General features: G+C 71.0%; 435 protein-coding genes, 1 pseudogene and 1 riboswitch (3 of these 437 only partly in view). Of the genes and pseudogenes, 274 read left to right on the forward strand and 162 right to left on the reverse strand.

All coding sequences use genetic code 11. From position 1 onward, the window contains the following. Positions 1-3 carry the final stretch of a DMT family transporter gene (locus tag ACFPCV_RS06605; RefSeq protein WP_378055142.1) on the forward strand. The gene continues 912 nt to the left of window position 1, outside the view, so only the last 3 of its 915 coding nucleotides appear in the window; its start codon lies off the left edge, out of view; its stop codon occupies positions 1-3. On the opposite strand, the gene ACFPCV_RS06610 is transcribed toward ACFPCV_RS06605, so the two are convergent. Next, positions 1-1,349 carry the 5' portion of a class II fumarate hydratase gene (locus ACFPCV_RS06610; RefSeq protein ID WP_378055143.1) on the reverse strand. 46 nt of this gene lie to the left of the window's left edge, so 1,349 of the gene's 1,395 nt are visible here — the first part of the coding sequence; its start codon is at positions 1,347-1,349; the stop codon falls past the left edge of the window. The two genes, ACFPCV_RS06605 and ACFPCV_RS06610, sit on opposite strands and share 49 nt — an antisense overlap. 89 nt (positions 1,350-1,438) lie before the next feature. Here ACFPCV_RS06610 and ACFPCV_RS06615 point away from each other — a divergent pair, with 89 nt between their 5' ends. Together ACFPCV_RS06615 and ACFPCV_RS06620 are read left to right on the forward strand one after the other, a co-directional pair. After that, positions 1,439-2,434, forward strand: coding sequence for an NAD(P)/FAD-dependent oxidoreductase (locus ACFPCV_RS06615; RefSeq protein ID WP_378055144.1), 996 nt, complete (start codon positions 1,439-1,441; stop codon positions 2,432-2,434). Further along, a complete protein-coding gene (locus ACFPCV_RS06620; RefSeq protein WP_378055145.1) occupies positions 2,435-2,830 on the forward strand; it encodes a DUF2784 domain-containing protein in 396 nt (131 codons plus the stop codon). A gap of 59 nt (positions 2,831-2,889) precedes the next feature. Here ACFPCV_RS06620 and ACFPCV_RS06625 read toward each other — a convergent pair whose 3' ends face one another. The 3 genes from ACFPCV_RS06625 to glpX form a co-directional block, all read right to left on the reverse strand. Beyond that, on the reverse strand, positions 2,890-3,219 hold the full coding sequence (locus tag ACFPCV_RS06625) for a L,D-transpeptidase (protein ID WP_378055146.1): 330 nt from the start codon (positions 3,217-3,219) through the stop codon (positions 2,890-2,892). Positions 3,220-3,488: 269 nt separating this feature from the next. Continuing rightward, positions 3,489-4,055: a L,D-transpeptidase gene (locus ACFPCV_RS06630; protein ID WP_378055147.1), complete on the reverse strand. Its 567-nt coding sequence runs from the start codon at positions 4,053-4,055 to the stop codon at positions 3,489-3,491. 225 nt (positions 4,056-4,280) lie between these two features. Beyond that, a complete protein-coding gene (gene glpX / locus ACFPCV_RS06635) occupies positions 4,281-5,348 on the reverse strand; it encodes a class II fructose-bisphosphatase (RefSeq protein ID WP_378055148.1) in 1,068 nt (355 codons plus the stop codon). Between the two features lie 115 nt (positions 5,349-5,463). Here glpX and ACFPCV_RS06640 point away from each other — a divergent pair, with 115 nt between their 5' ends. Next, on the forward strand, positions 5,464-6,048 hold the full coding sequence (locus ACFPCV_RS06640) for a DUF4245 domain-containing protein (RefSeq protein ID WP_378055149.1): 585 nt from the start codon (positions 5,464-5,466) through the stop codon (positions 6,046-6,048). A gap of 252 nt (positions 6,049-6,300) precedes the next feature. On the opposite strand, the gene ACFPCV_RS06645 is transcribed toward ACFPCV_RS06640, so the two are convergent. From ACFPCV_RS06645 to dapE, 8 genes are all read right to left on the reverse strand, one after another. Further along, a complete protein-coding gene (locus ACFPCV_RS06645; protein WP_378055150.1) occupies positions 6,301-6,876 on the reverse strand; it encodes a DNA-3-methyladenine glycosylase I in 576 nt (191 codons plus the stop codon). Next, a complete protein-coding gene (locus ACFPCV_RS06650; protein WP_378055151.1) occupies positions 6,873-7,187 on the reverse strand; it encodes a DivIVA domain-containing protein in 315 nt (104 codons plus the stop codon). Before ACFPCV_RS06650 ends, ACFPCV_RS06645 begins: the two co-directional genes overlap by 4 nt. A 31-nt stretch (positions 7,188-7,218) precedes the next feature. Further along, complete coding sequence (locus ACFPCV_RS06655) at positions 7,219-8,139, reverse strand: glucosyl-3-phosphoglycerate synthase (protein ID WP_378055152.1); 921 nt, start codon at positions 8,137-8,139, stop codon at positions 7,219-7,221. Beyond that, positions 8,139-9,008: a dihydropteroate synthase gene (folP, locus tag ACFPCV_RS06660; RefSeq protein WP_378055153.1), complete on the reverse strand. Its 870-nt coding sequence runs from the start codon at positions 9,006-9,008 to the stop codon at positions 8,139-8,141. Before folP ends, ACFPCV_RS06655 begins: the two co-directional genes overlap by 1 nt. Before the next feature lie 81 nt (positions 9,009-9,089). After that, positions 9,090-9,872 (reverse strand): LOG family protein, encoded by a 783-nt coding sequence (locus ACFPCV_RS06665; protein WP_378055154.1) that lies wholly within the window; start codon positions 9,870-9,872, stop codon positions 9,090-9,092. A gap of 10 nt (positions 9,873-9,882) precedes the next feature. Continuing rightward, positions 9,883-10,428, reverse strand: a complete 546-nt coding sequence (locus ACFPCV_RS06670; protein ID WP_378055155.1) for an NADAR family protein — start codon at positions 10,426-10,428, stop codon at positions 9,883-9,885. Between the two features lie 27 nt (positions 10,429-10,455). Further along, positions 10,456-10,782 carry a DUF6235 family protein gene (locus tag ACFPCV_RS06675; RefSeq protein WP_378055156.1) on the reverse strand — a complete coding sequence of 109 codons (327 nt, stop codon included), beginning with the start codon at positions 10,780-10,782 and terminating at the stop codon, positions 10,456-10,458. 123 nt (positions 10,783-10,905) lie between these two features. Beyond that, the gene (dapE, locus tag ACFPCV_RS06680) at positions 10,906-11,970 is read right to left on the reverse strand and encodes a succinyl-diaminopimelate desuccinylase (protein WP_378055157.1); all 1,065 of its coding nucleotides are present in this window, start codon (positions 11,968-11,970) and stop codon (positions 10,906-10,908) included. 43 nt (positions 11,971-12,013) lie between these two features. Between dapE and dapD the strand changes: the two genes are divergently transcribed. Together dapD and ACFPCV_RS06690 are read left to right on the forward strand one after the other, a co-directional pair. Beyond that, positions 12,014-12,985: a 2,3,4,5-tetrahydropyridine-2,6-dicarboxylate N-succinyltransferase gene (gene dapD, locus ACFPCV_RS06685; protein WP_378055158.1), complete on the forward strand. Its 972-nt coding sequence runs from the start codon at positions 12,014-12,016 to the stop codon at positions 12,983-12,985. Positions 12,986-13,243: 258 nt separating this feature from the next. Beyond that, a complete protein-coding gene (locus ACFPCV_RS06690; protein ID WP_378055159.1) occupies positions 13,244-14,062 on the forward strand; it encodes a CHAD domain-containing protein in 819 nt (272 codons plus the stop codon). Here ACFPCV_RS06690 and dapC read toward each other — a convergent pair. The 12 genes from dapC to typA form a co-directional block, all read right to left on the reverse strand. Further along, positions 14,051-15,139 (reverse strand): succinyldiaminopimelate transaminase, encoded by a 1,089-nt coding sequence (gene dapC, locus ACFPCV_RS06695; RefSeq protein ID WP_378055160.1) that lies wholly within the window; start codon positions 15,137-15,139, stop codon positions 14,051-14,053. The two genes, ACFPCV_RS06690 and dapC, sit on opposite strands and share 12 nt — an antisense overlap. Continuing rightward, a complete protein-coding gene (gene fdxA, locus ACFPCV_RS06700; RefSeq protein WP_378055161.1) occupies positions 15,136-15,462 on the reverse strand; it encodes a ferredoxin in 327 nt (108 codons plus the stop codon). The genes dapC and fdxA overlap by 4 nt, the downstream gene beginning before the upstream one ends. An 86-nt stretch (positions 15,463-15,548) precedes the next feature. Beyond that, a complete protein-coding gene (locus ACFPCV_RS06705) occupies positions 15,549-15,938 on the reverse strand; it encodes a hypothetical protein (RefSeq protein ID WP_378055162.1) in 390 nt (129 codons plus the stop codon). A 2-nt stretch (positions 15,939-15,940) separates the two neighbouring features. After that, positions 15,941-16,783, reverse strand: coding sequence for an N-acetyl-1-D-myo-inositol-2-amino-2-deoxy-alpha-D-glucopyranoside deacetylase (gene mshB, locus ACFPCV_RS06710; protein WP_378055163.1), 843 nt, complete (start codon positions 16,781-16,783; stop codon positions 15,941-15,943). Next, entirely contained in the window at positions 16,783-17,733 is a 951-nt protein-coding gene (locus ACFPCV_RS06715; RefSeq protein ID WP_378055164.1) for an ABC transporter permease, read from the reverse strand. Before ACFPCV_RS06715 ends, mshB begins: the two co-directional genes overlap by 1 nt. Positions 17,734-17,809: 76 nt before the next feature. Further along, the gene (locus tag ACFPCV_RS06720; RefSeq protein WP_378055165.1) at positions 17,810-18,871 is read right to left on the reverse strand and encodes an ABC transporter ATP-binding protein; all 1,062 of its coding nucleotides are present in this window, start codon (positions 18,869-18,871) and stop codon (positions 17,810-17,812) included. Continuing rightward, entirely contained in the window at positions 18,868-19,911 is a 1,044-nt protein-coding gene (locus tag ACFPCV_RS06725; RefSeq protein ID WP_378055166.1) for an ABC transporter ATP-binding protein, read from the reverse strand. The genes ACFPCV_RS06720 and ACFPCV_RS06725 overlap by 4 nt, the downstream gene beginning before the upstream one ends. A 28-nt stretch (positions 19,912-19,939) precedes the next feature. Then, positions 19,940-20,896, reverse strand: a complete 957-nt coding sequence (locus tag ACFPCV_RS06730; RefSeq protein ID WP_378055167.1) for an ABC transporter permease — start codon at positions 20,894-20,896, stop codon at positions 19,940-19,942. Between the two features lie 16 nt (positions 20,897-20,912). Further along, positions 20,913-21,845: an ABC transporter permease gene (locus ACFPCV_RS06735; RefSeq protein WP_378055168.1), complete on the reverse strand. Its 933-nt coding sequence runs from the start codon at positions 21,843-21,845 to the stop codon at positions 20,913-20,915. Positions 21,846-21,966: 121 nt separating this feature from the next. After that, positions 21,967-23,670 (reverse strand): peptide ABC transporter substrate-binding protein, encoded by a 1,704-nt coding sequence (locus tag ACFPCV_RS06740; RefSeq protein ID WP_378055169.1) that lies wholly within the window; start codon positions 23,668-23,670, stop codon positions 21,967-21,969. Positions 23,671-24,156: 486 nt separating this feature from the next. Continuing rightward, complete coding sequence (locus ACFPCV_RS06745; RefSeq protein ID WP_378055170.1) at positions 24,157-25,824, reverse strand: ABC transporter family substrate-binding protein; 1,668 nt, start codon at positions 25,822-25,824, stop codon at positions 24,157-24,159. A gap of 210 nt (positions 25,825-26,034) precedes the next feature. Continuing rightward, a complete protein-coding gene (typA, locus tag ACFPCV_RS06750) occupies positions 26,035-27,939 on the reverse strand; it encodes a translational GTPase TypA (RefSeq protein ID WP_378055171.1) in 1,905 nt (634 codons plus the stop codon). A 143-nt stretch (positions 27,940-28,082) separates the two neighbouring features. Here typA and ACFPCV_RS06755 point away from each other — a divergent pair, with 143 nt between their 5' ends. Together ACFPCV_RS06755 and trpS (ACFPCV_RS06760) are read left to right on the forward strand one after the other, a co-directional pair. After that, positions 28,083-28,250 carry a hypothetical protein gene (locus ACFPCV_RS06755; protein ID WP_378055172.1) on the forward strand — a complete coding sequence of 56 codons (168 nt, stop codon included), beginning with the start codon at positions 28,083-28,085 and terminating at the stop codon, positions 28,248-28,250. A gap of 177 nt (positions 28,251-28,427) precedes the next feature. Further along, entirely contained in the window at positions 28,428-29,405 is a 978-nt protein-coding gene (trpS, locus tag ACFPCV_RS06760) for a tryptophan--tRNA ligase (protein ID WP_378055173.1), read from the forward strand. Between the two features lie 48 nt (positions 29,406-29,453). On the opposite strand, the gene ACFPCV_RS06765 is transcribed toward trpS (ACFPCV_RS06760), so the two are convergent. The 3 genes from ACFPCV_RS06765 to ACFPCV_RS06775 are packed head-to-tail and all read right to left on the reverse strand — an operon-like array spanning position 29,454 to position 32,220. Continuing rightward, positions 29,454-30,182 (reverse strand): (deoxy)nucleoside triphosphate pyrophosphohydrolase, encoded by a 729-nt coding sequence (locus ACFPCV_RS06765; RefSeq protein WP_378055174.1) that lies wholly within the window; start codon positions 30,180-30,182, stop codon positions 29,454-29,456. Then, the gene (locus tag ACFPCV_RS06770) at positions 30,164-31,510 is read right to left on the reverse strand and encodes a sensor histidine kinase (protein WP_378055175.1); all 1,347 of its coding nucleotides are present in this window, start codon (positions 31,508-31,510) and stop codon (positions 30,164-30,166) included. The genes ACFPCV_RS06765 and ACFPCV_RS06770 overlap by 19 nt, the downstream gene beginning before the upstream one ends. Continuing rightward, on the reverse strand, positions 31,507-32,220 hold the full coding sequence (locus ACFPCV_RS06775; RefSeq protein ID WP_378055176.1) for a response regulator transcription factor: 714 nt from the start codon (positions 32,218-32,220) through the stop codon (positions 31,507-31,509). Before ACFPCV_RS06775 ends, ACFPCV_RS06770 begins: the two co-directional genes overlap by 4 nt. 135 nt (positions 32,221-32,355) lie before the next feature. On the opposite strand from ACFPCV_RS06775, the gene ACFPCV_RS06780 reads away from it, so the two are divergent. From ACFPCV_RS06780 to ACFPCV_RS06790, 3 genes are read left to right on the forward strand one after another with little or no spacing between them, the layout of a single operon-like run. Then, positions 32,356-33,432 carry a LolA family protein gene (locus ACFPCV_RS06780; protein ID WP_378055177.1) on the forward strand — a complete coding sequence of 359 codons (1,077 nt, stop codon included), beginning with the start codon at positions 32,356-32,358 and terminating at the stop codon, positions 33,430-33,432. Between the two features lie 14 nt (positions 33,433-33,446). Beyond that, complete coding sequence (locus ACFPCV_RS06785; protein ID WP_378055178.1) at positions 33,447-34,469, forward strand: ABC transporter ATP-binding protein; 1,023 nt, start codon at positions 33,447-33,449, stop codon at positions 34,467-34,469. Beyond that, on the forward strand, positions 34,453-35,325 hold the full coding sequence (locus tag ACFPCV_RS06790; protein WP_378055179.1) for an ABC transporter permease subunit: 873 nt from the start codon (positions 34,453-34,455) through the stop codon (positions 35,323-35,325). Before ACFPCV_RS06785 ends, ACFPCV_RS06790 begins: the two co-directional genes overlap by 17 nt. Here the strand turns inward: ACFPCV_RS06790 and ACFPCV_RS06795 are convergent. The 3 genes from ACFPCV_RS06795 to ACFPCV_RS06805 form a co-directional block, all read right to left on the reverse strand. Continuing rightward, entirely contained in the window at positions 35,287-36,309 is a 1,023-nt protein-coding gene (locus ACFPCV_RS06795) for an ABC transporter ATP-binding protein (RefSeq protein WP_378055718.1), read from the reverse strand. The genes ACFPCV_RS06790 and ACFPCV_RS06795 overlap by 39 nt on opposite strands. Further along, positions 36,306-37,901 carry an ABC transporter permease gene (locus ACFPCV_RS06800; protein WP_378055180.1) on the reverse strand — a complete coding sequence of 532 codons (1,596 nt, stop codon included), beginning with the start codon at positions 37,899-37,901 and terminating at the stop codon, positions 36,306-36,308. Before ACFPCV_RS06800 ends, ACFPCV_RS06795 begins: the two co-directional genes overlap by 4 nt. Continuing rightward, on the reverse strand, positions 37,877-38,908 hold the full coding sequence (locus tag ACFPCV_RS06805) for a thiamine ABC transporter substrate-binding protein (RefSeq protein WP_378055181.1): 1,032 nt from the start codon (positions 38,906-38,908) through the stop codon (positions 37,877-37,879). Before ACFPCV_RS06805 ends, ACFPCV_RS06800 begins: the two co-directional genes overlap by 25 nt. Beyond that, positions 38,900-39,014, reverse strand: a riboswitch (TPP riboswitch). It overlaps the preceding gene by 9 nt. 46 nt (positions 39,015-39,060) lie before the next feature. Here ACFPCV_RS06805 and ACFPCV_RS06810 point away from each other — a divergent pair. Continuing rightward, complete coding sequence (locus ACFPCV_RS06810; RefSeq protein WP_378055182.1) at positions 39,061-39,360, forward strand: 4a-hydroxytetrahydrobiopterin dehydratase; 300 nt, start codon at positions 39,061-39,063, stop codon at positions 39,358-39,360. A gap of 239 nt (positions 39,361-39,599) precedes the next feature. Here ACFPCV_RS06810 and ACFPCV_RS06815 read toward each other — a convergent pair whose 3' ends face one another. Beyond that, positions 39,600-41,252: an alkaline phosphatase D family protein gene (locus ACFPCV_RS06815; protein WP_378055183.1), complete on the reverse strand. Its 1,653-nt coding sequence runs from the start codon at positions 41,250-41,252 to the stop codon at positions 39,600-39,602. A 54-nt stretch (positions 41,253-41,306) separates the two neighbouring features. Here ACFPCV_RS06815 and ACFPCV_RS06820 point away from each other — a divergent pair, with 54 nt between their 5' ends. After that, positions 41,307-42,002 (forward strand): NIPSNAP family protein, encoded by a 696-nt coding sequence (locus ACFPCV_RS06820; protein ID WP_378055184.1) that lies wholly within the window; start codon positions 41,307-41,309, stop codon positions 42,000-42,002. Between the two features lie 55 nt (positions 42,003-42,057). After that, positions 42,058-42,273: a hypothetical protein gene (locus ACFPCV_RS06825; protein ID WP_378055185.1), complete on the forward strand. Its 216-nt coding sequence runs from the start codon at positions 42,058-42,060 to the stop codon at positions 42,271-42,273. 49 nt (positions 42,274-42,322) lie between these two features. On the opposite strand, the gene ACFPCV_RS06830 is transcribed toward ACFPCV_RS06825, so the two are convergent. The 3 genes from ACFPCV_RS06830 to ychF all read right to left on the reverse strand — a co-directional run bounded on the left by ACFPCV_RS06830 (position 42,323) and on the right by ychF (position 45,235). Then, complete coding sequence (locus ACFPCV_RS06830; RefSeq protein ID WP_378055186.1) at positions 42,323-42,886, reverse strand: hypothetical protein; 564 nt, start codon at positions 42,884-42,886, stop codon at positions 42,323-42,325. A 168-nt stretch (positions 42,887-43,054) separates the two neighbouring features. Next, the gene (locus tag ACFPCV_RS06835; RefSeq protein ID WP_378055187.1) at positions 43,055-44,143 is read right to left on the reverse strand and encodes a hypothetical protein; all 1,089 of its coding nucleotides are present in this window, start codon (positions 44,141-44,143) and stop codon (positions 43,055-43,057) included. A gap of 9 nt (positions 44,144-44,152) precedes the next feature. Continuing rightward, positions 44,153-45,235: a redox-regulated ATPase YchF gene (ychF, locus tag ACFPCV_RS06840; RefSeq protein ID WP_378055188.1), complete on the reverse strand. Its 1,083-nt coding sequence runs from the start codon at positions 45,233-45,235 to the stop codon at positions 44,153-44,155. Between the two features lie 210 nt (positions 45,236-45,445). Here ychF and ACFPCV_RS06845 point away from each other — a divergent pair, with 210 nt between their 5' ends. Further along, positions 45,446-48,664, forward strand: a complete 3,219-nt coding sequence (locus tag ACFPCV_RS06845; RefSeq protein WP_378055189.1) for a S8 family serine peptidase — start codon at positions 45,446-45,448, stop codon at positions 48,662-48,664. A gap of 96 nt (positions 48,665-48,760) precedes the next feature. Then, positions 48,761-50,212 (forward strand): DNA-3-methyladenine glycosylase 2 family protein, encoded by a 1,452-nt coding sequence (locus ACFPCV_RS06850; protein ID WP_378055719.1) that lies wholly within the window; start codon positions 48,761-48,763, stop codon positions 50,210-50,212. On the opposite strand, the gene ACFPCV_RS06855 is transcribed toward ACFPCV_RS06850, so the two are convergent. After that, a complete protein-coding gene (locus tag ACFPCV_RS06855) occupies positions 50,209-51,357 on the reverse strand; it encodes a polysaccharide lyase family 7 protein (protein ID WP_378055190.1) in 1,149 nt (382 codons plus the stop codon). The two genes, ACFPCV_RS06850 and ACFPCV_RS06855, sit on opposite strands and share 4 nt — an antisense overlap. Positions 51,358-51,718: 361 nt before the next feature. Continuing rightward, a complete protein-coding gene (locus ACFPCV_RS06860) occupies positions 51,719-52,759 on the reverse strand; it encodes a LacI family DNA-binding transcriptional regulator (protein ID WP_378055720.1) in 1,041 nt (346 codons plus the stop codon). Between the two features lie 115 nt (positions 52,760-52,874). Here ACFPCV_RS06860 and ACFPCV_RS06865 point away from each other — a divergent pair, with 115 nt between their 5' ends. From ACFPCV_RS06865 to ACFPCV_RS06885, 5 genes are all read left to right on the forward strand, one after another. Further along, positions 52,875-53,861, forward strand: a complete 987-nt coding sequence (locus tag ACFPCV_RS06865) for a substrate-binding domain-containing protein (protein ID WP_378055191.1) — start codon at positions 52,875-52,877, stop codon at positions 53,859-53,861. Between the two features lie 4 nt (positions 53,862-53,865). Continuing rightward, on the forward strand, positions 53,866-54,834 hold the full coding sequence (locus ACFPCV_RS06870) for an ABC transporter permease (protein ID WP_378055192.1): 969 nt from the start codon (positions 53,866-53,868) through the stop codon (positions 54,832-54,834). Continuing rightward, positions 54,831-55,637, forward strand: a complete 807-nt coding sequence (locus ACFPCV_RS06875; RefSeq protein ID WP_378055193.1) for an ATP-binding cassette domain-containing protein — start codon at positions 54,831-54,833, stop codon at positions 55,635-55,637. Before ACFPCV_RS06870 ends, ACFPCV_RS06875 begins: the two co-directional genes overlap by 4 nt. Before the next feature lie 130 nt (positions 55,638-55,767). Next, on the forward strand, positions 55,768-56,637 hold the full coding sequence (locus ACFPCV_RS06880; RefSeq protein ID WP_378055194.1) for a PfkB family carbohydrate kinase: 870 nt from the start codon (positions 55,768-55,770) through the stop codon (positions 56,635-56,637). After that, positions 56,604-57,245, forward strand: a complete 642-nt coding sequence (locus tag ACFPCV_RS06885) for a nucleoside/nucleotide kinase family protein (RefSeq protein WP_378055195.1) — start codon at positions 56,604-56,606, stop codon at positions 57,243-57,245. Before ACFPCV_RS06880 ends, ACFPCV_RS06885 begins: the two co-directional genes overlap by 34 nt. Here ACFPCV_RS06885 and ACFPCV_RS06890 read toward each other — a convergent pair. Then, on the reverse strand, positions 57,199-57,747 hold the full coding sequence (locus ACFPCV_RS06890; RefSeq protein WP_378055196.1) for a M15 family metallopeptidase domain-containing protein: 549 nt from the start codon (positions 57,745-57,747) through the stop codon (positions 57,199-57,201). The two genes, ACFPCV_RS06885 and ACFPCV_RS06890, sit on opposite strands and share 47 nt — an antisense overlap. Before the next feature lie 112 nt (positions 57,748-57,859). Between ACFPCV_RS06890 and ACFPCV_RS06895 the strand changes: the two genes are divergently transcribed. The 3 genes from ACFPCV_RS06895 to ACFPCV_RS06905 are packed head-to-tail and all read left to right on the forward strand — an operon-like array spanning position 57,860 to position 60,344. After that, on the forward strand, positions 57,860-58,531 hold the full coding sequence (locus tag ACFPCV_RS06895) for a response regulator (RefSeq protein WP_378055197.1): 672 nt from the start codon (positions 57,860-57,862) through the stop codon (positions 58,529-58,531). Then, a complete protein-coding gene (locus tag ACFPCV_RS06900) occupies positions 58,528-59,895 on the forward strand; it encodes an ATP-binding protein (protein WP_378055198.1) in 1,368 nt (455 codons plus the stop codon). The genes ACFPCV_RS06895 and ACFPCV_RS06900 overlap by 4 nt, the downstream gene beginning before the upstream one ends. Before the next feature lie 8 nt (positions 59,896-59,903). Continuing rightward, positions 59,904-60,344 carry a hypothetical protein gene (locus tag ACFPCV_RS06905; RefSeq protein ID WP_378055199.1) on the forward strand — a complete coding sequence of 147 codons (441 nt, stop codon included), beginning with the start codon at positions 59,904-59,906 and terminating at the stop codon, positions 60,342-60,344. Between the two features lie 3 nt (positions 60,345-60,347). Here ACFPCV_RS06905 and ACFPCV_RS06910 read toward each other — a convergent pair whose 3' ends face one another. Next, complete coding sequence (locus tag ACFPCV_RS06910; RefSeq protein ID WP_378055200.1) at positions 60,348-63,833, reverse strand: AAA family ATPase; 3,486 nt, start codon at positions 63,831-63,833, stop codon at positions 60,348-60,350. A 97-nt stretch (positions 63,834-63,930) separates the two neighbouring features. After that, positions 63,931-65,115: an exonuclease SbcCD subunit D gene (locus ACFPCV_RS06915; RefSeq protein ID WP_378055201.1), complete on the reverse strand. Its 1,185-nt coding sequence runs from the start codon at positions 65,113-65,115 to the stop codon at positions 63,931-63,933. Between the two features lie 206 nt (positions 65,116-65,321). Between ACFPCV_RS06915 and rmuC the strand changes: the two genes are divergently transcribed. Continuing rightward, positions 65,322-66,314, forward strand: coding sequence for a DNA recombination protein RmuC (gene rmuC / locus ACFPCV_RS06920; RefSeq protein ID WP_378055202.1), 993 nt, complete (start codon positions 65,322-65,324; stop codon positions 66,312-66,314). A 149-nt stretch (positions 66,315-66,463) separates the two neighbouring features. Continuing rightward, positions 66,464-67,444 (forward strand): DUF6542 domain-containing protein, encoded by a 981-nt coding sequence (locus ACFPCV_RS06925; protein WP_378055203.1) that lies wholly within the window; start codon positions 66,464-66,466, stop codon positions 67,442-67,444. Positions 67,445-67,496: 52 nt separating this feature from the next. Here ACFPCV_RS06925 and ACFPCV_RS06930 read toward each other — a convergent pair whose 3' ends face one another. Continuing rightward, positions 67,497-68,465, reverse strand: coding sequence for a 4-hydroxy-3-methylbut-2-enyl diphosphate reductase (locus tag ACFPCV_RS06930; RefSeq protein ID WP_378055204.1), 969 nt, complete (start codon positions 68,463-68,465; stop codon positions 67,497-67,499). Positions 68,466-68,530: 65 nt separating this feature from the next. Between ACFPCV_RS06930 and ACFPCV_RS06935 the strand changes: the two genes are divergently transcribed. The 4 genes from ACFPCV_RS06935 to ACFPCV_RS06950 are packed head-to-tail and all read left to right on the forward strand — an operon-like array spanning position 68,531 to position 71,034. After that, a complete protein-coding gene (locus tag ACFPCV_RS06935; protein ID WP_378055205.1) occupies positions 68,531-69,139 on the forward strand; it encodes a lipid droplet-associated protein in 609 nt (202 codons plus the stop codon). Beyond that, entirely contained in the window at positions 69,136-70,401 is a 1,266-nt protein-coding gene (gene xseA, locus ACFPCV_RS06940; protein ID WP_378055206.1) for an exodeoxyribonuclease VII large subunit, read from the forward strand. The genes ACFPCV_RS06935 and xseA overlap by 4 nt, the downstream gene beginning before the upstream one ends. Beyond that, entirely contained in the window at positions 70,382-70,819 is a 438-nt protein-coding gene (locus tag ACFPCV_RS06945; RefSeq protein ID WP_378055207.1) for a sugar ABC transporter substrate-binding protein, read from the forward strand. Before xseA ends, ACFPCV_RS06945 begins: the two co-directional genes overlap by 20 nt. Beyond that, positions 70,816-71,034 carry an exodeoxyribonuclease VII small subunit gene (locus ACFPCV_RS06950; protein ID WP_378055208.1) on the forward strand — a complete coding sequence of 73 codons (219 nt, stop codon included), beginning with the start codon at positions 70,816-70,818 and terminating at the stop codon, positions 71,032-71,034. Before ACFPCV_RS06945 ends, ACFPCV_RS06950 begins: the two co-directional genes overlap by 4 nt. 199 nt (positions 71,035-71,233) lie before the next feature. On the opposite strand, the gene ACFPCV_RS06955 is transcribed toward ACFPCV_RS06950, so the two are convergent. Further along, on the reverse strand, positions 71,234-72,013 hold the full coding sequence (locus ACFPCV_RS06955) for an enoyl-CoA hydratase-related protein (protein WP_378055209.1): 780 nt from the start codon (positions 72,011-72,013) through the stop codon (positions 71,234-71,236). 10 nt (positions 72,014-72,023) lie between these two features. Continuing rightward, entirely contained in the window at positions 72,024-72,824 is an 801-nt protein-coding gene (locus tag ACFPCV_RS06960) for a PaaX family transcriptional regulator (protein ID WP_378055210.1), read from the reverse strand. A gap of 182 nt (positions 72,825-73,006) precedes the next feature. On the opposite strand from ACFPCV_RS06960, the gene ACFPCV_RS06965 reads away from it, so the two are divergent. Together ACFPCV_RS06965 and ACFPCV_RS06970 are read left to right on the forward strand one after the other, a co-directional pair. Then, a complete protein-coding gene (locus ACFPCV_RS06965; protein WP_075127418.1) occupies positions 73,007-73,174 on the forward strand; it encodes a DUF3117 domain-containing protein in 168 nt (55 codons plus the stop codon). A 50-nt stretch (positions 73,175-73,224) separates the two neighbouring features. Then, the gene (locus tag ACFPCV_RS06970; protein WP_378055211.1) at positions 73,225-74,727 is read left to right on the forward strand and encodes a leucyl aminopeptidase family protein; all 1,503 of its coding nucleotides are present in this window, start codon (positions 73,225-73,227) and stop codon (positions 74,725-74,727) included. A 140-nt stretch (positions 74,728-74,867) separates the two neighbouring features. On the opposite strand, the gene ACFPCV_RS06975 is transcribed toward ACFPCV_RS06970, so the two are convergent. The 3 genes from ACFPCV_RS06975 to glgA form a co-directional block, all read right to left on the reverse strand. Then, positions 74,868-75,314, reverse strand: coding sequence for a GtrA family protein (locus ACFPCV_RS06975; RefSeq protein WP_378055212.1), 447 nt, complete (start codon positions 75,312-75,314; stop codon positions 74,868-74,870). Between the two features lie 62 nt (positions 75,315-75,376). Beyond that, positions 75,377-75,910 (reverse strand): GNAT family N-acetyltransferase, encoded by a 534-nt coding sequence (locus tag ACFPCV_RS06980; protein WP_378055213.1) that lies wholly within the window; start codon positions 75,908-75,910, stop codon positions 75,377-75,379. A 4-nt stretch (positions 75,911-75,914) separates the two neighbouring features. Further along, positions 75,915-77,075 carry a glycogen synthase gene (gene glgA / locus ACFPCV_RS06985; RefSeq protein WP_378055214.1) on the reverse strand — a complete coding sequence of 387 codons (1,161 nt, stop codon included), beginning with the start codon at positions 77,073-77,075 and terminating at the stop codon, positions 75,915-75,917. A 48-nt stretch (positions 77,076-77,123) separates the two neighbouring features. On the opposite strand from glgA, the gene glgC reads away from it, so the two are divergent. Further along, the gene (glgC, locus tag ACFPCV_RS06990) at positions 77,124-78,344 is read left to right on the forward strand and encodes a glucose-1-phosphate adenylyltransferase (protein ID WP_378055215.1); all 1,221 of its coding nucleotides are present in this window, start codon (positions 77,124-77,126) and stop codon (positions 78,342-78,344) included. Between the two features lie 270 nt (positions 78,345-78,614). Here the strand turns inward: glgC and ACFPCV_RS06995 are convergent, their stop codons facing one another. Continuing rightward, positions 78,615-79,265 carry an O-methyltransferase gene (locus tag ACFPCV_RS06995; protein ID WP_378055216.1) on the reverse strand — a complete coding sequence of 217 codons (651 nt, stop codon included), beginning with the start codon at positions 79,263-79,265 and terminating at the stop codon, positions 78,615-78,617. A 222-nt stretch (positions 79,266-79,487) separates the two neighbouring features. On the opposite strand from ACFPCV_RS06995, the gene sigE reads away from it, so the two are divergent. Genes sigE through tatB form a run of 4 tightly spaced genes read left to right on the forward strand, consistent with a single transcriptional unit; the run spans position 79,488 to position 82,681 of the window. Next, positions 79,488-80,063 carry an RNA polymerase sigma factor SigE gene (gene sigE / locus ACFPCV_RS07000; protein ID WP_378055217.1) on the forward strand — a complete coding sequence of 192 codons (576 nt, stop codon included), beginning with the start codon at positions 79,488-79,490 and terminating at the stop codon, positions 80,061-80,063. Beyond that, positions 80,060-80,659 (forward strand): anti-sigma factor family protein, encoded by a 600-nt coding sequence (locus tag ACFPCV_RS07005; protein WP_378055218.1) that lies wholly within the window; start codon positions 80,060-80,062, stop codon positions 80,657-80,659. Before sigE ends, ACFPCV_RS07005 begins: the two co-directional genes overlap by 4 nt. Positions 80,660-80,701: 42 nt before the next feature. Beyond that, complete coding sequence (locus ACFPCV_RS07010; RefSeq protein WP_378055219.1) at positions 80,702-82,240, forward strand: S1C family serine protease; 1,539 nt, start codon at positions 80,702-80,704, stop codon at positions 82,238-82,240. A 54-nt stretch (positions 82,241-82,294) separates the two neighbouring features. Then, complete coding sequence (gene tatB / locus ACFPCV_RS07015) at positions 82,295-82,681, forward strand: Sec-independent protein translocase protein TatB (RefSeq protein WP_378055220.1); 387 nt, start codon at positions 82,295-82,297, stop codon at positions 82,679-82,681. A gap of 186 nt (positions 82,682-82,867) precedes the next feature. Here the strand turns inward: tatB and ACFPCV_RS07020 are convergent, their stop codons facing one another. Next, complete coding sequence (locus tag ACFPCV_RS07020; RefSeq protein WP_378055221.1) at positions 82,868-83,995, reverse strand: Mrp/NBP35 family ATP-binding protein; 1,128 nt, start codon at positions 83,993-83,995, stop codon at positions 82,868-82,870. A 61-nt stretch (positions 83,996-84,056) separates the two neighbouring features. On the opposite strand from ACFPCV_RS07020, the gene ACFPCV_RS07025 reads away from it, so the two are divergent. Further along, entirely contained in the window at positions 84,057-84,485 is a 429-nt protein-coding gene (locus ACFPCV_RS07025) for a MarR family winged helix-turn-helix transcriptional regulator (RefSeq protein ID WP_378055222.1), read from the forward strand. A 415-nt stretch (positions 84,486-84,900) separates the two neighbouring features. On the opposite strand, the gene ACFPCV_RS07030 is transcribed toward ACFPCV_RS07025, so the two are convergent. The 5 genes and pseudogenes from ACFPCV_RS07030 to ACFPCV_RS07050 form a co-directional block, all read right to left on the reverse strand. Further along, on the reverse strand, positions 84,901-85,428 hold the full coding sequence (locus ACFPCV_RS07030; protein WP_378055223.1) for a DUF1003 domain-containing protein: 528 nt from the start codon (positions 85,426-85,428) through the stop codon (positions 84,901-84,903). Then, complete coding sequence (locus ACFPCV_RS07035) at positions 85,421-86,686, reverse strand: magnesium transporter MgtE N-terminal domain-containing protein (protein ID WP_378055224.1); 1,266 nt, start codon at positions 86,684-86,686, stop codon at positions 85,421-85,423. The genes ACFPCV_RS07030 and ACFPCV_RS07035 overlap by 8 nt, the downstream gene beginning before the upstream one ends. A gap of 30 nt (positions 86,687-86,716) precedes the next feature. Beyond that, positions 86,717-87,373 carry a hypothetical protein gene (locus ACFPCV_RS07040; protein ID WP_378055225.1) on the reverse strand — a complete coding sequence of 219 codons (657 nt, stop codon included), beginning with the start codon at positions 87,371-87,373 and terminating at the stop codon, positions 86,717-86,719. 280 nt (positions 87,374-87,653) lie between these two features. After that, positions 87,654-87,920 (reverse strand): annotated as a pseudogene (locus tag ACFPCV_RS07045) (protein kinase domain-containing protein); the annotation flags it as partial. Between the two features lie 246 nt (positions 87,921-88,166). Then, a complete protein-coding gene (locus ACFPCV_RS07050) occupies positions 88,167-89,015 on the reverse strand; it encodes an aminoglycoside phosphotransferase family protein (RefSeq protein WP_378055226.1) in 849 nt (282 codons plus the stop codon). A 94-nt stretch (positions 89,016-89,109) separates the two neighbouring features. On the opposite strand from ACFPCV_RS07050, the gene ACFPCV_RS07055 reads away from it, so the two are divergent. The 11 genes from ACFPCV_RS07055 (at position 89,110) to ACFPCV_RS07105 (ending at position 99,428) form a co-directional block, all read left to right on the forward strand. Beyond that, positions 89,110-90,168 (forward strand): HpcH/HpaI aldolase/citrate lyase family protein, encoded by a 1,059-nt coding sequence (locus ACFPCV_RS07055; protein ID WP_378055227.1) that lies wholly within the window; start codon positions 89,110-89,112, stop codon positions 90,166-90,168. An 8-nt stretch (positions 90,169-90,176) separates the two neighbouring features. Continuing rightward, positions 90,177-91,022, forward strand: a complete 846-nt coding sequence (locus ACFPCV_RS07060; protein ID WP_378055721.1) for an HpcH/HpaI aldolase/citrate lyase family protein — start codon at positions 90,177-90,179, stop codon at positions 91,020-91,022. Between the two features lie 85 nt (positions 91,023-91,107). Continuing rightward, a complete protein-coding gene (locus ACFPCV_RS07065; RefSeq protein ID WP_378055228.1) occupies positions 91,108-92,025 on the forward strand; it encodes a hypothetical protein in 918 nt (305 codons plus the stop codon). Positions 92,026-92,161: 136 nt separating this feature from the next. Further along, the gene (locus ACFPCV_RS07070) at positions 92,162-92,344 is read left to right on the forward strand and encodes a hypothetical protein (protein WP_378055229.1); all 183 of its coding nucleotides are present in this window, start codon (positions 92,162-92,164) and stop codon (positions 92,342-92,344) included. 176 nt (positions 92,345-92,520) lie between these two features. Continuing rightward, positions 92,521-93,723 carry an acyl-CoA dehydrogenase family protein gene (locus ACFPCV_RS07075; RefSeq protein ID WP_378055230.1) on the forward strand — a complete coding sequence of 401 codons (1,203 nt, stop codon included), beginning with the start codon at positions 92,521-92,523 and terminating at the stop codon, positions 93,721-93,723. A gap of 55 nt (positions 93,724-93,778) precedes the next feature. Continuing rightward, a complete protein-coding gene (locus tag ACFPCV_RS07080; RefSeq protein ID WP_378055231.1) occupies positions 93,779-94,453 on the forward strand; it encodes a hypothetical protein in 675 nt (224 codons plus the stop codon). A 58-nt stretch (positions 94,454-94,511) separates the two neighbouring features. After that, entirely contained in the window at positions 94,512-95,042 is a 531-nt protein-coding gene (locus ACFPCV_RS07085) for a YflT domain-containing protein (RefSeq protein WP_378055232.1), read from the forward strand. 158 nt (positions 95,043-95,200) lie between these two features. Then, a complete protein-coding gene (locus tag ACFPCV_RS07090; RefSeq protein WP_378055233.1) occupies positions 95,201-96,463 on the forward strand; it encodes an ABC transporter substrate-binding protein in 1,263 nt (420 codons plus the stop codon). Then, positions 96,460-97,398, forward strand: a complete 939-nt coding sequence (locus tag ACFPCV_RS07095) for a carbohydrate ABC transporter permease (RefSeq protein WP_378055234.1) — start codon at positions 96,460-96,462, stop codon at positions 97,396-97,398. The genes ACFPCV_RS07090 and ACFPCV_RS07095 overlap by 4 nt, the downstream gene beginning before the upstream one ends. Next, a complete protein-coding gene (locus ACFPCV_RS07100; protein WP_378055235.1) occupies positions 97,398-98,240 on the forward strand; it encodes a carbohydrate ABC transporter permease in 843 nt (280 codons plus the stop codon). Before ACFPCV_RS07095 ends, ACFPCV_RS07100 begins: the two co-directional genes overlap by 1 nt. 6 nt (positions 98,241-98,246) lie before the next feature. Next, on the forward strand, positions 98,247-99,428 hold the full coding sequence (locus tag ACFPCV_RS07105) for an ABC transporter ATP-binding protein (protein ID WP_378055236.1): 1,182 nt from the start codon (positions 98,247-98,249) through the stop codon (positions 99,426-99,428). 92 nt (positions 99,429-99,520) lie between these two features. Here the strand turns inward: ACFPCV_RS07105 and ACFPCV_RS07110 are convergent, their stop codons facing one another. The 5 genes from ACFPCV_RS07110 to ACFPCV_RS07130 form a co-directional block, all read right to left on the reverse strand. Next, entirely contained in the window at positions 99,521-100,426 is a 906-nt protein-coding gene (locus tag ACFPCV_RS07110) for a DMT family transporter (protein ID WP_378055237.1), read from the reverse strand. Then, complete coding sequence (locus ACFPCV_RS07115; protein ID WP_378055238.1) at positions 100,423-100,875, reverse strand: hypothetical protein; 453 nt, start codon at positions 100,873-100,875, stop codon at positions 100,423-100,425. The genes ACFPCV_RS07110 and ACFPCV_RS07115 overlap by 4 nt, the downstream gene beginning before the upstream one ends. Before the next feature lie 101 nt (positions 100,876-100,976). Next, the gene (locus ACFPCV_RS07120; protein WP_378055239.1) at positions 100,977-101,351 is read right to left on the reverse strand and encodes a peptidase inhibitor family I36 protein; all 375 of its coding nucleotides are present in this window, start codon (positions 101,349-101,351) and stop codon (positions 100,977-100,979) included. A 136-nt stretch (positions 101,352-101,487) separates the two neighbouring features. Further along, positions 101,488-102,333: a ParB N-terminal domain-containing protein gene (locus tag ACFPCV_RS07125; protein WP_378055240.1), complete on the reverse strand. Its 846-nt coding sequence runs from the start codon at positions 102,331-102,333 to the stop codon at positions 101,488-101,490. Beyond that, positions 102,330-102,968, reverse strand: coding sequence for a metallophosphoesterase family protein (locus ACFPCV_RS07130; RefSeq protein ID WP_378055241.1), 639 nt, complete (start codon positions 102,966-102,968; stop codon positions 102,330-102,332). The genes ACFPCV_RS07125 and ACFPCV_RS07130 overlap by 4 nt, the downstream gene beginning before the upstream one ends. A 104-nt stretch (positions 102,969-103,072) precedes the next feature. On the opposite strand from ACFPCV_RS07130, the gene ACFPCV_RS07135 reads away from it, so the two are divergent. From ACFPCV_RS07135 to ACFPCV_RS07160, 6 genes are all read left to right on the forward strand, one after another. Then, positions 103,073-104,218, forward strand: a complete 1,146-nt coding sequence (locus tag ACFPCV_RS07135) for a hypothetical protein (protein WP_378055242.1) — start codon at positions 103,073-103,075, stop codon at positions 104,216-104,218. A 21-nt stretch (positions 104,219-104,239) separates the two neighbouring features. Further along, positions 104,240-105,346: a hypothetical protein gene (locus ACFPCV_RS07140; RefSeq protein ID WP_378055243.1), complete on the forward strand. Its 1,107-nt coding sequence runs from the start codon at positions 104,240-104,242 to the stop codon at positions 105,344-105,346. Beyond that, positions 105,346-106,149 carry an ESX secretion-associated protein EspG gene (locus ACFPCV_RS07145; RefSeq protein ID WP_378055244.1) on the forward strand — a complete coding sequence of 268 codons (804 nt, stop codon included), beginning with the start codon at positions 105,346-105,348 and terminating at the stop codon, positions 106,147-106,149. The genes ACFPCV_RS07140 and ACFPCV_RS07145 overlap by 1 nt, the downstream gene beginning before the upstream one ends. A gap of 97 nt (positions 106,150-106,246) precedes the next feature. Then, complete coding sequence (locus ACFPCV_RS07150; protein ID WP_378055245.1) at positions 106,247-107,524, forward strand: hypothetical protein; 1,278 nt, start codon at positions 106,247-106,249, stop codon at positions 107,522-107,524. A 13-nt stretch (positions 107,525-107,537) separates the two neighbouring features. Then, entirely contained in the window at positions 107,538-107,891 is a 354-nt protein-coding gene (locus tag ACFPCV_RS07155) for a hypothetical protein (protein WP_378055246.1), read from the forward strand. A gap of 4 nt (positions 107,892-107,895) precedes the next feature. Then, a complete protein-coding gene (locus ACFPCV_RS07160; protein WP_378055247.1) occupies positions 107,896-108,690 on the forward strand; it encodes an ESX secretion-associated protein EspG in 795 nt (264 codons plus the stop codon). Positions 108,691-108,944: 254 nt separating this feature from the next. Here ACFPCV_RS07160 and mycP read toward each other — a convergent pair whose 3' ends face one another. Together mycP and eccD are read right to left on the reverse strand one after the other, a co-directional pair. Continuing rightward, positions 108,945-110,396, reverse strand: a complete 1,452-nt coding sequence (gene mycP / locus ACFPCV_RS07165) for a type VII secretion-associated serine protease mycosin (protein WP_378055248.1) — start codon at positions 110,394-110,396, stop codon at positions 108,945-108,947. 14 nt (positions 110,397-110,410) lie between these two features. After that, positions 110,411-111,784, reverse strand: a complete 1,374-nt coding sequence (gene eccD / locus ACFPCV_RS07170; protein WP_378055249.1) for a type VII secretion integral membrane protein EccD — start codon at positions 111,782-111,784, stop codon at positions 110,411-110,413. Between the two features lie 175 nt (positions 111,785-111,959). Here eccD and eccCa point away from each other — a divergent pair, with 175 nt between their 5' ends. From eccCa to ACFPCV_RS07195, 5 genes are all read left to right on the forward strand, one after another. Next, a complete protein-coding gene (eccCa, locus tag ACFPCV_RS07175) occupies positions 111,960-115,961 on the forward strand; it encodes a type VII secretion protein EccCa (RefSeq protein ID WP_378055250.1) in 4,002 nt (1,333 codons plus the stop codon). A 209-nt stretch (positions 115,962-116,170) separates the two neighbouring features. Next, positions 116,171-117,967 (forward strand): type VII secretion-associated protein, encoded by a 1,797-nt coding sequence (locus ACFPCV_RS07180; protein WP_378055251.1) that lies wholly within the window; start codon positions 116,171-116,173, stop codon positions 117,965-117,967. Between the two features lie 19 nt (positions 117,968-117,986). Next, positions 117,987-118,622: a hypothetical protein gene (locus tag ACFPCV_RS07185; protein ID WP_378055252.1), complete on the forward strand. Its 636-nt coding sequence runs from the start codon at positions 117,987-117,989 to the stop codon at positions 118,620-118,622. Positions 118,623-118,821: 199 nt separating this feature from the next. Continuing rightward, positions 118,822-119,136 carry a WXG100 family type VII secretion target gene (locus tag ACFPCV_RS07190; RefSeq protein WP_378055253.1) on the forward strand — a complete coding sequence of 105 codons (315 nt, stop codon included), beginning with the start codon at positions 118,822-118,824 and terminating at the stop codon, positions 119,134-119,136. 54 nt (positions 119,137-119,190) lie between these two features. After that, positions 119,191-119,481, forward strand: a complete 291-nt coding sequence (locus ACFPCV_RS07195) for a WXG100 family type VII secretion target (protein ID WP_378055254.1) — start codon at positions 119,191-119,193, stop codon at positions 119,479-119,481. A 114-nt stretch (positions 119,482-119,595) separates the two neighbouring features. On the opposite strand, the gene ACFPCV_RS07200 is transcribed toward ACFPCV_RS07195, so the two are convergent. Next, positions 119,596-120,492: a hypothetical protein gene (locus ACFPCV_RS07200; RefSeq protein ID WP_378055255.1), complete on the reverse strand. Its 897-nt coding sequence runs from the start codon at positions 120,490-120,492 to the stop codon at positions 119,596-119,598. Between the two features lie 194 nt (positions 120,493-120,686). Here ACFPCV_RS07200 and rplM point away from each other — a divergent pair, with 194 nt between their 5' ends. The 13 genes from rplM (at position 120,687) to ACFPCV_RS07265 (ending at position 134,746) form a co-directional block, all read left to right on the forward strand. Beyond that, a complete protein-coding gene (gene rplM / locus ACFPCV_RS07205) occupies positions 120,687-121,130 on the forward strand; it encodes a 50S ribosomal protein L13 (protein WP_378055256.1) in 444 nt (147 codons plus the stop codon). A 40-nt stretch (positions 121,131-121,170) separates the two neighbouring features. Further along, on the forward strand, positions 121,171-121,635 hold the full coding sequence (gene rpsI / locus ACFPCV_RS07210) for a 30S ribosomal protein S9 (protein ID WP_378055257.1): 465 nt from the start codon (positions 121,171-121,173) through the stop codon (positions 121,633-121,635). Positions 121,636-121,734: 99 nt separating this feature from the next. Next, positions 121,735-123,069, forward strand: a complete 1,335-nt coding sequence (glmM, locus tag ACFPCV_RS07215; protein WP_378055258.1) for a phosphoglucosamine mutase — start codon at positions 121,735-121,737, stop codon at positions 123,067-123,069. Positions 123,070-123,210: 141 nt separating this feature from the next. After that, positions 123,211-123,537 (forward strand): hypothetical protein, encoded by a 327-nt coding sequence (locus ACFPCV_RS07220; protein WP_378055259.1) that lies wholly within the window; start codon positions 123,211-123,213, stop codon positions 123,535-123,537. Then, a complete protein-coding gene (locus ACFPCV_RS07225) occupies positions 123,534-125,876 on the forward strand; it encodes a hypothetical protein (RefSeq protein WP_378055260.1) in 2,343 nt (780 codons plus the stop codon). The genes ACFPCV_RS07220 and ACFPCV_RS07225 overlap by 4 nt, the downstream gene beginning before the upstream one ends. Continuing rightward, complete coding sequence (locus ACFPCV_RS07230; RefSeq protein ID WP_378055261.1) at positions 125,873-126,358, forward strand: hypothetical protein; 486 nt, start codon at positions 125,873-125,875, stop codon at positions 126,356-126,358. The genes ACFPCV_RS07225 and ACFPCV_RS07230 overlap by 4 nt, the downstream gene beginning before the upstream one ends. Before the next feature lie 140 nt (positions 126,359-126,498). Beyond that, on the forward strand, positions 126,499-126,852 hold the full coding sequence (locus ACFPCV_RS07235) for a hypothetical protein (protein WP_378055262.1): 354 nt from the start codon (positions 126,499-126,501) through the stop codon (positions 126,850-126,852). Between the two features lie 2 nt (positions 126,853-126,854). Beyond that, positions 126,855-129,371: a hypothetical protein gene (locus tag ACFPCV_RS07240; RefSeq protein WP_378055263.1), complete on the forward strand. Its 2,517-nt coding sequence runs from the start codon at positions 126,855-126,857 to the stop codon at positions 129,369-129,371. An 18-nt stretch (positions 129,372-129,389) separates the two neighbouring features. Then, complete coding sequence (locus tag ACFPCV_RS07245; RefSeq protein WP_378055264.1) at positions 129,390-129,908, forward strand: hypothetical protein; 519 nt, start codon at positions 129,390-129,392, stop codon at positions 129,906-129,908. Beyond that, positions 129,905-130,156 carry an acyl carrier protein gene (locus ACFPCV_RS07250; RefSeq protein ID WP_378055265.1) on the forward strand — a complete coding sequence of 84 codons (252 nt, stop codon included), beginning with the start codon at positions 129,905-129,907 and terminating at the stop codon, positions 130,154-130,156. Before ACFPCV_RS07245 ends, ACFPCV_RS07250 begins: the two co-directional genes overlap by 4 nt. Continuing rightward, the gene (locus tag ACFPCV_RS07255) at positions 130,153-131,340 is read left to right on the forward strand and encodes a beta-ketoacyl-[acyl-carrier-protein] synthase family protein (RefSeq protein ID WP_378055266.1); all 1,188 of its coding nucleotides are present in this window, start codon (positions 130,153-130,155) and stop codon (positions 131,338-131,340) included. Before ACFPCV_RS07250 ends, ACFPCV_RS07255 begins: the two co-directional genes overlap by 4 nt. Then, positions 131,337-132,386, forward strand: a complete 1,050-nt coding sequence (locus ACFPCV_RS07260) for a beta-ketoacyl synthase N-terminal-like domain-containing protein (RefSeq protein ID WP_378055267.1) — start codon at positions 131,337-131,339, stop codon at positions 132,384-132,386. The genes ACFPCV_RS07255 and ACFPCV_RS07260 overlap by 4 nt, the downstream gene beginning before the upstream one ends. Further along, a complete protein-coding gene (locus tag ACFPCV_RS07265; RefSeq protein ID WP_378055268.1) occupies positions 132,383-134,746 on the forward strand; it encodes a WXG100 family type VII secretion target in 2,364 nt (787 codons plus the stop codon). Before ACFPCV_RS07260 ends, ACFPCV_RS07265 begins: the two co-directional genes overlap by 4 nt. On the opposite strand, the gene ACFPCV_RS07270 is transcribed toward ACFPCV_RS07265, so the two are convergent. Continuing rightward, the gene (locus ACFPCV_RS07270; protein ID WP_378055269.1) at positions 134,743-136,503 is read right to left on the reverse strand and encodes an Hsp70 family protein; all 1,761 of its coding nucleotides are present in this window, start codon (positions 136,501-136,503) and stop codon (positions 134,743-134,745) included. The genes ACFPCV_RS07265 and ACFPCV_RS07270 overlap by 4 nt on opposite strands. Positions 136,504-136,530: 27 nt before the next feature. Then, positions 136,531-137,337, reverse strand: a complete 807-nt coding sequence (locus ACFPCV_RS07275; RefSeq protein WP_378055270.1) for a dienelactone hydrolase family protein — start codon at positions 137,335-137,337, stop codon at positions 136,531-136,533. 65 nt (positions 137,338-137,402) lie between these two features. On the opposite strand from ACFPCV_RS07275, the gene glmS reads away from it, so the two are divergent. The 11 genes from glmS to ACFPCV_RS07330 all read left to right on the forward strand — a co-directional run bounded on the left by glmS (position 137,403) and on the right by ACFPCV_RS07330 (position 147,620). Then, positions 137,403-139,265, forward strand: a complete 1,863-nt coding sequence (gene glmS, locus ACFPCV_RS07280; RefSeq protein ID WP_378055271.1) for a glutamine--fructose-6-phosphate transaminase (isomerizing) — start codon at positions 137,403-137,405, stop codon at positions 139,263-139,265. 3 nt (positions 139,266-139,268) lie between these two features. Next, positions 139,269-140,699 carry an NAD(P)H-hydrate dehydratase gene (locus tag ACFPCV_RS07285; RefSeq protein ID WP_378055272.1) on the forward strand — a complete coding sequence of 477 codons (1,431 nt, stop codon included), beginning with the start codon at positions 139,269-139,271 and terminating at the stop codon, positions 140,697-140,699. Between the two features lie 124 nt (positions 140,700-140,823). Continuing rightward, positions 140,824-141,942 carry an alanine racemase gene (alr, locus tag ACFPCV_RS07290; protein WP_378055273.1) on the forward strand — a complete coding sequence of 373 codons (1,119 nt, stop codon included), beginning with the start codon at positions 140,824-140,826 and terminating at the stop codon, positions 141,940-141,942. Continuing rightward, the gene (locus tag ACFPCV_RS07295) at positions 141,939-143,015 is read left to right on the forward strand and encodes an alpha/beta fold hydrolase (protein WP_378055274.1); all 1,077 of its coding nucleotides are present in this window, start codon (positions 141,939-141,941) and stop codon (positions 143,013-143,015) included. The genes alr and ACFPCV_RS07295 overlap by 4 nt, the downstream gene beginning before the upstream one ends. 8 nt (positions 143,016-143,023) lie before the next feature. Next, a complete protein-coding gene (tsaE, locus tag ACFPCV_RS07300; protein WP_378055275.1) occupies positions 143,024-143,476 on the forward strand; it encodes a tRNA (adenosine(37)-N6)-threonylcarbamoyltransferase complex ATPase subunit type 1 TsaE in 453 nt (150 codons plus the stop codon). A 10-nt stretch (positions 143,477-143,486) separates the two neighbouring features. Then, a complete protein-coding gene (locus ACFPCV_RS07305) occupies positions 143,487-144,188 on the forward strand; it encodes an HAD family hydrolase (RefSeq protein WP_378055276.1) in 702 nt (233 codons plus the stop codon). Positions 144,189-144,199: 11 nt separating this feature from the next. Next, the gene (gene tsaB / locus ACFPCV_RS07310; protein ID WP_378055722.1) at positions 144,200-144,871 is read left to right on the forward strand and encodes a tRNA (adenosine(37)-N6)-threonylcarbamoyltransferase complex dimerization subunit type 1 TsaB; all 672 of its coding nucleotides are present in this window, start codon (positions 144,200-144,202) and stop codon (positions 144,869-144,871) included. Continuing rightward, complete coding sequence (gene rimI / locus ACFPCV_RS07315; protein WP_378055277.1) at positions 144,868-145,353, forward strand: ribosomal protein S18-alanine N-acetyltransferase; 486 nt, start codon at positions 144,868-144,870, stop codon at positions 145,351-145,353. The genes tsaB and rimI overlap by 4 nt, the downstream gene beginning before the upstream one ends. Continuing rightward, a complete protein-coding gene (gene tsaD / locus ACFPCV_RS07320) occupies positions 145,350-146,387 on the forward strand; it encodes a tRNA (adenosine(37)-N6)-threonylcarbamoyltransferase complex transferase subunit TsaD (RefSeq protein WP_378055278.1) in 1,038 nt (345 codons plus the stop codon). The genes rimI and tsaD overlap by 4 nt, the downstream gene beginning before the upstream one ends. Before the next feature lie 17 nt (positions 146,388-146,404). After that, on the forward strand, positions 146,405-147,295 hold the full coding sequence (locus tag ACFPCV_RS07325) for a TIGR01777 family oxidoreductase (RefSeq protein WP_378055279.1): 891 nt from the start codon (positions 146,405-146,407) through the stop codon (positions 147,293-147,295). Between the two features lie 4 nt (positions 147,296-147,299). Further along, positions 147,300-147,620 (forward strand): DUF4873 domain-containing protein, encoded by a 321-nt coding sequence (locus ACFPCV_RS07330; protein ID WP_378055280.1) that lies wholly within the window; start codon positions 147,300-147,302, stop codon positions 147,618-147,620. Positions 147,621-147,813: 193 nt separating this feature from the next. On the opposite strand, the gene ACFPCV_RS07335 is transcribed toward ACFPCV_RS07330, so the two are convergent. Both ACFPCV_RS07335 and ACFPCV_RS07340 read right to left on the reverse strand, forming a co-directional pair. Further along, positions 147,814-149,727, reverse strand: coding sequence for an N-acetylmuramoyl-L-alanine amidase (locus tag ACFPCV_RS07335; RefSeq protein ID WP_378055281.1), 1,914 nt, complete (start codon positions 149,725-149,727; stop codon positions 147,814-147,816). A 96-nt stretch (positions 149,728-149,823) separates the two neighbouring features. Then, entirely contained in the window at positions 149,824-150,504 is a 681-nt protein-coding gene (locus tag ACFPCV_RS07340) for a hypothetical protein (protein WP_378055282.1), read from the reverse strand. A gap of 256 nt (positions 150,505-150,760) precedes the next feature. Here ACFPCV_RS07340 and groES point away from each other — a divergent pair, with 256 nt between their 5' ends. Both groES and groL read left to right on the forward strand, forming a co-directional pair. After that, entirely contained in the window at positions 150,761-151,054 is a 294-nt protein-coding gene (gene groES, locus ACFPCV_RS07345; protein ID WP_184816151.1) for a co-chaperone GroES, read from the forward strand. A gap of 83 nt (positions 151,055-151,137) precedes the next feature. Then, complete coding sequence (gene groL / locus ACFPCV_RS07350; RefSeq protein ID WP_378055283.1) at positions 151,138-152,778, forward strand: chaperonin GroEL; 1,641 nt, start codon at positions 151,138-151,140, stop codon at positions 152,776-152,778. A gap of 98 nt (positions 152,779-152,876) precedes the next feature. On the opposite strand, the gene ACFPCV_RS07355 is transcribed toward groL, so the two are convergent. Continuing rightward, entirely contained in the window at positions 152,877-153,176 is a 300-nt protein-coding gene (locus ACFPCV_RS07355) for a WhiB family transcriptional regulator (RefSeq protein WP_184816038.1), read from the reverse strand. A gap of 222 nt (positions 153,177-153,398) precedes the next feature. Between ACFPCV_RS07355 and ACFPCV_RS07360 the strand changes: the two genes are divergently transcribed. The 7 genes from ACFPCV_RS07360 (at position 153,399) to ACFPCV_RS07390 (ending at position 158,569) form a co-directional block, all read left to right on the forward strand. Next, positions 153,399-154,367, forward strand: coding sequence for a MerR family transcriptional regulator (locus ACFPCV_RS07360; protein WP_378055284.1), 969 nt, complete (start codon positions 153,399-153,401; stop codon positions 154,365-154,367). A 159-nt stretch (positions 154,368-154,526) separates the two neighbouring features. Further along, positions 154,527-155,315 (forward strand): hypothetical protein, encoded by a 789-nt coding sequence (locus ACFPCV_RS07365; RefSeq protein ID WP_378055285.1) that lies wholly within the window; start codon positions 154,527-154,529, stop codon positions 155,313-155,315. Between the two features lie 121 nt (positions 155,316-155,436). Continuing rightward, complete coding sequence (locus tag ACFPCV_RS07370; protein ID WP_133907713.1) at positions 155,437-156,033, forward strand: response regulator transcription factor; 597 nt, start codon at positions 155,437-155,439, stop codon at positions 156,031-156,033. Positions 156,034-156,223: 190 nt separating this feature from the next. Beyond that, a complete protein-coding gene (locus tag ACFPCV_RS07375; protein WP_378055286.1) occupies positions 156,224-156,694 on the forward strand; it encodes a hypothetical protein in 471 nt (156 codons plus the stop codon). Between the two features lie 140 nt (positions 156,695-156,834). Then, positions 156,835-157,407: a sigma-70 family RNA polymerase sigma factor gene (locus tag ACFPCV_RS07380; RefSeq protein WP_378055287.1), complete on the forward strand. Its 573-nt coding sequence runs from the start codon at positions 156,835-156,837 to the stop codon at positions 157,405-157,407. Beyond that, on the forward strand, positions 157,408-158,367 hold the full coding sequence (locus ACFPCV_RS07385) for a hypothetical protein (RefSeq protein ID WP_378055288.1): 960 nt from the start codon (positions 157,408-157,410) through the stop codon (positions 158,365-158,367). A 22-nt stretch (positions 158,368-158,389) separates the two neighbouring features. Then, entirely contained in the window at positions 158,390-158,569 is a 180-nt protein-coding gene (locus tag ACFPCV_RS07390) for a hypothetical protein (protein ID WP_378055289.1), read from the forward strand. Between the two features lie 6 nt (positions 158,570-158,575). On the opposite strand, the gene ACFPCV_RS07395 is transcribed toward ACFPCV_RS07390, so the two are convergent. Next, positions 158,576-158,983, reverse strand: coding sequence for a DUF5319 domain-containing protein (locus ACFPCV_RS07395; RefSeq protein ID WP_378055290.1), 408 nt, complete (start codon positions 158,981-158,983; stop codon positions 158,576-158,578). A 76-nt stretch (positions 158,984-159,059) separates the two neighbouring features. Here ACFPCV_RS07395 and guaB point away from each other — a divergent pair, with 76 nt between their 5' ends. The 7 genes from guaB (at position 159,060) to ACFPCV_RS07430 (ending at position 169,620) form a co-directional block, all read left to right on the forward strand. Beyond that, complete coding sequence (guaB, locus tag ACFPCV_RS07400; RefSeq protein ID WP_378055291.1) at positions 159,060-160,562, forward strand: IMP dehydrogenase; 1,503 nt, start codon at positions 159,060-159,062, stop codon at positions 160,560-160,562. 109 nt (positions 160,563-160,671) lie between these two features. Next, on the forward strand, positions 160,672-161,805 hold the full coding sequence (locus ACFPCV_RS07405) for a GuaB3 family IMP dehydrogenase-related protein (protein ID WP_378055292.1): 1,134 nt from the start codon (positions 160,672-160,674) through the stop codon (positions 161,803-161,805). A gap of 61 nt (positions 161,806-161,866) precedes the next feature. Continuing rightward, positions 161,867-163,405, forward strand: coding sequence for a GNAT family N-acetyltransferase (locus ACFPCV_RS07410; protein ID WP_378055293.1), 1,539 nt, complete (start codon positions 161,867-161,869; stop codon positions 163,403-163,405). A 9-nt stretch (positions 163,406-163,414) separates the two neighbouring features. Then, positions 163,415-165,109 carry an FAD-dependent oxidoreductase gene (locus ACFPCV_RS07415; RefSeq protein ID WP_378055294.1) on the forward strand — a complete coding sequence of 565 codons (1,695 nt, stop codon included), beginning with the start codon at positions 163,415-163,417 and terminating at the stop codon, positions 165,107-165,109. A gap of 490 nt (positions 165,110-165,599) precedes the next feature. Further along, positions 165,600-166,553, forward strand: coding sequence for an MBL fold metallo-hydrolase (locus ACFPCV_RS07420; RefSeq protein WP_378055295.1), 954 nt, complete (start codon positions 165,600-165,602; stop codon positions 166,551-166,553). After that, positions 166,553-168,022 (forward strand): FAD-dependent monooxygenase, encoded by a 1,470-nt coding sequence (locus ACFPCV_RS07425; RefSeq protein WP_378055296.1) that lies wholly within the window; start codon positions 166,553-166,555, stop codon positions 168,020-168,022. The genes ACFPCV_RS07420 and ACFPCV_RS07425 overlap by 1 nt, the downstream gene beginning before the upstream one ends. A gap of 137 nt (positions 168,023-168,159) precedes the next feature. After that, complete coding sequence (locus ACFPCV_RS07430; RefSeq protein WP_378055297.1) at positions 168,160-169,620, forward strand: FAD-binding oxidoreductase; 1,461 nt, start codon at positions 168,160-168,162, stop codon at positions 169,618-169,620. On the opposite strand, the gene ACFPCV_RS07435 is transcribed toward ACFPCV_RS07430, so the two are convergent. Next, entirely contained in the window at positions 169,617-171,071 is a 1,455-nt protein-coding gene (locus ACFPCV_RS07435; RefSeq protein ID WP_378055298.1) for an aldehyde dehydrogenase family protein, read from the reverse strand. The two genes, ACFPCV_RS07430 and ACFPCV_RS07435, sit on opposite strands and share 4 nt — an antisense overlap. A gap of 51 nt (positions 171,072-171,122) precedes the next feature. On the opposite strand from ACFPCV_RS07435, the gene guaA reads away from it, so the two are divergent. Next, positions 171,123-172,676 carry a glutamine-hydrolyzing GMP synthase gene (gene guaA / locus ACFPCV_RS07440; protein ID WP_378055299.1) on the forward strand — a complete coding sequence of 518 codons (1,554 nt, stop codon included), beginning with the start codon at positions 171,123-171,125 and terminating at the stop codon, positions 172,674-172,676. A gap of 44 nt (positions 172,677-172,720) precedes the next feature. On the opposite strand, the gene ACFPCV_RS07445 is transcribed toward guaA, so the two are convergent. Then, entirely contained in the window at positions 172,721-172,924 is a 204-nt protein-coding gene (locus tag ACFPCV_RS07445; RefSeq protein WP_378055300.1) for a hypothetical protein, read from the reverse strand. Beyond that, positions 172,917-174,323, reverse strand: a complete 1,407-nt coding sequence (locus tag ACFPCV_RS07450) for a PspC domain-containing protein (protein WP_378055301.1) — start codon at positions 174,321-174,323, stop codon at positions 172,917-172,919. Before ACFPCV_RS07450 ends, ACFPCV_RS07445 begins: the two co-directional genes overlap by 8 nt. 197 nt (positions 174,324-174,520) lie before the next feature. Between ACFPCV_RS07450 and ACFPCV_RS07455 the strand changes: the two genes are divergently transcribed. From ACFPCV_RS07455 to ACFPCV_RS07470, 4 genes are all read left to right on the forward strand, one after another. Next, complete coding sequence (locus tag ACFPCV_RS07455; protein WP_378055723.1) at positions 174,521-175,762, forward strand: ATP-binding protein; 1,242 nt, start codon at positions 174,521-174,523, stop codon at positions 175,760-175,762. 13 nt (positions 175,763-175,775) lie between these two features. Then, complete coding sequence (locus ACFPCV_RS07460; RefSeq protein ID WP_184816056.1) at positions 175,776-176,435, forward strand: response regulator; 660 nt, start codon at positions 175,776-175,778, stop codon at positions 176,433-176,435. Positions 176,436-176,511: 76 nt separating this feature from the next. Further along, positions 176,512-177,318, forward strand: coding sequence for a MerR family transcriptional regulator (locus ACFPCV_RS07465; protein ID WP_378055302.1), 807 nt, complete (start codon positions 176,512-176,514; stop codon positions 177,316-177,318). Between the two features lie 340 nt (positions 177,319-177,658). Continuing rightward, positions 177,659-178,402, forward strand: coding sequence for a nitroreductase/quinone reductase family protein (locus tag ACFPCV_RS07470; RefSeq protein ID WP_378055303.1), 744 nt, complete (start codon positions 177,659-177,661; stop codon positions 178,400-178,402). On the opposite strand, the gene ACFPCV_RS07475 is transcribed toward ACFPCV_RS07470, so the two are convergent. The 8 genes from ACFPCV_RS07475 to ACFPCV_RS07510 all read right to left on the reverse strand — a co-directional run bounded on the left by ACFPCV_RS07475 (position 178,389) and on the right by ACFPCV_RS07510 (position 186,429). Next, positions 178,389-179,273 (reverse strand): DMT family transporter, encoded by an 885-nt coding sequence (locus ACFPCV_RS07475; protein WP_378055304.1) that lies wholly within the window; start codon positions 179,271-179,273, stop codon positions 178,389-178,391. The genes ACFPCV_RS07470 and ACFPCV_RS07475 overlap by 14 nt on opposite strands. 132 nt (positions 179,274-179,405) lie before the next feature. After that, entirely contained in the window at positions 179,406-181,037 is a 1,632-nt protein-coding gene (locus ACFPCV_RS07480) for a serine/threonine-protein kinase (protein ID WP_378055305.1), read from the reverse strand. 25 nt (positions 181,038-181,062) lie between these two features. Next, positions 181,063-182,427: a serine/threonine-protein kinase gene (locus ACFPCV_RS07485; protein ID WP_378055306.1), complete on the reverse strand. Its 1,365-nt coding sequence runs from the start codon at positions 182,425-182,427 to the stop codon at positions 181,063-181,065. Positions 182,428-182,630: 203 nt separating this feature from the next. Beyond that, on the reverse strand, positions 182,631-183,317 hold the full coding sequence (locus ACFPCV_RS07490; protein ID WP_378055307.1) for a hypothetical protein: 687 nt from the start codon (positions 183,315-183,317) through the stop codon (positions 182,631-182,633). Between the two features lie 282 nt (positions 183,318-183,599). After that, entirely contained in the window at positions 183,600-184,799 is a 1,200-nt protein-coding gene (locus tag ACFPCV_RS07495) for a hypothetical protein (protein ID WP_378055308.1), read from the reverse strand. Positions 184,800-184,936: 137 nt separating this feature from the next. After that, complete coding sequence (locus ACFPCV_RS07500; protein ID WP_378055309.1) at positions 184,937-185,653, reverse strand: PIG-L deacetylase family protein; 717 nt, start codon at positions 185,651-185,653, stop codon at positions 184,937-184,939. A gap of 99 nt (positions 185,654-185,752) precedes the next feature. Continuing rightward, positions 185,753-186,061, reverse strand: coding sequence for a hypothetical protein (locus tag ACFPCV_RS07505; RefSeq protein WP_378055310.1), 309 nt, complete (start codon positions 186,059-186,061; stop codon positions 185,753-185,755). A 62-nt stretch (positions 186,062-186,123) separates the two neighbouring features. Then, positions 186,124-186,429: a chorismate mutase gene (locus tag ACFPCV_RS07510; protein ID WP_378055311.1), complete on the reverse strand. Its 306-nt coding sequence runs from the start codon at positions 186,427-186,429 to the stop codon at positions 186,124-186,126. A 245-nt stretch (positions 186,430-186,674) separates the two neighbouring features. Between ACFPCV_RS07510 and pcrA the strand changes: the two genes are divergently transcribed. Next, positions 186,675-189,047 (forward strand): DNA helicase PcrA, encoded by a 2,373-nt coding sequence (gene pcrA, locus ACFPCV_RS07515; RefSeq protein WP_378055312.1) that lies wholly within the window; start codon positions 186,675-186,677, stop codon positions 189,045-189,047. 106 nt (positions 189,048-189,153) lie between these two features. Further along, a complete protein-coding gene (locus tag ACFPCV_RS07520; protein ID WP_378055313.1) occupies positions 189,154-189,420 on the forward strand; it encodes a hypothetical protein in 267 nt (88 codons plus the stop codon). A 79-nt stretch (positions 189,421-189,499) separates the two neighbouring features. On the opposite strand, the gene ACFPCV_RS07525 is transcribed toward ACFPCV_RS07520, so the two are convergent. Beyond that, positions 189,500-190,318, reverse strand: a complete 819-nt coding sequence (locus ACFPCV_RS07525; protein WP_378055314.1) for a M23 family metallopeptidase — start codon at positions 190,316-190,318, stop codon at positions 189,500-189,502. Positions 190,319-191,079: 761 nt separating this feature from the next. On the opposite strand from ACFPCV_RS07525, the gene ACFPCV_RS07530 reads away from it, so the two are divergent. From ACFPCV_RS07530 to ACFPCV_RS07550, 5 genes are all read left to right on the forward strand, one after another. Further along, on the forward strand, positions 191,080-192,876 hold the full coding sequence (locus ACFPCV_RS07530) for a hypothetical protein (RefSeq protein ID WP_378055315.1): 1,797 nt from the start codon (positions 191,080-191,082) through the stop codon (positions 192,874-192,876). 102 nt (positions 192,877-192,978) lie between these two features. Beyond that, entirely contained in the window at positions 192,979-194,157 is a 1,179-nt protein-coding gene (gene sucC / locus ACFPCV_RS07535; protein ID WP_378055316.1) for an ADP-forming succinate--CoA ligase subunit beta, read from the forward strand. Between the two features lie 7 nt (positions 194,158-194,164). Continuing rightward, positions 194,165-195,067 carry a succinate--CoA ligase subunit alpha gene (sucD, locus tag ACFPCV_RS07540; RefSeq protein ID WP_378055317.1) on the forward strand — a complete coding sequence of 301 codons (903 nt, stop codon included), beginning with the start codon at positions 194,165-194,167 and terminating at the stop codon, positions 195,065-195,067. 166 nt (positions 195,068-195,233) lie between these two features. Then, positions 195,234-195,923, forward strand: coding sequence for a DUF5336 domain-containing protein (locus ACFPCV_RS07545; RefSeq protein WP_378055318.1), 690 nt, complete (start codon positions 195,234-195,236; stop codon positions 195,921-195,923). Between the two features lie 134 nt (positions 195,924-196,057). Then, positions 196,058-197,416, forward strand: coding sequence for a cell division protein PerM (locus tag ACFPCV_RS07550; RefSeq protein ID WP_378055319.1), 1,359 nt, complete (start codon positions 196,058-196,060; stop codon positions 197,414-197,416). Positions 197,417-197,423: 7 nt separating this feature from the next. Here ACFPCV_RS07550 and ACFPCV_RS07555 read toward each other — a convergent pair whose 3' ends face one another. Continuing rightward, the gene (locus tag ACFPCV_RS07555; protein ID WP_378055320.1) at positions 197,424-198,227 is read right to left on the reverse strand and encodes a phosphotransferase family protein; all 804 of its coding nucleotides are present in this window, start codon (positions 198,225-198,227) and stop codon (positions 197,424-197,426) included. 274 nt (positions 198,228-198,501) lie between these two features. On the opposite strand from ACFPCV_RS07555, the gene purN reads away from it, so the two are divergent. The 17 genes from purN (at position 198,502) to ACFPCV_RS07640 (ending at position 215,773) form a co-directional block, all read left to right on the forward strand. Beyond that, the gene (gene purN / locus ACFPCV_RS07560; protein ID WP_378055321.1) at positions 198,502-199,110 is read left to right on the forward strand and encodes a phosphoribosylglycinamide formyltransferase; all 609 of its coding nucleotides are present in this window, start codon (positions 198,502-198,504) and stop codon (positions 199,108-199,110) included. Further along, positions 199,107-200,660, forward strand: coding sequence for a bifunctional phosphoribosylaminoimidazolecarboxamide formyltransferase/IMP cyclohydrolase (gene purH / locus ACFPCV_RS07565; protein WP_378055322.1), 1,554 nt, complete (start codon positions 199,107-199,109; stop codon positions 200,658-200,660). Before purN ends, purH begins: the two co-directional genes overlap by 4 nt. A 579-nt stretch (positions 200,661-201,239) precedes the next feature. Continuing rightward, the gene (locus ACFPCV_RS07570; protein WP_378055323.1) at positions 201,240-202,031 is read left to right on the forward strand and encodes a class I SAM-dependent methyltransferase; all 792 of its coding nucleotides are present in this window, start codon (positions 201,240-201,242) and stop codon (positions 202,029-202,031) included. 146 nt (positions 202,032-202,177) lie between these two features. Further along, positions 202,178-203,194, forward strand: coding sequence for an ABC transporter ATP-binding protein (locus ACFPCV_RS07575; RefSeq protein ID WP_378055724.1), 1,017 nt, complete (start codon positions 202,178-202,180; stop codon positions 203,192-203,194). Beyond that, a complete protein-coding gene (locus tag ACFPCV_RS07580; RefSeq protein WP_378055324.1) occupies positions 203,191-203,976 on the forward strand; it encodes an MlaE family ABC transporter permease in 786 nt (261 codons plus the stop codon). Before ACFPCV_RS07575 ends, ACFPCV_RS07580 begins: the two co-directional genes overlap by 4 nt. A gap of 53 nt (positions 203,977-204,029) precedes the next feature. Beyond that, a complete protein-coding gene (locus ACFPCV_RS07585; protein ID WP_378055725.1) occupies positions 204,030-204,848 on the forward strand; it encodes an MlaE family ABC transporter permease in 819 nt (272 codons plus the stop codon). Beyond that, positions 204,845-206,089: an MCE family protein gene (locus ACFPCV_RS07590; RefSeq protein ID WP_378055325.1), complete on the forward strand. Its 1,245-nt coding sequence runs from the start codon at positions 204,845-204,847 to the stop codon at positions 206,087-206,089. The genes ACFPCV_RS07585 and ACFPCV_RS07590 overlap by 4 nt, the downstream gene beginning before the upstream one ends. Then, entirely contained in the window at positions 206,086-207,090 is a 1,005-nt protein-coding gene (locus ACFPCV_RS07595) for an MCE family protein (protein WP_378055326.1), read from the forward strand. Before ACFPCV_RS07590 ends, ACFPCV_RS07595 begins: the two co-directional genes overlap by 4 nt. Then, positions 207,087-208,082, forward strand: coding sequence for an MCE family protein (locus tag ACFPCV_RS07600; protein ID WP_378055327.1), 996 nt, complete (start codon positions 207,087-207,089; stop codon positions 208,080-208,082). The genes ACFPCV_RS07595 and ACFPCV_RS07600 overlap by 4 nt, the downstream gene beginning before the upstream one ends. Next, positions 208,079-209,116 (forward strand): MCE family protein, encoded by a 1,038-nt coding sequence (locus ACFPCV_RS07605; protein ID WP_378055328.1) that lies wholly within the window; start codon positions 208,079-208,081, stop codon positions 209,114-209,116. Before ACFPCV_RS07600 ends, ACFPCV_RS07605 begins: the two co-directional genes overlap by 4 nt. Next, complete coding sequence (locus ACFPCV_RS07610; RefSeq protein WP_378055329.1) at positions 209,113-210,138, forward strand: MCE family protein; 1,026 nt, start codon at positions 209,113-209,115, stop codon at positions 210,136-210,138. Before ACFPCV_RS07605 ends, ACFPCV_RS07610 begins: the two co-directional genes overlap by 4 nt. Then, complete coding sequence (locus ACFPCV_RS07615) at positions 210,138-211,349, forward strand: MCE family protein (RefSeq protein WP_378055330.1); 1,212 nt, start codon at positions 210,138-210,140, stop codon at positions 211,347-211,349. Before ACFPCV_RS07610 ends, ACFPCV_RS07615 begins: the two co-directional genes overlap by 1 nt. Further along, positions 211,334-211,837 (forward strand): hypothetical protein, encoded by a 504-nt coding sequence (locus ACFPCV_RS07620; RefSeq protein ID WP_378055331.1) that lies wholly within the window; start codon positions 211,334-211,336, stop codon positions 211,835-211,837. Before ACFPCV_RS07615 ends, ACFPCV_RS07620 begins: the two co-directional genes overlap by 16 nt. Next, on the forward strand, positions 211,834-212,487 hold the full coding sequence (locus ACFPCV_RS07625) for a YqhG/Tai3 family protein (protein ID WP_378055332.1): 654 nt from the start codon (positions 211,834-211,836) through the stop codon (positions 212,485-212,487). The genes ACFPCV_RS07620 and ACFPCV_RS07625 overlap by 4 nt, the downstream gene beginning before the upstream one ends. A 184-nt stretch (positions 212,488-212,671) precedes the next feature. Continuing rightward, a complete protein-coding gene (locus ACFPCV_RS07630; protein ID WP_378055333.1) occupies positions 212,672-213,289 on the forward strand; it encodes a hypothetical protein in 618 nt (205 codons plus the stop codon). Positions 213,290-213,350: 61 nt separating this feature from the next. Next, positions 213,351-214,745 (forward strand): DUF6801 domain-containing protein, encoded by a 1,395-nt coding sequence (locus tag ACFPCV_RS07635; RefSeq protein ID WP_378055334.1) that lies wholly within the window; start codon positions 213,351-213,353, stop codon positions 214,743-214,745. Between the two features lie 101 nt (positions 214,746-214,846). Further along, positions 214,847-215,773: a hypothetical protein gene (locus tag ACFPCV_RS07640; protein WP_378055335.1), complete on the forward strand. Its 927-nt coding sequence runs from the start codon at positions 214,847-214,849 to the stop codon at positions 215,771-215,773. Between the two features lie 51 nt (positions 215,774-215,824). Here the strand turns inward: ACFPCV_RS07640 and ACFPCV_RS07645 are convergent, their stop codons facing one another. Then, on the reverse strand, positions 215,825-217,057 hold the full coding sequence (locus tag ACFPCV_RS07645) for an RsbRD N-terminal domain-containing protein (RefSeq protein ID WP_378055336.1): 1,233 nt from the start codon (positions 217,055-217,057) through the stop codon (positions 215,825-215,827). Between the two features lie 774 nt (positions 217,058-217,831). On the opposite strand from ACFPCV_RS07645, the gene ACFPCV_RS07650 reads away from it, so the two are divergent. The 8 genes from ACFPCV_RS07650 to ACFPCV_RS07685 all read left to right on the forward strand — a co-directional run bounded on the left by ACFPCV_RS07650 (position 217,832) and on the right by ACFPCV_RS07685 (position 225,763). Continuing rightward, positions 217,832-218,542 (forward strand): hypothetical protein, encoded by a 711-nt coding sequence (locus ACFPCV_RS07650; protein WP_378055337.1) that lies wholly within the window; start codon positions 217,832-217,834, stop codon positions 218,540-218,542. 107 nt (positions 218,543-218,649) lie between these two features. Next, positions 218,650-220,200, forward strand: a complete 1,551-nt coding sequence (locus ACFPCV_RS07655) for a DNA polymerase Y family protein (protein WP_378055726.1) — start codon at positions 218,650-218,652, stop codon at positions 220,198-220,200. Beyond that, positions 220,200-220,397, forward strand: coding sequence for a hypothetical protein (locus ACFPCV_RS07660; protein WP_378055338.1), 198 nt, complete (start codon positions 220,200-220,202; stop codon positions 220,395-220,397). Before ACFPCV_RS07655 ends, ACFPCV_RS07660 begins: the two co-directional genes overlap by 1 nt. Before the next feature lie 207 nt (positions 220,398-220,604). After that, entirely contained in the window at positions 220,605-223,916 is a 3,312-nt protein-coding gene (locus ACFPCV_RS07665; RefSeq protein WP_378055339.1) for an error-prone DNA polymerase, read from the forward strand. 4 nt (positions 223,917-223,920) lie between these two features. Then, positions 223,921-224,424, forward strand: coding sequence for a GNAT family N-acetyltransferase (locus ACFPCV_RS07670; protein ID WP_378055340.1), 504 nt, complete (start codon positions 223,921-223,923; stop codon positions 224,422-224,424). A 42-nt stretch (positions 224,425-224,466) separates the two neighbouring features. After that, positions 224,467-224,889, forward strand: coding sequence for a universal stress protein (locus ACFPCV_RS07675; RefSeq protein WP_378055341.1), 423 nt, complete (start codon positions 224,467-224,469; stop codon positions 224,887-224,889). Positions 224,890-224,899: 10 nt separating this feature from the next. Continuing rightward, positions 224,900-225,484: a pentapeptide repeat-containing protein gene (locus ACFPCV_RS07680; RefSeq protein WP_378055342.1), complete on the forward strand. Its 585-nt coding sequence runs from the start codon at positions 224,900-224,902 to the stop codon at positions 225,482-225,484. Positions 225,485-225,529: 45 nt separating this feature from the next. Further along, positions 225,530-225,763, forward strand: coding sequence for a helix-turn-helix domain-containing protein (locus tag ACFPCV_RS07685; protein ID WP_378055343.1), 234 nt, complete (start codon positions 225,530-225,532; stop codon positions 225,761-225,763). Between the two features lie 191 nt (positions 225,764-225,954). Here ACFPCV_RS07685 and ACFPCV_RS07690 read toward each other — a convergent pair whose 3' ends face one another. Continuing rightward, complete coding sequence (locus tag ACFPCV_RS07690) at positions 225,955-228,492, reverse strand: TNT domain-containing protein (protein ID WP_378055344.1); 2,538 nt, start codon at positions 228,490-228,492, stop codon at positions 225,955-225,957. A 96-nt stretch (positions 228,493-228,588) separates the two neighbouring features. Between ACFPCV_RS07690 and ACFPCV_RS07695 the strand changes: the two genes are divergently transcribed. The 5 genes from ACFPCV_RS07695 (at position 228,589) to ACFPCV_RS07715 (ending at position 232,727) form a co-directional block, all read left to right on the forward strand. After that, a complete protein-coding gene (locus tag ACFPCV_RS07695) occupies positions 228,589-229,590 on the forward strand; it encodes a DMT family transporter (RefSeq protein ID WP_378055345.1) in 1,002 nt (333 codons plus the stop codon). Between the two features lie 44 nt (positions 229,591-229,634). Further along, the gene (locus tag ACFPCV_RS07700; protein WP_378055346.1) at positions 229,635-230,480 is read left to right on the forward strand and encodes a bifunctional methylenetetrahydrofolate dehydrogenase/methenyltetrahydrofolate cyclohydrolase; all 846 of its coding nucleotides are present in this window, start codon (positions 229,635-229,637) and stop codon (positions 230,478-230,480) included. A 50-nt stretch (positions 230,481-230,530) separates the two neighbouring features. Continuing rightward, positions 230,531-230,773, forward strand: a complete 243-nt coding sequence (locus ACFPCV_RS07705; RefSeq protein WP_378055727.1) for a DUF3017 domain-containing protein — start codon at positions 230,531-230,533, stop codon at positions 230,771-230,773. A 419-nt stretch (positions 230,774-231,192) separates the two neighbouring features. Further along, positions 231,193-232,176, forward strand: a complete 984-nt coding sequence (locus ACFPCV_RS07710; protein WP_378055347.1) for a malate dehydrogenase — start codon at positions 231,193-231,195, stop codon at positions 232,174-232,176. 149 nt (positions 232,177-232,325) lie between these two features. Continuing rightward, positions 232,326-232,727 carry an SsgA family sporulation/cell division regulator gene (locus ACFPCV_RS07715; RefSeq protein ID WP_378055348.1) on the forward strand — a complete coding sequence of 134 codons (402 nt, stop codon included), beginning with the start codon at positions 232,326-232,328 and terminating at the stop codon, positions 232,725-232,727. 81 nt (positions 232,728-232,808) lie between these two features. Here ACFPCV_RS07715 and ACFPCV_RS07720 read toward each other — a convergent pair whose 3' ends face one another. Beyond that, entirely contained in the window at positions 232,809-233,003 is a 195-nt protein-coding gene (locus tag ACFPCV_RS07720; protein ID WP_378055349.1) for a DUF1918 domain-containing protein, read from the reverse strand. Positions 233,004-233,051: 48 nt separating this feature from the next. Here ACFPCV_RS07720 and ACFPCV_RS07725 point away from each other — a divergent pair, with 48 nt between their 5' ends. From ACFPCV_RS07725 to ACFPCV_RS07735, 3 genes are all read left to right on the forward strand, one after another. Further along, on the forward strand, positions 233,052-233,708 hold the full coding sequence (locus ACFPCV_RS07725) for a spermine/spermidine synthase domain-containing protein (protein WP_378055350.1): 657 nt from the start codon (positions 233,052-233,054) through the stop codon (positions 233,706-233,708). Positions 233,709-234,023: 315 nt separating this feature from the next. Next, the gene (locus ACFPCV_RS07730; protein ID WP_378055351.1) at positions 234,024-234,881 is read left to right on the forward strand and encodes an SAM-dependent methyltransferase; all 858 of its coding nucleotides are present in this window, start codon (positions 234,024-234,026) and stop codon (positions 234,879-234,881) included. A gap of 81 nt (positions 234,882-234,962) precedes the next feature. Continuing rightward, complete coding sequence (locus ACFPCV_RS07735) at positions 234,963-235,673, forward strand: DUF6882 domain-containing protein (protein WP_378055352.1); 711 nt, start codon at positions 234,963-234,965, stop codon at positions 235,671-235,673. A 28-nt stretch (positions 235,674-235,701) separates the two neighbouring features. Here ACFPCV_RS07735 and ACFPCV_RS07740 read toward each other — a convergent pair whose 3' ends face one another. Next, the gene (locus tag ACFPCV_RS07740) at positions 235,702-236,265 is read right to left on the reverse strand and encodes an HhH-GPD-type base excision DNA repair protein (RefSeq protein WP_378055353.1); all 564 of its coding nucleotides are present in this window, start codon (positions 236,263-236,265) and stop codon (positions 235,702-235,704) included. Positions 236,266-236,395: 130 nt separating this feature from the next. Here ACFPCV_RS07740 and ACFPCV_RS07745 point away from each other — a divergent pair, with 130 nt between their 5' ends. The 9 genes from ACFPCV_RS07745 to yhjD all read left to right on the forward strand — a co-directional run bounded on the left by ACFPCV_RS07745 (position 236,396) and on the right by yhjD (position 244,356). After that, complete coding sequence (locus tag ACFPCV_RS07745; protein WP_378055354.1) at positions 236,396-236,920, forward strand: hypothetical protein; 525 nt, start codon at positions 236,396-236,398, stop codon at positions 236,918-236,920. Positions 236,921-236,930: 10 nt separating this feature from the next. Then, a complete protein-coding gene (locus ACFPCV_RS07750; RefSeq protein WP_378055355.1) occupies positions 236,931-237,491 on the forward strand; it encodes a GNAT family N-acetyltransferase in 561 nt (186 codons plus the stop codon). Positions 237,492-237,566: 75 nt separating this feature from the next. After that, the gene (locus ACFPCV_RS07755; protein ID WP_378055356.1) at positions 237,567-238,706 is read left to right on the forward strand and encodes a serine hydrolase domain-containing protein; all 1,140 of its coding nucleotides are present in this window, start codon (positions 237,567-237,569) and stop codon (positions 238,704-238,706) included. A gap of 89 nt (positions 238,707-238,795) precedes the next feature. Further along, the gene (locus ACFPCV_RS07760; protein WP_378055357.1) at positions 238,796-240,019 is read left to right on the forward strand and encodes an NADP-dependent isocitrate dehydrogenase; all 1,224 of its coding nucleotides are present in this window, start codon (positions 238,796-238,798) and stop codon (positions 240,017-240,019) included. Between the two features lie 183 nt (positions 240,020-240,202). Further along, positions 240,203-240,541: an SH3 domain-containing protein gene (locus ACFPCV_RS07765; protein WP_378055358.1), complete on the forward strand. Its 339-nt coding sequence runs from the start codon at positions 240,203-240,205 to the stop codon at positions 240,539-240,541. A 380-nt stretch (positions 240,542-240,921) separates the two neighbouring features. Next, positions 240,922-241,575 carry an HD domain-containing protein gene (locus ACFPCV_RS07770; RefSeq protein WP_378055359.1) on the forward strand — a complete coding sequence of 218 codons (654 nt, stop codon included), beginning with the start codon at positions 240,922-240,924 and terminating at the stop codon, positions 241,573-241,575. A gap of 178 nt (positions 241,576-241,753) precedes the next feature. Continuing rightward, a complete protein-coding gene (locus ACFPCV_RS07775) occupies positions 241,754-242,014 on the forward strand; it encodes a hypothetical protein (RefSeq protein ID WP_378055360.1) in 261 nt (86 codons plus the stop codon). A gap of 258 nt (positions 242,015-242,272) precedes the next feature. Continuing rightward, positions 242,273-243,292, forward strand: a complete 1,020-nt coding sequence (gene trpS / locus ACFPCV_RS07780; RefSeq protein ID WP_378055361.1) for a tryptophan--tRNA ligase — start codon at positions 242,273-242,275, stop codon at positions 243,290-243,292. A gap of 47 nt (positions 243,293-243,339) precedes the next feature. Beyond that, complete coding sequence (gene yhjD, locus ACFPCV_RS07785; protein WP_378055362.1) at positions 243,340-244,356, forward strand: inner membrane protein YhjD; 1,017 nt, start codon at positions 243,340-243,342, stop codon at positions 244,354-244,356. A gap of 196 nt (positions 244,357-244,552) precedes the next feature. Here the strand turns inward: yhjD and ACFPCV_RS07790 are convergent, their stop codons facing one another. After that, positions 244,553-245,590, reverse strand: coding sequence for a D-alanyl-D-alanine carboxypeptidase family protein (locus ACFPCV_RS07790; protein WP_465251554.1), 1,038 nt, complete (start codon positions 245,588-245,590; stop codon positions 244,553-244,555). A 579-nt stretch (positions 245,591-246,169) separates the two neighbouring features. Between ACFPCV_RS07790 and ACFPCV_RS07795 the strand changes: the two genes are divergently transcribed. From ACFPCV_RS07795 to ACFPCV_RS07880, 18 genes are all read left to right on the forward strand, one after another. Then, positions 246,170-247,285: an ROK family transcriptional regulator gene (locus ACFPCV_RS07795; RefSeq protein ID WP_378055729.1), complete on the forward strand. Its 1,116-nt coding sequence runs from the start codon at positions 246,170-246,172 to the stop codon at positions 247,283-247,285. Positions 247,286-247,742: 457 nt separating this feature from the next. Next, the gene (locus ACFPCV_RS07800; protein WP_378055363.1) at positions 247,743-248,978 is read left to right on the forward strand and encodes an ROK family protein; all 1,236 of its coding nucleotides are present in this window, start codon (positions 247,743-247,745) and stop codon (positions 248,976-248,978) included. Further along, complete coding sequence (locus ACFPCV_RS07805) at positions 248,975-250,495, forward strand: sugar ABC transporter ATP-binding protein (protein ID WP_378055364.1); 1,521 nt, start codon at positions 248,975-248,977, stop codon at positions 250,493-250,495. The genes ACFPCV_RS07800 and ACFPCV_RS07805 overlap by 4 nt, the downstream gene beginning before the upstream one ends. Next, positions 250,492-251,523: an ABC transporter permease gene (locus ACFPCV_RS07810; RefSeq protein WP_378055365.1), complete on the forward strand. Its 1,032-nt coding sequence runs from the start codon at positions 250,492-250,494 to the stop codon at positions 251,521-251,523. Before ACFPCV_RS07805 ends, ACFPCV_RS07810 begins: the two co-directional genes overlap by 4 nt. A 54-nt stretch (positions 251,524-251,577) precedes the next feature. Further along, on the forward strand, positions 251,578-252,630 hold the full coding sequence (locus ACFPCV_RS07815) for a substrate-binding domain-containing protein (RefSeq protein WP_378055366.1): 1,053 nt from the start codon (positions 251,578-251,580) through the stop codon (positions 252,628-252,630). Positions 252,631-252,688: 58 nt separating this feature from the next. Next, positions 252,689-253,840, forward strand: a complete 1,152-nt coding sequence (locus tag ACFPCV_RS07820) for a Gfo/Idh/MocA family protein (protein ID WP_378055367.1) — start codon at positions 252,689-252,691, stop codon at positions 253,838-253,840. Beyond that, a complete protein-coding gene (gene xylA / locus ACFPCV_RS07825; protein ID WP_378055368.1) occupies positions 253,841-254,998 on the forward strand; it encodes a xylose isomerase in 1,158 nt (385 codons plus the stop codon). Between the two features lie 247 nt (positions 254,999-255,245). Then, positions 255,246-259,730 (forward strand): ThuA domain-containing protein, encoded by a 4,485-nt coding sequence (locus ACFPCV_RS07830; protein WP_378055369.1) that lies wholly within the window; start codon positions 255,246-255,248, stop codon positions 259,728-259,730. Positions 259,731-259,817: 87 nt separating this feature from the next. Next, a complete protein-coding gene (locus tag ACFPCV_RS07835) occupies positions 259,818-261,107 on the forward strand; it encodes an inositol-3-phosphate synthase (protein WP_378055370.1) in 1,290 nt (429 codons plus the stop codon). Then, on the forward strand, positions 261,104-261,955 hold the full coding sequence (locus tag ACFPCV_RS07840) for an SCO3242 family prenyltransferase (protein WP_378055371.1): 852 nt from the start codon (positions 261,104-261,106) through the stop codon (positions 261,953-261,955). The genes ACFPCV_RS07835 and ACFPCV_RS07840 overlap by 4 nt, the downstream gene beginning before the upstream one ends. Then, positions 261,952-263,415, forward strand: a complete 1,464-nt coding sequence (locus tag ACFPCV_RS07845) for an EboA domain-containing protein (protein ID WP_378055372.1) — start codon at positions 261,952-261,954, stop codon at positions 263,413-263,415. The genes ACFPCV_RS07840 and ACFPCV_RS07845 overlap by 4 nt, the downstream gene beginning before the upstream one ends. Next, positions 263,412-264,278, forward strand: a complete 867-nt coding sequence (locus tag ACFPCV_RS07850) for a TatD family hydrolase (protein WP_378055373.1) — start codon at positions 263,412-263,414, stop codon at positions 264,276-264,278. Before ACFPCV_RS07845 ends, ACFPCV_RS07850 begins: the two co-directional genes overlap by 4 nt. Further along, positions 264,275-265,411 (forward strand): metabolite traffic protein EboE, encoded by a 1,137-nt coding sequence (gene eboE, locus ACFPCV_RS07855; protein WP_378055374.1) that lies wholly within the window; start codon positions 264,275-264,277, stop codon positions 265,409-265,411. Before ACFPCV_RS07850 ends, eboE begins: the two co-directional genes overlap by 4 nt. Further along, positions 265,408-266,796, forward strand: coding sequence for an alkaline phosphatase family protein (locus tag ACFPCV_RS07860; protein ID WP_378055375.1), 1,389 nt, complete (start codon positions 265,408-265,410; stop codon positions 266,794-266,796). The genes eboE and ACFPCV_RS07860 overlap by 4 nt, the downstream gene beginning before the upstream one ends. Beyond that, a complete protein-coding gene (locus ACFPCV_RS07865) occupies positions 266,793-267,797 on the forward strand; it encodes a sugar phosphate isomerase/epimerase family protein (protein WP_378055376.1) in 1,005 nt (334 codons plus the stop codon). Before ACFPCV_RS07860 ends, ACFPCV_RS07865 begins: the two co-directional genes overlap by 4 nt. Positions 267,798-268,048: 251 nt before the next feature. After that, the gene (locus ACFPCV_RS07870) at positions 268,049-268,885 is read left to right on the forward strand and encodes a sugar phosphate isomerase/epimerase family protein (RefSeq protein WP_378055730.1); all 837 of its coding nucleotides are present in this window, start codon (positions 268,049-268,051) and stop codon (positions 268,883-268,885) included. 71 nt (positions 268,886-268,956) lie between these two features. After that, positions 268,957-270,363, forward strand: coding sequence for a xylulokinase (gene xylB, locus ACFPCV_RS07875; protein ID WP_378055377.1), 1,407 nt, complete (start codon positions 268,957-268,959; stop codon positions 270,361-270,363). A gap of 24 nt (positions 270,364-270,387) precedes the next feature. Continuing rightward, positions 270,388-270,834 (forward strand): hypothetical protein, encoded by a 447-nt coding sequence (locus tag ACFPCV_RS07880; protein ID WP_378055378.1) that lies wholly within the window; start codon positions 270,388-270,390, stop codon positions 270,832-270,834. Between the two features lies 1 nt (position 270,835). Here the strand turns inward: ACFPCV_RS07880 and ACFPCV_RS07885 are convergent, their stop codons facing one another. After that, positions 270,836-271,264, reverse strand: a complete 429-nt coding sequence (locus tag ACFPCV_RS07885; RefSeq protein ID WP_378055379.1) for a hypothetical protein — start codon at positions 271,262-271,264, stop codon at positions 270,836-270,838. 106 nt (positions 271,265-271,370) lie between these two features. Here ACFPCV_RS07885 and ACFPCV_RS07890 point away from each other — a divergent pair, with 106 nt between their 5' ends. The 8 genes from ACFPCV_RS07890 to ACFPCV_RS07925 all read left to right on the forward strand — a co-directional run bounded on the left by ACFPCV_RS07890 (position 271,371) and on the right by ACFPCV_RS07925 (position 280,193). Then, the gene (locus ACFPCV_RS07890; RefSeq protein WP_378055380.1) at positions 271,371-272,543 is read left to right on the forward strand and encodes a saccharopine dehydrogenase family protein; all 1,173 of its coding nucleotides are present in this window, start codon (positions 271,371-271,373) and stop codon (positions 272,541-272,543) included. A 190-nt stretch (positions 272,544-272,733) separates the two neighbouring features. Continuing rightward, positions 272,734-273,105: a hypothetical protein gene (locus ACFPCV_RS07895; RefSeq protein WP_378055381.1), complete on the forward strand. Its 372-nt coding sequence runs from the start codon at positions 272,734-272,736 to the stop codon at positions 273,103-273,105. A gap of 177 nt (positions 273,106-273,282) precedes the next feature. Beyond that, positions 273,283-274,434, forward strand: a complete 1,152-nt coding sequence (locus ACFPCV_RS07900) for a BMP family lipoprotein (protein WP_378055382.1) — start codon at positions 273,283-273,285, stop codon at positions 274,432-274,434. 82 nt (positions 274,435-274,516) lie between these two features. Continuing rightward, entirely contained in the window at positions 274,517-276,106 is a 1,590-nt protein-coding gene (locus ACFPCV_RS07905) for an ABC transporter ATP-binding protein (RefSeq protein ID WP_378055383.1), read from the forward strand. After that, on the forward strand, positions 276,103-277,191 hold the full coding sequence (locus ACFPCV_RS07910) for an ABC transporter permease (protein ID WP_378055384.1): 1,089 nt from the start codon (positions 276,103-276,105) through the stop codon (positions 277,189-277,191). Before ACFPCV_RS07905 ends, ACFPCV_RS07910 begins: the two co-directional genes overlap by 4 nt. 35 nt (positions 277,192-277,226) lie before the next feature. Then, entirely contained in the window at positions 277,227-278,468 is a 1,242-nt protein-coding gene (locus ACFPCV_RS07915; protein ID WP_378055731.1) for an ABC transporter permease, read from the forward strand. 65 nt (positions 278,469-278,533) lie between these two features. Next, on the forward strand, positions 278,534-278,920 hold the full coding sequence (locus ACFPCV_RS07920; protein ID WP_378055732.1) for a cytidine deaminase: 387 nt from the start codon (positions 278,534-278,536) through the stop codon (positions 278,918-278,920). A 4-nt stretch (positions 278,921-278,924) separates the two neighbouring features. Continuing rightward, positions 278,925-280,193: a thymidine phosphorylase gene (locus ACFPCV_RS07925; RefSeq protein ID WP_378055385.1), complete on the forward strand. Its 1,269-nt coding sequence runs from the start codon at positions 278,925-278,927 to the stop codon at positions 280,191-280,193. A 424-nt stretch (positions 280,194-280,617) separates the two neighbouring features. On the opposite strand, the gene ACFPCV_RS07930 is transcribed toward ACFPCV_RS07925, so the two are convergent. From ACFPCV_RS07930 to ACFPCV_RS07955, 6 genes are all read right to left on the reverse strand, one after another. After that, entirely contained in the window at positions 280,618-281,931 is a 1,314-nt protein-coding gene (locus tag ACFPCV_RS07930; protein ID WP_378055386.1) for a M20 family metallopeptidase, read from the reverse strand. A 174-nt stretch (positions 281,932-282,105) separates the two neighbouring features. Continuing rightward, a complete protein-coding gene (locus ACFPCV_RS07935; RefSeq protein ID WP_378055387.1) occupies positions 282,106-282,420 on the reverse strand; it encodes a hypothetical protein in 315 nt (104 codons plus the stop codon). Positions 282,421-282,484: 64 nt separating this feature from the next. Beyond that, positions 282,485-282,976: a DUF6183 family protein gene (locus tag ACFPCV_RS07940; protein ID WP_378055388.1), complete on the reverse strand. Its 492-nt coding sequence runs from the start codon at positions 282,974-282,976 to the stop codon at positions 282,485-282,487. A 46-nt stretch (positions 282,977-283,022) separates the two neighbouring features. After that, a complete protein-coding gene (gene meaB, locus ACFPCV_RS07945) occupies positions 283,023-284,006 on the reverse strand; it encodes a methylmalonyl Co-A mutase-associated GTPase MeaB (RefSeq protein ID WP_378055389.1) in 984 nt (327 codons plus the stop codon). Beyond that, entirely contained in the window at positions 284,006-286,171 is a 2,166-nt protein-coding gene (scpA, locus tag ACFPCV_RS07950; protein ID WP_378055390.1) for a methylmalonyl-CoA mutase, read from the reverse strand. The genes meaB and scpA overlap by 1 nt, the downstream gene beginning before the upstream one ends. Further along, positions 286,168-287,700 (reverse strand): methylmalonyl-CoA mutase subunit beta, encoded by a 1,533-nt coding sequence (locus ACFPCV_RS07955; protein WP_378055391.1) that lies wholly within the window; start codon positions 287,698-287,700, stop codon positions 286,168-286,170. The genes scpA and ACFPCV_RS07955 overlap by 4 nt, the downstream gene beginning before the upstream one ends. Before the next feature lie 87 nt (positions 287,701-287,787). Here ACFPCV_RS07955 and ACFPCV_RS07960 point away from each other — a divergent pair, with 87 nt between their 5' ends. The 4 genes from ACFPCV_RS07960 to ACFPCV_RS07975 are packed head-to-tail and all read left to right on the forward strand — an operon-like array spanning position 287,788 to position 292,562. After that, positions 287,788-289,656 carry a serine/threonine-protein kinase gene (locus ACFPCV_RS07960; RefSeq protein ID WP_378055733.1) on the forward strand — a complete coding sequence of 623 codons (1,869 nt, stop codon included), beginning with the start codon at positions 287,788-287,790 and terminating at the stop codon, positions 289,654-289,656. Between the two features lie 20 nt (positions 289,657-289,676). Then, a complete protein-coding gene (locus tag ACFPCV_RS07965; protein WP_378055392.1) occupies positions 289,677-290,480 on the forward strand; it encodes a purine-nucleoside phosphorylase in 804 nt (267 codons plus the stop codon). Beyond that, positions 290,477-292,096, forward strand: a complete 1,620-nt coding sequence (locus ACFPCV_RS07970) for a phospho-sugar mutase (RefSeq protein WP_378055393.1) — start codon at positions 290,477-290,479, stop codon at positions 292,094-292,096. The genes ACFPCV_RS07965 and ACFPCV_RS07970 overlap by 4 nt, the downstream gene beginning before the upstream one ends. A 10-nt stretch (positions 292,097-292,106) precedes the next feature. Continuing rightward, the gene (locus tag ACFPCV_RS07975) at positions 292,107-292,562 is read left to right on the forward strand and encodes a flavodoxin family protein (RefSeq protein WP_378055394.1); all 456 of its coding nucleotides are present in this window, start codon (positions 292,107-292,109) and stop codon (positions 292,560-292,562) included. Positions 292,563-292,597: 35 nt separating this feature from the next. Here ACFPCV_RS07975 and ACFPCV_RS07980 read toward each other — a convergent pair whose 3' ends face one another. From ACFPCV_RS07980 to ACFPCV_RS08005, 6 genes are read right to left on the reverse strand one after another with little or no spacing between them, the layout of a single operon-like run. After that, entirely contained in the window at positions 292,598-292,990 is a 393-nt protein-coding gene (locus tag ACFPCV_RS07980; RefSeq protein WP_378055395.1) for a MerR family transcriptional regulator, read from the reverse strand. Between the two features lie 38 nt (positions 292,991-293,028). Then, positions 293,029-293,412, reverse strand: coding sequence for a type II toxin-antitoxin system death-on-curing family toxin (locus tag ACFPCV_RS07985; RefSeq protein ID WP_417281553.1), 384 nt, complete (start codon positions 293,410-293,412; stop codon positions 293,029-293,031). 37 nt (positions 293,413-293,449) lie between these two features. After that, a complete protein-coding gene (locus ACFPCV_RS07990; protein ID WP_378055397.1) occupies positions 293,450-293,656 on the reverse strand; it encodes a ribbon-helix-helix protein, CopG family in 207 nt (68 codons plus the stop codon). A gap of 34 nt (positions 293,657-293,690) precedes the next feature. After that, on the reverse strand, positions 293,691-294,314 hold the full coding sequence (upp, locus tag ACFPCV_RS07995) for a uracil phosphoribosyltransferase (RefSeq protein ID WP_378055398.1): 624 nt from the start codon (positions 294,312-294,314) through the stop codon (positions 293,691-293,693). A gap of 19 nt (positions 294,315-294,333) precedes the next feature. Next, the gene (locus ACFPCV_RS08000) at positions 294,334-294,870 is read right to left on the reverse strand and encodes a hypothetical protein (protein WP_378055399.1); all 537 of its coding nucleotides are present in this window, start codon (positions 294,868-294,870) and stop codon (positions 294,334-294,336) included. Further along, positions 294,867-295,667, reverse strand: coding sequence for a methyltransferase domain-containing protein (locus ACFPCV_RS08005; RefSeq protein ID WP_378055400.1), 801 nt, complete (start codon positions 295,665-295,667; stop codon positions 294,867-294,869). Before ACFPCV_RS08005 ends, ACFPCV_RS08000 begins: the two co-directional genes overlap by 4 nt. A 23-nt stretch (positions 295,668-295,690) precedes the next feature. Here ACFPCV_RS08005 and ACFPCV_RS08010 point away from each other — a divergent pair, with 23 nt between their 5' ends. The 10 genes from ACFPCV_RS08010 to ACFPCV_RS08055 all read left to right on the forward strand — a co-directional run bounded on the left by ACFPCV_RS08010 (position 295,691) and on the right by ACFPCV_RS08055 (position 305,102). Then, a complete protein-coding gene (locus tag ACFPCV_RS08010; RefSeq protein WP_378055401.1) occupies positions 295,691-296,341 on the forward strand; it encodes a DUF1707 SHOCT-like domain-containing protein in 651 nt (216 codons plus the stop codon). Positions 296,342-296,952: 611 nt separating this feature from the next. Beyond that, positions 296,953-297,921, forward strand: a complete 969-nt coding sequence (deoC, locus tag ACFPCV_RS08015) for a deoxyribose-phosphate aldolase (protein ID WP_378055402.1) — start codon at positions 296,953-296,955, stop codon at positions 297,919-297,921. 1 nt (position 297,922) lies between these two features. Continuing rightward, positions 297,923-299,350, forward strand: a complete 1,428-nt coding sequence (locus tag ACFPCV_RS08020) for an aldehyde dehydrogenase family protein (protein ID WP_378055403.1) — start codon at positions 297,923-297,925, stop codon at positions 299,348-299,350. Continuing rightward, positions 299,343-300,209 (forward strand): aldehyde dehydrogenase family protein, encoded by an 867-nt coding sequence (locus ACFPCV_RS08025; RefSeq protein WP_378055404.1) that lies wholly within the window; start codon positions 299,343-299,345, stop codon positions 300,207-300,209. Before ACFPCV_RS08020 ends, ACFPCV_RS08025 begins: the two co-directional genes overlap by 8 nt. A gap of 103 nt (positions 300,210-300,312) precedes the next feature. Next, complete coding sequence (locus tag ACFPCV_RS08030; protein WP_378055405.1) at positions 300,313-300,672, forward strand: hypothetical protein; 360 nt, start codon at positions 300,313-300,315, stop codon at positions 300,670-300,672. Beyond that, positions 300,669-301,769 (forward strand): C40 family peptidase, encoded by a 1,101-nt coding sequence (locus tag ACFPCV_RS08035; RefSeq protein WP_378055406.1) that lies wholly within the window; start codon positions 300,669-300,671, stop codon positions 301,767-301,769. Before ACFPCV_RS08030 ends, ACFPCV_RS08035 begins: the two co-directional genes overlap by 4 nt. Beyond that, positions 301,766-302,770: a hypothetical protein gene (locus tag ACFPCV_RS08040; RefSeq protein WP_378055407.1), complete on the forward strand. Its 1,005-nt coding sequence runs from the start codon at positions 301,766-301,768 to the stop codon at positions 302,768-302,770. The genes ACFPCV_RS08035 and ACFPCV_RS08040 overlap by 4 nt, the downstream gene beginning before the upstream one ends. Positions 302,771-302,826: 56 nt before the next feature. Next, positions 302,827-303,237, forward strand: coding sequence for a YbaB/EbfC family nucleoid-associated protein (locus ACFPCV_RS08045; protein WP_378055408.1), 411 nt, complete (start codon positions 302,827-302,829; stop codon positions 303,235-303,237). Then, entirely contained in the window at positions 303,234-303,722 is a 489-nt protein-coding gene (locus ACFPCV_RS08050; RefSeq protein WP_378055409.1) for a YbaB/EbfC family nucleoid-associated protein, read from the forward strand. Before ACFPCV_RS08045 ends, ACFPCV_RS08050 begins: the two co-directional genes overlap by 4 nt. Before the next feature lie 78 nt (positions 303,723-303,800). After that, positions 303,801-305,102, forward strand: a complete 1,302-nt coding sequence (locus ACFPCV_RS08055) for a primosomal protein (protein WP_378055410.1) — start codon at positions 303,801-303,803, stop codon at positions 305,100-305,102. 47 nt (positions 305,103-305,149) lie between these two features. On the opposite strand, the gene ACFPCV_RS08060 is transcribed toward ACFPCV_RS08055, so the two are convergent. Continuing rightward, positions 305,150-306,250, reverse strand: a complete 1,101-nt coding sequence (locus ACFPCV_RS08060; RefSeq protein WP_378055411.1) for an adenosine deaminase — start codon at positions 306,248-306,250, stop codon at positions 305,150-305,152. Positions 306,251-306,511: 261 nt separating this feature from the next. Between ACFPCV_RS08060 and ACFPCV_RS08065 the strand changes: the two genes are divergently transcribed. Then, positions 306,512-307,690 carry a hypothetical protein gene (locus tag ACFPCV_RS08065; protein ID WP_378055734.1) on the forward strand — a complete coding sequence of 393 codons (1,179 nt, stop codon included), beginning with the start codon at positions 306,512-306,514 and terminating at the stop codon, positions 307,688-307,690. 290 nt (positions 307,691-307,980) lie between these two features. On the opposite strand, the gene ACFPCV_RS08070 is transcribed toward ACFPCV_RS08065, so the two are convergent. Then, complete coding sequence (locus tag ACFPCV_RS08070) at positions 307,981-309,708, reverse strand: glycerol-3-phosphate dehydrogenase/oxidase (RefSeq protein ID WP_378055412.1); 1,728 nt, start codon at positions 309,706-309,708, stop codon at positions 307,981-307,983. 182 nt (positions 309,709-309,890) lie between these two features. Between ACFPCV_RS08070 and ACFPCV_RS08075 the strand changes: the two genes are divergently transcribed. Together ACFPCV_RS08075 and glpK are read left to right on the forward strand one after the other, a co-directional pair. After that, positions 309,891-310,637, forward strand: coding sequence for an MIP/aquaporin family protein (locus ACFPCV_RS08075; RefSeq protein WP_378055735.1), 747 nt, complete (start codon positions 309,891-309,893; stop codon positions 310,635-310,637). A 17-nt stretch (positions 310,638-310,654) separates the two neighbouring features. Beyond that, positions 310,655-312,169, forward strand: a complete 1,515-nt coding sequence (gene glpK / locus ACFPCV_RS08080) for a glycerol kinase GlpK (RefSeq protein ID WP_378055413.1) — start codon at positions 310,655-310,657, stop codon at positions 312,167-312,169. Positions 312,170-312,241: 72 nt separating this feature from the next. Here the strand turns inward: glpK and ACFPCV_RS08085 are convergent, their stop codons facing one another. Beyond that, positions 312,242-312,694, reverse strand: a complete 453-nt coding sequence (locus ACFPCV_RS08085; protein WP_378055414.1) for a gamma-glutamylcyclotransferase family protein — start codon at positions 312,692-312,694, stop codon at positions 312,242-312,244. A gap of 105 nt (positions 312,695-312,799) precedes the next feature. Between ACFPCV_RS08085 and ACFPCV_RS08090 the strand changes: the two genes are divergently transcribed. Continuing rightward, positions 312,800-314,203, forward strand: a complete 1,404-nt coding sequence (locus ACFPCV_RS08090; RefSeq protein WP_378055736.1) for an NAD(P)H-quinone dehydrogenase — start codon at positions 312,800-312,802, stop codon at positions 314,201-314,203. A 251-nt stretch (positions 314,204-314,454) separates the two neighbouring features. Here the strand turns inward: ACFPCV_RS08090 and ACFPCV_RS08095 are convergent, their stop codons facing one another. From ACFPCV_RS08095 to ACFPCV_RS08115, 5 genes are all read right to left on the reverse strand, one after another. Next, the gene (locus ACFPCV_RS08095; RefSeq protein ID WP_378055415.1) at positions 314,455-315,504 is read right to left on the reverse strand and encodes an ESX secretion-associated protein EspG; all 1,050 of its coding nucleotides are present in this window, start codon (positions 315,502-315,504) and stop codon (positions 314,455-314,457) included. Positions 315,505-315,511: 7 nt separating this feature from the next. Beyond that, entirely contained in the window at positions 315,512-316,813 is a 1,302-nt protein-coding gene (locus tag ACFPCV_RS08100) for a PPE domain-containing protein (protein WP_378055416.1), read from the reverse strand. An 8-nt stretch (positions 316,814-316,821) separates the two neighbouring features. Further along, a complete protein-coding gene (locus ACFPCV_RS08105) occupies positions 316,822-317,175 on the reverse strand; it encodes a PE domain-containing protein (protein WP_378055417.1) in 354 nt (117 codons plus the stop codon). A 164-nt stretch (positions 317,176-317,339) separates the two neighbouring features. Next, positions 317,340-317,771, reverse strand: a complete 432-nt coding sequence (locus tag ACFPCV_RS08110; protein ID WP_378055418.1) for a DUF1707 SHOCT-like domain-containing protein — start codon at positions 317,769-317,771, stop codon at positions 317,340-317,342. Between the two features lie 64 nt (positions 317,772-317,835). Next, on the reverse strand, positions 317,836-319,593 hold the full coding sequence (locus ACFPCV_RS08115) for an acetyl/propionyl/methylcrotonyl-CoA carboxylase subunit alpha (protein WP_378055419.1): 1,758 nt from the start codon (positions 319,591-319,593) through the stop codon (positions 317,836-317,838). 107 nt (positions 319,594-319,700) lie between these two features. Between ACFPCV_RS08115 and ACFPCV_RS08120 the strand changes: the two genes are divergently transcribed. After that, complete coding sequence (locus tag ACFPCV_RS08120; protein ID WP_378055420.1) at positions 319,701-320,408, forward strand: hypothetical protein; 708 nt, start codon at positions 319,701-319,703, stop codon at positions 320,406-320,408. Here the strand turns inward: ACFPCV_RS08120 and ACFPCV_RS08125 are convergent. After that, positions 320,392-321,012 (reverse strand): Maf family protein, encoded by a 621-nt coding sequence (locus ACFPCV_RS08125; RefSeq protein ID WP_378055421.1) that lies wholly within the window; start codon positions 321,010-321,012, stop codon positions 320,392-320,394. The two genes, ACFPCV_RS08120 and ACFPCV_RS08125, sit on opposite strands and share 17 nt — an antisense overlap. A gap of 9 nt (positions 321,013-321,021) precedes the next feature. Continuing rightward, positions 321,022-322,590 (reverse strand): DHA2 family efflux MFS transporter permease subunit, encoded by a 1,569-nt coding sequence (locus ACFPCV_RS08130; RefSeq protein ID WP_378055422.1) that lies wholly within the window; start codon positions 322,588-322,590, stop codon positions 321,022-321,024. A gap of 69 nt (positions 322,591-322,659) precedes the next feature. Between ACFPCV_RS08130 and ACFPCV_RS08135 the strand changes: the two genes are divergently transcribed. Beyond that, positions 322,660-322,935, forward strand: coding sequence for a hypothetical protein (locus ACFPCV_RS08135; RefSeq protein ID WP_378055423.1), 276 nt, complete (start codon positions 322,660-322,662; stop codon positions 322,933-322,935). A 295-nt stretch (positions 322,936-323,230) separates the two neighbouring features. Here the strand turns inward: ACFPCV_RS08135 and ACFPCV_RS08140 are convergent, their stop codons facing one another. Further along, positions 323,231-323,461: an acyl-CoA carboxylase subunit epsilon gene (locus ACFPCV_RS08140; protein WP_378055424.1), complete on the reverse strand. Its 231-nt coding sequence runs from the start codon at positions 323,459-323,461 to the stop codon at positions 323,231-323,233. Beyond that, complete coding sequence (locus ACFPCV_RS08145) at positions 323,458-325,095, reverse strand: acyl-CoA carboxylase subunit beta (protein ID WP_378055425.1); 1,638 nt, start codon at positions 325,093-325,095, stop codon at positions 323,458-323,460. Before ACFPCV_RS08145 ends, ACFPCV_RS08140 begins: the two co-directional genes overlap by 4 nt. A gap of 44 nt (positions 325,096-325,139) precedes the next feature. Between ACFPCV_RS08145 and ACFPCV_RS08150 the strand changes: the two genes are divergently transcribed. The 8 genes from ACFPCV_RS08150 to ACFPCV_RS08185 all read left to right on the forward strand — a co-directional run bounded on the left by ACFPCV_RS08150 (position 325,140) and on the right by ACFPCV_RS08185 (position 331,603). Continuing rightward, positions 325,140-325,967 (forward strand): biotin--[acetyl-CoA-carboxylase] ligase, encoded by an 828-nt coding sequence (locus ACFPCV_RS08150; protein ID WP_378055426.1) that lies wholly within the window; start codon positions 325,140-325,142, stop codon positions 325,965-325,967. A gap of 97 nt (positions 325,968-326,064) precedes the next feature. Next, positions 326,065-326,637, forward strand: coding sequence for a PH domain-containing protein (locus tag ACFPCV_RS08155; protein WP_378055427.1), 573 nt, complete (start codon positions 326,065-326,067; stop codon positions 326,635-326,637). Next, positions 326,634-327,575, forward strand: coding sequence for a hydroxymethylglutaryl-CoA lyase (locus ACFPCV_RS08160; RefSeq protein ID WP_378055428.1), 942 nt, complete (start codon positions 326,634-326,636; stop codon positions 327,573-327,575). The genes ACFPCV_RS08155 and ACFPCV_RS08160 overlap by 4 nt, the downstream gene beginning before the upstream one ends. Before the next feature lie 67 nt (positions 327,576-327,642). Then, positions 327,643-328,236, forward strand: a complete 594-nt coding sequence (locus ACFPCV_RS08165; RefSeq protein WP_378055429.1) for an adenosylcobinamide amidohydrolase — start codon at positions 327,643-327,645, stop codon at positions 328,234-328,236. Positions 328,237-328,318: 82 nt separating this feature from the next. Beyond that, positions 328,319-328,777, forward strand: coding sequence for a YbaB/EbfC family nucleoid-associated protein (locus ACFPCV_RS08170; RefSeq protein WP_378055430.1), 459 nt, complete (start codon positions 328,319-328,321; stop codon positions 328,775-328,777). After that, on the forward strand, positions 328,758-329,078 hold the full coding sequence (locus ACFPCV_RS08175) for a hypothetical protein (RefSeq protein ID WP_378055431.1): 321 nt from the start codon (positions 328,758-328,760) through the stop codon (positions 329,076-329,078). The genes ACFPCV_RS08170 and ACFPCV_RS08175 overlap by 20 nt, the downstream gene beginning before the upstream one ends. Beyond that, complete coding sequence (locus ACFPCV_RS08180; protein WP_378055432.1) at positions 329,079-331,337, forward strand: TNT domain-containing protein; 2,259 nt, start codon at positions 329,079-329,081, stop codon at positions 331,335-331,337. Beyond that, positions 331,334-331,603 carry a hypothetical protein gene (locus ACFPCV_RS08185; RefSeq protein ID WP_184808212.1) on the forward strand — a complete coding sequence of 90 codons (270 nt, stop codon included), beginning with the start codon at positions 331,334-331,336 and terminating at the stop codon, positions 331,601-331,603. Before ACFPCV_RS08180 ends, ACFPCV_RS08185 begins: the two co-directional genes overlap by 4 nt. On the opposite strand, the gene ACFPCV_RS08190 is transcribed toward ACFPCV_RS08185, so the two are convergent. Together ACFPCV_RS08190 and ACFPCV_RS08195 are read right to left on the reverse strand one after the other, a co-directional pair. Then, a complete protein-coding gene (locus ACFPCV_RS08190; protein ID WP_378055433.1) occupies positions 331,570-332,346 on the reverse strand; it encodes an inositol monophosphatase family protein in 777 nt (258 codons plus the stop codon). The genes ACFPCV_RS08185 and ACFPCV_RS08190 overlap by 34 nt on opposite strands. A gap of 13 nt (positions 332,347-332,359) precedes the next feature. Beyond that, complete coding sequence (locus ACFPCV_RS08195; protein WP_378055434.1) at positions 332,360-332,536, reverse strand: hypothetical protein; 177 nt, start codon at positions 332,534-332,536, stop codon at positions 332,360-332,362. A 153-nt stretch (positions 332,537-332,689) separates the two neighbouring features. Between ACFPCV_RS08195 and ACFPCV_RS08200 the strand changes: the two genes are divergently transcribed. The 3 genes from ACFPCV_RS08200 (at position 332,690) to ACFPCV_RS08210 (ending at position 335,280) form a co-directional block, all read left to right on the forward strand. Then, positions 332,690-333,352, forward strand: coding sequence for a response regulator transcription factor (locus tag ACFPCV_RS08200; RefSeq protein ID WP_378055435.1), 663 nt, complete (start codon positions 332,690-332,692; stop codon positions 333,350-333,352). 12 nt (positions 333,353-333,364) lie between these two features. After that, positions 333,365-334,657: an ATP-binding protein gene (locus ACFPCV_RS08205; protein WP_378055436.1), complete on the forward strand. Its 1,293-nt coding sequence runs from the start codon at positions 333,365-333,367 to the stop codon at positions 334,655-334,657. 110 nt (positions 334,658-334,767) lie between these two features. Continuing rightward, positions 334,768-335,280, forward strand: a complete 513-nt coding sequence (locus ACFPCV_RS08210) for a hypothetical protein (RefSeq protein ID WP_378055437.1) — start codon at positions 334,768-334,770, stop codon at positions 335,278-335,280. Positions 335,281-335,284: 4 nt separating this feature from the next. On the opposite strand, the gene ACFPCV_RS08215 is transcribed toward ACFPCV_RS08210, so the two are convergent. The 3 genes from ACFPCV_RS08215 to ACFPCV_RS08225 are packed head-to-tail and all read right to left on the reverse strand — an operon-like array spanning position 335,285 to position 338,688. Then, on the reverse strand, positions 335,285-335,830 hold the full coding sequence (locus tag ACFPCV_RS08215) for a GtrA family protein (RefSeq protein WP_378055438.1): 546 nt from the start codon (positions 335,828-335,830) through the stop codon (positions 335,285-335,287). 26 nt (positions 335,831-335,856) lie between these two features. Continuing rightward, a complete protein-coding gene (locus tag ACFPCV_RS08220) occupies positions 335,857-336,417 on the reverse strand; it encodes a GtrA family protein (protein ID WP_378055439.1) in 561 nt (186 codons plus the stop codon). A 51-nt stretch (positions 336,418-336,468) separates the two neighbouring features. After that, a complete protein-coding gene (locus tag ACFPCV_RS08225; protein WP_378055440.1) occupies positions 336,469-338,688 on the reverse strand; it encodes a sigma-70 family RNA polymerase sigma factor in 2,220 nt (739 codons plus the stop codon). A gap of 232 nt (positions 338,689-338,920) precedes the next feature. Between ACFPCV_RS08225 and ACFPCV_RS08230 the strand changes: the two genes are divergently transcribed. The 5 genes from ACFPCV_RS08230 (at position 338,921) to ACFPCV_RS08250 (ending at position 344,248) form a co-directional block, all read left to right on the forward strand. After that, on the forward strand, positions 338,921-339,757 hold the full coding sequence (locus ACFPCV_RS08230) for a GGDEF domain-containing protein (RefSeq protein WP_378055441.1): 837 nt from the start codon (positions 338,921-338,923) through the stop codon (positions 339,755-339,757). 322 nt (positions 339,758-340,079) lie between these two features. Then, positions 340,080-341,348: a glycosyltransferase 87 family protein gene (locus ACFPCV_RS08235; RefSeq protein ID WP_378055442.1), complete on the forward strand. Its 1,269-nt coding sequence runs from the start codon at positions 340,080-340,082 to the stop codon at positions 341,346-341,348. Between the two features lie 10 nt (positions 341,349-341,358). Then, the gene (locus tag ACFPCV_RS08240) at positions 341,359-342,549 is read left to right on the forward strand and encodes a 5-(carboxyamino)imidazole ribonucleotide synthase (protein WP_378055443.1); all 1,191 of its coding nucleotides are present in this window, start codon (positions 341,359-341,361) and stop codon (positions 342,547-342,549) included. Beyond that, the gene (gene purE / locus ACFPCV_RS08245; protein ID WP_378055444.1) at positions 342,539-343,066 is read left to right on the forward strand and encodes a 5-(carboxyamino)imidazole ribonucleotide mutase; all 528 of its coding nucleotides are present in this window, start codon (positions 342,539-342,541) and stop codon (positions 343,064-343,066) included. The genes ACFPCV_RS08240 and purE overlap by 11 nt, the downstream gene beginning before the upstream one ends. Before the next feature lie 36 nt (positions 343,067-343,102). Continuing rightward, on the forward strand, positions 343,103-344,248 hold the full coding sequence (locus tag ACFPCV_RS08250) for an acyl-CoA dehydrogenase family protein (RefSeq protein ID WP_378055445.1): 1,146 nt from the start codon (positions 343,103-343,105) through the stop codon (positions 344,246-344,248). Between the two features lie 133 nt (positions 344,249-344,381). Here the strand turns inward: ACFPCV_RS08250 and ACFPCV_RS08255 are convergent, their stop codons facing one another. The 6 genes from ACFPCV_RS08255 to ACFPCV_RS08280 all read right to left on the reverse strand — a co-directional run bounded on the left by ACFPCV_RS08255 (position 344,382) and on the right by ACFPCV_RS08280 (position 349,554). Then, positions 344,382-344,876, reverse strand: a complete 495-nt coding sequence (locus tag ACFPCV_RS08255) for a hypothetical protein (protein WP_378055446.1) — start codon at positions 344,874-344,876, stop codon at positions 344,382-344,384. 30 nt (positions 344,877-344,906) lie between these two features. Further along, positions 344,907-345,176 (reverse strand): BrnT family toxin, encoded by a 270-nt coding sequence (locus ACFPCV_RS08260; RefSeq protein WP_378055447.1) that lies wholly within the window; start codon positions 345,174-345,176, stop codon positions 344,907-344,909. 152 nt (positions 345,177-345,328) lie between these two features. Next, positions 345,329-345,922, reverse strand: coding sequence for a hypothetical protein (locus ACFPCV_RS08265; RefSeq protein WP_378055448.1), 594 nt, complete (start codon positions 345,920-345,922; stop codon positions 345,329-345,331). Continuing rightward, entirely contained in the window at positions 345,919-346,605 is a 687-nt protein-coding gene (locus ACFPCV_RS08270; protein WP_378055449.1) for a TIGR03089 family protein, read from the reverse strand. Before ACFPCV_RS08270 ends, ACFPCV_RS08265 begins: the two co-directional genes overlap by 4 nt. A gap of 10 nt (positions 346,606-346,615) precedes the next feature. Beyond that, positions 346,616-347,923, reverse strand: coding sequence for an LCP family protein (locus tag ACFPCV_RS08275; protein WP_378055450.1), 1,308 nt, complete (start codon positions 347,921-347,923; stop codon positions 346,616-346,618). An 89-nt stretch (positions 347,924-348,012) separates the two neighbouring features. Next, positions 348,013-349,554 (reverse strand): LCP family protein, encoded by a 1,542-nt coding sequence (locus ACFPCV_RS08280; RefSeq protein WP_378055451.1) that lies wholly within the window; start codon positions 349,552-349,554, stop codon positions 348,013-348,015. A 135-nt stretch (positions 349,555-349,689) separates the two neighbouring features. On the opposite strand from ACFPCV_RS08280, the gene rfbB reads away from it, so the two are divergent. Together rfbB and rfbD are read left to right on the forward strand one after the other, a co-directional pair. Continuing rightward, positions 349,690-350,682 carry a dTDP-glucose 4,6-dehydratase gene (rfbB, locus tag ACFPCV_RS08285; protein ID WP_378055452.1) on the forward strand — a complete coding sequence of 331 codons (993 nt, stop codon included), beginning with the start codon at positions 349,690-349,692 and terminating at the stop codon, positions 350,680-350,682. Continuing rightward, the gene (rfbD, locus tag ACFPCV_RS08290; protein ID WP_378055453.1) at positions 350,682-351,578 is read left to right on the forward strand and encodes a dTDP-4-dehydrorhamnose reductase; all 897 of its coding nucleotides are present in this window, start codon (positions 350,682-350,684) and stop codon (positions 351,576-351,578) included. Before rfbB ends, rfbD begins: the two co-directional genes overlap by 1 nt. A 29-nt stretch (positions 351,579-351,607) precedes the next feature. Here rfbD and ACFPCV_RS08295 read toward each other — a convergent pair whose 3' ends face one another. The 3 genes from ACFPCV_RS08295 to ACFPCV_RS08305 form a co-directional block, all read right to left on the reverse strand. Continuing rightward, positions 351,608-352,699, reverse strand: a complete 1,092-nt coding sequence (locus ACFPCV_RS08295; RefSeq protein WP_378055454.1) for a glycosyltransferase family 4 protein — start codon at positions 352,697-352,699, stop codon at positions 351,608-351,610. After that, positions 352,692-355,214, reverse strand: a complete 2,523-nt coding sequence (locus tag ACFPCV_RS08300) for a glycosyltransferase (RefSeq protein ID WP_378055455.1) — start codon at positions 355,212-355,214, stop codon at positions 352,692-352,694. Before ACFPCV_RS08300 ends, ACFPCV_RS08295 begins: the two co-directional genes overlap by 8 nt. Before the next feature lie 62 nt (positions 355,215-355,276). After that, entirely contained in the window at positions 355,277-356,245 is a 969-nt protein-coding gene (locus tag ACFPCV_RS08305) for a glycosyltransferase family 2 protein (protein WP_378055456.1), read from the reverse strand. A gap of 60 nt (positions 356,246-356,305) precedes the next feature. On the opposite strand from ACFPCV_RS08305, the gene ACFPCV_RS08310 reads away from it, so the two are divergent. From ACFPCV_RS08310 to ACFPCV_RS08320, 3 genes are all read left to right on the forward strand, one after another. Further along, positions 356,306-357,436, forward strand: a complete 1,131-nt coding sequence (locus ACFPCV_RS08310) for a glycosyltransferase family 4 protein (RefSeq protein ID WP_378055457.1) — start codon at positions 356,306-356,308, stop codon at positions 357,434-357,436. A gap of 84 nt (positions 357,437-357,520) precedes the next feature. Beyond that, positions 357,521-358,654 carry a glycosyltransferase family 4 protein gene (locus tag ACFPCV_RS08315; protein WP_378055737.1) on the forward strand — a complete coding sequence of 378 codons (1,134 nt, stop codon included), beginning with the start codon at positions 357,521-357,523 and terminating at the stop codon, positions 358,652-358,654. A gap of 18 nt (positions 358,655-358,672) precedes the next feature. After that, positions 358,673-359,533 carry a glycosyltransferase family 2 protein gene (locus ACFPCV_RS08320; RefSeq protein ID WP_378055458.1) on the forward strand — a complete coding sequence of 287 codons (861 nt, stop codon included), beginning with the start codon at positions 358,673-358,675 and terminating at the stop codon, positions 359,531-359,533. A gap of 139 nt (positions 359,534-359,672) precedes the next feature. Here the strand turns inward: ACFPCV_RS08320 and ACFPCV_RS08325 are convergent, their stop codons facing one another. After that, positions 359,673-360,068, reverse strand: coding sequence for a hypothetical protein (locus ACFPCV_RS08325; RefSeq protein ID WP_378055459.1), 396 nt, complete (start codon positions 360,066-360,068; stop codon positions 359,673-359,675). A gap of 84 nt (positions 360,069-360,152) precedes the next feature. Next, entirely contained in the window at positions 360,153-361,256 is a 1,104-nt protein-coding gene (locus tag ACFPCV_RS08330; RefSeq protein ID WP_378055460.1) for a mannose-1-phosphate guanylyltransferase, read from the reverse strand. A gap of 80 nt (positions 361,257-361,336) precedes the next feature. On the opposite strand from ACFPCV_RS08330, the gene ACFPCV_RS08335 reads away from it, so the two are divergent. Beyond that, positions 361,337-362,200, forward strand: a complete 864-nt coding sequence (locus ACFPCV_RS08335) for a DNA-3-methyladenine glycosylase family protein (protein ID WP_378055738.1) — start codon at positions 361,337-361,339, stop codon at positions 362,198-362,200. Positions 362,201-362,217: 17 nt separating this feature from the next. Here ACFPCV_RS08335 and ACFPCV_RS08340 read toward each other — a convergent pair whose 3' ends face one another. Genes ACFPCV_RS08340 through ACFPCV_RS08355 form a run of 4 tightly spaced genes read right to left on the reverse strand, consistent with a single transcriptional unit; the run spans position 362,218 to position 365,697 of the window. After that, positions 362,218-362,763 (reverse strand): NUDIX hydrolase, encoded by a 546-nt coding sequence (locus ACFPCV_RS08340; protein ID WP_378055461.1) that lies wholly within the window; start codon positions 362,761-362,763, stop codon positions 362,218-362,220. Then, on the reverse strand, positions 362,760-363,953 hold the full coding sequence (locus tag ACFPCV_RS08345; RefSeq protein ID WP_378055462.1) for a coenzyme F420-0:L-glutamate ligase: 1,194 nt from the start codon (positions 363,951-363,953) through the stop codon (positions 362,760-362,762). The genes ACFPCV_RS08340 and ACFPCV_RS08345 overlap by 4 nt, the downstream gene beginning before the upstream one ends. Beyond that, positions 363,946-364,911: a 2-phospho-L-lactate transferase gene (gene cofD / locus ACFPCV_RS08350; RefSeq protein WP_378055463.1), complete on the reverse strand. Its 966-nt coding sequence runs from the start codon at positions 364,909-364,911 to the stop codon at positions 363,946-363,948. The genes ACFPCV_RS08345 and cofD overlap by 8 nt, the downstream gene beginning before the upstream one ends. Positions 364,912-364,926: 15 nt before the next feature. Beyond that, the gene (locus ACFPCV_RS08355; protein WP_378055464.1) at positions 364,927-365,697 is read right to left on the reverse strand and encodes a site-2 protease family protein; all 771 of its coding nucleotides are present in this window, start codon (positions 365,695-365,697) and stop codon (positions 364,927-364,929) included. 240 nt (positions 365,698-365,937) lie between these two features. Between ACFPCV_RS08355 and ACFPCV_RS08360 the strand changes: the two genes are divergently transcribed. Next, the gene (locus tag ACFPCV_RS08360; protein ID WP_378055465.1) at positions 365,938-366,267 is read left to right on the forward strand and encodes a WhiB family transcriptional regulator; all 330 of its coding nucleotides are present in this window, start codon (positions 365,938-365,940) and stop codon (positions 366,265-366,267) included. Between the two features lie 36 nt (positions 366,268-366,303). Continuing rightward, positions 366,304-369,618 carry a glycosyltransferase gene (locus ACFPCV_RS08365; protein ID WP_378055466.1) on the forward strand — a complete coding sequence of 1,105 codons (3,315 nt, stop codon included), beginning with the start codon at positions 366,304-366,306 and terminating at the stop codon, positions 369,616-369,618. A gap of 257 nt (positions 369,619-369,875) precedes the next feature. Here ACFPCV_RS08365 and ACFPCV_RS08370 read toward each other — a convergent pair whose 3' ends face one another. Continuing rightward, positions 369,876-370,349: a metallopeptidase family protein gene (locus ACFPCV_RS08370; protein WP_378055467.1), complete on the reverse strand. Its 474-nt coding sequence runs from the start codon at positions 370,347-370,349 to the stop codon at positions 369,876-369,878. A 90-nt stretch (positions 370,350-370,439) separates the two neighbouring features. Between ACFPCV_RS08370 and ACFPCV_RS08375 the strand changes: the two genes are divergently transcribed. The 7 genes from ACFPCV_RS08375 to ACFPCV_RS08405 all read left to right on the forward strand — a co-directional run bounded on the left by ACFPCV_RS08375 (position 370,440) and on the right by ACFPCV_RS08405 (position 377,459). Then, the gene (locus tag ACFPCV_RS08375; protein WP_378055468.1) at positions 370,440-370,805 is read left to right on the forward strand and encodes a DUF3499 domain-containing protein; all 366 of its coding nucleotides are present in this window, start codon (positions 370,440-370,442) and stop codon (positions 370,803-370,805) included. A 131-nt stretch (positions 370,806-370,936) separates the two neighbouring features. Then, positions 370,937-372,292, forward strand: coding sequence for a phosphomannomutase/phosphoglucomutase (locus ACFPCV_RS08380; RefSeq protein WP_378055469.1), 1,356 nt, complete (start codon positions 370,937-370,939; stop codon positions 372,290-372,292). Positions 372,293-372,307: 15 nt separating this feature from the next. After that, positions 372,308-372,535 (forward strand): Trm112 family protein, encoded by a 228-nt coding sequence (locus ACFPCV_RS08385; protein WP_378055470.1) that lies wholly within the window; start codon positions 372,308-372,310, stop codon positions 372,533-372,535. Next, the gene (locus ACFPCV_RS08390; protein WP_378055471.1) at positions 372,532-373,632 is read left to right on the forward strand and encodes a phosphoheptose isomerase family protein; all 1,101 of its coding nucleotides are present in this window, start codon (positions 372,532-372,534) and stop codon (positions 373,630-373,632) included. Before ACFPCV_RS08385 ends, ACFPCV_RS08390 begins: the two co-directional genes overlap by 4 nt. A 2-nt stretch (positions 373,633-373,634) precedes the next feature. After that, on the forward strand, positions 373,635-374,840 hold the full coding sequence (gene manA / locus ACFPCV_RS08395; RefSeq protein WP_378055472.1) for a mannose-6-phosphate isomerase, class I: 1,206 nt from the start codon (positions 373,635-373,637) through the stop codon (positions 374,838-374,840). Positions 374,841-375,166: 326 nt separating this feature from the next. Further along, a complete protein-coding gene (locus ACFPCV_RS08400; RefSeq protein ID WP_378055473.1) occupies positions 375,167-376,090 on the forward strand; it encodes a cation diffusion facilitator family transporter in 924 nt (307 codons plus the stop codon). 115 nt (positions 376,091-376,205) lie between these two features. Continuing rightward, a complete protein-coding gene (locus ACFPCV_RS08405) occupies positions 376,206-377,459 on the forward strand; it encodes a glutamate mutase L (RefSeq protein WP_378055474.1) in 1,254 nt (417 codons plus the stop codon). Between the two features lie 224 nt (positions 377,460-377,683). Here ACFPCV_RS08405 and ACFPCV_RS08410 read toward each other — a convergent pair whose 3' ends face one another. Next, complete coding sequence (locus ACFPCV_RS08410; RefSeq protein WP_378055475.1) at positions 377,684-379,990, reverse strand: hypothetical protein; 2,307 nt, start codon at positions 379,988-379,990, stop codon at positions 377,684-377,686. 95 nt (positions 379,991-380,085) lie between these two features. Between ACFPCV_RS08410 and ahcY the strand changes: the two genes are divergently transcribed. Continuing rightward, the gene (gene ahcY / locus ACFPCV_RS08415; protein ID WP_378055476.1) at positions 380,086-381,576 is read left to right on the forward strand and encodes an adenosylhomocysteinase; all 1,491 of its coding nucleotides are present in this window, start codon (positions 380,086-380,088) and stop codon (positions 381,574-381,576) included. Positions 381,577-381,672: 96 nt separating this feature from the next. Here the strand turns inward: ahcY and ACFPCV_RS08420 are convergent, their stop codons facing one another. Both ACFPCV_RS08420 and ACFPCV_RS08425 read right to left on the reverse strand, forming a co-directional pair. After that, positions 381,673-382,242: a YdeI/OmpD-associated family protein gene (locus tag ACFPCV_RS08420; protein ID WP_378055477.1), complete on the reverse strand. Its 570-nt coding sequence runs from the start codon at positions 382,240-382,242 to the stop codon at positions 381,673-381,675. Then, the gene (locus tag ACFPCV_RS08425) at positions 382,232-383,014 is read right to left on the reverse strand and encodes an META domain-containing protein (RefSeq protein WP_378055478.1); all 783 of its coding nucleotides are present in this window, start codon (positions 383,012-383,014) and stop codon (positions 382,232-382,234) included. Before ACFPCV_RS08425 ends, ACFPCV_RS08420 begins: the two co-directional genes overlap by 11 nt. A gap of 86 nt (positions 383,015-383,100) precedes the next feature. On the opposite strand from ACFPCV_RS08425, the gene ACFPCV_RS08430 reads away from it, so the two are divergent. Continuing rightward, on the forward strand, positions 383,101-383,733 hold the full coding sequence (locus tag ACFPCV_RS08430) for a dTMP kinase (protein ID WP_378055479.1): 633 nt from the start codon (positions 383,101-383,103) through the stop codon (positions 383,731-383,733). 85 nt (positions 383,734-383,818) lie between these two features. On the opposite strand, the gene ACFPCV_RS08435 is transcribed toward ACFPCV_RS08430, so the two are convergent. Further along, positions 383,819-384,298 carry a VOC family protein gene (locus ACFPCV_RS08435; RefSeq protein WP_378055480.1) on the reverse strand — a complete coding sequence of 160 codons (480 nt, stop codon included), beginning with the start codon at positions 384,296-384,298 and terminating at the stop codon, positions 383,819-383,821. A 151-nt stretch (positions 384,299-384,449) separates the two neighbouring features. On the opposite strand from ACFPCV_RS08435, the gene mtrA reads away from it, so the two are divergent. Genes mtrA through ACFPCV_RS08450 form a run of 3 tightly spaced genes read left to right on the forward strand, consistent with a single transcriptional unit; the run spans position 384,450 to position 388,631 of the window. After that, positions 384,450-385,127 carry an MtrAB system response regulator MtrA gene (mtrA, locus tag ACFPCV_RS08440; RefSeq protein WP_075123969.1) on the forward strand — a complete coding sequence of 226 codons (678 nt, stop codon included), beginning with the start codon at positions 384,450-384,452 and terminating at the stop codon, positions 385,125-385,127. 13 nt (positions 385,128-385,140) lie between these two features. Beyond that, positions 385,141-386,883 (forward strand): MtrAB system histidine kinase MtrB, encoded by a 1,743-nt coding sequence (gene mtrB, locus ACFPCV_RS08445; RefSeq protein ID WP_378055481.1) that lies wholly within the window; start codon positions 385,141-385,143, stop codon positions 386,881-386,883. Further along, positions 386,880-388,631 carry an LpqB family beta-propeller domain-containing protein gene (locus ACFPCV_RS08450; RefSeq protein WP_378055482.1) on the forward strand — a complete coding sequence of 584 codons (1,752 nt, stop codon included), beginning with the start codon at positions 386,880-386,882 and terminating at the stop codon, positions 388,629-388,631. The genes mtrB and ACFPCV_RS08450 overlap by 4 nt, the downstream gene beginning before the upstream one ends. 96 nt (positions 388,632-388,727) lie before the next feature. On the opposite strand, the gene ACFPCV_RS08455 is transcribed toward ACFPCV_RS08450, so the two are convergent. Beyond that, on the reverse strand, positions 388,728-389,342 hold the full coding sequence (locus ACFPCV_RS08455) for a ComF family protein (protein ID WP_378055483.1): 615 nt from the start codon (positions 389,340-389,342) through the stop codon (positions 388,728-388,730). A gap of 524 nt (positions 389,343-389,866) precedes the next feature. Between ACFPCV_RS08455 and hpf the strand changes: the two genes are divergently transcribed. Both hpf and secA read left to right on the forward strand, forming a co-directional pair. Then, a complete protein-coding gene (gene hpf / locus ACFPCV_RS08460; RefSeq protein WP_378055484.1) occupies positions 389,867-390,532 on the forward strand; it encodes a ribosome hibernation-promoting factor, HPF/YfiA family in 666 nt (221 codons plus the stop codon). Positions 390,533-390,765: 233 nt separating this feature from the next. Beyond that, positions 390,766-393,657: a preprotein translocase subunit SecA gene (gene secA, locus ACFPCV_RS08465; RefSeq protein ID WP_378055485.1), complete on the forward strand. Its 2,892-nt coding sequence runs from the start codon at positions 390,766-390,768 to the stop codon at positions 393,655-393,657. Positions 393,658-394,233: 576 nt separating this feature from the next. Here secA and ACFPCV_RS08470 read toward each other — a convergent pair. Further along, entirely contained in the window at positions 394,234-394,740 is a 507-nt protein-coding gene (locus ACFPCV_RS08470) for a DUF6912 family protein (protein ID WP_378055486.1), read from the reverse strand. 72 nt (positions 394,741-394,812) lie between these two features. Here ACFPCV_RS08470 and ACFPCV_RS08475 point away from each other — a divergent pair, with 72 nt between their 5' ends. Beyond that, the gene (locus ACFPCV_RS08475) at positions 394,813-395,562 is read left to right on the forward strand and encodes a TrmH family RNA methyltransferase (protein WP_378055487.1); all 750 of its coding nucleotides are present in this window, start codon (positions 394,813-394,815) and stop codon (positions 395,560-395,562) included. A gap of 60 nt (positions 395,563-395,622) precedes the next feature. Then, the gene (locus tag ACFPCV_RS08480) at positions 395,623-396,114 is read left to right on the forward strand and encodes an Rv3235 family protein (RefSeq protein ID WP_378055488.1); all 492 of its coding nucleotides are present in this window, start codon (positions 395,623-395,625) and stop codon (positions 396,112-396,114) included. A gap of 173 nt (positions 396,115-396,287) precedes the next feature. Here ACFPCV_RS08480 and ACFPCV_RS08485 read toward each other — a convergent pair whose 3' ends face one another. Beyond that, a complete protein-coding gene (locus ACFPCV_RS08485; RefSeq protein ID WP_378055489.1) occupies positions 396,288-397,289 on the reverse strand; it encodes a medium chain dehydrogenase/reductase family protein in 1,002 nt (333 codons plus the stop codon). Positions 397,290-397,450: 161 nt separating this feature from the next. Here ACFPCV_RS08485 and pruA point away from each other — a divergent pair, with 161 nt between their 5' ends. Further along, the gene (gene pruA, locus ACFPCV_RS08490; RefSeq protein ID WP_378055490.1) at positions 397,451-399,079 is read left to right on the forward strand and encodes an L-glutamate gamma-semialdehyde dehydrogenase; all 1,629 of its coding nucleotides are present in this window, start codon (positions 397,451-397,453) and stop codon (positions 399,077-399,079) included. A gap of 13 nt (positions 399,080-399,092) precedes the next feature. On the opposite strand, the gene ACFPCV_RS08495 is transcribed toward pruA, so the two are convergent. Next, on the reverse strand, positions 399,093-400,067 hold the full coding sequence (locus ACFPCV_RS08495; protein WP_378055491.1) for an LCP family protein: 975 nt from the start codon (positions 400,065-400,067) through the stop codon (positions 399,093-399,095). Beyond that, positions 400,064-400,564: a SigE family RNA polymerase sigma factor gene (locus ACFPCV_RS08500; RefSeq protein WP_378055492.1), complete on the reverse strand. Its 501-nt coding sequence runs from the start codon at positions 400,562-400,564 to the stop codon at positions 400,064-400,066. Before ACFPCV_RS08500 ends, ACFPCV_RS08495 begins: the two co-directional genes overlap by 4 nt. A gap of 191 nt (positions 400,565-400,755) precedes the next feature. On the opposite strand from ACFPCV_RS08500, the gene ACFPCV_RS08505 reads away from it, so the two are divergent. The 3 genes from ACFPCV_RS08505 to ACFPCV_RS08515 all read left to right on the forward strand — a co-directional run bounded on the left by ACFPCV_RS08505 (position 400,756) and on the right by ACFPCV_RS08515 (position 408,074). Beyond that, the gene (locus ACFPCV_RS08505; protein ID WP_378055493.1) at positions 400,756-403,986 is read left to right on the forward strand and encodes a S8 family serine peptidase; all 3,231 of its coding nucleotides are present in this window, start codon (positions 400,756-400,758) and stop codon (positions 403,984-403,986) included. 60 nt (positions 403,987-404,046) lie between these two features. Next, positions 404,047-407,229 carry a S8 family serine peptidase gene (locus ACFPCV_RS08510; protein WP_378055494.1) on the forward strand — a complete coding sequence of 1,061 codons (3,183 nt, stop codon included), beginning with the start codon at positions 404,047-404,049 and terminating at the stop codon, positions 407,227-407,229. A gap of 62 nt (positions 407,230-407,291) precedes the next feature. After that, positions 407,292-408,074, forward strand: coding sequence for an alpha/beta fold hydrolase (locus ACFPCV_RS08515; protein ID WP_378055495.1), 783 nt, complete (start codon positions 407,292-407,294; stop codon positions 408,072-408,074). 53 nt (positions 408,075-408,127) lie between these two features. Here the strand turns inward: ACFPCV_RS08515 and ACFPCV_RS08520 are convergent, their stop codons facing one another. The 3 genes from ACFPCV_RS08520 to aroA all read right to left on the reverse strand — a co-directional run bounded on the left by ACFPCV_RS08520 (position 408,128) and on the right by aroA (position 411,400). Continuing rightward, a complete protein-coding gene (locus ACFPCV_RS08520) occupies positions 408,128-408,967 on the reverse strand; it encodes an SCO4651 family lipoprotein (protein ID WP_378055496.1) in 840 nt (279 codons plus the stop codon). A 131-nt stretch (positions 408,968-409,098) separates the two neighbouring features. Next, positions 409,099-410,124, reverse strand: coding sequence for a ribosome small subunit-dependent GTPase A (gene rsgA, locus ACFPCV_RS08525; RefSeq protein WP_378055497.1), 1,026 nt, complete (start codon positions 410,122-410,124; stop codon positions 409,099-409,101). 7 nt (positions 410,125-410,131) lie between these two features. Beyond that, entirely contained in the window at positions 410,132-411,400 is a 1,269-nt protein-coding gene (gene aroA, locus ACFPCV_RS08530; RefSeq protein WP_378055498.1) for a 3-phosphoshikimate 1-carboxyvinyltransferase, read from the reverse strand. Between the two features lie 81 nt (positions 411,401-411,481). Here aroA and ACFPCV_RS08535 point away from each other — a divergent pair, with 81 nt between their 5' ends. The 5 genes from ACFPCV_RS08535 (at position 411,482) to ACFPCV_RS08555 (ending at position 415,381) form a co-directional block, all read left to right on the forward strand. Continuing rightward, the gene (locus ACFPCV_RS08535) at positions 411,482-412,240 is read left to right on the forward strand and encodes an SOS response-associated peptidase (RefSeq protein ID WP_378055499.1); all 759 of its coding nucleotides are present in this window, start codon (positions 411,482-411,484) and stop codon (positions 412,238-412,240) included. Next, positions 412,237-412,848, forward strand: a complete 612-nt coding sequence (locus ACFPCV_RS08540; RefSeq protein ID WP_378055500.1) for an alpha/beta hydrolase family protein — start codon at positions 412,237-412,239, stop codon at positions 412,846-412,848. Before ACFPCV_RS08535 ends, ACFPCV_RS08540 begins: the two co-directional genes overlap by 4 nt. 91 nt (positions 412,849-412,939) lie before the next feature. Then, complete coding sequence (locus ACFPCV_RS08545; RefSeq protein ID WP_378055501.1) at positions 412,940-413,596, forward strand: sigma-70 family RNA polymerase sigma factor; 657 nt, start codon at positions 412,940-412,942, stop codon at positions 413,594-413,596. After that, a complete protein-coding gene (rsrA, locus tag ACFPCV_RS08550) occupies positions 413,593-413,886 on the forward strand; it encodes a mycothiol system anti-sigma-R factor (RefSeq protein WP_378055502.1) in 294 nt (97 codons plus the stop codon). The genes ACFPCV_RS08545 and rsrA overlap by 4 nt, the downstream gene beginning before the upstream one ends. Positions 413,887-413,890: 4 nt before the next feature. After that, positions 413,891-415,381: a sensor histidine kinase gene (locus ACFPCV_RS08555; protein ID WP_378055503.1), complete on the forward strand. Its 1,491-nt coding sequence runs from the start codon at positions 413,891-413,893 to the stop codon at positions 415,379-415,381. 383 nt (positions 415,382-415,764) lie between these two features. Here ACFPCV_RS08555 and ACFPCV_RS08560 read toward each other — a convergent pair whose 3' ends face one another. Beyond that, a complete protein-coding gene (locus ACFPCV_RS08560) occupies positions 415,765-416,019 on the reverse strand; it encodes a WhiB family transcriptional regulator (protein ID WP_378055504.1) in 255 nt (84 codons plus the stop codon). A 228-nt stretch (positions 416,020-416,247) separates the two neighbouring features. Then, positions 416,248-417,183, reverse strand: a complete 936-nt coding sequence (locus tag ACFPCV_RS08565) for a diacylglycerol/lipid kinase family protein (protein ID WP_378055505.1) — start codon at positions 417,181-417,183, stop codon at positions 416,248-416,250. 81 nt (positions 417,184-417,264) lie between these two features. Here ACFPCV_RS08565 and ACFPCV_RS08570 point away from each other — a divergent pair, with 81 nt between their 5' ends. Together ACFPCV_RS08570 and ACFPCV_RS08575 are read left to right on the forward strand one after the other, a co-directional pair. Further along, the gene (locus ACFPCV_RS08570; protein ID WP_378055506.1) at positions 417,265-417,675 is read left to right on the forward strand and encodes a hypothetical protein; all 411 of its coding nucleotides are present in this window, start codon (positions 417,265-417,267) and stop codon (positions 417,673-417,675) included. Positions 417,676-417,772: 97 nt separating this feature from the next. Further along, a complete protein-coding gene (locus ACFPCV_RS08575) occupies positions 417,773-418,507 on the forward strand; it encodes a S1 family peptidase (RefSeq protein WP_378055507.1) in 735 nt (244 codons plus the stop codon). A 70-nt stretch (positions 418,508-418,577) separates the two neighbouring features. Here the strand turns inward: ACFPCV_RS08575 and ACFPCV_RS08580 are convergent, their stop codons facing one another. Genes ACFPCV_RS08580 through ACFPCV_RS08590 form a run of 3 tightly spaced genes read right to left on the reverse strand, consistent with a single transcriptional unit; the run spans position 418,578 to position 420,021 of the window. Next, complete coding sequence (locus ACFPCV_RS08580) at positions 418,578-419,069, reverse strand: GNAT family N-acetyltransferase (protein WP_378055508.1); 492 nt, start codon at positions 419,067-419,069, stop codon at positions 418,578-418,580. After that, positions 419,062-419,673, reverse strand: coding sequence for a histidine phosphatase family protein (locus ACFPCV_RS08585; RefSeq protein WP_378055509.1), 612 nt, complete (start codon positions 419,671-419,673; stop codon positions 419,062-419,064). Before ACFPCV_RS08585 ends, ACFPCV_RS08580 begins: the two co-directional genes overlap by 8 nt. 3 nt (positions 419,674-419,676) lie before the next feature. Beyond that, the gene (locus ACFPCV_RS08590) at positions 419,677-420,021 is read right to left on the reverse strand and encodes a winged helix-turn-helix transcriptional regulator (RefSeq protein WP_378055510.1); all 345 of its coding nucleotides are present in this window, start codon (positions 420,019-420,021) and stop codon (positions 419,677-419,679) included. Between the two features lie 83 nt (positions 420,022-420,104). Between ACFPCV_RS08590 and ACFPCV_RS08595 the strand changes: the two genes are divergently transcribed. From ACFPCV_RS08595 to ACFPCV_RS08610, 4 genes are read left to right on the forward strand one after another with little or no spacing between them, the layout of a single operon-like run. Beyond that, positions 420,105-420,941: an NAD(P)-dependent oxidoreductase gene (locus ACFPCV_RS08595; RefSeq protein WP_378055511.1), complete on the forward strand. Its 837-nt coding sequence runs from the start codon at positions 420,105-420,107 to the stop codon at positions 420,939-420,941. Next, positions 420,938-421,810 carry an LLM class flavin-dependent oxidoreductase gene (locus ACFPCV_RS08600; RefSeq protein WP_378055512.1) on the forward strand — a complete coding sequence of 291 codons (873 nt, stop codon included), beginning with the start codon at positions 420,938-420,940 and terminating at the stop codon, positions 421,808-421,810. The genes ACFPCV_RS08595 and ACFPCV_RS08600 overlap by 4 nt, the downstream gene beginning before the upstream one ends. Positions 421,811-421,814: 4 nt before the next feature. Then, on the forward strand, positions 421,815-422,279 hold the full coding sequence (locus ACFPCV_RS08605; protein ID WP_378055513.1) for an SRPBCC family protein: 465 nt from the start codon (positions 421,815-421,817) through the stop codon (positions 422,277-422,279). Then, positions 422,276-422,764 (forward strand): TetR/AcrR family transcriptional regulator, encoded by a 489-nt coding sequence (locus ACFPCV_RS08610; RefSeq protein ID WP_378055514.1) that lies wholly within the window; start codon positions 422,276-422,278, stop codon positions 422,762-422,764. The genes ACFPCV_RS08605 and ACFPCV_RS08610 overlap by 4 nt, the downstream gene beginning before the upstream one ends. Here ACFPCV_RS08610 and ACFPCV_RS08615 read toward each other — a convergent pair. Continuing rightward, positions 422,748-423,317, reverse strand: a complete 570-nt coding sequence (locus ACFPCV_RS08615; protein ID WP_378055515.1) for a hypothetical protein — start codon at positions 423,315-423,317, stop codon at positions 422,748-422,750. The genes ACFPCV_RS08610 and ACFPCV_RS08615 overlap by 17 nt on opposite strands. A 66-nt stretch (positions 423,318-423,383) precedes the next feature. Further along, the gene (sodN, locus tag ACFPCV_RS08620; protein ID WP_133903807.1) at positions 423,384-423,791 is read right to left on the reverse strand and encodes a superoxide dismutase, Ni; all 408 of its coding nucleotides are present in this window, start codon (positions 423,789-423,791) and stop codon (positions 423,384-423,386) included. An 83-nt stretch (positions 423,792-423,874) separates the two neighbouring features. Here sodN and ACFPCV_RS08625 point away from each other — a divergent pair, with 83 nt between their 5' ends. After that, on the forward strand, positions 423,875-424,195 hold the full coding sequence (locus ACFPCV_RS08625) for a S26 family signal peptidase (RefSeq protein ID WP_378055516.1): 321 nt from the start codon (positions 423,875-423,877) through the stop codon (positions 424,193-424,195). Here ACFPCV_RS08625 and rfbC read toward each other — a convergent pair. Continuing rightward, positions 424,168-424,773, reverse strand: a complete 606-nt coding sequence (gene rfbC, locus ACFPCV_RS08630; RefSeq protein ID WP_378055517.1) for a dTDP-4-dehydrorhamnose 3,5-epimerase — start codon at positions 424,771-424,773, stop codon at positions 424,168-424,170. The two genes, ACFPCV_RS08625 and rfbC, sit on opposite strands and share 28 nt — an antisense overlap. Before the next feature lie 214 nt (positions 424,774-424,987). Between rfbC and ACFPCV_RS08635 the strand changes: the two genes are divergently transcribed. The 6 genes from ACFPCV_RS08635 (at position 424,988) to ACFPCV_RS08660 (ending at position 432,765) form a co-directional block, all read left to right on the forward strand. Continuing rightward, on the forward strand, positions 424,988-426,196 hold the full coding sequence (locus ACFPCV_RS08635) for an NAD(P)-dependent malic enzyme (RefSeq protein ID WP_378055518.1): 1,209 nt from the start codon (positions 424,988-424,990) through the stop codon (positions 426,194-426,196). 55 nt (positions 426,197-426,251) lie between these two features. Further along, positions 426,252-428,810, forward strand: coding sequence for an EAL domain-containing protein (locus ACFPCV_RS08640; protein ID WP_378055519.1), 2,559 nt, complete (start codon positions 426,252-426,254; stop codon positions 428,808-428,810). A 527-nt stretch (positions 428,811-429,337) separates the two neighbouring features. Beyond that, entirely contained in the window at positions 429,338-430,444 is a 1,107-nt protein-coding gene (locus tag ACFPCV_RS08645) for an ABC transporter ATP-binding protein (RefSeq protein ID WP_378055520.1), read from the forward strand. Continuing rightward, positions 430,441-431,109 carry an ABC transporter permease gene (locus ACFPCV_RS08650; RefSeq protein WP_378055521.1) on the forward strand — a complete coding sequence of 223 codons (669 nt, stop codon included), beginning with the start codon at positions 430,441-430,443 and terminating at the stop codon, positions 431,107-431,109. The genes ACFPCV_RS08645 and ACFPCV_RS08650 overlap by 4 nt, the downstream gene beginning before the upstream one ends. Next, on the forward strand, positions 431,106-431,843 hold the full coding sequence (locus tag ACFPCV_RS08655; protein WP_378055522.1) for an ABC transporter permease: 738 nt from the start codon (positions 431,106-431,108) through the stop codon (positions 431,841-431,843). The genes ACFPCV_RS08650 and ACFPCV_RS08655 overlap by 4 nt, the downstream gene beginning before the upstream one ends. 13 nt (positions 431,844-431,856) lie before the next feature. Further along, positions 431,857-432,765: an ABC transporter substrate-binding protein gene (locus ACFPCV_RS08660; protein ID WP_378055523.1), complete on the forward strand. Its 909-nt coding sequence runs from the start codon at positions 431,857-431,859 to the stop codon at positions 432,763-432,765. Between the two features lie 345 nt (positions 432,766-433,110). Here ACFPCV_RS08660 and ACFPCV_RS08665 read toward each other — a convergent pair whose 3' ends face one another. The 5 genes from ACFPCV_RS08665 to ACFPCV_RS08685 form a co-directional block, all read right to left on the reverse strand. Next, positions 433,111-433,887, reverse strand: coding sequence for an IclR family transcriptional regulator (locus ACFPCV_RS08665; RefSeq protein ID WP_378055524.1), 777 nt, complete (start codon positions 433,885-433,887; stop codon positions 433,111-433,113). A gap of 51 nt (positions 433,888-433,938) precedes the next feature. Further along, the gene (locus ACFPCV_RS08670; RefSeq protein ID WP_378055739.1) at positions 433,939-434,595 is read right to left on the reverse strand and encodes a class I SAM-dependent methyltransferase; all 657 of its coding nucleotides are present in this window, start codon (positions 434,593-434,595) and stop codon (positions 433,939-433,941) included. 147 nt (positions 434,596-434,742) lie between these two features. Next, positions 434,743-435,228 carry a nucleoside deaminase gene (locus ACFPCV_RS08675; protein WP_378055525.1) on the reverse strand — a complete coding sequence of 162 codons (486 nt, stop codon included), beginning with the start codon at positions 435,226-435,228 and terminating at the stop codon, positions 434,743-434,745. 17 nt (positions 435,229-435,245) lie between these two features. Next, entirely contained in the window at positions 435,246-435,998 is a 753-nt protein-coding gene (locus ACFPCV_RS08680; RefSeq protein ID WP_378055526.1) for a radical SAM protein, read from the reverse strand. A 16-nt stretch (positions 435,999-436,014) separates the two neighbouring features. Then, a complete protein-coding gene (locus ACFPCV_RS08685; RefSeq protein ID WP_378055527.1) occupies positions 436,015-436,914 on the reverse strand; it encodes a hypothetical protein in 900 nt (299 codons plus the stop codon). A 194-nt stretch (positions 436,915-437,108) separates the two neighbouring features. Here ACFPCV_RS08685 and hutH point away from each other — a divergent pair, with 194 nt between their 5' ends. The 5 genes from hutH (at position 437,109) to hutI (ending at position 444,101) form a co-directional block, all read left to right on the forward strand. Further along, complete coding sequence (gene hutH, locus ACFPCV_RS08690; RefSeq protein WP_378055528.1) at positions 437,109-438,605, forward strand: histidine ammonia-lyase; 1,497 nt, start codon at positions 437,109-437,111, stop codon at positions 438,603-438,605. A gap of 94 nt (positions 438,606-438,699) precedes the next feature. Then, a complete protein-coding gene (gene hutU, locus ACFPCV_RS08695; RefSeq protein ID WP_378055529.1) occupies positions 438,700-440,379 on the forward strand; it encodes a urocanate hydratase in 1,680 nt (559 codons plus the stop codon). A gap of 61 nt (positions 440,380-440,440) precedes the next feature. Further along, positions 440,441-441,628: an allantoate amidohydrolase gene (locus ACFPCV_RS08700; RefSeq protein WP_378055530.1), complete on the forward strand. Its 1,188-nt coding sequence runs from the start codon at positions 440,441-440,443 to the stop codon at positions 441,626-441,628. After that, a complete protein-coding gene (locus ACFPCV_RS08705) occupies positions 441,625-442,941 on the forward strand; it encodes a formimidoylglutamate deiminase (protein WP_378055531.1) in 1,317 nt (438 codons plus the stop codon). Before ACFPCV_RS08700 ends, ACFPCV_RS08705 begins: the two co-directional genes overlap by 4 nt. Continuing rightward, a complete protein-coding gene (gene hutI, locus ACFPCV_RS08710) occupies positions 442,938-444,101 on the forward strand; it encodes an imidazolonepropionase (RefSeq protein WP_378055532.1) in 1,164 nt (387 codons plus the stop codon). The genes ACFPCV_RS08705 and hutI overlap by 4 nt, the downstream gene beginning before the upstream one ends. A gap of 155 nt (positions 444,102-444,256) precedes the next feature. Here the strand turns inward: hutI and ACFPCV_RS08715 are convergent, their stop codons facing one another. The 3 genes from ACFPCV_RS08715 to ACFPCV_RS08725 all read right to left on the reverse strand — a co-directional run bounded on the left by ACFPCV_RS08715 (position 444,257) and on the right by ACFPCV_RS08725 (position 446,790). Next, positions 444,257-444,454 carry a hypothetical protein gene (locus ACFPCV_RS08715; RefSeq protein ID WP_378055533.1) on the reverse strand — a complete coding sequence of 66 codons (198 nt, stop codon included), beginning with the start codon at positions 444,452-444,454 and terminating at the stop codon, positions 444,257-444,259. Between the two features lie 96 nt (positions 444,455-444,550). Further along, a complete protein-coding gene (locus tag ACFPCV_RS08720) occupies positions 444,551-444,751 on the reverse strand; it encodes a hypothetical protein (protein ID WP_378055534.1) in 201 nt (66 codons plus the stop codon). 20 nt (positions 444,752-444,771) lie between these two features. Beyond that, positions 444,772-446,790, reverse strand: coding sequence for a glycogen debranching N-terminal domain-containing protein (locus ACFPCV_RS08725; protein WP_378055535.1), 2,019 nt, complete (start codon positions 446,788-446,790; stop codon positions 444,772-444,774). On the opposite strand from ACFPCV_RS08725, the gene ACFPCV_RS08730 reads away from it, so the two are divergent. After that, on the forward strand, positions 446,789-447,781 hold the full coding sequence (locus ACFPCV_RS08730) for an aldo/keto reductase (RefSeq protein WP_378055536.1): 993 nt from the start codon (positions 446,789-446,791) through the stop codon (positions 447,779-447,781). The genes ACFPCV_RS08725 and ACFPCV_RS08730 overlap by 2 nt on opposite strands. Here the strand turns inward: ACFPCV_RS08730 and ACFPCV_RS08735 are convergent. From ACFPCV_RS08735 to ACFPCV_RS08745, 3 genes are all read right to left on the reverse strand, one after another. Next, positions 447,769-448,575 (reverse strand): inositol monophosphatase family protein, encoded by an 807-nt coding sequence (locus tag ACFPCV_RS08735; protein WP_378055537.1) that lies wholly within the window; start codon positions 448,573-448,575, stop codon positions 447,769-447,771. The two genes, ACFPCV_RS08730 and ACFPCV_RS08735, sit on opposite strands and share 13 nt — an antisense overlap. A gap of 256 nt (positions 448,576-448,831) precedes the next feature. Further along, positions 448,832-449,008, reverse strand: a complete 177-nt coding sequence (locus ACFPCV_RS08740; protein WP_378055538.1) for a DUF6104 family protein — start codon at positions 449,006-449,008, stop codon at positions 448,832-448,834. 3 nt (positions 449,009-449,011) lie between these two features. Beyond that, a complete protein-coding gene (locus ACFPCV_RS08745) occupies positions 449,012-452,725 on the reverse strand; it encodes a multifunctional oxoglutarate decarboxylase/oxoglutarate dehydrogenase thiamine pyrophosphate-binding subunit/dihydrolipoyllysine-residue succinyltransferase subunit (protein WP_378055539.1) in 3,714 nt (1,237 codons plus the stop codon). A 243-nt stretch (positions 452,726-452,968) separates the two neighbouring features. Between ACFPCV_RS08745 and ACFPCV_RS08750 the strand changes: the two genes are divergently transcribed. From ACFPCV_RS08750 to ACFPCV_RS08775, 6 genes are all read left to right on the forward strand, one after another. After that, positions 452,969-453,541, forward strand: a complete 573-nt coding sequence (locus ACFPCV_RS08750) for a DUF5753 domain-containing protein (RefSeq protein WP_378055540.1) — start codon at positions 452,969-452,971, stop codon at positions 453,539-453,541. A gap of 3 nt (positions 453,542-453,544) precedes the next feature. Further along, positions 453,545-453,724, forward strand: a complete 180-nt coding sequence (locus ACFPCV_RS08755) for a DUF397 domain-containing protein (RefSeq protein ID WP_378055541.1) — start codon at positions 453,545-453,547, stop codon at positions 453,722-453,724. A gap of 78 nt (positions 453,725-453,802) precedes the next feature. Beyond that, positions 453,803-454,201, forward strand: a complete 399-nt coding sequence (locus ACFPCV_RS08760) for a hypothetical protein (RefSeq protein WP_378055542.1) — start codon at positions 453,803-453,805, stop codon at positions 454,199-454,201. Then, positions 454,198-454,827 (forward strand): DUF3558 domain-containing protein, encoded by a 630-nt coding sequence (locus ACFPCV_RS08765; RefSeq protein WP_378055543.1) that lies wholly within the window; start codon positions 454,198-454,200, stop codon positions 454,825-454,827. The genes ACFPCV_RS08760 and ACFPCV_RS08765 overlap by 4 nt, the downstream gene beginning before the upstream one ends. Further along, positions 454,824-456,008 carry a hypothetical protein gene (locus ACFPCV_RS08770; RefSeq protein ID WP_378055544.1) on the forward strand — a complete coding sequence of 395 codons (1,185 nt, stop codon included), beginning with the start codon at positions 454,824-454,826 and terminating at the stop codon, positions 456,006-456,008. Before ACFPCV_RS08765 ends, ACFPCV_RS08770 begins: the two co-directional genes overlap by 4 nt. 1 nt (position 456,009) lies before the next feature. After that, positions 456,010-456,780, forward strand: coding sequence for an ESX secretion-associated protein EspG (locus ACFPCV_RS08775; RefSeq protein WP_378055545.1), 771 nt, complete (start codon positions 456,010-456,012; stop codon positions 456,778-456,780). Here the strand turns inward: ACFPCV_RS08775 and ACFPCV_RS08780 are convergent. Further along, positions 456,737-460,115: the 3' portion of an ABC transporter ATP-binding protein gene (locus ACFPCV_RS08780; protein WP_378055546.1), read on the reverse strand. 470 nt of this gene lie beyond the right edge of the window; only the last 3,379 of its 3,849 coding nucleotides appear in the window; its start codon lies off the right edge, out of view; the stop codon is at positions 456,737-456,739. The two genes, ACFPCV_RS08775 and ACFPCV_RS08780, sit on opposite strands and share 44 nt — an antisense overlap.

Raw genomic sequence — 460,115 nt, forward strand, 5'->3', positions numbered from 1 at the left:
TGAGCCTCGGTGAGCCTGCCGTTCTCGACGTGGCCGCGTTCCAGCACGACCTCGCGGATGGTCCTGCGTTCCTTGAGTGACTGCTTCGCGATGGACGCCGCCTCCTCGTAGCCGAGGTAGCGGTTCAGCGGGGTGACGATCGACGGGGACGACTCGGCGAGCTCACGCATGCGCTCGGCGTTGGCCTCGACACCGGCGAACACCTTGTCCGCCAGCAGGCGCGCGACCGCGGCCAGCAGACGGGCCGACTCCAGGACGTTCCGCGCGATGACCGGCAGCATCACGTTGAGCTGGAAGTTGCCCTGCGAACCGGCGAACGCGACCGCCGCGTCGTTGCCGATGACCTGCGCGACCACCATCATCGTGGCCTCGGGGATCACCGGATTCACCTTGCCCGGCATGATCGAGCTGCCCGGCTGCAGGTCCGGCAGCGCCAGCTCACCGAGGCCGGTGCGCGGGCCGGAGCCGAGCCAGCGGACGTCGTTGGCGATCTTGAACAGGGCCACCGCGACGGCCCGGAGCTGCCCGGACACCTCGACGACGCTGTCCTGGGACGCCTGCGCCTCGAAATGGTCGCGGGCCTCGCGGAGCGGCAGGCTGGTCAGCCGTGCCAGCTCCTCGGCGACCGCGGCACCGAAGCCGTCCGGTGCGTTGAGGCCGCTGCCGACCGCGGTGCCACCGATCGGCAGCTCACCCAGCCTGGGCAGGGTGCCGGTGAGGCGTTCGACGCCGTAGCGGACCTGCGCCGCCCACGCGCCTGCCTCCTGGCCGAGCGTCACCGGCACCGCGTCCATCAGGTGCGTGCGGCCCGACTTCACCAGGTCGGCCCACTCGGCGGCCCGGCCCTCGACGACCTCCGCGAGGTGCGTCAGCGCCGGGATGACGTCGCGGACGACGGCCTCGGTCGCGGCGACGTGGATGGTCGTCGGGAACGTGTCGTTCGACGACTGCGACGCGTTGACGTGGTCGTTGGGGTGCACGTCGCGGCCAAGCGCGCGGGTGGCGACGGTCGCGATCACCTCGTTGGCGTTCATGTTCGACGAGGTGCCGGAACCGGTCTGGAACACGTCGATCGGGAAGTGGTCGTCGTGCCTGCCGTCGGCGACCTCGTCCGCCGCGGCGGCCACTGCCTTCGCGACGTCGGCGTCCAGCACGCCGAGACGTTCGTTCGCGCGCGCGGCGGCACCCTTGAGCAGGCCGAGCGCGCGGATCTGCGCGCGCTCCAGGCCACGCCCGGAGATGGGGAAGTTCTCGACGGCGCGCTGGGTCTGGGCCCGCCACAACGCGTCGGCGGGAACCCTGACCTCGCCCATGGTGTCGTGCTCGATCCTGAACTGATTCTCGGTCATGTAACCAGTTTGATCGCCCAACGCGGCGCGCGCCCAGGTAGCTTGTGGTGTTGCCGGACACGTTCTCCCACCACGCCGGGTAGGTGCGCATGAGTTCCGTAGAGACCCCGTCCGAGGTTGACCTGCTGATCGTCGGCGCAGGCCCGACCGGGCTGTACGCGGCCTACTACGCGGGCTTCCGCGAGCTGTCCACGGCGATCGTCGACTCGCTGCCGGAAGCGGGCGGTCAGGTGACCGCCATGTACCCGGAGAAGCAGATCTTCGACGTGGCGGGGTTCCCGTCGATCATCGGACGTGACCTGGTGTCGGCGCTGGTGGAGCAGGCGGACCAGTTCAAACCGACCTACCTGCTGGGGCGAAAGGCACGCACGGTCACCGAGCTGGCCGACGGCGGGTACCTGGTGGGCCTCGACGACGGCGCCGAGCTGCGGGTCAGCGCGATCCTGATCACCGCGGGCATGGGTGAGTTCTCCCCCCGGCCGCTGCCCGCGGGAGACGGGTGGCTCGGGCGCGGGATGGTGCACTTCGTGCCGGTGCTGGAGGAACACCGCGACCAGGACGTGGTGGTCGTTGGCGGCGGCGACTCGGCGTTCGACTGGGCGTTGTCGCTGCACCCGATCGCGCGGTCGGTGACGATCGTCCACCGCCGCGGCAAGTTCCGGGCGTTCGCGGCGACCGTGCGGCAGGTGCGTGAGCTGGGCGTGCCGATCATCACCGACGCGCAGGTGACCGAGCTGCGCGGCGACGACACCGGGCTGACCGAGGTCGAACTGGCGGTCGCGTCCGACCCGGCGCCGGTGGTGCTGCCCGCGCAGACCGTGGTGGCGGCGCTGGGGTTCACCGCGGACCTGGGCCCGATCGAGTCGTGGGGCCTGGAGATCACGCGGCGCGCGGTTGCCGTCGACACGACGATGAAGACGGCGCGGGACCGGATCTACGCGGCGGGCGACATCGCCGCCTACCCCGGCAAGGTCAAGCTGATCGCAACCGGTTTCGGCGAGGCGGCGACGGCGGTGAACAACATCGCGGTGGCGCTGAACCCGGAGGCGCACCTGTTCCCCGGCCATTCGAGCGACGTGAGTTAGGTGCTCGCCACGGCGGTGATGGCCGTGCACTTCCTGGTGCTGGCGTACATCGTCCTGGGTGGGTTCCTCGCGTGGCGGTGGCCGCGTGCGCTGCTCGTGCACGTGCCGTTCCTGTTGTGGGGCCTGGGGATCGTGTTCCTCGGGTTCGTGTGCCCGTTGACGGAGCTGGAGAACTGGCTGCGCGGGCGCGACGGGGATCCCGACGGGTTCATCGCGGAGTACCTGGACGGGGTGCTGTACCCGGATGGGTACCTGGTGGTGTCCCGGGTGCTCGCGGCCGTGGTGGTGGTCGTGTCGTACGTGGGCGCGATCGTGGTGTGGCGCCGCCGCGGGGCGGCGGCCCCCGGCCCCCGGTTGCCGGCGTCCGGGAAGCGACAGACAGGGACGGAGCGCTGACGGGCGGAGTCGTGGATGCCCGGGGCCGAGGCGGGGCCTGGATCGCGGCGCGTCGGGTTTTAGGGGACCACCTGTACCACCGCGCCTACCTGCAGGCTGTTGAAGAACGCCTGTGCGTTGGCCATCTCCAGGCGGATGCAGCCGTGGGAGTCCTCGTTCAGTTTGCCTTCGTGGAAGGCTATGCCGCCCGGGGCGAAGAACACCGAGTACGGCATGGGGTCGCCGTAGATGCTGCTTGTGTGTTCCTGGTCCTTCCAGGCCACTGGCCAGGTGCCGGTCGGCGTCGGGTGTGTTGTGCCGCCGTGCGTTATGGGCACCGGGCCCAGCGTCACGGCATCGTTGGCGAGTAGCCACGCCTGTTTCGTCGACAGGCTTACGCAGGCGTTCACCCCGGGGGCGCATGGGGGCGGCGATGGGGGTGGTGGGGTGGCCGTCGTCGTTGTGGTCGTCGTTGTCGTCGTTGTGGCTGTGGTCGTCGGGGTGCGGGGTGTCGTGGCGGGGGCTGGGCCTGCTGCTGCCTGGGTTGAGCAGCCTGTCAGGAGCGCTACGGCCAGTAGCGCCAGTGCGGCCAGTCCTAGTCTCATGTCCACCTTCCGCGGGCGGGTTGCGGGTAGCTTTATCTGTTACCCACGACCCGCCCGGGGAGAAGGTTGCATCGTTACCGCACGACCTGCACGGTGTCGCCGACCGACAGGGCGTTGAAGTACTTCTTCGCGGCTGGATGGGACAGGTGGATGCAGCCGTGTGACAGCTCGCTCAGGCTGCCCTCGTGGAACGCTATGCCGCCGTTGAAGAACACCGAGAACGGCATCGGGGCACCGTCGAACAGGCTGGATTTGTGGTCGATGTTCTTCCAGCCCACCTGGAACGTGCCCGGCGGGGTTTCCCAGCCCGAGCGGCCGTGGGTGATCGGGACCGGGCCGTAGGCCACTTCGCCGTCCGAGATCAGCCAGGACTTGTTCGCCGACAAGTCGATACAGGCGTCCACACCCGCATCGCACGGCACGCCTGCCGGCGGCGGTGGCGTTTCCTTCACGATCGTCTCCTTCGCCGCCGCCACCTTGGGCAGGGGCGGCATGGGGACGGTCGGCACCGTGGTCGGGGACGCCGACGTCTCCGTCACCGGTGGGGTCGTCGGGGTTGGTGCGGCGTTCGGAGTGCTCGCGCACGCCGACACCAGCCCGATACTCGCGATCGCGAGGCCTGCCAACAGTCTGGTGCGCATATGGTGAAGACGCCACGGACCGTGCCGACGTTGTCGTGGTGACCCAACCGTGACACACGAGGAATGCCGCACCCACCCTTGGCGAATGCGGCATTCGGGACGAAACTCAACCAGTGTGCTGGGCGGTCCAGTCCGCGCGGGCCGTCGCGTCCCGCGGTCCACCCGAGTCTCCGCCCCGCGTTGCCGCCACCCCTGCCGTCGTCGGTCAAGTCCACTGTGGACGATCTATGGCAGTGGCGGGATCGCCTGTTCCGAGGCGGGTTCCGACAGCCGGTCGAAGTCCACTGTGGAGTATCGGCGGAGCTTTTCGAGGCGGTGGAAGCCGTCGATCATCCGCACGGTGCCGGACTTCGAGCGCATCACGATGGACTGGGTGGTGCAGCCGCCGCTGCGGTAGTGCACCCCGCGCAGCAGGTCGCCGTCGGTGATGCCGGTCGCGCAGAAGAACGCGTTGTCGCCACTCACCAGGTCCTCGGTGCGCAGCACGCGGTCCAGGTCGTGCCCCGCGTCGATGGCCTTCGCGCGCTCGGCGTCGTCCTTGGGCCACAGGCGGCCCTGGATCTCACCGCCCACGCACTTCAGCGCGCACGCGGTGATGATGCCCTCCGGGGTGCCGCCGATGCCCATCAACATGTCGACACCGGTGTTGGGGCGGGCGGCGGAGATGGCGCCTGCGACGTCGCCGTCGGAGATGAAGTGGATGCGGGCACCCGCCTCGCGGACCTCGGCGACCAGGCCGGCGTGCCGTTCGCGGTCGAGGATGCACACGGTCACGTCGGACACGTCGGTGTGCTTGGCCTTCGCGACGCGGCGGATGTTCTCCGCGACCGGCGCGGTGATGTCGATGACGTCGGCCGCCTCCGGGCCGACCGCGAGCTTCTCCATGTAGAACACCGCGGACGGGTCGAACATGGCGCCGCGCTCGGTGGCCGCGAGGACGGCGATCGCGTTCGGCATGCCCTTCGACATCAGCGTGGTGCCGTCGATCGGGTCGACCGCCACGTCGCACTCGGGGCCCTCGCCGTTGCCGACGTGCTCGCCGTTGTACAGCATCGGCGCGTGGTCCTTCTCGCCCTCGCCGATGACCACCACGCCCCGCATCGAGACCGTGCCGATGAGCTTGCGCATGGCGTCGACGGCCGCGCCGTCGCCGCCGTTCTTGTCGCCGCGGCCGACCCAGCGGCCCGCGGCCATGGCGGCGGCCTCCGTGACCCGGACCAGCTCCAGCGCGAGGTTGCGGTCGGGCTCCTCCGGCCTGCGTTCCTGGCTTCTGGGCTCGGTCGTGGTTGTCATGCCGTCCTCCCGGATTCGCGCACGTCACGGACCACTCGATCCTCCCAGAATTCGGGATGCGGTGGTCGGCGAGCGCGCGTGAGGGTCGTCTCGCGGGGTTTGCGACGATGGGCCGGTGACGGACAAGCCTGGGCGGGCCAGCCTGCGGATGCGGGACATGATCGGGGCGATGGTCGTGCTCCTGGTGATCATCGGCGCGGTGCTGGCGTTCTACGGCGGCTGCCAGTTCAGCCCCGGCGGGCCGACCGTCGACCCGGGAACGGCGCCGAGCGCGGACGCGTCGGGGCAGCTGGAGCGGACGGCCAGGTCGGCGGCGTTCCCGGTGCGGGAGCCCGAGGTGCCCGAGGAGTGGCGGCCGAACTCGACGTCGACCACGGCCGTCGGCGCCGGTGGCACGGCCAGCGTGGTCGTGCGGGTGGGCTACGTGACGACCGCGGGTGCGTTCGTGCAGCTCAGCCAGTCCGGCGGGGACGCGGGCGAGGTCGTGGCCCTGGAGACCGGGCAGGACGAGCCGCCCGAGCCGACCGGCAGCGTCGAGGTCGACGGCGTGACCTGGACGACCTACCCGGGCCGCCGTGACGAGCCGGCGTGGGTGACCGAGCTGGACGGTGCGGTCCTGCTGGTCACCGGCAGCGCGCCGGAGCCGGAGTTCCGCCAGCTCGCGAAGGCCGCCCAGGAGGCGACCCCGCTGGATGATTGATTCCGTGACGTCGGTGCTCAGTCGTGCTGGTCGCGTGAAAGGCGCGTTGACGGCGTGGGAATGCCCTGAAAGGCGCGTTCAGGGCGCTGGGCGTCCTGAATGGCCCATTGACGGCACTTGTTGTGCCGTGAACGCACCTTTCACAGCATCGGCCCAGCCCGTCTCGGGCGACCGCAGGGGGTGTGGGGGTTGTGCCTGATGACGGGTTCGTACGCCAAAGCCACTTCACATGAGCTTCACGGAATCAATCGTCTAGGGCGCTGACCCCCGCCAGCAGTCGGCCAGGTGGTCGTCCACCATGCCGGTGGCCTGCATCAGTGCGTACGCGGTGGTGGGGCCCACGAACGCGAAGCCGCGCTTCTTCAGCGCCTTCGCCATGGCCTTCGACTCGTCGGTGATCGCGGGAACGTCCGAGGTGAGCCTGGGGCGGCGGCGCTTCCCCGTCGGCGCGAACGACCACAGCAGGTCGTCGAGCGGCACGTCCAGCTCGGCGATGGCCCTGGCGTTGCGGATCGTCGCGTCGATCTTGGCGCGGTTGCGCACGATCGAGGTGTCGTTCATCAGCCGTTCGACGTCGTCCGGGCCGAACGCGGCGACCTTCTCCGGTTCGAACCCGGCGAACGCGGCGCGGAAGGCCGTCCGCTTGCGCAGGATCGTCAGCCACGACAGCCCGGACTGGAACGCCTCCAGGGACAGCCGCTCGTACAGCGCGGCCTCGCCGCGCAGTTCGACGCCCCACTCCTCGTCGTGGTAGGCCGCGTAGTCCACGGTCGAGTTGCCCCACGGGCAGCGCGCGACACCGTCCGCGCCGGGCAGCGCGGTCGTCACCGCGCGTCCACGTCGCCGCGCGCGGCCCGCTCCCGCAGCTCGGCGTTCTCCGCGCGTAAGTCCTCCAGCTCACCGGACAGGCGCCGCAGAACCCAGTCGACCTCGGACATCTTGTAGCCGCGGACCACGAGCTGGAAGCGGACGTTCGCCACGTCCTCGGCCGTCACCCCCGACGAGGGCAGCCGGGTGGGGGAGGCCCCGGGCGGCAGCGCGGGCAGCTCCTCACCCCGCCCGAAGACGACCGAGGCCAGCAGGAACACCACGGCCGCCACGAGCATCATGACGACCAGGTAGATCAGTGCCGTTGTCACGCGAGGGATGGTGTCATACGGCACCGACAGGTCAACGCACCAGCAACGAACGCATGGGCGGCCGGTCCGCGACCACCACGCCGGACGTGTCCGGCAGCCACTCGTCGGCCACCTGCACGAACTGCGTCAGCTCACCGGCGTGCGCAGGGAGCAGCCCGCACCGCGCCAGAGCCGTCCCCAGGATCTGCCGCGACATCAGGCCCAGCGCGCGCAGCGGCTGGTTGCGGTGCCGCCGCACCCCCAGGTTGACCTGCGCGATCCCGTTCAGCCCGGCGATGACGTGCGCGTCGAGCAGCAACCCGATCTCCACGCCGTAGCCGGACGCGAACGGCACCGACTCCAGCAGCTGCCGCGTGCCCGCGTACTCGCCGCCCAGCGGCTGGATCACCCCGGTCAGCTCGGGCCGCAGTGCCGACAGCAGCGGGCGCGCCATCAGCTCGGTCACCCGGCCGCCGCCGGAACCGGCCGCGTCCTCGGCGGTCAGCGGCCGCCGGTAGAAACCCTTGACCAGGTGGATGTCCGGCTCCAGCAGCAGCGGGCCGAGCAGCCTGGGCACGAACCCCGGGTCCGGGTCGACGAGGTCGGAGTCGAGGAACACCAGCAGGTCGCCGGTGGTCGCCGCGAGCGACCGCCACAGCACCTCGCCCTTGCCCGGCACGGGTTCCAGCTCCGGCAGGACGTCGGTGCGGCGCACCACCTTCGCGCCGGCCGCGAGCGACACCTCGACCGTGCGGTCGGTCGAGCCGGAGTCGACCACCACCAGCTCGTCGACGAGGGAGCCAAGCAGCGGCCGGACCGACGCGATCACGTCGGCGACCGTCGCCTCCTCGTCCAGTGCGGGCAGCACGACGCTGACCGTGCGGGATCCCTTGGCCGCCACCAGCTCCGCGACCGTCCACGAAGGACTCTGCCAGGTCCGCTCCGCGAACCACGTGCGCGCGTCGGCGTGCATCACGCCAGCGCCCGCAGGCATCGGGCGGGTGGGCGGGTGCCCCGGATACTCGCCACCATCTCGACCACCTTCCTGGTTCTGGCCACCTCGTGCGCGCGGAACACCCGCGCCCCGGCCATCGCCGCGACGGACGTCGCCGCGAGAGTGCCATCCACCCGGTCGGTCACGGCCGCGCCGAGCGTCTCTCCGATGAAGTCCTTGTTGGACAAGGCCATCAGCACCGGCCAGCCGGTGCCGACGAGCTCGTCGAGCCGCGCCAGCAGTTCGAGGCCGTGCCAGGTGTTCTTGCCGAAGTCGTGCGTCGGGTCGATCAGCACCCCTTCCCTGCGCACGCCGAGCGACACCATCCGCTCCGCGCGCGCGACGAGCTCCGCGACGACCTCGGCCACCACGTCCAGGTACCGGACGCGGTGCGGGTCGGTGCGTGGCGCGGCGCCGCCGGTGTGGGAGCACACGATGCCCGCGCCGAACTCGGCGGCCACCTCGGCGAGCCGGGGGTCGGCGCCGGCCCAGGTGTCGTTGATCAGGTCGGCGCCCGCGGCGCACGCCGCGCGGCCGACGTCGTGCCGCCACGTGTCGACGCTGATCACCAGGTTCGGGTGGCGTGCCCGCACCTGCTCGACGAACGGCACGACCCGGCGGATCTCCTCGTCCGGGGACACGTGCTCGCCGTGCGCGCCGGCCCGCACCCCGCCGATGTCGACGAGGTCGGCGCCCTCGGCGACCACGCGGTCCACCGCCGCGATGGCCTCGCGGTCGCCGAAGGTGGCGCCCCGGTCGTAGAAGGAGTCCCTGGTGCGGTTGACGATCGCCATCACCAGCGCCCGGTCCTGGGGGACCTCCCGGCGGCCGAAACGAAGTGTGCTCACGTCGCAAGGGTGCCATGGGGCGCGGGGGAAAACGGGCCGCGATACACCGAGGTCACAATTGGTGACCTACGGGAAACGTGCTCAGTGCGTCTCTTCCCAGGCCTGGTAGGCGTCCTCCACGACCCGCACGGCGTCGTCGACGTCGTCGGTGAGGTGCAGCAGCGCGAGGTCCTTCTCGCCGATCTTGCCCTCGGCGAGGACGCTGTCCCGCAGCCAGTTGTACAGGCCCTCCCAGTAGGACCGTCCGAAGAGGACGACCGGGAACTTCGTGACCTTCTTGGTCTGCACCAGGGTCAGCGCCTCGAACAGCTCGTCGAACGTGCCGAAGCCGCCGGGCAGGCAGATGAACGCCTGCGAGTACTTGATGAACATGGTCTTGCGGGCGAAGAAGTACCGGAAGTTGACGCCGAGGTCGACCCACGGGTTGATGCCCTGCTCGAACGGCAGCTCGATGCCGAGACCGATCGACAGACCGCCGGCCTCGGAGCAGCCGCGGTTGACCGCCTCCATCGAGCCGGGGCCGCCGCCGGTGATCGCGGCGTAACCGGCCTTGGCGAGCGTGGAGCCGATCTCCATGCCGAGCTTGTACTCCGGGTGGTCCCGCTGGGTGCGTGCCGACCCGAACACGGTCACCGCGCGCGGCACCTCCGCCAGCGCGCCGAACCCCTCGACGAACTCGGCCTGGATGCGCAGGACGCGCCACGGGTCGGTGTGCACCCAGTCGCCCTTGCCCCGGGAGTCGAGCAGCCGCTGATCGGTCGTCGACGCCTCCACCCGCCGTGACCTGCGCAGCACCACCGGCCCGCGCTGCTTCTCCGCCGGGTGCTCGTTGTCCTCGTGGTCGTCCTCGTGCTGGATGCTCATCCGCGCGATTCTATTCATCGTCGCCTGCGAGGACGTCGCGTACGGCACCCAGGGCGAAGCCGAGGAGGTTCTGCCCTCGCCACGTCGCCGGGTCCCCGGCGCGCGGGTCGTCCTCCCGCAGGCCGATGCCCCAGACGCGGTCGAGCGGGCTGGCTTCCACGAGCACGTGGCCGCCGGTGCCGAGCAGGAACGCGCGCATGTCGTCGTGCTGGGCGAACTTGCGGGTGTTGCCGTCGACGACGATGCGTGAGCGCTGCGCCTCCCAGGTGACCTGGTCGAAGTCCCTGACCTGGCGGCCGAGGTCCTTGGCCTGTTTCGGGTGGCCGGCGGCGAGGATCGCCGCCGCGGTGCGCCGGTCGTCGAACAGGGTCGCCTTGCGCCACATCATGTAGTGCTCTGCGGTGGCGAACGTGTGCTCGTTCTCGGTGAACGGCGAGGGGAACCACTGGCTGAGACAGCCCTTGCCGGTGGCCGCGCCCTGGTGGCCCCAGAAGAACAGGAACCGCACCCGCTCACCGGCGGCGAGCGCCTTGCCCACGTCGGCGACGGTACGCATGCCGCACATGGTGGCGCACGCCTTCGGTCACACGCGACCGAATTCGAACCCCGGCGCGTTCTCCCACGTGCCCACGTAGAGGACCTCGAACGAGTCGAGGGCGTTGACCCGGAGCTTGAGCACGAGGTCGTCCCGGACGGCCACGAAGAACTCGGCGGGCTGCCGGGGGTCGTCGACGATCTGGTGCGTGCGGAAGAGGGTCCGGTCGAGCATCGAGAAGAGGGCGCCGTAGACCGCGTTCCTGCGCGTCGGGGAGGCGGTGTCGCTCCACTCGGTCAGCACGTCCCAGCCGGACTGCAGCTGGCAGCGGGTCCGGGTGGCGTCTTCGGACTGGTTCTGGAAGTTGTCGCTCATGACGGTTCCCGTCTGCCTGGGTGGTGCTGCTGCCTACACCTAATAAGATATCGGCGTTATATAACAGCGTCAACACGTGGCGGCGTCCGGGAAGCACGTGCGCACGATGGGAGAAGGGCCAGGTCAGGACAGGAACGTGGACAGCACGGCCGCACAGCGGGTGATGTCGGCGACCGGCACGTGCTCCTGCTGGGTGTGGGCGAGCGTCGGGTCGCCGGGGCCGAAGTTCACCGCGGGCATGCCGAGCGCGGCGAAGCGGGCCACGTCCGTCCAGCCCAGCTTCGCGACCGGGTCACCGCCCGCGGCGGCCACCAGCTCCGCGGCGGCGGGCGCGGAAAGACCGGGCAGCGCACCCGGCGCCATGTCGGTGACGGTCACGTCGTAGCCGGCGAACACCTCCCGCAGGTGTGCCTCCGCCTCGGCGGGGCCGCGGTCGGGGGCGAAGCGGTGGTTGACGGTCAGCACGGCCTCGTCCGGCACCACGTTGCCGCTCACCCCGCCGCCGATCCGCACCGCCTGAAGACCTTCCCGGTACCGGCAACCGTCGATGTCGACCGTGCGGGCCTCGTACGCGGCCAGCGTCGCCAGCGCCCCGGACAGCGCGTGGATCGCGTTCTCGCCCATCCACCCGCGTGCCGTGTGTGCCCGCCTGCCGGTCGTGCGCACCGCGATCCGCATCGTGCCCTGGCAACCGGCCTCCACGACCGCGTTCGACGGCTCGCACACGACCGCCAGGTCACCGGCGAGCCAGTCCGGCAGGTCGCGCTCGATGCGGCCGAGGCCGTTGCGGTCGGCCTCGATCTCCTCGCAGTCGTAGAACACGAACGTCACGTCGTGCCCCGGCGCGGGCAGGGTCGCGGCGAGGTGCAGCATGACCGCGTCGCCACCCTTCATGTCGACCGTGCCGAGGCCGTGCAGGACGCCGTCGGTCCGCCGCAGCGGCAGGTTGTCGTTGACCGGCACCGTGTCCAGGTGACCGGCCATGACCACCCGCGACGGGCGGCCGAGCGTGGTGCGCGCCAGCACCGCGTTGCCGGAGCGGGCCACCTCGAGGTGCGGCGCCTGGGTGCGCAGCGCCGCCTCGACCGAATCGGCGATCAGGGCCTCGTCCCCGGACACGCTGGGGATGTCCACCAGCGCCGCGGTCAGCTCGACAGGGTCACCGGCAAGATCGAGTTCTACTGGCACGCCCGAGACGCTACCCGGCACGCGGGCGGCTACCGTTGCGGCCGTGACTAGTGCAGACACCACAGGAGCGCTCGGCGTCGGCCTCGCGACGGTCACCGACGACGGCACCGTGCTCGACACCTGGTTCCCGAACCCCAAGCTGGACGACAACGCCGTGCCGGGCACGCAGCGGCTCTCCGAGCAGCAGGCGGCCGACGAGCTCGGCGCCGGGGTGTCGGCGCTGCTCGGGCCGGACGACGACCGCGCCGTCGAGGTCGTCGCGGTGCGCACGGGCACGACCGACCTGTCCGCGCCGCCCGCCGACGCCTACGACGTCTACCTGCGGCTGCACCTGCTCTCCGCGCGCCTCGTCGCGCCGCACGGGTGCAACCTCGACGGGGTCTTCGGGCTGCTGTCCAACGTGGTGTGGACCAACCATGGGCCGTGCCGCGTCGAGGGGTTCTCCGCGACCCGGCTGCGGCTGCGGGCCAGGGGGCAGGTCACCGTGTACGGGGTCGACAAGTTCCCCAGGATGGTGGACTACGTGGTCCCGGCCGGGGTGCGGATCGGCGACGCGGACCGGGTGCGGCTCGGCGCGCACCTCGCGACCGGCACCACCGTCATGCACGAGGGCTTCGTCAACTACAACGCCGGCACGCTGGGCGCGTCCATGGTCGAGGGCCGGATCTCGGCCGGCGTGGTGGTCGGCGACGGATCCGATGTCGGCGGTGGCGCGTCGATCATGGGCACGCTGTCCGGCGGCGGCAAGGAGACCATCTCGCTGGGCGCGGGCTGCCTCATCGGCGCGAACGCGGGCATCGGGATCTCGCTGGGCGACAACTGCGTCGTCGAGGCCGGGCTGTACGTCACGGCGGGCACGAAGGTGTCGCTGCCGGACGGGAAGCTCGTGAAGGCCCGCGAGCTGTCCGGCGTGGACAATCTGCTGTTCCGCCGCAACTCCGCGACCGGCGCGGTCGAGGTGGTCGAGCGGACCGGCGCGGCCGTCGAGCTGAACGCGGCTCTGCACGCCAACTAGTCCGCCTCCCCGGATTCAAAAGTGTTGGTCCCGACCCAGCGACACCCGCGGACCGCAGGCGGTTGGTGGTCCTGTGCCGTCACGTTCCCCTGAGGTAACCGCTGATCAGGCCAAGACCTTGCACAAAGATCCGAAGGACACGCCCTAGTGTCCCGCGCCCCCGGGAGTCGAGGTGTCGGTCGCGACCCCGGCGGACGATGCGGACATCCGGGGGATGGTGGTGTGCGGGAGCCGTCGGAAAAGACCTAGCATCGGTGGATGGGCGTTGATCCGTTGCGTGTCCGGCTGGACGAGCAGCTGCACCAGCTGCGCGTCAACGCCGAGGTGGCGCTGGCCGACACCGACCCGGAGGGCGTGCACCAGCTGAGGGTGGCCGTGCGCAGGGCCCGTGCGGTGCTCAGGACGGCGGGCGGGTTCGACGAGCTGCGGGCCGAGCTGCGCTGGTTCTTCGGGCGGCTCGGCCCACTGCGTGACCTGGACGTGCTGCTGGCGCGGTTCCGCGCGGACACGGCCGGATTCTCCGCCGCCGAGCTGGCCGCGTTCGAACGGCTGCTCGCCGGGCTCGTCGCCGACCGGGAGAAGGCGCTGCGGCGCGCGACCAAGGCGTTGCGTGGCGGCCGGTACGCGCGGCTGCTCGCCGAACTGGCCGCCGCCACGCCCTCCGGTGGCGGGCAGGAGCCGCCGGACCTGGTCGCCGAGATCGCGAAGCCGCACGACCGGCTGCGTGCCGAGGTGGCCGCCATCGGGCCGGACCCGACCGACGAGCAGCTGCACGAACTGCGGATCCTCGGCAAGAAGCTGCGGTACGTCGCGGAGATGGCGACCGGCGGGCGGGCACGGGCGCTGGTGAAGGCCACCAGGAGGTTCCAGGACGTGCTCGGCGAGTTCCACGACGCGTGCGTCGCCGAGGAGCGGTTGCGCGCACTGGTACCGGCGCTGGCACCGGCCGACCTGGACGAGGCGTTCGTGGCCGGGCGGCTCGTCGAGCGGGAACGGGTCAAGCAGCAGGCCATGCGCGCCACGTGGCACGACGTGTGGCTGAAGGTGGACAGCCGGGCCGGGGCCCTACGCCAGTAGCCGCTTCGCGGCGGCCTCGACGCGTTCGTCGGTCGCCGTGAGCGCGACCCGGACGTGCTTGTCGCCGGTGGGGCCGTAGAACGTGCCCGGTGCGGCCAGGATGCCGCGTTCCGCGAGCCAGTCGACGGTGGCCCAGGCGTCCTCGCCGCGCGTCGACCACAGGTACAGGCCCGCCTCGGAGTGCTCGACGCTGAACCCCGCCGCCGCGAGCGCGGGCTTGAGCACCGCCCTGCGCGCCGCGTAGCGGGCCTTCTGCGTGGCCACGTGCTCGTCGTCGGCCAGCGCGGCCGTCATCGCCGCCTGCACCGGGTGCGGGACGATCAGGCCGGCGTGCTTGCGGACCGTCAGCAGCCGCCGCACCAGCGCCGGGTCACCGGTCACCAGACCGGCGCGGTACCCGGCGAGGCTGGAGGACTTCGACAGCGAGTGCACGGCCAGGAGTCCCTCGTGCGAGCCGCCCGACACCGCGTCGTGCAGCACCGACACCGGCGCGGTCTCCCAGTCCAGCGCCAGGTAGCACTCGTCGGACACCACCACGGCGCCGCGTTCGCGGGCCCAGTCGACGACCTTGCGCAGGTGCTCCGGCGGCAGGACCCGGCCGGTCGGGTTCGACGGGGAGTTCAGCCACACGAGCTTCGGCGCGGCCGGGCCGACGGCGACCGTGCTGTCCGCGCGGAGGACGTCCGCCCCCGCGAGGCGCGCACCGACCTCGTAGGTCGGGTACGCCAGCGCAGGGAGCACCACCAGGTCGCCCGCGCCGACGCCGAGCAGCGTCGGCAGCCACGCCACCAGCTCCTTCGAGCCGATGGTCGGCAGGACGTCGGCCGGGTCGACGAGCACACCGTGGCGCCGGGCGAGCGCCCCGGCCGCGGCCCCGCGCAGCTCAGGGGTGCCGTGGGTGGTCGGGTAGCCGGGAATCCAGGCGGCACCGGTCAGCGCCGCCTGGATTCCCGGCGGCACCGGGTCGACCGGCGTGCCGATCGACAGGTCGACCAGGCCGTCCGGATGTGCGCGGGCCTTCGCGGTCGCGTCGGCCAGCGTGTCCCACGGGAAGTCGGGGAGCCGCGTGATCGTCACTCGTCGTGCGTGACGGGCGGCAGGTCCTTGATCCACTGGGGGTCGGCGGAGGTCTTGCCCACCTTGGCCGCGCCGCCGGGGGAGCCGAGCTCGTCGAAGAAGTCGACGTTGGCCTTGGTGTAGTCCTTCCACTGGTCGGGGACGTCGTCCTCGTAGTAGATGGCCTCCACCGGGCACACCGGCTCGCACGCGCCGCAGTCCACGCACTCGTCGGGGTGGATGTAGAGCATCCGGTCACCCTCGTAGATGCAGTCGACCGGGCACTCCTCGATGCATGCCTTGTCGAGCAGGTCGATGCACGGCTCGGCGATCACGTAGGTCACTGCTTCTCCTGTTTGATGTCCAGCGTGTCCAGCAAGGCATGAGGTTACCGGCCACCACTAGTATCCTCCTCAGCCCTCACCAGTGTTCACCGTGGGGCGGCGAGTGTGGTGGCCAGCACTCTGCCCAGGGCGATCGCCGACGGTAACGCGCCGCAGGCGAAAAGCAACATCGCCCGCCAGTCCGCGGTCAGCACCAGGTCGCCGCCGGGTCCGAACATCCCGAACACGGCCACCACGAGCAGCCACGCGATCAGTGGCGCGGCCGCCACCAGCAGCCCCTGCGACAGCCGCCCCGCGACCGACACGAGCCACGGCGTGGTCAGCGCCGCGACGACCGCGCTCAGCGGCACGTGCATCCCGCCGAGGGCGTAGGGCAGCAGGTAGCCGTCGAAGCGCAGCGGCAGGAACAGCAGCTCCAGCAGCGCGAGCAGGGCGGCGTCCACCACCAGGACGGCGAGGACGAGCCAGTTCCGCACCGTCACTGGAGGCCGCCGAACAGGTCGGACTCGGCGCCCGCGCCGTCGCCCCGGCCGAGCAGGTAGTACTCGGCGGGCGGCAGCGGCTGCGCGATGCCGTTGGACAGCGCGTACGCCTGCGCGCCTTCCGGGCCCTGCCACACGCTGACCTGCGTCGAGTGCGCCGCGAGCGCCTCGACCTTCATCGAGAGCACGTCGGCGGTGTCGATCGTGGTGGTGATCACCTCGTCGTCGGTGACCGGCAGCTCGTCCGGGGCCGGCAGCCGGAAGGGCAGCCCGGCGCGGCTCGCGAGCGCGGCGACGCCCTCCTCGGTGGCCCGCCGGGAGGTGACCGCGAAGAACACCCGCGCCACGTCGGCGCCGCACGCGGCCATGGTCACGTCGTGGGCGCGGATGTGGTCGGGGTGCCCGTAGCCGCCGTCGGGGCCGTAGGTCACCACCACCTGCGGCCGCACGTCGGCGATCACCTCGGCCAGCGCGGCCGCCTGCACGGACAGGTCACCACCGGCGAACGCACGCGGGTGGGCGTTGGCCCCGACACCGGCCATGCCGGAGTCCCGCCAGCGGCCGACGCCGCCGAGCCAGCGGTGGTCGGAGACGCCGAGCGCGGCGCACGCGGCCCGCAGCTCGCCGATGCGGTACCCGCCGAGCTGGTCGGCGGCGTCCGCGGCCAGCCCGCGCAGGCTGCCGGGGATGATCTCGCCCTCCTCGCCCAGCGTGCAGGTGACCAGCGTGACCTGCACACCGGCGGCCGCGTACCTGGCGATGGTGCCGCCGGTCCACAGACTCTCGTCGTCGGGGTGCGCGTGCACGAGGAGGAGCCGTGGTGCTGCGGTGAGGGTCATCAGTCCAAGATCCGTATCCGTGGGTCCAGCCAGGCGGTCAGGATATCCGCGAGCATCAGGACGACCACGAACAAGGCGACCGAGTACACGGTGACGGCGAGCATGACCGGGTGGTTGTTCTCGCCCATGCTGCGTACGAACAGGTAGCCGAGGCCCGGGTACTGGAAGATCGCCTCGACCATGATCGTGCCGCCCATCAGCGCGCCCAGCTGGACGGCGGACAGCTCGGCGACGGGGATCAGCGCGTTGCGGGCCGCGTGCTTGAACACGACCTTGCGCTCGGTGAGCCCCTTCGCGCGGGCGGTGCGGATGTAGTCGGCGTCCATGACCTCGATCATCGAGCCGCGGGCGAGCAGCACCGTGAACGCCAGTGCGCCGACCCCCAGCGCGAGCGCGGGCAGGATCAGCTCCTGCAGCCACGTGGTCTCGATGCCGAGGGAACGGGGGATCAGCGGGAACGCCGTCCACCCGAGCACCGAGCGGCCGGAGAACGCGTCCCGCAGCCACACGCCCAGCACGAACAGCGGGAGCGAGGTGATCGTCACCGCGGCGAACGTGATCACCAGGTCGGCGAACGAGTGCCGCCGTCGCGCGGCGACGATCCCCAGCGTCACGCCGACCACGAACTGGATCAGCAGTGCGGTGGCGGCGAGCCGGAACGTGTTCGGCGCGGCGGTGGCGAGCAGGTCGAACACGGGGCGCCGGCGTTCGAAGTCGATGCCGAGGTCGCCGCTGAACAGGTTGCCCACGTACACCAGGTAGCGGACGAACAGCGGCTCGTCGAGGCCGAACGTCTCGTTCAGCATCGCCCTGGCCTCGGGGGTCTGCACGCGCGGCCCGATCATCCGGAACGGGTCGCCCAACTCGGTGACGGCCACCAGCGCACCGAACGTCGTCACGAGGATCACGAGGAGGGCGTGCGCCATCCTGTGCACGAGGAACTTGCCCACGGGCCGCTCCGCATCCTCATGCCGTTGGCGACGCTTTCGGGACGCTCGACGTCCCGAAAGCGTCGTTCACGGCAGGTCAGGCGCGCACGACCTCGCGCAGGGACGCGAAGTGGCACGACGCCTTGTGCCCGGCTCCCGCACCCACGTCGTACAGCGGGGGCGGCTCTTCGATGCAGCGGCGCTGGTCGGACTCCGACAGCTGCTCGAACTTCCAGCAGCGGGTGCGGAACCGGCAACCCGACGGCGGGTTGGCCGGGTTCGGCACGTCGCCGCGCAGCACGATCCGCTCGCGCTGCCGCTCCAGCCGCGGGTCCGGGATCGGGACCGCGGAGATGAGCGCCTGCGTGTACGGGTGGTGCGGCCGGTCGAACAGGTCGTCCCGGTCGGCGATCTCCACCACGCCACCCAGGTACATGACCGCGACGCGGTCGGCGATGTGCCGGACCACCGACAGGTCGTGCGCGATGAACAGGTAGGTCAGCCCCAGCTCGTCCTGCAGGTCCTCCAGCAGGTTCACGATCTGGGCCTGGATCGACACGTCCAGCGCGGACACCGGCTCGTCCAGCACGATGAACTTGGGGTTCATCGCGATGGCGCGGGCGATGCCGACCCGCTGACGCTGGCCGCCGGAGAACTCGTGCGGGTACCGGTCCGCGTACTCCTCGGCGAGGCCGACCGTGTCGAGCAGGTTGGCGATGGTCTTGCGGTTCACCTCGTGGCCGAGCAACTGGAACTTCTCGGTCAGGGTCTGCCGGATCGTCATGCGCGGGTTCAGCGACGCGTACGGGTCCTGGAACACGATCTGCATGTCCCGCCGCGCCCTGCGCAGGTCACCCTTGCCGAGCCCGGTCATGTCGACACCGTCGAGCACGACCTTGCCCGCCGTGGGCTCCAGCAGCCGCAGGATCGCCCGCGCGGTCGTCGACTTGCCGCAGCCGGACTCGCCGACCAGCGCGACCGTCTGCCCGCGGAAGATGTTCAGGTCGACCCCGTCGACCGCCTTGACCTGGCCGATCGTGCGCTTGAAGAACACGCCGGAACGGATCGGGAAGTGCTTGACGAGGTTGGTCACCTCGAGCATCGGCTGCCGGTCCTGCTCGGCTGTGCCGAGCCCGCCCTGCGAGGACGCCTGGGTCATTGGGCCACCCTCTCGTCGTAGGCCGTCGCCACTCGGTCGCTGTGCACGCAGGCCGCGTAGTGCGCTTCCCCGTCCACCTGCGCAAGCGCGGGCACCTCGGGCAGGCACTCCTCGGTCGCGAACGTGCAGCGGGGGTGGAACGGGCAGCCCTTCGGCACCTTCGCCAGTGACGGCGGGATGCCCTTGATCGGCTGCAGCCTGGCCTGCCTGCTCTGGTCCATCCTCGGCAGGGAGGCCAGCAGCCCGTAGGTGTAGGCGTGGCGGGGCGAGTAGAAGATCTCGTCCGCGGAACCCGACTCGACGATCTTGCCCGCGTACATGACGTTGATCCGGTGCGCGTAGGACGCCACCACGCCGAGGTCGTGCGTGATCAGCACGATCGCGGTGTTGCGGTCCTCCTGCAGCTTCTGCAGCAGCGCCATGATCTGCGCCTGCACCGTCACGTCGAGCGCGGTCGTCGGCTCGTCGGCCAGCAGCACGTGCGGATCGTTGGCGAGCGCCATCGCGATCATCGCGCGCTGGCGCATGCCACCGGAGAACTCGTGCGGGTACTGGTTGAGCCGCACCGCCGGGTTCGGGATGCCGACCTCACCGAGCAGGTCCAGCGCCCGCTTCTTGGCGGTGTGCTTGGACACGTCCTGGTGCGTGCGGACCATCTCCGCGATCTGGTCGCCGACCTTGAACACCGGGTTCAGCGCGGTCAGCGGGTCCTGGAAGATCATCGCGATCTGGCTGCCCCGCAGCTTGCGCTGCTGTTTCTCCGGCATCTTCAGCAGCGACCGGCCGCGCAGGAGGATGTCCCCGGACGGGAACGTCGCGGGTGGCGACGGGACCAGTCCGAGGATCGTCATCGCGGACACCGACTTGCCGGAGCCGGACTCGCCGACGATCGCGAGTGTCTCGCCCTCGTCGACGCTCCACGAGACGCCGTCGACGGCCTTCACCATGCCGAAGTCGGTCTTGAAGTGGACCCGCAGGTCGCGTACCTCGAGCAGTGGGGCTGGTGGCCCGTCGAGGTCGATGTCGGCAGAGCCGGTCATCTGGGTGGTTCTCCTTGATTGTGGCGGGCTAGCGCAGCTTCGGATCCAGCGCGTCGCGCAGGCCGTCGGACACGAACGCGAACGCGAGGGTGGTCACGCAGATGGCCGCGCTGGGGAACATCCACAGGTAGTCCTTGCCCTCGACCTGCACCTGCTCGATGCCCATGTTGATCATGCGGCCCCACTCCGGGGTGTCCGGCGGGACGCCGACACCGAGGTACGCGAGCGACGCCATGGCGACCACCGCGATGCCGATGCTGGTGAACGAGTAGATGAACACCGGCTGGATCGCGTTCGGCAGGATGTGCCGGGTCACGATCCGCCAGTCGGACGCGCCGATCGAGCGCGCCGCCTCGACGTACTCCGCCTCCCGCAGCGCGAGCATCTGGCCGCGCATGAGACGGGCCGCGGTGGGCCAGCCGAGGATCACGAGCGCCAGGATCACGGTCCACTCGCTCGAGCCGAACGTGCGGACCACGAGGATCGCGCCGATCAGGAACGGGAACGCCAGGAAGATGTCGGTGGTCCGCATGACGAGGGCGTCGGCGATCCCGCCGCGGAAGCCCGCGAGCGCGCCAAGCCCGGTGCCGACGATCATCGCGCCGAGCATGGTCAGCAGGCCGACTTTCAGCGCGAGCCGCAGGCCGTACAGCAACCCGGAGAACAGGTCGCGGCCGAGCGCGTCGGTGCCCATGAGGTGGTTGCCGCCGGGCGCTGCCAACGTGTTCATCAGGTTCTGGTCGTACGGGTCGTACGGCGAGATGAACGGTTGGAGCAGCGCCAGGATGATCAGGATCCCGACGACGACGAGCCCGCCCAGAGCGAGCTTGTTGCGCCGGAACCGCCGCCACATGTCGGCGAGCTGCCCGTGGGACTTCGGCTTGCCCTGCTCCTGTGGTGCCGCCGACTCGTCCGGGTCCTCGTTCCCGGTCGACTCGACGTACAAAGTCTGTGCAGCCGCAGCCGGGTCAGGTGTGGTGGTCATGTCTGTTCTGCCTCGCTCAGCTCAGCCTGATCCGTGGATCCAAGTATGCGTACAGAATGTCGACGATCATGCTGAGCAGCACGTAGATCAGCACAGCGAACGTCACGATCGCCATGATCACCGGGTTGTTGTTCTGCAGAATCGATCTGTACAGCAGGTAGCCCACCCCGTTGTACTGGAACAACGTCTCGGTGATGATCGCGCCGCCGAGCAGGATGCCGATGCTGATGCCGACGTAGGTGACCACGGGGATGATCGAGTTGCGGAAGGCGTGCTTCATGATCACGGTGCGCTCACCGAGGCCCTTGGCGCGGGCGGTGCGGATGTAGTCCATGCGAAGGACCTCGAGCATGGAGCCACGCATCAGCCTCGCGATGAACGCCGCGTCCACGATCGCGAGAGTGAGGGCGGGGAGCAGCACCTCGGTGTACCACGGCGCCATGTCCGTGAACGGTCTCGGGACCTGGGGGAAGATGAACTCCCCGGTCACCGTCTGCCGCAGCCAGACGCCGATCACGAAGGTCGGCACACCGATGGTCAGGGTGGTCAGGATCGTGACCAGGACGTCCCAGAAGGAGTAGCGCCAGACGGCGGCGATGATGCCGGCGACCACGCCGATGATGATGTCGATGACGATCGCGACCAACGCCAGCCGCGCGGTGTTCGGCAGGGCCGCGCCGATCATGTCGGCCACCGGGCGACGCTGGTTGAGATCGATGCCCAGGTCACCGGTGACGAGGTTCCCCAGATAGGTCAGGTACTGCATCGGCAGGGACTGGTCCATGCCGAACTTCTCCCGCAGGATCTCCTGCGTCCCGGGCGGCACCACCTTGTCGCCACTGGACGCGAAGGGGTCCCCGAGCACGAAAAGGCCGATGAACAGCAGGATCGTCGCCGCGATCACGACCATGACGGCCTGGGCGAGCCTGCGGATTACGAACTTCCCCATTGGTTAGCGCCGGCTTTCTGAGCGTAGCGTTCCGAAACCTCATCCCCGGTTGGAATCGAGGTCCCAACCCGATGGTGGCCGTGGTCTGAGTACTCAGACCACGGCCACCCAGGTTATTCAGTTACTTGATGCTGATCTCGTAGAGGTCCGGGTTCTCGCTGAAGTCCATCCGAAGGTTGATGAACTTCTCCGTGTTCGCCAGACGGTGCTGGGTGCGGTTCCACAGCGGGATCAGCGCCTGGTCGTCACCGATGGCGATCTTCTCGGCCTCCTGGAACTTCTTGGTCCGCTCGGCCTCGTCCTGGCTGGCGAGGGCCTCCTTGAGGAGGGTGTCGAACTTCTCGTTGCTGTAGCGGCCGCGGTTGTCACCGGTGGTCGGCTCGCCCGCCGGCGCACCGATGGCCTCGGTGGACAGCAGCGGCTGGAGGAAGTTCGACGGCGTCGGGTAGTCGGCGCCCCACGCGGCGCGGTAGATGCCGCTGGCACCCGGCTGCTGCTCGTTGTTCAGCAGGTCGGGGAACTGGACACCGGACAGGTTGACCTTCAGGCCCAGGTTGGTCTCGAGCTGGTCCTTGACCGCCGCGGTCCACTCCTCGTGACCCGCGTCGACGTTGAACTGGAAGTTCAGCTCGGTGCCCTTGGTCAGGCCGGCTTCCTCGGCGAGCTTCTTGGCCTCGTCGAGGTTGAAGGTGCACGCCTCGCAGACACCCTCCTGGAAGGCGTCCTCGAACACCGGCGGCACGAACGACGACGCCGGGGTCTGCGAGCCCTTGAACACACCGTTGATGATCGCGTCGCGGTCGATCGCCATCGAGATGGCCTTGCGGGCCTTCACGTCGTCGAGCGGCGCCTCGGTCACCATGACCAGCAGGTAGTTCATCCCGTTGGTCTCACGGGTGATCCACTGGTCCTTCGACTCGTAGGTCGCGCGGGCCTGCTCCAGGACCGGGGTCGGCATGCGAGCCCAGTCGAAGGTGCCGTTCTGGTAGCCGGCGTACTCGTCCTGGCTGCCGTTCGCGGTGATCGTGATCTCGACGTTGTCCAGGTACGCCTTGTGACCGATCGAGTAGTCCTCGAAGCGCTTGAGCTTGATGCCCACGTCGTGCTGCCAGGCGCCGTCCATCATGAACGGGCCGTTGCCGATCGGGGCCTCGACGTACGCGGTGTTGGTGGACGGCGCGCCCGCGGTGGACGGGACCGGGCTGAACACCGGGTGGAACGTGCGCAGGTACCACTCGCAGTTCGGGTCGGTCAGCGTGACGACCAGCTTGGCCGGGTCGGACGCGTCGACACCGGACAGCGCGTTCGCGGTGCCGGCCTGCATCTCGTCGAAGCCCTCGATGCCGGTCAGGTGGTAGGCCACCTCGGAAGCCGACGTCTTGGCGGAGACCCGCTCCCAGCCGCGCTTGAACGACTCGGAGGTGACCTCCTCACCGTTGTGGAACTTCGTGCCCGTCTTCAGGTCGAAGGTCCACTCGCTGCAGTCGTCGTTCGATTCCCACTTGTCCGCGACACCGGGCAGGATCTCACCATCGGGGTCGGCCTGGATCAGACCCGTGAAGATGTACTTGGTGACCAGCAGGCCTTCGGATTCCTGGGCGTTGTAGGGGTCGATCGCGGTCGGCTCGGTGATGCCGAAGCGGAAGGTGCCGCCCGGCTTGCCTTCCTGGATCTCGACGTCCGGCGTCTCCGGCCAGCCCGCGGACGGGGCGGCGTCGCCGCCGGTGTCGCCGGAGCCCTCGTTTTCCTTCTGAGAGCAGGCCGTGAGCACCAGCGCGGCAGCCGTGAGGCCGGCCGCGGCCCGGAGCCACGTGTGATTCCTCATCAAGATAGTTCCTCCATGAGCGAGCACGCACTCGAAGAGCGTGCGCCCGGTGTTGTCGTGACACATCGTGCACGGAGCCGGTGGGTACCGCGCGGCGGGGGCCATGTCGGGGAAGCACCGTGCCGCCGCGTGGTCGGCTCTTGCTTGGCGCGGACCACGTGTCATCTCGATCTTGTGACGCGTCGGAGCCCTGTCGCCGACGCACCGTTGCAGGACGCTAGGAACTCCGCTTACTCACGTCACGAGATTGGCCTTGATCGTGACCAAAGGGTGACACGGTGGTGGCGGGAAGCGATGCAGTGATTACGGGGCGCTGAAAATCGTGAGTGGCAACCGACGAACGGGGGGTGGTGGCCCAAAAGGTCGATGACACCCAGGTGTCCAACCAGGAACGTCGTCCGGCGCCGAAACGGGAACGTGAAAGTGGTAAATACGGGAATGTCGGGTGCGGCAAATGTGACGGCGCCGTAACCGCGCCGCTTTCCTTTACTTCGGGGAACGCGTCCAGAAAGCGGCGCCGGCAAACGGGCCGGCGAACCCGGCGCCCGCCGAGACGCCGGACAGTTCGTCGCGCACCGCGAGCACGTCGGCCTCCTGGTACAGCGGGATCGCGACGGCCGCGCGCCACAGCGCGGGCTCCACGGAGGTCAACGCCTCGGTCACGGACAGTGATCCGGTGAGGGCCGCGTCGATGGTCGGCTGGATCGCCGGGTCGCAGTAACCCGCCGGGTTGGCCGGTTCCGGCGGGGTGGTGGCGGTGCGGCAGCCGAAGTCGGTGGCCAGCATGGTGGCCGGGTCCCCGCCCGCGGGCCGCCCGGTGACCGCGATGTCCACCGGGTCGCCGCCCTCGGTGCCGTCGGCCGGGTACAGGCGCTGGTAGAGCTCGGCGCCGGGCAGCTCGGTGACCTCGGCGACCACCCCGCCCGCCGCGAGCTGGCGCTGCACGTCCTTCGCGATCCGCACGTCGGCGGGCCGTTCCTCGGCCACACCGATGACCAGTTCGAGCGGCCTGCCGTCGCGGGCCCAGCCCGCGCTGGTCCGCGTGTACCCGGCGCCGGTCAGCAGCGTCTGCGCGGCGGCCGCGTCGAAGGTGAGGGCGGCGGGCCTGGTCGGCTGGTAGCCGGGCGCGGTCGGGGCCAGCACCTGCGCGTCGGCACGCAGCAGCGCGGCGGGCCCGTTGCCGGTGCCGACGGTGATCAGCTGCTCCCGGTCGATCATCGCGACCAGCGCCTGGCGCACCGGCAGGTCCGCGAGCTGCCCCGACGGGCGCAGGTACACGGTCATCACGGACGGCCGCGGGACCGTGGTCGTGGTGACGGCGGGGGCGAGGGCGCCGATGGTGTCGGCGCCGACGGAGTCGGTGCGCACCAGCGCCATCTGGTCGTGGCCCTGTTCGAGCGCGTCGACCAGCCCCTTCTGCTCGGCGCGGCGCAGCACGATCCGGTCCAGCTTCGCCGGGTCCTCCCAGTACCGGTCGTTGCGCTCCAGCACGACCTCACCGCGGTCGTTGTCGAGCGTCTTGACCGTGAACGGGCCCGCGGTGGCCGGGAAGTTGGCCTGCAGCGCCCCGGTCCAGCCGCCCGGCGCGTCCTTGAGGATGTGCGCGGGCAGCAGGTCGTCGAACAGCGTCCGCCAGCCGGGGTAGGGCTCGTCGAACACGACCTCGACGACCTTGCCCGCGTCGCGGGCGTTGATGTCGGAGATCAGCCGGTAGCCCGCCGCGTCGAGCACGCCGGGCTGGCTCGTCATCTGCTCGCGCAGGTACACGAAGTCCTCGGCGGCGACCGGTGCCGCGTCGGACCAGGACGCGTCGGAGCGGATCTGGTAGGTGACCGTGTAGGGCTCGGTGCGCGTGACCGCGGCCGAGGTCATCAGCGTGCGGTCCAGCCGGGGCGTGCCGTCCGGGCCGGGCCGGAACACCGAGGGCAGCAGCAGCGTCGACAGCGCGGTCGTGATGGCCGACTGGTCGGCGAAGTTGTGCGGGTTGTAGCCGCCCGCGATCGTGTCGACGCCGACCACGACCTCACCGGTGTCGACCGGCGTGTTCGCGGGCGAGGAGACCGGCGTGTCCTTCAGGCGGGGCGCGGGGGTGCAGCTCGCGACCAGCGCGACCAGCGCGACGAACGCGGCCAGCGGCTTGCGCAACAACCTCACCTCCCCAACCCGAAACCCTGCCATCCTCCAGGACTGACGTGGGAGGCGGCTACCGGGTTCCGCGATGTGACCAGGGCCTGTTCTTTGGATCCTTGCGCGACAGTCTGTGCTTGATCAGCAGTTACCTCAGGGGAACGTGACGGCACTCAGCCACTGACCGCCCGCGGTCCGCCGGTGTCGCCGGGCCGGGACCGACACCGTTGAATCCGGTCAGGCGTCGCGGGACTTCTCCCGCGATCGTGCCCTGCCGCGCTGGGTGCTGTCGAGGATCACCTTGCGGATCCGCACGACGTCCGGCGCGACCTCGACGCACTCGTCGTTGGCGCAGAACTCCAGCGCCTCCTCCAGCACCAGCCTGCGCGGCCGCGCGAGCCGCTCCAGCTCGTCACCGGTGGAGGAGCGCATGTTCGTGAGCTTCTTCTCCCTGGTGACGTTGACGTCGAGGTCCTCGGCGCGCGGGTTCTCGCCGACGACCATGCCCTGGTACACGTCCGCGCCGGGCTCGACGAAGAACGTGCCCCGGTCGGCCAGCTGGATCATCGCGTAGCTGGTGACCGAGCCGGACCGGTCGGCGACCAGCGAACCGGAGTGGCGGCCGCGGATCTGGCCCGCCCACGGGAAGTAGCCCTCGAAGATGGCGTTCGCGATGCCGGTGCCCCTGGTCTCGGTGAGGAAGTCGGTGCGGAAGCCGATCAGGCCGCGGGACGGGACGACGTACTCGACCTTCACGCGCCCGGTGCCGTGCCCGCCCATGTGCTCCAGGCGGCCCTTGCGGGCGGCCAGCAGCTGGGTGATGGCGCCGAGGTGCTCCTCCGGCGCGTCCACGGTGAGCCGCTCGAACGGCTCGCACAGCTGCCCGTCGATGGTGCGGGTGACGACCTCGGGGCGGCCGACGGTCAGCTCGAAACCTTCGCGGCGCATGGTCTCCACGAGGATCGCGAGCGCCAGCTCGCCACGGCCCTGCACCTCCCAGGCGTCGGGCCGCTCGGTCGGCAGGACCCGCACGGACACGTTGCCGACCAGCTCGGAGTCCAGCCGGCTCTTCAGCATCCGCGCGGTGAGCTTGGTGCCGCCGCCCCGGCCCGCGAGCGGGGAGGTGTTCACGCCGATGGTGACCGAGATGGCCGGCTCGTCGACGTGGATGCGCGGCAGCGGCTCCGGGTTCGCCGGGTCGGCAAGCGTGTCGCCGATGGTGATCTCCGGGATGCCCGCGATGGCGACGATGTCACCGGCCTCCGCGCTGGTGGCGGGGACCCGCTCGAGGTTCTGCGTGATCAGCAGCTCGGTGATCTTGACGTTCGTGACGCTGCCGTCCTCGCGGCACCACGCGACCTGGTGGCCCTTGCGGATGGTGCCCGCGTGCACGCGGCACAGCGCGATGCGGCCCAGGAAGCTGGACGCGTCGAGGTTGGTGACCAGCGCGCGCAGCGGCGCCTCCGGGTCACCCGCTGGCGGCGGCACGTGCTCGAGCAGCACGTCGAACAGCGGGTCGAGGTTCTCGCTGTCGGGCAGTTCGCCGTCGGCGGGCGCGGTCAGCGAGGCCCTGCCCGCGCGGGCGGAGGCGTAGACCACCGGCAGGTCGAGGATGTTGGTGTCGATCGTGTCCAGCTCGGTCGCGAGGTCGAGCAGCAGGTCGTGCGTCTCGGACACGACCTCCTCGATGCGTGCGTCCGGCCGGTCCACCTTGTTCACCACGAGCAGGACGGGCAGGCCGGCGGCGAGCGTCTTGCGCAGCACGAAGCGGGTCTGGGGCAGCGGGCCCTCGCTCGCGTCGACCAGCAGCACCACGCCATCCACCATCGACAGCCCGCGCTCGACCTCGCCGCCGAAGTCCGCGTGGCCGGGGGTGTCGATCACGTTGATCGTGACCGGCCCGTCCGGCGTCTCGCGGTGCACGGCGGTGTTCTTCGCGAGGATCGTGATGCCCTTCTCGCGTTCGAGGTCGCCGGAGTCCATGACCCGGTCTATCGGCTCGGCGCGGGTGGAGAAGGCGCCGGTCTGCCGGAGCATAGCGTCGACGAGCGTGGTCTTGCCGTGGTCGACGTGCGCGACGATCGCGACGTTGCGTAGGTCGGTCCTGGCGATCGCGGGCGAGATCGTGTCGGTGGCGGGCACGCGCGTGCTCCTGATTCATGGTCTGGCGTCATTGGCTGCGCGCGGAAGATCGATCGCGGCGCTCTGTCGAGGATAGCTGGCCCGACTGGCGGACCGGGCAAAGGTTAGCTTAACCTTAGTCGGTTCCCTTGGGTTGGAGTCGAATGGGCAAGCAGAAGTCGCCCGCGGACTACGTGCGGAAGTGGACGAAGGCCGGCAAGGTCAAGAAGAAGTGCTGCCGGTCGAAGTCCCGCTGCAAGAAGTGCCCGGTGCTCGCCCTCAAGCGGGCCAAGACCAAGGTCGCCAGGCGTGAGCTGAAGCACGCTGCCTAGTGCCCGGCCGAGGGCGCTCCGTATACACTCCGAACATGCGCAACATCACAACCATGTGGTGGGCCGCCTGACGGCGGTCCTTCTGTTGCGCAACCCACAGGCCGCCCGGACGGGCGGCCTTCGTGTTTCTCGGGGGCTCGGCCGGGCGGGTGCCGCCCCGACCTCGAGGAGTTCGAGATGACCCGCCTGTCCGCCATCACCCCGTCCGGGCCCACGCACGTCGGCAACTACCTCGGCGCCGTGCGCCGCTGGGCGCGGGAGGGCGGCCCGGACGACCTGTACTTCGTCAGCGACCTGCACGGCATGACCACGCCGTACCACCCGCAGAAGCTGCGGTCCCGCACCCGTGAACTGCTCGCCACCCTCATCGCGGCCGGGATCGCGCCGGACACCGTGTTCGTGCAGTCCGACCTGCTGCCCCAGCTCGGGCCGCTGACCTGGGTGCTGGAGTGTTCGTGCGCGTTCGGGGAGGCGGCGCGGATGACCCAGTTCAAGGAGAAGAGCGCCGACCGCACCCACGAGGGCACACCGGTGCGGGTCGGCCTGTTCACCTACCCGGTGCTGATGGCCGCCGACATCCTCCTGCAGGGCGCCGACGAGGTGCCGGTCGGCGACGACCAGGCCCAGCACGTGGAGCTGGCGCGGGTGCTGGCCCGCCGGTTCAACAGCACCTACGGGGAGGCGTTCGTGGTGCCCAGGGCGGTCACCCCGCCGGCGGGCGCCCGGATCAGGGACCTGACCGAACCGACCCGCAAGATGGACAAGTCCGCCCGCGACGCCGCGGGTGTCCTGTTCGTGCTCGACGAGCCGGACCTGTTGCGCCGCAAGGTGAAACGCGCGGTCACCGACAGCATGGGACGGCTGGAGTACCGGCCGGACGACCAGCCCGGCCTCGCGAACCTGCTGGAGATCCTGGCCGCGTGCCACGGCAAGTCGCCGCGCGAGGTGGTGGCCGGCTACTCGTCATACGGCGAGGTGAAGGACGCCGTAGCGGAGGCGGTGGTCGAGGAGCTGGCGCCACTGCGGGAACGTGTCCGTGAGCTGCTGGCCGACCCCGCCGAACTGGACCGGATCCGCGCGGTGGGCGGCGAGCGGGCAGCGGAACGCGGCGCTCACCGGCTGAGCACGGTCCTGCGACTGGCCGGCGTCGCCTGAGTGCCCTGAAAGGCGCTTTCGGGACGCTCGATGACCCGAAAGCGCCTTTCAGGGCAGTCCGCGCAGCAGCTGCCGCAGCGCGGGCAGCAGTACGCGGTCGGCGGGCAGCCAGGGCACCGTGCCCAGCTGTCCCGCCGTGAGCCACCGCAGGTCGGCGTGGTCGTGCGGGTGCGGCCGCGCGTCGCCGACGATGGTGGCGCGGTGGATCCGCAGCAGCTTCCCCTTGGGCAGCGCGACGTCCGGGCCGACCGGCGCGCCGACCTCGACCAGCACGCCCAGCTCCTCGGCGCACTCCCGCACCACGGCGTCGGCATCGGACTCACCCGGCTCGACCCGGCCACCCGGCAGCTCCCACAGCCCCGCCGCGTCGGCCGGGTAGGACCGTTGCTGCGCCAGCAGGCGCCGCCCGCGCACGATGGCCGTCCCCACGATCACCGGCGCACCGGCCAGCGCGAGTGCCCGCGTGCGGATCCCCTCGGCCAGCGACGTCAGCGCCGAGAGCACCCGCGACCGGTGCGCGAGCGGCCCGCCGGGCGCGCGGAACGTGGCCGAGCACGTCACGTCCGTCCCGGCCGGGGTCGTGGTCAGCCGCACGGCCAGCCGGAACGACCGAGGGCCGCGCACGGCGACGGCCGACCAGCCCTCCACCGCGACGGAGACGACCCGGAACCACCCGCCCAGCAACGGGAAGTCGTGGACGGGAAGCGCCGCCGAGACGATCCGCCTCGGCACGTCGACCAGGGTCGTCGTCGACAGGATCACGTCAGCGCCCGCCACCGCACCTGGAACCGCGCGCCGCCCTCCGGCGACTCGGTCACCTTCACCACCCCGCCCCGCCGCCGCACGACCTCCGCGACCAGCGCCAGCCCCAGCCCGGCGCCGCCGGAGTCGCGGGACCGGTCGTCCTGCACCCGGTAGAACCGGTCGAACACCCGCTCCCGGTGCTCGGCCGCGATGCCGTGCCCGTCGTCGTCCACCACCAGCCACACCGCGTTCGCCCGCGACAGCACGGTCACCGTGATCCTGGCGCGGGCGTGCCTGGCCGCGTTGCGCAGCAGGTTGTCCAGCACCAGGTCGACCTCCGCTGGCGCGGCCTCCACCCAGCACGCGCCGGGCGCGAGGTGACCGCCGACCACGGGCCCGCCGTCGGGGAGCCTGCCGATCGCCGCGCGGGCCGCCGCCACCACGTCCACCGGCATCGCCTCGGGCCACTCGCCCGCGTCCGACCGCGCGAGCGCCAGCAGCCCGTCGACCAGCGCCGAGAGTCGCTCCGCCTCGACCACCACGTCCGCGAGCACCTCCTGCGACAGCTCGGGGTCCGGGTTCGCCACCGCCACCTCGGCCTGCACCCGGATCGACGCGACCGGTGAACGCAGCTCGTGCGCGGCGTCGCCGGTGAACCTGCGCAGCCGCGCCGACGCCTCGTCCCGCCTGGCCAGCAGGCCGTTCAGCGCCGCGGCCAGCGACCGCAGCTCGTCGTGGGCGCTGGGCAGCGGCAGCCTGCGCCCGGCCGGGAGCCGCGCTGCCGCGGCCCGCATCCGTTCCACCGGCCGCAGCGAGGACCGCACGGAGAACCACGTCGCGATGCCGCCCGCCGCCGACCCGATCAGCGCGGCCACCACGAGCCAGTTGAACGCGCGGTGCTGCGCCGCCCAGTAGCCGGTGAGGATCGTCCCGACGACCACCAGCCGCTGCTGCCCGTCCGGTGCGGACACGACCGTGCCCAGCCAGCGGCGCGGCGGGTCCTCCGACAGCCGCAGCACCGGCGTGCCCGCCTTCAGCACCCGCAACTCGCCCGTCGACAGCGGCGGCGGGTCGCCGCCGTCGACCGGGGTGCCCGCGGTGTCGAGCACGCGGGCCTCCATGCCGACGGGCCCCACCTCGGCGGCCTGCCCGGCCCGCACGTCGGCGAGCGCCTCGACCAGGATCGGCCGCAGCTGCTCGTCGGCGGCGGTGACCAGCAGCGGGCCGATCAGCCTGCTCGTCACCAGCGCGAGGGTCAGGAACACGATGAGCGTCACCGCCGTGCCGACGGTGGTGATCCGGAACCGCAGCGACCGCCGCAGCCACAGCCGTCCGAAAACCCGGCCGAGTACCCCGCTCACCGCGTTCTGGGCTCGAGGACCGCGTCCAGCTCGGTGGAGGACGCCAGGTAACCGTGGCCGCGCACGGTACGCACGATGCCGCCCGCGCCAGCCGCGTCCAGCTTGCGCCGCAGGTAGCCGACGTACACCTCGACGGCGTTGCGGGTGGCGGCCAGCTCGTCGCCCCACACGGTTCTCAGCAGCTCGTCCTTCGTCACGACCGCGCCCGCCCGGCTGACCAGCACCTCCAGCACCGCGAACTCCCGTGGCGAGAGCGGGATCAGCTCACCGCCGAACCGCACCTCGCGCACGGCCCGGTCCACGATCAGCTCGCCGACCTTGAGCCGCCGCTCGGCGCCCTCGGCCTGCCCGCGCCGCAGCACGGCCCTGACCTGCGCGACCAGCACCACGAACGAGAACGGTTTCACGAGGTACCCGTCGGCGCCCAGGTCCAGCCCGTCGGCCTGGTCGACCTCGCCGTCCTTCGCCGACACCAGCAGGACGGGCGTGGTCACCCCTTCGGTCCGCAACGCCTGGAGCACCCGGTAGCCGGACAGGCCGGGCAGCATGATGTCCAGGAGGATCACGTCGAACGCGCCGGTGCGCGCGATGTCCAGCCCGGACGGGCCGTCCGCTGCGGTGACGACGTCCATGCCCTCCGCCCCCAGCCCGCGCTGCAGCGCCCGCCGGACCCCCAGTTCGTCGTCGACCACCAGCACACGCGGCTTCATGCGCACAGCATGCCCGGTCGTGCCTGCTCGGTGGGGGACCGTCTCAGCGGTCTCTCAGCATGTCGGCCGCTCTCAGTGCCATCTCAGTAACCGTGGGGCAACCTCAGTGTCACAGGGCAAGTGAGAGGGGCCAACATGAACTCCAGGAAGACCGCGTTGTCGTTCGCGGCAGCGGGCACCGCCGCGGGGGTCATCGGGCTGGTGGCGCTGGCGTCGCCGGCCGGCGCGGGGGAGGCGCCACCCGCGCTCCCGCCGGTCAGCGCGGCGGAGCTGGTCGAGTCGGTGCTGGACACCGACGCGATCCCGGCGCTCGCCGGATCGGTGGCGGTCGAGAACAACCTCGGCCTGCCGATCCCGGGGGTGCCGCGGAGCAACGGGGACGACTCGATCCAGGTGTGGTCCGACGGCACCGGCAAGGGCAGGCTCGCCCTCGCGGGCCGCGGCGGCGAGACCACGATCGTCGACGACGGCGCCACCGTGTGGGTGTGGGACTCCGAGGAGCGCTCGGTCACGCGGGTGCCGCACGGCAAGGACGCCGCCGACAAGCCGATGGAGGGCAAGTTCGCCGACCCGGCGGCCGCCGCGACCGAGCTGGTCACGGCAATGCAGGCGGACTCGACGGTGTCCGTCGACGGCACCGCCCGGGTCGCGGAGCGGCCGGTCTACCAGCTGGTGCTGGCGCCGAAGCCGACCGAGAGGACGCTGCTGCGCGAGATCCGCGTCTCGGTGGACTCCGAGCTGCGGATCCCGCTGCAGCTGGAGGTCCTCGCGAACGGGCAGGCCGACCCGGCGGTGAAGATCGGGTTCACCGAGTTCACGTCCGGCGCGCAGGACCCGGAGCTGTTCCGGTTCACCCCGCCCGCGGGGGCGACCGTGACGGAGAAGGACGTGCCGACGGAACGGCACGGCGAGCAGGTCGACGACTGGCTGGCGCAGGCGGACATGAAGACCGTCGGACGCGGCTGGGACGTCGTCGCCACCGGCAAGGTGCCCGCCGAGGCGCTCGCGGCGGCCGATGACATGTCCGGCCGGGGCGGCCAGGACGCGTTCGCGCTGCTCGGCACGTTCGGCAAGCAGGTCCACGGTGAGTTCGGCACCGGCTACGTGATCTCCACCAGCGTCGGCACCGCGTTGATCACCGAGGACGGCAGGGTCGCGATCGGCGCCGTGCCGGAGCAGGTGGTCACGGAAGCCATCAAGACGGTCCGGTGAGTACCGTCACCGGCATGACTACCGAGGAGGAGGCCCCCGCGGTGAGTTCCGCGGGGGCCCCCGCCCGTCTGGCGGCCAGGACCCGCAACCTGCGGAAGGTGTACGGCAAGACGGTCGCGGTCGACCACGTCGACCTCGACGTGCCGGTCGGCGCGGTGCTCGGCATGCTCGGCCCGAACGGTTCCGGCAAGACCACCACGATCCGCATGCTGCTCGGCCTGGTCCTGCCGACCGCGGGCACGGTGGAGCTGCTCGGCCACCGGATGCCCGACGGCGCGGGCTGGGCGCTGCCCGAGGTGGGCGCGCTGGTCGAGGGCCCCGGGTTCCACCCGTTCCTGTCGGGACGGGACAACCTGCTGCGGGTCGCGGCCGCCGAGCCGAGGCTCGCGTCGAAGGACATCCCGCGCGCGGTCGGGCAGGCACTCGAACGGGTCGGCCTGTCCGCCGCGGCGAACCGCCGCTACCGGGGCTACTCGCTCGGCATGAAGCAGCGGCTGGGACTCGCGTCCGCGCTGCTGATCCCGCGCCGGTTCGTGGTGCTGGACGAGCCGACCAACGGGCTCGACCCGGCCGGCACGCGTGAGGTGCGGGCGGTCGTCGCCGACCTGCACGCGTCCGGCACGACGGTGCTCGTGTCGTCGCACCTGCTGGCCGAGGTGGAGGCGACCTGCACGCACGTCGCCGTGCTGCACCAGGGTTCGGTCGTGGCCCAGGGGGAGCTGGCCGAGCTGCTGGAGGCCGGTGACGCGGGCGTGCTGGTGTCCACGCCGGACGTCGCGGTGGCCGTGGACGCGTTGCGGGACAACCGGATACCGGCGCGGGAGGCGCCGGGCGGGGTGCGGGTGGACCTCGCGGCCACCACCGCGCCGGAGGTCGTCGCGACGCTGGTGGGTGCCGGGGTGGCGGTGCACGAGGTGCGCAGGCAGCGGACCGGGCTGGAGGAGCTGTTCGCGCGGCTCACCGAGTCCGCCGAGCAGGGCCCCCGGCTGTCCGAGGTGGACACTTTCGAGGAGGCGCGTGATGACGCTCGCCGTTGACGCGCCCATCGTCACAGAACAGCGGACCAGGGCGCCGGTCGGGCGGCTGCTGTGGTCCGAGCTGCGGTTCATGATCCGCAGGCCGCGCACGCTCGTCGCGCTCGGCGTGCTCGCCGTGGCGCCGGTCATCGCGGCCGTCGCCATGTCGGTCGCGACGGAGGCGGCCGAGAACGGCGCCGGTGACCGGACACTGCAGAGCGTCGCCGCGCTGGTGTCGGACAACGGGCTGATCCTGCCGGTGTTCCTCCTGCTGCTGTCGCTCGCGATGCTGCTGCCGATGCTGGGTGCCATGTGGTCGGCGGACGCGCTCGCGGCCGAGTCGCAGACCGGCGCGCTGCGCGGGCTGCTGCTCGCACCGGTCGGCCGGGCGCGACTGCTCGCGGTGAAGGCGTTCGGCGTTGCCGTGCTGTCGCTGGTAGCGGTGCTGATCGTCACGGTCGTGTCGGTGCTCGCCGGGCTCGCGATCCTCGGTGGCGGCGGCATGCTCACCATGTCGGGCACCGTGTTGCCGTTCGGGGCGTCGCTCGGCCGGATCGCGCTGCTGGCGTTGCTGGTGACGGTCCAGGTGTGGGCGGTCGCGGCGGTCGCGCTCGCGGTCTCGGCGGCCACCGAGCACCCGCTGGTGGTGCTGGCGTCCACCCTCGGCGGGCTCATCGTGTTCACGATCCTCGGCAACATCCCCGCGCTGGACTGGCTGCACCCGGTGCTGCTGACCGACGCGTGGGAGTCGCTCGGCGACGTGATCCGCGACCCGATGCCGACGGACGGGATCGTCAACGCGGTCCTGCGTGCCCTCTGCTACCTGGTCATCGGCTACTCACTCGCCCTGGCCCGCATCTCGACGAAGGACGGCTAACCCGTCCGGGTCCAACCTCAGGTGGACGCGGTCGCCCGGTGTCTCCGCGATGGCGGCGACCGCGTCGACCACCCGGTCGCTCCCGTCGAGACGGACCTGCAGCCGCACGTGGTCGCGGCGGTGCACCGACCGCAGGAGCTTGCCGCCGATCCCGTTCCCGGTCAGCCGCAACGCATTGGGCCGCAGGCCGAGCGTGACCTCGCCCGCCGGCGCCCAAGGCAGGTCGGCCGACCCGAGTTCGCAGGTCGCGGTGCCGTCGGTGACGGTCGCGGGCAGGAACAGGCCGCAGCCGAGGAAACGGGCGGTGTCCTCGTCGGCCGGGTGCCGCCACACCTGTTCCGGCGGGCCGGTCTGCACGATCCTCCCCCTGCGCATCACCGCGACCCGGTCGGCGAGCGTGAACGCCTCGTCGTGGTCGTGGGTCACCACCAGCGCGGTCGCGCCCGCCACCCGCAGCAGCCCGGCCAGGTCCATGGCGAGCTGCTCGCGCAGCGCGCGGTCCAGCGCGGACAGCGGCTCGTCCAGCAACAGCAGCCGCGGCCGGGGCGCCAGTGCCCGCGCGAGCGCGACCCGCTGCGCCTCACCGCCGGACAGCTCGGTGACCCTGCGCCGCTCGTACCCGGCGAGCCCCACCAGGTCCAGCAGCTCCGCGACCCGTTCCGCGCGGCCGGGCAGACGCCGCATCCGCAGCCCGAACGCCACGTTCCCGGCCACGTCCCGGTGCGGGAACAGCTGCCCGTCCTGGAACACGAGCCCGAACCCGCGCCGGTGCACCGGCACGGCCGCGAGGTCGGTGTCGTCCCACCGGACCGTGCCGCCCGCGGTCGGCTCCAGCCCGGCGACCGCGCGCAGCAGCGTCGACTTGCCGCACCCGGACGGCCCGAGCAGCGCCAGCACCTCGCCGTCCGCGACCGTCAGGTCCACCTCGGACACCGCGGCCAGCGTCCCGTACCGCACGGTCAGACCCTCGACTGCCAGCATCAGAACTCTCCCACCGGCACGCGTACCCGCTCGACGACCGCGACCACGGCGACCGTGACCACGACGAGCAGCGTGCACGCCGCGTACGCCATCTGGTTGTTCAGCTCACCCGGCCGCGAGATCAGCCGCGCGATCGCGACCGGCAGCGTCGCCGTGTCGGGGCGGGCGAGGAAGCTCGTCGCGCCGAACTCGCCGAGCGCCACCACGAACCCGAACGCGGCCGCGGTCCCCAGCGACCGGCCCGCCATCGGCACGTCGACCTCCCGCCACACCCGCCACGGGCCCGCGCCAAGCGACGCGGCGGCCTGCCGCAGCCGCTCGTCGATGGACCGCAGGACCGGCAGCATGATGCGGATGACCAGCGGCGTCACCACGAGCGCCTGCGCGAGCGGCACCAGCGCGGCGGACGTGCGCAGGTCGCCCGGCAGCACGTCGAGCGTGATCAGGTAGCCGAAGCCGACGGTCACCGCGGACACCCCGAGCGGCAGCATGAACGCCGTGTCGATCACCTCGACGTACCGGACGCGGTCGCGTGCCAGGGAAACGAGCACCACGCTCGCCATCGTGCCGAGCGTGACCGCGATCAGCGTGGCGTCGGTGGCGGCCGCGAGGGAGTTCCTGGCCGCGTCGAAACCGGAGATGTCGAGCGAGCCCTCGTACCCGGCCCCGGCCAGCGCCCGGTAGCCGTCGAGCCCGGACCCGAACGACCGCGCGACGAGCGTCGCGACCGGCACGAGCAGCGCGGCGACCACCGCGAGGGCGAGCGCGACCACCCACCACTCGCCGCCGGAGGGCCTGCGCGCGGACTCGGCCTGCCCCCGCAACCGCAGCGCGGTCTCCCTGCGCCGCCGCGCGAGCGCCCCGACCGACAGGGCCGCGACGACCGCACCGAGCTGCAGCAGCGACAGCGCGGCGGCACCCGACAGGTCGAGCAGCTCGACGGTCCGCAGGTAGATCTCGGTCTCCAGGGTCCGCAGCCGGGACCCGCCGAGGATCAGGACCACGCCGAAACTGGTGGCGCAGAACAGGAACACGACCGCTGCCGCCGACCCGATCGCCGGTGCGAGCGCGGGCAGCGTCACGTTCGTGAACGTCCGCAGCCGGGACGCGCCCAGCGCCCGCGCGGCGTCCTCGGCGCGCCGGTCCAGGTGCGTCCACAGCCCGGCGACGGTCCGCGCGACGACCGCCACGTTGAAGAACGCGTTGGCCAGCACGATCGCCGCGACCCCACCGTCGGGCATGAGCCCGCGGAACGCCAGCCCGACCACCACGCTCGGCAGCACGAACGGCACCAGGATGACCACCCGCACCAGGCCAAGCCCCGGCAGCTTCGTCCTGGCCAGCAGGAACGCGACCGGCAGCCCGGCGACGATCGCGACGGCCGTCGCCCCGGCCGCCTGCGCGACCGTGAACCAGACGAGCCCCCACACGTCGGCGGTCGCGAGCGCGGCGAGCACACCGCCTTCCGCGAGGCCGAGCCGCAGGATCGCCACGACCGGCCACACGAAGAAGACGGCGAGGAAACCCAGGGGCACCAACGCGACCAGCGTCAGCCCCCTGGGGGTGCTCCTCAGCCCTGCACGATCGCGCGCCACTCGCCGATCCACCGCTCGCGGTTCTGCTGGATCTGTGCCGACGGCAGCTCGGCGGGATCCGCCGGCAGCGGCGCGGCCTTCTGCCACGCCTCCGGCAGGGTGACCCCGGCGCGGGCCGGGTACACGTACATCTGCTCGGGCACCTGCGACTGGAACCGCTCGGACAGCAGGAAGTCCATGACCTTCTCCGCGTCGTCGGGGTGCGCGGCGCCCTTCAGCACGCCCGCGTACTCGACCTGCCGGAAGCAGGTGTCCAGCACGGCCTTGGTGCGCGGGTTGCCCTGGTCGTCCAGCTCCGCGGCGGGCGACGACGCGTAGGACACGACGATCGGGCGGGGGCCCTTGCCGGAGGAGCCGGAGAACTCCTGCGTGTAGGCCTCCTCCCAGCCGCTGACGACCTGGACGCCGTTGGCCGCCAGCGCGCGCCAGTGGTCCTGCCAGCCGTCGCCGAGCTCCGCGATCGTGCCGAGCAGGTAGGCCAGGCCAGGGGAGGACGTCGCGGGGTCCTCGACGACCAGCAGGTCCTTGTACTCGGGTTCGACCAGGTCCGCGTAGCCGGTCGGTTCGGGAACGCCCTTGGCGGCGAGCGCGGCCGGGTCGATGTTCAGGCACACGTCGCCGAGGTCGACGGCGGTGAGCCGGTCCGTGTCGTCGATCCCGTGGTCGGCGGGCCCGTCGACCTGGGGCGCGTACTCGGCGAACACGTCCTCGTCGAGCGCGCGGGACGCGAACGTGGTGTCCACGCCGTACGCGACGTCGCCGATGGGGCTGTCCTTGGTGAGTACGAGCTGGTTGGTGAGCGCGCCCGCGTCACCGACCTTGCGCACGTCGATCGTGATGCCGGTCTCGTCGGTGAACCGCTCCATCACCTCGTCGCTCATCGCGAACGAGTCGTGGGTGACGAGCACGACCTTCCGCGCGGACTCCTCGTCACCGCCGCCGCCGAGCGAACACCCGGCTAGTGTGACTGTCAGCGCGCCGACCAGCAGAAATGTGCGAAACCGCAAGACGCCTCCTCCCTGCACCGGCATTACCCGGATCAGGTTCGAACGGTCGAGGGCTGCGCGCCCTCCTCTCAGCCCGGCGCGACACCGGACTCCCGTGTGATCCATCCGAGCGTACCTGTGCGGTCGGCGGCGGCACGCGTCACCATGGACACATGCCCGAACTGCTCAGCGACGAAGAAGTCGGCAAGGCCCTCGGCCGTCTGAACGACTGGCGTCTGGAGGAGGGCGCACTGGTCCGCGACGTGGAGCTGGCGAGCTTCCCGCAGGCCATCCAGGTGGTGAACCGGGTGGCGGAGATCGCGGAGAACGACAACCACCACCCGGACATCGACATCCGCTGGCGCACCGTCACGTTCCGCTGCAGCACCCACTCAGCAGGCGGCATCACCACCGCGGACACCTCACTGGCAGAAGAAATCAACGGCGTAGTAACCACCCTCCAGTCCCAGTAACCCCCGCGAGTCCCCCACCCAGAACCCGCGAGTCCCCCACCCAGAACCCGCGAGTCCCCGTTTCGGAACCCGCGAGTCCCCGGTTCAGGACCCGCGAGTCCCCGTTTCGGAACCGGTGAGTTGACGGTTCGTGCCGCGTAGTCCGGGACACGAACCGCGAACTCGGCGGTCCTGAACGGGGGACTCGCGGGTCCTGAACGGGGGACTCGCGAGTCCTGAAACGGGGACTCGCGGGTTGTTCAGTTGGGGTTGGGTTTGGGGGTCAGCGGTACGGTTACCAGTGGTTTCAGTGTTGGTTCTGGGTCGCTGTCGGCTCGTTCCACCACCATTTCGGCCCACCGGCCGGACATGCGCAGCGTCGCGACCGCGTTGCCGAAGTACGGCCCGGCGACCTTCTCCCACTCGACCGGCAGCGGCTCGATGTGCGGCGACCTCAGCATCCGCCACTTCAGCAGCGCCGCGAGCGGCTTCCACCACCCCGCCCGGAACAACGGCCGCATCACCGCGGGTGCCTTGTTGTGCACCGGCGAGCACACCAGCTGCCACACCTGCGCGTTCACCTTCTTCGGGTAGCGCACCTTCGCCGCGTACACGTGGTGCACGTCGCCGGACAGCACGCACACCGTGGACGTGTCGGTGTCGGCGATCCGCCCGATCAGCCGCGCGAGCCGGTCCGACGACGCCCGGAACGACGGCCAGTGCTCCAGGTCGGCGGCCTGCCGCAGCTTCTCGGCGAGCTTCCCGCGCCACCCCGGCCGCCGGCACGCGACCTCGTTCATCGACTGGACGTGGCTGATCGCGTGCGGCATCAGCCACGGCAGCGACGACCCGATCAGCAGGTGGTCGAAATCACCGACGGCGTTCTCCTCGATCCACTCGAACTCCTGGTCGCTGACCATCGACCGCACGCCGCCCGACAGGATGCGGCCGGAGCGGGTGTCGATCACCAGCAGCCGCACGTTGCCGTAGTCGCGCCGGTAGCTCCACCTGGTGCCCTTGCTGCCGTTGACCTCCTGCCTGGCCTTCTCGGCGAACTCGTCGAGCAGGTCGGCGGCGTCCCCGTCGCGCCCCTTCTCGAGGACCGCCTTGTACAGCTCGTCGGTCTCCAGCTCGCCGGGGCTCAGGTTGCCGAGCTGCTGGTAGATCCAGTAGGTGGCGAGCGCGTGCCGCTCGCGGATCGGCCACCAGGAGGTCCTCTCCTTCTCGTCGCGCCACGTCTGCGAGGTGTTCCAGTCGTCGCGGACGTCGTGGTCGTCGAAGACCATCGACGTCGGCACGGTCGACATCAGCCAGCGCGTCATGGGAGCGGTCCACGCCTCGAGGTACAGGCGGGTGTACTCCTCGAAGTCGGCGACCTCGACGCCGGGCGCCTCCTTGAGCGACCGGCGCGTCGCGAGCCAGGCCCTGGTGCCCTTCGTCGTGTCGTCGGCGTAGACCTGGTCGCCGAGCAGCACCAGCGCGTCCGGCCAGTCGATCTCGTCCTCGGTGCGCATCCGGTGCGCGTAGGCGGCGAGCGCGTCGGTGCCCATCCGCTTCTGCTCGCCGGGGTCGTCGGTCTCGGGCATCCGGCAGGACCCGAACAACATCACGAACGCGGGGTCGCCGCCTTCCGGGTAGGTGCGGATCCGGCTGGGCGGGAAATTCGAGTCCGCGGGCGGCCAGACGGTCTCCCCGTCCAGCGCCACCTCGTAGGGCGTCGCCGTGCCGGGTTCGAGCCCGGTGACCACGACGAGCGCGTAGTGATGACCGAAAACGGTGAACGTGTGGGCCGCGACGTCACCGATCGTGACCGTGCACGGTGTGTCGGTCTCGACCCACAGCGTGGCGGTGCGGGTGTCGACATGTCGCAGCAGCGGGCCGAGTAGCAGTCTGGGCACCCTGACATCAAACATGGCCGACCAATAAGGTGACACCCGCCCAGGTGATCCACGTGAGAGGGAGCGGCGATGGCCGATGTTCTCGAGCTCCGTCAGTACACCCTCCGGCCCGGCAGGCGGGACGACCTGATCGACCTGTTCGACCGGGAGTTCGTCGAGACCCAGGAGGCGGTCGGCGCGCAGGTGCTCGGCCAGTTCCGCGACCTCGACGACGAGAACCGGTTCGTGTGGCTGCGCGGCTTCGCGGACATGCCTGCCAGGGGAAAGGCCCTCGCGGAGTTCTACGGCGGACCGGTGTGGGCGGCACACCGCGACAGTGCCAACGACACGATGATCGACTCGGACGACGTGCTGCTGCTGTGCCCCGTGACCGACTTCACCCTGTCGGGTCGCACCCGGGGTGGGGACACGACGCTGGTCACGGTGACCCTCTATCACCTGCCCTCTGGCGGCGAGGACGCGTTCCTGGACTTCTTCGCCGACGCGGTGCGGCCCCTGCTGACCGAAACGGGTGCTCCGCCGCTGGCCGTGCTGCGCACGCTGCGTGCCGAGAACAACTTCCCGGCGCTGCCGGTCCGCGAGGACGCCAACGTGGTGGCATGGGTCGGTTCGTTCCGGGGCCCGGACGACCTGGCGGAACACGTGCGGCTGCTTGGCCGCGAGACCCGCTGGACGCACGACACGCTGCCGGAGCTCACCAGGCAGCTGGGCCGTCCGCCGGAGCAGCTGCAGCTGGCACCCACGTCCCGCTCCCTCATCCGGTAACGGGGAACCCCGTTCGGACGACCCTCCGGTCAGTACGCCGACAGGAGGTCGCGCCATGGGTGCGCAGGAGACGTGGGAAGTGCCGGTGGTCGACGCCCTCGACCGCGAGCGGACACTCGTGGTCACGGTGTCCGACGGCCGCGTGGCGGTGGTCCCACCCCCTGGCGAGGGCTTCTACCTCCCGGCCCAGTCGGTGTGGCAGCTCCACGAGGCGGTCCGGGCCGCCGCCATCGTCGCGATGAGGGCGAACGGCACCCGAGTGGCCGGTTGACCGGCACAGCGCCGCGGACATCTCGCTGGCCGGACCTTGCCGTGGGACATCAGCTTTCGAGTGCTGCGACGAGTAGCTCGCCGACCAGTCGCACGTCGTCGAGTTCAATCTCGCTGCCTTCGGGAACGGCTCGAATCTTGTTCAGCGAACGACCCGCTGACAGGTCGAACCATCGCCGGGCGTGGAGTAGCGCGTCGGCCCGCAGCTGAGGGTCCGCTGCTTCCAACTGGTCCCGTGACACCGGTCCGCAGGCCCGGTCGAGCGTGAGCCGAATGATGTCGAGAAGGTCAGTACCCTCCTTCGCCGCCCCGCGGTTCATGATCGACTGCAGTTTCATCGCGATGAGCGGGCCAGGTTCGGACACCCTCACCGTCAGCGGATCGAGGCCATCAACGCTGAGCACCAAACCGGATGCCGTGAATGCCGCCCAGGCATGGGACTGGACGTGCAGGCGATCGGTCGGATCGTCGGGAAGGTCGGCGATCTCGGCGTCGGTGACCTCCAGGACATCCACCTGCACGTCGCCACATGGCGTGTGAACCAACGCGCCGAAAGGCCCGCTCGGTGTGGCACCGGCCGCCACGAGCAGTTCGAGCTGCGAGTGTTCCTGCACGGCTCGACGGTGTCGAGGTCGGTCGTCACCCGGTATGGCGTCGACAGCCGGCACATGACCGCGAGGCCACCCACCAGCACGACCGCACGCCCTGTCTGTTCCGCGATGACAGGAATCGCGCTCACGAGCCGGGTCATCGAGTTCCCTGCGAGCACGACTCCCGGTGTCTCACCAGACACGGGTCCACGGCTTTCCGGGCTCCCAGTGGTCCAGGATCTCCCGGCCGCGTCCCGGATCCTGGGCGAGGTCGAGTGCGACGAACAGCGGGTTCGCCAGCGGCCACGCCTCATTCGCCCATGCCGCGCCGTCGATTCGCCGCGCGCACACCAGCGGCACCGGGGCCACGCGGATGCGGCAGGCGCGTGCGGTGGGTGTCGCGGCGGGGCCCAGGAGGTGAACGGCGCGGCGCAGCACGCCCTGGTCGGGGACGTAGAAGTCGGGCGGATGGTCCGCACGCATCGAGACGGGTGCACCGTAGGCCACCGCCGCGACGGTGTCGGTCAGTGCCCAGCCCACTGTCGACTCGACGTCGTCGAGTCCCAGGCGGAGTACCGAGTTGTCGCGGCCGTTGCCCGGTTCGGGGATGCTCGCAACGTCTTCGCTCGCCGGTTTCCAGTGCTCGGCGAGTTCCCAGAACAGCTCCGGCACGGCAGGCAGGTGGTTCGCGTGGACGAGGTCCGCCGCGCGCAGGGCCGCGAAGGCGCCGGAGATCGAACTGGGCGCCCGTGCCAACATCGTCGCGGCTGCGCGGACTCCGATCCGTGTCGTCGGGTCGAGCAGCAGCAGCGCCGCGAGTCCGATACCAACCCGTCCGCTCAACGCGTGCGCGGCAGGACGCGGTTTCGACAGGGCGGGCACGTCCGCGTCGACAAGTAGCCCTGGACCGACTATCCGCAGATGGCCGCGCAGGTCCAGCCAACTCCATCCGGCCCGGTTGAGCCGGACCCGCCCGTCCGCTGTGATGCGGTTCGCGACGACCAGGGGCACCACGTCGTTGCCGGCGGTTTTCGACCATCGTCGGAGCTGGCCTGGAACGCTGTCGGCCGTTACCAGCGAAGCCGACTGTATCTCGACAGCTACGGTTTCGCCGCTCGGCAGGACGACGATGGCGTCAACGTTCGGATTGGCTCCTGCGACCAGTCGAGCTTCGATTCCCAACGAATGCGCCCCGGCGATGAGCGCTTCGACGGCGTCTCGATCCTGTCGCCCCATGATGGAATGGTGCAGGGTGTTCGGTGTTCGGTCAATACCGAACACCGAACAGCGTCAGACGTTGAAGCGGAACTCCACCACGTCGCCGTCGGACATGACGTAGTCCTTGCCTTCGATGCGGACCTTGCCCGCCGCCTTGGCCGCCGCCATCGAACCGGCCTCGACCAGGTCGTCGTAGGAGACGATCTCGGCCTTGATGAAGCCGCGTTCGAAGTCCGTGTGGATGACGCCCGCGGCCTGCGGTGCGGTCCATCCCTTGTGGATGGTCCACGCACGCGCCTCCTTCGGCCCGGCGGTGAGGTAGGTCTGCAGCCCCAGCGTCGAGAACCCGGCCCGCGCGAGTGAGTGCAGCCCCGGCTCCTCCTGCCCGATGGACTCGAGCAGCTCCCGCACCGACTCCTCGTCGTCCAGTTCCAGCAGCTCCGCCTCGACCTTGGCGTCCAGGAACACCGCGGCGGCCGGCGCCACCGTCGAGGCCAGCTCCTCCCGTCGTGCCGCGGACGACAGCACCGGCTCGTCCGCGTTGAACACGTACAGGAACGGCTTCGTGGTCATCAGCGACAGTTCGCGCAGCAGCGAACCATCCACTTCGGACTGTGCGGCGAACAGTGTCCGCCCGCTGTCGAGGATGGACTGGGCCGTCGTGGCGGCTTCCAGCGCGGGCCGCGCCTCCTTGCGGGTGCGGGCTTCCTTCTCAAGACGGGGTAATGCTTTCTCCACCGTCTGGAGATCAGCGAGAATGAGCTCCGTGTTGATCGTTTCGATGTCGGAGGACGGGTCCACCTTGCCGTCCACGTGGACCACGTTCGGGTCGTCGAACACGCGGATGACCTGGCAGATGGCGTCCGCTTCGCGGATGTTCGCCAGGAACTGGTTGCCGCGCCCCTGTCCCTCCGACGCGCCACGCACGAGACCCGCGATGTCCACGAAGGACACTGTGGCGGGCACCACGCGGGCGCTGTCGAACATCTTGGCCAGCACGTCCAGCCGCGGTTCCGGCAGCGGCACGACACCGACGTTGGGCTCGATGGTCGCGAACGGATAGTTGGCCGCGAGCACGTTGTTGCTGGTCAGGGCGTTGAAGAGGGTGGACTTGCCGACGTTGGGCAGCCCGACGATCCCGAGGGTCAAACTCACTGGGCCAACTCTACGGCGTCCCGTTTCGGTGAATTGAAGAGACCGGTCGGTAGCGAAAGTGCCACGCACAGCGACATTGCAGAGGAATGTTGCCCTGCAAGAAGGATTACCCCGTTTGGACGCTAGTCAGTTCGGATCAGCTCAACAACACTCCGTGAGCACCTGTGGACTCGATCAGGCATTGCCCCCATCACAGAAGAAGGACTTCGGATGACCCATCGTGAATCGCGCCGGCGTGGGCTCGGCGCGGCGTTCACGGCGGCGGTCGTCGGCCTCTCGCTGACCGCCCTGCCGTCGACCGCCACCGCCGCCCCACCGGCGGTGCCGCAGGCACCCGGTGCGGGAGCCGACCTCCTCGGGAAGCAGGACCAGGAACTCATCGCCGAGGCGCTCAGCGCGGGCGAGGAGACCGTCGAGATCCTCGTGCTGGCGAAGGCGGGCCAGGAGTCGAAGAGCGTCGACCAGCTGAAGGCGGCGGGCGCGAAGATCAAGTACCGCGCCGACGAGCTGGGCTACGTGCGCGCGGAGGTGCCGACCAAGGACGTCGCGAAGTTCGCGAAGCTGTCGGCGGTCGTCGCGGTGGACCTCGACCGCGAGTACGACCTCGGTGAGCCGCGGCCGCTGGGCATCGACGACCCGGACCCGCAGCCCGCGCCCGGCGCGAACACCCCCGCGGTCAACCCGTACATGCCGACCGGCGAGACCGGCGCCGCCCAGTTCATCGAGAAGAACCCGAAGTTCGACGGCCGCGGCGTGACCGTCGGCATCATCGACTCCGGCGTCGACCTCGGTCACCCGTCGCTCGCGACCACGAGCACCGGTGAGCGCAAGATCGTCGACTGGATCACGGCGACCGACCCCGGCTTCACCAACGGCGTCAACAACGACAACGACCCGACGTGGATCGACATGAGCAACCCCGCCCCGGGGCAGCCGTCCACGTACCGGTACGGCGTGTTCAACGAGCGGGACACGCGGCTTGGCGGCGAGGTCGGCAACGACGTCAACCGCGACGGCAACCCGGCGGGCAGCATCCGCACGTTCGGCGTCCTGTGGGACACCGCGACCAACACGGTGTGGGTCGACACGAACCAGAACAAGTCCTTCTCCGACGAGAAGGCCATGACCGACTACAAGGTCAAGCAGGACTCCGACGAGTTCGGCACGGACGACCCGGCGACGCCGGTCCGTGAGTCGATGCCGTTCGTCGTGCAGACCGACGCCGCGAACCAGTCGGTGAACATCGGCATCGTGTCCGGGGCGCACGGCTCGCACGTCGCGGGCATCGTGGCCGCCAACAAGCTCTTCGGCGGCACCATGAACGGCGCGGCCCCCGGCGCGAAGCTCGTGTCGGTGCGGGTCTGCCTGTTCGTGGCGGGCTGCACCCGCCACGCGATGGAAGAGGGCATGCACTACGCCGCCCGCAACGGCGTCGACGTGCTGAACATGTCGGTCGGCGGCCTCGACCCGATCAACGACGGCGAGTCCGACACCGAGATCCTCTACAACCGCCTGATCGACGAGTACGGCGTGCAGATCTTCATCTCCGCCGGCAACGACGGCCCGGCCTCGAACACCGTGAGCCGCCCGTCGCTGGCGAGCAAGGTGATGAGCGTCGGCTCGTACATCTCGAAGGCGTCGTGGCAGCGCAACTACGGCTCGGACACGGTCGACGAGGACAACCTGCACCCGTTCTCCAGCCGCGGCCCGACCGAGGCCGGTGGCTTCAAGCCGGACATCGTGGCGCCGGGTTCGGCGATCTCCACGGTGCCGACGTGGCAGAACGGCGCCCCGGTCGCGGGCACCTACGCGCTGCCCCCCGGCTACGGCATGCTGCAGGGCACGTCGATGGCGTCCCCGCAGGCCGCAGGCGCCGCCGCGCTGCTGGTCAGCGCGGCCGTGCAGAAGGGCGTCTCGCACCGCCCGGAGCAGATCCGGACGGCGATGAAGTCCTCGGCCAGGTTCCTGAAGAACTACCAGGCCTACGAGCAGGGCAACGGCCTCATCGACGTGAAGAAGGCGTGGGGTCTGCTGAAGGCGGACATCTCGACCACCGAGATCTCCTCGTCGGTCGCGATCAACACGTCGCTGTCGGACTTCCTGGACACACCCGGGGTCGGCCTCGGCATCCACGACCGCGAGGGCGTCAAGGCCGGTGACCGGTTCGTCCGCGAGTACACGTTCAAGCGCACGTCGGGCAAGGCGAGCCCGCTGACCTACCGGGTCAGGTGGGTCGGCAACGACGGCACGTTCTCCTCAGCGCCCACGATCACCCTGCCGCTCAACTCGGCGGTCAAGTTCCGGGTGACCGTGGCACCGCGCGGGGCCGGCATCCACTCGGCGGTCCTGAACCTGGACAGCCCGATGACCACGGGCATCGAGTACCAGACGATGAACGTCGTGATCGCGGCCGAGGACTTCACCGCGGCCAACGGTTACCAGGTCAAGCACGGTGGCGAGATCGGCCGCAACGAGTCCACGAGCTACTTCGTGCGCGTCCCGGCCAACACCCCGGCGCTGAAGGTCGACCTGCAGGGCGGCGGCACCACGCCGGGCGCCGGCCAGGTCCGGTTCCTGCGGTACCACCCGTACGGTGTCGCGTTCGAGAACAGCACCCAGACCACGAACTGCTACAACCCGCCGGTCCCGCCGGGCAACGCCTGCAACGGCGGGCAGAGCCCGACGAGCCGCACGGCGACCAACCCGACACCGGGCGTGTGGGAGATCGTGGTCGAGGGCCGCCGCACCTCCGACGCCGTGCAGGCGCCGTACACGCTGGCCATCTCGGTGCTCGGCGCGACCGTGACCCCGAACCCGGACACGATCGCCACGGCGCAGCTGAACCAGCCGGTGGAGCGGCAGTACACGCTGAAGAACGCGTTCGGCCCGTTCAGCGGCCGGGCCGTCGGCACGAACCTGGGCAGCGGGAAGGTCGCGCGCCCGACGATCGGGCACGAGGCGTCCACGCAGGTCCAGATCCCGGTGACGGCAGGCGCCGAGCAGCTGCGGGTCAGGATCGGCAGGCCGAGTGACCTGAGTGCCGACCTCGACCTGGCCGTCTACAACTGCACCAGCGGCAGCTGTGTCCTCGCCGGGCAGAGCGCGGACGGCGACTCGGAGGAGGCGGTCACGATCAACGCCCCCGCCGCGGGCGTGTGGATCGCGCTGATCCAGGGCTACGCGGTGCCAGCGGGCACCACGGAGTACGACTACCTGGACGTGTTCAGCGGCGCGGCGTTCGGCACGCTCGCCATCACCGACGCGGACGCGGAGCGCCCGGCGGGCGCGGAGTGGACCGTGAGCGGCACGGTGACGCCGAAGGCCGTCCCGGCGCCCGACCGTGTCCTGCTCGGCAGCGTCGAGGTCCGCACCAGCGAGAACGCGCTGGTCGGCACCGGTGAGGTGATCGTGCAGGCGGTCACCCAGTAGTACCCGTCACTACCTTCGACGGCCGGTCCCTCCCAGGAGGGGCCGGCCGTTGTCATGTCCGAATACCGCGAGCCCGATCGCGTCGCCGCTGGCAGCATGGGTGACGTGCTGATTGACGAGGACCAGGGGTACCGGGCATCGGCGTCGCGGGACACCCGCTTCGACGGCCAGTTCATCCTGGCCGTGCGGACGACGGGCATCTACTGCCGCCCGTCGTGCCCGGCCATCATGCCCAAACGCAGCAACGTCGTGTTCTTCTCGACCGCGGCGGCCGCGCAGCAGGCCGGGTTCCGCGCGTGCCGCCGCTGCCTGCCGGACTCGGTCCCCGGCTCACCGGAGTGGAACCTGCGCGCCGACCTGGCAGGCCGCGCGATGCGCCTGATCACCGACGGCGTGGTGGAACGCGAGGGCGTCCCCGGACTGGCGGGCAGGCTCGGCTACTCGGAACGCCACCTGACCAGGGTCCTGACGGCGGAGCTGGGCGCGGGCCCACTGGCGCTGGCCCGGGCACACCGCGCCCATTCGGCGCGCCTGCTGATCGAGACGACGACGCTGTCACAGGCCGACATCGCGTTCGCGGCGGGTTTCGCGAGCGTCCGCCAGTTCAACGACACGATCCGCACCGTCTTCGCGACCACCCCGACCGGCCTGCGCGCCGCGGCGAAACGCCGGGCCACCCCGACCGCTCCCGGCAAGATCACGCTCCGCCTCCCGTACCGGGAACCGTTCGACCACGACGGCCTGCTGACCTTCCTCGCCGCCCGCGCCATCCCCGGCGTCGAGTCCATAGTGGACGGCGCGTACGGCCGCACGATGCGCCTGCCCCACGGCACCGGCACGGCGTGGCTCAGCCCGGCACACGGGCACGTCGACTGCACCCTGTCGCTGACGGACATGCGGGACCTGGGCAGTGCCGTGTCCCGGCTGCGCCGCCTGCTGGATCTCGACGCCGACCCGGGCGCGGTCGGCGAGGTGCTCGGCGAGGACCCGGCGCTGGAAGCGTTGGTACGCAAGAACCCCGGCCTGCGCCTCCCCGGCGCGGTGGACGGCGCGGAGATCGTGACGAGAGCGATGGTCGGCCAGCAGATCACGGTGTCGGCGGCCCGCACCGCACTGACCACGCTGACCGCGGCACTCGGCGACCCACTGTCCACACCGGACGGTGAGCTGACGGTGCTGTTCCCGGCCCCGGCGGCGATCGCAGAACGGGCCGCGGAGGTGCTGCGTGGTCCCCGCCGCCGCATCGACACCATCCTGACGGTGAACGCGGCACTGGCGTCCGGCGAGCTGGACGTGCACGTCGGCGCGGACCCGGAGGAGCTTTCCAGGGCGCTGCAGGAGTTCTCCGGCATCGGCCCGTGGACGGCGGGTTACGTGCTGATGCGTGTGCTCGGCGCCCCGGACGTGCTGCTGACCGGCGATGTGGCGCTGCGCAAGGGCGCGGCGAACGTGGGGCTGCCGTCGACGCCGGAAGCGCTGGAGGCGCATGCCGCCGCCTGGCGCCCGTGGCGCAGCTACGCGGGCATGCACCTGTGGTCGGCAAGTTAGGAGTGGGTGACGGTGATGTCGTGAATGACGACCTCGCCGTAGTTGCTGTCGCTGCAGGGATCGGAGTTTCCGCAGTTGGCCTGCGTGTAGGCCCCGGCCTTGAAGTAGCCGTCGCTGAAGTCGGCACTGATCGTGGTCTGCAGCACGCCGTTGTAGTACGCCTTGATCTTGCCGCCGGTGATCACGAACTTCGCCTCGAACGTGGTGCCGAGCACGTAGTTGTCGTCGACGAGCTTGTGGTCGGTGTTGTCGTCCTCGGTGATGTAGAGGTTGTCGCCCTGGAGCCGGAACACGGTGACGTCGTCGCTGCCGTCGTGGATCTGCCCGGCGACCACGTGCGGCTTCTCGGCGGGCACCGCGGTGATGGCCTCGCGGATGGTCATGGTGTGCGTGCCGGAGGTGGCGGACCAGCCCGCCTCGTCAGAGCCGTCGGCCGTCATCTCCCGCAGCTCTGACCGGGGATAGCTGGAACCGCCGGTGGTGACCCCGTTCACCGCCGACCGAAACCGCACCCCGTCGCAGGAATCGGTGGCCACGAACCAGGGATCGGCGGCAAAGGAGTCAAGCGCGGGCTGGGTGATCTCGTCGGGATCCTCGTCCCCACCGGTGGGCAACGTGACCTTCCAGCCGGTCAGGTCGAGCACGTCGGCGGGGTACCGGCAGGCAGTCCCCGAGTCCGCCCCGAAGATGTCGACCTCGGTGATGCTGGTCCAGTCGTTGACCGTGTTGCCATGTCCGACAACCCGCACGTACCGAGCGGCCCGATCGACGAAGTCGTAACTCTCGGGCTGCCGACTGGCACCACCGCTGTCCCGGCGGCTGACGGCGTTCGCCCAGGCCGTCCCGTCGCCGGAGGTCTGCACCTCGAACGTGGTGCGCCGCTGATCCCCGTTGTGCCAGGCGATCGACAACGACCCGACCGTGACGGCGGTGCCGAGGTCGTACCGGATCCAGACCCCGTCCCCTTCGTCGGACCACCGCGTCCCGAGATCCCCGTCAAGGGTGTTGGCGGGAACGTTGCCGTCGTCCCCGCTGGCCACCACCCCTTGGATGGCAACGGGTTCCGCCTGCGCCACGCCGCTGCCCATGAGCACGACAGCCGTGGCGGGCACCAACACCGCAGCCACCACCCGAACTCGCCGCATACCCCACACCTTCCGTAGCCCGGCTACCTCCAACCGAAGCTACGGAACCCACGCGAGTCTCCCGGGCACGTGACCGAATCCTGCCAACAAGCAAGAAGCGAAACCACGGCACCGCGCACCATCACCCGACAACCTGCGCCAACCCCGCGCACGTCGAGCCGACCTGAGTCACCGGAGCACACCTCGGCAACCCGCCAAAGCCACACCGGCCTGCGAAAACCCGCGAACCGGCCGGAACGCAACCCCCACCCGAACCCGGGGGCGTCCCGCCATGCCAGTCTACCAGTCCTCACCGACAAAACAAGGGACAAGAGCGCAGCTGTGGACAACCAGGTCGGCTGTGGACAACCTGCCGGAACTGTCACCCCTCCATGGGAGACTGGACCCCGGGGGCCGGAGGCCGCCCCTCCAGGCCGCACCCACACGAGTTGCGGTGCATGAACGTCGTGGCCAGTCGAGCCGTCCGCGGTTTCCGCGAAGGATCGGCGATCCGGTCCAGCAGCATCCGCACCGCCGTCCGCCCCATCTCGGCGATGGGCTGCGCGACGGTGGTCACCGGCGGATCGACAAGGTCGGCCCACTCGACCTCGTCATACCCGACCACCGCGAGGTCCCGCCCCACCCGCACCCCGCGCCGTCGGCACTCGTGCAACACCCCGGACAGCATCATGTTGTCGGCGGCGACCACGGCCGTCGGCGGCGACGGCAACGAAAGCAACTGCCCCAGTGCCTCGGCGGCGGGATCGGCGGCAGACGCACCGGAGGTCACCAGCGATTCGTCCCACGTGAGCTTCGCCCGCCCCAGTCCGAGCCGGTACCCCAGTACCCGTTCGGTGGTGGTGGCCAGCCCCTCGGTCCCGCTGATCATCGCGATCCGCCGGTGCCCCACCGACGCGAGGTGCTGCACCAGTCCGGACGTTGCGTAGATGTTCTCCGGCCCCACCTGGTCGACGTCCTGCGCGGTCGTCAACCGGTCGACGAGCACGATCGGGATCCCCAGCGACCGCAGTTCCGGCAGCACCGTCCCGGACGCGCGCGGCGACGGCGTCAGGATCAGCCCGTCGACCCGCCGCGACCGCAACGTCCGCACCGCCGACTGTTCGGCGGCGGGCTCGTCATGCGTGTCCGCGAGCACCAGCGTGTAACCGGATCGGGTGATCTCGTGCTCGATGGACCGCAGTAGTTCGGCGAAGTACGGGTTGGCGACCAGGGAAATCGCCACGCCGAGGGTGCGGGTGCCGCCGGTGACGAGAGAGCGCGCGATAGCGTCTCCGGTGTACCCGGTCTGCTCGACGGCGGCCAGGACCCGCGCCTTCGTCTCGGGTGCGACGGACCTGGTGGAGTTGACCACGTGCGACACGGTGGTGATCGAGACGCCGGCGAGTTCGGCGACTTCCTTCATCGTGACCACGGAGAGCTCCTTGATCGAGCAAGGCGCAAGCGTTTGCGCAAACGGTTGCGTCACCGTACTGACCGCAATAACTTCCCCGCAAACCAGCCCTGCCACGGAGGTAGCCATGGGACGCCGAGGTCCTGCTCTCCTCGCCGCACTCACCGTCGCCGCGCTCGCGGTCGGTTGCACCAGTACCAAGTCCGGTTCCGAGGAGCCCACCGGGGACGGCGCGACGAAGATCGGCCTGGTCACCAAGACCGACAGCAACCCGTACTTCGTCGCGCTGCGGGACGCGGCGAAGGCGGAGGCCGGCAAGCACGGCGCCGAACTGGTCGCGCTCGCAGGCAAGTTCGACGGTGACAACGACGGCCAGGTCGCCGCCATCGAGAACCTGGTCCAGCAGGGCGCGAAGACGATCCTGGTGACCCCCAACAACTCCACCGGCATCCTCGGCGCCATCAAGAAGGCCCGCGACCGCGGCGTGCTGGTGATCGCGCTCGACACCGAGACCGACCCGCAGGACGCGGTCGACGCCACGATCGCCACGGACAACACGAACGCGGGCCGTCTGCAGGGCCAGTACGTGAAGGCCGCGCTCGGCGGCCGGCCCGCGCGCAGCATCCTGCTCGACGGCACGCCCGGCTCGACCGTGTCCGAGCAGCGCCACGCCGGGTTCGTCGAGGCGGCGCAGCCGGAGAACCTCGGCACCGAGGCCACCAACGGCGAGCAGAACAAGGCGCAGCAGGCCACCGAGAACCTGCTGCAGCGCGCGACGACCGTCAACTCCGTCTACACGCTGAACGAGCCCGCCGCACGCGGTGCGTACAGCGCGTTGAAGGCGAAAGGCATGGCGGAAAAGGTGATCATCGGTTCGATCGACGGCTCGTGTGATGGCGTCAACGCCGTCAGGAACGGCGAGATCGCCGTCACCGTCATGCAGTTCCCGAAGAAGATGGCGGAGCAGGGCGTGCGGTTCGCGGTCGAGTTCGCCGAGTCCGGCAAGAAGCCGACCGGGTTCGTGGAGACCGAGACCGCCGTGATCACCGACAAGCCCATCGAGGGCATCGACAGTAAGGACACCGCGTGGGGTCTCGAGAACTGCTGGGGCTGAGGAGATGACGACCCGCGTTTCCCCCGGCGAGCTGATCCTCCGCACCCCGGCGATCGGCCCGGTGATCGCGCTCGTGGCCGCCGTGGCCGTGTTCGGGCTGACCACCGACACCTTCCTCGACGCCGACAACCTGTCGCTGGTCGTCCAGCAGTCGCTGGTGATCGGCACGCTCGCGCTCGGCCAGACACTCGTCATACTCACCGCGGGCATCGACCTCGCCAACGCGGCGGTCGCGGTGCTGTCGACGCTGCTGATCGCCAAGCTCGTGGTCAACGGCACCGACGCGCCGGTCGCACTGGTCGTCGGCATCGTCGCGGCCGCACTGATCGGTGCGGTCACCGGCGGGCTCGTCACGGGACTGCGGCTGCCGCCGTTCATCGTGACGCTCGGCCTGCTGACGATCGTGACCGCGGCCAGCCGCCTGTACGCGCAGGGCCAGAGCTTCCCCGTCACCGACGCCACCCTCGGGTGGCTCGGCACCAGGCAGTACCTGTTCGGGCACATCGAGGTCACCTACGGCATGGCGGTCATGCTCGCCATGTTCGTCGGCCTCTGGTACGCGCTGACGAAAACCGCGTGGGGCAAGCACGTCTACGCGGTCGGCAACGACCCGGAGGCCGCGCGACTGTCCGGCATCCACGTCAACCGCACGGTCCTGTCGGTGTACGTGGTCGCCGGGCTCTGCTACGGGATCGCGGCGTGGCAGGCGCTCGGCCGGGTGCCGAACGCCGACCCGAACGCGTTCCAGCTCGGCAACCTCGAGTCGATCACCGCGGTCGTCATCGGCGGCACCAGCCTGTTCGGCGGCAGAGGCAGCGTGCTCGGCACGTTGGTCGGCGCGCTGATCGTGGCCGTACTGCGATCCGGACTGACACAGGCGGGGATCGACAACCTGTACCAGGACGTGGCGACCGGTGCGCTGGTGATCGCGGCCGTCGCCGTCGACCGGTTCTCGCGGGGGAGGCAGCGATGACGCCCGTGCTGGAAGCACACGGCCTGGTCAAGCGGTACGGCCGCGTGACGGCCATGGACGGCGCCGACTTCGAACTGTCGGCGGGTGAGGTGCTCGCGGTCGTCGGCGACAACGGGGCGGGCAAGTCGACGCTCATCAAGGCGTTGTCCGGCGCGGTGATCCCGGACTCCGGGCAGATCCTCGTCGAGGGCAGGCCGGTGCGGTTCCACGGCCCGCTCGACGCCCGCCGGTACGGCATCGAGACCGTATACCAGGACCTCGCGCTCGCACCGGCGCTCGACATCGCCACGAACCTGTTCCTCGGCAGGGAACGACGGCGGCGCGGTCCACTCGGGACGGTCTTCCGGCGGCTGGACGCGAAGGGCATGCGGCGTGACGCGCGGCGGGTGCTCGACGAGCTGGGCGTCGACGTGAAGTCCATGACGCAGCTGGTGGAGACGCTGTCCGGCGGGCAGCGGCAGGCGGTCGCGGTGGCCCGCGCGGCGGCGTTCGGGTCCCGCGTGGTGATCATGGACGAGCCGACCGCGGCGCTCGGGGTGCAGGAGTCCGGCAAGGTACTGGAGCTGATCGACCGAATCCGGGACCGCGGGCTGCCGGTCGTGCTGATCAGCCACAACATGCCGCACGTGTTCGAGATCGCCGACCGCGTCCACGTGCACCGGCTGGGCAAGCGGGTCGCGGTGGTGTCGCCGAAGACGCACTCCATGAACGCGGTCGTCGGGCTGCTGACCGGCGCGCTGCGCATGGGCGACGACGGGACGATCGAGGAGGTCGGCCTGAAGACCGGGTTGGGCCGCTCGTGAGCGTGCGTTCAGTCGTCAGCGCCCCGGGTTGTCCACAGCCTGCGCTCCACACGGCAGGAAATGTCGGTGCCGCCTGGGAGAACGGTGACCGGGGGCCGGAGGCCGCCCCCTGGCGGCCAGGAGCGAACCGGTGACGTCACGGCAAGGGGGTGCCGCGAGCCTGGTCGTGGCGGTCGGTCTGTGCACGGTCGACCTGGTCCAACGCGTGTCCGAGCTGCCAGCACCGGGGCAGAAGGTGCAGTCCGAGTCCGTGGAGTTCGCCGCCGGCGGCCCGGCGGCGAACGCGGCGGTGGCCGTCGCCGCCCTCGGCGGCCGGGCGCGGCTGTCCACTGTGCTCGGCGCGCATCCGCTGGCCCGCCTCGCCGCCGAGGACCTGGCGGCGTGCGGGGTCGAGCTGGCGGACGTGCTGCCGGACCGGACCGCGCCGCCCGCGGTGAGCGCGGTGTCGGTGCGGGCCCGCGACGGTGAGCGGACCGTGGTGTCGCACAACGCGGCAGGCGTGTCCGCGCCACCGGTCACCGACCTGTCGGGCGCCGACGTCCTGCTGCTCGACGGCCACCACCCCGAGCTGGCGCTCGCCGCCGCCCGCACTGCCCGGTCCCGCGACATCCCGGTGGTGCTGGACGCGGGCAGCTGGAAACCGGTGCTCACCGAGCTGCTGGCCTTTGTGGACGTGTGCGCGTGCTCGGCGGCGTTCGAGTCACGGGTGCCGCTGGACAACCCGGTGGTGATCAGGACGAACGGCCCGGGGCCGGTGACGTGGCAGGCGGGTGGGACGACCGGCGAGGTGCCGGTCCCGCCGGTCGACGCCCGCGACACCGTCGGTGCGGGCGATGTGTGGCACGGCGCGTTCGCGCTGGCGGTGGCCCGGCTTGGCCGGGTGCCTGCGGTGGCGGACGTGCCCGCGCTGGTGGAGTACGCGAACCGCGCGGCAGCGGTGCGGATCCGGTACGAGGGAGCGAGGGCATGGGTGGAACCGATGCTGGGCCTGACGTCGTGAGGTTCGCCGACCTCGTGGCCCGCGTGCGCGGGCTGCCGGGCCGCCCGATGATCGGCATCTGCGGCGCGCCGGGTGCTGGGAAGTCGACGCTGGCCGAGCGGCTCGTGGCGGCGCTGGGCGCGGAGGCCGCGCTGATCGGCATGGACGGTTACCACCTGGCGCAGGTCGAGCTGGAACGGCTGGGCCGCGCGGAGCGCAAGGGCGCACCGGACACGTTCGACGCGGCCGGTTACGTGCACCTGCTCCGCCGGGTCCGCGACCAGGACGGCGCGACCGTCTACGCGCCGGAGTTCCGCAGGGAGATCGAGGAGCCGATCGCGGGCGCGGTGCCGGTCCGCCCCGAACACCGCTACGTCGTCACCGAGGGCAATTACCTGCTGGTCGACGAGGCGCCGTGGGACCAGGTGCGGACGCTGCTGACCGAGACGTGGTTCCTGGCGCCGGACGAGACGCTGCGCCGCGACCGGCTGATCGCGCGGCACCGGGCGTTCGGCCGCGCTCTCGACGAGGCCCGCGAACGCACGCTGGGTTCCGACGAACGCAACGCCGTGCTGATCAACGCTACACGGCACGCCGCTGACCTTGTGCTGGGTGCGGTCGTCGGCTGAAACCGGGGTGCGGCAACCGGGGCGGCGGCCCACCCGGCCAGTACTCGAAGTGCCACCACTCGTTGTCGTAGCGGCGGTACAGCCCGAACCGCCACCCGTGCGCCTCCAGCCACCGCGCACCCTCGGTCGGGCGCACGTCCATGGCGATGCCGACGACGTGCGGGGACTCCTCCGGCGGCAGCACCCGCTGCCGCGCCAGCTCCTCGGACCCGGTGTGCGCGATCTCGGTCAGGAACATCCGCCATTGCACGGACGGGTCCCGGTACCCGGAGGTCAGCCCGATGAGCTGCCGGTCCCGCCACAGCGCCTCGGTGCGGGCGGCGGTGAACGCGGCGTGCGCCGCCGGGACGAGGCCGCGCAGGTCCTCGCTCGGGAAGCGGAGCCCGAGCGCCCACTGCGCGGCGACGTGCCGCCCGCACCGCCCGTGCCGGAGGACGGCGACGGGCAGCAGCAGACGGGCGAGCAGCAGGGTGAGCCAGGCGTAAAGGGCATCTCGTCGCATGACCCCCACGGTGGCGACGGCACGTCGGCATGCCTCGACAGAAATTCGATGAACGTGTAACAGTTCGCTCCCGGAGAGGCGCGCGGAGCCGCGCGCTGCGATCGTGGTGGCCATGCCCCGGGTGTTGTTGATCGAGGACGACGAGGCGGTGCGCGACGGCCTGACGCTCGCGCTGACCAGGCAGGGCCACACCGTGCGGGTCGCGGCGACCGGCGAGTCGGGCCTGCCGCTGCTGCCCTCGGCGGACGTCGTCGTACTGGACCTGATGCTGCCCGGTATGGACGGTTTCGAGGTGTGCAGGCGCATCCGGGCCACCGGTGCGCTGCCGGTGATCATGCTGACCGCCCGCAGCGACGACATGGACGTGGTGGCGGGCCTGGAGGCGGGCGCGGACGACTACGTGGTGAAGCCGGTGCAGCCGAGGGTCCTCGAAGCACGGATCCGGGCGGTGCTGCGCCGCGCCAGCGCCGGTCCTGCCACGCAGATCGACCACTACGGCGACCTCATCGTCGACCGGACCGCGCTGGTGGTCACGAAGTCCGGCGAACCGGTGAGCCTGACACCGACCGAGCTGCGGCTGCTGCTGGAGCTGTCCTCGTCGCCGGGCCGCGTGCTGAGCAGGCAGCAACTCCTCGAGTCGGTGTGGGACCACGGCTACCTCGGCGACTCGCGGCTGGTCGACGCGTGTGTGCAGCGCCTGCGCGCCAAGATCGAGGACGACCCGGCGAGCCCCAGGTACGTGCAGACCGTGCGTGGCTTCGGGTACCGGTTCGGCCCGCTGTGACCCTCTGGTGGGGGCTGCGGGCGCGGCTGTTCGCCGCGGCCGTGGTGCTGGTGGTGCTGACGGCGGCCGGCGTGGCCGGTGCCATGTACGTGCAGGCACGCAACGAGATCCTCCAACGATCGCAGGATGCGGCAGTCGAGTCGCTGCTGAGCGGTCTGCGGGCGCAACTTCCGCTGCACACCCTGCCGCCGACCGACTACCAGCTGGTGACACTGGCCGATGTCCTGTCGAACCGGACGGACACAGCCGCCGCGACCTACGGGGGCCGGTGGTTCGGTGGCCTGCCGCGGGAGGGAGTCCCGGCCGAGTTGCGGGCGGCGGTCGACCGCGGCCGGGTGGCGTGGCAGCGCATCGATTCCGGCGGGTTTACCGGGCTGATCACCGGCACGAGGGTCGGCGGCACGGGCCTGGCGGTGTATTCGTACCGAAGCCTGAACCCCGAGGAGAGGAGCATCGACGGCCTGGCCGCCCGGGCCTGGTTGATCGGCGGCTGCGCGCTGGTGGTGGCGGTGCTACTGGCCCTGACGGCTGCCGAGGGCGTGCTGGGACCGGTCCGCGAGCTCCGCAGGGCGGCGGCAAGGCTCGGCGCGGGCGACCTGTCGGCCCGGGTGCCGGTCCGCGGCACCGACGAGCTGGCAGGCGTCTCGACGACGTTCAACGACACCGCTCAGGCGCTGCAGCACCACGTCGGCGAGCTGCGGCGGATGGAGTCGGAAGCCCGCCGCTTCGTCGCGGACGTCTCCCATGAGCTGCGCACCCCCCTCGCCGCGATGACGGCGGTGACGGACGTGCTGGACGAGGAGGCCGCGTCGCTGCCGCCGGACACGGCGGAGGCGGCGCGGCTGGTGAGCCAGGAGACGAAGAACCTGACCAGGCTGGTGACCGACCTGGTCGAGATCACGAGGTTCGACTCGGGCCGCGCGCCCCTCCTCACCGACGAGGTGGACGTGGCCGCGGCGATCACCGCCACGCTCAGCTCACGAGGCTGGCTGGACCGCGTGGAAACGACGCTCCCGCCAGGAATCACGGCGCACCTGGACGCGAGGAGGCTGGACGTCATCATCGCGAACCTGGTCAGCAACGCCCTGACCCACGGCGCCGCCCCGGTCCGCGTGGCCCTGACCGCGGACGAGCGCCGGCTGATCATCCAGGTCTCCGACGAGGGCCCCGGCCTCCCGCCGACGGTGCTGCCGCACGTGTTCAACCGCTTCTACAAGGCGGACACGGCACGGACCCGCTCGCCAGGCAGCGGTCTGGGCCTGGCGATAGCGCGGGAGAACGCCCACCTGCACGGCGGCACCCTCACCGCGAGCAACGCGACCGGCGCGGTCTTCACGCTGACCCTGCCGAGAGGAGGTGCCTGATGAAACGGTTGCTGCTGCTGGTGCTGTTGCTCGCGCTCACCGCGTGCGGCGTCCGCCCGACGGTGCCGATCGAAGGCGGCCCGGCTCCCACCGAGGAGATCACCGTGGGAACGGTTCTGTACCTGTTGGAAGGCACGACCCTGACAAGGGTGGTACGCCCTCAACCCAGGGCCAACGCGCTGGAACTGCTGGCAGCGGGCCCGACACGCGACGAACGGGCGGAAGGCCTGACGACGGAGATCCCGTCGTCCGCGGCCCCGATCACCGCGGTCATGTCCACGACCGGCATCACGGTGCGCATCTCGTCCGGGCTGAAAGACCTGTCACCGCTGGGACAGTCCCAGCTGGTCTGCACAGCGGTTCCGCCGGCCCGGATCCCCATGACAGAGGTGATCCTGACCGATCCGACGGTGACGCTGCCCCCGCAGCGCTGCCCGTTCACGGCTTGACACTCACGCGATCAACTCGATCCGCGACCCGGTCCGCGCCTTGTGCACCTTCAACCGTGTCGGAATCCGGTGCCGCAGTTCCTCCACATGCGACACCAAGCCGACCACCCGCCCGCCGGCACGGAGTTCGTCGAGCGTGTCCATGACCTCGTCCAGGGTGGCGGCATCCAACATCCCGAACCCCTCGTCGACGAACAAGGTGTCCAGCAAGGCCCCACCGGTCTCCGACGCCACCACGTCGGCCAACCCGAGCGCGAGCGCGAGCGAGGCGAGGAAGGACTCGCCGCCGGACAGGGTCTTGGCCGACCGGACGTTCCCCGAATAGGAGTCGAGCACGTCCAGCCCAAGCCCACCCCTCGTCCCGCGAGGCCCGGCGACATCGGTGTGCACGAACGAGAACCGCCCGTCACTAATCTTCTGCAACCGAGCAGTGGCGGCGACGGCGACCTCCTCCAACCGAGCCGCGAGCACGTACGCGCGGAGCGACATCTTCCTGGCGTTCTGCCCCCGCCCGTTCACCACGTCGGTCAACTCCGACAACTCGGTGAACTCCGCAAGCACAGGCCGCAACTCGGCCCAGGCAGCCCGCAGCCGAGAAGCCAGCTCACCGACGTCCAGAACCCGCTGCCGAGCCACCCGAGCCGCGGCGACGGCCGTCTCCATCTCCACGCGGGCAACGGAGTAGGCGTCGGCAGCAGGCCCGACCTCGACCCGCACCGTGGTGTCCACCGAAGCGAGCTCAGGATCGTCCAGCACCCGCCGCACACCGGCTTCCCGGGCGGCCGCGTCCGCCAGCCGCCGCTCGAGACCCCCGCTGTCCGCCTGGCCCGCGGCAAGCGCGGCGGAGAGGTCGGCGAACCCAGCGGTGGCAAGCGCTTCCCCGACCACGGCCCGCTGCTCGTCGACCCGATCCCGCGCCACTCCCAGCTCGACCTCGGACGAGGCGAGTGCCTCCAGCCGCCCAGCCACCTCGAGCAGGTAGGCGCGCCGGGCATCGACGTCCCGATGCCCGCCCCGCGCGGAGGCCAACCGATCGGCCCGCTCACCCATCCGCTCGAGCAGGGCGGCCCGCTCCCGCGAGTACCCGATCGTCTCCTTCTCCGCGTCCCGCAATCTCGTGAGTACCTCGTCGGACTCCCGCTCGAGCCCACGCACCCGCTCCCGCAGCTCACGATGCTCACCGGCGACCCGGACAGCGTGCTCGTGCGCCTCGACGGCGGCCCGGAGAGCGTCGTCGAGCTCGTCGCTCTCCCGCCCGCGAAGCCGGTCGAGCAACGTGGCCAGCCCCTGCCCGGCAGCCGCCAACCGCCGAGCAGCCTCCTGCCGGACCGCGTCGGCCTCCTGCTCCCGCCGAACAGCGGCCCGCTCATCCGCGGCGGTGACCGAACTGGCCACCCCAACCGCAGGCGACGGGTGGTCGACCGAACCGCAGACGGGGCAGTGCTCCCCATCGGTGAGCTCCCCGGCCAGCTCGGCAGCCATCCCCACCAACCGCCGCTCCCGGATGTTCAGAGTGGACTCCCGAGCAGCGAGGTGAGCGTCGACGGCGGCCTGGGCAGCAGCCGTCCGCTCGGCAACGACCCGCCGAGCCACCGGCACCTGCCGAGCGTCCCGGACGAGCGCGGTGAGCTCTTCCCGAGCGATCACGAGCGCAGGCAGTTCTGCCACCGCGCGCGCAGCCTCGGCAAGCGCCTCCCGAGCAGCAGCAAGCTCCTCCGGCACGGAGCTGAGCCGCGCCGCGCACGAGGCAACGACATCAGCCGCACGGTCCTCGAGCCCCTGAAGCTCGTCGACCCGCTTCTGGTCGGCCACCTGCTGCCGAGCCTCGTCGACAAGCCCGGCCAGCGCCCCGGCCACCTCCCGCAGCGAACCAGCCCAACGCCGAACCCGGTCCGCCGTCGAGCCACCAACACCGCCCGCGACACCAAAACGACGGTCGACAAAGCCCTCGCCCAGGCTGCTCACGTCCCCGGAGCCGCCCAAGCCACCCGAACCGCCCGAACCGCCGGAGCCGCCGGAGCCGTCCAAGGCGCCAGGGCGGTGCGAGTCGCCCGCTGCGGTTGAGCTGCCCGGATCTTGTTCGCCGCCCGAGTCGTCCGATGCGGTTGAGCTGTTCGATGTGGCCGAGCTGTCCGTGTCGCGCCCAGCGTCCGAGTCGCGCCTGTCGCCTGAGGCGTGCGCGGTGCCCACGTCGTGCGCGCCTCCGGGACCGCGGGAGTCGATCGAGTTGCAAGCGTGCCCGCCGACCGAGGTTCGCGAGACGTGGGCGCCGACCGATGAGCCCAAGGTGCGCTCGCCGCCGGAACCGGAGCCGGAGCCGCCGAAGCCGCTGCCTGAGCGGCCGGCGGTCGCATCGCCGGTGCTGGACGACTCCGTCCTGAGCTGTCCCGGTGTCGTGGCCTGGTCGTCGGCTCCGTAACCGGCGAACAGACCACGCAGCTCGTCGACCGAGGGCACGTCGCCGGCCAGCGCGGCCACCTTGTCCTCCGCCGCGCGGGCCAGCGTTGTGACCCGCTCCAACTCGCGATGAGCCGCCACCACCGGTGCCGCCCGCCGGGCGGCAGCCAGCTCCGAAGTCCAGGCCGTCCGCGCCTCGGCCTCCGCCGACAATGCGGCCAGCTCCGCCTCCGCGGCCGCCTTGCGGCGGACCCGCTCGGCCAGCTCCCGTCGCGCCAGCAGCTCTGCCTCGGCCCGGTCCCGCTCGACCGCCGCCGCCAACTCCCGCGCAACGGCTTCCTCCGCGTCCGCCTCCGCCGCGGCGATCAGCGACGAGAGCCACGCCTCGTCCGCCGCGTCGTCGTCGGGTGGTTCGGTACCGACCACCTGCGCCAGCCGCGCGACCAGCCGCACACACTGCAGCCGTCCCGCGTCCAGCGTGCGATGCTGCTCGGCCCGCCGCTCCCGGAACCACTGCTCGACCAACGCGAAATGCTGCGTGCCGAACAGCTTCTCCAGCAGCTTCTCCCGCTCGGCCGTGTCCGCGCACAGGAACCGTGCGAACTCGCCCTGCGGCAGCAGAACCACCTGGAAGAACTGGTCCTTGCTCATCCCGAGCAACCGCTCGATCGTCCGGCCGACCTCGTCGATGCGGGTCAGCCCGTCCGGCGCGTGCCCGCTCGGCGCGGCACCGACCCACGTCAGCGACGCCTTCGCCTGTTGTTTTGTGGTGCCATCACCTCGTTTCTTGGCACGCAGGTACTCGGGGCTCCGCACCAGCCGCAGCCGGTGCCCGCGCACGGTCAGCTCGAGCCGCACCTCGGTGACCACGTCCGGTTCCGCGTAGTCGCACCGCAACCGCTTCGCCTGGTCGCGCACGCCGGGCACGGCGCCGAACAGGGCGAACGCCACCGCGTCCAGCAACGTCGTCTTGCCTGCGCCCGTGTCGCCGTGCAGGAGGAACAGCCCGTCCGCACCGAGCCGGTCGAAGTCCACCACCTCACGACCGGCATACGGCCCGAAAGCGGTCACCTCCAGCCGATGCAGCCTCACCGCTCTCCGCTCACGTCGGCGGCGGGCCGGGTCCCGTCCGCGGACGGTGCCGCGCATGCTCGGCGCCGGCCACGGACGGCCCGCGGTAAGCAGTAGGTCATGCGGCCTCCCTGCTCCCGCGCTGCCGCGCGAGTTCCGCACGCTCGTCGTTCGCCACCGCCGCGAAAGCCTCACGCAGGAGCGCGCGCTCGCTCCCGGTGGGCTCCGCGCCCCGGCAGTCGGTGACGAAGTCACACGCCACGTCGTGGTCGGACCGGTCTCGCACGGTCGTGGCGTAACGCATCGGTGTGGCAAGCGAACCACTGGCCGGCCGCCAGTCCACGTGCACAGCGTGCGGGAACCGTTTCTGCAGGCGGCGCAACGCGTCCGTCGGCCGCACCCGGTCGGTCAGCTCCACCGACAGGTAGCAGTCGGCCAGCCGCTCGTGCTCGTCAGCGGTGAGCAGCTCGTCGAGGTTCGCCGTGACCGTGGCGAGGGCGCGCGGGACCGGCAGTTCCCGCCGCTCCACCCCGGAGAGCCCGCCCGCGTCCAGATCCACCAGCCACACGGATTTGCGGTGCCGTGCTTCGGAGAACGAGTACGCGAGCGGACTGCCGGAGTAACGCAGGTGCTCGGCCAGCCGCTGGGGCCCATGGAGGTGGCCGAGCGCCACGTAGTCGACGCCGTCGAACACGGTGCCGGCGACCTGTTCGACTCCGCCGACGCAAATCGTCCGCTCCGACGCGCTCGGGGCGCCGCCGGTGACGAACGCGTGGGCGAGCACGACGGACCGCACACCAGCGCCGCGTGAGACGAGATCGGCGCGCACCCGCCGCATCGCCTCCGTCAGCACACCGGCATGCCCAGCCGCGTCGATGCCCAGCGAGTGCCGCGCGGGTTCCGGCTCCAGGTACGGGATCCCGTAGAGCGCGACGGGGCCGTACCTGTCCGCCAGCACCACCGGCCGGTCGAGCTCGGCGACCCTGGTGCGCAGGTGCAGCCCCCCGGCCGCCGCGAACTCGGAGAACGCGCCGAGCCGCGGTGCCGAGTCGTGGTTCCCCGGCGTGATCACCAACCGCGCGCCGGCCTGGCGGATCCGGTCGAGCACCCGGGTGCAGACCGACACCGCCTCGCCGGAGGGCACCGCGCGGTCGTAGAGGTCGCCGGACACCACGACGACATCGACCTGCTCGTCGGCCACCAGGTCGGCCAGTCCGCTCAACACGGACTCCTGGTCGGCTAGCAGATCCCGGCCGTGGAACATCCGTCCCACGTGCCAGTCGGAGGTGTGCAGCACTCGCATGGCAGCCAAGCTAGGACCCGGCACCGACAAATCCCAGCAGGCGCGCCACTCGAATGGGTGAAGGGCCCAGGAAAGCCGCCAAAATAGCCGTACGAACGGTCCATTCATGCGATATGCACGACCCCGCCGCGTCGCGCAGCCCGGAATTGTCGGTGCCCTGGTCCATGATGCGTTGCACTCGACCCGGCCCGAGAAAGGGGACGTCAGTGGAAGCGGTGTTCGGCACCGTCGCGTTCGTGTTGCTGCTCCTCCTCATCGGCGGAGCGGCGTTGTTCCGGCGGCTGTACAACGACAGCCAGCGCAGGCTGGACGACGCCGTCTCGGCCGTGCGCGAGGAGCGCGACCGGTCCGACGCGCACGCCGCGGCCCTGCGTCGCTACGAGGTCATGTTCGCGTCGATCAGTGGCCGGGGTGAGCTCGGCGAGCAGGTGCTCGTGGAGACCGCGCGGTCGCTCGGTCTGCGGGAGGGCCTGCACTTCACACTGCAGACCGACGTGGCAGGCGGCGGGTCCGTGCGGCCGGACATGCTGCTGTCGGTCGGCGACGGCAGGCTCGTGCCGGTCGACGCCAAGATGACGATCGCCTGCTGGATGGAGGCGGTCGAGACCGACGACCCGGAGGAGCGCGCGGACGCGTTGCGGGTGCACGTGCGCAACATCCGGTCCAGGGCGACCGAACTCGCGGGCAAGGGCTACCAGCGGTGGGCGGACGCGATCTACGGCACGATCATGTTCGTCCCGTCCGACGCCGCGGTGGTCGCCGCGCTGGACACCGACTCCGACCTGCTGCGCTGGCTGCTGGACCGGCGGGTCTTCGTGTGCGGGCCGACGGGGTTCGCGGTGATCGCGTCCGCGGCGATGCTCGCGGCCAGCGAACGGGTGCTCGCCGCCGACATCGACGCGCTGCGCGGGCAGGCCCTCGCCGCGCACCGGGCGGCGGAGGGCGCGGTGGACGCGGTCAACGTGTCGAGCACGCACCTGCAGCGGTTCCTGCAGGCCCGGCGTCGTGAGCTGGACGCGCTGAACCAGTTCACGTCCGCGGTCGTGCCGTTGACCGAGGCGGCGGCCAGTCCGACGCCACTCCCCGCGGTACGGCGGTCCGACGAGATCGTCACGAACTCCTCGCCTACTGCGCGTGACGCACAGCCCGCTGAGCAGTACGGCGAACTGCCGGAGGTGGAGGTGCCTCTGGATCGTTGACCACCCACAACTCAATACGGGCCTGCCCGCGGAGCACCGGCAGCGGACAGTGATCGGCTGTGTCCTGGTTCACATCATGGGGTGGCATCAGGGGTGCCGTTTTCAGAACGCTGGCCGGACGAGTGCGCAAACCTACTAACGTGTGCGCCGTGACCGCGACCCGCGATCGCAGGAGCGATCCCGAAGTAGATGCCGAACTGGCGTGGGACGACCGTCCCATCATCGGGCAGTTCCGTGGCCTGCAGTGGTGGGCGGCGGTCCTGCTGGCGTTCGGCCTGACGGCGATCGCCGCGTTCGTCGACATGAAGCTGCAGGACACCCTGGGGAAGATCTACCAGGGCGCCTTCGTGGTCGGCTGCGTTGGTGCGGTCTGTCTCGTGCGTAGGCGAAGTCTGTTCGGGCCGATGGTGCAACCGCCGCTGATCTTCGCGATCACCGCGGTGGGTGCGGTCGCGCTGCTGAGCGACGAGTCGTCAGGCGGCGGGATGAAGCTGCTCCTGTCGGTCGCTCTGCCGTTGACGAGCAACTTCCCGACGATGGGCATCACGACCGGCGTGGTCGTCCTCATCGGGCTGTACCGGTGGTGGCGCGAGCGCGACCCCGACCCGGAGGTGCGGTCGAACCCGCCGAGGCAGCGCGGGACCGACATCGGTCTCGACGACGAGCCGGGGCAGGACATCGCTGGACGCGACCGGGAGCGGTCGGGCAAGGACCGGGCGGGAACGCCACCACGCCGTGGCCGTCCGGAGATGGAAGAGCTGCCACCGCCCGACGATGGTGTCGCGCGTCGCTCGACGGGCCGTGCACCGCGCCCCTCACCTGAGCCCTCGGCGGGTCGTGAGGGCGGGCGGGACTCCGGTCGTGAACCGCGGCGCCGGGATGCCGGTGCCGGTCGGCCGGAGCGTGGCCGGGGTGAGCCGCCCGCGGACGCGCCCCGGCGGGGTCGTGGCGGTGAGCCGTCGCCGCGTCGACGTGAGCCGGGGGCCGACGGTGGCAAGTCCAAGTCCAAGTCCCGGGACGAGCGCGGTCGTCGCGACTCGGGCCGGGACGATGGCCGCGAGGGCCGCGACGGGCGCGGTGGTGGGCAGGGACGTTCCCCGCGCCGTCGCCCGCCGGAGAGCTACCGCTGACCCGGCACGACGTGTGCGGTGCCGCGGCAGTGACCGCCGCCCGGCGGACCGGTCAGCGGACGCTGCCCTGGAGGTCGTTGTCCTTCAATGCCTTGCGCAGCTCACGCGGGAGGGCGAACGCGACCTTCTCGTTGGCCGTGGTGACTTCCTGGACCTCGCCGTAACCGCGGTCGGCGAGCCACGACAGCAGGTCCATCACCAGGATGTCCGGCACGGACGCGCCGCTCGTCACGCCGACGGTCTCGACGCCGTCGAGCCATGCCTCGTCGACCTCGCGTGCGTAGTCGACCAGGTACGACGCCTTCGCGCCCGCCTGGAGCGCCACCTCGACAAGTCGCTTGGAGTTGGACGAGTTCTGGGACCCGACCACGATCACCAGGTCACAGTCGGGGGCCATCGCCTTCACCGCGACCTGGCGGTTCTGGGTGGCGTAGCAGATGTCGTCGCTCGGCGGGTCCTGCAACTCGGGGAAACGGCCCTTGAGCTGGTTGACGCGGACCATCGTCTCGTCGACGGACAGCGTGGTCTGCGACAGCCACACGACCTTCGACGGGTCGCGGACGGTGACCTTCGCGGCGTCCTCGGCCGTGTCGACGAGCTGCACGTGCTCGGGTGCCTCACCAGCCGTGCCCTCGACCTCCTCGTGGCCCTCGTGGCCGATGAGGAGGATGTCGTAGTCGTCGCGGGCGAAGCGTTTGGCCTCCTGGTGGACCTTCGTCACCAGCGGACAGGTCGCGTCGATGGTGCGCAGCTGCCGGGACTCGGCCTGCTCGTGCACCGCGGGCGACACGCCGTGCGCGGAGAACACCACGAGCGCTCCCTCCGGCACCTCGTCCGCCTCGTCGACGAAGATGGCGCCGCGTTCGGTGAGGGTCTCGACCACGTGCTTGTTGTGGACGATCTCCTTCCGCACGTAGACGGGCGCGCCGTAGGTCTCGAGCGCCTTCTCGACGGTCACGACGGCGCGGTCGACCCCAGCGCAGTACCCGCGCGGCTTGGCCAGCAGAACTCGCTTGGTCATGGCACCCAGCGTACGGACCGGACACCTGTGTAGGCAGATCGGCTGGACTGGTGCAGGCTAGACACATGAAGTCACTCCCGCTCCCCATCCGGGTTGCGGCCGGTCTCGCCGTCACGGCCGTGGAACAGGCCCGCACGCTGCCCGCCAAGATCGCCGGGCTGCCGGTCACCGTGGCGAGCCAGGCCCTGCAGGTCTCGATGCGTGTGCAACAGCAGGTCACCGAGCTGGCGATCCGTGGCGACGAGGTGCTCTCCGGTCTCCGTCCCGTCGAGGAGACGCCGGAATGGGCGACCTTCGACGAGGACGTGGCGGACGACGGCTTCGACTTCAGCAAGCCGGCGCCGTTCGAGTCGGCGTTCGACCGGGTCGACGACGAGGACGACCGGCGTAACGGTCACCACACCTCGGGCACCGAGACGTTCGCCACACCCGACCCGTGGACGCAGGAAGAGCAGGCGATCGCGGAGGAGACCGCGGCGCACGAGGCCGGCCGTCCGCTGCCCGAGGCGACCGGTTACGACGACCTGTCGCTGCCGCAGCTGCGTGCCCGCCTGCGCCGCTTCACCCCCGACGAGCTCGCCGAGCTGCTCGAGTACGAACGCGCCCACGGCAACCGCCCGTCGTTCGTCGGCATGCTGACGCGGCGCATCGCGACCGTCCGCGACCAGACGTGACCGACCCCGCCACCAGTCCGGAGAAACCGTGGCCGGTGCGGACCGTCGCGCGCAAGGTCGCCGACTGGATCAACCGCCTCGGCGACGTGTGGGTCGAGGGCCAGGTCACGCAGATCTCCAACCGGCCGGGCACCGGCACCGCGTTCATCACCCTGCGGGACCCGGCCGCGGACGTCTCGATGACCGTCACCTGCCCGACCGGTGTGCTCCGCGAACACCAGCCGCCGCTGACCGACGGCACCCGCGTGATCCTGCACGCGCGGCCCGCGTTCTTCATCGGCCGCGGCACCCTGTCGCTGCGGGCGGACGAGATCCGCGCGGTTGGCATCGGCCAACTGCTCGCGCGCATCGAGCGCCTGCGCAAGCTCCTCGCCGCGGAGGGTCTGTTCGACCCGCGCCGCAAGCGGAAGCCGCCGTTCCTGCCGCACACCGTCGGTCTGATCACCGGACGCGCGTCGGCCGCCGAGCACGACGTGATGGTCAACGCCCGTGCCCGGTGGCCCGCCGTGCGGTTCCGGGTGGAGAACGTCGCCGTGCAGGGCGCGTTCGCCGTGCCGCAGATCGTCGACGCCCTTGGTGCGCTCGACCGGGACAAGAATGTGGACGTCATCGTGATCGCCCGGGGCGGCGGCAGCGTCGAGGACCTGCTGCCGTTCTCCGACGAGACGCTCCTGCGCGAGGTGTCGGGGTGCCGCACGCCCGTACTGAGCGCGATCGGGCACGAACAGGACACGCCGCTGCTCGACCACGTGGCCGACATCCGGTGCTCGACGCCGACCGACGCCGGCAAGCGGGTCGTGCCGGACATCACCGAGGAGACCGCGCGGGTGCGCCAGCTCCGCGACCGGGCGCGCCGGGCGCTGCACGGATGGGTGGATCGTGAGCGCCACCTGCTGACCGCGCTGCGCAGCCGGCCGGTTCTCGCCGATCCCATCACGCCGCTGGAGCAACGGAGTGCGCAGGTCAACATGCTCGTGGAGCGGTCACGGCGGGCGATGGCCGCGCTCGTGACCGCCGAACGAGCGGCGCTGGACCACACGAGGGCGCGCTTGACGACGCTCGGGCCAGCCGCCACGCTTGCGCGCGGATACGCGGTCGTGCAGCGGGTCGACGAAGAAGGCAACCCGCGAGTGCTCCGCTCGACGGCAGAGGCGCCGGACGGGACCCGTCTTCGGGTCCGTGTCGCCGATGGCGCGGTGCACGCGATCGCGTCCGGCAGGGGTGACGCGAGCGGAGGTAGCGGTGCCGAGACTGGATCGTGAGCCCACGTTCCTGCCATTGACCATCGAGACCACCAACGTGGTCACCCGCGCCTCGGTCACCGAGCCGGCGTTGCGCGCACCCGCCGACGTCGTGTCCCGCATGGCGAAGGAGGCCGACGCGGCCGCCGCCGACTGCTGGGCCGCGCTGCTCGCGGGCTGCGACGCGCCGGGCTGCCGCACGCTCCCGGTACGGTTGCGCGCGTTGTCCGAGGCGACGTCCGACTACGCCGGGATGCGCTGGTGGCTGGGCCGCGGCTCGCAGCACCGGCATCGGGTGAGCGCCGCACTCGAACGCATCGAGGAGGCGGTCGCCGAACGCGACGGCGCCGACTTCGCGGAGGCGTTCGTCGGATACGACCAGGCGGTGGCCGCCGCACTGGTGAACGCGCACAGCCGATTGGAGACCCACGCCCAGTGAGCGACGACCCGACCCTCGACTACGAGGCCGCCCGCGACGAGCTGGCGGAGGTGGTGGCCAGGCTGGAGGCGGGTGGCCTGTCCCTCGAGGACTCGCTCGCACTGTGGGAACGCGGTGAGGCACTGGCCAAACTCTGCGACCGCCACCTCGCGGGCGCGAAGGAACGCATCGAGTCGGCACTGGCGGCAGCGGAGTCGGAGAACGCCGCGCGCTGAGTTGTCCACAGCAGGGTGAGTTGTCCACAGGTAGCCCGCGAACGCCCTCGACTGTCGTACCCCACCGGTAGACTGGCACGGCGGGACGCCCCCGGGATCGGGTGGGGGTTGGGCAACGCGCGTGAGGCGGGAAGCCGCACGCGGCCCGCTGTTCGTGCCTGAACGTGCGGCTTCCCGCCTGGTGTTGTTCGCAGGTCCCTCAGTGGCCTTTGAAGGCCGGGGTTCGTTTGGTGACGAACGCGTCCACCGCTTCGCGGTGGTCCGCTGTTCCGCCCAGCAGTGTCTGGCCCTCGTTTTCCTTCGCCAATGCGGTTTCCAGGTCGGCGCCCGCCGCTGTCAGCAGTGCTTCCTTGATCTTCGCGTAGCCCGTTGTCGGGCCCGTCGCCATGCGCGACGCCAACTCCTGCGCGGTCGCCAGCGCGTCCTCCGCCACCTCGGTCACCATGCCGATCGACAGTGCCTGTTCGGCCGTCACCGGCTTCGCCAGCAGCATCATTTCCATCGCGCGGCCGTGACCGATCAGCCTCGGCAGCGTCCACGACGCGCCGGAGTCCGCGGTCAGGCCGATCGTGGCGAACGCCATCAGGAACTTCGCGCCCGGGGCCGCGACGCGCAGGTCGCACGCGTAGGCGAACGACGCGCCCGCGCCGGCCGCCATGCCGTTCACCGCCGCGATCACCGGCTTGCCCATCGTCGTGAGAGTGCGGACGATCGGGTTGTAGTGCTCCTCGACGGTCCTGAACGGCGCCGGGTCGTCCGACTGCAGCGCCGCCACGTGCTCCTTCAGGTCCTGACCAGCGCAGAACGCCTTGCCTGCACCGGTCAGCACCACCGCCCGCACCGCCGGGTCCGCCGCCGCGTCGGCCAGGCCGTCGCGCAACGTCTCCTTCAGTTCCACCGTCAGCGAGTTGTACGCCTCCGGGCGGTTGAGGGTGAACGTGCGAACACCCTCATGGTCCTCGACCAGCAGCGACGTCAAGACATCCTCCTCATGCACTGGACCTGGTTCGGGCGCCTCGGCTGAGGCATTCGGACAGGAAACTCTCCGCGGCGGGTGCGAGCCGCGCGGTGTGCTCGTCGAAGAACTCCGCGGCCGCCGTGCCCGCCCACTCCTTCGGCAGCACCTTCTCGGGCAGGCCGGGGTCGCGGAACAGGAACTTGCGCCACGCGTGCAGCAGCCGCTGCGACGCCGCGAACGCCTCGGCGGGCCGCGAACCGTCCACAGCGGAAACGATCGGTAGCCACTCGGTCACGAAAGCGGCATAGTCCGCGCCCAGCGCGTCCAGGTCCCACGCGCGGGCCGCGAGGTCCGCGTCGTCGCCGTCGTGCTCGCCGTGGAACAGCCTGCCCGCGATCCGCTCGGCCTCGAGGAGGTCCGCGAGTTCCGGCGACGGCCGCGGCGCGACCCACGTCGTGGGCCCCAACGGCCCGTAGCCGATCAGTCGCAGGGAAGAGTCGAGCCGGTCGCGGGCGCCGCGCGTCGGCAGCTCCTCCAGCACCAGCACGTGCCAGCGGCCGTCCCAAGTGGAGGGATGGGTGCGGTAGATGCGGGCGGCGGCCTCGTCGAGCCGCCGCTCCGCGCGCCTGGTGAGCGCGTAGCCGGGCCCGTCCTCCAGCCGCACCGGGCGCAGCCAGTCCTGCCGGACCATTCTGGACACGGCCGTGCGGATGGCGGGTGGTTCGAAGCCCAGGGGTTCGAGCAAACGGACCAGTGCGGCGATCGCGGCATGGCCACCTCTGGCTCTGAGGTAGCTGCCGAACACGTCGAACAGCGCGGACCGGGCTCGCACGATTTTCGAGTCTGTCAGTGCGAGGCGGCCGCGCGCCAGTGCGTTCGGACGCGTCTTGGCCGGTCATCGACACGCAAGTGATCGGTTCGATTTCACCGGCGAGATGCCATAGGGGAGAATGTCAGGGTCTTTGGCCGGGTGAGTCCGGCCGAGGTGGCAGGCTATGACGGAGGGAGCACGCTATGGCGGCCATGAAGCCCCGGACCGGGGACGGTCCCCTCGAGGTGACCAAGGAGGGTCGGGGCATCGTGATGCGCGTCCCACTAGAGGGCGGTGGGCGCCTCGTAGTCGAGATGTCGGCTGAGGAGGCAAGTGCCCTGGGTGACGCGTTGAAGGCCGCGGCTGGCTGACGGTCCAGAGTGGATTCTCTGATCAGGGATCCGTCGAGTATGGAGGTCCGTTGCAAACCTCGGTGCCCGGGTTACCGACGACACTTCCCGATGTAGAGGTGATCACCACGGCGCGGCGGGGAACCCCGCTCGCCGTGGTGTGCCGATCGGGAGACGCGGCACCCGCGTCGATGTCAGCTCGGGGGGAAGAGCTGACCGGCGAGTGGGTCAGTGCCGTCGAGCTGACCGGCAAGGCCGGTGAGGTCCAGCCCGGCCCGGCGGGATCCTCGGTGCGGTGGGTCGCGGGCGTCGGGGACGGCACCCCCGCGCAGTGGCGCACCGCGGGCGCCGCGCTGACCAAGGCACTCAACGCGCGGATGGCGAAGGACGCCGACGCGGGCCGGTCCCTGGAGCGGACGCTGCAGCTGGAGCTGCCCTCGTCCGTCGGTCCGGACGAGGTCAGCGAGCTGGTGTGCGGGCTGCGGCTGGGCGGGTACCGGTTCGCCGTGACGTCGGAGGTGGCGCCGCCGACGGTGCGCACGATCCGGCTGATCACCACCGACCCGGCGCTCGACGAGCCGGTGCGGCGTGCGGCCGTGCTCGCGCAGGCGACCGCGCTGGCGCGGGACCTCGCGAACACGCCGTCGAACGTCAAGGACCCGGCGTGGCTCGCGCGGATGGCGGTCCGTACCGCGGGCAAGGTCGCGGACGTCGTCGTGCGGGACGAGAAGTGGCTGGCGGTGCAGGGCTTCGGCGGGGTGCTCGCGGTGGGTGGCGGCTCGGCGCGCCCGCCGCGGTTCGTCGAGCTGACGTGGCGGCCGACCGCGAAGGCACCGCACATCGTGCTGGTCGGCAAGGGCATCACGTTCGACACGGGCGGCATCTCGGTCAAGCCCGCCGACGGCATGCACGTGATGCGCACCGACATGTCCGGCGGCGCGGCGGTGATCGCCGCGGTGGAGGCGATCGCGCGGCTCGGGCTGGACGTGCGGGTGACCGGGCTGGTGTCGTGCGCGGAGAACCACCTGTCCGGGTCGGCCTACCGGCCCGGTGACGTCGTGCGCCACTACGGCGGCCGCACGACCGAGGTGACGAACACCGACGCCGAGGGCCGCATGGTGATGGCGGACGCGCTGGCATACGCGGTGGACCGGCTGGCACCGGACCTGATCGTCGACGTCGCGACGCTGACCGGCGCGATGAAGGTGTCGCTCGGCCTGCGGATCGGCGGCCTGTTCGCGTCGACCGACGCGGTGGCGTCGCGGGTGCTGGCGGCGGGCGAAGCCGCGGGCGAACGCTGGTGGCGGATGCCGCTGGGCACGGACGCCGGTTCGGTGGCCGACGAGTTCGCGGACGCCGTGCGCAGCGAGATCGCGGACGTGCGCCAGTGCCCGCCTGGACCGGGCGGCATCGCGGCGGCGATGTTCCTGCGCGAGTTCACGGGCGGGCTGCCGTGGGCGCACCTTGACATCGCGGGCCCTGCTCGTTCGGACCGCACGTACGACGAGGTCAGCGCGGGTGCGACCGGGTTCGCGGCACGCACTCTCGTGGAGCTGGTGGCGGCGCACGCCTGAGGTTGTCCACAGCCGCGTCGGTTGTCCACAGTTGAGCTCGCGGGCCTTGTTCTGTCGGTGGGAGCCGGTAGACTGGCATGGCGGGACGCCCCCGGGTTCGGGTGGGGGTTGCGTTCCGGCCGGTTCGCGGATTTCGCAGGTCAGCTGGCTGTTGCCGGGGTCGCCAGTGGGCGGTAGCGGCGGGTGCGGGCCGCGAACACGCGGTCGAAGACCGCGAACTTGGCGAGGAAGACCGGGCCGCTCGCCGCCAGGTAGCTCAGCGTCAGCGCCACCGGCTGCCAGCGGCTGGGCAGCAGCGGCAGCACCAGGGCCTCCGCGGCCGTCGTCAGCGCGATCGACGCCACCCCGCCGACCAACGTCACCGTCAGGTACGTCGTCAACTGTGAGCGCAGCTTGCCCGCGGGCCACGCCCAGTACCGGACCATCAGGAAATGCGGCACCGAACCGGCCAGGAACGCGACCGTGCTCGCCGTCGTCGCGTCCACGCTCGTCAAGCCGTACACCGCCAGCAGCACGACCTGGCTGATCCCGGTGGCGATCCCGGACGCCACCGTGAAACGGGCCAGTCGGATGCGTGGAGGTGCCATGCGTCGAAGCTATTGGGCCCGGGCTGAACACGCTCTCAGGAACTTCCCTGAGCTTCCCCGGATCAACCCCGGTCAGGGTTCAGCCGCCAGATGACGTCCAGACCGTCCTCGCCCGGAGTGACCGGCTCCTGCGGCGGCCGCCGGTCCACCACCACGAAACCGAGCCGCTTCGGTACCGCCGCGCTGCGCGTGTTCGCCACGTCCGTGACGATCTCCACCCGTTGTGCCCCGGTCCGGAAGGCCTCCGCCACCAGCAGCGAAGCCGTCCGGGTCGCCACGCCCCGGCCGACGTGACCCGGGTGCAGCCAGTACCCCAGCTCCAGCCCACCGGGGCCGATCCGCGCCATCAGGCTCGCCGCGCCGGCCAGCCTGCCCGACACGAAGATCGCGTAGTTGAACGCCGCGCCCCGCTCCCAGTCGGGCCCCGTGCTCGCCACGAACGCCGCCGCCGCTTCCGGCGGGTAGCCATCCGCCACCCACGCCATCCACGGCCGCAGATGCGCCATCGACTCCCGCACGACCTGGTACAGCACCGGCGCGTCCTGCTCGCGCCAGCGCCGCAACGTCACCTCGCCGGACCCGAGCTGTTCGCGCATGTGCTCAGCCCAGCACCGACCGGTACACCGCCACCGTCTGCTCGGCCACCGACGCCCACGAGAACTCCGTGACCGCCCGTTCCCGGCCGGCGTCGCCCATCAGCTTCGCCCGGTACGGGTCGGCGAGCAGCCGGTTCACGGCGTCCGCGAGACCCGACCGGAACGCGGACTCGTCCGCCTCGTCGTAGTGCACCAGCAGACCGGTCCTGCCATCGGCCACGACCTCGGGGATGCCGCCGACGTCCGACGCGACGACCGCCGTGCCGCACGCCATCGCCTCCAGGTTCACGATGCCGAGCGGCTCGTACACCGACGGGCACACGAACACCGTCGCGTGGCTCAGGAACTGCCGCACCTCCGCGGGCTGCAGCATCTTCTGGATCCAGTACACGCCCGGCCGCGCAGCCGCGAGCTCCGACACCGCCGCCGTCGTCTCCCGCGCGATCTCCGGTGTGTCCGGCGCGCCTGCGCACAGCACCAGCTGCGCCTCGGGGTCGATCTGGTGCGCGGCCGCGATCAGGTGCCCGACACCCTTCTGCCGGGTGATCCGCCCGACGAACACCACGATCGGGCGATCCGGGTCCACGCCGTAGTGCCGCAGCGCGTCCGACTCCGCCACCGGGTGGTAGGCCGACGAGTCGATGCCGTTGCGCACCACCCGCACCCGCTGCGGGTCGAGCGCCGGGTAGCAGCCGAGCACGTCGGTGCGCATGCCCTCGCTCACCGCGATGATCGCGTCCGCCGACTCGTACGCCGTCCGCTCCACCCACGACGACAGCCGGTAGCCGCCGCCGAGCTGCTCGGCCTTCCACGGTCTGCGCGGCTCCAGCGAGTGCGCGGTGACCACGTGCGGGACGTCGTAGAGGATCTTCGCGAGGTGCCCCGCGTGGTTGGCGTACCACGTGTGCGAGTGCACGAGGTCGGCGCCGTCGACGGCCGCGGTGATCGACAGGTCCGCCGACAACGTCCGCAACGCCTGGTTGGCCCGCTCGAGGCCCGCTGCCGGGTTGTGCGAGTGGACGCCCTCGCCGGAGCGCGGCCCGCCGAAACAGTGCACGTCGACGTCGACCAGCTCGCGCAACCTCGGAACGAGGAACTCGACGTGAACGCCAGCGCCGCCGTAGACCTCCGGCGGCCATTCCCGAGTCAACAGCCCGATACGCACATGGCCCAAGGTAGCCGTACCAGTGCGAACGCGGTTAGGGTCAGCCACGTGAAGGGCCAGCAGCCACACGTGCTCGCGATCGTGCTCGCCGGGGGTGAAGGGAAGCGGCTGTGGCCGCTCACCGCTGACAGAGCCAAACCCGCGGTGCCGTTCGGTGGCAACTACCGGCTGATCGACTTCGTGCTGTCCAACCTGGTGAACGCCGGTTACCACCGGTTATGCGTGCTCACGCAGTACAAGTCGCACTCACTGGACCGGCACATCTCGACCACGTGGCGGCTGTCGAGCGTGCTGGGGCAGTACATCACCCCGGTGCCCGCGCAGCAGCGGCTCGGACCGAGGTGGTACACCGGCAGCGCGGACGCGATCTTCCAGTCGCTGAACCTCGTCTACGACGAGAAACCGGACCACATCGTGGTGTTCGGCGCCGACCACGTCTACCGGATGGACCCCTCGCAGATGGTCGAGGAGCACGTCGACGCGGGTGCGGGGGTGACCGTCGCCGGGATCCGCGTGCCGCGCAACGAGGCGAGGGCGTTCGGCTGCATCGACTCGGACGCGTCCGGGAAGATCACCCGGTTCCTGGAGAAGCCCGCCGCGCCGCCATCGGTGCCGGACGACCCGAACGTCACGTTCGCGTCCATGGGCAACTACGTGTTCCGCACGGAGACGCTGCTCGACGCGCTGCGGGAGGACGCCGCCAACCCCGAGTCGATGCACGACATGGGCGGCGACATCATCCCGATGCTGGTCGGGCGTGGCGAGGCGCGGGTGTACGACTTCGGTGACAACGAGGTGCCCGGCGCGACCGAGCGTGACCGCGGGTACTGGCGGGACGTCGGAACGCTCGACGCCTACTACGACTCGCACCTGGACCTGGTGTCCGTGCACCCGGTGTTCAACCTCTACAACCACCGGTGGCCGATCCGGACGGCGACGCCGCCGCTGCCGCCCGCGAAGTTCGTGAACTCGGGCAGCGCGGTGGAGTCGATCATCGGGCCGGGGTCGATCGTGTCCGGGTCGTCGGTGCGCGACTCGGTGATCAGCGCGGACGTGGTGATCGAGGACGGCGCGCAGGTCGAGGGGAGCGTGCTGCTGCCCGGCGTGCGGGTCGGCAAGGGCGCCGTGGTGCGGCGGGCGATCCTCGACAAGAACGTGGAGGTCTCCGAGGGCGCGGAGATCGGCGTCGACCTGGACGCGGACCGGCAGCGGTGGACCGTGTCGGCGGGCGGCGTGGTCGTGCTCGGCAAGGGCGAACGAGTCGAGTGAACCGCGGCCTCGCGGCCGTGCGCGTGGATGTGACAGAAGCCACTGGGCGGCTGAGTTGTCCACAGCAGGGTGAGTTGTCCACAGGTAGCCCGCGAACGCCCTCGACTGTCGTACCCCACCGGTAGACTGGCACGGCGGGACGCCCCCGGGATCGGGTGGGGGTTGGGCAACGCGCGTGCGAGCGGATTCAGCGGGCGCCGGGACGACACAGCGAGGCGAGCCGGGCCGCGACTCCTCCGTCAGCGGCCCGGTGGCGACGCCGCGACCGCGTCAGCCCGTCTTGGCCGCCACCAGCAAGCCGTCACCGATCGGCAGCAGTACCGGGACCAGACGGTCGTCGTCCCGCACGACTCTCGCGACCTCCCGCAGCGCGACGGTCTCCGCGTCCCGGCGGGCCGGGTTCGCGACCCCGCCCGACCACAGGACGCTGCTGAACGCGATCACGCCACCAGGGCGCAGCAGCCGCACCCCCTGCTCGTGGTACCCGGGGTACTCCTGCTTCGCGGCGTCGACGAACAGCAGGTCGTACGCCTCCTCGGTCAGCCGGGGCAGCACGTCCAGGGCACGGCCCATGATCAGGCGCGTGCGGCCGGGCGCGATCTTCGCCTCCATGAACGTGCGTTTCGCCGCGCCCTGCGGTTCCGGGTCCACGTCGATGGACGTGAGCACCCCGTCCTGCGCCATGCCGCGCAGCAGGTAGAGGCCACTGACGCCGGCGCCGGTGCCGACCTCGACCACGGCTTTCGCCTGTGTCGCTGCTGCCAGGAAGCGCAGCGCGGAGCCGCCTGCCCGCGTGATCGGGGCGCAGCCGAGCTGCACTCCCCGCTTGCGGGCCGCGGCCAGCGTGTCGTCCTCGGTGAGGTAGCCCTCGACGTACGCGTTCAACGCGTCCGAGTCGATCGTCGGCGTATCGGATGCCACGAAGTGTGAGATTAGCGTTGTCCGGGCCCGGACCGGGTGATAAGGCCCCCGGTCGATTCTCAGGTGGTTCTCAGACGACTCTCACTAGCTTCATATCGACGACCGACATGATCCTTGGTGACAGTAGGTCACAGGGTCAGGGGGATGGGGAACACGATGAACATGGCAGGCGTTGAGAAGGGTAGTGGGTTCACCGACCCGGAAGAGGTGGGACACCGCCCGATGCCTACGCAGACCGCCGACGCCGCGCCCGTCACCATCGACGATGCCGCGTGGACACCGCCATCGTGGGACGAGGTCGTGCGCGAGCACGCCGACCGTGTCTACCGCCTCGCCTACCGCCTGACCGGCAACGCGCACGACGCGGAGGACCTGACCCAGGAGACGTTCATCCGGGTATTCCGGTCGCTCGCGAACTACAAGCCCGGCACCTTCGAGGGCTGGCTGCACCGCATCACCACGAACCTGTTCCTCGACATGGCGCGCCGCCGGTCGCGGCTGCGCATGGAGGGGCTGCCAGAGGACACCGACCGGCTGGCGGGCGACGACCCGAGCCCGGAGCAGGTGTACGTCGAGACACACCTGGACCCTGACCTGCAGGCCGCGCTGGACGAGCTGCCCCCCGAGTTCCGGGCCGCGGTCGTGCTGTGTGACGTGGAAGGCCTCTCCTACGAGGAGATCGGCGCCACCCTGAACGTGAAGTTGGGTACTGTTCGCAGCAGGATCCACCGTGGGCGGCAGGCCCTGCGCGCGTCGCTGGAGCGCCGCCGTGAACTGGTACGGGAGGGTAGGTCGTGACCGACGAGCGCGGTTGGGGTCTGTCCGAACAGCATCTTCTTCCCGATGCGGTGGTGGCGTTCGTCGACGGTGAGCTGTCGGCGACGGCGCACGACCGTGCCGCGTCGCACGTCGCACGATGTGGCTCGTGCGCGGCCGAGATCTCCGCGCAGCGGCAGGCGGCGTCCGCCGTCCAGTCCGCCAACGCCTTCTCCGCGCCTGCCGGGCTGCTCGCGAACCTGATGGCGATCCCCGAGCAGGTGGAGATGCCGTCGGTGCCCGACGGTCTCGCGATGACCCAGGACGGCCAGCTGGTCGCCGTGCAGCGACCCGACCGGGTCCCGCAGCTCGGAGGCACCGCGCCGTTGGGAAGTTCGGCGAAACTCGGCGAGGGCGGCGCGGTCCTCGGGCGTAGGTCTGGCCGCCGCGCAGCACAGGGCGCCGGCGTGGTCGTGTCCGGGCTCGTGCTCGGTGCGCTCGCGCTCGTCACGACGTCCAGCAGTGGCGAGGAGCCCGCACCCGCACCGGCCAACGGTGAGCAGCGGCCCGCGGTCGTCGGTGGCGGCACCATGCAGCAGGCCGGTTATGCCGCGACGCTGCACGTCACCAACCGCTAGCGCAACGCCGACTTCACTGCTTGTGCGGCAGGCTTGGCGACGATGAACAGCCAGTGGAACCCCGAGCCGGGCCCGCCGTCGAACGGCAGCGCCGTTCCCGGCAGTGACGACCGACCCCGGCTCGGACCACGTCCGTTGGCGCACCCACCGGTCGACCCCGGCGCGGCCGCCGTGTTCGGCCGCCCGACCGGTGTCGACGGCGCGTTCTCTCCCCACTCACCGCAGCAGCCCGCGTTCGGTGAGCTGAAGACCGCACCGCCCCCGCCTGAGGCGCTGTCGTCCGCGTTCGGCAGGCCGGAGGGCAACCAGGAACTGCTGCAGCGTCCGCCCTCGGACGAGCACGACGCCAACGGCGTCGACCCGTGGGACCCGGACGCCGCGCACGACCCGTGGCGTGACCCGTCGGCGGGCGCTGTCATCGGCCCGCCCGCTGTCGGCCCCGACAAGGTGACCGACGGTGAGAAGCCGGACGCCAAGTCACCCGCCCAGCTGCTGAGCCTGCCGGAGGTGCTGTTCGGGCGCCGCGTGAAGGTGTCCGCGCTCGTGTTCCTCGCGGTGCTGGCGCTGGTCATCGGCGTCGGCGGCGGGGTAGCCGCGTACTTCGTCGCCGACCGGGGCGACCAGCTGACCAGTGACGCCACCCTCGCGGAGGTGACACCGGGCAAGGAGCGGGCGCCGGGTTCGGTCGCCGACATCGCGAAGCGGGTGCGGCCGGCGGTCGTGACGATCGAGGTGCGTTCCGAGCAGGGCGCGGGCGTCGGGTCCGGTGCGGTGATCGACAGCGCCGGTTACATCCTGACCAACGAGCACGTCGTGACGCTCGGCGGCGCGGTGTCCGAGGGCCAGCAGATCACCGTGGTGTTCAACGACGGCAAGCGCGTGGAGGCGAAGCTCGTCGGGTCGGACCCGAAGATGGACCTCGCGGTCGTGAAGGTCGAGGCCGACGTCTCCACCGTGATCCAGCTCGGCAAGTCCTCGGACCTCGCGGTCGGCGACACCGTACTCGCGATCGGCTCCCCGCTCGGCGAGACCGACACGGTGACGCTCGGCATCGTCAGCGCGCTGAACCGGCCGATCGTGGTCGGCGAGGAGGACGGCGTGCCCGCGGTCTACGACGCGATCCAGACCGACGCGGCGATCAACCACGGCAACTCGGGCGGTCCGCTGGTCGACTCGACGGGCACGCTCGTCGGCATCAACACGTCGATCATCTCGACGTCCGAGGAGGGCGGCAGCATCGGTCTCGGCTACGCCATCCCCATCGACGACGCCCGCCCGGTGGCCGAGTCGCTGATCAGGACCGGCAAGGTCAACCACGCCGACCTGGGCGTGAACGCCGCGTCGGTGTCGGCGGAGACGGCCGAGGGCGCCCGGGTCCAGAACGTCCGCGAAGGCGGCGCCGCCGCCAAGGCGGGTATCAGGCAGAACGACGTCATCAGGAGAGTCGGTGACCGGCCGATCGCGAACGCGGCGGAACTGATCGTCGCGGTGCGCCACCACAGGATCGGCGACACGGTGCCGGTCGTACTGGCGCGCGACGGCCGCGAACTGACGGTTCAGGTGACGTTGCAGTCGGATTGACCGGCTACGCTGGACAGCGGCGTCGGAGTTGCGTTGCTTCGGAGGTAGGCCACAGTGTTCGACAGCATCGGCTGGGCCGAGATCCTCATCTTGGTCGTGGCGGGCCTGTTCATCCTCGGCCCGGAACGGCTGCCGTCCGCGGCGGCGTGGCTGGGCCGCAACGTGCGCAAGGTCCGCGAGTACGCGACCGGCGCGCGGGAACAGCTGCGCACCGAGATGGGTGACGATTTCGAGGATCTGCGCAAGCCGCTGCAGGACCTGCAGCAACTGCGGAACTTCGACCCCAGGCGCGCGGTGACCAGGCACCTGTTCGACGACATCGACACCCCGAACGGCGGCACCAAGCCCAACGGCCACACCCCGCCGCCCACCCCGGCACCGACGCGCGAGGACCCGAAACCGCCGACGGACAAGCCGACGTTCGACCCGGACGCGACCTGAGGGCGGCCCTCGGCCCCCCGAAATCCAGCGTAGTCCTCGGCACCGACAGGAACGGGTGCCGTGCGACTCGGCTGTGGATGGCCGGGTGTGCTGTGGACAACCCGGCCCCCGCGGGGTGCACGGAGGCCGGGAATGTCGGTGGTCTGCCGTAGGCTGGAATCGGGGGCCGGAGGCCAGACCCGCAGGTCAGGCCGGGGAGACCGACAGCATTCGGCCGGCGAGGCCGCGGGCCCGGGTCGACAGCTTGCCCGCGATCTTCGCCAGTTCCTGCGCCGCCGCCGAATCCGGGACCGTCTTCACGAACGGCTGGCCGTTGTCGCCCGCTTCGCGCAGGCGCGGGTCAAGGGGGACCTGGCCCAGCAGCGGGACGTCCGCGCCGATCGAGTTCGTCAACGACGTCGCCACCCTCTGGCCGCCGCCTTCGCCGAAGAGCTCCATGCGGGAACCGTCCGGCAGCTCCAGCCACGACATGTTCTCGATCACGCCCGCGATGCGCTGGCGGGTCTGCATGGCGATGGCGCCCGCCCGCTCCGCGACCTCGGCCGCCGCCTGCTGCGGGGTGGTCACGACCAGCAGTTCCGCGTTCGGCAGCAGTTGGGCCACCGAGATCGCGATGTCGCCGGTGCCCGGGGGAAGGTCCAGCAGCAGCACGTCCAGGTCGCCCCAGAAAACGTCCGCCAGGAACTGCTGCAGCGCGCGGTGCAGCATCGGGCCGCGCCACACCACCGGCGTGTTGCCCGGGGTGAACATCGCGATCGAGATGACCTTCACGCCGTTCGCGGCGGGCGGGAGGATCATCTTCTCCACACGCGTCGGCTTGCCGTCGGCACCGAGCATGCGGGGCACCGAGTGGCCGTAGATGTCCGCGTCGACGATGCCGACCGACAGGCCGCGCTCGGCCATCGCCACCGCGAGGTTCACCGTCACGCTCGACTTGCCGACACCACCCTTGCCGGACGCCACGCAGTACACGCGGGTCATCGAACCGGGCTCGGCGAACGGGATCTTCGGCTCCTCCGACGAGCCACGCAGCTTCTGCCGCAGCTCGGTGCGCTGCTGGTCGGACATGACGTCCATCTCGACGGTCACGTGCCGCACGCCCTCGACCGAGGACGCGGCGTTCGTCACGTCCTCGGTGATCTTGTTGCGCAGCGGACAGCCGGACACCGTGAGGTAGATCTCCACATGGACGGTGCCGTTGTCGCCGATGGACACGTTCTTGACCATGCCCAGGTCGGTGATCGGCTTGTGGATTTCCGGATCCTGCACGGTGGCCAGCGCAGCACGCACGGCCTCGACATCTGGTGTGGTCACCCAACCATGCTACGACCCGTTCCGTAACATCGTCTTCGTGCCGGAGCCTGCGGTGACCCGGATGCCCACCGGGAAAGAGCTCGACGCGTGGCGATCGTTCCTGCGCGCCCACGCCCGGCTGTCGCGCGTGCTCGAAGCGGAACTGGTGGCCGAGCACCCGATCACGCTCGGCGGCTACGACGTGCTGGTCCAGCTCGCGGAGGCACCCGGGCGCAGACTGCGGATGGCCGAGCTGGCCGACGCGGTGCTGCTGTCCCGCTCCGGGGTGACCCGGCTGGTGGACCGGCTCGAGGTGGCGGGCATGGTCACCCGCGAACGTTTCGACGGCGACGGCCGCGGCATCGTGGCGGTCCTGACCCCGAAGGGTGTGGACACCCTTCGCGCCGCGGCCCGGACACATCTCGCCGGCGTGGTCCGGCACTTCGTGGAGCACCTGAACGAGGACGAGCTGGTGTCGTTCGGCGCGTTGTGCTCCCGTCTGGCCGACTAGTTGTCCACAGCCGTGCTGGTTGTCCACAGTTGGGCTCTTGTCGCTTGTTTTGCCGGTGGGGCCGGTAGACTGGCATGGCGGGACGCCCCCGGGTTCGGGTGGGGGTTGCGATGACGGCGTGGCAATGCCCTGAAAGGCGCGTTCAGGGCGCTGGGCGTCCTGAATGGCCCATTGACGGCACTTGTTGTGCCGTGCACGCGCCTTCACCGCACCGGCCCGCCCGGCGGGCGGCCCCGCCCGGCGCGCGCTGCGCGGGCGCGGGTGTCGTGCCCCGAACGACGCTTTCGGGACACCGGCGGGTGGACGTGGCGTCTCGAGGTCAGGCATACCGGCTTTGCCGAGGCCGTGGGTTCGGGTGGGAACGCGTGCGGGGGCGAGGGCAGCCTGGGCGTCGTGCGGGGTGCGGGCCGTTCCCTCAGGTTTCTGCCCAGCGCGGGTCCTCGCGCAGTGTTTCCGCTGTTGGGCGGGGTTTGCGGGGTTTGGCGTTCAGGTCGGTTCGCAGGCGGTCCAGTTCGCTGCGCAGGTAGTCGCGGGTCGCTACCTCGCCGACCGCGAGCCGTAGTGCCGCCAGTTCGCGGGCGAGGAACTCCGTGTCCTCCTTCGTGCGGGCGGCGCGGGCCCGGTCCTCCTCCAGTGACACGCGGTCGCGGTTGTCCTGGCGGTTCTGGGCCAGCAGGATCAGCGGCGCCGCGTACGCCGCCTGTGTCGAGAACGCCAGGTTGAGCAGGATGAACGGGTACGGGTCCCACCGCAGCGTCACGGCCGTCAGGTTCAGTGTGATCCACACGAGCACGAGCAGTGTCTGCCAGAACAGGAACTTGCCCGTCCCCAGGAAGCGGGCCAGGCGTTCCGACAGGCGGCCGAACGTCTCCGGGTCGATGGTGATCCGGAAGCCTGGGCGCCGTGGCTGGTCAAGGCGGCGGCGGGACAGCAGGTCAGGCATCCGCGGGCTCCTCGCTCGTGGACTCCCGCCAGCCGGTCGGCAGCAGGTGGTCCAGCACGTCGTCGACGGTCACCGCGCCGACCAGGTGGTCCGTGTCGTCCACGACCGGGGCGCACACCAGGTCGTACGCGGCGAAGTACCTGGTCACCTCGTTCAGCGTCGCCGAAGGGGGCAGGCGCGCCAGTTCCGTGTCCAGCACGCTCGCCACCAGCTCGCCGGGTGGTTCGCGCAGCAGGCGCTGCAGGTGCACGCAGCCCAGGTAGCGGCCGGTCGGTGTCGCGCTCGGCGGGCGGCACACGAACACCATGCTCGCCAGCGCCGGGGTGATGTCCGGGTTGCGGACCATCGCCAGCGCCTCGGCGATCGGGGCGTCCGGGGTCAGCACGATCGGCTCCGGTGTCATCAGGCCGCCCGCCGTGTCCGCCGAGTACGCCAGCAGCCGCCGCACCGGGTCGGACTCCTGCCGTTCCATCAGGCCAAGCAGCCTGGCCTGCTCACCCTCCGACAGCTCGGCCAGCAGGTCGGCGGCGTCGTCGGGGTCCATCGCCTCCAGTACGTCCGCCGCCCGCTCCTCGTCCAGGTGCGCCAGCAGGTCCTTCTGGTCCTGTTCCGGCAGCTCCTCGAACACGTCCGCGAGCCGCTCGTCGTCGAGGCTGTCCGCCACCTCGTACCTGCGTTTCGCCGGCAGCTCCCGCATGGCCGCCGCCACGTCCGCGGCCCGCATGCCCTCGAACACGCTCAGCAGTTGCGCCGCGCCCTGCGGCGCCGACGCCAGGTCCGTGACGCCGGGGGCCTGGATCTCCTCCCACCGCAGCACCTGGATCGGGGCGCGGCGGGACAGCCTGCCGGTGCGTTCGCGGATCGCGACCCGGCTGAGCACCCAGTCGCGGGTCCTGCTCGGTTCCATCGCCGCGTCCACCAGCACCGCCGACCGACCGCTGTCGACGACCTCCGCCCGCGCGTCCAGCAACTGGCCGATCACCAGCACCTCGTTGGGCCGCTGGTTGAACCGCCGCAGGTTCACCGAACCTGTCGTCAGCGTCACCGCGTTCGCGTCGATCGACGTCATGCGCAGCATCGGCACGAAGATGCGGCGCCTGGTCGCGAGCTCCACCACCGCGCCGAGGACCCGGGGTGGTTCGCGGTCGGTGCGCAGCACCACCACCACGTCCCGGATCTTGCCGATGGACTCCCCGTCCGGTCCGAAGACCGGCAGTCCGACGAGCTGTGCGACGAAGACCCTGCTCACGGCACCCACGCGGGCAAGGCTATCGGCCCCGCGCGCGGTTCACCCAGTTGTGAGATCCGCCACCAGCACCGGGTCCAGCACCTCGGACAGCTCGTCGTAGGGCAGGTCGACGGTCGGGATGCCGCACGCGTTGGCACGCCCGAGCCGCGGCAGCTCCACCGTGAACGACGCGTGGTCGCGGGCGAACGCGACGGTCACCTCGCGGCCGAGGTTCTCCTCGGTCAGGTCCACCCGCGCGCTGCCGGTCGAGATGTCCGGGCACCCGGCGATCGCCTCCTCGTCCAGCCACCGGTCGGCGAGCTCGCCCGCGGCGCCCGGCCGGTAGATCTCGTCGGGCGTGAGCGCCTCGCCGGTGCGCACGTCGACGGTCACGCTGTCGAAGCTCTGCCACGAGCTGTTCGTGATCAGGCTGGTGTCGGGCTGGTTGTCGTAGCGCACGGACACGAAGTCGGTGCCCTGCACCAGCGCGTTCGCGGTGATCGTGATGCTCGCCGGGTCGTCCCACCGTTCGTCGTCGTCCCGCAGGCGGGCGCGGACCGCGGCGATGTCGTCGCGCACCGCCCGGAGCCGCGCGTCGACCGGGGCGCGCAGTGCCTCGTTCACCGCCTCGGCGTTCCGGGGCCCGGACACCCGCACCACCTGCGCGGACACGGCCACGTTGACGGGGTGGCTCGCCTGCTCGGTCGCTGTGGTCACCGCGAACGGCGCCGCCGACCGCCGCGGCGACCTTCGCGGCCACGGCGCCCGCCGCGGTGGCCGAGCCACCCGTCGCCGTGAGCACGCCCGTCGACGACACCAGCCACGCCATCGGCGACGCGGCGAGCAGCGTGCCCGCGTACCCGGCGAGCCGCTGCCAGCCCCTGGTCTCCCAGTCCTTCCCGTACCCGGCGGCCGCCAGCTCCTTCACGAACGCGGCCGCGCTCGCGGGCCGGGCCGCCACGTCCTTCGCCATGCCGCGCGCCACCAGCGCCCGCACCGGCGCCGGGACCGCGGCGACCGGCGGCGCGGTGAACTGGTGCGCGTGCCGCAGCCGCTCGGTGCCGGTGTCGGTGAACGGCCGGAAACCCGTGACGCACAAGAAGAACACGCACGTCGCCGCGTACACGTCGGTGGCCGGTGTGGCGGGCGCGCCCTGCCACTGCTCCGGCGCCATGTAGGCGGGCGTGCCGCCGGAGTGTCCACTGTGGCCGGACAGTAGCGCGATGCCGAAGTCCACGAGCACGCTCTGGCGGTCGGGCCGCACCAGCGGTCGCCACGAACTGGTACAGCCGCGCCACGTGCGGGCTCACCACGCGGTGCAGGATCGCGGCCTCGTGCCGGAACCGCGCGCGACGGCTCGTCGGCCGTGTGCAGGTACTTGATGGCCACGACCCGGCTCGTCTCGTCGTGGCGGGCGAGCACCACGCGCCCGAAACCGCCTTCGCCGAGCACGGTCAGCTGCGTGTACCCCGGCACCATCCACTCAGCCACCCGATGGAACGTAGCGGGCTCAGGCGGTCGCCGCCGCGATTCGCGCACAGGTCGCGGCCAGCCGGTGGCCCTCGCCACTGCCGAGCCAGTTGTCGACGGCCCTGACGAACGTCCACCTGCGGGCCAGCTCCCGGTCCAGCCCGGCGGCCCCGGCTATCGCCGTCAGCCCGCCCGCCGCCATGACCTCGTCGAACCGGTTCCACAGCAACGGGATCAGCCCGAACTCGCGGTCGCCCGCGATCGGTTTCGGGTCGATCACGAGCCACGGCTCCCGTTCGCCGCGCAGCACGTTGTCGTAGTGCAGGTCCTCGTTGACCAGGTGGTTCCCGGCGGCCGGGCCCAGCTCGCGGCAGTACGCGACGGCCTGGCCGACCAGCTCGCGCGGCACCCTGCCGTCGTTCTCGGCAGGCAGCTCGCGCACCCAGCGCGCCGCGTTGTCCCGCATGTGCCGCACGACCGGCGGCGCGGGCCGGTCGAGCCGTCCGATCATGCTCGTGACCACGGTCAGCGCCTCCCCGATGGGCGCGGTCCGCAGCGTGGTCGCGGGGTCGAGCCGCTCCAGGAGCAGCGCCCACGCGTCGTCGTCGTTGTCGAGCAGCCGGACCGCGCCGTCGCCGTCCCACAGCGACAGCGCGAGCGCCTCGTGCCGGGCCTCGTCGTGCGGCCAGGTCATCTTGAGCACCGCGGGCTCGCCGTCCACGCGGCGGACCGGCACGACGAGCGCGCACACGCCGTGCACAGGCGGGCCGTCGACGGTCAGGTCCCAGCGTGCGAGGCACGACGCGGTGAGCGCCGGCAGCCCGGCCAGCCACTCCGCGGCGTCCTCGTCGAGGCCGGCCGCGAAGCTCTCTGGCACGGTCAAGGACATGCGTACAGGGTGGCGTAGCTGACACGGGTACGGCGAGCCGGTTTCCGACGCCCTAGGGTTACCCGCAGGTAGCTTTCAGTTTGGGAGGCGCTCGATGAGGTCACCGAAGGACTTCTTCCGCCCGCTCGCCGTCGGCGCGCCGGAGCCACTGCGGCAGATCCCCTTCCGCCCGTCCCGGATGATCCACTTCTTCGATCCCGGCAACGAGAAGATGGCGGCGAAGGTGCCCGACATGGTCGGGAAGGCTGACGTGCTGCTCGGCAACCTCGAGGACGCCATCCAGGCGGACCGCAAGGAGGCGGCCCGGGACGGGCTGGTGCGGATCGCGCGGGAGGTGGACTTCGGCGACACGCAGCTGTGGACGCGCGTCAACAGCCTCGACTCGCCGTGGGTGCTCGACGACCTGCTCACGCTGGTCACACAGATCGGCGACAAGCTCGACGTGATCATGGTGCCGAAGGTCGAGGGGCCCGAGGACATCCACTACGTCGACCGGCTGCTCGCCCAACTGGAGGCCCGCGCCGGGCTGGCGCGCCCGCTGCTGGTGCACGCGATCCTGGAGACCGCGAGCGGCGTGGCGAACGTCGAGGAGATCGCGCTCGCCAGCCCGCGCATGCAGGGCATCTCGCTCGGCCCGGCCGACCTGGCCGCGTCGCGCCGGATGAAGACGACCCGGGTCGGCGGTGGCCACCCCGGCTACCTGGTGCGGACCGATCCGGTCGGCGACTCCCTGGCGGAGGGCCGGACCACCTACCAGCAGGACCTGTGGCACTACACGGTGGCGCGGATGGTCGACGCCTGCGTGGCGGCCGGGATCCTGCCCTACTACGGGCCCTTCGGCGACATCCGCGACGTGGTGGCCTGCGAGGACCAGTTCCGCAACGCCTACCTGCTCGGCTGTGTCGGTGCGTGGAGCCTGCACCCGAAACAGATCGAGATCGCGCGGCGCGTGTTCTCGCCGGAGGCGTCCGAGGTGGCGTGGGCCCGGCGGGTCATCGACGCGATGGGCGACGGCACCGGCGCGGTCATGCTGGACGGGAAGATGCAGGACGACGCGACGGTGAAGCAGTGCCAGGTGATCGTGGCCCTCGCCGACGACCTCGCCGCCCGCGACCCGGAACTGGCGGCCGCCTACCAGGAGGCGACGGCATGAACGCGGGCATGCGGCCCCGCCGGTCGGTCCTGTACATGCCCGGCGCGAACGAACGCGCACTGGAGAAGGCGAAGACGCTGCCCGCGGACGCGCTGATCCTGGACCTGGAGGACGCGGTCGCCCCGGACGCGAAGGTGGCGGCGCGGGAACGGGTGTGCGCGGCGGTCGGCTCCTACGGTTCGCGCGAGGTGACGATCCGCGTGAACGGCGCTGGCACCCCGTGGCACGTGGACGACCTGCGCGCGGCCGGTGCGGCGGGCCCCTCCGCGGTGGTGGTGCCGAAGGTGAACTCGGCCGACGAGGTCCACGCGATCGAGAAGGCACTCGCGCACGCCCCCGACCACACGGCGATCTGGGCGATGATCGAGACCCCGGTCGCGGTGCTGAACTGCGCGGCGATCGCGGCCGCCTCGCCCCGGCTGACGGTGCTGGTCCTGGGGACCAACGACCTGGCGAAGGAGATGGTCGCGGCGCAGGTGCCCGGCAGGGGACCGCTGCTGGGGCCGCTGTCGATGTGCGTGCTGGCGGCGCGGGCGACCGGCCGGGTGATCCTCGACGGGGTGTACAACGATGTCCGCGACGCGGCCGGGTTCGCCGAGGAATGCCGGCAGGGCCGCGACTTCGGGTTCGACGGCAAGACGTTGATCCATCCGGGGCAGGTCGAGCCGTGCAACGAGATCTTCGCGCCGTCGGCGGCGGAGGTCGAGCACGCGCACCGGGTGATCGCCGCGTTCGGGCAGGCGCAGCGGGACGGCCGCGGAGTGGCCACCGTGGACGGTCGGATGATCGAGAACCTGCACGTGGCCAACGCGGAACGGATCCTGGCGATGGCGGAGGCGATCGGCGGGCCCTGACGACGACGCTTTTCGGCTTGGCATCGGACCCGTCGCGCGACGTCCGCCGGGGGGATGGACTCGCCGACCCCATAGGGTGGCGCGGATGGGGCTGTTCAACCGTGGCAGGCGGCGGCCGGACGAACCTGCCGACGAGACTCTGCCGGAGCTGACCGTCAGTGAGGCGCAGCGGCTGCGGCACCTGGTCCGCGCCAGCATGGCGGGCGCGGGCTACGAGGTGACGGTCTACGCGGGGCACGTCGAGGACGCCGACGGCCGCCAGTTCGGGCTCGGGACGCTCGCCCGCCGGCTGTCCGACGCGGACGTGCCCGCCAGGCGGTGGAGCCGTCTCGTCGACGACCACCTGCGCCGCCTGCTGGCCGCGATCGACGGGCCGGACCAGTTCGACGTGCCGACCGAGGACCTGCTCGACCACACCTACCTGCGGCTCTACGAGGCCGACGCGCTGCCGGACGCGCAGTGGTGGACCTACGGCCGCGAGGCCATGCCCGGTGTGCTTGAGCTGCTCGCGCTCGACCTGCCGGACTCCGTGGCCACGTTCAACGACGAGCAGGTCACGCGGCACGGCATCGCGCGGCTGCGGGCCGCGGGCCTCGCGAACCTGCGCAAGGAGCAGGCCGACGACCGGGTCACCCACCGCGGGGTGGAGATCCTCGTCGGCTCGATGTTCTTCGCGTCGACCGCGCTGGTGCTGCCGGAGGTCGTGCTGCGCACCACCGGTGAGGCGGCGCTGCCCAACGGGGTGCTCGTCGCGATCCCGTTCCGCCACCAACTGCTCTACCACGTGCCGCGCGACGAGAACGTGGTCGAGGCGCTGCACACGATGGCCGCGGTCGCCGCCAACGCGTACGCGGAGGAGGTCGGGCCGATCAGCCCGCACGTCTACTGGTGGCACGACGGTGCGTTCGAACAAATCACCCATTCCGACGAGGACGGCGATATCGCTATTCGCGTCGAGGGCTCGTTCGCGGAGATGTTCTCCCGGTTGTTTCCCGAGTCGTGATCTGGTCACGGAACGTCAGAATTACTACTCTGCAGGTCGCCGACGTTACGGATCGTGGAAGGTTGCGGTGATATAACGCACAGGTAACGGTGGTTTGCTTGCGCTGACCCCACCCCTTCGGGTGAAGCTGTCGCTCATGGGTAAGCATCGCATCAGCAAGGAGGGGCGAAGAGGGCCGCGCCTGTTCGGCGGCCGTCCCCCTCGCGACGACCTGTTCGAGCGCAGCTTCCGCTCCTGCCACGGCTGCGGCGCGGACGTCTACGTCCTTGCCAACGACTGCCGCGACTGCGGCCACCGGATCGAGCTCCGGGCCGGCTGAGCGGAGCTTGCGGAGCGAACATCGCGGCTGAGCGGAGCTTGCGGAGCTCGCGGAGCGGGCACCGGCGCGTGATCTGAACCGGTCCTGCTGAGTGGCTCTGCGCACAGGCTCCGGGCGAACGAGGGCTGACCGGTGAATACTGGCCGGTAACCACGTCGCCCGGAGGGAGACCAACGATGGCCCGCCTTGCTCAGACCGCCGGCCTGACCGACGTCCAGCAGGAGATCCTGGCCACGGTCCGGGACTTCGTGGACAAGGAGATCATCCCGCACGCGCAGGCGCTCGAGCACGCCGACACCTACCCGGCCGACATCGTGGACGGGATGAAGGAGATGGGGCTGTTCGGCCTCACCATCCCGGAGGAGTACGGCGGGCTCGGCGAGTCGCTGCTCACCTACGCGCTGGTGGTGGAGCAGATCGCCCGCGGCTGGATGAGCGTGTCGGGCGTGATCAACACCCATTTCATCGTGGCGCACATGGTGCGCCAGCACGGCACGGCCGCCCAGAAGCAGAGCCTGCTGCCGCGCATGGCGACCGGTGAGGTGCGCGGGTCGTTCTCGATGTCGGAGCCGGACCTCGGCTCGGACGTCGCGGCGATCAAGACCCGCGCCAAGAAGGCCGGCGACGGCAGTGATGACTACGTCATCGACGGCGCGAAGATGTGGCTGACGAACGGCGGCAGCTCCAACCTCATCGCACTGCTGGTCAAGACCGACGAGGGCGCGGAGAAGGCACACCAGAACCTGACGGCGTTCCTGGTGGAGAAGCCGGCGGGCTTCGGTGAGGTCGCGCCCGGCCTCACCATCCCCGGCAAGATCGACAAGATGGGCTACAAGGGCGTCGACACCACGGAGGCCGTGTTCGCCGGCTACCGCGTCGGCGCCGACAAGATCCTCGGCGACGCGCCCGGCAGGGGTTTCGCGCAGATGATGGACGGTGTCGAGGTCGGCCGCGTGAACGTGGCGGCCCGCGCGTGCGGCATCGCGATCCGCGCGTTCGAGCTGGCCGTCGACTACGCCCAGCAGCGCAGCACGTTCGGCAAGCCGATCGCGCAGCACCAGGCGATCGCGTTCAAGCTCGCCGAGATGGCCACCAAGGTCGAGGCCGCGCACCTGATGATGGTGAACGCGGCGCGGCTCAAGGACTCCGGCGAGCGCAACGACGTCGAGGCGGGCATGGCGAAGCTGATCGCGTCGGAGTACTGCGCCGAGGTGACGCAGGAGAGCTTCCGCATCCACGGCGGCTACGGCTACTCCAAGGAGTACGAGATCGAGCGCCTCATGCGTGAGGCCCCGTTCCTGCTCATCGGCGAGGGCACCAGCGAGATCCAGAAGACGATCATCAGCAGGGGCCTGCTGCGCGAGTACCGGTCGCGCTGACGGGTCGGACCGATCGGCTCACCCGTGCCCCGGCCGACCACTACGGTGCCAGGGCATGGTTGATCTTGGCTTCGACAACCCCGGCGACCCGGTGCCCGACAGCGCCGAGCTGTCCGAGGACCAGCTGCTGTCGCGGACGTACCTGCGGCTCTTGGAGGGAGTCCGGCCGGGGCCGGACTGGTGGCGGTACGCGCTGGAGACCGTGCCGGGCACGCTCGAGGTGGTGGTGTTCGACTACCCCGAGCTGGTGACCATCCTCAACGACGAGCAGGTCGCGTGGTACGGGCACGAACGGCTGTGCGCGGCAGGCCTCGCGAACCTGGCTCGCGAGGAGCCGGACGTCGAGCTCATCGGTGCGGTGCACTGCCTGACGGGCTCGGTCCACACGGCGTCCACGGCGTTGGTGCTGCCCGACATGATCGCGCGGGCCTGCGGCGAGACCGAGTTTCCCGACGGCGTCCTGGTGTCGATGCCGGAGCGGACCGTCCTGCTCTACCACGTGCTGCGCGACGAGAGCGTGCACGACGCCATCCAGGCGATGGCCGCCATGACCGTCGGCGCGTTCGACGACGGGCACAAGCCGGTCAGCAGGCACCTGTACTGGTGGGACCGTGGCCGGTTCACCTCGATCACGAGTTTCGAACCGGACGGCACGGTCAACGTCCACATCGACGGTGGCTTCGCCGACGTGTTCGAGCGGGTCTGCGATGTTCCGGTCGGGCGGGGTTAGCACGGGATGCCCCTAGTTGGCAGGATGGGGTCAACTGCTGAACATGAGGTGAGCAACGGTGAGTGGCGCGTTCTCCGGCTCGGCCAGAGGGAGGAGCCAGGCGCTCCCCAAGGTGCCGACGCCCCCGTCCGGGTGGCCGATCGGGTCCTACGGCACGTACCAGGAGGCCCATCGCGCGGTCGAGTACCTGGCAGGCAACGAGTTCCCCGTGCAGGAGGTCACGATCGTCGGCGTGGACCTGATGCTGGTCGAGCGGGTGATCGGCCGGCTGAGCTGGCCGAAGGTGCTTGGCACCGGTGCGTTGTCCGGCGCGTGGTTCGGCCTGTTCGTCGGTCTGCTGCTCGGCCTGTTCAGCTCCCAGAGCATGTCGTTCGCGCCGATTCTCGTCGGGCTGGTCGCGGGTGTCGTCTTCGGTTTGATCTTCGCGGCGGTGGGGTATGCGACCACGCGCAGCTCGGGAAGGGAGATCGCGTCGGCGAGCCAGTTGGTGGCGGGCCGCTACGACGTGCTCGCCCAGCCACGAAACGCGGAGAAGGGTCGTGACCTGCTCGCCAAGCTCGCGATGCGCCCGTCCGGAGCAACGGATTAGACCGTTACAGCCGTTGATCGGATCGTGACCATCGTGGGTTGCGGGCCGTGATCAACGGGCCTAGGTTCAGTGGACCGTGACAAACGCATCCACCTGGCACGCTGAGGTGCCGCGCGCCTCCCTTCTCCGTGCCGGAGGGATAGGGAGGCAGGGTTCACATGGGCAGTACCGCCCGCTGGCGGACGCTCGCCGTAAGCGGGGCCGCACTGATGACGGCGTCCACGATCGCGGCCTGCGGCTCGGACGACGGCATGCAGATCAACGTCTACTACGCGCCGGAACAGAACTTCCAGTCGGTCATCGACCGGTGCAACGAGGCGGCCGGGGGCCGCTACGAGATCGTCTACCGCACGCTGCCCCGGGACGCCGACGGTCAGCGTGAGCAGATGGTGCGCCGCCTCGCGGCAGGCGACACCGACCTCGACATCCTGGGGCTCGACGTCACCTGGGTGCCCGAGTTCGCCGAGGCGGAATGGCTCGAGGAGTGGACGGGCCAGGACAAGCAGGAGGCCGAGCAAGGCGTGCTCGATGGCCCGCTGACGACGGCCACGTGGAACGACAAGCTCTTCGCCGCCACCAAGAACACCAACGTCCAGCTGCTCTGGTACGACGACCGGCTGACCCCCGACCCGCCGGTGACGTGGGACGAGATGCTCGAAGCGGCGAAGCGGCTGAAACGTGAGGGCAAGCCGTACCAGATCCTCTTCACCGGGGCGCAGTACGAGGGGCTCGTGGTCACCTACAACACGATGGTCGCCTCCTACGGCGGGCAGATCCTGTCCGACGACGGCATGGAGGTCGTCATGGACGAGGGTGCCGTCGACGCGTTGCGGCTGCTCAAGGAGGTCGCGACCGCCGGGGTCACCGACCCGTCGCTGACCAACGCGCAGGAGCAGCAGGTTCAGCAGGGCTTCGAGAGCAGCGACAGCGAAGCCGCGTTCGAGCTGAACTGGCCGTACGTCTACGCCGCGATGCAGGCAGCCAACCCCGAGCGCGCGAAGCACTTCAAGTGGGCGCGCTACCCGGGCATCGACGGACCGGGCCGGGTCACGATCGGTGGCTACAACCTGGGGGTGAGCGCGTACTCGCAGCACAAGCCGGAGGCGTTCGAGGCCGCGTTGTGCCTGCGCAGCGCGGAAAGCCAGCGGTTCTCGGCGATCAACGACGGGGTGCCGCCGACGATCGAGTCGGTGTACGACGGCGGCGACCAGGAGTTCGTCGAGGCGTACCCCATGTGGGAGACGATTCTCGAGGAGCTGCGGGACGCGGCGGTCCGCCCGCTGACCCCGGCGTACCAGAACCTGTCCACCGTCACGTCGAAGGTGCTGTCGCCGCCGGAGGACATCGAGCCGGCGGCCACCGCGGACGAACTGCGTGAGCAGCTGCAGAAAGCCTTGGAATCCAAGGGAGTTCTCCCGTGAGCCAGACCGTTGACGCGCCGGTGGTCGAGGCATCGGCGAAGAAGAGGCCCTCGCTCAGCGAGGGCAAGAGGGCCGAGCGCAGACTCGGCTGGATGCTGTGCGCCCCGGCCGCGTTCGTGATGATCGCGGTCACCGGCTGGCCGATCATCTACTCGGTCTGGCTGTCGATGCAGCGCTACGACCTCCGGTTCCCCGACGAGCGCCAGTTCGTGTGGTTCGACAACTACGTGGCGGTGCTGTCCAACAGCTACTGGTGGACCGCGTTCGGTGTCACCGCGTTCATCACCGTGGTTTCGGTGGTGATCGAGCTGGTGCTGGGCATGATGCTGGCGCTGGTGATGCACCGGACGCTCGTCGGCCGCGGTCTGGTCCGCACGGTTTCCCTGATCCCGTACGGGATCGTGACCGTGGTCGCGGCGTTCTCGTGGTTCTACGCCTGGAACCCGGACACCGGTTACCTCGCCGCGCTGTTCGGTGCCGAGGCGCCGTTGACCGACCGGTTCGCGTCGATCGCGATCATCATCCTCGCCGAGGTGTGGAAGACCACGCCGTTCATGGCGTTGCTGCTGATGGCGGGTCTCGCACTGGTGCCGGACGACCTGCTGAAGGCCGCGTCGATGGACGGCGCGAGCGCGTGGCAGCGGTTCACGAAGGTGATGGTGCCGGTGATGAAGCCGGCGATCCTGGTGGCGCTGCTGTTCCGCACGCTCGACGCGTTCCGCATCTTCGACAACATCTACGTGCTCACCAAGGGCGCGAACGACACGTCGTCGGTGTCCATGCTGACCTACAACAACCTGATCAAGGGCCTGAACCTGGGTATCGGTTCGACCATGTCCGTGCTGATCTTCATCGCGGTGGCGATCATCGCGTTCATCTTCGTCAAGCTGTTCGGGGCCTCGGCACCCGGCAGCGACTCGGGAGGGAGGCGCTGATGGCCGTCATCGGTGGTGGCACCACCGGCCGCAAGGCGCGCTGGACCATCGTGGACATCGTGGTCGTGGTGTACGCGCTCGTTCCCGTGCTGTGGACCGTTTCCCTGTCGTTCAAGACCACGGAGACGCAGACCGACAGGAACTTCGTTCCCCGCGACTGGACCTGGCAGAACTACGCGGACATCTTCTCCACCAACCTGTTCATCCGCGCGCTGATCAACTCGATCGGCATCGCGATCATCGCGACGTTGATCGCGGTCGTGCTCGGCACGATGGCCGCGTACGCCATCGCGCGGCTGGACTTCCCGGGCAAGCGGGCACTGGTCGGTGTCTCGCTGCTGATCGCGATGTTCCCGCAGGTGTCGCTCGTGTCGCCGCTGTTCGAGATGGAGCGGCAGCTCGGCCTGTTCGACACGTGGCCGGGCCTGATCCTGCCCTACATCACGTTCGCGTTGCCGCTCGCGATCTACACGCTGTCGGCGTTCTTCCGGGAGATCCCGTGGGAGCTGGAGAAGGCGGCGAAGATGGACGGCGCGACACCGGCTCAGGCGTTCCGGCGGGTCATCGCCCCGCTGGCCGCGCCAGGCGTGTTCACGACGGCGATCCTGGTGTTCATCTTCTGCTGGAACGACTTCCTGTTCGCCATCTCGCTGACGTCCACCGAGGCGTCGCGCACGGTGCCCGCCGCGCTGTCGTTCTTCACCGGTGCCTCGCAGTTCGAGGCCCCGACCGGGACGATCTCCGCGGCCGCCGTGGTGATCACCGTCCCGATCATCATTTTCGTGTTGTTCTTCCAGCGCCGCATTGTCGCGGGGCTGACGTCCGGCGCCGTGAAGGGCTGAGGGGATATGGCAGAGATCGTCCTTGACAAGGTGAGCAAGCGGTACCCGGACGGCGCCCTCGCGGTGTCCGATGTGGACATCAAGATCGCGGACGGCGAGTTCGTCATCCTGGTCGGCCCGTCCGGCTGTGGCAAGTCGACGATGCTCAACATGATCGCCGGGCTGGAGGACATCACCTCCGGTGAGCTGCGCATCGACGGCCAGCGGGTCAACGAGAAGGCGCCGAAGGACCGGGACATCGCGATGGTGTTCCAGTCGTATGCCCTGTACCCGCACATGAGCGTCCGCGAGAACATGGCGTTCCCGCTGCGCCTGGCGAAGGTCGACGACGCGACGGTCCGCCAGAAGGTGGACGACGCCGCACGCATCCTCGACCTCACACAGCACCTGGACCGCAAACCGGCGAACCTCTCCGGTGGCCAGCGCCAGCGCGTGGCGATGGGGCGCGCGATCGTCCGCAACCCGAAAGCGTTCCTGATGGACGAACCACTGTCCAACTTGGACGCGAAGCTGCGCGTGCAGATGCGCACCTCGGTGTCGAAACTGCAGAAGCAGCTGGCGACGACCACCGTGTACGTCACCCACGACCAGACGGAGGCCATGACCCTCGGCGACCGTGTCGTGGTGCTCCGCGGCGGACTGGTGCAGCAGGTCGGTTCACCGCAGTTCCTGTACGACAACCCGGCCAACCTGTTCGTGGCGGGCTTCATCGGTTCGCCCGCCATGAACTTCATGCCGGGCACCCTGGAGAACGGCAGGCTGTCGACGGGGCTGGGCGAGGTGGCCCTTTCCGACCGGGTCCGCCGCCTGGCCGAGGCGGCGAAGGCCCCCCGGGAGGTGATCGCGGGCATCCGCCCCGAACACTTCGAGGACGCCCGCGTACTGGACGAGCACACCCTGTCCGAAGGCAGCACCTTCACCGCGACCGTGGACGTACTGGAGTCGATGGGCTCGGACAAGTACGCGTACTTCACGGTGGAAGGCGAAGCGGCCACGTCCGCCGAATTGGAGGAGCTGGCCGCCGACGCGGGCGCGTCGGACCTCCAGGAACACGGCACGCAGTTGGTGACCCGGCTGTCCGCCACGTCCGGCGCACGAGAAGGCGCGGAAGTGGACGTCTGGTTCGACGCGGACAAGATCCAGCTGTTCGACCCGTCGTCAGGCAAGAACCTGACCTACGCGGAGTAGAGCAATTTCGGCGGCGGGCCCGGTTTCACCAGGAACCGGGCCCGCCGCATTGCCTCAGCACGCCGGGCCGCCGGGCGGCAAGGGAAGGCCGGTCAGTGGCGGGACGACGCGCGGAACATGCGGCGTTCCGCGGCGTGTGGGGCTGCCCGGGCCGTTGCCTCCGGGTGGTGGCGTGCCAGCAGCGCCACTCCGACCACCGCCACCGCGGCGCCCGAGATCAGGCCCACCCCCGCCCAGCCGCCCGCGTCGGCGGTCTCGTCCAGCAGGCCGATCGCTATCGCGGTCGCCACCAGCGGGCTCAGTACCGTCTGGCAGCCGACCACGATGTCCGGCGGGCCGCTCGCGTAGGCGAGTTGGATGAACCACGAGCCCACCGCGAACGCCAGCACCAGGCCCGTCACCGACAGTGGCGGGATGCCGAGGACGCCTTCGCGCTGGAACGTGTACGTCACGTCCCTGACCAGCACCGACACCAGGCCGTACGCCGCGCCCGCACCTGTCGCCAGCGCGACGCAGCGGGCCAGGCCGTTGCTCAGTGCGCCGATCACTCCGAACAGGAGCACCGCGCCCGCGATGATCTGGCACGCCAGCAGCACCGCCGAGCTGGGGAACTCCACAGCGGCCGCCCTGCTCGACGCCAGTGCCACGAACAGTGCGACACCGAGCGTGCTCGCGACGATCGCGACGACCGCCGTCTTGTCCAGGCGTTCGCCGGACGTGCGGGCGTTCAGGACCGCCACCGCGGGCAGGGCCAGCACCACGATCGGCGCGACGATCGTCACCGGGGCCAGCGCCAGTGCCAGGATCTGCAGCACCGCGCACGCGAACAGCACCGCGAACCCCGCCAGCCACGCCCGGTTGTGCACGAGCGCGGCCGCGCCACGCAGCCGCAGGGCGGTGTCCCTGGTCGCCGCCTGCACGCCCTTGTGCTGCAGATGCGCCCCGATCGCGCTGCAGCACGCGCCGAGCACCGCGAACAGGATGGCGAGTGCGATCATCCGGCGACCTCGGCTCGTGCTGGCGTCCCGCGCTCGCGAGCAGTGCCAACGGTGACCCGCAACAGGCTGACCGCGAGCGCCATCATCGTCGGCACCTCCAGCACGAACAGCGTTCGCCGCACGGGACCGGAGACGCCCCGTCCGTCCAGCATGCCCGGTATCGCCATGCCTGGGAAGACGTGCCGCAGTCGCGTTGTCGGGGACGTGGCCGCCGGCCCGGCCGCGAGGACGATCGCCGACGTGGCGAACTCCTCGCGGCCGTCGCCGGAGAACACCTGGCTGACCGCGCGCGAGAACGGGCCCACCTCGGTGCGGAGGCCCGGGTGCGTCATCGGCGCGGGGGACCGCACCATCGCGTCGAGGGACACCACGGAGAGGACGGCGACCGAGACGACGAACCCGCCCAGCAGCGGGCCCCGGGACCCGTTCGAGCCCGGGTCGCGGTCCATCGCCCACCCCCTACGTGGATCAACGCGCACGCGTTTACACGTTCCCTCATCGGGGCTGAGATAAGCCTCAGGTGTTCAGTTGATCCACTCGACCGGGTGAGTCAGTTCTCCCAGATCTGCACCCCCCGCACCACGTACGGTGCCGCGGGCACGAACGTGCCGCCGCCGGGATAGGTGTCGAACTCGGCTTCCGTGGCGCAGTCCCTTCCCTGGTAGACGGTGACGGGCCGTTTGGTCCGGTTGGCGAAGGAACGCGCGTCGAATCCCGCCGGCAGCGGCACGCATTCCCCCGGGTTGGCGTTCTCGAGCGCGATGCGCTGGATCTCCCCCTGATGGTCCTCGTCCGGCCAGAGGCAGAACTCGCCGCGTTCACACCGTTGCGGGTCGGGCTGTGCGGTGGCGGGCGCGGCGCCGGCGAGCAATGCGGCGACGACGACGGCGAGGACGGCGGCGATCGGAACGGCGAACTTCTTCATTTCCGTGGACTCCCTCTGTGTGAATGCGCCGCGGAATGCGGTGCACCACGAGAATCGCCCAGGTGCCGCGAATGGCAAAAAAAGTTGTCCACAGGGTCGGGGTTGTCCACAGGAGAGCCCACCTGAGTTGACAAAGTCAGCGGCGTTTGCTTTCCCGTACCGCGGTGATGATCTCGTCGTCCCACCGGTGCGTGCGGATCAGCCGGTACCGTTCGCTCGCGACCCACATGTACGCCTCGGCCTCGGTCTGCGTCTCGATCATCCCGGCCTGGCGCAGCATCCGTACCACCGGCACGAACTCCTCGTCGTACCAACGTTGTGCGACGGTGTGGCGGTCCAGGTAGCGCCCTTCGTCCTGCATGAGCCGGAAACCCCACGCCTCCACCGCTTCCGCCAGCTCCGCGTAGTCCCACGGGTCGGTGAGCGTGACCTCCCGCCGCGCCTCGCCGAGCAGCGGCACGCGGTCGAGGAAGATCCGCCGGTAGTCCTTCACGAGCAGGTCGCCGCGGTACCGGATACCGCCGGGCGACAACCGGGTCATGACCTCGGTGACGAACGCGTCGATGGTCTTCAGCGCCAGCGCGTGCGCCACCGAGACCCGGTGGTGCCCGTCGACCACGAAGTGCATGTCGCCGACCCGGTACACCTCGATCGGCGGGATCGACTCGCCGCGCCGCTGCGCGAGCGCCAGCCGCTGCCACCGCTCCCGCACCAGCCCGGACGTCGGCCGGAACCGCCGGTCGAACTCCCGCTGCCGGTCCACACTGCCGACGATCGAGTCCAAAGTGATCACTTGCAGTCCGAGGCGCCGCTCCCCGGTGCGGCCCAGCGCGGCGACCACCTCGTCGAAGGGCAGCATGATGTTCACGTCGTCGGGCTGGCGGCGCAGCCACGCGCCCAGTCGGGACAGGACCTGCCTGCGGCGGGCACGCAGGAAGTCGTTCTCGGCGTCGGCCACAGGAAAGCCGGTGTCTCGGTTCATGGCACTTCCAGGATGCGGTATCCGACGGTGTTCAGCACCCGGGTTTCGCCCATGGACCGATCAGGAACGGGCTGCCCGTGCGGATGGATGTGGCCGTGTACGAAAACCGCGGGGCTCAGCCGTTGCACAACCGTGTGCAGGCAGGCGAAACCGCGGTGCGGCGGGTCGTCGCGGTCACCGACGCCAAGCGGCGGCGAGTGGGTCAGCAGCACGTCGACCGGCCGCCTGCGCGCGGCCCGCACCAGCCGCGCCGCCCGCCGCGCCTGCTGCCGCTCCGTCCACTGGTTGGGCCCCTCGTTGTACCGGATCGACCCGCCCAGCCCGGCGATCCGCAGCCCCGCCACCTCCACCACGCGGCCGTCGGCGTTCACCGCGCCCGCGGGACCCGGGTAACGCGCGGGAAACCCGGAGGCAAACCACAGACCGCGCCGCCGCGAATACCCGGACAGGTCGGCGTCGTGGTTGCCTGGCACGAACACCAGTGGCCGGTCCAGTGCGGAGGCAAGGAAATCGAGGTAGTCGAATGGCAGGTCGCCCGCCGCGAGCACCAGGTCGACAGAACCGAAACGTTCCGCTACCCGTTCGGTCCACAGGGACTCGACAATCTCGTCGGACACCGTCAGCAACTTCGGCACAGCATCGAGCGTACGGCGCGCGTCTGATCAGACTAGTGCCCTCGCCGCACACGAGCCATTACAGTCAGGAACGGAAGTCGGGGAAGAGGGACGGGGAACTCCACATGGCAGAACAGGGGTCGGACTACTACGTCAGCGGTGGTGTGAACTGGTCGGCGTTCACGCTGGAAGAGCTGATCAGCATGGTCGTCGACAAGGCGAGTGTTCCGCAGCTGGAGAGACTGGCCGACGACTGGCGCCTGACCGGCGACGGGGTGTCCGACGCCGCCGACTACCTCGCGGACGCCCTCGACGACCTGATGGACTACTGGTCCGGCGAGTCCGCGGACAAGGCCCGTTACACGGTCGCGCTCAACGCACAGTGGGTCGGGGATCTCGGCACGACCGCCAAGGAGATGGGTGGGCCCATCGAGGAGGCGGCCGGTGCGCTGAAGTCCGCGCAGGAGGCCATGCCCAAGCTGCCGTCGACGCCGCCCGCCGCGGTGCCGGGGTCCGCGCAGGAGGGCGCCGACCGGGCACAGCTCGTGACGGAGGGCAGCCCGCTCGGGGCGGCCGTCGGCGCGACCGCGGCCGGGTCGGAGAGCGCGTTCCAGGCGCAGGCCGAGCAGGAGCAGCTGAAGCGGGTCGCGATCGAGACCATGCAGCGCTTCGAGCAGGCGGCGGTCGGCATCGACCAGGCCACCCCCCGGTTCGAGGCACGCAGTGACGAGCTGCGGCCCCGCCTCGATGACGTCGAGGTGTCGCCGGGCGGCGAGGTGTGGGTCAGCACCGTGAACGTCGCGGCCGGGGTGGACGTGCGCTGGCAGCTGCTGACCGGCATGTCCGACACCACGTCCTCGTCGGTGCGTGGCCCGGGTGGGTACGACGGCGGCGGTGGCGGCGGGGGCATCGGCGGTGTCGGCGGGCTGTCCGGTGGCTACGGCGGATCCGGTGGGGCCGGTGGGTCCGGCATCGGCGGCGGTGGCTTCGGTGCGCTGCCCGGCGGCCCGGTGAGCGGCCGCGCCACCATCGGTGACACCGCCGGTGGTGTCGGCCCGCGTGGCGGTCTGCCGACCGGGGCCGCCGGTGTGCTCCCGTCGTCCGGTGGGTCGCCTGGCGGCGGGATGATGGGGCCCATGGCCCCGATGGCTGGCGCGGGCATGGGTGCCGGGCAGGCAGGCGGCCAGTCGCACCGCAGACGAGTTCCCTTCGACGCCGACGACCCGTTCGACACGGGTGAGAAGGCGTCGCCACCGGTGATCGGGCTATAGGGAACCAAGGGGAACAACCACATGTCCAGGGACGACGTGACCGCACTGTTCGAACGGGAACAGGACGCCGACGTGACCCAGCCGACCGCGGCGGGGGAGGAGGGCTCGGCCTGGCTCGCCAAGGTGAACGGCGCAGGGGAACCCGCCCCGCTGCCACCGCCACCGATGCCGGAGTCCGCCACCCCGCTGCCCGAACCGGCCACACCGCCACCGCCGCCCGCCATGCCGGAGGCGGAGAAGCCCGGCGCACCGGCGACCACCATGGCCGCGCCCGCGACGACCACCGGCGGGTGGGAGGTCGACTCGCACCGGCTGCGGTCGTTCACCGACGCCGTCGTGCGGGCGCGTGCGTACCTCGACGCCGTGCGGATGAAGGTCGACCGCATGCAGGGCGCCGAGCTGGATCCGCAGCTCGGTACCAGCCCGGTCGGCACCCAGCTCGCGAAGAAGTTCGACGACCGGCTCAACTCCGAGCAGGGGTTGCGGGCCATGCTCACCGAGGCCATGAAGCGGATGGAGCGGTTCGTCACCACCGCCGAGGAGGCGGCGCAGGCCTACGAGCAGGCCGAGGAGAACGCGCTCGAGACCTTCGAGAGCTACCGGTTCGAGGTCGACTGGGAGGACGAGGAGCTCGCCGAACCACCGCCGTCCTACTACGACCGCGATCACGACCACGGCCGGGACCGCGATCACGACCACGGTCGGGATCACGACCGCGATCACGGTCACGGCAAGGGCCACGGCCACGATGAGGACGGCCACGGCGAGGACGACGACCAGGGTGACGGTCACGGCCAGGGGCACGGCCAGGACGATGGTGTCGACCAGGGTGAGGGCCACGGTCAGGGCCAAGGAGATGGCGGCCAGGGCCACGACGACGGCGACGGCGATGACCGCGGTGACGACCAGCGCGGGGACAACGGTCGCGGCGAAGGCGGCCAGGGCGAGGACCAGGGCCAGGACCACGGTGATGGCCGGGGCGAGGATGGCCAGGGCGACTCCCACGGCCAGGATGGCGATCCCCGTGGCGACGACGATCCCCCTGCCGGGGGTGACGGCCGTGGCGAGGGCGAGCCCCACGACCACGGTGGCGGCGAGCCCTCGGCCGGTAACGGCAAGCCTGGCTGATGATCATCAGCGCCAGGTCGGCCGTGACCGTGGGCGCGGCGGAGGTCGATCTCCTGTGTTCGGCGGCGGCTTCCGCGCCGCCGTTCCCCCTCCGCGTGCCCTCGGCCGGTGCCACCACGGAAGAACGCCGTGCCGTCCTCCGGGCGGCGGGTGAGAGCCTCGCCGCCCGTGGTCTCGCCGACGAACGAGGCCCGCTCGGCGTCGTGGAGGCCTTCGCCTACCTGCTGCAGGACGCCGCGATGACGCTCGACCTCGTCCTGTCCGTCGGCGGGGAGACGCTGGGTGCGGTGCTGCTCGCCAGGCAGGACCTCGCCGTCCTCACCACCCAGGAGCTGACCGGCGAGGGCAAGCTGTGCATGGCGGAGCTGCGGCTCGACGACGCCGTCGACGAGCTGCTGCGCCTCATCCCCGACCACCAGGCCGCGCTGACCGCCCCGTTCTCCCTGCCCAAGGCCGCGCTGGACCGCGTCTACCGGGTTCTGCTGAGTCGCGGGGACGACCCGCTCGGCCGCGACGAGTGGGACGAGCTGCTCGTGGCGAACGGCATCGACGACCGGCTCGCGCGCAGGCTCGTCACCCACCTGCAGCCGGTGCGGGGCAACGGCCAGATGGGCCTGGCGACCCGGGGCGGCTACGCGCAGCAGTGGCAGCGCGTCGGACCGGAGCTGCGCTGGCTGGACACCGGGCGCGGCAGGTTCCAGCTGGTCGAGGGGGACGACGGTGGCTGGCTGTCGGTGAACCCGATGCACGGGAACGACCTCGCCGCGGCGGTGCGGAGCCTCGCGTTGTCACTTCGCGGTTGAGCGTTTGCCTGCGAAAAGTTGAGACCTGTTCGCCTGCTCTCGGTCAGTGTCATCCGCTACCGTGACCATCGGAATCGATGGTGGGAGGGGCGGGGGCGTGGGCTTCGAGCAGATCCTCCAGCAGGTCGCCGAGGCTCGGCGCCGTGCGCAGGAGGCCGCGCAGCACGCGCGTGACGAGCGCAGGCGCAGGCGCGAGGAGAACGACCTGTGGGTCAGCGGCGGGGTGAACTGGAACGGCTTCGGCCTCGAGTCACTGATCAGGATGGTGGCCGAGCGGTCGAGCCCCGCCCAGCTCAACGCGCTGGCAGGCGAGTGGAGCAGGCACGGCACGGCGGTGTCGAAGGCGTCTGAGGACCTGTCGCGGTCGCTGAACAAGCTGATGCAGTACTGGACCGGCGCGGCCGCCGACGACGCCGTGCGCAAGGTCACCACGAACGCGCGCTGGATCGGTGAGCTCGGCGAGACCGCACAGCGGATGTCCGGGCCGATCATGGACGCGAGCGGTGCGCTGCGGTCCGCCCAGGACACCATGCCCGGCATGCCGAAGAACAGCTGGCTGGCGACCGCCGGTGGCGGCGCGGCGGCCGGGTTCGCGATCGCAGGCCCGATCGGCGCGGCGTTCGGCGCCGCCATCGGCGGCATCGCCAGCGCCTTCGGCTTCGGCTCCAAGAAGAAGAAGATGAAGCGCAAGGCCGTGCAGACCATGCAGCGCTACGAGGGCGCCCTGCTCGGCATCGACCAGACCACCCCGCAGTTCGGCGCGCCCTCCGACGGGACCAACCCTGGCGGCGGCGCTCTGCCGAACCCGGACGACGGCATCGGCAGGCCGGGCGGGCCGCCGGTGCCACCCGGCGTCGGCGGAGTGTTCCAGCCGAGGCCGACACCCGTGGACAACGTCTCGGTGACCGCCCCGGCGTTCGCGGGCGCACCGGAGGGCCGCTGGCAGTCGCTGACCGGGCTCACCCCGGGCGGCGGCGGGCTTCCCGGGACAGGCGGCGGCGCGGGCGGCGGGTTCGGCACTCCCTTCGGCGCGGTGCCGGGCATGGCGTCCGGCCGGGGTGCCGGTGCGATGGGCCCGTACGCGGGTGGCCGTGGCGGTGCCGCGGGCGGCAGGGGCGCGGGTGGCCGTGGTGGCGTCGGCCGTGGCGCGGCTGCCGGGTTCCCCGGTGGCATGGGTGCCGGCGGTCGTGGCGACCGCGACTACCGTGGTCGGGGCCGGTTCAGCAAGACTGGTGCGCTCGGGATGGGCGGTGGCGGTGCTGGTGGCCGTCGCGCCGAGGACGAGGAGAACCGCGAGCACCGCAGGAGGGTGCCGATCGAGGAGGATCCCTTCTCGTCGGACCTGAAGGCAGCACCACCGGTGATCGGGCTCTGAGGAGAAGGCACGCATGTACGTCGACGATTCGGGGCCCACGGGCTCGGGTGGCGGCTGGGCCGTCGATCCCGACCAGGTGCGGGCGTTCGCGGAGACCGTCGCGGAGGTGCGCAGGCACCTGGACACGATCACCCGCGAGGTCGAGGACCTGTCCACCCCGGACTACGCGCCGATGCTCGGCACCAGCCCGGTCGGGCAGGAGCTGGCGGAGAAGTTCGCCGACCGGATGGGCAGCGAGCGGGGGCTGCGCGGCCAGCTGAACCTCGCGGTCACGCACATGTCGGAGTTCGTGCTGGCGGCGGAGCACACGGCGGGCACGTACCTCCAGGTGGACGCAGACAACGCGACCAAGAACCGGTACATCTGACGCGATGGAACTGCGTGTCAACGCGGGTACCCCACTGCATCCCGTCGAGGTGGACCTGCTGTGCGTGTTCGCCGAGGTCGAGGCCCCCTTCCCGCTGGAGATCCCGGCTTCCGGGCAGAACGACGTCGAACAGCGCTCGCTGTTCCGGTCGGCACGGGAGCAGCTGGCCGCCAGGGGGCTGGCCGACGAGAACGGCCCGCTCGGTGTGGCGGAGGACTTCGTGTTCCTGCTGCGGTCGTGCACCGGTGTGCTGGACATGGTGCTGGCGAAGGAAGAGGTGCTGCTGGCCGCCGCGGTGCTGGTGCACCGCGACGAGGCGCTGCTGGTGACGCAGGACCTCGCGTCGGACGACGGCATGATCGCGATGAAGGCCGCGACGCTGGACGAGGCGATCGACGACCTGGTGCGGCTGGTGCCGAGGGTGGAGGCGCCGGTGACCGCGCCGTTCAGCCTGCCGAGGCGGGCGCTGGAGGCGGCGTTCACCGCGCTCGTCGACCGCGACGAACCGTTGCTGGCGCAGGAGGTCGACGAGATCCTCGCCGAGCAGGGGATCGACGACCGGGTCGTGCGGCGGATGGTGTCGCACCTGCAGCCGGTGCTCGGCAACGGTCAGGTCGGGGTCGCCGTCCGCGACGACACCGAGGACCAGTGGCAGCGCGTCGGTGAGGAACTGCGCTGGCTCGACACCGAACGCGGCCGCTACCGCCTCGAAGGCGACGAGGAGTGGATGAGCGTGAACCCACTACCCCGAGGCGAGATCCGCGACACCATCCGCAAACTAGCCCAAAAAACCCGCTAACCCCGCGAGTCCCCCATCCAGAACCCGCGAGTCCCCCGTTCAGAACCCGCGAGTCCCGCGTTCAAACCCGCGAGTTCCCCGTTCGGGACTCGCGAGTCTGCCGTTCGGGACCGCCGAACCACCGGTTCGTGAACCAGTCGGTGTCGTGAAGCGCCAACTCACCGGTTCCGAACGGGGAACTCACCGGTTCTGAATCGGGGACTCGCGGGTTCTGAACGCGGGACTCGCGGGGTCTGGACCGGGGACTCGCGGGGTCAGGTTCTGTGGTGGGGGGTTTCTTTGCGGTTGCGGCGGGTTGTGCGGACGACGAACAGTGTCAGCAGCAGCAGGCCGACGCCGCCGCCGGAGCCGATCATCGCGACCTGCATCGGGGTCCAGTCGCGCTCGTACGGCGGCGGCATCTCGAACGGGACGTCGACCGGCTTGTCCGGCGGGATGTTCTCCTCGGCCGGGATGAACGCGGTCAGCGCCGCCATCGGGTTGATCATGCCGTAGCCGACGAGGTTGTCGCGGCCGCCTGCGGCGGCGGGGTGCGACGCGGTCACCTTGATCCGCTCCATCACCTGCCGCGCGTCCAGCTCGGGGAACCGCTGCCGCACCAGCGCGGCCAGCCCGGCCACGTACGGCGCCGCGAACGACGTGCCCTGGATCGGCTGCGCGTTGCCCTTGTCGTCGACCGTCTGGTTCGCGAGTCCGCTCGTGTTGGCGGGGTCCAGCGAGATGATGTCGGTGCCGGGCGCCGCGACGCTCACCCATGGGCCGGTGATCGAGAACTCGGCGACGCTGCCGTCCTCGGTCATCGCCGCGACCGACAGCACGTACTCGGAGAACCACGGCGGGATCACGAGCCACGTCGGGTTCTTCGGGTCGGGGCTGTTCTGCTCCTTGCAGTCGCCCTCCGGCAGGTTGCCGGCCGACGCGACCGGCACGACGTTGCGTTCCTCCACCGCGTACCGCAGCGCGGCCTGCACCTGCCGCTCCGGCTCCGCGATCGGGCCGAACGAGGCAGGCCGGCAGGAGTCCACCGACATGTTGATCACGGTGACGCCCGGAGTGTTCGCCGCGCGCACGATGGCCTTCGCGAGCGTGCCGAGGTTGCCGGCCGACACGCTCGTGTTCGTGGCGGGGTCCTTGAACTCGTAGTTCGCGCTGGACTGGCGGATGCTGACGATCCCGGCCTCCGGCGCGATGCCGCGGAACCCGATCGTCTCGTCCCGCGGGTCCGCCGCGATGATGCCCGCCACCTCGGTGCCGTGCCCGTCGCAGTCCTTGAGCCCGTTCTCGGACCTGATGACGTAGTCGCCGCCGCCTTCGAGCCGGTTCTGGAAGTAGTCGTGCGGCGTCACACCGGTGTCGATCACGGCCACCTTCTGGCCCTTGCCGGTGGCGAAGTCGCCGAGGTCCTCGAACCGCAGCAGGTCCTGGCCCCACGGCTTGTGCTGGAGCGGCGCCGTCGACCCCCGCGACTGGACGCATTGCGTCTTCGGTGTGTACGCCCGGTCCGGCTCACCGTCGTCGACCGGGGTCGGGAAGTCCGGCGGGAGCGGCGGCGGGGTCGCCATGCCCTGGGCCGCCGACGCCGTCGGGCTCGACGGCTGCGACGGGCCCGCGGGCTGCGCGACCGCCGCGGGCCCGGCGGCGGGTACGAACGCCAGCGTGGTGGCGGCGAGCACGGACAGGACCCGAGTGGTCCGGGTTACGGCCATGACGGGCGGTCCCCCTAGTTGGCGGGCAGGATGTTCGCGTGCCGCAGCGTGCCGTACAGGTTCATCACGGCGAGCGCGAGGGGCAGCAGGACCGCGATGCAGATGGCCTCGATGATCTCCACGGTCCTGCGCAGCGGCGGTGAGAACCGCTGCTCGGGGAAGATCACCCCGAGCACCAGCGACGCCGCCGCGATCAGCACGAGGCTGCCGAACACCCACAGCATCCGGTCGAACGTGTCCGCGCCGATCAGCCAGCCGACCATGATCCCGGCCGTGGACAGCATGCCGGTGGCGAGCAGCGCGATGGCCTGGCTGCCGTTGGCGTAGGTGCGGGCCCGCAGCAGCAGCACGAGCGTGGCGGCGATGGCCAGTGCGACGGACCACACGTCGGCCTTGCTCGCCGTGATGATCGCCGCGATCGCCGACGCCGAGCCGAGACCGATGATCATGCCGGTCATGTACTCGTGCGCGAGACCGGCGCGGCGCTCGATCGACCGGTAGTCGGGGAAGCCCGAGTCCTCCTTGAGGTCCTCCGCGCTGCCCGGCACGTTCGGCAGCGGCAGCCTCGCCAGCTGGATCGTGATCCTCGGCAGCATGGACAGCGCGGCGAGCGACACGGCCGCGGTACCGGCCGCGATACCCGGCGCCGGGTGCGCGATCAGGGTGCCGATGGCGAACGCGAGCACGCCGATCAGCCCGGCGGAGCCCGCCGCGACGAACGTGGTGACCCCGGCACCGATCAGCATGATCGACGCCGACGACACGATCAGCACCAGCGCGCACGCGAGCAGCAGGCTGGCCCGCCCGGTCGCGCCCGGCACGATGTAGAGGCCGGCGACGAACGCCATGGGCAGCCCGCCTGCGGCGGCGATCAGCACCCCGGCGGTCTCCGCCTGGTAGCCGCGGGCGATCACGGCGCCGAGCGCGACGCACACGATCGCGGCGGCCCCGGCCGCGATCGCGGCACCGACGTGCGAACCGCCGAACAGCGGGCCCGTCATCAGCACCGTGACGGCGGCGGCGATCAGCGCCAGCGCGCCCGCGATGTAGCCGATGCGGTTCGCGGTCTGCTTGGTCCACGGCCGGTAGCTGTCCGGCGAGGACTCGGCGATCGCGTCCACCACGTCGTCGTACAGGGGCGGCGGCGGGTTCTCGGCACGCTTGCGCAGCTGCAGCAGCTCACCGTCGACCACCCCGAGGGACGCGAGCGTGCGGCTCGGGTCCAGCGGGGCGTCACCCAGTTTCGCCAGGCACCAGCCGCCGTGCCGCGCGCCGCCGTCGGGGGTGCCCTCCTTGGCCATCTCGAGCAGCATCGGCAGGAGGTCCGCGACGGCGACACCCGCCGGGAGCGCGACGTCGATGCGTGTTCTCGGCGCAACCACCGTCACCCGGCTGAACACTGTCGTACCGGTAGCCACCCCGCGGCCCCCTCACCCTGGAACGTTCAGGTCTTGCCCATAACCACCCATTGCTGTCGGTGGCGGCCCCTAGTATGGCCTTGCCGCTCACGGCTCGTGCGTGGGTTCGGTCAAGTTGGGGATTGAACAGGATGAGGGGTTACCGGTGAGCACGCTTCAGTTCAAGCGTTCACCTCGGCTCGCCGCGCCGCGGCAGCCCGGCGGCGAGGTCCACCTCGAACCGCCGCCCGAGGTGCCCCGCGTCATCCCGGGCAACATCCTGATGAAGCTGATGCCCGTCGTGATGGTCGTCGCGATGCTGGGCATGATGGCCCTGATGTTCACCGCGGGCGGCGCCATCGGCCGCAACCCGGTGACCCTGCTGTTCCCGATGATGATGATGTTCTCGATGGTCGGGATGATGGGCCAGGGGCGCGGCGGCGGCCCGAAGAAGGCCGAGATGAACGAGGACCGCAAGGACTACCTGCGGTACCTCGGCCAGATGCGGGACCGGGCCCGTGAGGCCTCGCTCGACCAGCGCGCCGCGCTCGAGTGGGTGCACCCCGATCCGCAGGCGCTGTGGTCGATGGCCACCAGCCGCCGCATGTGGGAGCGCCGCCAGTCCGACCCCGACTTCTGCCACCTGCGCGCCGGCCGCGGCTCCCAGCGGCTCGCGACCCGGCTCGTGCCGCCGCAGACCGGTCCGGTCGACGAGCTGGAACCGATCGCCACGCTGGCGCTGCGCCGGTTCGTGCGCGCGCACTCGATCGTTCCCGAGCTGCCGATCCAGATCGCGATCCGCGGCTTCGCGGCCGTGGGCCTCTCGGGTGACAAGGAGCTGACCCGCGGCCTGGCCCGCGCGCTGATCGCGCAGCTCGTGACCTTCCACACCCCGGACGACGTGCTGATCGCGGTCGTGACCGGTGGCCGGACCAAGGCCGAGTGGGAGTGGGCGAAGTGGCTGCCCCACACCCAGCACCCCTCGATGGTCGACGGCATCGGCCAGATGCGGATGATGGCCGGCTCGCTGGCCCAGGTGGAGGACTGGCTGGACGAGGAACTGCGCGACCGGCAGCGGTTCACCCGCAACGCGCCGCCGCAGCCCGACCAGCCGCAGATCGTGATCGTCATCGACGACGGCGAGGTGACCCGCGAGGAGCAGATCATCCTCGAGGAGGGCCTGGTCGGCGTCACGCTGATGGACCTGTCCGAGAGCCTCGGCAACCTCACCGCCCGCCGCGGCCTGCGGCTGGTGGTCGAGGAGGACCGGCTCGGCGCCCGCTCCGCGAGCGGTGTCGAGTGGTTCGCGAGCCCGGACACGATGTCGGTGGCGGAGGCGGAGGCGCTGGCCCGCAAGCTGTCGCCCTACCGGCTCGGCGCGGCCGCGGCCGACGACGGCGGCGAGGAGCCGTTGCTGTCCAACCCGACCCTGCTGGAGCTGCTCGGCATCCCCGGCGACCCGATGACCTTCGACGTGCAGCAGGCGTGGCGGCCCCGCCCGGTCCGCGACCGCTACCGCGTGCCGTTCGGCGTCGGCGAGTTCGGCCAGCCCGTCGAGCTGGACATCAAGGAAGCGGCGATGGAGGGCATGGGCCCGCACGGCCTGTGCATCGGCGCGACCGGTTCCGGCAAGTCGGAGTTCCTGCGGACGCTCGTGCTCGGCATGCTCGCCACCCACTCGTCGACGACGCTCAACTTCGTCCTCGTCGACTTCAAGGGTGGCGCGACGTTCCTCGGGCTCGACTCGGCGCCGCACGTCGCGGCGACCATCACCAACCTGCAGGACCAGCTGACCCTGGTCGACCGCATGAAGGACGCGCTCGCCGGGGAGATGAACCGGCGGCAGGAGGCGCTGAAGAACGGCGGCAACTTCAAGAACGTGTGGGAGTACGAGAAGGCCCGCGAGAACGGCGCCGACCTCGACCCGCTGCCCGCGCTGTTCATCGTGGTCGACGAGTTCTCCGAGCTGTTGAGCGCCAAGCCCGACTTCATCGACCTGTTCGTCGCCATCGGCCGGCTCGGCCGCTCGCTCCAGATGCACATGCTGCTCGCCTCGCAACGCCTGGAGGAGGGCAAGCTGCGTGGTCTTGACTCGCACCTGTCGTACCGGATCGGTCTGAAGACGTTCTCCGCGGCGGAGTCCCGTGCGGCGATCGGGGTGCCGGACGCGTTCGAGCTGCCGTCGATCCCGGGTTCGGGCTACCTGAAGTTCGACACGTCGACGATGGTGCGGTTCAAGGCCTCCTACGTGTCCGGGCCGTACCGCCCGGCAGGCATCCAGACCGTCGGCCCGGCCGCGGTCGTCTCCGGTGACCGGCGCGCGAAGCTGTTCGTGCCGGACTACATCGAGATCCCGAAGGAGCCGGAGCGGCCGGTCGAGCAGGTCCAGGAGGCCCCGAAGCCGGAGCAGAACCAGCCGACGGAGCCGAGCGAGCTCGACGTCGTCGTGTCCCGGCTGCAGGGCCAGGGCCCGCCCGCGCACGAGGTGTGGCTGCCGCCGCTGGAGACCCCCAACTCGCTCGACACGCTGCTGCCGCCGCTGCAGCCGACCGAGGACCGCGGCCTTTCACCGGCCGGGTTCTTCGGCAACGGCAGGCTCCAGCCGCCGCTCGGCCTGATCGACAAGCCGTTCGAGCAGCGCCGCGACCTGCTGTGGGCCGACTTCTCCGGCGCGGCGGGCCACGCGGCCATCGCCGGTGGTCCGCAGTCGGGCAAGTCGATGCTGATCCGCACGCTCGTCATGTCGATGGCGCTCACGCACACGGCGGAGGAGGCGCAGTTCTACTGCGTCGACCTCGGTGGTGGCACGCTCGGCACGCTGACGGGGCTGCCGCACGTCGGTGGTGTCGCCGGCCGTCTCGACCCGGACAAGGTGCGCCGCATGGTCGCCGAGGTCGCGGGCCTGGTGTCCATGCGCGAGCACCTGTTCCGGGACAACCAGATCGACTCCATGACCGACTTCCGCAACCGCAAGCGCAGGGGCGAGCTGCGGGAGGACCCGTGGGGTGACGTGTTCCTCGTCGTCGACGGCTGGCTGAACTTCCGGCAGGAGTTCGAGGCCATCGAGTCGCAGGTGCTGAACATCGCGGCGCAGGGTCTGTCCTACGGCGTGCACGTGATCGTCACCGCCAACCGCTGGGCGGAGATCCGGCCCGCGATGAAGGACCTCCTCGGCACCCGGTTCGAGCTGCGCCTCGGTGACGCGAGCGAGTCCGAGGTGGACCGGCGTGTCGCCGTCAACGTGCCGGAGGGCAGGCCGGGCCGTGGTCTGTCCCGCGACAAGCTGCACTTCCTCGTCGGCCTGCCGCGCATCGACGGGTCGAGCAACGCCGACGACGTCGCGGGCGGTGTCCAGGACGCCATCGCGAAGATCAACGCCGGGTGGCGCGGCAGGCGCGCGCCGCAGGTGCGGCTGCTGCCCGACCAGATGCCGTACGAGGAGCTGCTGGCGCAGGACAAGCACCGCGACACCAGGCTCCTCCCGATCGGTGTCAACGAGGACGAGCTCGCGCCGGTGTACCTGGACTTCGACGCGGACCCGCACTTCTACGCGCTGATGGACGGCGAGTCCGGCAAGACGAACCTGATGCGCACGATCGTGCGCGGCATCACCGAGCGGTACACGCCCAAGGAAGCGGTCGTCGTGCTCATCGACTACCGGCGCACGATGCTCGGGTTCATCGAGACCAAGCACCTGCTGGCGTACGCCGTGTCGTCCAACCAGCTCACCGGCATCATCTCCGAGGTCAGGAAGTCGCTGCAGAAGCGCCTTCCCGGCCCGGACGTCACGCAGGAGCAGCTGAAGACCCGTTCCTGGTGGAAGGGGCCGGAGCTGTTCGTCATCGTCGACGACTACGACCTGGTGTGCCCGCAGAACAACAACCCGCTCCAGCCGCTCGCCGAGTTCATCCCGCAGGCCAAGGACGTCGGCCTGCACATCGTCGCCGCCCGCCGCACCGGTGGCGCGTCGCGTGCGATGTACGACCCGGTGCTCGGCAAGCTAAAGGAGATCGCGGCCCCCGGTCTGCAGGGCAGCGGCGACCGGGGCGAGGGCCCCCTGATCGGCAACGTCCGCCCGTCGGCCCAGCCGCCGGGCCGGGGCACGATGGTCAGCCGCAAGACCGGCCAGCAGCTCATCCAGGTCGCCTGGATCCAGCCCGACAACTAGTCCGCCTCCCCGGAATTCAAAGTGTTGGTCCAGACCCAGCGAGACCTGCGGACCGCACGCGGTCGGTGGCCCAGTGCCGCCACGTTCCCCTGAGGTAACCGCTGATCAGGCCAAGACCTCGCACAAAGATCCGCGGGACACTAGGACGTCGGCCGCGCCCGCGCCGCACTACCATCCCCCTGGGCGGATGGTGACGATCAGGGGCGTGCATGCGGGTAGCGGTCGACTTCGGCACGTCGAGCACGTGTGTCGCGGTCGCGGTCGATGGCCGCGAACCGCAGGTCGTCACGGTCGACGGGCTGCCGCTGATGTCCTCGGCCGTGTACGCGGCCGCCGACGGCGGGGTGTTCGTCGGGCAGGAGGCCGACCGCCAGGCCGCGATCGACCCGTCGCGCTACGAGCCGCACCCGAAGCGCCGCATCGACGAGACCGAGCTGCTGCTCGGCGCGAGTGTGGTGGCGGTGCGCGACGTGATCCGCGCGGTGCTGCGCCGCGCGGTCGACGAGGCCCGCCGCGTCGGCGGCGGTGACACGGTCGACCAGCTCGTGCTCACCCACCCCGCGGACTGGGGCGGGATCCGCACCAGGGTGCTGCGCCAGGCGGGCAACGGCCTCGCCGACCGGATCGTGCTCGTGCCGGAGCCGGTCGCGGCCGCGGTGTTCCACGCGGCGCGGTTCCCGGCCGCGGGCCCCTCCGGTGCCGCGCTCGCGGTGCTGGACGTCGGTGGCGGCACCGTCGACGTCAGCGTGGTCCGCGGCGGCCACCCCGCGCACGAGGTGCTGGCGACCAGGGGCGACCACACGTTCGGCGGCGCCGACATCGACCAGCTGCTGCTCGACCACATCGGCTCGGTCGTCGCCGCCACCGACCACGACGGCTGGCGCACCCTCGTCGAGGGCCGTGAGCTGGCCGACCGGAGACGCAGGCGCGTGATCCACCAGGACGTGCGGGGGGCGAAGGAGACGCTCTCCCGGCACACCTACACCGACGTGCCGATGCCGCCGCCGTTCCCCGACGTGCACGTCACCAGGGCGGACCTGGAGCGGCTGATCACGACCCCGGTGGACCGCGCGGCCCGGCTGACCGCGGCCACCATCGCCGAGGCCGGTCTCGCGCCGACGGACCTGGCCGGCGTCTTCCTGGTCGGCGGGTCGAGCCGGATCCCCCTGGTGTCGCGGCTGGTGCACCAGCGGTGCGGGGTCGTGCCGACGACCCTCGACCAGCCGGAGACCGTGGTGGCGCGGGGGGCGCTGCTCGCGGTCGCGCCCACCGCCACCCAGGACACCCCCGGCGCGGGCGCGGTGCTGGTGCCGGTCCGCAGGACCGCGCAGCAGGCACAACGGCCCGGCTCGCCGCCGCACGGCAGGGGCGCGGCCCCGCCTCGGCCCCGCGCCGTGCTGCCCCCGCCGCCCGCCCCGCCCAGCTCACGGCGCAGGCAGCTGCTCGCGGTCGGCGGTGGCGCGGTGCTCGTCGCCGCCGTCACGAGCCTGCTGGTGGTCCTGCTCGGCGACAGCACGGAACGCAGTCCGCGGGCGGTCCCCGAGACCACGTCCGCGCCGCCGAGCAGGCTGATCGCCCAGTACGAGTACCAGTTCGCACTGCCGGAGGGCTGGGTGCAGACCGGTGGCGACCCGGCCAAGCTGCGCACCGAGGTCAAGCCGACCGAGGCCAGGAACGGCGACGACGTGGTGTTCGTCGAGCAGATCCGGCTGTCGTTCGACAGCACCGAGGACCGGTCCCGCGCGGTGGACAAGCTGCGTGGTGACTTCCAGGCCGCGGGCGCGGCGTTCTCCGACTTCGACGCGGACGCGTCGTTCGCGGGCCGGGACGTGATCCACTACCGGCAGGCGCTGCCGAACAAGGACGCCACGGTCGACTGGTACGTGCTGTTCGAGGGCAGCACCCAGGTCAGCGTCGGCTGCCAGCAGTCGAACGCGCGCAGCAGGGCGGCGGCCGTCGCCGCCGCGTGCGAGACGATCGTCGAGACGGTGACCATCGCCGGGTGACCTGGGTACGCTGGCCCGCATGACCGGGCAGGACGGCGGTTTTTCCCATGCCGCGCGGCGTTTCGTCGCGGAGGTCGACTCCGCGTTGACCAGGGCACGGCGGGCCGCTCGCGAGGCGAGAGCCACCTCGGAGGAGTTCCGGCGCAGCACCGAGGAGCTCGGCGCGCAGGCGAAGACGGGAAAACTGCGCGGGCTTCGCCGCGGTGAGGTGACGGCGACGGCGGAACAGGCCCGCGCGGCGGCCGTCGAGTTCCGCACTGCCAACGGTTTGCCCGTGGCGGAACTGCCCGGCGCCGACGCGCTGATCGCCCGCCTGCCCGCGCAGGCTCCGGATCCGGCGGCGGTCCGGGAGCAGGAGGACTTCTCCCAGCACCGGGTCCTGTTCGATGTCGACGGTCCCGGCGCCGCCGAAAACGCCGACATGGCCGAGGAGACCGCCGAGAGCGGGAAAACGGGCGCAATCGATCCATCCGACGCCGAGCCGTCCGAGACGAGCGATGACGACGAGGACTTTTCGCAACAGCGAATCCTCCTCGACGCGACCGTCGAATCCTATCGCCCCGAGGGCATGCTCGGCGCCGTCTTCGACCCTGTCGAGCCGGAAACAGCCAGGTCAGAGCGGTCTGCCGAGCGCGGGCCCGACACCGGCGCCTGACCCCGCGCCGCCCGGTCCCCGTGATGGCCGGCACCGCGAATTTCCCAGTGCGATCGCGATGCGCGTTCACGCTCGCAACGACCTCCGACCAGATGACGACAACGTGGAACCAGACATGGCAGGGTCTACGTCGCAGGAAGCGTACGAACCACAGAGCTTTGTACGACTGATACAGACCCACTGAAGGGGGTTCTTTCTAATGGGTGACTTCAAGACTGGGACACCGGAACTTCTCACCGCGTCGGACCAGATGATCGCGACCAACGAGCTGCTGCAGGACAACGGCCGCAAGCTCGCCCAGGCCGTCGACTCGGTGCAGGGGGCCTGGTCCGGTGCCGCCGCTCAGGCGTTCACCAACCTGATGACGCAGTACTCGACGGACTTCAACAACCTGAACACCGCGCTGTTCAACATCGCGGAGCAGGTCGCCGGTTCGGCCCGCGACTACCAGGCGCAGGAAGACACGGCCGCCGCCGACGTCTCGGCGATCGCCGCCACGCTGTCCGACGGCTGAGTACGGCCACCAGGTTCATCCCTCGTCTTTGCCACTTAGGAGAAAGAGTTAGAAATGGGCGACATCAAGGTCACATTCGGCTCGCTGGAGCAGCTGGCCGGCGACATCCGCACCCAGGTCGGGGCCATCGAAGGCAACCTCAACGACCTGCAGTCCCAGATCTCCAGCCTGGAGCAGCTCTGGGAAGGTGGCGCGAGCGCCGGCTTCCAGGCCACCAAGCAGCAGTGGTTCACCTCCGCCGACCACCTTCGCCAGGTGCTCGCGAAGATCGAGATGGCGGTCGTCCAGTCCACCGACGGCTACCGCGACGCTGAGGACCGCAACACCAAGCGCTGGGACGCCTGACAGTCGGCGTTGGTCAACAGAACACCGCGAGTGGGGCCCGGGAGCGATCCCGGGCCCCACTCGCTGTCATGAGCCGGTCATGGGCCGTTGTCCACTCCGCACTGTCGGAGGTGGTCACTTCTCCGGGGTGCGGTCGTTGAACTTCTCCCAGAACTGCTCCAGCGCCGCCTTGTCGGTGATCGCGGTGATCTCGGCCTCGTCCGGCACGTCGGGGAGGTCCGACTCCTCCGCCTCGCCGAGCACCTCGTACTCGAGCTGGATCTCCAGCTTCGGCGCGTCGCCGCCGGTGACCGCGCCACGGACCTCGAAGCCGGTGAACTCCATCGCGTCGTCGAGCCGGATCGTCACCGGCACGACCGTGTTCAGCATCGGCTCGGTCAGGTCCCCGCGCTGCTCCTCGGGGACCGACACGATGCCCTCGTCGAGCATCACACCGAGCAGCGCCCCGGTCGTCACCTCGAAACCGTCCTCGGTCGCCCGTGCCTCGCTCGGCTGCTCCTCCGGCGCGTCCAGTGCCGTCTGCCCGATGGAGGTGTCCACATTGCACGCCGCCCACGCGGTCAGCAGGATGCACGTCTGGAACCCGTTCGCGTACAGCGACGGCACCGAGACGTACGGCGTCGGCGCGAGGAACCGGTGGTCCTCGTCGAGCTTGATGTAGTCCACCGGTGACCCCGGGGGCGTGAACGTCTCCGACCAGTCGCCGTCCGCGGAGTAGCGCCGCTTGGTCACGATCGCGGGCGGATCGCCGACCTTGAACGACTCGTGTTCGGTGGTGATCTTCGTGTCGCCGAAGTTGAGGTAGTTGTAGACCCTGGCGTGCTCGTCGCCGAAGTTCGTGAAGTGGTCCTGGAAGGCGTCGATGCCGCGGCGCACCGCGTCCGCCGTGGCCTTCGCGGCGGTCTCGCGGTCCGCGACCGGCCTGCCCGTCGTCGGCTGGGCGCAGCCAACGGTCAGTGCGACGCCGACGAGCGCGTACACCAGCCGACGGGTGACCCTGGTGACCCTCATCTCGCACACCCCTCGCAGAACAGCAGGAACACGCCGTCGACGTGCACGATAGTGCGCGGTACCCGGTGCCGGGTGGGGGCCGCTTTGACCCTCCGTCGGGACGGCGGGTATCTTCCTGTGTTGTTGCGCGTCGCGGGCTCATGCCCGTATGTAGCGCACATGCACCCTGACGCAAATGACGACGAGGTAGATCCGTGCGCACGTACAGCCCGAAGCCAGGCGAGGTGGCCCGCACCTGGCATGTCATCGACGCGGAGGACGTGGTCCTCGGCCGGCTCGCCTCGAATGTCGCCACTCTGCTCCGGGGCAAGCACAAGCCCACCTTCGCACCGCACGTGGACACGGGTGACTTCGTCATCATCGTGAACGCGGACAAGGTCGTGTTGACGGGTAACAAGCGTGACCAGGCCTTCGCGTACCGGCACAGCGGCTACCCGGGCGGTCTGCGCAAGCAGTCGTTCGGCGAGCTGCTGGACAACCGGCCGGAGCGGCTGCTCGAGAAGGTCGTCAAGGGCATGCTGCCGAAGAACAAGCTCGGCCGTGCCCAGGGCAAGAAGCTGAAGGTCTACGCAGGCCCGGACCACCCGCACACCGCGCAGCAGCCGAAGCCGTTCGAGATCGCCAAGGTCAGCAGGTGAATGGACTTGCTAGCCATCAAGTCGGACAAAGCGAGGATCATTGAGCACCCCTGAGACCCCCGAGGAGACCGTCGCCCCCGTGGAGGAGGCGCCGGAACCGACTCCCGTGCGTGTGAGCGGCGAGACCGCCCAGACCGTCGGCCGCCGCAAAGAAGCCGTCGTCCGCGTGCGGCTCACCCCGGGCACCGGCAAGTTCACCCTGAACGGCAAGTCGCTCGAGGACTACTTCCCGAACAAGGTGCACCAGCAGCTCATCCGTGAGCCCCTGGTCATCCTGGAGAAGCCCGAGGCGTTCGACGTCCGCGCGAACCTGCGGGGCGGCGGCACCACCGGTCAGGCCGGTGCGCTGCGCCTCGCGATCGCGCGTGCGCTCATCGAGCTGGACTCCGAGGACCGCCCGGCGCTGAAGAAGGCCGGCTTCCTCACCCGTGACCCGAGGGTCAAGGAGCGCAAGAAGTACGGCCTCAAGAAGGCCCGCAAGGCGCCCCAGTACAGCAAGCGCTGACGTTCGTCAGCTTGTAGTGGAACGCCGCGTCCGGCATCTGCGATGCTCCGGACGCGGCGTTCGCTGTTTTCCGGACCTCACCTGGAGGAATCGCCAACGATGGCTCGGCTGTTCGGTACCGACGGTGTTCGCGGGTTGGCGAACTCCGATCTGACCCCTGAGCTCGCCCTTTCCGTCGCCGCGGCCGCGGCGCGGGTGCTGGCGGAGCGGGACAGCTCCCACCGCCCGGTCGCGGTCGTCGGCCGGGACCCGAGGGCCAGCGGTGAGATGCTGCAGGCCGCGGTGTCGGCGGGCCTCACCGCCGCGGGGGCCGACGTCATGCAGCTGGGCGTGCTGCCGACCCCTGCGGTCGCGCACCTCGTCGGCGACCTGGGCGCCGACTTCGGGGTGATGATCTCCGCGTCGCACAACCCGATGCCGGACAACGGCATCAAGTTGTTCGCCGCGGGCGGGCACAAACTGCCCGACGCCATCGAGAACGAGATCGAGACCCACATGGGCGCCGACTTCCCGCGCCCCACCGGTGCGGGCGTCGGCCGCGTGTACGACGTCGCCGACGCGCTCGAGCGCTACCTCGAACACCTGCTGAAGGCGGTCCCGAACCGCCTCGACGGCCTGCGAGTCGTGGTCGACTGCGCGAACGGCGCGGCGTGGGCGGCGGCACCGAGGGCCTACCGCGAGGCCGGTGCCGAGGTGATCGCCATCCACGCGTTGCCCGACGGCGAGAACATCAACGCCGACTGCGGTTCCACCCACCTGGACGCCCTGCGCGAATCGGTGCTCGCCGAGAACGCCGACCTGGGCATCGCCCACGACGGCGACGCGGACCGCTGCCTGGCGATCGACGCGGCGGGCAACATGGTGGACGGCGACCAGATCATGGCGGTGCTGGCGGTTGCCATGAAGGAGTCCGGAGAACTCGCCGAGAACACCCTGGTGGCGACGGTCATGAGCAACCTCGGCCTGCACCTGGCGATGCGTGAGCACGGCGTCCACCTGCGCACCACCGCGGTCGGCGACCGCTACGTGCTGGAGGAACTGCGCGCGCACAACTTCTCGCTTGGTGGCGAACAGTCCGGCCACGTGGTCCTCCCGGCACACGCCACCACCGGCGACGGCCTGCTGACCGCGCTGCGCCTGATGGCCCGCCTCGCCGGGACCGGCCGCTCCCTGGCCGAGCTCGCCGGTGTCATGACCCGCCTCCCGCAGGTGCTGGTGAACGTGAAGGTCACCGACAAGACCGCGGTGACCAGTTCCGCGACGGTCAGCGACGCGGTGGCCGAGGTGGAAGCCGAGCTCGGTGAGACCGGCCGCGTCCTGCTCCGCCCGTCCGGCACCGAGCAACTCGTCCGCGTCATGGTCGAGGCCCCTTCCCACGAGGTGGCCCAGGCAGCGGCCCAACGTCTGGTCGGCGTCGTCAGCGCAGCCGTCTGACCAGCGCTTTTTCTGTCACAAATCCCCCATTCCACCCCGGACCGGGACACCGGATCGGTATGTTGCCAGCGGTGTGCGCAGGCGTACGATCCGTGCCTGCGCACACTCGGGGGTTCGTTGACCAGGAGGGGGTCACGGCACATGTCTGATGGCTTCGAGTACAACCCCGAAGCGATGCGCGCGTTCGCGGAGGTCTTCAACCAGGCCAGTGCCCAGATGGCGGAGGTGCAGGCCACGGTCGGCCAGACCACCGCCAAGGCGGGCGACTTCGGCCGGGCCCTGGACGAGCAGGGGACGAACTTCGACACGTACATGGCGGCGATCGCGGCGGACCTGGGGAAGCTGTCCACGCATCTCGCCGAGGTCGGCGGCCAGATCGCGCAGGGCGCGGACCTGACCGTCCAGGCCGACACGACCGGGCTGCGGAACGTCGAGGCCGTGCAGATCGACACCCGGGGTGGCGAATGAGGTTCGAGCTGCCGAACGCGGTCGCCGCGATGAACAACGCGGTCGCGGCGGCCGGGGAGGACGGCGACTCCTGGGAGCTCGTCGGTGACCCGTTGACCGAGCTCGTCGACGAGCGCGTGCCCGCCTACGACGAGAAGCTCGACCTGGAGCTCGACCCGTCGCCCGGCGCCAAGCGGGCCGAGGTCTGCACGGTGCGCTGGGGGAAGATCGACAAGGACGTCGCGCGGCTCAACGGTCTCGTCGCCGCCGTGCGCAACGTCGCCGCGGTCATCAAGAGCGGCAAGGACACCATCGCCCACGAGTGGAAGGGCGAGTCGTTCGACGCGTTCCGCACGCAGATCGAGAAGGTCGAGACGACCCTCAACGACTACGCGGCGGCCGTCGAGACCACCGCCGCGGGCATCAGGGCGGCCACCGACGGCAGCCGGGCGCTGTACACCACCTACCGCGACGACACCCTCGAGAAGCACCTGGTGTTCGACCGGTTCTCCCCGCCGGGCGACTGGTGGCGGATGGGCCACGATGACGCCTCGTTCCTCGCCGATCGGTGCGTCTCCCACGACAACTACGTCGCCGACCCCCTCAACTGCGTCTACGACGACGATCCGTGGCGGGGGATCATCGACCGGAAGCTCGTCAACAAGCGCCTGTTCGACCAGCTCGAGAAGTGGGACTGCACCAACAACGGCGAAGTGGTGGTCAGCCAGTACAACTACGTCGTCACGTCCGCGTACGACGAGCGGACGGCCATCCGCGACAAGATCCACGGCTGGTACGTCGCAACGGACGAGCTGAAGGCCAGGGTCCGGGAGGCGTTCGACGCGGCTCTGGAGAACCTGCGGATCATCGCCGAGGTCAAGGTCTTCTCCGCCTTCGCGGTGCCGGGCGCGACCGCCCCGGCGACAGCACCGAGCGGCGATCCGGGCCCAGGGCCGGGCGGTGGCTCGCCAGGACCCGGCGCAGGTCACCCGGGGCCCGGCGGTGGCGAGGTCGCGATGCCCTCGCCAGGCCCCGCCCCGGAGCCACAGCCGATGCCGGAACCCGAGCCTGCCCCGGTCGAGCCCCCCGCCGAACCCGCCGCCGCCGAGCCGGACACCGCGCAGGCCGCCGATCCCGCGACCGTCTCGATCAAGGACGGCGACCGGACGATCTCGGTCAGCAGTCCCGACGGCCAGGGCCAGGTGAAGCTGACCGTCGACGACGGGAGCGGCACCACCAAGTCGTACGCGCTCGATTTCGACGCGGCCAGCGGGCTCGGGCCACAGCCGGGTACCGAAGGGCAGGGTGCCGCGCGGGAAGAGGGCGTGGAGCAGGTGCCCGCCCGCACGGACGGCAAGTGCGTCATCCAGGACGGCGCCGTGACGATCACCGCCGAGCGGCCCCTGTTCGCACCGGACTCGATCTCGATCACCGTGGACGACGGCACCGGTGCACCGAAGTCCTACGCGCTCGACTTCCCGGAGGAACCCGGCACCCCGGCGCCGGGCACGCAGCCCGACCAGCCCGCGGCGGCCACCGAGCCGGGCAGGAAGGAACCGGCTACCCAGCTCCCGGCGACATCGGGACCGGCTGCTCAGCAGGAACAGGCTGCCCAGCCCGCGACCGCGCGGGAACCGGCCGGTCAGCAGGAAGTGGCCCGGCCCGCCGTGCCAGCGGCTCAGCCGGAGGCGGCCCGGTCGGCGGTTTCGACGGCGCAGGGCCCGGCGGCTCACGAGGAAGCGGCCCAGCCCGCGGCAGCGGAAGGCCCGGCGGTTCGGCAGGATGCGGCGCAGTCCGCTGCTTCGGCAGCGCAGGGGCAGGAGGCGGCCCGGTCCGCGGTTTCGGATGCGCAGGGGCCGGTGCCTGAGCCGGCTGCGGCGCAGCCCGCGGCCTCGGTCGCGCAGGGAACGGCGGTCCAGCAGGAAGCGGGGCCGGTCGCGCAGCAGGAGCAGGCCCAGTCGGGTAAGGAGTCGGCGGGCCAGCCGGTCGTGGCCGGGCAGGCGACCCATGCCCAGTCGTGGATCGACGACCAGGGCGGTTCGCTGTCCGGTGTGCTGGAGTCCGGCCAGGACGGTGAGGAGGCCGGGCTCGCGGCCGTGCCGGACGATCCGGCGCCGGAGTCCGAGCCGGAGTCCGAGCCGGAGTCCGAGCCGGAGTCCGAGCCGGAGTCCGAGGCCATGGGCGTGGCGGGTGCGGGCCTGCCGATGCCGGGTGGTGTCGGCGGCGCGGGTGGTGGTGAGCCCGGCCGGGCCGGGTCCGGCTGGAGCGTCCACGGCGACCTGTTCGAGTCCGGTGAGCCCGTCTACAGCATGCACGGCGTGCTGGGTGACGACGATCTCGAGTCGCGGGAGGCGCGGTGAGCCTGCTGGAGGTCGATCCCGACGCCCCTCGGCGCGTCGAGGGGATCACGGCCGCCGGGTTGCGTGCGCTCGGTGAGGTGCGGCAGCGCTCCGAGGACGTCGACAAGGCCACCGACGAGATGTTCGAGCGCCGGGAACGTGCCCGCCAGGAGCTGGACGAGCAGGTCAGACAGGCCGCTGCCCAGGGTGAGAAGCCAGAGGAGAAGGCGGACAAGCCCAAGCCCAAGCGCACGCTCGCCCTCGGCGGTGAGGAGTTCCACCGGGAGGGCAGGCAGGCCGAGGCGCCGACACCCGCCGCGCCACCACCGCCCGCACCCGAACCGGAGAAGAAGGACGAGCCCGCGCGGCCCGGCAAGACGCTCAAGCTCGGCGCCAGGGACGAGGCCGACGAGCCGTCGCCGGAGCCGCGGCCCGTGCGCAGGCCGCGGCCGCAGCGGCCGGCGGGGGACGACGACCTGTCCGGGCGGACCTGGCTTCGGTAGCGGAAGCAAATTCGCCTTGCCGCGCTCGCCGCGACCTGTGGCTGGGTACATTCTGTGCAGATGCGACGGCACCGGTCGGCGTCGGCGCGCGTCGAACCAGGGCAAACCGCGTCAGGGACAGCAGGAGGGGGACTCCGAACGTGAACACGCCGCCGTCCAGCCAGCAGTCGGGGGTACAGGCCCCGGACGGGTACCAGACCAGCACCGAGCAGATGTCGGGTGTCGGCCGGACCATCGCCACCAAGGCCGAGGACGCGAAGGGTGAGATCGCGGAGGTCCAGCCCGCCAAGGTGCAGCCCGCCGAGTTCGGTCAGCACGAGGAGCACCAGGCCTGGCACGCCGACTACGCCGCCGCTGTCGTCCAGCTCGGGACGGGGGCAGGCGCCATGTGCGACAACCTCGTCGCGTTCGCGGGCCAGCTCGACGCCGCGGGTGCCACCTACAGCGACTCCGAGAGCAGCGCCCAGACCAACGTCAACTCGGTTCAGGTCTGACCGTGGCCAGGTCCTGGGAAGAGGTCAAGGGCGTCCTCGACGACCCGTACGTCTCCGCGGACACCAAGGAGGCGCTGCTCGCGGCGTACGCCAGGGAGAACTCCGGGCCGTTCGGGAACGACCTGCCGGACGAGGTCAACGACTACGTCGACGGCACCAAGGCCCACTACGACATCGACGGCGGCGACGCGTTCAACGCCCAGTACCAGAGCACGGACGACCTGTACGAAACCGCGCAGGACGAGTCGGACGAGTCCGGGTACAGCGTCGGACTGAACGACGAGGCCGTCGAAGAGGGCCGCACCGACATCGAGGACATGCGGCTTCCCGAGGAGGGGTCGAGCCTGGGGGTCCAGACCTCGGACGAGATCTTCGAGGCGGCTCGTGACGCGTTGCGGATCTTCCAGGACTTCCTGCCGGTGAATGACAAGGTGCCGTCGGATTCGCTTGGCAGGCAGGGGAAGCTGCAGTTCGAGACGGACATCGTGAAGCGGTACGAGGAACAGCTCGGGATCTCGTTCAAGAACTTCCTCGACGACGCCAGCCGCCTTCGCGCGGCCCACGGCACGCTGAGCGAGCTGAACACCACGACCGAGACAGAGCTGAACAATCTCTACCGGGAGTGGACCGGGCCCGCCGCGAACGCCTCCTACCAGCACTACTCCGAGAAGATCACGCCGAACGTCACCGATCTGCTCGACTACCTGCAGACGGCGCCGGGCATGATCGACACGGCGGTGACGAACATCTTCGCGGCGTGCAAGGACAAGGCGAACGACGTCATCTCGCTGTACCAGAGTTTCGGTGGGACGTTGGGCAGTGCGACGCCGGACGTCGCGGACAAAGTGGTCACGCTCGCGAACGGTGACTTCGACTCGCAGGATCAGGTGCTTGAGGTGGCGGCCTGGGTGGACTCGGTCACCGGCTCCAACCTCGAATCGACGATCCGGTCGGATGACTGCGGGTTGAACGACGAGAACAAGGACTATGTGATCCGTGAGTGCAAGAAGTGGATCCGGGAGTCGTTCAACGAGGATCTCCACGAGACGTTGTGGGTCAGTTTCGACCAGGCGTGCACCGATGCTCTGGAGGCGGTGAACTCGCACTACGAGGCGTTGAACCTGTACCTCAAGGAGTACGAGAACAAGTTCGCCCCCGCCACCGGACCGGGCACCGAGAACCCGAACCAGCCGCCGCCGAACCAGCCGACGACGGACAACCCGTCCACGCCCTCGACGCCCTCGACGCCGTCCACACCTTCGACCCCTTCGACGCCGTCCACCCCATCGACCCCGTCGATGCCCGACGTGCCGACACCGCCGTCGAACACGGACCCGAACGGCCCGGGCAACCCGAACGACCCCGCCGACCCGAACGACCTGTTCACCCCGGACCCGGACGACCCGAACCCGGACGTGCCCACCACGCCGACGGAGGACCAGGAGGAGACGGTCACCATCCAGGACGGGGACCGGGAGATCTCGGTCACCAGCCCGGACGGCCAGGGCATGGTCAAGGTGACGGTCGACGACGGCAGCGGGCAGCCGAAGACGTACACACTCGACTTCGGCGGTCCCGACGCCGCCGTCCCCGGCCAGCCGGGCACGCCAGGGCAGACCGGTGGCGGGCCGCAGGGCGAGTACGGCCCGAACGGCCGCCCGCCGACCGTGCCCGCACCGGACATGCCGATCGAGCCGGGACCGGACGGCACGGCCACGATCACCGACGGGGACCTGACCATCACCGCCCAGCGGCCGGAGGGGCAGCCCGACACGGTGGTCGTGACCGTCGACGACGGCTCCGGCGAGCCGACGACCTACAACCTGGACTACTCCGAGGCGAACACCCAGCCGGACACCGTCACCGGGCGGCCGGTGCCTGGTGCGCTGCCGCAGGAACTGCTGGACGCCAACCGGCAGGTCGACCGGGCCGAGTTCACCCCGGCCGGGCCCGCGCGGACGCCGGAGGCCGAGTTCAGCGCCCGGCCCGCGTTCGGCGAGATGCCGGACCCGGTGCGGGGCGAGCAGATCAGCACGCAGCCCGCGTTCGGTGAGATGCCGCGGGGTGAGCAGGTCAGCACGCAACCGGCCTACGGCGAGATGCCGCAGTCGCTGCGGTCCGAGCAGCCCGCGTTCGCCACGACGGCGTCGGCCGCCAACGACCCGACCATGTCCGGGTTCAACGGTGGCGGCGCGCACTCGCCTGCAGGCGAGGCGGGTTCGTTCGGTGCGCCGGACCAGACACCATCGCCCTACATGCAGGGGTCGAGCGGCGAGGCCGGGCTGCCGACCGCGCCGGACAGCGCCGTGGACAGCGGTCCCGGCTCGCCGTCGGGGCCCGACCAGGCGCATGCTGGAATGGCCGGCGGTGGCATGCCGATGATGGGCGGGGCGCCCGGTGGTGGTGGCGGCGGTGACGCCGAGCGCTCGGGCAGCCAGTGGCGTACCACCGGCGACCTGTTCGACGAGCCGGCGGACCCGCAGCAGTTGCGCAACGCGTTCGGCGGCCAGGACCGCTAGAGGCAAGAGGGGAATCTGATGGGCGCTCACGACCGGGCCGCGGCAGCGCGGGCCAAGATGGCGCAGGTACAGCGGGAGATGGCGGAGCGCCGAGCGCTCCGCGACCGCAACCTCACGCAGAAGCGTGCGCAGTCGCTCGAGGCGTTCAAGAAGCAGGGCCCGGTGATGGCCCAGGTCGCCAAGCACATGGGTGAGCTGGGCCGCCGCCGTGCCCAGGCAGGCGGCTGGGCGACCGAGAAGACGGAGCAGGACAAGGACTTCGTCATGGGCTTCGGCTTCGAGGACGAGGAGCAGTCGAAGGACCCGTACGGCTACCGGCCGCCGCAGCGGCCCGCGAGCACCGACACCCCGCCCGGCGGGATCGGGGTGATCGACGACGAGGCGCCGCCGATGCCGCCGCCCGCGCCGGAGGCACCGTCCGCGCCCGCGCCGCCTGCCCCGCCGCGGCCGCCGCGTGGCCCGCGCAGGCCGGAGCGGCAGGAACTCGACGACGAGGACGACTTCTCCAACCAGTCCAGCTGGATGCAGAACCGGTGAACGCGCTGGTCGCCGAGCGGGCGGACGACATCAAGGCGGTCGTGTGCCGGGTGCTCGAGGTCGACGCCGACGGGGTCGGTCCCGCCGACCACTTCGTCGACGACCTCGGCGCCGACTCCATGAAGCTGATCGAGCTGCTCGCCAACCTGGAGATCGAGTTCGACGTCGAGGTGGACCCGGCCGAGTTCGAACGCCTGGTCAGCCTCGACGGGGTCTACACCGTGCTGAGCGAGGCACTGGAGAAGTGACCCGCGTGGCGGTCACCGGACTCGGCGTGGTGTCCAGCATCGGCACGGGCATCGCCGAGTACACGGCCGGACTGCGGGCCGGGCGCAGCGGTGCGCGGCCCATCGGCGTGTTCGACACCGAGGGCTTCGCGCACCACATCGGTTGCGAGGTAACGGGGTTCGACCCGGAGCGCTGGATCACCGGGCAGCCCGTCGAGGACCTCGGCCGGGCCGCGCGGTTCTCGGTGGCGGCCGCCCGGATGGCGGTCGACGACGCGGGGCTGCCCCTGTCGGGCCGTGGCATGGTGTGCGTGGGCACCACCGACGGCGGCGGCGACGCGGGCGAGCGGATCGCCGAGCACGTCGTGGCCGGCACCGGCATTCCCGTGCGGCTGCCGCGCCGGGTGCCCGCCGCGAGCCTCCCGGTGGCCGTCGCCCGCGAGCTGGGATTGTCCGATGTGGACTGTTCGACGGTCGCGACCGCCTGTGCCGCCGGGAACTACGCGCTGGGCAACGGGTTCGACGCGATCGCGGCCGGGGACGTCGACTTCGCGCTGTGCGGTGGCGCGGACGCCATGTGCCGCATGACGTTCACCGGTTTCTACCGGCTCGGCGCGGTCGACCCGCAGCTGTGCAGACCGTTCGACGTCAACCGCAAGGGCATCCTCACCGGTGAGGGCGCCGGTGTGCTGGTTCTCGAACCGTACGACAGGGCGGTCGCCCGCGGCGCCCGGATCTACGCCGAGGTGCTGGGCTACGGCCTGAACTGCGACGCGCGGCACCCGGTGGCCCCCGACCAGGACAGCGTCGCCGCCTGCATGCGGCTCGCGCTCGACGACGCGGGGGTCACACCGGACCAGGTCGACCTGATCTCCGCGCACGGCACCGGCACGAAAGCCAACGACGCCACCGAGTGCGGCGCGATCCGCGACGTGTTCGGGGCCGCGCCGCCAAGAACGGTGTCGGTGAAGTCCATGCTGGGTCACACCATGGGCGCGGCCAGCGCGCTGTCCGCCATCGCGTGCGCGGTCGCCATCCGCGAGGGTTTCGTCCCGCCCACCATCAACCACACCGAGACCGACCCGGCGTGCGCCATCGACTGCGTGCCGAACACGGCGGTCGAGGCCGACCTGCGGGTCGTGCAGAACAACGCGCTCGCGTTCGGCGGCGACAACGCGGTCGTCCTCTTCGGACGGCCGGCATGACCGGGGTCGTGATCACGGCATGGTCGGCGCTCACCCCGTTCGGCCACGGCAGGGCCGCGTTCGCCGAGGGTGTACGCCGGGGCGAACCCGCCGCGGCCGTGCCGACGAAGGACGACTGGGCGGCGGCACACGCACGCGTGGTGCCGGACTTCGACATCGTCGAGCAGTTGGGCCGCAAGGGCACCAGCTCCATGGACCGCACCAGCGCGCTCGCGATCGCCACGCTCCGCGAGCTGGTGTCCGAGGTGGACGATGCGATCGGCCCGCGCACCGGTGTCGTGCTCGGCACCACCAGCGGCAGCACCCGCACCCAGTTCGAGTTCACCCGCGACTCGCTGACCCGCCGCAAGCCCTACCTCGTCAACCCGGCGCAGATGCCGTTCGCGCTGATGAACTCGGCCGCCGCGCAGTGCGCCATGTGGCACGGCCTGACCGGCCCGAACAGCACGGTCGCCGCGGGCAGGAACTCGGGGCCCGCCGTTCTGCGGTACGCGAGCAGGCTCCTGCGCACCGGCCGGGCGAGCGGTGTGTTCGCGGGTGCCGTCGAGGAGCACAGCGGTGCCCGTGAGCTGCTGGAACCCGGGGGCGGGCTGGGTGAGGCGAGTGTCCTGTTGTTTATGCAAACCGCGCCGGGCGGGAACCGTCCGGCGCTCGCGGAGGTCGTAGCGTTGGACACCAGGTTCGGCGAGCCGCGCCAAGCGCTCGCCGGGTGTCTCGAGCACGTGCTTTCCGGGCTCGCCGTCGACGAGGTGTGGGGACTGGCCACGACCTCGGCGGACCCGGAGTTGGCCGGAGTGGAACGGGAAGTGACGGGTGAGGTGCTGGGCCGGCGGGTCGCGACGGTGGTCCGCCCTGGCCACCTGGTCGGGGACACCGGCGCCGCGAGCGGTGTCCTGGGTGTCGCCGCGCTGCTGGCCGCGGCGGCGGCCGACGTGAGCGCGCGGGACCGGTTCGCGGTGGCCACGTCGGTCGACCGGGACGGCACGGCCGGCGCGGTCGTGCTTCGCTTGACGGGATCGCCGCACGAATTGAGGGGTGAGGGATGAGCAGGTCGTGGGAGGAAGTCAAGGCACTCCTCGACGATCCGTACGTGGACGCCGACACCAAGGAGCACCTGCTCGCGGCGTACCTGACGCAGGAGGGCTACGCCAGCCCCTACGGCACCGGGCTCGGCACCCAGGGCGGGATCCACAACGAGGACGACCTGCCGGAGGACGTACGCGACTACTACGACCAGTACCAGCTCCAGCCCGGCGACTACCAGCAGGGCAGACTCGACGAGGTCTACGAGGACGCGCAGGCGGAGTCGGAGGAACGCGGCTACAGCGCGGGGCTGAACGACGATGCCGTCGAGGAGGGCCGCACCGACATCGAGGACATGCGGCCGCCGTCGGAGGGCTCGACCGTCGGCGTCGAGAAGTCCGACGACATCTTCGAGGCGGCCCGTGACGCGTTGCGGATCTTCCAGGACTTCCTGCCGGTGAATGACAAGGTGCCGTCGGATTCGCTTGGCAGGCAGGGGAAGCTGCAGTTCGAGACCGACATCGTGAAGCGGTACGAGGAGCAGTTGGGGATCTCGTTCAAGAACTTCGTGGACGACGCGGCCAGGTTGCGTGCGGCGTACGGGACGCTGAGCGAGCTGAACACGACGACCGAGACCGAGCTGAACAACCTGTACCGGGAGTGGACGGGTCCGGCCGCGAACGCGTCGTTCCAGCACTACTCGGAGCAGATCACGCCGAACGTGACGGATCTGCTGGAGTTCCTGCAGACGGCGCCGGGCATGATCGACACGGCGGTGTCGAATATCTTCGCGGCGTGCAAGGACAAGGCGAACGACGTCATTTCGCTGTACCAGAGTTTCGGTGGGACGTTGGGCAGTGCGACGCCGGACATCGCGGACAAGGTGGTCACGCTCGCGAACGGTGACTTCGATTCGCAGGATCAGGTGCTCGAGGTGGCGGCCTGGGTGGACTCGGTCACGGGTTCGAACCTGGAGTCGACGATCCGGTCGGATGACTGCGGGTTGAACGACGAGAACAAGGACTATGTGATCCGTGAGTGCAAGAAGTGGATCCGGGAGTCGTTCAACGAGGATCTCCACGAGACGTTGTGGGTGAGTTTCGACCAGGCGTGCACCGATGCTCTGGAGGCGGTGAACTCGCACTACGAGGCGTTGAACCTGTACCTCAAGGAGTACGAGAACAAGTTCGCCCCCGCCGCGCCCGGCACGCAGAACCCCGGTCAGCAGCCGGGCACCCAGAACCCCGGCACCCAGAATCCCGGGACACAGACCCCGTCGGTGTCGACCCCGCCGCCGTCAGGCACCCCCGGTTCGTCCAGCCCCGGTTCACCGGGGTCGCCGTCGATGCCGTCGGTGTCGACGCCGCCCTCGACCACGCCGAGCAGCATCCCGAGCCTGGGGAACCTCCCGACCGACCCGTCGAACGCGACCACGACCCCGTCGGCGACGCCGCTGCCGAGCGTGAACACCCCGGGCAGCAGCACCCCCGGCGCGATCGACCCGGTCACCGGCCTGCCCATCACGGGCGGTGTCCCCGGTTCGTCCGGTGGGCTCGGCGGTCTGCCCGGCGCGGGCGGTGCGCCGAAGGAAGCCACGATCAAGGACGGCAACCGCACGATCACCGTGGGGCAGCCGGACGCCCGCGGCCGCAGCAAGGTGACCGTCGACGACGGCCAGGGCGAGCCGCGTGAGTACGAGGTCGACTTCACCCCGGACGAGCCGGGCGAGACCTACGAGGACGGTGTCCTCAAGGCCGGTCCCGACGGCAAGGTGGTGATCCAGGACGGCGACGCCGCCATCACCCTGGAGCAGCCGCCTGGCCAGAGCGGCCAGATGAAGATGACGGTCGACGACGGCACCCCCACGACCTACGACTTCGACTTCGAAGCGGAAACGGACGTGCCGGGCTCCTCCGGCGGCGGCCTGCCGGACGTGTCGACCCCGTCGAGCCTCGGCGGCGGCCCCGACGGCGGCGGCGCCGGTGGTGTCGGCGGTGGCGGCGCCGGTGGCGGTGGTGTCGGCGGTGGTGGCGGCGGCAGCTTCGGCGGCGCCGAGACGCCGGGCACGTCGTCCCCGTCGGGCCCGGGCACGATGGTCGGCGCACAGGCCCCCGACGGCGGCGAACGCGCAGGCATGGCGGCCGCGGCGGCAGCCGGTGCAGGCGCGGGTGGCGCCGCCGCGGGCGGCTCGGCGGGCGGCGCCCCGATGGGCGGCATGCCGATGGGTGGCATGGGCGGCGGCGGCCAGGGCGGCGGCGACCAGAGCAGGCAGACCAAGTGGCGCACCACCGGCTCCATCTTCGACGACCAGGACCCGGCGTCGAACTTCAGCGGCGTCGTCGGCCGCGACCCGGCAGAGAATCCAAAGGCCCCGAAGCGCTAGCGGACCGCGGGAGGGTGCCGGCCCTCCCGCACCGCCCGCACGATGAGCGGTACCAGGGCGAGCACGACCGCGATACCTCCGGCGATCCAGGCCGTCGTGAGGTCGGACGCGTCTGTGGACCTGGGGTTCACGATCACCGCCACGATGACGCTGATCGCCAGGAGACCGAGGCCGATGGCGTAGCCGTAGCAGAAGAAGGGCAGCGGCCGGGGCCGTTTACCGGCGAGCCGCAACCCGGCGTAGACCAGGGGGACCGACAGCGCGGCAATGATCGGCGGGCCCCAGTTCACCGCCGCGAGACTCCCCGCGGCGAGGGCGAACATCGCGATGCAGCCGACGATACCGAGCTGTTCCGCGGCGGTCTTGGGCTGTTTTGGCTGGTGCGCCCACGGCTGGCCGGTTCCGTACTGCGGGTAGCCGGGCACCGGGGCACCCGTCGGCGGGCCGGGAGGCGGCCCTCCGAAGCCTGGCTGTCGTGTGGGAACGGCCTGCATGCCTGGTGTGCCGACCTGCGGCGCGGGGATGGTGGCCGCGCCGGGCACGGGCGTTCCGGGTATGCCGCCGAGAACGGCATGAGGGCCGGTGGGAACGGCCGGGCGTCCGGCCGGTGGGGCCGACGGCCGGGCCGGTGGCCTCGCGGGCGGGTGAAGGGCCGTCGTGCGAGTTTCTGCCAGCTGGGGTGGCACGTCCCGGGTGCGGAGGCTGGTCCCGTCCTCGTTGACGTGGTGTGCGCCCAGCGCCACCGCGGTCTCCGGCTGGTCCAGGTTCACCGGCACCACCCGCAGCCGTTCGGCGATCAGCGTCGCCACCAACGGGATCCGGCTCGAACCGCCGACCAGGTAGATCCCGGCCAGCTCACGAAGTGACGTCCCAGCCGCCTCGACCGTCGCCGCCAGCACCGCCACGCTCCGCAGCAGGCCTGGCCGGATCAGCGCTTCCAGTTCCGCCCTGGTCACCAGCACGTCGCCGAACGGTTCCGGCAGCGGCACCTCGGTCTGCGGGTGTTCCGACAACGACTCCTTCGCCGCCCGCACGTCCTCGCGCAGCGCCCGTGCTGTCCGCCGGTCGGCGGTGGACTCCGGCCGCAGCAACCGCTGCCAGCTACCGGGATCCCGAACGGACACCTGCCTTCCGATGTGGTCGAGCAGGGCCTGGTCGACGTCGAGACCACCCAGGTCCGTCAGGCCGCCCTCCGCGAGCACGGTCGGACCACCGACCACCGCGACGTCGAACGTCCCCGCACCAAGGTCGTACACCGCGAGCGGCTGGTGCCCGGCGCTGCCGGTGACCGCCGCGAAGTGTGCGGCCGCCGCCACGGGTTCCGGCACGAGCCGCGGGTTGCCAAGGCCCGCCTGCCGAGCCGCGGTCACGAGGATGTTCCGCCGCGCCGCACCCCACTGCGCGGGGTGCGTGAGCCGCACCTCCTCCGGGCGCGCACCGTTCAGCTGCCTGCCCACCTCGGCTGTCACCTTGCCGAGCACCGCGCCGAGCGCGACGGTCACCGGCACGACCGAGTCACCCAACAGCAGCGAGCCGTCGTCGACCCGGCGCTTCGGGTTCGGCTCGTACCTGGCAGGCGTCAGCCGGGCCCGCCGGTCCGCCTCCCGGCCGACGACCAGCGTTCCGTCCTCGGCGGCGAAGACCGCCGACGGCATGGTCGACGCGCCTTCGACCTCCACCACCCTCGGTGGCCGGTCGAGCGCCGAGAGCACGGCGACGGTATTGGACGTGCCGAGGTCCACGGACAGCACGTTCACCTCAGAATCCCCCCAAGAAACTGGCTGTCAGGCCACGAGTTCGGTCGTGTCCTCGATCGGGGCGCCCTTGACGTCGGCCGCCAGCAGGGGCCGGAACCGGTCCTCGCCCGCGAGGTGGACCAGGAAGAACGCCGTCAGCAGCGCCCGCGACAACCGCAGCGCCGCGTGGTTGGACGAGCCCGGGATCAGCAGGCCCGTCCAGTGCCTGCCCTCGGCGAAGCCCATGTGGTCCACCTTCGGCAGCACCCGCAGCTGTGTCTCGCCGCCCCAGTTCGCCGCGATCAGCCGGGAGTGGCCCACCGGCGGCGCGACCAGGTCGGCGCCGCCTGCCAGGTGCAGCGACGGCATCGAGCACCGGGCCGCGGCGTCTGTCGCGAACGGCTTGACCTGCGACGCGGCCATGGTCGCCACCGCGCGGACCCGGGTGTCGTCGGCCGCGGCCAGGACCGCCGCGCCCGCGCCGGTCGAGTGACCGGCGAGCGCGAGCCTCGACTGGTCGACGCTGATGTCGCCCGCACCGAGCCGCACGCCGACGCACACGTCCAGCGCGGTCCGCAGGTCGGCGGCGTACAGGCGCGCCGAACCCAGCGGGCTGCGCTGCGTGCCGGGCGCGGCGACCACGAAGCCCCACGACGCGAGGTGCCGGAACAGCCCGAGGTACCGCGCGGGCGGCTGCATCCAGCCGTGCCCGAACGCGACCGCGGGCAGTCCGAGGCCGGACCGGGGGGCCAGCACCAGCCCAGGCAGCCCGACCAGCGCGAGGTCCCCGCGCAACACCTGGTGCGGGCCGCGGTGGGTCAGTTCCTCCAGCAGGTGCTTGGGCTTGGACGCCATGGCCGGAACGATAGCGGCCACGGGACCCGGCGGGCCTGTCGGCGCGGCGAGATAGCCTCTTCCGCATGTGCGGAATCGTGGGATACGTGGGTCACCGGCAGGCCCTCGACGTCGTGGTCGACGGGCTTCGCCGCCTGGAGTACCGCGGATACGACTCGGCAGGCGTCGCCGTGCTGACCGGTCCGGGGAGCCTCGCGGTGGAGCGGAAGGCAGGTCGGCTCGCCAACCTCGAGAACCGCCTCGACGAGGTCGGCAGGGGTGGGTTCGCCGGTACGGCCGGTATGGGGCACACGCGGTGGGCGACCCACGGGCCGCCGGTGGACCGCAACGCGCACCCGCACCGCGACGCCACCCAGCGGGTCGCCGTGGTGCACAACGGCATCATCGAGAACTTCGCGGCGCTGCGTGCCGAGCTGGAGGCCGACGGCGTCGAGCTGACCAGCGACACCGACACCGAGACCGTCGCCCACCTGGTCGGCCGCGCCTACGCGGAAGGCCCGGCCAAGGGCGACCTGCCCGCCTGCCTGCGGGCGGTCTGCCAGCGGCTTTCCGGTGCGTTCACGCTGGTCGTCACGCACGTCGACGAGCCGGACACGATCGTCGCGGCGCGCCGGTCCTCGCCGCTGGTGGTCGGGGTCGGCGAGGGTGAGACGTTCGTCGCGTCCGACGTGGCCGCGTTCATCGAGTACACCCGCGACGCCGTGGAGCTCGGCCAGGACCAGGTCGTCACGATCAGCCGGGACGGCTACCACGTCACCGACCTGGCCGGTGCGCAGGCGCCGACCCGCCCGTTCCACGTCGACTGGGACCTGTCGGCCGCCGAGAAGGGCGGCCACGAGTACTTCATGCTCAAGGAGATCGAGGAGCAGCCCGCCGCGCTGGCCGACACGCTGCGCGGCCACTTCGTCGACGGCCGGATCATCCTCGACGAGCAGCGCATGACCGACCAGGACCTCCGCGACGTCGACAAGGTGTTCGTGGTCGCGTGCGGCAGCGCCTACCACTCCGGGCTGGTCGCGAAGTACGCCATCGAGCACTGGACGCGGCTGCCCGTGGAGGTGGAGCTGGCGTCCGAGTTCCGCTACCGCGACCCGGTGCTGGACCGCGCGACGCTGGTCGTGGCCGTTTCGCAGTCCGGCGAGACCGCCGACACCCTCGAGGCCGTGCGGCACGCCCGCGACCAGAAGGCCCGCGTGCTGGCCGTCTGCAACACCAACGGCGCGCAGATCCCGCGGGAGTCCGACGCCGTGCTGTACACGCACGCCGGGCCGGAGATCGGGGTCGCGTCGACCAAGGCGTTCCTCGCGCAGGTCGCCGCGAACCTGATGGTCGGGCTCGCGCTCGCGCAGGCCCGCGGCACCAAGTACCCGGACGAGGTGGCCCGCGAGTTCCGTGAGCTGGAGGCCATGCCGGAGGCCGTCGCGAAGGTGCTCGGCACGGTCGAGCGGGTCCGTGAGCTCGGCCGGTCGCTCGCCGACTCGAAGGCGGTGCTGTTCCTCGGCCGCCACGTCGGCTACCCGGTGGCGCTGGAGGGTGCGCTCAAGCTCAAGGAGCTGGCGTACATGCACGCCGAGGGGTTCGCGGCCGGTGAGCTGAAGCACGGGCCGATCGCGCTGATCGAGGAGGGCCTGCCGGTCGTCATCGTGATGCCCTCGCCCAAGGGCCGGGCCGTGCTGCACGCGAAGATGGTGTCGAACATCTCGGAGATCCAGGCCCGCGGCGCCCGCACGATCGTGCTGGCCGAGGAGGGCGACGAGACGGTCGCGCCGTTCGCGGACGAGCTGATCGAGATCCCGGCGGTGCCGACGCTGCTGCAGCCGCTGGTGGCGACGGTGCCGCTGCAGGTGCTGTCGGCGGAGATCGCGCGGGCCCGCGGCTACGACGTGGACAAGCCCCGCAACCTCGCCAAGTCCGTCACGGTGGAGTGACCCGTGCTGGAGGTGTGGACGACCGGGCAGGTCAGGGCGGCGGAGGACCGGCTGCTGGCGCGCACCCCTGATGGCGCACTGATGCGCAGGGCCGCGTTCGGCGTCGCGACCGTGGTCGCCGGGCTGCTGCGGGAGCACACCGGTGGCACGGCGGGCCGCCGGGTGACGCTGCTGGTCGGCGGGGGCGGCAACGGTGGGGACGCGCTGTGGGCCGGTGCGTTCCTGCGGCGGCGTTCGGTGGCGGTGACGGCGGTGCTGCTGTCCCCGGACCGCACCCACGCTGAGGGCCTCGCCGCGTTCAGGAAGGCGGGCGGCCGGGTCGCCGGTGATCTCGGTGAGCCGGACCTGGTGATCGACGGCATCGTCGGCCTGTCCGCGCGCGGCCCGCTGCGGCAGGCGGCGGCGGAGCTGGTCGGGCGGGTCACGGCGCCGATCGTGGCGGTGGACCTGCCAAGCGGTGTGGACCCGGACACGGGCGCGGTCGACGGGCCCGCCGTGCGGGCCGACGTGACGGTGACGTTCAGTGCGCGCAAGCCGGTCCACGTGCTCAACACCGGGCACTGCGGCGAGGTGCGCGTGGTCGACATCGGGCTGGCCCCCGAACTGCCGGACCCGGACCTGATCGCGCTGGAGGCCGACGACGTCGGCTGGGCGTGGCGGGTGCCGGGGCCGGGGGACGACAAGTACACCCAGGGTGTCACCGGTGTCGCGGCCGGTTCGTCGACCTACCCCGGCGCCGCGGTCCTGTCGTCCGGCGCGGCGGTGCTGGCCACGTCGGGCATGGTCCGGTACGCGGGCTGGGCGGCCGACGAGGTCCGCGGCCGCTGGCCGGAGCTGGTCGCGACCGGCACGGTCGAGGACGCCGGCCGGGTCCAGGCGTGGGTCGTCGGACCTGGCCTCGGCACCGGCCAGACCGGCCGGGACGTGCTCACCGCCGTGTTCTCCGACGGCGTGCCGACCTGCGTGGACGCGGACGGCATCACGCTGCTGGCGGCCACCCCGTCGCTGTGGGACGCCCGCGACCCGGACGCGCCGGTGGTGCTGACCCCGCACGACCGCGAGTTCGCGCGCATCGCCGAGCCGCACGGGATCACGCTGGGCCAGGACCGGGTGCAGGCTGCGCGGGCACTCGCGAAGCGGCTGGACGCGGTGGTGCTGCTGAAGGGCAACGCCACGGTCGTCGCCGCCCCGGACGGCCGTGCGCTGGTGAACGCGGCCACGTCGTCCTGGCTGGCGACGGCCGGTTCCGGTGACGTGCTGACCGGGCTGATCGGCGCGCTGCTGGCGAGCGGGCTGGACCCGTGGCTGGCCGCGGGCTGCGCGGCGTGGGTCCACGTCCGCGCGGGCGAACTGGCCGCCGACGGCGCCCCGGCCCCCGCTTCGCTGATCCTGAAGGCGATTCCCGACGCGATCCGCGCCGTCCGCGCCGGTTAGCCGTCCGGCACGGCGTCGGTGCGAGCGTGCCGAGCAGGACCAGCGTGGCGACCACGGCGGGGCCCACTTGGCGCATCGGGCGAGGGCAGCGGCGTCTCCGGGCTGTGCGACCATGAACACCGTCATGCCTGATCAGCCGCCGCCCAGGGCCGAGGTGGTCATCGACCTCGACGCCATCCGGCACAACGTCGCGCTCCTCGCCGCCCGCGCCGCCGGCGCGGCGACGATGGCCGTGGTCAAGGCCGACGGCTACGGCCACGGCGCGCTGCCCGTCGCCCGCGCGGCGCTCGACGCGGGCGCCACCTGGCTCGGGTCCTGCTCCCTCGCCGAGGCGCTCGACCTGCGCGCGGGCGGGATCACCGCCCGCGTCCTGAGCTGGCTCGACGTCCCGGGGACCGACGTCGCGCCCGGCGTCGAGGCCGACGTCGACCTGTCCGCGTCGAGTACCGGCGAGCTGGCCGCGATCGTCGCGGGCGCACGGAAGGCGGGTCGGCCAGCCCGCGTCCACCTCAAGATCGACACCGGGTTGACGCGCAACGGCTGCCAGCCCCGCGACTGGCCCGATCTCGTCGACAGCGCGGCGAAGGCGCAGTCCGACGGGCACGTCGAGGTCGTCGCCGTCTGGTCGCACCTCGCGTGCGCCGACGAGCCGGGCCACCCGGCCAACGACCGGCAGGCGGCCCGGTTCGCCGACGCCCACGAGGTGGCGCTCGCCGCGGGCCTGCGCCCGTTGCGCCACCTCGCGAACTCGGCCGCCACGCTCGACCGGCCGGACCTGCACTTCGACATGGTCCGCGTCGGAATCGCCATGTACGGCCTGAACCCGTTGCCCTACCGGGAGGACCTGCGTCCGGCCATGACGTTCCGGTCGTCGGTCGCGCTCACCAAGCGGATCGACGCGGGCGAGTCCGTCTCGTATGGACAGACGTGGACGGCGGGCCGCGACACCACGCTCGCGCTCGTCCCCGCCGGGTACGCCGACGGGGTGTCCCGCGCGCTGTCGGGCCGCATGGACGTCTTCCTCGCGGGCAGGCGGCGCCCGATCGTCGGCCGCGTCTGCATGGACCAGATCGTCGTCGACTGCGGGGACGACGTGATCGCGCCGGGCGAGGAGGTCGTCCTGTTCGGCGCGGGCTCCCGAGGCGAACCGACCGCCACCGAGTGGGCGGCGGTCCTCGGCACCATCGACTACGAGATCGTCACCGGCATGTACCGGCCGCGCGTCGCCAGGAGCTACCGGTGACGGTGTCCAGGAAGGTCGGCGCGATCATCGGCGGCACCCTCGGGGTCGCGGCCGCGGGCACGGCCATCGCGTTCGGGGTGGCGCGGCGCAGGCACGACGACCCGGGGCGACAGGAGCTCGGCGGGCTGCGGCCCGACCGCGAGTACACGGTGCTCACCGAGGACGGCATCGAGCTGTCCGTCGAGGAGGTCGACCCCGGCGACGGCGGCAGACCCGCGCTGACCGTGGTGTTCGTGCACGGCTTCGCGCTCGACCGCCGCTCGTGGCACTTCCAGCGCCAGGCACTCGCCCGCCTCACCGAGCCCCGCGTCCGGCAGGTCCTGTACGACCAGCGCAGCCACGGCCGCTCCGGCCGCGCGAACGAGGCGTCCAGCACGATCGACCAGCTCGGCCGCGACCTCGGCGAGGTGCTGGACACGATCGATGGCCCGCTCGTGCTCGTCGGCCACTCCATGGGCGGCATGACGATCATGGCGCTCGCGGAGCTGCGGCCAGAGCTGTTCGAGGAGCGGGTCTACGGGGTCGCGTTCGTCGGCACCTCGGCGGGTGAGGTGGGCAAACGTGGCCTGCCCCGGCCGCTGCTGTCCCGCTACAACCCGCTGACCCGCAACCTCGGCAGGCTCGCCGACTGGCAGCCCGGCATGGTCGAGTTGGTCCGCGCGGCGGGCGGACACCTCACCCGCAGGGCGGTGCGGTCGCTGGCGTTCGGCACCAAGGACGTCGACCCGGCGATCGTCGACCTCACGATGGAGCTGATCGACGCCAACCCGGTGCGGGTGCTCGCCGACTTCATCCACACCCTCGGCACCCACAACCGGTACGCCGCGCTCGCCGGCCTCAAGCACACGCACGTGCTGGTGCTGTCCGGCGACACGGACCGGATGACGCAGTTCTCGCACGCGGAACGGATCGCGTTCGAGCTGCCCGACGCCGAGCTGGTGCGGGTGCGCGGGGCGGGACACATGGTGATGCTGGAGCAGCCGCAGCTGGTCAACGACCACCTCGTGCTGCTGCTGCAGCAGTGCGCGTACGGACACGAGAGCGGACGTCGACGGTGGTGGCAGCGAGGATGACAGCGAGGATGACGGCGGAACTTCGCACCGAGAGCGACACCCTGCGGTTCGGCAGGCGGATCGGCGGCCTGCTCGAACCAGGTGACCTGGTGTTGCTGACCGGTCCGCTCGGCGCGGGCAAGACGGTGCTGGCGAAGGGCATCGCGGAGGGGCTCGGCGTCGAGGGCCGCGTGAGTTCCCCCACGTTCGTCATCGCCCGCGAGCACCGGCCCTCGGCGGGGGGCCGCGGCATCCCGCTCGTGCACGTCGATGCCTACCGCCTCGGCGACGACTTCGCGCAGCTCGACGACCTGGACCTGGACACCGAGCTGGTCGAGGCCGCGGTCGTCATCGAATGGGGCGAACCGGGCACCAGGCTGTCCGAGGACCACCTGCTCGTGAACTTGATCCGCCGGGAGGACGATTCCCGGCTGGCCGAGGTGACTCCGTCAGGCTCTTGGGAAAAGCGCTGGTCGCCGTAGTCTGGAGGGTATGCGTGCGGTGATCTTCGATTGGGGTGGCACGCTCACCCCCTGGTATCCCGTCGACTACGGCGCCGCCTGGCGCAGCTACGCGGATCACCTCCACCCGGAGGACGCCGCGCAGGCCGCGAGGGTCGCGCAGGCCATCGTGGCCGCCGAGGAGCGGCACTGGACCGTCGCGCGGGACCACCACAAGGCGTTCACGCTGGCGCAGGTCCTCGCCGCCGCTGGCGCACCGCACCACGACGACGGCATGGCCGCGTACCGCACGTTCTGGGACCCGTCGACCTACACCGACCCCGACGTCGAGCCGACGGTGTCCGCGCTCAAGGAACAGGGCCTGCGGCTCGGGGTGCTGTCGTCGACGCCGTGGCCCAGGGAGTGGCACGAGGAGGTGCTGCGCCGCGACGGCGTGCTGCACCTGTTCGACGCGCTCGTGTGGAGCTCGGACCTGACGTACACGAAACCGCACGCCGACGCGTTCCTCGCCGCCATGCACGCGGTGGGCGTCGACGACCCGGCCGACTGCGTGTACGTCGGCGACCGGCTCTACGACGACATCTCCGGCGCCAAGTCGGTCGGCATGCGGGCCGTGCTGGTGCCGCACAGCGACATCCCGGAGTACCAGAGAGTGCCCGTCGACGTGGAGCCCGACGCCGTCATCCAGCGCCTGACCGACCTCCCCGAAGTGGTGGAGAGGTGGCGGAACTAGGCTTGACCGCCGTGCTGGTCATCGCGGTGGACACCGCGACCCCCGCGGTCACCGCCGGGGTCGTCGACGTCGAGGAGATGCTCGTCCTGGCCCAATGCGTCACGGTCGACGCGAAGGCCCACGGCGAGCTGCTGACACCGCACGTCCTCACCGCGCTGGCGGAGGCGGGCCGCACGTTCGCGGACGTGGACGCGATCGTGTCCGGCATCGGACCCGGCCCGTTCACCGGGCTGCGCGCGGGCATGGCCACCGCCGCCGCGCTGGGACAGGCGCTGGGCAAGCCCGTGTACCCGGTGTGCACGCTGGACGCGATCGCCGCCGACGCCGGCGTCGGCTCCGGCGGCCCGCTGCTGGTCGCCTCCGACGCGCGCCGCAAGGAGATCTACTGGGCCGCCTACGACGCCGACGGCAGGCGGGTCGCGGGCGCGGCCGTCGACAGGCCGGCCGCGGTGGCCGAGCGCATCCCGGCGCTGGCGGTCGAGCGGGTGGCTGGCAACGGCGCCACCCTGTACGACCTCGGCCTGCCGCACACCGGGCAGGAGTACCCGACGCCGCTCGGCCTGGCCGGGGTCGCGCGTGCCGACGTGCTGGCGGGTGCCAGGCCGCGCCCGTTCGTGCCCATGTACCTCCGCCGCCCGGACGCCACCGAGCCGGGCGCCCGCAAACGGGTGACCGTGCGGTGACCTCGGCGACCTTCCGGCTGGAACCCTTGCGGCGCGTCGACCTCGCCCGCTGCGCCGAGCTGGAGACCATCCTGTTCCCCGGCGACGACCCGTGGCGCGAGTCGTCGTTCCAGGCCGAGCTGGACGCCGGCCACCACTACGTCGGCGCGTACGTGCCCGCGGCCGGGCTCGTCGGGTACGCGGGCATCTCCGTGGTCGGCGGGCCGGGCGACGCCGAGGCGAACGTGCACACGATCGGCGTCGACCCCGGCTGGCAGGGCAACGGCATCGGCAGGGCACTGCTGCGTGCCCTGCTCGCGCGTGCCGACGAGTTCGCCGCCCCCGTCCACCTGGAGGTGCGCACCGACAACGCGGCCGCGATCGGCCTGTACGAGGCGCACGGCTTCACCAGGATCGGCATGCGGCGCAGGTACTACTGGCCCTCCGGTGCCGACGCGTACACCATGGCGCGCCCGGCACGGGTCGCAGAGGAGGCCCCATGACCATCGTGCTCGGCATCGAGAGCTCCTGCGACGAGACCGGCATCGGCATCGTCCGCATCGAGTCCGACGGTGCGCTGACCCTGCTGGCGGACGAGGTCGCGTCCAGCGTCGACCAGCACGCCCGCTTCGGCGGGGTCGTGCCGGAGGTCGCGTCCCGCGCACACCTCGAGGCGCTGGTCCCTTCCGTGACACGGGCGTTCGAGTCGGCTTCGCTCGAACTGTCGGACGTGGACGCCATCGCGGTCACGTGCGGCCCCGGTCTCGCCGGCGCGCTGCTGGTGGGTGTGTCGGCGGCGAAGGCGTACGCGGCGGCGCTGAACGTGCCGCTGTACGGCGCGAACCACCTTCCCGGCCACGTCGCGGCCGACACCCTCGAACACGGCCCGCTGCCCTCGCCGTGCCTTGCGCTGCTCGTGTCCGGCGGGCACACACAGCTGCTGCGGGTCGACGACCTGGCCACGAAGATCACCGAGGTCGGCTCGACCATCGACGACGCCGCCGGTGAGGCCTACGACAAGGTGGCCCGCATCCTCGGCCTCCCGTACCCCGGCGGCCCGCCGATCGACAAGGCCGCCCGCCGGGGCAACCCGGACGCCATCCGCTTCCCGCGCGGCCTGACCGGGCCGAGGGACGCGAGGTTCGACTTCTCGTTCTCCGGCCTGAAAACCGCCGTCGCGCGGTGGGTGGAGGCCCGCGACGGCCAGGAGATCCCGGTCGACGACGTCGCCGCGTCCTTCCAGGAGGCGGTGGCGGACGTGCTGACCGCGAAGGCCGTCCGCGCCGCGACCGAACTGGGCGTCGGGACGATGGTCGTCTCCGGTGGCGTGGCGGCGAACTCGCGACTGTCCACGTTGGCGGCGCAGCGGTGCGCGGAAGCGGGGATCACGCTGCGCGTGCCGCGCCCGAGGCTGTGCACCGACAACGGCGCCATGATCGCGGCACTGGGCGCCCATCTGGTGAAGGCCGGCGTGCGGCCGTCGTCTTTGGACCTGTCCGCGGGCCCCGGCCTGCCGGTCGGCACTGTGTCCGTCTGACCCGTACCCTCGTCCGGGTGAAGGTCGCGGTCACGGGAACCAGCGGTCTGCTGGGCGGCGCGCTGGTGCGCGCGCTGCGGGCGAACGGGCACGAGGTGCTCAGGCTGGTGCGCAGGAGACCGCGGACGGCCGACGAGGCGCTGTGGTTCCCGGAGGTCGACACGGAGCGTCTGCGCGGCGTGGACGCGGTGGTGCACCTGGTCGGTGAGCCGCTGGTGGGCAAGTGGACCGCGCACCAGCGCGAGGCGATCCGCGAGTCCAGAGTGCACGGGACCCGGCTGCTGTCGACCGCCCTGGCCGACATGCGGGACGGCCCTCGGGCGCTGCTGTGCGCGTCGGCGACCGGCTACTACGGCGACCGCGGTGCCGAGTCGTTGACGGAGGAAAGCCCGCCAGGGGTCGGTTTCCTGCCGTCGGTGTACGCGGCGGCGGAGAAGGCGGCGGCTCCGGCGGTGGCGGCGGGTCTGCGGGTGGTGCAGCTGCGGGTGGGGGTGCTGCAGTCGACGGAAGCGGGCGGCCTGGCCATCCTGCTGCCGATGTTCCGCCGCGGCATGGGAATCCGGGTCGGCCGGGGTGACCAGTGGGTGAGCTGGATCGACCTGGCGGACGCCGTCCGCGCGGTCGTCCACGTGCTGGGAAGTTCGCTGGCGGGCCCGGTGAACGTGGTGGCCCCGAACCCGGTGCCGAACCGGGAGTACGCGGACACGCTGGCGTCGGTGCTGTCGCGGCCGAGGCTGCTGGTGCTGCCGCCGTGCCTTGTTCGTCGGGTGTTCGGCGCGGGTCTGGCGGACGAGGTGCTGCTGGCGAGCACCCGCGTGTCCCCGAAATGTTTGATGACCAGCGGTTTCACGTTCGAACACCCCACGCTGCGCGAGACTCTGCAAAACCTGTTACTTCGGGTAACATGACTGCGTGAGCGACGACGAGGACGGTTACGCGGGCGAGGCCACCCTGACCGTGGACGGCGCGGAGTTGACCGTGACGGTCACCCTCCGGGGCAACTTCGAACCCGTGGACGGCCGGTACCACTGGTACGGCCGGATCCAGCCCCACGTGGCCCTGACGGAGAAGACGACGGGCCGCAAGGCGACGGGGTTCCTGCGCACGCCCCATGGTTCGGCGGAGGGGCTGCTGTCCGATCCGGACACGTGGGGCCGGTACCGGATCAGCGGCACGAGCAGGCCGCCCTTCGAGGTCCCGGTGTCGTTGGCGGACCTGCCTGCGGGCAGCTGACGGGCCGGAGGCGTTGGCCTCCGGCCCCCGAATCCACGCTACCGCAGGCCACCGACACGGAGGTCCACACGCGACCGTCGATGTCCATCCGCTGTGGACGACCAACCATCCTGTGGACAACCGCCCGCAACCGCGCGGGAGCTGTCGGTCCCTTGCCGTAGCCCGGAAACCGGGGGCCGGAGGCCGGCGCGGGTCACATGAACGACAACCGCACGTCCACGTCGTCGACGTTCACGAACGCCACCCGGTGTCCGAACTGGATCTGCAGGTACTTCATCTCCCCGCGCACCACCGTGTGGTTGGCCGAGTCGTACGTGACCGCCCGGTAGTACTCCGACGGCGACACCAGCCCGATCGCGTACTTCTGCCCGGCGGGCAGTGTGTACTGCAGCGGCGTCACCGCCTGCGGCGGAATCCCGTCCGGGTAGGCGGCGGCCTCCGGGTAGGCCCGCCCGTAGACCGGCACGCTGTCGCGCCCCTTCTTCGGCGTGGCGACGAAACCCACGGACCACGCGGCGTCGGACGCTTTCAGCCAGCCCTTCTGTCCCAGGTACCACACCGCGACCCACGCCCCGCGCCGCTCGGCGAGCGCGAAGGTCTGGCCGGTCTCACCGCGTGCCGAGTGGTCGGAGATGTGCATCGTGCCGGGGGAGCCGTCCGGGTGCAGTGCGATGTCGGTCAGCAGCGGCGCGTCGTCCGACGGCGCGGTCCGCAGCACGACCGTGCCCGACCCGTGCGGCTCGCACGGCTGCCCGGCCGTCTTGCACCCGGTGAACGCGGGCATGTTCGTCGCGTAGTCCGGTTTGATCGTCACGAGCCCGGTCCGGGACGTGCCCGTCGAGCGGAACGGTGCGTGCAGCAGCTCGAAGTAGTGCGCCCAGTCCCAGTACGGGCCCGGGTCCCAGTGCATCCCCCGGACGGTCGAGGGGATCGTCCCCGGCACGTTGTCGTGGCCGAGGATGTGTTGCCGGTCGAGCGGAATGCCGTACCTGCCCGCCAGGTACCGCACCAGCTTCGCCGACGACCGGTACATCGCCTCGGTGTACCACGCGCCGTTCGCCGCGAAGCCCTCGTGTTCCAGGCCGATCGACTTCGCGTTGACGTACCAGTTGCCCGCGTGCCACGCGACGTCCTTGTGCTTCACGTGCTGGGCGATGTGCCCGTCGGCGGACCGCAGCGTGTACTGCCAGCTCACGTACGTCGGGTCCTGCACCAGGTTCAGCGTGGTCTGGTAGCTGCCCTCGGTGTCGTGGATGATGATGTAGTCGATCTTCTGGCTCTGTGGCCGGTTCGCCTTGTCGTGGTTGCCGTAGTCGCCGTCGCCGAACTCCTCGTAGGGCGCCGGGATCCACTCGCACCCGAGGTCGGCGGGGCACTCCGCCTCGCCGGTGTCCGCCTGCCGCAGGCCGAGGCCGGACAGCTGCCGCGTGTTGGCGTTCACCGCGGTCGGCGGCAGCTGGACCCGCTGCCCGTCGTCGGTCACCCGTGACACGCCTTCGTTGATGGTCCTGAACACCTCGTCGGCGAAGGTCCGTGCCGAGGCGGTGTCCGACGCGCCGCTGTACCTGGCGACGGCGCCGTACCAGTCGCCAGGCGCGGCACTGTCGACGCCGAGTGCGCGCTGGTGATCGGCGAGCAGCGCCGCACCGCCGCGGATGTTCTGCACCGGGTCGGTCCGCAGCACGGCGGCGTCCACTCCGGTCAGGTCGGCGGCGACGTCGATGGTCCGCAGCGTCGGCGCGGACAGGTCGTCCTCGCCGGGGTCGGGCGGGAGCATGGGCCGGGCCGTGTCGCCCCGGGGGTCCTCGGTGCCCTCGTCATGGTGCGTCCCGCCGGTGTTGGCGGCGACGATGTCGGTGAGGTGCATCGGCCCGTAGCCGGCACTGGTGCTCGGCAGGCCCGCGTTGACGTCCCAGCGGGACTCCAGATAGGACACCCCGAGCAGCACACTCTCGGGCACGCCGAACTCCTCGGCGGCGGCCGCGTAGGCCTCCTGCCTGGTGGTGGGTGGCGCGGCACCCGGGGACGCCGCGGCGGTCGTCATGCCGGCGGCCAAGCCGGCCGCGACCGCGGCGATGAGGATCGTTCGGGACGTCGGTCTCGACATGACGGCCTCCAGGACGGGCGACTCCAGCAGTGCACAACTCTGCTGCCGCCCGCCCCGGGCGGTCAATAGTTTGCGGCCGAACGGGTTAGTTGGTGATTAGATCCCGGAGACGCACCACGTGTCGCCGTCCTTCTCCATCTCGACGGTGAACTGCTCGGTCTCGCTGCCCAGCGACATCTCGATCGTGGCCCGCGCGGTGTCGCCGGACTCCTGGACGTCATGGATGTCGGCCGACACGTCCAAGCCCGCGAGCTGGGTCATCTCCGCCTTCAGCTGGGAGGCGGCGCCGCTGGAGCACGCGTACTCGTCGATCAGGTCCTCGTCCTGCGTCTCGATCACCTCGACGGCGATGGTGGCGAGGCCCTCCGGGCTGGACGCGTCACCACCACCGGAACTGCTGCCGCTGCCGCCGCCGCTCGAACCGCCGGAGTCCTCGCCGCTCCCCGAGCCGTTGGGGCCGGGCAGCCCGTTGGGCAGACCGGAGTCCTCGGACGTGTCCCCGCCCGCGTTCGGCGACGGGTCGTCGTCGTCCCCGGTCAGGACGAGCACGAGCACGAGCGCCACGACGGCGGCCGCCACGACCCCGACGACGCCGACGATGAGCCCGGTGTTGCTCTTCCTGGGCGGCGGGTACTGGCCGTAACCGCCCGGCCCCGGCGGCGGGTAGCCGTAGCCGGGGCCCTGTGGTGGTGGCGGTGGCCCGTACCCACCGCCTTGCGGTGGCCCGTATCCGCCGCCCTGCGGTGGCCCGTATCCCCCTTGCTGCGGGTATGTCACTGGAATGCCCCCTTGGTGGAAAGTCCCGACGCCGGGAGCGTAACCGGGTGGTTCCCGCTTCGCGGCGCGTCCGCGCCGGATGGCCTCCTGACGCCATAGGCCCACCCTCGTTGCACGGTTAGCAGTCGCGTAGGTAGAGTGCCAAACGTACGGCCGACACCGCCCCGGCACCCGCGACGGCGGGGTGGCAGGAGCCGAGTAGCAAGACAGGTAACTGCCAACGCTTTCGAAGAAGAGACCCGTGGAGGTCATCGCGGTGAGCGTGAACATCAAGCCGCTCGAGGACAAGATCGTTGTCCAGGCGAGCGAGGCCGAGGCCACGACTGCCTCGGGCCTCGTCATTCCCGACACTGCCAAGGAGAAGCCCCAGGAGGGCAAGGTCCTGGCCGTGGGCCCGGGCCGTATCGACGACAACGGCAACCGCGTCCCGCTGGACGTGGCGGTCGGCGACGTCGTGATCTACTCCAAGTACGGCGGCACCGAGGTCAAGTACAACGGTGAGGACTACCTGATCCTCTCCGCCCGCGACGTGCTGGCTGTCGTCAACTGACGCCTGGCAACAGGCACACCACAGCGCCCCGGTGGCCCCCGTCCGGGGGTGCCGGGGCGCTGTGTGTCCAAGAAAGGTAGGACATGCCCAAGCAGATCAGCTACGACGAGGACGCTCGTCGTGCGCTCGAGCGCGGGGTGAACAAGCTCGCGGACACGGTCAAGGTCACGCTCGGCCCGCGTGGCCGGCACGTGGTGCTGGCCAAGAAGTTCGGTGGGCCGACCGTGACCAACGACGGCGTCACCATCGCGCGTGAGATCGAGCTCGAGGACTCGTTCGAGAACCTCGGCGCCCAGTTCGCGAAGAACGTCGCCACCAAGACCAACGACATCGCGGGTGACGGCACGACGACCGCCACCGTCCTGGCCCAGGCCATGGTGCGGGTCGGTATGCGCAACGTCGCCGCGGGCGCCAACCCGATGGCGCTCGGCCAGGGCATCCAGCTCGCCGCCGACGCCGTCGTCGACGCGCTGAAGGCCAAGGCCACCCCGGTCAAGGGCCGCGACAACATCGCCCAGGTCGGCACCGTCGCCTCCCGTGACGCGTCCATCGGCGCGCTGCTCGGCGAGGCCATCGAGAAGGTCGGCGAGGACGGCGTGATCACCGTGGAGGAGTCCTCCACGCTGGCCACCGAGCTTGTCATCACCGAGGGTGTGCAGTTCGACAAGGGGTACGTCTCCGCGTACTTCGCGACCGACGCCGAGTCGCAGCAGGCCGTCCTGGAGGACACCTACATCCTGCTGTACCGGGAGAAGATCTCCTCGCTCAACGACCTGCTGCCCATCCTGGAGAAGATCGCGCAGGCCGCCAAGCCGGTGCTGATCGTCGCCGAGGACGTGGAGGGCGAGGCCCTGTCCACGCTCGTGGTCAACTCGGTCCGCAAGACGATCCGCGCGGTCGCCGTCAAGGCGCCGTTCTTCGGTGACCGCCGCAAGGCGTTCCTCGACGACCTCGCGGTCGTCACCGGCGGCACCGTCGTCTCCTCCGACGTCGGCATGAAGCTGTCCGAGGTCGACCTCGACGTGCTGGGCACCGCCCGGCGCGTGGTCGTCACCAAGGACGACACCACGCTGGTCGACGGCGGCGGCACCAAGGAGGCCGTGGCGGGCCGCTCCGAGCAGATCCGCCGCGAGATCGAGAGCACCGACTCCGACTGGGACCGCGAGAAGCTGCAGGAGCGGCTGGCGAAGCTGTCCGGCGGCGTCGCGGTGATCAAGGTCGGCGCCGCCACCGAGACCGAGCTGTCGGAGCGCAAGCACCGCATCGAGGACGCGGTCGCCGCGACCAGGGCCGCGGTCGAGGAGGGCATCGTGCCCGGCGGCGGTTCCGCCCTGATCCACGTCGCCAAGGAGCTCGACGCGCTCGCCGACGCCCAGTCCGGCGACGTCGCCACCGGTGTGCGGCTCGTGCGTGAGGCGCTCGCCGCGCCGCTCGTGTGGATCGCGAACAACGGCGGTCTCGAGGGCGCGGTCGTGGTGTCGAAGGTCAAGGAGCTGGACTGGGGCCACGGCCTCAACGCGGCGAAGCTGACCTACGGCGACCTGGTGGCCGACGGCGTGGTGGACCCGGTGAAGGTCACCCGCTCGGCTGTCACCAACGCGGCGTCGATCGCGCGGATGGTGCTCACGACCGAGGTCTCGGTCGTGGAGAAGAAGGAAGAGGAGCCGGAGGCCGCCGGTGGTCACGGCCACGGGCACGGTCACGGGCACGGCCCGGGCTTCTGATCCCGCTCTGATTCCGCTGATCTCGTAGACGAAGAACGCCGCGTCCCGGTCGCTTTCCCCCGACCGGACGCGGCGTTCTTCGTTTCCCGCAGTCCCTGCTAGTTCGCCACAGCCAGTGTGCGCTTCTCCAGTTTGATGATGGCTTCCCGCTCACCCTCGGAGAGGCCACCCCAGATCCCGTACGGCTCGTGCACCGCGAGCGCGTGGCGCCGGCACAACTCCAGCACGGGGCAGGCCTGGCAGACCGCCTTCGCTCTGGCTTCGCGCCGGGCCCGTGCCGGCCCGCGTTCACCGTCCGGGTGGAAAAAGAACGCACTGTCCATGCCGCGGCAAGAACCCTCGAGCTGCCAGTCCCACACGTCTGCGTTGGGACCCGGGAGCCTCCGAGTGTCTGCCATGGTGACCGCCTCCCTCGCCGGATGTTCGCACTACCGGCTACTCCATTCGGTGCAGCGAGACCAACGCTAGAACCGCGCCAAAGCTTGTTCAAGGGTGATCGACTTATCAGTCAGGCATTTCAGCCGATCGGTGCACCACCTCCACGCTGCGTGTTCGTCGATCCAGTTGCCGGACACTCCTGATCACCCGACGATGGGAGGGTGGCGACGAAGGAGGCGTCCGTGGGCGATCAAGGCCGAGTCCTTGACGCGGTCATCGGTTCGGTGGCACGACATGAGGAGGAGGAGACGCTTCCCGTCGCGGCCGTCGCCCGCAGGCTCGGGGTGGCACCCGCGACGCTGCGCACCTGGGACCGCCGGTACGGGATCGGGCCGAGGGCCCACACGACCGGCAGGCACCGCCGCTACACCCACGACGACATCGCCCGGCTGGAGCTGATGCAGCAGGCGCTGCTGCGTGGCGCCACCCCGGCGGAGGCCGCGTCCTACGCACTGCGCGTGACCACCCCACCCGAGCCGCCCGAGGACGTGGGCCCCAGAGCGGGCGGCGCGTCGCTGCTGCGCGAGTTCAGCACCCGCTCGGCGATCGTGTTGGGCCTGTCCCGCGCGGCGATGGCCATGGACACGGTGGCGATCCAGCAGCTGATCGCCGACAGCGTGGACGCGCTGGGCGTCGTCGCCGTGTGGGACGACGTGCTGCGACCGGTGCTGGCCGCGCTGGCCAGCCGGTGGGAGCAGACGGGCGAGTGCGTGGAGGTCGAGCACCTGGTCCGCGAATGCACCCTGGCCGCGATGATCGGCGCCACCCCGACGGTGACCGCGCCGAGAAACCCGCGGCCGGTGCTGCTGTGCTGCGCGCCGGATGAACAGCACAGCCTCCCTCTCCATGTACTGCGCGCGGCGCTGGCGAGAGAGGGGATCAGCACACAGATGCTGGGCGCGGCACTTCCGGCGTCGGCACTGGCGGCCGCGGTGCGGCGAACGGGCCCGGCCGCGGTGGCGGTGTGGGCCCAGCTGCCCGAGTACGCGCACGCCGAGCTGTTCGCCGAGGTGCCGAGGACCCGGCAGCGGGTGCGGCTGTTCGCGTGCGGCCCAGGGTGGTTCACGACCGACCTGCCTGCCCGCGTGAACCGCCTTGAGGACCTGACCGGCGCCGTGCGCCGGATCGAGTCCCTCGTCGGCGCGGGCTGAGCACCGGCGCGTAGCGCTGGGCCTCGGTACGGCGGGCCCGTACGCATGCCCTGAACGACGCTTTCGGGACAGCGGTCTGCCCGGCGGGGATTGTCGGTCCTGCCCGATACGCTGGATTTCGGGGGCAGGCGGCTGCCCACCACGACACTGGGGAGCTTCGTGACCACGCTCGAACAGGCGGCGTTCGGGGACCGGCCCGATCTCGTCGTGACCGCCGCGCCCGCTCAGCCGTGTGAGCGGTGGCTCGCCGCCGTCGTGCTCGGCGCGCAGGGGCACTACGCGCGGGCCGCGACGCTCCTGCACGACCTGGTCCGCCGCACCGACGACCTCGGCGCCCTCGCCGCGGCCACGTTCGCCTCCCACCGCCGCCAGCTCGGTGGGCACGCCGCCGCCAGGACCTTCGACGCGCGCGGTCTCGTGGCCGCGCGGTCCGACGACGCCAGAGCCGACGTACTGCTGGGGCTGGCCGCGGACGCCGTGGGCGCCGGTCGTCTCGACGAGGCGCGGCGGCTCCGCGACCGGGTGCCGCTGACGTCCTGGCGGGCGCGGGTCCGCCACGGGTGGGTCTCGGCCGAGATCTGCTTGAGCGCCGGTGGAGCGGCGCGGCCCCACGCGGAGCGGGCGCTCGCGGAGGCCGAGGCCGCGAAGGCGACCCGGCACCGGATCAAGTCCGAGATCGTGCTGGCCGCCGCGCTGGCCGGGGCTGAACCGGTCATGGCTCGAAAGCTGGTCACCCGCGCGCGGGACGACGCTACGGATCTGCACCTGTCGTCGCTGGTCTGGCCGGCGTCACTGCTGCTGGTTGAGTTGGACCCGTCCGAGGCATCCGCGCACACCCGTAACGCGGGCCTGGTGTTGCACGGTCTGTTACTGAGAGCGGATCCACGTGGGCGGGAGCTCGCCGAACGCTCTCCGTGGGTGCCCGAGCTCGCTGGCCCAACCGGGTGAACAGGTGCGCTCGGACATCTGGGCGAACTGGTCAGCAGATTTACCACCAGATCGTGTCAAGGTTCGCCCCGAAGCGTCCGATAGGGAGAAGTACGTCACTCGGCTGCAGGAAGGAGTCCCCGTGACGACGGTCTTGATTTGCGACGACCGCCGCGGCGTGCGGGAAGGATTGACCCGTGTCATGTCCGCGGTTCCAGGGGTTAGTCGCATCGACTGCGTAGCGCACGGTGACGAGCTGCTCGCCCGCTTCTCCCGTGCGCCGGTCGACGTCGTGCTCGTCGGCACCCAGCGTGCGGTCCCCACAGGTGTGGAGGCAACCCGGCGCCTGGTCTCGGCGAACCCGACGGCGAACGTCATCGTGTTCGGTGCACCGGACGATGCCAGCAGCATCGCGGCCGCCATCGCGGGCGGGGCACGTGGTTACCTGCGGTGGGACGCCTCCCGTCCCGAGCTGGTCGCCGCACTCGCGCACACGTTGGCGAGCACCTCGGTGCCCGCGCCCCGCCAGCCGTCCGACCCCGGTGTCCAGCTCACCGACCGGGAGCTGCAGGTGCTGCGCGGCATGGCGATGGGCAAGAGCAACGGTCAGATCGGGCGGGAGCTGTACCTGTCCGAGGACACAGTGAAGACGCACGCGCGCCGTCTGTTCCGCAAGCTCGGCGTGCGGGACCGGGCGCAGGCAGTGGCGCACGGCTTCCGCCGGGGGCTCGTCTCCTAGGCTCTGCCGTGTGACTTCAGTCGGTGGGTCCGGTACAGCCGGGCCGGGTGGGACCGGAGTGCGTGGAAACGGGTCTGGCGACAGGGATGGGTCTGCCAGGCCCTCTTCCGCTGATGAGGGGTCAGCGGTCCTGACGACCGACGACGAGTTCGAGTTCCGGCCGTGGTGGGCCCGGGCTTCGACGCTCGTCGTGGTCGTCGTTGCCCTGTTCGTCGTATCCGGCGGCGTGACCGCCTGGCTGCGTATCTCCGACCTGCAGGAACGTGTGGACTCGCTGGAGGCGCAAACGCTTGCGGCCGAGACCGCCCGGCAGGACGCGATCCTCCTCGCCGAGGACCTCGCCACCTACGACTACCGCGACCTCGGGGGTAATTTCCGCCACGTCGCGGCACGTGCGACCGACCGGTTCGCCGACCAGCTCCGCGTGCTGACCGAGGAGCTGGGGCCCGAGCTGCAGCAGACGAGGGCGGTCGCCACCGCCACCGCGCGCTCGGCCGGTGTCGTCCGGGCCGACCAGGAGAAGGCCGTGGTCATGGTCTTCGTCGACCAGACCGTCACCAACTCGAAGGCCCCTGAGCCGAGGGTCGAGCGGAGCAGGATGGAGCTCACCCTTGTGAGTGAGGGCGGCGTGTGGCGGTTAGACCAGGCGGGGGAACTCTGAACGGTCCCTTCCGGCCGGAAGGGACCGCATTGTGGTGCGCGGTACGGTGGGTGACACCTCCGTGAGTGACGGCACAGTCCCCTCGGAGTGTGACTCAGAACTGTCCATACCTGCACGTAACGTTGAGGCTGCTCGCTGCGATGACCACACTGGGGGACGGACTGGACGCTTCTGTGGGCGCTGCCGTCGAGGGCGATCCTCGCGCCATTGACCGGGTGCTTGCGTCTATCCGGCCCCTTGTCGTGCGGTACTGCCGCGCGCGAGTAGGCAGGCAGGAGCGATCCTTCGCTTCGGCGGACGACGTCGCACAGGAGGTGTGTCTCGCGGTGCTAACGGCCTTGCCCAGCTACCGCGACCAGGGGCGACCTTTCCTGGCCTTCGTGTACGGCATCGCCGCACACAAGGTGGCGGACGCGCATCGTGCGGCCGGGCGTAACCGATCCGAGCCCGTCGCCGACGTACCTGATGAGCCCGAGACCGACGCCGGGCCAGAGCAGCGTGCCATGCAGCAGGATCTGAGTCGCCGGATGAGGAACCTGCTCGAAGTACTGCCCGACAAACAGCGTGACATCGTGCTGCTCAGGGTGGTGGTCGGGCTTTCCGCCGAGGAGACGGCGGAGGCGATCGGCTCGACGCCCGGGGCGGTCCGGGTGGCTCAACACCGGGCTCTGGCACGGTTGCGCAAGACTCTGTCAGCGGAGGAGGTGGTCTGAGTGAATGATCGAAGAGATCATGCCGAGCCCGAGTTCCCGGACTTCGACGAGAACACGGACACCGAGGCCATCGACCTCGCGCTGGTGCATGCCGACGACGAATACCTCGACCTGCTCGGTGGCGCCCGTCTGAACGACGAGGACGACCCGTTCGGCGAGTTCGGCGACGAGCGGCTCACAGAACTTCTCATGTCGTGGCGCAGGGACGTGGACGCCGAGCCCGCCGACGAGCTCGTGGACACCAAGCTCGCGACCGTGACCGTGCAGGCAGCCAAGATGCGCAGGAAGCGCAGACCGAGGTTGCTCGTGCCGGTCGCCGCCGCCGCCGCCGTGCTGGCGATCATGTTCGCCGGTGTCGGCCTCGCGGCACGGGACGCCCAGCCCGGCGACACCCTCTGGGCCCTTTCCAAGGTCCTCTACGCGGAGCGCGCCCGTTCGGTCGAGGCAGCGCAGACCGTCAAGCAGGACCTCGCGCAGGCACGTGCCGCGCTCACCGAGGGCAACCTCGCGATGGCCAAGTCCAAGCTCGAGGAAGCCAACGCGGCGCTGCCGACCGTCACCAGGGAAGACGGCAAGGACGAGTTGCAGGCCCAGCACGCCTCGCTGATGGCCAGGCTGCCCGGCAACCCGTCCGGTGAGGCAGGCCCGCCGCCCAGCCCGGAACCGTCGACACAGCCCGACCCGGGCACCGGCAGCTCCAGCGGTGGGAACGGCTCCAGCGGTTCGTCGGCGCCCAAACCGCCGCCGGTCACGAGCTCGCCGAGCACCCCGCCGGACACGAGCGAGAGCTCCACACCGCCGACGTCGACCACCAGCGAGCCACCGCGCAGCGACCCGGGTACCGGCACGCCGGGCGGTGGCGGCGAGACCGGTGGCGAGCCGGGTGACGAGCCGGCCGGCGGCGAACCGGCGAGCGTCGAGGGCGCGCCGGCAGGCGCGGGTCCCGCCGTCGTGAACTGACGCACCGGTACGCTGCGAGCCCATGACCGCCGGTCACGTGTACAGCCAGGCCCCGCGCTGCCCCCGCTGCGAGGGGCGGGCGCTGCTGACCAAGGAAGCCGCGCAGGCACTCGCCGACGACTCGGCGGGCAAGCTGACGACCGTGCGCTGCCCGGCCGATGACGGCTGGCACGTGCACGCACCGGTCAGCGACCAGGAGTAAGCCGAGCTACGTGGAGTTGGCGGCCTGTTTCGCCGTCGCCGTGATGCCGTCGGTGAAACCGCGGCAGTACTCCCAGCTCACGTACGCCGCCGGGTTCGGGTCGAACGCGGGCTCGTGCGGCCGCATCCGGCCGTCGGCCAGCAGCTGCTCCAGCGAGGCCCGCAGCAGCGCCCAGTCGTGGTAGTGCGGCTCCTGGCACTCCGCGCAGTCGACCACCACCCCGCGCACCGAGCGCTGTTCGAGCAGCGCCTGGTAGACGGCCAGGTCACGCAGGTCGGCCAGCAGTTCGTCGCGCTCCTGCGCCGAGACCGGCTCCGAGGTGGCCTGTTCCTCCTCGGAGAACGCCCACACGGGGTCGTCAGGGTCGCCGGCGAACGGATCCGGTGGCAGTGCGTCGTCCCTCACGCCCCGCACGGTACCGGGCGGGGGCACCCCGTGGTCCAGATACCATGGGTCAACTGCGGAAACCCCGTTACCAAGAAGGGCCACGATGACCACCGCTGAGGGGATCCCGGCCAAGTTCGCCACGCTCGGCCTCACCTTCGACGACGTGCTGCTGCAGCCGTCCGAGTCCGACGTCGTCCCCAGCGAGGTCGACACGAGCACTCGCCTGACCAGGAACGTCACCCTGCGTGTCCCGCTGGTGTCCGCCGCGATGGACACCGTCACCGAGTCGCGCATGGCCATCGCCATGGCCCGCCAGGGCGGTATCGGCATCCTGCAGCGCAACCTCTCCATCGAGGAGCAGGCGCGGCAGGCCGAGACCGTCAAGCGGTCCGAGGCCGGCATGGTGACCGACCCGGTCACGTGCTCGCCGACCGACACGCTCGCCGAGGTCGACGCGCTCTGCGCCCGCTTCCGCATCTCCGGCGTGCCCGTCACCGACGCCGACGGCACCCTCGTCGGCATCATCACCAACCGCGACATGCGCTTCGAGGTCGACCACACGAAACCGGTCAGCGAGGTCATGACGAAGGGCCCGCTGATCACCGCCCAGGTCGGTGTGTCCGCCGACGCCGCGCTCGGGCTGCTGCGCCGCCACAAGGTGGAGAAGCTGCCGATCGTGGACGGCGCGGGCAAGATCCGCGGCCTCATCACCGTCAAGGACTTCGTCAAGACCGAGCAGTTCCCCAACGCCACCAAGGACCCGGACGGCCGCCTGGTGTGCGGTGCCGCGGTCGGCGTCGGCGACGACTCGTACAAGCGCGCCATGACACTGGTCGACGCCGGGGTGGACGTGCTGATGGTCGACACCGCGCACGGCCACTCCCGCGGCGTGATCGAGATGGTCGCCAAGCTCAAGCACGAGCTGGGCGACACCGTGGACGTGGTCGGCGGCAACATCGCCACGACGGCGGGCGCGCAGGCGCTGGTCGACGCGGGCGCCGACGGTGTGAAGGTCGGCGTCGGACCCGGCTCCATCTGCACCACCCGCGTGGTCGCCGGGGTCGGCGTGCCGCAGATCACCGCGATCTACAACGCCGACCTCGCGTGCCGCCCCGCGGGCATCCCGGTGATCGGCGACGGCGGCATCCAGTACTCCGGTGACATCGCCAAGGCCATCGCCTCCGGCGCGTCCGCGGTCATGCTCGGCAGCCTGCTCGCGGGCACCGCAGAGGCGCCCGGCGACGTGATCCTGGTCAACGGCAAACAGTTCAAGACCTACCGGGGCATGGGCAGCCTCGCCGCCATGCAGTCCAGGGGCGCGGCCAAGTCGTACTCGAAGGACCGCTACTTCCAGGACGACGTGCTGAGCGAGGACAAGCTCGTGCCGGAGGGCATCGAAGGGCGGATCCCCTTCCGCGGCCCGCTGTCGCAGGTCGTGCACCAGCTCGTCGGCGGGCTGCGGTCCGGCATGGGCTACACCGGGTCACGCACCATCGCCGACCTGCAGAACGCCCAGCTGGTCCGGATCACCGCCGCGGGACTCAAGGAGAGCCACCCGCACGACGTGACCATGACCGTCGAGGCCCCGAACTACACCACTCGCTGAGCCGCGGGTTCGTTCCGCAAGCTCCGCTCAGAGTCTGCGGTTCGCTCCGCAAGCTCCGCTCAGAGTCTGCGGTTCGCTCCGCAAGCTCCGCTCAGAAAGGAACATCCACGTGCCGGATCTTGTGGAGATCGGCATGGGGCGAACCGCCCGCCGCGGCTACGCGCTGCACGAGGTGGAGATCGTCCCGTCCCGCCGGACCCGGTCGTCGCAGGACGTGTCGACCGAGTGGAAGATCGACGCGTACCGCTTCGACATCCCGTTGCTGACGCACCCGACCGACGCGGTCGTGTCGCCGTCGGTCGCGGTGGAGGTCGGCAGGCTCGGCGGCCTCGGCGTGCTCAACGCCGAGGGCCTGTGGGCACGCCACACGAACGTCGAGCAGGTGCTCGAGCGGATCGTCGCCACCGTCGAGGACCTGGACCACACCGCGCTGACCCGGCTGCTGCAGGAGCTGCACGCGGCGCCGATCAAGCCGGAGCTGATCGCCGAGGCGGTCAGGCGGGTCGCCGAGGCCGGCGTGACGGCCGCGGCGCGGGTGAGCCCGCAGCGGGCCGCTGAGCTGACGCCGTCCCTGCTGGCGGCGGGTGTGGAGATCCTGGTCGTGCAGGGCACGATCGTGTCCGCGGAGCACGTGTCGCGCGACGGTGAGCCGCTGAACCTGAAGTCGTTCATCGCGGAGCTGGACGTGCCGGTGATCGCCGGTGGCGTGCACGACTACCGCACCGCCATGCACCTCATGCGCACCGGCGCGGCGGGCGTGATCGTCGGCTACGGCACCGGTGTCGCCACGACGACCGACAGCGTGCTGGGCATCGGTGTGCCGATGGCGACGGCGATCGTCGACGCGGCCGCCGCGCGCCGCGACTACCTCGACGAGACCGGCGGCCGGTACGTGCACGTCATCGCCGACGGTGAGGTCGACGGCAGCGGCGACATCGCGAAGTCCATCGCGTGCGGCGCCGACGCGGTCATGCTGGGCAGCCCGCTCGCCACCGCGCAGGAGGCCCCCGGCAAGGGGTTGTACTGGACGGCGGCGGCCGCGCACCCGTCGCTGCCGCGCAGCCGGGTCATCCCGGCCGCCCTCGAGGAGGAGATCACCGACCTCCGCACGCTGCTGTTCGGCCCGTCGTCCGACCCGGACGGCGTGATCAACCTGTTCGGCGCACTGCGGCGCGCGATGGCGAAGACCGGTTACTCGGACCTGAAGGAGTTCCAGAAGGTCGGCCTGTCGGTTCGGGGCTGAGCGGAGCTTGCGGAGCGAGAATCGGGGCTGAGCGGAGCTTGCGGAGCGAGAGTCGAATCTGATGGAAAAACAGCTGGTTGCCGCACGGGACGGCGTCGGGCTCGCGGCACTGACCGACGACGACCGCCGCGTGCTCGACGAGCAGGGTGACGGCGCCTACGACGTCGACCCGGACGACCGCCCGGCGCTGCACTTCACGTTCGAGGTGCACCGGCTCGCGATCGTCGGTGTCGGGACCGGAGCCGTGCTCGGGTCGGTCAACTGGCACGCCATCGGCTACGGCCGCACCGCGGCCTGCACCGCGTGGAACATCGGCATCGGTCTCCTGCCCGCCGCACGCGGCAAGGGCGCGGGCGTCACCGCGTTGCGGCTGCTCATCGAGCACCTGTTCGCGACCACCGAGGTGGACCGGATCGAGGCCAGCGCCGACGTCGAGAACGTGCCGTCGCAGAAGGCGCTCCGCAAGGCGGGCATGCGGCGCGAGGGTGTGCTGCGCGGCGCTCAGCTGCGGGGCGGCAGGCGGCGCGACATGGTCGCTTTCGCGATCCTGCGGTCGGACCTGCCGGGCGCGGACTCCGCCCGCGAGATCGTCGCCGCCGTCGACGGCATCGCGCTCGGCACGCCGCTGCCCAGCGACGACGAGGTCCTGTCCGCGCGGTACGAGAGCGACTACGACCTCGACCCGGACGACCGGCCGTTGCGCCACCACCCGAACGTCGAGCGGCTCGTCGTGCTCGACCGGAAGACCGGGGAGCCGCTGGGCACGGTCAGCTGGCACGCCGTCGGCTACGGCCCGACCGCCGCGTGCGAGGCGTGGAACATCGGCCTGGCACTGGCGCCGGGCGTGCGGGGCCGCGGCGCGGGCACCGCCGCCACCCGCCTGATCGTCGAGTTCCTGTTCGCGACCACCGACATCGACCGCATCGAGGCAGGCACCGACCGGGAGAACGTGGCCGCGCAGCGGGTGCTCGCCAAGGCCGGTTTCCGGCCCGAGGGCCTGATCCGCGGCGCTCAGCAGCGTGGTGGCCGCCGCCGCGACATGCTGTCCTACAGCATGCTGCGCACGGACGTGGTCGAGGACACGGTGTCCGCACAGCGGCACGTGGTGCTCGAACGCGACGGTGTCGTGCTGGCCGAGCCGGGCCCCGGTGACCGCGAGGCGTTCTACGTCGCGGCGGGTGGCGACTTCGCCGTCGACCCGGACGACCGGCCGAGGGTGGCAGGCCCGGCGCGGACGTCGCTGTTCAGCGTGCTCGACGCGACGACCGGCGACCTGCTCGGCGGTGTGAGCTGGCACGCGGTCGACTACGGCGGCACCGTGTCGTGCTCGGCGTGGAACATCGGCATCGGCCTGCTGCCCGAGGCACGTGGCCGCGGCATCGGCACGATCGCGCAGCGCATGCTGGTCGAGCATCTGATGGCGACGACCGAGCTGGACCGCGTCGAGGCCAGCACCGACGTCGAGAACGTCGCCGAGCAGCGGGCGCTGGAGAAGGCGGGTTTCCGGCGGGAGGGCGTGCTGAGGGGCGCGCAGCTGCGTGGCGGTGTCCGGCGGGACCTCGTGCACTACGGACTGGTCCGGAGCGACCTCGGGGCCTAATCTCGTCCCATGGGTGAACTCGCGAGTAGGACTTCCGGTAACACCCACGACTACGACGTCGTGGTCGTGGGTTCCGGCTTCGGCGGCAGCGTCGCCGCACTGCGGCTCACGGAGAAGGGCTACCGGGTCGCGGTCGTCGAGGCCGGCCGCCGGTTCGCCGACGACGAGTTCGCCCAGACGTCGTGGAACCTGCGGCGATACCTGTGGGCGCCGGCGCTCGGCTGCTTCGGCATCCAGCGCATCCACCTGCTCAACGACGTGATGGTGCTCGCCGGGTCGGGGGTGGGCGGCGGGTCGCTGGTGTACGCGAACACGCTGTACCGGCCGCTGAAGCAGTTCTACGCCGACAAGCAGTGGTCCCACATCACCGACTGGGAGGCGGAGCTCGCGCCGCACTACGACCAGGCGTCGAAGATGTTCGGCGTGGTCGAGAACCCGACCGTCACCCCCGCCGACGAGGTGATGCAGAAGGTCGCGGCCGACATGGGGGTCGCGGACTCGTTCCACCCGACGCCGGTCGGCGTGTTCTTCGGCACGCCCGGCTTCGAGGTCCCGGACCCGTACTTCGGCGGCTCGGGCCCCCGCCGCACAGGCTGCACCGAATGCGGTTCCTGCATGACCGGCTGCCGCGTCGGCGCGAAGAACACGCTGGTCAAGAACTACCTGTACCTGGCGGAACAGCGTGGCGCGAAGGTCATCCCGCTGACCACGGTGACCGCGGTCCGGCCCATGTCCTCCGGCTACGCGGTCGACCTGCGCCGAACCGGCCGCCGCGCCCGCACGACGATCACCGCCGGGCAGGTGGTGCTGGCGGCGGGCACGTGGGGCACGCAGCGGCTGCTGCACGAGATGAGGGACCGGGGGGTGCTGCCGCGCCTGTCGCCCCGGCTTGGTGAGCTGACCCGCACCAACTCGGAGGCCATCGTCGGCGCGGCCCGCACGTCGGTCGACCCCCGCCGCGACTTCAGCAGGGGGGTGGCGATCACGTCGTCCATCCATCCCGACGAGAACACGCACATCGAGCCCGTCCGGTACGGCAAGGGCAGCAACGCGATGGGCCTGCTGCAGACCATCGCGACCGACGGCGCCGCCGCGACGCCGAGGTGGTTGCAGGCGGTGCGGTTCATGGTCCGGCACCCCGTGCGCACGGCGCGGCTGCTGCAGACCCACCGGTGGAGCGAACGGACCGTGATCCTGCTGGTGATGCAGAGCCTCGACAACTCGATCACCACGTACACCAGGCGCGGCCTGTTCGGCCGGCGGAAGTACGCGTCCCGCCAGGGCCACGGCAAGCCGAACCCGACGTTCATCCCGGCAGGCCACGAGGCGAACCAGCTGGCGGCCAAGCACATCGACGGGGAAGCGGGCGGCACGTGGGGGGAGATCTTCAACATCCCGCTGACCGCCCACTTCATCGGCGGCTGCCCGATCGGGGCATCGGCGGAGGATGGGGTCATCGACGCGTACCACCGCGTGCACGGCTACCCGGGGCTGTCCATCGTGGACGGCTCGGCCATCTCGGCGAACCTCGGCGTCAACCCGTCGCTGACGATCACCGCTCAGGCGGAACGCGCGTTTTCCTTCTGGCCCAACAAGGGCGAGCCCGACCCGCGCCAGGTGTCCGGTTACGAGCGACTGACCCCGGTTCCGCCGCGTTCCCCGGCGGTCCCGGAACACGCTCCGGCCGCTCTGTGGATCCGTTGAGGACGGCCGCCGGCCGATTCCGAAACAGGGACTCGAGTTGTCCACAGCCGGGGTAGTTGTCCACAATTGGGCTCGCTGGGCTTGTTTTGTCGGTGGGTGCCGGTAGACTGGCATGGCGGGACGCCCCCGGGTTCGGGTGGGGGTTGCGTGGGCAGGGCCCCGCTTCGCGGGGTCGGGCGCGGAGCGCCCTGTGCTGTTGACGGCGTGGTAATGCCCTGAAAGGCGCGTTCAGGGCGCTGGGCGTCCTGAATGGCCCATTGACGGCACTTGTTGTGCCGTGGCCTTTCGCGGCACCGGGCGGCCCCGCAGGGCGGGCCGCTGGGCGGGCCTGGACGTCGTGTCCTGAACGGCGCTTTTGGGACGTTCAACGGCCCGGGCGCGTCTTTTTGGGGCGTTGGCGGGGTGGGTGTCGCATGTGTCGGCGGGGCGAGGGCCGGTTCGTGGACGCTACGCTCGGATCGCCAGTTCACGTCGAGTTGGGGGTGCGGTTGTGGCGTTCGCTTCCAGTGGGGATCTTGCCGCCAAGGAGGAGACGTTCTCCGAGTTGGCGCCCGGGGTCTACGCGCTGACCGCTGACGGTGACCCGAACGTCGGTGCCATCGAAGGGCCCGACTTCGTCGTGTGCTTCGAGGCGCGGGCCACGCCCGTGGCGGCGCGGCGGTGGCTTGGGCGGTTGCGGGAGCGGACCGACAAACCCGTGCGCTACCTGGTGTTGAGCCACTACCACGCTGTTCGCGTGCTTGGTGCCAGTGCGTTCGGGGCCGCCGAGATCGTCACGCACACCCAGACCCGGCGCCTCATCGCCGAGCGGGGGCGGGCGGACTGGGCGTCGGAGCTGGCGCGGATGCCGCGGCTGTTCGAGGAACCGGACTCCATCCCCGGTCTCACCTGGCCGACGCTCACCTTCACCGACCGCATGGTCATCCCGCTCGGTGGGGACCGGGAGCTGGTCCTCGCGCACTGCGGGCGCGGCCACACCGCGGGCGACATCGTCGCGTGGCTGCCGCACGAGCGGATCATGTTCGCGGGGGACCTCGTCGAGGCGCGGGCCGCGTTGTACACCGGCGACGCGTTCCACAGCGAATGGGCATCGTCCACATTGGACACCGTGCAGGGGTTCGGGCCCGAGGTGCTCGTCGGGGGCCGGGGTGCGGTCGCGGCCGGGGCGGACGCGGTGTTCGCGGCCATCGCGCAGAGCAGGCACTTCCTCGACGAGCTGCGTCGCACGGTCGGTGCCGCCCATTCCGCGCGTGGCTCACTGAAGGACGCCTTCGACGCGGCGCACGACGCGCTCGCGCCCGAGTTCGGTGGCTGGCCGATCTTCGAGCACTGCCTGCCGTTCAACGTGCAGCGGTACTGGGACGAACTGGACGGCATCGACTGGCCGCGTGTCTGGACCGCGGAACGCGACCAGCAGGTGTGGGCCGCGCTCCGGGGCCAGTGATGCGGGTACTGGTCGTCGGCGCCGGTCCCGTCGGGATGACGGCGGCCCTGCTGCTGGCGCGCCGAGGTGTGCCCGTCACCGTGCTGGAGGCGGCGCCGCGCCGGGAAATGGTCGGCAGCCGCTCGATCTGCGTCCAGGGCGACGTGCTCGACGTGCTCGCGCGGGCCGGGGTCGGCACGCAGGTCGCCGACGTCGGGATCACGTGGACGCGCGGCCGCACCTACTACCGCGAGCACGTCGTCGGCGAGATCACCTTCCCCGAGGTTGGGGTGGCCGCGTTCCCGCCGTTCGTGAACACGCCGCAGACGGTCGTGGAGTTGTTGCTGGAGCAGCGGATCGCGGAGGAGCCGCTCGTCGACCTGCACTACGGCCAGGCGGTCACCGGCCTGAGCCAGGACGACGACGGCGTCTCACTGTCCACAGCGGACACCTGGTACCGGGGCACGCACTGCGTCGCGGCCGACGGGGCCCGGTCCACGGTCCGCGACCTGCTCGGCCTGCCGTTCGACGGGATGTCGTTCACCGACCGGTTCCTGATCACCGACATCCGCGCCGACCTCGGGTTCGCGCAGCCCGAGCGGCGGTTCTACTTCGACCCGCCGTGGAACCCGGGCAGACAGGTGCTGCTGCACCCGCAGCCCGGCGGCGTGTGGCGGATCGACTGGCAGGTCCCCGCCGACTTCGACCTCGAGAAGGACGACCTCGACACCCGTGTCCGCGCGATCGTCGGCGACGCGGACTACGAGGTCGTGTGGCTGTCGTTGTACCGGTTCCACCAGCGGCGGGTGCCGAGGATGCGGGTCGGCCGGGTGCTGCTCGCCGGTGACGCGGCGCACCTGATGAGCCCGTTCGGCGCGCGTGGCCTCAACTCCGGCATCGAGGACGCCGACAACCTCGCGTGGAAGGTCGCGCTGGACCGCCAGGGGCTCGGCGGCCCGGCGCTGCTCGAGTCCTACGACGTCGAACGCGGCGCGGCGGCGGCGGAGAACCTGCGGGTCACGGGCGAGACGATGCGTTTCCTGGTGCCGAGGACCCCCGAGGACCGCGCGCGGCGCCTTGACGTGCTGTCCCGCGCTGTCGACGACGAGGCGGCACGCGCGGAGATCGACGCGGGCAGGCTGGCGAGACCGTTCACGTACACGGACTCCCCGCTGACCACCTCCGGCGGCGGCCTGTGCCCGGACGCGCGGCTGATGTGGGGCGGGCGGCTGCGGGAGCTGGGTTCGTTCGTGGTGCTGACCTGCTGGTGTGACTGGCAGCCCGCCGACGAGTGGGAGCGGTCGGTCGTCGGCGACGTGCTCCCCCTCGACCAGGAGGACGACTCGGTGCTGGCCGACGCGCTGGGCCTGCGGCCGAGGCAGGCGGTGGTCGTGCGCCCGGACGGTCACGTGGCGGCGGTGCTGACCGAACCACCCGGCGGCATCGCGCCGCTGGTCACCAGGGCCCTGCGCAGGGCAACCGGGTGGTAGCCCCGCGGACCTGGCCCGGAAGGCCGCCCCCGAAAGCCACGCCACCCGCGAGGACCGGCCGCGCCGGGGTTTCACGATCGGGTGGCGGTGGACAACCTGCCCGGACCGCACACGTCTGATCATCGGGAGGTGCCGGAGTGATCGGTCGACGGCGTTTGCTCGGGGTCATGGCGCTGGGAGCGGCGGTGACGGCGTGCTCGCCCGAACCGGACGACGCGCGGCCCGGCCCGACAACGACCACCACCACGCCACCACCACCGTCCACCACGCAGGCACCCGTCCCGCCCGACTGGAAGGCGCTCCGCGCCCAGTTGCCCGGCGGGCTGGACCTGCCAGGTGACAGCGGCTACCCGGTCGCCAGCCGGTCGTACAACCCGCTCTTCGACAACCGCAGGCCCGCCGCGGTCGCGCACTGCACCAGCGTCGCCGACGTCCAGCGCTGCGTGGCCGTCGCCCGCGCGGCCAGGATGCCGATCGCCGCGCGGTCCGGCGGCCACAGCTACGCCGGGTACAGCACCCCGGACAAGGGCCTCGTGCTCGACCTGCGGCCCATGGCGGCCGTCCAGGCAGGCGGCGACCAGGCCGTGGTCGGTGCGGGGGCCCGGCTCATGGAGGTCTACTCCGCGCTCGCGGGCGCGGGTCGTGCGCTGCCTGCCGGGTCCTGCCCGACCGTCGGCGTCAGCGGGCTCACCCTCGGCGGCGGCATCGGCGTCACCACCCGCAAGTACGGCCTGACCTGCGACAAGCTCGTCGCGGCGCAGGTCGTCACCGCCGACGGCGAGCAACAGACCGTCGACGGCGGCGACCTCCTCTGGGCGCTCAAGGGCGGCGGTGGCGGCAACTTCGGCATCGTCACGTCGTTCACGTTCGCCACCGACCCCGCGCCCGGCATCACCGTCTTCTCGCTCGACTACCCGGCCGCCGCGACCACCGACGTCGTCGGCGCCTGGCAGGAGTGGATCGCCGGGCAACCCGACGAGATGTGGTCCAACTGCATCGTGTCCGCGGGTTCGCCGCCCACGTGCCGGGTCAGCGGCGCGCTCGTCGGCGACGAAGCCCGCGCCAAGGACCTGCTCCGGACCATGCCGCGCGCGTCGTCGCTGCTCATCACCGGCATGGGCTACCTCGACGCCATGCGGTACTTCGCAGGCTGCACCCAGGGCGACATCGCCCGGTGCAAACCCGAGTCGGAGGGTGGGCAGGTCGGCCGCGTGTCGTTCACCGCGTCGTCCCGGATCCTCGACACGGCCGTCGACCCGGCCGCGCTGGTGGACCTCCTGAACGGCCGCGACCGGCTCGACGTGCTGCTCGACGGCCTCGGCGGCGCCGTGTCCCGGATCGCGCAGGGCGACACCGCGTTCCCGCACCGCGACGCGCTCGCCACCGCGCAGATCTACTCGACCGGCGACGCCCAGGACGTCGCCGAGGTACGGGACGGGCTCGGGCAGCTCGCCGGACCGCACGGGTACGTCAACTACATCGACCCCGGCATGCCCGACTGGGCCACCGCGTACTACGGCGGCAACCTCCCGCGCCTGCGGAAGGTCGCCGCCACCTACGACCCCGACAAGGTCTTCGCCTTCGCCCAGTCGGTCTAGAGTTCCAGCCCGGTGAGCACCATGACACGCTCCTCGGTCAGGTCGGCCATCGCGGACCGGACGCCCTCGCGGCCGAAACCGGAGCCCTTCACCCCGCCGTAGGGCATCTGGTCGGCGCGGAACGACGGCACGTCGCCGACGATCACGCCGCCCACCTCCAGTTCGGCGCGCGCACGGAACGCCACCTGCACGTCCTTGGTGAACAGCCCGGCCTGCAGCCCGTACTTCGAGTCGTTGACCTGCGCGAACGCCTCGTCCACGCTGTCCACCACCGACACCGACAGCACCGGCCCGAAGACTTCCTCCGCCCAGACGTTCGCCTCGAAGGGCACCCCGGACAGCACGGTCGGCTCGACCGTCGCGCCGTTCCTCTTGCCGCCCGCGAGGAGCTTCGCACCGGCGGAAACGGCCTCGTTGACCCACTTCTCCACCCGCTCGGCCGCGGCCTCGTCGACCAGCGGGCCCACCTCGACGTCCGGGTCGTGCGGGTCACCGGTGCGCAGCGCGGTGACCGCGTCGAGCAGCTTGGGCAGGAACGCCTCCGCCGCCGGGCGCTCCACGATCACCCGCTGCACCGCGATGCACGACTGACCCGCCTGGTAGTTGGAGAACGTGGCGATCCGCTTGGCCGCGAAGTCCAGGTCGGCCCAGTCCGCGCACACGACCGCCGCGCCGTTGCCACCCAGCTCCAGCACGACCTGCTTGCGTGGCGCCGCGTCCATCAGCGACCAGCCGACCGGGCCGGAACCGGTGAACGACACCACCGGCAGCCTCGGGTCCTTGACCAGCGCCATCGTCTCCTCGTTGCCGACCGTCAGCACCGACCACGCGCCCTCGGGCAGGTCGGTCTCGGCCAGCAGCTCACCGAGCAGCAGCGCCGACAGCGGCGTGCGTGGCGCGGGCTTGACGATGATCGGCGCGCCGACCGCCAGCGCGGGCGCGATCTTGTGCGCGACCAGGTTCAGCGGGAAGTTGAACGGCGCGATGCCCAGCACCGGGCCGCGCGGCACCCTGCGCACCACCGCGAGCCGCCCCTCGGCGTTCGGGTCGGTGTCGAGCCGCTGCAGCTCACCGGAGAACCGGCGGGCCTCCTCGGCGGCGAACCGGAACGTCGAGATCGCCCGGTTCACCTCGAGCGCCGCCCACCGCAGTGGTTTGCCGTTCTCCGCGGTGATCGTCTCCGCGATCTCCTCGGCGCGCTCGGCGAGCCCGCGGGACACGTGGTCCAGCGCGGCCGCACGCACGTGCGCGGGCGTGGTCCGGAAGGTCTGCTCCGCGCCGACCGCCGCCGCGACCGCGCGTTCGACCTGATCGGCGCTCGGTACGCAGACGGTCGCTATCTCGTTTCCGTCGTACGGGTGGTGGACGGCGAGGGTCTTGTCACTCTGCTCGGCGCGGCCCGCGATCCAGGCAGGACGCGGGGTAGGCAGGTGCTGCTCGGTCGCGTTCATACCCCCACCGTAGTTCCATCGTGGCGGTGGGGCGCATGCGATGCTGTCGCCGTGACCGACAACTTCCACCGGCCAGTCCTCGTCGTCGACTACGGCGCGCAGTACGCGCAGCTCATCGCCCGCCGCGTGCGTGAGGCACAGGTGTACTCCGAGGTGGTGCCGCACACCGTGTCGGTGGCGGAGATGCTCGAGAAGGAGCCGCGGGCGATCGTGCTGTCCGGTGGTCCGTCGAGTGTGTACGCCGAGGGCGCGCCCGACGTCGACCCGAAGCTGTTCGACGCCGGGGTGCCGGTGTTCGGCATCTGCTACGGCTTCCAGGCGATGGCGCAGGCCCTCGGCGGCACCGTCGAGCACACCGGGGCACGGGAGTTCGGCCGGACCGACCTGGCCTCGGAGGGCGGCGTGCTGCACACCGACCTGCCCGCCAGGCACCCGGTGTGGATGTCGCACGGTGACTCGGTGACCAAGGCCCCGCCCGGTTTCTCGGTGACCGCGTCGTCGCCGGGCGCGCCGGTCGCGGCGTTCGAGGACACGCGGCGCCGGTTCGCGGGCGTGCAGTATCACCCGGAGGTGGCGCACTCACCGCACGGCCAGGAGGTGCTGCGCCGGTTCCTGCACGAGGTCGCCGGGATCCGGCCCCGGTGGACGATCGCGTCCATCGTGGACGAACAGGTCACCCGCATCCGCGAGCAGATCGGTGACGGCCGGGCCATCTGCGGGCTGTCCGGCGGTGTCGACTCGGCGGTCGCGGCGGCGCTGGTGCAACGCGCCATCGGGGACCGGCTGACGTGCGTGTTCGTGGACCACGGTCTGCTGCGGGCCGGGGAACGCGGCCAGGTGGAACGCGACTACGTGTCGGCGACCGGGGTGAACCTGGTGACCATCGACGCCCGCGAACGGTTCATGACCGCGCTCGAGGGCGTCACCGACCCCGAGCAGAAGCGCAAGATCATCGGCCGCGAGTTCATCCGCGTGTTCGAACAGGCCGAACGCGACCTGAAAGCCGAAGGCGACTACCGCTTCCTGGTGCAGGGCACGCTGTACCCGGACGTCGTCGAGTCCGGCGGCGGCACCGGCGCCGCGAACATCAAGAGCCACCACAACGTCGGCGGCCTGCCCGACGATCTGCGGTTCGAGCTGGTGGAGCCGCTGCGCGAGCTGTTCAAGGACGAGGTCCGCCGCGTCGGCCTCGAACTGGGCCTGCCGGAGACCATCGTGCACCGCCAGCCCTTCCCCGGCCCCGGCCTCGGCATCCGCATCATCGGCGCGGTCACGGCGGAGCGCCTGTCGATCCTGCGCGCGGCCGACTCGATCGCCCGCGAGGAACTGACCGCCGCCGGTCTCGACCGCGACATCTGGCAGTGCCCGGTGGTGCTGCTGGCGGACGTGCACAGCGTGGGTGTGCAGGGCGACTTCCGGACCTACGGCCACCCGGTGGTGCTGCGCCCGGTGTCCTCGGAGGACGCCATGACCGCCGACTGGACCCGCCTCCCGTACGACGTGCTGGAACGCATCTCCACCCGCATCACGAACGAGGTCGCGGAGGTCAACCGGGTGGTGCTGGACGTGACGTCCAAACCCCCGGGCACCATCGAATGGGAGTGAGACACGGGAAAGGCGCCCCTCGCGAGGGGCGCCTTTCGCCTGTCTCAGCGTTTGCCGCGTAGTGACGACGCCAGCAGGAGGATGCCCACCAGCAGCGCGCCGCCCGCCAGCAACCACGTCGGGTTGGGGATCTCGAAGGCACCGTCGGTCAGGACGAACGCCGACACCAGCAGGGTGCCGATGCCCGCGAGACCGGTCAGCAGGTCCGGGAAGCCCCGGCGGGTGTCGTTCTGGTCGCGCTCAGCCACGACGCACCTCCACGTTTCCCGTGTTCGCCTCGGCCCGCAGTTCGATCAGCAGCCCGCCCGGGCCGTCGTCGCCGAGGCTTTCGAGGTCCTCGACCTTCGAATCCAGGCCCGACTGCTCCTGGCCGAGGCATTCCACGTTGCCGCGTTCGGTCTCGCAGGTCACGACCACGTCCGCGTCCGCGGGCACGATCACCTCGACGTTGCCGACACCGGTGCGTGCCTCCAGCTCCACCTCGCCGGATGCCGCCGCGGTGGCCGGCAGCGAGGTCAGGTCGACCGTCACGTTGCCGACCGACCGTTCGTACTCGCGCTCCAGCTGTGCCAGCGTGGTCGGCTGCGCGGTCAGGTCACCCATGCCGCGGTACTCGCCGGGGCTCACGACCGTCAGCGCCAGCCCGGCCACCGACAGGGGCACCGCCAGCGCGATCAGGCCGCGGCCACCGCGCACGAACGCGCCGGCCACCATGCCGAGGCCGAGGATCGCCAGGACCACCCCCACGATGTGCTGCGGCGTGATCCACCCGCCCATCGCGAACGACATGCCGGCGGCGGCCACGAGTGCCAGCCCGACTGTCATGGTGCCGATCCGCGACCTGCGTTTCTTCGCCGGTGGCTCCGGTGGCTCCTCCGGTTCCGGCGCGGCGGGCTCTGGCAGGTCCCACGCGAACGGCGCCGCACCGAGCGGGTCCCACGCGGGCGGCGTGGTGCGGTCGTCCACCGGCGGGGGCGCGTCGACCGGCGCACCGGGCGAGGGTGTGCTCGGCTCCTCCGCCCGCGGGGTGGCGGGCGGCGGCTGCGGGGGCGTCTGCATCGACGTGGGGATCGACGTGGGCATCGACGTGGGCATCGACGTGGGCATCGACATGGTCGACGACGTGGGGGCCGACGTCATCGGTGTCGTCATCGGTGCCGCGGGCTCGACCGAGGAGCCAGAGGACCGCACCGGCCCGAGGTGGCCGCGGCTCTGGTGCAACAGGTACAGCAGCCCGCCGATCACCACGAGGCTCAGCCACGTCGGGAACGTCCCGATGGGCGAGCCGCCGAAGAACCAGCCGAACACCGGCACCAGCACGATGCACAGCAGGATGGTGAACCCGGACGACGTGGAGCTGCGGCCCTTGCCGAGCAGCGACTCCACCGGCGACGCCTCGTCGTCCTCCTCGGGCAGGAACAACCAGCCGAGCAGGTAGAAGAGGATCCCCGCGCCGCCGTAGAGGGCAGCCACGACGAACCCGACCCGCACCAGCACCGGGTCGATCCGGTACCGGTTGGCGACGCCCGCCGCCACCCCGGCGATCTTGCGGCCACGTCGCGGTCGCCGTGGCCGGGTGGCCCAGAAGTCCTTGACCGCGTCCTCGGCGCGCATCGCGCTGCCGCTGTGTCCCTGTGTCGCACTCACGACATGAAGCATGCGTCGGCACCCCGGTCCCGCACATCCGGGAATCACCCTGAACCGCACGGTCGGGGTTTTTCCCTGATGGAGCGCGCGGGGTCCCGTGTGACGATGGCACAGTGACTGTGCAGGCCGAGACACGAGAACCGGTGGTGGTGGACGCGGACCTCGAACGCGTTGCGCGCGACCAGGCCGACGACGAGATGAGGATGCGTCGCCGGCGGACCGGCCGTGCCGTCGCCGGGGTCGCGGGCGGGCTCGCCGACCACCTCGGCATCGGCGTGCTGTGGACCCGCATGGCGTTCGCGCTGCTCGCGTCGTTCGGCGGCGCGGGCGTGCTCGCCTACGGCCTGCTGTGGGTGTTCGTCCCGCAGGCACGCACCGAGCCCAAGCCCGTCGAGGTCACCGTCAAGGAGAAGCAGCAGGCCCGCGGCCTGCTCGCGATGGGCATCGGCCTCGCGGTCGGTGTCGGCGCGCTGTCCGGGATGCTCAACGGCTGGGTCGCGAGCGGCATCGCGGTCACGCTGGTCGGTGCCGCGCTGGTCTGGCGGGAGGCCGACGAGCAGCAGCGCCGCCGCTGGACCAAGTCCGGGGTGGTCGGCGCGGTCGTCGGGTCCGGCGGCCGCTCAGCGCTGGTGCGCGTGCTGACCGGTGCGGTGCTGGTCATCACCGGTATCGCCGTGTTCCTGGCCCGCAGCGTGAACCTCGACCAGATGCAGTTCGCGCTGCTCGCGGTGCTGGCCGCGCTGGTCGGCGTCGCGGTGCTGACCGTCCCGTTCTGGCTGCGGCTGGTCCGCGACCTCGGCGAGGAACGCACGCAGCGCATCCGCACCGAGGAACGCGCCGAGATCGCCGCCCACCTGCACGACTCCGTGTTGCAGACGCTCGCGTTGATCCAGAAGCAGTCCGAGGCGCCCCGCGAGGTGCTGCGCCTGGCACGCGGGCAGGAACGGCAGCTGCGCAGCTGGTTGTACGGCCCGAGCGGCTACGGCCGGGGCCGTCCCGTCGAGGGCGCGCAGGCCGGTGGCGCGGGCGGCACCGCGGAGGCGACGTCGCTGTCCGAGGCGGTCGAACGGGCCTGCGGCGAGGTGGAGGACAAGTTCGCGGTGAAGGTCCAGCACGTCGTGGTGGGTGACTGCCAGCTCGACGAGCGGCTGACCGGCCTGGTGTACGCGGCCCGTGAGGCGACGGTCAACGCCGCCAAACACGCCGGGGTCGGCGAGGTGAGCGTGTACGCCGAGGTAGAGCCGGACACCGTCGAGATCTTCGTGCGCGACCGGGGCAAGGGTTTCGACCCCGGCACGGTTCCCGCCGACCGGCATGGCCTGGCCGACTCCATCCGGGGCAGGATGGAGCGCAACGGCGGTGAGCTGCGCCTGCGGACCGCGCCCGGTGAGGGCACCGAGGTGCAGCTGCGCATGCCGCGGGTCAGTGTCGTTTCGTAGAGGGGTGTCAGCGATGGCGGAGAAGCCCGTACGGGTGTTCCTGGTGGACGACCACGGTCTGTTCCGGGCCGGGGTGCGTGCCGAGCTGGACTCCATCACCGACGAGGTCGAGGTCGTCGGTGAGGCCGGCACGGTCGGTGAGGCGGTCGCCGGGATCGCGCACAAGAAGCCGGACGTCGTGCTGCTCGACGTGCACATGCCCGACGGCGGCGGCGCCGAGGTGCTGCGCCGGTCCCGGCCGGACAACCCCGAGGTGGTGTTCCTGGCGCTGTCGGTGTCCGACGCGGCGGAGGACGTCATCGCGGTCATCCGGGCCGGCGCGCGCGGGTATGTCACCAAGACCATTTCGAGCCACGAGCTGGTCCGCGCGGTCGTGCGGGTGTCCGAGGGCGACGCCGTGTTCAGCCCGCGCCTGGCCGGTTTCGTGCTGGACGCGTTCGCCGACCGCCCCGGCGCGGCACCGATCTCCGACCCCGAGCTGGACCTGCTGACGCCACGCGAACGCGACGTGCTGCGGCTGCTGGCGCGCGGGTACGCGTACAAGGAGATCGCGGCCGAGCTGTTCATCTCGGTGAAGACGGTGGAGACGCACGTGTCGAGCGTCCTGCGCAAGACACAGCTGTCGAACCGCTACGAACTGTCCCGCTGGGCCTCGGACCGGCGGCTCGTCTGAGTGGAGCTTGCGGAGCGAACGTCGTCATCGACGGTTTGACCCTGACACGGTGTGAGGCCATAGACCTGGGTTCGTCATGTTCAGTATCGGAGACTTCGCCAGACACGGCCGCGTGTCGGTCCGCATGCTGCGGCACTACGACGCGCTCGGCCTGCTGCCGCCCGCACGCGTGGACCCGCACTCGGGGTACCGCGGGTACGAGGCCGCGCAGCTGTCGCGCCTGAACCGCATCGTCGCGTTGAAGGACCTGGGTTTCACACTGGACCAGGTCGCGTCGATCATCGACGAGAAGGTCGGTATCGACGAGCTGCGCGGCATGCTGCGGCTGCGGCACGCCGAGCTGGCGAGCCGGTTGGCCGCGGACCGGGCCAGGCTCGCGGCCGTCGAGGCGAGGCTCCGTTCCATCGAGACGGAGGGCGCCATGCCAGTCCAGGACGTGCAGGTCAAGAAGGTTCCGCCGGTGCGGGTCGCGGCGGTCAGCGGTGTCGCCGCGAGCTTCGAGCCGGGCTCCGTCGGCCCGGTCATCGGACCGCTGTACGACGAGCTGTTCGGTCTGCTGAAGGCCGCCGGGGTCGAGCCGGTCGGGCCGGGGATCGCGTACTACGAGGACGCACCGGACGGCGGGGTGCTGGTGCACGCCGCGTGCCCGGTCAACGTGGCGGCGGTCGAGGGCGCGACGGTCGTCGACCTGCCGGGCATCGAACGCGCGGCCACGATCGTGCACCACGGCGACATGGACAACGTCCTGTCGACGATCCAGACCCTGGCGACGTGGATCGAGGAGAACGGCCACACGTCGGCGGGTTACAACCGCGAGGTGTACCTGGAAGCCATGGGCGACTGCTCGACGTGGGTCACCGAACTGCAGGAACCACTGAAGTAGGACAGCCCCGGCACAACAGATGCCCTGAAAGGCGCGTTCAGGGCGCCCAGTGCCCTGAACGCGCCTTTCAGGGCGCTGGGCGCGCGCGGGCGGTCTGGACGATGCTGGTTCAATGGACCGGTGCCGCGTGGCCTCGCCAGCACAAGGGCGAGGGTGGGCGAGCACCCGACGTTTCCAAGGGGATGATGTCCGTGGCCAACCACAACATCGGCGCCGCCTGACCGCTGACGCCCGCGCGGTCATCTCCTTCTCCCCGTACAGCTCTGTCCTTCCTGGCGATCGGGAGACGCCGCGCACACGCATGCGCTCGTTTCGTCCACCCACGAAGGAAAGCAGGACCTTGATCATTTCTCTGACCACGACCGGCGCACGCAGCGGCCGGTCCCACACCGTCGAGGTCGGCGCGGTGCCCGACGGTGACGCGTTGCTCGTCGTCGCCTCCGCCGCCGGTGCGCCGCGGCACCCGGCCTGGTTCCACAACCTGGTCGCCAACCCGAGGGTCACCGTCGACGCCGGCCGGACCGCGATCGCCGTGCCCGCGGCCGCCGGGGAACGCGACCGCCTGTTCGACGTGGTGCTGGCCGCCGCCCCCGGCTACGGCGACTACCAGCGGCAGACCAGCCGGGTGCTGCCGGTCGTCGTGCTGCACCCGGAGGACCAGGACGTGGTGCGGGTCCGCGCCGCGGGCGACGAGCTGGTCGCGTTGCACGGCTGGTTCCGCGAGGAGCTGGCCGCGTTGCGTTCTGGCGCGGCCGTCGAGTTCACCGACGACCTGCGCAGCAACTGCCTCGCGTTCTGCGTCGGCCTCGAACGCCACCACATGGGCGAGGACCACGCCGTGTTCTCGTTCCTGCAGCAGCGGTTCCCCGAGCTGGGACCGGTGCTGGAGCAACTGCGCGCCGAGCACGTGAAGGTCGCGCGGCTGCGTGGTGAGCTGTCGGTGCTGGCCGCGCAGGACGGTCCCGCCCCGGCGGACTTCGACCGCCTGGACGCGGAACTGACCGCACACCTCGACCGCGAGGAGGCGCTGCTGGTGCCGCTGCTGAACGCGTTGCCGGACGTGCCGTGGCCTAAGGTCGGCTGACCGCGACGACCGGGGGCGGCGCCGGGATCCGCCTGCGCCGCACCCTGGTCAGCGCCACCCCGCCGAGCACGACCGCCATGCCGACGAGCACGTGCGGCGTCAGAGCCTCGCCGAGGAACAACGCACCCAGCAGGACGGACACGACCGGCAGCAGATAGCCGACGGTCGCCGCGTTGGTGGGCCCCTCGTCGGTGATGAGCCGGTAGTTGAGCGCGAACGCGAACCCGGTCCCGAAGATCCCGAGCACCACGACCGCGATGGCCGCGTCCCACCGCAGGTGGATCGGCGTGAACCCCGCCACGGGCAGTGCGAGCGCCATCAGCCCGGTGGCGGCGAGGATCTGCGACGCGGACAACGCGATCGGCCCGACCCCGCGCCCGGACACGAACCGTCCGATGTAGGCGAAACTGATCGCGTAACAGACCGCGGCGACGAGGATGAGCAACGCGCCCCAGCCCGCGATCTCCGCCTCCCACGGCGAGAAGATCAGCAGCGTGCCGAGGAACCCGAGCACGAGCCCGCCGATCTTCGTGGCGGACAGGTTCCGCTCGGACCGCAGCACGATCGCGATGAGCAGCACCCACAGCGGGGTCGTCGCGTTGATCACCCCGGCGACCCCGGAGTCGACGGTCTGCTGACCGACCCCGAAGAGTGTGAAGGGAATGGCGTTCCCGATCAGCGCTGCGACGGCGAGGTGCCCCCACAACCGCCGGTCCCGCGGCAGCCCGCGCCGCCCACCCCAGCAGAGCGCGACCAGGACGGACGCCCCGAGCACGAGCCGGATGAAGGTCATCTGCACCGGCGTGAAACTGGCGAGCCCCATCTTGATCCAGAGGAAGCTCGACCCCCAGAACAACGCCAACAGCCCCATGCGAACGAGCGTCGCACCACCACCACGGATCACGAACCCACGGTGCCCCCGGACCCACCGGTAGGACAAGCAAATAGAAGCACACAGACCCGTAAGCAAAACTGAAAGATCATCAACGCGGGCGGCGACGGCTCAGCCGTCGTCCTCGTTGTCTTCCTCGTCGTCGTCTTGGGACTTCTTGCCGAGGGACTTGTAGTCGTCGATCTTCAGCTCGTCGTCCTGTTCGACGAGCGTCAGCCGATATCGCTCGGTGGTCTTCTTGTCCTGCTTCGTCACGAACTTGAGCTTGGCCTCGACCACGGCGCCCGAGGCGGTCACCGACACCACGTCCAGCGACTCCACGGTGTTCCAGAACCTCTTGTACGCCCGCGCCCCGCCGGACTTCTCGTGCGCGTTCGGCGTCATCATCGCCCACGCCGCGCTCACGTCGTCCGGCAGCAGGCCGTAGTAGTCCCGCACCGCGGCCTCGTAGTCCTCCGGCGCCGGTTCGCCTGCGGTCTGCTCCGCTTCCGACGTGGTGGCCGACGCCGTGGTGGTGTCCGACGTGGGCGCCGCGCCGGAGTTGTCGTCGTTGCCACCGCTCGACAACAGGCTCGCCACCAGGATGCCGACCAGCGCCGCCGCCACGATCGCCAGCACCGTCAGCACGATCGACCGCACTCGCGAGCCGCCGGGGTTCGCCGCGGGCCGTGGCGGGGGCGTCGGCGTCGGCTCGCGCATGACCGGGCCGCTCGGCGCCGGCTCCGCGAACGGGTTGACGTCCAGCCTGGTGCCGTCCTGCGCGGGCATCTGGCCGGGCATCTGGGCAGGCATCTGTGCGGGCATCTGGGCGGGCGGGGGTGGCGGCGTCGCCCACCTCGGCGGCGTTGCAGGCGGACGTGCCGGGAGCCGGTTGCCCGCGATGCGGTCGGTCGGCGCGGCGGCGGCGTGCAGCGTCGCCTGCCTGCCTTCGGCCACCGCGAGCAGGCTGTCCCTGGTCGTGGTCAGCGACGGGCGTTCCGACGGTTCGACCCGCAGCAGCTGCATCAGCAGCGCGGTCAGCGGGCCGGCCTGCCGGGGCGGGGTGATCTTCCCGGCCGCCACCGCGTACAGCAGCGCGAGGGTGTTCTCGCTCAGTCCGAACGGGGAGTGGCCCTCGATGGCCGTGTACAGGGTCGAGCCGAGCGAGAACACGTCCGCCGCGGGCTTCGGGTCCTCGCCCTTCGCGACCTCGGGTGCCAGGTACGCGGGGGTACCGGCGAGCATCCCGGTCGCGGTGACCGTCACGTCACCGGTGGCGCGGGAGATGCCGAAGTCGGTGATCTTCACCGTGCCGTCGTCGCCGAGCAGCACGTTCGCCGGTTTGATGTCGCGGTGCACGATGCCGGCGGCGTGGGCGGCGACCAGCGCCGACGCCACCTGCGCGCCGATCCGCGCGACCTCGGTGGGCGGCAGCGTGCCTTTTTCCGTCAGTACCGCCGCGAGACTCTTCGACGGCAGGTACTCCATGATCAGCCACGGGTCGCCGTCGTGTTCCGCGACGTCGTACACCGTGATGGCGTTGGGATGCGTCAGCCGTGCCGCGATCCGCCCTTCCCGCATACATCTTCGCCGGGCCTCCTCGGCCTGCGCGGCCGAGAGCCCTGGCTGCAGGAGGAGCTGCTTGACCGCGACCGTGCGGTGCAGCCGCTCGTCGTGCGCCTGCCACACGATGCCCATCGCACCACTGCCGATCTGGCGGCCCAGCTGGTAGCGGCCCGCGACGACGGCACCCTCGGACGTCATGGCCTGACCCCCCGAACCCGCACCATCAACCTGCTCCTCCAGTGGGAGGAGGTGGGTCATCGGGTGTCGACTGTGACGTGGTCGTCGTCGGCTCCGTGGTGGTCGTCGTCGTTGTCGTCGTGGTCGTCGTTGTCGTCGTGGTGGTCGTTGTCGTCGTCGTTGTCGTCGACTTCTTGGGCGGCGGCGCCGGCTTCTTCTCCGTCGTCGTCGGCACCGACGACGTGGTCAGCTCGGAGGTGGGCACGACCTCGGTCGACTGCGTCTGCTTCGTCTGGCTCGGGTCGGTGGTCGGCGTCTGGTTGTCGTCCCGGCCGGACATCAGGAACGCGACCGCCGCGATCACGGCCACCAGCGCCAGCCCGGCGCCCACCACGATCGGCGTCCGGGACCGCCTCGACGGCGGCGGCGGTGGCGCCACCCGCGCCGACCGCACGGCCCGGGTCCGGTCCTCGGTGCCGACCATCTGGGTGGCCGAGTCGCCGTAGTACCCGTCCCCGTAGTCGTCGTAGTCGTCGATCAGCTCGGTCTGACGAGTGCCTGCCGCCACGGCCAGCGGGATGTCCGGCACCTCGCCCATGGCGACCGCGTGCAGCAGGTCCCTGGTCCGCGACGTCGACGGCCGCTGCTCGGGCTCGGCCGCCAGCATCGCCACCAGCACACCGGTGAGCGGCCCGGCCAGCTGCGGCGGGTTGATCCGGCCCGCGGCGACCGCGTGCAGCAGCTGCAGCGTGTTCTCCGTCAGCCCGAACGGCGGCTCGCCCTCGACCGCCGCGTACAGCGTCGACCCGAGCGAGAACACGTCCGAGGCGGGGGTCGGGTCGTTGCCGACCGCGGACTCCGGCGCCAGGTACGCGGGAGTGCCCGCGATCATGCCGGTCTTGGTGACGGTCACGTCGTCGCTGGCGCGCGAGATGCCGAAGTCGGTGATCTTCACGGTGCCGTCGTCGCCGAGCAGGATGTTCCCCGGCTTGACGTCGCGGTGGACGATGCCCGCCGCGTGCGCCGCGGCCAGCGCGGCGGCCGACTGGGCGCCGATCCTGGCCACCTCGCGGGCCGGGAGCGGGCCACGCTCGGCCATCACCATCGCGAGGGACTTCGACGGCAGGTACTCCATGATCAGGCAGGGCGCGCCGTCCTCGTCGACCACGTCGAACACCGAGATCGCGTTCGGGTGGTGGAGACGGGCGGCGATCCGGCCCTCGCGCATGCACCTGGCGACGGCCTCGGCCTGCTCCTCCGGCGGGAGGCCGGGGGACAGCAGGAGCCTCTTGACGGCGACGGTGCGGTTCAGTCTTTCGTCGTGCGCCGTCCACACGACGCCCATCGCACCGGTTCCGATGCGTTGAACCAGGCGGTAACGGCCGGCGACCAGGCGACCTTCATCGGTCATTGCGCCGAGTCCCCCCTACCTGCAGGTGATCGGTGTACATGCCGACTCCGGGATTTTTTTGGGAACGGCTGTCTGGCCCCGCGTGCGCCAACCCGCACCAGGCTAGGCGTTCACTCTGCGCGCACGAACAGGGACCACATCGTGCGCATCGGAGCATGCTTGGTATTGCGGGCGGTATGAGCAGGGGGTCGCAGGTTACCGGTTCAGTTGCGTTGCGCTGACAGGAGCTGTGCCCCGACGATACGGCGGGGACTCTCCGCGACCGTGAGCAGTTGCTGGATGTGCAGGTGCCCGCCGCCGAGCAGGCGCATGCGCACGGTGGCGAGCACTCCGTCGGCCCGCTGGACCACGTCGAGCGAGTCGATCGCGACGACGAGGGACCAGGACCGCAGGAACTCGCCGAGGCCGCTGTTCAGCAGGTCGGGCGAGAGCAGCTGGAAGGCGGTGGCCGGTGCGTCCGGCAGGTTCTCGTAGAACGCGCGGACCAGCTCCAGGTCGCTCGCCGGGGCGGCCTCGGTGGCACCGGTGCCACCACTCGCGGTCGTGCCGTCCACCGGGGTGGTGGCCTCGCCGTCGGGTGCCGTCGTGGCCGGGGAGCTGCGTGGCGCGGCGGTGGCCTCCTCCACCGCGGTCGGAAGCCGCGGTGGCAGTGGTGCGGGGGTGCTCGAGGTCGGCAGCGTCCGGTCGATCCGGTCCGGAAGAAGTGCCTGGTCACCGGTGATCTGGAGCGCCGGTCTCGCCGAGGACTGCGGGTGTTCGCGCCGCTGCTGGGCGATCATCGACGACACCGTGACCGCACCGCACAGCACCGCGCTCGCCACCCCGATGCTCGCCAGCTTGGCGAACTGGGCGCCCCGTGCGGGCGGTCGGCGATGCGAAGCCGGGGTCACCACCGGGATCGTGTCGGTGATGTCGTCCGGCTCTGCTGGGGAGCTGTCCGTGCAGCGCGCTGGTGACGGCTGTCTTGTGAGGAGCTCCGTGACGGTCACCGAGCCGGCGCGTACGTGCCGCCGACCGGTCGTCAGACGGTCCACTGTGTGATGGCCTCCGTGCGTAGCGTTAGGGGCCACTGGTACTCCGGTCGGCGGTCCAGATGCCAGTCAATTCGACTGGATCACCCGAACGGTGTTGCTCGCCGCTGGGATCTTCACTCGAATGGAGTATGACTCGGATCACTGTGTAACCGAGTCGTCGGTGATCTTGGGGTCGCCACCCCACGTGAAGGTGAGCTGCCGCTGTTCGACGGTCTCCGTGCCGTCCTCGTGGACCACCTTGACCCGGGACGTGGTGATCCCCTGGTTGCGGTCGATGGTGATGTCCTGGACCTCGACGCGCCGCACGCCGCCGTAGCGCGCCTCGATGCCCTTCGCGCCCTCGCTGGCCATGCCACCGGTGGTCATCGCGTGCGCGGCCACCGGGTCCGACGTGACCAGCCGGAAGTACGCCTCCGTGCGGTCGCCCATCGCGGCCGGGTCCGTCGGGGTCACCGGGGCGGGACCGACGGTCCGCCGCACCGGCCTGTTCGGTGTGGCCGGCGAGCCTGCTGCGGCCGGGCCCTCGCTCGACGGCCCGGTCGGCGCGACCGACTCCACGCCGGTGGTGCTGCCGACGACCGTGTCCCTGGCCGGGCTGCTGCCCTGCGTCGGCGACGTGGTCGTCCTGGTGCCCGGGGTGGTGCGCGCCGTGGTGGGCGGCGTGCTTTCCGGCGGGTCGGACCTCGGATCCTCGTTGGGCAGCGGGGCGAGGGTGAGCGGCCCGGTCGGCAGGGCGGGGAGCGCGTCGATCATCGTGCTGTCCTGGACGGGGCGGCCCATCAGCTCGCTGGTCGCGACGGACAGGCCGAGGACGACCGCCGCGGACGTGCCGACGGCGAACCACGCGGCCTTGCGCCAGCTCCGCGGCGGCGTGACCGACGCGGGCACCGTGCCGAGGTCGAACTTGCGCAGACCGGTCGCGGGTGTCTCGGGCAGCGCGTGGACCACCGCGCCCGGCAGCGGGCCGGCGTCGAGCGCGCCGTGCGAGGGCGGGGCCACCGGCACGGTGTCGGCCAGCGGGTCCGGCGCGGCCGCCTGGGCCGGTACGTCACGGGCGACGATGGGTTCGCGAAGGAAGCTCGGTGGCGCGTCGTCGGCCCGGACGCGCCCGGAACCGCGCGACGCGGGCACCCTGCTGCCGGATCCACGGTGCCGCGACCGGGCCCACCCGGGCGGGTCGGCCGCCGTACGGGCCACGGGCACCTCGGGCGGTGGTGGGAACTGGGTGGGCCACCCCGGCCGGTTGCCGAGCACCTCGCTGCCAGGCCACGACGGCTGCCGGAACACGGTCGCCCCGTCGCGCCGCGCGTGGGCCGGGCCGGTGTCGGTCGGGCGCACGGTCGGTGTCCACGCCGCCCCCGTCGCGCCCCGACGGTGCCGCCCATGACGTTGCTCCTGGCTGTGCCAGCCCCCGCTTGTCATGACTGTGTGACTGCCCTCCCTCCGGCTCGTGACGCGATGCGACGAAACGATCACTAACCGCTCGTGTCGACGAACTGGAAGCACTCCGCCAGCCGTCCCTCACCCAGCCCGAACTGCTCCGCCGTGGCCGCGTGGTACTGCCGAAGCTCCTGCTCGATGGCCTCGCCGGCCGGGCCCGCCTGCGACGAGTGGGAACGCAGCGCGGCCATCTTCCTGTCGAACGCGCCGGTGATGTCGACGGCCTTGTCGCGCAGGCGTGGTGGCCCGTCGGCGAGCCACAGCTCACGCACGGTCCACGGCTCGAGGCCCTCCTCGTCGAGGAGGGACCGGTGGGCGTAGGGGTTGCGGGCGTCCGGGTAGACGGCCGCGAACGTGGCCTCGCCGACCGCGCGGTGGTCCGGGTGCGTGGTGGGCACGAAGTCCCAGTTGATCTCCGGCGACCAGGTGAGCACCCGGTCGGGGCGCACGCGGCGGATCACCCTGGCGATGTCGCGGCGTAGTTCCATCGACGGGGTGACGGCGCCGTCGGGGTAGCCGAGGAAGGTGAGGTCGCTGACCCCGACGTGCGCGGCGGCGGCCCGCTGCTCGGCCTCCCGCACCGCGGCCATGCCCGGCGAGCCGTCACCGCTGGCCTCGCCGGACGTGCATACGCAGTAGGAAACCTCGATCCCGGCCGACGTCCACACCGCGACCGTGCCGGCGGCGCCGAAGTCGACGTCGTCGGGATGAGCGGTGACCACCAGCGCCGACCGAACGTTCGCGGTACTCACCCTCGCCAGGGTAAGTGGTTGCGGTCGGTATGACGGGCCGGGTGCGCCTGTCCCCAACGTGTCACCCCGTCGAGTGAAGCGCGCACGCCCTGCGAGGTTCTACTCGCCGGTGCGGTACCGCTGCTGCGTCGACTGCAGTGCCTTCACGGCCACGCCGCCCGACCCGGCCGCGAGCAGGATCGCCAGCACGTCGGCGAACCCGGACCCGTTGGTGAGCGCCCACGCGAGCAGCGCACCAGCCGTGGTGACCCCGGCGACCGGCCACCGGCTGCGGACGTACTGCGCGATCGGGGTACCGCCCGCCCGCTTGGCGGCGGCGGAGTTGAGCATCGCCAGGTACCCGGCGTGCCCGAGGGCCGCCAGGACCGCCGCGATGGCGACGAGGATCGCGATCAGGTTGAGGACCATGCCACCAGTGTGCCCGCGTTCGGTGCGTGCCGGATCGGTGGGAACCCTGAGATTCGCAATGGTTATCTGCCCAGCGGTCCCCGGCCGAGCGCGAGCAGGGCCATCGCGAGCTTGCGGCCCTCCGGGCCCAGCTCCCGGTAGCGGGCGAGCACGTCCATCTCGCGGTTGACCACGATGCGGGTGCCGCCCGCGGCCATCCTGGCGGCGCCGATCCGCTGCGACACCTCGATCCTGCGTTTGACCAGCCGCAGCAGTTCGCCGTCGAGCCAGTCGATCTCCGTGCGCAGCTCGTCGATGTCCTGGCCGGTGTCCTGGTTGGCGTCCTGGCCGGCCTGCTTGTCGTCCGCTGAGGTGGAGGTGGGGGGCATGTCGTGTTCCTCGCTCATGTGGCGGATCCCCTTGGCCCCGAGCAAAAAGCCCCGGGTCCGAGGACTCCGGGGCTTCGATGGTTGTTCGCGCGCTAGGCAACCACGGGAGCCGGAGTCCGGATCCCGTAGAAAAACTCGAAGCTGCGGTTGCGCACACGGCGATTCTGCACCGCGGAGTCGATCCTGTCCACCCGGCCCCGCCTCGCGTCCGGATGTCGGTGCGCCCCGGTAACGTAGCCCGCATAATGAGCACTCTGTTCGAATTGCCATCCCAGATGTCCCCGCCGCCCCGTCGCAAGGCGGGGGCGGAGCTGCTCGACGGCCTCAACGACCAGCAGCAGCGTGCCGTTCGGCACGCCGGTTCCCCCCTGCTCGTGGTCGCGGGTGCCGGCTCTGGCAAGACGCGGGTGCTGACCAGACGCATCGCCTACCTGCTGGCCGAACGGGACACCCACCCCGGCCAGATCATGGCGATCACGTTCACCAACAAGGCCGCCGCCGAGATGCGCGAGCGCGTGGCCGAGCTGGTCGGCAGGCGCGCCAACGCCATGTGGGTGTCGACGTTCCACTCCATGTGCGTGCGGGTGCTGCGCCGCGAGGCCACCACACTGGGCATGAAGTCGAGCTTCTCGGTCTACGACGCGGACGACACGCGCAGGCTGATCACGCTCGTGTCCCGTGACCTGGACATCGACCCGAAGCGCTACACCGCGCGCGGCCTCGGCTCCGCCATCTCGAACCTGAAGAACGAGCTGATCGGCCCGGAGGCCGCGAAGGACAAGGCGGCCAACGACTTCGAGCGCCGCACCGCCGAGGTCTACGTCGAGTACCAGCGGCGCCTCGAGCTGGCCAACGCGTTCGACTTCGACGACCTGATCATGCGCACGGTCGAGCTGCTGCAGAACTTCCCCGCCGTCGCCGAGTACTACCGCCGCCGGTTCCGGCACGTGCTCGTCGACGAGTACCAGGACACCAACCACGCGCAGTACACGCTGGTCCGTGAGCTGGTGGGCACCGAGTCCGACGGCGTGGAGCCCGGCGAGCTGTGCGTGGTCGGCGACGCGGACCAGTCGATCTACGCGTTCCGCGGCGCGACCATCCGCAACATCGTGGAGTTCGAGCGGGACTACCCGCAGGCCACCACGATCATGCTGGAGCAGAACTACCGCTCGACGCAGACGATCCTGTCCGCGGCCAACGCGGTCATCTCGCGCAACCCCGGCCGGCGCGACAAGCGGCTGTGGACCGCGCTGGGCGACGGCGAGAAGGTCGTCGGCTACGTCGCCGACAACGACCACGACGAGGCCGCGTTCGTCGCGCGCGAGATCGACCGGCTGATGGATGACGGCGACGTCAAGTACAGCGACATCGCCGTCTTCTACCGCACCAACAACCAGTCCCGCGTGTTCGAGGAGATCTTCGTCCGCATGGGGCTGCCCTACCGCGTGGTCGGCGGCGTGCGGTTCTACGAGCGCAAGGAGGTCCGCGACGCGCTGGCCTACCTGCGGGTGCTCGCCAACCCGGAGGACGCGGTCAGCCTGCGGCGGATACTGAACGTGCCCAAGCGCGGCATCGGCGACCGTGCCGAGGCCTGCGTGTCCGCGCACGCCGACAAGCAGCGGATCTCGTTCAACGACGCGCTCCGGGACGCCGTGGCCGACAAGGTGCCGATGCTCAACCCCCGGTCCCGCAACGCGATCGCCGGGTTCGTCGAGCTGCTGGACGACCTGCGCGGGCTCGTCACCGACGGGCACGAGACGGCCGACATCCTGGAGTCGGTGCTGGAGCGCACCGGCTACCGCGCCGAGCTGGAGGCCTCCGACGACCCGCAGGACGAGACGCGGGTGGAGAACCTGACCGAGCTGGTCACGGTGGCCCGCGAGTTCGCGCACGAGCTGCCGCCGGAGGTCCCGGACGACGACGGTGCCACCGCCGCCGACGACGGCCTGGTCGAGCCGGGGTCGCTCGCCGCGTTCCTGGAGCGGGTGTCGCTGGTGGCCGACGCGGACCAGATCCCGGACGAGGACAGCGAGGCCACCGGCGTGGTCACACTGATGACGCTGCACACCGCGAAGGGCCTCGAGTACCCGGTCGTGTTCTGCACCGGCTGGGAGGACGGCGTGTTCCCGCACATGCGGGCGCTCGGCGACCCGACGGAGCTGGCTGAGGAGCGGCGTCTCGCGTACGTGGGCATCACGCGTGCGCAGCGGCAGCTGTACCTGTCCCGCGCGCTCGTGCGGTCCGCCTGGGGCCAGCCGATGACCAACCCGCCGTCCCGGTTCCTCGACGAGATCCCGGCGGAGCTCGTCGACTGGCGGCGGCTGCAGCCGGAGCGGTCCGCGCCGAGCGCGCCGACGACGGGCTGGGGCCGCCGGTCGTTCGGCGGTGGTGGGTCCGGTGGGCCCGCCGCGCCGTCGTTCGGCCCGGCGAGGGGCTGGAAGGACACCCCCGCGCTGTCGCTGGACATCGGCGACCGGGTCACGCACGACAAGTACGGTCTTGGCACCGTGGTGGCCACGGACGGCGTCGGCCCGCGGGCGACCGCCACGATCGATTTCGGCACCGCGGGCACGGTCCGCCTGATGCTGATCGGCAGCGTGCCCCTCCACAAGCTCTGATCCCACTTTCGGGTGATCCACACTTCTCATGGTCGAACGGGTGTGCGAAACTGTCGGTGCCATCCGGTTGACTACTCACCACGCGGGATCACCCAGGTCCCGCCTGGTGAGGCAGGGGGTCCTAGATGTGGACGAGGTGCTGTTCGGGGTGCTCGCCGAGAACATCGGCAGGTACCTGGACGGGGTCGACCGGCGCGCTGAGCACTCGGAGGAGCTGCGGCTGCTCGTCGCCGCGTGGCGGGCGCTGCTCGACCTCCACCGGCCCGAGGGGCGTCGAGGCGGCTGCGAGGGCTGCGCCCAGGCGCGCCGTCACAGGGGCGGCATGTGCAACGTCTGGCGGGTCGCCAACGCGTTCTTCGTCCGCCGCGGCTGAGTGGCTGGCGCAGCGGTGGCGCACCGTCCGCGCGCACACGGCGGCGCAGCACGTTGTCAGGGTCGTGCGAGGGGGTGGATCAGAGGACGATGCCGTGGTCGAGGAGCCACGTCCGCGGGTTGATCTTGCGGGTGCCCTCGTCCCAGACCTCGAAGTGGAGGTGGGGGCCGGTGGACTGGCCACGGTTGCCGATGCGGGCGATCTGCTCGCCTGCCTTGACCCGGTCGCCCTCGCTGACGGAGTAGTCCTGCATGTGGCCGTAGACGGTGATCGTGCCGTCGTCGTGCTGGATGCGGACCCAGAGGCCGAAGCCGCTGGCCGTGCCCGCCTCGATGACCACACCGTCGGCGGCCGCGTAGATCGGCGTGCCGATGCTGTTGGCGATGTCGATGCCGAGGTGACTGCCGCCCCAGCGGGCGCCGAAACCGGAGGTGAAACGCCCCTCCGCGGGCAGGGCGAACTTGGGTCGCTCCGCCTCGGCCCTGGCCGCCGCCGCGGCGGCGACACGGGCCTGGACGATCTGGTTGGTGGAGGCGATCTTCTGCGCCTCGACCGGGGCGGTGGACATCTTGGCCACCGTCAGGACTTCTGGCGCGGCGGCGGATGAGGAGCCACCGATGCCACCGCCGAGCTGGGCGGAGGCGTTCTTGCTGTCGGCAAGCGGAGTGACGTCGTCGGAGGAGGTCTGCCCGGCCTTGAGTGTCTGACCAGCAGCGGCGGCGGCGAACGCGCCAACAGCGACGGCGGCGACCACCACGCGACCGCGAAGCGCGGACGACGGCGGGTTCATCCGGTGCTGAGCGGAGCGGATCCGCGCAGCGCTGTTGCGTTCAGCCAACGCAGCGTCGAGCGCTGCGCACTCCCGTGTGTCGCCGCCGGGGGAGCGGTGTCGAGACAAGGCCTGCCCTTCCGTCTTCGGGGAGTCCGGATTCGACCTGCGCCTGGCTCGTTGGGGCCGAGCTGTCGGCGTGGACACCGGGCGGGGGATCCCGGTTGGTCGGAAACCTTGCGGTTGCCGTCCTGTCCAATTCGTGACCGGACCGTGACAACGGACCGCAGGAAGATAACGAAGGGGCACCACTGAGGGCAACTCCCGCAAAACAAGTCCGCCAAACGGGTGGCGGCCCAACCGTCGGTAACCAGGGCGAATGACTCAAAGTTAGCCGCAGGTTACATAAGCGGTGTGACCCACGGCACTGTTTAACGGGCGTCCGAGCAGCGCTGCGGGAGGAATCGGCAGGGCTTTCCGTGACCAAATCCAGCTACGGCGGAGACCACCCGCCGAGAAGGTTTGAGTCCTCGATCAGGCGAGCCGGCCGGACAGGGAGATCGCCGGAAAACCATCCGAAAGGCCCGGCAAACCGGAACGCTAGCGGCCCGGTCGGGCAGCCGCGGCTCCCACCCCGGGGAGCCCGGGACACCCGGCAGGGCCGCCCGGCGCCGGGCGGCCGACCAAGGCGGACCGCACCAGCGTGCGCAACCCACTACGGGCGATCCCCAGGCTGCCCGCACTCGGCTCGGGCGAGCAACGCGGGCAGGGCCCCGGTCAGCCCGCCGACACCTGGCCGTCGTGGGCGGGTGCCGGGGGTGCGTCGTTCGCCGACCGGAGGGTGGGCGCGCCATGTGCGGTGCGGGCAACCTTGCTAGCGTCTTCACACAATGACTGCGCGGACTCCATCGACGCTCGGTTCGGCCGATGGCCGGGAGCGTGGGACATCACAGGACGGCGCGGTCGACCGGCTCGGCTGGGCCGCCTCGCCTGCTCGCCTACGCATCGCCCTGCTTGTTTCGGTGCTCGGTGCAGCGTTGACGGTCGCCGGGGTGAGCCGGGGACTGGTCGCCGACTCGCCTGCCGCCGGTTTCGGCAGCGGGTTCCTTCTCGTGGTGCTCGCGGTCGCACCATCGGTGGCAGCGCTTCTCTTCGTGCTGTCCGGGCGGGCGCTCGTCGGCGCCGGGGTGCTCACCGGTGCCGCGTTGCTCGCGCCCGGGTTGCTGCTCGTCGACGCGCAGTTCCTCGTGGACGCGCTTCAGGCCGCTCGGCCCGAGGTGCTCGTGCCCACCTCGCTCGCCCCGCTCACCCCGAGCGCCGGTGCCTACCTGGTGCTCGCCGGGCATGTCGCGGCCGGGGTGGCCGGGCTGCTCGCCGCCGGGCGGGCCGGTGCCGATCCGGACTCCGACTACTTCGCCGCCCTGGACCGCACCATCTCCGTCTCCGCGCGGGGGGCGGCCATGGGGTGGGCGCTGGCCGCCGCGACCGTCAGCATCGCCGGGTTGTTCTTTCCGCCCTTCCGGTCCGACAACGCCTTCCTGCTCGGGAACGACCTCGTCGACAGCCCGGCACTCGTCCGGTACGGCGGGATCCTGCTCGCGTTGACGCTGCTCGTCGGTGGGGTCGCCGCCGCGGGGAACGCGCGGCCGCCCATCGCGCGCGGCATGGCCGTCGGGTTGTTCCTCGCGCTCGCCTGGCTCGCGGTGCCCCAGGTCTTCTCCGTCGCCGCCATCGATTGGCTGCACTTCGAGCGCGGTGGCGGGCTGCTGACGCTGGTGCCGCTCGGGGTGCTGGTCGCGATCATGTTCGTCCTCCGGGGTGACCGGGAGCCTGCCGGCGACCCCGCCGAGTTGCGGCTCGAGACCAGTCCGCTGCACCTCGTCACCGGCGTGCTCGGGGTCCTCGCCGGGGTCGCCGCGATCCTCGGCGCCATCGGGGCGCTGGTCGTCGTCGAAGGGGGCGCGGACCAGCCGGACAGCTACGCCAACCGGCAGCTCGTGCCGGCCGGGATCGTCGTCGTCGTGCTCGGTGCCGCGTTGTTCACGCGGTGGGCGGGGGCCGTGCGGCCCGCGTTCGTCGTGTCGCTCGGCGGCATCGCGCTGGTCGGGCTCGCCAGCCTCGACGCCGCGTTCACCGGGACCACCGTGCCCGGCACCGCGTTCAACATGCCGGTGGTCACCGCGCAGGTGCACGTCGGCGCCGGTGTCTGGTTCGCGGTCATCGCGATCGTGCTCGCCGCGTTCGCCGCGGTCGCCGCCACCGTCGCGGGTGGGGCGGAGCGGGACGACGTCGACGTGAGCGAGCGGAAGCTGCACACCCGCGTCGCCATCCCGGCCGGTGCCGCTGTCCTCTTCGCGGTCGGCGCCTTCGCCGCGCCGATGATCGTGGCCACCGACTTCACCGCACCGGGGATCTTCTCCGAGTTCCGGCTCGCCTCCTGGGGGCTGCTCACCGGGCTGGCGGTGGTGGCCGGGGCGGCCGCCGTCGCCGCCTTCGCCCGGCCCGCCAGAGCGGCCGGGTTGCTGTTCGGTGCCGCGGCCGTCGTCGGGGTGCACCTGCTGGAGCTGCCGATGACCGGGGACCGGGTCGCGGACGCGTCGGCGGGACAGGGCACCTGGTTGGCGCTCGCCTGTCTGGTCGCGCTCGTCGCCGGTGCGGTCACGGCCATGACCGACCGCACCGAGTGAGGGACCTCACGGACGCCGCCCGTCGACCCTAAGTCGCAGGTCGCTAGGGTCTTCTGCGTGCCGAACCCCCAAGTCGAGCCGTAGATACAGGAGACCGTCGTAGTGGATCTGTACGAGTACCAGGCGAAGGACCTCTTCGGGGCCCACGGCGTCCCGGTTCTGCCAGGGGACGTCGCCGACACTCCCGACGAGGCCGGCCGGATCGCCGCCGACCTCGGTCAGCGCGTCGTGGTCAAGGCGCAGGTGAAGACCGGGGGCCGGGGCAAGGCGGGCGGTGTCAAGCTCGCCGACGACCCCGAGGACACCAAGGTCAAGGCCGAGGCGATCCTGGGCCTGGACATCAAGGGCCACCTCGTGCGCCGTGTCCTGGTCGCGCCCGCGTCCGACATCGCGGAGGAGTACTACTTCTCCTTCCTGCTGGACCGCGCCAACCGCACCTTCCTCGCCATGGCGTCCGCGGAGGGCGGCGTGGACATCGAGCAGCTGGCCGTCGAGCGGCCAGACGCGCTCGCGAAGGTGCCGGTCGACGCCATCAAGGGCGTGGACCTGGCCAAGGCCAAGGAGATCCTGACCGCGGGCAAGTTCCCCGAGGCCATCGTCGACCAGGCCGCCGAGGTCGTCGTCAAGCTGTGGGAGACCTTCGTCAGCGAGGACGCCACGCTCGTCGAGGTGAACCCGCTGGTCCGCGACCCGCAGGACAAGATCATCGCTCTGGACGGCAAGGTCACGCTCGACGAGAACGCGTCCTTCCGCCACCCCGGCCACGCCGACCTCGTCGACGTCGCCGCCGAGGACCCGCTCGAGGCGGCGGCCAAGGCCAAGGACCTCAACTACGTCAAGCTCGACGGCCAGGTCGGCATCATCGGCAACGGCGCGGGCCTCGTCATGTCGACCCTCGACGTCGTCGCCTACGCCGGTGAGGAGTTCGGCGGCATGAAGCCGGCCAACTTCCTCGACATCGGCGGTGGCGCGTCCGCGGAGGTCATGGCCAACGGCCTGGAGATCATCCTGGGCGACAACGACGTGAAGTCGGTCTTCGTCAACGTGTTCGGCGGCATCACCGCGTGCGACGCGGTCGCCAACGGTGTCGTGCAGGCGTTCCAGCTGCTGGAGTCGCGCGGCGAGCCCGTCAACAAGCCGATCGTGGTGCGCCTGGACGGCAACAACGCCGAGGAGGGCCGCCGCATCCTGACCGAGGCCGCCCTGACCGGCCTCGAGCAGGTCGACACCATGGACAACGCGGCACGCAAGGCCGCCGAGCTTGCCTCGAAGGGGGCCTGAGCCAGACATGGCTATCTTTCTGAACGAGGACAGCAAGATCATCGTCCAGGGCATGACCGGCGCCGAGGGCACCAAGCACACGCGCCGCATGCTCGCCTCCGGTGCCAACGTCGTCGGCGGTGTCAACGCGCGCAAGGCGGGCCAGAAGGCCGACTTCTCCGACGTCAGGGACGGCCTGACCCTGCCGGTGTTCGGCTCGGTCAGCGAGGCCATGGCCGAGACCGGCGCGGACGTGTCGGTCCTGTTCGTGCCGCCGAAGTTCGCCAAGGACGCGGTCGTCGAGGCCATCGACGCCGGCATCCCGCTCGCCGTCGTGATCACCGAGGGCATCCCGGTGCACGACACCGCCGCGTTCTGGGCGCACGCCTGTGCCACCGGCAACAAGACCCGGATCGTCGGCCCGAACTGCCCCGGCGTGATCAGCCCCGGCAAGTCGAACGCGGGCATCATCCCCGCCGACATCACCGGTCCCGGCCGCATCGGCCTGGTGTCGAAGTCCGGCACGCTGACCTACCAGATGATGTACGAGCTGTCCGACATCGGTTTCTCGACGGCCGTGGGCATCGGCGGTGACCCGATCATCGGCACCACGCACATCGACGCGCTCGCCGCGTTCGAGGCCGACCCGCAGACCGAGGTCATCGTCATGATCGGCGAGATCGGCGGCGACGCGGAGGAGCGGGCCGCGGCCTACATCGCCGAGCACGTCACCAAGCCGGTCGTCGGCTACGTCGCGGGCTTCACGGCTCCCGAGGGCAAGACGATGGGGCACGCGGGCGCGATCGTGTCCGGCTCGTCCGGTACCGCGCAGGCGAAGAAGGAAGCGCTGGAGGCCGCCGGTGTGAAGGTCGGCAAGACGCCGTCCGAGACGGCTGATCTGGCGCGCCGGCTCGTGGCCGCGAACGCCTGAGCCGACCGGCTGACAGTCATGTGACCGTGGGGCCGGACGCTGGTGTAGCGTCCGGCCCCACGATGGTCTGGTGCTCGGGGGAACCGCTTCGTACCGCCGGCCGTCGGAAGGTCTGAGAACGAGTATGTCCATCTATCGCGTCAATTGAGCTGAGGAGAGCAACGCGATGACCTTCCCAGGCGGGGCTCCGGGTGGTTACCCGGGCCAAGGGCCGCAGCAGCACCAACCCGGTCCCTACGGGCCTCCGCCCGGTGGCGGTACGAAGCTCGGCCTGCCGACGATCCTGCACATGGTGATCCTCGGTCTCGGCGTGATCAACTTCTTCATGGGCTTCGCCGACATGTTCGACGGTTCGGGAGGCGGCCTCATCGCGGGCTTCTTCTCCATCGGGTCGACGATCCCCGCGCTGTTCCTGCTCGGCGGGTTGTTCTCGCTGCCCGCGATCCTCCCCGGCGACGACAAGAAGCCGGGCATCGCGCCCGCCGCGTTCTCGATCGCGGGCATGCTGTCGATCCTGTTCCTCACCTTCTCGTCCGAGGGTGACGTGGGCACCGGCACCATCCTGATCATGATCTTCGGCATCCTGCAGGGTCTCGGCGCGGTCGCCGCGTACCTGTTCGACATCGGCGTCCTGAAGACGCCCGCGCCGAACCCCTACGGCCAGCCCGGTGGCGGTTTCCCGCCCTCCGGCCAGTTCCCGGCCCCGCCGCCGCAGCAGCCGGGTCAGCCGGGTCAGTTCGGCGCCCCGCCGGGGCAGCAGACCACGTTCGCGCCGCAGCAGGGTCAGTTCGGTCAGCCAGGGCAGCAGCCCGGGCAGCCGGGCACCCCGCCGGGTGGATACCCGCAGCAGGGCTGAGCTTGCAAGTTCCCTCGATGGGGTGGTCGCCGAAAGGTGACCACCCCATCGTTGTGTGCAGGGCATTCACCTGATCCGGTGGCAGCGGGCGTGGCATGCCGTGCACCACCGAGTCCACATGCGACCGTGGCGGCATGGTGCCCGATCCCGACGGACCCGCGCAGCCGGGACCGGCCCTCGACGAGCCGGAAGAGACGTCGGCCGAGGCGCCCGCGCTGACCAGGATCCGCGCCGTCGTCCTCGCCGCGCTCGGCCCGCTGCTCATGGGCTACCTGGTGGTCGCCGCGCTGCTCGCCCTCGTCGTCACGACCGCAGCCAACACCACCTTCGGGGCCACGGGCGTGCTCGTCGCGGCGCTGCCGGGCTGGCTCGCCGCGCACCAGGTGCCGGTGCGGATCTCCGGGCTCGAACTGGGTGTGCTGCCGTTGCTGCCGACCGCCGGCGTCGTCGCGATCACCGCGATCACCGCGGCGGGCGCGGCGGCACGGCTGGGCCTGCACCGGCCAGGGCAGGCGGCCAAGCTGGTCGCGGTCACCGCGGCCGCGCACGGGATCACGGGCATGATCATCGCCGGGTTGATGTCCCGGGGTGACGTCACCGCCGACCCGCTGTCGGCCCTGTACTACCCGGCACTGGTGTCCGGACTGGCCGCTCTTGCCGGGGTCGCGCGGCGTTGCGGCCTGCTCGACGCGATCGTCCACCGCGCCGACGAGGCCGCCGTCGCCGGTCTGCGTGCCGGGGCACTCGCGGTCGTGCTGCTGCTCGCGGCGGGCGGGGCGCTGCTGACGTTCGGGCTGCTCGCGTCGATCCCGGCGGCCCGCGAGCTGTTCCCGGCCGGTGCGGGCGACGCGATCGGCGTGCTGCTGCTGTCGATCGGCTACCTGCCGAACGCGATGATCGCCGCCACCTCGTTCCTCGCCGGGCCGGGGGTGTCGATCGGCGCGGTCACGGTGTCGCCTGCCGGGTTCGACGCTGGTCCGGTGCCCGCGTTGCCGCTGTTCGCGGCGCTGCCCGAGCAGGAAGCCGCGTGGTGGCACCTGTTGTTCGGGTTGCCGCTCGCGGTGGGGGTGCTGATCGGCAGGCGGCTGCGGTCCGTCGACGAGGACCCGGTGATGCGGCTGCGCGCGGTCGCGGTGGCCGCGGGGGTCGTCGCGGTGACGTTCGTGGTGCTGGGTGGCAGCGCGGGCGGGCACCTGGGGCGTGGCCCGTTCGACCCGGTCAGCATGCACGCGGCCGCGTCGTCGGTCGCGCTGGTGCTGTGGACCGCCGTGCCCGCCGCGGTGGCGACCTGGTTCGGTGGCCCGCGCCCGGCGATGCGCCGCCTGCCGGGCCTGATCGACGACGAGCCGGGACAGGTGATCGCCGAGGAGGAACCGGCACCCGAACCCGCCGACGAGACCGAGGCCACCGAGGCCACCGAAGAAGAGGAGCCCTCGGAGGTGCCCGGTCCTCGGGACGCGGTCGAGGAGTCCGGTGAGGTGGCCCGCGACTGACGCCCGGTCAGGGCAGTTGGGCCAGCTGCCGGATGTCGAAGGCGATGTCGTTCAGCGGGGCCGTGGTCCCGTTGTCGCGGAAGAAGTTCCACAGCTCCAGCGCGTGGTGGAGCCGGTACAGCTCGATCCGCGCGAGCCCGCTGCGCGGCAGCGGCCCGTACCCTTCCAGCAGTCCCGCGTACTTGGCCGGCGAGCGCGACAGCTCGTACTGCACGGTCTTCGCGAGGTCCGTCATCGGATCGGCGGCGACCGCGTTCTCCACGTCGACGAACCCGCTCACCCGCCACCCGTCGCCGTCCGGTTCGACGAGCACGTTCCCCTCGTGCAGGTCGTTGTGGCACAGCACCGCCTCCGAGCACAGCCCGAACAGCCCCGCCCGCTCCGCGACCCGCTCGGTCGCCAGCCGGTGCGTGGCCGGATCGCCGCCCAGTTCGCGGAAGCGGTCGAGGGTCACCAGGAACCGCCTGCTCATGTAGGCCGTGTTGTGCTGCTCCGGGTCGACGATCTCGGTGGTCACGTACCCGAACTCCGGCTGCACCAGCTGGTGCAGCGTCCGCAGGAGCGCGCCGATCTGGCGGTACACGTCGCGGTGGCACTCCGGCGGCACCCGCGCGTCCGACAGCGGGGACCCCGGCACCAGGGTCATCACGGTGACACCGTCCTCGGCGTCGACCGACACCACCGACGGCACGCCGGGCACGTCCGCCATCAGCGAGTAGACGTGAACCTCCTTGGCCTGCTTCCACCGCCACCCCTCGGCGTACCGCTTGCGGATCAGCGGCTCGCCGGGTACCCGCTCGGTGATGTGCACCACTGGAACATAGTGTGACCCGAACGTGCCGGGCGACCGGTTCATTGCGGGGATCACTGGTTGCCTAAGCTGCGACTATGCAGGGCGTGTCCGACGGACCACGGCCGCGCGATGCGCGCCAAGGCGTCCCTGGCCGCGTTGTCGCGACGGCGGGTGCAACCCGGTACGAGGCCGTCGCTGCGCCTTGCCAGGAACCGCCTGGATCACGAATCGCATCGACCGTGATCCGCCAGACACGACGCCCTAGGAGCCACCGCTGAGCGAGCCCATCCCGGTGAGACCGGACGTGCCCGCGCGGCTCGTCGTACTGGTCTCCGGTTCCGGCACCCTCCTGCAGGCCGTGCTCGACGCCGCCGACCTTCCCGTGCGCGTGGTCGCGGTGGGCGCCGACCGGCCGGGCATCGAAGGTCTCGCCCGCGCCGAGCGCGCGGGCGTGCCGGGCTTCGTGGTGCGGCTCAAGGACCACCCGGACCGGGCCGCGTGGGACCGTGAGCTGACCAAGGCGGTCGCGGCGTACGAGCCGGACCTGGTCGTGTCGGCCGGGTTCATGAAGATCCTCGGTCCCGAGTTCCTCGACACGTTCGGTGGCCGCGTGATCAACACGCATCCCGCGCTCCTGCCCGCGTTCCCCGGCGCGCACGCGGTGGCCGACGCGGTCTCCTACGGCGTGCGGGTGACCGGCGCCACGGTGCACCTCGTCGATGCCGGCGTGGACACCGGGCCGATCGTGGCGCAGGCGGCGGTGGAGGTGCCGCCGGGCGAGGACGTCGGCGCGCTGCACGAGCGCATCAAGGTTGTCGAGCGTCGGCTGCTGGTCGACGTGATCGCATTGCTGACCCGGCAGGGTTACACGGTGCACGGACGAAAGGTGAGCATCCCGTGACTGACGAGCGGCGCCCGGTTCGCCGGGCCCTCATCGGGGTTTCGGACAAGGCGGGTCTGCTGGAGCTGGCGACGGGCCTGCACGCGAACGGCGTGCAGATCGTGTCGACCGGCGGCACGGCCCGCGTGATCGCGGACGCCGGGGTGCCGGTGACGCCGGTCGAGCAGGTGACCGGGTTCCCGGAGTCGCTCGACGGGCGGGTGAAGACGCTGCACCCCCGCGTGCACGCCGGTCTGCTGGCCGACATGCGGCTGCCATCGCACGCCGAGCAGCTGTCGGACCTTGGCATCGAGCCGTTCGACCTGCTGGTGGTGAACCTGTACCCGTTCGCGCGGACCGTCGCGTCGGGCGCGTCGCCGGACGAATGCGTCGAGCAGATCGACATCGGTGGCCCGGCGATGGTCCGCGCCGCGGCGAAGAACCACGCGAGCGTCGCGGTCGTCGTGGACCCCACCCGGTACGACTGGGTGCTGGAGTCGGTGCGGTCCGGCGGGTTCACGCTCGCGGACCGGCAGGGCCTCGCGGCGGACGCGTACCGGCACACGGCGACCTACGACATCGCGGTGGCGTCGTGGATGGGGTCGGTGCTGGCACCTTCCGATGACGCCTTCCCGAGCTGGGCCGGTGCGAGCTGGGAGCGGCGCAGCGTGCTGCGCTACGGCGAGAACCCGCACCAGAAGGCGGCGCTGTACACGTCCGGCAAGCCGGGGCTCGCGACCGCGGAACAGTTGCACGGCAAGGAGATGTCGTACAACAACTACCTCGACTCGGACGCCGCGTGGCGCGCGGCGTACGACCACGAGCAGCCGTGCGTCGCGATCGTCAAGCACAACAACCCGTGCGGCATCGCGGTGTCCGCCGCGGATCTCGCGGAGGCGCACCGCAAGGCGCACGCGTGCGACCCGGTGTCGGCCTACGGCGGCGTGATCGCCGCGAACCGCGAGGTGTCGGTCGAGATGGCCGAGCAGGTCGCGGAGGTGTTCACCGAGGTCATCGTGGCACCGTCGTACGCGGACGGGGCCGTGGACGTGTTGATGCGCAAGAAGAACATCCGGATCCTGGTGGCGGCCCCGCCCGCGCGCGGCGGTCCGGAGATCCGCGCGGTGTCCGGCGGGCTGCTGATGCAGCAGTCGGACATCATCGACGCCCCGGGTGACGACCCGGCGAAGTGGACGCTGGCCACGGGCGCCCCGGTGGACGACGAGACCCTCGCCGACCTGGCGTTCGCGTGGCGCACGTGCCGCGCGGTCAAGTCGAACGCGATCGTCCTGGCAGCGGGCGGCGCGACCGTCGGCGTCGGCATGGGCCAGGTCAACCGCGTGGACGCGGCGAAGCTGGCGGTGTCGCGCGCCGGTGACCGGGCGCGCGGCTCGGTGGCGGCGTCCGACGCGTTCTTCCCGTTCCCGGACGGCCCGCAACTGCTCATGGACGCCGGGATCGCCGCGATCGTCCAGCCGGGCGGCTCGGTCCGCGACGCCGAGGTGATCGCGGCGGCGGAGACGGCCGGCGTCCCGGTGTACCTGACGGGAACCCGCCACTTCGCCCACTGAGCACGAACTGCCCTGAAAGGCGCGTTCAGGGCACTGAGCCTGGATCCACCGATCGTTTCGTGGTGTGTCTTGTCCGTGCGTTGCGTTGTTCCTGGTCACGCCCGCTTCGCGGGCGTGGGCGGCGCAGCGCCCGGCGCGCCCCGCGGGGTGAGCCGCCGTGAAAGGCGCGTTGAGGGCGTTGGTAGTGCCGTGAAAGGCGCGTTGACGGCGCTGGGCGCCGTGAAAGGGCCGTTCACGGCATAACGGATGCCGTCAACGCGCCTTTCGCAGCAGTTGCGAGGGCGCTGCGCGCCCGGCCCGCGAAGCTTGCTCCGAAAGGTGCTTTCGGGGGTATGGCTGGTGTTGTGAGTGTGCCGATAGGGACGCGCAGTGTCCCTATCGGCACACTCACGGCTATCGCGACCGAACCGAACGCGTCTTTCGGACACTGAACGAGCCGCAAGGTGAGTCGACGCTCGCGGCAGGGCCGCCGCGGCCCGCGAAGCGGGCCCGGCCACACCAGCAACCAGCAGTACAACCATCGGTGGTCCAGGCTGAGCCTGGTGGCCGGGCACCCGCTGCCCGGCGTAGGTTCTGGACGTGAGCGATCTTGGAGATGTCTTCGACGCCGGGCACGACGAGTTCGCCGTGCTGGGCCCGGTGCTCTGGAACCCGATCGGTGAGGCGACCGTCGCCGAGGCGGGGGTGGCGCCGGGGGAGCGGGTGCTCGACGTCTGCTGTGGCGCCGGGTCCTCCGCCATCCCCGCCGCTCGTGCCGTCGGGGCCGGTGGGCACGTCGACGCCATCGACCTCGCCGGCCGGCTGCTGGAGCAGGGACGTGCCAACGCGGCAGGTCTGCCCCAGCTGACGTTCACCCACGCGGACGCCACCCGCTGGGACACCACCGGCTACGACGTCGTCCAGTGTGTGTTCGGCGTCTTCTTCCTGCCCGACATGGACGCCGCGTGCGCGCGCCTCGCCGGTCTCGCCAGGCCGGGGGGCCGGTTCGTCGTGACCACCTGGGGTGAGCACGCCATCAGCCCCGTGCCCGAGATCCTCGGGGAGGCCGTCGTGGCCGAGGGCGGGGAGCCCAAGGCCAGTGCCGGGCGCGGTCCCGGCGCGCGGATCAACACGCCCGGCATGCTCGGGGACTGGCTCAGCGGGCTCGGGCTCGGTGACATCCGCGTCGCCACCGTCGAGCACAGCATGCCGCTCGACGACGACACCTCATGGGCCATCGTGATGGGTTCGGCCATGCGCATGCGCCTGAGCGGCGTAACCGAGAGCCTCCTTCCGAGGGTGCGTGCTCGTTTCGTCGATCTCCTCCGCGCCCGGAAGGTGGACCGCATGAACGCCGTCTCGCTCATCGGAATAGGCCGAACGGCGCAGTAGTCGCGTTTTCGCTCACATCTCCACAAATCCGCTGCCCGGGATTGTCATCCCGATCAGAAAAACCGGCGGATTGTTGCCTGCCAGAGTGGCCGTCGTTAGCGTACTCGCCAGTAGATAAGCGGCCTTGGCACCAATGGAGGTGTGTGTTGGGAGTTGAGGTCGTGGTCGATGACCTCGCCAAGTCATTCGGAAACCAGCGGATCTGGCAGGACGTCACGCTGACGCTGCCCGCCGGTGAGGTCAGCGTCATGCTCGGCCCGTCCGGTACCGGGAAATCCGTGTTCCTGAAATGCCTGATCGGCTTGCTGAAGCCCAATTCCGGCAAGATCCTGATCAACGGCGTCGACCTGGTCAGATGTTCCGAACACCAACTGTACGAGACCAGGAAACTCTTCGGCGTGCTCTTCCAGGACGGCGCGCTGTTCGGCTCGATGAACCTCTTCGACAACATCGCGTTCCCGCTGCGCGAGCACACGAAGAAAAGCGAGTCCGAAATCAGGAACATCGTGCTCGGCAAGATGGACATGGTCGGTCTCGCGGGCGCGGAGCGCAAACTCCCCGGCGAGATCTCCGGCGGCATGCGCAAACGCGCCGGGCTCGCCCGCGCGCTGGTGCTCGACCCGCAGATCATCCTCGTCGACGAACCGGACTCCGGTCTCGACCCGGTCCGCACCTCCTACATCTCGCAACTGCTCATCGACCTCAACGCGCAGGTCGACGCCACGATCATGATCGTCTCCCACAACATCAACCTCGCGCGGACCGTGCCGGACAACATCGGCATGCTGTTCCGCCGCGAGCTGGTCATGTTCGGCCCCCGCGAAGTGCTGCTCACCAGCGAGGTCCCCGCGGTCAAGCAGTTCCTCAACGGCTCGCGCATCGGCCCGATCGGCATGTCCGAGGAGAAGGACGAGGCCACCATGGCCGCCGAGCAGGCCCACGCCGCCGCCGGGCACCACGACGGGTCCACAGAGGACGTCCGCGGTGTGGTGCCGCAGCTCCAGCCGACTCCCGGCATGCCGTACCGGGAGGCGGTGCGGCGCCGCAAGGACCGCGTCATGCGCATCATCCACACGCTGCCGCCCGCCGCGCAGCACGGGATCGTGGCCAGCCTGGACGCCGACGACCGGCTCCGCTACGGCATCGGAGCACCGGTCAGATGACCAGGCAGAGCACCTTCCCCGGCGCCGCGGCGATGCGGGAGACCGGCCGCCTCTACGCGCTCGGGCTCGACGTCATTCGCTGCATTCCCCGCCGCCCCTTCCAGTTCCGTGAGTTCGTCGGCCAGTTCTGGTTCATCGCCAGCGTCTCGCTGCTGCCCGCGGCGCTCGTGTCGATCCCGTTCGGCGCGGTCATCGCGCTGCACCTCGGCTCGCTGACCCAGCAGATCGGCGCGCAGTCGTTCACCGGCGCGGCCAGCGTGCTCGCGATCATCCAGCAGGCCAGCCCGGTCGTCACCGCGCTGCTCATCGCGGGTGCTGGTGGCTCGGCCATCTGCGCGGACCTCGGTTCCCGCACCATCCGCGAGGAGATCGACGCGATGGAGGTGCTGGGGGTCAACCCGGTGCAGCGCCTCATCGTGCCGAGGGTGCTCGCCGCGATGGGTGTCGCCGCGTTCCTCAACGGGCTCGTGTCGGTGGTCGGCGTGCTCGGCGGCTACTTCTTCAACGTGATCATGCAGGGCGGCACGCCAGGTGCGTACCTGGCGAGCTTCTCGGCGCTGGCGCAGCTGCCGGACCTGTGGATCTCCGAGATCAAGGCCGTGATCTTCGGGTTCGTCGCCGGTGTGGTCGCCTCCTACCGCGGCCTCAACCCTGGCCGCGGCCCGAAGGGCGTCGGGGACGCGGTCAACCAGTCGGTCGTGATCACGTTCCTGCTCCTGTTCCTGCTCAACCTCATCCTCACGACGCTGTACGTGCAAATCGTGCCGCCGAAGGGGGCGTGAGCATGGCGCTCCTCGACGACCGGCCAACGGACCGGCCCAAGGTCGCCAACCGGATGCTGACCGCTGTCGACCGCCGGTTCACGTTCCTCGACGTCCTCGGCGACCAGATCTTCTTCTTCCTCAAGGCGATCGCGTGGACTCCCCGCGCGATCCGCCGCTACGGCAAGGAGATCACGCGCCTGATGGCCGAGGTCAGCTTCGGCTCCGGCGCGCTCGCGGTGATCGGCGGCACCATCGGCGTGATGGTCGGCATGACCGCGTTCACCGGCTTCGTCGTCGGCATCCAGGGGTACTCGGCGCTCAACCAGGTCGGCACGCCGGCACTCGCCGGGTTCATCTCCGCGTACTTCAACACCCGCGAGATCGCGCCGCTCGTCGCGGGCATCGCGTTGTCGGCCACGGTCGGCTGCGGGTTCACCGCACAGCTGGGCGCGATGCGGATCTCCGAGGAGATCGACGCGCTCGAGGTGATGGGGGTGCCGAGCATCCCCTACCTCGTCACCACCCGGATCATCGCCGGTTTCCTCGCGATCATCCCGCTGTACGCGATCGGCCTGCTGACCTCCTACGTCGCGTCCAGACAGATCACGATCTGGTTCTTCGGCCAGTCGGCTGGCACGTACGACCACTACTTCCACCTCTTCCTGCCGCCGGTCGACGTGCTCTACTCGTTCGGCAAGGTGCTGGTGTTCAGCGTCGTCGTCGTGCTCGCGCACTGCTACTACGGTTTCCGCGCCACCGGCGGGCCCGCGGGCGTCGGCGTCGCGGTGGGACGGTCGGTGCGCACGTCCCTGGTCGCGGTCAGCGTGATCGACCTGTTCCTGAGCCTCGCGTTGTGGGGCGCGACCACGACGGTGCAGGTGGCGGGATGAGGCACAAACTCGGCAGACGTGGCGCGGGGATCGCGTTCCTGCTGGTGATGGCCGTGCTGGCGTGGCTGTCGGTACAGGTGTACCAGGAGGAGTTCTCCGACGACGTGCTCGTCACGCTGAAGGCCGACCGGATCGGCAACCAGCTCAACGAGGCATCCGAGGTCAAGGCACGCGGTGTGGTCGTCGGTGGTGTGCGTGCGGTGCACGCGGGCAACGACGGCGCGACCATCGAGCTGGCGATGAAACCGGAGACACTGGACCGCATCCCCAAGGACGTCACCGCGTTGCTGATCCCGAAGACCCTGTTCGGCGAGCGGTACGTGCAACTGTCCATTCCGGACGAGTCGACCGCGGGTCCGCTGTCTGGCGGGGACGTGATCCGCCAGGACCGGTCGCGGAACGCGATCGAGCTGGAGCGCGTGTTCGACGACCTGATGCCGGTGCTGAAGGCGGTGCAGCCCGAGAAGCTCGCCACCACGCTCACCGCGATCGCGACCGCGCTGGAGGGCCGGGGGGAACAACTCGGCCAGGCGATGGTCAGCACCGCCACGTACCTGGAGGAGTTCAACCCGAACCTGCCGACGCTCACCGAGGACCTGCGCGACCTCGCGGCGGTCAGCGAGCTGTACGGCGACATCGCCCCCGACCTGCTCGACTCGCTCACCGCCTCGTCGGTCACCCTCAACACGGTCGCCGACCAGCGGGTCCAGCTCACCGACCTGTACGCGCAGGTCACCAGGTCATCGCAGGACGTGACGTTGTTCCTGCGCAACAACTCCGACAACCTGATCCGGCTGGCCGCGTCGAGCCGGGCGCCGCTCGAGGTCGCCGCCGAGTACTCGCCGAGCTTCCCGTGCACGCTCAAGGCGCTGACCGACCTCAAACCGTCGGTCGACCGGCTGCTCGGCGCGGGCACCGACGAGCCGGGCATGCACGTCGAGCTGATCGTCACCGAGGACCGCGGCAAGTACGTGCCGGGCCGGGACGCCCCGGTGTACGACGCGACCGGCGGCCCGCGCTGCTACCCGAGCGGCGTCGCCCCGACCCGGGGCGCGGTCGCCGCGCCCACCGGCGGCGCGGGACATCCGCTGCTGGCCGATGGCGACCTCGGGCTCGCGAACTCGCCACAGGAACAGGAACTGATCGGCACGCTGCTCGCACCCGCGGTCGGCGAGGTGCCGGGCTGGTCGAGCGTGCTCGTCGGCCCGCTCTACCGGGGCACGGAGGTGGCGCTGCGATGAGGAACCTGGCGGCCCCGCTGATCAAGGGCCTGATCTTCGTGCTCGTCACCGGTCTCGCCACGGCCGTGCTCGCGATCTCCATCGGCAACACGAACGTGTCCGACATGCTGAGCTACTCGGCCAGGTTCACCGACGTCACCTCACTGAACCCCGGCGACGACGTGCGCATCCACGGCGTCCGCGTCGGCCAGGTCGACGAGATGTCCGTTGTGGACGGTCACATCGCGCTGGTGCGGTTCTCGGTCGACAGGTCCAAGCCGCTGCCCGCGGACGTCACCGCGACCATCAAGTACCGCAACATGGTCGGCCAGCGGTACATCGCGCTGGAACGCGGCGAGAAACCCTCGGCGATCCTCCTGCGGGAGGACGCCGAGATCCCGCTCGACCGCACCCGGCCCGCACTCGACCTGACCGACCTGTTCAACGGCTTCAAACCGCTGTTCCAGGCGCTGTCACCGAAGGACGTCAACGAGCTGTCCGGCGAGATCGTCCAGGTGCTGCAGGGAGAAGGCGGCACGGTCGACTCCCTGCTGGCCCACACCGGTTCGCTGACCAGCACGCTCGCCGACCGCGACAAGGTCATCGGCGACGTGATCACGAACCTGAACTCGGTGCTCGCCAACATCAACGGCCAGGGCGACGCACTGTCCACTCTGGTCGGCACGCTGCAGCGGCTGGTGTCGGGCCTGGCCGGGGACCGGGCCGCCATCGGTGACGCGATCTCCGGGCTGGCCGACCTGACCGGTGCCACCGCCGGGTTGCTCGACCAGGCGCGCGAACCGCTCAAGGACAGCATCGCCGGGCTCGGGATGCTGGCGTCGAACCTGGTCACCGGGCAGGAGGACCTCGAGCAGTTCCTCACCGCCACCCCCGCGAAGTTCGAGGCCGTCGGGCGCACCGCGTCCTACGGCTCGTGGGTCAACTTCTACCTGTGCGAGGCGATCCCGGTGGGACACGAGGAGCACGGCTACCGCAGCGGCGCGCCGAGGTGTGACTCGTGAACAGGAGCTTCCGCGAACGCAGCCCTGGACCGATCGGCGTCATCGGCACCGTGGCGCTGCTGGCGATCACCGCGCTGGTGTACTTCTGGCCCGACCTGCCCGGGGTCGCCGGCACCACCTACGAGGCCGAGTTCTCCGAGGCCGCCGGGCTGCGGCCGGACGACGAGGTGCGGGTGGCGGGCATCAAGGTCGGCAAGGTCACCGACGTGGAGCTGGACGTGGACCGGGTGCTGGTCACCTTCCGCGTCGAGGACACGTGGGTCGGTGACCACAGCACCGCCGCCATCAAGATCAAGACGTTGCTGGGCCGCAAGTTCCTGGCGCTGCACCCGACCGGCGAGCGCGAACAGGACCCGGACGTGCGCATCGGGCTGGACCGCACGGTCACGCCCTACGACGTGACGCAGGCGTTCGAGGGCCTCGCGGAAACCGCGGCCGCCATCGACACCGACCAGCTCGCCGAGAGCTTCCGCACGATCTCCGACACGTTCGCGGACTCACCAGAGCACGTCCGGTCCGCGCTGGACGGCCTGACCGCGTTGTCCCGCACCATCTCCACCCGCGACGACCAGCTCGCGGAGCTGCTGCGCAACACCAGGCAGATCACGTCCACGCTGGCGGGCACGAACGAGGAGTTCGACAAGCTGCTCGACGACGGTGAGCTGCTGCTCACCGAGCTGTCGAACCGGCGGGAGGCCATCCACGAGCTGCTCACCGGCACCACCGAGCTGGCAGAACAGCTCTCCGGGCTGGTGGCGGACAACTCCGAGCAGCTGGCGCCCGCGCTCGAGCAGCTCGACGTGGTCAGCGACGTGCTGATCAAGTACGGCGACCAGCTCGACCGGAGCCTCAAGCTGGCCGGGCCGTACTTCCGCGTGGTCAACAACGCGACCGGCAGCGGCCGCTGGATCGACACCTACGTCTGCGGCCTCGTCCCGGAGAACCGGGAACCCTGCGTGCCGCCACGGCTGCCGGAAGGAGGGCCCCGGTGAACGACACGAGGGCACGCCGCCGCCTCGGCCGGATCGTCGCGCTCGCGACGGTCCTCGCCGTGGTCACGGCCGGTGTGCTGTGGTGGCTCTTCGGTGGTGGCGACCAGAAACGGATCACCGCGTACTTCTCCCGCGCGGTCGGCGTGTACGCGGGCTCGGACGTGCAGGTACTCGGTGTGCGGGTCGGTGCGGTCGAGTCGGTGACGCCACGCGGTGACCGGGTCGAGGTCGTGTTCACGGTGGACACCTCGGTCGGCGTCTCGCCGGACACGAAGGCGGTCGTGGTCGCGCCGAGCGTGGTGTCCGACCGGTACGTGCAGCTCACCGACCTGAGCCGGGGCGGGCCGGTGATCGAGACCGGCGCGGTGATCCCCGAGTCGCGCACCGCTACCCCGGTCGAGCTGGACGAGCTGTACGCGAGCCTGAACACGCTGGTCACGGCGCTGGGGCCGGAGGGGTCGAACTCCGATGGCGCGTTGTCCGAGCTGCTCGACACGGGGGCGGCGAACCTGGCGGGCAACGGCAAGGCGTTCAACGAGAGCGTCCGCAACTTCGCCGACGCCGCGCGCACGCTGTCCGGCTCGGCGGGCGACCTGTTCGGCACGGTCGACGAGCTGCAGAAGTTCACCACCATGCTCGCCACCAACGACGAGCAGGTCATGGGGGTGAACACCCAGCTCGACCAGGTGTGGCGCACGCTCGCCGCCGACCGCGACGAGCTGAGCACGGCACTGGGCACGCTCGCCTCCGCGCTCGCCGACATCCAGGCGTTCATCCGCGACAACCGGACCGCCATCAAGTCCAATGTGGACAAGCTGGCGCGGACCACCCAGCTGCTGGTCGACAACCGCGCGTCGCTCGCGGAGGCGCTGGACGTGGCGCCGATCGCCGCGACCAACGTGCTGGCGACCTTCGACCCGGCGACACAGACCCTGCAGGGCCGGGGGCTCCTCCTCGAATACCTCGCCGACCCAGGCGCGCCGGTCGTGCCGCTGCCGTTCACCGACGGCGTGCCGCTGGAGGGACCACGATGAGGCGCCTTCTCGCCGCGTGCGCCGCGGTCCTCGCGCTCGCCGGGTGCACCTCGACCGGCGCGAACGGCATCTACGACGTGCCGCTGCCCGGCGGCGCCGACCTCGGCGACCACCCCTACCGGGTCACCGTCGAGTTCGCCGACGTGCTCGACCTCGTGCCGCAGGCCGCGGTGAAGGTCAACGACGTGGTCGTCGGCCGGGTCGAGTCGATCGAGCTCGGCGGCGCGGACCGGTGGACACCGCAGGTCGTGGTGGCCGTGAACGGTGACGTGGCGCTGCCCGCCGACGCGACCGCGAGCCTGCGGCAGTCCAGCCTCCTCGGTGAGAAGTTCGTCGAGCTGGCCGCGCCCGCCGACAGCGCCAACCCGGCGAAGCTGGCCGACGGGGCGGTGATCACCGCGGACCGCACGAACCGGCACACCGAGGTCGAGGAGGTCTTCGGCGCGCTGTCGCTGCTGCTCAACGGTGGTGGCATCGGCCAGCTGCGGACCATCAACCAGGAGCTGTCGAAGGCGTTGTCCGGCAACGAGCCGGAGATCAAGGCCTTCCTGGCCAACATGGACGAGCTGGTCACCACGCTAGACGGGCACCGGGGCGACATCACCGCGGCGCTCGACGGGCTGAACCAGCTCTCGGCCACGCTCGCGGGCCGCAACGAACAGATCCGCGGCGCGCTCACCGACCTCACCCCCGGCCTGCGGGCACTGACCGAGCAGCGCAGCGCGCTCGTCACCATGCTGCAGTCGCTGGACACGCTGTCCGACGTCGCGGTCGACACGATCAACCGCAGCCGCGACGACATGGTCGCCGACCTGAAGGCGCTCGCGCCGATCCTCGACCAGCTCGCCGCCGCGGGGCAGAACCTGCCGCAGGCACTGGAGATCCTGCCGACCTTCCCGTTCACCGACCCGGTGCTCGAGGCGACGAAGGGCGACTACATCAACATCTTCCTCCGCATCGAGGTCGACCCGGACTTCGCCGAGCCGCTCCCGCCCCTGCCACTCCCGGAAGGGGGCAACTGATGCTCACGAAGACGGTCCGGTTCCAGGTGCTCGCGTTCGTGGTGCTCGCGTTCGCGGCGGTCGCGTTCGTCGGCGCCAACTACGCCGGGCTCGGCAGGCTGCTGGGCGGCGGCACGTACACCGTGCGCCTGCAGCTCGACGACGGCGGCGGCCTGTTCACCAACAGCGAGGTCACCTACCGGGGGGTCGCGATCGGGCGGGTCGGCGAGCTGCGGCTCACCGACGACGGCATGGAGGCCGACCTCGTACTCGACGAGGACGCGCCACGCGTCCCCGTCGACGCGAAGGCCGTGGTGGCCAACCGGTCCGCGATCGGCGAGCAGTTCGTCGACCTGCAACCACGCGGCGAGCACGGGCCGTACCTGGCGGACGGTTCGGTGATCCGCAAGGAGTCGACGACCGTCCCCATGCCGGTCACCACGCTGCTCGGGAACCTGAGTGAGCTCAACCAGTCGGTGCCGACCGAGTCGCTGCGGGTGGTGGTCGACGAGCTGTACACGGCCATGAACGACACCGGTCCGAGCCTGCGGCTGCTGCTCGACTCGACCATGTCGTTCACCGACGAGGCACGCAACCACCTGCCGCAGACCACGATGCTGATCGACGACGGCGCTACCGTGCTGGCGACTCAGCTCGACTCGTCGGCCGCGTGGCGGTCGTTCGCCGGCAACGCCAAGCTGTTCGCGGACGAGCTGGCGAGCGCGGACGGTGACCTGCGGGAGCTGATCGGGGCGGCGCCCGCCGCCGCGACGCAGCTGTCGGCGCTGCTGTCCGACACCAACCCCGGGCTCTCGGTGCTGGTGGCGAACCTGGTGACCACCTCGGAGATCTTCGAGTCGAGGATCGGGGGCATGCGGCAGCTGTTCGTGAACGTGCCCAAGGCCGTGGCCGCGACGTCGACGGCGATCCGGCCGGACACCGGCGACCTGTCGATCGTCCTGAACTTCAACGACCCGCCGCCGTGTGTGGCGGGCTACGACACGCCGTACCGGCAGGGCGAGGTCGAGACGCCGCTGCCGTTCGACACCACCACCGCGTGCACGCTCCCGAGCGGCGACCCGCGCCTGGTGCGCGGCTCCCAGCACGTGCCGGACGGCGGGGTGCCGACGCCCGCGACACCGGGTGGCGGTGTGTCGATGCCCGGCCCGCTCGGCGCGCCGGACCTGCCGCTGGTCGCCGACCTGGAGGGGTTGCTGTGGCTCGGGAAGTGAAGGTGATGCTGGGTGTCGTGGTGCTGGCGCTCGCGTTCGCCGGGTGGGCGGGCTTCACGTGGTGGCAGGCGGATCGCGACGACTCGCTCGCCTACGCCACGGCCCGCGACGAGGTGCTGGCGGCGGGCCGCACCCAGGTCGCCACACTGACCACTTTGGACTACCACGACGTGGACGCCGGCATCGAGAAGTGGCTCGCGGTGTCCACCGGCGGGCTGCGTGACGAGCTGGCCGCGACCGACGACGCGACCAGACAGCAGCTCAAGGCCAACGCGACGGTCGCGACCGGGCGGGTGCTCGACGCGGCCGTCAGCGAGCTGGACACCCGGTCGGGCTCGGCGAAGCTGCTGGTGTCGGTGGAGATCTCGACCGCGACGGACGGCTCGCCACCGACGGCGAAACGCAACCGGTTCGTCGCCGGGATGTCACGTGTGGACGGTGAGTGGAAGCTGTCCGCCCTGGACCAGGTGCCGTTGGGGGAGCGATGACCACACAGCTGGGCGAAGAGAGCGTCGACGAGGACGTGGACCCGGACACCGATCCGGACCCGGACACCGGCACGGACACCGACCTGGACACCGGGGCCGACCCGCCCGACGAGGACGCGGACCCGCCCGGGCCGACGGGGTTCTTCCGTCCGCGCCGCGTGGCGGTGGCACTCGGGGTGCTGGCGGCGCTGCTGGTCGGCGGGGGCACGTGGGCGCTGGTGGCCGCGGACGACCTGCGTTCCTCCGGTGCCGCACAGAACAGCGCGCTGGTCGACACCGGCCGCACCGCGGAGGTGAGCGCCGCCGTCAGCAGCGCGCTCAACCAGATCTTCTCCTACTCCTACGACAGGACCGAGGTGACGGAGGAGGCCGCCGCGGCCGTGCTCCGCGGCGAGGCGCGCGAGGTGTACGACAGGCTCTTCGCGCAGGTGCGGGACAAGGCCCCGGCGCAGAAGCTCGTGCTCACCTCCCGTGTCGTGTACTCGGCGGTGCAGTCACTGGAAGGTGACCGGGCCCGGCTGCTGGTGTTCCTCGACCAGTCCGCGACCCGCGTCGACACGAACACCACCAACGCCGCCGCCGCACAGTTGTCCGTAACGGTCAAACGTGAGGGCGGGCATTGGGTGATAACCGACATGGCACCCCGCTGAATTATCACGAGGTGACAAGAAAATTGTTCCGGACTGTTCGCCGGGAAGAACGGAGAGAAATAGACATGATCCTTTTACGGTAGGCAATTGTGGTTCCTGTTACCGGCAGGTAACGTCAATTGTGCGAGGGCTTCGAAAGCCGAAATTGCCTTCCGTAGTAATCCGCACGGAAAGGAACGATCATATGCGTGGACGATTGATCGGCACCATTGCCGCCGGGGTGGCGCTGGCCGCGACGACCGTCATGGCGGGGGCCGCTTCTGCCGCTCCGCTGTCGTGGGACGTCTCCCGGGACGACGGCGGCACGAGCGGCGACTTCACCGGCGCGGCCGGCGTGACCGTCCTGACCACGGAGTCCGGCATCGAGTTGACCTGCGACTCGGCGTCGGCGGCCGGCACGGCGAACCTCGGTTCCGGCGTGGCGAACCCGATCGCCACGCTCCCCGACGACAGCACGCAGTTCAACAACTGCTCCGGCCCGTTCGGTCTCACGTTCAACGTCGACCACCAGGGCACGTGGGAGCTGCACGGCGACTCCTACAGCGGGGGCGTGACGACCGGCAGGATCACCAACATCGTCGCGGACATCTCCGGCCCGTTCTGCGAGGCGACGGTCACCGGTTCCGTGAACGCCACGTTCGACAACTCCGGCAACGTGCTGGCGGTGCTGCCCGCCCAGACGCTGACGGTCAGCTCCGTCGACCCGAACAACGACTGCCTCGGGCTGATCACCCAGGGCGAGGCCGCCGGCTTCCAGGGTGACTTCGTCGTCACCCCGGGGCTGACGGTCATCGGCTCGTAGGACCGGTGGGGCCTGCCCGGTGCGTCCGGGCAGGCCCCGCACACTCCCGAAAGGCGGGTACATGAGGCGGAACCGACGGGCGCTGGTCATCGCGGCCGCGGCGACCTCGCTGGTGGTCGTCCCCGGCAACGCCGGGGCACAACAGGAACCGCCGCGTACCGAACCGCTGGTGATCGACACCTCGCTCGACTACGTGTGCGGCGAGGCGGGCCCGGTCACGCTGCGGGTCACCGCGTCGTTCCCGTCGGCGGGCGTGGCAGGCGAGCCGGTCGAGCCCGGCGACGTCGGTCTCGAGCTGACGGTGCCCGCCACGGCGCTCGCCGGGCTGCCGGACGCGGCCGGTGTCACGGCCGTGACCAGGCTCGGCGTGCTGCCCGAGACGTGGACGGCCGTGCTGTCCGACGCGGTGCCGCTCGCCGACCCCGTGGTGCTCGGCGGCACCGTCACCGTCCCGCCGGTGACCGCCCCGCCGGTGGGCGACCTGACGTTCACCGCGGGCGACCTGGCCGTCGAGATCACCGGGTACGCCGGGGACGGCACGCCGACCGAGCCACCCGCCATCGATCTGACCTGCGTGCTCGACCCCGCCGAGACCGCCGTGCTCGCGGTCGTCCCGGTCGAGGCGCCGGCACGAACGCCGAAGCGGGCCCCGTCACCCGAGCCAGGGGAGCCGGGCCGGCAGGACCAGCCCGGCGAGGGGCTGCCGTCCCTTGCCGCGGCGCCCCCACCGGCGGAGTGCTACCACCTCCCCGACGCGCCCCCGGAATACCGGGCCCCGTTCTGCGCGAACGTGAACGGCCGCGCCAATATCGCGAAACTGGACGCGGCGGTCGGTCAGCCCACGGGCCTGGTGAACATCACCGCGACGAATCTCATGATCCGCTGTCCGGACGATCCGAGCGTGATCTGCCAGAAGGCGCTCGCGTTGCCCGAGCTGAACGGCGAGCCGAAGTACCCGCCGGCGCCGGGATCGTTCTACGCGTTCGGTTTCGTGCCGGCCACCGGCACCATGCAGCTGACCCAGCTCGGGGTCGCGGACATCTACCTGTGGTCGAAACGGACCCCGATCCCGGGGCAGCCCGGCGAGTACGAGGGCCTCACCACGGTCAAGGTGCGGCTGTCCGCCCAGATCCTGGACGCCACCGTCAACGGTGTCCCCGTGCCGGTCGGGCCCGACTGCCGCAGCGCGGTGCCCATCGACGCCGTTCTCACCGCGTCCTACAGCGGTCCGGACAAGTACTCGATCACCCAGGGTGGCCCGTTGATGGGCACCGTGACGATCCCGCCGTTCAGCGGCTGCGGCACCACCGAGGACCTCGACCCGATCCTCACCGGCCTGATCTCGGGTCCGGGGAACCACGTCCGGCTCTACCAGGGCGCGGTCTGCACGATCACCGGCAACAACTTCGGCTGCCCGCCGGAGGAGCCGGTGGATCCGAAGTATCCGGAAACCTGAGGCACCGGACGCTCCACCCTGCTCGACGTTTCCCCAGCGCGCCCGTTCCTGCTTTCCGACCTGACGGAGAAACCGGCTGTTCCCCTTTTGAGAGGTGACCTGTGTCCAGAATCCGAAGAACCGTTCTCCTGGTCGTCGTGGCGGTGGTCGCGGCACTGCTCGCGGTCGTCACCCCTGCCTCGGCCACCACGCTCGCGGGCGCGTGGGCCCCGCTGAACCGGTGCCCGGTCGACGACCCCGCCATGCTCGCCGCCGACGGGGCGGCCGTTGCGGCGCTGTGCCTGTCCTCCAGCGCCACGACCGGCACGTTCACGATCGGCGAGACCACGCTCACGACCGGCACGACCGACCTCCAGGCGGGGGTGCTCAACCAGGGTGGCGCGTACACGCTCGTGGCGCCGAGGAACGGCGCGGTCATCGGCGCCCCGGTCGAGATCCCCGGCGGGCTGCTCGGCCTCATGTGCCCGAGCCGGATCCCGGTGATCTCCGACATCTGCGAGCGCGTGGCGAACAGCCCGCTCAACCGGGTGACCGCGACCATCCAGTCCGCGGGCGTGCCGAGGGACTTCAACCTCGCAGCCGGTGCCGGCGAGGGCACACCGATCGTGACGCTGCCGGTGAAGATCAAGCTCAGCAACCCGTTCCTCGACCCGAACTGCTACATCGGCTCGAACAGCAACCCGATCCTGCTGAAGCCGGCGAACACCGCGCGCCCGACGGCCCGCTTCGTGCGGTTCAACGCGGACGGCACGACGAACCCGACCGGCGAGATGGGCTACCTGTCGCTGTCCGGCGCCTCCCAGGCCGACACCACGTTCGCGGTGCCCGGCGCCACCGGCTGCGGCCTGTTCGGAATGCTGTCCGGTGCGGTGAACCTCAAGCAGGGCCTGCCCTCGCCCGCCGGTGAGAACAGCCTGGTCCTCGCGGACCCGGTCACCAACCTCGGCGGCTTCCAGACCCCGCGCAACTTCGCGCCCACCCAGGGCCGTCAGCTCGCGGACCGCTGGCACGCGGCTGTCGTCGGCTAGTCCGACACACCGAAGGTGCCCTTCGTCCTTCGAAGGGCACCTTCGGTGCGTTCAGCGCCGGTCGCGTTGCGCGGGAAGGACCACGTCGTTGTCCCTGCGCCGCCCCGGTGCGGTCCGCAGCACCAGTTCCAGCTCGAACCGCTGGTGGGGGTCGTGCAGCAGGGTGCCGAGCGACTGTTCCAGCTGCCGCATGCGGTAGCGGACGGTTTGCGGGTGCACGTCCAGCAGGGCCGCCATGTCCGGCACGCTGCCCTGCACGTCCAGCCACGCGCGCAACGTCTCCAGCATCCGCTCCCGCTGCTTGGCGGTGAGGCCGCGCAGCGGTGCCAGCAGCCGGTCCCGCAGCGTGGTGAGCAGCCGGTCGTCGGAGTGCACGAGCACCGTCGACAGGTGCTGTTCGCAGCGGATCACCTGCCGGTCCGGCAGCACCCCCTGCTGTGCGAGCGTGAGTGCCTTCCTGGCCCACCGCAGGGCGTGCGCGGCCGCGTCGAGCCGCACCCAGGGCCCGACCGCGAGGCGGCACTGTGGCAGCGCGGCCCGGATCGCCGCGAGCCGCGCGTCGGTCACCTCACCGGGCACCAGAATGCGCGGCTCGATCCCGTCCAGGTCGGCGAGCACGTCCGCGTCCAGCGTCGGTTTCCGCTGGTTGTGGCCGGTGCCGGGAAGGGTGTGGACGGCGATCGGCGACACCTTCTCCGGCACCGGCCAGCCGATCAGCTGCGCCAGTTCGGCGATCGCGGCGGCCGGTGCGGGCGGGGTCTGCATGATCATGCCGAGCAGCCTGCGGCGCCACGTCTCCAGCGCACCGGCGGAGGTCGCCTTGGCCTCGAGGTACCCGTCGAGCGCGACCGACGCCAGCTTGTCCATGTACGCGAACACGGCGTCGGCGAGCTGCGACATCACCGCCGACGACAGCCCGTTGCGCTTGCCGACCCGCATCATCCGCCGCCACGCCACCCGCGCGCCGACGCGGTAGGCGGCCTGCAGGTCGTCGAGGCTGCGGCCCTCACGCATCTCGTTCTGGCCGAGCTTCTGGTGGACCTCGTAACACTTCTGCGCGGACGCGTCCGGGTTGGCGATCTGCTCGATGAACAGGGTCAGCGCGTAGTGCACCCCGGCACGGATCGACTTGCCGTATGGCCCGTCGAGTGGTCGTGCGTAGTTGGGGATCTTGGCCCGGATCTCGTCGACGATCTCCGTGGCGAGACTCGCCAGCTCCGGCCGCAGAACCTCGGCAAGCGGCCGGGGCAGGGTGTTGTTGTCGAGCTGGTACTCGACCGTCATGTACTGCCCCCAATCACCACCGTGCGGCATCGAGCGGTGGCACATCGTGTATCGGCCCCGGGAAGCGAGATGTCACATCCGCACGGAACAAACCGCCGGTTTGTCGCCCCGGTGACAAGTTCACCGCATTTGATTGTAGGAGGTTGACAACCTTTCATCAACGACACCTAATATTGCCGCCAGGTGATACAAGGAGCCCGCCGGACGTTCGGCACGGCCCGCGAACCGAGATCCCGCACCGGAAACCGACTTCGCAAAGCCTGGCGTCACGAATGTGAGCCGCCCGCCCGCCGACGTCCCGAAAGACGCTTTCAGGACGTCGAGCGTCCCAAAAGCGCCTTTCAGGGCACGGCACTTACAGGGCGGTCGCCGTGAAAGACGCGTGCACGGCACAACAAGTGCCGTGAATGGGCCATTCAGGGCGCTGAGCGCCCTGAACGCGCCTTTCAGGGCATTGCCACGCCGTCAACGCGCCTTTCGCAGCACCAGAGCCAGGGCGCTCCGCGCCCGGGCCCGCGAAGCGGGAACCTGCCTGCGCAACCCCGACGGGATGGCAGGCAGACCCGCCCAAACCGCCGCCGACCTACACCCCCGCCACCCCGGAGACCTGCCCGTCCGGCGAGGACAAAGACCACCAGACAGACAACCCCGACGCCAAAGTCCTGCGTCAGCGACTGGGCTCGCGTTCGAAAACAGGCCGTGCTACTATCGAACAGGCGTTCGAGTTCGCTGCCTTCCCCGCAGCGCCTGGCGGGGGAAGTGGGGTGCGTGCGAATGCCGGCGTTGGGTGCAGCGTCGTCGCTGGCCGCTTCTGGTGCGGTGGGAGTGGCCAGCGACCTCGCGTCCACCCCGGACGACCGGGCCCGGATGCTACCCGTGCATCCGGCCCTCGCCGACCTGTTCCCGTGGGGCGGTCTGCGGCGGGGGGTCACGGTGGCGGTCCGGGGCTCGACGTCATTGCTGTTCGCGCTCCTGGCGTCGCCGACGGACACCGGGTCGTGGGCGGCGCTGGTCGGCATGCCCGACCTCGGTCTCCGCGCGGCGTCCGAACTGGGTGTCGCGGTGGAGCGGCTCGCCCTGGTCCGGCATCCGGGCGCGAACCTGCCCGCGGTGGTCGCCGCCTTGCTGGACGGCATGGACCTCGTGGCGGTCGACCCTTCCCGCCTCACCGACTCCCACCTCCGTCGCCTGTCCGCGCGTGCCCGGCACCGCGGCACGGTGCTGATCTCGACCGGTCCGTGGCCGGGGGCGGACCTGGAGCTGGCTCCCGCGCGGACACGGTGGACCGGCCTCGGTGACGGTCACGGTTTCCTCGAAGCACGCGAAACCCTTGTCGCCGCACGGGGAAGAGGTGCTGCGGCCCGCCCCGTTCGGGTCGAGGCGTGCCTCCCCGCCGCGGGTGGGGCCGTGGCGGGGAGTTCGAGACACCTGCCCGTGCGCCTGTTCGACAGCGACTGGCGGCGCGAACGCGCGGAAGTGTCCTGATCCCCCGATTTTCCTTGTGGCACAGGCATTTTCACTCGTCAGTGGGAATCCCGCCAATCCGCTTGACGCGCTGATCGTTCGAACGTATGTTCGACCGCGTGGAACGGATGCTCGTCGTGTGGTGCCCCGACTGGCCGGTGACGGCCGCCGCGGCGGCGGCCAGGTTGACGCCGCACCAGCCGGTGGCGGTGGTCGCGGCCAACCGTGTGGTGGCCTGCTCCGCGCCCGCGCGGATCGAGGGGGTCCGCAGGGGGATGCGCCGTCGTGACGCGCAGGGCCGCTGCCCGGAACTGGTCGTCTTCCCGGACGACCCGGTGCGGGACGCGCGGCTGTTCGAACCCGTCGCCGCCGCCGTCGAGGAGCTGGCGGTCGGCGTCGAGATCATCAGACCTGGCGTGGTCGCGGTCCCTGCCCGCGGCCCCGCCGGCTACTTCGGCGGCGAGGAACGCGCCGCGGAACGCCTGATCGACCAGGTCGCCGACCGCACTGGTGCGGAGTGCGAGATCGGTGTGGCCGACGGGTTGTTCGCGGCCGTCCTCGCCGCCCGGCGCGGACGGGTGATCCCGCCGGGCGCGAGCCGCGCCTTCCTTGAACCGCTGAGCGTTCGCGAGCTCGACCGGCCCGCCGAGGGGCACCACCGGGCCGACCTCGTCGACCTGTTGCGGCGCCTGGGTCTGCGCACGCTGGGTGCGTTCGCCGAGGTGCCGGAGAAAGACGTGTCGGCCCGCTTCGGCGCCGACGCGGTGCAGGCCCACCGGCTGGCCCGCGGCGAGCAGGAACGGCCGCCGTCCCGCCGGCGACCGCCGCCCGACCTGGTGGTCGCCGAGGAACTGGACCCGCCGGTGGAGCGGGTGGACGCGGCCGCGTTCGTCGCCCGCACGCTCGCCGAGAAGCTGCACACCGGCCTGGGTGCGCACGGCCTTGCCTGCACGCGCCTGGGCATCCACGCGATGACGGCCAACGGGGAGGAACGGTTGCGGGTGTGGCGGTGCGCGGAACCGCTGTCCCCTGGCGGCATCGCGGACCGTGTGCGCTGGCAGCTCGACGGCTGGCTCAGCGGCGTGGACGGCAGGCCGACCGCGGGCATCACCTGGCTGCGCCTCGAACCGGCCGAGGTCGTGGAAGGGCACGCACTGCAACTCGACCTGTGGCGCGGTGCGGGCCGCGTGGAGGCCGACGAACGCGCGGGCCGCGCCATGGTCCACGTGCAGGGCCTCCTCGGTCCGGACGCGGTGGTCACGCCCGTACTGGGCGGCGGCCGCGACCCCGGCGAGGCGGTGCGGCTGATCCCGTGGGGCGACGAACAGTTCCCGCGCCGCGACCCGGACGCACCGTGGCCAGGCCGGCTGCCCGCCCCGTCCCCGGCGACCGTGCTCACGAAACCGTTGCCCGCCAGGGTTTTCGACGAACGCGGCCGCCTGATCGACATCAGCTCACGACACGAGCTGACCGGCAGGCCGTGCCAGGTCTCGGTCGACGGCGGCCACCCACGCCGCGTGCACGCGTGGGCAGGCCCGTGGGCCACCGACGCGCGCTGGTGGATAAACCCCTGCCGCCGCGCCCGGCTGCAGGTCCTGCTGGAAGAGGACGACACCCAGACCGCACTGCTCCTGGTGCTTTCCGAGGAGCGGTGGACAGTGGAAGGAATCTACGACTGATGGCCAAGCTCTGCCCGGAATGCCGCTTCGCGGACGGGAGTTGCAGGCAGTTCGTCATCGGGCACCCCAACCCGGTGTGCGTCGCGGGCTACCCGCAACGCGTGACCCTCTCGGACGGCCTCGCCGACGACATGGACATCCTGGATTTACTCGTCCCGGCCCCACGTCCGTCCCCGGAGAACATCCGGGTGCGCTGACCGCACCCGCACTCGCGGGACAACGTGGAGCCGGGAAAGAAGAACACGGAACCCAGCCGGCCGGGAAGCCCACCAATCCGGGCAGAACAATCCGGCAGGACCGCCGACCCGGGAATCCCGAGAAGACAACAAGACTGCCGGAGCTGCGAAGCGCACCGGGCCTGCCGGGCACGTCAAGCCGCCGAGGGTTTGTGAGGAGGGGCGGTAATGGGGTGGGACAACCCGCCGGTTCGGTGGTCGGAGCTGGAACGCATTCTCTCCGGCCGCCCGGAACCGCACCACGGGGACGGCGGTGACAGTCCCGCGTGGACACACAAGCGCGAGCGCTACACCGCACCCGCCGGGGTCGGGCCGCCCAGTGTCACCGACCTCGCGGGCAGCGACGTGCGCGTCCCGTACGCGGAGTTGCACTGCCACTCCAACTTCAGCTTCCTCGACGGCGCGAGCCACCCCGAGGAGCTGGTGGAGTCGGCGGCACTGCTCGGTCTCGACGCGGTCGCGATCACCGACCACGACGGCATGTACGGTGTGGTCCGGTTCGCGGAGGCGGCGCGCGAACTGGGGGTCCGCACCGTGTTCGGCACCGAGCTGAGTCTGGGGCTCACCCAGCCGCAGAACGGGATCGCCGACCCGGAGGGCGACCACCTGCTGCTCCTCGCGACCGGGGTGTCCGGCTACGGCAGGCTGTGCCGCGTGATCACCGACGGGCAGCTCGCGCACGACAGCGAGAAAGGCCGTCCCGTCTACGACTTCGACGACATCGTCGACCAGACACGCGGGGAGGTCGTCGCGCTCACCGGGTGTCGCAAGGCGTCGGTGCGGCGGGCGTTGTCGCACGGCGGCCCGGACGCCGCGTTCGCCGAGTTGTACCGGCTGGCCGACGCGTTCGGGCGGGACCACACCTACGTCGAGCTGATCGACCACGGGCTGCCGCTCGACACCCGGCACAACGACCTGCTCGCGGAGATGGCACTCGAACTGCGGCTGCCGCTGGTGGCGACGAACGCCGTGCACTACGCGCAACCGCACCGCGGTGAGCTGGCGGCGGCGATGGCCGCGGTGCGGGCCCGGCGCAGCCTCGACGACCTCGACGGCTGGCTCCCGCCAGCGCCGACCGCGTACCTGCGTTCCGGCGAGGAGATGAGACGGCGGTTCGTCCGCTACCCGGGGGCGGTGCGGCGCGCGGCGGTGCTCGGCGTGCAGCTGTCGTTCGACCTGAAGCTGGTCGCGCCGCGGCTGCCGCCGTTCGAAGTGGACGGGCACACCGAGATCAGCTACCTGCGGGAGAAGACCTTCGCGGGCGCGCTCGTCCGGTACGGCACCCGGGCGCAGGCGCCGAAGGCGTACGCGCAGCTGGACCACGAGCTGAAGGTGATCGAGGAACTCGGCTTCCCCGGGTACTTCCTGATCGTCGCCGACATCGTGGACTTCTGCCGGGACAACGGGATCTACTGCCAGGGCCGGGGGTCGGCGGCCAACTCGGCGGTCTGCTACGCGCTGGGCATCACCAAGGTCGACGCGGTCCGCTGGGACCTGCTGTTCGAACGGTTCCTCGCCCCGGCCCGCGACGGCCCGCCGGACATCGACCTGGACATCGAGTCCGACCGGCGGGAGGAGGCGATCCAGTACGTCTACGAGAAATACGACCGCAGGCACGCCGCGCAGGTCGCGAACGTGGTCGCGTACCGGGCGAAGTCCGCGGTGCGTGACATGGCGAAGGCACTCGGGTACTCGCCGGGCCAGCAGGACGCGTGGAGCAAACAGATCGACCGCTGGGCACCGGTGAAGGAAACCGTCGGGGAGAACGACCACGACGTCCCCGTGACCGTGCTGGAACTCGCCGGGCAACTGGAGGACTTCCCCCGGCACCTCGGGATCCACTCCGGCGGCATGGTGATCTGCGACCGTCCCGTCAGCGAGGTGTGCCCGGTCGAACGGGCCCGCATGGACAGACGCACGGTCCTGCAGTGGGACAAGGACGACTGCGCCGCGATCGGCCTGGTCAAGTTCGACATGCTTGGCCTTGGCATGCTGTCCGCGCTGCGGTACATGGTCGAGTTCGTCGCGGAACACCACGGCGTCGAGGTGAACATCGACAAGCTGGACCTCGAGGACGGGAACGTCTACGAGATGCTGTGCCGCGCCGACTCCGTCGGCGTGTTCCAGGTGGAGAGCCGGGCACAGATGGCCACCCTGCCGCGCCTGAAACCGCGGGAGTTCTACGACCTGGTGGTGGAGGTGGCGCTGATCCGTCCCGGCCCGATCCAGGGCGGCTCCGTCCACCCGTACATCCGGCGCGCCAACGGCAGGGAGAAGGTCACCTACGACCACCCCCTGCTGGAGAAGGCGCTGAGGAAGACCAAAGGTGTCCCGCTGTTCCAGGAACAGCTGATGCAGATGGCGGTGGACGTCGCGGGCTTCACCCCGGCGGAGGCCGACGAGCTGCGCAGGGCGATGGGCGCCAAACGCTCGACCAGACGCATGGAACGCCTGCGGGAACGCTTCTACGAAGGCGCGGCGCGCCACGGCATCGGCGAGGGGCTGGCGAGCCGGATCTACGAGAAGCTGATGGCGTTCGCCAACTTCGGTTTCCCGGAAAGCCACGCGCTGAGCTTCGCGTACCTGGTGTTCGCGAGCGCGTGGTTCAAGCTGTACTACCCGGCGGCGTTCTGCGCGGCACTGCTGAAAACCCAGCCGATGGGCTTCTACAGCCCGCAGTCCCTCGTGGCCGACGCCCGCCGCCACGGCGTGACCGTGCAGGGGCCGGACGTCAACAGAAGCGACCCGCAGGCCACGCTCGAACCGGACGCGACCGGCGAACAGACCGTCCGGATCGGACTCGCCACGGTCCGGACCATCGGCAGGGAGCTGGCGGCGGAGATCGTGGCGGAACGGCGGCACGGCCCCTACCGCGACATGGCCGACCTGGCGAGAAGAACCCAGCTGACCAGAGCACAGCTGGAAGCGCTGGCGACTTCGGGTGCGTTCAGCGGCTTCGACCTGGCCCGCCGTGAAGCCCTGTGGGCGGCCGGCGCGGTGTCCGGCGAACGCCCCGACCGCCTGCCCGGCACCACGGTGGGCGCCGACGCCCCCTACCTGCCCGGCATGGACGGCATCGAGACCGCGGTCGCGGACGTGTGGGCGACGGGCCTGTCCCCGGACAGCTTCCCGACCCAGTTCGTCCGCGAATGGCTGACCAGCCAGGGCGCGTCGCGCGTGGCGGAACTGCCGAAGGTGAGAAGCGGCACGCGGGTACTGGTCGGCGGCGCGGTGACCCACCGCCAGCGCCCGGCGACCGCGGGCGGTGTCACGTTCCTGAACCTGGAAGACGAGACAGGCATGGTGAACGTGGTGTGCACACCGGGCCTGTGGACCCGCTACCGCAGAACGGCGAGGAACGCCGCCGCCCTGCTGGTCCGCGGCACCGTCGAGAACGCGGAAGGTGTGACCAGCCTGCAGGCGGACCACCTGGAGAACCTGGACCTGCGCATCCCCAGCCGCTCAAGAGACTTCCGCTGACCGGATGACCCAGGTCTCAGTCATGGACGCGTTCACGACACCACGCACAGCGAAGGTCGCCGAACGGCTGGTCTTCGAGTACCTGGCCGCCACCCAGGTCGAAACCGGGTGGCCGGAACCCACCAGCATCGACGGGCTGCCCCCGCTGCTGCGGAACGAATGCCGCGACCTGCGCCGGGTCCACCGCCAGCCGGGCGGCTTGTGGCTGGCCCACCAGGACGGCAGCCCCGTCGGGTGCGTCGGCCTGGTGACCCGTGCGCTGGGCACAGCCGAGGTCAAACGCCTCTACGTGCGCCCGACCCACCGCGGCGGGATCGGGCGCGTCCTGATGAACCACGTCCACCAGCACGCCGAGGACCACTACTTCACCCGCGTCGTCGTGAGCGTCGTGCCCACCCGCACCGCCGTCATCGACTTCTACCGCCGCCTCGGCTACACCGACACCGAGCCCTACGACATGTTCCCGGCGTCGATGGTCAACCTGCGGCGTCCGGTCACTCACCCGTAACGAACGTTCAACCGCCGGTGGTCGCGGCCATAGGATCCGGGCGTGCGTGACTACGAAGCCGGTAAGGACGGGCTTGCCGTGATCGTCGTCGGTGTCGACGGGACGCCGCGCGCACTGCACGCGGCCGCGTGGGCAAGTGGGCTGGCCCGGCGGGAGCGGGCGCGGCTGGTGTTCGTGTACGTGGAGCCGCTGACCAGCCCCGCGTACTGGTCGCCGTTCGGCATGGCCACCACCGCCGAGACCGCGGGCGACCTGGTCGCCGACCTGCGCCGCACCGTCGCCGACTACCTCGGCACCATGGGCGTGCGCTGGGAGCTGGTCCACCACCGCGGCGACCCCGGCCACGGGCTGGAGCGGGTCGCGGAGGAACTGCACGCGGACTGCATCGTCGTCGGGCGCGGCAGCGGCGGCGTCGCCAAGTTCCTCGTCAACGACGCGCGCAGACCTGTCGTGGTCGTTCCCTAGTCTCTCCGGCATGACCGACGAGGACTTCCGCGACGCCGACCTGTCCAACCAGAACTGGGAGGGCAGGCAGTACTCGCACGTCGACTTCACCGACGCCGACCTGCGGGCGCTGGTCACCAAGGGCTGCACGTTCGACCACTGCGACTTCAGCCGCGCCGACCTCGGCGAGTCCAGGCACACCGCGTCCGCGTTCCGGTCGTGCACGTTCGAGCGCACCAACCTGATGCACACCGAGTTCAACGGCTGCACGTTCCTCGGCACGAACTTCTTCGAATGCCGTTTCCGCCCGGTGAAGATCACCGAGACCGACCTGACGCTCGCCAGCCTCGCGGGCGCCAACCTGCGCAGGACCACGTTGGCCGGCCTGCGTTTCCGCGAGGCGAACCTGTCCGGCGCCGACCTCCGCGACTGCGACCTGACCGGCACCGACCTGCGTGGCGCCCGGCTGCTGGAGACCCAGCTGGGGGGCGCCGACCTGCGCGGCGCCCAGTTCGACGCGAACGGGCTGCGGCAGGCCGCGCTGGCCGGTGCCCGCGTGGACATCGACATGGCCATCGCGTTCGCCGCCGCCCACGGCCTCCAAGTGGGTGAATGAGCGGCGCAGCCGTCACGCGGCGGGGCCGGTCCCCTCTACCAGTAGGTGGACCTCGAGGTGCGGCACTTCCGGCTGGTGGAGGCGATCGCGCAGGCGGGCAGCATCACGAAGGCGGCGTCGGCACCGGGTGTCTCGCAGCCTTTCCTGACCGCGCAGCTGCAACGCATCGAACGCCGCGTCGGCGGCCCGCTGTTCCGCCGCGACCGCACCGGCAGCCAGCCAGACCGGGTGTGGCGACACGGCCGCTGGCCGGGGACCCGCTGTGCACTCGGCACCTGATCGTGTGGTCCGAGGAGGGCCCGCTGACGGCCGCTGCCATGCGTGACCTGATCGCCCGCGCGACCGGATGCTACTGGCACAAGGACCCGGCGCGGCAGGAGGTGTACGCGCGGTGGCTGGCCAGGCACGGCCGCCTGGGGACGTGAAACGGGGTGGCGGGTCAACCCCGAACCGCCACCCCGTTCCGGTCCTCACGACCGCGGTGGCTCCCCGCTGTCGACCTCCACGATCGCGCCGTGCGCGACCAGCTCGCCGACGGCGTCCGGCAGCAGGTAGGCCGTGCCGCCGCCGGGCTGGTCGAACCACGGGATCGCGGCTCCGGTCAGCACCTGCACCGGCTGGCGTACGCGGTACACGTGGTAAGGCCGGTCCACCCACTCGGGCACCAACGACCGCTCGGTGAACGGCGTGCCCACCGCGTACACGAGGTTGCCGTCGTCGTCGCCGAAGCGGTCGAACTCGGCGCCGGGCTCCAGCTCGATCATCCGCTTGCCGCGGAACAGCGTGAGCGGTGGCTCACCCGGCAGCGGTGTGATCGGCCACTCCGACCCCGGTGGGGCCGAGGCTGCGCCGTTGGTCGGCCGCGGCGCGAGCACCGTGGCCTGCTGCTCGCCACGCGGCGGCGACGGCGGTTCCATCGCCATGGTGTGCGCGGGCTCCCCACGCGGCGGCGTGCCGGGTGGCGGGCTGAACCCCGGTGTGCCCGGCGGCGGCCCGACCGGCCCCGACGGCGACGGCGGCGTGAAACCGGGCGTCCCCGGCGGCGGGCCGACGATCCTCGTCCCGAACTCGTCGCGGCCGCCGAAGTCGTTGCTGCTGAACTCGTCCTGCCCGGCGCCCGGCGCGGCGAAGTCGCGGCCCGGTCCGGTGCCGCCGAAGTCGTCCTGCCCGGTGTCCGGTGGGGCGAAGTCGTTCCTGCCCGCCGCGTGCGAGCCGAAGTCGCGGCCGCCGTTCTGCCCGGACCCGCCCGGCACGAAGTCACCTGGCGCGGCGAAGTCGCGACCGCCGTTCTGCCCGGAGCCGGTCGACGCGAAGTCGCCTGGCGAGCCGAAGTCGCGGCCCGGTCCGGTGCCGCCGAAGTCGTCCTGCCCGGTGTCCGGTGGGGCGAAGTCGTTCCTGCCCGCCGCGTGCGAGCCGAAGTCCCGGCCGCCGTTCTGCCCGGAGCCGGTCGACGCGAAGTCGCCCGGCGAGCCGAAGTCCCGCTCCGATCCGGCGTCGCGGCCCGCGCCGGGCCCGCCGAAGTCGTTGCGCCCGGCACCCGCCGAGGCGAAGTCGTTCGGTGCGCCGAAGTCGCGACCGGCGCCGGGGCCACCGAAGTCGCGGCCCGCGCCTGCCGAGGCGAAATCACGGCCCGAACCGGCGGCAGCGGCCTCCCGGCCACCGCCCGGTGTGAACTCCTCCATCGGCGCGGACATCGGTTCGTAGTCCGCGGCTGGCGCGGGCGGTTCGAAGCCGTGGTCCGGTGGTGGCGGGGGCAGCGGCGGCAGCTCCGGGTTCTTCGGCCCGGCGGCCCACCGGTCGGTGTCCAGCATCAGCTTGCCGAGCAGGAACGCCGACGCGTCCGCGACGTCCTCGAACACCGCGGGTGCGACCCAGTCCTGGTCGTGCCAGCCGACACGCCAGCCCTCGTCCGTCTGCTCCATCGTCCAGCCGCGCCCGGCGGGCTTGCCGATCCGGTACGCCGTCTCCGGCACGTCCAGGTCGTCGAGCCGGGTGCGCAGGTGGTCGATCTCGGCCGACGCGGGTCCCTGCGACGGCAGCGCGGCACGCGGTGGCGTCGCAGGCGGCATCTTCGGCGCGGGGACCGGTGCCGGTACCGGCATGGCACGGGTCGGGGCCGGTGCGGGCGGCGGCCCCGGGCGCGGCCCCGGTGGCGGCGGGCCGAGGAACTGCTGCGCCGCAGCGCGGGTCTGGTCGTCGACCGGCGGCAGCTGGAAGCGCATCCGGCGGATGTGCTCCACCAGGTCCGGCTCCGGTGCCACGTCGTGCTCGCGCAGGTAGTAGTTCACCGCGGCGGGCCAGATCCACGTGCCGTCGGTGTGGAACGCGACCGGCACCGACTGCTGGCCGTTGGGGTCGAGCCGGTCGATGTCGTAGCCGCGGGCAGGCCCGACCAGAGGCCCGTTGTCCAGGTAGTCCAGAATGTCCTGGATGTCCATCTCGTCGACCTGTGGCCGGTTCACCGACGGGCGGCCGTCCTCACCGGGGCCGTCGAAGATCCTGGCCACGCGGAACCGCGGCGGCCCGGGCGCGCGGTCCGGCATCGGGGTGCCCGGCGGTGGCCCAGGGGGCGGTGGCGCCGTGGCGAGCCTGCGCCGCAACCACTCCGGCACGTTGTCGTCCGTACGGGGGAACAGCCGCATGTCGTCCGGGTAGGCCTGGGGCGGCGGCGGGGCGTCCCAGGTCGGCTCCTCGCGGTCGTACTCGAGGTTGTAGCTCGACGGGTGGTCGAGCTTGTAGCGGGCGTTGAACCAGGTCCCGCGCCCTTCCCGGTACATCCCGGCCCGCAGCCGTGCGAACAGACCCTGCAGGTCGGCAGGCATCGTCCACGGCTCGGTGCCGCCGTCGGAGTAGGTGACCAGGCCGGTCGACTCGGCGTAACGGCCGACCGCGCGGTAGTCGACGGTGAGCTGCTCCCAGTCCTCGGGGGCGACGCGCAGCATCGCCAGCCCTATCTGCTTGACCAGGGCGTCCTGCTCGGTCGGGGTTAGCTGGGTCGGTTGTGCCACGGTGACATCTTCCCTTGTCCTTCGGTCGGCGTCCCAGCCTGCTTCTACCTGGCCCTCGTGGCACTCGCAAGGCCGCGTGAACGAGGATGACGACACGTGACGACGCCCGCTCTCTCCTCAGCACACCACCCCACCGCCCGGCTGCGCGCGGCGGGTGCCGCGCTGGCTGCTCTCGGCGGGGTGGGGTTGGCCGTACAAGGCCGCATCAACGGCCAGCTCGGCTATCAGCTGCACGACGGGGTTCTCGCTGCTCTGATCTCCTTCTCCGTGGGGTCTGTCCTGCTGCTCGCGGCCCTGCCGATACTGCCAGGGGCCCGTGCGGGGGTAGGCCGTTTGCTACATGCCCTTCGGACGATGGCACTACGCCCGTGGCAGCTACTCGGCGGCACCTGTGGTGCGTTCCTCGTGACCACCCAGGGTCTGACGGTCTCGATCCTCGGTGTCGCGGTCTTCACGGTCGCCGTTGTCGCAGGTCAGGTCGTCTCCAGCCTCCCGGTCGACCGCGCCGGGCTCGGGCCGGGCGGCCCTGCGCCCATCACACTCCCCAGAGCGGCCGGGGCGGCACTCGCTGTGATCGCGGTGATCGTTTCGGTGTCCGACCACGGGGTCGTCACTGATCCGGGTGGACTTTGGTGGGCCCTGCTACCAGCAGTAGCGGGACTGGGGCTCGCGTGGCAGTCGGCGGTGAACGGACAGGTCCGCGCCGCCGCCGACAACGTCGTCGTGCCCACGATCGTGAACTTCCTCGTCGGCACCTCCGCACTCCTGGTGGCGGCCGGAGTCGACGTGGTCGTCAACGGCCTGCCGGAGTCCTTACCCACTCAGTGGTGGCTCTACACCGGCGGCACGCTGGGCATCGTCGCGATCATGACCGCCGTGACGGCCGTGCGGCTGACCGGCGTGCTGCTGCTCGGCCTGTCGTCGGTCGCGGGTCAGCTGATCGGTGCAGTCCTGCTGGACCTGATCGTCCCGGCCGAGGGCGCCACGCTCTCCGTCACGAGCCTGGTCGGCATCGCGCTCACGATGGTCGCGGTCGGCATCGCCGCCATCCGCACCCGGCCCGGTCCCGCTCCTCGCTCCGCGAGCTCCGCTCGGTAGTACTGGTCGCTCCGCAAGCTCCGCTCGGTGAGAGGATGGGGCCCGTGACCGCGACGATCCTGGACGGCAAGGCCACCCGAAACGCGATCTTCGAGGACCTGCGCGTGCGCGTGCGGGCGCTCGCGGCCCGGGGCGTGGTACCCGGCCTCGGCACCGTGCTGGTCGGCGACGACGCCGGCTCGCACTCCTACGTCCGGGGCAAGCACAACGCGTGCGCCAAGATCGGCATCACCTCGATCCGCCGTGACCTGCCCGCGCACACCACGCAGGCGCAGCTGCACGAGGTCATCGACGAGCTGAACGCCGACCCGGCCTGCACCGGCTACCTCATCCAGCTGCCGCTGCCCGGCCACCTCGACGCGGGCGCCGCGCTGGCGCGGGTCGACCCGGAGAAGGACTCCGACGGCCTGCACCCCATGAACCTCGGCAAGCTGGTCCTCGGCGAGACGGGCCCGCTGCCGTGCACGCCGGTCGGCATCATCGAGCTGCTGAAGCGCTACGACGTGCCGCTGGCCGGCGCGAACGTGACGGTCGTCGGCAGGGGCGTGACGGTGGGCCGCCCGCTGGGCCTGCTGCTGACCCGCCGCTCGGAGAACGCGACCGTGACCCTGTGCCACACCGGCACGAAGGACCTGACCGCCGAGGTCCGCCGCGCCGACATCGTCATCGCGGCGGCGGGCAACCCGGCACTGATCACGCCGGACATGGTCAAGCCGGGGGCCGCCGTGCTGGACGTTGGCATCACCCGCACCGACGAGGGCCTGGTCGGCGACGTCCACCCCGGCGTGCGCGAGGTGGCGGGCTGGCTGGCCCCGATGCCCGGCGGTGTCGGCCCCATGACCATCGCGATGCTGCTGACCAACACGGTGCTGGCGGCGGAGCGGTCGTGAGCACCCCCCACCGCCGCAGGCACCCGGTGCTGGCACACCTGCCGTTCGGCATGGTGCTGGCGGTGGTGGCGCTCGGCCTGTTCCGGATCGTGCTCTACCACTGGCGGCAGGGCACGGTGCTGATCGGCGTCGCCCTGTTCCTCGCGGCCGGCCTGCGCGCGCTGCTGAACGACGAGCAGGCCGGGCTGATCATGATCCGCGGCCGCGGCGTCGACGTGCTGACCTACTCGGCGTTCGGCGCCTGCATGATCTTCGTGGCGATGACCATCGAAGGCGGCCCGCTGGGCAACTAGACGATCGACTCCGTGAAGATCATGTGAAGTGGCTTTGGTGTACGGACCCGTCCTCAGGCACGACCCCCACACCTGCGAGCGCTCGACGGGGCTGGGTCGATGCCGTGAAAGGCGCGTTCACGGCATATCGAGTGCCGTCAATGGGCCGTTCACGGCGCTGAGCGCCCTGAACGCGCCTTTCAGGGCATTGCCAATGCCGTCAACGCGCCTTTCACGGCGCCCAAACCAGGGCGCTCCGCGCCCGGCCCGCGCCCCGGGCCCGCGAAGCGGGCGCCTGCCTGCGCAACCCCGACGGTGGCACATCTAGATCCATCAAGTGATCTGTGTCGTTCCCGACACCCGCGTGACCCGCGCAAACGTGGTGCCTTGGTAGCCTCGCCGCACCGGTTTTTCTCTTCGTATTCGGGAGGATCTTCCCCGTGGCAAGCAAGGCTGCCGTCAAGGTCACCGTCACCGGTGCCGCCGGCCAGATCGGTTACGCACTGCTGTTCCGCATCGCCTCCGGGCAGCTCCTCGGGCCGGACACGCCCGTCCGGCTGTCTCTGCTGGAGATCCCCCCGGCGCTGAAGGCCGCCGAGGGCACCGCCATGGAACTCGACGACTGCGCGTTCCCGCTGCTCTCGGGCATCGACATCACCGACGACCCGAAGCGCGCGTTCGACGGTGTGAACGTCGCGCTGCTGGTCGGCGCCCGGCCCCGCACCAAGGGCATGGAGCGCGGTGACCTGCTCGAGGCCAACGGCGGCATCTTCAAGCCGCAGGGCGAGGCCATCAACGCGGGCGCGGCCGACGACGTGCGGGTCCTGGTGGTCGGCAACCCGGCCAACACCAACGCGCTGATCGCCCAGTCGCACGCACCCGACGTGCCTGCCGAGCGGTTCACCGCCATGACGCGCCTGGACCACAACCGCGCGCTGTCGCAGCTCGCCGCGAAGCTCTCCGTCTCGGTCACCGACATCGCCAGGATGACGATCTGGGGCAACCACTCCGCGACCCAGTACCCGGACCTGTTCCACGCCGAGGTGGGTGGCCAGAGCGCCGCGGCCGCCGTGAACGACGACGAGTGGCTGAAGGACACCTTCATCCCGACCGTCGCCAAGCGGGGCGCCGCGATCATCGAGGCCAGGGGCGCGTCCTCGGCCGCCTCCGCCGCGAACGCCGCCATCGACCACGTCCACGACTGGGTGAACGGCACCGACTGGACCTCCATGGCGGTGGTCTCCGACGGCTCCTACGGCGTCCCGGAGGGCCTGATCTCGTCGTTCCCGGTCCGCTGCGCCGAGGGCAGGTGGGAGATCATCCAGGGCCTGGAGATCGACGACTTCTCCCGCGAGCGCATCGACGCCTCGGTCCAGGAGCTGTCCGAGGAGCGCGACGCCGTGCGGGGCCTCGGCCTCATCTGAAGGTAAAACCGCAGGTCACGCGTTACGCCTGTGGCCCCGGTCATACCTGATGGCGTGAACATCGCGCCTTGTTCGTCAGATTCGGCCCTCGCTCGCATCTCACCCTCGACCGACCCACACCCGGTGGCGATCGAGGAGGAGGGCCAGAGATGACCACAGAAGCTGTTCACGCAGAGCTCGTCGCGTTGTACGACGGCACCACGCCGGTCCGTGCCCGCTGGTCCTACCGCGCCGACCACCCGTACACGGTGGTCGCCGCGTTCCAGACCGAACGGGACCGCTGGGTGGAATGGGTGTTCTCCCGTGACCTGCTCGTCGCGGGCCTGACCGAGTCCGCCGGTTTCGGCGACGTCCGGTTCCGGCCGCTCGAGGAGCGCGAGCTGAACATGCTGGTCGTCGAGATCGAGTCGCCGGAGGGCTACGCCCTGCTCGAACTGGACCACCAGTCGGTCGCCGACTTCCTCGACGCGACCGAGGAGCTGGTCCCGCTCGGCAGCGAGGACGAGCACTTCGACGTCGACGCGTTGATCGACGAGCTCACCAGGGTCTGACCGGGCGCGGTCGAACCACGGGCGGTGTGCCCAGGGAACCTGGACGGTCCTTGGCACACCGCTCATGGTGTCCCGCCGGGGTCACTCCCCGGATGACGCGGTCTCCACCACGCAGTCCGGCCCGGGGAAGACGAGGCCCTCGCGGCCGTCCGGGTAGCGGACGAGGTAGGGCGGCGCGCCGCCTTCTCCGCGCACTTCGATGATCTCGGCGATCTGGTCCGGGTTACCTACGGTGCGACCGTGCACGTGCAGCCGGTCGCCGGTTGCGGCCTGCATGCCCCCAGGGTAAATCCGTTTCGCCGGGTTCGCTTCTAGGCTGTCCGGGTGGTCTCCGAGGTTCTGGCGCGTGTCGAAGGTGTGTGCGGCGAGTTGGTGCTGCGGCGGGTGGGCCCGCACCACGAGATCATCGCGAACGGCGTGTTCCTGATGGACACCCGGAACGGCGAGTCGGAGCGGCTGATGGTCGCCGCCGCCGCGGACCGCATGCCGGCTGGCGCGACGATGCTGATCGGCGGTCTCGGCGTCGGGTTCTCGCTGCGGGAGGCGCTCGACCACCCGAGGGTCGGCTCGATCGTCGTGGTCGAGCGGGAGGCGGCGGTTCTCGACTGGAACCGGACCGTGCTCGGCAACGCGGGCGTGCTCGCCGACCCGCGCGTGCGGGTGGTGCGGGACGACCTCCTCGCGTGGCTGCCGGCCGCGGGCCGGTTCGGCGCGCTGTGCCTGGACATCGACAACGGTCCTGAGTGGACAGTCGACGACGGCAACGCGTCGCTGTACGGCCGGGCGGGGCTCGCGATGATCGACGACGCGCTGGCTCCCGGCGGGGTGCTGGCGGTGTGGAGCGCCGGCCGCGCGCCCGCGTTCGCCGCCGCGCTCGCGGAGCGGTACGGGCCGGTCGAGACCCTCGAGATCCCGGTGCCCCGCGGCGAGCCCGACCTCGTGTTCCTGGTGACCAGATCGAGATCGGGCAGCGGTGACTGAGGGTGGGTGCGCCACGATCACGCGGGTGAGCCCTGGAGGTGCGATGCTTCGACGCCGACCGCACCGGACCACGCCGCGGCAGTACCATCCGGCGGCGCCATTGGGCTCTCCCGCTGGGGTTGCTAGACCGAACGGGTGACTTTCTCTGCTGCCGCAAAGCAAAGCGGGGTGTTCAGCGCGAGGTGCTCACCAGCGCAGGTGCAGATGCACGGGCGTTCACAGGTTGTTTTCAAGATCCACTCCTGCGTTTACCAGCGTGCCGGGCGTCGCTACTCTGATCCGGTCCCACGAGTCCCTCTGCCTGTGAGGTTTGGAATGTCCGACACGGCGGCCAAGTACGAAGCGCCGAGCATGGTTCCGGTCGGGGTGGACCCGACCAGGGCGAGCATCGCTCGCGTCTACGACGCGTTCCTTGGCGGCAAGGACAACTACGCGATCGACCGCGAGGTCTTCCACAAGGTGCAGCGGGTCGCCCCCGAGGCGCGGGACCTCGCGTGGTCGAACCGGAACTTCCTGACCAGGGCCGTCCGGTTCCTCACCGACCAGGGCGGCATCCGCCAGTTCCTCGACTGCGGCTCCGGCCTGCCGACCGCCGAGAACACCCACCAGATCGCCCAGCGCATCGACCCGGAGGCCAGGGTCGTCTACGTCGACAACGACCCGGTCGTCATCGCCCACGGCGAAGCCCTGTTGGAGGACAACGACTTCACCCACTTCGTCGCGGCGGACATCTTCCAGCCGCAGGACGTGCTGCAGAACCCGACCGTGCGCAAGTACCTGGACTTCTCGAAGCCGATCGGCCTGCTGCATGTGGGCACCCTCCACCACTACACGGCGGAGAACGGCGGCGAGCTGATGCAGGAGTACGTCGACGCGCTGCCGTCCGGTTCGTTCGTCGCGATCTCGCACTTCCTCGACCCGGAGACCCCGGAACGCAGCGAACTGGCGCGCCGCATGGAGGACGTGTTCATCCACAGCCCCATGGGTTCCGGCCGCTTCCGCACGAAGGCACAACTGCGCGAGTTCCTGCCCGGCCTGGAGATCGTCCCTCCTGGGCCCGGCAAGCCCGCCGACTTCGACCTGTCGGACCTCTGGTGGCCGGACGGCCCGCGCCTGCGCCCGCTGAGCCCGGTGGAGGAATGCAGCGCGGCTGCGGTGGGCCGCAAACCCTGACACTGCTGGGTCCGCTGGTCGGGGCTGCCTGCCATCCCGTCCGCCACCATCAGGGCTGCGCGGGCCGGTACCGTCGCCGCCGTGCCGACCTTTCTCGATCTGCAGGACGACGCCGCGCTGCTGTCGCTCGAACACCAGCTCCACCTGATGGACACCGTCGGGACGCCGCCGTGGGAGGTCGACCTCGCCGTCCCGAGGTTCGGTTTCGGCGGTGACAGGCCGCTGACCGCGTCGGCCGTGCACCTGCTCGGCAGCGCGGCGCCCGGCCCGCGCTCCTGGCTGTGGTCGTGGGCGAATCCCACCGGGTACCACCCGGAGGTCACGTGGCTCGCCGAGCAGCTGCGCGACTTCGGCGTTGAACACGGCATCGCCGAGCTCGCCAGGCCAGAGGTCCCGTTCGACGACCTGCCCGGGTCGCCGACCGAGCCAGGGCACGTCGTGTCGCTGATGACGGAGGCCGCGAAGGCGGTCACGCGGCGGTGGACCGGCTACCAGGGCCCGGTCGGCGGTGGCACGCGCGTCGGCATGCTGATCGAGCACCCCTCGTTCGTGCTGCCCGCGCCCGAGGGGCCGCGTGTGTCCCGCGTGCTGCAGCAGGGCATCGCGGAGCTGCGGTTCCACGACCAGCGCCGAGGGTTCCGCTCCTACGCCCGCAACCGCGGCCTGCGGCTGCGGGAGAACGAGACCCAGATGCACATCGAGGGCCCGGCCTTCGCCGTGACCACGGCCTTCGACGAGCACGGCCGGGTGGCGGCCATGACCGTCGACATGCGTGGTGCCACACGACAGTAGGTTCCCGGGTCATGGCTGACATGACGGGTCAGGCCTTCGCCGCCTTCATCCGCTTCTTGTACGCGCGCACTTCGAGCAGGCTCTCCTGGTCGGTGATGTCCGCCACCGACAGGTGCGTGCCCTTCCTGCCGAACTCGCCGGCCGCCTTCTTCCAGCCCGTCGCCGTCAGACCGCGTTGCTTGCCGAGCAGGGCGAGGAAGATCTGCGCCTTGATCTCGCCGAAGCCGGGCAGCGCCTTGAGCCGCCTCAGCACCTCGGCGCCGTTCGGCCTGCCGGCCGTCCACAGCGCTTCCGCGCTGCCGTCGTACTCGTCGACCAGGCCCTGGCACAGCGCCTGGACGCGCTTGGCCATCGAGCCGGGGAAGCGGTGGATCGCGGGCGGGGTGGAGCACAGCGCCGCGAACTTCTCCTGGTCGTACTCGGCGATCACCCGCGCGTCGAGCGAGCCGACGCGGTCGAGGATCTTCTTCGGGCCGGCGAACGCGGTCTCGATCGTGATCTGCTGGTCCAGCAGCATCCCGATGAGGAGGGCCAACGGGTCGCGCTCGAGCAGCTCGTTCGCCTCGGAGTCGGTGGTCAGCCAGATCGCCATGGCGACATCATGGCACGTCAGCCTACGTCGCGAGGAGTAGCCACGGCCGGTGCGCTACCCCGGCGGGCGCACCGCGATTGTCGCGCGCACGCCGACGACACAGCGGCCGCGCGAACCGACCATGATGGGCATGACCGCCACCGCCGCGCGTGCCACCAGAAGGCTGACCCCGACGACGTTCAAGCTGCTGCTGTCGCTGCACATCGTCGTCTCCGTCGGGTGGCTCGGCCTCAACGTCGGGAACCTGACGCTCGCGATCACCGGCCTCGTCACCGACGATCCCGGCACGCAGCACACGGCGTTCGGCGCGATGCACCTGATCGGCGGGACGCTGCTGATCCCCGTGAGCCTGCTGGCGTTGGTCTCCGGTGTGCTGCTCGGGCTCCACACCAGGTGGGGTCTGGTCCGGTACCGGTGGGTGCTGGTGAAGCTGGTGCTGACGGTCGTCGCCGTCGTGCTGATCCCGCTGTCGCTGCTGCCGGGGCTCGCCGAACTGTCGCGGCTGATGGCAGGCACCCCGGCCGACCGGCTGGCCGACACGGGCCCGCTGGCGCTGGACATGCTGGCGGCCGGTCTCGTGTCGACGGCGATGTACGTGACGAGCGCGGTCCTTTCGGTGCTGAAACCGTGGGGCCGCACGCGCCGGGTCGCGTAGTTTGGCGGACGTGCTCGAACCCGATTACCCGATCAGGACCGCACGGCTGGTCCTCCGCACGTTCACCGAGTCCGATCTCGACGCCCTGCACGCCTACCAGAGCCTTCCGGAAGTGGCCCGCTTCCTGTTGTGGGAGGCGATGACGCGTGAGCAGGCCGCGCGGTCGCTGAAGCACCGCGTCGAACACCCGACGATCGAGAAGGAAGGCGACGGTGTCGTGTTCGCCGTCGAGCACCGGGAGACCGGCGAGCTGGTGGGGGAGGTGAACCTGGGCTGGCTGTCGGCCGAGCACGGCAGCGGTGAGCTGGGGTTCATCTTCGACCCGCGCCACCACGGCCACGGGTACGCGCGGGAGGCCGCGACGGAGGTGCTGCGGATGGGGTTCGAACAGCTGGGGCTGCACCGGATCATCGGCCGCGCCGACGCCAGGAACACCGCGTCGGGGAAGCTGATGGAGCGGCTCGGCATGCGCAAGGAAGCCCACTTCGTGAAGAACGAGCTCGTGAAGGGCGAATGGGCCGACGAGGTCGTCTACGCCATGCTGGCGCAGGAGTGGCAGGCACGGCCATGACGGCCGCGCACCCTGAGGGTTATTCCGGGGTTCAGCCCTGATGGCGGGGATCCCTTTTCCCGCAAAGCTTCCGGCATGAGACGACTCGTTACGATCGCTGTCGCCGGGTCCGCGGGGCTCGCGCTGCTCGTCGCACCGGCAGGCGCCGACTCCCGGCCGCCGCTGAAACCCGCCGACCTCGAAGCGGCCATCGCCGGGCTGCCGGACGCCGAGGCCAGTGGCGCGCTACTCCAGGTCCGCGGCCGCGACGGCGAATGGCAGGGCACCTCCGGTGTCGCGAACGTCCACACCGGACAGAAGGTCCCGGTGAACGGCCGGTTCCGCATCGGCAGCATGACCAAGACGTTCACCGCCACCGCGGCGCTGCAGCTCGTCGCGAAACGCAAGCTCGACCCGCGCCGTACCGTGCAGTCCTACGCGCCGGACCTGCTGCCGGCCGGGTACCCGCCCATCACCATCGACCACCTGCTCACCTACACCTCCGGCCTGCCCGGCATGGACATCGACCACAAGGACCCCGTCTGGTTCCTCCGGCACCGGTTCGACACCTGGACGCCCCGCCAGTTGTTCGACCTCGCTTTCCACCGCGAGGACGGCACGGTCAAGGAGATGCTGTTCCACCCCGGCAGCGCGCAGAAGTACGGCAACATCGACTACCTGGTCCTCGGCGCGGTCATCGAGGAGGTCACCGGCCGCCCGTACGGTGACGCGATCCGCGACGGTGTCATCCGCCCGCTGCACCTGTCCGCCACCAGCGTTCCCGGCACCGACACCAGGATCCGCGGTCCCCACGCGCGTGGCTACGAGGAGCACGACGGCACGTACACCGACATCACGGCGGCCAACCCGACCTACCAGTGGGCCGCCGCCGAAATGATCTCCAACGCGCCCGACCTCGACCGGTTCCTCACCGCGCTGCTGTCCGGGAAGCTCCTGCCACGGGCGCAGACCGCGCTGCTGTTCCGGATCCCCGACGTCAAGGTCCACAACAGCGACCAGGACGCCTACCTCGGCCACGGCATCGCGCGGCTGCCCGTCGGCGACATCGTGTTCTGGGGCAAGACCGGGGACCGTCCCGGCTACAACAGTGGCATGGCCGCCACCAGGGATCTCGGGAGGCGCGTCGTCTTCTCCGTCAACACACTGCACATGGGCGGCAGCGAGCAGCCCGTGGTCTCGCAGAAGATCATCGCGGCGGTGTCGGGCCTCGCCTGAGCGGGGTTAGCAGTACGCGTGTACCGTTTGCGGGGGCTGAACAGACCTGCACGCGCGCACCGAAGACGCGGAGAGGAGCATCCCGGCACATGGCCAAGATCAAGGTCCAGGGGACGGTCGTCGAGCTCGACGGCGACGAGATGACCCGCATCATCTGGCAGTTCATCAAGGAAAAGCTGATCCACCCGTACCTGGACGTCAACCTGGAGTACTACGACCTGGGCATCGAGCACCGGGACGCGACCGACGACCAGGTCACCATCGACTCCGCCAACGCCATCAAGCGCCATGGCGTCGGTGTGAAGTGCGCCACGATCACGCCGGACGAGGCGCGGGTCGAGGAGTTCGGGCTGAAGAAGATGTGGGTCTCGCCCAACGGCACGATCCGCAACATCCTCGGCGGCGTGGTGTTCCGCGAGCCGATCATCATCTCGAACATCCCGCGGCTGGTGCCGGGCTGGACCAAGCCGATCATCATCGGCAGGCACGCCCACGGTGACCAGTACAAGGCCACCAACTTCAAGGTGCCCGGCGCAGGTGAGCTGACCATCACGTTCACCCCGGCCGACGGCTCCGAGCCGATCCAGCACGTCGTCGCGAACTACCCGGAGGGGGGCGGTGTCGCGCTGGGCATGTACAACTTCAACAAGTCCATCGAGGACTTCGCCCGCGCCTCGTTCGCCTACGGCCTGCAGCGCGAGTACCCGGTCTACATGTCGACCAAGAACACCATCCTCAAGGCCTACGACGGTGCGTTCAAGGACATCTTCCAGCGCATCTTCGACGAGGAGTTCAAGGCCGACTTCGACGCCAAGGGCCTGACCTACGAGCACCGCCTGATCGACGACATGGTCGCCGCGGCCATGAAGTGGGAGGGCGGCTACGTCTGGGCGTGCAAGAACTACGATGGTGACGTCCAGTCCGACACCGTCGCCCAGGGCTTCGGCTCGCTGGGGCTCATGACCTCGGTGCTGATGACGCCGGACGGCAGGACCGTCGAGGCCGAGGCCGCGCACGGCACGGTCACCCGGCACTACCGCCAGCACCAGGCGGGCAAGCCGACCTCGACCAACCCGATCGCGTCCATCTACGCGTGGACCCGTGGCCTCGCCCACCGCGGCAAGCTGGACTCGACCCCCGAGGTCACCGGCTTCGCCGACGCGCTGGAGCAGGTCGTCGTGGAGACCGTCGAGAGCGGCAGGATGACCAAGGACCTGGCCCTGCTGATCAGCAAGGACCAGGAGTTCCAGACCACCGAGGAGTTCCTCGCGACGCTGGACGAGAACCTGCAGAAGAAGATGGCCTCGGCCTGATCGGACGCTGTTCGAGAGCCACGCCCACGCACTCCGTGTGGGCGTGGCTCTCGTTTTCACGGAGCGTGGCGGCGCCGTCGCGCCGCTGCTTCGGGCGGGTGGTTCCCACCGTTCGTCATTTGATTCTCGAAGGCCCTGCGTTATACAGGTCGGGAAGTCTCCGCGCGTTGAGGAGCGGTGCCGGTGAAGATCAAGTGGAGCGGCAAGCGGACGTTGGTCGCTCTCGTGCTGCTCGGCGGTGTCGGGTTGCTGTACGTGCAGGGCGCCGACCAGCGTCGTGAGCAGGGACGGGACGGTGCGCCAGCGTCCAGTGAGACGTCGGCGTGCCGGATGGTCTCGACCGCGGACGGGGTGCGGGTCCGGTCCGCGCCAGCCATCGACCCGGCCAACGTGGTCGACGAGCTGGCGGCGGGCGAGGAGGCGGACGCCTCGATCGAGGTGCGGAACAACTTCCGCAAGCTGGACGAGGGTCGTTGGGCGTCGGAGGACTTCCTCCGCCCGCTCGACGGGACCACCTGCTAGTTGGTGTGAGTGGGCGGTCGGTCGTCGTGTGCTGGTCGCGTCGGATCGGCCCGTTGACGGCAGGGCACCGTCCGCCGTGGTCGGCGGCGTGGTCCAGTTCCGCGAGCCGCTCCGACGGCCCGGTGTCGCCCGTGTGGGATCGTCTTGTTCGGCGTGCGCAGCCGGACACCGACGTTGGTCACGTGGTGGGCAGCTCGACGCCTGTCAGCTCGAACGGCCACCGGGCGGACAGAACAGCGGAACCCGGCGTGCTCGACGAGGAACCCGCACAGGCCCGCCCCGGCTCCGGCCGGCGGCGCAACTGCCGAGCGTGGTGACCTTCACGATGGGCCAGCCTAACCGGCTTGCTCGCCCGTCCGGGTGAATGGAATGGTCGCGGCGTGGACGAACCCTTGCTTGTCGAGCACCGGCCGCTGCCCATCGACGGGCGGCTCGGGCAGCAGCTGGCCTTCCTGATCGAGGTGGACCGCCTCAAGACCGTGCTGAGGGCCTCGCCCCTCGCGGCCGTCGACCGCCGGGAGAACGACGCCGAGCACTCGTGGCACCTCGCGCTGATGGTGCCGGTGCTGGCCGAGTACGCGGACGAGCCCATCGACGTCGGGCACACCATCCGGCTGGTCGTCGTGCACGACCTCGTCGAGATCTACGCCGGTGACACACCGATCTACGACGACGAACTGCGCGTGGACCAGGCCGAACGCGAGCTGGCCGCCGCGGGCAGGCTGTTCGGGCTGCTGCCGGACGACCAGGCCGTCGAGTTCCGCGCGCTGTGGGACGAGTTCGAGGAGCACAGGACGCCGGAGGCCCGGTTCGCCAAGGCCATCGACCGGTTGGAGCCGAACCTGCTGAACTGGATGGCCGGTGGCGGCACCTGGCGGACACCGGGTGTCACCGCGGATGTCGTGCGGAACAGAACCGAGCACATCGGTGCCGCGTCTACCGCATTGGGAGAGGCGATGGCGGCCCTCATCGCCGGCGCGGAACGCAACGGATGGGTCGCCGCTGGTCAGGCGGTGGCTGCCGGACCCGACTGATCGTCGGCGCCAGAAGGGGTCTACTCTCCCGCGACGTACCGATCGGGCTAACTACACGCCACCGTGTGTAGGGTTCCCGATCTCTGGCCCCCCAAACGGGGGGTACCTGACGGTGACGAACGCAGGAGGCGCACCAGTGCGCAACCGGGTTGTCTTGGCGCTCGCCAAGCTGGTTCGGGTGAGTGTGGTCCTGGCCCTGGTGCCGGTCGCTCTGGTGACCGGCGCGATCGTGGCGAGCGCGAGCACCGCGGACGGTGTGGCGGCGTCCAACATGCAGTTCCCCATCGGCCCGGTCGGCATCGCGGCCGTCGTGGTCGGCCTTGGCGGTCTCGTGACCGGCCTGGTGCGACACCACCGCCGCATCGCGGCCGCTGCCGTCCTCGCGACGCCGCGGGCCGCCGTCATCGAGCCGGAGCCCGTCGACAAGGCAGCCGCCTGAGCTTTGGGCACCTGAGTGGTGGCCTGGCGCTTCCGCTGACCGCTGGACCTGGCTGCGTTGGCCTCCGGCCCCCGGTTGCCGGCGTACGGGGCTGGGGTGACGGTTCCGGGCAGTCGAACCGCTGGCTGTGGTCAGCCGCACCACCTGTGGACAACCCGGCCCGGGTGGTGCCTGAGCGTCGCTCCGGTGTCGGTGGTGTCCGTAGCGTGGTTCGAGGGGGCCGGCGGCCACGGCGGCGGGCTCTGGGAGAATCGAGTCGTGCCGGAAACGCAAGAACGTCGCCCCCGAGTCCTGTCCGGGATCCAGCCGACGGCCGACTCGTTCCACCTCGGCAACTACCTCGGTGCGGTGCGCCAGTGGGTGGCGCTACAGGAGACGCACGAGACGTTCTACTGCGTGGTCGACCTGCACGCGATCACGGTCGAGCACGATCCCAAGCTGCTCCGCAAGCGCACCCGCGTGTCCGCCGCGCAGCTGCTGGCGCTCGGCATCGACCCCGACCGCGCGACGCTGTTCGTGCAGAGCCACGTGCCGGAGCACGCGCAGCTCGGCTGGGTCATGCAGTGCCTCACCGGGTTCGGCGAGGCCAGCCGCATGACGCAGTTCAAGGACAAGTCCGCGAAGCAGGCACAGGACCGGATCACGCTCGGGCTGTTCGGCTACCCGTCGCTGCAGGCCGCGGACATCCTGTGCTACCAGGCCAACCACGTGCCGGTCGGTGAGGACCAGCGCCAGCACCTCGAGCTGACCCGCGACCTCGCGCAGCGCTTCAACACCCGGTTCGGCCGCACGTTCACGCTGCCGGAGCCCTACATCCTCAAGGACGCCGCCAAGATCTACGACCTGCAGGACCCTGGCGCGAAGATGAGCAAGTCCGCGTCCTCGCCGAGCGGCATCGTGGAGCTGCTCGACGACCCGATGGTGTCGGCGAAGAAGATCCGGTCCGCGGTCACCGACACCGAGCGGGAGATCGTGTACGACCCGGAGCGCAAGCCGGGCGTGTCCAACCTGCTGGCGATCCTGTCGGCGTTCACCGGCCGCACCGCCACCGACCTGCAGGACGACTACGCGGGCAAGGGCTACGGCGACCTGAAGAAGGACGTCGCCGAGGCGCTCGTGGAGTTCGTGACGCCCGTCCAGGCCCGCGTGAAGTCCTATCTCGACGACACCGCCGAGCTGGACAAGATCCTGTCGCGGGGCGCCGAGCAGGCGCGCGAGGCGGCGTCGCGGACCCTGGCCCGCACCTACGACAAGCTGGGCCTACTGGCACCCGCGTGACGCCGTCCCGTCCTGCGGACACGGCCGGTGACGGCTAGCGTCTGCCTGTGGCGGACAAAGAATCCTTCCTGACCCGGCAGCGCGGGAAGCGGCCCTGGCTCGACCATCTCGTGCGGGCGGGCGAGGCGTACACCGAGCGGTACGGCAACCACTACGCCGCCGCCATCACGTACTTCAGCGTGCTGTCGCTGTTCCCGCTGCTGATGATCGCGTTCGCCGTCGCCGGTTTCGTCCTGGCAGGCAACGCGACGCTGCTGCAGGAGATGAAGTCCGGCATCGCAGAGGCCGTGCCGTCCGGCCTCGGCGAGACGATCAACGAGGTCGTCGACGAGGCGATCAACTCCCGCAGCACGGTCGGTGTCATCGGCCTGCTGGCGGCGCTGTACTCGGGGCTCGGCTGGATGTCGAACCTGCGGGACGCGCTGACCGCCCAGTGGGGCCAGGAGTACAGGAAGCGCCCGTTCCTCGCCACGACGGGCAAGGACCTGCTCGCACTGCTCGGGCTCGGCCTCGCCCTCGGTGTCTCGTTCGGGCTGTCCGCCGCAGGCGGCGGGCTCGGCTCGTGGCTGCTGGGCCTGGTTGGCCTGGACGACGACGCGTGGGCCCTGTTCCTGCTGCGCCTGGCGACGATCGTCCTGGCGCTGGCGGCGAACTGGCTGGTGTTCCTGTGGGTCCTGTCCCGCCTGCCACGGGAGAGCGTGGGCGTCCGGTCGGCCGTGCGGGGCGCCATCGCGGCCGCGATCGGCTTCGAGGTGCTGAAACAGGTCTTCACCATCTACCTGGCGAGCGTCACCACCTCGCCGTCCGGCCAGCTGTTCGGCCCGATCATCGGTCTGCTGCTGTTCGCGAACTTCGTGTCCCGGTTCCTGCTGTTCATCACGGCGTGGACGGCGACGGCGCGGGAGAACGTGATCAAGGCACCGCCCGCGCCGCCGCCACCCGCGGTGATCAGCCCGCGCATGCTGGTCCGCAGCGGCCCGGATGCCCGCAGCGCGGCCGGGCTGGTGGGCGTCGGCGCGGTCCTTGGCCTGTTGCTGCGCAGGAGGAAACGCCCGCTCGACTAGGGGTTGCACAGGCAGAGCCCCGCTTCGCGGAGCGCCGGGGATTTGGTGCTGTGAGAGGCGCGTTGACGGCGTGGCGATGCCCTGAAAGGCGCGTTCAGGGCGCTGGGCGTCCTGAATGGCCCATTGACGGCAGTCGTGGTGCCGTGAACACGCCTTCACGGCACTGGCCGGGCCTGTGGGTGCCGGGCGCTGCGGGTCAGGCGCGGGCGGCCCGCGCGGCGCGGGCGCGGCGGCGGCGCAGCCACATGGCCATCGTGGCCAGGACCGCGATGCCCGCCAGGATCACCAGCGGCAGGCCCACGTTGCCGAACGCGGAGCGTTCGGTGTCGGTCTCGGCCGACGCCGCCGGTTCACTGTCGGCCGCGGTCCCGGTGACGTCGGCCTGCTTGTTCGGGTTCGGCTTCGGCTGGGCCTCCGGGGACTGGGTGACCAGCTCGCCGACCGGCTTGGCGTCCCGCGCGAGGCCGAAGCCGTAGTCCAGCAGCGACGCGCCCTGCTCAGCGAGCGGCTCCTGCTCACGTTCGCCGCGCAGCAGCACCACCACGAGGCGCCTGCCCTCGCGCTCCGCGGCGCCGACGTAGGTGTGGCGCGAGTCGTCGGTGAAGCCGGTCTTGCCACCGAGGAAGCCCTCGTAGGTCCCCAGCAGGCGGTTGTCGTTGGTGACCTGGAAGCCGGGCCTGCCCGCGTAGCCGGGGAAGTCGATCCGGGCGGTCTTCGCCGCCGCCGCGAACTCCTCGTGCCCCATCGCGGCGCGGAAGATCAGGCTCTGGTCGTACGCGGACGTCGTCATGCCGGGGCCGTCGAGGCCCGACGGGGTCGCCGCGCGGGTGTCCAGCGCGCCGAGCTCCTTGGCCAGCGCGTTCATCTTCTCCAGCGCCACCTCGGTGCCACCCAGTGCCCTGGCCAGCGCGTACGCCGCGTCGTTGCCCGAGCGCATCACCAGTGCGTGCAGCAGCTGGTCGACGGTGTACTGGCCACCCGGGCCGATGCCGACCCGCGTGCCTTCCTGGTTCGCGTCCTCCTGCGTGCCCTCGACGACCGTCTCGGGACGCAGCTCGCGGATCACCACGATGGCGAGCAGCACCTTGATCAGGGACGCGGGACGCTCGCGGGCGTGCGGGTCCTTCGCGGCGAGCACCGCGCCGGAGTCGAGGTCGGCGATGATCCACGTGGCCGCCGTGACCGGCGGCGGGGCGTCGCTCTCCTCGGGCTGCACGATGCCGCACTCACCCATACGGGATCCCCCGACGGGGTCCTCGGGTACAGGCAGTGGTTCCGGGCTGGGTTGGCCGGGCTCCGGCTCCTCCGACGTGTCGACGGGCGGCGGCGGGAGCTGGCGGTTCTGGCACGCTCCCTGTGCGGAGTTGTTCTCCTCGCCCGTCGGTTGTGCCTGGCGTGCGGAGCGTGCGGCAACAGCACCTGGAGCGGCGACGATTGCGGTCATGACCAGGGCACACAGCGACAAGACGAGTGCCGGGACGAACCTGGTGGCAGCAAGGCGCACGGGAGCAGCCTAGGGCGTCAGCGTCGTGCGGCCGCGCCGACCCTCTGGGAAACCCGGAAAAGTGGTTTTGCTAGCGGGCGTTTGCAAAGCCCCCTTTTCGGGTGAATCTGAAAAGTTGGTCTGTCGTCGATCTTGGCCGCCGCGGCGGCCTGCCGGTTCGCCGCGGCCACGGGTGCCGCGGTTCGCGTCCGCGGAACACCTGCGTGGGGCTAGATTGAACAGGTGAACGCGCCGAGCCCAGGACAGCAGGCGAGGGTGTCCTCCCGGCAGCAGTCGAGGCTGCTCGCGCTCCTCCGTGACGAGGGTCCGATGTCGCGGGTGGCGCTGGGTGAGCGACTCGACCTGCCACGCGCGAAGCTGACCGGTGAGCTGACGCGGCTGGTCGACACCGGTCTGGTGGAGATCGGCGGACCGGCGGCGAGCCGGGGCGGGCGCCGGTCGACGCTCGTGCACCTGGCCGACGACCTGCGGTTCGTCTCGGCGGACGTCGGCGCGACCTCGGTGAACGTCGCGGTGACCGACGGCCGCTGCGAGGTGCTCGCCAGCCAGAGCGAGGAATGCGAGGTCCGGCAGGGCCCGACGCCGGTGCTGGGCCGGGTCGTCGACCTCGCGGAACGGGTGCTGGAGAAGGCGCCGGGCCGGCTGATGGGCGCAGGCATCGGGCTGCCGGGCCCGGTGAGCTTCCGCGACGGCATGCCGGTGGCACCGCCGATCATGCCCGGCTGGGACCGCTACCCCGTGCGCGACGAGCTGGCTGGCAAGTGGGGCTGCCCGGTCACGGTCGACAACGACGTGAACGTCATGGCACTCGGCGAGCGGCACGCCGGCGTCGCGCGGTCGCTCGACGACCTCATCTTCGTGAAGGTCGGCACCGGCATCGGCTGCGGGATCGTGCTCGGCGGCAAGGTGTACCGCGGTGTGGCAGGCACGGCAGGCGACATCGGGCACATCCGGCTGGACGACTACGGCCCCGCGTGCGCGTGCGGGGAGGTCGGCTGCCTCGAGGCGTACTTCGGTGGCTCGGCACTGGCCCGCGACGCACTGACACTGGCCAGGTCGGGCCGCTCGACGATGCTCGCGGAGAAGCTGAACGACCACGGCAGGCTCAACGCACAGGACGTCGGCGACGCCGCCGTGGCAGGCGACTTCGCGGCGGCGAACCTGGTCCGCGAGGGCGGCAGGCGCCTCGGGCACGTGGTGGCGTCGCTGGTGAGCTTCCTGAACCCGGGGATGGTCGTGATCGGCGGCGGCGTCTCCCGGCTCGGGCATCCGCTGCTGGCGGAGGTCCGCAGCTCGGTGTACCGGCGCTCGCTGCCGCTGGCGACGGGCAACCTGCCGATCGTGCTGTCGGAACTGGGCGACCTGGCAGGCGTCACCGGCGCCGCGTGGTCGGCGACGGAACGCGCCTTCGCCCCCATGAACTGACCGGCTGCACGGAACCCGGGCGCCGGGCACCCGCGGGGGGTGCCCGCGCCCCGCGAAGCGGGCCCTTCAACCCACGCGACTCCGACGGGGACGGCTGGCAGCCCCGAACCCGACGCAACCCACCCCTCCGCCACCCCCGGGACCTGCCCGTCCGGCGAGGACGAACCCCACGGCGAAACCGGCGAAACGGCCGAACGCAGCCCCGACGTGGCACGTGAGCCCCGCTGTGGACAACCGGCGCGGTGCGAGTTCCCGGGTGTCTGTGTTCTCTTTCACGGTTGCTGGCATCTGGGGAGACTTCCAGTAGGTTCGACACGACTTTTGCGTGGAAGATGCGAAAGATCGATCCAGATGTTGCGCCAAACGGGGTATTGCGAGACCCAAGACCCCTGAGACACCCTTCTTTGTGAGTTAGAGCACCGGTCTTCGATCGGGCCCTCAACGAAGTGGAGCGCCGGTGGGCCAGAGTCGCCCAGCAGATCAGGCTGGTCTGCGCCGAGGGAACCTCGCGCTGCTCGTGCGGACTCTCCGCGAGCACGGCGCGTTGTCCCGGGCGCAGCTCGCCGTGCGTTCCGGGCTGTCCAAGGCCACCGTCTCCAGCCTCGTCACCGACCTCGAGGCGCGTGGGCTCGTGCACGACGCCGGGGTGTCCGCGGGCGGGCAGGGGCGGCCGGGCCAGCTCGTCGACCTGCGGCCCGACAGTGTGTGCGGAGTCGGGCTCGACGTGCACGTCGGGCACATGGGCGCGTTCGTCATCGACCTCGGGGGTCAGATCCTCTTCCAGCGGCGCATCCCCGCCGACGTGCCGGGCATGGGGCCCGAGCGGGCACTCGACCAGCTCGGGCTGCTCGCCGCCGAGGCGATGGCCGGGCTCGAGAACGCGGTGGGGGTCACCGTCTCCGTGCCGGGGCTGGTCGACACCGCGGCGGGCACCGTCACCTTCTCGCCCCGGCTGCGGTGGCGGGACGTCGTCGTCGCGGACGGGCTCGCCGCGCGGACCGGGCTGGGGCTGGACCGGATCGTCGTGGACAACGACGCGAACCTCGGGGCGCTCGCCGAGGTGGCCGACATGGACGTCGCCGACCTCGTCTACCTCACCGGTGACTACGGCATCGGGGGCGGCTTGATCGCCGGTGGCCGGCTGGTCCGCGGCTCCATCGGGTTCGCGGGCGAGATCGGGCACATGGCCATGGACCCGCTCGGGCCCTACTGCTCGTGCGGGCGCCGCGGCTGCTGGGAGACGCAGGTCGGGCTCGGTGCCCTGCTGCACGCCTGCGCCGACCCGGACGACCCGATCCGGGATCCCGCACTCGACCTCGACCAGCGGATGCGCATGATCCGTGCGCGTGCCGAGCAGCACGACCGGCGCACCCTCGACGCGCTGCACCAGATCGGCACCGCGCTCGGGCTCGGTGTCTCGTTCCTGGTGAACCTGCTCAACCCGGCCGTCGTGGTGCTCGGCGGGTACTTCGCCGCCCTGCCGGAGTGGCTGGTCGAGCCGATCCGCAACCAGGTCGTGGCCCACGTGCTCGCACCGGGCGCTGGCGGCGCCAGGGTGGTCGGCTCGCGGCTCGGTTTCACCGCGGCGACCACCGGCGGCGCGCTGGCGTCGTTGCGCCGGGTGCTCGACGACCCGACGGTCGTGCCCGTCATCCAGACCCCGGACGTAGAACCAGAGGAGGCGCCGGCATGAGTGATCCTGGCGAGGTGTTGCTGACGATGTCCGGCATCGTCAAGACCTTTCCGGGGGTGCGTGCCCTCGACGGGGTGGACCTGGAGGTCCGCGCCGGTGAGGTGCACTGCCTGCTCGGGCAGAACGGGGCGGGCAAGTCGACGCTGATCAAGGTGCTCGCGGGGGCACACCAGCCGGACAGCGGCGTGATCACCTGGCGCGGCTCGCCGGCGACGCTCGGCTCGCCGGTCGCCGCGCTCAAGATGGGTGTCGCGACCATGTACCAGGAGCTGGACCTGGTCGACGGGCTCTCGGTGGCGGAGAACATCTTCCTCGGCCACGAGCCGGCCACGTTCGGCTTCTCGAACCGGCGGCTGGCCCGCAACAGGGCCCGGGAGCTGATGGCGCGTCTCGGGCACCCGGAGATCCCGCCGAGCCGGGAGGTCGGGCTGCTGTCCGCGGCCGGGAAGCAGCTGGTGTCGATGGCCCGCGCGCTCGTGCACGACGCGCGGCTGATCGTGATGGACGAGCCGACCGCGGCACTCGCCTCCGACGAGGTCGACAACCTGTTCCGGGTCGTCGAGGACCTGACGAACGACGGCGTCGCGGTCGTCTACATCTCCCACCGGCTCGAGGAGATCCGCCGCATCGGCGACCGGGTCACGGTCCTCAAGGACGGCCGCACGGTCGGGTCGAACCTCGGCGCGGACACCCCGACCACCGAGCTGGTGAACCTGATGTCGGGCCGCGAGGTGGACACGGTGTTCCCGCACCGCGACCTGTCCACTGTGGACCAAAACGACGAGGTTCTGCGGGTCGAGCACCTGACCAGGGGCGGCGAGTTCGCCGACGTCAGCTTCACCGTGCGGGCCGGTGAGATCGTCGGCATCGCCGGGCTGGTCGGCGCGGGACGCAGCGAGGTGCTCGAAGCCGTCTACGGCGCGCGGCGGTCCGACTCCGGTTCGGTGTGGGTGAACGGGAAGCGCCTGCGGCCCGGCAGCGTCACGGCCGCGGTCGCCGCCGGGATCGGGCTCGCGCCGGAGGAGCGCAAGAGCCAGGGCCTGCTGCTGGACCAGTCGGTGGCGAACAACGTGACGCTGGCGAGCCTGCCCGCGTACAGCCGGTTCGGGTTCACCGACCAGCGCAGGGAGCTGCGCGACTCGCGGGCGACGCTCGAGCGGCTGGACCTGCGGCCGGCGGACCCGCGCCGCGAGGTGCGCACGCTCTCGGGCGGCAACCAGCAGAAGGCGGTCGTCGCGCGGTGGCTGGTGCGGGACACGAAGGTGCTGTTGCTGGACGAGCCGACCCGCGGTGTCGACGTCGGGGCGCGGGCCGAGCTGTACCGGCTGATCCACGAGCTGGCCGCGACCGGGGTCGCGGTGGTGCTCGTCTCGAGCGAGGTGCCCGAGGTGCTCGGGCTGTCCGACCGCGTGCTCGTGATGCGGGAGGGCCGGGTGCTCACCGAGGCACCGGCGGGCGAGCTGACGGAGGCGGCCATTTTGGACATGGTGATGGAAGGTAGCGAGGTCATGGCATGAGTGACGTGAGCGAGAAGTCTCCGTCCACTGTGGAGGAACCGGTCCAGGCCGGACCGGTGAAGGGTGCGCGCACGCCGAGCGGGCTGCGGCTGGACATCCGGCTGACGATCCTCATGGGCGTGCTCGTCGCGCTGTGCGTGGTCGGCTACGCCCTCAACCCGGAGTCGTTCCTCGGCGAGAGCAACATCTCCATCATGCTGCGGCTCGCCGCCGCGATCGGCGTGGTGAGCGTCGGCATGACGTTCGTCATCATCTCGGGTGGCATCGACCTGTCGGTCGGCTCGATGGTGGCGCTCGCGAGCGTGTGGATGACGACCCTGGCCACGCAGTCCTACGGGCCGTTCGTGATGGTGATCTGCGCGCTGGCCGTCGGCCTCGGCGCGGGCCTGATCAACGGTGTGCTGATCGCGTACGGCAAGGTCGTGCCGTTCATCGCGACGCTCGCCATGTACGCGTCGGCCCGCGGGCTGGCCGAGCGCCTCTCCGAGCGGCAGACGCAGGGCGTGTCCGAGCAGGGCTTCCTGGAGTTCTTCCGCGGCGACTTCCTCGGCATCTCGATGCTGATCTGGATGCTCGCCCTCGTGTTCGCCGTCGGCTGGGTGCTGCTCAACCGCACCACGTTCGGGCGGCGCACGTTCGCGGTCGGCGGCAACGCGGAGGCCGCGCGCCTCGCCGGCATCAACGTCAGGTGGCACACGGCGATGGTGTACGGCATCGCGGGTCTGTGCTGCGGCATCGCCGCGATCATGGTCGTCGCCCGCACCACATCGGGTTCCTCGACCAACGGGATGTTCTACGAGCTGGACGCCATCGCGGCGGTCGTCATCGGCGGCACGCTGCTCTCCGGTGGCCGCGGCACGTTGATCGGCACCCTCATCGGCGTGCTGATCTTCACCGTGGTGAACAGCATCTTCACGCAGAACAGCCTCGACACCGCCACCCAGAACATCGCCAAGGGCGTGATCATCGTGGCGGCCGTGCTGCTGCAGGCGGCCTCCGCGCGCACTCGCAAGAGTGCAAGAACCTGAAGACCTGCAACGAAAACCCCGACACAGTAAGACCTTCAGTACAAGGGAGTACCAATGTCCATGGACCCGTCCCTGGCTCGCCGCCGGTTCCTCTTCGGCGCCGGCGCACTCGGCGCGAGCGCCGTGCTGGTCGGCTGCACCTCCAACGAGTCCGGCGCGGACCAGCAGCAGCAGGTCGCGCAGGGCGGTGGTGACAACGCCGAGAAGGGCAAGCAGGTCACCATCGGCTTCTCCGCGCCTGCCGCGGACCACGGCTGGATCGCGGCCATCACGAAGAACGCCCAGGCGCAGGCCGAGGCGTTCGAGGACGTCACCTTCAACGCCACCGAGGGCACGAACGACGTCAACCAGCAGATCGCGCAGGTCGAGACCCTCGTCAACGACGAGGTCGACGTGCTCGTCATCCTGCCGTTCGACGGCAAGGCGCTGACCGCGACCGGCCAGAAGGCCATGGACGCGGGCATCCCGGTGATCAACCTGGACCGCATCTTCGACACCCCGCTCGCGTACCGCACCTGGATCGGCGGCGACAACTACCGCATGGGCGTCAACGCGGGCACCTACATCGCCGAGCAGATGAAGGCCAAGAACATCTCGAACCCGGTCATCGGCGAGGTCGCGGGCATCGACTCGCTGCCGCTGACCCAGGAACGCAGCAAGGGCTTCTCCGACGCGCTCGCGAAGGAGGGGTTCCAGGTCGGGCCGAGGGTCGCGGCCGAGTTCACGGTGGAGTCCGGCGAGCGGCAGACCGCGAACCTGCTGCAGGGCGCCGCGAAGCTCGACGCGCTGTGGAACCACGACGACGACCAGGGCGTCGGCGTGCTGGCGGCGATCACCGCGGCCAACCGCACCGAGTTCATCATGGTCGGCGGCGCGGGTTCGAAGGCCGCGATGGACCACATCAAGGCGGACGACACCGTCCTGAAGGCAACGGTCCTGTACAGCCCGTCGATGGCGTCCTCGGCCGTCTCGCTGGCCCGTCTGCTCGGGCAGTCGAAGGGCATGGGCGACCTCGCGGAGCACGAGATCCCCGCGTCGATCACGACCTACTCGGCCGTGGTCACGAAGGAGAACGTCGACGACTACATGGACATCGGCTTCTCCTGATCTCGAAACAGAAGCGGGTGTGTTGACGTTTTCTTTGTGACAGCAGACGGAGGGTGAGATGACAGAGGGCAGCGGGGGACGGATCGGGGTCGGCATGGTCGGCCACGCGTTCATGGGTGCGGTGCACTCGCATGCGTGGCGGTCCGCGCACCGGTTCTTCGACCTGCCGGTGACACCGGAACTCGCCGTGCTCGGTGGGCGTGACCTCGCGCGCACCAAGGCGGCCGCGGCGAAGCTCGGGTGGGCCAGCGTGCAGACCGACTGGCGTGAGCTGGTCAACTCGCCCGACGTGCAGATCGTGGATGTCTGCACGCCGGGCGACACGCACGCCGAGATCGCCATCGCGGCGCTCGAAGCGGGCAAGCACGTGCTGTGCGAGAAGCCGCTCGCCAACACCGTCGAGGAGGCGGCGGCGATGACGGCCGCGGCGGAGGCCGCCAAGGAGCGGGGGGTGCGCTCCATGGTGGCCTTCAACTACCGCCGCGTGCCCGCGATCGCCTACGCCCGCAAACTCATCGAGGACGGCCGCCTCGGCGAGATCCGGCACGTCCGCGCCCTGTACCTGCAGGACTGGCTGTCCGACGGGAACGCGCCGATGACGTGGCGGCTGCGCAAGGAGACCGCCGGCTCCGGCGCGCTTGGTGACCTCGGCGCGCACATCGTCGACGCGACGCAGTACCTCGTCGGTGACCGGCTCACCGGCGTGTCCGCGCTGACCAAGACGTTCGTGGCCAAGCGTCCCGACGAGACCGGCGAGAAGGTCGACGACGTGACCGTCGACGACGCCGCCGTGTTCTTCGGCCGCTTCGCGGGCGGGGCCATCGCCACCTACGAGGCCACCCGGTTCGCGCTCGGCCGCAAGAACGGCATGTCCGTGGAGGTCAACGGCTCGCTCGGGTCGCTGCGGTTCGAGTTCGAGTCGATGAACGAGCTGTGGTTCTTCGACGGCGCGAACGACGCGGACGAGGGCGGCTTCCGCCGGGTCCTCGTCACCGAGCCGACGCACCCGTACGTCGGTGCCTGGTGGCCGCCAGGGCACCTCCTCGGCTACGAGCACACCTTCACCCACGAGGTCGTCGACTTCGTGCGCGCGATCCACGACGGGATCGACCCAGCACCGTCCTTCGCGGACGGGCTCCAAGTGCAGCGGGTGCTCGGTGCTGTCGAGAGCAGCGCCGAGAACGGTTCGGCATGGACGGAGGTCCAGTAGATGAACGACTACACACCGCGCCCGGAGCACAGGTTCAGCTTCGGGTTGTGGACGATCGGGTGGCAGGGGGTCGACCCCTTCGGGGTGGCGACCCGCCCGCCGATGGACCCGGCGTACGCGGTGGAGAAACTGGCGGAGCTCGGCGCCTACGGCGTCACGTTCCACGACGACGACCTGATCCCGTTCGGGTCCTCCGAGTCCGACCGGGACTCGCGGATCGCGAGCTTCCGCAAGGCGCTCGACGCCACCGGTCTCGTGGTGCCGATGGCGACGACCAACCTGTTCAGCCACCCGGTGTTCAAGGAGGGCGCGCTCACCGCGAACGACCGCGACATCCGGCGGTTCGCGCTGAAGAAGGTGCTGCGCAACCTGGATCTCGCGGCCGAGTTGGGCGCGAGGACCTACGTGCTCTGGGGCGGTCGCGAAGGCGCCGAGTCCGGGGTCGCGAAGGACACCCGCGCGGCGCTGGACCGGTACAAGGAGTCGCTCGACCTCCTGTGCGCGTACGTGCGGGAGCAGGGCTACGACATCCGGTTCGCGCTGGAGCCCAAGCCCAACGAGCCGCGCGGCGACATCTTCCTGCCGACGATCGGGCACGCGATCGCGTTCATCTCCGAACTGGAGGAACCGGACCGCGTCGGCCTCAACCCCGAGGTCGGGCACGAGCAGATGGCGGGCATGTCTGTCGTGCAGGGCTACGCGCAGGCGCTGTGGCACGAGAAGTTGTTCCACATCGACCTGAACGGGCAGAACGGTCCGCGCTACGACCAGGACCTGCGGTTCGGCAACGGTGACGTCAAGTCCGCGTTCCTGCTCGTCGACCTGCTGGAACATGGCGGTTACGAGGGCCCGCGCCACTTCGACTTCAAGCCGGGCCGGATCGAGGACGAGTCCGGCGTGTGGGAGTCGGCGCGGGGTTGCATGCGCAACTACCTGATCCTCGCGGAGAAGGCGCGGGCGTTCCGCGCCGACCCGGAGGTCGCGGAAGCGCTGGCAGCGGCCCGTGTGGACCAGTTGTCGACGCCGACGCTCGCCGATGGCGAGAGTCTCGCGGACCTGCGTGCCGAGGAACTCGACATCGACGCGGCCGCCGCTCGCGGCGCCGGCGTGGAGAAATTGGACCAGCTGGCGCTCGAGCACCTATTCGGCACTCGTTAACCCGTAAAGAAAGCGGCGTCGCCCGACCGGCACGTCAGGCGACGCCGCAACACGGAAAGGAGAATCAACCCCTTCTCGCGGTCCCCATTTCGGTGAGAACAAGGAGAAGTTACCAGTGCGAGGGTTCGGTAAGAGTAAGAATGCGGTCAAACCACCAGGAGTGAGGCGGGGACTACGCGGCGCATCGCGTTTCGCCGTCGCGGGACTGGCTTTGCTCACGGGAATCGGCGTCGCTTCGGCCCAACCGGTGAGCGCCTCTTCGGCGGAGGCCGATGCGGCCGTTTTGGTGTTCTCCAAGACCGCCGGCTTCCGGCACGACTCCATTCCGGCGGGTATCGCCGCCATCCAGAGTCTCGGTGAGAGCGAAGGCTTCAGCGTCGAGGCCACCGAGGACGCGGCCGCCTTCACCGCGGACAACCTGTCGCGGTTCGCCGCCGTCGTGTTCCTTTCCACCACCGGTGACGTGCTGAACGCCGAGCAGCAGAGCGCGTTCGAGGACTACGTCGACGGTGGCGGTGGCTACGCGGGCGTGCACGCCGCGGCCGACACCGAGTACGACTGGTCGTGGTACGGCGACCTCGTCGGCGCGTACTTCGCGTCCCACCCGCAGATCCAGCAGGCCACCATCGACGTCACCGCGCGGGACCACCCGTCGACCGCGCCGCTGCCATACCAGTGGACCCGCACGGACGAGTGGTACAACTACCAGTCGAACCCGCGTGCGAACGTGAAGGTTCTGGCCACACTGGACGAGTCCAGTTACGACCCCGGTGGCGGCGCCATGGGCGACCACCCGATCATGTGGTGTCACGCGCAGGAGCAGGGCCGGTCCTGGTACACCGGCCTCGGCCACACGCAGGAGTCCTACGCCGAGCCCGAGTTCCTGGCCTCGCTTGCCGGTGGCATCAGGTACGCGGCCGGTATCGAGGCCGCCGACTGCGCCCCGGGCAACGGTGGCCCCACCGACCCGCCTGCCGACGACGACTTCGACCAGATCACCCTCGCGAAGGGCGAGCCGAGCACAGGGGAGCCGATCGCGCTCGCCGTGCTGCCCGACCGCAAGGTGATCCACACCTCCCGCGACGGCCGCGTCTGGCTGACCACGCCGGAGGCCACGACCACACTCGCCGGTCAGCTCGCCGTCTACAACCACGACGAGGACGGCCTGCAGGGCGTCGCGATCGACCCGGACTTCGCCACGAACCGCTGGGTGTACCTGTACTACGCGCCACCGTTGGACACCCCGACCGGTGACGCGCCGGAGAACGGGACCGCGGCGGACTTCGAGCCGTTCAAGGGCCACAACCAGCTGTCGCGCTTCAAGCTCGGCGCGGACGGCAAGCTCGACCTCGCGAGCGAGCAGCAGATCCTGCAGGTGCCCGCGGACCGCGGCCTGTGCTGCCACGCCGGTGGCGAGATCGACTTCGACGGGCAGGGCAACCTGCTGCTGTCCACCGGCGACGACACCAACCCGTTCGCCTCGGACGGCTACACGCCGATCGACGAGCGGGACACCCGCAACCCGGCGTTCGACGCCCAGCGTTCCTCTGGCAACACGAACGACCTGCGCGGCAAGGTCCTGCGGATCACGGTCGCCGAGGACGGCAGCTACACCGTCCCCGACGGCAACCTGTTCGCACCGGGCACCGAGAAGACCCGCCCGGAGATCTACGCGATGGGCTTCCGCAACCCGTTCCGGTTCGCCGTGGACAAGGAGACGGGCTGGATCCACCTCGGCGACTACGGTCCGGACGCGGGGTCGGCGAACCCGGCCCGCGGCCCGGCGGGCACCGTCGAGTTCAACCTGATCAAGGAGCCGGGCAACTACGGGTGGCCCTACTGCGTCGGCGACAACCAGCCGTTCATCGACTACGACTTCGCCACCGGCACGTCGGGGGAAGCCTTCGACTGCGCGGCGCCGAAGAACGAGTCCCCGAACAACACCGGTCTCGTCGACCTGCCGCCGGTGCAGCCGGCGTGGATTCCCTACGACGGCGGTTCCGTGCCCGAGTTCGGCACCGGTGGCGAGTCGCCCATGGGTGGCCCGGTCTACCGGTACGACCCGGACCTGGACGCGGTGACGAAGTTCCCCGAGTTCTACGACGGCAAGAACTTCGCCTACGAGTGGGACCGCGGCTGGATCAAGACGATCGAGGTCGGGGCGAGCGGCGAGCGCGGTGCGATCGAGCCGTTCTTCGAGTCGATGACGCTGACCCGCCCGATGAACCTCGAGTTCGGCCCGGACGGCTCGCTGTACGTGCTGGACTACGGCAGCGGCTACTTCGGCGGCGCGCCGGACTCGGCGGTCTACCGGATCGACTACACCAAGGGCAACCGGACCCCGGCGGTGGAGCTGGCGGCGGACAGGACGTCCGGCCCGGCACCGCTGACCGTCCGGTTCGACCCGGCGGGCACGTCCGACCCGGACGGCGGTGACCTGACCTACGCGTGGGACTTCGACGGGGACGGCACCACCGACTCGACCGAGGAGGGGCCGGTCTCGCACACCTACGAGACACCCGGCCAGTACACCGCGCACCTGTCGGTGACCGACGAGACCGGGCTGACCGGCGCGGCGAGCGTCGTGGTCACCGCGGGCAACACCGCACCGACGGTCAAGCTCGACCTGCCGGTGAACGGCGGCTTCTTCGGCTACGGCGACACCGTGCCGTACCAGGTCACCGTCACCGACCCGGAGGACGCGTCGATCGACTGCTCGAAGGTGACCGTGGAGTACATCCTCGGCCACGACAACCACGGGCACCCGCTCTCGCGTGCCACCGGTTGCGAGGGTGAGATCACCACGCCCGCCGACGAGGGCCACGGCCTGGACGCCGACGTGTTCGGTGTGATCAACGCGAGCTACACCGACACCGGCTCCGGTGAGGTGCCGCCGCTGACCGGCTCGGACGAGATCGTGCTGCAGCCGAAGCTGAAGCAGGCCGAGTTCTTCACCGAGAACAACGGCACGGAGGTCGTCGACGCGGCCGAGGCGAGCGGTGGCAAGCGCGTCGGGTACATCGACGACGGCGACTGGATCAAGTTCGACCCGGTGAACCTGGTGAACGTCGACGCGATCGGCTACCGGGTCAGCTCGGGCGGCGCGGGCGGCACCATCACGGTCCGCAAGGGCGCGCTGGACGGCCCGGTGGTGCAGACCGTGCAGGTGGGCAACACCGGCGGCTGGGACACCTACGCCGACATCGCACCGGCGCCGGTCACCGACCCCGGTGGCTCCGGCCCGCTGTACCTGGTGTTCAGCGGCACCGGCACGGGTGGGCTGTTCGACGTGGACAACATCCAGGTGCGGGGCGAGGGCGTGGCCGGTGGCCCGGCCGAGCCCCAGGAGTGCACGCCGTTCACGCCGGACGAGGGCTACCGCGCCCTGTACGACGGCACGGCGGCGAGCCTCTCCGACTGGAAGATGTCCGGCCCCGGCCAGTTCGTCCAGCAGGAGGACTGCACCATCCTGTCCACCGGCGGCATGGGCCTGCTCTCCTTCGACGAGGAGTTCGGCGCCTACAGCCTGAAGATGGACTGGAAGATGGCCGGGGACGACAACTCCGGTGTCTTCGTCGGCTACCCGGACCCGGGCAACGACCCGTGGGTGGCGGTGAACCAGGGCTACGAGATCCAGATCGACGCGTCGGACGCGCCGGACCGGACCACCGGCTCGGTCTACTCGTTCCAGTCGGCGGACATCGCGGCCAGGGACGCGGCGCTCAAGCCGCCGGGTGAGTGGAACGCCTACGAGATCGTCGTGGTGGGGCAGACCATCAAGGTCTACCTCAACGGGACGCTGGTCAACGACTTCACCAGCACCGACCCGGCCCGCGACCTCACGCAGGGGTTCGTCGGCATCCAGAACCACGGCAACGGCGACGACGTGTGGTTCCGGAACATCCAGATCAAGGAGATCGTGGACGAGACCGCACCGGTCACGACCGCGACCTTCGCGCCGCCCCCAGCGACCGGCTGGCACCCGGGCACCGTCCCGGTGTCGCTGACCGCCGAGGACGACGGTCAGGGTGTCGACTTCATCGAGTACAAGCTCGACGGTGGTGAGTGGACCCGCTACACCGGCACGGTGAACGTGACCGGCGACGGTGAGCACACGCTGCTCTACCACGCGGTCGACCGGGCCGGGAACTCCGAGGCCGAGAAGGCGGCGACGATCAAGATCGACGGCACCCTGCCGACGCTCATGGTCGCCGGCATCGCCGACGGGCACGTCTACGGCGACGCGTCCGACGTGGTGCTGTCGTGGCACGCGGAGGACGCCACGTCCGGGGTCGCCTCGGTGACGGGCGCGCTCGACGGTGCGCCGATCACCTCGGGGCGGGTGCTCGCGCTGTACCAGTTGCCGCTGGGCGTGCACGGGTTCTCGGTGTCCGCGACCGACACCGCGGGGAACGTGACGTCGCAGTCGCTGACGTTCGCGACGACCACGTCCCTGCGGGACATCGGGCAGCTGCTCGACCGCTTCCGCGCGACCAACCGGTTGTCGCTGTCGGCGTACAAGCAGCTGGACAGCCTGCTCACCAAGGCCCGCAAGGCCGAGGCGAAGGGCAACGACACCAGGGCGGTGCGTTTCCTCGGCACGTTCACGCAGCTGGCCATCGACGAGACGCTCGTCGGTGACGAGGATGTGCGATCGGTCCTGGAACGCGACGCCGAGGCGGTCATCGACGACATCGAAGGTGTGGCCGCGCTGCCCCAGGCGGCTCGATGACCAGGTGAGGCAGCCGGTGGACCGGCGGTGCGTGCGGCACCGCCGGTCCACCGGGGGCACCGCTTCGTTCGAGGAAGGAATTGCGGGATGGCGGGAACGGGTTTGTGGCTGGTCGGAGCACGGGGTTCCGTGGCCACGACGGCCGTGGTGGGACTGCTCGCGTTACGGGCGAAGCTCGTCGAGCCGGTCGGTTGCGTGACGGAACGCCCCGAGTTCGCGGGGGTGCCCCTGCCCGCGTGGGAGGACATCGTGGTCGGTGGCCACGACGTCGTCCACACGCCACTGGAGAAGCGGGCCGAGCAGCTCGCCGAGGCGGGCCTGTTCCCGCACCGCGTCCTCACCGCGACGGCGACCGGCCTGCGCGCCGTGGACGCCCGCATCCGCGACGGCTACCACCCGGCGACCCACACCGGTGCGCAGGCGGACGCCGTGGCCAGGCTGGTCGCGGACATCACCGCGTTCCGCACCACACACGGCCTCGACCGCGTGGTCGTGGTGAACGTGTCGTCCACCGAGCCGCCGGTGCCCGCGCTCCCCGAGCACACCGATCTCACGCTGCTCGAGGCCGCCCTTGCCGACCCGGCGCGGTCGGTGCTCCCACCCAGCTCACTGATGGCCTACGCCGCGCTGCGGGCGGGCTGTCCATTTGTCGACTTCACACCGTCGCCGGGGGTGCGGCTGCCGGTGCTGCACGAGCTGGCCGTGTCGCTCGGCCTGCCGTACGCGGGCTCGGACGGCAAGACCGGCGAGACGCTGCTGCGCACGGTCCTCGCCCCGATGTTCACCGCCCGCGCGCTGCGGGTCCGCTCGTGGGCGGGCACGAACCTGCTCGGCGGCGGCGACGGCGCCAACCTGGCCGACCCGGTGGCCGCGGCTGGCAAGCTGGAGTCGAAGGCCCGCGGCCTCGCCGCGCTGCTCGGCGAGGGCGTGACCGCACCGCTGCACATCGACAACGTGCCGGACCTCGGCGAGCAGAAGACCGCGTGGGACCACGTGTCGTTCGAGGGGTTCCTTGGCGCGCGGATGAATTTGCAGCTGACATGGACCGGCCTCGACTCGTCGCTGGCCGCGCCGCTGGTACTGGACCTGACCAGGCTCGTGGCCGCCGCACACGCGGCTGGCCGGTCCGGGCCGCTGGCGTCGCTGGCGTTCTTCTTCAAGGACCCGGTGGCAACGGAGGAACACCGCTTCGCGCAGCAGACGGACATGCTGACCGAGTGGGCGCAGGCACTTGTCCACAGCGAGGGCAGTTGTCCACAGGCCGACCCGGAAGACCCCGGAACGTCACCCCCAGCCGATAGAATGGCAAGGCGGGACGCCCCCGGGAACGGGTGGGGGTTGGGCAACGCGCGCGCGAGCGACGAGGGTTCGTCGTGAACGCGTTCCTGCGGCTCGTGCGGGCTCCGGCCGCGTTGACCGTCATCGGTGACACGGTCGCCGGTGCGGCCGCCGCGGGCAGGCCGCTTCGCGGGCGGCGCTTGCTTCTCCCGCTTTCCTCGGCATCCTTCTACTGGGCCGGGATGGCGCTCAACGACTGGGCCGACCGCGAGCTCGACGCCGTCGAGCGACCTGAGCGGCCCATCCCGTCGGGACGCGTCAGTCCCGGCCAAGCACTCGCGGTCGCCGGCGGGCTCACCGCCGCGGGCCTGGGCCTGGCCCGCGCCGCCGGCGGCCGCGACACCCTCAGGATCGCCGTGCCCCTCGCGGCGGCGGTCTGGGCGTACGACACCGTCCTCAAGAAGACCGCCGCCGGACCGGCGGGCATGGCCGCGTGCCGCGCGCTCGACGTCCTCATGGGCGCGGGCGCGGACAACGCCCGCACGGCACTGCCCAGCGCGATGGCGGTCGGCGGCCACACCTACGGCGTCACCGCGCTGTCGCGGGGCGAGGTGCACGGCGCGTCGCGGAGGACCGCGCGCGCCGCGTTCGCCGGCACCGCCGTCACGGCCGCGACCTCGGTCCTCGGTGCACGCACCTGGCGGGACCGGCTCGCCGCGCTCGCGTTCTCCGGCGCCTACTCCGGGCTCGTCGGCCGTGCCCAGTACGACGCCATCCAGGACCCGTCCGCGGCCAAGGTGCGTACCGCCACCATGGCCGGCATCCACGGCATGGTCCCGCTCCAGGCCGCGCTCGCCGCCCGCCGCGGCTCGCTCCTCGGCGCGGCCGTGGTCGCCGCCGCGCTGCCGGTCGCCAGGAAACTCGCCAAGAAGGTGAGTCCGACATGAGGATCGGCTACGGCACCAACGGGTTCGCCAACCACCGGCTCGACGACGCGCTGCGGATCATCGCCGACCTCGGCTACACCTCCGTCGCGCTCACCCTCGACCACCACCACCTCGACCCGTACGCCGAGGACGTCGCCAAGCAGGTCGACCACGTCGCGAACCTGCTCGACGTGCTCGGCCTGCGCAGCGTCGTCGAGACCGGCGCGCGCTACCTGCTCGACCCGAACCACAAGCACCACCCCACGCTCGTGTCCGACGAGCAGGAACGGCGGGTCGACTTCCTCGCCCGCGCACTGCGGGTCGCGCAGGGGCTCGGCTCCGACGCGGTGTCGTTCTGGTCCGGCATCCGGCCGTCCACGGTGGACCAGGACACGGCGTGGCGCAGGCTGCGCGCCGGTGTCAGCGCGGTGCTCGAGACGGCCGCCGAGGTGAACGTGCCGCTGGGCCTCGAACCAGAGCCCGGCATGTTCGTCCAGCACCTGTCCGACGCGCTGCGCCTGCGGGAGGAACTCGGTGCGCCCGCGCTGCTCGGCGTCACGCTCGACGTCGGCCACTGCGTCGCCGTCGAACCCGTCGACGCGCCGACGTGCATCCGCCGCGCCGCGGACCTGCTCGTCAACGTCCAGCTCGACGACATGCGCCCCGGCGTGCACGAGCACCTCGAGTTCGGCGACGGCGAACTCGACCTGCGCGCCACCCTCTCCGCGCTGACCGAGGTCGGCTACACCGGCGTCGCGGCGGTCGAACTGCCACGGCACAGCCACGCGGCGCCGGTCGTGGCCGCCCGCGCGCTCGTCGCGCTGCACGCCGCGCTGGCCCCGGTGAACCCGGCGGCCAGCGATGACACCGATCCGGAGTGGGTGAGCGACGTGGACCATCCCTGGCTCGTCGAAGCCGAGCAGAAGGTGCGCCGCGACCCGAGGACGATCGCCGCGCTGTTCCCCGCCGTCGGCCGCAAGGTCGGCCGCGCACCGCTGCGGCCGGAGGCCGACCAGCAGGGCCTTGTGCACGGCACCGTCGACGACCTCGCCCGCACGCGCCTGCTGGCCGCGCTCGCCGAGGTGCTCGACGCCGGGAAGCTGTCCGAGGAGATCGCGCAGCTCTACCGGTACGGCGACGACGCCGAGCGCCGCGGTGTCCTCCGCGGCCTCGCCGCACTGCCCGCCGCGACCGTCCCGGCGGGGCTGGAACTGGTCAAGGACGCGTTGCGCGCCAACGACATCCGGCTCGTCGCCGCCGCCATGGGCGACTTCGCCGCGAACCACCTCGACGCGCACAGCTGGCGGCACGGGGTGCTCAAGTGCCTGTTCGTCGGTGTGCCGCTCGCCGCGGTGGCCGGACTGGACGCCCGGACCGACGACGAGCTGCTGCGGATGGTCGGCGACTACGCCGAGGAACGCAGGGCGGCAGGCCGTGAGGTCCCCGCCGACGCCGTGACACTGCTGGAGGCCAGACCGTGAGGATCTTCGACCCGCACATCCACATGACCTCGCGGACGACCGACGACTACGAGGCCATGTTCTCGGCAGGCGTGCGCGCACTGGTCGAGCCCGCGTTCTGGCTCGGTCAGCCACGCACGAGCGTCGCGTCGTTCACCGACTACTTCGACTCGCTCATCGGCTGGGAACGCTTCCGTGCCGCGCAGTTCGGCATCCGCCACCACTGCACGATCGCGCTGAACCCCAAGGAGGCGAACGATCCCCGCTGCCGTGAGGTGCTCGACGTGCTGCCGCGCTACCTCGCGAAGGACGGTGTGGTCGCGGTCGGCGAGGTCGGCTACGACTCGATGACGCCGGAGGAGGACGAGGTGTTCACCCGCCAGCTCGCCCTCGCGATCGCCCACGAGCTGCCCGCGCTCGTCCACACCCCGCACCGCGACAAGCTCGCCGGCACGCGCCGGACCCTGGACGTGGTGAAGGAGTCCGGCATCGACCCCGGCCACGTGCTCGTGGACCACCTCAACGAGCCGACCGTGGGGGTCGTGCACGAGTCCGGCTGCTGGATGGGCTTCTCCATCTACCCGGACACCAAGATGGACGAGCAGCGGATGGTCGCGATCCTGCGGGAGTACGGCACCGAGCGGATGATCGTGAACTCGGCCGCCGACTGGGGCCGCTCCGACCCGCTGAAGACGTACAAGACCGGGCTCGCCATGCTCGACGCCGGGTTCACCGAGGCCGACGTCGACAAGGTGCTGTGGCGCAACCCCGTCGAGTTCTACGGCCAGTCCGACCGGCTGGTGCTCGACGAGCTGCCCGGGTTCACGCCGTCGGCCGATACGTTCGCGGGCAACTCGGTGCTGCGCGGCGGCGGGAACACATGACCCCGCTGTCCTACTGCACCAACGTGCACCCGGCCGAGGACCTCGCGGGTGTGCTGGCGCAGCTCGACCGCTACGCGGAGCCCATCCGGCGCCTGGTCGGCGTCGACGTGCTCGGCCTCGGCCTGTGGCTGCCCGCCGTGCTGGCAGGGGAGCTGGCCGCGGCGCCCGCGCTGCGGGCCAAGCTGCGTGCGGAACTGGACGCCAGGGGACTCGAGGTCCACACGCTCAACGCCTTCCCGTACGGCGGTTTCCACGACGAGGTGGTCAAACACTCCGTCTACCGTCCAGAATGGACGAACGAGGCGCGGCTGCGGTACACGGCCGACTGCGCCACCGTGCTCGCCGACCTGCTGCCGGACTCCGCGGTGTACGGCTCGATCTCGACGCTGCCGCTGGCGTGGCGCACCCCGTGGTCGCCAGCGGACGACGAGGTCGCGACCACCGCGCTCACGTCGCTGACCACGACACTGGCCGGGATGGCCGCGGCGAACGGGCGGCCCATCCGGCTCGCCGTCGAGCCGGAGCCGGGCTGCGTGCTCGACACCGTCGCCGACGCGGTGTCGTGGCTCGCGCCGCGCGTGGACCCGCGCTACATCGGGCTGTGCCTGGACACCTGCCACCTCGCGGTGTCGTTCGCCGACCCGGCCGCCACCGTCGAGCAGATTTACCGGTCGGGTCTCGAGGTCGTGAAGGTGCAGGCGTCGGCGGCGCTGCAGGTCGAGGACCCGGCCACCGGTCCGGCGCGCCTCGCGCTCGCCGACTTCACCGAGCCCCGCTACCTGCACCAGGTGCGGGAACGCACCGGGTCGGGCACGGTCCTCGCGGCCGACGACCTGCCGCAGGCGCTGACCGAGTTGCCGGGCCGCGACCCGTGGCGGGTGCACTTCCACGTGCCGCTGCACGCCCGCCCCGCGGCGCCCCTCTCGGCGACGACGGACGTGCTGCGCACCGCCATCGCCGCGCTACAGTCCACTGTGGACGATACGCTGCCGCATGTCGAGGTGGAGACCTACACGTGGAGCGTGCTGCCGGAGACCGCCGGCAACGGCGGCGACACGGCACTCATCAGGGGGATCGCCGCGGAACTGCGCTGGGCCGTCGCGAACCTGCTGGAACCTGGAGGAGTTCGATGACACAGCTGGTCGTGGTCGACGTCGTCGGCATGACACCGAAACTCTTGCGGCACATGCCGAACCTGTCGGCGCTGGCGCGCATGGGGTGGCAGGCCGAGCTTGGCACGGTGCTGCCCGCGGTGACGTGCAGCGCCCAGTCGACGTTCCTGACCGGCGCGCTGCCGCGCGACCACGGGATCGTCGGCAACGGCTGGTACTTCCGCGACGTCGGCGAGGTGCACCTGTGGCGCCAGCACAACAAGCTGGTGCTCGGCGAGAAGGTGTGGGAGACCGCGCGGGCCGCCAACCCCGACTTCCAGGTCGCGAACGTGTGCTGGTGGTACGCGATGGGCGCGACGACCGACATCACGGTGACGCCGCGGCCGATCTACCACGCGGACGGGCGCAAGTCGCCGGACGCGTACGTGCGGCCGCCCGCGCTGCACGACGAGCTGACCGGCGCGCTCGGCGAGTTCCCGCTGTTCCAGTACTGGGGCCCGACGGCGTCGCTGGCTTCGAGCGAGTGGATCGTCGGCGCTTCGCGGAAGATCCTGCGCGAGCACCACCCCGACATGCTGCTGGTGTACGTGCCGCACCTGGACTACGACCTGCAGCGGTTCGGCCCGGACGCGCCGGAGGCGGCGCGTGCCGCCGGCGAGATCGACGCCGCGCTGAAGCCGCTGCTGGACGACGCGCGCGACGCGGGCGCGACGGTGGTGGCGCTGTCGGAGTACGGCATCACCAACGTGCGGCGACCGGTGGACGTCAACCGGCTGCTGCGCCGCGAAGGCCTGCTGGAGGTGTACACGCAGCACGGCATGGAGTACCTGGACCCGTGGGTGTCGCGGGCGTTCGCGGTCGCCGACCACCAGGTGGCGCACGTGTACGTCGCGGACCCGGCGGACATCCCGCGCGTGCGGGACATGCTGTCCGCGCTAGCCGGGGTGGACGAGGTGCTGGACCGCGCCGAACAGGCCAGGTACGGGATCGACCACGAACGGTCGGGTGAGCTGGTCGTGGTGGCGGACCCCGACGCGTGGTTCACCTACTACTACTGGCTCGACGACGACCGGGCGCCGGACTTCGCGCGGGGCGTGGACATCCACCGCAAGCCCGGCTACGACCCGGCGGAGCTGTTCTTCAACCCGGCGGACCGGCTGGCGAAGGCCAAGGCCGGGCTGAACCTGGTGAAGAAGAAGGCGGGCCTGCGGTACGCGATGCAGGTGGTGCCGCTCGACCCGGCCCCGGTCCGGGGCTCGCACGGCAGGCTGCCCTCGTCGGCGGACGACGGCCCGGTCCTGCTGTGCTCGGTGCCGGACGCGGAGCCCGGCGGCGCCGTGAAGGCGACGCAGGTGCGTGATCTCTTGTTGCAGTTGCAGGGTGTTCCGGAGGGAGTTCGACGATGAGTCGACCAGTCACGTTGTTCACCGGCCAGTGGGCCGACCTGCCTTTCGAGGAGGTGTGCAAGCTCGCCGCGCAGTGGGGTTACGACGGGCTGGAGATCGCTTGTTCCGGTGACCACTTCGAGGTGGACCGCGCCCTGGCGGAGGACGACTACGTCCAGAAGAAGCTGGAGCAGCTGGCCTCCCACGGCCTGAAGGTGTGGGCCATCTCGAACCACCTGGTCGGCCAGGCGGTCTGCGACGACCCGATCGACGACCGCCACAAGAACATCGTCCCGTCCCGTATCTGGGGCGACGGCGATCCCGAGGGCGTTCGCCGGCGTGCGGCCGAGGAGATGAAGGACACGGCCCGCGCCGCGGCGAAACTGGGCGTGGACACGGTCATCGGCTTCACGGGCTCGAAGATCTGGAAGTACGTCGCGATGTTCCCGCCGGTGAGCCAGGACGTCATCGCCGACGGCTACGCCGACTTCGCCAGCCGCTGGAACCCGATCCTCGACGTGTTCGACGAGGTGGGGGTCCGGTTCGCCCACGAGGTCCACCCGTCGGAGATCGCCTACGACTACTGGACCACGAAGAAGACCCTCGACGCGGTCGGCAACCGGGAGGCGTTCGGCCTGAACTGGGACCCCAGCCACTTCATCTGGCAGGACCTGGACCCGGTGGGCTTCATCCTGGACTTCGCGGACCGGATCTACCACGTGGACTGCAAGGACACCAAGAAGAGGTTCGACGGCCGCAACGGCCGGATGGGCAGCCACCTGGCATGGGCCGACCCCCGCCGCGGCTGGGACTTCGTGTCGACCGGCCACGGCGACGTGCCGTGGGAGGAGTGCTTCCGGGCACTGAACTCGATCGGCTACACCGGCCCGATCTCGGTCGAATGGGAGGACGCGGGCATGGACCGCCTCCGGGGGGCCGAGGAAGCGGTGACGTTCATCCGCGCCCACCTGTTCGACAAGCCGGAGGCCGCCTTCGACGCCGCGTTCTCCACGAAGGACTGACAGCGTTCCGGTGAGGCGGCTCCCGGGCCGCCTCACCAGGGGCGTCGGCCTCCGCCCGCACAGCCCGACCCCGGTGGATCGCCGATCGCGTCCGCGAACCCCGGTCCCGCGATGCCGCCGTCGATGTCCGGGACCCAGCGCAGACCGAGTCTCCTTTCCCTAAGTCGTGTCCGGTCACGAGCCGGATCGTTGTTCAACCGTCTCCACCCGTCCCAATGGAGGGATCTGTCGTGGCTATTTCGAGAAGGTCCATGCTTCGCGGTGCCGCCGGTGCCGCTCTCGCGGCCGGCGCGGCCGGGGTGCTGCCCGGTGTCGCGTCGGCCGAGGGGGCCGGGCGCGGTGGGCGCTGGGGCCTGCGCGTGCCGAAGGACAAGATCAGCATCCAGCTGTACACGCTGCGGTCGGTCCTCGAGACCGACCTCGAGGGCACCCTCGACGCGCTCGCCGACATCGGGTACCGCAAGGTGGAGCTGGCGGGCACCTATGGCCGCAGCGCCACGGAGTTCCGGAAGCTGCTGGACGCGCGGCGCATCAGGGCGACGTCGACCCACGCCGGTATCGACGGGGATCTCGACCAGGCCATCGCCGACGCGAAGATCCTCGGGAACCGGCGCAGCAACGTGGCGTGGGCGAACTTCGGCACGATCGCGGAGTGGGAGACGTTCGCCGACCGGCTCGAGGCGGCGGGCAAGGCGTACCGGCGGGCCGGGATCAAGTTCGGCTACCACAACCACAACCAGGAGTACCAGACCATCGACGGGGTGCGGCCGATCGACGTGCTGGCGCGCCGGACCTCGCGGCGGAACGTCAGCTTCGAGATGGACCTGTACTGGGTCGTGGCCGGTGGTGCGGATCCGGTGCGGGAGTTCTACAGGAATCCGGGCCGCGTCGAGCAGTACCACGTGAAGGACCGCGCACCGGACGGCGGTTTCGCCGACCTCGGTGAGGGCGACATCGACTTCCGGCGGATCTTCCGCGCCACCCGGCCCCTGGAGGTCGAGGAGTACATCGTCGAGAACGACCAGCCCGTCGACGCGCTGAAGTGCGCCGAGACCGGCTACAAGTACCTCACCAACCTGCGGTTCTAGCCCGACCGGGTCTCGGCGGGCGGCCCGATACCGGCCTGACCCGCCTAGACTCGATCACGGAGGTGTTGACCATGCCGCTGGTGGCCGGAGTCGACTCGTCGACCCAGTCCTGCAAGGTGGTTGTGCGTGACGCGGAGTCCGGCGCACTGGTGCGCAGTGGCTCCGCACCGCACCCCGACGGGACCGAGGTGGACCCGGCGGCGTGGTGGACCGCGCTGCGGTCGGCGATCGACCAGGCGGGCGGCATCGACGATGTCGCCGCCGTGTCGGTCGCCGGCCAGCAGCACGGCATGGTGTGCCTCACCGAGTCCGGCGAGGTGGTCCGGCCTGCGCTGTTGTGGAACGACACCCGTTCCGCCAAGGCCGCGGCCGACCTCGTCGACGAACTGGGCGGCGGCGGTGCCTGGGCCGACGCGGTCGGCGTGGTCCCGGTCGCGTCGATGACCGCGAGCAAGCTCCGCTGGTTGCGCGACCACGAACCGGAGTCGGTGGCCGCCACCGCGGCGGTGTGCCTGCCGCACGACTACCTGACGTGGCGCCTGTCCGGCGGTGGCCTGGACCGCCTGACCACCGACCGCGGCGACGCGTCGGGCACCGCGTACTTCTCCGCCGCCACCGGTGCGTACCGGACCGACCTCCTCGAACTCGCGTTGGGCGCGACCCCGGCGCTGCCGAGGGTGCTCGGCCCGTCCGACGACTCCGGCCGCACCCCGGCAGGCGCCCTGCTCGGTGCGGGCACCGGCGACAACATGGCCGCCGCCCTCGGCGTCGGCGCCGAACCGGGTGACGTCGTCGTCTCCATCGGCACGTCCGGCACCGCGTTCGCGGTCGCCGACAAACCGTGCGCCGACGCGGCCGGCCTGGTGGCCGGGTTCGCCGACGCCACCGGCCGGTTCCTGCCGCTGGTGTGCACCCTGAACGCGGCCCGCGTGCTGGACGCGGTGGCCCGCATGCTGGGCGTCGGCCACGACCGCTTCGCCGAGCTCGCGCTGTCCGCCCCACCTGGCGCCGACGGCCTCACGCTCGTCCCGTACCTGGAGGGCGAGCGCACCCCGAACCTGCCGGCCGCCACCGGCGCACTGCACGGCTTACGCCTGGCGAACGCCACCCCGGCCCACCAGGCCCGCGCGGCCGTCGAAGGCATGCTGTGCGGCCTGGCGGACGCACTGGACGCCCTTGTGGCACAAGGAGTCCGCACCGAACGTGTGCTGCTGGTCGGTGGTGGCGCCCGGTCCGCCGCCGTCCGCGGCATCGCCCCGACCGTCCTCGGCCGCCCGGTGCTGGTGCCCGAACCCGGCGAGTACGTGGCCGACGGCGCCGCCCGCCAGGCCGCGTGGACCCTCGCGGGCGGCAACGCCCCACCCAACTGGAGGCTGGGCGCGACACAGCGCGTCGACGGCGACCCGACACCCGGCCTGCGCGAGCGCTACGCGGAGGCCAGGGACAAGTTCGTGGCCAGCCCGCCGACCCGGGATTGAAGCAGCGTTCGACGGTGTCAACCGGTGCCCCGATCGACGTGGACCGGGTACTGGCCTGCTAGAACTGCTCGTACCGACGGGCTGACCCACGGCCTGGCCGACCCAAGGGAGATTGTTCTCGTGGAGTTCGTCCGCCTCCTCCTGGTGTTCCTGCACCTGCTGGGCATGGCGCTGCTGGTGGGGATGTTCCTGGTCCAGCGCCGCGCCGCCGCCGATGCGCCGCTCAACAAGGGCTGGCTGCACGTCGCCGCACTGCAGTTGATCACCGGGCTCGCGTTGCAGCTCCTGGCCCCGGCCACGGACCAGGACTACAACGGGATGAAGCTCGGCATCAAGACGCTGATCCTGCTGGTGATCGCCGCGCTCGCGCTCGTCTACGTGATCCGCCGCGTGCCGGCTCCGAAGTGGCTTCCGCCGTCACTGGTCGGGCTGGTGGTCGTGAACGTGGGCATCGCGGTCTTCTGGACCTGAGTCACGCGGACCTGCCGCGCAGGATCTCCAGTACCTCGGCCATCTGACCGTCGAGCGCGTCGAACCGCCGACCCTGCGCGGCGAACCGCTCGTCGACTCTGGTGGTGAGGCCATCGACCCGGGTCGCCAGGCCGTCGACTCGAGTGGTCAGGGTCCCGACTTCGGTGCCGAGGGCGTCGACTCGGGTAGTGAGGCTGTCGACTCGAGTGGTCAGGGTCCCGACTTCGGTGCCGAGGGTGTCAACTCGGGTGGTGAGGTCGTTGACCTTGGTGCCGATGGCATCCACTCGGGTTGCGAGGCTGTCGAGCTTGGTCCTGGTCTCGCTTACGTCATCCCTTGTCGCTTTGAGGATCTCGTGGATTGCCTCGATGTCGTTCCGGTTCTGCTTGTACTGGCGGTTCAGCTCTGCGGCTGTGGTGCGGAAGGCCACGGGTCGGATCCTAACTACGGAGTGGCTGGACTGGGCGTCGTCGGATTTCTGCCGGTAGTGTGGCTACTCGTCGGTAGCTTCAGGGGTTCGTGGAGGGTGTTCTCGCATGTCGGTGGGGCGGGAGTTCGATGTCGTGCTCTTCGGGGCCACCGGGTTCACCGGCGGTCTCACGGCCGAGTACCTGGCGGCGCATGCGCCCAAAGGCTGTCGGTGGGCGATCGCCGGTCGGTCCAGGGAGAAGCTCGTAGCGGTGCGCGAGCGGCTCGCCGAAATCAACCCCTTGTGTGCTGATCTCGAGTTGCTCGTCGCCGACGTCACCGACCGTGAGGCGTTGCGGGCCGTGGTCTCCCGTGGGCGGGTGGTCGTCACCACCGTCGGGCCCTATTTCCATCACGGGGAACCACTTGTCGCGGTGTGCGCGGAGACCGGCACCGACTACCTCGACCTCACCGGTGAGCCCGAGTTCGTCGACCGGATGTACCTCGACCACCACGACACCGCTGTCGCGAGCGGAGCGCGGATCGTGCACTCCGCCGGGTTCGACTCCATTCCCTACGACCTCGGGGTGCTGTTCACCGTCGAGCAGCTGCCCGAGGGGGTGCCGGTGGATGTCCAGGGGTATGTCTCGGCCTCCGCCGGCTTCTCCGCGGGGACCTACCACTCCGCCATCACCGCGTTCTCCCGGCTGCGGGAGATGGCGGCCACCGCCAAGCGGCGCAGGCAGGTCGAGGACCGGCCGGAAGGGCGTGCCGTGCGCGGTGCCAGCGGCCGCCCCCGGTTCGAGAAGGACATCGGCGCCTGGGTGCTTCCCGCGCCCACCATCGACCCGCAGGTCGTGTTGCGGTCCGCACGTGCGCTGGAGCGGTACGGGCCCTCCTTCAGCTACGGGCACCACCTCGCGGTCAGGAAGCTGCCCGTCGCCGCCGGGATCGTCGGTGCGGTCGGGGCCGCGGTCGTGCTCGCGCAGGTGCCGCCCGCCAGGAAGTGGCTGCTGTCGCGCATGGCCGCCGGGGACGGGCCCACTCAGGAACGCCGCGACAAGGCCTGGTTCCGGGTGCGGTTCGTCGGCACCGGTGGTGGCCGCCGGGTGGTCACCGAGGTGTCCGGGGGTGACCCCGGCTACGGGGAGACCGCCAAGATGCTCGCGGAGTCGGCGCTCTGCCTCGCCTTCGACGACCTGCCGAAGACCGCCGGGCAGGTGACGACGGCCGTCGCCATGGGGGACAGGCTGATCGACCGGCTGGTGCGTGCCGGGCTGACGTTCCGGGTCGTGGCGTAGTCGCTGCGTTCATGGCGTCGATCGTGCCGCGTGCCGGCGGTCGGCGCCGCTGCCCGACGCGGATCTGTGGACAAGTCCGGCGGCTGTGGACAACCGGCCGATCGGCGCCGGTTGACGCGGCGAACTGTCGGTCGTCGGTGGTAGGGGGCCGGGAGAGGCCGCCGGCGGAGCTGGAGAGGGAGGCGGCCAGGTGATCTGGGTGTGGATCGGCGTCGCAGTGGTGCTGGTGGCGGCCGGGGCGCTCGTGCCGGTGCTGTCCGGTCGCGACCACCGGCTGCGCAGCAACGACGAGGCGGTCGCGGCGCGCTCGCGGTACCACCAGCTCGGCCACTACGTCGAGGACGGCGTCGAACAGCTCGACGACGAAAAGGCCATGGCACTACTGCGAACGGCCCATGAGCGTTACAACACGACGGGCGCGGCGCTGGCCAGGGCCACAACGGAGGAGGACTTCCTGCTCGCGCTGCGAATCGCCGAGGAAGGGCTCACCGCGGTGGCGGACGCCTATGCCCTGATCGGGCGAAGCGGCCCGAGAATCACGAAACAACGACGTCACAAATGACCACACCGCACGCGAGCGATCACTTTCGGTACTAGTCTGCGCGGGCTCGAAGAACGATTGGGTCACGCGGGTCTACGCGGCGGTAGCACTTCCGCGACCGCAGAGTACGGTCTCGCCAATAAGTCGGCGTTCGGCACTTGGCCGGGCGTGTCAATGTGAAGGCGGAGGGAGAAAGCCTTGCGCTTCAAGCGGGGAGTCGCGGTCACCGCGATCGCGCTGACCAGCGTGCTGTCCGTGGTCGGGTGTGCGAAGGATTCGGGATCCTCGAACGGCTCCGGCGGCGGTAACAACGCCGCGGGCTGCAAGACCGTGGACAAGCCGGCGGCCGCGTCCGCAGGGACGACGACCAGCGAAGCCGCGACCGAGGCGGACGGCAGCGCGCTCAAGGTCGGGCTGGCATTCGACATCGGCGGCCGTGGCGACGCGTCGTTCAACGACTCGGCAGCGGCCGGCCTTGACCAGGCCATCGCCGAGATCGGTGTGAAGAAGGAGAACACCAAGGAGCTCACCGCCACCGACCAGGAGAGCGAGGACGCCAAGCTGACGCGTCTGCGCCAGCTGGCGCAGGAGGGCCACAACCCGATCGTCAGCGTGGGCTTCGCCTACTCCGACGCGACCGCCAAGATCGCCGCCGAGTTCCCGAACACCCAGTTCGCCGTGGTCGACGGTTTCGTCGAGAACGCGCCGGCGAACGTCACGTTCCTGGGCTTCGCCGAGCACGAGGGCTCGTTCCTCGTGGGTGTCATCGCGGCGCTGAAGAGCGAGAGCTGCACCATCGGCTTCGTCGGCGGCGTGAACGTGCCGCTGATCCAGAAGTTCCAGGCCGGTTTCGAGCAGGGTGTGAAGACCGTGGCGCCCGACGCCGAGGTCGTCTCGAAGTACATCACCGAGGCGGGTGACCTCACCGGCTTCGCCGACGCCCCGAAGGGCCAGGTCGCCGCGAAGGGCCTGATCGACCAGGGCGCGGACGTCGTCTACCACGCCGCGGGTGCTTCCGGTAAGGGTGTGTTCGCCGCCGCGAAGGAGGCGAACGTGATGGCCATCGGCGTCGACTCCGACCAGTACAACCAGAAGACGGTCGCCGAGTACAAGGACGTCATCATCACGTCCATGCTCAAGCGCGTCGACGTCGCGGTGTTCGACTACATCGCCGCGGTCGCCGCGAACGACCTCGCCAGCCTGCCGCCGGTCTTCGACCTGAAGGTCGACGGCGTCGGCTACTCGACGTCGGGCGGCAAGATCGACGACGAGACCAAGAGCTGGGCCGAGGCGTACAAGCAGCAGATCATCGAGGGTGAGATCGAGGTCTCGGACGCTCCGAGCAGCTGACGAGCCCGAAGAGTGTGACGCCCGTGGGTGTGCGGTCGAGCAGCCGCGCACCCACGGGTCTTTCCTGTGAGGAAGGGTCTCCATGACCGACACCGAGGTCGACACGGTGGCCGACGCGGACGCGCGACCCGTGCCCGCGGTCGTGCTCGCCGGCATCACGAAACGGTTCCCCGGCGTCGTCGCCAACAGCGACGTCGACCTGACCGTCGAGACGGGCGAGGTGCACGCGCTCTGCGGCGAGAACGGGGCGGGCAAGTCCACCCTGATGAAGATCCTGTACGGGATGCAGCCCCCGGACGAGGGCACCATCACGGTGCACGGCGAGCAGGTCCGGTTCCGGTCCCCCGCCGACGCGATCAGGGCTGGCATCGGCATGGTGCACCAGCACTTCATGCTCGCCGACAACCTGACCGTGCTCGAGAACGTCGTGCTCGGCGCCGAGAACCTGTACGGGATCGGCAAGCGGGCCAGAGCGAGAGTGCGTGAGCTGGCCGGCTCGGTCGGCCTGGAGCAGGACCCGTCGACGCTGGTCGAACGCCTCGGCGTGGCCGACCGGCAGCGCGTGGAGATCCTCAAGGTCCTCTACCGGGGCGCGCGGATCGTCATCCTCGACGAGCCGACCGCGGTGCTCGTCCCCCAGGAGGTCGACGAGCTGTTCGACACGCTGCGGACGATGCGCGCGGACGGCTACACCTTCCTCTTCATCTCCCACAAGCTCGACGAGGTCCGGGCCATCGCGGACTCGATCACCGTGATCCGCCGCGGCACGACCGTCGGCACGGTCGCCCCGGACACGGTCACCTCCCGCCAGCTCGCCGAGATGATGGTCGGCTCGGAGCTGCCGAGCCCGGAGACCCGCACGTCGACGGTCACCGAGAACGAGGTCCTGCAGGTCCAGGGCCTCACGCTGGAGGCACCGGACGGCCGCCGCATCCTCGACGACCTGCACCTCGTGGTCCGGTCGGGCGAGGTGCTCGGCATCGCGGGTGTCGAGGGCAACGGGCAGACCGAGCTGGTCGAGACGCTCATGGGCATCCGCAGGGCCGCCGCCGGGCGGGTGCTGCTGAACGGCCGCAACCTGACCAGGGCGGGCACCCTGGCCCGCCGCGAGGCCGGCATCGGCTACATCCCCGAGGACCGCACCCGCCACGGCCTGCTGCTCACCGAGCCGCTGTGGGCGAACCGCATCCTCGGCTACCAGACCAGGAAACCCACGGCGCGCGGCGCGTTCCTGGACATCGCGGGCGCCCGCGAGGACACGCGGCGGATCGTCGAGGAGTTCGACGTCCGCACCCCCGGCATCGAGGTCACGGCCGCGTCCCTGTCCGGCGGCAACCAGCAGAAACTGGTGATCGGCCGCGAGCTGTCCGGTGACCCGGTGCTGCTGATCGCCTCCCACCCGACCCGCGGCGTCGACGTGGGCGCGCAGGCCGCGATCTGGGACCACATCCGCAACGCCCGCGCCGCGGGCCTCGCCGTGCTGCTCGTGTCGGCCGACCTCGACGAGCTGATCGGCCTGTCCGACTCGATCAAGGTCATGCTGCGCGGCAGGTTCGTCGCCGACGCCGACCCCACGACCGTGACGCCGGAGGACCTGGGGTCCGCGATGACCGGTGCCGCCGTGGTGGACGATTCGGGCGCGCTGGTGACGGAGACCGGAGGTACCCCATGAACTCCCGGCTGCGCTCGTCGCTGCTGGCACCCGTCCTCGCGGTCGTCTTCGCCGCGGTGCTGTGCGCGATCGCGCTGCTCGCCTCCGGGGCCAACCCGGCGGAGGCGCTCGGTGTGATGATCGGCCAGGTCGGCGAGGGCCAGGTCGCGGTCGACATCGTCAACTCGACGGCCATCTACATGCTGGCCGCGCTGGCCGCCGCCATCGGCTTCCAGATGAACCTGCTGAACATCGGGATCGAGGGCCAGTACCGGGTCGGTGCGCTGGTCGCGGCCATCGTGGGCAGCGCGATCGTGCTGCCGCCCGTGCTGCACTGGCTGGTGATCCTCGTGGTCGCGGCCGCAGCGGGCGCCGCGTGGGCGACACTGCCCGCGATCCTGAAGGTCACGCGCGGGGTGCACGAGGTGCTCTCCACGATCATGATGAACGCGATCGCGTTCGGTCTTGCCGCCTACCTGATCCGCCGCGACCAGTTCGGCATCCTCATCGGCAACAACGTCTCGACCGAGCCGCTCCCCGAGTCCGCCCAGGTCCCCGGCATCGAGCTGGGTGACCGCGGCACGGTCTTCGGCCTGGTGTTCCTCGCGGTCGTCGCGGCCGCGGTGTACGGCGTGGTGATGAACCGGACCCGGTTCGGGTTCGAGCTGAAGGCGTCGGGCCTTTCGCCGACCGCCGCGGCGGCCGGTGGCGTGAACGCCAAGAAGATGATCGTGGTGTCGCTGCTGGTGTCCGGTGCGGTCGCCGGCCTGGTCGGCATGCCGGAGATCCTGGGCCGCGACCACGCGTACACGCTGAACTTCGCGTCCGGCTACGGCTTCGCGGGCATCGGCATCGCACTGCTCGGCCGCAACCACCCGGTGGGCATCGCGTTCGGGGCGCTCCTGTGGGCGTTCCTGGAGAAGGCGAAGGGCGCGCTGGACAACGTGGGTGTGCCGAGGGAGATCGCGACGATCATGCAGGGCGCGATCGTCCTGTCGGTTGTCGTCGCGTACGAGATCGTGAAGCGGATGGAGCTGGCCGCCGAGCAGCGGCGCGTCGGCCAGGCCACGGGCACCGCGGTCGAGCCGGAGGGGGCTGCCAAGTGAGCATCGCGGACGTGCGGTCTGCTTCTCCGGCAGGCATGACGGTGACACCGCCGCCGCGCAGGCGGGCGGTGCCGGGCTGGGCGATGTTCGTGTTCGGCATCGTCGCGGTGGTCGGTGTGCTGGCCACCACCTCGTTCCTGACCGGCGAACCGGCGCTGACGTCGTCGTCGACGATGCAGAACACGGTCACGCTCGGCCTGCCGATCCTCCTCTGCGGTCTCGGCGGCATCTGGGCCGAGCGTTCCGGCATGATCAACATCGGGCTCGAGGGCATGATGATCCTCGGCACCTGGGGCGCGGCGTGGGCAGGCGTGCTGGGGCTCGGCCCGTACGGTTCGGTGCTGTTCGGCGCGATCTTCGGTGCGCTCGGCGGTGCGCTCCACGCCATCGCGACCGTGTCCTTCGGCGTCAACCACATCGTGTCCGGGGTGGCGATCAACCTGCTCGGCGCCGGTGTCGCGAAGTACCTGTCGACGCTGATCTTCGCGCCGCTGTCGGACAACCCGCGTGACTCGCCGCCGATCGACCGGTTCGACACCTTCTCCGCGCAGGGCCTGGCGGACTGGCTCGGTGAGCTGGAGTCCGAGCAGCGCGCGGTGATCTCCGACGTGGCCGGCCTGCTGCGTGGTCTGGTGACGCGGGTGTCGCCGATGCTGATCATCGGCATCCTGCTGGTGTTCGCGACCTACCTCGTGCTGTGGCGCACCAGGTTCGGGCTGCGGCTGCGGTCGTGCGGCGAGAACCCGGTCGCGGCCGAGTCGCTCGGCGTGAACGTCTACCTGCACAAGTACATCGCGGTGATCGCGTCCGGCGCGCTGGCAGGCATCGGTGGCGCCGCGCTGGTGCTCGGTTCGAGCCCCTCGATCTACTCGGAGGGCCAGACGGCGAACCGCGGCTTCATCGGCCTCGCCGCGATGATCTTCGGCAACTGGCGGCCGGGCGGCACCCTCGCCGGCGCGGGCCTGTTCGGTTACGCGGACGGCCTGCGGCTGTCGTCGGGCCCGGAGACGGTGCACGCGCTGCTGTACGCGGCGGTGATCTGCGCCGGTCTGCTGGTGATCTGGCAGCTGTTCCGCCGCAAGTGGACGACGGCCGCGCTCGCCGGGGTGGGCGCCGTCGCCGTCTATGCGCTGTACTACGCGACGGACGAGCTGCCCTCGGAGTTCCTGCCGTACACGCCGCACATCATCACGTTGGTGGTGCTGGCGCTGGCCGCGCAGCGACTGCGGCCACCGGCGGCGAACGGCATGCCATACCGGCGAGGTGAAGGTGACTGAGCAGCTTGACCGAGCGCGGCTTGCGGGAGTGGACATCGTGACAGAGCGCGGCTTGCGGAGCGAGCATCGTGGTTGACTGGGAGAAGTTGAGGGCCGCGGCCGTGGAGGCGGCTCAGGTCGCGTACTGCCCGTACTCCGGCCTGCAGGTCGGGGCGGCGGCGGTGTGCGACGACGGCCGGATCGTGACCGGCTGCAACATCGAGAACGCCTCCTACGGCGTCGGCCTGTGCGCGGAGTGCACGATGGCTGGCCAGCTGCACCTGACGGGCGGCGGCCGGTTCGTGGCGGTGGCGTGCCGTTCCGGTACGGGTGACCTGCTGATGCCGTGCGGCCGGTGCAGGCAGATCCTGTACGAGTTCGGCGGCGCGGACTGCCTCATGGACACGCCGGACGGCCCCCTGCCGATGTCGGCGGTGCTGCCGCACGCGTTCGGCCCGGCTGATCTACCGTGACACGGTGAAGCACACGGCAGTCGACGTCATCCGGACCAAGCGCGACCGCGGTGTCCTGTCGGACGCCCAGATCGACTGGGTCATCGACGCGTACACCAGGGGCGAGGTCGCCGACGAGCAGATGTCGGCCCTGGCCATGGCGGTTTTCCTGAACGGCATGACGTTCGAGGAGACGTCCCGCTGGACCCAGGCGATGATCGACTCCGGCGAACGGTTGTCGTGGCCGGTCCCGACGGTCGACAAGCACTCGACGGGCGGCGTGGGCGACAAGATCACGTTGCCGCTGGCGCCGCTGGTGGCGACGTGCGGGGTGGCGGTGCCGCAGCTGTCGGGCCGCGGCCTCGGCCACACGGGCGGCACGCTCGACAAGCTGGAGGCGATCCCGGGCTGGCGCGCGCAGCTGTCGACGGAGGAGATCCGCGCACAGCTGGCGGACGTGGGTGCCGTGGTCTGCGCGCCGACGGAGGGCCTGGCCCCGGCGGACCGCAAGCTGTACGCGCTGCGGGACGTGACGGGCACGGTCGAGTGCGTCCCGCTGATCGCGTCGTCGATCATGTCGAAGAAGATCGCCGAGGGTGCGGGCGCGCTGGTGCTGGACGTGAAGGCCGGCTCGGGTGCGTTCATGCGTTCGCTGGACGACGCCCGCGAGCTGGCGTCGGCGCTGGTGGCGATCGGCACGGCCCACGGCCAGAAGGTGTCGGCGCTGCTGACGGACATGTCGGTGCCGTTGGGCCGGGCGGTGGGCAACGCGGTCGAGGTGGCTGAGGCGGTCGAGGTTCTGCGCGGCGGCGGACCACCGGACGTGGTGGAGCTGACGGTGGCGCTGGCGTCGGAGATGCTGTCCCTGGCGGGTGTGCCGGTGGACCCGGCGGAGGTGCTCGCCTCCGGCGCGGCGTACGAGACGTGGTGCCGCATGATCGAGGCGCAGGGCGGCGACCCGAACGCGGAGCTGCCCGCACCCAGCCACGTGCGCGTGGTGGCGGCACCGAGGGACGGTGTGCTGACCAGGCTCGACGCACTGGGTGTCGGCGTTGCGGCGTGGCGCCTGGGCGCGGGCCGGGCCCGTAAGGAGGACCCGGTTCAGGCGGCGGCGGGCGTGCTGTGCCTGGCGAAGCCGGGTGACGAGGTGACGGCGGGCGAGCCGCTGCTGGAACTGCACACGGACACCCCGGACGCGGTGGACGGCGCACTGGCGGCCCTGGACGGCGCGTACGAGATCGGCGACGACGCACGTGGGCGGGACAGCCTGGTGCTGGAGGTGATCCGGGGGTAGGACGGCCGCGGCCCCCCGATCACCACCGTAGCGGCGAACACCGACAGAAACGGCCGACGCGGGACAGGCCTGTGGACAACCGCAGGGAACCGCCAGGCACGCACAAGAGCGCAACTAATCCCGCACGAAAGCGAAACTCGCGAGTCCCGAACGGGAGACTCGCGGGTCCCGAACCGGGGACTCGCGGGTCCCGAACGGGGGACTCGCGGGTTCTGAACCGGGGACTCGCGGGTCCCGAACGGGGGACTCGCGGGTTCTGAACCGGGGACTCGCGGGTCCCGAACGGGGGACTCGCGGGTTCTGAACCGGGGACTCGCGAGTCCTGAACCGGGGACTCGCGAGTCCTGAACGGGGGACTCGCGGGTCCCGAACCGGGGACTCGCGGGGTTGTCGGGGGGATGGGGTGTGGCTGTGGTGGTTGTGGTCAGGCCAGGGCGGCCAGGGCTGTGTGGGTCAGTACCCGGACGCCGGTCAGCAGGGCTCGTTCGTCCAGTACGAACGTCGGCTGGTGGAGGTCGGGCGGGGTTCCCTCGCCCGACCACACGCCGAGCCGGGCGAACGACCCTGGCACGTTCTCCAGGTACCACCCGAAGTCCTCGCCGCCGGAGGACTGCTTGGTCCCGGTCACCGCCTGCTCGCCGAGCGCCGCCTCGACCCCGGCCCGGAGCACGGCCTCGGACTCCACGTCGTTGACGACCGGCGGCACCCCACGCCGGTGCTCCAGCTCGAACCCGACACCGGTCGGCGCGAGCAGTGACTGCACCAGCCCCGCCACCAACGGCTCGAGATCGGCCCACACCTCGTGGTCACCGGTACGCAGCGTCCCGCGCAGTACCCCGTCCTGGGGCACGGCGTTGGGGGCCTCACCGGCGTGCACGGCGCCCCAGACCAGCACGGTCCCGGACCGCGGGTCGATGCGGCGCGACAGCAGCGCGGGCAGCCCGGTGATGACGGTCCCGAGCGCGTGCACGAGGTCGGCGGTCAGGTGCGGCCGGGACGTGTGCCCGCCCGGCGAGGTCAGCCGCAGCTCCAGCAGGTCGGTGGCCGACGTGATGGCCCCGACGCGCGTGCCGACGCTGCCGACCTGCAGCCGGGGGTCGCAGTGCAGACCGAAGATCGAGTCGACGCCGTCGAGCCCGCCTGCGGCGATGACGTCCAGCGCGCCGCCGGGCATGACCTCCTCGGCGGGCTGGAACACGAGCCGGACCCGGCCGGGCAGCTCGGGTGCGGACGCGAGCGCGAGACCGGCGCCGAGCAGCATCGACGTGTGCCCGTCGTGCCCGCAGGCGTGTGCGGCACCGGGCACGGTGGAGGCGAACGGCAGCCCGGTCAGCTCGGTGAGCGGCAACGCGTCCATGTCGGCGCGGAGGGCGACACACCGGTCGCCGCCTCCGTTGTCGCCACCGTCGTCGCCGCCGATGTCGCAGATCAGGCCGGTGCCGGTGTCGAACACCTTGGGGTGCAGGCCCGCCGAGGACAGGAGGCCCGCGACCAGCTCGGTGGTGTTGTACTCGCGCCTGGACAGCTCGGGGTTGGCGTGGATGTGCCGGTACCAGGCGAGCACGTCGGGCGCGTTGCGTGACAACCAGTCGTCGAGCCATTCCGGCCCGCGACCGGCTCCGATGTCATCCACACTGGGCATACTGACGCCCTCGTCGGTGATCAGCACGCCGGCCCCGTTCGCGGCTGTCGAGCCGCCGTCCCCGGGTGCGTCGGATCGCGAGTCGAGCACGGTCACGCGATCCTCCCGAGGTCCCGTGAGTGAGTCATGATTCGTCAATCCTGCACCATCGGTGGTGGTGAATCGCACGAGGTTTCCTGGTCCGCCGGTTGCCGGTACCGGCAGAGCGCCGAACGGCGAAGCGGGTTCAGCCTCGCTAAACGATCACTGTCGACCAGCGGCCGCTGATCACTACTTCGCCTTGGCCCTCTTGCGCCGGATGCTGCGGCCCCAGATCACGGCGCCGATCAGCACGATGGAGGCGACCCCCATGACGATCTTGCGCCGCGACTCGGCCCGGTCCTCCTCCGTCTCCGGGGGATCGATGTCCACGGTCGGCGCCGTCGGTGCGGTGGCGGGTCCGGAGGGCGGCGGCGCCGGCTGTTGGCCGACGACGAGGCCGTGCTCAGGGCCGGAGTGGTGGGACTCGGCGACCGAGTGAACCGGGAGCAGCGCCAGGACTAGCCCCACGAAGGTCACGACGAGTAGTCGAATGGCGCTGCGCATGCGACAAGCCTATCCAGAGCGGGCGGGATGGATCAGCGGCCGGGCGGGTATTGATGCGCGATCGTCAGTCCTCGTCCGTGGCCGCCAGCACCGCGATGCTGCGTCCGCCGGGCCGGAGGCAGAGCACGCCGAGGTCCCACGCGATCCGCCTGAACCAGTCGTTGGCGGCGTCGAACGTCCACCACGCGCAGCCCGCCACGGTCCCGTCCGCCAGCGCGGTCACCGACCGCCGCGCGGCCACCAGCCCGCGGGTCCTGCCGAGCCCCCGGTCGTAGGCCCCACCGTCCTCGGCCGCCGTGAGCAGCATCGACTCCACGTCGGCGAGTGTCGCGGCCCGCAGCGCGAGCCCGTCACCGGCGACGCAGTCCAGCCCAAGCGACTCGACGGTCCTTAGCCCGACGTGGGCCGCGGCCAGCGGCGCGTCCAGCGTGAACACCGCGGCTTCGGCACGACCGTTCGACTCGGTCAGCCACGTGGTCACGGCCGCCGTCATGTCCTCCGGTGTCGTCTCGCGGGTCGCGGACGGCACCGTGCCCGCCGTCGTGATCAGCTCCACCCCCCGGACCGTACGCGGAGAACCGGACGGGCGACAACGGCGGCGGTCAGTTCCCGAACTCCTCCAGGATGCGTTCCGCGGCCAGGGTCGGGGTGAGCGTGCCGTCGGCGACCTGCTGTTCCAGCGACGGCGCGAGCGCGTGCACCCCGGGGTGCTCGGACAGCCTGGTCAGCAACGTGTCCCGGACCATCGTCCACGTCCAGTCGACCTGCTGCCGCTTCCGCTTAGCCGCGAGCGCGCCCGACTCCCCCAACGTGTCGTGGTGCCGTTTCACCTGTTCCCACAGGGTGTCGAGGCCGGCGCCGGTCATGCCGCTGCACGTCAGCACCGGCGGGGCCCACCCGTCCGACGACGCCTGCAGCAGCCGCAGCGCGCCCGACAGCTCGCGTGCCGCCTTGCGTGCGGGGAGTTCGTGGTCGCCGTCGGCCTTGTTCACCGCGATCACGTCCGCCAGCTCCAGAACGCCCTTCTTGATGCCCTGTAGCTGGTCGCCGGTGCGGGCGAGTGTCAGCAGGAGAAAGCAGTCGACCATGTTGGCGACCGAGATCTCCGACTGGCCGACGCCGACGGTCTCCACCAGCACCACGTCGTAGCCGGCGGCCTCCATCAGCACGATGGTCTCGCGGGTCGCGCGGGTCACGCCGCCGAGCGTGCCGGAGGTCGGCGACGGGCGGATGAACGCCGACGGGTCGACCGACAGGCGGGCCATCCTGGTCTTGTCACCCAGGATCGAGCCGCCGGTGCGGCTCGACGACGGGTCCACCGCCAGCACCGCGACCCGGTGCCCGCCACCGGTGAGCTGCGTGCCGAGCGCGTCGATGAACGTCGACTTGCCCGCACCGGGCACACCGGTGATGCCGACCCGGTGCGCGCCACCGGCGTGCGGCAGCAGCTCCACCAGCAGCTGCTGTGCCCGCGCCCGGTGGTCCGGGCGCCGCGACTCGACCAGCGTGATCGCCTTCGACAGCGTGCCGCGGTCACCGGCGCGCACACCCTTGGCGTACGCCTCGACGTCGATCTCCCTCGGCATCAGCGGGCGATGAGCTTGCGCAGCAGGTCGGTCGCGGCGTCGGCGATCACCGTGCCGGGGCCGAAGATCGCGGCCGCTCCGCAGGTGTACAGCTCGTCGTGGTCCTGCGGCGGGATCACGCCGCCGACGACGATCATGATGTCGTCGCGGCCCAGCGCGGCCAGCTCGTCGCGCAGCGCGGGCACCAGCGTGAGGTGACCGGCGGCGAGCGAGTTGACGCCGACGATGTGCACGTCGGCCTCGACGGCCTGCCGTGCCACCTCCGCCGGGGTCTGGAACAGCGGGCCGACGTCGACGTCGAAGCCGAGGTCGGCGAACGCGGTCGCGATCACCTTCTGGCCGCGGTCGTGGCCGTCCTGGCCCATCTTCGCGACGAGGATGCGCGGCCGCCTGCCCTCGGCGTCGGCGAACTCCTCGACGACCCGGCGCGCTTCCGCCACGTTGGACACGCTGCCGACCTCCTCGGAGTAGACGCCGGAGATCGTACGGATCTGCGCCGAGTGCCGCCCCCACACCCTGCCGAGCGCCTCGGAGATCTCGCCGACCGTCGCCTTCGCGCGGGCCGCGTCGATCGCGAGCGCGAGCAGGTTGCCGTCGCTGTCCGCGGCGGCCGTCAGCGCGGCCAGCGCACCGTCCACAGCGGACTGGTCGCGTTCTGCCCGCAGCCGCCGCAGCTTCTCCACCTGCTGCGCGCGCACCCCGGCGTTGTCGACCTTCAGCACGTCGATCCGCTCGTCGGCGTCCGCGAGCCGGTACTTGTTCACGCCGATCACCGGCTGGCGGCCCGAGTCGATGCGGGCCTGCGTGCGGGCGGCGGCCTCCTCGATGCGCATCTTCGGGATGCCGGCGTCGATCGCGCGCGCCATGCCGCCGGCGGACTCGACCTCCTGGATGTGGCCCCACGCCTTGCGTGCCAGCTCGTGGGTGAGCCGCTCGACGAACGCGCTGCCGCCCCACGGGTCGATGACGCGGGTGGTGCCGGACTCCTTCTGCAGCAACAACTGCGTGTTCCGCGCGATGCGTGCCGAGAAGTCGGTCGGCAGGGCCAGCGCCTCGTCCAGTGCGTTGGTGTGCAACGACTGCGTGTGCCCCTGGGTCGCGGCCATCGCCTCGACACACGTGCGGATCACGTTGTTGTAGACGTCCTGCGCGGTCAGCGACCAGCCGGACGTCTGGCAGTGCGTGCGCAAGCTGAGCGACTTGTCCGACTTCGGCTCGAACTGCTTCACGAGCTTGGCCCACAGCAGCCGCGCTGCCCGCAGCTTGGCGACTTCCATGAAGAAGTTCATGCCGATGGCCCAGAAGAACGACAGCCGCGGCGCGAACGAGTCGACGTCCAGTCCGGCGTCCACTCCCGCCCGGATGTACTCGACGCCGTCGGCCAGCGTGTACGCCAGCTCGAGGTCGGCGGTCGCACCCGCTTCCTGCATGTGGTAGCCGGAGATGGAGATCGAGTTGAACTTCGGCATCTGCCGGGAGGTGTGCGAGAAGATGTCGGAGATGATCCGCATCGACGGCTGCGGCGGGTAGATGTAGGTGTTGCGGACCATGAACTCCTTGAGGATGTCGTTCTGGATGGTCCCCGTGAGCTGGCTCTGCGGCACCCCTTGTTCCTCGGCGGCCACCACGTACAGCGCGAGGATCGGCAGCACGGCGCCGTTCATGGTCATCGACACCGACATCTTGTCCAGCGGGATGCCGTCGAACAGCTGCCGCATGTCGTAGATCGAGTCGATGGCGACCCCGGCCATGCCGACGTCACCGGCGACGCGCGGGTGGTCGGAGTCGTAGCCGCGGTGCGTGGCGAGGTCGAACGCGACCGAAAGGCCCTTCTGCCCGGCCGCGATGTTGCGGCGGTAGAAGGCGTTCGACTCCTCGGCGGTGGAGAAGCCCGCGTACTGGCGGATGGTCCACGGCTGGTTGACATACATCGTCGGGTACGGGCCACGCAGGAACGGCACGATGCCCGGATAGGTGTCCAGGAAGTCCAGCCCGTCCGTGTCCTCCCTGGTGTACAAGGGTTTCACGCCGATGCCCTCCGGCGTCTCCCACGCCAGCGCGTCGGGGCCCTTGCCGGTGGTGTCCTGCAGGGCGGCCTGCCACTGGGCCGCGGTGCCGGTAGCCGGCTCGCCGAGCGCGATCCCGGAGAAGTCGGGGATGGTCATGACCGGTCCTCCAGTGCCGCCTCGAACGGTTCCGCGTACCGCACCCTCGGCAGCCCGCCGGCGGGGACCGCGGGTTCCGGCTTGCGTGCCAAGGGTTTCTCGTCCCTGTCCGGGAAGACGGTCACGCCGGTGATCGCCTCCTCGCCCGCGTCGAGCCGCGCGGTCCGCGCCGCACGGACGGCCGCGATCCGCTCCTCGACCAGGCCGGAATCGAGCGCGGCGACGATTCCGCCCGCCCTCTCGATCTCCTGGAACACCGCCCAGCCCGCGTGCGCCAGCTCGTCGGTGTGCCGCTCCACGTACCAGGAGCCGCCCGCCGGGTCGATCACCCCGGCGACCCTCGCCTCCTCGAGCAGGATCGAGTGGGTGTTGCGTGCGATGCGGCGCGCGAAGCCGTCCGGCAGGCCGATGGCCGCGTCGAACGGCTGCACCGTCACCGCGTCCGCGCCACCGGCACCGGCTGCGAAGCAGGCGAGGGTCGTGCGCAGCATGTTGTTCCACGGGTCGCGGCGGGTCATCATCGTCGACGAGGTCACGGCGTGCAGCGGCGCGATGGCCCGCGGCGCGCCGCAGACCTCCGCGACCCGCGCCCACAGCCTGCGCGCGGCCCGCAGCTTCGCGATCGTGCCGAACTGGTCGGCGGTGGCGGCGAAGCGGAACTCCAGCTGCCGCACGGCCCGCTCGACCGACAGCCCCGCGCCGGTCAGCGCCCGCAGGTAGGCGACCGCGGTCGCCAGCGCAGCGCCCAGTTCCTGCCCGTCGGACGAGCCCGCCTCGTGGTAGGGCAGCGCGTCGACCACCACCGACCGCAGGTTCACGTACCGCTCGCCGGTCCGTGCCGCGAGCGCGGCGGCGCCGTCGAGATCGGGTGTTTCCCCGGTGCGGGCGCGGTGCCCGACCGGGTCGGCGCCGAGGTTGCCGAGCACCTCGCCCGCCCGGACGCCCTTGTCGTCGTGCACGGCCAGTAGCGCGTCGGCGGCGGCCACGAAGTCGGCACCGGCGTCGAGGGTGACCGGGGCGAGGTCGACGTAGACGTCGGCGAGCACGTCCGGCAGCGCCCCGACGGGCAGCCCGGCCGCGCCGACGACCAGCCACAGCGACGAGACACCGTTCTCCAGGTCGGCGAGCACCGCGCGGCGGGTGATGTCGACGTCCGGGTCGGCGTGGCGCTGGCGGACGTCCCAGCCGGTGGCGACCGCGCCGTCCGGCCTGCCGCCCCTGGTGAACGAGGACTCCCCGGGGAAGTCGGGGGACATGGCGGTGGTGATCGTGCCGTCGGGACGGCTGCCCCTGGTGAACGGTGGCAGGCCGGGGAAGCCCGCGTCCGGGGCCGCGTCGTCGGCCGTGTAGAGGGGCCGGATCGCGAAACCGTCGTAGGTGGCGCTCGCGAGGAGGTCCTCCACGGGACCGTCGTGGCTGTCGACGTCCACGCCCGACCTGCGCAGCACCTTGTCGACCATGGCCCGCCACTGGTCCCTGGTCGCCGGGTTGAACTCCGATGCCAGCCGCAACTGGTCCGCCGAGGTCATACCCCGCAATGCTACGGACGCGGCACGTGAGCGCCAGGGCACGCGAGTGTGAGGCTGATCGCCGGGGATCCGGTGATGACCGGCACAATGGCGTCCGTGTCCAGCACTGGGGAGCGGGTCGTCGCCGGGCGCTACCGGTTGCGCCGGCAGCTCGGCCAGGGCGCCATGGGCACCGTGTGGGAGGCCTACGACGAGTTCCTCCACCGCACCGTGTCGGTGAAGGAGGTCCTCCTCCCGCCCGGGGTGCCCGAAGCGCAGGCCGCCGAGCTGCGGGAACGTACGCTGCGTGAGGCGCGCGCCATCGCCGCGCTGTCCCACCCGAACGTCATCACGCTGCACGACGTCGCCCGCGAGGACGGCGAGCCGTTCGTCGTGACCGAGTACCTGCTCGCGCACAGCCTGGCCACGCTGATCAACGTCCTCGGCCCGCTGCCGGAGCAGAAGGCCGCCGCGATCACCGACGCGGTGGCGGCCGGCCTGGCCGCCGCACACCAGGCGGGCATCACGCACCGTGACATCAAGCCGGGGAACGTGCTCATCGGGGTGGACGGTCAGGTGAAGCTGACCGACTTCGGCATCGCCCGCAACGTGTCCGAGCAGACGCTCACGAGCACCGGGATCATGCTCGGCTCACCCGCGTACATCTCGCCGGAGGTCGCCGCCGGCCGCGAGGTGACACCGGCGGCGGACCTGTGGGGCCTTGGCGCGACGCTGTTCGCGGTGATCGAGGGCCGCCCGCCCTACGACGTGGACGGCGCGGTGCTGGAGACGGTCAACCAGGTCGTGCACGGCGACGTCCCGCGCCCGTCCGCGGCGGGGCCGCTGTGCGACATCATCGCCGCGCTCATGGTGAAGGAGCCAGAGCAGCGGATCTCGCTGCGCGAGCTGCGCAACCGCCTGCACCCGCTGCTGCCGCCGCCGAGCACCCCGCTGCTGACCGACGAGGACCTGGCCCAGCTGGCGGAGGCGGCGAGTTATCCACAGCCGCCGGGTTGTCCACAGGCCGACCCGGAAGACCCCGGAACGTCACCCCCAGCCGATAAGATGGCAAGGCGGGACGCCCCCGGGAACGGGTGGGGGCTGGGCAACGCGCGCGAGGACGACGGTTCCGAGGTGGTTTCCGAGGCTGTCGCCGACGCCGCCGACGAGGTCGGCGGCTCGCGAGGGCCGGATGACGCTCCCGTGCTCGCCCCCGCGCCAGGGCCGCTGCCCTTCGACGTCACGGTCCGCCACGAAGTTCGCCGCGAACGCGGGTCGGTCGCCTCCGCGCTCGTCGCGTTCTTCTCCGTGCTCTTCTTCTTCGCCGCGGCCGCAGGCGGTTTCGTGCTCTCCCGCTACGTCGGCGGCGAGCCGATCACGCCACCGCGGCAACAGACCACCTCGACCCGGCCCTCCGTCCCGGCCGAGGACGACGCGGGCGTCCTCAAACCCAGGACCGGCAACGCCGCCAGCACCACCCCGGCCCAGGGCGGCGGCTTCCAGGTGCTCGTGCCGGCCAACTGGGTCGAGTTCACCGAGGAGGTCGGCGGCGGCGAGCTGCCAAACAGCACCCGCTTCTACTACGTCTCACCCGACGGCACCCAGCTGCTGACCGTCGAGCGGATCGTCGACTTCTACCCGGAACACGTGATCGACGAGTACGTCGACGTCCTGATCAACCGCGACTCCGAGGTGCGCGTCGAGTCGATCGAGATGCGGCCGATCAAGGGCATCACCCCGATCGGTGTCGAGCCGCCGGAGTCCGCACAGGAGCTGACCTACCGCACCATCACCAGCGCCGCGGAGCTGGCGCCGGGCGAACAGCGCACCCAGGACCTGCACCAGGGCACCTTCGCGCGCCTGCTGCCCTACGCCCGCGACCTCTGGGTGGTGTCGATGACCGCGCTCATCGACCAGGAGGACCCCAGCCGCGACCTGTTCGCCGCCATCGCGAAGGAGTTCAAGGTCACCGGATGAGCGTGGCCTATCCTCCCCGGGTGACCGACATCCAGGACCACTCCGCCGAAGCCGTGGCGGCCGCCGCGGCGCTCGCCAAGCGCACCGGCGTCGACACCCATGACGTCGCGGTCGTGCTCGGCTCCGGCTGGCGACCCGCCGCCGACGTGCTCGGCGCACCCGACACCGAGGTGCCGATCGGCGACCTGCCCGGCTTCGCCGCCCCGACCGTCGCCGGCCACGGCGGCACGTTGCGATCGCTCCGCGTCGGCGACAAGCGTGTGCTGATCCTGCTCGGCCGCACCCACCTGTACGAGGGCAGTGGCGTCGGCCCGGTCGTGCACGGTGTGCGGACCGCGGCCGCCGCCGGGTGCCGCACGGTCGTGCTCACCAACGCGGCGGGCTGCCTGCGTGACGGTGTCGCGGTCGGCCAGCCGGTCCTGATCAGCGACCACCTGAACCTGACGGCCACGTCCCCGCTGTCCGGCGCCCAGTTCGTGGACCTGACCGACCTGTACTCGCCGCGTCTGCGCGCACTCGCGAAGGAGATCGACGCCTCGCTCGTCGAGGGCGTGTACGCCGGGCTGCCGGGCCCGCACTTCGAGACACCGGCCGAGATCCGCATGCTGCGCGTGATGGGCGCGGACCTGGTCGGCATGTCGACCGTCCTCGAGGCCATCGCCGCCCGTGCCGCGGGCGTCGAGGTGTTCGGCCTGTCGCTGGTGACCAACCTGGCGGCCGGTGTGACGGGCGAGCCGCTCAACCACGAAGAGGTCCTCGAGGCGGGCCGCGCGTCGGCCACCCGCATGGGCGCGCTGCTGAAGTCGCTGGTGGAGCGGTCGTGAGTCTCCCGCCGGAGCTGCGGGACCGCGCGTTCCGCTGGATCGCGGACGACCCCGACCCGGCCACCCGCACGGAGCTGCAGCAGGTCGCGGCCCGCGCCATGGGCGGCGACCGGTCCGCGGTCGACGAGCTGGCCGACCGCATGAACGGCACGCTCGCGTTCGGCACCGCCGGGCTGCGCGGCCCGGTGCGCGCGGGCTCCAACGGGATGAACAAGGCGGTCGTGCTGCGTGCGACCCACGGTGTCGCGACGTGGCTGACGCACAAGGGGCACACCGGTGGCACGGTCATCGTCGGCCGCGACGCCCGCCACGGCTCGGCGGAGTTCGCTGCCGCGGCGGCGTCCGTGCTCACCGCCGCGGGTTTCGTGGTGCGCACGATGCCCGGTCCGCTGCCGACCCCGATGACCGCGTTCCACGTGCGTGCTCTCGGCGCGGTGGCGGGTATCCAGATCACCGCGTCGCACAACCCGCCCGCCGACAACGGCTACAAGGTCTACACCGATGACGGCGCCCAGATCGTCCCGCCCGACGACAAGCTGATCGAAACCGGCATCCGCGAGGCACCGCCCGCCGTGTCGGTGCCCGTGGCGCCGGGCGCGCTCCCGTTGGCGGACGTGTCGGGTTACGTCGCCCGCGTCGCCACGCTGCCCCGGGGTAGCGCCCGCGACCTGCGGGTCGTGCTGACCCCGATGCACGGCGTCGGCGGCGGGACCGCGCTGGAAGCCCTGCGGGCGGCGGGTTTCACGGACGTGCGGCTCGTCGGGGCACAGGCCGAGCCGGACCCGGACTTCCCGACGGTGGCGTTCCCGAACCCGGAGGAACCGGGCGCCGCGGACCTGCTGCTGGGTTGCGCGTCCGAAGTGGACGCCGACCTGGCGATCGCGCTGGACCCGGACGCCGACCGCTGCGCCATCGGCGTCCGCGACAAGGACGGCTGGCGCATGCTGCGCGGCGACGAGACGGGTGTGCTGCTCGGTTCGCACGTGCTGTCCACAGTGGACCAGCCGGACCCGTTGGTGGCGTCGACGATCGTGTCGTCGTCGATGCTGGCGCACGTCGCGGCCGCCAACGGCGCGCGGCACACGGAGACGCTGACCGGGTTCAAGTGGCTGATGCGCGCGGGCGAGGGCCTGGTGTTCGCCTACGAGGAGGCGCTGGGCCTGTCGGTGGACCCGGACTTCGTGCGCGACAAGGACGGCATCTCGGCTGCCGTGGTGGCCTGCGACCTGGCGGCCACGCTGAAGGCGGCCGGCCGCACCCTGCTGGACGTGCTCGACGACCTGTACACCGCGCACGGCGTGCACCTGACCGACCAGGTCTCGCTGCGGTTCGCGGACGTGTCGGCGATGCTCCCGCTGGTGGCGGGTCTGCGCTCGACCCCGCCGGAGCGGCTGTGCGGCGTACCGGTCACCGAGGACGGCCCGGCCGCGGACATCGTCCGCCTGCGCGGCGAAGGCCTGCGCGTGGTGGTCCGCCCATCGGGCACGGAACCGAAGGTGAAGGCGTACCTGGAGGTGGTCACCCCGGTGACGGGCACCCTCGCGGACGCCCGCACCCAGGCAACCACCCGACTGGCCACCCTCCGCGACGAGGTGACGGCACTGCTGAAGGCGTAGGTTGGCCGCCATGGCCAGGTTGTTGATCGTGCATCACACGCCATCGCCGTCGGTGCAGGCCATGTTCGAGGCCGTGGTGGCCGGGGCGACGACCGACGAGATCGAGGGTGTCGAGGTCGTGCGCAGGCCCGCGCTCGCGGCCACGGTGTCCGACGCGCTCGAGGCCGACGGCTACCTGCTCGGCACCCCCGCGAACCTCGGCATGATGTCGGGTGCGTTGAAGGTGTTCTTCGACCTCGCCTACTACCCCTGCCTCGACGCGACCCGCGGCCGTCCCTTCGGCCTCTACGTGCACGGCAACAACGACACCACCGGCGCTGTCCGCGGCATCGAGTCGGTCACCACCGGCCTCGGCTGGGAGAAGGCGTCACCCGTGGTGTCGGTGACCGGCGAGCCGGGCAAGGCCGACCTCCAGGCGTGCTGGGAACTCGGCGCCACGGTCGCCGCCGGACTGATGTCGACGTAGCCGGCGATGTCCGCACCGCAGGCTCGCGAACGGCACTAGGCCGTCGCCGCCTGCCGTTCGGTCACCACGGCGCGTTCGCAGTTCTCGTAGTTGGCGATCTTGTGGTTGAGCACGTCGAGGCACGAGTTCAGCTCGGTGATCCGGCTCAGCACCTCGGTCCGCTGCTCCACCAGGATCTGCTTGCGCCGTCCGGCGCTCGCCACCCCCTGGTGCCGCAGCTTCGCGTACTCGCGCATCATCCGGATCGGCATGCCGGTCATGCGCAGTTTGGTCAGGAACTCGAGCCACACCAGGTCGTCGTCGGTGTAGGCGCGGCGGCCGCCCGAGTCCCGGGCGGGTGGTTCGATCAGCTGAATGCGTTCGTAGTAACGGAGAGTGTCGATCGACAACCCACTGCGGTGGGCTGCCTCGGCGATCGCGTAAGTCACGTCCCGACGGTAGAAGCTGGAGTGCACTCCAGGTCAAGTCAGAGGTCGCTCTCCTTCGGGTGCGCCCACGCCTCCAGGCGCTGCGCCATCTCCCGTACGTCGACGTTCCCGCGGCCGACCTCGCGGACCAGGTCAAGCGCCTCGTCCTCGTCCGCGTCGATCCACCAGCCGTTCATGTCACAGATGGTCACGGCCGCGACCCAGCCGAGCCGCCAGTTTCCCTCGACCAGGGGACGCGTGCACACGATCGAGTCGAGCAGCGCTGCCGCCTTGAGCCACAACGTCTCGTACGCCTGCACCCCGAGCACGGTGGCGCGGGGGCGGTGTGCGGCGGCGTCGAGCAGCCCGAGGTCGCGCACGACCAGATCACCACCGGTGACGGCAGCGGCCAGCACGAGCAGGTCACTGGCGTCCAAGTACATGATCACGCAAGGATCATGTCAGAGACCACCGACAGTTCTAGGCCGTTCCGATGCGGTCCAGCAGCCCCTTGTAGCGCGGTAGGACGCGGCTCAGCACCTCGCCGAGCTGCTGTTCCTTCTGCAGGCGTGACCAGCGGTCGGCGAGTGCCAGCCGCAGTATCTCCTGCTTCGACCGCCCTTCGGCTTCGGCCAGCTGGGCGAGGTGGGCGTTCTCCTCGTCCGTGAGCCTCAGAGTCATCGCCATGCTTTCGACGGTACCACCGTGATACCAGGTCGACCTAGACCGCGCCGTACTGCCGGTCACCGGCGTCGCCGAGCCCCGGCACGATGTAACCGGAGTCGTTCAGCCGCTCGTCGATGCTCGCCGTCACCAGCCGGACCGGCAGCTTCGCCTCCGAGAGGTGCTTGATGCCCTCCGGCGCGGCCAGCGCGCACACCGCCGTGACGTCGGTGGCGCCGCGGCCGGTGAGCAGCCGGATCGTGTACTCCATCGAACCGCCGGTCGCGAGCATCGGGTCCAGCACGAACACCGGCCTGCCCGCGAGGTCGGCGGGCAGCGACTCCATGTACGGCGTCGGCTCGAGCGTCTCCTCGTTGCGCGCGAGGCCGACGAAACCCATCTGCGCCTCGGGAATGAGTTTGTGCGCCTGGTCGGCCATGCCGAGCCCGGCCCGCAGCACCGGCACCAGCAGCGGCGGCTTCGCGAGCCAGTACCCCTCGGTGCGGGCGACCGGGGTGTGGATGCGCTCGGTGCGCACCGGCGCCTCCCGCATCGCCTCGTAGATCAGCATGACGGTCAGCTCGTGCAGCGCCGCGCGGAACACGGCGTTGTCGGTGCGGGCGTCCCGCATCACGGTCAACCGCGCCTTCGCCAGCGGGTGATCGACGGTGAGCACATCCATGACGCGACACGTTAGCCGCTCAGACCGACCACACCTCGGCAGTGGCGAGAAAAGCGGACGACGACGGCCGGTGCTCGGTGCCGCCGACCGTCACCTCACCGGGCACTGGTTGCCCGTCGACCGTGATGGCCGCGTCCGCGACCGGCGCCAGCAGCAGTTGCAGCGAGTGCGGGACCCCGTCGAGGGCGAAGCCGTCCGTGGTGAACGTGCGCCGTCCCAGCACGGCCGCCATGGTCACCTCGATGCCCGCGCCCCGCGCGGTCAGCCCGGTGTCCAGGTCCAGCTCGACCGCCACCGGCGCCGCCTCGACCGCGGGCGCGGGCCACGGCAGCCCGGCCACCTCGGGGAAGTGCCGCACGAAGTACTGCGCGAGCCACTCGGCCAGCGCCGGGTCGCTGCCGACGGCACGCACCCGGTTCCCGTGCCACAGGACCAGGGCGTTGCCCGCGCCCCGGACCGACCAGTCCACCGTCCACACGGAAGCGAACGCCGTCACCACGTCACCGTCGGTGAGCCGCACGCCGGGGTTCGCCCCGCTCAGGATCACGGCGGTCATCGGTGCGCCAGTACCGCGAACATGGTCACCGACATGTGGAAGTCGCCGGTCTCCGCGCCCGTGGCGAGGTCGGTGAGGAACCGTTCGCAGTCCTCGGCGCCGATCACGCCGCGGTCGACGGCCATCCTGCCGAGCATCCGCACCAGCTGCCCGGTCGCCGCCTCCGGTGACTGCACCAGCGCCTGCGAGCCGATGTCGTCGACGGTCAGGCCAGCACCCGTGAGGTGACCGGGAAGCCGCCGCGCCGCGAACGGGTTCACCACACCGCACCGCATCGACTCCGTCATCACCCGCACGATCTCCGGGTCACCGGGATGGATGATCGCCGTCGCCCAGTCGGTGTCGGTGATCACCACGCGCCCGCCGGGTCGCAGTACGCGCGCGATCTCCTCGGTCGCCTTCTGCGGGTGGTCGAGGTGCTGGAACACGCGCTCGCAGGTGACCGCGTCGAGCGAGGAGCCGGTGAACGGCAGGGCGTAGGCGTTGCCGTCGACGAACCGTGCGCGGGGCGCGCGCCGCGCCGCTTCCGTGCGCATGCCCGGGTTGGGGTCGACGCCGACGACCTCCCCGTCCGCGCCGACGGTCTCCGCGAGGAGCCGCGCGAGCTCACCGGTGCCGGAGCCGATGTCGAGCACCCGGTTGCCCGAGGACAGGCCGAGTGCCGAGATGGTCCACGCCCGCAGCCGCGGGATCCCGGGCAGCCGGGACTGCTGGTCCAGGGCGGCGATCTGCCTCGCCAGAGCATCGGGGGAGATCTCGTCGGCGTGGAAAAGACCGCGCCGGGCACCGTCGGGCATGTGCGCACGATAACCTCACCCGCGTGAGTGAACCGCCAGCCGTGCCAGACCCGCGGGAGATGCGGGTGTCCAACGACGACCGCGAGCGCGTGGCGCAAGTGCTGCACGACGCCATGGCGGAGGGCCGGCTGACCGTCGGCGAGCTGGAGGAGCGCCTCGACCAGGTCTACGCGGCCAAGGTCTTCCGCGACCTGGAACCGCTCGTGCGCGACCTGCCCGTCGGTGGCCAGGCCCCGCGGTTGCCGGTGCCCGCCACCCCGGCCCCCGCACCGGCGGCGGCCAACCGCGTCGGCGGCCGGGGCACGTCCAGCGCGGCGGTCGCGATCCTGTCCGGCTCCGTGCGCAAGGGCGTGTGGACCGTGCCGCCGACGTTCACGTCGTTCGCGCTGATGGGCGGCGTGGAGATCGACCTGACCGAGGCACGGTTCGAGGACGCGGAGACCACCATCCAGGCGTACGCGATCATGGGCGGCATCGAGATCACCGTGCCGGACGACATCGCGGTACAGGTCAACGGCATCGGCTTCATGGGCGCGTTCGAGAACCGCGTGCAGAACCAGGGCCAGCCACGGCCGGGCACCCCGCTCGTGAAGATCAACGGCCTCGCGCTCATGGGCGGCGTCGAGGTCAGGCGCCGCAAGCGGAACAAGGACCAGCAGCAGATCGAGGAGTGACCCGGCCCGCGCGCCGTGCCCCGAAGGGCGCTCGGCGACCGCCTGGGGCACCTTCACCAGCTGCCTGTTCCCTCAGGGCTTGGCGAAGTCGGGTTGCGTCGGTGCGGGCCCCGCTTGGCGGGGCCGGGCACGTAGCGCCCTGGCTCTGGTGCTGTGAAAGGCGCGTTGACGGCGTGGTAATGCCCTGAAAGGCGCGTTCAGGGCGCTGGGCGCCCTGAATGGCCCATTGACGGCACTCGTTGTGCCGTGATCGCGCCTTGCGCGGCGGGTCGCCCCGCGGGCGCTGTGCGGCCGTAGTGCCATGTCCTGAAAGGCGCTTTCGGGGCACTCAACGTCCCGAAAGCGCCTTTCGGGACATCGGCGAACGCCTCGAATCGCTGCACCAGGCTCCGCGAAGCCAACCTCGCCTGCCTTCGCCGGACTCCGCAAATCCGCGAACCGGCCGGAACGCAACCCCCACCCGATCCCGGGGGCGTCCCGCCGTGCCAGTCTACCGGGGGGCACCGACGGAAACCGGCTCGCGGGTCCTGCCTGTGGACAACTCCCCGACCTGTGGACAACCCGGCTCGACCGGGCGGTCCCGGGCGGGGGTGCCGCCTAGACTCGGGCGCATGGCAGCACCCTCAACGGCGAGCACCGGGTTACCGCCCGCGCTTGCCGACGCGACTCGGGACGAGATGTCCCTGCGGCGGTTCCTCCACGGGCTACCGGGCGTGGACCAGGTCGGCGTCGAGCAGCGGGCGGCGGGCCTCGCCACCCGCAGCATCAAGAAGGCCTCGAAACTGCAGGCCATCGACACCGCGATCGGCATGGTCGACCTGACCACGCTCGAAGGCGCCGACACGGCGGGCAAGGTCCGTTCGCTGTGCGCGAAGGCGCGCCGCCCCGATCCCGAACGGCCGGACGTCCCGAAGGTCGCGGCGGTCTGTGTCTACCCCGACATGGTGGCGACCGCGGCGAAGGCGACCGCGGGCACCGGCATCGACGTGGCCAGTGTCGCCACGGCGTTCCCGTCGGGACGGTCGACGCTCGACATCAAGCTCGCCGACACCCGGTTCGCGGTGGAGAGCGGTGCGACCGAGGTCGACATGGTGATCGACCGGGGCGCGTTCCTCTCGGGACAGTACGGCCGGGTCTTCGACGAGATCGTGGCCGTGAAACAGGCCTGCGGCGCCGCGCACCTCAAGGTCATCCTCGAGACCGGTGAGCTGGTCACCTACGACAACGTGCGCCGCGCCTCCTGGCTGGCGTTGCTCGCGGGCGGCGACTTCATCAAGACCTCCACCGGCAAGGTGAGCCCGGCCGCGACGTTGCCCGTCACCCACGTGATGCTGCAGGCCGTCCGCGACTGGCACACCCAGACCGGCGAGCACCGGGGCGTGAAGTCCGCGGGCGGGATCCGCAACACCAAGGACGCGATCCGCTACCTGGTCGCGGTCAACGAGGTCGCCGGCCCGGAATGGCTCACCCCGGAACTCTTCCGCTTCGGTGCGTCCAGCCTGCTCAACGACCTGCTGATGCAGCGGCGTGCCCAGCTCGACGGCCACTACAGCGGCCCTGACTACGTGACGGTGGACTGACATGTGGGAATACGCGCCCGCTCCCGAGAGCAGGGACATCGCGAACCTCAAGCCCAGCTACCGGATGTTCCTCGACGGCGAGTTCGTCGACGGCGCCGGTGAGCCGCTGAAGACGGTCAACCCGGCCACCGAGGAGGTGCTGGCCGAGGTCGGCACGGCCGACAAGAACGACGTGGACCGCGCCGTCAAGGCCGCCCGCCGCGCCTACGACCGGGTGTGGGGCAGGATGCCGGGCGCCGAACGCGCCAAGTACATCTACCGGATCGCCCGCATGATCGCCGAGCGCGCGCGTGAGCTGGCGGTACTGGAGAGCCTCGACAACGGCAAGCCGATCAGGGAGTCGCGGGACGTCGACGTCCCGACCGCGTCCGCGCACTTCTTCTACCACGCGGGCTGGGCCGACAAGCTCGGCTACGCGGGCCTCGGGCCGGACCCGAAGCCGCTTGGTGTCGCCGGTCAGGTCATCCCGTGGAACTTCCCGCTGCTGATGGCGGCGTGGAAGATCGCACCAGCGCTGGCCTGCGGCAACACCGTCGTGCTCAAGCCGGCCGAGACCACCCCGCTGACCGCGCTGGTGCTCGCCGAGATCATCCAGCAGGCCGAGCTGCCGCCTGGCGTGGTGAACATCCTGCCCGGCGCCGGTGACGTCGGCGCCGAACTGGTCGGGCACGCGGGTGTCGACAAGGTCGCGTTCACCGGTTCCACCGACGTCGGCAAGCTCATCCAGCGCTCGCTCGCGGGCAAGGGCAAGAAGCTCACGCTGGAGCTGGGTGGCAAGGCGGCCAACGTGGTGTTCGACGACGCGCCGCTCGACCAGGCCGTCGAGGGCATCGTCAACGGCATCTTCTTCAACCAGGGGCACGTCTGCTGCGCGGGCTCGCGGCTGCTGGTGCAGGAGTCGATCGCCGACGAGCTGGTCGAGAAGCTGCACGCCCGCGTCTCGACGCTGCGGATCGGTGACCCGCTGGACAAGAACACCGACGTCGGTGCGATCAACTCGCGTGACCAGCTCACGAGGATCACCGAGCTCGTCGAGTCCGGCGAGAGCGAGGGCGCCGAGAAGTGGGTGAGCCCGTGTCCGTTGCCGGACAAGGGTTTCTTCTTCGCGCCGACCGTGTTCTCCGGCGTCAGCCAGGCCATGCGGATCGCCCGCGAGGAGATCTTCGGGCCGGTGCTGTCGGTGCTGACGTTCCGCACCCCGGACGAGGCCGTCGCGAAGGCCAACAACACGCCCTACGGCCTGTCCGCGGGCATCTGGACGGAGAAGGGCTCGCGGATCCTCTGGATGGCGAACCAGCTCCGCGCCGGTGTGGTGTGGGCCAACACGTTCAACCGCTTCGACCCGACCGCGCCGTTCGGCGGCTACCAGGAGTCCGGGTTCGGCCGCGAGGGCGGCCGCACGGGACTGGAGGCATACCTCGATGTCTGACCGTCTCTCCGTAGCGAAGACCTACAAGCTCTACATCGGCGGCGCGTTCCCGCGTTCCGAGTCGGGCCGCTCCTACCCGGTGCGCGACAACAAGGGCGGCTTTCTCGCCAACGCGGCGCAGGGGTCCCGCAAGGACGTCCGCGAGGCGGTCGTGGCCGCGCGCAAGGCGTTCGGCGGCTGGGCGAGGGCCACCGCGTACAACCGCGGCCAGGTGCTGTACCGGGTGGCGGAACTGCTGGAGGGCAGGCGCGAGCAGTTCATCGCGGAAACCGCGGCCAGCGAAGGCGTCGCCACCAAGAAAGCGCAGTCCACTGTGGACGCGGCGATCGACAGGTGGGTGTGGTACGCGGGCTGGACCGACAAGATCGCGACCGTGCTCGGCGCGTCGAACCCGGTGGCAGGGCCGTACTTCTCGTTCTCGGTGCCGGAGCCGACCGGTGTCGTCGGCGTGCTCGCGCCGCAGTCCTCGTCGCTGCTGGGGCTCGTCAGCGTGGTCGCGCCGGTGATCGCCACCGGCAACACCGCGGTCGTGATCACCTCGCAGGAACGGCCGCTGCCCGCGATCACCCTGTCCGAGGTGCTCGCCACCTCGGACGTGCCCGGCGGGGTGGTCAACATCGTCACCGGCCGCACCGCGGAGCTCGCGCCGTGGCTCGCCTCGCACGCCGACGTCAACGCGCTCGACCTCGCGGGCGCACCGGAGGCGATGCGGGCCGAGCTGGAGGGCGCCGCGGCCGAGACGGTCAAGCGGGTGCTGCGGGCCAGGGCCACCGAGCCGGACTGGACCGCGCAACCGGACATCTCCCGGCTGCGCGCGTTCGTCGAGACGAAGACCGTCTGGCATCCGATGGGGGTGTGATTGGCGGATTCACCCGCATGTCGGGGGCTTGTTGACCTACTCTTTCGAGTTGGCGGGAGCCACCGGGGGCTGGTGTGCGTCCGAGCTGTCAGGAGGGGACCAGATGACGAACCACGACGAGCCGCTGCCACCGCCGCCGCCGGGTTACGACGCGGAGGAGGGCGCCTTCGCGGCCTTCGCCAAGGGGTACCGGCCGCTGGCCGACGACCTGAACCGGGCGACGGGCAACGACCTCGGCGCGCACACGTCGCTGGACGGCAACGTGTTCTCGCGGGTCGGCAACGAGGTGGGGCTGGCCGACGCCATCCGCAACGCGACGCAGAGCCAGCTCGACCGCGTGAACGGCCTCGCGGGCAACACCAGCTCCATGGCGGACGCGGTCGGCCGGACGTGGACGAACTACGTCGACATCGAGGACGAGGCAGGCAGGCGGGTGCGGCGGGCGACGGGTGAGATGGCATGAGCCCCACGACCGTCCCGCTCGTCGCCCCGCTCGTCCAGCCCGCCGCCGACGCGCAGCGCCAGCTCGCGACCGACGACGGCGCGATCGAGGGCGTCGGCCAGGCACACGGCAACGTCCAGAACGCGCTGTACACCTACGACTCGGACGCGGGCAGCCAGGTCCAGACCCTGCAGTACGGCTGGACCGGCGGTTCGGCGGACCGGCAGGCCGCGGACGCCCGCACGATGAGCACCACCACCAAGGACATCAGCGAGTACAGCGCGGAGGTCCAGACCGCGGTGCGCGACGCGGCGGGCATCCTCAAGGTCGGCCAGAACACCAACCAGCAGCTCATCGACAACTTCATGGACAAGGCCGCGGAGCTGCTGTCGGCCGCGTCCGCGCTGCGCGCGGCCGGTGACCACGCGGGCGCGCAGGCCAAGATCTCCGAGCTGATCCGGCTCGGGGCCCAGGTGAGCGGCGAGAGCAGCACGAACCTCGAAGCCGTCATGACGCAGCTGACCGGCGTCGTGGCCCGCCTCGACGGCGGCGGCGCCACCACCCCCGCCGGCGCGGAGAGCAACAACCCGCCCGCCGCCTACAACAGCAATGGCGGCGGCGGCGGTGGTGGCGGCGGAGACAGCGGTGGCGGTGGCGGGGGCGGTGGTGGCGTCGTCACCAAGAAACGCCTCCCGGTCGCGATCCCGCCACAGCCCGGCACGGGCGTCGCGGTGAACCTGCCGGACGGCAGCACGGTCATGGCCCCGAACGAGACGGCGGCGAAGGCCGTCCGCGCCGCACTGGGCCAGCTGGGCGTGCCGTACGTGTGGGGCGGCACCGCACCCGGCGTCGGCCTCGACTGCAGCGGCCTGACCCAGTACGCGTACGGCGAGGCGGGCCTGGACATCCCGCGTACCTCCCGCGAACAGGACATCGGCGCGGAGGTCCCGTCCGCGGACCAGCTGCTGCCCGGCGACCTGGTCTGCTGGGAAGGCCACGTGGCGATGTACATCGGCAACGGACAGATCGTCGAGGCCGGTGACCCGGTCCAGGTCGGCCCGCTGCGCACCACCAACTCGGGCATGCCGTTCGTGGGCTTCTACCGTCCCACCGGATGACAGAACTCGCGTTCTTCGTGGACCTGGCGGTCACCGGCACCGTGCTGGGGCTCGACCACACGAGCACCATGGCCGAGGTCGAGGCGGTGTTCGAGCTGACCCACGCGTCGGCGTACCCGAACTCGCTGGTCACCGACGCGGGGCTGGTGGAGTTCGGCTGGCAGCGGTGGCACGGCGGGGACACCTGGACCGCCACCTACTTCGGTGCCCAGGCCCACCGGCTCGGCCTCCTCGCGGACAAGGAACAGGTGGAGTCGCCGCTGGTGGCGCGGTACGGCGATTTCCCGGCCCGCGTGCACGTCGAGGACCTGCTGGCCGCGACCACCGCCGTCGGTCACCCGCTGCGGCAGGTGCCCGACCCCGACGAGAACCGCGTCGCCTACTGGTCCCCGGTTTCGGACCTGCACGTGCTGGCCGTCGCCCCGGACAGAGCCGGGGAGCCGGACCCGCCCGGCACCGTGCTCAAGATGCTGGGTCCGCAGCCGTGGTGGCCGTGGCACCGGAACATGGGCAGGGAACTGGAGTTCGCCGGGTACGCACGACAGCTGCTGGCGACCGGGCGGTCGGCGTGGCTGGACGCGCACGACCCGGTCGACGAGCCGCCCGAGGTGCGCAGGGACTGGTGGGGCTGCCTCACCAACATGGTGCAGCGGAAGGCCAAGGTGCACGAGCCGGTGGTCGCGCTGCACCGGGAGGCCGCCGAACGCGCCGTGTGCACGGTCGCGGAGGCCGCCCTCGCCGAGATCGCCGTACTGGTCCGCGCACACGGCAAGGGCGTCCCCGCCGGTTCGACCGACGAGGCCACCACCCGCTGGCTCGCGCACGTCCCGCCCGGCGGTGACCTGCGGTCGGACCGCGTGCTGCGCAACCAGATCCACGCGGTGGGCCAGGGCCTCACGCATCTCACCGACCCGGCTCTCGCCGACGCGATGCGGCCGTGGCTGGACCTGCGCCCGGCACTGCTCGCGGACGGGCGCGCACCCCGAGTTCCGGCACATTAGCGCGCTTGTCGGACCTTTCGGGCACACTTGTGCGGTACCGGGGATCAGGAGGGGTCGTGGAGATCGACATCGACCACGAGTTGGCGGCGGTGGACCGCAACGTGGCGCAGGCTGGCGAGCGGGCGCAGGAGCAGGTCGCGCGGGTCGGTCGCGTGACGGGCAAGGCCAGTTCGCCCGATGGCGGCATCGAGGTCGAGGTTGCGCCCGGCGGGCTGCTGACCGGGCTGCGGCTCTCGCCCGGCGCCGTGTCGGGGGACATGGAGACGTTGGCCCGCAACATCACCTCGCTCGCCGACCGGGCGACCCGGCGCGCGGGCAGCAACATGTACAAGACGCTGGCGCCGGTGCTGGGCGAACGGGGCGAGAAGCACCTCGAGTCGCTGGGGTACGTGCCGGTGGACGACGACGAGGACGCCGCCGAGGTCGACTTCTCCGACCCGCTCAAGCACCGCGGGAGCAGGCGGTGATCGAACGCGAGCCGCTCGACCGCAGCACGCGGCAGATGATCGAGGACGGGCGGGCCAGACAGGAAGCCCTGTCCAAAGTGGACGAGGTGCTGGCGACGGTCACCGGCACCGCGCACGACCGCAACGGCACCGTCGAGGTGACCGTCGACGGGCGGGGCAGGCTCGTGCGCCTCCGGCTGGCGCAGGAGGCCGCGCGCTACGGGCCCGACGGGCTCGCGCGGCTGATCGTGAAGGTCGCCGCGGTCGCCATGGACGACGCGACGCAGTCCGGCTACAACAAGGTCGCGCTGCTGCTCGGCGACAACCTGACCTACGCGCTGGAGCAGCTGTCCGGCCGGGCGGCCCCCGCGCGGCGGCCGGGTGACGAGGGCATCACGGCCGAGGAGTTCCAGTCCCGACGCGAGAAACGGGTCGGGGCGAAAGGCCCGGATTCATCCGATGAACTCGACTCCTTCGACCCGTCATCGCTACGGTCCGACCGGTGATCCACCCAGTTTCCCCGACCACGTAGGCTTCCCGTCGTTCTGAGTGCCCCACGGATTGCCTGACCTGGAGGTCCAGCAATGTCCCAGGACATCGTCTCGATCGAGCTCGGCCTGCCCCAGGGCGATGTCGTCACACTGTGGGCGCCGCGCTGGCGGGAGGACGGCGAGGAGTGGGAGGCCTTCCTCGGCCACGAGGAGGACCTGTACGCGTTCCCGGACGCCGCCCACCTCGCCGCGTTCGTCCGCACCGTCGACGAGCACGACCTCGCCGACCACCCGGCGTGGGACGTCGTGCCCGAGCTGTCGGTGCCGGAGCTGCTGCCGGACGAGGCACACACCTATGACCTCGTCGGTGTGCCCGAGCTGGCCGCGGAGGAGCCGGACACGTGGACGATCGGCGAGCTCGCCGACATCATCTCGATCGTCCGGTCGCTCGCCGACGTGTGCGAGCTGGACGACGTGCACGCGGTGCTGAACTCGGCCGCCGGGTTCGCCGTGCTGGAACAGGGCACGTTCCCGTTCACCGGCCGTGAGGGCGAGAAGCTCTGGACCGACCTCGCCGAGACCATCTCGGAGCGGTGGGACGAGGTGCTGGACGCGATCGACGAGGTCGTCGTGGTCCCGGACGTCGACAAGGCGACGCTGGACGAGACCACCGACGAGCTGGCGGCCTTCCAGGCCGAGTCGGCGGAGGCGGAGAGCGCGCTGGACGCCGAGGACGCCGACGACGTCGAGGAAGAGTCCAAAAAGGACGACGCGGAGGACGTGGCCGAGGACGCCGACGAGGACGAGGACGCCGCCGACGAGGACGTCGAACCGGAGCCGGCCGGGTTCTGGGCCGAGGTGGGCATCGACCCCATCAAGATCATCACGGCGGAGGCGGAGTACTACACGCTGCGCTGCTACCTCGACGACGAGCCGATCTTCCTCGGCGCCAAGGGCAAGATCTCGGTCACCAAGTCGCCGCGCGCGCTGGCCAAGCACATCGCCCAGTCCGTGAACGAGGACAACGACCTCGCCGAGGTCTCCACGTGGGACGACGTCGCGACCAGGGCGACCGACGGCAGCCTCGAGATCGACGTCGAGACCGACAACACCTACGTGGTGAACGGCCTCGCCGAGGACATCGAGGAGGGCCCGGACGCGGTCGACCCGGTCCAGCTCGACCTCGCCGTCGAACTGCTGAACGACGCGGCGGACTGGGCGGGCGACAAGAGCGTGTCCGAGGCGCTGGCCCAGTCGGAGAGCCTCGGCTGGCTGGTCTCGTTCGTGCTGCGGCCCGACCCGACGCGGCTTGCGCCGAGCCCGCCGTTCGACGCGGAGGTCGAGGCCTGGCGCAAGCTGGTGAGCGACTTCGAGGAGCGCCTCGACATCAAGTAGGCAGACACGAAAGGGACCCCGTCACCCGACGGGGCCCCTTTGTCGTGTCAGCTCGTCAGCGCGGCGTAACCCGGCTTGATGATGGTGTTGATGATCGCGAGCCGCTCGTCGAACCCGATGAACGCGGACTTCATCGCGTTGATCGTGAACCACTGCAGGTCGGCCCAGCCGTAGCCGAACTGGTCCACGAGCGTGGCCATCTCCGAGGACATCGAGCAGCCCGACATGAGCCGGTTGTCGGTGTTGACGGTCACCCGGAAGCGCAGTTTCGTGAGCAACCCGATCGGGTGCTCCGCGATCGACGGTGCCGCACCGGTCTGCACGTTGGACGACGGGCACATCTCCAGCGGGATGCGGCGGTCGCGGACGTAGCTCGCGAGCCTGCCCAGGTGCACGGTGCCGTCGTCGTCGACCTTGATGTCGTCCACGATCCGCACGCCGTGCCCGAGCCGCTCCGCACCGCAGTGCTGGAGGGCCTCCCAGATCGACGGCAGGCCGAACGCCTCGCCCGCGTGGATCGTGAAGTGCGCGTTCTGCTGCCGCAGGTACTCGAACGCGTCCAGGTTGCGCGTGGGCGGGAACCCGGCCTCCGGGCCCGCGATGTCGAAGCCGACCACGCCCGTGTCGCGGTGGCGCACGGCGAGCTCGGCGATCTCCAGCGAGCGCGCGTTCTGCCGCATGGCGCACAGGAGCGTGCCGATCCGGATCCGGCGGCCCGACTCCAGCGCACGAGCGGTGCCGACGCGGAAGCCTTCCTGCACTGCTTCCACGATCGTGTCGAGACTGAGCCCGTTCTCACAGAACAACTCCGGCGCGTAACGCACCTCGGCGTAGACGACACCGTCCGCCGCGAGGTCCTCCGCGCACTCGGCTGCCACCCGGACGAGTGCGTCGGTCGACTGCATGACCCCGCACGTGTGCGCGAACGTCTCGAGGTAGCGCACGAGCGAACCCGAGTCGGCGGCCTCGGAGAACCAGCGGCCGAGTTCGCCGACGTCGCTGGTGGGGAGCTCGCGGTAGCCGTTCGCCTCCGCCAGCTCGATCACCGTGGCGGGCCGGAGGCCACCGTCCAGGTGATCATGAAGGAGAACTTTTGGCGCGGACCTGATGGCCTCCGGGGTCACCGGAACGGGGTTCATGCTCGACATGGTGCAACGGTACTCGGCGGGTGGTGTCATTCGATCGGGTAACCAAAGCACCACGTAAGGTCATGCCCGGCCGTGGCATTCGCGCCGTGGCCATAGTCCGATCGGCCCAACAGTCACGTTTTGGGCCTGCTACGAACTAACGGGTGGTGTATGGACGCGTTCTGGGAGTGGCTAGGCTCGCAGAAGTCGGCCCTGCCCCTCCCCACGACGAAGGTCACCTCCGTGAACGAGAACAACAACTCGACGGTGTCGTTCGACCGGATGCGCAACATGTTGGTGCGCGCGGCCGAGATCCGTGAGAGCGAACAGCAGCAGATCTTCGACACGCTGGACGAGATCCACGCCAGGCTGTCACCCCTGGAGTCCATCGGGGCGGTCCGCAAGCGGCTGTCCGAACTGCCGGACCGCACCGAGGTCACCGCACTCGCGTCGCGCGTCGAGGACGCGATGGCCAAGCTCGAGGCGCAGGACACCGCGCTGGCCGCGCTGACCCGTGCCGTCGAGGGCATCGTGGACAAGCTGGCCACGCCGTTCGCGCAGCTGGACGGCAGGCTCGACGGCATGGCCGGCCGGTTCGAGGGTGTCGCGGGCCGGATGGACGGGCTCGAGGACAAGCTCGCGAGCATCCACCGCCGCATCGACGAGCTCGACGCGCACGTCGACAAGCACCTCGACAAGCAGGACGCGAAGCTCGACGCACTGCCGGGCAACGTGACCGGCCCGGTGCGCGAGCGCATCGACGCGGCGGAGAGCACGCTGCGCGAGCGGGTCGAGGGCGTCGAGAACACCGTGCGCGGCCGCATCGACGAGGTCGACGCCGCGGTCCGCGGCCAGCTCGACGCGACCCGCGACAGCGTCCACCAGACGGTCGCCGACGCTTCGGAGACCGTGCAGGGCAAGGTGGCCGAGGCGGCGGAGGGCCTGCACGCGAACGTGGACCAGAAGTCCACGTCGCTGTCGATGAAGGTCGAGGCGACCCGCAAGGCGCTGCAGGACTCGATCGACGAGACGAAGACGACGGTCGACGGCACCGAGCGGCTCGAGGAGCTCGCGGTGCGCCTTGAGCAGGTCACCGGCCGCCTGGACGGCATGACCAGCAGGCTCGACGCGGTCGAGGACGGCTTCACCGACAAGATCGCCGAGATGGGCAAGACGCTGTCCGCGAGCCTCGCGAAGGTCGAGGGCACCGTCACCAAGCAGCCGGACACCGAGTCGGTGGTGTCGCTGGTGCAGAAGAGCAACGAGGAGTCGGAGCGCCGCATCGGCGGCCACCTGGACGAGGCCATGGCCACGTTCGCGGAGTTGATGATGGGCGGCGGCGGGCAGCCGCCGCGCCCGCCCGCCACGCTGCCGCGCCAGACCGCGCGCCGCCGCAACGGCAAGGTGCAGAAGAACACCCCGAGGAACGACGACCACGACGAGGCCGACGTCCCGAGCTGAGCCTGGTCCGCAAGGCCCCCATCGCAACGCGGTGGGGGCCTTGCTTTGTCTCGTCTGGACCGGAAGGCACTCATCGGTCCTGGCCGGGCGCCGCAGCCGGTGAATGCCGGATCGGTGTCGTCGCCGGAACCGACCAGCACAAGGCACTCGCGGTCACGAACGGGGAACTCGCGAGTCTTGAACCGGGGACTCGCGAGTCTTGAACGGGGGACTCGCGAGTTCTGAACGGGGGACTCGCGAGTCCTGAACCGGGGACTCGCGGGTTTTGGTGGGGTTTGGTGGGGGGTGGGTCAGGCTGGTTCTGGTTCTTTTAGTTCTGGGCGGGCTTCCGGGGCTGTCGCGCGGATGGCGTCCGCGGCCTGGTCGTCGGGTTGGGTCTGGCTGTCGCGTTCCGCTGCCACCCGGGCCTGGTAGATCTCGACCTCGCGGTTCGTGGTCTCCTCCGACCAGCCCAGTACGTCCGCCATCAGTTCCGCCACCTGCCGTGCGCAGTCGACGCCGCGGTGCGGGTACTCGATCGAGATGCGGGTCCGGCGGGCCAGGGTGTCCTCGATGTGCAGCGCGCCCTCGTGCGAGGCCGCGTACACGACCTCCACCTGCAGGTAGTCCGGTGCCGCGCTCAGTGGCTTCAGCAGCTCGGGGCGGCCCTCCGCCAGCGCGAGCACCTCGTGCACCAGCGACCCGTACCGGTCGAGCAGGTGCCGCACCCGGTACGGGTGCAGACCGTGCCGCGCACCCAGCTGGTCGACCTGGTTCACCAGCGCGTGGTACCCGTCGGCGCCCAGCAGCGGCACCTTGTCGGTGATCGACGGCTGGAGCCTGCCCGGCAGGTCGGCCGACGCCGCGTCCACCGCGTCCGCCGCCATCACCCGGTAGGTGGTGTACTTGCCGCCCGCGATCGCGACCAGGCCCGGCGCCACCCTGGCCACCGCGTGCTCACGGGACAGCTTCGACGTCTCCTCGCTCTCCCCGGCCAGCAGCGGCCGCAGGCCCGCGTACACGCCCTCGATGTCCTCGTGCCTCAGCGGCGTCGCGAGCACCGAGTTCACGTGCTCGAGGATGTAGTCGATGTCGTGCTTCGTCGCCGCCGGATGGGCGAGGTCGAGGTTCCAGTCCGTGTCGGTCGTTCCCACGATCCAGTGATTTCTCCACGGAATGACGAACAGCACCGACTTCTCGGTCCGCAGGATCAGGCCGGACTCGGCCACGATCCGGTCGCGGGGCACGACGATGTGCACGCCCTTGGACGAACGCACCCGGAACCGGCCACGCGAGCCGGAGAGCCGCTGCAGCTCGTCGGTCCACACACCCGTGCAGTTGATCACCGCGTTGGCCTGCACCTCCTGGGTGCGGCTGTTCTCGACGTCGTGGATCCGCACGCCGGACACCCGGTCCGCTTCCCGGATGAAGCCCGTGACCTGCGTGGAGGTCCGGATCACCGCGCCGTAGTGCGCCGCGGTCCGCGCGACGGTCATGGTGTGCCGCGCGTCGTCGGCCTGCGCGTCGAAGTACCGGATGCCGCCGATCAGCGCCGACCGCTTCAGCGCGGGCACCAGCCGCAGCGCACCGGCCCGGCTCAGGTGCTTCTGACCGGGCACGGACCGCGCGCCGCCCATCCTGTCGTACATGAACAACCCAGCCGCGGTGTACGGGCGCTCCCACACCCGATGTGTCAGCGGGTACAGGAAACTCACCGGCTTCACCAGATGGGGTGCCAACCGGGTGAGCATCAGCTCGCGTTCACGCAGCGCCTCCCGCACGAGGCCGAACTCGAGCTGCTCCAGGTACCTCAGCCCGCCGTGGAAAAGCTTCGACGACCTGCTCGACGTGCCGGACGCGAGGTCCCGCGCCTCGACCAGCGCGACGCGCAGCCCGCGCGTCGCCGCGTCCAGCGCCGTCCCGGCCCCGACCACGCCGCCACCGATCACGACCAGGTCGAACGTCTCGGAACCCAGTCGCCGCCAGGTCTCCTCACGCTCAGCTGTCCCCAGCTGACCGCCCGTGGTATCCGCTGTCACGGCGCCTCCTCGTCCTATACGTTCCGGACGAGAACCACGCTACCGGCCTAACGGGTCTCCCGATATCTGGACAAGTTGACCTTGTGCGCCGTAGCGTCGGGCTCGCTCAGGGTAGGCACCGGCGCCCCACCCTTCAGGCCGACGGACGCCTACCACTTCGGCACGAAGGAGTGGTCGTGGATCTGAACTTCGGCGAGATATTCCTCTGGGAGATGCTGGGCACCGCCGCGCTGATCTTGCTCGGTGTCGGTGTCGTGGCCAACGTCGTTCTCAAACAGACACTGGGTTCCGGCGGCGGTTGGCTCCTGATCAACTTCGGCTGGGGTTTCGCGGTGTTCGTCGGCGCGAGCATCGCCAACCCCAGTGGAGCGCACATCAACCCGGCGGTGACGCTCGGTCTCGCCGCGGCCGACAAGGCCGAGTGGGCGGACGTGCCCGCCTATCTGCTCGGCCAGCTCGTCGGCGCGTTCATCGGCGCGGTGCTGGCGTGGCTGACCTACAAGCTGCAGTTCGACACCCACGACGAGCCCGCGAACACGCGCGGCATCTTCGCCACCGGGCCGACCGTCCCGAACTACGCGTGGAACACGGTCACCGAGGTCATCGCGACCTTCGCGCTGGTGTTCTGGATCCTCCTGAGCCCGGCCGCCGGGCCCGGCGACGACGGGGTGCCGACGTTCGGCAACTCGGCGCTTGGTTACGCGGCGGTCGCCTTCGTGGTCGTCGGCATCGGTGGTTCACTCGGTGGGCCGACGGGATACGCCATCAACCCGGCGCGTGACCTCGGTCCGCGCATCGCCTACGCCCTGCTGCCGATCAAGGGCAAGGGCAGTCCGGACTGGAACTACTCCTGGGTGCCGATCGTCGGCCCGGTCGTCGGTGGCGTGCTGGCCGGGCTCGTGTACCTGCTCCTGCCCGCCGCGTCCTGAACGAGGAAGGTATCAACATGACGAGCTATGTGGCCGCGATCGACCAGGGCACCACGTCCACCCGCTGCATGATCTTCAGCCATGCGGGTGAAGTCGTGGCGGTCGACCAGATGGAGCACGAGCAGATCTTCCCCAAGGCGGGCTGGGTCGAGCACGACCCGGAGGAGATCTGGCGCAACACCCGTGAGGTGGCCGCCGGCGCGCTGGCGAAGGCGGACCTGTCCGCGTCGGACGTCGTCGCCGTCGGCATCACCAACCAGCGCGAGACCGCGGTCGTGTGGGACAGGTCCACCGGCAAGCCGGTGTACAACGCGATCGTCTGGCAGGACACGCGGACCGACCGGATCTGCGCGGAGCTCGAGGCGCTCGGCGGCGGGCAGGACCGGTACAAGGACAAGACGGGGCTGCCGCTCGCGACGTACTTCTCCGGTCCCAAGATCCGCTGGATCCTCGACAACGTCGAGGGCGCGCGGGAACGGGCCGAGGCCGGAGAGCTGCTGTTCGGCAACATGGACACCTGGGTCCTGTGGAACATGACCGGTGGCCCGCAGGGAGGCGTGCACGTCACCGACCCGACGAACGCGTCCCGCACGCTGCTGATGGATCTGTCCACCCTGGAATGGGACGAGTCGATCGCCGCGGACATGAAGGTCCCGCTCTCGATGCTGCCGACGATCAAGTCCTCGTCGGAGGAGTACGGCAGGGTCCGCGAGCGCGGTGCGCTGGCGGGCGTGCCGATCGCGGGTATCCTCGGTGACCAGCAGGCCGCGACGTTCGGGCAGGCGTGCCTGTCACCCGGCGAGGCCAAGAACACCTACGGCACCGGCAACTTCGTGCTGCTGAACACCGGCACGGAGAAGGTGATGTCGCAGAACGGCCTGCTCACCACGGTCTGCTACAAGATCGGCTCGAACGACCCGGTGTACGCGCTGGAGGGTTCGATCGCGGTGACCGGGTCGCTCGTGCAGTGGCTGCGCGACAACCTGGGCATGATCGCGTCCGCGCCGGAGATCGAGGGCATGGCGGCCGCGGTCGACGACAACGGCGGCTGCTACTTCGTGCCCGCGTTCTCGGGACTGTTCGCGCCGTACTGGCGGTCCGACGCGCGCGGCGCGATCGTCGGCCTCACGCGGTACGTGAACAAGGGCCACCTGGCGCGGGCGGTGCTGGAGGCGACCGCGTTCCAGTCGCGCGAGGTGATCGACGCGATGAACGCGGACTCCGGGGTGCCGCTGAAGTCGCTGAAGGTCGACGGCGGCATGGTGGTCAACGAGCTGCTGATGCAGTTCCAGGCCGACATCCTGGGCGTGCCGGTGATCCGGCCCGTCGTCGCGGAGACCACGGCGCTCGGCGCGGCGTACGCGGCCGGTCTCGCCGTCGGGTTCTGGGCGGGTGAGGACGACATCCGCAACAACTGGGCCAAGGACAAGGAGTGGACCCCGTCGATGGACGACGCCGCCCGCGAGAAGACCTTCGGCCTGTGGAAGAAGGCCGTGACGAGGACCTTCGACTGGGTGGAGGCGGACGACTGACGCCCGGCTGGCTGCCCTGAAAGACGCTTCCGGGACGCTGAGTGTCCCGGAAGCGTCGTTCAGGGCATGGCGTCAGGGGCCGATGCCCGTGCACGGTCTGGTGCGCAGGTCGGACACGTAGTCCGCGGGCGCGCCCGCGGACTCGGCCGCGTCGGACACCACGCCGAGATAGCGCGCCGAGGGCAGTCCCCCCTCGTAGGCGTCCAGGACGTACAACCAGGCGAGCACCGAACCCTCGAGTGTCTGGACCCTCAGCCGGATCTTCGAGTGCAGGCCCAGCTCGGAGCCCTCCCAGCGGTCGAGACGCGTCTCGTCCTCCTGGGTCACGTCGTAGAGCACCACGAACACCTGCGACTTCGGGTCCTCGACGATCGTGGCGAGCGCACCCTCCCAGCCGAGGTCCTCACCGCCGAAGGTCAGGCGCCAACCTACGAGCCAGCCGGTACCCGCCATCGGGGAATGCGGGGCTCGCTCCATCATCTGGGCGGGATCCATGTTGGACCCGTACGCGGCGTAGAGCGGCACGACGACAGCGTAGCGATACCGCGGATCATGCGCTGTCACATCGCCGCGCCGCGCCGCGTACCGTTTGTTCCCGAAAGCCTTCACATGAGCAGAGGGGAGCTGCGGGTGACCCGGATCGTGATCATGGGTGGCGGCCCGGCGGGGTACGAGGCGGCGCTCGTCGCGGCCCAGCACGGGGCCGACGTCACGATCGTCGAACGGGACGGGCTCGGCGGCGCGTGCGTGCTGTACGACTGCGTGCCATCCAAGACGTTCATCGCGTCGGCGGGCGCCCGGTCGGCCTTCCACAACGCCGATGAGCTGGGCATTCGTGTCGAGAGCGAGCTGCCGGGCGTCGAGCTGCCGGTGGTGCACGGGCGCGTGCGGGGCCTCGCGCTCGCCCAGTCCGCTGACGTGCGCAACCGCGTGCAGCGCGAGGGCGTGCGGGTCGTCAACGGTGTCGCGCGCTTCTGTGACGACAAGCCCGGGATGGCCGCGCACCGGGTCGTCGCGGAGTCGCCGGACGGTGCGAAGGAGGTCCTCGACGCCGACGTGGTGCTCATCGCGACCGGTGCGACCCCGCGCGTGTTGCCCGGCGCCGTGCCCGACGGGGAACGCATCCTCGACTGGCGGCAGATCTACGACCTGCCCGAGCTGCCGGAGCACCTCGTGGTCGTCGGGTCGGGGGTCACGGGCGCGGAGTTCGTGTCCGCGTACACCGAGATGGGTGTGCGGGTCACGCTGATCTCCAGCCGCGACCGGGTGCTGCCGCACGAGGACGCCGACGCGGCCGCCGTGCTGGAGGACGTCTACGCCGCACGGGGCACCGAGGTGGTCAAGCACGCGCGGGCGTCGCGGGTGGAGCGGACCGCCAAGGGCGTGGTGGTGCACCTGGAGTCGGGTGGCACGGTCGAGGCGTCACACGCGCTGATGACGGTCGGGTCGGTGCCGAACACGCAGGACATCGGGCTGGACAAGCTCGGGCTGGCGACCGGGCCCGGCGGGTTCGTCTCGGTGGACCGGGTGTCGCGGACCAGCGTGCCCGGCGTGTACGCGGCCGGTGACTGCACCGGGCTGCTGATGCTCGCGTCGGTGGCGGCCATGCAGGGCCGGATCGCGATGTGGCACGCGCTGGGCGAGGGCGTCGCGCCGATCAAGCTGAAGACCGTCGCCGCGAACGTGTTCACCCACCCGGAGATCGCGACGGTGGGCATCTCGCAGCAGTCGATCGACTCCGGCGAGGTCCCGGCCCGCACCATCATGCTGCCGCTGGCGACGAACGCCCGCGCCAAGATGGAAGGCCTGCACCGGGGCTTCGTGAAACTGTTCTGCCGCCCCGCGACGGGCGTGGTGGTGGGCGGCGTGGTGGTGGCACCTGCGGCGAGCGAACTGATCCTGCCGATCGCACTGGCCGTCCAGAACCAGCTGACGGTGGAAAACCTGACCCACACGTTCTCGGTCTACCCGTCCCTGGCCGGCTCGATCACCGAAGCGGCCCGCCGCCTGATCCGCCACGACGACCTGGACTAACCACCACCCACCCACCCACCCTCACCCGCCCGCCCCCACTGCGCGAGTCCCCCATTCAGAACCCGCGAGTCCCCCGTTCGGGACTCGCGAGTCCCCGTTTCGGGACCGGTGAGTTGGCGGTTCGCGCACGACCGCTCGCGTCTCGAGCCGCCAGTTCACCGGTTCCGAACGGGGAACTCACCGGTTTTGAACGCGGGACTCGCGAGTCCTGAACGGGGGACTCGCGGGTTCTGAAACGGGGACTCGCGGGGTTAGTGGGGTTCTTCGTGTAGGTCGGTCAGGTGTTGTAGTAGGCGGCGGGGGGCGGCCGGGGAGATCGTGGTCCACGGTTCGGTGTCCGGGGACTCGCGCCGGACCTGCAGGTAGCGGCCCGCTTCGGTGTCGAAGAAGCTGATCACCCGGCCCGCGCGGACGCGGCGGCCCCACCGGTCGCGGGTCGCGCTGCCGTACTGGCCGCGGTTGACGATGTCGTCGATCATGTCCGCCAGCGTCCGCGCGTCGCCCGCCCGCACACCGCGCTCGCGCAGCGCGGCCGCCAGCTCGTCCTGCTTGCCCGCCGCCTTCGCCGCGGCCTCGAAGTCGGCCGTCGGCAGCGTGATCGACTGACCCGGCCCGGCCTGCTTCCGCGGCAGCACCGACAGCGCGAACCTCGGCAGGCCGGTCGAGTCCGCGGGGCGCAGCGTCAGCCGCCCGTTCGCCAGCACCGCCAGCACGGCCTCGTCACCAGTGGCCGCCGCCAGCAGCCGCACCTCACCGCCGAGTCGGGTCTCGCCGCTGACCTGGGTCTCGTTGCTGAGCCGAGCCTCGCTGCCGAGTCGGGTCTCGCCGCTGAGCTGGGTCTCGTTGCCGAGTCGGGTCTCGCCGCTGAGCTGGGTCTCGTTGCCGAGCCGAGCTTCGTTGCCGGGCTGGGTCTCGTTGCCGAGGCGAGCTTCGCTGCCGGGCTGGGTCTCGTTGCCGAGGCGAGCCTCGTTGCCGGGCTGGGTCTCGCCGGTGAGTCGGGGCTCGTCGCCGAGCCACAGTCGGCCGTCGATCTCCCGGTCCGGCTTGCGCAGCAGCGACAGCAGGTGGGTCAGGCCGGGGTGCGCGTCCACCGGTGAGCCGAGGCCGCGGCCCGCGAGCGCGTCCCAGACCCCACGGACGATGCGCTTGCGCTCCTCGTCCGTGCGGCCGGGTGACGGGACCCGCAGGACCAGCGGAATCTGGGCGTCACCGTAGTAGTGCTCCCACAGCACGTCGAACTCGAGCGTGCTGATCTCCACCGGGTCGGTCCCGACTCCGCCGATCGTGCCGCCGACAGTCATGCGGTGATCATCGACCGCCCTCGCCGATCACCGTGGGCGGTAGCTTGTGTTCCTCGTCCAGGATGGAGACCGACTCCGTGACCTCGGACTCCCGCAGGTCGAACCGGCGCTTCGGGCTCTCGCCGACCACGGGGTCGTCGTTTTCGCCGAACCACTGGCTCGACCCGATGGCCTCCATGCCGAACCGGCGCAGCGCCATCTTCTCCTGCCCACCGTTCACCGCACCGGTCGCGGGCGCGATCGGTGCACCCGCACCCGAGTGGGCGCCCGCCGCGGCCTGGCTCGCCGCGGCGGCCTGGGCCTGCTGCAGCTCGTTGGGCGCCATGGCCATGCTCGCCGAACCCGCCTTCGGTGGCACCGGACCGTGCCCGCTGCTCGAACCGGGTGCCGGGGCGGCGGCGGTCCGCTTCGCCGCCCGTTCCTGCGACCCACCGGACGCGCGTGGCGCGGCGAGGAACGGCCCGGTGGCCACGCCCATCGTCTTGCCTGGTGCCGGCGGCGGGGTCGCAGGCGTCACCGGCCGCCTGGGCTCCTCGTAGTGCGCCGACGAGCCGCCGGTGGGTGAGTGCCAGGGGTCGCGGTGGGGGGTGTTGTGGCGCCAGTCGGGGCGGGGCCGGTCGTCGTGCCGGGACGGGCCGGGACCGTGCACTCCGGCCACGCCGGTCGGCAGGATGCCGAGCAGCCCGCCGCCGTGCCCCTGGTGCATCCCGGTGTTGGGCAGCAACTGCCGCGGCATGTCGAAGCTGGCGAGCGATGCCGTGGTGGACTTGGTGTTGGTCTCGTAGGCGGCCATCACCTCGAACGCCCGCTCCTGCGCGCCCGACGAGGCCGCCTCGCCTGGTTCGGCGTCGACCTGGGTCTGGAGCACCTGCACGGCGGGCGCGACCGCGGGGTCGGGCTGCACCGGCGGCACATCTTCCGGCGCGGGCATGTCGGCGCGGGCCTTGGCGACGTGGTCGCCCTGGTCCTCGACGGCCGTCCGCATGAGTCCCGCGCAGGCGCCCGTGCTGTCGGCCCACGTCACCGCGGTCGACAGCCGGTCGTAGGCGGCGCCCGCGGCCTTGCCCTGCCAGCCGGAGCCGGTGAGGTCCAGCGCCTTCTTCAGGTCCTGGCCGATCTCGGTGAGGGTCGTGGCGATCTCCTCCCACCGGCGCGACGGCGACGCGGACGCCGCGGCGCCCGGCCCGTCGTGGAGCATCAGGTACAGCTCCTTGTGGGTGTACCCGCGCCAGCGGGCCGCCTCCTCGGGGATCGCCGGGGTTTCCTCGGCCGCCGGGGTGCCTTCCGGAGGCGTGACGGTGTCAGTCATGTCGCCTCTCAGCCCTCGTTCCTACCGACGCCGTGGACGTTGTCGCCGTCCGTCTTGTCGTACTGCTGCGCGGTCTTGTCGAGGTTCTGGACCGCGGCGTCCAGCTGCGTGCGGTAGGCACGCAGGGTGTCCACCGCGGACCGGTCCGACTCGACCGACCGGTCGTTGAAGAGGATGGCCGCCCCCTGGCTGACCGGGTCCTTCGCCCATGCCTTCACCCGCAGCTCCGCCTCCGCCAGCTCGAGTTGGCGGTCCACCCTGGCGAGCGCGTCGGCGAACGCCGAACGCAGCCCTGGGACCGCGTCCGGATCGACCTTGACGATGTCGTTCTGGGTACCCCCACCCCCGTGCTTACCTGGCACTCGGTTGCCCTCCCAACCAGATCCCCTGTGGTCGATCAACCATAGCCAATACGGATGATCGGATTCGATGGTTCATCCCGATTTCGTGCGATCTTTTTCCGGAGTCTGGCAATGGGGTGTGGGGTCGGGCAATCCGCCGATCGGCTCGCTGCCTTCGGCGGGTGTCAGTAACCGCGTTCGTGCCGCATCCAGCGGCGCTGGTCACGCCTTCGGTCCTGGCCGTGCCAGCGGCCGTTCACGAAAAGAAAGAAGAACAGCACGGGGAGGAAAAACCCGATCTTGAGCACGACCAGCACCACGCCGACGGCCAGTATCGCGGCCACGGGGATCGCGACGGGCGCCACTTTCTCGGCGAACCCGCGCTGCCTGGGCGCGACGGCGCCCTTCGGCCTGCCGAACGCGGGCTTGGGTTCGGGCAGGTCGCCGAACAGGCCGAGCAGCTGCCCCCGGGTCTTGGCGGTGGCCACCTCGGCGGACCGCTCCCCGTACTCGTCGATGTCCAGCCGGCCCGCGCTCATGTGCTCGCCGAGTTTGGCGAGGGCCTCTTCGCGCTCGGCGTCACTCACCCGGATGTCGGAGGGCTGGTAGTCGCTCACCCTTCCAGCGTACGTCTGTAACCGTGTAATCAGCCGGGTCGATTGTCGTGAGCTGAGGGTTCTCTCAGTCCTTCAGCTCGCAGAGCACGCTGCCCTGGACGACGGTCTCGCCCGCGGCGACGGACAGACCCGTCACGGTGCCCGCCTTGTGAGCGGTGACCGGGTTCTCCATCTTCATGGCTTCCAGCACCACGATGAGGTCACCGGCCTCGACGGTCTGGCCGTCCTCGACCGCGATCTTCACGATGGTGCCCTGCATGGGGGCGGCCACCGCGTCGCCGGAAGCCGCGGCCGCCTTGCCGCCGGCCCGCTTGCGGGGCTTGGCCTTCTGCCCGGTCGCGGCCGGGGCCGTCGCGAAGCCCTCTGGCAGCGACACCTCCAGCCGCCGCCCGCCGACCTCGACCACCACGGTCTGCCGGTCGCCCTGCTCGGGCAGTTCCTCGGTGGCGGTGAACGGCTCGATCCGGTTGTCGAACTGGGTCTCGATCCACCGCGTGTGGACCGAGAACGACGTGCCGTCGCCGACGTAGGCCGGGTCGCGGACGATCACCCGGTGGAAGGGGAGCACGGTCGCCATGCCCTCGACGACCATCTCGTCCAGCGCGCGCCGGGACCGTTCGATGGCCTCCTCGCGGGTCGCGCCGGTCACGACCACCTTCGCGAGCAGCGAGTCGAACTGGCCGCCGATCACCGTGCCCGACTCGACGCCGGTGTCCACCCGCACGCCTGGCCCGTCCGGCGGCACGAACCGCGTCACCACACCCGGCGCGGGCAGGAAGTTGCGGCCCGCGTCCTCACCGTTGATCCGGAACTCGATCGAGTGGCCGCGCGGCTCGGGATCGGCGGTGAACCGCAGCTTCTCGCCCGCGGCGATGCGGAACTGCTCACGCACCAGGTCGACCCCGGCGGTCTCCTCCGACACCGGGTGCTCGACCTGCAACCTGGTGTTGACCTCCAGGAACGAGATCGTGCCGTCCTTGCCGACCAGGTACTCGACGGTGCCGGCACCGGAGTAGCCGGCCTCCTTGCAGATCGCCTTCGCCGACGAGTGGATCTCCGCGCGCTGCTCGTCGGTCAGGAACGGCGCGGGCGCCTCCTCCACCAGCTTCTGGTGCCGCCGCTGCAGCGAGCAGTCCCGCGTGCCGACCACGACCACGTTGCCGTGCCGGTCGGCCAGGACCTGCGCCTCGACGTGCCTGGGCTGGTCGAGGTAGCGCTCGACGAAGCACTCGCCGCGCCCGAACGCCGCCACCGCCTCGCGCACCGCGGAGTCGAACAGCTCCGGGATCTCCGCCAGCGTCCGCGCCACCTTCAGCCCGCGCCCGCCGCCACCGAACGCGGCCTTGATCGCCACCGGCAGGCCGTGCTCCTCCGCGAACGCCACGACCTCCTCCGGTCCGTCCACCGGCTCCTTCGTGCCCGGCACCAGCGGGGCACCGGCCCTGGTGGCGATGTGCCGCGCGGTCACCTTGTCACCGAGGTCGCGGATGGCCTGGGGGTCCGGCCCGATCCAGGTCAGGCCCGCGTCCAGCACGGCCTGCGCGAACTCGGCGTTCTCGGAAAGGAACCCGTAGCCGGGGTGCACCGCGTCCGCGCCGGAGCGGGCCGCCACGTCCAGCAGCTTGCCGATGTCCAGGTAGCTCTCGGCCGCCGTCGAACCGCCGAGCGCGAACGCCTCGTCCGCCAACCGGACGAACAACGCGTCCCGATCGGGGTCGGCGTAGACCGCCACACTCGGCAGGCCGGCGTCCCGGCACGCACGGATGACCCGGACGGCGATCTCACCGCGGTTGGCGATCAGGATCTTGCTGAGCTGGGGCACGCCCTTACTCCCTCATCGACGAGGCGGCACACTTGTTACTGGTGGGGAAGTTTACGGACCCTGTGCTGACATGGGGCGAGAGCAAGGTCACGAGGGTGAGGTGACGGGTGACACGCTCGGAGAAGCCGTGGGCCGTGGTCGTCACTGTCATGGTCTGCGCCCTGGTCACGCTGGGCGCGCTGGTCACGGCCGGCGTGCTGCGCCACGAACGGGCGAGCACCGCCGACCCGGTCGCGACCACGACCGTGCCGCCGACCACGTCGGGTGTCGGTGCCGACGGGTGCCTGACCAGGCCGTGCGTGGTGGTGGGACCGGTCCCGATCGGCGGCACCACGGTGCAGCTGGTCGCGGACGCGGGCGGCCGGTCGGGCCGCGTGCAGATCGGCGGTGGCGGCGCCAGCGACGTGATCGAGGTGACGATCACCAAGCTCGGCGCGGTCCTCGGGCCGGACTCCCTGCAGTGCTCCGGTGGCACCCAGTCGGCCTGCGTCGTGCGCGGCGACACCCCGGACGGGATGCTCGGCCAGATCGTCGTCGGCCGGTCCGGTGAGTGGGCGTCGCTGGAGAAACCGTTCGCGTCCGACGCTGGGTTCGTCGCCGTGCAGGACGTCACCGGGCGCCAGAGCGGTCCGGAGGTGCTCGTCGCACAGCACCGCTGCGACCGCCCCGACTGCGCAGGCACCCCGGTCTACGTGCAGGTCTTCACCCTCAGGAGCGATTCGCTCGGCTGCACCCGCGACTACGCGCGGCTCGATTCGATCCCCGACTGGCCCGTCGTGGACCTCACCGAGGCGACCCTCAGGGACTGCGGGTAGCCCACAGGTCGACCACCCGCACACCCACCTCGGCCAGCAGCCCGCGGGTCAGCGGCAGGCTGATGCCGATCACGCTGGACGGGTCGCCCTCGACGCCGTCGACGAACCAGCCGCCGAACCCGTCGAGCGTGAACCCGCCCGCCACCGACAGCGGCTCACCGGTCGCGATGTACGCCTCGACCTCGTCATCGGCAGGCGACCCGAACCGGATCGTAGTGGCGACGGTGCCGGTGGCGACCGCGTCGACCACGCCGTCGCGGACACGGAGCACGGCGTGCCCGGTCATCAGCCTGCCCTCGCCGCCCGCCATGTTCTTCCACCGCTCGCGGGCCCGCTCGGCCGTGCCCGGCTTGCCGGCCAGCTCACCGTCCTGGGACAGCATCGAGTCGCAGCCGACGATCACCGCGTCGGCGTGCCCGGGCGCCACCGCGCGGGCCTTCGCCTCGGCGAGCGTGACCACCACGTGCTCGTGCGGTGCGTCGGCGGGCAGCGCGGCGGTGATCGCGTCCTCGTCGACGCCGGAGACCTCGACGACGGGTTCGATGCCCGCGGCGCGCAGGACCATCAGACGGGCGGGGGACTGGGAGGCGAGAACGAACTGCACGCCAGAACTCTAGTTGCGCACCTTCGTTCCGACCTTGATGCCCGTGGCGGCCACGATGCCCAGCAGCAGGACCGCGATCGGCAGCATCAGGCTCGCCTTCGCGGCGACCGTGAAGCCTTCGTGGAACACGCCCGTGACGATGCGGCGCACGAGGTCGGCCGTGTTCGGGTCCAGGCCGGCGGGCACCGGCGGGCGCGACGAGTCGAACTGGCTCGCCGTGTTCGCCGCCTCGGTGACGCGGTCGACGAACTCCTCGCGGTATCGCACGGGCAGCCGTTCCGCGTACCGGCTGGCGGCGTCGGGCACCGCGAACGCCACCCCGAGCTGCAGCACGAGCCCGGTCGCCGCGCTGCCGAGCACCCCGCCGACCTGCCGGGAGGTGTTGAACACGCCGGAGGCCGCGCCGGCCAGCTCCTGCGGTATGCCCGCGGTCGCCGCGGTCGTCAGCGGCGAGAACACGAACCCGATGCCCAGCCCCGCGAGCGCGAGGCCGGGGACCAGCGTGACCGGGTCGAGGTCCGGGTCCGCCTGGTAGACGAGGACGCCGACGGCCATGGCGAGCGTGCCGAACCCGCCGATGATCAGGTTCCGCGCGCCGATGCGGTGCCACAGCGCGCCGGAGACCCCGGCGGCGGCCGCCGCGGTGAGCGCCATGGGCAGGGCGAGCGCGCTGGACTCGAGCGCGGACAGGCCGAGGACCGTCTGCAGGTAGAGGACCAGCGGGAGGAACATGCCGGTCATCGCGAAGCCCATGGCCGCGTGCGCGAGGTTGGCGTAGGTGAACGTCGGGTCGCGGAACACCTCGTTGGGCACCAGCGGCTCGCGGGTCTTGACGGTGGCCTGGCGGTAGCCGAACGCGGTGAGCAGCAGCACCCCGGCGATGAGGATGTGGACGATCGTGAACGGCCCGGCGACCGGGCCCCAGTGGTAGTGCTGGCCGTTCTGCACGCCGAACACCAGCGCGAGGAGACCGGCCGCGCACAGGAACGTGCCGAGCGGGTCGAAGCGCAGCTTGCGGCGCGGCTGCCAGTTCGGGAGCGCGACGAGCGCGATCACCAGGCTGACCACGCCGATCGGCAGGTTGATCAGGAAGATCCACTGCCAGCCGACGTGCTCGACGAGCAGGCCGCCGAGCACCGGGCCCGCGAGCGTCGCGACCCCGGCGACCGCGCCCCACACGGAGATCGGCACGCCGCGTTTCTCCGGCGGGAACAGGCGGGTGATGAACGACAGCGTCTGCGGTGTCATGAGCGCCGCGCCGAGGCCCTGTAGCGCGCGGGCGGCGATCAGTTCAGCGGCGCTGGTGGCCAGGCCGCTCCACGCCGAGGCGACGGTGAACGCGACCAGCCCGGCGACGAGGACGTTCTTCGGTCCGAACCGGTCACCGAGCCGGCCCGTGATAAGGAGGGGGACCGTGTTCGCGAGGAGGTAGACGCTGTTGACCCACACGATCTCGTTCAGGTTCGCGTGCAGGTCGGTGAGCATTGTGGGGATCGCGACCGTCACGATCGTCGAGTCGAGCATGATCATGAAGAAGCACGCGCAGAGAGCCCACATCGCGGTCCACGGGCTTCTCATGCGGTGCAGTGTGTCAGTTCGGATTCGGTGCCTTGTCGGGGATCATGACCGGCGGTGAGGATGTGAGATATGCGGCATCTGGATCGCCCTGTGCAGCTGCCCGCCAGCGCCAGCGGTAACCGGTTGTGCCGCCACCGCAACCCCGGCGGGTGCACCCGGTGGTGCTCGTACAAGATGTTCGCCAAGGTCATCGCGGGCACGATCCTGGTGCTCGGCCTCATCTGCGCGGGCATCTGGTTCGCGGACGAACAGCAACGCGTCCGCGAGGTCCTGTACGGCCTCGCGATCTACGTCACCCTGATAGTCCCCGCCATCATCTGGGCCAACAGCCACGAACGCAACTAACCCCCGCGAGTCCCCGCTTCGGAACCCGCGAGTCCCCGTTTCAGGAGTCGCGAGTCCCCCGTTCGGAACCCGCGAGTCCCCGTTTCAGGACTCGCGAGTCCCCCGTTCGGAACCCGCGAGTCCCCGTTTCAGGACCCGCGAGTCTCCCGTTCAGGACCCGCGAGTCTCCCGTTCGCGACCGCCGAGTTGGCGGTTCAGGTCCGCGTCGCGAACCGCCAACTCAGCGGTTCTGAACGGGGAACTCGCGGGTTCTGAACGCGGGACTCGCGGGTTCTGAAGCGGGGACTCGCGGGGGTTAGTGGGGGAAGGTTGAGGTGTGCCAGGCGTTGGGGCCGTGGGGTAGTGGGGGGCGGTGCAGGGTGCGGCGGTCCGACCAGGCTGATCGTGGGGGTGGGGGTGCGGGGGTGTCACGGGTGTTCAGCGTGGTGATGACCGCGACCAGAGCGGCCACCTCCTCGTCGGTCGGGTTGCCGTGGACCACGCGCAGGTGGGGGCGCTCGCTCATGGTGTGGGAGTTCTCGTTCACAGCGGGATGTTCCCGTGCTTCTTGGGGGGCAGGGTCTCGCGCTTGTCCCGCAGCAGCCGCAGCGCGCGGGCCACGTGGCCGCGGGTGTGCGACGGCGGGATCACCGCGTCCACGTACCCGCGTTCTGCCGCCACGTACGGGTTGCACAGCGTGTCCTCGTACTCCTGCTGCAGCCGCGCCCGCAGCGCGTCCACGTCCTCACCGGAGGACGCGGCGCCGGCCAGCGTCTTGCGGTGCACGATGTTCGCCGCGCCCTGCGCACCCATCACCGCGATCTGGGCGGTCGGCCACGCCAGGTTCATGTCGGCGCCGAGGTGCTTGGACCCCATCACGTCGTACGCCCCGCCGTACGCCTTGCGGGTGATCACCGTCACGAGCGGCACCGTCGCCTCCGCGTACGCGTAGATCAGCTTCGCGCCGCGCCGGATGATCCCGTTCCACTCCTGGTCGGTGCCCGGCAGGAAGCCCGGCACGTCCACGAACGTCAGCACCGGCACGTTGAACGCGTCGCAGGTCCGCACGAACCGGGCCGCCTTCTCCGACGCGTCGATGTCCAGACAGCCCGCGAACTGCGTCGGCTGGTTCGCCACGATCCCGACCGCGTGCCCCTCGACCCGCCCGAACCCGACCAGGATGTTCGGCGCGAACATCGACTGCACCTCGAGGAACTCGCCGTCGTCGAGCACCCGCTCGATCACCGAGTGCATGTCGTACGGCTGGTTCGGCGAGTCCGGGATCAGCGTGTCCAGCTCAAGGTCGGTCGCGGAGACGTTGTCGGCCACCGAGCCCTCCTCGGCGAACCCGGGGAACACCGGCGCGTCGGACATGTTGTTCGACGGCAGGAACGACAGCAGCTCCTTGACGTAGGCGATCGCGTCGTCCTCGTCGGCGCCCATGTAGTGCGCGTTGCCGGACTTCGTGTTGTGCGCCCGCGCGCCGCCCAGCTCCTCGAACCCGACGTCCTCGCCGGTCACCGTCTTGATCACGTCCGGGCCGGTGATGAACATGTGGGAGGTCTGGTCGACCATCACCACGAAGTCGGTCAGCGCGGGCGAGTACACGTGCCCACCCGCGTTCGCACCCATGATCAGCGAGATCTGCGGGACCACCCCGGACGCGCGGGTGTTGCGGACGAAGATCTCGCCGTACAGGCCCAGCGACACCACCCCCTCCTGGATGCGCGCGCCGCCGCCCTCGTTGATGCCGATGATGGGCCGCCCGGTCCTGATCGCCAGGTCCATCACCTTGACGATCTTCTCGCCGTACACCTCGCCGAGCGCGCCGCCGAACACGGTGACGTCCTGGCTGAACACGCAGACGGGGCGGCCGTCGATGGTGCCGTGCCCGGTCACCACACCGTCGCCGTATGGCCGGTTGCGCTCCAGCCCGAAGTTGGTGGACCGGTGCCGCGCCAGCTCGTCGAGCTCCACGAACGAACCGGGGTCGAGCAGCGCGTCGATGCGCTCGCGGGCCGTCTTCTTGCCCTTCGCGTGCTGTTTGGCGACCGCGCGCTCGGAGCCGGCGTGTACCGCCTCGTCGCTGCGGAGGTACAGGTCGGCGAGCTTTCCGGCGGTGGTGTGGATGTCGGGCTCACCGGTGGGCACCTGACCCAGTGGTTCGGTCGCGCTGCTCATGCTCGGGAGCCTAGTCACGGTCGACTCCCGGTAAGTTCTCGAATGTGACCGAGAACAAGCTGGACGTGCTGGTCCTCCGTGAGCAGTTCGTCGCGCCCAACGGCCCGTACGCGGCGCTGGACGTGGTGGAGAAGACCGGATCGACCAACGCCGACCTGCTGTCGGCGGCCGCCGACGGTGCCGCGGACCGGACCGTGCTGGTCGCCGGGGAGCAGACCAGGGGCCGGGGCCGCCGCGACCGCACGTGGGTGTCGCCGTCGGGCTCGGGGATCTACCTGTCGGTGCTGGTCCGGCCCTCGTCGGTGCCGCCGGAGCGGCTCGGCACGCTCGGCATGGTCGCCGGGCTGGCGCTCATGCACGCCGCGACCGAGACCGCCGGTGTCGAGGCGGTGCTGAAGTGGCCGAACGACCTGCTGGTCGGCGCGGAACGGGCGAAGGCGGCCGGGGTGCTGTCCGAGGTCGTGCCGGACGCCGCGGGCCAGGCCGCCGTGGTGGGGGTCGGCATCAACGTGACCGCCCTGCCGGAAGGTGCCGAGCCGGGGCCGGGCGGGCTGGTGCCGGGGTCGCTCGCGGACGCGGGCGCGGCGGTCACCGACCGGACCGAGCTGACCGCGAGCTTCCTGCGCGCGTTCGTGGAGATGGAGGCCGCGTGGCGGCTGAACGACGGTGACGTCGAGCGGTCCGGCGTGCTCACCGGCTACCGCGAGGCGTGCGGCTCGATCGGGCAGCGGGTGCGTGCCGAACTGCCGGACGGCGCGCTGACCGGGGTCGCCGTGGACGTCGACACCGAGGGCAGGTTGTTGCTCAAACTCGACGACGGGACCCCGAAGGCGATCGCCGCGGGCGACATCGTGCACCTGCGGACAGTCTGAGGGACATTCTCGCGGGTCAGCCCACGAACTGTCGGTCCACCTCGGTACGGTTACCGCGACAGCTTCGCCGAGGCGGTTTTGATATCGGGAGGACGCCGTGGCTTACCCAGACGATCTGCTCAGTGACGGTGAGCGCATCATCCTGCACAAGCACTCGCACTGGAAGATGCTGCTCCTCCCGTACGTCGTCCTGATCGCCACACTGGGTCTCGGCGTCTGGCTGGTCATGCTCGTGAAGGACACGTCGTGGAGCATGGCGGGCCTCATCGCGATCGGCGCGGTCGCGTTGATCATCCTCGTCTGGCTGTTCTTCATCCCGTTCGTCCGCTGGCGCACCACGCACTTCATCGTCACCACCGACCGGGTCATGGCGCGTGAGGGCGTGGTCAACCGGACCGGCATCGACATCCCGCTCGCCCGCATCAACAGCGTCCGGTTCGAGCACGGGCTCGTCGACCGGATCTTCGGCTGCGGCACGCTGATCATCGAGTCGGCGTCGCAGGAGCCGCTCGAGTTCGACGACATCCCGTCGGTGGAGAAGGTGCACACCATGCTCTACCGCGAGATCAACGACAACCCGCACGACGACTTCGTGCCGCAGCCCCCTGGGCAGGCGCCGCAGCAGACCCAGCAGTACCCGCCGCAGGGCGGCGGCCAGCTCCACCGGTGACCGCCCGCGATCTCGGCCTGCCCTCCCGGGTGCCCGCACCCGGGTTGCCAGGCCGCGTCACGATCTGGGAGGTCGGGCCGCGCGACGGGCTGCAGAACGAGGACACGGTCGTCCCGGTCGACGTGAAGCTCGAGTTCCTCGACCGGCTCGCCGACGCCGGGCTGACCACGGTGGAGGCCACCAGCTTCGTGCACCCGAAGTGGGTGCCGCAGCTGGCCGACGCCGAGGAGCTGCTGGCCGGGCTCACCCCCCGCGACGGGGTGCGGTACCCGGTGCTGGTGCCCAACGAGCGGGGGCTCGACCGCGCGCTCGCCGCCGGTGTCCGGCACATCGCGATCTTCGCGAGCGCCACGGAGACGTTCGCGAGCCGCAACCTCAACCGCACGCTCGACTCGCAGATGGCGATGTTCGAACCGGTCGTGAGCCGGGCGGTCGCGGAAGGACTGGACGTCCGCGGCTACGTGTCCATGTGCTGGGGCGACCCGTGGGAGGGCGCGGTCGACCCGGCCGCGGTCGTCTCGGTCGGCCGCAGGCTGCTCGACATGGGCTGCTCGCAGCTCTCCCTCGGTGACACGATCGGTGTCGCCACCACCGGGCACGTCGCCGCGCTGGTCGACGCGTTCACCGCCGCGGGCACCCCGGTGTCCGCGCTGGCGGTGCACTTCCACGACACCTACGGGCAGGCGCTCGCCAACACGGTCGAGGCGCTGCGGCACGGGGTGACCACTGTGGACTCCTCGGCCGGTGGTCTCGGCGGCTGCCCGTACGCGGAGTCCGCCACCGGCAACCTCGCCACCGAGGACCTCGTGTGGTGCCTCGACGGCCTTGGCGTCGAGACCGGCGTCGACCTCGACAAGCTCGCCGACACCAGCGCGTGGATGGCCACGAGGCTGGGGCGGCCGAGCCCGTCCCGCGTGGTCCGCGCGCTGCGGGGCTGACCGTGCGGCTCGCCGACCTGGCCCGGGAGACCCTGCGACGGGACGCGCTGGTGCGCGGGGACCTGACGTGATCACCGAGGTCGGCGGCGCGCCGGTGTACGTCTGGCGGGCCGAGACGCCGTGGCTCGCGGTGTCGTCCGCCGTGCTGGGCGGCGGGTTCGGCGAGCGGTCGTGGGTGGTCAACGCGACCGTGTCCGACACCTACGAGCGCCTCGACCCGGACCGCCACCTCGCCGAGATCGCCGCGTCGCTGCACCTGACCGGTGACGGCATCGGCCTGTTGACCGCCGTTGACGTACGTGAGGTCGAGCAGCGCGAGGACAGCGGCGTTCGGGTCGCGGTCACCACCGGGATCGGTGCGCACCCGACGTGGGCGGCCGGGCCCTCCCTCGTGCCGGAACGGGTCGGCACGATCAACGCGATCTGCTGGCTGCCGGTGCGGCTCACCGAGGCTGCGCTGGTCAACGCGGTCGCCACGGTCGCGGAGGCCAAGGCGCAGGCACTGTTCGAGTCCGGCGTGCCCGGCACCGGCACCCCGACCGACTCGGTGGTCGTGCTGTGCCCGCCGTCCGGGCCCGCGGCACCGTTCGGTGGTCCCCGTTCGGTGGTTGGTGGGGCACTCGCCCGCGCGGTGCACAGCGCGATCCGCGCGCGCCTGTGAAAATCACCGGGAACCGTTGGGCGGCACCACACGTCCAACGCGAGACCGAGACCAATGCCGTCCCCAAGCGGAGGTGGCCGTGGTGGTTGACCACAGAGCCCAGGTCGAGGACCTGCTGGCCGGCTATCGACGCAGCCGGGAGCAACTGGGGGCCGTGCAACGGTCGCTTGCGACCGTCCGCGAGACGGTGACCAGCGACGACGGGCACGTCTCCGTGACGGTGTCCGCGTCCGGCACGCTCGTCGACCTCACGATCAGCGACGACGCCTATCGCGTGCTCCGGCCCGCCGACCTGGCGGCCCTGATCGTCGGAACCACCGAACAGGCCACCGCGCGGGTGACCCGCCAGGCCGGTGAGGTGCTCGCGCCGGTGCTGCCCGCCGACACGGACCCGGCCGCGTTGCTGCGCGGCACGGCGGACCTGTCGGCCGAGGAACTGACGCCCGCACCGCAGGAACCTCCTGCCGACCTCCCGGACGAGACGTTCGAGGACAAGTCCTGGATGCAGTCTGGGGGCCCACGTGACGCACGACGGGTATGACGTCGACGCCGAGCGGCTGGCCGGTCAGGCGAGCCAGTTCGAGCCGCTGAGCACCAGGGTCGCGGGCATCCACCGCGGCCTCGCCGACGCGTTGGATGCGGACGGCGCCTGCTGGGGCACCGACGCGGTGGGGCAGAGCTTCTCGTCCGTGCACGCCCAGCCCGCCGACGACGTGGTGGCGCGCCTGTCGTCGCTGTCCGAGCGGCTCGGCACGGTCGGCACCCGGCTGTCGGACACCGCGGCGACCTACGGCGCCGGCGAGCAGGGTGCGCTCGACCACCTGAAGGCCGCGGAGCAGTAGATGGGCATCGAGCTGCCACCGGAACTGGCGGACGTCGCCGCACAGGCGGGGGTCGTCTGGCCGGAGGCCGACGAGGACGCGATGGCCAGACAGGCCCAGGCCTGGCGGGACACCGCGACGAGCATGTCGACGCTGGCGACCGACGCCGACACCACCGCCCGCTCGGCACTGTCGTCGGTGACGGGCGAGGCCGGTGCCGCGGCGGCCAGGGAGTGGAAGTCCTTCGTGGACGCGGATTCCGGTCACCTGACCGCCGTCGTCCGGGACGCCAACGCGGCCGCCGACCGCCTGGAGCACGCGGCCGACCAGGTCGGCACCGCGAAGGTGGAGATCGTCCGCAACCTGGTGAACCTGGCCCAGAACTCCGACGCGGCGCACGCGGCCGCGTCGGCGGGGCACCCGCTCGCGCTGGCCGGGCTGGACACGGCGGTCCGCGGCACGGCGGCGAACGTGGCCCACATCGAGTTGCAGCTGGTCAGCGCCGTGCAGCCGGGGTCCGGTGTGGACATGGCGAACGTGCGGCCACCGGCGAACGCCGACCCGGGCCACCACCTCCTGCCGGGCGTCACGACGGCGGTGACGGACGTCGCGACCACGGTGCGGGACACGGTCGCCGACACCGTGGACCAGACCGCCCAGGCCACCACCGGCGCGGTGTCGGACGTCGCGCGCCCCGGCGCGGCGGTGACCGGCGACGCGGCCGACCTCGTGCGCTCCACGCCGGGCAACCTGGCGCCGGGCCTCCCCGGTGACGTGGTGCCCGACCGGCCAGGGGACGTGGTGCCCGGTCTGCCCGGCGAGGTCCCCGGCCGCCCCGGCGACCTGGTGCCGGGCGAGCCGCGCCCGGGGCCCGCGGATCCGGACATCACCGGCCCGGTCCCGGCGGACGCCATCGACGCCATCGACGCCATCGACGACGATCTCGCCGACGACACCCCGACCCCGCCCACCGGCCAGACCGTGCAGGCGGGGTTCGCGGGCGGTCTGGAACCGGCGGTGGCCCCGCAACCGAACCTCCCACCAGCGGCCGCGCCGCCGCTGGCCAACCCGGCGGCACCCCCGGCGTACGGCGCACCTGGCGCACCGCCGTTCGCGGGTGCCCCGGCGGCTCCCGTCGGCGGCGTACCCGCCCCGGCCGCACCCGCGCCGGCCCGCCCGGTGCCACCGGCCCCGGCCGCGGCGTTCGCCCCGGCGTCGGCGGCCCCGGTGGAACGCCCGGTCGACCCGGTGCCGCGGGCCGCCAAACCCCTGGCGGGCCCGCCCGGCGCGCCACCGCCCGCCAAGGGGGAGCGCAACGAGGTTCTGGCGGCGTTCTGGCTCCACATGTTCCCGATCGGCCACCTGCCGGTGGCCTCGTACCGCCCGGCACGTCAGGTCCCGGCGCCCCCGCCGGAACTCGACTACGCGGCGGGCATCCGCTTCGAACCGGGCGACCACCCGGATTTCCACCTCGTCGACGACCGCCCCCGCCTGACGGACCTGCACGAGGCCATCGCCCACCGCGCCGCGGCCAAGGCCGCCGAGGACGCCGCCCCGGTACTGCCGCCGCCCGCGAACCCGCAGGGCTACGCCCCACCGTCGGCCTACCAGGGGCAGGGCTACCCGGCGCGGCAGCCCTACCCCGCGCAGCCGGGCTACTCCGCGCCGGTCATCGCGCAAGCCCCGCCCGCCGAACGCGTGCCCGGCCCACCGACCCCACTGCCCGCCCCAGCGCGGCCCACCGAACCGGCGGGCTCGGCCGACGCCGTCACGCTGCCCAGGTTCCGGCCCGTCAACCCGAGCGCGGGCATCACCGCCGACCACCCGGCGGTCCAGGCGCTGCTGGCGAACCACGACCCGCTGGGCGGCGCCAACGAGCGGGACTGGGACCGCCGCTACCTCGTCCGTCTCGGCAGCGTCACCCCGCAGGGCATCAGCCCCGAGGGGCTCGAGTACAACTGGCCGACCAGCGAGCAGTACCCGGAAGGCGGCAGCGCCCCCGGCGAACCGGAGACCCTCGCCGAGGACACCGTCATCGACCGGTTCGGCTCGCCGCACGGCCGGGTGTTCGCCGCCGACGGCACCACGTTCGCCCAGCGTTCGCTGCCGCCGGCGCACAAGGACGGCGGCTACCGCCGGTACCGGGTCACGAGGCCCCTCCCGGTGTGGCGGGCCGTGTCCGCGGCCTGGTTCGCGCAGCCGGGCGGCGGGATCCGCTACCGCACGACGCACACGGCCATCGAGCTGGTCGCGCTCGGCTACCTCGAGGAGATCGCATGAACGCCGAGTCCATCACCGAGTGGCTGGCCGCCGTCGGGGTGCCCGCCGAGGTCGTGTCCGTCGGCGCGGAGGCCGACAACGCGTGGTGCCTCGTCCGCGACGACACCGCCGACGACGACGGCAACTACGCCTGGGAGGTCTTCTGGCGCGAGCAGGGCAACCGCTACGACTGGGCCCGCTTCACCAACGAGCAGGTCGCCTGCCACTACCTCTTCGGCAGGCTGACCTGGGCTCAGGTCGTGCGCGGTGCGCTGACCCCGGCCTGAAGGACACCCAGCGCGGCGTCGTGCAGCAGCCCGTTCGACGCGAGCGCGTCCCCGCCGTCGAAGCGGGGTTCGCCGCGCAGGTCGGTGAACCGGCCACCGGCCTCGGTCACGATCACCTGCACGGCGGCGAGGTCCCACGGGTACGCGATCGGTTCCGCCGCCAGGTCCAGCGCGCCCTCGGCGACCAGCACGTGCTGCCAGAAGTCGCCGAACGCCCTGGTCTCCCAGCACGCGTCCATGAGCGCCAGGTACGTGTCCCGCGACTCCCACAACCGGACGTCCGTCGTGGACAGGTAGGCGTCCGCGAGCGCCCCGACCCCGGAGACGCGCAGCCGCCGCTCCCCGCACCACGCCCCGCCACCGGCCGAGGCGTGCCACCGGCGCGGGAACGCGGGCGCGCTCACGACCCCGACGACCGGCGTCCCGCCGTCGACGAGCGCGATCAGCGTCGCCCACACGGGGTTGCCGCGCAGGAAGTTCTTGGTCCCGTCGATCGGGTCGACGATCCACGTCCGCCCGTCCCCGACGGCCCCGCCCCGCTCCTCGCCCATGACGTCGTCGCCGGGCCGCAGCTCGTCGATGATCGCGCGGACCGTGTCCTCGACGGCCGTGTCGGCGTCGGTCACGGGTGAACGGTCCGGCTTGCGGTCGACCACGAGGTCGGCGGCGAGGAACCGGGCCATGGTGATCTCGTCGGCGGCGTCGGCGAGCCGCAGAGCGACGGCGAGGTCGTCAGAGTGCATGCACGGAATGCTGTCATGTGTAGGCCGACAGGGCCGCGGGGACGTTCCCCAACCCGCGCACCGCCTCCAGCAGGTCCACCACGTCGCGGAAGTGCGCGTCGAGCCGGGTGAACGGTTCGGTCGGCCAGGTGTCCCGGTACTCGATCTCCTCTTCGGGGTCCGGCGGCGAGGTCGAGACGGCGGGACCCACCGGAGTAATGCCCTGAAAGGCGCGTTCAGGGCGCTCAGCGCCCTGAACGCGCCTTTCAGGGCATGAGCCCGGCGGCCACGGCGGGACGACATCACCCTGTTGGCACTCTTCTCCAGGGCCGGTCTGGACGCCGTGCGGGCATAGGGTGTGACCGTGAGCGTGGTGTTGCTGGCCGAGGATGACGCGGCGATCGCCGATCCGCTGTCCCGTGCCCTGAACCGGGAAGGGTACGAGGTCCGGATCGTCGCCGACGGGAACCATGCGTTCGAGACCGCCAACGGCGGCGGCGTCGACCTCCTCGTCCTCGACCTGGGGTTGCCCGGGATAGACGGACTGGACGTGTGCCGCAGGCTTCGGGCGGCGGGGCGCGGGCTTCCCGTGCTCATGCTGACCGCCCGCGCGGACGAGGTCGACTTCGTCGTCGGGCTGGACGCGGGCGCGGACGACTACGTCGCGAAACCGTTCCGGCTCGCCGAGCTGCTCGCCCGCATCCGGGCGCTGCTGCGGCGCAACGCGCCGGGCAGCATCGAGGTCAACGGCGTGAAGATGGACCTCGCGGCGCGGCAGGTGATCGTCGACGGCGACGAGGTGACCCTGGCCAACAAGGAGTTCGAGCTGCTGCGCGTGCTGATCCAGCGGGCCGGCCAGGTCGTCACGCGCGAGGAGATCCTCGACGAGGTGTGGGGCGGGCCGGAGCTGCGGACCAGCAAGACCCTGGACATGCACATGTCGTGGCTGCGCCGCAAGGTCGGCGGCCGGGGCGGCGCGCGGATCGCGACCGTCCGCGGTGTGGGCTTCCGCTTCAACACCGACTGAGACACCGCACCCATGCGCCGCCGCATCCTCCTGGCGATCCTGCTCGCCGTCACGGTCACCGCGTGCGCGCTCGGCATCCCGCTCGGCTGGTCGGCCACCGCCGTCGTCGAGAGCCTCACGCGGGAGGAGCTGGGTGCCCGCGCCCGCCAGATCGCGGCCGCGCTCGACGACCAGGTCACCAGCGGCGACGAGCTGAACCTGAACGGCGTGCAGCTGCTCGTGCCCACGGGCGGGCACCTGCTGGTCGTGCTGCCGGACTCGGGTGTGCGGCGCGAGTTCGGCACCGTGCTGGCAGGTGACACGGTGGCGGAGGAGGTGCCGATCGTCCAGCACGGCAAGGTCATCCTGTCCATCGACGCCGGACCGATGCGCACCACGCAGACACAGGTCACGCTGCTGGTGGTGCTGGTCGTGATCGCGGCGATCGGCGGTGGCGCGGCGGTCGCGACCGTCACCGCGCGGCGGCTGGCCAGGCCGCTGCGGCACGTCGCCGACCGCGCCGCCCGGTTGGGTGCCGGGGACTTCCGGCTGGACCGGACCCGCTACCAGGTGGCCGAGCTGGACTCCGTCGCCGAGGCGCTCGACGCGTCCGCGACCGCGCTCGCCCAGCTGGTGCAGCGGGAACGGGAACTGGTCGGGGACGTGTCGCACCAGCTGCGGAGCAGGCTCACGTCGCTGCAGCTGCGGATCGAGGAGCTGACCGTCGTGCCCGACAAGGAGGTCGCGGGCGAGGCACAGGCGGCGCTGGAACAGGCCGAACGCCTCGCCGACGTGCTCGACGAGCTGATGGCCGCGGCCCGCGAAGCACGGGCGACCGGCGCCGAACCGGTGGACCTGAGCGCCGTACTGGTCGGCATCGCGGACGAGTGGCGGGCGCCACTGCGTGCCGACGGACGGTCGTTGAAGGTGAAGCTGCAGGACAACCTGTTCGCGAAGGTGTCACCGGCAAGGCTGCGCGAGGTGATCGGTGTGCTGCTGGACAACGCACTGCGCCACGGCAGCGGCACGGTGTCACTGACCGCCCGCGAAGGCGTGGCGGCGAGCGGTGACACGGTGGTCATCGAGGTGGCCGACATGGGTGCGGGCGTCCCGGACGAACTGGCAGAACACGTCTTCGAACGCGGCTTCTCCGGCGCGGGCTCCACCGGTCTCGGCCTGGCACTGGCCCGCGCACTGATCGACTCGGACGGCGGACGGCTGGAACTGTCGGCGAAACGACCGGCCACGTTCACGGTGTTCCTGCCGGTCCCCCGCGCGGGCGACGTGCAGGGCGTCCGCTGGCCGGCGGAGCGCTCCCCGCGCTGACCGCACCGCGTGTCCAGTTCTTGTCCACTCTTTCGTGTCCGTGGGTAACGGTGCGCGGCGAACCGCGACGTTTGGGGAAACGCCACTCCCCGATCACATTGGCAGCCACCATGACCATGCCCGAAGTCCCGTACGCGCCGCCGATGGCCGGTGCGCCCTTTCCTCCGCCCGCGCCGCGCCGCAACGTGGTGGCGATCCTCGCGGTCGCGTTGGCCGCGGCACTCGTCGTGATCATCGTGTTGCTCGTTCTCCTGCTGACCTCGGGCGGCTCCGAGGACGGCTCGGAGGGCGGTGGCCCGGGATCGTTCACCCTGTCCGGAACGTTCTCACTGACCGACGGTGCCACTGGCTACGCCACCCAGGGCGCATGCGAGGGCACCGGGGGATATGACGACATCCGCGAAGGCGCGCAGGTCACGGTGTACAGCTCGGCAGGCGAGGTGCTCGGCACCGGCGTTCTCGGCACGTCCCGCTACCTCGGCTCCGTCTGCGAGTTCGAAATTGCCGTTGACGGTGTGCCGAGCGGTCACGACTTCTACCAGGTCGAAGTGAGCCACCGAGGGAAGATCGCCGTGCCCGACGAGGAAGCGCGGGCGGGGCTGGTCGCGTTGACCCTCGGGTGAGCCCTCAGGAGTGGCCCAGTTCCTCGATCGGGTCGTCCGGGGGTGGGGTGTGGCGGCGTTTGTGGCCCAGCTCGTCGGGGAAGACCCAGCGGCGGAACGCCCAGAAGCGGAAGAACATCGCCAGCAGCATGCCGATGATCGAGCCGCTCGTGAAGTCGGCGATCTCCTGGACCAGCCGCGACACGTGCGGCTCCTCCAGTTGCAGCGCGTACCGGGAGATGTACAGCGGCGCCGAGTTCAGCGCCACGCCGACCCCGCTGATCAGGAAGAACAGCGTTGCCTCGTGGGTCCGTTCGCGACCGCCCCTGGTGCGGAACGACCATTCGCGGTTGAGCACGTAGGACACGATCGTCGCCACGATGATGGCGATGACCTTCGCGGTGACCGGCTTCTCCGACAGGACCGTGAACTTCAGCAGGTACCAGATGCCGTTGTCGATGACGAACGTCGTGGTGCCGACGATCGCGAACTTCAGTAGTTCGCGGTGCTTGAGCAGTGTTCTGCGCAGTGGTTCCGGCACGCGCGCGAGCACGGAGTCGACAACGGTCACCCGGGCAGTCTACGGAGCGCTACCGCTCACGCCGCCTCGTCGTCCTCCTCGATGACGGCGAGCCGCTGCCCTCTGCGGCCGACCCGGACAATTCGGGGACGGGCGCCGGTCTGCGGGAACACCCATTTCCGGAATGCCCACCAGCGGAACACCATCGCGATCAACGTGCCGAGGATGATGCCGCTCGCGAAGTCCGCGACCTCCTGCACCAGCAGCGTGACGTGTGGCACCTCGAGGTTGAACCAGTACCGCGACACGAACAGCGGCGCCGAGTTCAGCGCCACGCCGATGCCGCTGATCAGGAAGAACAGCGCCGCCTCGTGCTGGCGTTCGCGGCCGCCGCGGGTGCGGAACGACCATTCGCGGTTGAGCACGTACGACACGATCGTCGCGATGATCACCGCGATCGCCTGCGCCGTCACCGGGTTCTCGTTGAGCACCGTGAGCTTCAGGCTGTAGTTCACGACCACGGTGACCACGAAGCACACACCGCCGACGACCGCGAACTTCAGCAACTCCTTGTGCTTCACGAGCACGGCCCGCACCGGTTTGGGCAGGCGCGAGAGCACCCGGTAGAGCAAGCTCATGGCGGCGCAGTCTATCCACGCGCCGTGACCGTGCTGTGATCAGCCGTGTGCTCAGCGGCCGGTCAGCCACCTGAGCAGGTCACCCAGGCCGCCGTGCTCCGGCGGCGTGGGCTCGGTGCCTCCCGGCGGCGTCGTCGTGGCCGGCGGCGGTGTCGTCGTGGTCGTGCCCGGCGGTTTCGTGCTCGACGGCGGGGTCGTCGGCTTCGTGGTCGGTGCGCCCGTCGGGTCGTCCGGCGACGACGGCACGGTCTGCGGCTTGGACGGCGTGTTCGCGCTGCTCGGCGGCGGTGTGCTCGACGGGTGCGGCGGCTGGTCGGGATTCGGCGGGAACAGCCAGGTCCACAGCGTGACCTTCTCGCTGGCCGTGGCCTCGCCGAGCGCCGCGGACACTTGTAGCTGGTTGCGGCCAGGCTGGTGCTGCGGCCACGGGTCGGCGTGGACCCGCAGCACGATCCTCAGCGTCTCGCCCGGCGCGAGCGCGGCGGAAGACGTGCACGTGGTGCCGTCGTCGGACTCGCACGACATGTCCTGTGACGACCAGCGTTCGCGCGCGGGCTGGTCCAGCGTGATCTTGACCGGCCGCGAGCTGGTGCCCGTGTTGGTGACCGCCACCTCGACGACCGGGTGCCACAGCGGCATCAGGCCGAACAGGTCGGACTTGACCGCCACCGACAGCAGCAGCATGTCGGTGGTCTCTTCCGGCAGCACGTCGACGCGGACGGAGACGTTCACCCGGATGGAGGTGCCGGCCGACACCGATCCGGTGATGTCACCACCCTGGCTGTTGGCCGCGGCCCGCAGGCGGAAGAGCAGTGTCACGGACTCGCCGGGCCGCAGGCCGGCGTCGCTGGAGCAGCGCACGGTGCCCGTGCCGCCCGGGCAGTCGACGGTGCCTGCCTGGCGCGCGCCGTTGAGGTTCAGCAGCCGGGGCCCGGCGAGCCCGTCGACCGGGACCGCGGACACCCCGGGGGGCAGGTTCAGCACGGCCGTGACCGGTTCGGACACCGTGCCGCCGGTGTTCCGCACGGTCAGCGGCAGGTCGGCGGGACCATCGCCCGCGATCAGCGACACGGGGGCGGCGGGCCCGCTCGCGTCGAGCAGCGGCGGACCCGGCTGCGGTGTGGGCTGCTCCGCGGGTGGCGGTGGTGGGTTCTGCGCGGGCGGCGGCGGATTCTGCGCCGGTGGCTCGGCGGGTGGCGGGTTCGGCGCTGGCGGCTGCTGCGGTGGCTGCTGTGGCGGCGGGTTCTGGGCAGGCGGGGGTGCGGTCTGCGTGGGGACCGGCGCGGCCGCGGGGATCTCCGGCGACTCGCCACCCGCGGTCAGGCCGACGACCATCGCCGCGGCCAGCGCGACGCTCGACGCGGCGACCCCGAGGAACTGGCGTGGCCCGGCGGCCGCGGCACCGGCCGCGCCCGCCGCTCCGGTCGCCGTGGCGGCCGTGCCGACCGTCGTCACCTTCAGCACGCCGGTCGCCGCGATGTAGCCCGCGGCGCCGATGCCGAGCACCAGCGGGGCCACGAAACCGCGCATGGCGCCGTTGACGTCGGCCAGTTCGGCGGCGAGCGCACGGCACCGGTCGCACGTGTCGAGGTGCGCCTCGACCTGGGCCTTCTCCCGCTTGGCGAGCCCGCCCCTTGTCCACGCGCCCAGCCGCTCGGCGGCCGCGCGGCAGTGCCGGTCGGTGGTCTCGGCGAGGTGGACCTGCAGGTACGCCTGCCGCAGTCCCTCGCGGGCGCGGTAGGCGAGCGCGGAGACGCCGTTGGCGGTCAGGCCGAGGATCGGCGCGACCTCGGCGGGTGACTGGCCTTCGATCTCGGTGTGCCAGAGCACCGCCTGCCAGCGTTCCGGCAGCCGCGCAAACGCTTGCGCGGCGAGCGAGCGCTCCAGTCCCTTGACGGCCGGGTCGTCGAACTCCTGGCTCACCGCGTCCATGGAGACGCCGGAGACCGTGGCCACGTCGTCCGACAGTTCGAGCTTGCGTTCCCGCCGTGTCCGGTCGTAGGCGGTGTGCCGGAGCGCGGTCAACAGATATGCCCGAAAGGCTGAATCTGGACCGCGTCCTGCACGGAGCGTGTCGAGCACCTTGGCGAAGGCCTCGGAAACGAGGTCGTCGGCCTCGGCCGGGGAACGCGAAAGCTGGCGTGCGAGGTTGTAGGCGGAGCCGACATGGCGTTCGTACAACGCTCCGTACGCGGACACCGTCCCCTTGCGCACGGCCTCGATCAGCTCGGCGTCGCCAGGCCCCTCAACGTCGGCTGGAACGGTGGCCACAATTCTCCCTCACTCGCATGCGTACAGCGCCGGGACCTCGGTGTTCATGGTCCGGTCCCCTACTGACGCGCTCCCGGCCACAGTGTGACGCCTAATGCTCTCAACGGCATCATCCGATCACCGGAATGGCCGTACGCGGGACGGATTCGGAGGCGTTTTCGCCCGAACGGCGTCACGGTCCTCACCCGCCGACGTTTCTCATCCGACGGGCACGGCGGAGGGAAGAGCGACAGTGACAGTACGTGAGGCCGACCCGCGCTCACATCGTGGCGATGCGGAGGGTACTGGTCACGACCTTCGCGTCCTCCGCGCACGGTGGCGCACGGCGAGCATCGCGGCGGGGTGGCGGTTCCCCAGCGACTGGGGAGTGCCGGAGGTGGACGAGGTCTGCCTGACCGCGGTGCGCAGGGGGGACCTGTCGACGGCGCTGGCCGGACTGGGCCGGGCACGCGCCGAGGCCGGGGCCGGACTGGACGAGACACTGACCGACCTGGCCGCGCTGCACGCGGTCCTGACCAATGCCGAGGTCCGCGACGGGCTCATCGCCACCGACCCCGACGCCGCGCCGACGCGGCTGGTGCGGACGGCGGCGCTCGCGTGGGCGGAGGCGTCGTTCTGCGAGCTGCGCAACGCGGAGACGACGGAGAACCTGACCAACCTGACGACGATCGCGTACCTGCGGACCCGGCTCGGCGAGGTGTACCGGCAGGCGGTGCGGCTCGGGGTGCCCGCGGCGGAGACCCACGCGCTGCTCGTGGTGACGCTGGACCTGTCCGCGGTGACGGGCTGGGCCCGCCTGATGGCGATGGTCCTGGTGGCGGACGCACTGCGGGAGATCTTCGACGGCGGCGAGAGCATCGCGCTGCTCGGCCCGTCGGTGGCCGCGGTACTGGCCGAACGCGACCACGACTTCGCCGACCGCGCACTGAGCGCGGGCTGGCTGATCACCGAACGCCTGGCCGTGGACCCGCAACTGAAGTCCACCGACCGCCCAACCGTCCGCCTGGAACGCCTCCCACCCACCCCCCAGACCGCCCAAACCCTGCTACAAACAATCAGCCGCGCCTAACCCCACACCCCACCCCCCACCCCGCGAGTCCCCGCTCCAGAACCCGCGAGTCCCCGTTTCGGAACCCGCGAGTCCCCGTTTCAGGACCCGCGAGTCCCCGTTTCAGGACCCGCGAGTTCCTGTTTCGGGACGGTTGTTCCCGCGCTGCGAACCACGGTCTCGCCGTTCTGAACGGTCAACTCAGCGGTTCTGAACGGGGGACTCGCGAGTCCTGAACGGGGGACTCGCGGGTTCTGAAACGGGGACTCGCGAGTCCTGAACGGGGGACTCGCGGGGCTGGGTGGGGGAGTTTGTGGGGAAGCGGGCGTGGTTTGCTCTTCGGGTGCGGGTGGATGTTCCTGTTGCCTCGGGTCAGGGCTGGGTCGGGGAATCGCTGCGGCGGTTGTTCGCGCGGCCACGGTTGGTCGTCGCGCTCTTCGCCGTGCCCGCCGTCGTGCTCGCGGCCGGGATCGTCAGCTGGCTGATCGACTGGCGGCTCGGGGTCGACAGCGCCGTGTACCGGTCCGGGGCGGTCGCGTTGCTGACCGGGGAACCGTTGTACGACAACATGTTCCTGTCCGCGGAACCGCCGTGGGCGCGCCTGCCGTTCACCTACCCGCCGACCAGCACGCTGCTGTTCGTGCCGCTCGCGCTGTTCCCGACGCAGGTGTCCTGGGGCATCCTCGGCGCGCTGTCGGTCCTCGCGCTCGCACTGGTCGTCCGCGTCACCATCCAGAACGTCCCGACCCGCCCGGCCTGGCTGCGCCCCGCGCAGACCACGATCGTCGTCACCGTCCTCGCACTCGGCCTCGAACCCGTCTGGCGCACGCTGTTCCTCGGTCAGATCAACCTGATCCTGATGGGGCTCGTGGTCGTCGACGTCCTCGTGCTCGGCCGGTCCCGGCACTTCGGCGGCGTGCTCGTCGGGGTCGCGGCCGCGGTGAAGCTCACGCCGCTGGTCTTCGTGCCGCACCTGTGGTTCACCGGCCGCCGCATGGACGCCGTGCGCGCGGTCGTCACGTTCGCGTTGCTGCAGCTGGTGATCTTCGCGATCATCCCGCACGACTTCCGCACGTTCCTGACCGTCACCGACCCCGAGCGCACCGGCCCCACGTTCTGGGCGGGCAACCAGGGCCTCAACGGTCTCGTGCAGCGCCTCACCGACCTGTCGCCGTGGTCGAACGAGATCGCGTTCGCCATCGGCGCGGTGCTCGCGATCCCCGCGTTCGTCATCGCGCGCCGCTTCCACCGCGCGGGCCAGCCGCTGCAGGCACTGCTGGTCACCGCGTTCTTCGGTCTGCTGTTCAGCCCGGTCAGCTGGTCCCACCACTGGGTGTGGGTGGTGCCGCTGCTCGTCTACCTGCTGTCCCGCCTGCCCGACCGGCTGCCCCGCGGCTGGGCCCGCGCGAAGGCGCTCTCCGGCGCCGGCGCGGTCGTGCTCGTGTTCGCGAGCTGTGTGTTGCTCATCATGCGCACCTCCGACCCGAACCGCCCCGCCGGCGAGAAACCCGAGCTGGAGTGGACCCCGCCCGAGGTGGTCCTCGGCAGCGCCTACCTGCTGGTCCCGCTCGTGGCGGGCGTCCTGGTGCTGGCCAGGAACCGGCGCGGCTAGATTGACCAGCGTGGACACTCGTACCGGCTTGCCGATCGTCGGCATGGTGGGAGGTGGGCAGCTCGCACGCATGACCCACCAGGCGGCGATCGCGCTCGGCCAATCCCTGCACGTGCTCGCCGTGTCACCCGACGACCCGGCCGCGCTGGTGTCGCCGAACATCACGCTCGGCTCGCACACCGACCTCGACGCGCTCACCGCGTTCGCGAAGAGCTGCGACGTGCTCACGTTCGACCACGAGCACGTCCCCGGCGAACACCTCAGGGCGCTCGCCGACCAGGGCGTCCACGTCCGGCCCGGCCCGGACGCGCTGCTCCACGCGCAGGACAAGCTCGTCATGCGGAACAAGCTCGCCGCGCTCGGCCTCCCGGTCCCGCCGTTCGCGCAGGTGGAGAGCGTCGACGACGTGGTGGGGTTCGCCGGGGAGCACGGCTGGCCGTGCGTGCTGAAGGCGGCGCGCGGCGGCTACGACGGCCGCGGCGTGTGGATGCTGAACGGCCCGGACAGCGCCGGTGACCTGGTGCCGAGGCTGCTCGAGTGGGGCACGCCGCTGCTCGTCGAGGAGCGGGTCGCGATGCGCCGCGAGCTGGCGGCGCTGGTCGCGCGATCGCCGTTCGGGCAGGGCGGGGTGTGGCCGGTCGTGGAGACCGTGCAGTCCAACGGCATCTGCGTCGAGGTGCTCGCGCCCGCGCCGGACCTGTCCGAGGCCGGCACCGAGGCCGCGCAGGACCTGGCGCTGCGGATCGCGGCCGAACTGGGGGTCGTCGGCCTGCTGGCGGTCGAGCTGTTCGACACCGCAGACGGGCTCGTGATCAACGAACTGGCCATGCGACCGCACAACTCGGGCCACTGGACCATCGAGGGCGCGCGGACCTCGCAGTTCGAGCAGCACCTGCGCGCGGTCCTCGACTACCCGCTCGGCGCGACCGACGTCATGGCGCCCGCCGTGGTCATGGCGAACGTGCTCGGCGCCCCCGACGCGCCCGCGATGAGCCCAGACGAGCGGCTGCACCACCTGCTCGCCCGGTTCCGGGACGCGCACGTGCACTACTACGGCAAACAGGAACGGCCCGGCCGCAAGATCGGCCACGTGACGATGCTGGGGGCGTCGATGGCGGACGTGCGGGAGCGGGCCAAGCTCGCCGCGCACTGGCTCTCGCACGCGCAATGGCTTGACGGGTATGACATTCATGGGAGTTGACGTGCCGCTCGTTGGCGTGATCATGGGGAGCGACTCGGACTGGCCGGTGATGAAGGCCGCGGCCGACGCGCTCGCCGAGTTCGAGGTGCCCTACGAGGTCAGCGTGGTCTCCGCGCACCGCACGCCGCGGCGGATGCTCGACTACGCGCAGACCGCCGCCGACCGGGGCCTCAAGGTGATCATCGCGGGGGCCGGCGGGGCCGCGCACCTGCCGGGCATGGTGGCGTCGGCGACGACGCTGCCGGTCGTCGGTGTGCCGGTGCCGCTCAAGTACCTGGACGGGATGGACTCGCTGCTGTCGATCGTGCAGATGCCCGCGGGCATCCCGGTGGCGACGGTGTCCGTCGGCGGTGCGCGCAACGCGGGTCTGCTGGCCGTGCGCATGCTGGCGGTGGCCGACGAGAAGCTGCGCGACCGGCTCGCCCGGTTCGCCGCCGATCTCGAACAGCTCGTGCTGGACAAGGACGCGCGCCTGCGTGACGGGCTCGACAGTCCCGGCGACGCTAACGCCCGCTAACATCGGGTCGGTGGATTCCACGTCAGGAGGTGCGCGGTGTACGAGCTGAGCGAGGAGCACGAGGCGCTGCGGGAGGCTGTGCGCGCGCTCGCGGAGAAGGAGATCGCGCCGCACGCCGCGGAGGTCGACGAGCAGGAGCGCTACCCGGCGGAGGCCCGCGACGCGCTGGTGAAGGCCGGTTTCCAGGCGGTGCACATCCCGGAGGACTACGACGGCCAGGGCGCCGACGCGGTCGCGGCGTGCATCGTGATCGAGGAGGTCGCACGGGTCGACGCGTCGGCGTCGCTGATCCCGGCGGTCAACAAGCTCGGCACGCAGCCGATCATCCTGTCCGGCTCGGCGGACGTGAAGAAGCTGGTGCTGCCCTCCATCGCGGCGGGTGAGGCGTCGGCGTCGTACGCGCTGTCGGAACGCGAGGCGGGCTCGGACACCGCGTCGATGCGTTGCCGCGCGGTGCTCGACGGCGGCAAGTGGGTGCTGAACGGCACGAAGGCGTGGATCACCAACGCGGGCGAGTCGTCGTGGTACACGGTCATGGCGGTGACCGACCCCAACGCACCCAAGAAGGCCAACGGCATTTCCGCGTTCGTGGTGCACAAGGACGACCCCGGTTTCTCGGTGGGCCCGAAGGAGCGCAAGCTCGGGATCAAGGGCAGCCCGACGCGCGAGATCTACTTCGAGAACTGCGAGATCCCCGAGGACCGCATCATCGGCGACCCGGGCACGGGCCTGAAGACCGCGCTGCGCACCCTCGACCACACGAGGCCGACGATCGGCGCGCAGGCGCTGGGGATCGCACAGGGCGCGCTGGACGCGTCGCTCGCGTACGTCAAGGACCGCAAGCAGTTCGGCCAGAGCATCGCCGACTTCCAGGGCGTCCAGTTCATGCTGGCCGACATGGGCATGAAGATCGAGGCGGCCAGGCACCTGGTGTACGCGTCGGCGGCGGCCACCGAACGCGGCGACAAGCGCGCGGGCTTCATGGCCTCGGCGGCGAAGACCTACGCGTCGGACATCGCGATGGAGGTCACGACCGACGCGGTCCAGCTGTTCGGCGGCGCGGGCTACACGAAGGACTTCCCGGTGGAACGCATGATGCGCGACGCCAAGATCACCCAGATCTACGAGGGCACGAACCAGATCCAGCGCATGGTCATGGCCCGCGCCCTGCTGAAGGGCTAGACCAGCGATTGCGGCAGGGCGGCGGCCGCCGGTCATTTCATGGCCAGGCCGCCTCCAGGTCGTCATTCCTCATCGAGTGTCTTCGAGATGGCGGAAGAACCTGCGTGGCATCGCTTCCAAGTTCGGACCGTGACTACTTCTTCTTCGCATCGTGGGCTGCTGCGAGTCTACGTAGCGTCTTAAGGTTCTCCTGAGCGCCTTTCTCGACCTCGGAACGAGTCGTGTTTATGTTGGTTTGCGCAATCCTGGAACGAGTGCGTACTTTCGCGGTCTTTCTGGCGCCGGCCACCGCAGACGCTCGCGTGCCGTGAGTGGTGGTGTCCCGTTCAGGGCGTTGCGCAGCGGCCATCACCGAAGCCAGTATCGCTTCCAGCGAGCTGACTCGATGCTCCAGGTCTGGTCGCCCTGCCCGCTGTTGTTCAAGAAGGTCCCGAATCCACGCGGTCGGCTTCACGTGCTGTTCTGCTGCCTGGTTGCGTACCCAGTCCAGCAGTGATTTTGGCAGCCGAAGGGATGTGGTGATCATAGGATCATCCACTACGTCCGTCTCCCAGTGCCCCTTTTCGATCTCATCGCTCAGGTCGTGGTTGTCGACGTAATCGCGAATCTGCTGAATTCTGTCACTCATTTGTTCGGCCCTCCGGTGTGTGGGCGTCCCCTATCGTGCGTTCTTTCGATAGGCTTTACGTTCCTTTTCATTCATTGGTCGAGCTGTCACGACGTAGAAGCCGCCGGCAAGCGCCTCTCCGAGGACTACCAGCAGGAGTCGGCCGTCGTCGGTTTGCCCAAGGATGTAGGTCGTCTCATCGCGGCCCTTCGTCACCAGTCGTTGTGGTGTGTACACGATCTGTTCTACTTCGTGCGGGGTTACCTGGTGGCGAGACCAGATGTGGGTCTCGGCCTCGTCGGTCCAGTAGATCTCCCGCACCTCATGAGTGTATTGCAACGCATTGCGTGTGTCATCGTGATGCGTCGTCGCAGCTCAGGGGGAAGCTCCCAGGGGTAGGCACTCGGCGCTGAGGAGCGTGAACACGGTCTCCGCCGCGGGGGCCTTCGTCGTCGCGATGGCCGCGACCTGGCTCAGGTCGTGGCCAGGGTGATGAAGTGGGTGAGGCGGTGGAGTTCCGTCGACTGCTTCAGGGGGATGCCGCGGGTCGTGCGGATGCGGCGGCGTAGTTCGGCGGTCAGGTCGGCCAGTAGTGAGCGCTGGTCGTCGGTGAGCCGGGGGTCGGCCAGTGTCGCCCGGACCAGGGCCAGTACGTCCGTCGCCACGTCGTCGGACGGGGGTGGGAGCAGGTCGTGGGACTGGCGGAAGGACAGTGCGTGGTGGGCGGCCCGGCGGGCCGCGCCGTACCACTGGTCCGGGGCGTGGCTCGGGTTCGGGTCCTGTGGGCGTGGGGTGCGCTGGCCGCGCGACTTGGCTTCGCGGCGGGTCCTGGCGTAGGAGTCGACCGCGTTCTTCCACAGTTCGCGGCTTTCCGTCAGGCAGTCGAGTGCGCGCAGCAGCGCCGCAGCGTCCGCCCGGTACGGGCCCGCCTGCAGTTCCAGGAAACTCAGCGTCGCCATGAAGCCCAGTGGGTGGTAACGCTGCACGCACGAGTGCAGCCCCGCCATCCGGCGGCCGTAGGGCAGGTCCGCGTTCCGCGCTTTTCGCGCGTCCACGGCGAAACTCACGACAGCACGACGGTGGTGCGCTCTGTCTCCGCGTGCTTGCGCAGTTTCTCGGCGTCCGCGTTCGACACCTGCACGAGGCTGGCGCCGGCGGCGAGCACGGTCACCAGGCCCTCCATCGCGGACGCCGGCCAGTCCAAAGTGGAAAGGACACGGGACGACGCGGTGATGCCCAGGGTTTCCGCGTGGGACAACGCCTTCGTCAGCACCTCGTCCACGCTGGCGCCGAGGAAGCACGGGGTGTCACCGGGAACCTCGGTGGCCGCGAGGAAGTCGTCGCCGAACAGGCGGGCGTCGCCGACGTAGTCGAGGGACCCGGCCGGGACGTCGCCGCGCAGGTCGCGGCCCATCGGGTCGAGGGAGGCCACCGCCGTCACGCCCGCGGTCGGGGCCGTGGCGCCAGGGGGCACGAACGCGACCTTCGCCGCTCCGGTCGTGACCACCTCGGCGCCGCACCACCACGCGCCGAGGAACACCGCCGCCGTCTGCCAGTGCGCGGGCAGCAGCACCGACACCCGGTCGCCAGGTTCGACGTCGAGCTCGTCCACCAGCCAGTTCGCGGTCTTCGCCGCCCAGTTGCGCATCGTGGCGACCGACAGCTCGACGCGGGTGTCCTCCGCGTCGTCGTAGTGCGTGATCAACGGCTGGGCTGGCGCGCCGCGCAGGAGGCGGTCCGTGAGGCTCACGGGAAGCACGCTAGTCCACGCACGGCACCGCCGGTTGCGCGGCTTTCGCGGCAGCGGGCGCGGTAAGCCCGAACCCGGACGGTGCCACCCTTCCCGCTGGTCGCGGTGCCTGCGGGGTCAGCAGGTCCGCGACGAACGCGTGCACCTTCGGCAGGTCGACCACGATGATGCTCTGCCCCCGGTCGTTGCGGGCGCCGACGGCCTCGACCGGGATCGTCACGAACTGCACGTTGCCGGACGCGAGCGCCTGCGCCTGGCCCACCAGCTCAAGGAAGTGCAACCCGTCGTCCATCACCACGGTCTTCGACACCGCGTCCTCGAGCGCGTTCAGCTTCGCGTTGTCCGCCAGCAACCCGCCGGAGAGCACCTTCCGCATCGCCGAGGACAGGAACGTCTGCTGCCGCACGATGCGGTCGAGGTCGCCGCGTGGCAGGTTCTTGCGCTGCCGGACGAACGCGACCGCGTCACCGCCGCGCACCGTCTGCGGGCCCTTCGCGAACGACGCGCCCGAGTCGGGGTCGCTCGTGGCGTGGTTGAGGCACACGTCCACACCGTCGATGACCTCGGTCAACAGGTAGAAGCCGTACAGGCTCACCTCGGTGTAGTGGTCGACGCGTACGCCGGTCAGCACCTGCACCGCCTGGATCAGCGCGGCACGGCCCGCGTCGTCGGACTCGCGGTTGATCTTGGCGCGGTCCTTCTCACCCGCACCGACCAGCTTCTCCATCACCTCGGCCTTGGTGATGCCGAACGCACCGTTGATCTTCTCCTCACGGCCGAGGTTCGGCACCAGCACCGAGGTGTCGCGCGGGATGGAGATGGCCGAGCCGCGGCTGCCGTCGCGCGGAATCCGCAGCAGGATCAGCGTGTCGGTGTTCAACGTCTCGGTCGCCTCGGTGCGCAGCTCGCGCAGCAGTTCCGCCGACAGCGGGCGGCCCTGCATGTCGGTGCGGCTGTCGTTGCCGACGATCAGGATGTCGTTGGCGCCGTCGTCCTCCTCGGCCGCACCGGGCCCCGCGCCCTGTTGCGCGGCCGAGATCGCGTCGGTGGTGTTCTTGCTGTCGTCGAGGGAGTCCACGCGCAGCCACACGAACGACATGGCCACCAGCGTCACCGCCGACATCAGGCCCATGACCACCCGGCCCGTGATCAGCAGCCCCGACGTCCGCCGCCCCGGCACCCTGGCGGCCGGCTCGTCGACGGTTTCATCCTCGGGCTCGTCCGGTTCGTCCGACGGCACAGTCACCCTCCCCACCGCCGCCGCGTACGTCGTCGGCTCGTCCGCGTCCCCCTCGGGCGCCTCGTACTCACCGGCCATCGGTCACCTCCCCCTCCGCGGCCACCTCAAGGCTAACCGCTGCCACCGACCGATCAGGCCCTGATCAAGCCGCGTGGAAGAGGTGTTCGTCAGTTCACACAGTTCTCGCTGCCCGCGTTGATCTGCGGTGCGGGCCGGTCCGAGGACGGCGGTGCCGAGGGCGAGGACGGCTGCGTGCGCAGGCCGTTGGCGGTGCCCGCGGGCTGGTAGTCGGTGCCGAGCACGACCGTCAGCTCGTTCGCCGTGAGCGAGCTGTCCGCCAGGAACGAGAACTGCCCGCCCAGCTCGCCCGCCGCGTACTCGGCGAGGTTGCGCTCTCCCGGCGCGTGCCTGATGACCGACGCCGCCTGCACCGGCGCGTCGCCGACCTCGCCGCCCTGGAACCCCTTGTCCGTCAGCGCCTGCCGCACCGACGAGGCCAGCCGCTCGGTGTTGGAGCCGTTGAGCACGTCCACGGTGACCAGGCCGAGCGCGGGCCGCTCACCCCCCGGCGCGGTGGTGACCGGGGTCTCACCGGGTACCGGCGAGCCCGACGAGGGTTCCCGCGTGCCCTGATCGTCGGTGACCAGTGCCGACACGAACGACGCGACCTGCGCGGGGTCGACCCGCAGCACGTCCGCGCCGCCGATGTTCGCGTCACCGAGCGTGGGGATCGTGTAGAAGTCGATGCCCGATGTGGACAGGCCGGACATCTGCGAGGCGAACCGCGACAGCTGCCAGCCCTCGGACAGGATCACCGACCGCTGCACGGCGCCGACCAGCTGCTGCGCCTTCGACGGGCTGGTCAGCATGTCCGCGGACAGCACCTTGTCGGCGAGCGCGCCGAGGAAGACCTGCTGCCGCACGATCCGGTCCAGGTCGCCGCCCGGGAGTTCGTGCCGCTGGCGCACGAACGCGAGTGCCTGCGCACCGGTCACCGTCTGCTTGCCCGCCGGGAAGCGCGCGCCGGACAGCGGTTCGTCCACCGGCTCCTTCAAGCACACCTCGACACCGCCGATGGCGTTGGTGACCTCGAAGAACGACAACAGGTTGACCTCGGCGTAGCGGTCGATGGTGAGCGAGCCGCCGACCAGGTTCTGGATGGTGGCGATCAGGTTCTTCCTGCCCGCCAGCTTCGCCAGCTCGTCGAGCGTCTTCTCGTCGGGTGCGGTGTCCGCGTGCTCCTCGCGGGCGTTGTTGTACGCGTACGCGAACGCGGAGTTGAGGCGGTGGCTGCCGAAGCCGCCCGCGAGCTCCACCCACGAGTCGCGCGGGAAGGAGATGGCGACCGCGCGGGTGCCGTCCACCGGGATGTGGACGAGGATCATGGTGTCGGTGTTGCGTTCCCCGTCGCTTTCGCCCGCGTTGAGCATCCTGAGCACCTCGCGCGGCAGCGGGTTGCCGTAGGCGTCGACGCGGCTGTCGATGCCGACCAGCAGCAGGTCGACCGCGCCATCGAGGGGAACGCGTTGGTCCTGGATGTCCTGGGCGATGACGTCGGTGGTGACGGTGTCCTCGTCGACGTCACCGAACGCCCACCAGCCGTAACCCATGGTGGCCAGAACTGCCGCCGAAACGAGCGCGACAAGCGACCGGCCGGTCGCCAGACCGGCCTTCTGCCAGCCAGAACGGCCTTGCGCACGCCTGTTCACGCACGCTCCTCCCCACCCCCGGCGAACCTGCCCGTTAGGATACCGACCCGTGACCTCTCCGGACGGGGTCTTGCTATCGATTAGGACGCAATAGTGTCCGTCCGGGGTTTACTTCCCCGTGAGGAATGGAGCTTCATGCGAGCGCTGGTCACCGGCGGTGCCGGGTTCATCGGATCGCACTACGTCCGCAACGCGCTCGGTGGGGCGTACGGCTCACTGTCCGATGCCGAGATCGTCGTGTTCGACAAGCTCACCTACGCGGGCAACGAGGCGAACCTCGCGCCGGTGAAGGACCACCCCGGCCTGCGCTTCGTGCGCGGCGACATCTGTGACGCCGCCGCCGTCGCGCAGGTCATGGCCGGCGTCGACCTGGTCGTGCACTTCGCCGCCGAGTCGCATGTGGACCGGTCGATCCTCGGTGCGGCCGACTTCGTGACGACGAACGTGCTCGGCACGCTGAACCTGTTGCAGGCGGCTCTCGACGCGGGCGTCGAGAAGTTCGTGCACGTCTCCACCGACGAGGTGTACGGGTCGATCGAGCACGGTTCGTGGCCGGAGACCCACCCGCTGGAGCCGAACTCGCCGTACTCGGCGTCGAAGGCGTCCTCCGACCTGCTGGCGCGGTCGTTCCACCGCACGCACGGGCTGCCGGTGTGCGTCACGCGCTGCTCCAACAACTACGGGCCGTACCAGTTCCCCGAGAAGGTCGTCCCGCTGTTCGTCACGAACCTGCTGGACGGCAAGAAGGTCCCGCTGTACGGCGACGGGCTCAACGTGCGCGACTGGCTGCACGTCGACGACCACTGCCACGGCATCCAGCTGGTCGCCGACAACGGACGGCCGGGCGAGGTCTACAACATCGGCGGCGGCACCGAGCTGACGAACCTGGAGCTGACCGAGCGGCTGCTGGCCGCGTTCGGTGTCGGCGACGAGATGGTCGAGCCGGTCGAGGACCGCAAGGCCCACGACCGCCGCTACTCCGTGGACATCACGAAGATCGCCGACGAGCTGGGCTACCGGCCGCTGGTGTCCTTCGAGCAGGGCCTCGCGACGACCATCCAGTGGTACCGGGACAACCGCTCGTGGTGGGAGCCGTTGCGCGACCGCGCGAAGCTGTCAGCCAACTGATGCTGTCGCTACTGGTGCCCGGTGGGCACGGTCAGCTGGGCCGGGAGCTGGCGGCGCGCGCGGCGGTGGTGCGCGCGCCCGGCTCCTCGGACCTGGACGTCACGAACGCGGGCGCGGTCATCGAGGCGGTGAAGACGCTGGTGTCGTCGGCCGCCGCCGACGGGCTGTCCCCGGTGGTGGTGAACGCCGCCGCCTACAACGCGGTCGACGCGGCCGAGGAGGACGCGACCCGCGCGTTCGCCGTGAACGGCGACGGCCCCCGGCTGCTGGCCGCGGCGTGCGCCGCGACGAACGTGCCGCTGATCCACGTGTCGACCGACTACGTCTTCCCCGGCGACGGCGACCGGCCGTACGAGACGACGGACCCCGTCGGCCCCCAGTCCGCTTACGGGGCGACGAAAGCGGCCGGTGAGGAGGCCGTGCTCGGGTCCGGTGCGCTGGCGTGGGTGGTGCGGACCGCGTGGGTGTACGGCGCGTACGGGGGCAACTTCGTCAAGACGATGGCCAAGCTGGCCGCCACCCGCGACACACTGTCCGTTGTGGACGACCAGCGTGGCTGCCCGACGTGGACCGGGGACCTGGCCGAAGGTCTGCTGGAGCTGGCTTCCCTCGTGGTGACTGGCAAAGCGCCCGCGCCGGGGTTGCTGCACTGCACCGGCGGCGGCGAGACCACGTGGTGCGGTTTCGCCCGCGCCGTGTTCGAGGAGCTGGGACTCGACCCGGCCCGCGTGCGGCCCTGCACGACCGACGAGTTCCCCCGGCCCGCGCGGCGGCCCGCGTACTCGGTGCTGTCGGACCGTTCGTGGCGCGCGGCGGGCCTGACCCCGATGCGTCCGTGGCGCGAAGCGCTGGCCACGGCGTTCTCCGAGCACGGCGACCACTTCCGCAACCCGTAGGGGCGGGCCCCTCGCTGCCGCGTCGTTGGCTAGCCGATGGCCTTGCGGTACGCCGCCACCGTCAGTTCCGCGGTGCGCCGCCACGTGAAGCCGGCCGCGTGGGTGCGGTGCGCGGCCAGCGTCGCCGGGGACGGCGGTTCCGCCAGCGCACCGGTCAGCGCGGCGCCCATCGCCTCCACGTCGCCGAACGGGACGAGCGTCGCGTGCCCGCCCGTCACCTCGCGCAGCGCGGGCACGTCGGAACACACGACCGGCACGTCGCACGCCAGCGCCTCCAGCACGGGCAACCCGAAACCCTCGTCCCGGGACGGCAGTACCAGCGTGGCCGCCCCGGCCACCACGCTCCGCAGGTCCACATCGGACAGATAGCCGATGGACTGCACGGTGTCGTCGCCGCGGGCGTGGCCCGGCCCCGCGAGCACCAGCGGCGGCAGGCCGGGGGTGTTCTCGTGCGCCTTGCGCAGCCAGTCCAGGGCCTTGCGCGGGCCTGCGGCGCCGACGAACAGCAGGTACTCCTTCGGCAGCCCGATCCGCCGCCGCAACGCCTCGCTCGGCGGGCGGGCCGTGAACCACGCGAGGTCGATGCCGAGCGGGGTCACCACCACCTTGTCCTCGGCGAGACCGAGCCGCTCGACCACGGCGTCCGCGACCGCCCGCGTCGGCGTGCACACGACGTCCGCGCGCTGTGCCGACCGCGCGACCAGCTCCGGCAACTGCTCGTCCGATGGCGGCAGGTCGCCGGGGAAGTCGAGGAACGCGAGGTCGTGGATGGTCAGCACCCCGGCGGCCCGCAGCGCGGGCGGCAACACGAAGTTGGTGCCGTGCACCACGTCGGTGAGCCCGGCGAACAGCTCGATCGGCGGGAACGGGGCCCGCAGCCAGGAGCGGCGCAGCAGCCGCGCCGACACCGGCATGCCGCGCGAACGGGTGCCGTGCGGGAGGACCTTGCGCAGCTTGCGCCAGCCCCGCAACGTGAACGCCACCGCCCGCATGTCCACATCGGACATCGAGGCGAGCTCCTCGGCGAGCGCGGCGGTGTACCTGCCGATGCCGGTCCGGGAACCGAGAAGGGGGGTGCCGTCGAGCAGCACCCGCGTCCGGCCGGCCACCGTCCTAGCCATCGTCGCGGCCCTTCCGCATGCGCTCCGCGGCCAGCCGCCGCACCCGGCCCGCCGCGCGTCTGGTCAGCTCGGCCGGACCGCCGTTGTCCAGGTAGGACCGCACCAGGTCCAGGTCGCGGCGCAGCGCGCCGCCGATCCCGAGCGGCTTGTTGCGCACCAGCGGGCCGCTGCCGGGCAGCCGGTCGGCGGCCGGGGACGGGTTGCGGCAGAACGACACCAGCGGCGCCAGCGCCGTCTCCCACGTGAACCGTTCCCGCACCACCGCGATCCGCTCGCGGGCCGCCGCGGCGAACTCGGTGTCGTACAGCACTTTCTCGAGCGCGTCGGCCAGCGCGTCCGGGTCCTCGGCCGGCACCACAACGCCGAGGTCCTCGGTGCGGACCAGGTCGGCGAACGCGTCGCCGTCCGTGGTCACGATCGGCAGGCCGGTCCACAGGTAGTCGAGGACCCGCGTGCGGAACGCGAACGTCGTCTCCACGTGCTCGTAGTGCGTCGTGACCCCGCAGTCCGCGTCCAGCAGCCAGTTCTGCCGTTCCGCGTAGGGCACCCACTTCTCGTTGAAGAACACGTGCCGGTCGGTCAGGTCAAGGCGCGCGGCCAGCGCCCGCGTCCTGGCACCGATGTCCATCACCGGCACCTCGGGGTTCGGGTGCTTCATGCCGAGGAACAGCAGCCGCACGTCGGAACGCCGCCGCGACAACCGGTCCACGGCGTGCAGCAGCGTCAGCGGGTCGAACCAGCTGTACACCCCGCCCGCCCAGATGATCACCTTGTCGGTCTCGCCGGTGAGACTGCCGCGGATCGGTGCCGCGGTGCGCTGCGGCGGCTTGCCCGGCAGCCCGAACGGCGCCACCGCCAGCAGTGACCGGACCGTCGGGTCGCTGTCGTACAGCGACGGGGTGAGCCTGCCCAGCGCGGTCAGGTGACCGAGCCAGAAGTGCCGCTGCCGCTCGGAGGCGCACAGGAAGAAGTCGCCGCGCGCCAGTTGCGCGTTCAGCACGTTCGTGACGCCGATCAGGTCCAGCTCGCGCTGTTCGTCGGTGTCGTCCTTGCCCTGTTCCAGCAGTTCGAGGTGCATGGGGTCGTACATGTCGCAGACCACGACCTTGGTGGACGCCGCCTTCTTCAGCTCCGGCACCATCTCCAGCGCGTGCCCCTGCAGCACCACGATGTCCGCCCACGCCACGTGCGGGCTCAGGTCTCGTTGCCGCGCCTGCGCCACCGCGAACGGCGCGTCCGGCGGCGAGCACAGCGGGTTGACCGTGACCAGGCGGACCTCGTGTTCCGCGGCGAGCACGTCGGCCATGTTCCACGCGCGGATCGCCGGGCCCGCCATGCGCTCGGTGAGCGCGTCGCCGGTGAGGACGAGAACCTTCCTGCGCGCGCCGAACGCCTCCTCCAGCCCGAACACGTCGACGAGCACGTCGTGCGCGGCGAGGTAGCGCGGCAGCGGGTACGCGGGCTCCATCGCCTTGCGCATCAACGGGATCAGGTCCGCGTCGGAGCGCACCCGCGCCGCCTGCTCGGCCTGCCGGGACGCCGCGAGGGAGGGCAGCAGCTCGACGAACTGGTCGATCGCGAGGAGCCCGGCGAGCGTCGTGCGGGGGATCTCGACGGTCGACCTGCCCTCCCGGTCGCCACTGTCGGGCCCGCCGATCTCGAGCTGGGCCGGGTCCACCTCGCCGCGGGCGGTCGCGCGGCGGACCGTGAGCGCGAGCGCCGCGGGCAGTGCCTTCGCGAGCGTGGCGTCGGAGACGTTCTTGTACAGGGCCGCGAGCGCGTTGCGCTCCAGCAGGTACAGCTCCCGCGCGTTGTCCTGCGAGTCCACCTTCGAGATCGAGGCGTGGTGGCGGTGGTAGGTGAGCGAGCGGGGCTCATAGCGCACCCGCCAGCCACGCAGGTTCAGCCGCCAGCCGAAGTCGACGTCCTCGTAGAACATGAAGAACCGCTCGTCGAAGCCGCCGAGCCGCCGGTACACCTCGGCCCGCACGAGCATCGCGGAGCCGGTCGCGAACAGGACGTCCCTGGCGACGTCGTGGCTGCCGTCGTCCGGCTGACCCGCGTGCCGCTTGTAGCCCATGCCGAACCAGGTCAGCCCGGCGTCGACGAAGTCGATGTGCTCGCCGTCCCAGTCGAGGACCTTGCTGGCGACGACGGCGACGGTCGGCTCGGCCTTCAGCACGTCGACGGCGGCGGACACCCAGTCGCGGTGCGGGCGGGCGTCGTTGTTCAGGAACGCGAGGACCGTGCCGGTCGCGTGCCGTGCGCCGAGGTTGCAGCCACCCGCGAAGCCGAGGTTGGCACCGGCCTCGACGACATCGACACCGGGCACCTGTTGTCTGATCCGCTCCGCGCTGCCGTCGCCGGACGCGTTGTCCACGCAGACGATCTGCAGCCGCTCGGCGGGGTAGTCCAGGTCCGCGCGCAGCGCGCGCAGGCAGGTGATCGTGTCCTGCGCGCCGCGGTAGTTCACGACGATGACCGAGACGACGGGTCGTCGCGCCGGATCGGGCACTCGCGCTCCTCGGGGTTGTGCGGTGGGCTCCAGCCTGCCCCATCACACCATGTGACGAGCGGTCAACCGGGTGGGTTCATGGATCTTGCCGCCCGCCACACCGCCGAACGGGGGACTACGGCGAGGTCGGTGACGGCCTTGCGTTCGCGAAGAAGTTGCGGGAGCGAAGCGGCGAGCTCGGCCAGCACCCGCAGGCGCAGCCGGACGCGGAAGTTCCACGGCCTGCCCCGAGCATCCCCAGAGCGTCCTCCGGGGCGGGTCAGCGCGCGCAGTGGGAGCAGGGCGGTGATGGCCGCGAACCGCGTCACCTCGCGGGCCGCGACCGCGGCGGGCGCGCAGCGGACCAGCATCGCGAGCCGGTTGCGCTCGTTCCAGAGGTGGAACCGCCGGGACCCCGGCTGCGAGCTGGCGCCGTGGCGATGTGTGACCCGCGCGTCCGGCACCGACACGATCGTGTGATTCGCGAGCCGCAACCGCCATGCGGTGTCGGTGTCCTCGTAGTAGCAGAAGAACCGGGCGGGCACACCACCCGCGCGCCGCAGCGCCGCGGTCCGCAGCAGCACGGCACCGCCGCAGAACCCGAACACCGGCGCCACGCCGTCGGCCAGGTCTGCGTCGGCCACCACGTCGGTCAGGTCCACGCCGTGCCCGTCGGCGGTGAGCCCGACGCCTGCCGAGAGCACCGCGCCGTCGAGCCCCACCATCCGCGACCCGGCCGCCGCGGCGTGTTCGTGCCGGTCGAGCGCGTCCTCGAGGGTCGCGAGCCAGTCCGGCGCGGGTTCGGTGTCGTCGTTGAGCCATGCCGTGAACTCGGTGTCCACCGCGTCGTTCCGGTCGGCCGCGGCGAGCGCGCCCGCGTAGCCGGTGTTCGCTGGCAGCCGGAGCACCGCGGGCTTCGCCGGGTGCGCGGCGAGCACGGCCGCGGTGCCGTCGTCGGAGGCGTTGTCGACCACCAGCAGCCGGTGCGGCCTGGTCTGTGCCGCGACGGCGTCGAGACAGGCGCTGACATGACCCTTCCCCCGCCAGGTCACGACCACGATTGTGCTGCGTGTCAACGGGCCGGTCACAGCGTCGAACCGTACCCTGGGCCGGTGCCAGAGCTCGTCGTGCTCACCGAGCAGCTCCTCTCGCCCGTCCCCGGTGGGACCGGGCGCTACACCCGCGAGCTGCTCACCGCGATGGCCGCCTCGACACCGCCGGAGTGGACCGTCGCGACGGTGACCGCGACCCACCGCGACCTCGCGCCCGCCGTGGTGCCGAACATCGCGGGCCCGCGTGCGCTGCCGCTGCCGCGCCGCGGCCTCACCGCGCTGTGGGAACGCGGCGTGCACCTGTGGCCGGGCGGCGACGCCGTCCACGCGCCGACCCCGCTCGCCCCGCCCGCGGTGAAGCGTGGCCGCAGTCTCATCGTGACCGTCCACGACACCGTGCCGTTCACCCATCCGGAGACGCTGACCCGCCGCGGCGCCGCGTGGCACCAGGCCGCCGTCCGCCGCGCGGTCGAACGCGCGAACGCGGTCGTCGTGCCGACCAACGCGGTCGCCGAGGAGTTGCACGCGCACGCCCCCGGCCCGGCGACGGTCGCCGTCGTCGGCCACGGCGTCTCCGAGGTGTTCCGCCAGCACATGGACCCGAACCTGGCCGCGCTGAAGACCGGCAGGCTGCGGCTGCCGGAGACGTACGTGCTGGCGGTCGGCACGGTCGAGCCGCGCAAGGGTCTCGACGTGCTGGTCAGTGCCATGGCCAAGCCGCACGCGCCGGACCTGCCGCTGGTGGTGGTCGGCCCGCGTGGCTGGGGCGAGGTGAACCTGGTCGAGCTGGCCGCCGAGCACGGCCTGCCCGCCGGGCGGCTGCACGTGCTCGGCCGCGTCGACGACGAGAACCTGTCGGCGATCCTGCGGCGCGCGAGCGCGCTGGCGGTGCCCAGCCGCGCCGAGGGCTTCGGCCTTCCGGTGCTGGAGGCGATGGCAGTGGGCACCCCGGTGGTGCACACGGACGTGCCCGCGCTGGTCGAGGTCGCGGGCGGCACCGGCCTGACCGTGCCGCGCGGGAACGCGGACGCGCTCGCGAGCGCGCTGCGGGAGGTCGTCGACTCGTCTGCGGCGACGGCGGAGCGGGTCGCGCAGGGCCTGCTGCGGGCCGCCGCGTTCACGTGGGACCACGCGGCGGCCGAGCTGTGGCGGTTGCACGTGCGATTTTTCGACATGGCCAACGCACGGTGAACACGTGGTCGGTGGGATTTTCACCCAGTCGTGGTAAGTGACCGTCCCGGCAGTCGTACGCTGCTACCCGTGGCTGATCCCCGCGTGCTGATCGACGCGACCGCCGTGCCCGCGGACCGCGGTGGCGTCGGCAGGTACGTGGATTCGCTCGTGTACGCCCTCGACTCCGACGGCGCGCCGATCACCGTCGTCTGCCAGCCAAGGGACGTCGAGCTGTACGGCAGGCTGGCACCGCACTCGCGGATCGTGCCGACGTCGGAGTCCAACGCGACCCGCACGGCCAGGCTGACGTGGGAGCAGACGACGCTGCCGAGGCTCGTGCGCAGGCTGGGCGTCGACGTGCTGCACTCGCCGCACTACACGACCGCCCTGGCGAACCCGGCTGCGTCCGTGGTCACCCTGCACGACGCGACGTTCTTCACCGACGCGGTGCTGCACCACTCCATCAAGGCCCGCTTCTTCCGCGCCTGGACCCGCACCGCGCTGGCGAGGGCGTCGCTGTGCGTGGTCCCGTCCGCGGCCACCGCCGTCGAACTCGGCCGGGTCGCGGGTGCGAGACCCGACCGCCTGGAGATCATCCAGCACGGCGTGGACAACGACCGGTTCCACCTGCCGACGCTGGAGGAGGTGTCGGCGGCCCGGCGGCTGGTCGGCCTTGGCCCGGACACGCCGTACGTGGCGTTCCTCGGCGCACTGGAGCCGCGCAAGAACGTCCCGGCGCTGATCCGCGGTTTCGCCGCCGCCTGCCGGGGCCGCGCCACCCCGCCCGCACTCGTCCTCGCGGGTCAACCGGGTTGGGACCGCCAGGTGGAACGGGCACTGGACGACGTGCCGCACCGCCTGCGGGTCATCCGGGCCGGCTACCTCCCGTTCGACGACCTGGCCGGTTTCCTCGGCGGCGCGGCCCTGGTGGCGTACCCGTCGCTCGGCGAGGGCTTCGGCCTGCCGGTCCTGGAGGCCATGGCGTGCGGCGCGTGCGTGCTGACCACCAGAAGACTGGCGCTGCCGGAGGTCGGCGGCGACGCGGTGGCCTACTGCGGGGTGGGTGCGGGCGACATCGCGGCGGCACTGACGGAGTTGCTGGACGACCCGGCGCTGAGGGCGAACCTGGCGACCGCGGCACAACGCAGGGCGAAGGAGTTCTCGTGGCTGACGAGCGCGGAAGGGCATCGCGTGGCGTACGACAAGGCGTACCGGGCGCACCGCCGTTCGCGGTGACGGGCAGAATGTTCCGGCGTGCCTGAGGATTATGGCCAGGAACTGGCAGTCGTCATCGTGACCTACTCGCCGGGCGAGACGCTCGAGCGCTGCCTTGACACACTGGAAAAGGCGACGACCAGGTCTTGTACGGTCGTGCTCGCGGACAACGGCTCGGTCGACGGCGCCCCGGAGAGGGCCGCCGCCCGCGACAACGTGACCCTGCTGCACACCGGCGGCAACCTCGGCTACGGGACGGCCGCCAACCGCGGCGTGGCCACCCTCGGGGACGAGTACGGCTGGATCGTGGTCGCCAACCCCGACCTGGAGTTCGGGCCCGGTTCGCTGGACACCATGCTGGAAGCGGCCCGCCGCTGGCCCCGAGGCGGTGCGTTCGGCCCCCTGATCCGGGAACCGTCCGGCGAGATCTACCCGTCGGCGCGGCTCGTGCCGTCACTGGGGAGGGGGTTCGGTCACGCCGTCGTCGGCCGGGTGTGGTCGTCGAACCCGTGGACCCGCGCGTACAAGCAGTCCTCGACGTCGGTGGTCGAACGCGAGGCCGGCTGGCTGTCGGGTTCGTGCCTGCTGATGCGCCGGTCGGCCTTCGACTCGGTCGACGGGTTCGATCCCCGGTACTTCATGTACTTCGAGGACGTGGACCTCGGTGACCGGCTGACCCGGGCCGGGTGGCAGAACGTGTACGTGCCCTCGGCCGAGGTCGTGCACCTGCAGGGGCACTCGACGGCGCAGGCTTCCGAGCGGATGCTGGCCGTGCACCACGAGAGTGCCTACCGGTTCATCGCCGACCGGCATGAGGGGCCCCGGTGGGCGCCGGTCCGGGCCGCGGTGCGGGCGGGGCTGGCGATGCGGCTGAAGGCCGAGACCCGCAGGAAGCACTGAGTCCGGTCCGGGGCGCGCTGGGGTTCGGAGCAGGCCCGCTTCGCGCAGCGGGCACCGCGGCGAGGTGATCAACGGCGCGTTCGGGACACTCAACGCCCCGAAAGCGCCTTTCGGGGTACACCGCGGCCCCCCAGGCCGGTCAGCCCTCGAGCCGCTGGGACAGGCTGCCGGAAACGGGTGGTTCCTTCATCGTCGGCACGAGGCCGTCGACCTCTTCCGGCTCCTTGCTGGCCGCTTCCCTGGCCGCGAGCATGTTCTGGTGCTGCTCCAGCCGCCGCTGCCGGGATCTCGGTCCCGGGTGCGGCACGGCGACCACGTCCGTCAACGCCTCCTGCGCGATGGCGGGCAGCTCCGCGGCCGGCACGACCATCGTCGCTTCCGGGTCCTGCTCGTCGGCGGCCGCTACCACTGCTCTCGGGATCTGCAGTGTGCTCGCGGCGTCCATCGGCGATACGGCGCTCTCCGGAGTCACCACGAAGGCGCCACGCGCTCGGGCCCGCGCCAGAATGGCGTCGGCCCGGTCACGGGGGTCCATGCGTCGACCTCTCCCTGTCGCGTCGTCGATAGTGGGGCCCAGCGTATTCCTTATTTCGCTCCACGTCAGCGAAGATCCGGGAAATCACACATGGGCGGCGTGACCCTTTTCCCTTAGCAACTCCGTGAGCTTCTTGATGTCCTGGGCCCGGTCGCGCCGGCAGACCAGCACCGCGTCCGCCGTGTCTACCACGATCAGGTCCCGCACACCCAATGTGGCGATGACCCGGGACGAGCACGGGACCGCGATGACACCGTCGCCGTCGATGACCACCACCGGGGGCCGGTCGCCCTGGACGTCGACCACCCGCGCGCCGCCGTCGATGTCCTCGCCGAGCAGTTCACCGAGGGTTTCGAAGTCGCCGATGTCGTTCCAGCCGAAGTCGCCGGGCACGGTGGCGACCTTGCCCTCCGCCGCCGCGGGTTCCATCACCGCGTACTCGACGGCGACCTTCGGGATCGTCGGCCACAGTTCGCCGAGCACCGCCTCCTGCGCGTCGGTGTCCCAGGCGCGGGCGATCTCGCGGACCGGGTCGTGCACGTCCGGGCGGCGGGCGGCCAGCTCGGCCAGGAACACCTCGGTGCGCCACAGGAACATGCTCGCGTTCCACAGGTACTCGCCGGAGGAGACGTACTCGGTGGCCACCGCGTGGGTCGGCTTCTCCTTGAACTCCAGCACCCGCTGGCGCTGCCCGGCCACCGCGGGCGCGGAGAGCTGCAGGTAGCCGTAGCCGGTCTCCGGCCTGGTCGGGGTGATCCCGATGGTCATGAGCCTGCCGTCGCGGGCGCCTGCCAGCGCGTCGTGCACCACGTCGGAGAACGCGGCCGTGTCGGCGATGAGGTGGTCCGCGGCGAACGACGCCATCACCCCGCCCGGCGACCGCTGTTCGATCACCGCGGCGGCCAGTGCGATCGCGGCGCACGAGTCGCGGGCGAACGGCTCGACCAGGATGTTGCGCTCCGGCAGCTCGGGCAGCTGCCGCGCCACCGACGTCGCGTGCGCCACTCCCGTCACCACCAGCAGGTTCCGCGCCGTGCACAGCGGCGCGAGCCGGTCGAACGTCGCCTGCAGCAGTGAGCGGTCGGTGCCCGTCAGCGCGTGCAGGAACTTCGGGTTCGCGGCTCGGGACAGCGGCCACAGCCGGGTGCCGCTGCCGCCCGCGGGCACCACCATGTGCAGGTCGCTCATCCGCTCAACATAACGGGGTACCGTGGCCGCTCGTGCAGGCATCTCGTGAGCGCACCTGGCGGCCGGGTTTCGCGCTCGACATGGCCGCTGTGCTCGCACCGCTGCGCAGGGGCGCGGCCGACCCGGCGTTCCGCGCCACCGGGACCGGCGTGACCTGGCTCGTCGCCAACACCCCGGCCGGCGTCGGCACGCTCGCGCTGCGCCGCCACGACGGCGCGGTCCACGCCACGGCGTGGGGTGAGGGCGCGCAGGTGCTCCTCGACGGCGTGCCCGCGCTGCTCGGCGCGGACGACGACGACTCCGGCTTCCAGGCCCACCACCGGCTCATCGCCGACCTGCGCAGGCGCCTGCCGAGGCTGCGGCTCAATTCGACCGGGCGGGTGTGGGACCTGCTGGTGCCGTCCGTGCTGGAGCAGAAGGTCACCACCTACGAGGCCCGCCGCTCGTGGCGCGACCTGTGCCGCCGCTACGGCACACCCGCGCCCGGCCCGGCACCCGATGGCATGTTCGCGCCGCCGGCCCCGCGTGCGGTCGAGGGCATCCCGGACTGGGCGTGGCACCGGGCGGGGGTGGACCTGTCCCGCAGGAAGGCGATCGTCAACGCCGCACGCGTCGCGCACCGGCTGGAGAGGGCGGCGCAGCTGCGTGGCCGCGCGGGCCGTGACCTGCTGCGGAAGGTGCCGGGCATCGGGTTCTGGACCGCGGCCGAGATCGCGCAGCGGGCGTGGGGCGACGCGGACGCGGTCAGCGTCGGCGACCTGCACGTGCCGGGGCTCGTCGGCTACGCGCTGCTCGGCCGCATGGTCGACGACCAGGGCATGCTCGATGTCCTGCGCCCGTACGCGCCGCACCGCCACCGTGTCGTCCGCTACATCGTGGCGGGCGGCCCCGGCAAACCCCGCTTCGCCCCCCGCTTCGCCCCGAAGGACTACCGCGGGATCTGATGCCCTGACCGGCGCTGTCAGGGGACGGCCGCCAGCATCGCGTCCAGGCCCGTGGTGCCGGTCGGGTCCGGTGGCAGCGCGTTCACCGGCCACCAGCGCAGGTCGAGTGACTCGGCGCTGCGGACCGGCTGCGCCCCCGATGGCGCGGTGACCAGGAACCGGACGTCGAAGTGCCTGGTCGGCAGGCCCAGCGAGCACGTGATCGGGTGCACGTCCACGTGCAGCGGCGTCGGCTCGATCTTCAGGCCCTCGATGCCCGACTCCTCCGCCGCCTCCCGCAGCGCGGCGCCGACCAGCGTCTCGTCGGTCTCCTCGCAGTGCCCGCCGAGCTGCAGCCACGCGCCGACGCGCGGGTGCAGCGTCAGCAGCACGTCCGCGCCGGTGGCGTCGAGGACCAGCGCCGACGCGGTGATGTGGCCCGGCTCGCAGGAGCGGCGGCACGCGTCGGGGCGCGCGGCGATGAAACCGAGGAACGCCTCCCGCAGCGACCGCTGGCCCGAATCGGCCGGGCGCCAGTCCGCGAGTGTGGTGTACGCGTCGTCGTGCAGTGTCGTCGGTGTCATCGCTGGAGGAACCGTTCGTCGAGGTCGGCAGGGGGGCGTGGGGCGGGTGGGCCGTCGACGGGGTGGCCGACCGCGACCGCGCCCAGCGGCGGCCACGGCAGGTCGAGCAGGGACCGCACCGCGGCCGGCTCGGCGATCGGCACCCAGAAGGCGCCGAGGCCCGCCGCGGCGAGCGCCACCACCAGGCTCCGCACCGCGGCACCGGCATCGAACGCGGCACCGGACACCAGCACGATCTCCGTCGCGTCGACCGCCAGCTCCGCAGGCAGCCGCTTGCGCTGCTCGGTCACGTGCGCGAACCGGACCGGGCCCTCTTCGGTCGGTGTCGTGGTCGGTGTCGTGGTCAGCGCGGCGGCCACCGCGTCCCGCAGCACGTCGTCGGGCACCGGCTCGCCGGTGAAGGCGCGAACCGGACCCGCCAGCAGCACCGCCTCCCGTCTGCCCTGCGCGATGGCCTCCTCGGTGCCCAGCCGGAACAGGTCCTCCTCGACCGGCCGCACGAGGTCGCGGGCGGTCGCCGTCTCCGAGCCGATCGCGAGCCCGCGCACGACCGCGACGGGCAGCGCGCCGAGCTTGCCCTTCACCAGGTCCGCGGCCGCCGCGACCTCGTCGGCCACCGCGATCTCGGTGACCGCCAGCTCGTTGCCCTGCCGGTCGATCTGGCCGCGGTAGCCGTGCAGCACCGCCATGCCGGACGCGCCGATCGCGGCGTCGGTCTGCCCGACCCGCCACGCGCGGCCCATCGTGTCGGTGATCACGACCGCCACCTCGACGCCGAGCCGCTCCCGCAGCCCGAGCCGCAGCGCGCGTGCCGACGCGTCCGGGTCGGCGGGCAGCAGCGCCAGCTCGTCGGTCGCGACGTTCGACGCGTCGATGCCCGACGCGGCCTGCACGATGCCGAGGTGGTTCTCGGTGATGAGCGTCCGCTCCTTGCGCGCGATGATCCGCACCGACTCGTCGAACACGAGCCTGCGCCGGACGCGGTCCCGCTCGTCGGGATCGGCGGGCACCCGCACCAGCCTTCCCTCTACTTTGGACACGACCTTGCTCGTCACGACGACGATGTCGCCCGACCGCAGCCACCGCGCCGCGTTCGCGATCGCACCGGAGAGGTCGTCGCCCGGCCGGAACTCCGGCAGCCCCTCGACGGGCAGGATCTCGACCCTGCCCGCCGCCGCGTGATCACCCACCGGACACCCCGGCGAGGTCGAACGCGGCCCGCACCATCGCGGCCGTCGCGTCCACATCGGACATCAGCAGCGGCACCGCGCGCACCGTGACCTCCGGCACGGCCGCGGTGTCGCCGGTGTGCACGAGCCAGCCGTCGAGGATCCCGTCCGCGCCAGACCGCGCGCCGTAGTGGCGGCCGACCGCCTCGGCCGTGGTCTCGACGCCGATCGCGGTGAGGCACGCGTCGGCCATGCCCCGCACCGGTTTGTCGTTCACGATCGGGGAGATGCCGACGACCTTCGCGCCGGCCTTCACCAGCGCGGTCCGCACCCCGGGCACGGCGAGGATCGTGCCGACGCTCACCACCGGGTTCGACGGCGCGAGCAGGATCACGTCCGCGGCGGCGATCGCGTCGAGCACCCCCGGCGCGGGCGTCGCCTCGTCCGCGCCGACCGGCACGATCGAGTGCGCGGGCACCGCGGCACGGTGTCTGATCCACCACTCCTGGAAGTGCACGGCGGCCCGCTCACCGGTGTCCGGGTCGTCGATCACGACGTGCGTCTCGACCCGGTCGTCGCTCATCGGCAGCAGCCGCACCCCGGGCCGCCACCGGGCGCACAGGGCCTCGGTGACCTGCGACAACGGGTAGCCCGCGCGCAGCATCCGGCTGCGGACCAGGTGGGTGGCGATGTCCTTGTCGCCGAGTCCGAACCACTCCGAGCCCGCGTTGTAGGCCGCCAGCTCGTCCTTGACCGTCCACGTCTCGCCCGTGCGTCCCCAGCCGCGGTCGGTGTCGATGCCGCCGCCGAGGGTGTACATGCAGGTGTCCAGGTCCGGGCAGATCCGCAGCCCGTGCAGCCACACGTCGTCACCGGTGTTCACGATCGCCGTGATCTCGTGCCCGGGTCCGAGCGCGTGCTTCACCCCCTGCAGGAACCGCGCCCCACCGACACCACCGACCAGCACCACGACATTCACGGTGCCAATCGTGCCTCACCGCCAGAACTGGAACGCGAGGCCTCCGAACCCGGCGAGGAGAGAATCGCCACCCACGAGTTCGTACGCCTCGTCGGCCACCGCGAAGAACACTTCCCGGAAGGCGGGAAGCCCGATCAGGCACGCGAAGAGGATCAGCGGCGCCCACGGCCGTGCCTTCGCGCCGAACCGCTGCGCCTCGGGCGACAGCCACGGTTCGATCGCGCCCCAGCCGTCCAGGCCGGGAATCGGCAGGATGTTCAGCACGAACGCGATGATCTGCAGGAAGGCGAGGTAGGACAGCGCGGCGGCCAACCAGAACGTGGGCTGGAACACGGCGACCGCGATCATCAGCAGGATGCCGAGCACCAGGTTGAAGAACGGCCCGGCCAGCGACACCGCCGACTCGACGCGCTTGTTGCGCAACGAGTAGTGGTTGATGAACACCGCGCCACCGGGCAGTGGGATCCCGCCGATCGCGAGGATCAGCAACGGCAGCACGAGGCTGAAGACCGGGTCGGTGTACTTGCGCGGGTCCAGCGTCAGGTAGCCCTTGAAGAAGACCTCGCGGTCACCGCCGCGGTAGGCGACGAACGCGTGCCCGAACTCGTGCAGGCACAGGGAGACGCCCCAGCCGGCGAGCACCATCAGGAAGGTGCCCAGGTTCGCCATCACATCCGGGTTGCTGTACGGGAACGCGTCACTGAACGCGACGAGCACTCCGCCGCCGATGGCGATGGCGAGGATGGCGAGGAACACGGGCGAGGGCCGGACCGCTGATCGCTGCACGTCCACAGTGTGTCAACGTGGGGTGTTGTCTCGCCGTGCGGGTGTTGCGTTTTCCTGATATTGCGACGTCTTGTCGAGCGATTTCCGTTTGCCCCATAGGGCATCACCCGCCCGGGTGCTTCGCTTGACGCGCCGCGACTACACGGGTGTAATCACATCGATGTCATTCGCCACGAGTGGAGTAGTGGTGGGTGGTGTCCGCCAACCCGGGGAGCGCGAAAGGCGAGGAGGCGGACGGGCATGCAGGGAATCGAACTGAACGATCTGACCAGTGGGAGTGGCGTCGTGGAGTGGGGGGAACGCCCGCACGAGGAGTTGGGCGTGCTCGCCGAGCTGTTCGACGACACCGAGGAACAGGAGTGGCAGGAACGCGCCCTGTGCGCGCAGACGGACCCGGAGGCGTTCTTCCCGGAGAAGGGTGGGTCGACCCGGGAAGCCAAGCGCATCTGCCAGGGCTGTGAGGTCCGCGCGGAGTGCCTCGAGTACGCGCTCGGGCACGACGAGCGGTTCGGCATCTGGGGCGGACTGTCCGAGCGGGAGCGACGCAAGCTGAAGAAACGCGTGGTCTAGCAGCGATGCGTAGCCGGTTCATGGCATCTTGTGCGAATGCCACGAACCGGCTCCCGGGGGACCACCCCAGTGCTGCGCACCGCGCCAGTGCTCGCGGTGCTGGTCTGCCATGACGGTGAGGAGTGGCTGCCGACGGCGTTGGCGGCGTTGCGTGCGTCGACGCCGCGGCCACGGCACGTGCTTGCCGTGGACACGGGCTCCGTCGACGACACGCCACGCCTGCTGAGTGACGCCGCGCGCGGTGAGGACCGCGTGCTCGACGGCGTGCTCACACGCGACCGCGAAACCGGTTTCGCCGCGGCCGTGCAGGACGCGGTGTCGGCCGCGATCGAGCGCTGGGGCGACCCAGGTGGCTGGATCTGGGTGCTGCACGACGACTGCGCGCCGGCCCCGGAGTGCCTCGCGACGTTGCTGACCGCGGCGGAGGCGTCGCCGTCGGCCGGTGTGCTCGGCCCGCTCGCGCTCGACTGGGACGACCCCAGGATCGTGGTCGAGGCCGGGCTGTCCACCGACGCGTCCGGGCACCGGCAGACCGGGCTCGGACCGTCCGAAGTGGACTGGCCACGGCACGGTCAGGAGCTTCGGCAGAGCACCGAGGTGCTCGCCGTGCCGTCCGCGGGCATGCTGGTGCGGCGCGAGCTGTGGGAGCGGCTCGGCGGGTTCGACCCGGCGATCACGTTGCTGCGTGAGGACATCGACTTCGGCTGGCGGGCCAACCGGTCCGACAGCGTGGTGTTGTGCGTGCCCGCCGCGCGGATGCGGCACGCGCGTGCGGTGACCACCGGGCAGCGGCGGGTCGACGCGCCGCGTGCCTCCGTGCACGCGGTCGAGCGCGCACAGGCGGTGCGGACGTTCCTCGTGAACTGCGCGCTGCCCTCGTTCCTCATCGGCGTGCCGAGACTGGTGCTGCTGTCGCTGGTGCGTGCGCTCGGGTTCGGCATGCAGCGCAGGCTCGTCGAGGCACGCGCCGAACTGGGCGCGGCCGGATTCCTGCTGAGCGGTGCCGCCGGACTGCTCGAAGGCAGGACGCTGCGCCGCGCCACCGTGCGGGTCCAGGGTGTGCGCGGACTGTTCACGTCCCGGTTGACCAGGCTGCGCAACGGGATGCGGGCGATGGTCGCGCACCTCGTGCGCCGCCGCCTGCAGGCCGACGTCGCACTGGGGCAGCTGCCGGACGCGGTGGTGGTGCCGGAGACACCGGCGCACGCCGAGTCGATCCGGCTGCCGGTCGGGCCCGCCGCGCTGCCCGCGGGCGCGACCGGGCGCCTGCGCAGACCCGCCGGGCTGCGCAGGCCGGCGACCGCGGTGGCCGTGTCGCTGACCGTGCCGGACGCGGAGACGCCCTACGGGCTGCGGCCCAGCCCGCACCGCCGGCCCTCACCGGTGCCGAGGGACGGGTCCGGGCCGAGGAAACCCGACCTGGTGCTCGTGGAGGTGGACCGGGCGCGGCTCGCGCGGCAGGTGCTGCTGGCACCGCCGGTCCTGCTGGTCGTCGGCTTGCTCGCCATCGCGCTGTACGTCAACTGGTCGCGGCTCGGGCTCGACCTCGCGGGCGGGCGCCTGCTCCCGGTGCCGGACCTCACCACGACCTGGTCGTCCTACCTCGCGACCTGGCACCCGGTGGCGGGTGGGACCGCGGCACCCGCACCGGCCGCGCTCGCGATCATCGGCGGGCTCGGGGCGGTGCTCGCCCCCGTCGGTGGCACACAGGCGGCCGTCGCCGTGCTCCTGCTGGGCGCCATGCCGCTGTCCGGGCTGCTCGCCTACGTGGCGACCCGGCGGCTGCCGGTGCACCGCTGGGTACGTGCGCTGGTGGCGGCCGCGTACGCGTTGCTGCCGCCCGCGACCGCCGCGGTCGCGCAGGGCAGGCTCGACGTGGTCGTCGCGCACCTGCTGGTGCCGCCGGTGACCGCCGGGATCGTCGCGCTGCTCGGGCGCTCGCGGACGAACTCGTCGGCGTGGCTGTCGACGGCCGCGTCCTCGGCGTTCGGGCTGGCCGTCATCGGCGCGTTCTCCCCGCTCGTGCACCTGCTGCTGCTCGCGTACGCGCTGGCGGGGTTCGTGGTGGTGCCCGGCTACCGGGGGACCGGGAAACGGCGGGTCGCCGCGTTGTTCGTGCTGGTGCTGATGCCGCTCGCGCTGCTGCTGCCGTGGCCCGCGGTGGTGATCCAGCACCCCGGCGTGGTGGTGCACGGGCTCGGCGCGGTGGTGGCCACGCCGGTGACATCGCTGCTCGACCTGGTGTCGCTGTACCCCGGCGGTCCCGGCGCGTGGCCGGTCGTCGGGCTGGTGGTCGCGGTGTTCGCGTTCGTCGGGATCGTGGTGCGGCCGAGGCGGACGGCGATCCCCGGGCTGGCGCTCGCCGTGCTCGGCGGGTGTGCGGTGGCGCTGGTGCACTTCATGGGCGCGACCCCGATCACCGGCGGGCCCGCGATGTACGGGTGGACGGGGGCCGGGCTGGTGGTCGCCGGGTGGGGGCTGTGCAACGCGCTGCTCGGCGTGTGCCGCACCGGTGGGCCGGTGATCTCGTGGGTGCGGCCCGCGGCCGTGCTGGGGGTGTTCGGCGTGCTGGGGCTCGCGGTCGGCGCGGTGGTGGCGGGCCCGGCCGGCCCGTTGTCGGCCGACGCGCCGCGGCTCGCGAACACACTGCAGCGGGAGCTGGCGGACACGGGCCGCTGGGTGCTGGTGCTGGCCGACGACGAGCCACGCATGACCGCGGGGCGGATGCCGTCGTTCGGCGACGACGACCTGGCGCCGGTCGACGACGCGAGCGGCATGCGCGGGCTCGCGGAGGTGCTGTGGGCCGACCCGAAGGTGGGCGTCGCGCAGGCGGCGGCGTCGGGGGTGCTGTTCGTGGTGGTGCCGACAGAAGCCGATGCGACCCGGTTGCGGGAGTCGGCCGGTGACCTGGTGGCCGACGCGCCGCCGATGTCCGATGGCAGGCCCGTGCTGCGGCTGCAGCCGGCGGCCGGGCAGGTGACGCTGCTGTCCCCGGAGCTGGCGCGCAGGGCGGTCACGGGCGGCGCGCCGCCGACCGACCTCGGCGCGGCAGGCATCGTGCCGGTGGAGGCGGCGCCGCCGTCGGTGGCGGTGCGCGTGTCGGACGGCCCGGCCGGGCGGCTGCTGGTGCTCGCCGCGGAGGAGGAGCCGGGCTGGCAGGCGACGATCGACGGCGAGCCGGTGCCGATCGTCCGCGCGTGGAACCACCTGGTCGCGGTGTCCCTGCCGACCCACGCGGCGGAAGTACGCATCGAACAACCAACCGCACTACGCAGCGTCCTGCTACTGACCCAGGCAGCAGTAGTCCTGTTCACAATCCTGACCGCCATCCCAAGCCGCCACCCCCACTAACCCCCGCGAGTCCCCGGTTCGGAACCCGCGAGTCCCGCGTTCGGAACCCGCGAGTCCCCGGTTCGGGACCCGCGAGTTCCCCGTTCAGAACCGCTGAGTTGGCGGTTCGCGACAGGCACCGCCGACGGCTGGAGAGAACCTCGCGGGTTCTGAACAGGGAACTCACGGGTCCCGAACGCGGGACTCGCGGGTTCCGAACGCGGGACTCGCGGGTCGTGAACGGGGGACTCGCGGGTCCGGAACGGGGGACTCGCGGGTTAGGGTTCGCCTTCGATGATCGTGGGGTCTACGCCCAGGTAGTTGGCGACCTGGTCGACCAGTACGTGGTGGACCAGGTCGGCCAGGTCGGCGCCGTCGCGGGCGCGGGCTTCGAGGGGGCGGCGGAACAGGACGATCCGTGCCTTGGTCGGCATGTTGCGGCGGTCCATGCCCGCCGGGACCAGCCGTGCCAGCGGCACACCGGCGTCGGTCAGGGTGCCGTCGGACTCGATCGTCGGGTCCTCGCCCCGGACGTCCGGGACGTCGTCGACGGCGATGTCGAGCTTCGTCAGCTCGGTCCGCCAGCGGGCCTCGATCGGCTCCAGCGCGGCGAGCACCAGCGCGTCGAACCGCTCGGCACGCGTGGAGGCGGCGGGCAGCGTCGACGGGTAGAGCGCCCCGCGCAGGCCTCGACCATGACGGTCCCGGTTGGGGCGCCGCCTGCGCCTGAGCCTGCCGCGTGTCGAGGTCACAGGGTCGAGCGTATCGAGAGCGTGAAGCGACCCGTGCAATACGGTGTGGCGAGGGGCCTTTTCCACTCGGACGCGCTATCGTCCACGTTCGTGCGGAGCGTGCGGAAGTGTTCGCGGACCGGGTGCGGCCACCCGGCAGTCGCCACGCTGACCTACGCGTACGCCGACTCCACTGCCGTCGTCGGGCCGCTCGCCACGTACTCCGAACCGCACAGCTACGACCTGTGCGAGGAGCACGCGCTGCGCCTCACCGTCCCCCGCGGCTGGGAGGTCGTCCGCCACGACGGCGAGTTCGCCGCCCCCGAGCCGTCGGTCGACGACCTGACCGCGCTCGCCGAGGCCGTCCGCGAGGCGGGCCGCCCGGACCGGCCGATCGAGCCGCCGGAGCCGGAGCGCCAGAACGCCGGCGGCCGTCGCGGTCACCTGCGGGTCCTGCCCAACCCGGTCACGGAGTAAGCCACCGTCCCTGGTCCTGGACCGAGCAGGGGATCGCCGCGCCGTCCTCGCGACGTGACCAACACTTTTATCTCCGAGGAGGCGGACCAGTAGGCTCGCAGAGGCAAATCCGCTGACACTCGGGAGCACTGGTGCGTGACCTGTCCGGCGTGTTCAAGGCCTACGACATCCGTGGCGTCGTCGGCGAACAGCTCGACGCGGACCTGGTCCGCGACATCGGCGCGGCGTTCGCCCGCCAGGTGGCCGACGCGGGCGGGATCGTGATCGGGCACGACATGCGTGCCTCCTCGCCGGGGCTCGCGAGCGCGTTCGCCGAGGGCGCGACCCGCGAGGGGGTCGACGTGGTGATGATCGGCCTCGCGTCCACCGACATGCTGTACTTCGCGTCCGGGCACCTGAACCTGCCCGGCGCGATGTTCACCGCGAGCCACAACCCGGCCAAGTACAACGGCATCAAGCTCTGCCGCGCCGGTGCCGCGCCGGTCGGCCAGGAGACCGGGCTGACCGAGATCCAGCGCGCCGTCGAGGCACAGACGCCGCCGTCGGAGGGCAGGACCGCCGGCAGGCTCGAGACCCGCGACATGCTCACCGAGTACGTCGCCTACCTGCACAAACTGGTCGACCTGTCGGGTAGCCGCCCGCTGAAGGTCGTCGTCGACGCCGGCAACGGCATGGGCGGCCACACCGTGCCCGCCATGTTCGACGGCCTGCCGATCGAGATCGTGCCGATGTACTTCGAGCTGGACGGCAGCTTCCCCAACCACGAGGCGAACCCGCTCGACCCGAAGAACATCGTCGACCTGCAGGCGAAGGTCCGCGAGGTCGGCGCCGACGCGGGCCTGGCGTTCGACGGTGACGCCGACCGCTGCTTCGTGGTCGACGAGCGGGGCGAGCCGGTGCCGCCCAGCGCGGTGACCGCGCTGGTCGCGGTGCGTGAGCTGAAGAAGGACCCGGGCGGCACGGTCATCCACAACCTGATCACGTCGAAGGCGGTGCCGGAGATCGTCGCCGAGCACGGCGGCAAGCCGGTCCGCACCCGCGTCGGCCACTCGTTCATCAAGGCCGAGATGGCGACGACGGACGCGATCTTCGGCGGCGAGCACTCCGCCCACTACTACTTCCGCGACTTCTGGCGCGCCGACACCGGCATGCTCGCCGCGCTGCACGTGCTGGCCGCGCTCGGTGAGCAGGAGCGGCCGCTGTCCGAGCTGACCGCCGAGTACTCGCGCTACGCCGCGTCCGGCGAGATCAACTCGACGGTCGAGGACCAGGCCGGCCGGATGAACGCGGTGAAGGAGTCGTTCTCGCAGCGTTCCGGGGTAACCGTCGACGAGTTGGACGGTCTCACCGTGGAACTTCCGAGCGGCGGCTGGTTCAACCTGCGGCCGTCCAACACCGAACCGCTGCTGCGCCTGAACATCGAGGCCGCGGACGATGCGGCCGTCGCGGCGATCCGCGACGAGGTCCTCGCGATCGTCCGCGCCTGACAGGAGGGACAGGACATGGCTGTAGAGCTTGACCCGAGGCTTCTCGAGATCCTCGCGTGCCCGTCCGACGACCACGCGCCGCTGCGCCCCGGCACGCCGACCGACCCGGAGGCCGACGTGCTCACGTGCACCTCGTGCGGTCGGCAGTACCGGGTGGAGAACGGTATCCCGGTGCTGCTGCTCGACGAGGCGATCGAGCCGGGGGCGGGGGAACCGGACCAGGCAGAGGGCGCCGACACGTGAGTGCCTCGGTCGACGACACCCTGCTCGACGACACCGGCAGGCTGTCCGACGTCGACGTCGACGGGCTGCTGCCCGCCGCCGCGCGGGCGGGTGCCCAGGTGCGCGCCACGCTGGAGGCCGGCCGGGAGGCAGGCATCGAACGGCTCGCCGGTCACCGCCCGCGGGCGCTGGTGCTGCTCACCAGGCCCGGCCTCGGCCCGCACGCCGCGAAGCTGCTGATGATGCTGCTCGGCCGCGCGTGCCCGGTGCCGGTCGTGCTGACCGACACCGCGCCGCCGTGGCTCGGCCCGCTGGACGTGGTGGTCGCGCACACCGACGACGCCGGGGACACCGAGCTGGCCGAGTCGATCGACCGCGCGGGCCGCTACGGCTCGGGGATCGTGCTGACCGCGCCGGAGGACGGTCCGGTCGCCGCCGCCTCCGCGGGCAAGGCCGTGCTGATCACGCCCCGCGTTCCGGTGCCGCCGGGGTTCGGGTTCCCGCGTGCGCTCGCCGCGGGCCTGCTCACCGCGACCACCCTCGAGCTGCTGCGCACCGACCTCGACATGGTCGCCGACGAGCTGGACCGCGAGGCCGAGCGCGACCACGTGCAGCACGAGTCGTTCGTGAACCCGGCCAAGGCGCTCGCGTTGCGGCTGGCCGAGCGCACCCCGCTGCTGTGGGGCCTCGACGACGTCGCGACCGGTGTCGCCTGGTACGCGGCGCAGGTGCTCGCGACGCACACCGACGTGGTGTGCGACGTGGCCCCCTACCAGCAGGCCGCGAGCCGCACGTCGCTGCACCGGGCCGCGGCGCAGGCCGCGTCGGGCACCGACATCTTCGCCGACCCGGACGACCTCGACCCGTCCGCGGTGTCGCCGCTGCGCGCGTTCCTGCTGGCCGTGAGCGCGCTGCCGACCGACCCGGTGCGCAGGACCGCGGCCGACATGCTGCCGGACGCGGACCTGATCGCCCCGGCGGAGGAGATCACGGCGGACATGACCGCGTGCGCAGCCGTGCTCGCACTGCGGTTCGAACTGGCCGCCCTGTACCTGGGGTTCGCGGCCGGTACCACCGGCGGCACCACCCGCTACGCGCCCGCGCGGCCGAGGGAGTGAGCGTGGAGCTGCTGGAGAACCCCGTCCGCCCCTACGCGTGGGGCTCGCGGACCTCCATCGCCGACCTCGTCGGCAAGCCGGTGCCCGCGCCGCACCCGGAGGCCGAGCTGTGGATGGGCGCCCACCCCGGCGACCCGTCGCGGGTCGGGGACACCCCGCTCGTGGACGTGCTGGCGCGGGACCCGGCCGGTCAGCTCGGCGCCGAGGTGGCCGCCCGCTGGGACGGCAGGCTGCCGTTCCTGCTGAAGGTGCTGGCAGCGGAGGAGCCGCTGAGCCTGCAGGCGCACCCGTCGGCCGAGCAGGCCGCCGAGGGCTACGCGCGTGAGGAGCGGCAGGGCATCGCCCGCGACGCCGCCACCCGCAACTACCCGGACCCGACGCCGAAGCCGGAACTGCTGTGCGCGCTGACCGAGTTCCACGCGCTGGCCGGGTTCCGTGACCCGCACCGCACGGTCGAGCTGCTGCGTGCGGTCGAGACCCCGGGCCTGTCGCCCTACGTCGAGCTGTTGGCCGGGGACCCGAACCGCGAGGGCCTGCGCGCGTTGTTCACGACGTGGATCACGCTGCCGCAGCCCGCGATCGACGCGCTGTTGCCGGAACTGCTCGACGAGTGCGTGCGGCACGTCAAGGACCACGGCCCGTTCGAGCTGGAGTGCCGCACGGCGCTGGAGCTGGGCGAGAGCTACCCCGGCGACGCGGGTGTGCTGGCGGCGCTGCTGCTGAACCGGCTGGTGCTCGGCCCCGGCGAGGCGATCTTCCTGCCGGCCGGCAACCTGCACGCGTACCTGCACGGCACGGCGCTGGAGGTGCTGGCGAACTCGGACAACGTGCTGCGCGGCGGCCTCACGCCCAAGCACGTCGACGTGCCCGAACTGTTGCGGGTCCTGGACTTCGGCTTCGGCGACATGGCCGTGACGACCGGCGAGCAGTCCGGTGCCCGGCACGTGTACCGGACGACCGCGCCGGAGTTCGAGCTGTCCCGGCTGGAGTGGCGCGACAACGAACCGGCAGCGGTTCGGCTACCGGGCGGCACCCCGAGGATCGTGGTGACGATCGACGGTGAGCTGACCGTCGCGGCCGCCGAGGAGAAGGTCGCGCTGCCGAGGGGCCGCGCGATGTGGATCCCGGCAAGCGACCCGGAGGTCACCCTCACCCCGGCCGACACGTGGACCCGAGCCTTCGCCGCCACCCCAGGCCACCTCCCCTGAACCCCCGCGAGTCCCCCGTTCAGAACCCGCGAGTCTCCGTTTCGGGACCCGCGAGTCCCGCGTTCGGGACCCGCGAGTTCCCGGTTCGGACCCGCGGGTCGGCGGGTCGACACCTCCGGCTGTCCGTTCCGAAACGTCAACTCAGGGGTTTTGAACGGGGGACTCGCGAGTCCTGAACCGGGGACTCGCGGGTTCTGAACGGGGGACTCGCGGGTTCTGAACGGGGGACTCGCGGGTTTGGGGCGGGTGGTGAGACAGCGGGGGTGGGGAGTCTCTAGGCTGCTCTCGGCTTTGAGGCACATCCGACCTGGCATGAGGAGCGAGCGGTGAGCGCAGGGGGCGGTACCAAGGCGATTCTCGCGGCGTTGGTGGCGAACGCGGGCATTGCGGTGGCCAAGTTCGTCGGGTTCGCGATCACCGGCGCGTCGTCGATGCTCGCCGAGGCGGTGCACTCGGTCGCGGACACCTCGAACCAGGGTCTGCTGCTGCTCGGCCAGAAGACGTCGAAGCGCAAGGCCACGAAGGAGCACCCGTTCGGCTTCGGCCGCGACCGGTACTTCTACTCGTTCATCGTCGCGCTGATGCTGTTCACGCTTGGTTCGGCGTTCGCGTTCTACGAGGGCATCCACAAGCTGCAGCACCCCGAGGCGCTGACCTCGCCGATGGTCGCGGTGGTCATCCTGGTGGTGGCGATCGGGCTGGAGATCTACAGCTTCCGCACCGCCATCGTCGAGTCCCGCAAGATCAAGGGCGACGCGACCTGGTGGGGCTTCATCCGCCAGTCCCGCACCCCGGAGCTGCCGGTCGTGCTGCTGGAGGACGCGGGCGCACTGTTCGGCCTGGTCTTCGCGCTGTTCGGCGTCGGCCTGGCGGTCGTCACCGGCGACCCGGTGTTCGACGCCATCGGCACGCTCATGATCGGCGCCTTGCTCGGCGTGATCGCCATCATCCTGATCATCGAGATGAAGAGCCTGCTGATCGGCGAGGGCGCCACCAACACCGAGCTGGACAACATCGAGAAGGCCGTGGTCGCCGGCCGCGTGCAGCGCCTGATCCACATCCGCACCCAGTACATCGGACCGGACGAGATGCTGGTCGCGGCGAAGATCGCGCTCGAACCGGGGCTGCCGCTCACGGACGTGGCCGCCGAGATCGACGCGGTGGAGAAGCGCATCCGCGAGACCGTGCCGTCGGCCCGGCTCATCTACCTCGAGCCCGACCTGGACCGCACCCCCGCCGCCGCCACCTGACCACCGCTCGACACCACGTGCTGCCGCGCTCGTTCGAGGTGCCCGCGCCGCCGGTGATCGGCGGCGTCGTCCACTTCGTGTACGGCAGGAGAAACTCGTTGCTGGGCAGGCAATCGTGACGTTCCTGTGTCTGGACGTCGGTTCCACGTGGACGAAGGGCGCGCTGGTCGCCGCCGACGGGACGCTGCGCGGCACGGCACAGCACGAGACCACCCCACCGGAGGTCCTGGCCGGGGTGGCGGCGGTGACCACCGCTCTGGCCGCGTCCGACGCGACGGTGCTGGCGTGCTCGTCGGCGGGTGGCGGCCTGCGGCTGGCGGTCGTCGGCCAGGAACGCCTGGTGAGCACGGAAGCCGGGCACCGGGTCGCGCTGTCGGCCGGCGCGAAGGTGGTGCACGTGTCGGCGGGCGAGTTGTCGAACGTGCACGCGGTACGCGCGTCCCGGCCCGACGTGGTCCTGCTGGTGGGCGGCACCGACGGCGGCGACGAAAAAGTGTTGCTGCACAACGCGACCAAACTCGCGCGCGCCCGCGTGACCGTGCCGATAGTGCTGGCGGGCAACGCGGCGGCACGCGACAAGGCACTGTCCATACTGGACGGGCGGACGGTGGTGCCGACGGACAACGTGCTGCCGGACGTCGGCGAGCTGTCCCCGGGCCCGGCGCGCGCCGCGATCCGCGAGGTGTTCCTGTCCCACGTGATCGGCGGCAAGGGCCTGTCCCGCGGCCCCCGCTTCCGCGAACTGGTGCGCACGGTCACGCCGGACGCGGTGCTGTCCGGCGTGGCGGTACTGGCCGCGCAGGAGGAGAACGGCGCGGTCCTGGTGGTGGACGTGGGCGGTGCGACAACCGACGTCTACTCCGCCGTGTCCACAATGGATGACACACCCGAGAGCACCGTCGCCCTCCCGCCCGACCGCAGGACGGTGGAGGGCGACATCGGCATGCGGGTGAGCGCCCCCGGTGTGGTGGCCGAAGCGACAACGGAACGCCTGCTGCACGAGGACACGGAACTGGCGCGGAAGGCCGCACACCGCAACGAGAACGTGGAGTTCATCCCGGACACGGACGAGGAACGCGAAGCGGACCTGCGCATCGCGGAACTGGCCGCCGCACTGGCGATCCGCCGCCACCTGCGCATGATCGGCGGCCGCCTCGGGCCGAAGGGCGCGGCCACCCTGGTCCTGTCGGGCGGCGTCTTCCGCCACGCGGACTCTCTTGCCGCCACGGAGAAGGCACTGCGCGACCACCTGGGCCCCATCCTCCGCGACGCCCGGGTGGTGGTGGACCGGGAAGGCCGCCTGGGCCCGGCGGGCCTGCTGGCGCAAGCAGGCCACGCAACCACGGCAGCAGCACTGCTGAACCTCTGAAGCAAGCGGCCGGTGAACGTCCCGAACCCGCGGTGACCCGGCCACCCGCCAACCCGTTCCACCTGCGAAAACTCGCGAACCGGCCGGTAGGCAACCCCCACCCGAACCCGGGGGCGTCCCGCCGTGCCAGTCTACCGGTACTCACCGACAAAAACGGGTGTGCGGGCCGAGCTGTGGACAACTGCCCCGGCTGTGGACAACTCCGGCACACGGGGCCGGACGCCTCACCTGTCGCCGCCGAGTGAGAACAACGCGGGCGGCTCCGACGGGTCGAGACCGGCAGCCATCGCCACCGCGCGGTCCCACTCCGGGTCCGCCGCGTAGTTCCCGTGCCGCTGCAGCCCAGGGGCCCACCGCCGCCCCGGCAACGGCGCGGTCCGCGGGTCCGGCAGCCAGTGGTCCAACCCCAGCACCAGCGCACCGTGCGGGCTCCGCTCGGCCGCGGCCAGCGGTCCCGGTGTGCCGTCCGCGCGGAAACCCATGCCCAGCAACGAGTCCTCGTACACCTGCCGGTGCCACGTGGTCACCGCGCCGCCCAGCGGGTCCGTGCCACGGCACAGGGACCGCCACCGCGTGCCCAGCTCGGCCGCCAGCGTCCCCATCGCCGAGAACGGCAGCACCGCGGGGAACGCACGCGTGTACGCCCACTGCAGCTGCGACCCGACCGTCACGATCCCGATCCGCCGCCGCTCCGGCTCGTTCAGCGAGTTCAGCAGCCGTGCCACCGCGACCGTGACCAGCAGGCTCCCATGGCTCTCGCCGATCAGCACCACCCGCGTCCCCGGCTCCGCGAGGTGCGCCACGGTGCGGGCCGCCACCTCCGGCGCCACCTTCACCGCGTAGCACGGCGGCACGATCGGATGCGCCTCCCTCGGCCAGAAACACGCCAGGTCCGCCAGCACCCCGAGCCGCCGCCCCGCGTCCGGTGCCCGCGCCGCGTTGTGGACGGCCCGCAGCAGTCCGCCCGCCAGTGCGCCGAGCGCGAGCACCCCGACCGCCGACAGCGGCATCAGCCAGTCCGGTGTCCCGGTGAACCGCAGGTAGATCGCCACGGCCGCGCCCGCCGACAGCGCGCCGGAACAGGCGAGCACGGCGTGGTGCAGGTGCCGCCGGAACGACCCGGCGAGCCGCCACTCCCGCGTGGGCGACCCCAGCAGCCGCGCCTGCGCCGAGTCGGTCGACCGCAGCCTTGCCAGCACGAACGGGCTCGCCACCAGCGCGACCACCACACCGAGCACGGCACCGGCGCCCCACAGCAACGTCACCGGCAGGTACCCGGGAGGCACCCGCATGCCCTCGGTCCCGAGCAGCTTGCGCACCGCGATGCCCAGCCCGGCGCCGAACCCGCCGCCGAGCAGCGCCGACACCACGAGCACGGGGGCCGCCATCCAGCCACCCGCCCACGGCCGCAGCTCCCTCGGCCGGGCCCGCCACTCCCGCCGCGCGATCAGCGCCGCGGGCACCAGCAGCACCGCGAACACCACGACCACGACGATCAGCGCGGCCGCGACCGCCTCGACGGTCTGCTCGGTGCCGGTCAGCCGCAGCGGGTCCCGGCTGGCCGCGGCCGCGGCCACGAGCAGCCCGCCGAGCACGTACAGCGTCCGGCGGGTCCACGGCCCGAGCACCCCGCGCAGCCACGCACCCGACCGGCCCGGCGCCGCGCCCCTCGGGTCGTCCAGCGCCAGCACGCACACGAGCGCCACCACCAGCAGGATCACCGCGAGGGTCCACAGCGCGGCGGGCAGCGGTGCGGCAGGCACCACGAACGGGCCGCCGATGGGCAGCAGCGCGACCGTCGCCAGCGCGGCCACCAGGTGCAGTGCGCGCAGCGTCGGCGTGTCGGGGTCGGCGACCAGGTTCGTGCCGGGCAGCTCGACCCGCGCGTTCGGTGGTGTCGGCGGCGGGTTGCCGGGGTTGGTGCCCGCGTCCACCTCCCACGCGACGCAGGAGACGCGGTGCAGCACGTAGATCGTCAGCAGCACCGGCACGAGCCCGATCGCGGGCCGCACGAGGTAGGTCTCGCGCAGCCAGTCCGGCACCGTGCCCGCCAGGCACGGCGAGCCGGGCGCGAGGCACTGCGCCGCGAGCAGGTCGAGACTCACCACAGCGGCCTGCGTGACCAGCAACACGGTGAGGAGCACCGCGGCGAGCCGCAGCAGCGTCCGGCAAGCGACGCCGAGGCCACGCGCCAGACCGTGCCCGCTGGGGATCGGCGGCAGCATCCAGTGCGCGACGTTGGCGAGGGCGAACGGGAACAGCACCGCCCACGCGGCCTTCGACCAGCCGCCCGAGGTCATGCCGCCCCACGAGTAGCCCTCGACCACCCTCGGTATCGACTGGCCCTCGGCACGCAGCATCGGTCCTGGCGCGGGGCGCAGGAGCCGGTCGGCGGGCTGGACGATCCGGCCGAGGCCGTCGCCTGCGACGTCGACCGCGGCGACCGCCGAGACCAGTGACTCCGGCCTGGTGCCCAGCACGCCGTGCACGCGCAGTTCGACCACGCGGGTGTCCGGCCCAGGCGGGAACAACCTGGTCCTCCTCCTTCGCTCGACGACCACTCCAGTGGATCGACTGGTGGCAACGGTAGTGTTCTGATGGCAATTGAGTTTGGAGGATTGACGGGATGACCGCAGTAAATACCCAGGACGAGACCGTGGGCCGGTACCTGCAGACGGTCGGCGACCTGGACTTCGCGGTGGCAGATCTGTCGCTGGCCGAGTTCGGGCGCAAGGAGATCCGCCTCGCGGAGCACGAGATGCCGGGTCTGATGGCCTTCCGGCGTGAGTACGCCGAGGTCTACCCGCTTCGTGGCGCGCGGATCTCCGGCTCACTGCACATGACCGTGCAGACCGCGGTCCTCATCGAGACGTTGGTCGAGCTGGGCGCGCAGGTGCGCTGGGCGTCGTGCAACATCTTCTCGACGCAGGACCACGCGGCCGCGGCGGTCGTCGTCGGCAAGCACGGCACGCCGGAGGAGCCCAAGGGCGTCCCGGTGTTCGCGTGGAAGGGCGAGACGCTCGAGGAGTACTGGTGGTGCACCGAGAAGATGCTCACCTGGCCGGGTGACGCCGCGCCGAACATGCTGCTCGACGACGGCGGCGACGCGACCCTGCTGGTGCACAAGGGCACCCAGTACGAGGCCGCGGGTGTCGTGCCCCAGCCCGACGACAACGACCCCGAGGAATGGAAGATCATCCTCGAGACCCTGCGCAACTCGCTCGCTGCCGACAAGCAGAAGTGGACGCGCACGGGCAAGGAGATCATGGGCGTCACCGAGGAGACCACCACCGGTGTCCTGCGCCTCTACCAGCTCGCGGCGGCCGGTGAGCTGCTGTTCCCGGCGATCAACGTCAACGACTCGGTCACCAAGTCGAAGTTCGACAACCGCTACGGCATCCGCCACTCCCTGGTGGACGGCATCAACCGCGGCACGGACGTCCTCATCGGCGGCAAGGTCGCGGTCGTCTGCGGCTACGGCGACGTCGGCAAGGGCTCCGCGGAGTCGCTGCGCGGCCAGGGCGCCCGCGTCATCGTCACCGAGATCGACCCCATCTGCGCCCTGCAGGCCGCGATGGACGGCTACGACGTGCAGCGTCTCGAGGACGTGCTCGACCGGGCCGACATCATCATCACGACGACGGGCAACAAGGACGTCGTGATGGCCGAGCACATGGCGAAGATGAAGCACCAGGCGATCCTGGGCAACGTCGGCCACTTCGACAACGAGCTCGACATGGCGGGCCTCGCCCGCTACCCGGGCATCAAGCGGATCAACATCAAGCCGCAGGTCGACGAGTGGGTCTTCCCCGACGGGCACTCGATCATCGTGCTGTCCGAGGGCAGGCTCATGAACCTCGGCAACGCGACCGGCCACCCGAGCTTCGTGATGTCGAACTCGTTCTCGAACCAGGTGATCGCGCAGCTCGAGCTGTTCACCAAGAACGAGGAGTACGACAAGGAGGTGTACCGGCTGCCGAAGAAGCTCGACGAGAAGGTGGCGCGGATCCACCTCGAGGCGCTCGGCGGCAAGCTGACGAAGCTGAGCAAGGAGCAGGCCGAGTACATCGACGTCGACGTCGAGGGCCCGTACAAGTCGGACCACTACCGGTACTGATCTTCACGCTTGCGGCCGGCTCCCGCTTCGGCGGGGGCCGGCCGTTGCGTTGCGTCCTCGGCCGGCTACGTGTGCCGCCGCTGGTCGCGACCCGTGTCAGTGGAGTGTCTCGCCGCGTTCCAGCATGCCGACGAACTTCTCGATCCGGCGGGCGCGGGTCTCCTGGCGTTTCGCCTCTCCCACCCGGTAGAGGATGGCGTAGCGGTTCTGGCTCGTCAGTGTCCGGAAGAACTCCGCCGCCTTCGGGGACGCCGCCAGTGCCGCCGCCAGGTCGTCGGGCACCCTCGACGTGGCCGGGCCGTCGTAGGCCGCCGCCCAGCGGCCGTCCGCCTTCGCCGCCTCCACCTCGCGCAGGCCGCGCGGGAACATGCGGCCTTCCGCGATCAGACGTTCGGCTGCCGTCCGGTTGATCTTCGACCAGCGGGAGCGGCGGGTTCTGGGGGTGAACTTCTGTACGAACCACTCGTCGTCGACGCGGCGGGCGGTGCCGTCTATCCAGCCGTGGCGCAGTGCTTCCGCCAGTGCCTGGTCGTGGTCGACCGACCGGAGTCCGGTGCCCTTCTTCGCGATCCGCAGCCACACGCCCGGGGTTTCCGCGTTCTCCTCCAGCCAGGCCGCGAACGCCGCCTGGTCCGCGAACGTCAGTTCCGGCAACTCACTTGGCATGCAGTCCGATCCCCTCGCCGGACGGGTGCGTGAACGTGAGCCGGTCGGCGGTGAGCTCGTAGGTCACCTCGCCCCGCAGTGCGTCCGCGACCGCCTGCTCGCCCCGCATGATCTCAGGTGCGCACGCCATCAGCGTCGACATGCCCGGGGTGAAGGTGATCGTGTCGCCGGCGATGGTGTACTCCGCCGTGTAGCCGTTGCAGTGGGTGTCCGCCACGACCTTCTCGCCGTCGAACACCAGCGTCACCTCGGGGGCGCCCGCCGGCATGCTCGACGCGACCTCACCGTCGAGTTGCGTGTCCAGCACCCACGTCGTGCCCGTCAGGTCGCGGGTGGTCTCGTCCTTCTCTGCCATGTCGAACACCGTCGTTCCCGTGCGGATCGTGAGGCGGCCGTCGGTCAGTTCCCACTTCGGGTCCGCGCCCAGCACGCCGGCGACGAACTCGTCCTGTTCGTGCCGGGGCGCGTCGCAGCCCATCTCCGTCATCGACAGGCCGCCGTCGACGGTCAGTGTGCCACCCGTCGTGTCGACCTGGCCCTGCATGGTGTTGCAGCCCGCCCGCGCCATCAGCCTGCCGTCGTCGGTGAACTGGACCGACAGCTCGGTGTCGGGCGCCAGCTGCTTGGGCTTGCCGTCCTCGGTGACCGCCATCGCGACGAAAGCCCTGCCGCGCAGCGGATCCGGCTGTTGCGAAAGGGGTGGCTCCTGTGCGGCCGGTCGCCCGCCGCACCCCGCCAGGACCAGCAACATCAGCACCGCGACGATTCTCATACCCCAAGGACGGACTCGACCGCCCCGCGCGTTGCACGACGGGTCCGGCCCCTGGCGCCACGTGCCGTCCGCATAGGGTGCGCCGTGTGGGACGACTGATCGTGATCGAGGGCATCGACGGCGCGGGCAAACGCACTCTCACCGACGCCCTGGAGCGCGAACTCGGCGGCCGGGTCGCGCGGCTCGCGTTCCCGCGCTACGGCGTGGACGTGCACGCGGACCTAATCCGCGACGGTCTGCACGGCAGGCTCGGGCCCTTCGGCGACGAGGTGTACGGCATGGCGATGCTGTACGCGCTCGACCGCAGGGGCGCGGCACCGGACCTGCGCGCCGCGCTCGACACGCACGACTTCGTCCTGCTGGACCGGTACGTGGCGTCCAACGCGGCGTTCGGCTCCGCGCGGCTGCACCAGGACGCGCGGGGCGAGTTCGTGCGATGGGTCCAGGCGATCGAGGTCGAGCGGTTCGGGCTGCCGGTGCCGCACGCACACCTGCTGCTGCGGGTCGCCCCCTCGGTGGCGGCCGAACGCTCGACGCGCCGCGCACTGACCGAGGCCGACCGGGCCCGCGACACGTGGGAGTCCGACGACGCCCTGCAGGCCAGGGTGGCCGCGGTGTACGACGGCCTGGCCGCCGACGGGTGGCTCGCCCCATGGCATGTCGTGGACGGCACCACCACCCCCGACGCGGCCGGCCTGGCGGAGAGATTCGCCGAATAGCGAGCCACTCCGGAAGCGTCGTTCAGGGCACGGCACCGGAGCCCTGGGGTTCCGGTGGACGCTGGTCAGCGGGGGTTGTGGCGGGTTACGGCGCGCCCACCAGGTCCTCGCCCCAGCGGGCTATCTCCGCGGGTATGTCCAGGCGGGCGATGGTGGGGTTCGCGGCCATCTCGTCGGTGATCCGGTCCCTGGGCACGAACCAGGAGATCTCGAACTCGATGCCGTCGGGGTCCTTGCCGTACAGGGACTTCGAGACCGCGTGGTCCGAGGAGCCGACCAGCGCGCCGACCTCCGCCAGCCTGTCCGCGAAGATCGCCAGCTCCGGCAGTGTGCTCACCGACCACGCCAGGTGGTACAGGCCGACGCCGCTGCCCTGCTTCACACCGCCGCCCCGCACGCCGAAGAGGCCGAGGTCGTGGTCGTTGTCGGACTCGGCGGCTCGCAGGAACGCGGCGGCCGGCCTGCGGTGGACCACGGTGAAGCCGAGGACATCGGTGTAGAAGGCGACGCTGCGGTCGACGTCACGCACGTACAGCACGGCGTGGTTCAGCCTGCGGATGCCCATGCGGTGCACCTCCGTGCGTCCCTGTTCAACCTTCAACAGTTAGATTGCCGGGGCGCCCTGAAGCGTTACAACCGGTCACCCGGAGTGGCGGAACCGGATGAACCGGCCGGGTCTTGCGCGAATGGGCTTCACGAAGTGCGACGATGTAACCATGAAGGCACGTGTGCTGGTAGTGGACGACGACCCGGCCCTGGCCGAGATGCTGACCATCGTGCTGCGGGGCGAAGGCTTCGACACCGCGGTGGTGGCCGAAGGCAACCGGGCGTTGCCCGCGCTGCGCGAGCTCAGGCCCGACCTGGTCCTGCTCGACCTGATGTTGCCCGGCATCAACGGTATCGACGTGTGCAAGGCGATCCGCGCCGAGTCGGGCGTGCCGATCGTCATGCTGACGGCCAAGAGCGACACCGTCGACATAGTGCTGGGCCTCGAGTCCGGCGCCGACGACTACGTCGTGAAGCCGTTCAAGCCGAAGGAGCTGGTCGCGCGGGTGCGAGCGCGGCTGCGCCGCACCGACTCCGAGCCCGCCGAGATGCTGTCCATCGGTGACCTCACGATCGACGTGCCAGGACACGAGGTCACCCGGGACGGGGTCGCCATCCAGCTGACGCCGCTCGAGTTCGACCTGCTCGTGGCGCTGGCGCGCAAGCCGCGCCAGGTGTTCACCCGCGAGGTGCTGCTCGAGCAGGTCTGGGGCTACCGGCACGCGGCGGACACCCGGCTGGTCAACGTCCATGTGCAGCGGCTGCGGTCCAAGGTCGAGACCGACCCGGAACACCCCGAGGTGGTGTTGACGGTGCGTGGGGTGGGATACAAGGCCGGCCCACCGTGATCGGACGGTCTCGATGAAGCGGTTCTTCCGCGCGGTCGCCCGCCACGGCGCCCGCGCGGTCGCGTTCGGGCAGCAGCGCGCGGTGTACTTCGGTGAGCTGTGGCGCCGCTCCCTGCAGGTGCGGGTGGTGGTGTCGACGCTCGCGCTGTCGTCCGCCGTGGTGTTCGTGCTGGGCATGGTGCTGCAGAACCAGATCACCAACCGCCTGCTCGAGACCAAGGAAGAAGCCGCGATCGCCGCCACCCGCGACGCGGTCGTGGTGGCGCAGCGTCAGCTCTCCGGCGTGAACTCGGCGGTCGACGACGTGCGCCCGCGCCTGACCCAGGCGTTGAACAAGCTGACCAGCTCCACCCCGAACACCGACACCGCCAGCTCGTCGGCAGGCACGTTCGAGCCGGTGCTGGCGAGCACTCCGCCGATCGCGGCGAACGACGCCGCCATGATCAGCGCCGGGCCGTACGGCGACGTGCCGGACAGTCTGAAGCACTTCGTGGAGAACCGCAGGCTCGCGGTGCAGATCCACACGGTCGACCGGAAGTCCGGGCCCACCACGTTCCTGATCGTCGGCGCGCCGTTCGGGTCGGCACAGGAGCCGATGCAGCTGTACATGCTGTACCCGCTGACCGCCGAGCAGTCGACGATCGCTGTCGTGCAGAGCACGCTGCTCGTCGGCGGCCTCGTGCTGTTGTTGCTGCTCGCAGGCATCGCGAACCTCGTGACGCGCCAGGTGGTCCGCCCGGTCCGCAGCGCAGCCCAGGCCGCGGAACGGTTCGCCGGCGGTGAGCTGGACGAACGCATGGTCGTCGTCGGCGAGGACGACGTCGCGCGGCTGGCCCAGTCGTACAACGAGATGGCCGAGAGCATCGAGAGACAGATCCGTCAGCTCGAGGAGTTCGGCACCCTGCAGCGCCGGTTCACCTCCGACGTGTCCCACGAGCTGCGCACCCCGCTGACCACCGTGCGGATGGCCGCGGACGTGCTGCACGCGTCACGCGAGCAGTTCCCGCCCGGCCTCTCCCGCTCCACGGAGCTGCTGGTCGACGAGCTGGACCGGTTCGAGTCGCTGCTCGGCGACCTGCTCGAGATCAGCCGCCTGGACGCCGGTGTCGAGGAGCTCGTCGCCGAGTACGTCGACGTGCGCCCCATCGCGGTCCGCGCGGCACAGTCCGTCGCCACGATCGCCCGCACCGCGGGCACCGAGATCATCCTCGACCTGCCGGACGAGGAGGCCGCCGCCGAGGTCGACTCCCGCCGCATCGAGCGGATCGTGCGCAACCTGCTGGCGAACGCGGTCGACCACGGCGACGGGCATCCGGTCCGGCTGCGCATGGCGGTCGACGACAAGGCGCTCGCCGTGACGGTCCGCGACTACGGCGTCGGGCTGCGCACCGGCGAGGCCGACCTCGTGTTCAACCGCTTCTGGCGCGCCGACCCGTCCCGCAACCGCCACACCGGCGGCACGGGCCTCGGGCTCGCCATCAGCCTCGAGGACGCCCGCCTCCACGGCGGCGGCCTCGACGCCTGGGGCGAGCCCGGCAAGGGCGCGTGCTTCCGGCTCACGCTGCCACGCCACCAGGGCGTCGAGTTCACCGGCAACCCGCTCCCGCTCCCGCCGCCGGACGCCGACGTGCCGTCCGCCGTCGTGGAGCCTCGCGAAGGCGACGCGGTGCGCGTCACCGTCCCGGGCACCACCGAACCCGAGATCGTCGAACCGGAGCCGGCGCCGCCGGCCCCGGTCTGGGAGGAGGCCAGATGAGACGGCGTTTGTCCGCCGCGGTGCTCGCGGCCATGGTGCTGGTGCTCACGGGCTGCGCCAACATCCCGGAGGAGTCGACCCCGCACGCGGTCCGCGACGAGCAACAGCTCATGACCGAGGCCGCCGAGGCCCCGCCGACGGCGAACCTCAACGCGTTCGACCTCGTGCGTGAGTTCGTCAAGCGCTCCGGCAACCCCGAGGCCGCCTCGATGTACCTGACGGACAAGGCCAAGGAGCGCTGGCCGGCCGACAGCAAGCCCTACGTCGTCCACGACACGTTCAGCACCGTGCCCCTGTCCAACGACGACGTGAAGCAGTCCGGTGAGGACCAGGGTGGCGTCGAGTCGGGACGTGTCGTCGTGGTGCTGCGCGTGACGCAGATCGGCAGGCTCGGCTCGGACCACGCGTTCATCCCGCGGATCGGCAACCCCGAGTTCCGGGTCGGCGTGGTACGCGACAACGGCCAGTGGCGCATCGACGACCCGCCGGAGGACGTGTACGTGCCGTACTCGTCCTTCAAGACGAGCTACCGCGCCGTCACCGTGTACTACTTCGACCCGGACTTCCGCATCACCGTTCCCGACCAGCGCTACGTGCCCGCCGCACCCGCCACGGGCCTGCCGGACCGGGTGATCAAGGTCCTCCTGTCCGGCCCGTCCGACTCGATGCGCCGGTCGGTGGTGTCCCCGCTGGAGAACGTCGGCGCCCGCACCAACGTCGTGCCCGACGCGGACGGCACGCTCGTCGTCGACCTGAACCCGCTGGGCGACAAGACCGAGGAGCAGCGCGAGAAGATCGCCGCCCAGGTCGTCCTGTCGCTGCAGACCGTCACGTCCAGCCGTCTCCGCATCAAGGGCGACAACGAGGACCTGATCCAGGGGCACGGCGACTGGCGCCTGTCCGACATCAAGCAGTACGACACCGCCACCAAGCCCGGTCCCGACCAGCAGGGGCTGATCGTGTCCGGTGGCAGGCTGCGCATGCTGAAGGACGGCACACCGGCCCCCGGTCCAGCGGGCCAGGGTGTCTACGACGTCGTCAGCGCTGCCCAGTCCATCGACGGTGACCAGCTCGCGGCCGTCACCAGGGTCGACGGCGGGCTCCGCCTGCGCGTCGGCCGCTACGGCGAGGCGCTGCAGGAGGTCGCGCTGGACGCGTCGACCATGTCGAGACCGACCTGGCGCGTGTCCACCGGCGACGACCAGGACGCGAGCGAGGTGTGGACCGTCGAGGACGGCAACGTCGTCCGCGTTGTCCGTGCGGGTGACGAGACGTGGCGATCGGTCGAGGTCAACGCGTCGGCGCTGAACGAGAACTTCGGCTCGATCACCGAGCTCCGCCTGTCCCGCGACGGCACGAGGGCCGCGATCGTCACCAGCAGGGGCGCGGTCGTCCTGGCCGCCGTGGTGCGCGACAAGGACTCGGTCAGCCTCGCGGCGCCCCGCACCCTGTCACCGACCATGATCGTCAACGCCGTCGGTGTCGACTGGCTGAACCAGCACACCCTCGTGGTCGCCACCCGGCAGCCGCAGATGCCGGTGATCAACCTGTCGCTGGACGGCCTCACGATCGACAACTACGACCCGAACAACCTGCAGTTGCCGGTCCGTTCCGTCACCGCGGCTCCCGACCGCGACATCGTCGTCACGGACAGCGCCGCCGTGTCGGTCGTGTCCGGGCTCGGCCAGGTGTGGCACCGCCTTCAGAACGGCCAGGGGCCGAACGCGATCCCGTTCTACCCCGGCTGACAGCCACACATCCGCTCGCTCCTTTCGCCGGGTGGTGTCCGGTGTGGTGGTCGACCCGCGTGGGCAGGTCGGAAAGCGCCGTCCACGCGGCGAGCCTCACGTCGCCGTGAACGCCAGTACGGTCACCTCCTCCGCTCCTGCCTGGCGCAGTGCCGCCACGCAGGCGGCGGCTGTCGCGCCGGTTGTGATCACGTCGTCGAGCACGACGGCCGCTCGTGGCGCCGGGCCCGCGCACCGCAGCCGGCCGTGCAGGTTCGCCACCCGGGCGTCCTGGTCGAGGCCCACCGAGTCCCGTGCCCGGCCGGACAGGCGCAGGACCGGTGCCACCGACGCCCGGTGTCCCGCGTGGGTCACCGCGGCGGCACAGGCGCGTGCCACCCTCGTCATGTGCTGCCCGTACCGGGCCCTGGCCGCCGACGGCCGGGACGGTGCGGGCACCAGCACGTACGGTCCCGCCCGGATCGTCGGCAGGGCGTGCGCCAACGCCCGTCCCAACGGCACGGACAGCTCGTGGCGCCCCTTTTCCTTGTACGCCAGCACAAGCCGGCGTGCGGCACCCTCGTAGCCCGCCAGGGCGTACGCGGCGCCCAGGTCCGCGCGGGGCACCGGGCGAATCTTCAACCCGCCCGCGCACCCGGCGCACCACGCGGTCGCGGGGGCGTCGCAGCCCGCGCAGCGGTTGGGCAGGACCAGATCGAGAATCGAACGCATGGTCGACATGATGCACCAGGACACCGACAAAAGCCCAAGCCTCGGAAGGGGGAACCTTCGTCGCGGCGGGCAGTACCAGAACGTGCGTTTCAACGAGGGGTAGACGGTGCATACCCCTTCCGAGTGAACTTCGTCGGGGAACCTCGATCACCGGCCGAACGTTGATCAGACATGGAAGGCGCGATCAGTCGATCATCGAGGAAGGTGGCCGTGCCTGGTCCGCTGGCGGAGGGCCACACGAGCGGTCCGCCGGCGCGCTCCCGCGTGCGAAAGGGGGCCACGTTGCGCTCAGTGACACGATCGGGACGCACAAGTTCCCCCGCCGAGGGGGCTTTTGCAAAGGCACAACGCGAGATAACGTCTCGGCATCAGCTTTCCCGGTTTTCGCAGGGAGGAGGCGAGTAGCCCATGCCCCTGGCGCCGGTAGGGCCTTGAGGTGGAGAGCCCCTCATGCCTCCTGGAGAGTCCAGATTTCCGGCGCCGTTGTTAGCTCACTATCTCGCTGTTGGCGAGGGAGGTTGTGTATGGACATCGTCGTTAAAGGCCGCAACGTCGAGGTGCCCGATCACTACCGAGTGCACGTCGAGGAAAAGCTCACCAGGCTCGAACGCTACGACCGCAAGGTAATCCGGTTCGACGTGGAGCTCTTCCACGAGCCCAACCGCAGGCAGTCGAAGAACTGCCAGCGAGTCGAGATCACCGGCAAGGGCAGGGGACCCGCCGTACGCGCGGAAGCGTGTGCTGGCGACTTCTACGCCGCGCTCGACGCTGCCGTCACCAAGCTGGAGAACCGCCTCCGCAGGCTGCACGACCGCAGGCGCGTGCACTACGGGCGCAGGAGCCAGACCTCCGTTGCGGAGGCCACCGCACAACCCACCACCGATCTTTCCGCGCTGCCCGCCACGAACGGCCGCGCGCAGACCGCGGTGCTGCCCGCGCGAACCGAGCAGGCCGTCGGTCTCGCCGAGGTACCGGCCCAGCGCTGGGAAAGCGCTGAGGAGGACAACCTTCCCGGCAGAATCGTCCGGGAGAAGGAACACCCGGCGGAGCCGATGACCGTCGACCAGGCTCTCTACCAGATGGAGCTGGTCGGCCACGACTTCTTCCTCTTCCATGACGCCGACGCCGACAAGCCGAGCGTCGTCTACCGCAGGAAGGGCTTCGACTACGGCGTGATCAGGCTGGTCTGACACGAACGCGACAAGCCCCCGGGCAGCGGGCCTGGGGGCTTTCGCGCGTGCGCAGCGCCGGTGCGGGAGCGGCGAGAGAGCAGGTGCCCGCGCGGCCTGTCAGCTGTTCGGGGTGAAGATCGGCGAACCGGTCTAGGCACCACGGTTCGAAGACGGCCTACGATAGGGGGCAGGGTGAGGCGGCTCTCCCTGTCATAGGCGCGCACACGATCCAGCTAGCGAGGTTGAACCTGATGGTGCTGTCCCGGATTCTTCGAGCGGGCGAGGGCAAGACGCTCAAGCATCTGAAGCGGATCGTCGACGAGGTCAACGGCATGGAGGACTCGGTCGTCGACCTGACCGACGCCCAGCTGCGCGCCAAGACCGACGAGTTCCGCAAGCGCTACCAGGACAGCCGCGACCCGAACCTGCCGGAAGGCGAGACCGACGAGGACGCGCTCGGTGACCTGCTACCGGAGGCGTTCGCGGTCACCAGGGAGGCCGCGAAGCGGGTGCTGGGCCAGCGGCACTTCGACGTGCAGATCATGGGCGGCGCCGCGCTCCACCTGGGCAAGGTCGCCGAGATGCGCACCGGTGAGGGCAAGACCCTGACCGCGGTCCTGCCGTCGTACCTGAACGCGCTCTCCGGCAACGGCGTCCACGTCATCACCGTCAACGACTACCTGGCGAAACGTGACGCCGAGTGGATGGGCCGCGTGCACCGCTTCCTCGGTCTCGAGGTCGGCGCGATCCTGTCCGAGATGACCCCGCCGCAGCGCCGCGCCTCCTACCGCGCCGACATCACCTACGGCACGAACAACGAGTTCGGCTTCGACTACCTGCGCGACAACATGGCGTGGAGCCTGGACGACATGGTCCAGCGCGGCCACAGCTTCGCCATCGTCGACGAGGTGGACTCCATCCTCATCGACGAGGCGCGGACGCCGCTGATCATCTCCGGGCCCACCGACCAGAACTCGCGGTGGTACCAGGAGTTCGCGCGCATGGTGCCGATGATGAAGAAGGACGTCCACTACGAGGTCGACGAGCGCAAGCGCACCGTCGGCGTCACCGAGGCCGGCGTCGCCTACATCGAGGACCAGCTGGGCATCGACAACCTGTACGAGGCGGCCAACACGCCGCTCGTGGGCTACCTCAACAACGCGCTCAAGGCGAAGGAGCTGTTCAAGCTCGACAAGGACTACATCGTCCGCAACGGCGAGGTCCTGATCGTCGACGAGTTCACCGGCCGCATCCTGGCGGGCCGCCGCTACAACGAAGGCATGCACCAGGCCATCGAGGCCAAGGAGAAGGTGGAGATCAAGGCCGAGAACCAGACGCTCGCCACGATCACCCTCCAGAACTACTTCCGGCTCTACGACAAGCTGTCCGGCATGACCGGTACGGCCGAGACCGAGGCCGCGGAGTTCCAGAACACCTACAAGCTGGGCGTCGTGCCGATCCCGACGAACCGGCCCATGGTCCGCGTGGACGGCTCCGACCTCATCTACAAGACGGAGGAGGCGAAGTTCGAGGCCGTCGCCGACGACATCGCCGAGCGGCACGAGAAGGGCCAGCCGGTGCTGGTCGGCACCACCTCGGTCGAGCGGTCCGAGTACCTGTCGAAACTGCTGGTCAAGCGCCGCATCCCGCACAACGTGCTGAACGCGAAGCACCACGAGAAGGAGTCGGCGATCGTCGCCGAGGCCGGTCACCGGGGCGCGGTCACGGTCGCGACGAACATGGCCGGTCGTGGTACCGACATCGTGCTCGGCGGCAACCCGGACCACCTGGCGGAGAACGCGCTGCGGGCCCGTGGCCTCGACCCGCTGGAGACGCCGGACGAGTGGACGGCCGCGCTGCCGGAGGCGCTGGAGAAGGCCCGGCAGGAGGTCCGCGACGAGGCCGAGGAGGTCCGCGACGCTGGCGGCCTGTACGTGCTGGGCACCGAGCGGCACGAGTCGCGCCGCATCGACAACCAGCTGCGTGGCCGCTCCGGTCGCCAGGGCGACCCCGGCGAGTCGCGGTTCTACCTGTCGCTGGGCGACGAGCTGATGCGGCGGTTCAACGCGCAGTTCGTCGAGCGCGTGATGGTGACCATGCGGGTGCCGGACGACCAGCCGATCGAGGCGAAGATGGTCACCAGGGCCATCAGGAGCGCGCAGACGCAGGTCGAGCAGCAGAACTTCGAGATCCGCAAGGACGTCCTCAAGTACGACGAGGTCATGAACCGGCAGCGCACCGTGATCTACGGCGAGCGCAACCGGGTGCTGCGGGGCGAGGACCTCCACGACCAGGTCGAGAACATGATCGTCGACGTGGTGACGGACTACGTGCGGGCCGAGACCGGCGGCGGCTACGCGGAGGACTGGGACCACGAGAAGCTGTGGACGGCGCTGAAGCAGCTGTACCCGATCTCGCTGAACTGGGAGGAGCTCGCCGACCAGGCCGAGAACGAGGGCCAGGACCTGACCTCGGAGTACCTCGAGGAGATCATCGTCGCCGACGCGAAGCGCGCGTACCGCGAACGCGAGGCGGAGATCGACGCGAAGGCGGGCCCGGAGGCCATGCGGCGGCTGGAGCGGCAGGTCATGCTGTCGGTGCTGGACCGCAAGTGGCGCGAGCACCTGTACGAGATGGACTACCTCAAGCAGGGCATCGGCCTGCGGGCCATGGCGCAGCGCGACCCGCTGATCGAGTACCAGCGCGAGGGCTACGACATGTTCGCGACGATGCTCGAAGCGCTCAAGGAGGAGTGCGTCGGCTACCTGTTCAACCTGCAGGTCGAGCAGCCGGAACCGGAGCCGTCGGACGCCGCGTCGCTGCCGTCGGCCGCTGACCGGGTCGTGCGGGCCCAGCGCGCGGTGCAGGCCGCTCAGGCGGCACAGGCCGCGCAGGCTGCCCAGGCGGCCGCCGCCGAGGAGAAGATCCCGCCCGCGCTGCGTGGGAAGGGCCTCGAGGCGCCCGGTGGGCAGCAGAAGTTGACCTACAGCGGGCCCGCCGAGGGCGGTGGCGTCGAGTCGCGGAGCAACAACAACGGAAGCGACGGCGGCGCTGCCGGCGGCGGCGCAGGCGGCTCGCGCCGGGAGCGCCGTGCGGCCGAGCGCGCCGCGCAGAAGAAGGGCAAGAAGGGCCCTCGCCGGTAGTCCTGTTTCGCTGGGCGCCCTCACCGCCGGTTTCGGTGGTGAGGGCGCTTTGGCGTGTCGGGGCGGCCGCCGGCCCCCCCGGATTCCGGCGTAGAGGCGAGCACCGACATCGGGCTGTGCGCTTGGGGGGAGTTGTCCACAGCCGCTCCAGTTGTCCACAGCTGGGCTCGCGGGCCTTGTTTTGTCGGCGGGTCCCGGTAGACTGGCATGGCGGGACGCCCCCGGGTTCGGGTGGGGGTTGCGTTCCGGCCGGTTTCGGCGAAAGTCTGTGACGACTGGGTTCGCGGAGCGAATTCGAGATGCCCGCCGATGTCCTTCGGGACAGGGCACCCGCCCCGCTGCGGGGGCGGTCACTTGTAGGAGTGGCCGCCGCACGGCACATCCAGTGCCGTCAATGGGCCGTTCAGGGCGCTGAGCGCCCTGAACGCGCCTTTCAGGGCACTCAGCCACGCCGTCAACGCGCCTTCGCAGCACCGAAGCCGGGTGCTGCGCGGCCCGGCCCGCGGGAGCAGGCCCTGCGAAAGCTGTGGCTACTGAGCGCTGTCGCGGGTCACCCACGAAGGTGACAGGTGCGGGTTACAGCAGTTCCAGCAGGAAGGGGAGTTCCTCCGGGGCGTACCACGCCAGTTCGTGGTCCTCCGCTTCGCCGAGGGCGAACTCCGCGTCGCCGTCGCCCAGGTCTGCCTGGTCCACCACCGCTGCCGCTGCCCGGACGGCGGGTTCCGCCTCCGAGGTGTCCAGGTGGACCGCCGCCACCTGCTTGAGTTGTACCGGGCCCGCGAGGCGCACCACGGCGTAGTCCAGGTCCGGGCGGAGGGTGGCGCCGTCGACGTCCGCCGAGATGACGGCTCGTCTCGGCAGCGTCAGTTCCGGGTCCTCTTCCAGCTCGGCCGCCAGCAGGCGCAGGGACGCGCGGGCCGCCTCCAGCATGGCCGCGTACTCCAGCTCCTCCGCCGTCCCCGTCGCGTAGGACTCGCGCAGCATCGGGGTCAGCGCGAACGCCGTGCCGCTCACCGCCGACAGTTCGCCTGCGGCGTTCAACGTCCGCAGCATCAACACCGTTGCCGGTATGTAGACCCTCACCGTGCTCCCGTTCCCCTCTGCGGCGGGCAAGGCCTAGATCCTGACACACCGGTCACGTGCGATGCTCTCGCCGTGGACGGCCAATCACCGAAGGACCGGTTCGTGACCGTGTTCGGGCGCAAGCCCGTGCTGGAGGCGCTCGCCGACCGGCGGCTCGACGTGGACAAGGTCATCCTCGCCGACAACGCCAGGGGGGCCGCTGCCAGGGAGATCATCGACGCGGCCGGTGCCCGGTCCGTGCGGGTCGAGCGGGCCAGTGCGCATCGGGTGAAGGTGCTGGCGGGCAACGGGAAGCAGGACCAGGGTGTCCTCGCCGACGTGGTCGCGCCCCGGATGCGGCGGCTCGCCGACGGGCTTGCCGCGCGGCCCGCGACCGTGCTCGTGCTCGACGGGATCACCACGCCGGCCAACGTCGGGATGATCCTGCGGACCGCCACCGCCGCCGGCGTCGAGGGCATCGTCGTGCCCCGGCGTGGCGTGGCGGGCATCGACCCGCTGGTCGTGAAGGCCTCCGCCGGTGTCGCGTTCCACGCGCCGGTGCTGCGCTGCTACACCGCCGAGGAGGCGTGCGCCGCGCTCCGCGACGCCGGTTACCCGCTGTACGCGCTGGACGGTGCCGCCCGCCAGTCGTTGTTCGCCGCCACGCTGCCCCGGCGGGCCGCCTACGTGCTCGGTGGGGAGACCGCGGGAGTGAGTCCCGAGGTCCGCAAGCACGTCACGGGCCTGGTGTCGATCCCGATGGCGGGTGGCGTGGAGTCGTTGAACGTCGCCAGTGCCGCGGCCGTGTTGTGCTTCGACCTGGTGCGCCGACACGGTCCGTGACCGGACCATCCCATGGGGTGTTCCTTGTCCGGAATGGACGGTCCATCGGCTCTGTAGGGCATGACCGTTCCAGCTCTTCCCGCCGACGAACCGTGTCCTGTCCGGTTGCGGCGGCTGCCGGACTACGAGCCGGACGACGGGGACGGGCCGCCCATGCGGTGGTCGAGCCTGCGTCCCGCGACCGGACCACAGCTGCGCCTGGTGCCGCCGTTGCCGACGCCGGACGGGCCGCCCGTCACGGCTGCCGCGCTGGCACACGTGTTGCGGCGGGTGCTGGAGGTGCTGGACGGGCGGCGCCAGGCGGGGCAGCTGCGGTCGTTGTTGCCGGACGCTGCGTTCGAGGGGCTGCTGACCCGGTTGCGGACGATGCGGCCCGGGTGCAGGCACACGCTGAGGCGGATGCGGATGTGCTTCCCGACGCGGACGGCGGTGGAGGTGAGCGCGGTGATGGAGCTGCTCGCGCCGTCCGGGAAGGGGCGGGTGGTGGCGGCCGCGGCACGGTTCGAGAGCCGTGGTGACCGGTGGGTGTGTTCGGTGCTGCGGTTCCTGTGACGCCTCCGGCCCCCGATTTCCAGCCTGACCCGGGGGACCGACGGAAACGGGGCGCAGGCGGGCGGGGTTGGGGACAACCTCATCCCTGTGGACAACCCCGCCTCGACGGGCAGGCGCCGTCGGTGCCTGCCCGTACGCTGGTGCTCGGGGGCCGGAGGCCGCCCTCGGTCACTTCACGCCTCCAGCACGATCTTGCCCGTCGCTTTCCCGTCCATCAGCAGGCGCAGGCCCTCGGCCGCCTCGGCCAGCGGCAGCCGCTTGTCGATCGGCGGGACCAGCTCACCCGCGGCGACCAGCCGGTACACCTGCGCCAGCGCGCTGTTGAACGCCGCGCCCGGCTTCACGTAGTAGAACGTCGCCCGCCTGCCCCGCGCCCTGCCCGCCAGCCCGCGCAGCCACCACGACGCGAACCGTCGCATGGTCGCCAGGTACGGCACCAGCCAGTGGCCCTTGTCGTGCAACGTGGTGGCGCTGCCGTAGTTCACCAGGATCCCGCCGTCGGCCAGCAGGTCGTAGGACACCCGCAGGCTGTCGCCACCCAGGTGGTCGAACACCGCGTCCACGCCACCCGGCGCCAGCTGCCTGACCCGTGCGGCGACGTCCTCGGTCCGGTAGTCGATGGGGGTCGCACCCAGCGCGCGCACCGCCTCGTGCTTCGACGACGACGCCGTGCCCAGCACCGTCGCGCCCGCCGCCACCGCCAGCTGCACCAGCAACGTGCCCACGCCACCGGACGCGCCGTGCACGAGCACCGTCTGGCCGGGCCGCACCGCCGCGGTCCGGTGCACCATCTGCCAGGCGGTGACGCCGTTCATCGTCGCCGCCGCGGCCACCCCCGCGTCCAGGCCATCGGGCACCGGCACCAGCCGGTCGGCCTTGAGGACCACGTGCGTGCGCCACGCGCCGGTCACCATCAGCGCGGCCACCCGGTCGCCGACGGCCACCCCGGTCACGTCCTGCCCCAGCGACGTGACCTCGCCGACCAGGTCGTAGCCCGGCACGAACGGGTACCTGGGCTGCATCGGGTAGCGGTGGTTCAGCATCTGCACCTCCGCGAAGCTCACGCCGCTCGCGAGCACCCGCACGCGCACCTCACCCCGGCCCGCCGCGGGCGCGTCGGTGTCGTCGATCCGCAGCTTCTCCGGACCACCCCGGTCGGTGAGCACGATCTCCATGGCCAGCTCCTTTGGTTAGAAGTTCTAACATAAATTAGAGCGTGTCAGTCCGGCGCTGTCAAGCGGTGGGGGCGCACCCGCGAAAGGCGTGACACTATGGCGGTACAACCGCAGAGAACGGTCACAAGCCGTCAGAGACAACCGAGGAGGCGAGCCAGCACATGGACGCCGTTTCGTCCGTGCCCGACCCGGTCAACGAGCCGGTGCGTGGCTACGCGCCGGGCAGTGCCGAGCGCGAGTCGTTGCAGCGCAGGATCGCCGAGCTGGAGGGTGAGCGGCACGAGCTCACGATGACCGTCGGCGGGGAGCGGCGGATGGCAGGCGGCGACCCCGTCGACGTCGTCCAGCCGCACGACCACCAGCACGTGCTCGGCGTGACCGCGCAGGCCACCGCCAAGGACGTCGCCGACGCCGTCGCCTCGGCGAAGCAGGCCGCCCCGGCCTGGCGCGACCTGCCGTTCGACGAGCGGGCCGCGGTGCTGCTGCGGGCCGCCGACCTGCTGTCCGGCCCGTGGCGCGACACCCTGAACGCCGCGACGGTCCTCGGCCAGTCCAAGTCCGTGCAGCAGGCCGAGATCGACAGCGCCTGCGAGCTGATCGACTTCTGGCGGTTCAACGTCTCCTACGCCCGCCGGGTCCTCGAGGAGCAGCCCCAGTCGAGCCCCGGCATCTGGAACCGGTTCGACCACCGGCCGCTCGACGGGTTCGTCACCGCGATCACCCCGTTCAACTTCACCGCCATCGCGGGCAACCTGCCGACCGCGCCAGCGCTGATGGGCAACACGGTGGTGTGGAAGCCTGCGCCGACCCAGCAGCTCGCCGCGCACTACACGATGCGCCTGCTCGAGGCCGCGGGCCTGCCACCCGGCGTGATCAACATGGTGACCGGCGACGGCGCCGCGGTCAGCGAGGTCGCGATGACCGACCCGGACTTCGCCGGCCTGCACTTCACCGGCTCCACCAAGACGTTCAAGCACCTGTGGCGTCTGATGGGCGAGCAGCTCGACACCTACCGCTCGTACCCGAGGATCGTCGGCGAGACCGGCGGCAAGGACTTCGTCGTCGCGCACCGCTCCGCGGACCCGGCCGCGGTCGTGAACGGGCTCGTGCGCGGTGCCTTCGAGTACCAGGGCCAGAAGTGCTCCGCCGCGTCCCGTGCCTACATCTCCCGGTCCCTGTGGGAGGGCGGTGTTCGGGAGCGGCTGGTCGACGTGACGAAGAGCCTGTCCTACGGCGATGTCACCGACCTGCGCCACTTCGGCGGCGCCGTGATCAACGACAAGGCGTTCGCCAAGCACGCCGAGGTCCTCGCGCGGGCCGCGAACACCGCGACGCTCGAGGTGCTGACCGGCGGCACGTGCGACGACTCGGTCGGGTACTTCGTGCAGCCGACCGTGCTGCTCGGCTCCGACCCGACCGACGAGGTGTTCACCACCGAGTGGTTCGGCCCGATCCTCGCGGTCACGGTGTTCGACGACAGCGACTACGGCAAGGTCCTCGAACTGGTCGACACGTCGACGCCGTACGCGCTGACCGGCGCGGTGTTCGCCACCGAGCGCGCGGCCATCGAGGAGGCGCACCGCACGCTGCGGTTCGCGGCGGGCAACTTCTACGTCAACGACAAGCCGACCGGCGCGGTCGTCAGCCAGCAGCCGTTCGGCGGCAGCCGCGGTTCCGGCACCAACGACAAGGCCGGTTCGATCTACAACCTGCAGCGGTGGGTGAGCCCGCGCTCGGTCAAGGAGACGTTCGTCCCCGCGACCGAGCACGGCTACCCCCACATGGGCTGATCAGTCCACCCGGTCAGTTGATACAGGGCACGCCGTCCGAGGGCGGCGTGCCCTGCAGCCCGGCCACGAACGACGTGACCTCGGCGGGGTCGACGGCGACGACCGAGCCAGCGCCGGGGACCTCGTGTGCGCCGTCGATGACCGGGATCGTGCCGACGTGCAGCGACGGTGCCGCGGCCAGCTGCCCGGCGAGGCCGAGGAGGTCGAGCCCGGAGTCGCTCTGGAGCCTGCCCGCCACGGCGTCGATGAGCTCGGTGAGGTCGGCGTCGCCGAGCTTGGCCACCACACCCTGCAGGAACACCTGCGCGCGCCTGACCCGGTCGAGGTCGCCGTTGGGCAGGCCGTGGCGCTGGCGGACGAACCCGAGCGCGGCGTCCCCGGTGACCACCTGCTCACCGGCGGGCAGGTCGACGCCCGCGAAGGGGTCCTCGGCGGGTGCGTTCAGGCACACCCGCACCCCGCCGACCGCGTCGGCGAGGTCTGCGAACGCGGCCATGTCGACGAACGCGTAGTGCTCGGGCCGCACCCCGGTCAGGTCGCGGACCACGTCGAGCAGCTTGTCGGTGTCGAAGAACATCCTGACCTGGCTGATCCTGAGCGGCGGGCCCTCCGGCAGGTGGACCCACGAGTCGCGCGGCAGTGACACCAGGCTCACGGCGCCGTCCTCGTGGACCTGCGCGAGCGCGAGCGTGTCGGTGCGGCCCTCGGCGTCGAGCCCGCCCACCAGGACGCTCGTCGGCCCGGCGGCCGCGGGCCGGGGCTGCTCGGCGACCGGCGGTGGCGGCGAGCCGCGGCGGAACACCTCGGGCACCACGAAAGCGGCGACCGCGACGACGACCACCGCCACGGCCGCGGTGGCGAGCACGACGCCGTACCGGCGCCTGGGCTCACCGCGCAGTGTGTCGAGGACGTCGCGGCCGTCGACTGCGCGGGCCGCCTGGTCGGCGAACACGTCGCGGATGAGCTGTTCGGTGCGGTCCTGGTTCATGAGTAGGCCTCGCTCACGTGGTGCTGGTGTGCGGCGCGCAGGGTCGACAGGGCGCGCGAGATGTGGCTGCGGACCGTGCCGGCAGAGCAGCCGAGCAGCTCGGCGATCTCGGCGTCGGTGCGGTCCTCGTAGTAGCGGAGCATGAGTGCTGCGCGTTGTTTGCGGGGCAGTGTCGCGATCCTGGCCCGCATGGCGTCGCGTTCCGCGTAGCCCGTCGCCGGGTCGGCGGTCGGCGTGCCGAGTGCGTCCAGCGTGCTGTGCGAGACGGCCCGTGCGGCTCTGCGCCGCCGCCACGAGAGGTACTCGTTGACGATCATCCGGCGGACGTAGGAGTCCCGCGCCGCCATCGGGCCGATGTGCGCCCACTTCCTCTGCGCCCGCAGGAGCACCTCCTGAACCACGTCCTGCGCGAGGTGGGGATCGCAGGTCAACGCGGTCGCGAACCGCAGGAGGCGGTCGAGCCGGTCGACCACGTACTGGTCGAAGGTGTCCAGCACCACGACTCCGTTCTGTGTCGTTGACGGTCGCCGGTAGAACGTCGCAGCGGGGTCGTTCTGTTGAGTCCGTTCGCGGATCTCTTGTGGTTCGTGAAACGCGGACGAAGCAACCGGGCAACAGTCAGTGGCGTACTGATCACTAGCTGGAGCGGCGGCCGATGAGGTGTTGCCGTGTTCATCCTGGAGGGCTGATGATCCACAAACGGGCTCGGGCGGGCCTGCTCGCCGCGGCGGTCGCCGCGGGCGTCGCGGTGCCCGCACCGGGGGCGTCCGGTGCCACCGAAGCACCCGGCACAGTGGCACCCGGCATGGCGGCGGGCGGACCGACCGTCACGCTGCTGACCGGGGACAAGGTGACCGTCGGCGGCACGCACGGGGTTCGGGTGCGGGCCGCGAAGGGCCGCGAGCACATCTCCTTCTTCACCCGGAAGGACGAGCGTGGCGACACGCACGTCATCCCGGAGGACGCGGTTTCCCTGCTGTCGCAAGGAAAACTGGACCCCCGGTTGTTCGACGTGACGGAGCTGGTCCGCACGGGCTACGACGACGCGTCCCGGGGATCGTTGCCGCTGATCGTGGACTACGCGGGTGCCACCCCGCGGGCGGCGGGTGCGCGGGTGAGCCGTGAGCTGCCCGCGATGGGCGCGTCCGCGGTGGCCGTGGAGCGGTCCGCCGCCTACTGGCCGACCGCCAGGCGGGCGAACAAGGTGTGGCTGGACGGGCCGGTGACGGCGAGCCTCGACCAGTCGGTGCCGCAGATCGGCGCACCGCAGGCGTGGGCCGCCGGGCACACCGGCGAGGGCGCGACGGTAGCCGTGCTCGACTCGGGTATCGACGTGACGCATCCGGACCTGGCCGACGCGGTGACGCGGGCCGAGAACTTCACCGACAGCGACACCGAGGACGACCGGTTCGGGCACGGCACGCACGTGGCCTCGATCATCACCGGCAACGGCGACCCGTACCAGGGTGTCGCGCCGGATGCCAAGCTGCTCAACGGAAAGGTTCTGGGCGACTTCGGCGGTGGCCAGGAGTCGTGGATCATCGCGGGCATGGAGTGGGCGGCCGCCAGCGGTGCCGACGTCGTCAACATGAGCCTCGGCAGCCCGTTCCCCAGCGACGGCACCGACCCGATGTCGCAGGCGGTCAACCGGATCACCGCCGAGACCGGCGCGTTGTTCGTGATCTCCGCGGGCAACTCCGGACCGGGTGCCGAGTCGATCGGCAGCCCGGCGGCGGCCGACGCCGCGCTGACCGTCGGTGCCGTGGACCGCAACGACGGGCTCGCCGACTTCTCCAGCCGCGGCCCGCGCTGGGAGGACGGTGCGGTCAAGCCCGACATCACCGCGCCCGGCGTGGAGATCGTGGCCGCCAAGGCGAACAACGGCGTGATCGGCGACCCGGCAGGCGAGGGTTACGTGTCGCTGTCCGGCACCTCGATGGCCGCCCCGCACGTCGCGGGCGCCGCCGCGATCGTCGCGGCACAGCACCCGGAGTGGGCAGCCGACCAGCTGAAGTCGACCCTCATGGGCAGTGCGCGGCCCAACGACGAGCTGTCCGTGTTCGAGCAGGGCGCGGGCCGGGTCGACGTCGCGGCCGCCACGACGGCCACGGTGTTCGCGAGCCCCGCGAGCATCAACAACGGCATCGCGCAGTGGCCGCACGACGACGACCAGCCGAGCACGAAGACGTTGACCTACACCAACACCGGCACCGAACCGGTCACGCTCGACCTCGCCGCCGACATCACCGGGCCGGCCGGATCGCCCGCGCCGCAGGGGATGTTCACGTTCGAGTCCACGCGGCTGACCGTCCCGGCAGGTGGGCGGGCGAGCACGACCGTCACCACCGACACTAGGACCGACGCCGAGGACGGCCTGTACAGCGGCGTCATCACCGCGGCCGGTGTCGACCACGAGGTGCGCACGCCGATCGCCGTGAACCGGGAGGTGGAGAGCTACGACGTCACGGTGAACTTCGTCGACCACGACGGCGAACCGACCGACCTGTACACCTACCGGTTCGTGGACGTCGACCACCCCAAGGCGTACCTGCCGCACGACCCGTCCGGCACCGTCGTCGCGCGGCTGCCCAAGGGGGAGTTCTACTTCGAGGCCACGGTCCAGAAGCAGGTCGGCGAGTACGACTACGTCCACGCCGAGTTCGCCGAGCCCTCGTTCGTCGTCACCGGTGACACCGAACTGACCGTCGACGCGCGCGAGGCCAAGCCGCTCGGGTTCACCACCGGCAGGCCGAACGCGGCGGCGGGCAGAGCGTTGTTCCAGTTCGCGCTCGAGACCGAGTGGGGCGACACGGGTACGACGGCGTTCGTCGGCTCCTTCGACGACTTCACCGTCAAACCGTCGACGACCACGAAGAAGGACAGGTTCACCTTCACCGCGCAGGCACGCATGGCGGAGAGGACCGGTGACTCGTTCGAGGGCAGCCCGTACCTGTATCACCTGCGGCACACGGAGAACGGCAGCGTGCCGGCGAACCTGGAATGGCGCGTCGAGGACCGGCAGCTCGCGAAGGTCACCGCCAGGCACGCAGCGGCCACCCCCGGCATGATCGGGGTGCGGGAGAGCTTCCTGCCGATCCCGTTGCCATCGACGCTCACCGAGTTCTACACCCCGGACGTGCCGTGGGACGCCTCGTTCGACGAGATGGCCGATCCGGCGGCCTACCCGCCGGTGACGGGCATCTACCAGACCGAGCCGAGGACCTTCCGGGCCGGGCGCACCACCACCGAGACCTGGAACCTCGGTGTGTTCGGGCCCGCGTTCCCGCGCAGCCCGTACGCGGGTGACTTCGCGGGCAGGCTCGGCGACGACACCCGTTTCAGCCTGTCGCTGTTCGGCGACCAGGGCCGGGGCCGTTCCGGTTACGGCACCAGCGCGGGCAGCACCACGCTCCTGCGGGACGGCGAGGTGGTCGCGGAGGAACCGTACGTGGGCAGCCTCCAGGCCTTCCTCCCGCCGGAGCGGGCCGAGTACACGCTGCGCACGACCGCGACGCGGCCCGCGCCCGCCCGTCTGTCCACCGAGGTCGGTGCGGAGTGGACGTTCGCGTCCGGGCACAGCGCCGGGGAGGACCCGGTGTTCCTCCCGCTGCTGGCGGTGCGGTTCGCGCCGGAGCTGGACGACCGCAACGCGGCACCGGCCGGGAAGCGGTTCACCATCCCGGTGTACGTGCAGCGCAACGGGTCCGACGGCGAAGGGGCCGGCGCCCCGGCCGTCGAGGTGTCCTACGACGACGGGAAGACGTGGCGGGCGGCGAAGGTCACCCGTGGCCACGGCCAGTGGAAGGCGCAGGTCGCGCACCCGGCGGACGCGGAGTTCGTTTCGCTGCGGTCGAGTGTGTCCGACCGGGACGGCAACTCCCAGCGACAGACCGTGATCAGGGCGTATGCGCTGACATAGGCAACCCCACGCCCTCCAGGTGGCGTTCTGACCACGGTCGAACATCCATCTGGAGGGCACATGTTTCTCAAACGGGCTCCGTGGAGCCTGCTCGCCGCGGTTCTTGCCGCGAGCGTGGTCGTACCGGCGGCGGGAGCCGCACCGGGTGCCGGGACGGCGCCCGCCACCGGGCCGACCGTCACGCTGCTGACCGGGGACAAGGTCGTCGTCGGCGGGATGTACGGGGCGCGGGTGCTCCCGGCAAGAGGCCGGGAGCACATCGCGTTCCAGGTCCGCGAGGACGCCGAGGGCGACACGCACGTGGTGCCGTCGGACGCGCTTCCCCTGCTGGCGCAGGGGAAGCTGGACCCGCGGTTGTTCGACGTGACCGAACTCGTCCGCGCCGGTTACGACGACGCGTCCCGTACGGCGCTGCCGCTGATCGTGGACTACGCGGGTGCCACCCCGCGGGCCGCGGGTGCCCGGGTGAGCCGTGAGCTGCCCGCGATGAGCGCGGCCGCGATCTCCGTCGACCGGTCCGCCGCCTACTGGCCGACCGCCAAGCGGGCCGACAAGGTCTGGCTCGACGGTCCCGTCAGGGCGAGCCTCGACCACTCCGTACCGCAGATCGGCGCACCGGCCGCGTGGGCCGCGGGCCACACCGGTGAAGGCGCGACCGTGGCCGTGCTCGACTCGGGTGTCGACGCGACGCACCCGGACCTGTCCGGCGCCGTGGTCGACGCCGAGAACTTCACCGACAGCGACACCGAGGACGACCGGTTCGGCCACGGCACGCACGTCGCGTCGATCATCACCGGCGGCGGTGACCCGTACCGCGGCGTCGCGCCGGATGCCGAGCTGCTCAACGGAAAGGTGCTCGACGACTTCGGCAGCGGCCAGGAGTCGTGGATCATCGCGGGCATGGAGTGGGCCGTCGGCAGCGGCGCGGACGTGATCAACATGAGCCTCGGCTCGTTCTTCGGCAGCGACGGCACCGACCCGATGTCGCAGGCCGTCAACCGGCTCACCGCCGAGACCGGCGCGTTGTTCGTGGTCTCCTCAGGCAACAGCGGTCCCGGTGAGGGGAGCGTCGGCAGCCCCGGCGCCGCCGACGCGGCCTTGACCGTCGGTGCCGTGGACCGCACCGACCGGCTGGCCGACTTCTCCAGCCGCGGTCCACGCCTGGGCGACAACGGGCTGAAGCCCGACATCACCGCACCGGGCGTGGACATCGTCGCGGCGAAAGCGAGGAACGGGGTGCTCGGCGAGCCCGCGGCCGACGGGTACGTGTCGATGTCCGGCACGTCCATGGCCGCGCCGCACGTCGCCGGTGCGGCGGCGATCCTCGCCGCCCAGCACCCGGACTGGTCCGCGGACCAGCTCAAGGGCACCCTCATGGGCAGCGCGAGGCCGAACACCGAGCTGAGCGTGTTCGAGCAGGGCGCGGGCCGGGTCGACGTGGCGGCCGCCACGACGTCCACCGTCTTCGCGACCCCCGCGAGCATCGACAACGGGATCGCGCAGTGGCCCCACGACGACGACCAGCCGAGCACGAAGACGTTGACCTACACCAACTCCGGCACCGAGCCGGTCACCCTCGACCTCGCGGCTGACGTCGACGCCGCTCCACGAGGGATGTTCACGCTCGAACCGGCGCGGCTGACCGTCCCCGCCGGCGGACAGGCGAGCGCGACCGTCACCACCGACACCCGCGTCGAGGCACCCGACGGCCGGTACACCGGCGCGATCACGGCGACCGGCGGTGACCAGCGCGTCCGCACCCCGATCGCCGTGGAACGCGAGGTCGAGAGCTACTCGGTGACGGTCGACGTGCTCGACTTCGACGGCGCGCCAACCGAAACGTACCTGCTGTCGTTCCTGGGGCTCGACCAGCAGGTCGCGGTCGCGCCGTGGGATGCGGACGGCACGGTCGTCGCCCGCATGCCGAAGGGCCGGTACAACCTCTCGGCCAGCGTCTACACGCCGAGGGACGCCGAGGACTTCCGCTTCGCCGACATCATCGAACCGTCGTTCACCGTCGATGGCGACACGTCGTTCACCGTCGACGCGCGGGAGGCGAGGCCCGTCGGCTTCACCGTCGACGAGCCGACCGCCAAGTCCGCCCAGTCGGTGATCCAGCACTCGGCCGTGTCCGCGTGGGGCACCGGCACCACGTCGCTGCACCTGTCCTCGCTCGACGACTACTTCGTGCGCCCGTCCACCACCACCGAAGACGGGTTCGGCATCTCCTTCGACACCCACCTGGCCAAACCGAACGGCCCGTTCTACAACGACAGCCCGTACCTGTACCACCTGCGGCACAGCGAGACCGGCCGCGTGCCGGAACAGCTGCGGTGGCGGGTCGAGGACCGTGCGCTCGCGACCGTGCGGACCGGGTACGCGCAGGGCACCCCCGGCCTGCTCGGCCTGCGCGAGGGCATGTTCGTCATGGCGTTGCCCGCGACGGTCACCGAGTACTACACCCCGGGGGTGCCGTGGGAGAACGTCTTCTACGAGGTCGTCGACCTGGAGACGCTGCAGATCGCGTCGGACAGCTTCCAGCTGGACCCGAAGGTCTACCGGAAGGGGCGCACGACGGAACGCTGGAACGTCGGCGTCCGGGGCCCCGCCATGCCGAGGAATCCCCACGGTGCCCACCACACCGCGGGCCGTCTGGGTGACCAGCTGGCGGTCGAACTGCCGCTGCTGACCGACCAGGACCCGGGCCGGATCGGGTATCCGGCGAGTGGTGGCAGCCTGACGTTGCTGCGGGACGGCGAGGTCGTCGGCGAGCAGCCGTCCGCGTCGTACGGGGTGTTCGACGTGGCGCCGGAGGAGGCCGCGTACACGCTGCGCGCGTCCCATGAGCGGACCGGGGCGCGGCTGTCGACACAGGTCGACGCGGAGTGGACGTTCACGTCCGGGCACACGGCGGAACCGGCCCCGTTGCCGTTGCCGGCGGTGCGGTTCGCGCCGGAGCTGGACGACCGCAACGCGGCACCGGCCGGGAAGCGGTTCACCATCCCGGTGTACGTGCAGCGCAACGGGGCCGACGGCGAAGGGGCCGGCGCCCCGGCCGTCGAGGTGTCCTACGACGACGGGAAGACGTGGCGGGCGGCGAAGGTCACCCGTGGCCACGGCCAGTGGAAGGCGCAGGTCGCGCACCCGGCGGACGCGGAGTTCGTTTCGCTGCGGTCGAGTGTGTCCGACCGGGACGGCAACTCCCAGCGACAGACCGTGATCAGGGCGTATGCGCTGAAGTGACGACGCGGGCGGCGCCGCCCGCCATACTGGGAAGGTCCTGGACCGACCATGAGGGGGCGGCGTTGCCCACCATCGACGTCAACGGCACGACGCTCTGCTACGACGACACCGGCGGCCCCGGCCCCGCTGTCCTGCTGAGCCACTCGCTGTTCTTCGACCGCACCATGTTCGCCGCGCAGGTGGCCGAGTTCGGGCGCCGCTACCGGGTCGTCACCTACGACCACCGGGGGCAGGGCCGCAGCGCCCGCTCACCGCTCGTCGACATGGACACCCTCGCGGGGGACGCCGCCGCGCTGGTCACGGCTCTGGATTTGGGGCCGGCGCACGTCGTCGGCAACTCGATGGGCGGGTTCGTCGCGCTGCGCCTCGCGGCGCGACGGCCGGAGCTGGTGCGGTCCGCGGTGGTGCTGTCCTCGTCCGCCGACGAGGAGGGCCAGGTCGAGAGCTTCCAGGCACTGCTCGGGTACGCGCGCACCGAGGGCATCCAGGAGACCGTGGACGACCTGCTGCACATCATGTTCGGCGACACCACCCTCGCCGGCCGGATCGCGTTGCGGCAGCGGTGGCGGCGGCACTTCGCCGCGCTGGACGAGTCGGTCCTCACCGCCGCGGCTGCCGTGGTGCACCGCGAGCCGGTGCTGGGTGAGCTGGTCGGGTGCACGGTGCCGCTGCTCGTGCTGTCCGGTGCGGAGGACCACGCCTACGCACCCGAGCTGTCGCAGCGGATCGCGGACACCGCCGCGAACGCCAAGCACGTCACCGTGCGCGGCGCGGGGCACTCGCTCGCCGTCGAGCGGCCCGACACCGTGAACGACCTGATGGCCGAGCACTTCGCCGCCACATAGGAAAGAACGCCCCCGCCGTGCGGCGGGGGCGTTCTTCCGGTTCGAAATTGCCGTCAGCTGCTGGGCAGCTCGGCGACCTCTCCGGCCGGCGGCGCGGTGATGTCCACCTGCTTGCCCCAGTCGGTGTAGTCGATCTGCATCTTGACCGCCTCGGTCTTGCCGGTGGCCGGGTTCGGCGTCGGCATGTCCAGCGTGATCCGGACGGGCAGGTCTTCCTCGTCGATCCAGACCTCGACCGGGAAGTCCTTGAGGCCGGCCTCGATGGCCTGGTCCATCGCGGACTTCATCTGCGGGTCTTCCTGGTTCGCGGCCAGCTTCTCGACGTCGACGGTGATCGAGTAGTGCGTGGTCTGCTTGCCGTCGAGCTCTTCTTCCTTGGTGTCGGTGATCTCACCGGCCTTCTCGAACTGCTCGAGCGTCGCACGCGGGTCCGCGTTCTTGCTCATCTGGTCGGTCATGCCGCCGAGTGCCTGCGCGAGCGGGTTGTCGTCGTTCGAGTCGATCTTGACCCACGACTTGCCCGGCTCCAGCTCCTGCGGAAGCTTGATGTAGAAGACCTTGTCCACCAGCACCATCGAGATGGTGCCCTCCGGCGTGGTCATGTCCATCGACATGGCCGCGTCCTCGCCGCTCATCCGGAGGTCGCCCTCACCGGACAGCTTCTGACCAGCCGCGTCCGCGGTGATCTTCATGTGTGCGGTGTTCGTCTCGGACGTCTGCTCGCCGATCGACTTGGCGAGGTCGGCGAGACTCGCCGCCGCGACCGAGCCGCCGTTGCCGCCGCTGTTGCCGCCCGAGTTCGACGCCGCGCCCTCGGAGCCCCCGTTGTCCCCACACGCGCCCAGCGTCATTGCCAACGCGAACGCGGACAGGGCAATGCCTGCCTTGCGCATACTGATCTCCCTTGATGACTGTGCGTTCAGGGTAGCCCGAACGGGCCTGTCCTCTACGCCGGGTGCGCAGGATGTGCCCGTTGCCGGTCCTGCCACGGAAGTCAGAGACGCGCGCGAGCCCCTCGGTTCCCCTAGTCGGCGTATTCGTCGAGTCTCGCTCTGGAGGCGAGCAGCCTGCGCACCGACTCGAGCCTGCCCGGCCGTGCCTGGCCGGCCGCGGTGACCACGTCGAGCATGCAGTCCGGGTCCTCCGGCGGGCCGAGGTGACCGCAGTGCGCGGGGCACTCCTCGACCGGCTCGACGAACTCGGGGAACGCGGCGACGATGTCGCCGGGCCCGATGTGCGCGAGGCCGAACGAGCGGATTCCGGGGGTGTCCACGACCCAGCCGCCGGCGGGCAGCGGCAGCGCGACCGCGGTGGTCGACGTGTGCCTGCCCTTGCCGACCGCGCTGACGGCGCTCACCGCGCGGAACGCGTCCGGCACCAGCTTGTTGACCAGCGTCGACTTGCCGACCCCGGAGTGCCCGACCAGTGCGGACACCTGGTCGGTGAGCCGTTCGCGCACCTCGTCCGGCTCCTGGTCGCTGCGGGTGACCAGCACCGGCAGTTCGAGGTCCGCGTACGCCTCGAGGAGCTGTTCGGGACCCGCGAGGTCCGACTTCGTCAGGCACAGCACTGGTTTCAGCCCGCCCGCGTACGCGGCGACGAGACAGCGGTCGATGAAACCGGTGCGGGGCAGGGGATCGGCGAGCGCGCACACGATCAGCAGTTGCTGCGCGTTCGCCACCACCACCCGCTCGTACGGGTCGTTGTCGTCGGCGGTGCGGCGCAGGACGCTGCTGCGGTCGGCGACGCGCACGACCCGCGCGAGGGTGTCCGGCCGCCCGGACGTGTCACCCACCAGGTCCACCAGGTCGCCGACGACGATCGGCGTGCGGCCCAGCTCGCGGGCCCGCATCGCGACGACCTCCTGGTCGGGCCTGCCGTCCAGCGCGCACGTCCACCGGCCGCGGTCCACGCCGACGACCATCGCGGCACGCGCGTCGGCGTGCTCCGGTCGGCGCTTGCTGCGTGGCCGGGTGCCCTTGCCGGGCCGCACCCGGACATCGGACTCGTCGAGACGGTCCCAGTCCGCCTTCCGGCCGCGCCTGCTCATGCCGCGCTCACCGCTGGTTCCCGAGCATCCGCGCCCACATCGACGGGAAGTCCGGCAGCGTCTTCGCCGTGGTCGCGATGTCGTCGACCTCGATGCCGGGCACCGCGAGGCCGACGATCGCGCCCGCGGTCGCCATCCGGTGGTCGTCGTAGGCGTGCCACCGGCCGGCGTGCATGGGCATGGGCCGGATCGCGAGGCCGTCCTCGGTCTCGGTGGCGCCGCCGCCGAGTGCGTTGATCTCGGTGGCCAGCGCGGCGAGCCGGTCGGTCTCGTGCCCGCGCAGGTGGGCGATGCCGCGCAGCACGCTCGGGCCGTCGGCCAGCACGGCCAGCGCGGCGACGGTCGGGGTCAGCTCGCCGACGTCGTGCAGGTCCACGTCGATGCCCTGCAGCCGGCCGGGGCCGTGCACGGTCAGCCCGGCCGCGTCGCGGGTGACCGTGCAGCCCATGCCGGCCGCGATCTCCCCGAAGACGTCACCCGGCTGGGTGGTGTGCGCCGGCCAGTCGGGCACGGTGACGGACCCGCCGGTCACCGCGGCGGCGGCCAGGAACGGGGTCGCGTTGGACAGGTCCGGCTCCACCACCCAGTCGTGGGCGGCGATCGGGCCCGGTTCGACCCGCCACGTGTTCGGCTCGCTGTCGTCGACGGTCACCCCGGCCGTGCGCAGCATCTGGACCGTCATGTCGATGTGCGGCAGCGACGGGACTGGTTTGCCGTCGTGGTGGACCGTCAGCCCCGCCTCGTACCGCGCGCCGGCCAGCAGCAGCCCGGAGACGAACTGCGAGGACGCCGACGCGTCGATCGTGACGGCGCCACCGGGGAGGCCGCCCTTGCCGTGCAGCGTGAACGGCAGCGCGTCGCCGTCGATGTCCGCACCGAGCGCCCGCAGCGCGTCGAGGACGGTGCTCATGGGCCGTTCGCGGGCCCTCGGGTCGCCGTCGAAACCGATGTCGCCGTCGGCGATCGCGGCGGCGGGCGGCACGAACCGCATGACCGTGCCCGCGAGCCCGCAGTCGACCCGTGCCGGGCCGCGCGGCCCGGGATGCGCGGCGACCACGACCACGTCACCGCTGTCGTCGACGGGCACCCCGAGTGCGCGCAGCGCTTCGATCATCAGCAGGCTGTCGCGGCTGCGTAGCGCACCGGTCAGCGTGCCGCCGCGCTCGCTCAGCGCGGCGAGCAGCAGCGCCCGGTTCGTGATCGACTTGGAGCCCGGCACGGCCACGGTGGCACGGACGGGCTCGGTCGCGGACGGTGCGGCCCAGGTCTGTGTCATGCGTGCATGATCCCGCATGAAGCCGCGGACGGTGCAGACTGTCGGTGGTGCCTGGCACCATTTCGGCAGGAGGTGATCGAGGTGTGCGGGAGATATGCCGCCACGAAGGACCCGGCCACGCTGGCCGCCGAGTTCGACGCGCTCGACGCGACCGGGGACCAGGCGCCCGCGACGGACTACAACGTGGCGCCAACCAAGGACGTGGTCGCGGTCGTGCAGCGGCACCCACGGGACGAGGAGGGCGACGCGGACCCGTCGACCACCGTGCGCAGCCTGCGCGTGATGCGCTGGGGGCTGGTGCCGGTGTGGGCGAAGGACCTGTCCATCGGTTCCCGGATGATCAACGCACGTGCCGAGAAAGCGGCCACGACCTCGGCGTTCCGCACGTCGGTCGCCAAGCGCCGGTGCCTCGTGCCCGCCGACGGCTGGTACGAGTGGCGCCGGGAGGGCAAGGTCAAGCAGCCGTTCTTCATGACCCGGCCGGACGGCAGGAGCCTCGCGATGGCCGGTCTGTGGTCGGTGTGGCGGGACCCGGCGGTCAAGGACGCGCCACCGGTCGTCAGCACCGCCGTGCTCACCACCGACGCGGTCGGCCCGCTCGCGGACATCCACGACCGGATGCCGCTGCTGATGACCGAGGACCAGTGGGCGGCCTGGCTGGACCCGGACGTCGGCGAGGTCGACGAGTTGCTGACCACGCCGCCGCCGCTGGACCTCGTGGAGTCGCTGGAGCTGAGGCCCGTGTCCACCAAGGTCAACAACGTCCGCAACAACGGCCCCGGCCTGCTCGAACGCGACGAGGACAAGGCCGACATCACCCTGTTCGACAACCCGTCATGACCACGCTGACCGTCGACACCCCGCACGGGCCCGCCCGCGCCGAGCTGCACTGCGCCCCCGAGGGCCGTGCCGGGCTGCTGCTCGGGCACGGCGCGGGCGGCGGTGTCGGTGCTCCCGACCTGGTCGCGGCGACCCGGGGCGCGACCGCGGCCGGGGTGCACGTCGCGCTGGTCGAGCAGCCCTACCGGGTCGCGGGCCGTCGCGCGCCCGCCCCGGCCGCGCAGCTCGACACGGCGTGGCTGACGGTGGTCGAACGGCTGTCACACGAATGGTTCCACGAGTTGCCGCTCGTGTTCGGTGGCCGGTCGTCCGGTGCGCGGGTGGCCTGCCGCACCTCCGAGGAGGGGCTCGCGGTGGCGGTCCTGTGCCTGGCGTTCCCGGTGCACCCGCCGGGCAGGCCGGAGAAGTCCCGGATGGCGGAACTGGATGGGGTGACCGTGCCCACTTTGGTGGTACAGGGCGAGTCGGACCCGTTCGGCATGCCCGGCCCCGGGTCGCACCGCGAAATCGTCGTCATGCCTGGTGACCACTCGCTGAAACGCGACGCCAAGGGCCTCTCCCGGACCGTGGAGGAGTGGCTGGGCCGGATCCTGCGGCCGCTGGACTGAGCGGAATGTCCCGGGGTGACCCTGCGTTATGCGTGACGTGCTGACTCAGACTCGACGCGTATCCTCACAGGGGTCCTATGCGATTCCGATGATGGGACAGTTCCGACTGGAAGGGAGCACGGTGCCGAGCACCGAAACCCAGCCAACACCTCAGGCTGAGACCGAGCAGGAGCGGGCAGAGCGCTTCGAGCGTGACGCCATGCCGCTGCTGGACCAGCTGTACTCCGCCGCGCTGCGGATGACGCGCAACCCGGCCGACGCCGAGGACCTGGTCCAGGAGACCTACCTCAAGGCGTACGCCGCCTTCGCGTCCTTCTCGGCCGGTACCAACCTGAAGGCCTGGCTCTACCGCATCCTCACGAACACCTACATCAACGGGTACCGGAAGCGGCAGCGCCAACCTCTGCAGTCCCCGACCGACGAGATCACCGACTGGCAGCTCGCGCAGGCCGAGTCGCACACGTCGTCCGGGTTGCGGTCCGCCGAGATCGAGGCGATGGACCGCCTGCCCGACAACGACGTGAAGGAGGCACTGCAGCAGCTCCCGGAGGACTTCCGGCTCGCGGTGTACCTCGCCGACGTCGAGGGCTTCGCCTACAAGGAGATCGCGGAGATAATGCACACGCCGATCGGAACGGTGATGTCTCGACTGCACCGTGGCCGCCGGCAACTCCGCGACCAGCTTGCCGGGGTCGCACGGGACCGCGGGTTTCTGCGGTCGGCCAAGCACGAGGTGACGGGATCATGAGCTGCGGCGAACACCATGAGACCGACTGCTCGGAGGTGTTGTCCGAAGTGTGGCTCTTCCTGGACCACGAGTGCGACGACAAGCGCCGCCGGCTGCTGGAGCAGCACCTCGACGAGTGCAGTCCCTGCCTTGAGCAGTTCGGCATCGAGGAGCACCTGAAGGTGCTGCTCGCCCGCAAGTGCGGTGGTGAACACGCCCCCGACTCCCTGAAGCAGCGGCTCCGCGACGAGATCAGGAAGACGGTCGTGGACCAGGGCGGCGTGCCGGTGCAGAAGTCCGACACCCCGTAGCCCGTTGTCGACACTTTCAGATCTTCTCGCGGAGCACACGAAGCTGTCCGGTGGCGAGGTCGACCACCTCCAGATGGTCGTCGCCGAGTGGCAGCTGCTGTCCGACCTCTCCTTCGCCGACCTGCTGATGTGGGTGCCGGTCGGCGAGGGTGCGGCACTCGACGAGTTCCTGTGCGTGGCCCAGGCCCGCGCGACGACCGCGCCGACCGCGCACCCCGAGGACGTGGTCGGCAGCCGGGTCGCCGTGGCGGAACACCCGCAGCTGCGCAGGGCGATGCTCGACGGCAGGGTGTGCCGCGAGGAGGACCCCTCGTGGTACCTGGGCGTACCGGTCCGCCGCGAGACCATCCCGGTCACCTACGACGACCGCGTCATCGCCGTCCTGTCCCGCGAGACCGACCTGGCGGTGCCGAGGGTGCCCTCGTCGCTGGAGATCGCGTACCTCGGCATCGCGGCCGACCTGTGCCAGATGGTCGCGGACGGCACCTTCCCGACCTCCGAGCCCGCCGCGGACGTGCACACCTCCCCTCGGGTGGGTGACGGTTTGATCCGCCTGGACCCGACGGGCGCGGTGGTGTTCGCGTCCCCGAACGCCCAGTCGGCGTACCACCGCATGGGGCACCCCGCGGAACTGGTCGGCGTCCGCCTGGCCCCGTTGACGAGGGGCCTGATCGCGGACCCGTTCGACGCGACGGAGATAGCGCAGCGCATCCTCGCGGCGCTGGACGGTCAGCCGTCCATGCGCGCGGAAGCGGAGTCGGGTCGTGGCGCCGCGGTGCTGTTCCGCGCGCTGCCACTGCGTCCCGGCGGCAAGGCGGCGGGCGCGCTGGTGCTGGTGCGCGACGTGACGGAGGTCCGCCGCCGCGACCGCGCGCTGATGTCGAAGGACGCGACGATCCGCGAGATCCACCACCGCGTGAAGAACAACCTGCAGACGGTGGCCGCGCTGCTGCGCCTGCAGTCCCGCCGCACGGCGAGCGAGGAGGCCCGCGCCGCGCTCGGCGAGTCGGTCCGCCGGGTCTCGGCGATCGCGATGGTGCACGAGTCGCTGTCCACGTCGGTCGACGAGCGGGTGGACCTGAACTCGTTGGTGGACAAGGTGATCCCGGTGGTCGGCGATGTGGCGGTGGCGGAGAACCACGTCCGGGTCCGCCGCACCGGCCAGTTCGGCGTGGTGGCCGCGGAGGTCGCGACCCCGCTGGTGATGGTGCTGACCGAACTGGTCCAGAACGCGGTCGAACACGCCTATCCCGCCGGTGCGAGCGGTGAGGTCGTGGTGTCGGCGGAACGTTCGGCCCGCTGGCTGGACGTTCTGGTCACCGACGACGGCCGGGGCCTGCCACGCGGTTTCTCCCTGGAACGCTCGAACGGGCTTGGTCTGCAGATCGTGCGCACACTGGTGGAGTCCGAGCTGCGTGGCTCACTGTCGTTGCGCACCAGGCAAAGGGGCGGCACGGAAGCCTCGCTGCGCGTCCCGCTGTCCCACCGCCGCTGACCTGGGGCGGCCGCCGGCCCCCCGATTCCCAGCGTAGCGGCGGCCACCGACAATTCCGCCGCGTGAGCACGGGGTTGTCCACAGCGGGCCGGTTGTCCACAACACCCACCGCACGGCCCCGAAAATGTCGGTGCCCTGCCGTAGCGTGGAAACCGGGGGCCGGAGGCCGACCCGGCGACAGCCACGCGAACGCCGGTGGTCAGGGCCGTTCCGGCCTGCCAGGCGAGCGGAAACTTCGAACAACGTGGTCACCGGCTGTCGGAAGACCATTCGATCCGCCGGTTCCGCGACTACGCGGTCATTGCGGAAGCCCGCGTATTCAGGACACACAAAGGCCCGGTACCTATTCGGCACCGGGCCTTGGCGACTCTCGTACTGCGGATTCAGGCGTTGCTGCGAGTGCGGGTACGCGCGTTGCGGCGCTTGAGCGCGCGGCGCTCGTCCTCACTCATCCCGCCCCAGACGCCCGCGTCCTGACCGCTTTGAAGCGCCCAGGTCAGGCAGTCGGAAGCGACGGGGCAGCGATGGCAAACGGCTTTCGCCTGAGCAACCTGCAGAATCGCCGGACCACTTGTTCCCACAGGGAAGAACAGCTCGGGGTCCTCGTCACGGCAGGCAGCGTTGTGGCGCCAGTCCATTTCTACTTGCTCCTCGCTTGGGCGCGTTCCGGTGCGCCTCTAGTCGTCAACCGGTCGTTGGGGTGCTTGTGAATGCTTTCACGAACCAGCGATATGTCAAGACCTCTTCATCACCGAGTGCGTGAACTCACCCGAAAGCTCGACGTCAGAGGCCTGTAGCTGCGGAGAGCAACAATCAGGTCACAGCTGTGTCTCGTGGTTCGGCACTCGGTGCGGGTCTGGGAAGGACTACCCGACGACGGTGAGAGCATGCTTCACAGAAGCAATTTCAACGCAGGTCCGCTCGCCGATGAGGTCGCCGTCGCACTGCACGCGCACCGGCGTCGCGCTCGTGATCCGCATACCGGGGACGTCGTCGTGCCGGAGCAGTTTCCGTCCCCGGGTCTCACCCTTCCGGCTGACCGCCTGTCGAAGGTGCTTGGCCACTGTCGGTAGAGCCAGGCTGTGCAAGGCGAAAACACCCAGCCCCGCGTCGAACCGCGTGCCGCGGTTCAGGTGGATCGGCCGCGTCCCGAGATAGGTCCACGGATCCGTGTTGGACACGAACACCAGCCGAAGCCCGGCGACCGGCTCGATCCCGGGAATCTCCACGGTGAGCTGCGGCTGCCCGTGCGCCGGTTTGAGGTACTGGGTGAGCGCCACCCGCGTGTACAGCGCGGGGCTCGCCTTCTTGCCACGTTTCCGGTCGACCTCGGCGACGACGTCCGCGTCCCACCCGACCCCCGCGCTGAACGTGAACCACCTCGGCGCCTCGCCGGGGGAGCCCGCCTCGACCCGGCCGAGCCCGACCCGCCTGCGCGTGCCGTTCTCGAGCGCGTGCAGCAGCTGGTAGGTCGCGTCGACGGGGTCGCGCGGCAGCCCGAGCGAACGCGCGAAGACGTTCGCCGACCCGCCGGGCACGATCCCCAGCATCGGCACCGAGCTGCCGGGCCCGCTCGCGAGCAGCCCGTTCACCACCTCGTTGACCGTGCCGTCACCCCCGTGGGCGACCACCAGGTCGGCGCCGTCGACCATCGCCTGCGCGGCCGCCGCCATGGCGTGGCCGCGGTAGTCGGTCTCCAGCACGTCGAGTTTCACCTGGCTGGCCAGTGCGTGCGCCAGCACGTCCCGGCCGGCCGCGGTGGTCGCGGTCGCCTTGGGGTTCACCACCAGCACTGCACGCATAACCGCAGGGTAGCCAGTGCCGCCCGGATGGAGCATTAGGATCAAGGGCGTCTGTCCGTCCCCGCTCCTGGAAGGCCTCCCGTGCGCATCGAGACCGACGCCCCGAAGACCGTCCGCGGCGCCGGCGTGCTCGTGGTCCTGCAGGGCCTGGTCGGTGTCGGGTTCGCGGTGGCGCTGCTGATCAGGGCGTTCTCGGGGGCGCGGACCATCGGCAACCTGTACGGCGAGGCCGCGTACTTCGGGGTGCTCGGTGGCGCCGTCCTCGGCTGCGGAATAGCGCTCTTCCTGGGTAAACGCGGGGTGCGCAGCCCGATCACGGTGATCCAGATCCTGCTGCTCGGCGTCGCCTGGTACGCGATGGGCCCGTCCGACCGGCCCGAGTACGGCCTCCCGGTGGCCGGGCTGTCGGTGCTGGTGCTGTACCTGCTCTTCAACACGCGGGCCCGGGTGTGGGCGGAGGACCCGCAGGGACTGGACGAGGATCCCGACTAACGGCGGGTAGTGGTAATCACTCGTTGGGGTGACCCTGTGAGGGTCCTTGTTAGTCCCTGCTCCGCGACCCAAGCGTCGCGGTTACGAGGTGATCTGCATGCGTATCGGTCGTGTCGGGGCGGCCCTGGCGGGTGCGGCGTTGGCCGCATTCGGTGTGCTCGGCGGAGCGACGGCGAACGCCGACGTGCCGACCGGGGACGTGGGCCCGACGATCATCGATGGCGGCAACGCCACATCAGGCCCGTGGGCGGCCCGGCTGTTCGTGAACGGCCAGGAGAACTGCTCGGCGACGATCATCGCGCCGACGTGGATCCTGACCGCCGAGCACTGCGTCGCAGGCAGCGGGACCTACACGTTCAACATCGGGAGCCTGGACCAGACCCAGGGCGAGCAGGCGACGGGTGTCGCGATCCACACGCACCCGGGCGCGGACCTGGCCCTGGTCGAGCTGGACCGCGCGGTGGAGGCGACGTACTCACCGCTCGGCAACGCCGACGCGGTCGAGGTCGGCGAGACCGTACAGGTGTACGGCTGGGGCGCGACGTGCACCGACCGCCCGGAGATCGAGTGCCAGTCGCAGCTGCTGAAGGTCGCGAACGTCGCGGTCAGCTCGGTGAACTGCGCCGACTACCGCGGCGGCACCGCGGTGTGCGCGAACCGCGTCGACGGCATCACGGCGGGCGGTGACTCGGGCGGCCCGATGTTCGCCACCGCGCCGGATGGCTCGTACGTGCAGGTCGGCGTCGCGTCCACCAGTGACCGGCAGACCTTCACCGCGTACGGCAACATCACCGTGTACCGCGACTGGATCGCCGGTATCGCGGGAGTCTGAGAAAGCACGCCGTTGTCAGGCCATGCCCTGAAAGACGCTTTCGGGACGCTCAGTGACCCGGAAGCGTCTTTCAGGGCGTCGGCGGACGTCGCCTGGCGAGGGCGCGTAGTGGTTCGTCGGTGAGGCGGTAGGTCTTCCACTCGTCCAGGGGGACCGCGCCGATGGATTCGTAGAACTCGATCGTCGGGGTCAGCCATCGCAGTACCGACCATTCCAGGCGCGCATAGCCCTGTCGCACGCATTCCTGAGCCAGCGCCTTCAGCAGTGCGACCCCCAGCCCAGAACCGCGGTGTTCCCTGCGCACGTACAGGTCCTCCAGGTAGATCCCGTGCGTGCCGCGCCACGTGGAGAAGTTCAGGAACCACAACGTGAAACCCGCCACCGCACCGTCCACCTCGGCCACGTGGCCATACAGCGACGGGGTGGGACCGAACAGCGCCGCGTGCAGTTGTTCGGGCGTCAGGTGGCACTCGTCCGGTGCCTTCTCGTGGGCGGCGAGGTCGTGCACCAGCCCCACCACGGCGTCCACATCGGACGGAGCGATCCTGCGCACCTCAGTCATCGTGGAAACCTCGCTCCGGCAGCGGAGGTACGTTCAGTCGCTTGATCTGCGGCTCGCCGCGTTCCTCGCCGAGGACCGAGATCGCCGCCGCGTCCAGTGCGAAGTGGACACCGGAGGCCGGTGGCAGGCCGAGCCAGGTCGCGACCAGTACGCGGCTGAAATGCCCGTGCCCCACCAGGACCACGTCGCCCTCCGGCAGCACGGCACGCACCCGCGCGACCACCGCGGCCGCCCGTGCGCCGACCTCGGGAGCGGACTCGCCGCCGGGCGTCACGTGTGACCACACCGTCCAGCCCGGCACCGTCTCGCGGATCTTCGGCGTCGAAAGGCCCTCGTAGTCGCCGTAGTCCCACTCCGCGACGTCCTCCGTCAGGTCCGTGACCGTCAGGCCCGCGAGTTCGGCCGTGCGCACCGCGCGCTGCCTCGGTGACGACATCACCAACGCCAGCGGCCGGTCCTCGCGCAGGCCGGCGATCATCGAGCCCGCGTCCCGCGCCCGCTTCTCCCCGTTGGGGGTGAGCGGGAGATCGGTGCGGCTGGTGTGCTGCCCGCTGCGCGACCACTCTGTCTCGCCGTGGCGGAGCAGGTACAGGAGTCCGGTCATGATCTACAGTCTCGCCTCCCGGCCGGCGATCCGCTGCATGTGCCGCTCGCCCCAGTCGCCGAGCGGGGTCAGCGCCTCGTTGAGGGACCGGCCGAAGTCCGTCACCGAGTACTCGACCCTCGGCGGCACCTCCCGGTACACCTCGCGGTGGATCAAGCCGTCCGCCTCCATCTGCCGCAGTTGCTGGATCAGCATCTTCTCCGTGATGCCCGCGACCTCACGCCGCAGCTCGCCGAACCGCAGCGCGGGTGTCTCCGCGAGTGCCCACAGGATGAGCGACTTCCACTTCCCGCCGACGATGTCGAGGGCCGCGTCGAGGCCGCACGAGTACGGGCCATGTGCCGTCATGCTGGATCCTTACTTTTTGGTGAGTACCTGACTTTGAGGTAGGTACTTGCCTGATCGTAGGGTACGAAAGCAGAGTTCCCGGCGTGAACACAACAGTCATCGGACTCGGGAAGATGGGCAGGGCGCTCGCCGCCGCACTCGTGGCACGCGGTCACGACACCACCGTCTGGAACCGCACGCCCGGCCGGGCAGGCGACCTCGCCGTCACCAACGCGCAGACGGCCGCCGACGCCGTCGCGGCCAACGAGCTTGTCATCCTCTGCCTGCTGGACTTCGAGTCGGTCGTCGACGTCCTCGACGGCGTGGAGCTGACCGGCCGCACGATCGTCAACCTCACCACCGGCACACCCGCCGAGGCCGCGAAGCTGTCCGCGCTCGTCACCGGCCGCGGCGCCGCCTTCCTCGATGGCGGGATCATGGCCATCCCGTCCATGATCGGCAGCCCCGCCGCCGTGGTCCTCTACAGCGGCGACGAACAGGCGTTCCGCCGCGCGCAGGACGTGCTTTCGGCGTTCGGCGACCGCCGCTACCTCGGTGCCGAGCCGGGCCTCGCCGCGTTGAACGACATCGCGATGCTGACCGGCATGTACGGCATGCTGGGCGGTTTCGTGCACGCGGCGGCGATGGTGCGAACCGAGGGCGTGCCGGTCGTCGAGTTCACCGAGACGCTGCTGATCCCGTGGCTGCGCGCGATGTTCCCCGCACTCGTGGACATGGCGGGCCAGATCGACAGCGGTGACTACACGGCCGAGGAGTCGGACCTGGCGATGCAGGTCGCGAACGACGGGATCGGCGAGGTCAGCCGTGCCCAGGGGGTGAGCACGGAGTTGTCCGACCCGCTGTTCGCGCTGATGCGCCGCCGTGTCGAACAGGGGCACGGGGGCGACGACTTCCCCAGCGTCATCGAGCTGCTGTCATGACGCGCTTCGGGGTGCTCCTCATGCAGGACGCACCCGCGGACGAGTTGCTGGCGCGGTTCCGCCGGATCGAGGAGCTGGGGTTCGACCAGGCCTACATCGCCGACCACATCGGCGACTTCCGCGCCGTCGACGGTCCGTTCCTCGACGGCTGGAGCCTGCTGGCGGCCGCGGCGGTCACGACCTCGCGGGTCGCGCTCGGGCCGCTGGTGAACAACCCGATCCTGCGCGCGCCGGGGCTGGTCGCGAAGCAGGCGATGACCGTCGACCAGCTCTCCGGCGGGCGGCTCGAGCTGGGCATGGGCGCCGGTGTGTTCGACATGGACCACCACGCGGTCGGCTCCGCGCCATGGCCGGTGCGCGAGCGGGTGCGGCGGTTCGCCGAGTACGTCGCGATCGTCGACGGTGCGCTGCGGGCGAGGGGAACACCGTTCACCTACGAGGGTGAGTGGTACTCGGTGCGGGACCTGCCGACGGCGCCGGGGCCGGTCCGCAAACCGCCGATCGTCGTGGGCGGGCAGGCGCCGACGATGCTGCGGACCGCGGTGGCGCACGCCGACGTGTGGAACTCGAACGGCCAGTTCGGCGCGCCGGTCGCCGACATCGTGGCCCGCACGCGCGAGCAGAACGACAAGCTCGACGAGCTGTGCCTCGCGGCAGGCCGGGACCCGGCGACGCTGCGCAGGCAGTTCCTGTTGTGGGACACGACCGATCCGCTCGTGCCGGGTGCGTCGTTCACCGAGCTGGTCGAGCGGCTGACCGCGGCGGGCACCGCGGACTTCGTGCTCGGCTGGCCCGCCGACCAGGCCGAACAGGAGAAGTTCGACGAGGAGGTGGTCCCGGCGTTGACGCGGCTAACAACGTTAGCCTAATGTTGTGGCTAACAACGTTAGCCAGGAGGAAGCCATGCGCCGGATCAGCGTCACCACCGAGATCAACGCCCCCGCCGAGGTCGTGTGGGCCCAGCTCACCGACACCGCGACGTTCGCCGAGTGGAACCCGTTCATGCCGCGCCTGACGGGATCGCTCACCGTGGGTGCCCGCATCGAGGTCCGCATCACGCCGCCGGGCGCGAAGGGCATGACGTTCCGGCCGACGGTGACGGCCGCCGAGGAGAACCGGAAACTGGAGTGGCTGGGCAGGTTCCTGGTCCCCGGCCTCTTCGACGGCCGTCACACGTTCACACTCACGCCGACGGCAACCGGTTGCACGCTGGTGCAGGAGGAGACGTTCACGGGCGTGCTGGTCGGGCTGATGTCGTCGACCCTCGCGAAGACCGAAGCGGGCTTCCGGCAGATGAACGAGGCGCTGAAGACGCGGGCGGAGCGGGCCGCGGCGTGACGCGCAAGGAGGAGATCCTCGACGTGGCGGAGTCCCTCCTGGAGTCGGAGGGTGCGGAGGCGCTGACCATGCGCCGGGTCGCGCAGGAGATGGGGATCCGCGCGCCGTCGCTGTACAAACACGTCGCGAGCAAGGACGACATCGAGGCCGGCCTGCAGGAACGGGCACTGCGGGTGATGGCGTCGGTGTTGGTCCCCGCCGGTTCCGACCTGCTCGCGATCATGGCGGCGTACCGGGAGTGGGCGCTGGCGCACAAGGGGTTGTACGAACTGGCCACACGCCGGCCGCTGCGCAGGGACGCGATCCCGGCGTCGGTCGAGACCGCCGCTGCCGCGCAGCTCGTGGCCGTCGCAGGTGGGGAGCACCGGGCGCGGGCGTTGTGGGCACTCGCGCACGGCCTGGTGGACCTGGAGATGGCGAACCGCTTCCCACCGGACGCCGACCTGGACGAGACCTGGCGCGCGGCACTCACACCGTTCCTGTGAGCACCAGGTCGGCAAGTTCCGGGATGGACTGTCCGGCCTGGTGGATGTGGCGCAGGCCCAACCGTTCCACCTCCGCCAGCACCAGTTCCTGGAACCGGACGCTGCGAGCCAGGAACGTGTCCATGAGCGCGCGCTCGTCGTCGGTCCCGTTGCGATAGTCGCCCGAGGTATGGATCCGGCTTCGGATGACGCCGTCCTCGGCGGTGAGCCACACGGCGGCGACGTCGGTCGGCGACAGCGCCGCGACCCGGCCCGGCCAGAGCGCGGAACCCTCCAGGACGAGGCCGGGATGGGTGCTGACCAGCTCCTCGATCCGGGGCCAGAGCCGCTCGTAGTGCGCGAGGACCGACGCGACCAACTCGTCGACGGACAACGTCGAATAGTGCTCGACGACGTGCGGCGGCACCTCCCGCCCGGGCGTGCGCCACGGCCGCCCAGGATGCCGGGCGAGGTAGTCGGTCGACCGGTGCTCGAACCCCAGCCGCGCCGCCACCACCTCGGCGACACTCGACTTGCCCACGTTCGACGTCCCGCCGATCAACAGCACCCGCACCCGGCCGAACCTACGACAAACGGCGCCGACCCACACGGGTCAGCGCCGTCGCGGCGGGGTACGACCTCAGCCCTGCTTGGTCTCCCAGAAGATCTTGTCAATCTCGGCGATGTAGTCGAGGAGTTCCTGGCCCTTGGCGGGGTCCATGGAGCCCTTGGTGCCCGAGGCGCCCGCGGCCTTCGTCGCCTTGTTGACCAGCTCGTGGAGCTGGGGGTACTTCTCGAAGTGCGGGGGCTTGAAGTAGTCGGTCCACAGGACCCACAGGTGGTGCTTGACCAGCTCGCTCCGCTGCTCGGCGATGAGAATCGCGCGGGTGCGGAACTCCGGGTCCTCGTTGTCCTGGTACTTCTGCTGGATGGCCTTCACCGACTCGGCCTCGATGCGGGCCTGCGCCGGGTCGTACACGCCGCACGGAAGGTCGCAGTGTGCGGTGGCTTCCAGGCGTGGGCCGAGAATGCGCGACAGGAGTCGCATCTTTCCTCCTGAACAAGGTTGACGCTCCGACGCTTCGGACACTACTCCCGGCATGCTGGGCGGACACGACGGAGGTGATCGAAGTGAATCCGCTGGGGTGGCTGCCCTACCGGCGCATCCGGGTGCGCGGGCCCTCGATGGTGCCCACCCTGAAGGACGGGGACGTCGTCCTCGCGCGGAACCGGCGTAACCCACGGACGGGTGATGTGGTGGTGGTCACGTGGGTGACGCGGCCGGGGCAGCTGTCGATCAAGCGGGCCGCCGGGCGCGACGACCTCGGCTGGCACGTGGTCGGGGACAACGACCTGGCCAGCACCGACTCACGGGATCTGGGGCCGGCCCAGGTGCACGGCGTGGTGGTCGCGCGGCTGTGGCCTCAGCCGAGGATCCTCAGCTCGCGGTAGCGGGCAAGGCACTCGTCGTAGCGGGGCAGCAGGCCGCTCGACTCGGCCTCGGCGAGAGTGGGCGCCGCGGTGTCCTTCTGGGACAGCAGCAGCTCCATGTCGTCCGGCCACGGCAGGCCGAGCGCGGGGTCCATCGGCGAGATGGCGTGCTCGGCGGGTGGGTTGTACGGGGTGGAGCAGAGGTAGGAGATCACCGTGTCGTCCTCGAGGGCGATGAACGCGTGGCCGATGCCCTCCGGGAGGTACATGGCGCGGAAGTCCACGGGGTCGAGGCGCACCGCGTCCCACACGCCGAAGGTGGGCGAGCCTGCGCGGATGTCGACGACGACGTCGAGGAGGGCCCCGGACGGGCAGTACACGTACTTCGCCTGTCCCGGCGGCACGTCCGCGAAGTGCAGCCCACGCACACTGCCGCGCCTGGACCTGCTGTGGTTGCTCTGCGCGAGCCGCAGGGGGTGCCCGACGACCTTGACGAACGGCTCCTCCTGGTACGGCGAGACGAACACCCCGCGCTCGTCGGGGAACGATCTGGGGGTGAACTCGAAACAGCCGGGGATCTTGAGCTCGCGAACCTCCATGTGACGGAGGGTACGCGACAGCCGACAACCTCCCTGTCTACACTGTGGGACACCGCAGCGTCCGCGGTCGCACGCCCTACAAGCGGTGTGCGGCCGACGTGCCCGGCCTGGTCCCACCGCATCGGTGCACCCAACCGATGCTCGACCACGCCGCGATCGAGCGGAGCCAACCTGCCAGAGCCCTGGCTTCCGCACGCCCCGCAGGAGGGACGCAATGACTGCCGTGAACGACCCGCTGGCCACCGACCTCGACACGCCCGTCCCCGACAGGCCCGTCACCGACGCTGAGATCTTCCGTGCCCACGAGGGCGGCAAGCTGGACATCTCGGTGCCGCGCTCGATCACCGACTCGCGTGCGCTGTCCATCGCGTACACCCCAGGGGTGGCGAAGGTGAGCCGTGCCATCGCGCAGGACGCCTCGCTGGTGAACAAGTACACCTGGACCTCCCGCCTGGTCGCCGTCGTGAGCGACGGGACCGCGGTGCTGGGGCTCGGCGACATCGGCCCTCGGGCGGCGCTGCCGGTCATGGAGGGCAAGGCCGCGCTGTTCAAGACGTTCGGCGGCCTGAACTCGATCCCGCTGGTGCTCGACACCACGGACGTGGACGAGATCGTCGAGACGCTGGTGCGGCTGCGGCCGTCGTTCGGCGCCGTGAACCTCGAGGACGTGTCCGCGCCGCGGTGCTTCGAGCTGGAGAAGCGGCTGATCGAGGCACTGGACTGCCCGGTCATGCACGACGACCAGCACGGCACCGCGATCATCCTGCTCGCCGCGCTGCGCGGCGCGAACGCCGTGCTGGACAAGCCGATCGGCGACCAGCGGATCGTCATCGCCGGGGCGGGCGCGTCCGGGGTGGCCTGCGCGAACATCCTGCTGTCGGCGGGCGCCGGCGACGTGACGGTGCTGGACTCGCGCGGGATCCTGCACGACGGCCGCGACGGCATGAACCCGGTGAAGGCCGAACTGGCCACGCGCACCAACAAGGCGGGGCTGCGCGGCGGCGTCGCCGAGGCCATGCGGGGCGCCGACGTGTTCGTCGGGCTGTCCGGGTCGACCGTGTCCGAGGAGCTGGTCGCGTCGATGGCCGGTGGTTCGGTGGTGTTCGCACTGTCCAACCCGGACCCGGAGATCCACCCCGACGTGGCGCGCAGGCACGCCGCGATCGTCGCCACCGGGCGCAGCGACTTCCCCAACCAGATCAACAACTCCCTCGCGTTCCCCGGCGTGTTCCGCGGCGCGCTGGACGCTGGTGCGCGGCGCATCACCGAGCGCATGAAGCTGGCGGCGGCGGAGGCCATCGCGGCGGTCGCCGCCGAGGACCTGTCCGCCGACTACATCGTGCCGAGCGGGGTCGACCCCCGGGTCGCGCCGGAGGTCGCGGCAGCGGTCGCCCGTGCCGCGAAGGAAGACGGGGTAGCCTGAGCACCGGCGGGAAGATCGGCGGCTGCGCCCGACCCGCCGGCATGCGGGCGGAAGGATGGGCGTGGTGGCCGAGCATGTCGTGCGTGCCGGCCCGCTCCCTGGTGAGCGGCTGACCGGCGGCTCGCCCCTGCCCGCAGGTACCACCCCGTTGGCCGACATCGTCCCCACCAGCCAGGAGCAGGCCGCTCTGTTGCTGGACGGTGCGGAACGGATCGCCGAGCTCGGCGTGTGGAGCGTCGACCTCGAGACCAGGCAGGCGTACTTCTCCGAAGGTGTGCGCAGGCTGTGCGGCCTGCCGGAAACCTGCACGGTGGCCGACGCGATGCGTCTCGTGTTCCCCGACGACCAGGCGGTGCTCGGCGAGTTCCGCGCCCGCCTGGTCGCGGGCCGGGAGCCGATGCCGGTCGAGGCCGAGCTGCGGGACGTGACCGGCGAACGGATCTTCCAGATCCGTGCGGAGGCCGTGTTCGACCAGGCGGGCACCATGGTGCGCACGACCGGCACCGTCCAGGACGTCACCAAGCTCCGGGTCGCCGAGCAGCGGGCCAGTCAGGACCGGCGCCTGTTCGGCGACGCGCAGCGGGTCGCCAGGATGGGCACCTGGGAGTGGAACACCGAGACCGGCGAGTGCATCTGGTCGACGATGCTCTACGAGCTGTTCGGCGTCGAGCCGGGCACCCCGATCACCTACACCGACTACCTGAGCCTCGTGCACCCCGACGACCGCGCCTGGGTGGACCAGCGGTGGCAGGACCTCGCGGCGAGCGGGCGGCCCATCGAGTGCGAGCACCGCGCGGTGCTGCCGGACGGCTCGTGGCGGGTGTTCCGCTGCCGGGGCGACGTGATGGACAGCGAGCAGGGCCGCTCGATCATGATCGGCACCGCGCAGGACGTGACCGAGCAGCGGTCCACCGAGACCCGCATGATGCGCTCCTCGCAGCGGTTCTCCGACCTGGTCGCGATCGCACCGGTCGGCATCGGCCTCTTCGACGAGGCGGAACGGCTGGTCGACGCGAACGACGCGCTGTGCAGGCTGCTGCAGATGGACCTGGAGCGGCTGCGCGGCACGTCGGCCGCCCACCTCACCCACCCGACCGACCGCGGCGAGTCGCTGCTCGCCGGCGCGTCCCGGCGCGCCGGCGACACCCGCGCCGGGCAGCGGGTGCTGGTGACGGCGTCGGGCAAGGCCGTGTACTGCGAGCTGAACGTGACCGTGTCGGTCGCCGACGACGGCAACCGGTTCTGGCTCGTGGTGTTCTCCGACGTGACCGAGCGGCGGCGGGCCGCGGAACGGTTGCGCTACCAGGCAACGCACGACGAGCTGACCGGCCTTCCCGGCAGGGCCGCGGTGAACGAGCTGCTCAACCAGCTGCTCGGCGGGCCGGACGCGGACAAGGTCGCGCTGCTGTTCTGCGACGTCGACAACTTCAAGCGTGTCAACGACTCACTCGGCCACGACGTCGGCGACGAGCTGATCACCGCGCTCGCGCGGCGGCTGGAGCGCGGGCTGCCGCCGTCGTGCACGGCGGGCCGCATGTCCGGTGACGAGTACGTGGTGATCTGCTCGGACGTCGAGGAGGTCGACGGGGTCGAGGCCCTGGCGAACCGCGTCGCACAGCTCTTACGCGCGGCGGTGCCGGTACGCGGGCAGTTGCTGCGGGTGTCGGCCACGATCGGTGCCGCGACGCCGACCGGGCCGGAGACGTCCGCGGCGGACCTCCTGCGGTTCGCCGACGCCGCCATGTTCAACGCGAAGCGGCAGGGTACGGGCCGGGTGCAGCTCGCGAGCGAGGCGTTGATCGCGTCGGCCAACAGCCAGATGATGCTGGAGGGCCAGCTCCGCGACGCGATCGCGAACGACGGGCTGGTGCTGCACTACCAGCCGGTCGTCGGCCCGGACGGGACGATCCTGTCGGCCGAGGCGCTGGTCCGGTGGCCGCACCCGGAGCGCGGGATGCTGCCACCCGGCGCGTTCCTCCCGGTCGCCGAGCAGGGTGACCTGCTGCGTGAGCTGGACCGGTGGGTGCTGCGGACCGCGCTGTGCGAGGCGTCGAAGTGGCCGATGATGGCCGGTGCGGTGCTGGGGGCCGAAGTCGGCGTGGCCGTGAACCTGGCCGGACTCGTGCCGGGTGACCCGGAGTTCACCGAGATCGTGGCCGCCGCGGTCGCGGAGACCGGCATCGAATGGGACCGCGTGGTGCTCGAACTGGTCGAGACCTCGCTGATCGACCTGCCGTCCCGCACCCGGACGGCGATGGCGGAGCTGGCCGACCGCGGTGTGCGGTTCGCCGTCGACGACTTCGGCACCGGCTACTCGTCGCTGGCGCGGCTGAAGGAGCTGCCCGCGCAGATCATCAAGATCGATCGCGCGTTCGTGTCCGGGGTGGCCGTCGAGGCGGCGGACTTCGCGGTGGTGCGCGCGCTGGTCGACATGGCGCGCGCGATGGGCCGCACGTGTGTCGCCGAGGGCGTGGAGACCGAATCGCAGTTCCACGTGCTGCGCAGCTTCGGCGTCGAGGCGTACCAGGGCTGGCTGCTGTCGAAGCCGCTACCCGCGAAGGAGTTCCGCGACCTGCTCCGCATGGGCCCGGTCCACATCCCCCGAGGCTCCTGACCCACCCCACCCCCATCACCCCCGCGAGTCCCCGCCCCAAACCCGCGAGTCCCGCGTTCAGAACCCGCGAGTCCCGCGTTCAGAACCCGCGAGTCCCGGTTTCGGGACCCGCGAGTCCCGCGTTCGGGACCGCCGAGTTCCCCGTTCGGGACACCGAGTCAGCGGACCGGCGTGTCTGCCTTGTGTCGCCAACCGTCAGTTCATGGGTCCCGAACGGGAGACTCGCGGGTCCTGAACGGGGGACTCGCGGGTTTTGAACGGGGGACTCGCGGGTCCTGAACGGGGGACTCGCGGGTTTTGAACGGGGGACTCGCGGGTTCTGGACGGGGGACTCGCGGGTTCTGGAGCGGGGACTCGCGGGGTTTCAGGTGACGATCTGGTCACGCTGCTCCGAATGGGTTAGCGTGGGGTGTGTCAGGTGGTCTAGTCAGGTTGTGGGATGGTCTGCCGTTGTCGGTGGATCGGGCTAGGGTCGAGCGACCTACGGCCGGAAGGTGGCCGTTCTCGACCTGAGGAGTCTCGGGGCAGTGATCGAGTTCCAGGCCGTGACCAAGAAGTACCCGGACGGCACGGTCGCGGTCGACGGCCTCGACCTGGTCGTCGACGCCGGGAAGATCACGGTCTTCGTCGGGCCGTCCGGTTGCGGCAAGACGACCTCCCTGCGGATGATCAACCGGATGATCGACCCGACCAGCGGCACCATTTTGTTGGACGGCAAGGACATTCGCGACTCCGATCCGCCGTTGTTGCGGCGCGGCATCGGGTACGTCATCCAGCACGCCGGGTTGTTCCCGCACCGCACGGTGCTCGACAACGTGGCGACCGTGCCGCTGCTGACCGGCAAGAGCAAGCGCGAGGCGCGCGCCCGCGCATCGGAACTGCTCGACCTGGTCGGTCTTCCCGTCGAGCTGGGCAAGCGGTACCCGGTGCAGCTCTCCGGTGGCCAGCAGCAGCGGGTCGGGGTGGCCCGCGCGCTCGCCGCCGACCCGCCGGTGCTGCTGATGGACGAGCCGTTCTCCGCGGTCGACCCCATCGTGCGAGAGGACCTGCAGCAGCAGTTGCTGCGCCTGCAGTCCGAACTGGACAAGACGATCGTGTTCGTCACCCACGACATCGACGAGGCCATCAAGCTGGGCGACCTGGTCGCGGTGTTCCGGGTCGGCGGGAAGCTCGCGCAGTACGCGACGCCCTCTGAGCTGCTCGCCAAGCCCGCCGACGACTTCGTGTCCTCGTTCGTCGGCCGCGACCGCGGCTACCGTGCACTCGGTTTCCTCACCGCCACCGGGGTCCCGGTCGGGCCGATCGCCACCGTGCGGGCCGGCGAGAGCACGGCGGAGACCGGCTGGATCGTGGTCGTCGACGAGCGGAACCGGCCCCTCGGCTGGCTCGACCGCACGTCCACTTCGGACCCGGTGCGTGCGGACAGCCTCGTCTCCGGCGGTTCCCTGTACGAAGTGGATGGTGCGGCCGGCACCGCGGGCTCGCTGCGCAACGCGCTGGACTCCGCGCTCAGCTCGCCCTCCGGGCTCGGCATCGCCGTCGACGCCGACGGTGCGGTCGCGGGCAGCGTCAAGGCGGACGCCGTGCTCGACGCGCTCGCCAAGGCACGCCGGACCGGTGAGGTGCCCGCGTGAACGTCGACTGGCCGTGGCCGTGGCTACCGCGCAACGTCGACAAGATCGCCGACGCCACCGTCGAGCACCTGTACCTCGCGCTGCTGCCGGTGCTGGTCGGCCTGATCATCTCGCTGCCGCTGGGCTGGGCCGCGAGCCGGTGGCCCGCCGTGCGGCTGGTGCTGGTGCCGCTCGCCGGTGTGCTGTACACGATCCCGTCGCTGGCGCTGATCACGCTGGTGCCGCTGATGATCGGCACGAAGATCATCGACCCGCTGAACGTCCAGGTGCCGCTCGCCGTCTACACGATCGCGCTGCTGGTCCGCTCGGTCACCGACGCGCTGCTCGCCGTGCCGGATGACGTCACCGCGGCCGCGACCGCCGTCGGTTTCCGCCCGGCAAGACGGTTCCTCACGGTCGAGCTGCCGCTCGCGATCCCGGTGATCGTGGCCGGGCTGCGGGTCGCGGCCGTGTCGGCGATGAGCCTGACCGCGGTCGGTGCCCTGATCGGCATCGGCGGCCTCGGCAGCCTGATCACCGAGGGCTTCCGGCGCAACAACGCCGTCGAGATGGTCGTAGCGATCGTGCTGATCCTGGTCATCGCACTGATCATCGACGCGCTGCTCCTGCTGGCCGGCAAGCTCATCACGCCGTGGACGCGCGCGAGGCAGGGGGTCAGGTCGTGAACTCGGCACTGAACTGGTTGTTCGACTCGGACCACTGGAGCGGCGCGACCGGCATCCCGGCCCGCATCTGGGAGCACCTGGGCTACACGGCGATGACCGTGCTGGTCGCCGCGGTCATCGCGGTGCCGCTCGGCGCGATCATCGGCCACACCGGACGCGGCACGTTCCTCGTCGCCGGCCTGTCCAACGGACTGCGCGCGCTGCCGGAGCTGGGTCTGCTGACGCTGCTGGTGCTGCTGACCTACGTCGGCCTGCTGCCGGTGGTGATCGCGCTGGTCATCCTGGCGCTGCCGCCGATCCTCGCGGGCACGTACGCGGGCATCCGCAACGTCGACGGGGCCGTCGTGGACGCCGCGCGCGGCATGGGCATGCGTGGTTCGACGGTGCTGTGGAAGGTGGAGCTGCCCAACGCGCTCCCGCTGATCCTCGGCGGCATCCGCTCCGCGACGCTGCAGGTGATCGCGACCGCGACGATCGCGGCCTACGTGTCGCTCGGCGGGCTGGGCCGGCTCGTCATCGACGGCAACAACGCGGGCGCCGGCTCGCCGAACGGCTACCCGCAGATGGCGGCGGGCGCGATCGTGATCGCGCTGCTGGCGCTGGTGGTCGAGGGCGTGCTGGAGGTCGTGCAGCGAGTGGCGGTGTCACCCGGCCTGCGCAACGCTGCCACGAGGAAAAGCACGGTCCGCACCTGGCGCAGGCCGACCCTTGGTTTGACGGATAAGTCCACGTGAGGAGACACAGAGGATGAAGCGCGTTATCGCCGGAGTGGCGACGGCCCTGGCGGCGACGCTGGCCGTTTCCGCGTGCGGCAGTTCCGACCCGCTGGCCGAGGACACGCCGGAGGGCGGTTCCGGCGACACGATCACGGTCGGCTCGGCGAACTTCCCGGAGAGCCAGCTGCTCGCCGAGATCTACGCCCAGGCCCTGGAGGCCGAGGGCGTCACGGTCCAGCGGCAGCACGACCTCGGCAGCCGCGAGAAGTACATGGACGGGCTCAAGGACGGCTCGATCGACCTGATCCCCGAGTACACGGGCGTGCTGCTGCAGTTCTTCGACAAGCAGGCGCCGCAGGTCGAGTCGGAGGAGGTGTACGCGGCACTGCCGGACGCGCTGCCCGAGAACCTCATCGTGCTGGAGAAGGCCGAGGCGGAGGACAAGGACGCGGTCGTCGTCACCAGGGAGACGGCGGAGAAGTGGAACCTGAAGTCCATCGAGGACCTGGTGCCGCACTGCGGTGAGGTCGTCTTCGGCGGGCCGCCGGAGATCCAGGAGCGCGCGGACGGCATCCCGGGCCTCGAGGAGACCTACGACTGCACGTTCAAGAGCTTCGCCGCGCTGGAGCCGGGCGCCATCACCACGAAGGCGCTGCTCGACGGCACCGTCCAGGCCGCCGACATCTTCACCACCGACGCCGCCATCGAGGCGAACGACCTGGTGGTGCTGGAGGACCCGAAGAACAACTTCGCCGCGCAGAACGTCGTGCCGCTGATCAACAAGGACAAGGCGAGCGACACGGTCAAGGAGACCCTGAACGCGGTCTCGGCGAAGCTCGACACGGACACACTGCTGGAACTGAACGCGGCACTGAACGCCCCGGACAAGCCGGAGTACGCGGACGTCGCCAAGGAATGGCTGGCCGAGGTCGGCCTGTAAGCACTCGCCGCGAAGGGCGCCTTCCGAACTGGGAGGCGCCCTTCGCCGTGTGCTGGCTACCTTGTGCGGATGAGGTGAAGTGGGTTTGGCGTGTGGACACGGGCTCCGGCGGGCACCCGCAGGACGGCACCGAAGCCAGGACGCTACGCGTCCGCCCCGCGAAGCGGGGCGATATGCCCGCGCAACCCCGACGGTGGCGCAACCCCACCCTCCGCCACCCCCGAGACCTGCCCGTCCGGCGAGGACAAACCCACGAACGCCAACACCGACCTCCGCCGAAAGCCCAGGCCGGGAACCACCAGACCGACGTGACCAGCACACCCCTACCGACTGCCCAAACGTCAGCTAGGACTCCGACCGCGCCCCGCCGATGCGGGTGGTCAGTTCCTCCGCGGCCCGGCGGGTCTCCGCTGCCAGGTCGGGCCACGTCTCGTCGCATTCGGGGGTGCATTCGTGGCGGAAGGTGGTCGAGATGGCCGCGATCGGGTGGCCGCTGTGGTCCAGTACCGGTGCCGCGACCGAGGCGAAGCCCGGCGTCACGTAGCCGTCCTCCACGGTCCAGCCGCGTTGCCGGGCCGCCGTCAGCGCCCGTCGCAGCGCCGGCAGGTCGCGGGGGCCGCGGCCGGTCCGGTCCACGAACGCCGACCGGCCCGGGAACAGGGCCCTGACCTGCGCCGCGGGCAGTGCGCCCAGCATGGCCCGGCCTGATGCGGGCAGGTGCGCGGGCAGCCGGACGCCGACGTCCGTCACCACCGTCGCGTGCAGGGACGGCTGTTCCCGCAGCAGGTACAGCGTCTCCCGCCCGTGCAGCACCCCCAGTTGTGCCACGTGCTCCGTCCGGCCGATCAGGGCCCGCAGCACCGGCCTGGCCAGCCGTTCGAGGGGATCGTGGCGCAGGTACGCCGAACCCAGCTCGAACGTCGCCAGTCCCAGCCCGTACCGGCGTTCCTCCGGCAGGTGGGTCACGAACCCGGCGGCCGTCAGCTCCGCCAGCAGGTGGTAGGTCGTCGAGCGTGGCAGGCCCAGCTCGCGGGCCACGTGCCCGGCCGTCACCGGGCCCGCGCGGCCCGCCAGCAGGCGCAGCACCGCCAGGCCGCGGCGCAGAGCAGGTATGTCGGTCACCTGTCTGGAATACCAGACCTCCGGTCCGCGATGTCTAACCGTGGGGTGCTGCTACGGAGCAAACCGTCTGGGACGGTGAGGTCGACACCGAGTTCTGACTCCGGACCCGCTCCTGGCCAGGACGCCGACCAGGTGAGGTCGGTGCATGGCGCGCGCCGGAACGAGACAGGGGTGTCGTCTCAGCAGGTAACCAAGCGGCCCCCGCCGGGCGAAGCTGGTCTCGCGTGACTCATGCAGACGAAAGCCGTGCTCGGCCGCCAGCTGCGCGAGGGTGCTGCTGCTGACGCTGCGCACGTGCTGCCAGCGGTGAAAGGTCTGGTTGCAGTTCGGGCAGAGGATCATTTTCCGGTCGAGCTGCTCGCCGTTCGGTGTGGTGACGACAAGCAGGCCACTCGGCACCAGCAGCCGGCTGACTCGGTCGAAGAACAGCTCGAGCTGGTCGTCGTCGAGGTGTTCGACCAGTTCGACCGCCACAACGCGGTCGAACCGGGTGCCCTGTGCGAGCAGCGTGTCGACTGTCGTGGCCGTACGGAAGCGGAGTTGTCCGCCGTTGCGCCGCTGGGTGAGTTCGATCGCGTGCTCGCCCTCGTCCGTTGCCCACACGTCCACGTGGAAGCTGCGGAGCAGGTGTGCGGAAAGGAAACCGATCCCGCACGCGTAATCGAGCACGCTCTGACCGGACCGCACGTACCGGCCGAGTACCTGCATGAGTGAGCGTCCGTACTTGCCGGAGAAGTAGTGCTCCGGGAAGTTGCTCTCCCATGCCCAGAACCGGGCGCGTGCGGCTGGCGTCCACGTGAACCGGACCGGTGCCGGGATGTCCGCGTTGTCGGCGTTGTCCACAGTCGCTCGGGCCTAACGGTGCGAGGTGAGGGAGAACAACGACCGGCACTCGTCGCGCAGCACCCCTTCGTGTAGCTCCAGCGCCGGTTCTCCGGCCAGCACGACTGCGCGGGCGGGAATCGCGATCTGCCGCCAGGTGTAGACGTCGCTGGGGTGTTCTGCCGACCACGACTTCGCGTCCTGTTGCGTCGCGCCGAAGGCGATGCCGGCCATCTTCGCCCAGATCGCGACGGACGTGCACATGGGACAGGGTTCGAGAGTGGTGACGAGAAGAGCGCCGGGGAGATATCGTGTTCCTTTCATCCTCGCGGTTTCCCGGATGACAACCATTTCCGGATGCGCGCTCGGGTCGTTGTCATCACCGATCAGGCTGCTCGCCGACTCCGCCGCGATTCTCCCGTCGACCGCGACCAGCGCGCCAAGTGCGTAGTTCCCCGAGTCCGTCGCCGAGGCCGCTAGTTCGAGGCAACGTCGCATCAGTTCTTCCAGGCTGATCACCGATGAGGTCCTTCCGTTCATTTCTCCACCGTGCGCCCGGGCAGGCCGATCAGTTCGTTGAGGCCGCAGACGCGGACATCCAGTCCCTCCCGCGCTCGCTCTATCCACAAGGCCCCGTCGTTCTCGACGATCCAGTAGTCGTGGTGCCTGATGTCGATGCACCGGACCAGCAGGCGCCCGGAATAGGTTCCGCGAAGTGTCTCGACTCGACGATGTACTTCTCGCAGCCGATCCTCGTCGATGTGGTCACCGCTCCGGACTGCTCGACCGCGCGGGACGACCGGGATGAAGCTGATCTTACGGGCGCCTTGTGCCGCCGCGAATTCGGTCATCGCCGCCATCATGTCGACGGTCCGCGACGTCACCACTGTGTTGAGGGAGAAGGCGATGTGCCGCCGACGGCAGGTGGCGAGGTTCGCAAGTACTCGATCGAAGGCGCGAACCCGCAGCACGCGGTCGTTCCTCGCATCCGGACGGTGGATGCTGAACTTGAACTCGGCGTCGTGGGCCACCATCATGTCGAGCACGGTGCTGTCGAGCGATATCCCGTTCGTGATGACAACGGGACGCAGGCCGGAGGTTGCTGTCGTGTGGATGATCTCGGGCAGGTCGGCGCGCGTGGTCGGTTCACCGCCGGAAACCTTCAGCGATCGCACGGACGCGGCTGCCAACCGCTCGGCGACGGTGCCTATCTGCGCGACGGAAAGCTCGACGCGACTGGTGTTGGGCGCCTGGCAGAACGAGCAGGCGGCATTGCACCGCCGGGTCACGCGTAGGCATATCGAGCTAGGAAGCCATTCCGGTGTTCTCGTCATGGGGGGCCGCCATGGCTTGTGTCAGTTCGAGCATGTTGAGCAGCTGCGACATCTGGTCGGCGAACAACTCCGCGTACCGCAGGCACTCGTCCACACGCCTTTGTTGTCCTGCCTTCGCTGGTTCCTGTGTGCTGTAGAAGCAGATGACGCCGTGGGGCAGGTGTTCGTCGTCGTGTCGGTTGGTCTCGGGATCGAGTGCGAGTACCGGACAGGCGAGCACCCACCGCTGTGTCGGCTCGATCATGCGAGCGATGGTGGCGTCGTAGAGATCGTGATGGTCGATGGGCAGTCTCTCGTAGAGCGCGCGTCGTTCGGTGAACGCGCGACCGGTGACGATGTGGGGTGTGCTCGTCGCGACCCTGGTGAAGCCGAATTCGCGCGGCATGCGGATGTTGAGCACCGCCAGTTCGCGGTCCTGTTCGAGGAAGATCTCGCCGTGCTCGTCGGGCACGGCAATGAAATACCGCCCGTTGCACGGGACTCGCAAGGTCTTCGAGATGAGATCGCAGACCAGGCCGAGAGTGTTCTCGAGTAGGCGGTGTTCACGGTGTCTGAGAACCTCGAGGCGATGTTCAAGATCTCTTCGTTCCATCACTCGCCTCCTCAGTGCGACATATTCGCTCGCTCCCAGGCATCCGGCTCCTCCGCCCAACAGGAGATTGCTCCATCCGAGGTTAGCGATGGTGGCCAGGGGGTCGCCACTCCTGAGGTGGTCGGTGTATATGTTCACCCACATGCCGAGGAGAATCACCGAGAGCAGGACGAAGATCAGTCGAACGACCTTCCCCGCGGACTCTTGCACGGCACCTTTCCTGTGCAGATCAGTGACCTGGATATCCGGGATTTCCCTGAATCGAGTCTGGAACGGCACTTGTCGGCAATCATTCGTGACGGTCGGTGTGCATCGACCTGAATGCGATCCGAGGCTGCCACGTCGCTCGAGTTGATCGCAATCGGCCGTGTGGGTTCAGGCACGCCTTCTTCGACGGCATGTGTCTGGGATACCAGACCTGAACCGGGGACCTCGGGTCGTGCTAACGGCGGAACAACGATGGGATGTACCCCATGGTCGTGATCGATGGCGGGCCGCTCACCCGCGAACAGGTGGTCGCCGTCGTGCGGGGGTACGCGGCGGTCGAGGTCGGGGACGCCGCGCTCGCCGCGGTGGCGAGGACCCGTGCGCACGTCGAACGGCTCGCCGGGGCCGCCGCCCCCACCTACGGCGTCTCCACCGGGTTCGGTGCGCTCGCCACCCGGCACATCCCGCCCGACCGGCGGGCCGCGCTGCAGCGGTCGCTGATCCGGTCGCACGCGGCGGGCGCTGGGGACCCGGTCGAGGCCGAGGTGGTGCGCGGGTTGATGCTGCTGCGGCTGCGCACCCTCGCGACCGGGCGCACCGGGGTGCGGCCCGAGGTGGTCGAGGCGCTCGCCGGGCTGCTCAACGCGGGCATCACGCCGGTCGTCCACGAGTACGGCTCGCTCGGCTGCTCCGGTGACCTCGCGCCGCTGTCGGCCGTGGCGCTGGCGCTGATGGGCGAGGGTGAGGTGACCGTCGACGGCCATCGGTTACCCGCCAGGGACGCCCTCTACGAGGCGGGCATCGTCCCCGTCCAGCTGGCCGAGAAGGAAGGGCTCGCGCTCATCAACGGCACCGACGGCATGCTCGGCATGCTGGTGCTCGCACTGGCCGACCTGCACCGACTACTCGACGTCGCCGACCTGACCGCAGCCATGTCGGTCGAGGCGCTGCTGGGCACCGACCGCGTGTTCGCGCCCGAACTGCAGGCCCTGCGTCCGCACCCCGGTCAGGCCGCGTCCGCCGCACGCATGACCGCGCTGCTGGCGGGGTCCGCGATCATGGCCAGCCACCGGGGCCCGCACTGCAACCGGGTACAGGACGCCTACTCGCTGCGTTGTGCTCCGCAGGTCCACGGCGCCGCCCGCGACACCGTCGCCTACGTGGCGACCGTCGCCGACCGCGAGCTGGCCGCCGCCATCGACAACCCCGTGGTCCTGCCCGATGGCCGGGTCGAGTCCAACGGCAACTTCCACGGCGCGCCGGTCGCCTACCCGCTGGACTTCCTCGCGATCCCGGCCGCGGACGTCGCCAGCATGGCCGAGCGCCGCACCGACCGGATGCTCGACGCGAACCGCAGCCACGGCCTGCCGCCGTTCCTCGCCGACGATCCCGGTGTCGACTCCGGCCACATGATCGTCCAGTACACGCAGGCCGCGGTCGTCTCGGAGATGAAGCGGCTCGCCGTGCCCGCTTCTGTCGACTCGATCCCGTCGTCGGCCATGCAGGAGGACCACGTCTCCATGGGCTGGTCCGCGGCACGCAAGCTGCGCAAGTCAATCGACGGGCTCACGACCGTGCTCGCGATCGAGCTGCTCACCGCCGCCCGCGCGCTCGACCTGCGGGCCCCGCTCACCCCGGCACCGGCCACCGCACAGGCCGTCGCGGCACTGCGCCGCGTCGTCCCCGGGCCCGGCCCGGACCGCCACCTCGCCCCGGAGATCGCCGCCGCCGAATCACTGATCAGATCAGGAGAACTGCCATGACGGGTTTGCGCGGCCCGAGTGGCTGTCAGCTGTACCCAAGGGGAACGAGAAGCAACCCAGCCACAAGCACGTCCCGAACTGAACGGAATTCGTCATGGTGACCAAAACTCTAAATTCCGGGGAGGCGGGACAGCCCCGACCCGTCCGCGCCGCGCGGGGGAACACCCTGACCGCACGCAGCTGGCAGACCGAGGCCGCGCTGCGGATGTTCCACAACAACCTCGACCCCGAGGTCGCCGAGCGGCCCGACGACCTCGTCGTCTACGGCGGCACCGGCAAGGCCGCCCGCAACTGGGCCAGCTTCGAGGCCATCACCCGCGAGCTGACCGCACTGCGTGACGACGAGACTCTCCTTGTCCAGTCCGGGAAACCGGTCGGCGTGATGCGCACGCACGAGTGGGCGCCGCGGGTGCTGATCGCGAACTCGAACCTCGTCGGCGACTGGGCGACGTGGCCGGAGTTCCGGCGCCTGGACTCGCTGGGGCTGACGATGTACGGCCAGATGACGGCCGGTTCGTGGATCTACATCGGCACCCAGGGCATCCTGCAGGGCACCTACGAGACGTTCGCGGCCATCGCGCGCAAACGGTTCGGCGGCAGCCTCAGGGGAACGATCACGCTGACCGCCGGGCTCGGCGGCATGGGTGGCGCGCAACCGCTTGCCATCACGATGAACGAGGGCGTCGCGCTGTGCGTGGAGGTCGACCCGGCCCGCGCGCACCGCCGCGTCGAGACCCGCTACCTCGACGAGGTCGCCGACGACCTCGACGACGCCGTGCGCCGGGTCGAGACCGCGAAGCGGGCGGGCCGCGCGCTGTCGGTCGCGGTCATCGGCAACGCGGCGCAGGTCGTGCCCGAGCTGCTGCGCCGCGGCGTGGAGATCGACATCGTCACCGACCAGACCTCCGCCCACGACCCGCTCGCCTACCTGCCGAAGGGCATCGGGCTCGACGACTGGTCCGACTACGCCGCCAAGAAGCCGGACGAGTTCACCGACCGTGCCCGCGACTCGATGGCCGACCACGTCGAGGCCATGGTCGGGTTCATGGACGCGGGCGCCGAGGTGTTCGACTACGGCAACTCCATCCGCGGCGAGGCCAAGGCGGGTGGCTGCGAGCGCGCGTTCGACTTCCCCGGCTTCGTGCCCGCCTACATCCGGCCGATGTTCTGCGAGGGCATGGGCCCGTTCCGCTGGGCCGCGCTGTCCGGCGACCCGGCCGACATCGCCGCGACCGACCGCGCGATCCTGGAGCTGTTCCCCGAGAAGGAGTCCCTCGCCCGCTGGATCCGGATGGCGGGGGAAAGGGTCGCGTTCCAGGGACTTCCCGCGCGCATCTGCTGGCTCGGCTACGGCGAGCGGCACCTCGCTGGCGAGCGGTTCAACGAGATGGTCGCGAGCGGTGAGCTGTCCGCGCCGGTCGTGATCGGCCGTGACCACCTCGACTGCGGGTCGGTCGCCTCGCCCTACCGCGAGACCGAGGCGATGGCTGATGGCTCCGACGCGATCGCCGACTGGCCGCTGCTCAACGCGATGGTCAACACCGCGTCGGGCGCGAGCTGGGTGTCGGTCCACCACGGCGGCGGCGTCGGCATCGGGCGCTCCATCCACGCCGGGCAGGTCACCGTCGCCGACGGCACCCCGCTCGCCGGTGAGAAGATCAGCCGCGTGCTGACCAACGACCCCGGCATGGGTGTGATCCGCCACGTGGACGCCGGCTACGACGAGGCCCGCGCCGTAGCCGCCGAACGCGGCGTCACCGTGCCGATGCCCTGAAAGACGCTTTCGGGACACTGAACGCCCTGAAAGCGTCTTTCGGGGCATTGGGGAGGCCGATGTGGGACTCGACGCGATCGAGGGCGTCGGGCGGGACCCGAAGCGTGGCGGGTACTCCCGGCACGTGTTCGACCCGGCCGAGCGGGAGCTGCGGGAGTGGTTCGTCGAGCAGGCGCAGCACCGCGGCCTGGCCGTGCGCTGTGACCGCAACGGCAACCTGTGGGCGTGGTGGGGCGAACCCGGCCGGGACGCGGTCGTCACCGGCAGCCACCTCGACTCGGTGCCCGGCGGCGGCGCGTTCGACGGGCCGCTGGGCGTGGTGTCCGCGCTCGCTGCCGTGGATGCCTTGCAGGCCGGTGGGTTCACGCCGTCGAAGCCACTCGCGATCGTGGTGTTCGCGGAGGAGGAGGGTGGCCGGTTCGGCGTGCCGTGCCTTGGTTCGCGGCTGCTGTCCGGCGCGATCGACCCGGACGTGGCCCGTCGTCTGCACGACCCGGCCGGGATCACGTTCGCGGAGGCGGCGGCCGAGGCCGGGCTCGACCCGGCCGGGATCGGCCGCGACGACGACGCGCTGTCGGCCATCGGCACGTTCGTCGAACTGCACGTGGAGCAGGGACGCGGACTCGTCGATCTCGGTGCGCCCGTCGGGGTCGCCAGCTCGATCCTCGCGCACGGCCGGTGGCGGTTCACGTTCACCGGCGAGGGCAACCACGCCGGTGCGACGCTGCTCGGCGACCGCCGCGACCCGATGGTGCCCGCGGCGGAGATGGTGCTGGCGACCCGGATCGCGGGGTCCGAAGTGGACGGGGCGCGCGCGACCGTCGGCCGGATCGTGCCGAACCCGGGTGGCACCAACGTCATCGCGTCCACTGTGGACGTGTGGCTGGACGCCCGCGCGGACGACGACCACGACACCCGCCGGGTCGTCGCACGGATCCGCGAGATGGCGACGGAGGCGGCGGCCCGCGAGAACTGTGAGCTGACCGTCGTCGAGGAGTCCTACGGCGACACGGTGGTGTTCGACAGCGGTCTGCGTGACACGCTGTCGGCGGCGCTGGGCGGGGTGCCCGCGCTGCCGACCGGCGCCGGGCACGACGCGGGCATCCTCGCCGCGCACGTGCCGACCGCGATGCTGTTCGTGCGCAACCCGACCGGCGTCTCCCACGCCCCTGAGGAGTTCGCGCAGGAGAGCGACTGCCAGGCCGGGGTGGCCGCGCTCGCGACCGTGCTGGGACGGCTGGCCGGATGACCACGTTCTGGTGCGAGAACGCGTGGGTGCCCTCCGGCGGTGTCGCGGCCGGCGTGGTGGTCGAGGCCGACGAGGGCGGCCGGATCACGGCCGTGTCGCGGTCCGCGACGCCGCCGTCCGGTGCGCAGGTGTTGGCTGGCATGGTGTTCCCCGGTTTCGCCAACGTGCACTCGCACGCGTTCCACCGTGCGCTGCGCGGGCGCACCCACGCCGACGGCGGCACGTTCTGGACGTGGCGGCGCGGCATGTACGAGCTGGCGTCCAAGCTCGACCCCGACAACTACCTGCGCCTGGCCACCGCCGTGTACGCGGAGATGGCCGTGGCCGGTGTGACGGTCGTCGGCGAGTTCCACTACGTGCACCACCCGGCGGGCGGCGGGCGCTACGCCGAGCCGAACGCGATGGGCGAGGCCCTCCTGGAGGCGGCGCTGGCGGCGGGCATGCGGATGACGCTGCTCGACACGTGCTACCTCACCGGCGGCATCGACACCCCGCTTTCCCTTGAGCAGCAACGGTTCTCCGACGGCAGTGTCGAGGCGTGGGCGCAGCGCGCGCAACCCCGGTACGACCGGCGGTTCGCCAGGGTGGGCGGCGCGATCCACTCGGTGCGCGCGGTGCCGCGTGGCGCGATCGCCGCCATAGCGTCCATTGTGGATGGACGGCCGCTGCACGTGCACGTGTCCGAACAGCCCGCCGAGAACGAGGCGTGCCAGACCGCGTACGGGATGACGCCCGTCGCGCTGCTCGCGGAGTCGGGCGCGCTGGGACCGTCGACGACCGCGGTGCACGCCACCCACCTGTCCACTCGGGACATCACGGCGCTCGGTTCCTCCGGCACCGCGGTGTGTTTCTGCCCCACCACGGAAGCGGACCTCGCCGACGGCATCGGCCCCGCCCGGGAGCTGGCCGACGCCGGTGCGCCGCTGTCGCTCGGCAGCGACCAGCACGCGGTCGTGGACCCGCTCGCGGAGGCCCGCGCACTGGAGCACGGCGAGCGGCTGCGCACCGGCCTGCGCGGCCGGTTCGCCCCCGGGGAGCTGGTCACGGCGCTGACGTCGGCGGGCAACGCGGCGCTGGGCTGGCCGGACGCGGGCACGATCGCCCCTGGCGCGCCCGCGGACCTGGTGGCCGTGCGGCTCGACAGCGTCCGCACCGCGGGCAGCCGCCCCGACCAGGTGCTGTACGCGGCGACGGCGGCGGACGTGCGCACGGTGGTGTCGAACGGCGTCGTCATCGCGCGGGACGGGCACCACACGCGGCTGGGCGATGTCGGCGGACTGCTGACCGAAGCGATCGAGGAGCTGTGGGCGTGAGCGGAGCGAACCATCGGACGCGGAGTGTCCTCGTCACCGGCATCGGCGAGCTGACCACCAACGACGGGCCCGCGCGGCCGGACGCCGCGCTGGTGCTCGACGGTGACCGGATCGCGTGGGTCGGCGCGGCCTCGGCCGCACCGGACGCCGACGAACGGGTCGACGTCGAGGGCCGCGCGGTGCTGCCCGGCTGGGTCGACAGCCACACCCACCTGGTGTTCGCCGGTGACCGCACGGCCGAGTTCGCCGCCCGCATGGCCGGTCAGCCGTACACGGCGGGCGGGATCGCGGTGACCGTGGCGGCGACCCGCGCCGCGTCGGACGACGAACTGCGGCAGGTGCTGCGCAGGCATGTCGCGGAGGCGGTGGCGCAGGGCACGACGTGTGTGGAGACCAAGACCGGCTACGGCCTGACGGTCGCCGACGAGCTGCGGTCGGCCCGCATCGCCGCGGAAGAGGCCGACGAGGTCACGTTCCTCGGCGCGCACCTGGTCCCGGCCGAGCTGTCCACCGCTGACTACGTCGGCCTGGTGACCGGTGAGATGCTCGACGCGGTCGCGCCGCACGTGCGGTGGGCGGACGTGTTCTGCGAGACGGGCGCGTTCGACGAGGACGAGTCCCGGGCGGTGCTGACCGCGGCCGCGGCGAAGGGTCTCGGGTTGCGGGTGCACGGCAACCAGCTGGGTTACGGCCCCGGGGTGCGGCTCGCGGTGGAACTGGGCGCGGCGAGCGTCGACCACTGCACGTACCTGACCAGGTCGGACGTGGACGCGCTGGCGCAGTCGGACACGGTGGCGACGCTGCTGCCCGCGTGCGACCTGTCGACCAGGCAGCCGCTGCCGGACGCGCGTGAACTGCTGGACAACGGCGCGACCGTGGCACTGGCGACGAACTGCAACCCCGGCTCGTCGTACACGTCGTCGATGGCGTACTGCGTGGCGACCGCGGTGCTGCAGATGCGGATGTCGGTCGAGGAGGCCGTCCGGGCGGCGACGTGGGGCGGTGCGCGGGCGCTGCGGCGGGACGACGTCGGGGTGCTGCGGGCCGGGGCGCGTGCGGACGTGCAGGTGCTGGACGCGCCGTCGGTGACGCACCTGGCGTACCGGCCGGGAGTGCCACTGACGTGGGCGGTGTGGCGGGCCGGAGTGCGGGCACGCTAGAACCACGTCCATGGATCTTTGTGCGAAGGTCTGCGCTGATCAGCAGTTACCTCAGGGGAACGTGACGGCACCAAGCCACCGACCGTTCGCGCTCCGCAGGTTTCGCTGGGTCGGGACCAACACTGTGAAATCCGGGGAGGCGGACCAGTGGCGGACTAGAGCACCCAGAGTCCGACGGCGCCGACGAGGATCACGACCACGAAGAGGGCCACGACGATGAACGCCCAGCGGGTGGGTGGGCGGTAGGTCGGCTTGTCCTCGTCCTCGATGGGTGGCCGCTCGTGGGTGAACGGGTCGTTCCCGAAGATGACGGGATCGCGTTGTGTGTCGTCCTGTGTGTTGTCGTTGGGCATGGCGTCCTCCCAGGTTGGCCTCCGGCCCCTGGTTTCCCATGCTACGGCGGGGGACCGACAACGGCAGAACGCGTGCGCACAGTCGTCCACAGGCCCTCAGATCAGCCAGATGACCAGCGCCACCACCAGCACACCGATGGCCAGGCCGATGAAGATGAGCCGCTTGAACGGGGTTTCCTCACCGGCCGGGTCCAGCACGTCGCGTTTGTCGTCGGCGTGCGGGTTCTGGTCCAGCGGGATCCAGTCCTGGCCGCCGGGCTGCTCGTCGCCGTGCTGGTCGCTGTGCTGGTCGGGCATGCGCGCATTCTCCACTGCCCTCAGCCGGTGACCGTCGCCGCGCCCGCCTCGTCGACCGTGACCCGCAGGCGGCGGCCCCCCACCTCGATGCCGTCGACCGTCAGCGGGAACCACGACGCGAACGCGGGCGACGGGCGCACCCCGAGCGTCCCGCCGTCCGGGGTGAGGCCGAGCGCGGCGCGCACGAACACCAGCGCCGACGCCGCCGACCACGCCTGCGGACGGCACGTCGACGGGTAGTCCAGCAGCGGACCGTCCTCCTCGGCCCAGCCCCCGTACAGCTCGGGCAGGCGGTGGCCGAACCGCGCACCCGCGCGCACCACACCCGTCGCCAGTGCCGCCGCCACGTCCGCGTGCCCGGCCCTGGCCAGGCCGTCGACCGCGATCGCCGTGTCGTGCGGCCACACCGAACCCGTGTGGTAGCCGACCGGGTTGAAGTACGGGTGCGTGCCGTCGAACGTGCGCAGCCCGAAGCCGCTGTTCAGCCGCGCGCCGCCCAGCCGGGCCGCCACCAGCGCCGACTCCTCCCCGGTCAGCAGCCCGGAACCCAGCAGGTGCCCCATGTTGGACGCCAGCGTGTCGACCGGGGCGCCCTGTGCGTCCAGCGCCAGCGCCGGGAACGGGCCGTCCTCGTCCCGCACCCAGAACGCCGCGCGGAAGCGGGTGTTCATGCGTGCCGCCCACGCCCGTGCCTCATCCGCGCCCGGCTCCCCGAACGCGTCGAGCAACGCCGCGGCGTCCAGCGCCGCGCGGTGCGCGTACGCCTGCGCCTCCGACAGCGCCACCGGCGCCTCGGCGATGGTCCCCGCACGGTCCTGAACGGAGTCTGGCGAGTCCTTCCAGCCCTGGTTGGCGAGGCCGCGGCCGAGGACGTCCTGGTAGGCGAGGAAGCCCTGGTGCGACAGCACCCAGTCCAGCGCGCGCCGCAGCGGGCCGAGCAGTGCCGAGACGTCCGCGCCCCACCGCCACGCGTCGTGCGTCAGCGAGATCCACAGCGGGGTCGCGTCGATGGTGCCGTAGTACACCGGAGGAAGACCGAACCGCAGGTCCACATCGGACGGGACGCGCCGGATCTCGTGGGCGATCTTGCCCGGCTCCTCGCCGGTCTCCTGGTCGTGCTTGGTGCCCTGCCTGCGGGCCAGCGTGCGCAGCGTGCCCATGGCGAGGCCCGTGCCGAACGGCAGCGCGAACCGGGCCGTCCACAGCGAGTCGCGGCCGAACAGCGTCAGGTACCACGGTGCGCCCGCCGCGGCGAACACGTCGTCCTCGGCGGCCGCGTCGGCGAGCAGCAGGTGCGCGAGGTCGGCGGTGCCGGTGCCGAACAACGCGGTCAGGTCCGCGTTCGCGCTGGTCAGCGTGGTCGTGACGGTGCGGTCGGCCGGTGCGGTGAACACGGCGTCGTCGCTCGCCGACGCCGCGGCCAGCGTCACGGTCCACGTCACGCGGGAGCGGGACGGCACGGTCAGGTGCCAGTCGAGGCGGGCGTCGTCCGCCAGCGTCACCTGATCGGGTGCCCGGTCCGTGGTCGCGGTCGTGACGCGGGTCCCGGCCACCCACTTGGCGACGCCCGTCGCCGACGGTGGCACCGGCGGCGACGGCTGCCCGGCGCGGAAGGCCAGGACCGGGGCGAGGTCGGCGGCCAGCCGGACGCTCACGGTCGCCGTGACCTCCCGGCGCGAGTCGTTGACCAGCGCGATCGTCTCCCGCAGCGTGTCCGGCGCGGTGTGCCGGAGCCGTTCGACACGCACCGTCGGCTCGGTGATCTCGTCACCGAGGTGCCGGACGGCGGCGACGAACCGCAGCGCGGCGGGGCCCTCCTGCCGGTGTCCCAGCGCGACCGGCTCGCGGCCGTCGACGGTCACGACCAGCTCCGCGAGGTGGCGCACGTCGGCCACCAGCCAGCCCTGCGCCCCGTCGCGCCGCAGCTGGCCGTCCGGGGTCGAGAGCACGGTGGCAGGCGCGGCGACCGCGGTGACGAGTTCGTGCAGGAACGGCTGGTCGTGCATCTGGAGCAACTCCGGGGCTAGGTTGGTTTTCATGGAGTACACACAGCTCGGCCGCAGTGGCCTCTCCGTGTCCCGGCTCGTGCTCGGCACCATGAACTTCGGTCCCGAGACGTCCGAAGAGGACAGTCACGCGATCATGGACCGCGCGCACGAGCACGGCATCAACTTCTTCGACACCGCCAACGTATACGGCTGGCAGAAGGGGGAGGGGATCACCGAGCAGATCATCGGCCGGTGGTTCGCGAAGGGCGGCGGCAGGCGCGAGAAGACCGTGCTGGCCACGAAGCTGTACGGCTCGATGGGCGACTGGCCCAACGAGACGTTCCTGTCCGCGCTGAACATCCGCCGCGCCGCCGACGAGTCGCTGCGCAGGCTCCGGACCGACCACATCGACCTGTACCAGATGCACCACGTCGACCGGAACACGCCGTGGGACGAGATCTGGGAGGCGTTCTCGGTGCTGCGGCAGCAGGGGAAGGTGCTGTACTTCGGGTCGTCGAACTTCGCGGGCTGGCACCTCGCGCAGGCGCAGGAGGCGGCGCGGTCCCGGCACTTCCTCGGCCTGGTGAGCGAGCAGTCGATCTACAACCTGATGACGCGCTGGGTCGAGCTGGAGGTGCTGCCCGCCGCCCGGCACTACGGCATCGGCGTGATCCCGTGGTCGCCGCTGCAGGGCGGGCTGCTGGGCGGCGTGCTGCGCAAACAACGCGAGGGCGGCGCGTCCCGCTCCAACTCGGGCCGGTCGGCCGACTCGCTGGAGCGCTACCGCGACCGCATCGAGGCCTACGAGAAGTGCTCCGCCGACCTCGGCGCCGACCCGGCCGACCTGGGCATCGCGTGGCTGCTGCACCAGGAGGGCGTGACCGCGCCGATCATCGGCCCGAGGACGCGGGAGCAGCTCGACGGGTCGCTGCGCGCCCTGGACCTGAAGCTGGAGCAGGAGACACTGGACAAGCTGGACGAGCTGTTCCCGGCACCGGGCCCGAACGGCTCGAAGCCCGCACCGGAGGCCTACGCCTGGTAGGTGAGGGCACGCCAGTCCCGGCCGTGCGGGAGCCCGCGCACCAGCGCGAGGAACTCGTCGTGGAGCACGCCGTTGGTGGCGAGGACGGTGCCGTCACCGGTCAGCACCGGTGCGCCGGTCAGGTCGGTGACGCGCCCGCCGGCCTCGGTCACGATGACCGGCAGCGGCGCGAGGTCCTCGTACCCCATGGGGAACCCGGCGACGACCATCGCGTCGATGTCGCCGCGGACCAGGCCGGTGGTGTAGCCGCTGGGGACGAGGAAGACGTCGCGGTGGAGGGCGGTCATGAGGTCGACCGACCAGGTGCCCGGGTTGCCCATGGCGGTCCGGGCACCGGGGAACCGGGTGCGGTCGCTGACCCGGATGGGCTGCCCGTCGACGTGACACCCGCGGCCCCGCCCCGCGGCGATCGTCTGCCGCCCGATCGGATCGTGGATGACCCCGATGGCCGGGCCGTGCTCGTCCTCGAACGCGATCATCGTGGAGAACAGCGGCATCCGGCGGGCGAAGTAGTACGTGCCGTCGATGGGGTCGATCACCCAGCGGCGACCCGACGTGCCCGGCGTGGTGCCCGCTTCCTCGCCGTACACCTCGTCGTCGGGGACGTGCGCGGCCAGCTCGCCGCGGATCAGCTCCTCGACGGCGAGGTCGGCCGCGGTGACCTCGGTGCCGTCCGGTTTGCACGCGGTGTGGAGGTCGCCGCCGAAGAACCGTTCGGCGGCCAGCCTGCCCGCCCGCTCGGCGAGCCCGACGGCGAACTCGATCAGGTCGTGGTCGGCAGGTGGTGCGTCCATGAGAGGGGGACGTCCCGGCGGTGGCGGAGGTTGTCCGGCGGCCTCCGGCCCCCGGACACCAGCGTAGTGCGGGGCACCGACAGTGGGACTCGCCTCGGTGGGTGGCTGTGGACAACCAGGACGACTGTGGACAACCGCCCTGGGCGGCGGGTCCGGTGCACCGGAACTGTCGGTGCCCCGTGCGAGGCTGGCGATCGGGGGCCGGAGGCCACACACGCGGCGAGGCGTCCCGCTCGGGGGCGCCTCGCCGTCGCACTCACTCGTCGTCTTCGTCGTCTCTTGCCAGGTAGGTCGCCAGGCGTTCCACCGCGGTCTCGAACTCGGGGTTCGCGTCGACGAAGTCACGCATCTTCGCGGCCAGCCAGGCCAGCGTGACCTCCTCGTCGCCCCGGCGGTCCGCCAGCTCCTCAAGGCCCCGGTCGGTGAAGTACATCGCTCAGCCGAACGCCTTCTCGATGATCTCCCGCTGCTCCACCTCGTGCACCTTGCCGGAACCGGCAGACGGCGCCGACATCACGCGCCGCGACACCCGCACCAGCCTCGGCAGGTCCGGGTACAGCTCGCGCAGGTGCAGACCGTAGAACGGCCACGAACCCTGGTTCGCGGGCTCCTCCTGGACCCAGCGGACCTCCTCGACGCCCGTGTACTTCTCGAAGATCGCGCCCAGCCGCTTCACCGGCACCGGGTACAGCTGCTCGAGCCGCACGATCGCGACGTCGGACGCACCGCGGGCGTCCCGCTCGTGGGCCAGCTCGTAGTACAGCTTGCCCGACACCAGCAGCAGCTTCCGGACCTCCTTCGGGCCCGGGTTCGCCGGGTCGTCGATGACCGAGTTGAACCTGGCCTCCTCGGTGAAGTCCTCGACCGAGGACACCGCGGCCTTGTTGCGCAGCATCGACTTCGGCGTGAACACCACCAGTGGGCGCTGCACGCCGTCCAGCGCGTGGCGGCGCAGCAGGTGGAAGTAGTTCGCCGGCGTCGACGGCACGGCCACGGTCATCGAACCCTCGGCGCACAGCTGCAGCCAGCGCTCGATGCGGCCCGACGTGTGGTCGGGGCCCTGGCCCTCGTGCCCGTGCGGCAGCAGCATGACGACGTCCGACCGCTGACCCCACTTGGCCTCGGACGAGGAGATGTACTCGTCGATCACCGACTGCGCGCCGTTCACGAAGTCACCGAACTGCGCCTCCCACAGCACCAGCGCGTCCGGGTTCGCCACCGAGTAGCCGTACTCGAAGCCCAGCGCCGCGTACTCCGACAGCGCAGAGTCGTAGGCAAGGAACTTGCCCTGCTCGTCGGACAGGTTCTGCAGCGGCACGTACTCCTTGCCCGACTTGCGGTCCACGATCACCGCGTGGCGCTGCACGAACGTGCCGCGCCGCGAGTCCTGGCCCGCGAGGCGCACCAGGTGCCCCTCCAGGTTCAGCGACCCGAACGCCAGCAGCTCCGCGAACGCCCAGTCGACGCCGCCCTCGCGCGCCATCTTCGCGCGCCGCTCCAGCACCGGCTTGACGCGGGGGTGCGGGGTGAAGCCCTCGGGCAGCCGGACGTGCGCGTCCGCGATGTGCTCCAGCACCTCGCGGGTGATGTTCGTCGACAGCTTCGCGGGCACCTGCTGCTCGGACTCGACCGACGGGCTCGGCGCCACCGGGTGCTTCTCCAGCTCGCGCACCTCGTTGAACACGTGCTCGAGCTGCGAGGAGAAGTCCCGCAGCGCCTTCTCCGCCTCGTCGACGGAGATGTCGCCGCGGCCGATCAGCGCCTCGGTGTAGGTCTTCCGCACGCTGCGCTTCGTGTCGATGATGTCGTACATCGCGGGCTGCGTCATCGAGGGGTCGTCGCCCTCGTTGTGGCCGCGCCGCCGGTAGCACACCATGTCGATCACGACGTCCTTGTTGAACGTCTGGCGGTAGTCCATCGCGAGCTGCGCGACCCAGTAGCACGCCTCCGGGTCGTCGCCGTTCACGTGGAACACCGGAGCCTGGATCATCTTGGCCACGTCCGTCGCGTACTGCGACGAGCGCGAGTGCTCCGGCGCGGTGGTGAAGCCGACCTGGTTGTTGATGATGACGTGCACGGTGCCGCCGGTGCGGTAACCGCGCAGCAGCGCCAGGTTCAGCGTCTCGGCGACCACGCCCTGGCCCGCGAACGCGGCGTCGCCGTGCAGCGCGACCGGCAGCACGGTGAAGCCGTCCTGGCCCTTGTTGAGCATGTCCTGCTTGGCGCGGACGATGCCCTCCAGCACCGGGTCGACGGTCTCCAGGTGCGACGGGTTCGCCGTCAGCGTCACCTTGGTCTCGCCGTCGCCGAACATCCGGAAGTACTTGCCCTCGGCGCCGAGGTGGTACTTCACGTCGCCGGAGCCGTGCGCCTGGCCGGGGTCGAGGTTGCCCTCGAACTCCTGGAAGATCTGGCTGATCGGCTTGCCGACGATGTTGGCGAGCACGTTCAGGCGGCCCCGGTGCGGCATGCCGATGACGACCTCGTCCAGCTCGTACTCGGCCGCCTTGTCGAGGATCGTGTCGAGCAGCGCGATGACCGACTCGCCGCCTTCGAGCGAGAACCGCTTCTGGCCGACGTACTTGGTCTGCAGGAACGTCTCGAACGCCTCGGCCGCGTTCAGCTTCGACAGGATGTACTTCTGCACGGCCTGCGGCGGCTTCTCGTGCTTGATCTCGACGCGCTCCTGGATCCAGCGGCGCTCCGACGGGTCGAGGATGTAGGTGTACTCGACGCCGACCGTGCGGCAGTAGCTGTCCCGCAGCACGCCGAGCACGTCCCGCAGCTTCATCCGGTTCTTGCCTGCGAAGCCGCCGACCGGGAACTCGCGGTCCAGGTCCCACAGCGTGAGGCCGTGGGACAGGATGTCGAGGTCCTCGTGCTTGCGCTGGCGGTAGTTCAGCGGGTCCACGTCGGCCATCAGGTGACCGCGGGTGCGGTAGGTGTCGATGAGGCCGAGGAGCCGGGCGGTCTTGTCGATCTCACCCTCGGGGATGTCCTCGACCCAGCGCACCGGCTCGTAGGGCAGCCGCAGCGACGTGAAGATGTCGTCGTAGAAGCCGTCCTCGCCAAGCATCAGCTGGTGCACGCGGCGCAGGAACTCGCCGGACTCCGCACCCTGGATGATGCGGTGGTCGTAGGTGGAGGTCAGCGTGATGATCTTGCTGACGCCCAGCTCGACCAGCGTCCGCTCGCTCGTGCCCTGGTACTGCGCCGGGTACTCCATGGCGCCGACACCGATGATCGCGCCCTGGTTCCTGGTCAGGCGCGGCATCGAGTGGTTCGTGCCGATGGTGCCCGGGTTGGTCAGCGAGATCGTGGTGCCCGCGAAGTCCTCGGTGGTCAGCGCGCCGTTGCGGGCCTTGCGGATGATCTCCTCGTAGGCCTGCCAGAACCGCTGGAAGGTCATGTCCTCGCAGTTCTTGATGGACGCGACGACCAGCGTGCGGCCACCGTCCTTGGTCGGCAGGTCGATGGCGAGGCCGAGGTTGACGTGCTCGGGTGTCACCACGTTCGGCTTGCCGTCGACCTCGGCGTAGTGCCGGTTCATGTTCGGGAAGTCGGCCAGCGCCCGGATCAGCGCGTACCCGATGAGGTGCGTGAACGACACCTTCCCGCCGCGCGTGCGCTTCAGGTGGTTGTTGATCACGATGCGGTTGTCGAACAGCAGCTTCGCGGGCACGGCGCGGACGCTGGTCGCGGTCGGGATCGTCAGCGAGACGTCCATGTTCTTCGCGATCGCGGCAGCGGCGCCACGCAGCTGCTTGACCTCTTCACCGTCGGCCTTGGTGGCGGGCTTGGTTTCCGCCGGCTTGGGCGCCGCCGCCTTCGCGGGAGCGGGCTCCTTCTTCGGCGCGGCCTGCTTGGCAGGCGCCGACTGGCCGTTCGGCGACTCCTTCTTCGCGGGGGCCGAGGCTGCGGCCTTGGGGGCGGGTGTCGGCTTTGTGGTCTTGGCCACGGTCGCCGTCCCGGTGTTGCTCTTCGTGTCGCCCGCGGCCTTGTTCGCCACGCGCTGTGTCGGCTTGTAGTCGGCGAAGAAGTCGTGCCACGCTGAGTCCACTGACGACGGGTCAGCGAGGAACTGCTCGTACATCTCCTCTACGAGCCACTCATTGGGGCCGAACTGCGACGCAGGGCTGCTGCTGGACACGGCAGGCACTCGCCTCTATCTATCTCGATCTGTTAGTGGTACGGACTGCACCCCAAGGCTAGTCCTCCAAGCGAGTGGCGTGGTGCCGACTCGGAGCAGGACCGCAGGTCACATAGGTGATCGAAGACCGACCCCAGGTGCCGCTGCCGCTGATACTCGCATTGTCCCCCAGCGGGTCCACACCCGGTCCGCCCGACGAACCACGGCCGGGTTCGTCCGGTTCAGGCCCTATGACTGTGGTGAATGCCTCAGCCAAGGCTCCTGGGACGTGAGACGCCAGCGCCGACGACCACAAGCGGATCGGCCGACGGTCGGTGCACAGCGCCCAGTGGTAGAGAATTCAGCCACCGCCAAAAGCTGAATCGATCATCTGAATCGTCGCAGTGCCGAGTGCCGGAGAAGGACGTGAACTACCGGATCGGGGCGCGGCTCCGGCGCCAGCAACTCCTGGACCGGCGCGGCGTTGACTACCTGGCCCTCGTCGGCAGCTCGGCGCTCACCAACCACCTCGGCTCGTCACCGGTGATGCAGGAGCAACTCCGCCACCTGCTGCGGACCTCCCAGCGGAGCGGTGTGACGCTCCGGTTGGTGGCCGCGCCGACGTCGTTCACCGCGTGTGGCTGGTACCTGATGGACTACGAGAAGGCCGGTTCCGTGGTGCTGCTGGAGCACCTGGGCTCCTCCACGTTCCTCTTCGACGAGGAGACCGCGCCGTATGCGGCCGCCCGCAAGGACCTCCGCGATCGGGCCCTGTCGGAGCGGTCAACCCGGGATAGGATCGAGCAGTTGATCGAACAGCACGTCCTCGGGAGCTGACTCATGCGTCAGGAGTCGTTGCGGTTCAGGAAGTCCAGCCGTTCCGGCGGGCAGTCGAACTGTGTCGAGGTCGCCCAGACGTTGCGGCACGTCCGGGACAGCAAGAACCCCGCGGGCCCGCTCCTGACCGGCGTCGACGTCGCGGCACTCGTCACGGTGGTCCGCACTCCGCCCAACGGGTGAACCAGCCGTAACCCGCCTTTCCCGTGGTGCCACCTCGGTATTCTCCGTGACTGCACGACTACACGGGGAGGTCAGGTCATGCCGGGGCAGGAGGCGAGCGAGCCGGACCGCCCGTCGTGGTACATGCCGTACGGGGCGAGCGGCGGTGGCGGCGCGGACGGCCAGTACGTGTTCACCGACCTGGACGAACTCGACGGCATCATCACCGAACTCGAAGAGATCGCCGTTGAGGTCCGGGACGACCTTTGGTACTACGACCAGGCGATCGGCCTGGCTACGCCGCCGGCCGAAGATGTGATGAGCCGTGGTCAGGTCGCTGCGTACATCGCGTCGTTGGAAGCGGGGCGGGAACACAACAAGGCGATGCTCGGGTACGCCGAGAACCAGTTGGCCAAACTTCAGGCTGCGCGGCACACGTATGCCGAGAACGATTCGGGCGCGGCGGCGCGGCTGCGCCACATCGAGGGAGACCGGTGAACGCACGTGTCGCGGTGGCGGGGCTGGTCACCTTCGGGTTGATGGGCGTGGCGGGTTGCACGACCAGCACCGCGGGGACCGCGACCCCCCGACCAGGCGATGCGGTGACGACCACCGACTCCGCTGAGTCGACGGAGCCCAGTTCCGAGCCGGAGGCGCCGCGAGTGGCCGACCCGCTGGACGCGACCCGGTTCCTCACCGATCCGTGCGCGGTGCTCACCCCCGCGCAGCTCGCCACGTTCAAGGTGAGCAGGCCGGGGAAACCGGACACGGACAGCGAGATCGCCAAGCAGGTGGGCCCGCTGTGTTCGTGGCGGGCCGACACCGAGATTCCCAGCAGCATCGGTGTGACCTGGCAGCGCGGGAACAAGAACGGCCTCGGCGACCTGTACAGGATCCGGGACCGGTACGACTACTTCGAGCCGACCACGGTGGATGGCTATCCCGCGGTGTTCAGGGACTCCAGCGATGCCCGGGCGGACGGCGACTGCCTGATCTCGGTCGGTGTCTCGGACTCGTTGACGTTCACCGCGGGTGAGTCGGGCACGTTGGATGCGCACGGTGCCTGTGATCGGGCTGCCCAGGTTGCGGCGGCGGTCCTGGCCACGCTGAAGGAGAGTCGATGACCTGGCTGCCGCCGTCGATGATGACGGGTGCGGAGATCTACCGGAACTTCCAGGAAGGGCCGGGTGCCGAGGGGATCTCGTCGAGTGCGGCATTGGTGAACGAGCTGGCCGAACGGCACCGGGAGCGGGCGGGCCGGGTGGTGCGTCTTCGGGCGCGGATGGAAGCCGCCTGGCAGGGTGCGGCCGCCGGGGCCGCCAACCGCGGTCTTGGCCCGCTGGTCGCCGAGCACGAGTTGTCGGGGAGCGCGTTGCACACCGCGCAGGACCTCACCAGGCGTCAGGCCGGGTCGTTCGGGGACGCACGCAACACGGTCGTGCCCGTGCCACCCGCGCCGGGTGAGGTCGACCCGCTTGTGCTGCTCACCGACCACGCCGTCACGGCCACCTACTTCCAGCAGGTCGCCGAGCACAACCAGGCGGCGCAGCACAACGTGGACGTGATGAACGGCTACACCGGTGCGAGCGAGTACAACACCGACCGGCAGCCCGCCTCCTACGGTGACATCGTCGACGATCAGGCCGCGCTCGCGGTGCGCTCGCCGGACACGATCGCGGTCGGGGAGTCCGAGGAGCGCGCGGCCGGTGCGGATGGTCCACGCGGGTTTCCCGGCACTGGTCCAGGTGAGACGGTCCGGCCCGGCACCTCGTCCGACGTGGACGGTGGTGGCCGCGGTTCGTCACCCGCCGGCCCTGGTGGCACCACGCCCGGCTCGTTCGTCCCCGCGCCGAGCCCGGGACCGGGGGCCGGGACAGAAGTGTCCGCCGCCGGAGGCCGGTCCGTTCCGGGGATGACCGGGTCCGGCACGGGAGTTCCGGTGGTCGGCGGACCGGTGACCGGTGGTGTCGGGGGCCCGTATGGCTCGGGTGCCTGGCCACGTGGCGGGACGGGTGCCGCGCCAGGTGGTGGTTCGCCGCGAGGTGGTGTGCCGGGTGGTGGCCCGGGTGCCGGTGCCGAGCGGCCAGGCGCCGCAGGCCGCGCCGGGTTGAGCGTGGTGCCGGGACCCGGACGTGGCGGGGTCGGGTTGGGCGGGGTTCCCCTTGGCGCGGCTGGGCGTGGGCGAGGTGCGGAGGACACCGAACGCAAACGTCCCGACTACCTCGAGGGCGGCGATCCCGAGGAGTTGTTCGACACGGACCAGCTCACGGCACCGAGCGCCATCGGGGACGAGGACGAAGACTGAGATGGCGCTCTTCGTGCCCGCGACGGTTCCGGCGCGGGTCCTGGCCTGGCTGGTCGCACGGCACGGACTCGGTGAGCCGCACATCGCGCTCGCGCCCACCGCGGTGTGGCGGCCGCCCCACGAGCCCGATCCCTGGCCGGACCGGTCGGCTGACTGGCTCACGAAGCTTGGCTGGTGCGACCGCGCGGGTCGGCTGGAGCGGGAGGTCAGCGCATCGCTCGCGGTGCTCTGCCGTCCCGTCGACGAGGCGTACGGCTGGATCACCCACGTCGGCGTCACGATCGCCGTGCTCGCCGCGCGGATCGGCAAGGACGCGGTGCTCGCGGTCCGCACACCGGACGACATGGTCGGGCTGAGCGGCATCCCCGCCGGCCGCCTCACTGAGCGACTCGTCGCCCAGCTCCCGGAACTTCCTCCCCTGCCTGGTCGCCCATGGACGGTGTCACCCGCCGAGGTGCGGTCGGTGAACAAGACGGGGCGGCGACTCGGCCCGGCCGGTGCGACCGTCCTGCGCGCGAGTCCGGAAGCACGTGCGGCCAGGCAGCTCCTCACCCAGCCCCGGACCGGTGGCGGCGAACTGTGGGTCGCCCACCGGGACCGTTCCGGCCTCCGGCACGTCGGTCAGCCGGTCCGCTATGCGGACCTGGCCGGTGGCCGCGTCCTCCTCACCCGGCAACCACGGGGCGTGCGTGTTGTGCCTGGGGCCGGTGCCGACCTCGTCGCCGCGCTCAACGGTGCGCATCGAGGCCTGCCTCGTCGAGTGCGGACCTGACGCCCGCGGCACCCTCTCGCGGCAGCAGACCGTTCTCCGCGGTGCCGTGTCGCCACAGCGTGGCGTAGTGGCCGTTCTCTGCCAGTAGTTCGGTGTGGGTGCCCGCTTCCACCACGCGGCCGTCGGACAGGACCAGGATGCGGTCGGCTCTGGCCGCCGTGGCCAGGCGGTGGGCCACCACGAAGGTGGTTCGCGGGCGGGCCAGGTGTTCGCCGGCGGTCAAGACCACCGACTCCGTCACCGGGTCCAGGGCGGCGGTCGCCTCGTCCAGCAGCAGGATGTCCGGGTTCACCAGCTCGGCTCTCGCCAGGGCGATCAGCTGGCGCTGGCCCGCGGACAGGCCCTGGCCCCGTTCACCGACCTGCTGGCGGAAACCGGCCGGGAGCTCGGCGACCATCTGGAGGGCGCCCACCTTGCGGACGGCGTCCTCGATGGCTGCCCGGTCGCCGTTGCCGCCGTCGAGGGACACGCCGTAGCCGACGTTGCTCGCCACGTCCCCCGTGAACAGGTGCGCCTCCTGCGGGACGACGCCGAGGCGCTGCCGGTACTCGGACGGGTCGTGGTCGCGCAGGTCGACGCCGTCCACCAGCACCGCGCCCGCCGTCGGGTCGTAGAAGCGGGCGATCAGCTTGACCACCGTGGACTTGCCCGCGCCGGTCGCGCCGACCAGCGCCACCGTCTCGCCGGGGGCCACCGTCAGGTTCAGGTCCGCGACGGCCGGGTGGTCGGTGCCCGGGTAGGTGAACGACACGTTCCGCAGCTCCACCGCACCGGCCAGCTTCGGCGGGACCGGGATCGCCGACGCAGGCGGTGGCACCGACGTCGGCGTGCGCAGCAGGTCCGCGATGCGGCGCAGGCCCACCCTGGCCTGCTGGTAGCCGTCGAAGACGGTCGACAGCTGCTGCACCGGGGAGAAGAACAGGTTCAGGTACAGCATGAACGCCAGCAGCACACCGATCGACAGGTCGCCGGACGCCACCCGTTGCGCGCCGACCACCAGCACCGCCGCCCGTGCGAGACCGGCGAGCAACGCCACGAACGGGAAGTACGTCGCCACGTAGCGCTGTGCGCGCAGCCGGGTGCGGCGGTAGGTGTCGCTGCGCTGCGCGAACTCCTTCGCCGAGTGCTCCTCGCGCGTGAACGCCTGCGCCACCCGCAGACCGGACACGTTCTCCTGCATGTCCGCGTTCACCGCGCTCACCTGCTCGCGCGCCTGCGAGTACGCGGCCGACGACAGGCGCTGGAAGACCACCGTCGCCGCCACCAGCACCGGCAGCACCGACAACGCGACCAGCGCCAGCTGCGGGTCGGTGACGAGCAGCGCGCCCGTGATCGCGACGATCGTCAGCAGGCTCGCCAGCGCACTCGTCAGCCCGGTCTGCAGGAACGTCGACAGCGCGTCGACGTCGGTCGTCATCCGCGTCATGATGCGGCCGGCCATCTCGCGCTCGAAGTAGTCCAGCCCGAGTCGCTGCAGGTGGGCGTAGCTGCGTACCCGCAGCAGGTACAGCAGCCGCTCGCCGACCCGCGCGGTCAGCACCGTGTTCACCGCGTTGTCCGCGAAGCTCAACATCACCAGCACCGCCGCGATGGCCGTGACCACCCACAGCGCCGTCACGTTGCCGGTGACCACGCCCTTGTCGACGCCCTGCTGGAACAGCATCGGCAGCGCCATCGTCAGCACCGCGTCGGCGATCACCAGGCCCGCCACGACGACCAGCATCAGCCGCACCGGCTTCAGCAGGCGGCGTAACCGGAAGCCGGGGTCGGGCGCGGTCGGGTCCTCACCGCGCAGCACCGGTTTCTCCCCGGCAGGCGGCAGCGCGGCCACCCGGTCGAGCAGCTCCGGGGTCGGCGGGGTGCCGTCCAGCGCACCGGCGATGCGGGCGCCCCCGACCCCGCCCCGGCCGGGTGGACCCGTCGTCACCTGCGGCGCGCGGGTGCTGCCGGGCTCCTCCTCGACCGAGGTGGGCCACAGCTCCGGGGTCCAGCCGTCGGCGCCCGGCACCAGCGCCGACACGTCCCGCCCGGTGTCGTCCTCGATCTCCTCGCCCGGACCGGCCAGCAGCGACCGGTACAGCTCGCAGCGCGCGGTCAGCTCGTCATGCGTGCCGACGTCGACCACTCCGCCCCTGTCGAGCACCGCGATCCGGTCGGCAAGCGCCAGGGTCGACCTGCGGTGCGCGATCAGCAGCGTGGTGCGGTCGCGGGTGACCGACCGCAGCGTGTCGTGGATCGCGGCCTCGGTGGCCGTGTCGACCGCGGACGTCGCGTCGTCCAGCACCAGCACCCGGGGGTCGGACAGCAGTGCCCGCGCGAGCGCCACCCGCTGCCGCTGCCCACCGGACAGCGTGAGCCCGCGCTCGCCGACCACCGTGTCGTACCCGTCGGGCAGCGCGGTGATGAACCCGTCGGCCTGCGCCGCCCGCGCGGCCGCCCGCACCTCCTCGTCGGTCGCGTCGGGCCGGCCGTAGCGGATGTTGGCCCGCACGGTGTCGGAGAACAGGAACGCCTCCTCGAACACCACGCCGACCGTGGACCGCAGCGACGCGAGCCGCAGCCGCCGGATGTCCACGCCCCCCACGGAGATCGTGCCCTCGTGCACGTCGTAGAAGCGGGGCAGGAGCAGCGACACCGTGGACTTCCCGGAGCCGGCCGTGCCGACCAGCGCGAGTGTCTCGCCCGGCGCGACGTCGAGCGACACCCCGTCGAGCACCGGCTCGCTGCGCGTGTACCCGAACGTCACCCCGGAAAGGCGCACGTCGACCGGCCCGGCAGGCACGTCGGTGGCGTCCGGCGCGTCGGTCACCGTGGGGTGTGAGTCGATCAGCTCGTACACCCGCTCGACCCCGGCCCGCGCCAGCTGCACGTTCACCAGCAGGCTCGACAGCAGCCGTGTCGGGCCGACCAGGTTCGCCACGTAGCTCGCGAACGCCAGGAACGTGCCGAGCGTGACGTCCCCGTTCAGCGCCATGTAGCCGCCGAGCGCCAGCACCGCGACCTGGCCGGCGGCAGGCATCGCCACGAGCGTCGCCGCGGGCCGGGACGTCAGCTTCGCGGTGCGCATCCGCTCGCCGAACAGCTTCCGCGCCGCCTTGTCCAGCCGCGCGACCTCCCTGGCCTCCTGACCGAAGCCCTTGACCACCCGCACGCCGGTGACGGTCTCCTCGACGTGCTGCGCGAGGTCGGCCGCGCGCTGCTGCGCGGACCACGACGCCGGGAACAGCACCCGCTTGCTGCGGACCGCGACCACCGCCACGACCGGCGTGATCACCAGCGCGATCAACGTCAGCAACGGCGACAGCCACAGCATCGCGCCGAGCGCGAGCAGCGCG

This window comes from Actinophytocola glycyrrhizae (genome assembly GCF_042653545.1).
GTDB lineage: Bacteria > Actinomycetota > Actinomycetes > Mycobacteriales > Pseudonocardiaceae > Actinophytocola > Actinophytocola glycyrrhizae.

Coding starts and splice junctions, on each gene's coding strand:
- ACFPCV_RS06615 (WP_378055144.1), top strand. CDS start 1,439: ATGAGTTCCGTAGAGACCCCGTCCGAGGTTGACCTGCTGATCGTCGGC.
- ACFPCV_RS06630 (WP_378055147.1), bottom strand. CDS start 4,055: ATGCGCACCAGACTGTTGGCAGGCCTCGCGATCGCGAGTATCGGGCTG.
- glpX (WP_378055148.1), bottom strand. CDS start 5,348: ATGACAACCACGACCGAGCCCAGAAGCCAGGAACGCAGGCCGGAGGAG.
- ACFPCV_RS06655 (WP_378055152.1), bottom strand. CDS start 8,139: ATGCACGCCGACGCGCGCACGTGGTTCGCGGAGCGGACCTGGCAGAGT.
- ACFPCV_RS06665 (WP_378055154.1), bottom strand. CDS start 9,872: ATGAGCATCCAGCACGAGGACGACCACGAGGACAACGAGCACCCGGCG.
- ACFPCV_RS06670 (WP_378055155.1), bottom strand. CDS start 10,428: ATGCGTACCGTCGCCGACGTGGGCAAGGCGCTCGCCGCCGGTGAGCGG.
- ACFPCV_RS06675 (WP_378055156.1), bottom strand. CDS start 10,782: ATGAGCGACAACTTCCAGAACCAGTCCGAAGACGCCACCCGGACCCGC.
- ACFPCV_RS06690 (WP_378055159.1), top strand. CDS start 13,244: ATGGGCGTTGATCCGTTGCGTGTCCGGCTGGACGAGCAGCTGCACCAG.
- mshB (WP_378055163.1), bottom strand. CDS start 16,783: ATGACCCTCACCGCAGCACCACGGCTCCTCCTCGTGCACGCGCACCCC.
- ACFPCV_RS06720 (WP_378055165.1), bottom strand. CDS start 18,871: ATGACCCAGGCGTCCTCGCAGGGCGGGCTCGGCACAGCCGAGCAGGAC.
- ACFPCV_RS06725 (WP_378055166.1), bottom strand. CDS start 19,911: ATGACCGGCTCTGCCGACATCGACCTCGACGGGCCACCAGCCCCACTG.
- ACFPCV_RS06730 (WP_378055167.1), bottom strand. CDS start 20,896: ATGACCACCACACCTGACCCGGCTGCGGCTGCACAGACTTTGTACGTC.
- ACFPCV_RS06735 (WP_378055168.1), bottom strand. CDS start 21,845: ATGGGGAAGTTCGTAATCCGCAGGCTCGCCCAGGCCGTCATGGTCGTG.
- ACFPCV_RS06740 (WP_378055169.1), bottom strand. CDS start 23,670: ATGAGGAATCACACGTGGCTCCGGGCCGCGGCCGGCCTCACGGCTGCC.
- ACFPCV_RS06755 (WP_378055172.1), top strand. CDS start 28,083: ATGGGCAAGCAGAAGTCGCCCGCGGACTACGTGCGGAAGTGGACGAAG.
- trpS (WP_378055173.1), top strand. CDS start 28,428: ATGACCCGCCTGTCCGCCATCACCCCGTCCGGGCCCACGCACGTCGGC.
- ACFPCV_RS06775 (WP_378055176.1), bottom strand. CDS start 32,220: ATGAAGCCGCGTGTGCTGGTGGTCGACGACGAACTGGGGGTCCGGCGG.
- ACFPCV_RS06780 (WP_378055177.1), top strand. CDS start 32,356: ATGAACTCCAGGAAGACCGCGTTGTCGTTCGCGGCAGCGGGCACCGCC.
- ACFPCV_RS06785 (WP_378055178.1), top strand. CDS start 33,447: ATGACTACCGAGGAGGAGGCCCCCGCGGTGAGTTCCGCGGGGGCCCCC.
- ACFPCV_RS06790 (WP_378055179.1), top strand. CDS start 34,453: ATGACGCTCGCCGTTGACGCGCCCATCGTCACAGAACAGCGGACCAGG.
- ACFPCV_RS06810 (WP_378055182.1), top strand. CDS start 39,061: ATGCCCGAACTGCTCAGCGACGAAGAAGTCGGCAAGGCCCTCGGCCGT.
- ACFPCV_RS06815 (WP_378055183.1), bottom strand. CDS start 41,252: ATGTTTGATGTCAGGGTGCCCAGACTGCTACTCGGCCCGCTGCTGCGA.
- ACFPCV_RS06820 (WP_378055184.1), top strand. CDS start 41,307: ATGGCCGATGTTCTCGAGCTCCGTCAGTACACCCTCCGGCCCGGCAGG.
- ACFPCV_RS06825 (WP_378055185.1), top strand. CDS start 42,058: ATGGGTGCGCAGGAGACGTGGGAAGTGCCGGTGGTCGACGCCCTCGAC.
- ACFPCV_RS06845 (WP_378055189.1), top strand. CDS start 45,446: ATGACCCATCGTGAATCGCGCCGGCGTGGGCTCGGCGCGGCGTTCACG.
- ACFPCV_RS06850 (WP_378055719.1), top strand. CDS start 48,761: ATGGGTGACGTGCTGATTGACGAGGACCAGGGGTACCGGGCATCGGCG.
- ACFPCV_RS06855 (WP_378055190.1), bottom strand. CDS start 51,357: ATGCGGCGAGTTCGGGTGGTGGCTGCGGTGTTGGTGCCCGCCACGGCT.
- ACFPCV_RS06860 (WP_378055720.1), bottom strand. CDS start 52,759: ATGAAGGAAGTCGCCGAACTCGCCGGCGTCTCGATCACCACCGTGTCG.
- ACFPCV_RS06865 (WP_378055191.1), top strand. CDS start 52,875: ATGGGACGCCGAGGTCCTGCTCTCCTCGCCGCACTCACCGTCGCCGCG.
- ACFPCV_RS06870 (WP_378055192.1), top strand. CDS start 53,866: ATGACGACCCGCGTTTCCCCCGGCGAGCTGATCCTCCGCACCCCGGCG.
- ACFPCV_RS06875 (WP_378055193.1), top strand. CDS start 54,831: ATGACGCCCGTGCTGGAAGCACACGGCCTGGTCAAGCGGTACGGCCGC.
- ACFPCV_RS06885 (WP_378055195.1), top strand. CDS start 56,604: ATGGGTGGAACCGATGCTGGGCCTGACGTCGTGAGGTTCGCCGACCTC.
- ACFPCV_RS06890 (WP_378055196.1), bottom strand. CDS start 57,747: ATGCGACGAGATGCCCTTTACGCCTGGCTCACCCTGCTGCTCGCCCGT.
- ACFPCV_RS06895 (WP_378055197.1), top strand. CDS start 57,860: ATGCCCCGGGTGTTGTTGATCGAGGACGACGAGGCGGTGCGCGACGGC.
- ACFPCV_RS06915 (WP_378055201.1), bottom strand. CDS start 65,115: ATGCGAGTGCTGCACACCTCCGACTGGCACGTGGGACGGATGTTCCAC.
- ACFPCV_RS06930 (WP_378055204.1), bottom strand. CDS start 68,465: ATGACCAAGCGAGTTCTGCTGGCCAAGCCGCGCGGGTACTGCGCTGGG.
- ACFPCV_RS06935 (WP_378055205.1), top strand. CDS start 68,531: ATGAAGTCACTCCCGCTCCCCATCCGGGTTGCGGCCGGTCTCGCCGTC.
- ACFPCV_RS06965 (WP_075127418.1), top strand. CDS start 73,007: ATGGCGGCCATGAAGCCCCGGACCGGGGACGGTCCCCTCGAGGTGACC.
- ACFPCV_RS06975 (WP_378055212.1), bottom strand. CDS start 75,314: ATGGCACCTCCACGCATCCGACTGGCCCGTTTCACGGTGGCGTCCGGG.
- ACFPCV_RS06980 (WP_378055213.1), bottom strand. CDS start 75,910: ATGCGCGAACAGCTCGGGTCCGGCGAGGTGACGTTGCGGCGCTGGCGC.
- sigE (WP_378055217.1), top strand. CDS start 79,488: ATGCCTACGCAGACCGCCGACGCCGCGCCCGTCACCATCGACGATGCC.
- ACFPCV_RS07010 (WP_378055219.1), top strand. CDS start 80,702: ATGAACAGCCAGTGGAACCCCGAGCCGGGCCCGCCGTCGAACGGCAGC.
- ACFPCV_RS07025 (WP_378055222.1), top strand. CDS start 84,057: ATGCCCACCGGGAAAGAGCTCGACGCGTGGCGATCGTTCCTGCGCGCC.
- ACFPCV_RS07030 (WP_378055223.1), bottom strand. CDS start 85,428: ATGCCTGACCTGCTGTCCCGCCGCCGCCTTGACCAGCCACGGCGCCCA.
- ACFPCV_RS07050 (WP_378055226.1), bottom strand. CDS start 89,015: ATGTCCTTGACCGTGCCAGAGAGCTTCGCGGCCGGCCTCGACGAGGAC.
- ACFPCV_RS07055 (WP_378055227.1), top strand. CDS start 89,110: ATGAGGTCACCGAAGGACTTCTTCCGCCCGCTCGCCGTCGGCGCGCCG.
- ACFPCV_RS07060 (WP_378055721.1), top strand. CDS start 90,177: ATGCGGCCCCGCCGGTCGGTCCTGTACATGCCCGGCGCGAACGAACGC.
- ACFPCV_RS07065 (WP_378055228.1), top strand. CDS start 91,108: ATGGGGCTGTTCAACCGTGGCAGGCGGCGGCCGGACGAACCTGCCGAC.
- ACFPCV_RS07070 (WP_378055229.1), top strand. CDS start 92,162: ATGGGTAAGCATCGCATCAGCAAGGAGGGGCGAAGAGGGCCGCGCCTG.
- ACFPCV_RS07075 (WP_378055230.1), top strand. CDS start 92,521: ATGGCCCGCCTTGCTCAGACCGCCGGCCTGACCGACGTCCAGCAGGAG.
- ACFPCV_RS07080 (WP_378055231.1), top strand. CDS start 93,779: ATGGTTGATCTTGGCTTCGACAACCCCGGCGACCCGGTGCCCGACAGC.
- ACFPCV_RS07090 (WP_378055233.1), top strand. CDS start 95,201: ATGGGCAGTACCGCCCGCTGGCGGACGCTCGCCGTAAGCGGGGCCGCA.
- ACFPCV_RS07100 (WP_378055235.1), top strand. CDS start 97,398: ATGGCCGTCATCGGTGGTGGCACCACCGGCCGCAAGGCGCGCTGGACC.
- ACFPCV_RS07105 (WP_378055236.1), top strand. CDS start 98,247: ATGGCAGAGATCGTCCTTGACAAGGTGAGCAAGCGGTACCCGGACGGC.
- ACFPCV_RS07110 (WP_378055237.1), bottom strand. CDS start 100,426: ATGATCGCACTCGCCATCCTGTTCGCGGTGCTCGGCGCGTGCTGCAGC.
- ACFPCV_RS07115 (WP_378055238.1), bottom strand. CDS start 100,875: ATGGACCGCGACCCGGGCTCGAACGGGTCCCGGGGCCCGCTGCTGGGC.
- ACFPCV_RS07120 (WP_378055239.1), bottom strand. CDS start 101,351: ATGAAGAAGTTCGCCGTTCCGATCGCCGCCGTCCTCGCCGTCGTCGTC.
- ACFPCV_RS07125 (WP_378055240.1), bottom strand. CDS start 102,333: ATGAACCGAGACACCGGCTTTCCTGTGGCCGACGCCGAGAACGACTTC.
- ACFPCV_RS07135 (WP_378055242.1), top strand. CDS start 103,073: ATGGCAGAACAGGGGTCGGACTACTACGTCAGCGGTGGTGTGAACTGG.
- ACFPCV_RS07140 (WP_378055243.1), top strand. CDS start 104,240: ATGTCCAGGGACGACGTGACCGCACTGTTCGAACGGGAACAGGACGCC.
- ACFPCV_RS07145 (WP_378055244.1), top strand. CDS start 105,346: ATGATCATCAGCGCCAGGTCGGCCGTGACCGTGGGCGCGGCGGAGGTC.
- ACFPCV_RS07155 (WP_378055246.1), top strand. CDS start 107,538: ATGTACGTCGACGATTCGGGGCCCACGGGCTCGGGTGGCGGCTGGGCC.
- ACFPCV_RS07160 (WP_378055247.1), top strand. CDS start 107,896: ATGGAACTGCGTGTCAACGCGGGTACCCCACTGCATCCCGTCGAGGTG.
- mycP (WP_378055248.1), bottom strand. CDS start 110,396: ATGGCCGTAACCCGGACCACTCGGGTCCTGTCCGTGCTCGCCGCCACC.
- ACFPCV_RS07180 (WP_378055251.1), top strand. CDS start 116,171: ATGCGGGTAGCGGTCGACTTCGGCACGTCGAGCACGTGTGTCGCGGTC.
- ACFPCV_RS07185 (WP_378055252.1), top strand. CDS start 117,987: ATGACCGGGCAGGACGGCGGTTTTTCCCATGCCGCGCGGCGTTTCGTC.
- ACFPCV_RS07190 (WP_378055253.1), top strand. CDS start 118,822: ATGGGTGACTTCAAGACTGGGACACCGGAACTTCTCACCGCGTCGGAC.
- ACFPCV_RS07195 (WP_378055254.1), top strand. CDS start 119,191: ATGGGCGACATCAAGGTCACATTCGGCTCGCTGGAGCAGCTGGCCGGC.
- ACFPCV_RS07200 (WP_378055255.1), bottom strand. CDS start 120,492: ATGAGGGTCACCAGGGTCACCCGTCGGCTGGTGTACGCGCTCGTCGGC.
- glmM (WP_378055258.1), top strand. CDS start 121,735: ATGGCTCGGCTGTTCGGTACCGACGGTGTTCGCGGGTTGGCGAACTCC.
- ACFPCV_RS07220 (WP_378055259.1), top strand. CDS start 123,211: ATGTCTGATGGCTTCGAGTACAACCCCGAAGCGATGCGCGCGTTCGCG.
- ACFPCV_RS07225 (WP_378055260.1), top strand. CDS start 123,534: ATGAGGTTCGAGCTGCCGAACGCGGTCGCCGCGATGAACAACGCGGTC.
- ACFPCV_RS07245 (WP_378055264.1), top strand. CDS start 129,390: ATGGGCGCTCACGACCGGGCCGCGGCAGCGCGGGCCAAGATGGCGCAG.
- ACFPCV_RS07260 (WP_378055267.1), top strand. CDS start 131,337: ATGACCGGGGTCGTGATCACGGCATGGTCGGCGCTCACCCCGTTCGGC.
- ACFPCV_RS07265 (WP_378055268.1), top strand. CDS start 132,383: ATGAGCAGGTCGTGGGAGGAAGTCAAGGCACTCCTCGACGATCCGTAC.
- ACFPCV_RS07275 (WP_378055270.1), bottom strand. CDS start 137,337: ATGGCGTCCAAGCCCAAGCACCTGCTGGAGGAACTGACCCACCGCGGC.
- glmS (WP_378055271.1), top strand. CDS start 137,403: ATGTGCGGAATCGTGGGATACGTGGGTCACCGGCAGGCCCTCGACGTC.
- alr (WP_378055273.1), top strand. CDS start 140,824: ATGCCTGATCAGCCGCCGCCCAGGGCCGAGGTGGTCATCGACCTCGAC.
- tsaE (WP_378055275.1), top strand. CDS start 143,024: ATGACGGCGGAACTTCGCACCGAGAGCGACACCCTGCGGTTCGGCAGG.
- ACFPCV_RS07305 (WP_378055276.1), top strand. CDS start 143,487: ATGCGTGCGGTGATCTTCGATTGGGGTGGCACGCTCACCCCCTGGTAT.
- tsaD (WP_378055278.1), top strand. CDS start 145,350: ATGACCATCGTGCTCGGCATCGAGAGCTCCTGCGACGAGACCGGCATC.
- ACFPCV_RS07335 (WP_378055281.1), bottom strand. CDS start 149,727: ATGTCGAGACCGACGTCCCGAACGATCCTCATCGCCGCGGTCGCGGCC.
- groL (WP_378055283.1), top strand. CDS start 151,138: ATGCCCAAGCAGATCAGCTACGACGAGGACGCTCGTCGTGCGCTCGAG.
- ACFPCV_RS07355 (WP_184816038.1), bottom strand. CDS start 153,176: ATGGCAGACACTCGGAGGCTCCCGGGTCCCAACGCAGACGTGTGGGAC.
- ACFPCV_RS07380 (WP_378055287.1), top strand. CDS start 156,835: ATGACCACACTGGGGGACGGACTGGACGCTTCTGTGGGCGCTGCCGTC.
- ACFPCV_RS07390 (WP_378055289.1), top strand. CDS start 158,390: ATGACCGCCGGTCACGTGTACAGCCAGGCCCCGCGCTGCCCCCGCTGC.
- guaB (WP_378055291.1), top strand. CDS start 159,060: ATGACCACCGCTGAGGGGATCCCGGCCAAGTTCGCCACGCTCGGCCTC.
- ACFPCV_RS07410 (WP_378055293.1), top strand. CDS start 161,867: ATGGAAAAACAGCTGGTTGCCGCACGGGACGGCGTCGGGCTCGCGGCA.
- ACFPCV_RS07415 (WP_378055294.1), top strand. CDS start 163,415: ATGGGTGAACTCGCGAGTAGGACTTCCGGTAACACCCACGACTACGAC.
- ACFPCV_RS07425 (WP_378055296.1), top strand. CDS start 166,553: ATGCGGGTACTGGTCGTCGGCGCCGGTCCCGTCGGGATGACGGCGGCC.
- ACFPCV_RS07435 (WP_378055298.1), bottom strand. CDS start 171,071: ATGAACGCGACCGAGCAGCACCTGCCTACCCCGCGTCCTGCCTGGATC.
- ACFPCV_RS07455 (WP_378055723.1), top strand. CDS start 174,521: ATGAGGATGCGTCGCCGGCGGACCGGCCGTGCCGTCGCCGGGGTCGCG.
- ACFPCV_RS07460 (WP_184816056.1), top strand. CDS start 175,776: ATGGCGGAGAAGCCCGTACGGGTGTTCCTGGTGGACGACCACGGTCTG.
- ACFPCV_RS07465 (WP_378055302.1), top strand. CDS start 176,512: ATGTTCAGTATCGGAGACTTCGCCAGACACGGCCGCGTGTCGGTCCGC.
- ACFPCV_RS07475 (WP_378055304.1), bottom strand. CDS start 179,273: ATGGGGCTGTTGGCGTTGTTCTGGGGGTCGAGCTTCCTCTGGATCAAG.
- ACFPCV_RS07480 (WP_378055305.1), bottom strand. CDS start 181,037: ATGACGTCCGAGGGTGCCGTCGTCGCGGGCCGCTACCAGCTGGGCCGC.
- ACFPCV_RS07485 (WP_378055306.1), bottom strand. CDS start 182,427: ATGACCGATGAAGGTCGCCTGGTCGCCGGCCGTTACCGCCTGGTTCAA.
- ACFPCV_RS07505 (WP_378055310.1), bottom strand. CDS start 186,061: ATGGTCCTCAACCTGATCGCGATCCTCGTCGCCATCGCGGCGGTCCTG.
- ACFPCV_RS07510 (WP_378055311.1), bottom strand. CDS start 186,429: ATGCCCCCCACCTCCACCTCAGCGGACGACAAGCAGGCCGGCCAGGAC.
- pcrA (WP_378055312.1), top strand. CDS start 186,675: ATGAGCACTCTGTTCGAATTGCCATCCCAGATGTCCCCGCCGCCCCGT.
- ACFPCV_RS07530 (WP_378055315.1), top strand. CDS start 191,080: ATGACTGCGCGGACTCCATCGACGCTCGGTTCGGCCGATGGCCGGGAG.
- sucD (WP_378055317.1), top strand. CDS start 194,165: ATGGCTATCTTTCTGAACGAGGACAGCAAGATCATCGTCCAGGGCATG.
- ACFPCV_RS07545 (WP_378055318.1), top strand. CDS start 195,234: ATGACCTTCCCAGGCGGGGCTCCGGGTGGTTACCCGGGCCAAGGGCCG.
- ACFPCV_RS07550 (WP_378055319.1), top strand. CDS start 196,058: ATGGTGCCCGATCCCGACGGACCCGCGCAGCCGGGACCGGCCCTCGAC.
- ACFPCV_RS07580 (WP_378055324.1), top strand. CDS start 203,191: ATGACCAGGCAGAGCACCTTCCCCGGCGCCGCGGCGATGCGGGAGACC.
- ACFPCV_RS07585 (WP_378055725.1), top strand. CDS start 204,030: ATGCTGACCGCTGTCGACCGCCGGTTCACGTTCCTCGACGTCCTCGGC.
- ACFPCV_RS07590 (WP_378055325.1), top strand. CDS start 204,845: ATGAGGCACAAACTCGGCAGACGTGGCGCGGGGATCGCGTTCCTGCTG.
- ACFPCV_RS07595 (WP_378055326.1), top strand. CDS start 206,086: ATGAGGAACCTGGCGGCCCCGCTGATCAAGGGCCTGATCTTCGTGCTC.
- ACFPCV_RS07610 (WP_378055329.1), top strand. CDS start 209,113: ATGAGGCGCCTTCTCGCCGCGTGCGCCGCGGTCCTCGCGCTCGCCGGG.
- ACFPCV_RS07615 (WP_378055330.1), top strand. CDS start 210,138: ATGCTCACGAAGACGGTCCGGTTCCAGGTGCTCGCGTTCGTGGTGCTC.
- ACFPCV_RS07625 (WP_378055332.1), top strand. CDS start 211,834: ATGACCACACAGCTGGGCGAAGAGAGCGTCGACGAGGACGTGGACCCG.
- ACFPCV_RS07630 (WP_378055333.1), top strand. CDS start 212,672: ATGCGTGGACGATTGATCGGCACCATTGCCGCCGGGGTGGCGCTGGCC.
- ACFPCV_RS07635 (WP_378055334.1), top strand. CDS start 213,351: ATGAGGCGGAACCGACGGGCGCTGGTCATCGCGGCCGCGGCGACCTCG.
- ACFPCV_RS07645 (WP_378055336.1), bottom strand. CDS start 217,057: ATGACGGTCGAGTACCAGCTCGACAACAACACCCTGCCCCGGCCGCTT.
- ACFPCV_RS07650 (WP_378055337.1), top strand. CDS start 217,832: ATGCCGGCGTTGGGTGCAGCGTCGTCGCTGGCCGCTTCTGGTGCGGTG.
- ACFPCV_RS07655 (WP_378055726.1), top strand. CDS start 218,650: ATGCTCGTCGTGTGGTGCCCCGACTGGCCGGTGACGGCCGCCGCGGCG.
- ACFPCV_RS07660 (WP_378055338.1), top strand. CDS start 220,200: ATGGCCAAGCTCTGCCCGGAATGCCGCTTCGCGGACGGGAGTTGCAGG.
- ACFPCV_RS07665 (WP_378055339.1), top strand. CDS start 220,605: ATGGGGTGGGACAACCCGCCGGTTCGGTGGTCGGAGCTGGAACGCATT.
- ACFPCV_RS07670 (WP_378055340.1), top strand. CDS start 223,921: ATGACCCAGGTCTCAGTCATGGACGCGTTCACGACACCACGCACAGCG.
- ACFPCV_RS07680 (WP_378055342.1), top strand. CDS start 224,900: ATGACCGACGAGGACTTCCGCGACGCCGACCTGTCCAACCAGAACTGG.
- ACFPCV_RS07705 (WP_378055727.1), top strand. CDS start 230,531: ATGGTGCTGGCGGTGGTGGCGCTCGGCCTGTTCCGGATCGTGCTCTAC.
- ACFPCV_RS07715 (WP_378055348.1), top strand. CDS start 232,326: ATGACCACAGAAGCTGTTCACGCAGAGCTCGTCGCGTTGTACGACGGC.
- ACFPCV_RS07720 (WP_378055349.1), bottom strand. CDS start 233,003: ATGCAGGCCGCAACCGGCGACCGGCTGCACGTGCACGGTCGCACCGTA.
- ACFPCV_RS07730 (WP_378055351.1), top strand. CDS start 234,024: ATGTCCGACACGGCGGCCAAGTACGAAGCGCCGAGCATGGTTCCGGTC.
- ACFPCV_RS07740 (WP_378055353.1), bottom strand. CDS start 236,265: ATGGCGATCTGGCTGACCACCGACTCCGAGGCGAACGAGCTGCTCGAG.
- ACFPCV_RS07745 (WP_378055354.1), top strand. CDS start 236,396: ATGACCGCCACCGCCGCGCGTGCCACCAGAAGGCTGACCCCGACGACG.
- ACFPCV_RS07755 (WP_378055356.1), top strand. CDS start 237,567: ATGAGACGACTCGTTACGATCGCTGTCGCCGGGTCCGCGGGGCTCGCG.
- ACFPCV_RS07760 (WP_378055357.1), top strand. CDS start 238,796: ATGGCCAAGATCAAGGTCCAGGGGACGGTCGTCGAGCTCGACGGCGAC.
- ACFPCV_RS07790 (WP_465251554.1), bottom strand. CDS start 245,590: ATGGGTGAGTGCGGCATCGTGCAGCCCGAGGAGAGCGACGCCCCGCCG.
- ACFPCV_RS07795 (WP_378055729.1), top strand. CDS start 246,170: ATGTCGCGGGTGGCGCTGGGTGAGCGACTCGACCTGCCACGCGCGAAG.
- ACFPCV_RS07805 (WP_378055364.1), top strand. CDS start 248,975: ATGAGTGATCCTGGCGAGGTGTTGCTGACGATGTCCGGCATCGTCAAG.
- ACFPCV_RS07810 (WP_378055365.1), top strand. CDS start 250,492: ATGAGTGACGTGAGCGAGAAGTCTCCGTCCACTGTGGAGGAACCGGTC.
- ACFPCV_RS07815 (WP_378055366.1), top strand. CDS start 251,578: ATGTCCATGGACCCGTCCCTGGCTCGCCGCCGGTTCCTCTTCGGCGCC.
- ACFPCV_RS07820 (WP_378055367.1), top strand. CDS start 252,689: ATGACAGAGGGCAGCGGGGGACGGATCGGGGTCGGCATGGTCGGCCAC.
- xylA (WP_378055368.1), top strand. CDS start 253,841: ATGAACGACTACACACCGCGCCCGGAGCACAGGTTCAGCTTCGGGTTG.
- ACFPCV_RS07835 (WP_378055370.1), top strand. CDS start 259,818: ATGGCGGGAACGGGTTTGTGGCTGGTCGGAGCACGGGGTTCCGTGGCC.
- ACFPCV_RS07845 (WP_378055372.1), top strand. CDS start 261,952: ATGAGGATCGGCTACGGCACCAACGGGTTCGCCAACCACCGGCTCGAC.
- eboE (WP_378055374.1), top strand. CDS start 264,275: ATGACCCCGCTGTCCTACTGCACCAACGTGCACCCGGCCGAGGACCTC.
- ACFPCV_RS07860 (WP_378055375.1), top strand. CDS start 265,408: ATGACACAGCTGGTCGTGGTCGACGTCGTCGGCATGACACCGAAACTC.
- ACFPCV_RS07865 (WP_378055376.1), top strand. CDS start 266,793: ATGAGTCGACCAGTCACGTTGTTCACCGGCCAGTGGGCCGACCTGCCT.
- ACFPCV_RS07870 (WP_378055730.1), top strand. CDS start 268,049: ATGCTTCGCGGTGCCGCCGGTGCCGCTCTCGCGGCCGGCGCGGCCGGG.
- xylB (WP_378055377.1), top strand. CDS start 268,957: ATGCCGCTGGTGGCCGGAGTCGACTCGTCGACCCAGTCCTGCAAGGTG.
- ACFPCV_RS07890 (WP_378055380.1), top strand. CDS start 271,371: ATGTCGGTGGGGCGGGAGTTCGATGTCGTGCTCTTCGGGGCCACCGGG.
- ACFPCV_RS07905 (WP_378055383.1), top strand. CDS start 274,517: ATGACCGACACCGAGGTCGACACGGTGGCCGACGCGGACGCGCGACCC.
- ACFPCV_RS07910 (WP_378055384.1), top strand. CDS start 276,103: ATGAACTCCCGGCTGCGCTCGTCGCTGCTGGCACCCGTCCTCGCGGTC.
- ACFPCV_RS07915 (WP_378055731.1), top strand. CDS start 277,227: ATGACGGTGACACCGCCGCCGCGCAGGCGGGCGGTGCCGGGCTGGGCG.
- ACFPCV_RS07935 (WP_378055387.1), bottom strand. CDS start 282,420: ATGCGCAGCGCCATTCGACTACTCGTCGTGACCTTCGTGGGGCTAGTC.
- meaB (WP_378055389.1), bottom strand. CDS start 284,006: ATGCCGAGGGAGATCGACGTCGAGGCGTACGCCAAGGGTGTGCGCGCC.
- scpA (WP_378055390.1), bottom strand. CDS start 286,171: ATGACCATCCCCGACTTCTCCGGGATCGCGCTCGGCGAGCCGGCTACC.
- ACFPCV_RS07955 (WP_378055391.1), bottom strand. CDS start 287,700: ATGACCTCGGCGGACCAGTTGCGGCTGGCATCGGAGTTCAACCCGGCG.
- ACFPCV_RS07960 (WP_378055733.1), top strand. CDS start 287,788: ATGGCGTCCGTGTCCAGCACTGGGGAGCGGGTCGTCGCCGGGCGCTAC.
- ACFPCV_RS07975 (WP_378055394.1), top strand. CDS start 292,107: ATGGCCAGGTTGTTGATCGTGCATCACACGCCATCGCCGTCGGTGCAG.
- ACFPCV_RS07985 (WP_417281553.1), bottom strand. CDS start 293,412: ATGTACTTGGACGCCAGTGACCTGCTCGTGCTGGCCGCTGCCGTCACC.
- ACFPCV_RS07990 (WP_378055397.1), bottom strand. CDS start 293,656: ATGGCGATGACTCTGAGGCTCACGGACGAGGAGAACGCCCACCTCGCC.
- upp (WP_378055398.1), bottom strand. CDS start 294,314: ATGGATGTGCTCACCGTCGATCACCCGCTGGCGAAGGCGCGGTTGACC.
- ACFPCV_RS08000 (WP_378055399.1), bottom strand. CDS start 294,870: ATGACCGCCGTGATCCTGAGCGGGGCGAACCCCGGCGTGCGGCTCACC.
- ACFPCV_RS08005 (WP_378055400.1), bottom strand. CDS start 295,667: ATGCCCGACGGTGCCCGGCGCGGTCTTTTCCACGCCGACGAGATCTCC.
- deoC (WP_378055402.1), top strand. CDS start 296,953: ATGGCAGCACCCTCAACGGCGAGCACCGGGTTACCGCCCGCGCTTGCC.
- ACFPCV_RS08020 (WP_378055403.1), top strand. CDS start 297,923: ATGTGGGAATACGCGCCCGCTCCCGAGAGCAGGGACATCGCGAACCTC.
- ACFPCV_RS08025 (WP_378055404.1), top strand. CDS start 299,343: ATGTCTGACCGTCTCTCCGTAGCGAAGACCTACAAGCTCTACATCGGC.
- ACFPCV_RS08030 (WP_378055405.1), top strand. CDS start 300,313: ATGACGAACCACGACGAGCCGCTGCCACCGCCGCCGCCGGGTTACGAC.
- ACFPCV_RS08035 (WP_378055406.1), top strand. CDS start 300,669: ATGAGCCCCACGACCGTCCCGCTCGTCGCCCCGCTCGTCCAGCCCGCC.
- ACFPCV_RS08040 (WP_378055407.1), top strand. CDS start 301,766: ATGACAGAACTCGCGTTCTTCGTGGACCTGGCGGTCACCGGCACCGTG.
- ACFPCV_RS08055 (WP_378055410.1), top strand. CDS start 303,801: ATGTCCCAGGACATCGTCTCGATCGAGCTCGGCCTGCCCCAGGGCGAT.
- ACFPCV_RS08060 (WP_378055411.1), bottom strand. CDS start 306,250: ATGTCGAGCATGAACCCCGTTCCGGTGACCCCGGAGGCCATCAGGTCC.
- ACFPCV_RS08065 (WP_378055734.1), top strand. CDS start 306,512: ATGCGCAACATGTTGGTGCGCGCGGCCGAGATCCGTGAGAGCGAACAG.
- glpK (WP_378055413.1), top strand. CDS start 310,655: ATGACGAGCTATGTGGCCGCGATCGACCAGGGCACCACGTCCACCCGC.
- ACFPCV_RS08095 (WP_378055415.1), bottom strand. CDS start 315,504: ATGACTGTCGGCGGCACGATCGGCGGAGTCGGGACCGACCCGGTGGAG.
- ACFPCV_RS08100 (WP_378055416.1), bottom strand. CDS start 316,813: ATGACTGACACCGTCACGCCTCCGGAAGGCACCCCGGCGGCCGAGGAA.
- ACFPCV_RS08130 (WP_378055422.1), bottom strand. CDS start 322,590: ATGAGAAGCCCGTGGACCGCGATGTGGGCTCTCTGCGCGTGCTTCTTC.
- ACFPCV_RS08135 (WP_378055423.1), top strand. CDS start 322,660: ATGCGGCATCTGGATCGCCCTGTGCAGCTGCCCGCCAGCGCCAGCGGT.
- ACFPCV_RS08145 (WP_378055425.1), bottom strand. CDS start 325,095: ATGAGCAGCGCGACCGAACCACTGGGTCAGGTGCCCACCGGTGAGCCC.
- ACFPCV_RS08180 (WP_378055432.1), top strand. CDS start 329,079: ATGGGCATCGAGCTGCCACCGGAACTGGCGGACGTCGCCGCACAGGCG.
- ACFPCV_RS08185 (WP_184808212.1), top strand. CDS start 331,334: ATGAACGCCGAGTCCATCACCGAGTGGCTGGCCGCCGTCGGGGTGCCC.
- ACFPCV_RS08190 (WP_378055433.1), bottom strand. CDS start 332,346: ATGCACTCTGACGACCTCGCCGTCGCTCTGCGGCTCGCCGACGCCGCC.
- ACFPCV_RS08205 (WP_378055436.1), top strand. CDS start 333,365: ATGCGCCGCCGCATCCTCCTGGCGATCCTGCTCGCCGTCACGGTCACC.
- ACFPCV_RS08210 (WP_378055437.1), top strand. CDS start 334,768: ATGACCATGCCCGAAGTCCCGTACGCGCCGCCGATGGCCGGTGCGCCC.
- ACFPCV_RS08220 (WP_378055439.1), bottom strand. CDS start 336,417: ATGAGCTTGCTCTACCGGGTGCTCTCGCGCCTGCCCAAACCGGTGCGG.
- purE (WP_378055444.1), top strand. CDS start 342,539: ATGGGAGTTGACGTGCCGCTCGTTGGCGTGATCATGGGGAGCGACTCG.
- ACFPCV_RS08255 (WP_378055446.1), bottom strand. CDS start 344,876: ATGAGTGACAGAATTCAGCAGATTCGCGATTACGTCGACAACCACGAC.
- ACFPCV_RS08275 (WP_378055450.1), bottom strand. CDS start 347,923: ATGGCCGGTGAGTACGAGGCGCCCGAGGGGGACGCGGACGAGCCGACG.
- rfbB (WP_378055452.1), top strand. CDS start 349,690: ATGCGAGCGCTGGTCACCGGCGGTGCCGGGTTCATCGGATCGCACTAC.
- rfbD (WP_378055453.1), top strand. CDS start 350,682: ATGCTGTCGCTACTGGTGCCCGGTGGGCACGGTCAGCTGGGCCGGGAG.
- ACFPCV_RS08295 (WP_378055454.1), bottom strand. CDS start 352,699: ATGGCTAGGACGGTGGCCGGCCGGACGCGGGTGCTGCTCGACGGCACC.
- ACFPCV_RS08325 (WP_378055459.1), bottom strand. CDS start 360,068: ATGGACCCCCGTGACCGGGCCGACGCCATTCTGGCGCGGGCCCGAGCG.
- ACFPCV_RS08330 (WP_378055460.1), bottom strand. CDS start 361,256: ATGAGCGACCTGCACATGGTGGTGCCCGCGGGCGGCAGCGGCACCCGG.
- ACFPCV_RS08335 (WP_378055738.1), top strand. CDS start 361,337: ATGGCCGCTGTGCTCGCACCGCTGCGCAGGGGCGCGGCCGACCCGGCG.
- ACFPCV_RS08340 (WP_378055461.1), bottom strand. CDS start 362,763: ATGACACCGACGACACTGCACGACGACGCGTACACCACACTCGCGGAC.
- ACFPCV_RS08360 (WP_378055465.1), top strand. CDS start 365,938: ATGCAGGGAATCGAACTGAACGATCTGACCAGTGGGAGTGGCGTCGTG.
- ACFPCV_RS08365 (WP_378055466.1), top strand. CDS start 366,304: ATGCCACGAACCGGCTCCCGGGGGACCACCCCAGTGCTGCGCACCGCG.
- ACFPCV_RS08385 (WP_378055470.1), top strand. CDS start 372,308: ATGGCTGTAGAGCTTGACCCGAGGCTTCTCGAGATCCTCGCGTGCCCG.
- ahcY (WP_378055476.1), top strand. CDS start 380,086: ATGACCGCAGTAAATACCCAGGACGAGACCGTGGGCCGGTACCTGCAG.
- ACFPCV_RS08420 (WP_378055477.1), bottom strand. CDS start 382,242: ATGCCAAGTGAGTTGCCGGAACTGACGTTCGCGGACCAGGCGGCGTTC.
- ACFPCV_RS08425 (WP_378055478.1), bottom strand. CDS start 383,014: ATGAGAATCGTCGCGGTGCTGATGTTGCTGGTCCTGGCGGGGTGCGGC.
- ACFPCV_RS08435 (WP_378055480.1), bottom strand. CDS start 384,298: ATGGGCATCCGCAGGCTGAACCACGCCGTGCTGTACGTGCGTGACGTC.
- mtrA (WP_075123969.1), top strand. CDS start 384,450: ATGAAGGCACGTGTGCTGGTAGTGGACGACGACCCGGCCCTGGCCGAG.
- mtrB (WP_378055481.1), top strand. CDS start 385,141: ATGAAGCGGTTCTTCCGCGCGGTCGCCCGCCACGGCGCCCGCGCGGTC.
- ACFPCV_RS08450 (WP_378055482.1), top strand. CDS start 386,880: ATGAGACGGCGTTTGTCCGCCGCGGTGCTCGCGGCCATGGTGCTGGTG.
- ACFPCV_RS08455 (WP_378055483.1), bottom strand. CDS start 389,342: ATGCGTTCGATTCTCGATCTGGTCCTGCCCAACCGCTGCGCGGGCTGC.
- hpf (WP_378055484.1), top strand. CDS start 389,867: ATGGACATCGTCGTTAAAGGCCGCAACGTCGAGGTGCCCGATCACTAC.
- secA (WP_378055485.1), top strand. CDS start 390,766: ATGGTGCTGTCCCGGATTCTTCGAGCGGGCGAGGGCAAGACGCTCAAG.
- ACFPCV_RS08480 (WP_378055488.1), top strand. CDS start 395,623: ATGACCGTTCCAGCTCTTCCCGCCGACGAACCGTGTCCTGTCCGGTTG.
- ACFPCV_RS08485 (WP_378055489.1), bottom strand. CDS start 397,289: ATGGAGATCGTGCTCACCGACCGGGGTGGTCCGGAGAAGCTGCGGATC.
- pruA (WP_378055490.1), top strand. CDS start 397,451: ATGGACGCCGTTTCGTCCGTGCCCGACCCGGTCAACGAGCCGGTGCGT.
- ACFPCV_RS08495 (WP_378055491.1), bottom strand. CDS start 400,067: ATGAACCAGGACCGCACCGAACAGCTCATCCGCGACGTGTTCGCCGAC.
- ACFPCV_RS08505 (WP_378055493.1), top strand. CDS start 400,756: ATGATCCACAAACGGGCTCGGGCGGGCCTGCTCGCCGCGGCGGTCGCC.
- ACFPCV_RS08510 (WP_378055494.1), top strand. CDS start 404,047: ATGTTTCTCAAACGGGCTCCGTGGAGCCTGCTCGCCGCGGTTCTTGCC.
- ACFPCV_RS08520 (WP_378055496.1), bottom strand. CDS start 408,967: ATGCGCAAGGCAGGCATTGCCCTGTCCGCGTTCGCGTTGGCAATGACG.
- rsgA (WP_378055497.1), bottom strand. CDS start 410,124: ATGAGCAGGCGCGGCCGGAAGGCGGACTGGGACCGTCTCGACGAGTCC.
- aroA (WP_378055498.1), bottom strand. CDS start 411,400: ATGACACAGACCTGGGCCGCACCGTCCGCGACCGAGCCCGTCCGTGCC.
- ACFPCV_RS08540 (WP_378055500.1), top strand. CDS start 412,237: ATGACCACGCTGACCGTCGACACCCCGCACGGGCCCGCCCGCGCCGAG.
- ACFPCV_RS08545 (WP_378055501.1), top strand. CDS start 412,940: ATGGGACAGTTCCGACTGGAAGGGAGCACGGTGCCGAGCACCGAAACC.
- rsrA (WP_378055502.1), top strand. CDS start 413,593: ATGAGCTGCGGCGAACACCATGAGACCGACTGCTCGGAGGTGTTGTCC.
- ACFPCV_RS08560 (WP_378055504.1), bottom strand. CDS start 416,019: ATGGACTGGCGCCACAACGCTGCCTGCCGTGACGAGGACCCCGAGCTG.
- ACFPCV_RS08565 (WP_378055505.1), bottom strand. CDS start 417,183: ATGCGTGCAGTGCTGGTGGTGAACCCCAAGGCGACCGCGACCACCGCG.
- ACFPCV_RS08575 (WP_378055507.1), top strand. CDS start 417,773: ATGCGTATCGGTCGTGTCGGGGCGGCCCTGGCGGGTGCGGCGTTGGCC.
- ACFPCV_RS08580 (WP_378055508.1), bottom strand. CDS start 419,069: ATGACTGAGGTGCGCAGGATCGCTCCGTCCGATGTGGACGCCGTGGTG.
- ACFPCV_RS08585 (WP_378055509.1), bottom strand. CDS start 419,673: ATGACCGGACTCCTGTACCTGCTCCGCCACGGCGAGACAGAGTGGTCG.
- ACFPCV_RS08590 (WP_378055510.1), bottom strand. CDS start 420,021: ATGACGGCACATGGCCCGTACTCGTGCGGCCTCGACGCGGCCCTCGAC.
- ACFPCV_RS08600 (WP_378055512.1), top strand. CDS start 420,938: ATGACGCGCTTCGGGGTGCTCCTCATGCAGGACGCACCCGCGGACGAG.
- sodN (WP_133903807.1), bottom strand. CDS start 423,791: ATGCGACTCCTGTCGCGCATTCTCGGCCCACGCCTGGAAGCCACCGCA.
- rfbC (WP_378055517.1), bottom strand. CDS start 424,773: ATGGAGGTTCGCGAGCTCAAGATCCCCGGCTGTTTCGAGTTCACCCCC.
- ACFPCV_RS08635 (WP_378055518.1), top strand. CDS start 424,988: ATGACTGCCGTGAACGACCCGCTGGCCACCGACCTCGACACGCCCGTC.
- ACFPCV_RS08640 (WP_378055519.1), top strand. CDS start 426,252: ATGGGCGTGGTGGCCGAGCATGTCGTGCGTGCCGGCCCGCTCCCTGGT.
- ACFPCV_RS08660 (WP_378055523.1), top strand. CDS start 431,857: ATGAAGCGCGTTATCGCCGGAGTGGCGACGGCCCTGGCGGCGACGCTG.
- ACFPCV_RS08670 (WP_378055739.1), bottom strand. CDS start 434,595: ATGCAGGTACTCGGCCGGTACGTGCGGTCCGGTCAGAGCGTGCTCGAT.
- hutH (WP_378055528.1), top strand. CDS start 437,109: ATGGTCGTGATCGATGGCGGGCCGCTCACCCGCGAACAGGTGGTCGCC.
- hutU (WP_378055529.1), top strand. CDS start 438,700: ATGGTGACCAAAACTCTAAATTCCGGGGAGGCGGGACAGCCCCGACCC.
- ACFPCV_RS08705 (WP_378055531.1), top strand. CDS start 441,625: ATGACCACGTTCTGGTGCGAGAACGCGTGGGTGCCCTCCGGCGGTGTC.
- ACFPCV_RS08715 (WP_378055533.1), bottom strand. CDS start 444,454: ATGCCCAACGACAACACACAGGACGACACACAACGCGATCCCGTCATC.
- ACFPCV_RS08720 (WP_378055534.1), bottom strand. CDS start 444,751: ATGCCCGACCAGCACAGCGACCAGCACGGCGACGAGCAGCCCGGCGGC.
- ACFPCV_RS08730 (WP_378055536.1), top strand. CDS start 446,789: ATGGAGTACACACAGCTCGGCCGCAGTGGCCTCTCCGTGTCCCGGCTC.
- ACFPCV_RS08725 (WP_378055535.1), bottom strand. CDS start 446,790: ATGAAAACCAACCTAGCCCCGGAGTTGCTCCAGATGCACGACCAGCCG.
- ACFPCV_RS08735 (WP_378055537.1), bottom strand. CDS start 448,575: ATGGACGCACCACCTGCCGACCACGACCTGATCGAGTTCGCCGTCGGG.
- ACFPCV_RS08740 (WP_378055538.1), bottom strand. CDS start 449,008: ATGTACTTCACCGACCGGGGCCTTGAGGAGCTGGCGGACCGCCGGGGC.
- ACFPCV_RS08750 (WP_378055540.1), top strand. CDS start 452,969: ATGCCTCAGCCAAGGCTCCTGGGACGTGAGACGCCAGCGCCGACGACC.
- ACFPCV_RS08755 (WP_378055541.1), top strand. CDS start 453,545: ATGCGTCAGGAGTCGTTGCGGTTCAGGAAGTCCAGCCGTTCCGGCGGG.
- ACFPCV_RS08760 (WP_378055542.1), top strand. CDS start 453,803: ATGCCGGGGCAGGAGGCGAGCGAGCCGGACCGCCCGTCGTGGTACATG.
- ACFPCV_RS08770 (WP_378055544.1), top strand. CDS start 454,824: ATGACCTGGCTGCCGCCGTCGATGATGACGGGTGCGGAGATCTACCGG.
- ACFPCV_RS08775 (WP_378055545.1), top strand. CDS start 456,010: ATGGCGCTCTTCGTGCCCGCGACGGTTCCGGCGCGGGTCCTGGCCTGG.